Source organism: Tropicimonas marinistellae, assembly GCF_001509585.1.
Lineage (GTDB): Bacteria > Pseudomonadota > Alphaproteobacteria > Rhodobacterales > Rhodobacteraceae > Tropicimonas > Tropicimonas marinistellae.
The window spans coordinates 1-405998 of record NZ_LNCI01000007.1; the positions used below are offsets into that span (position 1 = coordinate 1).

The window sequence follows — 405998 nt, forward strand, 5'->3', positions numbered from 1 at the left end:
GCGAACGCCGACGGAGACGCGCCGCATAGCATCGCCCGATCAAACGCTGCGTTTAGCGGTACTCTCGATTTGCACGGCACTGGGGTAGGAGCAAAGGCGGTGCGGCAAGCGACACCATTCATTACCTTTCACTACCTTGCCCGGGAACAAGGACCATCGAAACGATAGGTATCACGCGCACCAAGGTGGACAGACGAGTGGATTAATCCAACACGTCACATCCTAACTGCTTAATATGAAAGGAATTTTACTACTTTTCTGGTGCCCAGGAGAGGACTCGAACCTCCACGTCCATACGGACACTAGCACCTGAAGCTAGCGCGTCTACCAATTCCGCCACCTGGGCAGGTGTCGTGAGCGCGGTGATTATATCCGGTGCCAGGGGGTGTCAACGGCGAATTCTGCGAATCTGCCGACGCTGTGTCTAGACCTCTGGCATTGCCCGCGACGCAATCGCTGCTTGTTCCGCTACCCCTCCGGCGCTATCTCCAAATTCAGGCATCGAACGGAGGGCTCTTTCATGTCCAAACTCGTCACGATCTACGGCGGATCTGGGTTCGTCGGGCGCTACATTGCCCGCCGGATGGCCAAGGAAGGCTGGCGGGTTCGGGTCGCGACACGGGAGCCCGACGAATGCCTGTTCGTGCGGACCTACGGCGAGGTCGGTCAGGTCGAGCCGGTGCCCTGCAACATTCGCCAGGAAGGCTCGGTAAAGGCCGCGATGCACGGCGCCGATGCCGTCATCAACTGCGTCGGTATTCTCGCCGAGCATGGAAAGAACACCTTCGAGGCGCTGCAGACAGAGGGTGCCGAACGGATCGCGCGGCTTGCCGCGGCCGAGGGTGTCGCGCATCTGGTGCAGTTCTCCGCCATCGGAGCTGACGCGTCGGCGGCCAGCGACTATGCCCGCACCAAGGCCGAAGGTGAGGCGGCCGTCCTACGGCATATGCCATCGGCCATAATCCTTCGCCCATCGATCATTTTCGGGCCGGAGGACGAGTTTTTTAACCGTTTCGCATCCATGTCGCGCCTTGGCCCGGTCCTTTCCATCGTCGGCGCCGAAACCAAGTTCCAGCCGGTCTATGTCGACGATGTGGCCAGGGCGGCGGTCCTGGGAGCAACCGGAAAGGCCGATCCGGGGATTTACGAACTCGGCGGGCCGGATGTCGACAGCTTCCGAGAACTCATGCAGATGATGCTGCGGACGATCCGCAGGCGGAAGCTCATCTTCAACATGCCGTTCGGCCAGGCAAAGCTGATGGCGCGCACATTCGGTCTTGTCGAAAAGGTCAGCTTCGGGCTGGTCGAGGCACCGCTGACCGTGGATCAGGTCCGGAATCTCGCGGTGGATAACGTGGTGAGCGCGGGGGCAAAAGGGTTCGCCGAGCTCGGTATCACCCCTGTTTCGATGGAGGCGGTGCTGCCGGAGTACCTCTGGCGGTTCCGTCCAAGCGGGCAGTACGAGGTCCTGACGGAATCGGCTAAGAACCTCCGGGTCTGAAATGTCCGTTCAGGCGTTGTTTCAGAGATACGCAATGGCCAGCAGGACGCTGCCGAGCACGATCCGATAGACGACGTAGGGCGTGAAGCTGACGCTGCGCAGCAGCCGCATCATAAGGGTCAGCGCCAATAGCGCCGATGCGAATGCGAAAGCGGCGGCGAGCCCGGCGTCGCGTATCTGCCCAAGGTTCCCGTCCATCGCCATTTCAAGCCCCAGCAGCGTTCCGGAGGCCAGGATCGTGGGGATTGACATGAGCATCGCCAGTTTCGCCGCGCCGTGCCGGCCATAGCCGAGCATGCGCGCCCCGGTGATCGTAATGCCTGAGCGGGACGTGCCCGGGATCAGTGCCACGGCTTGCCAAAGACCCATGATCCAGGCGTGTTTCATGTTCCAGTCGGGCGCATCGAGCGCCTCTGCGCCACGCTGATCTGCCCAGTAGAGCAAGATACCGAAGAGAAGCATCGTCCATCCGATAACCGCAATTCCACGCAAGCTGTCGTCAAGCCCGGTGACGTTCAGGATCAGCCCGGCGACGATGACAGGTACCGTGGCGACCAGCAGCAGGAGCGCCAGACGCGCACCCGGGGTGTCGACGCGGCCGCGAACCAAGCGCGGGAGACCGCCCAGGGCCACCTTCACGTCACGCCAGAAATAGAGTACCACGGCAAACAGAGTACCCACATGCACGGCGACATCGATGGCCTGGCCCTGGTCCTCCATACCGGTGAGGTTAGGCAGCAGAATCAGGTGCCCGGAGGAGGAGATGGGCAGAAACTCGGTAACGCCCTGGATTATCGCGACAAGAAGTATGTGAAAGAGAGTCATCGGGAACCGGCCTCATCGAATGTTGCGCGCATCGTAACCAGATGATTCTCAATGGAAAGCCCAGAATTATGTAAGTGTAACTGACCCAAAATGGGTCCATTTTCCGTTTTCTAGTGACGGGTCAAGGGAATTTTCCTATATTTAGGTCACTGATTTTGACTTTATTTCCCGGCTCAGGGCATGTAATCAACCCCGACTGATCAATGGAGGCAAGCCAGTGGCCAAACAGCGAATGCTCCAATTCGTGTCCGTGGACAAGCAGATGCCCGAAAAGCGGGCGGCCGACTCGCGTGCGCATGATTTCAAGGAGATCTATGGCGAGTTCGCCGACACAAAGGCGACCGAGCAGGCCAGCCGCTGCAGCCAGTGCGGTGTCCCCTATTGCCAGTCGCATTGCCCGCTGCACAACAATATTCCCGACTGGTTGCGCCTGACCACCGAGGGCCGCCTGCAGGAGGCCTACGAGACCAGCCAGCTCACCAATACCTTCCCGGAGATCTGCGGCCGCATCTGCCCGCAGGACAGGCTGTGCGAAGGCAATTGCGTGATCGAGCAATCGGGCCATGGCACGGTGACCATCGGTGCGGTTGAGAAGTACATTACCGACACGGCCTGGGAAAAGGGGTGGGTGAAACCGATCCGGCCGGCCGTGGAGCGCAGCGAGAGCGTTGCGATCATCGGCGCCGGCCCGGGCGGGCTTGCCGCCGCTGACCGGCTACGCCGCGCCGGTGTGCAGGTGACGGTCTACGACCGCTATGACCGGGCCGGCGGGCTTCTGACCTACGGGATTCCCGGCTTCAAGCTGGAGAAGGACATCGTCCTGCGCCGCAACAAGCAGCTCGAGGACGGCGGCGTGAAGTTCGTGCTCAATTGCAACGTCGGTGAAGACATCGCCTTTGCCGAGATCCGGGAAAAGCACGATGCAGTGCTGATTGCGACCGGCGTCTACAAGAGCCGCGACCTTCAGGGACCGGGCTCCGGCGCGAAGGGCATCGTGCGGGCCATCGACTATCTGACCGCCTCCAATCGCAAGAACTTCGGCGATACGGTGCCGGAATACGACAACGGTGAACTGAACGCGGAAGGCCGCAAGGTTGTCGTCATTGGCGGTGGCGACACCGCGATGGATTGTGTTCGCACGGCGATCCGGCAGGGCGCGGAAAGCGTGAAATGCCTCTATCGCCGCGACCGGGCAAACATGCCCGGTTCGCAGCGCGAGGTACAGAACGCCGAGGAAGAAGGTGTTGTCTTCGAGTGGCTGACCGCACCCAAAGGCTTCACCGGCGATCCCGTTTCCGGTGTGATGGTGCAGCGGATGCGTCTCGGAGCGCCCGATGCCACCGGCCGCCAGCGTCCGGAGGTGATCGAGGGCGCCGACTATGTCGAGGAGGCCGACCTTGTCATCAAGGCGCTTGGCTTCGAGCCGGAGGATTTGCCATCGCTCTGGGGAGAAGAGGCGTTGGAAGTGACCCGCTGGGGCACCATCAAGGCCGATTTCCGCAGTCACGAAACGGCGATGCCGGGTGTCTTCGCGGTGGGTGACATCGTGCGGGGCGCCAGCCTCGTGGTCTGGGCGATCCGCGACGGACGCGAGGCGGCCGACGCGATCCTCGGGCGTTTCGAGGCTGCAAGCTCAGTGGTCGCAGCCGAATAAACGGTAGGCCCTGCTGCCTGCCGTGAACGACGTGAACCGAAATGGAACTGTAATGAGACCTGACGTAGGGAAATGGATCGTCGCCGTCCTCACCGCATGCGCTGCGGTGAGCGGGTCGGCCAATGCCGGCACGCGCGTTCAGGTGCCAGAGGGCTGCGAGGGGTTTCTGACGGTCCAAATGAAGGGGTGCGGTGTCTCACACTACTGGCGCTGTGAGGCCGACCCCGACCAGAACACATGGGAAGTGCACTACGATTTCGAGGGCCCTTTCTCCGTCTCGGTCTACAACCGGGAGTTCCAGTGGCTCGACAGCCGGTACTTCGGTGATGGGAGTCGTGAACACCTTGTCGACGAAGGGCCCGACCCGGCGTCGCTCAGCACCCTGCTTGAGACGGGCACCGACAGCTACGCCTTCGTCATTCACGAGAACGGGCCGGACGGGGAACGCGACATTGTCCACCAGGGCACAGACCGGCTGACCGGGCGCGAGGTCGTCATCGACGGCGTGACACTGCTGGAGACCGAGTTCACGGCGACCGCGCTCGATGCCGTCTCCGGCGAAGAGGTCTACACGGTATCGGGCAACCAGTACGTGCTGCCCGAGGAGCGCCTGTTCTTTCTTGGCCCGGACACGTTCCGTCAGGGCGTCGAGGAACGCGACAACGATTTCAGCCCGGTCCGTTTCATCCGCCCGGGCGAGCCGGGTTTCGATGCGATGACCCCGCAGTTCGACTGCGAGGCGACAGAAGAGATACGGTACGTTTTGCCGGCACACAGGGGGCAGGCCGAATGAGCGCAAACGGAACCCATGCGCAATTGTCCGGCGCGTGTCTATGCGGCGCCGTATCCGTACGGGTGCGCCCGACACGGCCCGAACTGCACGCCTGCCATTGCGAGATGTGCCGCACGTGGACCGGTGTCGCGCTCGTCGAGATCGATGTGGCGCCGAAGGACTTCGAGGCGAGTGGCCCGATCAAGCGGTTCACCTCGTCCGATTGGGCGGAACGCGCATGGTGCGACGCCTGCGGCACCACCCTCTGGTACAAGCTTACGATCCCGGGCCGGGAGCACTTCGCGGTATCCGCAGGATTGTTCCCGGATGCGGGGAACTTCCCGCTGACCAAGGAAATCTACATCGACCGCAAACCGGCCGGATATGCCTTCGCCGGGGACCACCTGCGGCAGACCAAACAGCAATTCGAGGCGAGTCTCGCCTCCGCGAGCCAAGGAGAGACCCAATGACCAAGTATGACGAGCACTGGGTAGCCGCCGAAACGGCGAAGCGCGACTGGATGGCCGAGAACGGCATGTACCGCGCGGAGGACGAGCATTCTTCCTGCGGCGTCGGACTCGTGGTCGCCATCGACGGAAAGAAGAGCCGCAGCGTTGTCGAATCCGGCATTACGGCGCTCAAGGCAATCTGGCACCGTGGCGCGGTGGATGCCGACGGCAAGACCGGGGACGGCGCAGGCATTCACGTGCAGATCCCGGTACCCTTCTTCTACGACCAGATCCGCCGCACCGGCCATGAACCGGATGTGGAGAAGCTGATCGCGGTTGGCCAGGTCTTCCTGCCGCGCATCGATTTCGGCGCGCAGGAAACCTGCCGGACCATCGTCGAGAGCGAAGTGCTTCGGATGGGCTACTACATCTACGGCTGGCGCCACGTGCCGGTGAACATCGATTGTCTCGGCGAGAAGGCCAATGCGACCCGGCCGGAGATTGAGCAGATCATCATCTCCAATGCCAAGGGCGTGGACGAGGAGACCTTCGAGCGCGAGCTCTACGTGATCCGTCGCCGGATCGAGAAGGCCGCCGCCGCTGCCCGTGTGCCGGATTTCTACATCTGCTCACTCAGCTGCCGGTCGGTGATCTACAAGGGCATGATGCTCGCGCAGGACGTGGCCGAGTTTTATCCCGACCTCCTGGACGAGCGGTTCGAAAGCGCGTTTGCGATCTATCACCAGAGGTATTCGACCAACACCTTCCCGCAATGGTGGCTGGCGCAACCTTTCCGGATGCTGGCGCATAACGGCGAGATCAACACGCTGAAGGGCAACGTCAACTGGATGAAGAGTCACGAGATCCGGCTCGCCTCCTCCACGTTCGGCGCACTCGCGGAGGACATCAAGCCGATCATCGCACAAGGTTCGAGCGACTCCGCCGCGCTTGACTCGGTCTTCGAGATGCTGGTGCGCGCCGGCCGCTCCGCGCCGATGGCAAAGACGATGCTGGTGCCGGAAAGCTGGTCCAAGCAGGCGGTGGAACTACCCGAACCTTGGCGTGACATGTACTCCTACGTCAACTCGGTGATGGAGCCGTGGGACGGCCCAGCGGCGCTCGCAATGACCGACGGTCGCTGGGTTTGCGGCGGGTTGGACCGCAACGGGCTCCGGCCGATGCGCTATGTGGTGACCGGCGAGGGCCTGCTGATTGCCGGTTCGGAGGTGGGCATGGTGCCGACCAACGAGACCACGGTTGTCGAAAAGGGTGCGCTTGGGCCGGGGCAACTGATTGCCGTCGATATGTCCGAGGGCGTCCTGTACCACGATACCGAGATAAAGGACCGCCTTGCCGCCTCTCAGCCCTTCGGTGATTGGGTTGGCAAGATCAACGAACTGGACGAGGTTCTCGAAGGCCAGGCCGAAAAGCCGATGTTCACTGGCTCGGAGCTCCGCAAGCGGCAGATTGCGTCTGGCTTCTCGGTGGAGGAACTCGAACAGATTCTCGTCCCGATGGCCGAAGACGGCAAGGAAGCCATTGCCTCTATGGGCGATGACACGCCGGCCGCGGTGCTCTCCGAAAAATACCGCCCGCTCAGCCACTACTTCCGGCAGAACTTCAGCCAGGTGACGAACCCGCCGATCGACTCGCTTCGCGAGTACCGGGTGATGAGCCTGAAGACGCGGTTCGGCAACCTCAAGAACGTGCTCGACGAGGACAGCAGCCAGACCGAGATCATCATTCTGGACAGCCCCTTCGTCGGCAATACGCAGTTCGACAAACTCGTGAGCGAGTTCAAGTCGCCGATGGTGGAGATCGACTGCACCTTCCCGGCGGACGGCCACCACAACGCGCTTGGCGAGGCGCTGCGGCGCATCCGGGAGGATGCCGAAGAGGCGGTACGCTCCGGCGCGGGGCACATCGTTCTGACTGACCAGTACCAGTCGGCCGACAAAGTGCCGATGCCAATGATCCTGGCCACCAGCGCGGTCCATTCCTGGCTGACGCGTGAGGGGCTGCGGACCTTCTGCTCGCTCAACGTGCGTTCCGCGGAATGCATCGATCCGCACTACTTCGCGGTGCTCATCGGCTGTGGCGCGACCACGGTAAACGCCTATCTGGCCGAGGATAGCCTTGCCGACCGGATCGAGCGCGGTCTGCTGGATTGCACCCTCAACGAAGCGATTGCCAGGTATCGGGCCGCGGTCGACGCGGGCCTGCTGAAGATCATGTCCAAGATGGGTATCTCGGTCATTTCTTCGTATCGCGGCGGATTGAACTTCGAAGCCGTGGGGCTGTCCCGCGCGCTCGTGGCGGAGTATTTTCCCGGCATGGTCTCCCGTATCTCCGGGATCGGTGTTGCCGGGATCCAGCGCAAGATCGAAAAGATCCATGCAAAAGGGTGGCTTGGCGGCACCGACATCCTGCCCATCGGCGGATTCTACAAAGCGCGCAAGTCGGGCGAGACCCATGCCTGGGGTGCGCAGACGATGCATATGCTGCAAACCGCTTGCAATACGGGTTCCTTCGAACTGTGGAAGCAGTTTTCCAAGAAGATGCAATCGAACCCGCCGATCCACCTGCGCGACCTGATGGATTTCAAGCCACTCGGTCGGCCGGTACCGATCGAGGAAGTGGAAAGCATCACCTCGATCCGCAAGCGGTTCGTCACGCCCGGCATGTCACTCGGCGCACTCAGCCCCGAGGCACACAAAACCCTGAACGTTGCCATGAACCGGATCGGTGCCAAATCCGACTCCGGCGAGGGTGGCGAGGATCCGGCGCATTTCGTGCCGGAGCCCAACGGCGACAACCCCTCTGCCAAGATCAAGCAGGTGGCCTCCGGCCGGTTCGGCGTGACCGCCGAATACCTGAACCACTGCGAGGAACTGGAAATCAAGGTGGCCCAGGGCGCCAAGCCCGGCGAGGGCGGCCAGTTGCCGGGCCTCAAGGTCACGGACCTGATCGCGCGTCTGCGCCACTCGACCAAGGGCGTGACGCTGATCTCGCCGCCGCCACACCACGATATCTACTCGATCGAAGACCTCGCTCAGCTGATCTACGACCTGAAGCAGATCAACCCGAAGGTGAAGGTAACGGTGAAGTTGGTGGCGGCCTCCGGTGTCGGCACGATCGCGGCCGGTGTGGCCAAGGCCGAGGCCGATGTGATCCTGATCTCGGGGCACAACGGCGGCACCGGCGCAAGCCCTGCGACATCGATCAAATACGCTGGCCTCCCGTGGGAGATGGGCCTGACCGAGGCGCATCAGGTGCTTGCGATGAACAAGCTGCGCGGCCGGGTGACGCTGAGGACGGACGGTGGCTTGCGCACCGGGCGCGACATCGTCATCGCCGCGATGCTTGGCGCCGAGGAATACGGCATCGGCACCGCCGCGCTTATCGCCATGGGCTGCATCATGGTGCGGCAGTGCCAGTCCAACACCTGCCCGGTGGGCGTCTGCACGCAGGACGAGCGGCTGCGGGCCAAGTATACCGGCACGGCAGACAAGGTGGTGAACCTGATCACTTTCTATGCCCAGGAGGTGCGGGAAATCCTGGCCGAGTTGGGCGCCAAGAGCCTCGACCAGGTGATCGGGCGCACCGACTTGCTGGCGCAGGTCAGCCGCGGCAACGCCTATCTGGACGATCTGGACCTGAACCCGCTTCTGATCACGGTCGATGGGGCACATGAGATCGTGTACGACACCGGGAAGCCGCGCAACGAGGTGCCCGACACGCTGGACGCGCAGATCGTGAAGGATGCCAACCGGTTCCTGAAGGACGGGGAGAAGATGCAGCTCTCCTACGCGGTGCAGAACACGCTGCGGACCATCGGCACCCGCACGTCGAGCCACATCGTGCAGCGGTTCGGCATGCGCAATGCGTTGCAGCCGAACCACCTGACGGTGAAGCTCACGGGCTCGGCCGGCCAGTCGCTCGGGGCGTTTGGCGCACCGGGGCTGAAACTGGAGGTTGCGGGCGACGCCAACGATTACGTGGGCAAGGGGCTCTCGGGCGCCACCATCGTGGTGCGTCCGCCGATGAATTCGCCGCTCAAGGCGGATGCCAACACGATCATCGGCAATACCGTTCTCTATGGCGCGACCGACGGGTATCTCTTTGCCGCGGGCCGCGCGGGCGAGCGTTTCGCGGTGCGCAATTCCGGAGCGAAGGTGGTGATCGAGGGCTGTGGCTCCAACGGGTGCGAATACATGACCGGCGGCGTCGCGGTGATCCTCGGCACGATCGGGGCCAATTTCGGGGCCGGGATGACGGGCGGCATGGCCTATCTCTACGACCCGGACGGACGCTCGCGCGAGCTGATGAACCTCGAAACACTGGTGACCTGCCCGGTGACTCACCCCCATTGGGAAGCGGAGCTGCGCGGATTGATCGAACGCCACCTCGCCGAAACGGAATCGGTTAAGGCCGCGGATATCCTCCAGCACTGGGATCTGGAACTGGGCAATTTCGTTCAGGCATGTCCGAAGGAAATGCTGGTGCATATCCCCCATCCGCTGACCACCGAGGAAGGTGCCATTCCGGCCGAGTAAACCTCGGCTCGCGGTAAATATGCGACGACCGCGGGGGCAGGCTCACAGAGCCTGCCCCCTCTTTTTTCATGATGTGTTTCCGTCCAGCACGCCGCATGTTGCCTGTATCGCACTGCCACTCCGCTATTCCATTGACCGGCGCATTCAGCGTCCATGGCCGCTTGACGCTGTGGGCTCTCCCCGGCATGACTTTGCCGTGGCCAGGACGACCAAGAAAAAGAAGACGCCGGCCAAGGGCAGGGCGAAAAAAACACAGGCAAGGCGCGAGATCCTGCCCGTGCGTGCCGTGCTATTCACGTGGCGCTGGTTCTGGAGGCTGGCCCTCGTCCCGCCGTTGCTTCTTCTGGCATTGGTCATCCTTTACCGCTTCGTCGATCCGCCCACCACGCATACGATCTGGTCCGAGAAGCGACGGCTCGGTGAAGTGGATCGTCAGTGGGTAGAGATCGAAGATGTCTCTCCCTACGCGCCGCGCTCGATCGTGGCGGCAGAAGATGCCAACTTCTGCCTGCATTGGGGGTTCGACATGGCCGCGATCCGCGATGCCCTGGACGATGGCGCACAGCGCGGCGCCTCGACACTCACGCAGCAGACCGTGAAGAACGTGTTCCTCTGGCAAGGACGGAGCTGGGTCCGAAAGGCACTTGAGGCCGCAATCACGCCAGTGGTGGAAATCGTTTGGCCGAAGAAGCGGATCCTTGAGGTCTATCTGAACGTTGCCGAGATGGACACCGGCGTTTTCGGCATCGAGGCGGCCGCACATCGATATTTCAACACCAGCCCGAGAGACCTCACTGCGACGCAGGCCGCACGCATCGCCGCGGTCCTTCCCAACCCGAAGGGACGCGACGCAGCCAATCCGACGTCGTGGCTGCGACAACGCGCATTGGCGATCCGCGACGGGGCCGCAACGATCCACGCCGACGGGCGCGCAGCGTGTTTCGAGGATTGAAAATGTGCGCCTCCCAAGCCAATAAAGGGCATTCCCGCCGCGTGAGATACGAAAGCAGATGAACCGCCTCTACCACGTTCCTCTCTCCCCATTCTGCCGCAAGGTGCGCCTCGTGCTCGCCGAAAAGAAGATCGAGGTCGAACTGGTGGAGGAACGGTATTGGGAGCAGGATGCCGAGTTTTTGCGCCGCAATCCGGCCGGCAAGGTGCCGGTACTGCGCATGGGCGGGCGCACGATGTCGGAAAGCCAGGCGATCTGCGAATACCTCGAAGAGGTCGCCCCCGAACCGGCGCTCATGCCGCGAAAGCCGGAAAGCCGCTACGAGGTACGCCGGCTGTGCGCCTGGTTCGACGACAAGTTCCACCACGAGGTGACGGCCAACCTGCTCTACGAGCGCGTGAACAAGAAGATCACGAAGCAGGGCTACCCGGAAAGCCGGAACGTGAAGGCCGGCTCCAAGGCGATCAAGTACCACCTCGACTACATGTCCTGGCTGTTGGATCAGCGGCGCTGGCTCGCGGGCGATACGATGACGCTGGCGGATTTCGCAGCCGCGGCCCATATCTCCGCCCTGGACTACATCAGCGATGTGGATTGGAACCGCAGCGCCAATGTCAAGGACTGGTACGCCAAGATCAAGTCCCGGCCGGCGTTTCGCAACCTGCTCGCGGACCAGGTGCCGGGCTTCCCGCCATCGGTGCAATATGCCGATCTGGATTTCTGAAGCGGCCGGCGTCGCGGGGGGCCCTTTGCCCCCCGTCCGGGGCGACGCCCCGGACTCCCCCCGCGGATATTTTCCGACAGAAGAACGCCCGTGGAGCGGGTAAGGGCACGGCTGGAAGCACAGGCGCGGGCGGAGGGGTTCTCGGCGATGGGGGTGTGCCGGCCCGATGCGATTGGGCATGTGCCCGCCGATCTGAAGGCCTTCGTCGAGCAGGGCTTGCATGGGCAGATGCACTGGCTTGCCGAACGCATGGGCTGGCGGAGCGATCCGGCGGCGCTCTGGCCAGAGGCACGTTCCATCGTGATGCTGGCCGAGAGCTACCGACCCGATCATGACCCGCGCAGGGACCTGGAACGACCGGAGATCGGCAACATCTCGGTCTATGCGCGCGGCAAGGATTATCACGACCTGGTGAAGAAACGGCTGAAGCGGCTGGCCCGCTGGTTGATCGCCGAGGCCGGCGGCGAGGTAAAGGTCTTTGTCGACACCGCCCCCGTGGCGGAGAAACCGCTGGCGCAGGCCGCCGGGCTCGGCTGGCAGGGAAAACACACAAACCTCGTCGGGCGGGATCTGGGCAACTGGGTATTCCTCGGGGCAATCTTCACCACGCTGGAATTACCGGCTGATGTACCCGAGGCCGACCGCTGCGGCTCCTGCCGGGCCTGCCTGGACGCCTGCCCGACCGATGCCTTCCTCGGCCCCTACCGGATGGACGCGCGGCGCTGCATTTCCTACCTGACGATTGAGCACCGTGGACCGGTTGCCGAAGACTTGCGGGCACGGATGGGCAACCGGATCTATGGTTGCGACGACTGCCTCGCTGCATGCCCCTGGAACAAGTTCGCTGTCGTGGCCAGCGACATACGCTACGCGGCACGCCCGGATCTGATGGCGCCGCCGCTGGCGGATTTGGCAGCGCTGGACGATGCCGATTTCAGGGCGCGGTTCTCGGGGTCACCGATCAAGCGGATCGGGCGCGACAGGTTTGTGCGAAACGTCCTCTACGCAATCGGCAATTCCGGCAACCCGGCCCTTACGGATGCTGCTCGGGCGCGATGCGCCGACGCGGACGCGACTGTGGCGGATGCCGCACGATGGGCCGTTGCACGATTGTCGCGAACGTAAAGAAAACAGAATTTGTTCCACGTCATTTTGTCCGGGGGGCTTCTTCTGCTACATTTGGCTTCCCACATGGGTTTGAGCGACGTCAGAATGGGAGGAAACCATGTCCAAACACATCCTTGACCGGGCCCGCAGCCGCGAATCGCGCCGCCTTCCCGCGTTCGAGGGAGTGCGGCGCCGTCTGGGTGCCGACGGGTCTCATCCGGCTTCGGTCGCACTCGCCCGTCGTTCCAAGGGTCCGCACAATCCCGCACTGCGCTACATGGCCTTTCTTCGGATCGACCGCGGATACAAGGCCTGACGCGGTTTCCGCTGAGCAGGTGAGACACGGTCACGCGTCGCTCTCTTGTCAAGAGGGCGAGGCCTGACGTCTACCAGCGGTGCTCCCGGCCCGCTTCGGAGTTGTTTCGGGAGAGGTGCAACGCCTCGACCGCGGTGCGGATGCCTTGCGCCGCCGAGGCCTCTCCATATGGTCCGAATGTACTGCCATCGACGACGAACGTGACCGTTGGATAGTCGCTTGAGTCGTTGGTGCGGTAGCCTACCAGCGCGTCGACGCCCTTGCCGTAGAAGGCGGCGTGAATCCTCTTTCCGAAGCGTTCCGCCTGTTTCAGCCCCCTGGCGGTGTCGTTGCCAACCACGATGGCGCGGACGGCCTTGTGGTTGACGTCCACGCCGCCGACAATAAGGCGCTCAACCGTCAGCGCGAGTGGTTGAAAAGTCGGGTCGCCGGTGATCCGATAATAGCTCAACGCAAGCGTTGCAGGTGTTGCAATCGCGACGATCAAAGCGACCAGGAGGGAAATCTGGCGCTGAGGCGGCGATTGGCGGTCGGGTGAACTCATGCGCGCAGTCTGCGCCCGGTCGTCTCAATGCCCGGTTAACAGCCGCGGAGCGAACCGCCCCGCGACATATTTTTTTCGCTCGTGCGACGGTCAGGTACGCACGAGCACCTCGTAGGCCTCGGCGATATCACGCGTCAGCGCACCGACCTCGAAGGAATAATCGCCGATCTGCCCGACCGGGGTCACTTCGGCTGCGGTGCCGGTCAGCCAGCACTGCTGGAACCCCTCCAGTTCCTCCGGGAGGATATATCGCTCGTGCACGGTGATCCCGCGCTCCTTCAGCATCTCGATGACCGTTCGTCGGGTGATACCGTCCAGGATGCAATCGGGATCGGGCGTGTGCACCTCTCCGTCCTTCACGAAGAAGATGTTGGCGCCCGTCGCTTCGGCCACGTAGCCGCGAAAATCCATGAACATCGCGTCCGAACACCCCTTCGCCTCGGCCGTGTGCTTCGACATTGTGCAGATCATGTAGAGCCCCGCGGCCTTGGCCGCCGTGGGGATGGTTTCCGGGCTCGGGCGCTTCCACTTCGAGATGTCGAGCTTCGCGCCGCTGGTCTTGGCGTCGCCGTAGTAGGCGCCCCATTCCCATCCGGTGACCGCCATCCGCACCGGGTTTCGCGAAGAACTGACACCCATGTCTTCGCCGGCGCCACGGAAGGCGACCACGCGCACATAGGCATCCGTCCAGCCGTTGGCGGCCAGCATGTCGTACTTTGCCTTCTCGATCTGCTCGACTGTCCACGGGATCTCCATGTCGATCAGCTTGCCCGACCGGAGAAGCCGTTCGGAATGCTCGACCCCCTTGAAGATCTTTCCGTTGTAGCACCGCTCGCCCTCGAAGACTGACGAGGCGTAGTGCAGCGCATGCGAGAGTACGTGCACGTTGGCCTCGCGCCAGGGCACGAGTTGCCCATCCATCCAGATGAACCCGTCACGATCGTCATACGCGCCAGCCATTTCTTCTCTCCTCGGCCAGTAGTTTTCAAAAGTTGCGCAATTTATGTCCGTTTCGGTCGTATTATTGCGCAAATTCTGACCGGAGCTAGCATTTGCCTCTGGCAATGTCAACAACGCTGACATAAAATGTGAAGCAACGAAGTCAGACGGATTCCGATATGACGGACAGGCCGAGCGGGGACACAAAGCGCGGCGAAACGCTGCTGTATCTCACGGACGAGCAATTGCGGAAGGGAATCGAGGCAATGTTCTTTGCCTACAAGGGGTTCACTTCCGACCCCGACCGGATTCTGGTCGAGCGCGGGTATGGCCGCGCACATCACCGCGCGATCCACTTCATACATCGCTCCCACGGCACGACGGTGAACAACCTGCTGGAGATCCTTGGTGTCACGAAGCAGTCGCTCAACCGCGTTCTGCGCACGCTGATCGAGGACGGATTGGTGGAGAGTCGCGTAGGTACGCGCGACAAGCGCGAACGGCACCTCTATCTGACCGAAGCGGGCCAGGTACTCGAAAGAGAATTGAGCGATGTGCAGCAGGCCCGGATGCGGGATGCGTTTCGATCGGCCGGTCCAGGCGCCGTCGCAGGCTTCCGAACGGTGCTGGAAGCAATGATGGATCCGGAGATGCGTCGTCGGTATCAACGGCTGGCGGAGAACGGTCAATGAACGAGTTCCCTGCGGGGGGTGCCGATGTCGAAGCTCACCTGCTGATTGTCGACGACGATGCCCGCATACGCGAACTGTTGCAGAAATTCCTGATCCGGCACGGTTTTCTCGTAAGCGCCGCACGGGATGCCGCGCAGGCAAGGCGATTGCTCTCGGGGCTGGAATTCGACCTGATCGTGCTCGATGTAATGATGCCGGGAGAAGACGGCGTGAGCCTGACGGCGGCGCTTCGGACGGAGCTGGCAACACCGATCCTGCTGCTAACCGCGCGCGGAGAGACCGAAGACCGGATCGCGGGCCTTGAGGCCGGTGCTGACGACTACCTCGCCAAGCCATTCGAACCGAAAGAACTCCTGCTGCGGATTAACGCGATATTGCGGCGCATTCCGAACGAAACCGCCGCGGATGCCGGCCCCAAGGTTCTGACCCTCGGCCCGGCGCGGTATGATATCGAGAAAGCGGAACTCTGGCGCGGCGAGGATCTGGTGCGGCTCACGGCAACCGAGGTTCAGCTGATGCGGATCTTTTCCGCCAATCCCGGCGTTCCGCTGAGCCGCACACAGCTTGTGGAAGAACTTGGCCGCGACGGTGGACAGGCACAGGAGCGCGCCGTGGACGTGCAGATCACGCGACTGCGGCGCAAGATAGAAAGCGATCCGCGACAGCCGCGCTACCTGCAAACGGTGCGCGGGGCCGGCTACATGCTGGCACCGGACTGAAGAAAGACATCGGCGGCAGCCATGCCGTCGACGAGCATGTTGCAACACGAAGGGAGGGCGCCCGCCCATGACGACTGCGCTATATTCGCACCCCGATTGCCTCGGCCACGTGACCCCGGCGGGACATCCGGAGCGGGTGGCGCGGCTGGAGGCGGTGGCCGCGGCGCTGGCGGCGCCGGCATTCGCCACCCTCGACAGGCGAGACGCGCCATTGGCGGAGCGAAGCGAGTTGCTGCGCGCCCACAGTGAAAGCTACGTGGCCGCGATCGAGGCGACCGCTCCATCCTCGGGCGGCGTGGCGCTTGACGCCGATACCCACATGGTCCCGGGCTCGCTTGCCGCGGCCTTGCGCGCGGTCGGGGCGAATGTGGCGGCCGTGGATGCTGTGCTTTCGGGCGATGCGCATCGCGCTTTCTGCGCTATTCGTCCGCCGGGTCACCACGCAGAACGGTCCCACGCGATGGGTTTCTGCCTCTTCAACAGCGTCGCGGTCGCGGCGAAGCGCGCGCTCGATCATCACGGGCTGACGCGTGTCGCGGTTGTGGATTTCGACGTGCACCATGGAAATGGCACGCAGGATATTCTCTGGGACGAGCCCCGGGTGCTCTTTGCCTCGACCCATCAGATGCCGCTCTATCCTGGCTCGGGTGCCCCGCATGAGACCGGCGCCCACGACAACATCATGAATGTCCCGCTGCCTCCCGGAGCCGGCGGCGTCGCCTTCCGCCAGGCGATGGAGCGGCAGATCCTGCCCGCGCTGGAGGATTTCCAACCCGAGCTCCTGCTGATTTCGGCCGGATTCGATGCGCATGCCGATGACCCGCTGGCACAGCTCAATTTCACGGAGGAAGATTTCGCCTGGGTGACGACGCGCCTGTGCGAACTTGCCGAACGCCATTGCGGCGGCCGCGTGGTCTCGACTCTGGAGGGCGGCTATGATCTGGAAGCGCTGGCGGCCTGCGTGGCCGCGCATGTGACGGCATTGATGGAGCGGGACGGATGAGCGACGCACCGGTGGAGCAGATGAGTTTCGAAGCGGCGATGGCCGAGCTTGAGCGCGTGGTCACGCAGCTCGAGAAAGGCGAAGTGCCGCTAGAGGAATCCATTTCGCTCTACGAACGGGGCGAAGCGCTCAAGGCCCATTGCGAGGCCAAGCTCAAGGCGGCCGAGGAGAAGGTCGCCACGATCACCACCGATGCCACGGGCAACGCGACCGGCACGGCCCCGCTCGACCCGAAATGACATTTCACGCAGCGCTGGAAGCGGCGGCGGCACATGTTCAGGGGTGCCTCTCCGAAGAATTGCAGGATTACTGCGATGCGCCCGTTATCGCCGCCATGCGCTACGCCGTCGGTGGCGGCAAGGGGCTGCGCGGGTTCCTCGTGATGGAAAGCGCCCGGCTATTCGGCCTGCCCGCCAGCCAGTCTGTCTGGGCCGCGGCGGCGGTGGAGGCGGTGCATGCCTATTCGCTGGTACATGACGACCTTCCGGCGATGGATGATGACGACCTCCGCCGAGGCCAGCCCACGGTGCATGTGAAATGGGACGATGCGACGGCAATCCTTGCCGGCGATGCGCTGCAGACTCTGGCCTTCGACCTGCTCGCGCGACCGGCCTGCAGCCCGGACCCGGCCCGGCGCGTGGCACTCATCGCCTCACTGGCCGAGGCGGCTGGCGCACGTGGCATGGTGCTTGGTCAGGCGCAGGATATCGCCGCCGAGACCGCGGCAATGCCACTGACCCTGTCCAAAATCACCGATCTGCAAGCGAACAAGACGGGCGCATTGATCCGCTGGTCGGCGGAGGCCGGCGCGCGCCTGGCCGGGGCCGACCCTGCGCCGTTAACCGCCTACGCCACCGCGCTTGGCCTTGCCTTCCAGATCGCGGATGACATCTTGGACGTGGAAGGGGATGCAGAAACTGCGGGCAAGCGCCTGCGCAAGGATGCCGATGCCGGCAAGGCGACGTTCGTCTCCCTGCTTGGGCTTGATGCCGCCAAGGCGCGGGCGGCGGCCCTTGTGGAGGAGGCCGAAACGGCGTTATCCCCCTTTGGTGCGACGGCGGAACCCTTGCGGGAAGCGGCCCGCTTCGTTATCGCGCGCGAGAAATAACTCCGGCCCACCGGGCAGCCGGCCGGGGAGCTGCGGCCACAGGAGGGCCGAGCCATGGTGAGACCTGTAACACCCCTGCTGGATCGCGTGGCGGCACCGGCCGACCTCAAGCAATTCAGCGACGACGAGTTGACGCGACTGGCCGACGAGTTGCGCGCCGAGACGATCAGCGCGGTGAGCGAAACCGGCGGGCATCTGGGTGCGGGTTTGGGCGTGGTGGAACTCACCGTTGCCATCCATGCCGTCTTCGACACGCCGCGCGACAAGCTGATATGGGACGTCTCCCACCAGTGTTATCCCCACAAGATCCTCACCGGCCGACGTGACCGCATTCGCACGCTCCGTCAGGAAAAGGGCCTGTCGGGCTTCACCAAACGGTCGGAATCGCCCTACGACCCGTTCGGCGCGGGCCACAGTTCCACCTCGCTGTCGGCCGCGCTCGGCTTTGCCACGGCGCGGGACCTTGGCGGGACGACCGACTACGGCATCGGGGACGCCATCGCGGTGATCGGCGACGGTGCCATGAGCGCCGGCATGGCCTTCGAGGCAATGAACAATGCGGGCCATCTCGACAAGCGGATGATCGTCATCCTGAACGACAACGAGATGTCCATCGCGCCGCCGGTAGGCGCGATGTCTTCTTATCTTTCAAGGCTTTACGCGGGCGCCCCTTTCCAGGATCTGAAAGCGGCCGCCAAGGGCGCCCTGAGCTTCCTGCCCGAACCCTTCTACGAAGGCGCGAAGCGGGCGAAGGACGTTTTCAAACACATCACCATCGGCGGCACGCTTTTCGAGGAACTGGGCTTCGAATACATCGGTCCGATCGACGGGCACGACATGGACATGCTGCTTTCGGTGCTCCGCACGGTGAAGGCGCGGGCGGACGGGCCGGTGCTGATCCATGCAATCACCCAGAAGGGCAAGGGGTATGCGCCGGCAGAGACGGCGAGCGACCGCGGGCATGGGGTGGCGACGTTCGACGTGAGCACGGGCGCGCAGAAGAAGGCGCCGTCGAATGCGCCGAGCTACACCAAGGTATTCGCCGAGAGTCTTCTTGCGCACGCGGCCGAGGACGATCGGATCACCGCGATCACGGCCGCGATGCCAGATGGAACCGGGCTCAACCTCTTTGCCGAGCGTTATCCAAGCCGTTGTTTTGACGTGGGAATCGCGGAGCAACATGCGGTAACCTTTGCCGCTGGCCAGGCGGCGGGCGGGCTCAAACCGTTCTGCGCGCTCTACTCGACATTCCTGCAACGGGGCTACGACCAGGTGGTCCACGACGTTGCGATCCAGCGGCTTCCGGTGCGGTTTCCGATCGACCGGGCAGGCTTGGTGGGCGCCGACGGGGCAACGCACGCAGGCGCCTATGACATTGCTTTCCTTGCGAATTTGCCGGGTTTCGTGGTGATGGCGGCGGCTGACGAGGCGGAGCTGAAGCACATGGTGGCGACCGCCGTGGCGTACAACGACGGCCCCATCGCCTTCCGCTTTCCGCGCGGCGAGGGTGTGGGCGTGGAGATGCCGGAGCGCGGTGAAGTGCTGGAGATCGGCAAGGGCCGGATCGTTCGCGAGGGCAAGCGTGTCGCTATCCTCTCTTTCGGCACGAGACTGCAAGAGGTTGAAATCGCTTCGGAAAATCTGCAAAAACGCGGCATTTCCCCGACCATCGCGGATGCGCGCTTTGCCAAGCCGCTCGACCGGGAGCTGATCCTGCGGCTGGCGCAGGAGCACGAGGCGCTGATCACGCTGGAGGAAGGGGCGGTCGGCGGTTTCGGCTCCCACGTGGCGCAACTGCTTGCAGAAGAAGGGATTTTCGACCACGGACTGGTCTTCCGCTCGATGGTCCTGCCGGACACATTCATAGATCAGGCCAGCCCGCGCGACATGTACGCCGTCGCGGGCATGAATGCCGCCGATATCGAGACCAAGGTGCTCGACGTTCTCGGCGTGGCCCGTATGGGCGCGGCGCGGGCCTGACTTCCGGTCGTTTCGCACGTTTTCGACCAGTGAAACGACCGAACCCGCGGGCGTTTCCCGCCCCGGATCGGTCAGAATTGTCCATCGCGTATAATCCGGCCTCCAGATTTGCCGTTTCGGTCGTTTTGACCGGAACAAGTGACCGGACCGCCCTGCCCTCTCCGGCGTCATGTCAAGGCGGCCCCGCCCGGACGGGTATAGACTCCGGACGTTGACATTCGGCGGGCGCGTCTGCGCGCGTGTGGCGCCCGCGAGGGAGGGGGCCATGACCGAGATATATCTCACGAGCACAGCGACGAGCGGGGACAACATCGTACTCGGTGCCGGGGACGATGCCATGATCGCGGCGGGCGTGACACGGGCGGCGAATGGCGGCTACGGCGTGAACGGCAGTTTCGGGGGACACATCGTCGACGTTCTCGGCAGCGTGTTCGGCACCTCGGCGGGCGTCCTCCTCGGATCGAGCGCCGAGTCCTACGTGTCGAGCCGGGTCAACGTCGGCCAGGAGGGTGACGTCTCGGGCTATTCCTACGGCGTCCGGATCATCGGCAGCGGCGGGGAGGTATTCAACTCCGGCCGGATCAGCGGCTCCGTCGCCGTCCACCATTACGGCGGGTATCTGAACCTCCGGAACGCGGGCGCAATCGACGGGATGTCCACCGGGATCGCGACCGGTTGCGACGGGGCAAAGATCGTGAACACCGGCACGATTTTCGGCAGGTACTACGGCATCTCGTTCAACGACGATTCCAGCCCGGCCGACAACGAGCGAACGGTGATCAACTACGGCACGATCCACGGCGATTCCTTGGGAATCCTCGGTGGCAGCGAAGCCCCCTACCGGATCGAGAACTTCGGTTTCATTCGCGGGGTCTGGTTGCACAATGGCGATGACACCGTGTTGAACGGCGGGCGTATCACCGGGGCGCTGAGCATGCTGGGCGGAGACGATACCTACACCGGGATCGGCGACGCACGCGTGCTGGACGGGATCGACGGCGGCGATGGCAACGACACGCTCACCGGCGGCGACCGGCGCGACGTGATCGCGGGCGGGGCCGGCAACGACACGCTGCGGGGCGGCGACGGGCGCGACCGGGTTGCAGGCGGCGCCGGTGACGACCGGTTCGTGGCTGATGGCGACGGCACCGCCGACCGCTATTTCGGAGACGGGGGCCGCGACAGGATCGACTATGGCGAGGTGGGCGACGACGTGACGATTGACCTGCGCCAGGGCACGGCCCGCGGCGAGGTGATCGGGCGCGACAGGATCGACGGCTTCGAGATCGTCCTGACCGGCAATGGCGACGATGTGCTGGTGGCTGCGGACAGCACCGTGCGCATGGTGGCCGGCGCAGGGAACGACATCCTGCGCGGCAGCGCCAACGCGGACATGCTGGAGGGTGGCGCCGGGGATGACCGGCTTGTGGGCAACGGCGGGCGCGACACGCTGAAGGGCGGCCGTGGCGACGACCGCATGACCGGTGGCAGCGGGCTGGACCAGTTTGTCTTTGCCGACCGGTTCGGACAGGACGTGATCACGGATTTCAATGCCGCCAAGGCCGGAGAGAAGATCGACCTCCGCGCGGTCGGCGCCATCGAGAGCTTTGCCGACCTGAGGAACAACCACATGCGGCAGGCCGGTGACGATGTACGGATCGAGACCGGGGCGAATGTGCTCCTGCTCGAAGACGTGGTGTTGGGCGACCTGCAGGCGGAGGATTTCCTGTTCTGACCGTCCACGATGCGCCGGACTGTCCGACGCCATGTCAAGGCGACGCGGCGCAGAGCGCGCTAAGATAGAGCGAACGGTTATCGCGCGCGATCGCGGCGGCGCGGGCGCCCGCGAGGGAGGGGGCCATGTTCGATGTTTATCTCACTGATACCGTAACGTCCGGCAACGCTATTTCGGGGGACCGGTCGCTCTATATCGCGGCGGGGGTCACGATTGCCTCGACTGCGGGCGACGGGATCAGTACGTGGGGCGGCGATCACGAGATCGACATCGAGGGCCATGTCTTCGGCGGGGTCATCGGGGTGCATGTGGATTCCTATCCGGGCACCGACGACATCTACGTCGGGCGAAGCGGGAGCATCCTGGGCGGTGAATACGGACTGGCCTCGCTGAGCCACATGCTCGTGGTCACCAACTCGGGCAGCATTTCGGGCCACCTTGGCGTCTATGCCTATCGCGGCGATATCCGGATAAGCAACACCGGGGTGATATCCGGAACCGGAACAAGCGGGATCACGGCCGATTTCGTTACGGGCCGGATCGCGAACACCGGAACCATCACGGGTGGTATTGGCGGGTACGGTATCCATCTGAATCGCGGCGTGAACCCGGACCCGACGGGCCATGGCGCCACCCCGGAGATTGTGAATCACGGTACGATCCTGGGCACGCCCTACGGGGTCTACTGTGCGTCGGATCACGATGTGACGGTCAGGAATTACGGCACGATCGACGGCGTGTTCCTGTCGGGCGGCGATGACCACATCACCAATGGCGGGCTGATCACCGGGACCCTCGATTTGTCCGGCGGGGACGATGTCTACTTAGGTGTCGGCGATGGCCGTGTCGAGCGCCGCATCGAGGGCGGTGCCGGCGATGACACGCTGACGGGGGGCGACAAGCGGGACGTGATCTTTGGCGACGCGGGCAAAGACACCCTGACCGGGGGCGACGGTCGCGACCGGTTGCAGGGCGGCGCCGGGGACGATCTCGTTCTGGTGGAGGCAGACGGCGTTGCCGACCGCCTTGGCGGCGGAGACGGGCAGGACACGCTCGATTTCAGCGCGATCGGGGACGATCTGAAGATCGACCTGCGCAGCGGAACGGTGCGGAGCGTGGCGACGGGCCGCGACGAGATCGAGTGGTTCGAGTTCGTCGAAGCCGGCGGCGGAAACGACGTTCTGATCGCGTCGGACACGACGGTCCGCATGCGCGGCCGCGCGGGCGACGACATCCTGCGCGGGCACGATGGCGCGGACACGCTGGCGGGCAGTGCCGGTGACGATCTGCTTGTCGGGAACGGCGGGCGCGACGTGCTGATCGGCGGCTGGGGAGACGACACGCTGGCCGGGAAGGCCGGCGCGGACCTGTTCATCTTCGCGGACGGGTTCGGACGCGACGTGATCCGGGATTTCAATGCCCGGAGCGACCGGGAGAAGATTGACCTTCAGGACGTCAGCGCGATCCGGACCTTCGCCGACCTGGCCACGAACCACATGCGGCAGGTGGGCGAGGACGTGCGCATCGCCGCCGCCGGGGAGGTGATCTGGCTGGAAGGCGTGGACATTGCCGACCTTCAGGCGGTCGATTTCCTGTTCTGACCCGGGTGGCGCTGGCGCGGAGGGGTTCCGTCACGTCTCCCCGGCGAGCAGCGCCGCGAGACCGTCGCGGTAGCTCGGGTAGCGCAGGGTGACGCCGAGGTCCCGCTTGAGCCGGTCGTTGCGGACCTTCTTGCTCTCCGCGTAGAAGCTGCGCGCCATGGGCGACATCTCGGCGTTGGCGAAATCCTCCTCCGGCGGCAGGGGCCGGCCGAGGAGTTCGGCGGCATGCGCGAGCACGTCCTGCGGCGGGGCGGGATCGTCGTCGCAGACGTTGTAGACCGCGCCGGGATCGGGGTGCGCGATGGAGGCGGCGAGCACCTGCGCGATGTCTTCCACATGAATTCGGGAGAAGACCTGTCCGGGCTTCACGATGCGGCGCGCGGTTCCGGCGCGGACCTTGGCGAAGGGGCCGCGGCCGGGACCGTAGATGCCCGCGAGCCGGAAGATCATCAGCGGCAGACCGGCCTCGGCGGCGAGGCGCTGCCATTGGCCTTCGGCCAGCACGCGCAGGCGGCCACGGCGGGTGGCCGGCGTGAGGGCGGTTGTCTCGTCGACCCAGCCGCCCTCGTGGTCGCCGTAGACGCCGGTGGTGGAGAGATAGCCGATCCAGCCGGGCCGGGCCGCCCGGAGCGGGCCCGCGATCTGCGGCAGGAACGGGTCGCCGTCGGCGTCCGGGGCGGCGGAGGCAAGGATATGCGTGGCCTGCGAGATGGCGGGCGCGAGATCGGCGCCCGGCCAGATGATCGGCTCCACGCCCTCCGCCCGCAGCGCTTCCGCCTTTTCCGGGGAGCGGGTGGTGCCATAGATGCGCCAGCCTTGCGGCAGAAGCAGGCGGGCAAGCGCGCGGGCGGAATAGCCGTGACCGAGGGAGAGAAGCGTTTGGGTCATTGGGCGGTTATTGCGAGCGCGCGGACATGTGACAAGCCGGAAAGCGTGACGACCGGGGGCGTGCGCAATAGCAACATCGGGCACGGCACGGAAGGCGCAGGAAGCGACCGCTCGCGGCTCGGAATGCGTCTGCCGCTGCCTGCGAAATGCGGGCGCGGCTCAACCGATCGGCGAAGTTCGGACCTGAAAGAATGGCGGCTTTCCAGCGCCCATGCATTCGGGCGGAAACGGCTTATTCACGAAATGCAAACAATCCGTCACAATTTTGCCTTGGTCCTTGCCGATTTTTGCCCTGCTGACTTTGGGGTTGCTCGGAGGGTTTCATATGCGGGACTGGCAAGAATTCGCCCGTCAAGGTGCCGACTTTATAGCAAAAAAAATCAACGGACGCGTGCAGGATGCCCGTGCCTCCTATGAGAGGAACGAGATCGACCGTCGGACGAGACTTCTCGACTGGAGGAATCCAAAGGCAAAGAAGTCGAACGCGGGCGTGAAGCGTTCGAGAGGCGAGCGCCTGACGTGGGCGTCTTGCACGTTGTTCTTTGCTGCAATGCCCACCCTGATTGTCGCGCTACACTAGCGGCAAATGTTTTGACTGCCGTGACGGTCGGGCCCTGAGCGATCTCTGATTTGAGCCGAGAGCCACCGATGATGCGGCTCCCGGACCAAGTCAAACGAAGAACATTGGGTTTTCAGCAAGCACCGGGATTTTCAGGAACTGAACCGCTGGAAACCACTACAAACAGCACTGATCTCCAACCTACTTCGGTTCAGGAATGATCTTCCTCTCCGGTGGAGCTTGCTCCGGGATGTTTTCGTTGAAGCGCTCCTTGATGATGGGTGGATCCGCCGGAAGTTCTATCCTGGGAGCAGTCGTTACTTCCGGACCGGGGCCGGGCGTATCAAGTGCCAACGCTGCTGCGCCAAGCACGCTTGCGGCTCCCAGCGATGAGAAGAAGAACGTCTTCGGTGACATGATGTGTCCCCCCGTTTCGAGTAGCAAGCGAGCGCCCAGATTCGCGCATTGAGCGTCCGCCGTGCAGGCGCCGGAAAGACGGAGTTCGGAGCCGTCGCCTGCGCCGTGGTGCCGGAGGTTCGGCGGCCCGGCGCGGCCGGTCGGCGGAGTGGTCTGGTGCTGCGTCTCGCCTGCGTGGTAGGCGGGGCTGCCCGACGTTTGGCGCGCGCCGGCGGACGGCGACGACCGCGAAAGGAACACCATGCCCGAAACCGGGACTCTCGAAGCCGAAACGACGCTCGCGAACTGGCGGACCCGGCCCTTCAGCGGGTGGAGCTTCCGACATGTGGACAGGCTGGTGGGCGGACAGCGGGTTGCCGCGGCTGCGCAGGCCAGCCCGATGGAGCGGGGCCCGGCGCTCGACCTCTCGGCGCTCGTCCTGCCGTCGGGCGAGAGGGTGGACGCGGCGCTGGCGCGTTCCCATACCGATGCATTCCTCGTCCTGCATCGCGGCCGGATCGTCTGTGAAATCTACAACGGGCCGATGGTGCCGGAGGACCGCCACATCGTCTTTTCGGTCTCGAAATCGGTGACCGGGGCATTGGCGGGTATCCTCGTGGACGACGGCCTGCTCGACCCAGACAGCCCCGTGACGTCATACGTTCCGGAGCTGGCGGACTCCGCCTGGGGCGATGCCACGGTCCGAAACGTGCTCGACATGACGGTTTCGCTTCGTTTTGCCGAGGATTACCTCGACCCGCGCGGCGATGTTCCCCGCTACCGGGTGGCGATGGACTGGGACCCGCCGGGCGACATTCCCTACGAGGGCGGGTTGCACGGCTACCTGCCGTCTCTGCCTAAGGGGGACGGCCCGCATGGCGCGGTCTTCCACTATGCCTCGCCCAACTCCGACGTGTTGGGGTGGATGCTGGAGCGCGCATCCGGGAGCCGCTTCGCCGACCTGCTGTCGGAGAAGATCTGGCGCCCGCTCGGCGCGGAGGCCGATGGCTGGATCACGGTGGACCGGCAGGGCGGCGCGCGGGCGGCGGGGGGGCTTTGCCTGTGTGCGCGGGACCTCGCGCGGTTCGCAGAGATGATGCGGAACGGGGGCCGGGCGAATGGCACCCAGATCGTGCCGGAGGGCTGGGTCGCCGACACCCTGCGCAATGGCGACCGGGCGGCCTGGGCACGTGGCTCGCGGCTCGACGGGCTGATCCCCGCCGGGTCCTATCGCAACCAATGGTACCTGTCGGACGCCCTGCCCGGCGCGATGATCGCCATCGGCATCCATGGCCAGTGGATCTATGCCGATCCGCCGCGCGGCGTGACGATCGTCCGGCTCTCCTCGCAGCCGCTGCCGGAGGACGATGCGCTCGACGCGACGATGCTGGAGGTATTCGCGGCGATTGCCGGGCATCTCTCCTGATATGGCGGGCGGGCCGGAGCGCGCTGTCCAATAAACTTGGGCGCCTCTGAAAATGCAGGGGCGCCCAATGCGAAGCCATCCACTCACGATACGTCGGGCAGCGCTCATCCCGCCAGGCTTCCACACTAAAAGCATATTCAACTTACACCATTAAGGGAATGATCGAGATCAAGTCCGGGCCGTTTCCCGCCGGAAGGGCCGGCCGGATCAGGCGCGTTCCAGCATGTCCAGCGTCGCCTGACACCTTTCGCCGGCAAAGAACGCCTCCAGCACCGCCTCGAAGGGTCGCGGGTCGGGCGCGACGGCGGCGAAGAGCGTGGCGCAGGATTGCAGCTTCACCGCGTCCACGTCGCCCAACATGCGCTCCGGCGAGAGGCCCGCATGGGGCATGAGGCGCAGAAAGCTCTCTTCCAGGCGCGGACCCAGGATCGGGTGGGCGAGGTAGCGCCGCGCCTCCCCGGCGTCGGCGAGACCGTAGTAATCGGCGCGGTGGCTCATTCCCAGCCCGCGAAGCTGCGGGTAGACGAACCAGATCCAGTGGCCCTGCTTCAGACCGGCGTCGACCTCGGCCATGGCCTCGGCCCAGATCCCGTGCTCGTCCTGCGCCTCCACGAAGCGTTCCAGATCGGTTTCGTCGAACATTTGCGCCTCCGCCGGGCTGTCTTCCGCGTGTCATACCGATAGGGGCATGATGGCGGGCGATTGGCCAGCCCAGAAGCTGGCTTGCATCGGGGAAAAAACCGGGAAAGGGTGGCGCATGACACCATCTGCATTGAAGAGCTGGGCCGAGGTTGCCCCCCGACTGATCGCCGTGGCCGCGGGCCGCGAGAGCGCCGACCTGGTCATACGCCAGGGGATCTGGGTGAACGTTCAGAGCCGGGAATTGTTGCCGAACCACGATATTGCCATTGCGGACGGGCGCATTGCCTACGTGGGGCCGGATGCGCGCCACTGTACCGGCCCCGAGACAGAGGTGATCGAGGCGGCGGGGCGCTACATGCTGCCCGGCCTCTGCGACGGGCATATGCATATCGAGAGCGGCATGCTGACCCCGGCGGAATTCGCCCGCGCGGTGATCCCCCACGGCACGACGACGATGTTCACCGACCCGCACGAGATCGCCAACGTGCTCGGGCTGGCGGGGGTGAAACTGATGCATGACGAGGCGCTGATGCAGCCGGTCAATATCTTCACGCAGATGCCCTCCTGCGCGCCGTCGGCGCCGGGGCTGGAGACGACCGGGTTCGAGATCACGCCAGAGGACGTGGCCGAGGCGATGCACTGGCCGGGGATCGTAGGGCTGGGGGAGATGATGAATTTCCCCGGTGTGGTGGCCGGCGACACCAAGATGCTGGCGGAGATGGCGGCGACGCAGGCCGCCGGAAAGACGGTGGGCGGGCATTACGCCTCGCCCGACCTGGGCCCGGCGTTCCACGCCTATGCCGCCGGCGGTCCGGCGGACGACCACGAGGGCACGGCCGAGAGCGACGCGATGGCCCGCGTGCGTCAGGGGATGCGGGCGATGCTGCGGCTGGGCTCGGCCTGGTACGACGTGGAAAGCCAGATCACGGCGGTGACGGAACGTGGGCTGGACCCGCGGAACTTCATCCTCTGCACCGACGATTGCCACTCCGGTACGCTGGTGAACGAGGGGCACATGAACCGCGTTGTGCGCCACGCCATCGCCTGCGGCTGCGACCCGCTGGTGGCCCTGCAAATGGCGACCGTGAACACGGCGGCGCATTTCGGGCTGGAGCGGGAGCTGGGAAGCATCGCGCCGGGGCGGCGGGCGGATGTGATCCTCAGTTCGGACCTGAGGACCCTGCCCGTCGAGCTGGTGATCGCGCGCGGCCGGGTGGTGGCGGAAGCGGGCCGGATCACGGTGGATTGCCCGCATCTGGACTGGCCGGAGACGGCGCGGGCCTCGGTGCATCTGGGCAAGACCCTGGCGCCGGGGGATTTCGAGATCGCCGCGCCCGAGGGGGCCAACCACGTGCGGGCCAAGGTGATCGGGGTGGTGGAAAACCAGGCGCCGACGAAGGCGCTTGCCGCCGATCTGCCGGTCGCCGAGGGGCTGGTGGAGGCCACCGGCGAGATCTGCCAGATCGCGCTGGTGGAGCGGCACCGGGGCACCGGCGGCGTGACAAATGCCTTCGTGCAGGGCTTCGGTTACGAGGGCCGCATGGCGATGGCCTCCACCGTGGCACACGACAGTCACCACATGATCGTGGTGGGGACGGACCGCGAGGAAATGGCCCGCGCGGCGAACCGGCTGGGCGAGGTCGGCGGCGGCGTGGTGCTCTTTGCCGAGGGCGAGGAGAAGGCGCTGGTGGAGCTGCCGATTGCCGGGCTGATGTCGGACGACCACGCGGAGACGGTGGCGGCCAAGGCCGAGGCGCTGGGTGCGGCGATGCAGGCGGCGGGATGTAAACTCAACAATGCCTACATGCAGCATTCGCTGCTGGCGCTGGTTGTGATCCCGGAGTTGCGGATCTCCGACAAGGGGCTGGTGGATGTGCGGACCTTCGAACTGGTGCCGCTGATCGAGGAGGTGCTGCAATGACCAGATCGAGCCGGGTGATCCCCGTTCACAGCCCCGAATTGCCGCCGGCGGAGACCTTCCACGATGCGGGGGAAGCGGTGGCGCGGTTGATCGCGCTCTACGAGGCGGCGACCGGATTCCTTTCGGAGAAATTCTCCGAGGTGATCACGCAGGGGCAACCGGAGCACCGGTACCGCGCCTTCTATCCGGAGATCCGGCTGACCACGACGAGTTTCGCGCCGGTGGATTCGCGCCTCGCCTTCGGGCATGTGCCGGAGCCCGGCACCTATTCCACCACCGTGACACGCCCCGACCTGTTCCGGCATTACCTGACGCAGCAGATCCGGTTGCTGCTGGAGACGCACAAGGTTCCGGTGACGATCGCGGCGTCCGACACGCCCATCCCGGTGCATTTCGCGGTCCTGAACGACGCGAACCTCGCGGTGCCGCAGGAAGGTGCGATGCAGTTCCAGTTGCGGGACGTTTTCGACGTGCCCGACCTGGCGACGACGCATGACAGCATCGTCAACGGCTATGACTTCGTCTACGAGGACGGGTCGCGCGCGCTGGCGCCCTTTACCGCGCAGCGGGTGGATTACTCGCTGGCCCGGCTCAGCCACTACACGGCAACCGTGCCCGAGCATTTCCAGAACCATGTGCTCTTCACCAACTACCAGTTCTACGTGGAGGAGTTCGAGACCTTCGCCCGCGAGGCGCTGAAGGACCCCGCGAGCGGCTACACGGCCTTTGTCGGGCCCGGCAACGTGGAGATCACGCAGGCCGATGCGGAGATGCCGGCGCCGGCGAAACTGCCGCAGATGCCGACCTATCACCTGAAGCGCGAGAACGGCGGCGGCATCACGCTGGTTAATATCGGCGTCGGCCCGTCGAACGCCAAGACGGCGACCGACCATATCGCGGTGCTGCGGCCGCATGTCTGGCTGATGGTGGGCCATTGCGCGGGGCTGCGGAACACCCAGGCGCTGGGGGATTTCGTGCTCGCCCATGCCTATCTGCGCGAGGACAAGGTGCTGGACGACGACCTGCCCGTCTGGGTGCCGATCCCGGCGCTGGCGGAGGTGCAGGTTGCGCTGGAGGACGCCGTGGAAGAGGTCACGCAGCTCGAAGGCTACGAGCTGAAACGGATCATGCGCACCGGCACGGTGGCCACGGTGGACAACCGCAACTGGGAGCTGCGCGACCAGTCCGGCCCGGTGCAGCGGCTCAGCCAGTCCCGCGCGATTGCGCTCGACATGGAGAGTGCGACGATCGCCGCCAACGGGTTCCGTTTCCGGGTGCCTTACGGCACGCTGCTCTGCGTCTCCGACAAGCCGCTGCACGGGGAACTGAAGCTGCCCGGCATGGCGAGCGCCTTCTACAAGACGCAGGTCGCGCGGCACCTTCAGATCGGGATTCGGGCCATGGAATTGCTGCGAGACATGCCGCTGGCACGGTTGCACTCGCGGAAATTGCGTAGTTTTGAGGAAACAGCCTTCCTCTGACCCGAGGTTCGTTGCACAAACCCCTTGTTTTCCTGCGAATTGGACCACAAAACGTTGTGAGCTGAGGCCACATGACGTAGAATCAGTCAGATAAGCCCCAAGACAAAGGGCAACAACGAGGAGACCATACATGGCCACCAAACCGATGACCAAGACGCAGCTTGTTGCCGCCATCGCCGACGCGATGGAAGCCGACAAGAAGACCGCGACCGCCGCGCTCGACGCGGTGACCGGCATTATCACCAACGAAGTCGCCAATGGCGGCGCGGTGACATTGCCCGGCGTTGGCAAGATCTTTTGCCGCGAACGTCCGGCGCGTCAGGTCCGCAATCCGGCAACCGGCGAGATGATCGACAAGGAAGCCGACAAGGTGGTGAAGATGACGATTGCCAAGGCGCTGAAGGATTCGGTGAACGGCTGAGCCGCACCGGGTCTTCGTGCCTGAGGTTCAGGGCTGCCCGCGTGGGCAGCCCTTTTTCGTTGCGGGTGGCATCTGCGGCGCTCAGCCAGACGCTTCCACGTGACGGCGGAAATTGTCGAGAATGGCCTGCCAGCCTTCCCGCTGCATCTCGGCCGGATGTTCCTCCTCCGCGTCGAAGGTCTCGCGCACCAGCGTTCCTCCGGGCACGGTCTCGAAGGCGACCGCCAGTTCCCGGCCCCCGAAGAGGGAGACCAGCCGCGCCATCGGTTCGACGCGGGTGAATTCGCCCTCGAAGTCGAACCCCGCGCTGCCGTCCTTCGCCTCCATTCGGTAACAGAATTGCCCGCCGACCCGCAGGTCTATCGATGCGGCGGTCGTGTGCCAATCCGCCGAGGCGGCGTTCCACTGCCGGATGTCCTCGGGATCGGTCCAGCGGGCCCAAACGGTTTCTATCGGCGCCCGGACGATGGTTTCGACGGTGATTTTCATGGCAATGCCCCGCTCCCGGCCGAGATCGGCCCGCCGGAAAAGCCTAGCATCGCCCGCGGCCCGGCGATAGCGCCGCGACGGCAGAACCGGCCGGTCGCCTATGCTACCACCCGGCGGCTTCGATGGCGCTGGTGTCGACGTCCGACACGGCGTCCTGCGCGATCTGGTCGTAGTCGGGTTCGATGGGCTGCACGGCGGGCGTGGCCGTTGTCGCGGTATCGCAGTTCGCAAGCGCCAGAAGCACCAGGGCCGAAATCAGAACTCGCATTGCATCCTCCCGTTGGACATCTCCCGATTGCACCGAATGAGACGGCGACGGTTGTTGGCTGTCAATGCGCGCGAACGCGGCGCCCGAATTGCCACCGCGGCGGCGCGCCCCGATCTCCGGCTGGAAATTGCCCCGAATCGCGATCTGCGTTTTCCTGATTCCTGTCAGATCCTGATGAGACAAACCGTCAACGAGACGGCATTCGGGAGCGGCGCGGTATACCGATGTTGCGCCTTTGCGGCGAACCGGACCCACGTATTTGATGAAGCTGGTTGAAAGGGAAAATCGGGAAAATGAGCGCTTTTACAACTGCGATCTCGACGTGCCTGTCGAAATACGTGACGTTCAGCGGCCGCGCACGCCGGCCGGAGTACTGGTGGTTTGTCCTGTTCGTTGTGATTGGCGGCATCCTTCTGTCGCTCGTTGACGGGGCTCTGTTCGGCGCCGATGCCGAGACCGGGGTGGATCGCCAACCGCTGTCGAGCCTGTTCTCGCTGGCGATGTTCCTGCCGATGCTCGCGGCGGGATGGCGGCGCCTGCACGACACGGGGCGGCCGGGTTGGTACCTGCTTTTGCCGATGGTGGTGTCGCTGGCGATGGTCCTGGCGATGATGATGGGTGTCATGGTTTTCTCGGCGGCGGAACAGGCGGGCAGCGACCCCGATGCGCTTCGGGCCCCGGCGTTGGCATTCGGGATCGGCGGAATGATCGTTGCCGGAATTCTCCAACTGGTGCTCACGGTGTTGATGATCTGGTGGCTGTCCCGGCCGACGCAGGAAGAGCAAAACCAGTACGGCCCGGTCCCGCCCCTGCAAGCATAGCGAGGGACCGTTCGGCCAAATACCTCGTCCGGCTAAGACGGCATCGCGCGACTGCGGGACACCACGGAAAGTGGCATCTCCGGACATGGGACCGGGAACGCGGACGCCGGTTCCGGGCGCCATCGGCATGTGCGTCTCCCCTTCGACATGTTGGCCAAAGATTTGCCCTCGTCGACCGCATTTTCAGCAGATCTTTCCCGCCGCCGTGCAGGCTCCGGCCAGGACAGTATGACGTCGCAATCCGGCATCCCGCGGCGGCGTCTGGCAAAACCCGGCTGCCTGTGTCAGGTGGGCGGGACGAGCGGACGGGAGACGGGAATGGATGTGCGCGCACTTGCCATGGGGCTGGCCTTTGCCTTCATGTGGTCGTCGGCCTTTACCTCGGCGCGGATCATCGTGGCGCACGCGCCGCCCTTGGGCATCTCGGCGCTGCGCTTCCTGATTGCCGGAATGATCGCGGTGGGCATCGCGCGGGCGCTTGGGCAGAGCTGGCGGCTGACCACCAGCCAGGCCCGGCTGACGGTGGTGTTCGGGATCTGCCAGAACGCGCTCTACCTCGGCCTGTTCTTCGTGGCGATGCAGACGGTTGAAGCCTCGCTTGCCGCCATCATTGCCTCCACCATGCCGCTGCTGGTCGCGGTGGCCGGCTGGGCACTCTTCGGCGAGCGGGTGCGGCCGCTTGGGGTGGCCGGGCTGGTCGCGGGGTTCGCGGGTGTGGCAATCATCATGGGCAGCCGGGTTCAGTCCGGCGGACTGGACCTCTTCGGGCTGGCCTGCTGTGTCGTCGGCGTGCTGGCGCTGACCTTCGCCACGCTGGCGGTGCGCGGCGCCTCCTCCGGGGGCAACGTTCTGATGATCGTCGGGTTGCAGATGCTTGTGGGATCGGCGGCGCTCCTGCCCGCCTCGATGCTGCTGGAAACCTGGCAGGTGACGTGGTCCCCCGCGGTCATTGCCGCCTTCGCCTACACGGTGATCGTGCCGGGGTTGATCGCGACGCTGGTCTGGTTCCTGCTGGTCCGCCGGATCGGGGCGGTGAAGGCGGCGACATTCCATTTTCTCAACCCGTTCTTCGGCGTGCTCGTGGCGGCGGTGCTGCTGGGCGAGCGGATGGGGCCCTGGGATGCGGTGGGCGTCGCGGTGATCATGGCGGGGATCTTCGCGGTCCAGCGCGCCCGGCAACCTGTCACAAATCCCACGCGGACGTGACGCCGCAGCGGGTTTTCGTGTAATGACAGCCCGACACGTGCACGCCAGATTTCGGGGATGGATATCTTACTCGGATACGGGGCCGGGCTGCTGACGCTTATCAACCCCTGCGTGCTGCCGATCCTGCCAATCGTGCTGGCAAGTGCGATACAGGCGAGCCGCTGGGGGCCGGTGGCGCTTGCCGCGGGCATGAGCCTGTCCTTCGTGACGCTCGGGATCGGACTGGCAACCCTCGGCCAGAGCCTCGGGCTGGACGAACAGATCGTCGGGCAGGCCGCCGCTGTCGTCATGATCGCCTTCGGGCTGGTGATGCTGGTGCCGCAGTTCAGCGCGCGGTTCGCGGCGGCGACGGCGGGGGTCGCGGGAACGGCGGACGCGCGGATGGACGACCTGGACCGCAACTCGCTCTCCGGCCAGTTCCTTGGCGGCATGTTGCTGGGCGCGGTCTGGAGCCCCTGCGTGGGCCCGACGCTGGGCGCGGCCATCTCGCTCGCCTTCACCGGGGAGAGCCTTGGCTGGGCGACCGCGATCATGCTGGCCTTTGCGGCGGGCGTTTCCACCGTGATCCTGGCGCTCGGCTATGGCGCGCGGTCGGTGATCCAGCGTCGGCAGGGCTGGATGCGCGCGGTTGCGACGCGCGGCCGGCCGATCCTCGGCGGGGTCTTCGTCGCCGTCGGGCTGGCGATCCTGTTCCGCGTGCATCACATGGTCGAGGCCTGGGCGATCCAGACATTGCCGCCCTGGCTGATCGACCTTTCGGTTTCCCTCTGAACACAGGAGTTTTTCGTATGGACCGTCGTCATTTCCTTGCCCTGTCGGGCGCTGCCGCCGCATCGGTCGCCCTGCCCCGCGCCGGTGCGGCCGCGGTGCTGGAGTATTCGCCCGGCCTTGTGACCGAGCGGCTGGCGGCCGGCGAGACACTCTTCCTCGATTTCAAGGCGAGCTGGTGCTCCACCTGCGCCGCGCAGGAACGGGTGATCAACGCGCTGAAGGCGGGGAACCCGGCCTATGAGCAGGCGATCACCTTCGTCAACGTGGACTGGGATGCGCATGGCAAGTCGGACCTGGCGAAGTCCCTGAAGATCCCGCGCCGCTCGACGCTGGTGGTGCTGAAGGGCAATCAGGAGCTGGGCCGGATCGTCGCCGGGACGTCGGAAGCCGATATCAAGGCGCTGATGGACAGAGCCCTGACGGCGGCGACGGCCTGAGCCGGGAGCGGGCGCCGGATGAACCCGGGGTGACCCGGTAACTCCGTTCGGCGGACCCGCTCACACCCCACTGAGCCCTACGCGAACCCGGGGCAGACGGCGGCCATGCGCGGCATGTCTGCCTAGCCGCCCATGATCCGCGTTTCGTAGGCGGCGGTTCGGGCGGCGGCGGGGCGGCCAGCGCAGCGCGCGACCCAGTCCTTCAGGCGCGGATCCTCCGGGACGAGATCGGGAAGCCAGGTGAAGGTCGAGGATAGCAGCAGATCGGCGGCGGAATATTCCGTACCCAGCAGGTAGGGGCGCCCGGACAGCGCGTCCGACAGGCGCGCGGTCATGTCATCGTACCCGCGGAAGGTGTTGGCAAGCGCCGGGTGGTCGATTTCAAGTAGCTTGAAGTGGATGACGGGCTCCATCACGTCCCCGTACCACGCCAGCCACGACAGGTAGGAGCCACGGCCAGGTTGCCCCGGGAGCGGGCCGAGGCCGGCCTCCGGAAAGAGGTCCGTCAGGTAGAGGAAGATCGCCGCGCTTTCCCAGATCAGCTCGCCATCGTGGACGAGCACCGGGACCTTTCCCTCGGGGTGCGGGTTCTTCGGGTCGCGCGCACCGGAGCCGTCGCGGCGCGGAATGGTGACGCTCTCGACGTTCACCCGGTCGAGCGCGCCGAGTTCGTCAAGCAGTTGATGGGCGCGGGTCGCGCGGGATTGCGGGGCGTGGAAGAGCGTGAGCATCGGCGAACCTCCTGGTCGATTGCGTGGGAGCGCAGGCCGGACGTGCCGCCCCGCCGCGCGGCGCGGCTCCGAGATGCGTCCTGTATGACCTGCAGCGCCATTGCGGGAAAGGGCTGGCCTGCGTGGCCGCCGATGTCCCGGCCCGTCACATCGCCGGGAATGCGTCAGTCGTAGGTGCGCCGATCCTCGATGACGACACCATCTTTCGGCAGGTCGCCCGGCGCGAGGACTTCGACGCTCGCCCGCAGCTTGAGAATATCCTGGATGTCCTCGCCGTATTCGGTCCAGTCACCGCCATCGGCTTCGATCTGCACGTGCATGCTGTCCATCTCGCCCTCGCGACTGACGATGACCCGCGCCTTGTGAACATGGCTGTGCCGCGCCACGAGGGCGGCGACCTGCTCGGGGCGTACGAACATGCCCTTGACCTTCGTGGTCTGGTCCGCGCGCCCCATCCACCCCTTGATCCGGAGGTTGGTGCGGCCGCAGGGGCTTTCGCCCGGCATCCAGGCGCTCATGTCGCCGGTGGCGAAGCGGATCAGCGGGTAATCCGGGTTGAGCGTGGTGACCAGAACTTCGCCGACCTCGCCCGGGGCGACCGGATCGCCGGTGCCCGGCGTGACGATCTCCACGATCACGCCTTCGTCGACGATCATCCCCTCCAGCGCCGCGCTTTCGTAGGCGATGTTGCCGACATCAGCGGTGGCGTAGCATTGCAGGCAGGCGATATCGCGGTCCGCGTAGGCCTGCCGGAGCGACGGAAAGAGCGCCCCGCCGGAGACCACCGCGCGCGTGATTTTCAGCGCCGCGCCCATCTCGTCCGCACGATCGAGGATGACCTTCAGGTAATCCGGCGTCCCGGCATAGGCGGTGCTTCCCACGTCGGCCGCGGCCTGCACCTGCAAGTCCGTCTGCCCGGTGCCGGCGGGCAGCACCGCCGCGCCGACCGCGCGCGCGGCGCTTTCGAACATCATCCCGGCGGGCGTCAGGTGGTAGCCGAAGCAGTTCTGCACGATATCGCCTTCGCCGATTCCGGCCGCGGCGGCGAAGCGGCCGAGGCGCCACCAGTCATGCGACACCCGCCCCGGCTCGTAGAGCGGGCCGGGCGACTGGAAAATGTGGTCGAAGCCACTGGCATCCGTGGCGGTGAACCCGCCGAAGGGGGCGGTCAGCTTCTGCCGCGCACCGAGGTCCGATTTGCGAAGGACCGGCAGCGCCGCCAGCGCCGCGGCGTCCGTGATCGCCGCCGCATCCACGCCCGAGAGGCTCTCCGCGTAGCCGGCAAGCTCCTGCGCGGCACGGATCTGTGCCGGTAGGCATTCGGACAGGCTCGCTGCCCGTTCGTCCGCCGACCGCGTTTCCAGCGCATCGTAGTGATCGCTCATACCCGTCTCTCCTTCGCCCTGACCCGTTCAGCTCAGCCACCGCTTGCGCCGACGGTAGCTGCGCACGTCGCGGAACGACTTGCGCCCCTCTTCCCCGACGCCGAGGTAGAATTCCTTCACGTCCGGGTTCTCCCGCAATTCGGCGGCGGGGCCATCCATCACCACGCGCCCGCTTTCCAGAATATAGCCGTAATGCGCATAGCGCAGCGCGACATTCGTGTTCTGCTCGGCGAGCAGGAAGCTCACGCCCTCGCCCTCGTTGACCGCTTTCACGATCTCGAAGATCTGCTCCACCAGCTGCGGCGCCAGCCCCATCGAGGGCTCGTCGAGCAAGACCGTCTCGGGCCGGCTCATCAGCGCCCGGCCGATGGCGCACATCTGCTGTTCGCCCCCGGAGGTGTAGCCGGCCTGGCTTTTCCGCCGTTCCTTGAGGCGCGGAAAATAGGAATAGACCATCTCCAGGTCGGCCGTGACGGCGCCGGCGCCATCGTTTCGCGTATAGGCGCCGGTCAGCAGGTTTTCCTCGACCGTCAGGTGTTCGAAGCAATGCCGGCCTTCCATCACCTGGATCACGCCCTTCTTCACCAGCTTCGCCGGGTCGAGATCCTGCACCGCCTCGCCCTTGTAGGTCACGCTGCCTTTGGTGACCTCGCCCCGCTCCGAATGGAGCAGGTTGGAGATCGCCTTGAGCGTCGTCGTCTTACCGGCGCCGTTCCCGCCCAGCAGGGCGGTGATCCCGCCGCGGGGAACGTTCAGCGAGACGCCCTTCAGGACAAGGATCACGTGATTGTAGATCACCTCGATATTGTTGACCTCAAGCAGGGTCTCCGGGGCCTCTGAAGGTGCGGTATCCAGCATCGCGTTCGTCTTCTGTGGAATGTCCTTGGAAACCCGCCAGCGGCGCGCGTTGGCCGCCGGCGGGCTTGGGTGGCTTACTCGCAGTCCTCGTTTATCGGCCAGGGCGCGTTGGCATCGGCATATTCAGCCGATTGCGCCAGCTCCAGCGGCTCGATGAAGGACCGGTCGGCCTGCAACAGATCGCCCGACTGAACGAACTTCTCGCCGTCCCACTCCAGCATCCATGCGCCGGAATGGCCGGTGTGGTTGGAGCACGAGGTCGAGAAGGGCGGCACCATGCCGGTCATGCCCAACTCTGCCAGTCGCGCCTCGGAGATATCGAGGTTCTCCAGCCCCCAGCGAAGCTGCTCGGCATTGATCTCGCCGGTCCCGAACTCGGCCTGCGCGGCTGCGATGCCCTCGGCGAGGATCATCGAGATCACGATCCCGCGCTGATAGAACACGCTGTTGGGATCTTCCTGTTCGGTCATCCCGGTATCGGCAACGTGTTGCTTGATGTCGGCCATCACCGGCGCGTCGGGCTGCGGCATCGACCAGGAGATCGACTTGTAGCCGGTGCCGGCCTCGCCGACCTGCTTGAGGTCCGCGTCGTGACCGGCCCACCAGACCCCGTAGAACTGGTCCATCGGGTACTTGGTTTTCACCGCCTCGGCGATCGCGGAGGCGTTCATTGCCCCCCAGCCCCACATCACCACGTTGTCGGGGCGCTCGCGGCGGATCGTGAGCCACTGCGCCGATTGGTTCTGCATCTCCTTCAGCCCGACCGGCACCAGCACCAGTTCGAAACCGTATTCGGCCGCCATCGCTTCCAGGACGGGGATCGGCTCCTTGCCGAACGGGTGGTCGAGGTGCAGCAGCGCGATCTTCTTGCCGCTGAGGGTCGACATGTCGCCGCCCGCGATATGCTGCATGATCATCGACGCGCCGTCCCAATAGGAGGCCGGCGGGTTGAAGGCCCATTGGAAGACCTTGCCGTTTGCCATCGGCGAGAACCCGTAACCCGGCGCCAGGATCGGGATCATGTCGGTGTTGGTCTTGGGCAGAACCTGCAACGTGATGCCGGTGGACCAGGGCTGCGTGACCACGGCGTTGGCCTTGGTCCGCTCGTAGCATTCGACGCCTTTCTCGGTCGAATAGCCCGTTTCGCATTCCTCGAAGTTGATCGGCACGCCGCCGATGCCGCCGTCACGCTCGTTGAGCATGGTCATGTAATCTTTCTGACCGTTCATCAGCGGGATGCCCGTCGCCGCGAAGGGCCCGGTGCGATAGGTCAGGTTCGGGGCAAAGATCCCCTCGGCCATCGCTGCGCCGCCGAGTCCAAGGCTCAGTGCCGTCGCCAGCGTCAGCTTGGTGAAAGTCTTCATGTTTCTCCTCCCTAATGGAACATGTTCGACGATTGAGGTTGGGCCGGCCCTAATGCGGAAACGGCCAGATGATGAGTTTCTCGCGGATCAACCGCCAAAGCGCGTTCAGCCCGTGCGGCTCGATGATCAGGAAAAAGATGATCAGCGAGCCGACGATCATGATGTTGAGATGTTCCAGCAGCGCCGATTCCACGTGGATGCCCAGCGCCGAGGGCACGGTATTGAGCACAACCGGCAGGCCGACGATGAGGATCGCGCCCAGGTAATTGCCGAGGATCGACCCCAGCCCGCCGATGATGGCGATGAACAGCACGCGGAAGCTGAGCGGGATATCGAAGAGGTTCGGCTCCGCCGCGCCGCGCCACATGAAGACGAAAAGCGCCCCGGCGACACCAACGATATAGGAGGAGATCGCGAAGGCGGTGAGCTTCGACTTCATCAGGTTGATCCCGATCAGCTCTGCCGCGATGTCCATGTCCCGCGTCGCCTTCCAGGTGCGGCCGAGGTTGCCGCGGGTCAGGTTGATGGCGAGGTAGGTCAGCACGCAGACGATGGCGAGCACCAGATAATATTGCGTGATCGAGCTCGCCTGCGGCCCGGCCACGTAGAGGCCGAAGATGTCGAGGTTCGGCACCTGGATCGCGCCGGAGGCGTTGTAATTGTAGAGCCAAGCCCATTTCTCGAAGAGCCAGACGAGGAAGAACTGCGCCGCGAGCGTCGCAATCGCGAGGTAGAAGCCCTTGATCCGCAGGCTGGGGATACCGAACATCACGCCCACGCCCGCCGAGAACAGACCCGAGAGCAGGATCGCGACCACCGGGTTCATCCAGGGCATCAGCGTGATCATCTTGTAGCACGCGTAGGCGCCGACCCCCATGAAGGCGCCGGTGCCGAGCGAGAGCTGCCCGGCGTATCCGGTGAGGATGTTCAGCCCGAGGGCGGCCAGCGCATAGATGAGGATTGGCGTCAGCAGCGTCTGGAACGCGAATTCACTTGCCGTGAGCGGGAAGATCACCCAGGCGCAGAGCAGGACAATCCCGAGCAGAAAGGCATCCTGCTTGATCGGGAACAGCGCCTGATCGGCCCGGTAGGAGGTCTTGAACTGACCGGCGGTGCGATAGAGCATCAGGCGGTTTCCTCGGTATCGGCGTATTTCTCGGGCTCACGGACCTGCTCGGGGACCGCCCGCTTGGGTGGCTTCGCATAGCCCGTCGCCTCGGTGTGCCGCACCAGCCACATGTAGGCCCAGATCCCCGCTCCGGCGCCGAGGATCGCGAGGACCAGCGCGATCATGAGATGCCCGGTCTTCTCGCCGTTCGCCGTCAATGCCAGGTACCCGAAGGCCCAAAACCCGGACCAGGCCACCACGTTCAGTATCGCAACCAGCTTCGCCAATTTCCCGTCCTTCCCGGCTTTCTCAGCCTCCCGCCGGGACGGTTCGCGCACCGTCGCGACAGGGTGAATTCGTCGTCATCGCCCAATCTGCACCGGAGGCCGCGTCGCGGCCTCCGGCGCGTGAAGTCTCACACCCTCTCGATTATCTTCTCGCCGAAGAGCCCTTGCGGCCGGAAGAGCAACACGATCAGCGCGAGCACATAGGCGAACCAGCTTTCCGTATTGCCGCCGAGCAGCGGGCCGCCCCAGTAGATCTCGAAGAGTTTCTCCAGCATGCCGATCATCAACCCGCCGATGATCGCACCGGTGATCGATTCCAGCCCGCCCAGCATGAGGACGGGAAGCGCCTTGTAGGCGATGACCTCCAGCGCGAAGGAGACGCCCGCGCGGCTGCCCCAGGCGATGCCCGTGACCAGCGCGATGATCCCGGCGATGAACCATACGAGCACCCAGACGGTCTGCAGAGAGATGCCGACCGAGAGCGCCGCCTGGTGATCGTCCCCGAGCGCGCGGATGGCGCGGCCCATGCGCGTGCGGTTGAGAAAGAGCAGCAGCCCCAGCACCAGCAGGCCGGCGACGACTACCGCCGTGATATCGATATGCTGCAGGATCAGGAGCCCGCCGAACGGTTCCAGCACCACGTCGCCGGTGGGTATGCCGAGATCCGCGGTGATCATCTGCTTGTTCTCGCCGCCGAAGATGATCTCGCCGAAGCCGATCAGGAACAGCGTGATGCCGATGGTTGCCATGAAGAGGATGATGTCGGGCTGGCCCACTAGGGGCCGCAGGACGACCCGTTCGACCGTCACCGCCAATCCGAACATTACGCCGAGCGTGAGGGCGACGGAGATCCAGGCCGGCACGCCCATTTCGTGCAGCCCGACCAGCGTGAGCGCGGCGAAGACCACCATGATGCCCTGCGCGAAATTGAAGATGCGGCTTGAGCGGTAGATCAGCACGAAGCCGAGTGCGATCAGGGCGTAGAGAACGCCGGAGACCAGCCCCTCCCAGAGCACCTGCATGAGGAAATCGGGCGCGGAGACCATGTCCGCGAAGGGCGCCACGAAGATCTTGTTCAGGAGTTCCATGGGCCATGCTCCTTGACACGGTTGGAGTTCGCGCCGCCGCGTTCGGGGACCGGCACAGTGACGTCGCCGCTCCGGATGCAGCGGGTGCTGCAACCAAGCCCGAGCGAGCCCGCGATTTGCGTCGACTCACTCATGCGGCACCCCCAGGTAGGCGTCGATCACGTCCTGGCTGGACCGCACCTCGTCCGGCGTGCCGTCGCCGATCTTCTTGCCGTAGTCCATCACCACCACGCGGTCGGAGAGGTCCATCACCACGCCCATGTCATGCTCGATGAGCGCGATGGTGGTGCCGAATTCGTCGTTCACATCGAGGATGAAGCGGGACATGTCCTCTTTCTCCTCAACGTTCATCCCCGCCATCGGCTCGTCGAGCAGCAAGAGCGACGGCTCCGCGGCCAGTGCGCGGGCCAGTTCCACCCGCTTCTTGAGGCCGTAAGGGAGACGCCCCACCGGCGTCTTGCGGATCGCCTGGATTTCCAGAAAGTCGATGATCTTCTCGACCTGCTCTCGGTTGTGGACTTCCTCCGCCTCGGCCTTGCCCCACCAGAGCGCCTGATCCCAGATCGACGCGTGCATGTGGGTCAGCCGCCCCGTCATGACGTTGTCGAGCACCGTCATCCCTTCGAAGAGCGCGATGTTCTGGAAGGTCCGCCCGACGCCCTGACGGGCAACCTCGTAGGGTTTCATCGGCGGACGCGGCGCGCCGCGGTACCAGACCTCGCCCTCCTGCGGATGGTAGAACCCGCTGATGACGTTGAGCATCGAGGATTTGCCGGCGCCGTTCGGCCCGATGATCGCCCGGATCTCCCCCTCGCGAATGTCGAAGGAAATGTCCTTGATCGCCACCACCCCGCCGAAGCGCAGGGTGATGTTCTTCATCTCCATCAGCACGCCGCCGATCTGGCGGCCGTCCTCGGTGACGTGTGGCTCTATGGTGTCCTTCATTCGGCCGCCACCTTCTGCTGGTGTTTCGGTGTCACCGTCGCGGCGTCCACGAGTTGCAGGGTCGCCGAGATGCTGCCCTTCCGGCCGTCCTCGTAGGTGACTTCGGTGGTGGTCGAGATCTGTTCGGACCCGTCGTAAAGCGCGGTGATCAGGTCGTCGTATTTCTCCTCGATCATTCCGCGGCGCACCTTGCGCGTCCGGGTCATCTCCCCGTCGTCGGCGTCCAGTTCCTTGTGCAGCACGAGGAACCGGTGAATCTGACAGGCCGACAGCATCTCGTCCTGCGCGACGGATGCGTTGACCTCCTCCACATGCGACTTGATCGTCTCGAGCACGCGGGGATGGCCCGCGAGTTCCTGGTAGGAGGCATAGGCGATGTTGTTCCGCTCCGCCCAGTTGCCCACCGCCGTCAGGTCGATATTGATGAAGGCGGTGCAGCGGTCCCGCCCGTTGCCGAAGACGACCGCCTCCAGGATGTCGGGATAGAACTTCAGCTTGTTCTCGACATACTTGGGCGCGAACATATGGCCGTCCGCCATTTTGCCCACGTCCTTTGCGCGGTCGATGATCCGCAGGTGCCCGCTTGCCTCCTCGAAGAAGCCGGCATCGCCCGTGGCGACCCAGCCCTCGGCGTCCTTCGTGGAAGCGGTGCTCTCCGGGTTCTTGTAATACTCCACGAAGACGCCGGGAGAGCGGTAGTAGATCTCGCCATTGTCGGCGATCTTGATCTCCACGCCGGGCGAGGTGATCCCGACCGTGTCGGCGCGTACCTCGTGGTCCGGCTGCTGGGTGATGAAGACGCTGGCCTCGGTCTGGCCGTAGAGCTGCTTGAGGTTGATGCCGAGCGAGCGATAGAAGTCGAAAATCTCCGGCCCGATCGCCTCCCCGGCGGTATAGCCCACCCGCACCCGGCTGAACCCGAGCGTGTTCTTCAGCGGCCCGTAGACCGCCATCTCCCCCAGGGCGTAGCGCAACCTGTCCAGCAGCCCCACGGGTTTGCCGTCGAGAATCGCCGGTCCGACCCGGTTCGCCAGCGCCATGTAGTGCCGGTAGAGCCAGCGCTTGACCGAGCCGGCGTCTTCCATGCGGATCGTCACGCTGGTGAGCTGGCTCTCGAACACCCGTGGCGGAGCGAAGTAATAGGTGGGCGCGATCTCGCGGAGATCGGTCATCATCGTGTCGGCGCTCTCGGGGCAGTTCACGCAGAACCCGTTCCAGTAGGCCTGTCCGACGGAGAAGATGAAATCGCCGACCCAGGCCATCGGCAGGTAGGCCAGGATCTCCTCTTTCGACCCGAGGCCGTCGAAGGCACTGGAGTTTTTTGCTGTCTCGATGATGTTGCGGTTCGACAGCACGACCCCTTTGGGTTTGCCCGTCGTGCCGGAGGTATACAGCATCACGCAGGTGGACTCGTAATCCAGCTCCGCTTCGCGACGGTGCAACTCGTCCTCGTGGCGGTAATGCGAGGCCTTGCCCTCGTCGCGGATATCGCTCAGCCAGTTCAGGTGCTCGTGGTCGTATTTCCGCATCCCGCGCTTGTCGTGATAGAGCACGTGGTCGATCTGGTGCAGCTCGTCCTGCACGTCGATGACCTTGTCCACCTGCTCCTGATCGCCGCAGACCACGAAACGCGCGCCGCAATGCCCCAGCACGTAGGCCATCTCTTCGGCGACGGCGTCCTGATAGAGCGGCACCGGCACCGCGCCGCACATCTGCGCCGCCACCATCGCCCAGTAGTGATCCGGCCGGTTGCGACCGATGATGGCGACGTGGTCTCCCCGCTCCATGCCGAGCGCGAGAAACCCCATGGCCAGCCATTCGATTTCCTGGAGCGTTTCGGCCCAGGTCCAGCTTTGCCAGATTCCGTATTCCTTTTCGCGATAGGCGGTGCGCGCGCTGAAATCGCGTGCGTTGCGCCGCAGAAGCGCAGGAACAGAGCACAGATCGCCCGGAGGCGTCGTGGTCGCAGTCAAAAGATGTCCTCCCCTGGTGCCGTTTCGACACCTCGGCCTTTTCCGGCCTGCGCCCACTATAGGACGGCGATTTGGGGACTCGTCAAATATTTTTTGAACATACGTTCAAATACTCGCCGATGCGCCGGGAAAACACGGGCGCCGCGCATCATGGAAAGCCTGCAACAGTCTGGGAGCAGATGACCGGCAAGACGGCAATTGGACTACGGACGGCGGCGCCAATCCGGTATCGTGATGCCGCAATTACGCAGACAACGAGGCCGTCACGAATGATTGACCGACGCCATCTTCTCCTTTCCGCAACAGCGGCCGCCGTGCCGCTGCCGGCGCTTGCCGCTTCGGACTCATCCGCCCGGCTTCCGAAAAAGTTCCGTCCCCAGATCGTATCCGCCCCTGCCGAGTTGGCGGCGGGCGAGATCCATGTCGTCCCCGACGACCATTTCCTTTACTGGACTCTCGGTGACGGCAAGGCGCGGCGCTACGGGATCGCCGTTGGTGCGCCCGGGCGCAATTTCAAGGGCGTGGCGCATGTGCGGCGCAAGGCGGAATGGCCGAGCTGGACGCCGACGGCGGATATGATCCGCAAGGAGCCGAGTGTCTACGGCAAGTGGAGAAACGGGCTTCCCGGCGGGCATGAGAAAAACCCCATGGGGTCGCGCGCGCTCTATCTCTACCAGGGGAACCGCGACACGCTCTACCGTATCCACGGCACGCCGCAGCCCTGGACCATCGGGCGCTCCTTCTCCTCCGGCTGCATCCGGTTGCAGAACCCGCATGTGGAAGAGCTCTACGCCCATGTTCCGCTCGGGACGCGGGTGGTCGTCTACTGAGCCGCGGTCACCGCAACGGCAATGATCGCGCGACGCGGCGCCAACGGCGCCGAAGCCGCCCTGCGGATCAGTGGAAGGTCACGTTGGTACCCACGGGCACGCGCTCGTAGAGGTCGATGACCTGATCGTTGGCAAGCCGGATACATCCTGACGAGACCGACCGGCCAATGGTCCAGGGCTGCGGCGTGCCGTGGATGCGATACCGGGTGTCCCTGCCGCCGCGGTAGAGGTAGAGCGCCCGGGCACCGAGCGGATTGTCCGGCCCGCCCTCCATGCCACCGGCCCATTTGGAATAGACCTCCGGTTCGCGGCGGATCATGTTCGCCGTCGGTGTCCAGCTCGGCCATTCCGACTTGCGACCGACGTAGACGGAGCCGGACAGGTTGCGCCCCTCTTCGCCGATGGCGACCCCGTAACGGATCGCCTGCTCGCCCTCCAGGATGAGGTAGAGGAAGTGCCGTCCCAACTCGATATGGATGTCCCCGGGCAGGAATCCGGCGCGCACGCGCACCACCTGGGCCCGAAATTCGTCCGCGAGTTCGAAGTCCTGCGCAGCACGCGAAATGCCCGGAGCGGACAAGGCCGCAGCGGCCCCGAGAAGAAAATGACGTCTGGCTGGCATCGGAAATCTCCGGGTTTGTCCTGGGAAAACGTTGTCACGCAATACGTTGGGCGGGAGTCTGCCATTGCAGCCGCCGCGAGGCAACCCGCCCGCATCGGCACGCGGCTTCCTTACTTGCGCCACAGTTTTACCGTGTCATTTATGTCGGGGTCGGGGCAAGGATGCGGAGAACCGGGGATGGCACTCGGCACAATCGCAGACATGGCCGTCTGGATTCACTTCATGGGGCTGATTCCGGGGCTGCTCTATGCGCTTGCCGCCGACGCAACCGCGCTGCAGAGCCTTCGGCGTCCGCTGGCGCAGGCCGAAATCCAGCGACTCGTCGATTATCACCGGATCATTTCCATCGCATTGGTGCTTCTCTGGGCGAGCGGCCTCACCCTGATCTGGCTGAAGCTCGGCCCCGGCGGCGGCACGCTGACGCCGAAGCTGATGGTGAAGATCGCGGTCGTTCTGATGCTGACGGCCAATGCCACGGCCATCGGACAGATCGGCCTTTCGACCATGGCGGCGCGGCGCGAGCAGCGTTTCGGCGACCTTCCGGCGCGCCTGCGCCTGGGTCTGGGTGCCATTGCCGGGCTCTCGGCCGGCTGCTGGCTCTCGGCCTTCGCACTCGGAATGGTCAAACCGCTTGCGAGCATGGGGTTTGCCGACCTCGCCCTGCGCCTGGGGCCGGCGTTCCTGCTGTGCCTGCTGGCCGGGTTGGCGCTGGCCACGATCGCGCCGGATTTCGCCCGGGTGCAGGACGACGCGCCCGACGACCCCAACGCGGTGCCGCAACACTAGGCGCATGTGCAAATGGGCCCCGCGTGGCGGAGCCCATTCGATAGCCGGTGTCCTGGCATGTCGCGCGGTCAGCTGGGCGCTTTCGTCTTGCGAAGATACGGCAACACGGAGTCGAACTCGCCGAACCGTTCCTTCGCGGCGGTGTCGTCGAGCGACAGCGCGACGATCACGTCCTGCCCCATGGTCCAGTTTGCGGGCGTCGCAATCGGCGTCTCATAGCTTGCCTGAAGCGCATCCAGCGCGCGCAGTACCTCGGCGAAGTTACGCCCCACCGACATCGGGTAGGTCATCGACAATTGCAGCTTCTTGTTCGGCGCGATGATGAACACCACGCGCACCGAAGCGCTGTCCGCCGCCGTGCGCCCGTCGGGCAGGTAGGCGTCCGCGGGCAGCATGTCGAGCTGCTTGGAGATCGCCAGATCTTCGTCGGCAATGATCGGGAAGCCCACCGGGGCCTCCGCCACCTGTTCGATATCGCCGATCCACTTCATGTGTTCTTCCACGGAATCGACCGACAATCCGATCACCTTGGTATTGCGCGCCTCCCACTCTTCGGCGAGTTGTGCGACAGCGCCGAATTCGGTGGTGCAGACCGGGGTGAAGTCCTTCGGGTGGGAAAACAGGATCGCCCAGCTGTCGCCGATCCAGTCGTGGAACGAAGCGATTTCTCCCTGGCTCGTCTGCAGCTTCAGGTCGGGGATGGTGTCATTGATACGCAGGCCCATATGTCGGGTCTCCTCGTGAGAATGGAATCGATTTGAGAGTGGCTGTCTCGGCTTCTCGCGGGATTAGATATATTCTAAACTCAGGAATGAAACCCCGATCTTGCGGCCGCTGCGCACCGGTGACAGTGTGTCGCAAAAGACTTCGACGGTGAGGACACCACATGCTTGAGAAACGCCAGTTCTACATCAACGGCGCCTGGGTCGACCCCGCCACACCGCGCGACCTTCCGGTGATTGATCCTTCCACGGAGGAGGAGGTTGCCGTCATCTCCCTCGGCGACAGCGCCGACACCGATGCCGCCGTGGCCGCCGCCAATGCCGCCTTCCCCGATTGGTCGCAGACCGACCCCGCCGACCGGATCGCGCTGGTCGAGAAGGTCCTTGAGATCTACGAGCGCCGGTTCGAGGAAATGGCGCAGGCAATGACGCTGGAGATGGGCGCGCCGATCACCCTTTCGCGCGAGGAACAGGCGCCGTCGGGCACCGGCCACATCAAGGGGTTTCTCCGCTCCGCGAAGACCTTCGACTACGTGCGGATGCTGCGCGACAATGCGCCGAACGACCGTATCATCATGGACCCGATCGGAACCGTGGCGATGATAACGCCGTGGAACTGGCCGATGAACCAGGTCACGCTCAAGGTCATCCCGGCGCTGCTGACCGGCTGCACCATGGTTCTGAAGCCGTCGGAAATCGCGCCGCTCTCCTCGCTGCTCTTCACCGAGTTCCTGGACGAGGCGGGCGTGCCTGCCGGGGTTTACAACATGGTGAACGGCGATGGTGCGGGCGTGGGCAGCCAGCTGTCCGCGCATCCCGGCATCGACATGGTGAGTTTCACCGGCTCCACCCGCGCCGGTATCGCGATTTCCAAGGCTGCTGCGGACACGATCAAGCGTGTGAGCCTCGAACTTGGCGGCAAGGGCGCGAACCTGGTCTTTGCCGATGCCGACGAGGAAGCCGTGCGCCGAGGCGTTGCGCACATGATGGAAAACACCGGCCAATCCTGCAATGCGCCGTCGCGGATGCTGGTCGAGCGGTCGATCTACGACGACGCGGTGGACATGGCGCGAGAGGCGGCTGAAAACACCGCCGTCGCGTCCGCGCACGAGGACGGCCCGCATATCGGCCCGCTGGTGAGCCAGATGCAGTGGGACAAGGTGCAGGGGCTGATCCAGACGGGGATCGACGAAGGCGCCCGCCTCGTGACCGGCGGGCTCGGCCGTCCGGAAGGGCTCAACCGTGGGTATTTCGCGCGTCCGACCATCTTCGCGGATGTGACCAACGACATGACCATTGCCCGCGAGGAGATCTTCGGGCCGGTGCTGTCGATGATCCCGTTCGATACCGAGGAGGACGCGATCCGGATTGCGAACGACACCGTCTATGGCCTGACGAATTACGCGCAGACGCAGGACCCGGACCGGCTCGTCCGGATGGCCCGGAAACTGCGCTCCGGCATGGTGCATCTGAACGGCAAGTCCCGGTCCGGCGGCTCGCCCTTCGGAGGGGTAAAGCAATCGGGCAACGGCCGCGAGGGCGGCGTCTGGGGGCTGGAGGACTACGTCGAGGTGAAAGCCGTCGGCGGCTACCCGGCCGACCGCGCGTAGGCCGGCAACTCACCAAAATGGCGTCGGGCCCGTCCGCGGGGCGGCGAAGACAGGTGCGCCAGGGCCGGCGGTTGCCGTGCCCGTGGGCGCGTGGACCCGGGTAGGCCTCACCCGGGCTGCGGGCGGCATAGCCCCGGTTGCCGCCCCTGCTATCCGGCGCTCAGAACGGGCAGGTCGCAGAAAACCCCACCCGCGCGCCGCCATCCGGATGCCGCAGGCTGAGCATTTCGGCGTGCAGCATCAATCGGGGCGATTGCGCGGCCGCTCCTGTTGAATAGAGGGGATCCCCCAGGATTGGGTGGCCGATCTCGGCCAGATGCACCCGCAACTGATGGCTGCGCCCGGTTTCTGGGCGGAGTTCCAGACGCGCCGAACCCGCGTATCGCTCGAGCACCCGCCAGTGGGTCACGGCGGGCTTGCCGCGGTCGACATCCACCATCTGGCGCGGCCGGTTCGGCCAGTCCGCGATCAGTGGCAGCGCCACGGTCCCGGCGTCGGCATCGGGCTGGCCCGCAACGAGAGCGATATAGCGCTTCTCCGTATGGCGCCGCTCGAACTGAAGCCCGAGGTGCCGTTGCGCGGATTTCCGTCGGGCAAAGACCATGACGCCGGAGGTGTCGCGGTCCAGCCGGTGCACCAGAAGCGTGCCGGGATACGCCGCGTCCAGCCGCGCCAGAAGGCAATCGGCGAGGTCCGCTCCCTTGCCCGGGACGGACAGGAGCCCGGAGGGCTTGTCGACCACCAGCAGGTCCGCATCCGCATGCAGGATGACCAAGGGATCGCGCGGCGGGTCGTAGGCTGTGCTCACGGCTCTTGCGGGACCCCGTCCGCGATGTCGTAGTAGTCGCCCTTGTCCGCGGTGAAGATGTGCTTTTCCAACCGCAGCCCCGTCGGTCCGTCGAGAGACCCGAGCGACACCGACATCAACCGCTCGTCCAGATGCCGCCAGAACAGGAACGACCCGCATTGCGGACAGAACCCGCGGCGGGCCCGATCGCTGGCCGCATACCAGCGCACCGGGCCGGTGATCGTCACGGCCTCGGCCGGCGCTTGCGCCGAGGCCCAGACATGCCCGGACTGCCGCCGGCACTGGCCGCAATGGCACGCGGACACACCCGTGAGCGGCGCGCCGACGTCGTAGCGCACGGCACCGCACAGGCAGCTCCCCCGATATGTTTCACCGGCCATTGGCAAAGACCCCTCGCAGGATGCGGCCGAGGCCGGCCGCGTCTTCGGCGTCAAAGGCTGCGGGGCGGTCGCTGTCAATATCGAGTACGCCGATCAATGCGCCGCCGGCATCCCGAACCGGCAGCACGATCTCGGAACGCGTCGTGGAGGAACATGCGATGTGACCGTCGAATGCCTCGACGTCATCCACGATCTGCACGTCGCCCGTCCGTGCCGCCGCACCGCAGACGCCGCGCGCGAAGGGAATGATGAGGCATCCATGCCCTCCCTGGTAGGGGCCGATCTTCAGCAGGCCCGGTGCCACGACCCGGTAAAACCCGGTCCAGTCGAAGCGTTCGTCCGCGTGGTGCAACTCGCAGGCAACGGTCGCCATGAGCGCCACCACGTCGTCCTCGCCCTCCGTGAGAGCGAGGATCGTCTTTTCGAGCTGCGGATAGCTCGCGCGCATCAAGGCCGCTCGATCGCGATGGCGGTTCCCTCGCCGCCACCGATGCAGATCGCCGCGACACCGCGTTTCAGGCCGCGTTTCTCCAGTGCGTTGAGCAGAGTGACCATGATCCGCGCACCCGATGCGCCGACGGGATGCCCGAGCGCGCAGGCACCGCCGTTCACGTTCAGCCGTTCGCGCGGCACGCCGATCTCCCGCATGAAGGCCATCGGAACGACGGCAAACGCCTCGTTGACCTCCCACAGATCGACGTCCTCGACCGACCAGCCGATTTTCTGCAAGAGCTTTTGCGCCGCCGGTACCGGCGCGGTGGTGAACCATCCGGGCGCCTGCGCATGGGTGGCGTGCCCCAGGATGCGCGCGCGCACCGGCAATCCGCTGTCCTCCGACGCCAGCACCAGCGCCGCGGCGCCGTCCGAGATCGACGAGGAATTGGCCGGCGTCACCGTGCCCCCCTCGCGAAACGCGGGTTTCAAATGCGGGATTTTCTCAGGACGGGCGGTGGCCGGCTGCTCGTCCTCGATCACGTCGATGTCTCCCTTGCGCCCGCGCACCGTGACCGGCGTGATCTCACCATCGAACGCCCCGTCCTTCTGCGCGGCCAGCGCGTTGGACAGCGAACCGAGCGCATACTCGTCCTGCGCCTCGCGGGTGAACTGGTAGTGCTCGGCGCAATCCTCGGCGAATGTCCCCATGAGCCGGCCCTTGTCGTAGGAATCCTCAAGCCCATCGAGGAACATCGAATCCTGCACGGCCTGGTGGCCAATCCGGGCGCCGCTGCGCATCTTGGGTAGCAGGTACGGCGCGTTGGTCATGCTTTCCATGCCGCCCGCGGCGATCACCGACGCCTGACCGAGCGCGATCTGGTCGAAGGCGATCATCGCCGCCTTCATGCCGGACCCGCACATCTTGTTGAGCGTCGTCGCGGGCACGTCCTCTGCGAGCCCGGCCCCGAAACCGGCCTGGCGCGCCGGCGCCTGCCCCTGCCCCGCAGGCAGAACACATCCCATCAGAACCTCGTCCACCGATTCGACCCCGGCCTGTTCGAGCGATGCCTTCAACGCCTGGGCCCCCAGAACCGGTGCAGGCACGGAGGCAAAAACACCCTGGAAACCTCCCATTGGCGTGCGGGCCGCCCCCGAAATAACGACATTCTTCATTTCTTCCTCCCACTCATTTTGCACCTGCATACCGAATGGTAAGCTTTTGCGTCCAGCGTTGGCGCAGATGACGGAGCGTAGCGGAGGCGCTGCATGGATTTCGAGACTCGGCAATCGGGCGGGACACTGCAGATCGATGTCCTGGCATCGCGGATCGATGCCGCCTGCGCGATCCAGTTCAAGGACCGGATGCGGGAGCTCTGCGCGGGTGGTCCGGCGCGCGTCATCTTGAACCTGCAGCGTGTCGACTTCCTCGACTCTTCGGGGCTCGGGGCGGTGGTCGCCGCGATGAAATACCTCGGCTGCGACCGGTCCATGGAACTCGCGGGTCTCACACCGAAGGTCCGGAAGGTGTTCCGGCTAACCCGGATGGACTCGGTTTTCACCATTCACGCATCGGTCGAAGAGGCATTCGGCAACGGGAGCTCCGTCGCTTGATGTGCAAGCAAGGAGCCGCCGGCACGACCGAATATGACCGGCGCACCAGAGCCTCCTGCCGCGCATACCCCTACACCTGCACGTCGGGTGACACCGTGTCGGGGCGACCGGGGAAGCTTGCGGATGCGCGTGCGTTCCGAGAGGGGAAAGCGCCGATCCGGGAGCGAATCACCTGCACCCCGCAGGAGGTACGCCACGCGACAATCCGAATGATCCAGGTTCTTGCGAGCTACGGGCTGTCTGTCGAAGACTGCGTTCGCGCCGAAGTCGTGCTGGCAGAGGTCATGAACAACGTCACGGAGCATGCCTTTCGGTGCCGCCTGCCCGGCTTTCTCTCCGTGAGTATCCTGCGCGACGGCAGATCGCTGTGCGTCACGGTCGAAGACAACGGCGCGCCCATGCCGGGCAACTGCCTGCCACAAGGCCACCCGCAAGACCTGACAGTTGACCTGGGTGATCTGCCCGAAGGCGGATTCGGCTGGTATCTGATCCGGGAATTGACCGAAGACCTCTGCTACCAGCGGCGCAACGAGGTCAATCTGCTGACGTTTCGGCTAACAACCGCCGAAGAATGGTAGTCGGCGGAGCGCCTTGCCACGTCTTTGCCGCAATCGTGCCGCCAAATTGCCAGCTCGCTCGCGCAGATTGAGTCCTGTAGCTGCACAAGGCTTCCCTCGGCGTCGTGCTTTTTTCAGCCCCCACCCAATGCGCGACGTCGAGGTCTTGTCCCAGCCGCCAACGGCGACAGGTACCGAGACCACACCGCTGAAGACCACGCGCATCAGGCACGTGTTGCGGTCAGTTCAATTGGAAATGCAGAGGATAGACGCCGTCCCGAAACTCCCCGAAGAGATCCGGAAGATCGGGGTGATCCACCGGTTCGCCCGAATAGTCCGGCACAAGATTCTGTTCGGAGACATAGGCGACGTAGTAGCTCTGATCGTTTTCAGCCAGAAGATGATAGAACGGCTGCTCCTTCGCAGGCCGGCTGTCTTCCGGGATCGCATCGTACCACTCGTCGGTGTTTGAAAAGATCGCATCGACATCAAACACAACACCCCGAAACGGGTGCTTCCGATGTCGAACCACTTGACCCAAATGATATTTCGCTACACTTTTTTGCATACTGACACACTTCCCCACGCTTTATGAGTACGGCGAACGGCGTTTTGAGTCCATCCAAGACGACGTAAATTCATGGGAAACAGTGTGTGAACGCTCACTTCACAGTCCCGTTTGCGCAAGAAGACGCTTGCGACGACCTCACGCGGATGTGTCCCCGGATCGGGGGATTCCGCCGTTCCCGCCCCGAGCAATTTACCGCGCTGACGCGGTTCGCCGTTCACCCCGCCGCGAATTTCCCCTAGAATATCAAAAAAACGAGCAGACACATAATCGGATCGGACAGGCGGATGAGCAGATTGATATGCGCCTTGTGCGTCGTCATGGCCCTTGCGGGGTGCGGCGGCGGAAACAAGGTTTCTCCCCGCAACCTGGACAATGCCTGCAGCATTGCCGACCAGCGCCCGAAGTATCTCCGGGCGATGCGCAAGACCGAACGCAAATGGGGTGTGCCGGTTCCGGTGCAGATGGCGGTCATCCACCAGGAAAGCAGGTTCGACGGCGATGCGCGGACGCCGCTTCAGTGGAAACTCGGCGTCATCCCGATGGGGCGGCAGAGTTCGGCCTACGGCTACTCGCAGGCGCTCGACGCGACCTGGGACCAGTACAAGAGCGAGACGCGCAACCGTGGCGCCCGGCGTGACAACATCCGCGACGCGACCGATTTCATGGGGTGGTACATGAACAAGACGCGCGAGAAGAATGGTATCCCGCTGACGGATGCGCGCCGTCAGTATCTGGCATACCACGAGGGCTGGAACGGATATGCGCGCGGCAGTTACCGCTCCAAGACCTGGCTTGTGAACGTCGCCGGCAACGTGGGCGAACGCGCGGTGCTGTATGACCGGCAACTGCGAAGCTGCGGAAAGATCTGACCGGACCGGTGCCGGCCGCGCGCCAGACGCGATGACGGTTACTTGCGGTTATCGATCTCGCGACGGATGTCGAAAAGGCCCGCGCCCAAACGCATGCCCTTCTGCAGTTCGCCAAGGATCACCGTGGTCTGAACACCGCCACCGTCGGTGATGATCCACTGGCGCAGTTCCGTCGGGTCCGGGGTGAACACCAGCCGGATGGTGCCGTAATCGGGATGATCCGGGTCCTGGGCGACCACACTGGTCGTCTTTCCATCGGTGTCGTGCGCCACGACCATGCGCGCCTGTGCCAGGTTCACGTTCCGCTTGAGGATCAGGTTCAGCGGCGTCTGGTTGAGCGGATATTGCGTCGGGCCGGCGTTCGACTTCGCGTCGAAGATCGCCACCTGCCCGCCGCCGGCAATGACGAGCGATTCGTCCGGCGCGTTATATTCGAACCGAACCCGGCCGGGACGGTTGATGTAAATCCGACCGGTCGAGATCGTGCCGTCGCCGTTGACCTGCGTGAAGTCCCCCTGCGCGGTCTGAAAACCGTTCAGATATTGCGAAATCGCATTGAGCGAGATCTTCTCCGCCGCGGCCGGGCTGGCCGCCGCAGACGCGACGAGAGCAAGAATGAAAAACAGGCGCTTGATCATGAAACATCCCTATGTGCTCTGATCGCCCGTTGCCAGAGGCAGCCCACTCAAAGCCGCGTGACCGGGCGCGGCAGCGCCCGGCGCGCCATCGGCGTGCCGCTACGTCACGTGGAACGAGGGGCTCGGCAGGTGGATCTGCCTACGCCTGCTCCGGGACCAGGATTTCCCGTTTCCCCACGTGGTTGGAGGCGCTGACGAGACCCTCGTCCTCCATCTGTTCTACAAGGCGCGCCGCCTTGTTGTAGCCGATCGCCAGCTTGCGCTGGATGTAGGAGGTGGAGCACTTGCGGTCCTTGATGACGATCTGCACCGCCTGATCGTAAAGCGCATCCTCGCCGTCGGTATTCCCGCCGAGGCCAAGAACGAGGTCGATATCGCTTTCCTTGTCCTCGTCCGGACCGTCCACGACACCGCCAACGTAATCGGGCGGGCCAAAGGACTTGAGGTGGTTGACGATCTCCTCGACTTCCTCGTCGGAAACGAAGGGGCCGTGTACGCGGGTGAGCTTCCCGCCGCCGGCCATGTAGAGCATGTCCCCCATGCCCAGGAGCTGTTCGGCGCCCATCTCGCCCAGGATCGTGCGGCTGTCGACCTTGGAGGTGACCTGGAAGGAGATCCGGGTCGGGAAGTTGGCCTTGATCGTGCCGGTGATCACGTCCACCGAGGGCCGCTGGGTGGCCATAATGATATGGATCCCGGAGGCGCGCGCCATCTGCGCCAGGCGCTGGATGCAGGCTTCGATTTCCTTGCCGGCGACCATCATAAGGTCCGCCATCTCGTCGACGACCACCACGATGAAAGGCAGCAGTTCGGGCGCGAATTCCTCCGTCTCGAAAACGGGCTCGCCCGTCTCGTCGTCGAACCCGGTCTGGACCGTGCGCGAGAACATTTCGCCCTTGGAGAGCGCGTCGCGCACGCGGCTGTTGTAGCCCTCGATATTGCGAACGCCCATCTTGGACATCTTGCGATAGCGGTCTTCCATCTCGCCCACGACCCACTTGAGCGCCACGACCGCCTTCTTGGGGTCGGTGACGACCGGGGAGAGCAGGTGCGGGATGCCGTCATAGACGGAAAGCTCCAGCATCTTCGGGTCGATCATGATCATCCGGCATTCTTCCGGGCTGAGCCGGTAGAGCAGCGAGACGATCATCGTGTTGATGGCCACCGACTTACCGGAGCCGGTTGTCCCGGCGATCAGCAGGTGGGGCATCTTGGCGAGGTTCGCCACGACAGGCGCCCCCCCGATGTCCTTTCCAAGGGCGAGTGGCAGCGGCATGCTCGTGTCGCCGTATTCGCGCGCGGAGAGGATTTCGCGCAGCACCACCTTCTCGCGGTTGGCGTTGGGGAGTTCGATGCCGATCACGGAACGGCCGGGCACGGTGGAAACGCGGGCGGAGAGCGCCGACATCGACCGTGCGATATCGTCTGCCAGGCCGATGACGCGGCTGGCCTTGAGGCCCGGCGCGGGCTCCAACTCGTACATGGTGACAACCGGACCGGGGCGGACCGAGACGATCTCGCCTTTCACGCCGTAGTCGTCGAGCACGTTCTCCAGCATCCGCGCGTTTTCTTCCAGCGCCTCGTCGGAAAGCACGTGGCGTTCCACCGACGCGGGGTTCGTCAGCAGCGACAGGGACGGCGTTTCAAAGGCGTCCGCCTCCGCCGGTTCGAGCGCCAGTGACGGCTGAGCCTCTGCCCGGGCCTGCCGCGACGGGGTCAGTCCCTTTTTTGGCGGATGCTGCACGACGCTGCGTGCGTCTACCTCGGGCGTCGCGACCGGCGTGCCGCGGTCATGGATCCGTGGCGTCACCTGCGGACCGGAGACCGTAGCGCGCGCAACCGGTTGAGAGACTTCGGGGGCCGTATCCTCGGGCGTCTCGAATTCGTCCTCGATGGTTTCGTTGTAGTCGACGGGATCCACCGGGATCGACCTCGTATGCGATTGAACGACCGGAACCGGCGCGGCCGGTGTGTCGTCGATTTCGGCCATCGGTGCGGGCGGCACGGCGCCGGGCACCTTGAGGATCAGGGGATCCGGCTTGCGGCGGCGGACAACAGGCGGTTCGGCGCGCCCGACGTTCGACACGACGCGCGGGGCGTTGCCGCGCGCCCGCAGGCGGATCGCGTCGGCAATGCGCTCCTTGATGCGCTCTTCGCTGGGGGCCTCGAGTTCTTCGGGCGCGGGCATCTCGGACAGGACCGTCTCGGGCGCGGCTTCGGCCTGCGGCGCGCGGCGCACCAGCGAGGAGACCGAGTCGAGTAACCCGGCGCCGACCGGCCGCGCCCGCACGGGTGGTTCGCGGCGCCCAACATTGGGGGCGTCCTCGACAAATTCGTCATCGAACTCGTCCTCATCGGCGGAGAGCTCCGCCGCGGCGGCACGACGCTCCGCACGCCGTTCACCGTTCTTCGCGGCCAGCTCGCGGGCGAAAACGGCCGTTCCGGCCACGCCCATTCCGAGTGCGCGCAACAGGCCGGCGTAGAGCAGGATGACACCAACCAGGACGAAGCGTCCGCACCGGCGGAGTTCTTCCATCGTTGCGCCGCCCACGTAGAGCGCCATCGCGAGCGCCCCGACACCGACCGGCAGGGCAAGCAACTTCAGCCCGAAGCTGGCGGATATCGGCACCACGTTGAGCAGCGCCCCGAGCACGGTATCTCCAAACAGCCCGCCGAGCCCGAAACTGTGGCTCCAGGCATCGCCCGGCACGATGGTAGAGGCGTAGACGGCCGCGAGCGCCACCGCGATCGGTGCGAAGACGAGACGCCCAAGGGCGCGTTCGGTGCCGGAATGCGCAAGCAGACGGATGCCCCAGGCCAGAACGATGGCGACGATTGCCCAGCTGGCATATCCCACCACGATGAAGAGGGGGGCCGCGACGGACGCGCCGAACTTGCCCAGCATGTTCCGCACCGGCGCGTCCGTCGCCGAGAAGAATGACGGGTCCTGCGGCGCGTAGCTGGCCAGCATGGCAGCGATTGCGGCGGCGATTGCCAGCAATACGATCCCGATCAACTCGCGGCCGCGCCGTTCGATTGCCTCCTGCATGTTGCTGTCGAGGAGTGGGTCGCGCTGTCGTGTCTGATATGCCATCGGATCTTGCTGTCCTTATTGCTCGTAAAGGCAGTCGCGTAGCGCCTGAAGCCCGCGCTGCAACTCGTCCATCCCTGCCACCATCGCGACGCGGATAAACCCCTCGCCGGGGTTTGTCCCATTCACGTCGCGGCCGAAATAGGCGCCGGGAAGGACCCGCACGCCCGCTTGCTCATATGCCCGTTTCGCGGCGGCTTCGCCGTTTTCCACCGGCAACCACAGGAAGAAACCGCCCTCCGGCCCGCTGTAGCCGGGCACGCCGGACATCATCTCGTCTGCCAGGCGGTATTTCTGCTGGTAAAGCGAAAGCGACGCCGCCACATGGGCCTCGTCTGACCAAACCCGCTCCGCCACGCGTTGCAACGGCAGTGGCAACGGCGCCCCTGCATAGGCCCGAAGCTGCTTGATGCGGGCGAGGCACGCGGGCCCGCCGGCAACAAAGCCGGAGCGCAGACCCGGCAGGTTCGACCGTTTGGACAGGGAATGGAAGACAACGACACGCTCGGGATCGGCTCCCTGCGCCCGCGCCACCTGCATCGCGCCGGGTGGCGGCGCCGTGCGGTAGATCTCCGAATAGCACTCATCGGCGAAGATCCGGAAATCGTGCCGGTCCGCCAGATCGAGAAGTTGCTCCCAATAGGCCCTGTCGGCGACCGCGCCCTGTGGATTCGAGGGCGAGCAGATGTAGGCAATCGTTACCCGGTCGAGCAGGTCCGTTGGCAGGGCGGCGTAGTCCGGCAGGAACCCGGTCTCCCGCGACGCGGGCACGAAGACAGGCTCGGCGCCGGCGGTCAGCGCGGCGACGGCATAGACCTGGTAAAACGGGTTCGGTACCAGCACGGCGGGCCGCTTGCCCGCCTTGCGCTCCGGGCTGAGCGCGATCGCGGCATTGAAGAGCCCCTCGCGGGTGCCGTTCAGCACCATCACCTCGCGGTCAGGGTCCACATCGACGCCGTAGCGGCGCCCGATCCAGCCGGAGATCGCCTGGCGCAGTTCAGGCGTACCCTCGTTGGGCGGGTATTTCGCGAAGCCAGCGGTGTTTTCCGACAGCACCTCGCCCACGAAATCCGGCATCGCGTGGCGCGGTTCGCCGATGGTCATGTCAATGACCTCGCCGCCCGGCACGGATTGTGCCAGGAGCGTCCGCAGACGCGGAAAAGCGTATTCGGGAAGGTCCGAAAACCTGTCAGGGAACGTCATGCGCTCGCTTGCTGTGATCTGCCTCAAGGATCGGGGTCATTTCGCCCCGTTTGCCAGTAGATTAGCCAGCCCGTTCGCGCGGGTCCAGAAAATGTCGCACTCCGCAGGGCCTTGTGGCTTTTCGGCCAGATGCCGGGTTGCTTCGAGCTGAGGTTGCCGACGCCGGCCGTCAGCTCAGCGCCCGTTCGGCGGCGGCTCCGATCCGCAGCAACCGCTCCTCCGCCATCGCCGGCGCCATGAGCATAATGCCCGTGGAGGGCACGCCGGTGGGCAGGGTCAAGGCACAAAGCCCCATCAGGTTGCCGATCCGCGTGTTGCGCAGGGTCAGGAGGTTCTCCGAGACGAAGAGCGCCTCGTCCTGTGCGACGGCGGCCGCATTCGGCGGCAGGATCGGAACCGAGGGCGCAAGAACTGCGTCATATCCGGCGGTCGCCGCTTGGAATGCCGCCCGCAACTGCTCCAGCTGGTGCCACGCTGCCACGTAGTCGGCCGCGGCGATCTCCGCCCCGCCTCGAAACCGCTCGCGAACCGGCCCATACATCCGCTCCGGAGCCGCCTCGATCTCGGTTTTCCAGGTGCCGTAAGCTTCGGGCGCGAAGAGGAGGCCCGACAGGGCCAGTGCCTCTTCGACTTCCGCGACAGGCCCCTCCTCCACCGTTGCACCGGCCGCCCGCAACCGCGCGACCGCCTGCGCATAGCCCCGCGCGGGCGCCTCGCGAATCTCGTCGAGCGCCACGGTGGTCAGGGCGAGGAACCGGCGCCCCGTGAGCGTCGCCCCTTGCAGATCGGCGGGCTTTCCGCCTTCCAGCGCCGCAAGGAGCAATGCCGCATCCTCCACGGTCCGGCAGAGCGGCCCTACGGTGTCGAAGCGCGCGCACAGTGGAACAACACCGCGAAGCGGCAGCCGGCCAGCGGTTGTCTTGAGCCCGACAAGATCGTTCCAGGCAGATGGCACGCGCACCGACCCGCCGGTGTCCGACCCGATCCCGGCGGCCGCAAGACCGAAGGCGACCGAGGTCGCCGCACCCGACGAAGAGCCGCCCGGAACGGCATCCGCGTCGTTCACGCAGGGAGGCGTTTCGGTGGACGGGTTGAGCCCAAGGCCCGAAAAGGCGAGTTCGGTCATGTGGGTCTTGCCGAGGCACACCAGACCGGCCGCGGTTGCATTAGCCAGCACCTCGGCATCGGCGGCCGGAACGCGCCCCTTCAGCAGCGCCGAACCGGCCTCCGTCGCGACGCCGCTCGTGTCGAAGAGATCCTTCCAACTCACCGGCACCCCGTCGAGCAGCGAACGCCGCAATCCGAGTTCGGCGCGGCGTGCGGCTGCCTCGGCCTCCCGGAGCGCCCGGTCCCTCGTGATCCGCGCATAGATGCGCGAAGCGTTCGGGTGCCGCGCAATCGCGTCCAGATAGCACTCGGTCAGCGCGACCGGGTCGATCTCTCCGGCACCGATCCCGCGCCCCAGATCGCCCGCGCTCATCCACAGCCACTCGTCCATTGCACCCTCCGATACCGGCTGGAGGCGACGGTAGCGGCAGGGCAGCGCATGGACAATCCCGCGCGGAGGCGTATCTGTATCGGCGATGACACATGACAGCGACATCCTGATCGTCGGCGGCGGATTGAACGGGCCGGCCCTGGCGCTGGCCTGCGCCCAGGCTGGCATGACCTCCACCGTGATCGACGCGCTCAGCACGGCGGCACGGGAAGACGAGGGATTTGACGGGCGCTCCTACGCGCTTGCCCTGGCATCACAGCGCCTGCTGAACGCCCTTGGCATCTGGCCAAGAGTTGCCGAGCACGCGCAGCCGATCCTTCACATCGTCACGACCGATGGACGCCCGGGCGAAGGTCCGGTCCTGCCCTTTGCAATGCATTTCGACACGGCTGAAATGGACGAGGGGGTCATGGGCTACATCCTGGAGGACCGATATCTGCGGCGCGCCCTTCTGGAGGCCATCGAAGCGAATCCGAAGATAACCCACCGGGCGGGTGAAACGGTGGTGGACCAGAATATCACCGCATCCGATGCGCAGGTGACACTTGCATCGGGCGAAACGCTGCGAGGTGCACTTCTGGTCGGTGCGGACGGCCGCAGGAGCGGCGTCGGGATGCGCGCCGGGATCCAGCGCACCGGGTGGGACTATGGCCAGACCGCGCTCGTCTGCGCCGTGGAGCATGAAAAGCCCCACGAAGGCACGGCACACCAGTTCTTCATGCCGCACGGACCGCTGGCGATCCTGCCATTGCCGGGCAACCGCAGTTCGATCGTCTGGGCGGAAGCGCCGGAGATCGCGACACATATCGCAGGGCTCGACGATGCGGGTTTCCTGGAGGCGCTGCGCCCGCGTTTCGGCGACTTCCTCGGAGAGATCCGGCTGGCCGGGAAGCGCTTCGCCTACCCGTTGAACCTGACCATGGCGAACCAGACCGTGAAGGAGCGCCTCGCCCTGATCGGAGACGCGGCGCAGGGTGTGCACCCGATAGCCGGCCAGGGATTCAACCAGGGGCTTGCCGACGTGGCGACGCTGACACAGGTGCTGGCGGACGCCCGCCGCCGCGGCGAGGACATCGGCTCGATTCTGGTTCTGGAACGCCACCGTCAGTGGCGCAGCTTCGACCGGACGACGCTGGCGCTTGGCATGGATGCGGTCAACCGTCTGTTTTCAAACGACAACCCGATCCTTCGCATTGGCCGCGGGCTGGGAATGGGGCTCATCGATCGACTGCCCGCCTTGCGGAGGACATTTGTCCGCGAGGCGGCCGGCGTCTCCGGCGACGTCCCGAACCTGCTGAAGGGACGTCCGGCCTGAGGACCGGCCACGCGAATGGGCGTGGCACCGACCTGCGCGCGTTACTCCAGCGGCCGCGCCTCGTCGACGATGAGGATCGGAATGCCATCCCGGATCGGATAGGCGAGGTGCGCGGCGCGCGAAACCAGCTCCTGCCGCTCGGCGTCATAGGAGAGCAATGTCCTGGTTTGTGGACAAACCAGCGCCTCCAGCATTTTCGGATCGAACCGCTTGGACATCGTTGCGGCGCCTTCGGTCATTGCATGATCTCCGTCCCGTCATCGCCGGAATGGAGCGCGAACTCCAGCAACGCGGTCAAGGTTTGGCGACGGTCGGTCAGGGTCGGCGCTTCCAGCAGTGCCTGCTTGTCGCCCACGTCGAAGGGAAGGAGCATCGACAGGGAGTTGAGCATCAACTCATCCTCGGCTTCTTTCAGGCTGTCCCAATCGGTCGACAGCCCCCGATCCTCCAGAAACCGTGACAACAGATCGAGAAAAGGCTTTCGCGCGAAGCTCTTGTCCTGCTCGGCCGGGCCGACGTCCCGCGCGAATGCGCCCCAGTCGACCTGCGCCCGCATATATGGCGTGAACCCTTCGGTCTCGGCCTGAATCCGGAACCGCGAAATCCCCGTCAGGGTAATCATGTAGCGGCCGTCCTCGGTTTCCGAAAAGGCCGTGAGCCGGCCTGCACAGCCAATGGATTGCAGACCGGCGCCCCCTTTCGCAGATGGCTCGCGCGGCTGCACCATTCCGATCAGCCGGTGTTCCGTTTTCAGCGTGTCATCGAGCATCGCCAGGTAGCGGGGCTCGAATATGTGCAAGGGAAGCCGGGCGCGAGGTAGCAACAGCGCACCGGGCAATGGAAAGAGCGGGATCATGTCCGGCAGATCGGTCTTGGCAATCATGGTTCCAAGGTAGCCGGATTGCGCGCTCAGGCAAATATCATCGAGCTGAGCTTCCGCCGGCCGGTCAACACCACCGGGTCCGTGGGCTTGAGCGCATCGAAGATGGTGAAAAGCTGCGTCTTGGCAGCGCCGTCGTTCCACTCGCGGTCGCGTCGGAACAATTCCAGCAGTTCCGCCACCGCGGCCTCGACATCACCGTCGGCGTGGAGCGCCGTGGCAAGGTCGAACCTGGCCTGGTGGTTGTCCGGATCGGACGACACGGCCGCGCGCAACTCCGCCAGCGGCCCTGCGTCTGCCGCCTGCCGCGCCAGTTCGAGTTGGGCGCGCGCTGCCTCGACCTCCGGCGCAGCGGTAATGTCGTCGGGAACCGATGCAAGGAACGCTTCTGCCTTGTCGGCCTCTCCCAGCGCGAGATGCGCCCGCACCAGCCCGCCATAGGCCGCAGCGTTGCCGGGCTCTTCCCCGAGGATCGCGGCAAAGGTCTGCGCGGCGTCTACGGCGGCGCCTTCGGAGAGCATGGTCTCGGCCGCCTCGACCGCTTCGGCCAGCCCGCCATCACCGGCGAGCGCCCCGACGCGGTCCACGAAGGCCTTCACCTCGGATTGCGGCAATGCCCCCTGGAACATGTCCGCGACCTGGCCCTTGTAGAAAGCCACGACCGTCGGGATCGACTGGAGCGGCAAGCCCTGTTGGGCCAGCATCTGCGCGAGGCGCTGGTTCTGGTCCACGTCGATCTTGACCATCTTCACCTTGCCGCCGGCCGCCTGAACGGCGGCTTCCAGCGCCGGGCCGAGGGTCTTGCAGGGCCCGCACCATGTCGCCCAGAAGTCGACGATGACCGGGATCTCCTGGCTGGCGTCGACCACGTCGGCCATGAAAGTGGCTTCTGTCCCGTCCTTGATCAGGTCCGCGGCGGCGGTTTGGGGGGCGTTCTCGCCGAATTCCAGCATAGGATGGCTCCTCGAAATTAGTTGGGCGTTATGTGGCGTATCCCCCCGGCCCTTGCAAGGGCGCCAGCGCGATCGCGCCAGTGATCGCCCTAAAGATCGAATGTCGCGAAGACGGGTGCGTGGTCCGACGGCTTCTCCCAGCCCCGCACTGCCCGCAGGATCCGGCTGGAATGTGCGGCGCCGGAGATGTCGGGCGTCGCCCAGATGTGATCGAGCCTGCGGCCCTTGTCGGCGGCATCCCAGTTGGGCGAGCGATAGGACCACCAGGAATAGAGGTTGCCTTCGGGAATGTCGGCGCGGGTCACGTCGACCCAGCCGCCCGCCGCCTGGGTGTCCGCAAGATGCTCGACCTCGATCGGCGTATGGCTCACCACCTTCAGCAACGCCTTGTGGTTCCAGACGTCGTCCTCGCGCGGCGCGATATTGAGGTCGCCCACCAGAATTGCCCTTTCGGGGCGTTCGGCGTGGAACCAGTCGCGCATTTCGGTCAGATAGTCGAGTTTCTGACCGAACTTCTCGTTGATCTCCCGATCCGGCTTGTCGCCGCCGGCGGGCACGTAGAAGTTGTGGATCACCGTGCCATCTTCCAACCGCCCGGCAACGTGGCGGGCGTGACCGAGGTCCGCGAAATCCTTGTCGCCCAGATCCTCCATGGGCAACTTCGACAGGATCGCCACGCCGTTGTAGCCCTTCTGACCGCGGGCGATCATGTGGCTGTAGCCGAGGTTGGCAAAGACATCGGCCGGGATCTTGTCGACCGGGCTCTTGCACTCCTGCAGGCACAGAATGTCCGGCATCTCGTCCCGCATCAGACGCGTCACGAGGTCTGCCCGCAGACGAACCGAATTGATGTTCCAGGTGGCGAGTGTGAAGGGCATGGAAGGTCTCCGGTTGCGGCCGCGCGACCCTAGCGGCAGGTGCGCGGACCCTCAAACGAAATCGGGCTCACACCGATCCCGAACCTTGCGGAAACCGACCGCGCACCACGTGTATCAACGGAAACGCGTGTTGCATGCGCGCGGCATTTTTCCGCCCCCGGCGCAATCGGCAATTCAATCGATTCCGGACACAGGCTTGACCTGAGCCCACAAGTCCGGACAATTTGGTGTGGGAGACAATCAGGGAGGACACCAGATAAGCGCGAAGTTTGACGTGCGCCACCGCCGGGCGTTTTTCGCGTAATTGCGCGACGCTGATTGGCGATCACCAACACCAAGTGCGATTTCGCTCGGAGTTCCTGCTTCTGGTGGATCGCGCGAAACGAGCGCCGCGCGCTTTTCGACACAGCACAACCCGACGAGACGCAGCCATAGCGTTCCGTTGCAAAAAAACAAAAATACCTTTCCTTCATGGCCAATAACGTTCCGCAGCCTACATGCCCCTGGGGCCAGCCAGTCGGAACGGCACTGAATTCTCACCCCGAAAAGAACCTCCGGGTCACGAGGCCCGGGAAATAAGAAAGGGATCAGGGCGTCAGAAACACCAAAATGCGTGCCTCGGCGAAATCGGTCGGCGCCTTTGGCATGCACGCGCTGCGCGAGCGGCGCGAATGTCCCGAAGCGGGCAGCATAGCGCGCCGGGCGACCACCGACCTTCATCATGTCATCTAGGGAGGAAACGAGATGACAAACGACAACAAGATTGGCCGCCGGTCATTTCTGAAACGTTCGGCGCTTGCCGGAGGGGCAGTTGCGGGAGGAACGCTGGCAGCCCCGGCGGTGCTGGCACAAGCGCCCATCGTTCTGAAAATGCAAACATCGTGGTCCGCGTCGAACATCTGGCAGGAGTTCGCCCAGGACTACGTGAACCGGGTCGAAGCGATGTCGGGTGGCAGGCTCAAGATCGACCTTCTGCCGGCAGGAGCGGTTGTCGCGGCGTTCCAGGTGCTTGATGCGGTCAACGACGGCCTTCTGGACGCGGCTCATTCCGTCCCCGTCTACTGGTACGGCAAGAACAAGGCCGCGTCGCTGTTCGGCACGGGTCCGGTGTTCGGCGGCTCGGCAACGACCATGCTCAGCTGGTTCTACGAGGGCGGCGGCGCCGAACTCTACCGAGAGCTGACCCAGGACATCATGGGACTGGACGTCGAGGGCTACATGGGCTTCCCGATGTTCGCCCAGCCGTTCGGCTGGTTCAAAGGCGAGGTCAACACGGCGGCAGAACTCAACGGGTTCAAGTATCGCACCGTCGGGCTTGCGGCCGACCTTCTGCAATCTCTCGGCATGTCTGTCGCCCAGCTTCCGGGCGGCGAGATCGTTCCGGCGATGGAGCGGGGCGTCATCGACGCGTTCGAATTCAACAACCCGTCTTCGGACAAGGACTTCGGCGCACATGACGTGGCAAAGAACTACTATCTGTCGTCCTACCACCAGGCGTCGGAAAGCTTCGAGTTCCTGTTCAACAGCCTGACGATGGAAGATCTCGAACCCGACCTGCGCGCCATTCTCGTGCACGGCGTCGAGGCGGTGTCCACGGCGAACACCGCGAAGGCCATGCGCCGCTACTCGGCGGATCTTCAGTGGCTTCAGGAGGACGCCGGGGTCACGGTGCACCGGACGTCCAAGGACATCCTCGATGCCCAGATCAAGGCATGGGACGGGCTGATTCCGGTGCTTGAAGAAGATCCGTTCATGAAGAAGACTCTCGACAGCCAGCGCGCCTGGGTCGAGCAGGTCACCTTCTACGAACTGATGAACGCCCCTGACTACGCGCTTGCCTACGAGCACTATTTCCCGGGCAAGCTGAAGCTCTGATCAGTCGCGCACCCAAACCCGGCCCGGCGTTGCGACGCCGGGCCACTCCACTCGTCTGAAGGGGTTAGCATGATCGGATACATCCGGTTCGCGGACAGGTTGTCGGCCTGGTTCGGCAAGGCGTTTGCCTGGCTTATCGTGCTCATGTCGGTCGGAACCGGCTATGAGGTATTCGTCCGATACGTTCTCAACGCGCCAACGGCCTGGGCACTCGACGTATCCTTCATCATGTACGGTACGCTCTTCATGATGGGCGGCGCCTACACGCTGTCGCGCGGCGGACACGTGCGCGGCGATTTCCTCTATCGGCAATGGCAACCCCGCACCCAGGCCAAGGTCGATTTCGTCCTCTATCTGCTGTTTTTCTTCCCCGGTGTGCTGGCGCTCATTTTCTCGGGTTGGAAATACGCCGCGCGCTCCTGGCAATATGGCGAGGTGTCGGTCAATAGCCCTGCGGGCGTGCCAATCTACCAGTTCAAGACGGTGATCGTGGCGGCGGGCATTCTGCTGTTCGTCCAGGGGATCGCACAGGTCTTCCGTTGCATCATCGCGATGCGGACGAACCGATGGCTCGAGGCCGAGAAGGACGTTCAGGAAACAGAGGACCTGTTGATGCAACAGGCAGCCAAGGGCGAAGGGGACCATCCCACATGACCGACCCGCAGATCGCCCTGATGATGCTGGGGCTGTTCATCGTTTTCGTGTTCCTCGGCTTCCCGATTGCCTTCACGCTCATGGCGATGGGCATCGGCTTCGGCTATTACGCCTATTTCGACGAACGTCGCATGTGGCGGGACTACGACCGGCTCGACGAAACGGCGACCTCATGGGACCAGTGGACGAGTTGGTTCGAGGGGTTCTTCAACAACCGAATATTCGACCTGTTCGTGAACCAGACCTTCACGGTAATGTCGAACGAGGTGCTCACGGCCGTCCCGCTGTTCCTTTTCATGGGGTATATCGTTGAGCGGGCGAATATCGTCGACCGGCTGTTCACAACGCTCAATATCGCCTCGAAGAACATTCCCGGCTCGATGGGCGTGGCCGCGCTGATTACCTGCGCGCTCTTTGCCACCGCGACCGGTATCGTCGGCGCCGTGGTGACGCTCATGGGGCTCCTGGCCCTGCCGGCGATGCTCAAGGCGCGCTACAACCCCTCCTTCGCGAGCGGCATCATCTGCGCGGGCGGCACGCTCGGCATTCTGATCCCGCCGTCGATCATGCTGATCGTCTACGCGGCGGCGTCGAACGTCTCCATCGTCCGCCTCTACGCAGGGGCGCTGCTTCCCGGCCTGACCCTCGTGGGGCTCTACCTCGTCTACGTCATCGGACGATCGATCCTGCAACCGTCCTCCGCGCCGCGCCCCACCAAGGACGAAGTACCGGACATGCCGACGGGCAAGCTCGTGCTCATGATCCTGACCTCGTTCCTGCCGCTGGCCTTCCTGATCCTCGCCGTGCTCGGCTCCATCCTGTTCGGGCTTGCCACCCCGACGGAGGCGGCCTCCATCGGTGCGCTCGGCGGTATCCTTCTGGCTTTCCTCTATCGCGCGATGACATGGCAACGCCTGCGGGAAAGCGTCTACCTGACGGTGCGAACCACGGCGATGGTCTGCTGGCTTTTCGTCGGCTCCTACACGTTCTCCGCGGTCTTCTCCTATCTCGGGGGCGAACACGTCATCTCCGAGTTCGTGCAAAGCATGAACCTGACGCCGATCCAGTTCCTGATCATGGCGCAATTCATCATCTTCCTGCTGGGGTGGCCGTTGGAGTGGTCGGAGATCATCATCATCTTCGTGCCGATCTTCCTTCCGTTGCTGGCCTACTTCGAGATCGACCCGCTGTTCTTCGGCATCCTCGTGGCATTGAACCTGCAGACCAGCTTCCTGACGCCGCCAATGGCAATGTCGGCATATTATCTCAAGGGTATCGCGCCGCCCGAGGTGCGGCTGACGCAGATCTTTGCCGGCGTGATGCCGTTCCTGCTTTGCGTCTTCATATCGATGGTGCTGATGTACCTCTTCCCGGAGATCGTCTTCTACCTGCCGGAGTTGTTCTATGGCAGTTGACACGGCGATGAAAACGCAGGCTTCCACGTACGCGTCCCTCGGGGCGGTGGACTTGCGCGACCGGCTGGCAACAGGCGCGCTCAGCGCCACGGAGCTTGCCGAGATCTGTATTGAGAGGATCGAGGCGCGGGAACCGGAGGTCCGCGCCTGGGCCTGGTTCGACGCCGACTTTGTCCGCGCGCAAGCCAAGCAACTCGATGCCTACCGCGCCACCGGCCGTCCGATCGGCCCGCTGCACGGGCTGCCTGTCGGGTTGAAGGACATAATAGACACCGCCCGGATACCGACGGAGAACGGGTGTGCGCTCGATGCCGGGCGCGTGCCCGTCGCGGATGCCTTCGTGGTGGAGCGGCTCCGGCAGGCGGGGGCGGTGATCATGGGCAAGACCGTGACCACCGAACTTGCCTACCTGCGCCCCTCGGCAACGCGCAATCCGCATAACCTGAGCCACACACCGGGCGGGTCTTCCTCCGGCTCGGCGGCAGCGGTCGCCGACGGTATGGTGCCCTTGGCGCTCGGAACGCAGACGACTGGATCCGTGATCAGGCCTGCGTCTTTCTGCGGGGTGACGGGCTTCAAGCCGAGCTTCGGCGCAATCCCGCGTCGCGGGGTGCTGCTGCAATCGCAGTCGCTCGACACCATCGGCGTCTTTGCGCGCGATCCGGACGGCGCGGCACTCCTCGCCGATGCGTTGTTCGGGCATGACGACGCCGACAGCGCAACTACGCTGGCGCCGCCACCGCAGCTTCTGGAGACGGCACGCTCCAAGCCTCCCTTTGCCCCGGTCTTCGCGCTGGTGAAGCCTCCGGGCTGGGAGGAGGCCGACCCGCAAATGCAAGCGGCCCTCGCCGAGCTGGGCGACGCGCTTGGCGACCAGGTCTTCGAGATCGAGTTTCCGAAGGTGTTCGACCACGCGGTATCGCAGCACCGCTGCATCAACCTCGCGGAGATGTCCCGCAATTACTATCGCTACTGGCGAGACGGGCAAGACAGCCTGGGAGAGGGGACGCTTGCCGCATTGGCCGAAGGCAACGACATCCTTGCGCGCGATTATCTCGCGGCGCTCGACTGGCCACGGGTGCTGAATGCCGGTCTCGCGGAAATCTTCGAGAGATGCGACGCGATCCTGTGCCCGGCCGCGCCCGGCCCTGCCCCGGACGGTCTCGGGACAACCGGAAATCCCATTTTCAACGGTCTTTGGACGCTTTGCGGAACCCCCGCCGTGACGGTTCCGATCCTCACCGCCGAAAACGACCTTCCGATGGGTGTGCAGCTGGTGGCGGCGCGCGGCGACGACGCGCGCTTACTGCGCTCTGCCCGATGGCTCTACGACTGGGCCGCTCAATGACGCTTGGACAATGGACCTGACATGACACGATTGCTTGCCCTACTCGCGTTCCTTGCACTGGCCGGATTCGTCCTGATCCTGATCATAGAGGTTCCCAGCCCGGATCTGATTGCCGTTTCCGTCCTGACAATCGGGCTGGTCGCCTACGATTTCCTGACCTCAAGCGGAAAACCGAAGGAATGACGCTGTGAACCGGCCGACGATCTGGATTTCCCGCCGGCTGTCCGATGCCACGCTGGACAGGGCGTCTCGCGACTACGACGTCATCTTGAACGATGCGGACACGCCCGGAACCGCTGACGAGATCGTCGCGATGAGCAATCGCGTCGACGGGATGATTCCCTGTCATTCCGAACACTTCACCGCCGACGTCGTCTCCCGCCTGGATCCGCGGCTGAAGATCGTCGCCAACCATTCCGTCGGCGTGGATCACTGCGACCTGCCGGCCCTGCGTGCCCGCGGTATCGCCGTGACCAACACGCCCGATGTCCTCTCCGACGCCACGGCAGAACTGGCGATGATGCTGATGCTCTGCGCCGCCCGCCGCGCTGTGACCGGGGACCGCATTGTCCGGACGGGCACGTGGACCTCGTGGTCACCGTCCTTCCTCGTTGGCAAGCAAGTCTCCGGCGCGCGGGTCGGAATCGTCGGCATGGGGCGGGTCGGGCAGGCATTTGCCCGCAAGGCACGCGGCTTCGACATGGATGTCCACTACTTCAACCGTCAGCGACTCTCGCCCGAGGCCGAGACCGGCGCGACCTACCACGAAACGCTCGACAGCCTGCTGAGCGTGTCGGATTTCCTGTCGCTCCATTGCCCGGCCACGCCGGAAACGGATGGGATGATGAACGCAGAAAGGCTGGCGCGCCTGCCCGACGGCAGCGTTCTGGTGAATACCGCGCGCGGCGCTTTGGTCGACGAGGCCGCGCTGCTCGGAGCGCTCGAATCCGGACGGATGCTGGCCGCGGGGCTCGATTGCTTCCGTGAGGAACCGGGCGGCAACCCGGCATTCGCAGCCCAAGAGAACATCGTGATGATGCCCCATGTGGGCAGCGCCACCGTCCGGACGCGGGATGCCATGGGGTTCCGCGCGCTCGATAACCTGGACGCGTTCTTTCGCGGTGATCGGCCGAGAGATCTGCTTTAGCGAACGGTACTTTGCTCCGGTGCGCCGTGACACGCGGGCAACCGGGGCACATTTCGTCAATCGCCATCGGCCGCACTGAAGCCCGCGTCGACACCGAGGCTCGCGCCCAGATCCTCCGCCACTTCGAGTTGCAACTGGCGCACGACCGTTTGCAACGCCTCGACGCGGATCCGGGTCATCGGATCCTCAACGGCCACCGCAATAGGTGCGGAGATCCTGTCCTCCACAACACGGGCCTTCTCGAACAATTGCAGGATTCGTTCGCGGTCTTCCGTGTCGAGGTCTTCGGCAAAACCGCCCTCGACCAATTCTTCCAACCCGTCCAGTTGCGCCACGACGATGTCGTTGGTCAATCCGGCGCGCCATGCCTCTGCCCGGCGCGGATAACTCCGCTCATAGGTGCCCATTGGCCGCGCCAGACGATAATCCGCGACCCGCGTCAGCCCGAAGGTGAGCGCCGTAAACAGCGTTCGGGTGAATTCCTCGGACGACAGGTAGATCGGGTTTTCCGGCCCGGCCGCCCGGGCGAGATCGGCCCAGCCGTCTGGCGCGAACCAGCCATCGTAGAGATCCTGCGCGAGCCCGCTGATCCGGGCCGACACACCGACCACCGTCGGGCAGGGCTCCAGATCGGTGTAGACCAGCCGTTCCATGGCCGGCAGCCCCTGTGCCGCGGCGGACCCATCCGCCACGCGGGCCGGGTCGCGCTGCGCCTCCTCCGGCAGGGACATCAATGCATCCAGACCACGGCCGACGAAGTTCTTCTTGTCAGGCCAGAAATTGACCCGCAGCGCGGCGCCCAGCTGCTCGACAGGACCGAATTGATAGCTGTCCAGCGGTGCCCAGGCGAGCCACGCCTCCCGCAGCGCGTCCCTGATCTCCGCATCGCTCACAGCGCCGTCGCAATATGCAACCGCGGTGGCCTCGAGCCGGCCGGCTGCGACGCGAAACCGGTCGAACTGCCGATCCAGCACCGCCAGGGCGCGTTCGGTCACCGCGTCATGATCGGTACCACCCGTCATTTCCGGCGCCGTATCTGGCATGTCCGACTGCGCGAACGCCCCGGGAGATAGGGCGATGGCACAGGAAATGGCGGCGAGAATGCGGATCATCACGAAACTCCGGGCGGGATTGTGTGCAGTTTCCGAAGGTGGCTGCCTGCGGCAATCGTGGGCGCCCGAACGGATGCGCCGACAGTGCCGTCTTGTCGGAGCGTCGGCAAGGCCCTTCTTCCGCGCTCCAGGGGGGTCGCCACGCGGCCCGCGGATTGCCACCCCCTCGGCCCGAGCGCGTGAACCTTTGCGGGTCAGCTCCTCGCGCGGGGCAGGCGTGCACCCGGGCAATCAGGTCATTTGGACCGCGTCGGGCCGAGGCCTATGAACGCCACTTCACAATGCCCGTTCGCCAGCGCGGCCCCGATGGACCCACGACTGTCCGAAAGCCCACGGCGACGAGGAGCGCCCGCCTCGCGGACGGTCCCTTCGTGGTTCCGACAAGCGCGACACCCCCGTCGATGATCACCGCAGAAGAGGTCACGCAGCGCTCCCGAGGGCATGCGCAGCAGTCCGGATGGCGCGGATGTTCTCGCCGTAAACCGATGCGTTTTTCACCGAACCGCCCCGGAAAACGGCGGAACCCGCGACCAGCACATCCGCACCCGCGCCGACAACGAGCGGCGCGGTGGTCGGGTCGACGCCCCCGTCGATCTCGATATGGATGGGGCGGTCTCCGATCATTGCGCGCAGGCGGCGGATCTTCGCAGTCATGTCGATAAACCTCTGGCCGCCAAAGCCGGGATTGACCGTCATGACACAAATGAGGTCGACCAGATCGAGCAAATGCCCAACGGCCTCGGCCGGTGTCCCCGGGTTGAGGGCAACGCCCGCCTTCATCCCGGCGGCGCGGATCGCCTGCAGCGTTCGGTGAATATGTGGACCCGCTTCGAGATGCGCAGTCAGGATGTCCGCTCCGGCCTCCGCATAGGCCTCGATAAAGGGGTCGACGGGCGCGATCATCAGGTGCACGTCCATCACGGTCGTCACATGGGGGCGAAATGCCTTCACAGCCGGCGGGCCGAAGGTGAGGTTCGGCACGAAATGGCCATCCATCACGTCCACATGCACCCAATCGGCGCCCTGACCCTCGATGGCGCGGATCTCCTCGCCGAAGTTGGCGAAATCCGCCGAGAGGATCGACGGGGCGATCTTGATGCTGCGGTCAAAGGTCATGTGGGTTCTCCCTGCCGTGGCGGCCTGTCCACATCGAGCCCGCCCTCGAAAACGCGGCTGGCCCGGATATCCGGTGCGCCGATCGTACTAAGATCGTCGGCCGTGAGCGGCCCCTTGCATTCGGCAAACAGCCGGTTCGCCTGCCGCAACCGCGCGCGGTCCAACGCGTTGCGCAGGGATCTGGCATTCGCGAAATGCGGTTGCTGGCGCCGAAGAGCTATGTACTCGCCCAGCGCCGCCCGGGCGCCGGTGTCGAGACGATAATTCTGACCCGCGAGCATTTGCTCGGCGATCCCCATGAGTTCGCCATCGGCATAGTCCGGAAAATCGACGTGATGCGCGATCCGCGAGCGAAACCCCGGATTTGCACCAAAGAACCGGTCCATCCGGTCGGCATACCCCGCCATGATCACCACCAGGTCGTCGCGGGTGTTCTCCATCACCTGCAGCAGGATCTCGATCGCCTCCTGCCCGTAATCGCGCTCGTTGTCGGGTTTGTAGAGGTAATAGGCCTCGTCGATGAAGAGCACGCCCCCCATCGCCTTCTTGAGCACTTCCTTGGTCTTGGGCGCGGTATGGCCGATATATTGCCCCACCAGATCGTCGCGGGTCACGCTCACCAGATGCCCCTTGCGCACGTAGCCGAGGCGATGCAGCAGCCCCGCCATTTTCAGTGCCACCGTGGTCTTTCCCGTTCCCGGGTTGCCCGTGAAGCACATGTGCAGCGTCGGCGTGTCCTGGCTCAGCCCCATGTTGCGCCGCGCCCGGTCTACCAGCAACAAGGCCGCGGTTTCACGGATACGCCGCTTGACCGGTTCGAGCCCGACCAATTCCTCGTCCAGTTCGCGCAGCACGTCGTCAACACCGGAAGCTTCGTATTCCGCTGCAAGGTCCACTGTCGTTGGGACGGCCTCGGCTGCCTCGATCTCGGGGTCTGGTTTCATCCGGCGGCTCCTTCTTCTGTCCGAAAATATCCCGGGGGGGGTGCGGGGGGCGCGAAGCCCCCCGCCTGCGGACTCACCGCCGCACGTCCCACGCATATTTCTGGCTGCGGCCCACGAAATCCGTCCGTTGCATGTGGATCGTGGGTTCCGTCCCGGGGCGGTTCACGATGAAGGACATCTTCACCGATTCCACGCCCCTGGTGTCGTCAAAGGCATTGAGACGGATGTAGGCGTCGGGATGCGCCTTGCGGCATTCGTCAAGCTCCATCATCACGCCCTTGGCGTCGCGCAGGTCGAACATCGGGTTGCCCCACATCTCCCAATAGGTGTTTCGGGGATGGGGATCGTCGGTATATTCCACCCCGATCGCCCAGTCATTGGCGAGGCAATATTCCACCTGTGCGGTGATCTGGACATCGTCGAGATCGGGCAGGAACGAGAAGCAGCCCTGGGTGATACGCATCTGAATTTTCTCCTTTTCTTGCCCGGATCACATGGCCGGGGTTTCGACTGGCACGAAATCGGACGTGTCGGTCGAGGTGTAGTTGAAGGTGATATTGCCCCAGGTATCGAGCGCGGCCTCGAGCGGCTTGCACCACTTGGCGGCCTCGCGCAGGATCTCCGGACCTTCGTTCCTGATGTCGCGCCCCTCGTTGCGGGCCAGCACCATCGCCTCCAGCGCCACGCGGTTGGCCGTGGCACCGGCCTGGATGCCCATCGGATGGCCGATCGTGCCGCCGCCGAATTGCAGCACCACATCATCGCCGAAAAGGTCGATCAGCTGGTGCATCTGGCCGGCATGGATGCCGCCGGAGGCCACCGGCATGACCTTTTTCAGATCGGCCCAGTCCTGCTCGAAGAAGATCCCGCGCGGCAGGTCCACTTCGTTATGAGTCTCGCGGCAGACATTGTAGAAGCCCTGCACGGTGAGCGGGTCGCCCTCCAGCTTGCCCACGGCGGTACCGCAATGGAGGTGATCGACGCCCGCAAGCCGCAGCCATTTGGCGATCACCCGGAAGCTGATCCCGTGGTTCTTCTGCCGCGTGTAGGTTCCATGTCCGGCGCGGTGCATATGCAGGATCATGTCGTTCTGCCGGCACCATTCGGAGATCGACTGGATCGCGGTCCAGCCGATGATCAGGTCCACCATCACGATGACCGAACCAAGCTGCTTGGCAAACTCGGCGCGGGCATACATCTCCTCCATTGTGCCGGCGGTGATGTTGAGATAATGCCCCTTCACCTCGCCGGTGACGGCCGAGGCATGGTTGACCGCCTCCATGCAGTAAAGGAAACGGTCGCGCCAATGCATGAAGGGCTGCGAGTTGATATTCTCGTCATCCTTCATGAAATCGAGCCCGCCCTTGAGCCCTTCATAGACCACACGGCCATAGTTCTTGCCCGAGAGCCCGAGCTTGGGCTTGGTGGTGGCGCCCAGAAGCGGCTTGCCGAACTTGTCGAGCCGCTCGCGCTCGACGATGAGCCCGGTGGGCGGCCCCTTATAGGTTTTCACATAGGCCGCCGGGAAACGCATATCCTCCAGCCGCGCCGCCCTGAGCGGCTTGAAGGAGAAGACATTGCCGATGATCGAGGCCGTCAGGTTGGCGATGGAGCCTTCCTCGAACAGGATCAGGTCATAGGCGACATAGGCGAAATACTGGCCCTCCTGCCCCGGCACCGGCTCCACGCGATAGGCCTTGGCGCGGTAGCTGTCGCAGGCCGTCAGCCGGTCGGTCCAGACCACGGTCCAGGTGGCGGTGGAGCTCTCGCCGGCAACGGCGGCGGCGGCTTCGATCGGGTCCACGCCCTCCTGCGGCGTGATCCGGAAAAGCGCCAGAACGTCGGTGTCCTTGGGGACGTAATCGCCGTCCCAATAGCCCATCTGGGCGTATTTCAGCACACCTGCCGAATAGCGCTTCTTCTTGTCGGTGATCTCGATGGATGTCTCGGGCTTGTTCATGGGGTCCTCCCTCTCTGTCTCGATCAGGCCGCGCGGGCCGTGGCGGGATGCGGGTCGAGCCGGCCCGCGGCGTAGCGCGCGGCCATGTCATCCATCGGGATGATGCGAATGGCGCTCGCATGACCGGCCGTGCCGAAGCGTTCGAACCGGTCGCGGCAGAGCGCCTGCATGGCATCGCGCGCGGGTTTCAGGAATTTGCGCGGGTCGAACTCGCTCGGGTTCTCCTGCGCGATGCGGCGGAACTGGCCGGTCATGGCCATCCGGCAATCGGTGTCGATATTGACCTTGCGCACGCCGTGGCGGATGCCGCGCTCGATCTCCTCCACCGGCACGCCATAGGTCTGGGGCATCTCGCCGCCATGGGCGTTGATGATGTCCTGCATCTCCTGCGGCACCGAGGAGGAACCATGCATCACCAGATGGGTGTCCGGCAGGCGCGCATGGATCGCCTCGATCACCTCCATGGCGAGGATGTCGCCGGTGGGCTTGCGGCTGAACTTGTAGGCGCCGTGGCTGGTGCCGCAGGCAATCGCCAGCGCGTCGACCTTGGTATGGGCCACGAACTCGGCCGCCTGATCCGGATCGGTCAGGAGCTGGTCCTCGGAGAGCTTGCCGACAGCGCCATGGCCGTCCTCGGCATCACCCACGCCGGTCTCCAGGCTGCCCAGCACGCCCAACTCACCCTCCACCGAGGCGCCGACCCAATGCGACATCCGGCTCACCCGCTCGGTGATGGTGGCGTTGTAGTCGTAGGAGGCAGGCGTCTTGCCATCGGCCTCCAGCGAGCCATCCATCATCACGCTGGTGAAGCCATGCGCGATGGCGGTCATGCAGGTGGCCTCGTTGTTGCCGTGGTCCTGATGCATGCAGATCGGGATATTCGGGTAGACCTTCGCCAGCGCCTCTACCATCTTGGCCAGCATGATGTCGGTGGCATAGCCGCGCGCCCCGCGCGAGACCTGCATGATGACCGGCGCGTCGACCTCCTGCGCAGCCTCCATGATCGCCTGACCCTGTTCCATGTTGTTGATATTGAAGGCCGGCACGCCGTAGCCATGCTCGGCGGCATGGTCCAGCAGCTGGCGCAGGGTGATTAATGGCATCGTGTTCCTCCCGTTGAATTGCTCAAAGCGCCGGGGTCAGGCGCGGGCACGCGCGACCTGTCGGCGCGCGGCTTCGGCCACGGCCACCGGCGTGATCCCGAAGTGGCGATAGAGTTCCTCGGCAGGCGCGGAGGCGCCGAAACCGCTCATGCCGACGAAGCCGTCATTGCGTTCCAGCAGCACTTCCCAGCCCTGACGCACCGCCGCTTCCACCCCGACACGCGGCCCCACGCCGCGCACGGAAAGGCGGTAGTCGGCAGGCTGGGCCGCGAATAGCTCGAAACTCGGCGCTGAAACGACGGCGGCACGCAGCCCCTCGGCGGCCAGCAGTTCGGCCGCTTCCATCGCGATCTCGACTTCGGACCCTGTGGCGATCAGCGTCACATCCCGTCCACCGGCCGGCTCGCGCAGAACGTAGGCGCCCCGGGCGACCATGTTGGTTTCCGTATGTGACCGGCGCAATGTCGGCAGGCCCTGGCGCGACAGGCAGAGCGCCGTGGGTGTCGATCCGGAGCTGGCTGCAATCTCCCAGGCCTCCGCCGTTTCCACCGCATCGGCGGGGCGAATGACGGTCAGGTTCGGCATGGCCCGCAGCGACGCGATGGTTTCCACTGGCTGGTGGGTCGGGCCATCCTCGCCGAGGCCGATGGAATCATGGGTCAACACGTAGGTGACGGGTTGCTCCATCAGAGCCGAAAGGCGGATCGCGGGGCGGCAATAGTCGGCGAATACCAGAAACGTGCCGCCGTAGGGTTTCAGCCCGCCGTGCAGCGAAATGCCGTTCATCGCCGCCGCCATGGCATGTTCGCGCACGCCGTAGTGGACGTAGTCGCCAGAATAGTCATCGCGCGTGACGGAGGTCATCCCGCCCGACCTGGTGTTGTTCGAGCCCGTCAGATCGGCGGAGCCTCCGACTGTATTGGGAAGTGTTCCATTCACCACTTCCAGCGCCATCTGCGATGCCTTCCGCGTCGCCACCTTCGGCGCATCCTTGGAAAGCCGTTGCTTGTGGGCGCGAATGGCCTCCGACAGAGCCGAGGCATCCACCGGAGCATGTGCGGCCTCGAACGCTTCCCGAGATGGCGCAGCGGCAAGGCGCGATTCCCATGCGGTTCGGGTCGCGGCGCCGCGTGCGGCGACAGCGCTCCAGGCATCGTAGACCGCGTCGGGGATCTCGAACGCTGCGTGGGGCCAGCCGAGCGCCTCGCGGGTCGCAGCGACTTCATCCTCACCCAATGGCGCACCGTGGGTGGCAGAGCTCCCCTGCTTGTTGGGGGCGCCGAAACCGATAACCGTCTTGCAGGCGATCAGCGACGGGCGGGCGTCGGTGCGTGCCGCCTCGATGGCGGCGGCAATCGCCTCCTTGTCGTGGCCGTCGACAGCCTGCACGTGCCAGCCCGCTGCGGCGAACCTTGCTTGCTGGTCAGTCGAGGTGGAAAGCTCCGTCGCGCCGTCGATGGTGATCGCATTGTCATCCCAGAAAACGATCAGCCGTGCGAGGCCGAGGTGCCCCGCGAAATCGATGGCCTCATGGCTGATCCCTTCCATCAGGCAGCCGTCGCCCGCAAGGACATAGGTGTGATGGTCTACCAGATCGTCGCCGAACCGCGCGTTCATCATCCGCTCGGCGAGCGCCATGCCCACCGCCGTGGCGACCCCCTGTCCCAACGGGCCGGTGGTGGTCTCGATGCCCTTGGCGTGGCCAAATTCGGGATGCCCGGCTGTCCGGTATCCGAACTGGCGGAAGTTCCGGAGCTGGTCGATACCCATGTCGTCATAGCCGAGCAGGTGATTGATCGCATAGACAAGCATCGAACCGTGCCCTGCACTCATGACGAAGCGGTCGCGGTCGGGCCAGCGATCTTCGGCCGGATCAAGCTTGATGAACCGGTTGAAGAGCACGGTGGCGACGTCGGCGAGCCCCATCGGCGCACCGGGGTGGCCGGAGTTGGCGGCCTGAACGGCATCCATCGAAAGCGCGCGAATGGCATTGGCCATCTGGTCTTCGATCGTGCCTTGAAGCGGCGACTGGACGTTCATTTGCGGTCTCCTCTGGCGCGGCGGGATTCCTGAACAAGCCGGATGACCATGGGCGTGAAGATGAGCTGCATGGCGAGATCGAGCTTGGAGCCGGGGATCACGATGGAATTCGCCCGGGTCATCCAGGAGTTCTGGATCATCGACGTGAGATACGGGAAATCGATACCCCTCGGGTTCTTGAAGCGGATCACCACGAGGCTTTCGTCCGGCGTGGGAATCCAGCGCGCGACGAACGGGTTCGAGGTATCCACCACCGGAACCCGCTGGAAATTCACGTCCGTTTCGGTGAATTGCGGGCAGATGCAATGCACGTAGGCGTGCATCCGGCGCAGGATCGTATCGGTCACAGCCTCGGTGGAGTAACCGCGACTGGAACGGTCCCGGTGGATTTTCTGGATCCACTCCAGATTGATCACCGGCACCACACCGATCTTGAGATCGGCCAGGGCCGAGAGGTTGACCTTGTCATTGACGACGGCCCCGTGCAGCCCTTCGTAAAAGAGCAGGTCCGCGCCGGGTTCAAGATCACGCCATTTGGTAAAGTGGCCGGGCGGTGTACCGAACTTCTCCGCCTCCGCGTCGTCATGCACATAGGTGCGGGTTTTACCGGTGCCCGTCTCGCCAAAGCTGCGGAAGACCTCTTCCAGCTTGTCCAACGCGTTCGCGTCGTAGGAAAAATGGCTGAATGTGTCGTTGCCGGCGTCCTTGTGCGCCTGCATCTGGGCGCGCATTTCCGCGCGGTCGTAGCGGTGGAAGGCATCCCCTTCGATCATGCTCGCCGTGATCCCCTCGCGGCGAAAGATCTGTTCGAAGGTCGTCTTGACCGTTGTGGTGCCGGCACCGGAAGAGCCGGTCACCGAGATGATCGGGTAGGTCTTGCTCATTTTCGTTGCTTTCTCAGGCCCGGAAGAGACCCCGGTTTCCAAACAATGCCGAGACGTCCTGTTCCGACAGGTCGTGGTAGGCGGCCACGCGTTCGACCTTGGCACGCGTACCGAAGACGAATGGTGTGCGCGCATGCAACTCACGGGCGGTCTGGCCCATGATCGGCACGCTTCCGTTGGTTGCCGCACCGCCGGCTTGCTCCATCAGGAAAGCAATGGGCGCGCATTCGTATACCACCCGAAGCCGCCCGCGCTCGTATCCCGGTCGCGCGTCTGAGGGATAGAGGAAGATCCCGCCCCGGCTCATGATCCGGTGAGTTTCGGCCACCAGGGAGGCGACCCAACGCATGTTGAAGTTTTTGCCGCGCGGACCATCGATGCCAGCCAGGCAATCGTCGATATAGGTCCGGACCGGTTTCGGCCAGTGCCGGTAATTCGAGGCGTTGATCGCGAACTCGCTCGACACCTCCGGAATGGTTTTTGCAGCATCCGTCAGGCAGAAACGATCGGTCTCGGGGTCCAGCACGTATTGCTGAACGCCGGCGCCGAAGGTGAGCATCATCTGGGTCTGCGGCCCGTAGATCACATAGCCCGCCGCAACCTGTTCGGATGCCGGGCGCAGAACGCTCGTGACGCCGTCATCCGTCGCGTCGAAGAGAGAGAAGATAGTGCCAATCGAGACGTTGACGTCGATGTTGGACGATCCGTCGAGCGGGTCGATGGCCAAAGCGAACGCGCCGTCGGCGTCCAGCGGTGCGACCGTGTCGCGCTCTTCGGAGGCATACCAGCGAATGCCGGTGCCTTTCAGCGCATCGGCGAATGCCTCGTCGGCCAGCACATCCAGCGCTTTCTGTGTATCGCCATCGGTGTTCTCGCCGACCTCGTGGCCGAGCGATTGCCCGAGCGCGCCGCGGCGGACCGTGTGGGACAGGTTTCGCGCCACCCGCGCTATCGCATCCACAGGGGCACGCAACCGCTCGGGCACAAGGTTGAGTTGGATGGAACTTGCTGCCTCCAGCATCGCGGCCTCCCCTCCGGCGACTTCGGAACAGGTTCCATAATCCCCAAGTGGATATATAAGGAAATTTAAAAGATCGTAATTCGAATTAGGATAAATTTAATGAAGAGGCTCAACGCGCTGACGTTCAAACAGTTGCGGGCGTTGCGGGCAGTGACCCGGCTTCGGTCCATCAGCCGCGCGGCGGACGAACTCGCGCTGACGCCGCCTGCCGTCCACAGCCAACTCAAGGCGCTGGAGGAGAACTTCTCCTGCGCCATGCTCCATCGCGACGGTCCGGATGCCTTCCTGCCCACGCCCGAGGGGGCCGCACTGTTGACCGCGTTCGACAAGGCGGAGGTTGGCCTGCAGCAGGGAATCCACACGATTGACGCGTTGCAAAAGGGTCAAGCCGGCTCCGTGGTACTGGGGGTCGTCAGCACGGCGAAATACTTCGCGCCACTGGTTGTGGCGCAATTGAAACGGGACCTGCCAAATGTTGAGGTGGTTCTCAAGGTCGGCAACCGGGAATTCATGATGGCCGGCCTGAACGACGGCGCCTTCGATCTGGCATTGATGGGTCGCCCGCCGCGGACACCCCCGCTGACGGCGACCGCGCTTGGGGACAATCCGCATGTGCTGATCGTACCTCCGAACCACCGGCTGGTGCGGCTGGACAGGATCGCCCCCGAGGACATTCTCGCCGAACCCTTCATCACGCGCGAGCAAGGTTCCGGCACACGCGGGTTGACGGAGCAGTACCTGCGCAACCTTGATCTGGGTGAGCCCGATCATCTTGTAGAAATGCCATCGAATGAAACGATCAAGCAGTCCGTGATTGCCGGGCTCGGCATCTCGATCCTGTCGCGGCACACGGTTGCAGAGGAACTCCACACCGGCCGGCTCGTTTCTCCGAATGTCGCCAACCTCCCAATCGTTCGCAAATGGTACCTGCTCCGGCCGGCGGATCGCCCCCTCAGCGGAGCGGTCGAAAAAGTGCACGACCATATCGTTGCATCAATTGGTGAGATCTTTGAAAGCGGCTTGTCCTGAGATTGGTGGCCACATCATCACGGACGCGCTGGTATTCCTGCATGCTTGCAGCATAGTCTGGCCGCGACGGTCGGTCGGCCGGCATCACGATCATAAATTCGGAAAGGTAATCCGATGAGTTCCCTCGTCTATATCCTGAACGGCCCGAACCTGAACCTGTTGGGCAGGCGACAGCCGGAGATATACGGCTACGATACGATGGACGACGTGGAACGGAACTGCCGCGAGGTTGCAGGGGCTTTCGGCCTCCAGATCCGCTTCCTGCAGTCCAATCACGAGGGCGAATTGATCGATTGGATTCACGAGGCGCGGGAAGACGCGGGCGGCATCGTGATCAACCCGGCTGCCTTCAGTCACACAGCCATCGCGCTCCTGGACGCGCTCAACACGTTCGAAGGTCCGGTCGTCGAGGTTCACATCAGCCAGATTCACAAGCGGGAGTCCTTTCGCCACCAATCCTATGTCAGCCTTCGGGCCGATGCGGTGATGGCTGGCCTTGGTGTGAATGGGTATCCGCTTGCGGTTCGTCATATGGGCCACCTCATTGGGTCGGTCTGACGCCGGCGAGCCGAATTGAACGGGAGGTGAGTGGATGGAGCTCGAGGCAATGGCCGGACATCTGATCCGGCGCCTGCACCAGCACTCGGCACATGTCTTCCAGCTTCATGCGCGGGAGAGCGGTGTCGACCTGACGCCCGTACAATACGCGGCGATGGACACGATCAACCGTTCTCCCGGAATCGCCCAGGCGGGTATGGCGGCACGCATCGCCTATGATCGCGCGACGGTTGGCGGCGTGATCGAGCGTCTCATCGACAAGGGATATGTCGCACGAGCCGTCAGTCGAAGAGATCGGCGCGCGCGCGAACTGACGCTGACCGCAGAGGGCCGGCGGGTCCTGTGTGCCTTCCGGCCGGCCGTTGAAGCGCTACAACTGGAGATCCTGCCTGGCCTAACGAATGACGAACGGAGCGAGTTCCTCGCCCTCGCCCGCAAGGCACTCGTTGCAACCGCATCCGACGGAGCGGACACCTGATCGTATCCGGATTTTCTGACGCTCGGGCAAGCCGGGTCCAGCCCCCAAAACCGATGGGCGCATTGCCAGAGCATATCAACGGGTTAGGTGCATCACGTGCGGCACTTCTGACACCGGTAAATTCGCAACGCGGCGGCGTCGATAGCAGGTGACCTGTCTTGTTCCGAATTCTGGAGCGGGCGGCGGGAATCGAACCCGCGTCATTAGCTTGGAAGACAAGTGCGGACAATTTAAATTTCCATACAAAAACAAATATATATCAACGCGAACTCGCCAACTTTGCAGGCAATGTGCAGGAAACGAATTCTTGGAGCGGGCGACGGGAATCGAACCCGTATCTCTTGCTTGGAAGGCAAGGGTCTTACCATTACACAACGCCCGCGCAGTAAGCGGCAGGGATATTTCATGTGGAATGGGTCGTCAAGCCGTCTACGTCTGTTGGGATGTCTATGTAGTACTGCAAGGCTCAGAACCGACCGGTTCACCAACTGCGAAATGCGCTAACCAGACGTCGGCCGAGTACGGAACTTTGCACGCGCAACATGACATCAAATCGACGCTATCGGCCCATTGCCGTCGTTCCGCAGACAGGGCTTCGCTGCGGCGCAGCTTCCCCGAACCGGTCATCCGTCGCGGCGTGCAGCATGGTTTTTCAGGTCAAGGTCGGCAGTGCGGGACATTGCTGCCGTCGGCCTGATCTGGCCAGGCAGTCGGTTCCCCGCGCAAAGGGGTCGTTCGCACCGGTCAGCAGCATTGTGCGTGCAGCATCACTCGCTGAACCGGAAGCTGCCATTGAAGGTCGGCGCCGCGAAGGTCGCTGAGAGCCCATAGCTTCGGATGCTGCGGCTTGGACCAACAACTACTAATCGAACAAAAGCCGACGTAGGACGTGGAACGAACGGCCCATACAACACGCCCGCCACCTAATGCAGATACTGCGCTCTCAGAGCGCGCTGCCGACCCAAACGATGATTCCATCAAAATTGGTGGACTTCCCGTTCTCATCGATTGCATTTGTTGAAATTCCGCTGATGTCCTAATTACCTGACGGAGATTCTTCGCATCGGTCGGTCCTGCATCAAGAAGGTGCGTCGACGCTCAATAAGACCCGAACAAGCGATTGAATTTTGCGAACACCCGTCTTGTCGAACATGCGCTGAAGTTGTGTTCGAACAGTGTTGATGCTGACGTCAAGGCTGTCGGCCGCTGCCGAAAGCTCGTGTCCCTCAATTAGCAAATGGGCCAAACGGCATTGGGCTGGACTTAGTCCATAGATCGCTTCTGCCATGTCCAGCCGTTTATTGGTACGCATCTGGTCGTCAAATGAAACGAAAATGCGGCCGTCTTCCGGAAAGACCCAACAATACAGCAGAATGCCATCATCGCTTTCGCCCAATCCCACGGGTAGTGATTCATATATCTCAGACCTGGGATCGACTTGGGTCTCCAGGGCGCGCGCGACACGCGATAGAGCCTTTTGCAGCTTGGCGTCATACGAGCGCTTTCGTGCTCGCAATTTCCCCGCGGCGATCACCAGTCCGGTTTGTTCTTGCATGCGCGACCGTGCACCTGAGTTCATCCACACGACCCGACCTTCTGTGTTCACTTGAATGCGCGGCGTATCGACGTGCTCGAAACCGGGTTTCAAAAGCGCCATGCACGCGATCTTCCACTGACCGTCCACGCGATGGAAGATCTTCAGCTCATGTTGCAGACCTGAGATGCGAAACTTCTGATCATTCGACATGCCGGTTTGGTCGTAAAGAACCCAAGCCATATCGGTGCCAATAACGACGGTAAAGTTTTCCCAGCGTAGGCAGTCTTCTAATCTGCGAGGGCCGCTCGGGGGATGGCGTTCAAACCCGGCTTTTGCCTGTGCCAGAACGTCTTCCCATCCGCGGATCACCTTGGTCCCGACTTGGGCCCACGCCACCATCCGTGCGGTGTCTTCGGTCTGAACCCAATGACTGGCCAAAGCGTCAATATCGCCATCTAAGAATGCCTGCGCTTCTGCCCGCATGACGGCAAGAATTTCTTCCTCCTCGGTTTCTTGTTCAGACATGAAAGTTGCCTCCGCTGGCCAGCCTATTGCCTCCTGAGTGTGGTTCCGAATCCTAGCTGGACAGACGATCGGTCGCCATCCCACCCTTGAATGCGTTCCGCAAGGTGCGAGAAATGATCGATCTCACACGAACGGCCTTTAGACGGGCAATCCAGCCGCGTACCATTGCATTCTGCTCTGCGCGTATGAAGGCCGCATCGGTGTAGCCAAGGCCGTAGTTCGGGTTTATTAGGTGCGCCCCAGCGAGTCCGTAGATATCCATGATCGTCTCCTTCGATTTGAATGAGACGAAGTTAGACCAAGATCCTTATGGTTCTTGTCATGCCCAGGTATGACAGTCGCGTATTTTTCTTTGATTATCGGTCGACAGGGAAAAACTAAGAACTGGATCGTGTGCAGCGAGCCCAGTTTTTGACGGGCCACGCCAAACCACGTGTCGATGATCGACGGATTCTGAGTGGCAGTATCTTCATCAATCGCAATGGGTTGCGTTGTGCTGCAAGAACAGCCCGTACAGCAACCTCCAACGCGTCCTCTGATCCCATCCTTGTCCGCACTTCCACTGCCGGTGCCTGGCGGGTGTACTCGTCCAGAACCGTCAGCATCTTGTGTGACTGCCCCCTAAAACTGGGCCATTGTTTGAACCACGAAGGGGGGAGGAAGATGGCTCGGAAACGGTATTCGGACGAGGACGTCCTAAAGCTGCTGCGTGAGATTGAGCTGAAGCTGGCGGACGGAGATGATGTCCGAACAGCCTGTCGCTCGGTCGGTGTCAGCGATGCGACCTATTACAATTGGCGGCGTCGGTTCGGCGGGATGGGTAAGTCGCAGCTGTCGGAGCTGCGCGGCCTTGAGAAAGAGAACGCTCGGCTGAAGAAGATCGTGGCCGAGTTGGAACTCGACAAACTCATTCTCAAGGAAAGCCTGAACCACCTAAAGCCGAGGGCCTGACGACGAGCCAACTTCGTCAGGCCGTCATTCATACGCGTCAGAAACTCGCCACGTCCGAGCGCCGGACCTGCCAGGTGATAGGCTTGGCGCGTAGTTCAATGCAGTACCGAGCCGTCCAGAAGATCGACGATGAGCTACGGCTCGCCATGATCCGGCTGGCCAAGAGCTTTGGCCGGTACGGCTACCGCAAGGTGGCCGAACTGCTGCGGATCGAAGGGTGGCGGGTCAATCACAAGAAGATCGAGCGGCTCTGGGGCGAGGAGGGGCTCCAGCAACCACAACGCCACAAGAAGAAGCGACGCCTGTACCATGAGGACAGTTCGATCATCCGGTTGCGACCGACACATTCGGACCATGTGTGGAGCGTTGATTTCGTCCACGACAAACTCAGCAATGGCCGCAGTTACAAGATGCTGACAGTGCTGGACGAATACACCCGCCAGGCACTGGCAGTAGAAGTCCGCACCCGCATGGGTTCTGAGGATGTGCTGGAAGTCCTCTACGGGCTCTTCCTGCGCCATGGCAAACCCGAGTTCGTTCGGAGGGAAAATGGGCCGGAGTTCGCATCGGCGGCGACACGGGAATGGCTTGAGAAGGTCGGCGTGAAGCCCATCCGGATCTATCCGGGATCTCCTTGGGAAAACGGCTACAACGAACGGTTCAACGGAACCCGACGCCGCGAAGTCCTCAACGCCGAGTGGTTCACCACAACCAAACAGGCCCAAGTCATCATCAACTGCTGGCTCAAAGAGTACAACCACACTCGACCGCATCAGGCGCTCGGAATGCGCCCTCCAGTGCCAGAAACTCTAATCAGAAATGGCCCATAGAAATGGGGCTGGACAGTCTCCTGCCGATCCGTCGCGCCAAGGCGGTTCATCGCATTAGGTCAAGGTGCACGAGTGGCAGCTGTTGCCAACGGCTCATCGAAGCGTGAGAACTACAGCGAGAAAAAGAGGATGTTGTTGGGGGGTAGTTAAAATGCCGCAGAGAATAGCCATTGTTACAGGTGCAGCGAGAGGCATCGGACTTGCCACTGCACGCTTGTTGGTCAGTCAGGGAGCAGGCGTTGCACTGGTCGATCGAGATGCGGAGGAGCTTGCCAAGGTTGCCGAAAATCTAGGCCTCGCGCTGCCCTATGACGTGTCTGTCCCTGATCAAGTCGAGCAGATGGTTGATGATACGTTGAAGCACTTTGGCCGAATTGACACACTCGTCAACAACGCCGGAGTTGCAGATTTCGCGCCAATTGAAGGCACCACCTTTGAGCGTTGGCGGCGCGTCATGGAAACCAATCTCGATGGGGTCTTTCTTTGCTCGCAAGCGGCAACACCAGCTTTGCGGGCTTCGAAAGGGTCTATAGTAAATATTGCGTCAATCTCAGGTTTGCGCGCTTCGACGCTACGCGTCGCTTATGGCACGTCTAAAGCTGCCGTTATGCACTTAACTCAGCAGCAAGCCAGCGAACTGGGTGAATACGGAATCCGGGTCAACTGCGTTTGTCCCGGCCCTGTGCGTACGAAACTCGCGATGGCTGTCCATTCGCAAGAGATCATAGATGCGTATCATGATGCCATACCCTTGAACCGCTACGGCACAGAAGACGAAATTGCGCGGGTAATTGCCTTTCTCACATCTGATGATGCGAGTTATGTGACAGGGCAGATAATCTCTGTCGACGGTGGGTTCCAAAGCACAGGAATTGGCCTCCCAGCCTTGCGCCAATAGACATCAGCTTCGAGAAACCGGACATTCCCGTCAAGGTGCCGAGCGGCAGCTTCGTCCCGCAACCCGGTCATCTGCGCCGGTCGCGGCGAGTGACCGGAAACCGCCCTCCTTGAAGGATGCCGCGGTTGCGAACGGCGCTGGTGGACAACAATCGCGAACGGCTGCAGCGCGCGGACAGCTGCCGCACGCATTGGTTTCCCTTTCGTTTCCAACGTTTACATTGCTGACGTGGCCGAAATCGCTCCAACGTACCCTTTGCGCAATCAGCCGACCAACACGTCGGTTTGGGCGCTCGTCATGACAATCCCGACAGCTTTGCCGACCTTCGGGACGTCCGAGTCCTTTTGTCGGATGACCGGTTTGGCGTCAGCGTCGTTGGTGTCCGACCTCGCCCAGAACTAGTTCATCTCACGATTTTATGGGACTCACTCAGGGTACATCCAAAATGTCACTTCCCCTCGAATGATCTTTCCCACGAAGGCACATCCGTTCTCTGGATTGGAGAAGTGCAGCCATGACCTTGCGGCAAATGCTGTTGGCGAGAAGCCCAGAATGAGTGGGTTCAGCTCTTCCGTTGAGGTCGGTATCGATGCGCCGACGCTGGTCAACAGGGCGGACCGCGTAGGCTCCGAAAGGCTTGCGACCTGCATTGCATAAGCAATGTACTCTTCGTCCGCGCTGCAAGACAGTTCCACAAGCGCATTCTGATCGACAAGCGCATGCGTGAACTCATGGACAACAATGGCATCGAAATGCTCAGCCGCAGGAATTGCAGTCCAGGACTCCGAAGCTTTGTGAGCTTGCTCAAAGGCCTTCGGTTCCAGAAGTACAACCCGCCCTTTGCCCCGAAGGTAATGTCCAAAGCAACGGTTGTCAGGACTGCCCAATTGTTTTGAGAAAGAAATCGTTACCGGATTCGTTAGTTTGAGTTGGCATTTCTCGAGCATCGGAAGGACTGACGTCACGGTCTTGCAGATCCGAACCTGAAGTTCCTGATCGTCGGTGTCCACCAGCACAAGCGGCATCTCGCAGGATGATGTTCCCGCGTTTGCGCCAACCAAATGGAAAGCGCAAAGCAGCAGGGCAAACACGCCGATCAATTGCATTCTGGTCTCAGGTGTCACGGCGATACCTCCAACCTGAAATGAGTCTACGGTCCTTACGTAGGGTCAGCCATGACCTGCGTCATTGCTGATCCAACAGTGGCGTAAAGCACGTCTGTGTTGGTCAATCGCATCGATCCTGTGGGCCTCCGACTGACAACTCGGCGTACCCGACATCCATGAAGCAACGCCAATGGCAGGATTGTGCAGTCAGCCGACATGACCTGCAGATTGGTTCTGATCCGCGCATCACGGCAACTTAGCCGACTCTGCGGTCATTCTCGGTTGTGCAGCAATCCCCGTCGTGGTCGTCCGGTATCCAGCATGGCAATCAAGGACCGGACCTTCGCTGCGCCAAACATCAAAGGCGGCTCAGCGGACGAAGCTGCCTTTCGGCCAACGGTGGTCGACTGGCGTTACCTGCGCTTTGCTACCGGCCACGGCGCAAGAGCCCTTCGCAACTGCAGCATCTCCGCCACTGCCGAAAGCGGCCATTCATGGTCAGAGCGGTAAAGGGTCGTGACGAGCCTCTGCCGGTTGTCAGACGAGATGTCAGTCAAGCTTGTAGGGCAGTGAGTTCGCGTCAAGCTTGGGGTGTTTGCTACGGCATACGCACCCTGATTAGGCGTGGTTCGTCTGCGCCGGGTTGGAGCAAGATGAATAGGTTGGCAAAGTCTGTCTGGCTAATTGTGATTTCATTAAATGCGCCAAGGCTCTCAAGAATACCCGGGATAGTTTCGGCATGACCGACAACAAGAACAATGTCCTCTTCGTGGTCGAAACTGAGCATGTCGGTCAGACCAGTCGTATCCGCCCGGTCGACCGAGTGAGTAGGCAGCCCCAGTCTATTGGCTATGATGTTCCCTGTTTCCTTTGTGCGCTTCGCATCTGAAGTAACCACAACGTCAAGCTCGACATGTTGGAGCATTTCTGCCCACGCAGCGGCTCTCGCTTTGCCCTCATCGCTAATCGAGGGATCTGCTCCGTTGAGTTCCTTTTCTGCATGGCGAATGACGTAGACTGCTTCTTGCGCGGCAGCAGTAAACGACACCGTGATCACAGCCAGAAAGGTCGAAACTAGAACTCGCATTCCCATCTCTTCCGCAACACTTCCCGAAGACTAGCAGGTGAGCACGCCCCGGCCAATCGCCGGGCCTTCATTACTCGCGGACCAGCAAAGGCAGCAACGGTCCCGCTGACTTGCCCTTGGTGTGAACCGACGCGAACGTCCGGTTTTCTCGCACACTGACAGCCGTTGAATGAGCCCAGCACGAAATGCCGCACTGCCAAGAATGGCTGTTAGGTCGACAAAGCTGCCGAGTTGGCCACAGCGAGCGCCCACACTGACGTGTTGGTCGGCTGACTGCGCACACCGGATATCCAGGCAGATACTGCTCTTCGCATCCGCGGCATTAAATCAAATGTCGGGACAGTCCCGAAGCAGTCACTGGAACTCAGCTTTGCCAATTTCGGCTCCAAGGACGAAGGGACCTTCACCCTGCAAATTCGATTACGTCGAGGAGAAGTGAAATGGCGGCGCGTCGCTTTGGTGGAGAACCCATCAATTGCATCTATTGCGCCTGACTTGCCTTCGGCAGACCGGCAGCAATCCAGCTTTCAATCAGCTCGATCTGATCGTCAGCCAGCGGGCGGCTTAGAAATGGCATCCGTGGCACGCTCTCACCGCGCAGCCTCCGGATCAACTCGCTGCCGGAGGGGTCGCCGGGAATCAGCACAACGCCCCGCTCGCTGCCGATCAGGGCGGCAGCATAATTATCCAGCCGCAAGCCCTTCGAGGCACCGGAAACTGCCGAGTGACACATCACGCACCGCTCGGTGAAGATCGCACTAACTTCGGTCCAGCCGGGCGACGCGGCGCTTCCAGCGGTCGCCACGCAGGGAAGGAAGACGAGCAGCGCAAGCGCCCGGTTTAGCCACCTTGGCCTCATCGGCGATTTCCTTCGTCACAAATCGTCTGCATCGGCTCTTTCCAGCATGAAGTCCCTGCCAAGATACCGCAATTGAGTCGGAATCCGTGCTAGAATGATACGTCCGGCGCGGTTGCTTTACCTGCGCAACGGTACCCTTGGGAGGACAATCATGAAAAAATCAGCAATACTGACTGTAGTGGCCACCTGTGTTCCGATGGCCCTATCGGCCGCGGATGTCGATCTGGACGAAATGCGCGCCAACGTTGAAAAATACAAGGATATCAATGTCGCATTGGCGGATGGCTACGTCACCCCCGACAACCATTGCGTTTCGGCCAAGGGTGAGGGCCTGCCGCCAGAATTGGGTGCGATGGGCATTCACTACATTCACCCAGCGATGCTCAAGGTCACCAGCACCGAACCGCGCGTAAACGGAGACTCCACCCATACCGACTGGTCCCAACCTTCGATCCTAATTTACGAACCACAGGCTGACGGCTCGCTGGAACTGGTCGCGGTCGAGAACCTCGTGTTCGAAGCGGCTTGGGATGCCGCCGCGAATGGCGAAGAGTTGGTGTTGAACGGCCGTGCCTGGGATCACATGGCAGACGACCCCAACACGCCAGGCGACGAGGCGCACGGCTTCATGCCGCATTACGATCAACACGTCTGGCTATTCCGGGAAAACCCAATGGGCGTCTTGATGCCGTTCAATCCCAACGTCACCTGCGACCACGCCGTGCACTGATCACAATTTGCACAGGAATACGATCTGGCTAAGCGCCCACGGGCGCTCAGTCACGATCTGGTCAGCGGTGACGAGCCCGGAACGCAAGAGGAGGGCATAGCAAATCAGTTGGGTTACGTGGGTGGTTCTTCCAGCATCTCTGCTAGAAACTTGTTGGACACATGAACGCTGATGATCTCGGTGGTCCCGCCGCCTGCGGTTAGAACCTTGTGCGGGGTGTTGGCTGGTATGACCAGAATATCGCCCTCTGAAACCTCCGTGCGTTCGTTTCCGACAATAACCTGTGCCCGGCCTTGGCGCACGATATACACTTCATCATACGGGTGTTTGTGAAGCGGCGGCCCCTTTCCGGCTTCACGGACCTCGTTAAAAAGAAACGAGACGTCGGTCTGGACCGCATGACCCTCCAGTTTTCCGTTCCAGCCTTCCCCAGAGGCCCAATCAGACCGCCGCAAAATTATCTGTGCCATTGCCAACCTCCAGCATGAATGCAGAGTACAATATCACACTTCATCGGCGGCTTTGTCCGCTGACCCGACCTTGGTAGGGGCGGTCGCGAACGTCCGGTTCCCTTCCGACTGTACAGCTATTGAACGACTGAGGCTGGAAATGCTGCGCGGCCGAGAATGGCGGCAAGGTCGGCACACCTGCCGTTTCGTGACTGGGCGTGTCGCCACCGATATCGTGACGCGGTTTGCGTCGGTAGCGCCAAGGTGCTTATCTTGAAGGGTGTCATCGTCCTTGCACAGGCGTTCAGCGGAGGCCCTCTATGAGCTCAACGTCCGAACTTCTCACCAATCTGCATGCTCTGGTCCGGTCGCTCGAGGAAATGCGCAACGAGGTAAGTGCCGAGTTGATGCGGCCGGATGGCGCCGCGTCTTTGAAGTCGTCCGAACGAGCACAATTGTCAGACCTTCATCGTCGCATCTCGGCAGCCCTTAAAGAGTTGTCGGCCGAGGAACGCCAAATGTAATCCGCGAACCATCTCTTTGGCGGTGTCAGAACGGTGCGAGCTGCCATCGGGTCGACAGAGTTGGCGGGGTCCGTGTGCCGGCCGTGTCAGCGTCGTCACTATCTGCGCATTGCCGACCTTTGGTGAATTCCGCCAGAGGTCCGTTTCACGTATTCATTGATGCCACTCAACCGGCTCGGGGCTAGGAAAGCTCTCGCTGAGCCAGCTCTCAAGTCCGCTCACGCCGATGGTTATCCAGGTGGGCAACAGCTTTGATTTGTGCTAAGTTGACGCTGCGTAATTTTTGGTTTGCGCACCCCGAAAACTCATTTTCCTGAGGTTTAACAATGGCATTAAGAACGAGTGTGATTGGCTGTCTCTTTGCATCCGTGCTCGCGATCCCGGTTCACGCCGAGGATGCAACAGACATTCCGGAGAAGAAACAGACCAAGGCAGGGCTTTACCTGACATCTACGGAAGCGGCGAACATGCTTCATGACGAAAGTGTGGTACTGCTGGACGTACGTAGTCGCCCGGAAATAACTTTTGTCGGGCTTCCGAACCGTGTCGATGTTCACATTCCCCTCATGATCATGCCTCAGACCGTCGCCTACGACCCCAAAATGAAGGGATACCAACTTGAGCAGAACTCAGCGTTTGAGTTCGACTTCCTGGACTACGTTGAAGCTCACAATATTTTGGAGGAAACGCCAATTGTAGTCATGTGTCGGTCAGGCTCGAGAAGTGCTAAGGCAGCAAACATTCTTTATGATCTTGGTTACACACAGGTTTATTCGGTGATCGACGGTTTCGAGGGAGACAAGGCCAAGGATGGACCGGAGGCTGGTCATCGCATAGTGAACGGTTGGAAGAATGCGGGCCTAGCTTGGAGCTACTCGGTCTCACCAGACCAAGTCTATCCCGCTGACCTCAACTGAGAGCTCCTGGAAACATCAACGCAAGTCTAACAGATATGACCTCGGAGGCAGTCGGGTTGCTCGCTTTCAGGGCGCTCGGGATGAACTACTTGGGATGGAAGTTCGTCGCCCTCATGTTGTTGAAAAAAGTCAGGTGGACCTAATCCTCGCCGCAATCACCTTTGCCTATTATATCTGTGTAGGTGCAGTTCAACTTCTCGCATAGTTTTGGCAACTCTTCTGCATAAAGTCTCAGACGTCCGAGTTCGATTTGGTTGAGCCTGTGCGAGCCCTTATGTCCGAGAAAAGCTGCTAGCTCACATTGCGTGAGCGCCAGTTCTTGGCGCCGACTTCTCAGACGCGCGCCAATCTCCCGCCGTTCGTTGAACAGTTCTAGATCATCCATACACATAAGAATGTTTGAACTTGACGTTTGGTCAAGGTCTAATGTGTCATCAGCTCAAGCCCCAACCTTCAGCGAGGCTCGAAATAGACATCCAGGCCTTTCTGTCGGATGACCGCTCAGTCGGCGAAGCCGCCGTGCTCCGTTACGTGCCTGGTCCGCCGATACCGAGCGGTGTCTTTCCCATGCGGAGAGGTCCGCTGACTGCGCAAACCAGATCTTGGGCCTTTTAGAGGAAGGTCCGGTTTGCGGACAATCCGGCCGGTCACAGCTCCCTCAAATTGATCAGGATCAATAGCCTCTGGATCTATGTTCTGTAGTGTTTCTTGCAACGGCAGACGGATGTGCATCTGGCGATCTGGGAGGGTTAGATGAAGCGGTTTGTGGCAATGACATCTGGCCTGTTGGCCGCTTTCGCGATGACAGGTTCTCCCGCCGAAGCCCAGCAATCGGCAGATAGGCACGTTCTACCGATCGCCCCTCCACCGCCGCCCGGCTACGCCGAGCTTGATGTCCGAGACACCTCCCCACCCGAGATCTTCACAGTCGAAGCACCGGACGGCGCGCCGAATGTCTTGATCGTCCTGGTCGATGACCTTGGGTTTGCCGGGACGTCTACTTTCGGCGGCCCGGTAACGACCCCTACGTTTGATCAACTGGCCGCAGAAGGTCTGCGCTTCATCGATTTTCACACCACAGCGGTTTGCTCTCCGACCCGCGCAGCGCTCAAGAGTGGTAGTAATCACCATGTGAACAACATGGGCGGTATCATCGAGACCGGCACACCATACCCCGGCAACACAGGGCAAATCCCCTCCAGTGTCGCCCCTATGGCGGAGATCCTTCGCCTGAACGGCTACAGCACTGCAGCGTTCGGGAAGTGGCATGAGACTGCAGCCTGGGAAGCAAGCGTATCCGGGCCTTTCGACCGCTGGCCGACCCGGCAGGGTTTCGACAAGTTCTATGGCTTCCTTGGGGGAGAGACGAACCAGTGGGCTCCGTTCATCTATGACGGAACGCACCCAGTCGAGCTTCCAGAGGACCCCGACTATCACTTCCTTACGGATATGACCGATCAGACGGTCAGTTGGATCAAGTACCAGAAGGCGCTGACGCCCGATAAGCCTTTCTTTGTCTACTATGCTCCAGGCGCAACTCATGCACCGCACCATGTCCCGCAAGAATGGAGTGCACGCTGGGAGGGCAAGTTCGACCAAGGCTGGGATGCTCTGCGGAACGAGGTTCTGGACCGTCAGCTCGAGGCGGGCATCGCGCCCGCAGGCACGGTGCTCGCACCGAAGCCCGAGGCGATCCCGGATTGGGAGACACTGAGCGAGGACGAAAAGACGCTCTTCACACGGCAAGTGGAGGTGTTTGCTGGTTACATCGAGATGACCGATCACGAGATCGGTCGTGTCATAAGCACGATCGAAGAGATCGGGCAACTCGACAATACTTTGGTCATCCTTGTCTACGGCGACAACGGCACGAGCGCTGAGGGCGGTAGGAACGGCATGTTCAGCGAGATGACGTATTTCAACGGCGTTCAGGAACAGGTCAGCGACATGCTGAGCAAGGCCGACAAGTGGGGTGGTCCCGAGACCTATCCCCATATGGCTGCTGGCTGGGCGGTAGCGTTCAATACACCCTATCAGTGGACCAAGCAGGTCGCCTCCGACTTCGGCGGCACCAAGGTCGGTATGGCCGTACATTGGCCGAGTGGTATCACGGCTAAGGGTGAACAGCGCGTACAGTTCCACCACGTCATAGACATCGCGCCGACGGTCCTTGAGGCCGCGGGCATTCCCGAACCGCGGGAGGTCAATGGTGCGCCGCAGCGTCCGATGGATGGAGTGAGCATGCTCTACAGTTTCGATGATGCGGATGCCGATGGGCGGCGAAAGACACAATATTTCGAGATGTTCGGTAACCGCGCGATCTATCACAACGGCTGGTGGGCACGTACGATCCACAAGGCGCCCTGGGAGGCGCAGCCGCGCCGGACGCTGGCCGATGACATCTGGGAGCTCTTCGACACTTCGACGGACTTCAGCCTTGCCAACGATTTGTCCGACGAGCAACCGGAACGGCTCGCAGCCCTTCAAACGATCTTCATGCAGGAAGCTGCCCGCAACTTCGTTCTACCCATCGACGATCGCACGATTGAGCGGGTAAACCCCGCGCTCGCCGGTCGGCCGGATCTGATGGCGGGCCGCACGTCCATCACCCTTGCCGAGGGTATGACGGGCATGACCGAGAACGTGTTCCTGAACATCAAGAACCGTTCCAAGACCATCACGGCCGAGGTTGACGTGCCCGAGGATGGCGGCAACGGGGCAATCATCGTTCAGGGCGGTCGGTTCGGCGGTTGGGCGCTCTACATCAAGGATGGCGTTCCTGCCTACGACTACAACTTCGTGGGCCTTGAGCGCTTTACCATTATGGCCAACAAACCTCTGCCCGAAGGCAACTCCACGATCCGGTTCGAGTTCGCCTACGATGGGGACGGCATGGGAAAGGGGGGCATGGGCATACTCTACGTCAACAACGAGAAGGTGGGAGAAGGACGGATCGCAAGGACACAGCCAATCGTCTTCTCAGCTGACGAGACGGCCGATGTTGGCATCGACCTTGCGACACCCGTGGTCGAAGATATTGGAGCGGAGGCCGCTTCTCGTTTCACGGGGGTGATCTCAAGTGTAACCGTCGAGGTCAGGTAAGGGTAGCCATCAACGGTCTAGTGGTGCCTTTCGCGCCCTCGCACTTGCAGAGATCGGGTGACTGCTAGTCGCTCGAAAGGCAGTCATCTGATCAAAATGGTCGGATGACCGGTAGGTCGGCATAGCGGTCAGTCTTATCGACAAGCCCAACCGAGTTCACTTGTGGTGACCTCCGAGGGGCGACGCGGTTTTTTCCAACCCTACCGACTGACGGACCACCATTTCGCACTCTTCCAGATACTGCACAGGCGCACCCGGGTTCCGCCCTTCGACTCGCGCAAGCAGCACTTCCAGCGCTTTTCCAGCCATGGTGCCGACAGGCTGTTTCACGGCGGTGATAGATGGATATGTCTCCTGCATCCAGTCGGCGTCGTCAAAGCCAACGAGCGCGACCTCCTCGGGCACTTGTAGATGGTGGCGGCGCAATTCCGAAAACACCAGCAGCGTGGAGTGCTGTGACAGGCAGAAGACCGCGCTCGGGGTAGTAGCGGCGATCCTCCTCGCATCCAGATAGGCTCCGATCGCGTTTCTCTGCATCTCGAGGTCATCGTCTGAAAGTAGTTTGTCCAGTTGTACGTTCGAGTCGATGCTGATTGCGCGCTCCGAGAAACCGTCCACGCGCAGGCGCACCGCCTTGGAGATTTGCGTTGCGCCTTGTAGCAGGATGTGCCGGTGGCCCAATCCTAGAAGGTAGTCGGCTACCGCGGCCGAGGCTGCGTAGTTGTCGGCTGCCACCGTGTCATAGCGGTCGTCGGCCGACGCACGGTCGACCAGAACCGCCTGCATGTCCAGCTCGCGCAGCATCTTCGGACCTAGGCCGCGCTCCGATCGAACCGGCACCAGTATCGTTCCAGCGACCCGCCAATCGTTCATGCGAGCAATGAGTTTGGCTTCGCGCTCCTCACTTTCCCGGCTCGAGCTAACGATCATCTCGTAGCCGGCTGTCTCGGCTGCATCTTCAAGACCGGTTGCCAGTGCGCCGAAAAATGGGCTGTCGAGGTTCGGCACGACGGCGCCGATGATCCGACGGTGCTCAATGCGCGATCCCGAGACGACTGGGTCCATGGTCCGATTCCCTGACAAAGAAGCGCACGCTGCTTAGGCCTTCGCTATCGACAGACTCGAATGCACGAAGCGCTGAATAGCGGAGCGCACGTTGATGCGCGATGCGGCCAGTTTGTTACATTTCCGGTTGCCGAACAGTATCCCTGCGTGAGCTTCAACGGCAATATAGGTATGCAAACCTAACCTCCGACGCACAGACACAAGCGATGTTGGCCTTTGCCTTGGATGAGCGATTTGGTCGCTACCTGCGCGTTGCAGCCATTAACCGGTCAGGGCACAATGTCCGGACTGACGTCACGCACAGGTCAAGGCACGTATCGTTTCGGTTTGGGTGACTGGACGCTTTCAAGGTACCTAGCCAACGCGATAAGCCGCGCCGGAATAGGCGTGACCAGCCCATTTCCGGTATCGAACTCGACCATTGGCCCTTCGCTAAGCTCTGAAACCACAGGCATGTCCTCGCGTGGGTTGGTGCTCTTCGTGTAGCCATCGATTATCGACATGACCTCTAGCATCGGCCAGATGCCGTCGCGGCGAGCGGCAATCCTGGTCAGGTCGGCAGGTTCCGTTTTTAGGTGGGCGGCTGCTTGGCCGCCTCCCTTGGCATCATCACCATGGCACTTTGAACAATAGTCTGAAAACAGCACCTTTCCCTCATCAAAACTAACGTCCGCGCTCGATTGACACGCCCACCCCAGAACGAAAACTAGTGGTGAAAACAAAAGTTTCCTCATGGTTAGCCCTGACTATTTGGCCGGTTCCGCCGCTGGGAACTCCCAGCTACCATTAAGAATCTCCGGTCTTGGTCGGTAGAGCCGGACGGTATAGTTCCAACCGTCCATGATCGGCAGACAATTGACACGCCCGTCTTCGCAACCGCCGAAGTGGACTGTCATTGAATCGTCCTCGTTGCGCTCACCCATCACCGAGTTGATGTTGTAGGCATCGAGGTCGTTCTTTTCATAGAAACCGTTCGCGTTGTAGAGGCTGACTGACCAGTACTCGTCCACGGGAATATCCGCAGGAACATCGACTTTGTACTCTCCGACCGGCAGGCCGGGTTCCACGTTGAGGTAGAACGCTTCCGACTCCGGCAATCCACCCCATCCGAAGGCCGCACCGAGGAAGTAACGGACCGGGTCTACCGTATCCTTGGGGCCAAACGTCAAAGTGCTGTCGGCATTGTACTTGGCGAGTTCTTTTGCGGCATTCAGAACCAGCTCGAAGCTTTCCTCATCATAGTTCGGAACGACGAAAGGGTTGGACGAAACGGCTTCCAGCGTCATCTCATCCTGTAACGCGTGGACTGCCGCAAGGTCATCGGGATCGGACGCGTCAACAAGGGTTCGAATGATCGCAACCACATAGGGCGTATCGAAACGGTCGATATCGAGTGTGTACGAACCACCACCCGAAAAGACATCGTTCATATAGTGATCCTGATTGACGATGTGAGCAGAAATATAGCGCTCGCCTGTCTCCGGCAGGGTTAGGGTGGCACCCTCGCTGATGTCGATCAACGCCATGCTGTACAGGACATCGCGGTTCATTCTGATCGTCGGCTGCATGTCTATCGGCGTGGGTTCGCGGATGTGGACGAGTTGGTTCACGCCGCCTGCGATAGCAAGGTACTTGCCGAATTCGATATCCGTTGCGGCACGAACAAAATTGTCCACGTTAACTATGATCTCTGCGCGGTCCAGAACCGCATACAGGTTACCTCCGCCGCCCTGTGCGAGAACTTGGCCGCAGCAAAACACTGCGCCAACTGCTGTGGAGACGGTTCTGAGCAACATTTCCCGAGTCATCGTGCTCCTCCCTGAAAAGCCTCGGCGTCCAGTAAGGATCTGCACGAAGCCAATGCATCGGAATGCGTTCCATATGGCGTCGATATCTGCCATGACACCGGTCAAATGGCGCCCGACAAATCCCAGAATCGCGGCGAAAGTGGAAAAAGGATTCTGTACCAGCATCCACCGATTTTCACTAAGCAGACATCCGAGGCTTTCAGTCGGATGCCCCCAGCGTCGGCAAATTCTCCGTTCCCGGCGCAACAATCCGCGCCCAAGACAGCCTCGCGCAATGAGGTCCGGTGACTGCGCATAGCTGCCGCTCTAGCACTTTGGGTAACGTCCGGTTTGGGTGGTTTCGCGGACCTTCGGGTCGGATCGCTCAGCTCTTACTTTCGGCCCTGACCAGACATCGCTCGGGTGGTGCCGTCGCTGCGTTGCCGCGATAGAAGCCGCCATTCGTCTCCTGTGCAGCTACGCCTTGCCGGGGGATCGCGTTGCGCAGGCCGAGTTACCTATCATTCCCATAATTATCTGAGTTCGAGTTTCGCGAAATGTACGTCCGTCGAAAGACCGTGCGGAACCATCGGTCCGCACGGGAGCCTGTTGGCCGTTGTCAGTCAGGCGCGGCCGGAGAAGAGGTCTTTCTTCACGATCGCGTGCTGGCCCGATACGGCTGCGCTGTATGGGGGCTACACCGCATAGGGCCAGCTACCCGTGTGCACCAAAGGGGCATTTTTGGAAGCCGATAGGGGGTCAAGAGTGCGTGCCGATTGACACCTGTTTTCAGCTCCGAGTCTGAGGCGTCCAGCGTGACTAGATAATGTGCAACTTCGATCTGCGCAATGTTGATTGACAGGTATCAATGCGACCTATTCTAGCAGGTTGTATTCTATCAATGCACAGTGAAGAGGCTCCATACTAGAGGGCCGTGTATCGGTGATACTGGGATTGCCGATCTTCTATAGCCGTACATGGCCGGTGGGCCGGAGCGTTCTTTGCCGTTGGACCTGGGATTCCCGGGGGGGGAGAGAACGATGGGTGAGAAACTTCCGAGCATTATGGGGCCTACGAACGCGATCGTTATAGGCGCTAATTCCAGCAAGGATTTCAGGATTCCGGTATATACAGTCCCGCCCGACCCGTTCACTCCCGGCGTGCCTAATACCGACCTCGAGGGGTGGTTCAAGGTCGATCTTGAGGAGGGCAAGACCTACCAGATCGACGTTAGGACGGAGGGCAAAAAGCCCTATAAGGGGCTTCCCGATCCAATGATCGAACTACGGAAAATCAGCGGAGATCTGTTTGATACCGGTACGAAGCTGCTTGCCGATAAGGACAGCGGTTCGGGGAACAATGCGGCCCTCTTCTTCCACAACGACCTGAAGACCGGGACATATTATTTAAGGGTCGCCAATGAGATTCCGCGACCGGGACGCTTCAACATCCAGATACGCGAACTCGACGTCGCGCCCGGGCCGGAGGATGACAAGCATAAAACGCAATCGCTAAAGGCTCCCGGTGTTCTCCATTCCGACGGCTGGGAGGGTCTCCTGGAATTCGGTCAGGTCAGCGCCTTGCGGAAAATGTTGAAGCCGCATAGTGGCCAGACAACGTCAACGAAATCGTCGATAGACTATGAAGGTGACGTGGACACGTTCCAGGTCAAACTCCAGGCGGGAGCGACATATCATTTCACGGTGAATGCACCGAAGTCCGGTCCCACCAAGGCCGTGGGAGTTGCGGCCGGCGACTGGGTACCTGAAATCACCGTCAGATCGCCCTCGGGCGTCGTGGTCGCGAGTGATGATAACGATGACTGGGACAACGTTGCGACGGCGTCTTTCCGGGCACTGGAAACCGGAACGTACAAGGTAGATGTCGAAGGCAGCCTGCCATCGAGCTTTTCGGAGGACACGCGCTTTTCGCGTCTCGCCGCGGGCGCCTATGTAGTGTCGGCCTCTGGTCCGCTGGTAATTAGCGATGTGCGGGGCGAAGACCTGATACGCGGAGCAGATGTCTCGGAAATCTTGAAGGGCCTTGGCGGCGCGGACAAAATCGACGGTGGTGCCGGCGCAGATGTTATTCTCGGCGGTGATGGCACGGACACACTTCGCGGCGGTGCCGGGGCCGATTGGATCGAGGGCGGGAACCACAACGACGTCATCAATGGCAATGACGGCAAGGATACGCTCTACGGAAACCGCGGTTCCGACGTAATTAAGGGTGATGCTGGGGCTGACACCGTATTTGCCGGTGCAGACGACGATACCGTCAAGGGCGGTTCGGAGGACGATTGGCTCAACGGTCAATGGGGCAATGACACGCTCTACGGAGATCGCGGGAACGACGTAATCATCGGCGAGAGCGGCAAGGATACTGTCTTTGCGGGTGCTGGATCCGACTATGCTTCCGGTGGCGACGGTGACGATTGGCTCAATGGCCAGTGGGACGACGATGTTCTGGACGGCGACGCCGGGAACGATGTGATCATCGGCGAGAGCGGAAACGACACCTTGGACGGCAAGCAGGATAACGACTATCTGGACGGTGGCGATGGCAGCGACCTTCTCCGCGGTGGTTCCGGCAAGGACGAACTACATGGAGGTGGGGGCGCCGACACCCTTTACGGAAACGGCGGCGCCGACACAATCGATGGAGGCACCGGCGCGGACACTGTGTTTGGCGGTGTTGACAATGATTTTGTCAACGGTGGTGCCGACGATGACTGGCTCAACGGCCAATGGGGCAACGACACCATTTACGGAAACAAAGGAAAGGACGTGATCATAGGCGAGGATGGCGATGACGCCGTTTTCGGCGGTGCCGAGGCAGACTACGTAACTGGCGGCAAGGGCAATGACTGGCTCAACGGGCAATGGGGCCACGACACCATCTACGGAAATCAGGGAGCGGATCTGGTCCTCGGCGAGGACGGCAACGACACCGTCTACGGAGGCCTGGGATCGGACTATATCTCAGGTGGCGATGGTGATGATTGGCTCAACGGCCAGTGGGGTCACGATATTCTCGACGGTGACGCCGGAGACGATGTTCTCATCGGCGAGGATGGAAATGACCTATTGGACGGAAAGCGGGGCAACGACTTTCTGGATGGAGGCAACGGTAACGACACACTCCGCGGCGGAGCGGGAGATGATTGGTTGGTTGGCGGCGCCGGGTCCGACCTGTTTGAGTTCGCATTGAAACACGAAGACGCCGGGAAAGTCAGCACGAACACGATTGCGGACTTCCAGGTTGGAGCGGACGGGATCGTTGAAAAGGGGCCGTTGGAGTTCAGTAAGATCCTGGAGCGCGACGTTGACGGAGACGGCGACCTTGACACCGAACTGACGACGTCGACCGGTCGGACGGTCGTACACTTGCTGGACGTCAAAAGCGCTTCACTAGAAGATCTTATAGCGGAGTCCCGTATGGACTGGTTCGCCGATGCGGAACTCGGCATGTTCGTGCACTGGGGCATCTACTCAGTGCTTGGGGGTGTCTGGAAGGGCGAACAGATTTACCAGGGCGACGGGGTCAACCCGTCGGGCGAGTGGATACTTCGCGATGCCCAGATGGAAGAAAGTGAATATGCTGAGTCAGCTCGGTACTTCGGGTTGAATCCTGCCTACAATCCGCGACTCCCCGACGAACCGTTGACCCTGTTCGATGCGGACGCATGGATGCGCGAGGCGAGTGAGGCTGGGATGGAGTACTTCGTCATCACGTCGAAGCACCACGACGGGTTCTGCCTGTGGGACTCCAAGGTCACCGACCCAACCAGCGGGAGCGAATATGCCTACGATATCAGCGCGACCCTATGGGCCGACCAGTTGGGTGAGTCTCCCGACCCGCTCGGAGAGTTGAAGACCGCTGCCGACAAGTACGGAGTGAAGTTCGGTATCTACTACTCGATCTGGGATTGGCACAATCCAGCCTACGACGCGACCGGAATCAAGCGCGCGGAAGACTATGTCGGCGCCAAGGACCAGGACGCGTACATCGGCTTCATGGAGCAGCAACTTTCTGAACTCATCGCTCTCTACGATCCCGACTATATTTTCATGGATGGTCAGTGGGATATCGGGGCCGATGGGTTCGGCTGGAACTACGAACTCGGGAATGCGCTCTACGATCACATTCGCGACGAAAGCCCGGATGTCGTCGTCAACAACCGCTTTGAGCATGACAACAATATGAACCCGGGAAACCGCGCACTGATCGAGGATCCGACGGCTCACAACGCCGCCGGACCGCCGATCGGCGATCATTTCACGTTGGAGCAGAAGGAGGCCCTTCTGGTTACCGTTACGGATACCGGAAAGGTCGAGATCGACCCGAGCCCTGTTGAGTCCCTTGACCCTCTGGCGCCGTACTGGATGGCCACCGTGACGATGAACCAGAACTGGGGATACAGCGCCAACGACGATGCCTGGAAAGACGCTGACGAACTATTCGACTTTGCCGAATTGGTGCAGGACAGGGGTGGAACCCTGCTTCTGAATGTCGGCCCGGACAGGGCGGGCGCAATACCAGAGCAGAGCATTGAAATCCTGGATTATTTCGAGGATATGGCGCATGCTGATATGCTCGTGTTCTGAAGTGATTGGCCTTCGGCTCATGTGGCGTTGATGATGCAGCCGCCTCCCGGTGGTATCGGTGTGCCAAGGTGGGTTTGCAAAGATCCACTTTGGAGGAAAGTAAGTCGGGAATTGCGACTTGGGTTCGATCAGGCGAAGAATACGTTTCAGGTTCACGGGGCCGATGGTTCTGGCCGGACAATTTTCGGCAATAACGTGCAGCGAGGTCAGCTGCTGGCCTTCTACGATGGCAATACCCTTGCTGACATCAATACCGGATGAAAAAACCATCTCATCGGCTCCGTGGTCACTGATCATTGTTGCCAGGGCGACGTCGTTGTCCGCGTCAAGCAGGACAATATCATCCCAGTCGATTCCAAGTACTTCGAGGTGATCCGTCTTGCCAAATGTCTGCAGTTCCCGCATCTTCGACTGCCGGCGCCGGCCATACAAATCTTATGGCTGACGGCGCTCGCTGGTTTCCGTACCCCTCATTGAAACGAATGTCTGAAATCGAGAGGTCGGCCTTGAACGCCCGGCCGATTACCAAGATCCCAACCCTGCGAAACATCTCGAGCCTCAGCGGCCGCTCCGTCCGGTGGGGGGATAAATCCGAAAAACCGCAAACGCACCGTCGTCCAGGTAGGTGGCGCTCGAAAGCTCTGCCGGAAGGATTCCCACGGGCGCTGAAGGTCTAACGTTCTCAGGTGTAGGTTGTAGGTCTGGTCATTGCCGAAAACGTGGATCCGGATTGCGGCCTGCCGTTCGTCCTTCTGCTCGACAAGCACTTCGCCAATCTGGCGAGTAATGGACGCCTCGCTGGGGAATACCACTGTCCCGTCAAAGCGGTGGTTCCGAAGCCGATTCAAGTGGGCTTTCTGGTTTCAAATTCCGCTCCAATAAGAGGAACCCTCCCCCGCCGGTCCCTTGGATGGATCAAATAGTTTCTGGCCCTCCCCCCCTCCATCGATCTCTTCGGTGGAGTGAGTCACGTCCATCTCAGCGGACAGAAAAGTCGATTTCCCGTGCCCTCGAAAAGCCGCCAGTGACATGGCTTGCGGCAAAACCCGGCGCTCAGACATTGCGGACCTTCACCTTGGACCCTTCGATCGTCGCGACCGGCACAATGCAGACGCGTGGGCGGCCTCAGTTGCACGTCCGGATCGGCAACGCGAAGCGCATCGCTGGACGGTGGGGTCGGCGCAGTGGAATTGTATCTGCTTACCTATTCCAGAAGGTCGGCCCTCCATACGCGCTCGAATTTCGCGCCTGCCTCACGCTGGACATTGCGGACCGACTCGGAATCCCGCGCTTCGTACTCGCAGATCATGCGCTTTCGGTCCTCGCTCCAGTAGCTCCGGATCCACTGGACATTGTACAGTTCGAGACAGGGCGCCATCCGCTCCTCGGTTGCGGAAAGGTCCTCCCGGCTGAGTGGCGGCTCGAAATGGCGCTCAACGATGAACTTGGGCATGGCGTAGTCTTTCCATTTTGTTGTTAGTCGTATTGGCGGGCAGCCTGGGACATTACCTGCCGAACCCTTGCCGTGAACGCCGGAGACGAAGGATCCCTGGACCATTCCAAAAGGGCTTCCGGGTCGCCCACCGTTTCGCCGAGCAATTGTACCTGCGCCTGGGCAAGGGCCCGCTCGTTGCCATTGTCGATCGCGTCGGCATAAGAATAGGCCCGTTTCGCCAGTTCGGCAGCGATGCACCTATTCCCCTTCTTGGCTTCCTTCTCCGCTGCGAGGTTCAAGGCATAGGCCAGGTGGGATTTGTCATCCGCGCGCTCCAAAGATGCCAAGGCCGTGTCCAGGGCATCTGAATCGTCCCGCGCCAGTGCCCGGATCGTCTCCGCCAGCGGCGCCATCGACCCTTCGCCTATCTTGCCGGCGAGAGTCCGGAGATCGCTGGCAAACGCAATCGCGGCCGCCGGAAGATCCCGTTCCAAAGCGATCATCGCGGCCCACGTCAGGCATTTGCATTCCCGCCAGCGATCCTCGCTTTCCCGGGCGAGTGCAAGGGCCCTGTCGAGCCTCTCGGCGGCGCTGGCGAGATCGCCCTTCCAATAGGCGAGAAGCCCCTGGCTCCAGAAGACCTCGACATCGGAGATTCCTTCCTCCTCGGAAAATGCCTGGGCATCCAGGCAGAGCTCCTCGGCTCTCGGAACGTCCCGTCCGAGTTCGAGAAGGCAGCGAGCCGAGTTGGCGAGTTGCCGGACCCGCTTTCGGGCCTGCATCCGGCTGGCGGCGGTGGCCGCGCGCGCTGTTGCCCGGCTTGCCGCCTGGAGATCGCCCAGTTCCTGATGGAGGACGGACAGAAGGTATTCGCCCTCTGCCACCTCTGGCGCCATGGCATGCTGGCTGGCCAGCGATACCTGCGTCCCGAGATCTGCCACCAGCTTGGGGAATTTCCTGGTCGAAAACCCGGAAAGCGCCAACACCAGACACCGATAGAGCCGGATCAGGAGCGATATCCGCGCCGTGCCGGGGCCGAGCTTTTCTGCATGAAAGAGCCCTTTGCGAGCGATCTCGGCGGCTTCCGGATTGGCGAGTGCGCGCAATGCGTGGTCGCCGGCCAGAACGGCTGCACGCGCGGCGAGTTCGTGACGGTCGGACATGGCGGCGTGATGCATGACCTGCGCGCCCAGTTCGGGGGTCGTCTCCATGTCGCGGGCAAGCAGATCGGCGATCCGGCCATGCATGAGCCTGCGCCTTGTATTGGAGAGGCGCTCATAGGTTGCGTCGCGAATGAGATCGTGGGTGAACTCGCACGCACCGCCGTGGAGCGACCGCATGATCTCGTGGCGCTCCAGTTCCTCGACCTGATCGAGCGCTGCCGAGACCTCGCTGCCCGACGCCTCAACCACCTTGTCCATGGGGATGCTGCGCCCGAAGACAGATGCCCATGAGGCCAGGTTGATGGTTGGTTGCGACAGGCGTTCGATACGGTTGGTCAAGGCATCATCCAGTGACGCCGATGTCTCCAAAGCCGCGTCTCGCCGCGACAGGACCCTTAGATATAGCGGGTTTCCCTGCGCTATTCGCACGCTCTCCGCAACGTCGCCCTCCGGTTGCAGGGTATGTGCAAGCGTAAGGGCGTCGTCCATTGCAAGCCCGGTCAGGGACAACCGTCGAAGTCGGTCCCCGAGGCCCGACAAGAGCGACTGCACGGCCTCGTTATCGTCAATCTCCCCTGCTCTGGCGGCCAGGCAGAACCGGACAGACGCGGTTTCCAGGTTTCGGATGAGGTAGCTCAGAAGGGCGCAGGAGGAAGGTTCCATCCATTGCAGATCATCCAGAGCTATCAAAACCGGACCGGTTTTGGCGAGCGCGGACAGGAACGCCCGGAAGGGCTCGAAATGCTGCGCCTCGGACCGGGAGGCGGATTCTCCGACGCGGTCGTCGAGCAGATCTCGCAACGCGCCTCTCAGGCCCGCTTCGAGGCCATCGACCGACAACGAGCGCAGCGCGTCGCGCCAGATTCCAAGCGGACGCAAACGTTCGGCCTCCACCGCCCGAGCGGAGAGGCGCAGGTCTCCGAAATGCCGCCCGACTTCTGACAGAAGGGCCGACTTGCCGATCCCCGGCGCGCCCATGATCAGAACGATCTCCGCAGGCCCCCGGTCCAGAGCCTCTCGGATGAGTGACAGTTCTTCCTGCCGTCCGACGAATCCGGCCGGAGCGGTTCGCTCCGACGGCAAAGCACCGACCTCCCGATCCGCGAACGCCGCGGGTGCAATCTCGACCGGCTCCCGGCACGCCCGTTCCAACGCCGGAGACGGTTCGATTCCCAACTCCGTGCAAAAGATCTTGCGGCATTGCGTGGCCTGCGCGAAGGCATCCGCGGTGCGCCCGAGCGCAAATTGCAGATCGATCACCCGGATATGGGCCGCCTCGTCAAAGGGGTTCAAACCGACCAGCTTGTGCGCGAATTCCAGCGCCTGTTTCGGATCGCGCCGGGTTCGGGACAGGAGTGTTGTCAGGAGTTGTTCGTGGAGCCGTCCCAATCGGGATCGCTCGGCCTGGCACCATTCGTGGAAACTGTAGCATTCCGACAGGTCCAGCCCGTTCAGGAACTCGCCCCGAAACAGCGCATGGGTTCGCATCAACTCTTCTGTGGGAGCGCCGTCGAACTGATTTGATACCGCTTCGACCGTCGCGAGGTCGGTCTCCAACGCATTTCGGTGCAGTTCCACGGTGTTGCGATCCGCGACCAACCGGTCCGGGCCGAGCGTCGTGCGCAGCTTGCTGAGGCTCCAGCGTAACGCGGCGCGTGGATCTTCTGCATCCTCCCAGAGCAGGTCGCACAACTCGCTGCGCGTTCGCGGCCGCTCGCTGGCAAGCAGATAGCCCAGCAGACCGCGGGTTTTTTTCGATGCGGGAAGCGCGATGTCCTGGCCGTTTTCTGAGACGCGCAAGTGACCAAACAACTCTGCCCGAAGCACAACCGTTTGAACCTTTTCTTTCGCGACCGGCAAATTTCCCGTCCTTTCAAACGCTGGTTCAAACGATCCGTTGAGAATGTCGTTGCGTCAACAGCGAAATCTTCGGGCACAGGGCCCGCACAGGGAGACAGCCAATGACCGCTATGGAATTCGATCCGGTGGCCTACAAACGCGCCACGACCCGCCAGTGGCAGAACGCCGCCAAGGCCTGGAGCGCGTGGGGCGGAACCCTTCGCACGTGGCTTGGCCCCGCGACCGAGATCATGATCGACAGTGCCGAGATCCGCGAAGGTGCCAGCGTTCTCGACGTGGCCGCGGGCGCCGGCGATCAATCCATGCAGGTTGCCGACAGGGTGGGCGCGGATGGGTACGTTCTGGCCACTGACATCTCCTCGAACATCCTCGACCACGCCGCGGCCAATGCCCGTGCCAACGGCTACGGTCAGATCGATTTCCAAGTGATGGACGGCGAAGAACTGACAACGTCCCCGGAGCGTTTCGACGCCGTAGTCTCGCGCGTCGGATTGATCTATTTCCCTGACCAGATGAAGGCGCTCGCCGGTATCCGCAGGGCACTGAAGCCGCGCGGCTGGTTTGCGGCGATTGTCTATTCGACGCCGGAGAAGAATGGGTTTTTCTCGATCCCGGTCAACATCATCCGCAAGGCCGCGCAACTGCCACCCCCTGCCAAGGGGCAACCCGGCCCGTTCAGCCTTGGCCAGCCCGGCGTGCTGGCCGACTGCCTGGCCCAGGCCGGGTTCCGCAACATCCGCGAGCGGACGATTGCGGCCCCCCTGGACCTTCCAAGTGCATCCGAATGTGTTCGCTTCGAACGCGAGAGTTTCGGCGCCCTGCACGAGATGCTGAAGGGGCTGGAAAAGCAGGAGCAATCCCGCGTCTGGGACATGATCGAAAGCGCGCTGCAGAGCTTTGAAAACGGGATCGGTTTCTCGGGCCCCTGCGAGTTGATCGTCGTCGCCGGTCAGAAATGACCCATCGGACCACCCAAATCAGGAGAAGCAAAATGCCGAACAAGATTGCCGTTATCCAGAGCCCGCCCGTCCTGCTGAAGCTGGAAAGGTCGATGGAACGCGCTGTTGCCAGCATCGAAGAAGCCGCAGCGAACGGTGCCGAGCTTGCCGTTTTTCCCGAGGCCTTCCTGCCCGGCTACCCCACCTGGATCTGGCGCCTGCGCCCCGGTGGGGACATGGGGCTTTCGGGCACCATCCACCGGCGCCTGCGCGAGAATGCCGTCGACATCGGCAAAGGCGATCTGGCCCCGCTCTGCGAGGCTGCTGCGAAACACAACATCACCGTCGTCATGGGCATGAGCGAGGTCGATGGCCAATTCAGTGGCAGCACGCTTTACAACACGGTTGTCGTCATCGGGCCGGATGGAACCCTGCTGAACCGGCACCGCAAACTGCTGGCGACCAACCCGGAGCGCATGGTCTGGGGCCATGGTGATGCCAGCGGGCTGCGGGTGATCGAGACGCCCGTGGGACGCATCGGCACGCTGCTGTGCTGGGAAAACTACATGCCGCTCTCGCGCTTCGCGCTCTACGCGCAGAACCTCGACATACTCGTCGCCCCGACATGGGATTGTGGCGAGGCCTGGCTTGCCTCGATGCGCCACATCGCACGTGAGGGCGGTTGCTGGGTGGTGTCGCTGGCCACGGCCCTCAACGAACGCGATATCCCTGCAGATTTCCCGAACCGCGAAGAGCTGTTCGGCGAGGACGGCTGGGTCTGCGATGGCGACGCGGTGGTCATGGAGCCCTTTGGCGGCCCGGTGGCAGGACCGCTCCACCGTAGACAGGAAGTTCTCTATGCCGAGATCGACGCCTCCAGGGCCGCCTCGGCACGCCGGTCGCTTGATGTGGCCGGACATTATGGGCGGCCGGATATCTTCAACCTTTCGGTCAACCGTGCGCCCATGCAGCCGGTGTCGTTCACCGGATAACCCTCTGGCAAGGAAGGAGACATGACATGACTGGTTCAACCTACAAGGGGCAATGCTTCTGCGGCTCAGTGAAAATCGAGGTCTGCGGAACACCGGAAGGTATGGGATATTGCCACTGCGAAAGCTGCCGCAGCTGGTCCGCTTCCCCGGTCAACGGGTTCACACTGTGGAACCCCGAAAACCTGACAATCACTGAGGGCGCCGAGCATGTGGGCCAATATCACAAGACGGAGAACAGCCACCGGAAGTTCTGCACCAAATGCGGCGGCCACCTGATGACCGATCATCCCGGCATGGGGCTGGTGGACATCTATTCGGCCATGCTGCCCGAGCTCGCATTCGAGCCGGGACTGCACGTCCACTATGGCGAGAAAGTACTGCGCATCCCCGACGGATTGCCGAAATTCGCGGATCTTCCCGGTGACTTCGGAGGATCCGATCAGCAACTCCCCGAATAGGACGCCGGTTGCGGGAAAAGGCAAGAAGTCCCGACCATCTAATGGGCGGCCACGGTTGATCCGTAGGTCGCCCGAAACCATCTGGTGTTTCGAACAACACCGGACATTCGTTCAGAGCGCGGCGAACTTCCGCTAATTGAATGTGCCGACTGCTTCACCGGCGGTGATAGCCTCCAAGGGGTGCTGTCATTTGTGGACGGCTCCGGTTTTGCAAGGGATTTTTTTTGAATGACGTGGATCGAAGCAGGTTGCGGTCATTTGTCCGGCCTGTGTGCGCAGCGCATGTGACCGCTGGCCCTGATTAAGTCCGCTTGCCGGGTCCCTATCAGACTATCGAGCTGTGACGCCCTGGCAGCACCTCGGGGTGTTCCGGCAGCGGTCCCGTCGAGCATCATCACTCTCTTCTGCACTTGCATCTCGTCGCGACACCGCTGGGCGCCGCTTTTCTCCCTCGTTCAGATGGCAGGTGCGGTCCTGTAGCTCTCTCCCTTCACGAGCAGCGCCCAGGCTGTTCGGGCGGTCTTGTTGGCCACCGCCACGGTCACGAGCCGTGTCGGTTTGCGTTCGAGAAGTGATCTGACCCAGGCACCGCTCCGCGTGTCTTTCGTTCCGGCGCGCCGTGTCACCGAGGTGGCGCCGACGACCAGCAATCTGCGTAGATAGCCGTCGCCCATCTTCGAGACTCGCCCCAGCCGCTCCTTGCCGCCTGAAGAGTTCTGTCGCAAGAAGAGCTTGAGCCAGGCCGCAAACTGCCGACCCGATTTGAGTACGGATGGGACCGGCACGGTGGCCGCAATCGCAATGGCGGTAATGATGCCTACGCCCGGGACCGTCTCGAGCCGCTGGCTCGTAGCGCACTGCCGATGCCACTCCACCAGCTTCCGTTAAATCTTGCCGATCTCTTCGACCAGGGTCTCAAGCTGCGCGGCCAGGGGCAGAAGTGCCGACCGGGCGAGAGCTGGCAGGCCCAGCCCGTCATCGGGATCGCTCAGTCGCCGAACGAGCTCGATGACCTTCCGTGGTCCCTACGCGGTGATCATCCCAAACTCCGCCAGATGTGCCCGGATTGCATTGAGGATCATCGATCTCTGACGCTTCAGCAGGACTCGCGACCGGTGCAGAACGAGGATCGCCTGTCCGCACCTTGCCCTGTCGCAAGCCAAGTTCTCCTGACATGGCCCTTCAGCAGCAACTGCTACACGCGCTTGCGTTGGCGGACGGACCGATTCTGGTTAGCTCAAGAACCGATTCACCGGCGAGACTGAAAGTCGGCAGTTTCTACAAGTTCTGAGATTTTCGGGCGTTTCATTGGCGCAGTCGTTTCATTTCATCTCATTTTTGGCGCGGGATGGTATTTTTTGATACTTTTATGGCATTTAATTTCATCATTTCTTGATTTGGTACGGGTCAACCTGTCAAGAAAAATGAGTGTAGCGCGCAATGAAGCCAAGAAACTCCGGCGCCACACTGGGAGGGAAACGCATGGATGATCTGGAATACGGGACCCGCGACAAGCGCGGAAACTGGGCGCCGAACACAACCCTCGAAGTTGCGCCCTTCTGGACGGGCAATTGGAACAAGATGGGTCAATTCCTGAAGGAGTTCATCTGGCCCTGGAACGCCCTACACATGGCGACTGCCCTACTGTATTGGGTCTTTGTCCTCCCCGACATCGAGACCATGAAAACCATATCGTGGTCCTGGGCGCTTTACCTCTTAGCTGTGAATGCCGTCGGCATTTTCCTTTTGTATGGCGCCATCGAGTTCTTCTACTACGTGAAGCGGAAGCAGAGGACGCGCTTTAAGTACAACGCCAAGTTCCCCTCCGAGAACCCGTCTGACGTGTTCTGGTTCAAGAGTCAGAACCTCGATAACTTTTTGCGAAGCTTCTTCATCGGCATTCCGATCTGGACGGCGGTCGAAGTCGTCATGCTCTGGTGCTTCGCGAACGGCATTCATGTCTTCGGCTGGGTCAATTGGCAGGAGAACTGGCTCTGGCTTACCTTGCTGACGCTGCTCGTCCCGGCGATCCACGAGATTCATTTCTTTGGCATCCACCGGCTGATCCATACGCCGGCACTTTACAAGTGGATCCACTCGGTTCACCACAACTCAATCAACCCTTCGCCCTGGTCGTCGCTCAGCATGCACCCGGTGGAGCACGCACTCTATTTCGGAGAGGTTGTCTGGCATCTGATCATCCCGTCGAACCCTATAGTGATGATGTTTAACAGCCATGTCCTCGGCTACGGCGCACTCAATGGGCATATCGGTTTCGACAAGCTCGAACTCACAGAGGAAACACCGCTCGATAGCCACGCCTACGCGCATTACCTGCACCACAAGTACTTCGAAGTGAACTACGGCGCAGACGGCCTCGTGCCGCTCGATAAATGGTTCGGCTATTGGCATGACGGCTCGCAGGAAGCCGACGAGAAGATGAAGGCTCGGTTCCGAAAGAAGAAAGAGCGTGTGAAGGCCAATCAGGCGTCAGCGAAACCGGCAAAATAAGGTTAGGGGCGTGTGGGCGAAGGCAAGCCACGCCCATGACAATAAGAGCAATCGCCGCAGCGTCGGCACTTAAGGGAGGAGACCAAAATGAAACTAAGCAACATCCTTGTTGCGGCCGCGACCGCAGCCGTAGTGGGCACAACATCGATGGCGGCGGATATCTTTGTCGTTGGGGGCAAACCGGACGACCCGTTCTGGTCCCGCGTCAAGAAAGGTGCCGAGGATGCAGGCCGCGTTGCGGAGGCCCAGGGCGGCTCAGTCACCTGGCTCGGCCCGCAGAACTACGACAATCTTGGCCCGGATGCTGCCGAATTGATCCGTCAAGCCATCGACCAGGGCGCAGACGCCATCGTCGGCCCGAACTGGGTACCCGAAGCCATGGACCCGGCATTCCAGGCCGTAGTCGATGCCGGTATCCCGCTCGTGATATACAACGCCGGTGGCATCGAGGCGGCGGATCGCCTCGGCGCGATGAATTATGTCGGTGCGGTTGACTACAAGTCGGGCTACGCGGGTGGCGAATACCTCGCCAAGGCGGGCCACACGAACGGAGCCTGCGTAAATACTCTTCCGGGCGCGGCCAACATCGAGGCCTTCTGCAACGGTTTCAACGATGGGATGTCCGACAACAGCGGCACCGGTTCGGTTCTGCAACTGCCCGCGACCGCTTTCGGCGACTCGACGGCAGTCGCTCAGGCCGTACGCGCGCATCTTCTGCAGAACCCGGACATCAATGCGATGTTCGCCATTGGCGACCAAGACACCAACGCGACGATCAGCGGTATCCAACAGGCGGGCAAGACGGGATCGGTTCACGTCTGCGGCATGAACTTCAATGACTCAATCCTGGCCAATATCCAGAGCGGTACGCAGGCCTGTGCCATCGACCAGCAGGGATACCAGCAGGGCTTCTTCGCCGTCTCTATCCTAAACAACCACGTGATGTACGGCACAACGATCCCGACCCGTGAAATCCTCACTGGACCGGGTGTGGTCGACGCAAGCAATGTCGACCTGGTAATTGCAGGAGTCGAGGCAGGCGCGCGCTAGGTGCCATCGAAAGTGCGGGCCGCTTGGAAACACCAACACCACAGTGGCTCGCAAACCAAAGAACCAAAGCCCTCGCGCGAGCCAACAGGCAATCGGCGCAACCGGAGAAACAGACAGGTGTCGTCGCAAATACAAACCGTTGCACAAGGACTCTCGCTAGGGCGCATCGCTCGGCGTCCCGAGACCGGATCGCTCATTGGGTTCGTTGTGGTCTTCGCTTTCTTCGCCGTTCTCGGAGGTCCGGTGTTCATGGGCGCACCCGGATGGTCGAGTTGGCTCAACATCGCGGCCGAGGTAGGGATCATTGCATTGCCCGTCGGGCTTTTAATGATCTCGGGCGAATTCGACATTTCGGTGGGTTCCGTCGTTCCGGCGGCGTCTATGATGACGGCCATGCTCGCGGGCCACTACGATCTTCCGGCCCTTGTCGCCATCACGGGCGGCCTTTGCGTTGGGTTAATTATAGGGCTCGTTAACGGCCTTCTGGTTACGCGCACCACCATCCCCTCCCTGATCGTTACCATCGGGGTGATGTTTGCGGTCATGGGCCTTACGCTGGGGTTCGCAGTTTTGATCCGGGGTTCGACCAGTGTCTCCTACGTTCCGGACCCGTTAACAAAAGCCCTTCTCGGGCAGTTCATCAACGGCATGTTCAGCGTTTCCATCCTCTGGTGGCTGGGAATTGTGGCGGCGTTCTTCTACGTGCTTCATATTTCGCCCATCGGGAATTGGATATTCGCCATCGGCGGCGATCGCGAGAGCGCGCGAAATGCCGGCATTCCGACCGGTCAGGTGACGATCGGTCTGTTCATGGCATCCGGGTTTTGCGCGGCATTCGTTGGCGTCACGCAGGTCATGACCTACCAGCAGGCGCAGGTCGCTGGTGGACAGTCTTTTATCTTCAACTCGATTATGTGTGTGGTTATTGGCGGTGTACTTCTTACCGGCGGTGCAGGGTCAATCATCGGGATCCTCCTCGGCACCATGACTTTCGCTGTCGTCAACCAAGGCGTCTTCTTTGCCGCACTAGACCCCAATATCGGGTCGATCATCGTCGGCGCGCTTCTCTTGGCGGCCGTGCTTTCTAACGACACGTTCCGAACGCTGGCCTTGCGAGCAGCGGCGAAGAAATCATGAGGACGCGCGAATGGAGATGATGTCTGCATTACTCCGACGCCCGGCTGCGGCCTCAATTCTCAGCCTGGTCGGTGTGTTGGCCTTCTATGTAATCTTCGGCGGCGTCGATCTCGGCAAGCTTCTCAATGCCGCAAGCTGGGTTAATTACGCCGCCCGCATTGGCATCGTCGCGATCCCAGTCGGTCTTCTTATGGTTTCGGGAGAGATCGATATCTCGATTGGCGCGATGATCCCAGCAGGTGCCATGTCGGCTGCGATTATCACGGGCTACTACGAGTTTCCAATGATCTTCGGTATCTTGGGAGCTATCGGAATCGGCGTGATGGTCGGGCTGATCAACGGCATTCTTGCCGTGCGAACAACTGTGCCGACGTTGATCATCACGCTTGCGACGCTGGTTGCGATGCAGGGCGTTGTTCTAGCGGGATCTAAACTTCTGACTGGCAGCGCGTCTGTACCTCTGACTGCGCCGGGCTGGGCCAAGACCATTTTTGGTCAGCTAATGTTCGGTGGCAGTCATCAGGTCATCATCGTCTGGTGGGTAATCTTCGCAGTGGTATTCTGGTTCGTACTGCACCAAACCAGATACGGAAACTGGATCTTTGCTATGGGTGGCGACAAGGAAAGCGCGCGCAATGCAGGTATTCCGGTAAACCGTATGACCATTGTACTCTTTGTCCTCACTGCAACCTCTGCCTCGTTCGTCGGTATGTGCCACGCGATCCTGTTCAACTCCGCGCAGGTCTCGGGTGGCATGAACGATATCTTCAACATAATTGTCAGCGTTGTCGTGGGTGGTGTACTTCTGACCGGAGGATTTGGGTCGGTGCCCGGTGTGTTTGTCGGAACGCTCACGTTCGCGATCGTCATCAAGGGAATCGATTTCACTACTATCGACCGAAACTGGTCGAATCTTATCATCGGAGTGATGCTCCTCACTGCCGTCGCCATGAACGAAAGTTTCCGCAAGCTCGCGTTGACCGCTGTATTGGGGAAGAAAGAGAATGCGGGCGATAGCGTTGTGGCAGTTGCAAAGAACAACTGAGGGCCAAACCAATGTCTGAAAACACACCTGTCCTGGAAATGCGCAATGTTGATAAGAGCTTTGGCCCCATCGATGTGCTGCACGAAATCTCGCTCAAGGTGCATGAGGGAGAAGTTCTCTGCCTTCTGGGCGACAACGGCGCCGGCAAGTCGACCCTGATTAAAACACTCTCCGGCGTCCATCAGCCGACGCGCGGCGAGATGCTGATGGACAGCAAGCTGGTGAATTTCCAAAATCCCCGCGAAGCCCATGATATGGGCATAGCCACTGTTCACCAGTTCGGCGGCACCTACCCGCTAATGTCCGTCGGGCGCAATTTCTTCGCCGGCGTCGAGCCGACCAAGGGCTTCGGGCCATTCAAGATCTTCGACCGCAAGAAGGCCAACAGAATTGCGGTGGAGCAAGTACAGAAGTTCGGCATTACCCGGATTACCGACGGTGACCGGCTGGTGGGCGGCCTTTCGGGCGGCGAACGCCAGTCCTTGGCAATTGCCCGGGCGGTGTATTTTGGGGCCCGTGTTCTGATCTTAGACGAGCCAACCGCTGCCCTTGGTGTGAAGCAGGCTGCGCATGTGTTGCGCATCGTCAACGAGGCGAAGAAACGGGGGCTAGCAGTTATCTTCATCACCCACCAGGTGATGCATGCCATGGCGGTTGGAGATCATTTCGCGGTTCTCATCCGTGGCGCCATCGCGGCCGACTTTCGAAAGGGCGACAAGTCCCGTGAGGAGATCGCCGATCTCATGGCTGGCGGAGAATCCATGGCAGACCTCGAAGCTAGCATCGAAGGTTATATGGAAACGCACGGCGGTCACGTGCCGCCGCCTGCCCATTGATGGCTCGAATGGCGTAAACCTGCTGGGCCATCCCATAGTTGATCTGAAAGGAGGCTGTCAGACTGATGAGAACCGGTCTCTACAAGGGCAAGATCGCTTTCTCTTGTGTCGCGCCGACTTGGCGCCACTCGGCGAGAGCGGCGGCGAGGTTGAGCTTGAAATCCTGACGTGAGTAGAGGTGGTGCTCCTGATAGAAATGGTTTTGGACCGAGGCGTGGACGGCGGCAAACTTCGCATTCGCCGCAAGCGTTGCATTGCCCTCTCTCGTCGTAGAAATGGCAGGTGCGAATTCTCCGCCCGGTCGTTCCGCCATTGACCTTTTTCATGCGTAAGCAGCGGCTGAGCCCCGCGTTATAGCTTCGACCGTCGGCTGCGAGATCACTTCCATCTCATGACGGGGAGTGCGTTTCACAATGTATGCGTAGAATTCGTTTCTCAGATCGTTGGGCGTCGAGATCTACGCTTCCGGGCACCGGCGGTGGCCGGATGAGGTGAAGGCGCAGGTTGTTGCGGAGACGCTGGAACCGGGTGCGTCATTGAACGCCGTAGCGGAGCGGTATGATGTTCTTCCGAACCAGCTCTCGGCATGGCGTCGACTGGCGAAGCAGGGGAAGCTGGTTTTTCCGGCGCCGGAGGTCGAGGAGCCGTTTTTTGCGCCGTTGGTTTTGTGTGAGGCGGAGCCGGAGAAACCGCCCCGAGAGATGGTCACAGCGATCAAGGCATTCGGATCGTGGTCGGCGCGGTCTGTATTCTCGAGGCTGGCCGTTTCCAACTCGCCGAACGTGGTCAATCACACCGGTCATTCGTCACTCACGCGCCCGGCCTATCACCCGCCGAATAGTAGTTCCTCGTCATAGGCGAACAGGTTGTGTTGCAGCAGCAGGGCTGCGCCAATCGCCGGAGCCTCGCGCCCGAGATGTGTGAGAGATAGTTGAGGGACATGTGATCCGGCGAGCAGATGTGCGCCGAGACTCGCGCGTGCCGATGCTTCGCCGCGCGCGAACAAGGGAGCGAGCGGGCCGCAGAGGACGATCTGCTCGGGGTTCAGAACGCTGACGATGGATGCCAACCCGCGACCGAGCTGCTTCGTCCAGTCATCCAGCGTGGCCACGGCGGCCTTCTCTCCCGCGTCGAGGGCAGTCAGGAAATCCGAGATCCGTTCGGACCGACCGCCATAGTGGTCGTGTCTGGCGAACAGCGCGCGCCGTCCGACATAGCTTTCGAGAGAACCGTCGACGGTTGAGCGCTCGGATGAAGAATAACCCTTGTCACCGATGATAATGTGGCCGAGTTCTCCGGCATATCCGTTGTTGCCACGCAAGACCTTGCCGTCTGCTACGGCGCAGCCTCCAATACCAGTATCGAGCAGAAGATAGACCACGTTTTTTCTGGCACCCGGTGTCATCTGCATGTCGGCGACGGCAACGGCGTTGGCGTCGTTCTCGAGGCCCACCAGTTCTACTTCGGGTAAGGCGGCGCGCATCAGATCGAGGAACGGTACGTCTCGCCAACCGAGGTAGGGCGCACGCACGACGTGACCGGCGAAGTCGACGAGGCCCGGAACGGTTGCGATGCCACCACGCAGTTGCGGGGAAGTGCCCAACTCCGCGAGTGTCTTGCGAACGTCTTTGGCGACGAGCTCCGCCACTTTCTGAGGCGTGGTTCGCTCAAGGGAAAAGCGATACTCGCGCGTCGCCCTGACCTTTCCGGAAAGATCAACCACCGCGACGGAACCGCGTCCTACACCGACTTCGATGCCCAAAAAGAATGCGTGTTCGGCGTTCACGCAGATCCTGGTGCCGGGCCGACCGGTTCGCTTTTCAGTGTCCGGCTCGGTTGTGCCGTCGGGCGCGTCGGTGAGCAGCCCAATGTCGACCAGCGAAGCGACCAGGGCAGACGCGGTCGATCTTGTGACGCCGAGTTCGCGGGCGATGTCGGCCCGGCTCATGGGGCCGTTACGCCTGAGCGCCTCAAGTGTCCGCGTTTCATTGATGTGCCGAACGGCGCGCGGCATTGACATGACGACGACCTTCCTCTCGAGACCCGCACCTTCACATGCCATCAGATCATCTTGACACCTCCAGTTCAATATGTTTGTTTGCCAAACGAACAAATTAGAATTGTTCGGAACCCGAGTCGGCCACGCGATCTTCCGTAGACAGCGCCGCGGCCGGCTCGTGAAGCGGAGGACTGTTCATCATGGAAACTGGACTGAAAGGCCGCCCCATCCTGGTCACCGGCGCGTCCGGCGGGATCGGCGCGGCCACAGTACGGTTGTTGGTTGCCGAAGGCGCGGACGTGATCGCCTCAGGCCGCAACGAAGAGGTGCTGTCGAAGCTTGCGGACGAGACCGGATGCCGCACGCTTTCCTTCGATCTCACATCGGAAGAAGCCGTGAAAGAAGCTCTGGACGGCATTGAGCTTTTTGGCGTCGTCAATTGTGGTGGTTGGGGGGGCGAGATAGCCACGCCGATGGAAACCGATATGGCCGTTTTCGACAAGGTGATCGACATCAACGCCCGCGGCACGCTGTTGGTCACAAAGTATGCCTCACAGAACATGGTGAAAGCCGGCAAGGGCGGATCTATCGTCAACGTCTCGTCCCAGGCCTCGCTCGTCGGCCTCGCGGGTCACATCTCATATGCCTCGTCGAAAGGCGCGGTGGACGCGATGACGCGGGTCTCGGCGCTGGAACTGGGCAAATTCAACATTCGCGTCAACGCGGTGAACCCGACGGTGGTGATGACGCCAATGTCGGAATGGTACTGGGGCCGCGACGAGATCGGCGGGCCGTTCATCGAGACCATGCCACTCCACCGCTGGGCCACCGAGGACGATTGCGCCGCACCGATCGTGTTCCTGCTTTCGGACGGGGCGTCGATGATCTCCGGAGTAACGCTGCCGATCGACGGCGGGTTCACCGCCGTCTGAAGCATTCCCCAAACCTGATCAGACAAGCGCAACGGAGACAACAATGTCAAATGAACTGGACGGCAAGATCGCGGTGGTAACCGGCGCCGCGTCGGGCATTGGCCTGGCCTCGGCTGAGGCGATGATGCAGGCGGGCGCCACTGTGGTATTGGTCGATCGCGACGCCGAGGCCCTCGCAAAGCTGGAGGAGAAATTCGGCGGCAAGGCGATCACTCAGGTGACGGACCTTCTCGACGCAGAGAGCTGCGCGGCGATGACCCCGGACATCCTCGAGAAGACCGGTCGCATCGATATTCTTTATGCCAACGCGGGAACCTACATCGGCGGCGACTTGGTCGACACCGACGCGGCAACGATCGACCGGATGTTGAACCTGAACGTCAACGCGGTCATCAAGAATGTGCATGCCGTCCTGCCGCATATGATCGAGCGACGGAGCGGTGACATCGTCGTGACTTGCTCGCTCGCAGGACGGTCGGCGATCAAGCATGAGCCGGTTTATTCGGCTTCGAAATGGGCGATCAACTGTTTCACACAGACAACCCGGCGCCAGGTGAACACGCACGGCATCCGCGTCGCTCAGGTTTCGCCCGGGCCGGTGGCTTCTGCGCTGCTTGCGGATTGGCCCGCCGACCGGTTGCAGGCAGCAAAGGATGCGGGAGCCATTATCGAACCTTCCGAAGTGGCCGCTGCGGTGATGTTCATTCTGGGCCGGCCACGCAATGTCACCATCCACGACGTCGTGGTGTTGCCGACCAACATCGACGCCTGATGGCTTCGGTCGCCGCTTTCAAGCGGAGGCGGCGACCGATAGACGGCAAGCTCAACCCAAAACTTCGCCCGAAGAAATCGAATGCCGATCTTAATCAACGAGCAGAATCTGGCCCTCGCTGCAAAAACGGTGGCTGTTCCGACCTATGACCGCGCGAACCTCTCGCCGGGCATCCTGCATTTCGGCGTGGGGAATTTCCATCGTGCCCACATGGCGGTCTATATGGATCGACTGTTTGCCCAAGGCATTGGACCGGACTGGGCCATCGTCGGGGCCGGGGTCCGGTCGGGCAGCGTGGTGACCCGCGAGAAATTGAAGAAACAGAACTGGCTGACGACGGTCGTTGAGCTTGACCCCGAGGCGCTCTCGGCGCGCGTCGTCGGCTCGATGATCGATTTCGTGCCCGTCGATACGCAGGCCAACCTAGCCGCACTGGTCGACCCGCGCATCCGCATCGTGTCCTTGGTGTTGACCGAAGGTGGTTACTTCATCGACTCGGCAACTGGACAACTGGCCACCGACGATCTCGCCGTTCAAGCCGATGCTAAAAACCCAGAGGCGCCGGTAACCGTATTCGGGCTGATCGTCAGGGCCATCGCGCTGCGTCGGGCAGCGGGAACGGCGGCCTTCGCCGTGATCTCGGGGGACAACCTGCCAGGAAACGGGCACCTGACGAAGCAGACCGTCGTCGGTTTGGCCCGGCTTTCCGATCCGGAGCTTGCCGACTGGATCGAAAGAAACGTGGCTTTCCCCAATTGCATGGTCGATTGCATCACGCCGATGACTTCGGACCGGGAGCGAAAGATCATCGAAGACCAGTTCGGCATCGTCGATCTGGCGCCGGTCGTCTGTGAACCGTTCCGTCAATGGGTAATCGAAGACAATTTCCCGAACGGTCGCCCTCCGTTGGAACATGTCGGAGTCGAATTCGTGAACGACGTCGCCGGCTACGAGTTGATGAAACTGCGGATTCTCAACGCAAGCCATGCCTCGCTCTGCTACCCGGCGGCTTTGCTCGGGCACCACTTCGTCCATGATGCGATGGCGGATCAAGACATCGTCGGCTTCCTGCGCGCGATGCAATCGCGGGATGCGATCCCGACGCTGAAACCTTTGTCCGGCGTGGATTATACCGAGTATCTGGAGAAGGTGCTCAGCCGGTTCGCGAATCCGATGATCGGCGACACCATCCCGCGCTTGACCAGGGACGGCTCGGAGCGGCAGCCAAAATTTATCCTGCCCACTCTGCAGGATGCGCTGGTCGACGGCGGGTCCATCGGCGGGATTGCCTTGGAGCTGGCGCTGTGGTGCCGGTATTGCCAAGGTCACGACGAAACGGGACATTCGATCAATGTCGAAGATCCCCGGGCGGCCGATCTCAAGCGACGCGCAGAACACTCCGGCGCTAACCCGCAGGACTTCATCGGCAACCACGAAGTTTTTAGCCGACTCGGCGAGAACGAGCGCTTCGCAGCGGCTTTTTCTCATTGGGTCGACCAGCTGCAGAGCGAGGGCGTCCGAGCGACTTTGCGCGCCTATGCTGAGGGATAGGTAGTCCGTCCCTGCAGGCCGTCGATGGCCGAGTTTTGTGGTCGCTTAAGCATCGGCTTTCAAATTTGAGGCATGGATCGCGCGCACCTGCAGAGAAAGTCTGTTCTCCGCCCTTTCTGCCTATTGCGGCAACTGGCATGGACAGCAGTTTGCGGCCCAGTGCTGCCGTTTGGTAAACTCAGCACGAAGGGCAGCTTCGTTTGTGCCGGATAAAACGAACGATTGCGTCTGGACTCAGGAGATATTTGAGAGCAAGGCATCTCGTCCCTGCCAGGCGACAAAGGCGGAGAGCGCCCAGGTAATCATGGCCGGCACGCCATCCTTCCAGGTGTCGTAGAGGAGGTGAAAGAAGATCGCGCCGGTGGACGTGCCGAGGATCGCGAGAGCGCCAAGGGTCCCCAAAGGCGAGCCCTGAAACCAGATTGCGATGGCGCCGAACAGTTCGACTATACCAACGACGGCCATGATCTGGCGATTCAGCCCGTAGTTTCTGAACATCTCGAGCTGAGTTTCGAAGATAGTCTTCTGCCACCCGGCGATCTTGATCGAGGACGCAAACAGGAAGAAGACGGAAAGCAGACCAACTGCGATTATTGTAACGTTCAAGTCTGGTCCCCCTGTTCCGGCGTACCTGATGGTTCGAGTGCCGCAAGGTCAACTTTCATTGGCTGGCTGTCTCGGGTGTAGCGCCGGGCCGAATACCGTCTACAAGGTTCTTCGCCCAATCGTGGGTTGCAGGAGCCTCTGTTCCGGCAGGCTGGCCGAAGGTCTGAACCTCGGCAACATCCATCGAGAAAGTCGCTTTCATCTGGATGAAACCATCCACCACAATCATCTGCCGTTCGGACGGATCAATGTGCATCCGGCCGGTTACAACGACTGGTTCGTGGATCATGGGCGGTGTCCAACCGTCGGCGAGTTGCAGGCGCACCATCTGGTTCGGTGGGGGCGGTGGGACGTGGCTGCACATGCCGCGTTCCGGAACAAGATAGGCCGTGGACGTGCCGTCCTCGGTCGGCGGCGCCGGGATGGCAAAGCCGCCAAGCGTGACGGTTTTTCCGTCATAGGCCTGGTTCCCTGCAATCCTCGCCAGCTCCCGCCGCTCGGCCACGACCCAACGTTGCGATATAAGCCAATCGGAGTCGATCCCTTGCTCGGACAGAATTGCTTTGATTTCCCCCAGCTGCGCCCCCGCCTCTGGTGAGGGATTCTCGCCAGCCAGTTCGGCATTGAGTTTGACCACCTGGCGCAGGTCATCGATTTGCTCGATGCTGAGGTCGAGAAACGGATCGTCGTAGGACTGTGCGCTCTGGTCGATGAGATCGGACCAATCGATCGGCACCATTTCTGCAAGGAGCGGGTTGACGCCGGCGATGAGTATCAGGGAGGCAATGAAGGGACGCATGTCAGGCTCTCAGTGTTCGGTCGGTACGTTGCGCGGGCGGGTTATTCGACCGGCGTGGTGAAGTCCGGTACACGTTTCAGGGCATCAACCATGTCGGCGCTCGTCATGAGTTCAATGAAGGTATAGTCCTTCAGAACCCCCTGGCTCAGGCGTGACACATACATCGCCTGAACCATGCCCGGATCGTCCGGCAATCGGACCGTGATATAGTTCTTTCCATCCGCCAGCCCCCAGAAGTAGCTGATCATCTCGCCGCCAATCGTCTCGATGGCGCGCCCCATGTCCTTCTCACGGTCGGTCGGATTTTCGATCATGATCTGCCAGGCGTCAGGGTCAGGCTCGCCAATGCCGAGATAGTAGCGACTTGCGGTCTCTTCCGCGGCAACGGCAAACGCGCAAAGCGAGGTTGCGACACCCACACAAATGGACGCTTTCACCATAGGTCTCTCCCTTGACCCAGCTTGGGAAAATGCGCGGGGCACCGAGGGAGGATCGCCCCGCGCGACACTCACTCGAGCGTGTTCTTGTAAACGACACCATCTTTCATAATGAGCCGGATGGTCTCAAATCCGCGGTCTCTGGGGGCAGCGTCGAACCATTCTGGATTGGCACCCAGCACCGAGAGGTCTTCAAGCGGGTTTCCGTCCACGATCAGGATGTCGGCATAAGCTCCCGCCTCGATCAGCCCGAGCTTGTTCGGATAGGGGTTCCGCTTTCCGGTCAGTTGCGCAAGTTCGCCTCCGGTGGACGTTGCCGCGACAAGGAAAGCGTGGTTCCCGAAGAGTTCGGCGAAGTAGAACTTCTCAAAATCCCGATGCGCCCGACCGAAGCCGATTGTCGAGAGAACGGTGTCCACGTTGTGCACGATCTTCGGCTTGTATTTCTTCACGTAGTCCACGAGGTTCTCGGACCCGTCGAGATAGGCTTCGAGCTTCGGTTTTACCGTCGGTTGGGCGTAGTTCGGGTGGCTCAGAAGTTGCGGGTCCATCCCCGCCACGTTGATCGCCCAGAATATCCCTTCATCGGCAATGCGCTTCACCGTTTCCTCGGTGACCATCTGACCGTGCTCGATGGACTTTACACCCGCATCCAGCGCCATGTTCACGGTCTCGTCCGTGTAGGCATGAACGGTCGTATAGGTATCGAAGAACGACGCCGCCTCGACCGCTGCCGCGATCTCGTCCACCCGGTAGGCGACCGACCAAAGCGGGTCGAGCTCGGAAGAAACGCCTCCCCCAGCCATGAGCTTGAGGAAATGCGCGCCGTGGGCGAAGTTCAGTCGTGACGCCTTGCGCACCTCTTCAACCCCGTCGGCGACATAGGACAGGTTGAGCGTGTTGCCGACGTCATTGGACCCCATGTTAAAGGTGCGCTGTACCGGGTTGCGCCAATCTCCATGGCCGGAAGACGGACCGATGGCTGCACCGGCTGCATAAATCCGCGGGCCTTCAACAGTGCCCTGGTCGATCAGATCCTTCAGACCTGAACCCATTCCGCCGGTATCCCGCACGGTCGTGTAGCCATCGTAGAGATAGTCGCGCGCATTCTCGGCAGCGACGGCGCCGATCTGGTCCCATTTCGCCGCCTGCAAGCCAGCAAATGTCTGAAACACACCGGTGGCATACAGGTGCGTGTGGCTGTCGATCAGGCCGGGCATCAGCGTGCGCCCGCCGCCGTCAACCACCGTAGCACCCGGCGCGTCGATGGCTTCGGTCGAGACTTCCTTGATGAGGTTGCCTTCGACAAGAACGCTTGCATTCTCGATACGCGCCTCGCCCACACCGTCAAAGACGTGGACATTGGTGATCAGCGTCTGTGGAACGGCATCCTGCGCGTTGGCGAAGCTTGCAGTTAGAGTGGCGACGACAGCCGCCACGGAGAGTTGCCAGTCATAGGCCATCGGTCTTCCTCCTTACCGAAGCAAATATGATGCGCGGGACGTCGAGGTACGTTCGCCCCGCCCCCACTCAGTCCAGCGTGCTCTTGTAGATCACGCCGTCCTTCATGATCAGGTCGATGTTGGCTTCATAATCGACGAGCAGTTCCACATCCTCGACCGGGTTGCCCTCGACCAGCAGAAGGTCCGCATAGGCGCCCGGCTCGATCACGCCGAGGGGGCCGGCGGTATAGGGGTTGAGCTTGCCGGAGAGCGCCAGAAGCTCGGCTGACTTCGAAGTCGCCTGTTGAAGGATCTCGTGCGACGTCCAGACCTCGAGCCGATACTTGAACTCGTCGTTCTGCTTCGTGAGCGCAACAGGGTCGCCGATGATGTCGGTCGAAAACGCGACCTTCTCGATCTCGTATTCCTTCAGCATCCGCATCTGGTTGCGCGCGCCCGCCTGCACTTCGAGAAACTTGGGTGCCGAGAGCGGGCCGAGCGCCTTGGCAACGGTTTCCGCGTCAATGCCCAGAAGGGAATAGAACGGCACAACCCAGACATCGGCATCCTTGATCGCCTGTGCCGAGACCTCCGTCATCAGCTGGGCGTGCTCGATGCTGATGACACCGGCGTCGATCGATCTCAGGATCGAGTCGTCGTTGTAGACGTGGACCAGGACATAGGTTCCCCAGTCTTCGGCAGCTTTGACTGCGGCTTCCAGCTCCTCGGGCAGATATTGCACGGTATGGAGCGGATCGACGGTAGAAGACACGCCCCCACCGGCCATGACCTTGATCTGCGTCGCGCCAAGGCGCAGCGCCTCCCGCGTCGCGCGCAGAACCTCCGGCACGCCATCGGCCAGGAACTCGAGGTGCTGGTTGAAGAAGGAAGGCTGCGCCCCTTCAAAATTCGGATGCGGCTCATTGTAGACCCGGTGCTCGCCATGTCCCGAGGTCTGCGAAATCACCGGTCCGGAGGGATAGATCCGCGGTCCAACGGCCTTGCCCCGATCAATCGCCTTCTGAAGCCCGATAGCCGGCCCGCCGGCATCGCGGACAGTTGTGAAGCCACGCAGCAGCATCTTCTCGGCCTCGATGGTGGAGACGGCGCCCCAGTACATCCAGTCGTAATTGTCCCGCAGGTCGGCAACGGGTTCGGTCACCGCCATGTGCACATGGGCGTCGATCAGGCCCGGCATCAGGGTGCGCCCGCCGCCGTCGATGATCCTTGCGTTGGCAGCCGCGAGCGGCTCGCTGGAAACTTCCGCAATCAGGTTGTCCACCACCAGCACATTGGCATTCTCGATCCTCTGTTCGTTCACACCATCAAAGACATGCACATTGGTGAACAGGATCGGAAAGCTATCCTCTTGTGCCGTAGCCGCCGTGGCGATGCTTAGGGAGAGCGCGAACGCGAGTGTTTTCTTCATGCCATCAACCTTTGAGGGGCTTTTTTGGATTAGTGAATGTAGCGGTTTGCGCGAATGTGTCATTGACATTACGGCCAAACAGGGTCGAATAATTGCACCGTTTTGCACATGCTCCCCGGGGAACCATGCCAAGAAAGAACGCTTCCCGGACCTATCTTCCCGTGGTTTCCAGCGCCATGGCACAACCCTTTCTGACAGCACTGCTCGGCAAGGGCATTACAGCGGATGATGCGCTGCATGGAACAGGATTGTCCCTGGCCGATGTTCAGGAAGGCTCTGCGCCTATGCTGGGACAGGATTGGTACAACCTGGCCGAACGCACGGCGGAAGTGACGAGCGACCCGCATTTCGGGTTCAGGATCGGCTCGGAGGATGCGATCTACAGCCACCCTAATTTCCGAACCGTCACCCTGACCGATACGGCGCTTGGCGAAGTCCTGACAAAGCTGATCGTCGATGCAGCCCAGATCACTTCACTCGCGACCTACGAATTGCGTATCAACGGCAGCCGGGCCGTCCTGAGTTCCGAACGTCAGTTCAAACCAGCCCGCCGCCCGCGGCAGGTCGACGGGTATTTTGCGGGCTTCATGTGCCGATTGATCCGCGAGGCTTGTGGCGGGGAATGGAAACCGTCCGATCTGACGATACGCGTCTCCGACCCTGCAGCGATACCGAAGACCTTCGCGCCCGGGCTCGCCGTGCGTCGCGGTGACTCGCGCGGGGCACGTTTCGAGTTTCCCGCGCACTGGCTCCTGCTGCACATCGGGGGAGCGCCCCGACAGTCGGCTCCTGAGCGTCCGTCCACGCCCGAGGCGTTTCTCTCGGATTTCCGCAGACTGCTGGACCTCCACCTGCACAAACCGTCTCTCTCGCTGGAGAATTTCTCGAAGGTCGCCGGCTTGAAGACCCGCCGCATCAAATCCGTGCTCACGGAACATGGAACCAGCTACAAGGCGGAACTGGATCATCGTCGCGCCGAACGAGCCAAGGCCCTCCTGAAGGACCATCGGCTCGGATACCCTCAGGTCGGAGAACTGGTCGGCTACCCGGATCCCTCGTCGTTTTCCCGGGTATTCAAGCGGTGGACGGGTCAAACGCCTGGCACCTACAGGGGGTGAAAAACCGGGAGCGATTGTCTGTTTTCCTCATACCGGACATTGGTGCCTAGTGCAGCGAACTCCCGTTCACCGCCCTTCCTACGGAATGCTGCAATTGGCATGGACGGTCGCTTTCGTTCGTAAATCGGTCATCCGAGCGTTTTCATCATAAGTCAGAAAGGTCGGAAATTCGGACTCGATACCTGGCCGCACCTACTACGCGTGCGTGGGGATAGCGATGTGGGAGGAGGCAGGATCCGAACATCAGGTCCGGAGTCCACTCCGGGTCCTTCTGGTGCGAGGCGGCCTGACGCGGAGCAGGCGCTGAGCCCGGTATGGGAATCTGACATATGCGTCGGAAAGTTGTGCAGGAGACACTCAATGGCCGCTGGCGTTAACGCTTCATGGTAGCAGATTCCGCGTGAGCGGCACGCCCAGATCTGACTGCCACTTGGCGCGTGCAGCGGCCAGCATCGGATGCCCCCCGATAGTTGTCGGCTTCGAGATGTTTTTGGGGTGGACTGGGTAACAACCGAGCAAGGGGCTACGCAACCGGATGGAGACGGATCACGCTCACGTCCGACCGTCACGGGAGATGCCCTGCAACAACCGTCCGATCTTTCCGCTGGCCTCGAGTTGCGACGCGCGAATGTAGTGGCGTTCTGTTGTTGTTGTCTGACTGTGGCCGAGCAAGGGACGCGCGTGCAATGCATCAGAGACCGAGGATTCGGAAAGGAAGGTCGCGGCAATCTTTCGGAAGCAATGCGGAGTGAGCGGCACGCCGAAGAGCTGCTCGGATCTCTTTTGAACCCGCAGGTAGAGAGAATGCCTGGACAGCTGATTTCCTGTGGTCGTGAGCCAGAGATAGTCTGCCGACGGTTCGTGCCGTATGTGTGGGCGGACCCGGTGGATGTAATGCTCCAATGGCTCGTGAAGCGTTTCGGGGACAAGCAGCTTCAATGCCTGCCGGGTCTTGGTTTCCTCGGGCTCGAAGGACAGGACCCGGTCGGTACCGGCATAAACCAGATGCGTGCCAAGCCGTATCATGTGCAGGTTGCGAGCTCGGATCGGGCAGGCTATGAGCAGCGCGACGATCAGCGTGTCGCGGTAGTGGATGTTGCCACGGCGGGTCGCCTCTACCTGGGAGGTTAACCGGCCCAATTCCAGCACCGCGAGCCGGAACAATTCTCCTGCTGATGGGTAGACCGCCGGCTCCGGCGTTCGTTCGTCTGCCCATACGTCCAGCCGGTTGGTCAGGTCCTTCAGCCACTGCCAGTCGTGGTCCGGATCCATTCGGCGCAACACGCATTTCAAGCCGATGACGGAGGAGGCAACGGTTCTCGCCGAAACCTCGGACATCAGGTCGCGTGCAAAAGCTTTTGCGCGTTCCGGCGAGATCCGTTCGGCCGGAGTAGCACTCGGATCGAGCTGATTGGTCCGTTCCAACCAACCAAGCCAGCGGCCGTAGTGCATTCGATTGGTCTTGCGCGTGGCCACAGACCAATGGACCGCAGGCCCCTGCCCGTCCAACAGATCGCCTTCCACAAACAGATCCTCCCAAGCGGCGCGGTCTGTGTCTGGCCAGTCCGCGTACGGCAGGGAATTGCGTGCGCGCGTCATGTGCCGACCTTCGGAGGTGTCACGCCCGCGGCTTGCGTGAGAAGCGCATTGACCTTTCGGCTCGCGGCTGGCCCTTCGGTCCCAAGATAGGATTGGTAGGTCGTATTGATAGACTTGTGGCCCAGCATCCGGCTCACGTTTTGAAGCTGCTCCGGTGCCCGTTCGGCGACGATCTTGGCGATGACGTGACGATAGAGATGCGGCGAGATTTCGATCCCCGCGTGTTTCCGCAGCGGTTTGCCGACTGCGTCCCGCATGGCCGAGTAGCTGCGCGCACCACCAGTCGCACCCGGAAAGAGATACCTTCCGTCGGAGCCGAGCAAAAGATCACGATGTTCCGCCACAAACAGATCCAGCAGGCGGATCGTGGCCGGTGGCAGTTCGAGATCGAGACGGGAACGGGTCTTGGTGTCGTCTTCGGTCAGGGACAGGAACACCCGCGTTCCCCGGCGCTGCACATGCTGGTCCAGGTCCAGCGACCGGAGGTTCTTCACCCGTATCCCGGTAAAGACGAGCAGCGAGATCGCGAGCGCGCGTTCGACACCTTTGGCCCGACGAACCGGGCTCTTCAATCTGAGCGCGCGGGCGAGTTCTTCCTCGGGAAAGCCGATCAATCGGCGCACCACCGCGTCGTCGTCAAACTGCTGCAGGCGCTGGCGGTTGCGATCTCCCATCCCATGCCCGGCCTCAGGCCTTAATCTGGCAACGATCGTATCGATCGGCGCCAATACCTCATCCGACAGGCCCAGAAAATGGCGACCGACGTTTCGCATCTGTACCGCCATCTTGTGCGCATAGTCTTTGGTTCGGACGTGATCACCCGGCAAGAACGGCTTCAGGGCGATCTTGAAGTTCTCGGGATCAAGCAGGACGTCGATCCCCGTGACATCCCCGATCCGGACCCTTCCGGACCGGACCAGGGCGCTGCCAAGCCGACGGAAGGTAAACCGGTAGCCTTCGAGGGTCGTCGGGCGCATGGCACGGAGCGGTGCCGATGGATCGAGCGGATCCGGCGACGTCATGCGTGCCTCCCAGGCCGCAACCTCGGTCTGGAACCCCTCCGGAAAGGCGTCGAGCGGATACATGAACACCTCCGCCTTGTTCGGCGCTTCTAGGCGGGTCTGGGGCCAGCCCTCCACGCGTTTCATGCACATGTTCCAGAGCGCGATTGTGTGCTTGCGTAGATTGCGTGGGTTCTTCGGTATTTCCTTGCGGTCGAGCGCCGCCTCAAAGCCGATGAGCGTCTCCGGGCAGACGTGCTCGGGGGCGATCCCCTTGACCGTGCAATAGGCCGCCAGCCGATGCAGCCCCCACCGATGCATTCGATCCTCGATTGCATCGAGCAGCTCGGCCCATTCCGGCGCGAATGGGATGTCTTGTGTCACCTGCCGTTTGCGCATGCCATGCTCGGAGACCGCCCGCACCACCAACGACCGGACATTCGCCATCCGCTTGGCGCTCACGCCAGCCGCAGCAGGCGACGTAGCTTCGAAAATCCGGCGCACGTCCTTCGGGCAGGCGAGGGTCGCGCTCAGATCAATGTCGAGGGTGTCTCTGAGAAACCGGAAGGCCGAGCGCGTGTCCCGCAACGCAGACCCACACAATGTGGTGCTACAGGTGTCGGCAACGTCGGCAAGCGTGATCCGCGGAGACGCGATGAAGACGTGCTCATCGGGAATGGTGATGGTATCTTTCATGCTCGGGACCTCCTGTTCAGGTCATTGGCGGTCACGGGAAGACAGGGGCGGACAATCCACGCGACTCGGGAAATCGTAGCACAATGTCTCCCGCTCAGACTGAGAGGGACGTTCTCCCGACATTGCTGAAAGATGCGCCATAACAAGACATTGAGGGACATATCCGGTCATCCCTCCCGCCGAAGGCGAATGAAGCGATCGAGATCGTCCGGGTGTACCCGGACCAGCCGACCGTCACGGATAACCGGAAGATCGCCGCTCTCGATCCGGCGTTGTACGGTCTTCAGCGAGCAGTTCAGAATCTCTGCGGCCTGCTCCAAGGTCAGCAGGCAGCCGAGCTGCTTGGCCGAATTACCCATGGCAATGACCTTCTTTATGCTGCTCGAGCCAGGTGTCGAGGTCGGCGCGCCGATAGAGGATTATTCCGCCGAGCCGGACGAAAGGTGGGCCGTTCTCCGTCGCGTCGCGCATCCGGAGTTTGGCCAGCTTGGACACGGAGATCGAGAGGTAGTCCGCAGCGACCGTGGGCCGCATGATCTCCGGCCAGGTCGGGTTGTGATTTTCGTTTGGTTTCATGGCACGCCCCCTCCTTTCAGGGCGTGCCCAAGTAGTTCCGGTATTTTCCGCCCGTAGTGCATCGGGGGAATAAATAATTCCCCCTCTTGCCCAGCACTAGGAATGGTGCAGTCGGGTCGGCGCCTACCGGCCCAGCTTGTTTCGGTATTCACCTACAAACGAGCGCTCAAAATCCGTTTCTTCGGGAATTTCGAGCTGATGCCGCTCATCACGTATTCGCTGAACAACGTAGCGGGGTACGAACCAGGGATCCCAATCCCCGAACACGGCCGACTTTGAAACCGCGATCTGTAGGAGTCCCGAGTGGAGCAGCAGGAGTTCAAGATGAGCGGGGTGCCTGACGAAGTCGAAGTCGTCGGTTTCCTGGCAAATCTGCCAACTGGCCCAGTAGTGGATACTATTCTTTAAATATCTGAATTCTTTCTGAAGCCGAGTTACGTCGGCGGGATACCTCTCGCCCTTGGTCTCTGAAGCCGCGTAGAATTTCGACACGAAGGATGACGCGAATTCCAAACTTGTGCGACGCTGACGAGCATAGTCGTGGATCATCTTTAGCGCGACGTCGCCGGCCATGCGTCCGAGCGTTTTGTGGCTCAGTAACTTCTTCTCCACGACTGCCATGATCTGGCCTTGAGCCGCACCGGGATCCCGGCGACGGCGTTCTGCTTCTATTGCCATCGTCGCCTGAACCTGGGCCGCTTCGACATCGTCGTCAGGGTAAACCATGCGGGAGACGAGAACCGCCACATTGCGATCGGGTTGCGCATCCGACGCATCAATTGACATTACTCTCAATTCGGAGACTCCCGACCAGTCCTGGACATCAACTCTTCACATACTTTCTCCATCGCCGGTCGCAGTGCCTCAAGCGAGGGCTTGGTATACCTCTGCCCCGCGATCGACAGGGGCGTGTGGTTGAGCAACCGACCAACGATCTCCTCGAGCACACCGGCCTCCATTGCCACCGTCGCAAACGTGCGCCGATGGGCATGCGGGCTCCATTTCATCCGCGTCGGGGTGGTGATACGTCCGTCCGGTCCCTTTGGCGAGGGGAAGACCCACTTGCGATGAAGGCCTCGAACCGGCGCAAGAATCTCATGGTGCAGCTGCAGGATCGGAAGATCAAAGCTGCGGCCGTTCTTGGTCATCGGCAGGTGGATGCGATCCTCGTGGACGTTCGTCCACTCCAACGTCAGCGCCTCAGTCTTGCGAAGCCCGGTGAAGAGGAGAAGCTCATAGAAGACCGTGTGGATCGGGTTGAAGAGATCGTCGATCGTGGATTGCCAGGCTTTCAGATCCTCAATGATCTCGCCCTTCGGCTCCTCGGGATGCCACTCGATTGCCATGGTCGGGCATTCGGGCAGGTCATAAGTCCGACGGGCATGGTTCCAGACTGTGCGAAAATACTTCAACGTGTGATTTGCTGTGGATGGCGTGGCCACCAATGACCGATGTCGGTCTACGACCTGGGACTTCGAAATCTCGTCCAACGGAAGGCGCATCCAGTCCTTGAGGTGGTTTTCGAACTGCTGCCGTAACCCGGACCTGTGCGCCTCGGATCGCAACTTGGGTCGGGCGAGGTAGGCCTCCATCGCCTGTTCAAGTGTCGGCGCTCCGATCTGAACCTTCTTGCCGGCACCCCTGCCCCACTCCAACGCGAAGCCCAGCGCGGTCTGACGTGCGGCCTGCGCCGAGATCACAGGGTACCGACCAATTAGAACGCGCCGCGTCTGGCCACCGACGTCCTTCTGGAAGTACCAGGTCTTCGATCGCTTTCCGACGAACAGAACGAGGCCCTTCACCTCGTTGTCCCAGTGCTTCTCGGTGCCGGATTTTGCAGGCGGCAGCTTGCGGGCGAGGGTCTCGGTGAGCTTGGGCATTTTGTCGGCTTTTTGTCTGTATTGGCAGGAAAAAGCATACACCTACCGGAACCGACAGGAAAGATTAAACCATTCAAAATGAAAGGATTGGAACGGACAGGAAAGCTGCGGAAAAGTACAACTCTTGCTTGGAAGGCTAAGGTCTTACCACTACACAACGCCCGCTCAGCAAAGTACCACCTATTTCATGACCGTTCTGGGGTCAAGCGTTGGCTGAGGCTTCCTTCGGGGTGATGGGCTCTCGGCAGCGGTCGCTTGCGCACCGTCCGCTGACCACGAACTTACCCTTGCCGCTCGAAGTGGCGAACAGATGCGGCAGGTGGTCGACGAAACGGGCGCCGCTACGATTCTGCTGGACGCCGGTGCGTACCTTTTCCGTGCGTCGGAGTATCTTGCCGCGACCCCCGGCGCGATGAACGGGTTCGACCGGTTCTACTATCCCCATCTCGAGCGGATTTGCGGTCGGGCTTTTGCCCTGGCGGTGTCCGCAGGCCCCGGTGGCGAAAATGCCGTGCGCCACACCGCTCGCATCGCCCGAGGGTCGAGACTTCCCGACGTACGGCCGCCGCGCATCACCTGCACGTATGCCTGGACACCCGCGGAAATCCGCGTCCCAAAGACCTTCACCGAAAGCACTATCTCGTTGCCGTGAATTGGGCGCAGCGATGGGCCTCGGCCTCACCGCGGGCATTATCGTATCAGCGGGTCTACCACGGCACAGATGTACCGTCGTAATTGATGTGCATTCCGCTTTGCTCCGACGTCGCGTTCTCCACAACCTGCCGCATCGCCGACACCGACTCCTCGGGTGTGGGGCCTCCTGCATTGTCCAACATGCGCGTCTGCTCCCTCCCGGGACGGAGCGCTAGGCAGATGCAGCCCCACGGTTTCCACTCCATCGCCAACGACCGCCACAGCTGGTTCAACGCCGCTTTCGAGGCGCGATAGGTGAAGTGGCGTTTGCCGGCGTAGGTGCCATTGGACGCCGCGAGGCTCGAAATCTCGACAAGCGTCTTCTTCTCGCCGGCCTTGAGATTCTCCTCGATCAGCGTGGCAAGACGGAACGGCGCCCAGGTATTCGTCAACATCATCCGCTGCCAGTGGGCTTCATCAATCTCTTCCGGTGCAAGCTCCTTGCCGTCGTCAATACCAGCATTCATGATCGCCACGTCGATCGCGTGCCCCCTGAGCCGGGTCGCGACATCGGCGACGGATGCTTCGTTCAGCCCGTCGTAGCGTAGCTCTCGTGCGCCTGGACCAAGTTCGACGATGTCCATCGGCTTGAATGGCGTCCGGTTGGCAGCAAGCACTTCCCAGCCATCCGCCGCATATTGACGAGCGAATTCCAGCCCGATGCCACGGTTGGCGCCGGTGATCAGAACGGTAGGCATTGGGGCATTCCTTTCACGAGAATGATCACCATGGGACGTCCAGCCCGTCGTAGCCAATGATCCGGCCTGCATCCGCTGGTGTCAGCCCCTCGACCACGCGTTTCATGCCGGCGACGCTTTCCTCGACGGCCAAACCCTGCCCCCCGGTCATATCCGTCGCAACAAAGCCGGGCCGCAGAAGCACGCAGGTCAGGCCTTCGGGCTCCCACTCCAGCGTCAGCGCACGCCAGATGGCGTTCAACCCGGTCTTCGAGGCGCGATAGCTGTACTGCGTACCCCAGTCGTTCGCCTGGATTGAACTCATCAGGCTCGACATCGCCGTGGCGATGCGCTTTTCGCCGGCCAGAAGGTTTGGCTTCAACGCCGTTGCCAGTGCCAGCGGCGCATAAGTGTTGGTGCCGACGACCTGCAGGAATTCTTCCTTCGTGACCTCGGAGGGTTTCGCTTCGAGGTTGATGGCAATGCCGGCGTTGGCGATCAGAACGTCAATTGGCCTTCCGTTCAACGCAGCGACCAGGGCTGCGATCGAATCGGGATCTGTCGCTTCGAGCGGCAGAACCTCGGCGCCGGTGGCGCGAAGGGCGTCGGCCGCCTCGGGACGACGCGCGGTGCCGATAACCTGCCAGCCGTCATCGGCGAACTGTCGTGCGAGTTCCAGACCGATACCCCGGTTCGCGCCCGAAATGAGGATGGTAGCCATCCGGTGCCTTTCATCGTGTTGCGTCATTCCACATGCCGACGGCTGATTCGGCAGCAATCCACACATGGTGTGTCATTGGTATTCCAATGTCATACCAAAGAACAAGAAAGGCCGGTGACACTGAGCCGCCTTCGTCGCGGAAACGCACAATCGCGCAGCAGTTTGGTACGAATGTGGACCGTTGTGCCCCGAAAACGGGCTGCGATGCCAATCGAGTCGGTGTACAGCTGGTATGCCATACCGTGTCATCGCAGGTTTGCGGGGTCACAGCCCTTTTCAGACTGACAATGATCCGGACAATCAATGGCAACGGTATCCCAGCTAAAATCCGCGCGCCCCTCCCACTCGGGCAAGACACAGACGCTGATCGAACTCGCCCACGCGGGGGTGACGTTCCAGAGCCGGACGGGCGACGCGCTCGTGGCCGTCGAGGATTTCAACCTTCGTATCCAAGATGGTGAAATCGTCTCGCTCGTTGGACCGTCGGGCTGCGGCAAGTCCACAGTCCTGCGGATGCTGGCCGGGCTACAGCAGCCGACGACTGGCGACATCTGGATCGGCGGTGGCAGGCAGCGGCGGGGGTTTTCCGAGGTGGCCATCGTTTTCCAGCGGCCGACGCTGCTGCCGTGGCTGTCGGTGCTGAAAAACGTGCTCTACCCCGTGCGCGCCTTGCGGCGGACGACCGCGGCCGACCGCAGCCGCGCACAGGAACTGCTTGAAGTGGTGGGCCTGGGCGACATGGGAGCGCGAATGCCACACGAGCTATCGGGTGGCATGCAGCAGCGCGCGTCGATCGCTAGGTCGCTGATCCTCGATCCGAAGATATTGCTCATGGACGAACCCTTCGGCGCGCTCGACGCGCTCACGCGCGAAGACCTGCAACTCGACCTTCTCGACATCCATGCCTCCACCGGCAAGACGATCCTGCTGGTGACCCATTCGATCAACGAGGCGGTCCTGCTGTCGGATCGTGTGGCGGTCATGTCGACCCGGCCGGGGCGGCTTCAGGAGTTGATCTCCATCGACATCCCGACGCCACGCTCGCACGAGACCCCGGCACATCCTGCCTTTCATCACTACGCCGGCCGGATCCGAGACGACATTTTCGGACCGAACGCAAGGAGCCGCGCATGAGCCCCTCTGCCCGCAAGATCGTTTTACCGATCCTCGCATTCGCCTTGTTCCTCGGCCTGTGGGAGGCAATCAGCGTCTCGCTGGACATCCCTGTCTACCTCCTGCCCTCGCCGAGCGCGATCTGGGCGGGCGGCGCAAAGTTGGGCATGACGCTGCTCACCAACACGGCCGTGACGCTGAAGACGATCCTTCTGGGCTTTGCGCTTTCCTGCGCGGTCGGTATTCCATTGGGCGTGCTGGTTTCGGTCAACCGGCTGACTTCCGAGGCGATCTATCCGCTGATCGTCTTCCTGAACGCGATCCCGATTATCTCCATCGCGCCGATACTCGTGGTGATCTTCGGCACGGATGAGACGACGCGGCTGATCATCGTGACGCTGACGGCGTTCTTCCCGATCATGGTGGCCACGGCGACCGGCATCATGGACACACCGCACGAGATGTTGGACCTGTCCCGCGTCGCCGGGGCTGCTCCGGTGACTGAAATCCTAACCATCCGCCTGCCGCACGCGGTGCCGTTCATCTTCGGCGGGCTCCGGATCGGCGTGACGGTAGCAGTGATCGGCGCCGTTGTGGCCGAGTTCGTAAATGCGAACCGCGGGCTTGGGTTCCTCGTGACCTCGTCAACCGCACAGTTCGCCATTCCGACCGCGATGGCCTGCGTGGTCATGCTCGCGGTTGTGTCGGTGATCCTCTACGAGTCGGTCAACTGGATCCACCGGCTTCTGTTTTCCTGGTCGTTGAGGAACGATCCCGGCAAATAACAGGATCCGCGCGCCCCGGACGCAGGTTCGCGCCCAGGGCTATGGCCCGCTCAGGCGGCTTCGCCCCTGTCGCTACCGGCTTCGGGCGAGTTCAGCTCCTGGTCCGTAAGCGAAATCCAGTAAGCCGCGCCGTGGCACAATGCCTCATCGTTGAAGTCGTAGTCGGGCCGATGGTTGCTCGTCCACTTCGGGTCATCGCCATTGCCCATCATCACATTGCACCCCGGCCGCTTGAGCAGCATGAAGGCAAAATCGTCGGCGGCGTTGATCGGCGGGTTGTCCGGATCGACATTCTCCGTACCCACCAGCGCCGAGGCGGCAGCGACAGCCTTGTCCCGTTCGGCCAGCGTGTTCACCAGTGCGGGATAGCCGCGCTGATAGTCGATGCTGGCGGTGCATCCCGACATTGCCGCGGCGCCCTCGGCCACCTCCTTCAGGCGCTTTTCAATCTCGTCCTGCACTGCCGGGTCGTGGATACGCGACGTGCCATGAATGCGGATGTCAGAGGGGATCACGTTATTGGCCGAACCCGCTTCGATCATACCGATCGACAGCACTGCCGAATCCTGAGCCGAAACATTGCGGGAGGTGATCGCGTGGATACCGAGGATCGTGTGCGCCAGCGGCACCGTCGGATCGGTCCCCTTCTCGGGCGAACCGCCGTGGCCGCCGGTGCCGTGCAACCCGATCACCCAGTGGTCGACCGCAGCGAGTTGCGGCCCGACACGGGTGACAAACTTGCCGACCGGGATACCCGGCTTGTTGTGAAGCGAATAGACCGCGTCGCAGGGGAATCGCTCGAACAGCCCATCGTCGATCATCGCTTGCGCGCCGGCGCCGCCCTCCTCAGCGGGTTGGAAGATGCAATGCACGGTGCCGCCGAAGTCCGGGTTCTCGGCGAGGTAGCGGGCGGCATAGAGCAACATCACGGTATGCCCGTCATGGCCGCAGCCGTGCATCTTGCCGGAAATCTTCGAGGCATGGGCGAAGGTGTTGCCCTCGGTCATGTTGAGCGCGTCCATATCGCCCCGGAACCCGATGGCGCGGTTCCCGGGCCGATTGCCCCGGATCGAGGCGACGACGCCGGTGACGCCCAGACCCGCCTCGAACGGGATACCCCACTCCGTCAGTTTGTCCTGCACAAGTTGCGAGGTCCGAAACTCCTCGTAACTCGTTTCCGGATGCATGTGGATGTCGTGGCGCAGGGATGTCATCTCCGCCTCCTGACTTCGAAGGGTTTTCCTAACCTTGTCCAAATCCATACCGTTCTCCTTTCGGGACTGTCGCGGGTGCACTTTTTTTGTGCCGTTCGTCTGGAACGCACCGCGCGGGGGCGTCCTTCAGTGGACGATACACCGTTGGCACTCTACTGGTATGCCATCGCCACACAAGTGTTTGCGACGCGGTTTTCGACAACAGGAGAGACGGATTCATGAGACTTCTCACGACGAGCGCACTCTGCGGCCTCGCGATAGGCGCCACTGCCCAGATCGCAGGTGCTACCGACGAGGTGGATTTCCAGCTCGACTGGACACCGGGCGGCATCTCGGCCGCCTATTACCTCGGCGTCGAGAAGGGATGCTTTACCGATCAGGACATCGACGTCACCATCTCGCGCGGCTACGGCGCGGCGGACGCGGTGACGAAGGTTGCGACCGGTGTCGCCGATTTCTCGGTGACCGATCTCGGCGTAATCATCGGCTCGATCGCCGAAAGCGGTGCGCCGGTGAAGGCGATCATGCCCATCGTTGCACAGTCACCCATGGCGATCGCCGTGATGGCCGACAGCGACATCGGTGAGCTGAAGGATCTTGAGGGCCATTCCATCGCCTCGTCGGTCGGTAACGCCGCGATGGCATTCCTTCCGCTTGGGATGGAGGTCGTGGGAGGCGACATGTCCAAGGTCGAGATCATCACGGCCGAAGGCTCGGCGCTGACGGGGCTGCTGCTGCAGAAGCGGGTCGACGCGCTGGCCAGCTACATCACCTCGGTCAAGCGGATCGACGCCATCGCTGCCAAGTCCGGAATGGAGGTGCGGGGCATCCACTACGGTAGCGCGCTCGACATCTACAACGCTTCGATTTTCACGTCCGACGCGATGATCGCCGAGAACCCGGACCTCGTGAACCGGTTCAAGGCGGCAATCGAATGCACCTACGACGAAGCCCGCGCGGACCCGGCCGCGGCCGTAGACGCAATCGTCGCCGGGGTCGAGGGGATGCAGCGCGACACGCAGACCGACATGGTGCCGTTCTCCTTTGGCTTCGCTTTCGACAACCCCGTGTTCGAAGCGAACGGTTATGCCTTCGATATCGACCGGGTCGCGCACAACATCGCGATCGTCGACAAGGTAACGCCGTTGTCGACGGAGCTGACGCCCGAAGACGTGGTCTACGTTCCCGCAGAATAAGCCCCCCCGCCAGCGGCGCGCGACATTGCCGAACGCGCCGCTGGCGTTCAAGATACGGAGTCTCCATGCCGCTCATCACTGCCCGCTCCAATGGTGTCTTCACCATCTCGGCCACCCCATTTGCCGAGGACGGATCACTCGACCTCGACAGCACCGACCGCTTGACCGATTTCTACGCTCAGGAGGGCGCGAGCGGGCTGACGATCCTTGGCATGATGGGCGAGGCACCCAAGCTCACGCAGCCCGAAGCCCGGGCTTTCGTGGAGCGGGTGATCGCCCGCGCCCCCGACCTGCCGGTGGTCGTTGGGGTTTCGGCGTCCGGGCTCGCCGCGATCTCTGAGTTGACCAAGGCGGTTATGGACCTGGGCGCCGCTGGCGTGATGGTCGCGCCGCCCTCGACGCTCACCACAAATGAAACGATCGAGGCCTATTACGCCAATGTCGTCGACGCCATTGGAACCGACGTCCCTCTGGTGTTGCAGGACTTTCCCCTGTCGACGAAAGTTCCGATCTCGATTCCCACGCTCGGCCGAATATTCGAGGCGCATCCCTCCATCGTCATGCTAAAGCACGAGGACTGGCCGGGGCTGGCCAAGATATCCGCGCTGCGCGCGGCCGAGGCCGAGGGGCGCCGCCGGACGGCGATCCTATGCGGCAATGGGGGCATGTTCCTACCCGAAGAGATGGCCCGCGGCGCCGATGGCGCGATGACCGGATTCTGCTTCCCGCAGATGATGGCCGCGGTCTGCAAGCTGATGACCGCGGGCGAGACCGAGTACGCGCGGGACGTTTTTGACGCCTACATGCCGCTGGTGCGCTACGAGCAGCAACCGGGCGTCGGGCTTGCCGTGCGCAAGTACGTGTTCCATTCGCGCGGCATCATTGCCTCGTCGAAGATCCGCTCCCCAGGCGCGCCGCTCGCTCCGGCAGCGGTTAAGGAGGTCGAGACCATCATCCGCCGGCAGGAAGCACGTCTCGCAGAGCTTTCCGCCTGATACGCATCACGCCCGGCTGGAGTAGCCATCGAGCTCCCGGTCGGGCATCCGGATACAGGCCGCCAATGCGACTATCATCATCAGGATCGCCGGCACCACCAGCGTCCAGGCCGGCCAGCCGGCTCCTCCGTTTCCGTCGAGGCCGGCGGCCACCGCGGCAAGCCCAGCGGCAGATGCGCCCACCGTCGCGCCCATCCCCCGCATGAAACCCATCACACCAAGGGCCGCCCCCATGCTCTCGGGCCGGGCGGCGTTCTGTACCGCGAGCAGGAAGATCGGGTAGAGGATGCCGACGCCGATCCCAAGTGAAAACGAGGTCGCTTCGAGCATCACGAAACTGCCGCCGCCGCGGATGACCGCGGCCAGCGCAAAGGAGCCGACCAGCGCGATGCTCGCGCCTGCTAGCAGGATCGGGCGATATCGCGGGACGCGCAGCAGCAGCCGCGGCGGAAGATACGGGCCCAGCATCACACCACCAAGAAAGCCGAGGATTGCAAGACCGGCATCGGTCGCCGACAGGCCGAACTCAGAGCGCCAATAGAGCGGCAGGTAAATCGCCAGACCGATGTTTGTGCCCTGTGCGCAGAACAGTGCGACCGCGTTCAGGAGGATCGTCCGCTCGGTCAACACGCCCACCGGCACAAGCGGATCTGCGGCGCGCGTCATCCGGTACCCGAAGCTCACCCAGAACAGCACCGCCGCCGCGAGCAAGGCCGGCGTGGCGGCCGTGTTCGCGGCCTCGCCTGTCGCGGTGTCGAGAGCAAGGATCGTCGCGAACGTCGCCAGCGACAACAGCGCGGCTCCGAGAACATCGACCCTTCGCGTTCGTCGCGCGGCACCAGTTCTGTCCGCCGTCAGGATCATCGCCGCGACGAGCCCGCCAAGCGGCAGGTTCAACCAGAACACCGCGCTCCAGTGCAGGCGATCGGCCAGAATACCCCCCGCGACCGGACCGAGGATCGACGACACGGCGTAGATCGTCGAGATGCCGGCAGCGAACAAGGCGCGCTTCCGCATCGGCACAAGATCGGCCACCACGACAAAGGGCAGCGCGATCAGCCCCCCTGCCCCGGCGCCCTGCAATGCCCGTGCCGCGACCAGTACCGCAAGATCGCGGGCCAGTGCCGCGGCAACGGACCCCGCGACGAAAAGGCCTACAGCGATCAGCAGCGCTCGCCGGCGTCCGTTAATGTCGGCCAGCGCACCGAGGATCGGCGCCGTCGTTGTCGCCGCCATCAGGTAGCCCGTGGCGACCCACGGCAGCAACCGCCCACCGCCCAGGTCCGCCGCGATGTCTCCCATGACCGGGCCTATGATCGTCTGTTCGAGGGCGGCGAGGAAGAGCGCGAGCAGCGCCGCGACCAACATCAGGCGGCGGCGCTGAGGTGCCGCCGGGGTGGGATCGTCCATCAAGGTGCCAGGGGTCCGTTCAGCTTCTGCGGCCGAGGATGTAGTCGATAATCGCGTCGCGCACATGGTCAAGGTGTGCGCCCATGAGCTGGCGCGACCGTTCGGGGTCGTCGCCCGCCACCGCGCGTATCAACGCAAGGTGCTCTTCGGCACCGGGCTTGCGGCGGTGCGAGATGCGCGCGGTGTTGAAAAGGTGGGTGCGCCGACGCAGGTCGCGGATCGAGGCCACGATCATCGGGTTACCCGCGGCTTCGGCAATAGTGTTGTGCACCAGATCGTCGACAGCCCAGTGTTCGGATGTGCTGACATCTGCCGCGTCGCGTAGTGCGATGATAGCTGTCTCGACCTTCTTCAAAGTCTCGGGCGCGATCCTCCCAGTCGCGCGGCCAGACACCTCGACCTCGAGAATGCGGCGCATGTCCAAAAGGCTGACGTAGCTTTCGACGCTGAGTTCTGCGACGACGAGCATCCGCCCCTGCCGTCTGGACACCAGCTGCTCGGCTTCCAGCCGGCTCAGCGCCTCGCGAACCGGCGTGCGCGATATCCCCAGCACCTCCGCCAGCCGTCGTTCCTGCAAGACCTGCCCCGACTTCAATTCGCCCGACAGCATCCGGTCGAGGATGCGCCCATAGGCGAAGTCTGCAAGGCTGATCTCGGCCTCGTCCGTCGGCAGATCTCGGACAGCGCCCGCATTCACTTCCTCCATTCGTCCTTCCTTTCCCGGCCCGCAGCCCTGCCCGCTCAAAAAAGCGGCAAACGCCTACGTGAATCAATTTCGCACTCTCACCGTGCCTTGACGCCTCGCGTACCATCGGTATGCCATTGGAGCACCTAATGGAAGATGTTTCGCGTGTGACTCTCTGCGCGCTAGCTTCCTTGCTTCCCACCGGCCGCCCGACCCCGCGGCCTAACAACGACCGGAGCCTCAACATGGCCATCACGCCCTGGCGCGCCACCTGCATCCAGATCGACAGCAAGCTCGCATTTCCCGCCGAGACCAAAGAGGCCGCTTGGGCCGTCATCAACGGTAATATCGACACCGCAATCGCGGCGATCGAAGCCGCCTGCGACAGCGACACCCCGCCCAAGCTCGTGGTGTTGCCCGAGTTCGTGTTCCAGGGTCCGCAGCGCAGCCTGCCTGCCAGCGTCTGGATCGAGCGCGCATGCACGACCATACCCGGCGCGATCACTGACCGGCTGGCCGAGGTGGCGAAGAAGCGCGGCATCTACATTGCGGGCAATCACTTCGAAGTCGATCCAAAGTGGCCGGACCGCTATTTCAACTCTTCCTTCCTGCTCGACCCTGCCGGAGAAACGATCCTCCGCTATCGCCGGATCAATACCGGCAGCTGGACCTCGCCGCACGACATCCTCGACGAATACCGCGAGGCATATGGCGAAGAGGGCATCTTCCCCGTCGTCGACACCGAGTTGGGCCGCCTGGCGATCTTCCCCTGCGGTGAGATTTCGGTTCCCGAGATCACCCGGTCCTTCATGCTGCGTGGCGCAGAAGTGATCCTGCATCCGGACAACGCGCCGGTCAGCACCCTGGCGGATTGCGCGAAACGCTGCCGTGCTGCCGAGAACATGGTCTATCTGATATCGTGCAACCTGTCTGGCACCGCGGGTTTCTCGGACACCCTGACCGGCGGTCACTCGATGATCGTCGACTACCGCGGCGAGCTGATCGCCTTCGAGGAAAGCGACAAGGCGTCGAATACCTGTTCCGCGATGATCGACATCGAGGCGCTGCAGGTGGCGCGCCATGATACAGGTATGGCGAACGGCCTAATGCGTTCGCGGTTCGAGATGTACCGCGGATACTATGGTGCCGCCGATTTCTACCCTGCGAATGGCCTCGCCGAAGCTCCGGTCGAGACCAACGAAGACTTCACTTCGGTCCACCAGAAGGCGCTTGCCAACATGGCGGCGGCTGGCGTGCTTCGCGACTGAACGACCTGAGCGGACGATCATCGCGGGCGCTCTTCGTGAAGCGGCGCCCGCGAATCTCCAGACAAGGAATGCCGGTCACTCGTCTGACCACGAACCTGGCTCGAAGCGGTCCGGGCCGCGACTATCGCGACGCTGCATTTACATATTTTGATGCGAACGATAGCTACTGGACCGCACCGTGACGTCGCCGCACAATCGTCGCATAGAGACGACGCTGCGCGTGCCGCAAACCAACTGACTTGGCGCAACGTCGATTCCTTTCCTCCTACGAGCGATTTTAGACATTGGCCGCCCGCTAGCGCCGAAATTTCAGGCAAACCGCGCCTGCGCCGGGCCACCGAGCCCCCCGGAACGGGTTTCCTTTGTGAGGTGTTTATCGCTGGCATACCATGTGAATGCCAACTCAACACCGATGAGAAACCGCCTGTGTTTGGGCGCCAACGAGGGACCAGCCAAATGAAACACTTCTTGTTCCGCACGCTTTCCGGCGTCGCCCTTGCTGCGGGGATGGGCATGACGCCCGCCTTTGCCGAGGATCTCACGGACGTGAGCCTGCGTCTTGCCTGGGTGACAGGCGGCGTCGACGCTCCGTTCTTCGTCGCGAAGGAGAGCGGCTACTTTGCCGAGGCAGGCCTCGACGTCGAAATCGTCGACGGCAACGGCTCCACCGGCACGATCAAGGCGGTTGGCAATGGTGACTTCGACATCGGCATCGCAGGCCTTGGGGCGCTGGCACAAGCACAAACGGCGGCCGGTGCGGAAACCATCATCGCCGTCGCAGGGCTGATCCAAAAAGACCCGACTTCAATCATTTCACTTGAGGGCTCCGGGATCAGTTCGCCGAAAGACATCGAGGGCAAGCGGCTCGGCACCGACGCCGGCAACTTCGAAGACGGAATGATCAAGGCCTTCGCCGAAGCGAACGACATCGACATGGACAAGGTGGACGTGGTCATCATCAACGGCGGCAACGACCGGGTCGCGCTCCTGAAGGGGGACGTCGACTTCATCAACGGCTGGGCAAACCCCGACGGCGACAAGGTAGCCGCAATGCACCCGATTGAACCGCCACTGCTGTTTGCAGACTACGGCGTCAACATCCTCGGCTCGTCGGTCATCGTCCGGAAGGACTATCTCGCTGAGAACCCGGATGTCGTTTCGGGCTTCCTCGAGGCGATCATCAAGGCCAAGGCCGATGTGGTAGCGGAACCGGAAGCCGCGCGCGACGCGATCATGGCGAACCGGCCGGACGCCGACCCTGAAGCGATCCTGGAACAGATCGTGGTGATGGAGAAATACGAACATACCGCGGCGACTGAGGGCATGCCCTATGGCACCGTGGCACCCGAGGACATCGAGCTTACCATCTCGCTCCTCGAAAAATACTCGGCGATGGAGCCGGGCCTGACGCCCGACGACATCTATACCGACGCATACCTCCCTGCAGCGATGAACTGATCCGGTTCATCTGCCAACTCGAACCGTGGGGTGGCTTGTCCGCCCTGCGGCCTTTTCTGCAAGTAAGCACAGAGGCCCCCTTGGATCTCGGACTGAAAGACCGCCACGCACTCGTACTCGGCGCCACCGGAGGGCTCGGCAAGGCCACGGCCGTCGCCCTGCTGGCGGAAGGCGCCAGCGTCACATTCGCGGGCCGCGACGATGCAAAGCTTGCCGCCCTGCTGGGCGAATTGCCCGCCGATCAGGCGGAGCGCGCCGATTTCGTGGTGGCGGACCTCGGCGACCCGACAGCACCCGCGACACTCGCCGCGGCGGCCCGCATACGTACTGGTCATGTCGACATCGTCGTCAACAATTCCGGTGGCCCGCCCCCCGGCCCGCCCACCTCGGTCGACCCGCTAGTGATGCAGGAACACTACGCGCGCATGGTCACGCCGCTTGTGACGCTGACGCTGGACCTGCTCGGCCCGATGCGGGCAAAGGGCTGGGGACGCATCCTGACCATCGCCTCTTCCGGAGTGGTTCAGCCGATCCCGCACCTGCCCGTCTCGAACGCGCTGCGCGCGTCGCTGGTGGGCTTCATGAAGACCCTTGCCGGCGAAGTCGCAAGCGATGGCGTCACCGTGAACGTCCTCGCTCCCGGTCGCATTCTTACCGACCGCGTGATCTCGATTGACACCGGTACGGCCACGAAGACCGGCAATCCGCTGGCGGACGTGCAGGCGGCCTCAGCCGCAACGATCCCTGCGGGCCGCTACGGCAGCCCGGAAGAATTCGGCGCCGTTGCGGCGTTCCTGGCCTCGGAGCCAGCCTCCTACGTGACCGGAAGTACCATCCGCATCGACGGAGGCATGATCCGCGCGGTCTGACCGCGCTCGCAATACAAAGGGTGCCCGCAGGTCGGGCCCCGAAGTCCACTCACAGCAAGGAGCGGCCCCATGGACCCGGACACCCAGCAATGAATGCAATTCCATCGCCCGACAGCCTGTCCACTCCAACTACCGACAGCACACCCTCGCAATGCGCTCCACACGTATCCATCGCGGGCGTCACGAAGGTGTTCAATGGCCGCAAGGGCCGGGTCCAGGCGCTGGAGCCGGTCGACCTCGACATCCGCCGGGGCGAGTTCGTCTCGATCCTCGGCCCGTCTGGCTGCGGCAAGTCGACCCTGATGATGCTGCTCTCCGGTCTGCTGCCGTCAAGTTCCGGACGGATCACCGTGGACGGAAAGGAGATAACCGCGCCCAATCCGGAAGCGGGCATCGTGTTTCAGAAAGACGTGCTGTTGGAATGGCGGTCGGCGCTGGAAAACGTGATGATTCAGGCGGAGATCCGCAAGTCCGACAAGGCCGAGGCGAAGTCTCGGGCGATGGAGCTCTTGTCGATGGTGTCGCTCGACGATTTCCATGACGCCTATCCCAGCGAGCTGTCAGGCGGCATGCGCCAGCGGGTGTCGATCTGCCGGGCACTGTTGCACAAGCCGCCGCTTATGTTGATGGACGAGCCGTTCGGCGCGCTCGACGCGATGACACGGGACCAGTTGCAGCTGGACCTGCTCAAGCTCTGCCGCGACGACGACATGACAGTGTTCTTCATCACTCACTCTATCCCTGAGGCGATCTTCCTCAGCGATCGGGTCGTCGTGATGACCCCCAGGCCGGGGCGTATCGAGCGCATCGTGAACATCGACCTGCCGCGCCCCCGGCGCCTCGCCATGCGCGAAGATCCCAAATTCATTGAATACGTCCACGAGCTGACCGGCATCTTCAAGAGCCTCGGCGTTTTCCGGGAGGAATAAATGGCAATGGCATCCGCAACCGAACCGCAACAGGAACGCGACAAGGCATTTGCACCCGTCCTGAAAGTGCTGAACGGTATCCCGCTCGCCGTCTGGACGCTAATCGGCCTTCTCCTGTTTTGGGAAGCCTACGTGCGCATTGCGAGCGTACCACCGTTCATCCTGCCGGCGCCCACCGCCATCGCGCAGGAGTTCAGGGACTATGGCCATCGGCTGTTTCCCAACGCTCTGGTGACGATGTTCGAGGTCGTCTTCGGCTTCACCTGCGCCGTGCTTATCGGCGTGCCGCTGGCCGTCGCAATCGTTTACTCGACGTTCATCCAGAAAGGTGTCTATCCGCTGATCGTGGCGAGCCAGACCATTCCCAAGGTCGCCATCGCGCCGTTGCTGCTGACCTGGTTCGGCTATGGCATGGCGCCAAAGATCGTCATCGTGATCCTACTGTCGTTCTTCCCGATCGTCATCAACTCGGTGATGGGCCTGCGTTCGGCGTCAGAAGAGATGATCCACCTCGCCCGGTCGATGGGTGCGAATTCCTGGCAGACCTTCTGGAAGTTCCGCCTGCCACACGCTCTGCCCTCCATCTTCGCCGGTCTGAAGCTTGCCACTGCCCTGTCGGTGATCGGCGCGATCGTTGCAGAGTTCATCGGTGCGGACCAGGGGCTTGGCTATCTGATCCTGATTGCAGGCTCCAACTTCGACGTCGCCCGCCAATTCGCCGCGATCATCTGCATCGCGCTGATCGGGATGTGCTTCTTCTTCACCCTGGAGATGGTGGAACGCCTCGTAATCCCATGGCGCAACAAGGCGGATGTCTCGGGCGACGCGTGAGGCAAGCCGAGACCAGCCTTCGGAAAAACGAAGGGCCAGGCAATCCATCGCCCGGCCCTTTCCTTTTTGTCCCATGGCACGACTGGCGGCGCCTCCGAAAACCGATAACTGGCCCCTCGCCAACGACGTCGTTCTATCGGGGAGGCACTGGGCCGCTCACACTTCGAGTGATCGGAGTTGCGAGACCCTGACCAAATTGACTGGCTGGTTCAGATATCCAGGACGAGGCGTCCGGACTTGCTGCCGGAGCAGCAGATCAGCATCACCTTGTTCGAAGCCCGCTCGCGCTCACTGAGGATCGTGTCCTTGTGGTCGGGCTCGCCTTCGAGAACCCGCGTCTCGCAGGTGCCGCAGACGCCCGAGCGGCAGGAATATGCGACACGGATACCGTTCTCCGAGAGGACTTCCATGATCGTGCGGCCAGCCGGAACCTGGAATTCCTGACCCCGGCGCTTGAGCACGACGGTGAAGCTCTCGGTCGAGGCTTCAAACTCGTTCTTGAAGTGCTCGACATGAACGGCCTCGGGATCGCGGGCGGCTGAGGCCTCGGTGAAGGCGGCGATCATCGGCTCCGGGCCACAGCAGTAGAGATGCGCATCTGACGCGGCCGCGGCCACGCGCGGGGCGATTTCCATGACGGCACCGGTCAACGCGTCATCGTGTAGGTGCAGCGTACCGGTCGAGGCGGCGGCCAGTGCGCGGACTTCCGGCAGGTAGGCAGCTAGCGCCTCGGCGCGAAAGGCATAGTGGAGTTCCCACGGCGTGCCGAGCGCAGCGCAGGCCCGGATCATAGAGAGGATCGGCGTTATACCGATGCCGCCTGCGAAGAAGCAGAAGCGCGGTGCGTCGGCCAGCGGGAAGGTGTTTGTCGGAACCGAGACCTGCAGCGTCGCGCCGACGCGGAGGTCTTCGACGAGGAAGGCCGAGCCGCCGCGGCTGGCGGGATCCCGGTTGATCGCCACGAGAAAACGCTGATCGTCGCCCGGCTCGTTGACCAATGAATAGCTGTTCGAGACGTCGCCGGGGAGCGCAAGGTCGATATGGGCGCCGGCCTCCACCCCCTCGAGACGGCCACCATCAGGTCGGCGAAACTCGATCTCGCGGATCGTCTCTGCCAGGTAGCGGATCGCGGTAACGCGCAACGCCAACGACCCGCCTTCATTGCCCTGTGCCGGCGCTGTCGCGCCGGCACTGATCATTTCCTGCATTGTCATGCCTTACTCGGCCGCTGAGAGGTCGGGCCGGTAGCCTTTGGCTTCGGCCATCTTCTCCTCGTAGCCGTCCAGCCAGTCGGTGCCCTTCGGCACGATGATGTCGCCACCGCGCGCGTTCTGGGCGTATTCCGGATGGTCGACGAAGTCGGGCAACTTCTTGTTGTTGCGCCACTCAATTGCGGCGTCGAGCATGACGCGCCGGGTCAGGATGACCATGCGGTCCGACGCGGCGAGGTGTTCCAATGTGCGGTCCACGACGTGGCCCATGCTTTCCTGGATGGCCTGGTCCTGCAGCGGGACACCGACGATGCCGGTGTAGCTGTCGCCGTTGCGCTGCCATTCACGATCGATGCCGTAGTCGTTCGAGGCATCCTTGACCGGGCGCCAGCGGCCCTTCCAGTCGGTCGTGGTCGGCAGGTATTCCAGCGGCCGCTCCAGCCCACCGACGGGCGTGCCGTCCTTGTACTTCAGCTTTTTCTTGCCTCCCCCCTCGGACCGCGAGAGGTCGATGTTGAAGATCATCGTCGAGTCGTCGTCGATCGGCACCCAGGCGTTCACGGTCTTGCTGGACGCGAGGCCGCCGCCACCGGGGTAGGTGACCCAGAACGGATAGAGGTAGCAGGCGTAGCGCTGGTGCTCGTGACCTTCCATCGCGTCGCGCTGCGCCGAATACATCGTACCGAAGTTAGTCGTCGTCACGTTGATCTTCGGCGATTTCTCGGTAACCGTGAACACTTCAGGATCCGACAGATCGAGCTTTTCGCCATCGATACCGCCCACGTGCAGGAAACCAAGGTGCGAGGTGTCGATGTCGCCTTCCAGCGCTTGCATGTAGTTGCAGTCGCGGTGGGTCAGCGCAATGTTGCGGTCGTCGCCGTCACCCATGATTGCGTCAATCTCGGGCAGAGGCGGTGGGTTGTCCTGGCGCTCGCCGAAATACGCGAAGACGATTCCGCCGGATTCACAGGTCTTGTAGGCATAGGCCGGGGTGCCGGCAGGATATTTGTTCTTGTCCTCAAGGTTTGGTTGGTCGAGGCACTTGCCGGTCACGTCGAATTTCCAGCCGTGATAGGCGCAGCGAATGCCGCCCTTCTCGTTCCGACCGAAGAACAGCGAGGCGCAGCGGTGCGGGCAGCGGTGGTCCATGACGCCGACGCGGCCCTCGGTGTCGCGGAATCCGATCAGCTTCTCGCCTAGGATCATCAGGCGCACCGGGTCGCCGTCGGCGACCAACTCGGACGACAGGCAGACCGGCGTCCAGAACTGGCGGAAGAACTCTCCCATCAGTGTGCCCTTGCCGACCGAGCAGAGGTCTACGTTTTCTTCAGCGGTGATCATGTTGGTTCTCCTAGAGTTCGACGGTCGAAGCCGGATCTTCGGCTCCGGCAGAAAGAGGCACGAGCACGCCGGCCGCTTCGAGGTTGGCCCGCGCCTGCGCAATGGCGCCGTGGGTTTCGCTTGCGTGTTTCATCGGTGAGGCACGGAATTGGTCCGGCGGGTAGAAATGCGCGTCGGCGTAGAACGGAACGTACATCTCGTAGCGCGCCCGCAGGTGCGGGTTCGACAAGCCGGTATCATTGCGGCGGTCGGCGCGCAGGCGTTCAATGTCGATCAGGGCCGAGACATTGGTGCCTTCGGCGTCGCCCTCCTCGAATGCCAGCGTCTGCCCCCAGTGGTCGAGGATGTGCGAACGGCCGCCGGTGAAGGTGCCGTCCGGCGAGAATCCGATTGGCCCGGCGACATTGGCCGAGACCATGTAGATCATGTTCTCGGCGCAACGGGCGAGTTTCGCTGCCTCCTGCGCCGCGGAATAGCGCGAATTCGTGGGGTGCAGAATGACCTCGGCGCCTCCGAACATCATGCAACGCGCGACCTCGGGCACCGTGATCTCGCCGCAGGCGATGATGCCGATCTTGCCCAGCGGCGTGTCGGCAACCGGGAAGACCTGGTCCTTCGGCGTCGCCTTCATGTAGTCGGACAGGAAGTCATGCACCGAAGGGAAGGCCGCTACGTTCACTCTCCGGTAGCGGTAAATCACGTCACCGTCGGGTCCGATCATGATGCAGGTGTTGAAATATCGGCCGGGCCATTCCTCGGGCGCTTCGAACACATTGCCCGCGATGTATATCCCTTCGCGTTTGGCCAATGCCTGTAGGGGCTCCGTCAGTGGGCCCGGTACGGTCGAACAGGCGCGTCGGATCCAATCCTCGACGGCCATGCCCAAAGGTGGCCCCTGCATTCCGAACTCGGGAAAAACCACGAGGTCCGGACGTTCGGGCTCGGCCAGCGCTACCTCGATAAGGCCGATCATCCGGGATTGGTTGCGGGCGATCACCTGCCAGCCGCCGGCATCGTCGGCGGCCTGACAGGCTCGTTCACACTGCATCTGGATGCAGGTCGCGCGCCAGGGCGGCATCGTCATAGGATCTCCTTCTGACATGAGGCCTGAACTCAGGTGCCAATTGCGCACCGTTGGTATACCGACAGTCTGCCGCCATTTCCTGGGGCATTCAAGACCCTCGCAACACCAGTGTCACGGCTCGGCAGGAATACAGTGCAGTGCCTAAAAAATCCGCACTCCCGACGGCGACGCGCCAAACGCTCAGCGCATGCCGCTTGGGAACGGGATACCAAGGGCATTCCGGCGGTTCCAATAGAGGCAAAGGATTGTTAGAACATGCCCCAAGAGGAGAGGCAAAGGACTGCAGGCAAATGGAAACCAACGCGACCTTGGACGTGACTGCGCTCCATGACAAACCGACCCGCACCAACGAGGTCTACGAGCAGATTATCGACATCCTGATCCGAGGCGAACTGCGCCCGGGCGACGTCATTGTGGAACGCCGGATGGCCGAACGTCTAAACGCCTCGCGCACCCCGGTCCGCGAAGCTCTCGGACGGCTGGAGGCCGAGCGGATGGTGCTGCGACAGCCCGGTCGTGGCGTTATCGTTGCCCCCTTTTCGACCGAAGCCTTCGTCGAGATCCTGAATATCCGCCAGCTTCTGGAGTCAGAGGCGGCCCGGCTCGCCGCCGGGCAAATCCCTCCCGAGACGATTGCCGAGATCCGCGCAGCGATGAAGGCTCTCTCCGAAGAGCCGGAGCAGACGCCCGCTGAGGTTTGGAGAACCGACAACCTGCTGCATGGCGCGATTGCCGAAGCCTCTGGAAGCGAGTTGATGGCAGCGATGATCAGCGACCTTCGGCGCCGGACCCACGTGTTCAACGCCTTCCGGAACCCAGACAACCATATCTACCAATACGAAGAAAACGCCAAGCTGCTGGACGCGATAGAGAGCGGCGACGGAGAGACCGCGCGCGAGGCGATGTCGGACCACATCGAGACGGTGAAGGTTGCGATCGTCAACCGGCTTGCGAGGCTTACGCGCTGAAGCCCGACACTCGGCGTCTGCAAACGAAGCGCCCCGAAGACCACCTTTCTCAGGCCGAGCGTCGCGCGTAGGTGCCCGGCGTCTCTTCGGTGACGGCCTTGCCGTTCCACGCAAGCACACCATTCACATAGGTCGCAACGGTCGTCGCCGCGAAGGTCATGCCATCATAGGCGCTCCATGACGAACCTTCCGGTATGAGGGCCGAATTGTAAACGACCTCGCCCGGCGCCAGCACCGCAATGTCGGCGTCGCAACCCGGCTCCAAACGCCCCTTGGTTGCAAGTCCGAAAAAGTCTGCGGGGCCTTCGGCCAGCAGCGCGGCCGTCAGGCAGGCAGCCATTTCGACCGAACCGGTACGGCGCAACGCTTCGGTGTAGAAGCCCGGCAACAAGGTCTCCAGCCCCGGCATCCCGGCCGCCACCTCGAAGATGTTGTCGGACGCCTTGCGCTCCAACCCCCAGGCGGAATGGTCGGACGACACGAACGCTGCGCCACCATCCTCGATCACCTGCCAAAGCGCATCGCGCACGCCCGAACGTATCGGCGGATTCACCTTCAGCTTCGGTCCAAGCTTCGGCATGTGCTCGTCCGCGTCGAACAACAGGTAATGCAGGCACATCTCGGCGCTTGCCTTCTCACCGCGCGCTGCGTGCTCAGCGACAAGCTCGAACCCCTCCGGGATCGAGATGTGAACGATATGGGCGTGACCGCCAAGCGAAGCGCCAAGCTCGAGGAAGGTCGCTGTCGCCGACATTTCGGCCACCGGCGGTCGCGAGGGGGAGTGATCCAGCGGCGTCGTCCGGCCCTCGGCGCGGAACTTTGCCTCGGTCGCGCGGATCACCTCCTGATCTTCGTTGTGCAGCCCGACGGGCAGACCGGTGCCATCCAACGACTCAAACAGCGTCAGGACCGCGTCCGACCCGATGCGGGGAAAACGGTGGGGATGCGCCTCGAAGGACGAGATCTTGAAAGCCGCCACTCCCGCCTCGACCAGTCCGCGGATATCGGCGGGGTCGGGCTCGGTAGGGATGGTGGCGTAGAGCGCCACATTGGTGTGGGCCAGTTCCTCGATCGCGGCGACCTTCTGCTCCAGCAAGTCCACTGTCATGATCGGATCGGGATGGTCATACGGCATGTCGACGATCGTGGTCACCCCACCGATGGCTGCCGCCTTCGTGGTCGGTGCGATGCCGGCAAAGCCCCACTGGCTGCCGGCATGGGTTTGGCCGTCGATCGCCCCGGGCAAGATAAACGACTCGCCGTGATCGATGGTCTTCGATGCTTCCGGCGCTTCGCCTTCCCCCAGCGACACAATGCGGCCACCGGCGATGCCCAGCCAACCTTCCGTCACGCTGCGACCGGGCAGCACCAGCCGCCCCTTCAAGACGAGATCGAGCATCCATGCCCTCCTTGGTTTCCGTAAGGCGTCTGGCGTCTTGCGCCTGCGTCCTCGCCCAAGGGGGTTGCCTTGGCTTGGCAAACGTGGAATCCCTTTGGCATACCAAATGTGTGCACAGTCCGTGCCATCCCGTCAACCCGTCCCGGACCACTTCCTGCGAGACCACATGATCTACGACCTCACCACACTTGCTCTACTGCCGAACACGCTGGGAGCAGTGATGCCTCTGCTGCCCGAAACCTATTCCAATTTTACCAGCACCGGTCGCATTCTCGGCGCGTTTTCCTGCGATTTCGGCGCGCTGAACCGCTTTCACTTCCTCACAGCCTATGAAAGCACTGAGGCACTGGCCGCGGAACGCGCGCGCCTGATGGAGACCGAAGATCCATACGGTATCGGCCAATATCTCGGCGGCGTCGACATGACGGCCTACAAGCCCTTCTCCTTCTGCGACGACATCGAGCCGGATGTGTACGGCCCTTTCTATGAGTTCCGCACCTACACCATGTCGCCCGGCGGCGTGCCGCAGACCGACGCGGCCTGGGCGAAGATCATCGAGCGGCGCAACGAGATGTCGAAATTGCTGATGGTCATGGCCTCGATCGAGGAAGGCCCCCAGAAGATGGTTCACATCTGGCCGTACAAGTCGCTGGACGACCGCGTTGCCGCCCGAGCCCAGGCCGGCAAGGAAGGCATCTGGCCGCCCCCCGGCGGATCGGACTACCTGACTTCGCTGCAGTCCGAGCTGTTCCTGGCGACCGGGTTCTCGGACCTAAAATGACGCCCGGCGACGCAGCCGTTCTGGCGCGGGCGGGGGTTGTCCTCCCGCCCGCGCAACCGCCTGTCGGAACCTTCGTCGCGGTAGTCGAAACCGGCGGCTTGCTGCACGTCTCGGGTCAGGCGCCTCTCGACCCGGCGGGCATCCCGTTACGGGGCCGCGTCGGGGACGAGGTGGATACCGGGGAAGCCCGCGCCCGGGCGCGCCGAACCGGCCTTGCGCTGCTGGCCGCCGTCGCGAGCGAACCCGGGCGGCTCTCCCGTGTCACCCGCGTTGTGCGACTTCTAGGCATGGTCAACGCCGTGTCAGACTTCACCGAAATCTCCGAAGTGCTCGACGGTTGCTCCGAACTTTTTACCGGCATATTTCCCGGCGGCCATGCGCGTACCGATGTGGGCTTGCCCGCGCTTCCAAGCAACATCACGGTCGAAATCGAGGCAGTCTTCGCCATCGCGCCCAAGGCATCGGATCCGCAATGACCAACGAGATCGTCGTTATCAATCCAAACAGTTCGACCACCGTGACACAGGTCATCCGCGATACCGTCGCGCCGCTCGGGCCGCGGTTTCACTGTGTCGACATCCCCGACGGGCCGACCACCATCGTCACGCAGGACGACGTCGACAGCGCTAGCCCGCGCGTTGCGGCCCTCGCCGCAGCCCAGTCGGAGCCGGCCGCCATCGTGATCGCCTGCTTCTCTGACCCCGGCCTTGCCGAAACCCGTGCCCGGCTGAACTGCCCGGTTGTTGGCATCCAGGAGGCCTCGGTCGCGGCAGCACTCGCACTCGCGCCCAAATTCGGCATTATCGCCCTATCGGAAGGCCCCATTGAGCGCCACCGCCGTCAGCTCGACGCTATGGGTGTTCTGCACCGACTGGCGCTGGAGGTCGGTCTTAGCGGCGTCTCGGCCCAAGACGCGGGCCACGACCCAGCTCTCTACCCCCAGATCCTCGCCGCCGGCGAACGCCTGAAAGCCGCCGGCGCAGGGACAGTCATCCTGGGCTGCGGAGGATTCGGCCCACGTCGAGCCGTATTGCAGCGCGACCTTGGCCTGCCGGTCATCGACCCGGTGCTCGCCGCCGCAGCGGTGGCGCTGACGGTCACGGACTGACAGGCCAGACCGCTTCACACCGGACAATTTCGACCGGAAACTTCCACATGGTTTGCGTGCGAGGGTTACCGGAGCCAACGGTGACAGGCCCTTCTTCGCTTTCATCGCCAACTATCTGGTCGATCCAGACAACACGATCATTGTCGATGTGGCGGCCACCGTTCCGACCCGGCAGGCCAAAGTCGGCGCCGTGCGTGACATGCTGACGAGAACCAAGGAGCGTTTCGACCTGCACTTGGTCATGCTGGCAGCAGATACAGCCTGCGGCACCGCCGACATGCTCGGCTGGCTTGTCGAGGACTAAAATATCGCCGCCCACATCCCGGTCTTCGACAAATCCGAGCGCAAGGACGGTGCATATCCAGCCACCGACTTTGTCTACGATGAAGAGGCAGACGAATACTGTTGCCCCGGAGGCCAGGCGCTGAAGTAAAACTGGCTGGACATCTCGAAGGGTCGACCGGAGTTCGGAAAGGACGGTATCGAGAAATACTTCGCCCGGAAACAGGATTGCGCCCTCTGCGCCCTGAAACCCCATGCACACCCATTCACGCGACACGCGAAATCTCCCGGTCAAGACACGAGCACGCACGCCAGAAGGCACGGGTGATCGCGACGACCGACGCCTATGTCGCGTCGGGCTAGCTCCCCCTTCTTGGCTGGAGTTGCGGCCTAGGCAAACGAGAGATTTCAAACGACACGCGCAATGCCTGCGTTGCACCGGCGAGAGGGTTCTATCCGGAACGATCAAGTTCGAGTGCGATGGTGCAGTTCATCGAATTGCTGACCGTGCAGATCGACTTCGCCTTCCGCAGCAGTTCGGCCGATTTTTCGGCATCGTCGGTCAACCGCCCCAGGACGCGGATGTCCACCGAACCAAGCCTGTTCGGCAAATCCGTCGCCTTCTGGCCGGTCACTTCGACGGTAAAGGGGGAGAGGTGCGTCTGCGGTTGGTCAGCGACGATTTTGAGAGACTTCGCGATACAGGCGCCGAGAGAAAGCAGGAGTAGTTCGACAGGTGTTCCCTGAGGTGGAGCCGTGTCAAAGGCTTCGCCGTTCCGGGCATATAACAACGTATCGCCGCCTTCGGACCGTACGCGGACCGGGCCGAACGATTTCGGTTTGATCCTGACGACCATTCTTGACCTCCCGGAAAGGGCATCCACCACGGCGCGGATGCTGCGCGCAATTCCCCCGCACGTCAATCAACCAGGGCCTGAGCAACCGTTGAGACAACATGTACCCTCGCGGCCAGCGCTGGCGAATCCCGGATTAGGTTCTTGCGCTCGTCCTAATTGCGCTTTCGAATCCGGGTTTCGGCCACTAAAACAGTGAATGGAATGACAACCGGGCAGAATTCCGGGAAAACCGACAAGACTGAACAATATCAAGGAGGTAATCACGATGAAACGCCTGTTCGGTAGTATTGCCATGGGGTTTGCCCTCTCCCTGTCGCCCTCCGTGGCCGAAGAGTGGCGCGTTAACAACTTCCTGCCGGAGACCCGCCCTGAATCGGCGGAGCTTGAGCAGTTCGTGGCAGAGGCCAACGAAGCTCTGGGCGGGGAGCATGAACTGAAGCTCTACAGCGGCGGGTCTCTGGGCCTTCCCAACACCGACACACTTCGCTTCTTGCCGAAGGGGGCCGTCGAGATGAGCCTGATGTGGGCGAACTACCTCGGCCGCGATGCGCCAGCGCTCAGTTCGGTCGTCGTCCAGGGAACCATCGGCTCGATTGAGGAATTCGAGAAGGCCATCCCCGTCGTTCAGGAGATCTACCAGGAAGAGTTCGCCGATTGGGGCGTATCTTCGGTGGGATATGTCGCCATCCCGATGCTCATGGTCTCGGTCTTCTGCGGCGAGGAACCCGTCAGCACGCTCGAAGACTTGAAATCGAAGAAGCTGCGTGTCTGGGCCCGCGACCAGGTGGAGACCTTCACGCGTCTCGGCGTCTCCGCCCAGATCATCCCGCAGGAGGAACTCTACGTCGCGATGAAGACCGGCGTCGTGGATTGCGCCCTCTACCCGGCGCTGTATGCCCACACGATCTCGCTGCAGGAAGTCTCAAAGAACGCTTCCTTCCTCTACCCAATGGCGTCCGGCCCCTACGTGCTCGGCGTTGCGACCGACCGTTGGGAAGCCGCGGACGACTCGTTCAAGGCGGCGGTGACAAAAGCCGCGGACGATCTGTGGGACCGCACCAACCAGTATGACGACGATCTGGAACGCGAGATGCAAGCGCGCGAAGACCTCGTGGCTCAGGGCATCACCTGGGGCGATGACTTCCCCGAGGCCGACCGTACCCTGTTCGTGGAGGCAGTGACCGAGGTCTGGGCGGAACTGGCTGAGGAAGCAGGCGGAAACGCCGTCAGCTATCGCGAACGCGTGCTCGAAGCGCTCGGTCGCTAGGCGGGACGGGAACGATGGCCCGATCCTTCGGTTCCCTCCTGGCGCGGGTTCTGCGCGGGTTCGCCTTTGCCTGCGCCCTTGCGGGGTCTTTGGGGATCGCGGCCATCGTTTGCATCATCTCGACCAGCGTCGTGATGCGAAAACTCGGCACGCCGCTGCACGTGACCGAGGAGGTCGTCGGTTTGCTGCTGAGCGTATCGCTGCTGCTGGCCCTTCCGATGGTCACCCTGCGTTCTCAGCATGTCCGGGTGGCGTTGCTGGTGAACGCGGCGGGCGGCGTCTGGCTTCGGGCGCTTCGGCTTCTGGGACTGGTCCTGAGCCTGGTCTTTTTCGGCTGGCTGATGCTCGAAATCGTTCCCTGGTTCGAGTTTGCGTATGACCGCAGCCTGAAGACGCAAACCTCGCGGCTTCTGCTCTATCCCTGGATGGCCGTGATGCCGGTGACCATCGTGCTGACCATAGCGATCCTGTTGGCCAGATTGCTTGGATTTCTCCCGGAAATGGAAGAAGAAACTCGGCGTAGCTTCGCCGACGAAAGCGAGACGACCACCTGATGTTCTGGACCACCCTGATTGGCGGGCTCGTGGCCACCGCGGGCACGGGGATGGCGCTAGGCGCCGCCCTCGGGCTGACCGGGCTCGTGATCCTGCATGTCTTCTCCAATGGCGCGACCTCGTTGGCCGTGGACGCGATCTGGAATGTCTTCAACTCCTTCACGCTCAGCGCCGTTCCGGTCTTCATCCTGCTGGGCGAAATCCTGCTGCGAAGCGGTGTCAGCGAACGCGCCTACACAGCATTCTCGCCGCTCTTCCGCCGCGTTCCCGGCGGCCTTCTGCACACCAACATCGCCGTCTGCACCTTGTTCGGGGCGGTCAGCGGCTCCAGCCTGTCCACAGCTGCGGCGGTGGGGTCCGTTGCCTATCCGGAGATGACTCGCCGCGCCTACAACAAAGACATGGTGGTCGGCAGCCTTGCCGGCGGCGGCACGCTCGGCCTGCTGATCCCGCCGAGCCTGTCATTTCTCATCTATGGCGCGCTGACAGAGACCTCCATCGGTCGGCTCTTTGCGGCCGGCATTGTGCCCGGGCTGATGGTTGGCTGCCTCTTCATGGCCTACATTCTGATCCGCTGCGCCCGTGATCCATCGCTTGCACCCCGCGACGAAAGCCAAGGGTCGCTGGTCGAGATCATTATCGGATTCCGGCATATCTGGCCTATTCTCGCGCTCATCGCGGCGGTCATCGGGAGCATCATTGGCGGTATCGCGACGCCGACGGAATCTGCCGGTCTCGGGGTGATCTTCGCCATCGTGCTGACCTCGATCTGGGGTGATTTCACCTTCCGCAAGCTGCTCGATGCTGTCTATCATTCCGCGCTACTCTTCGCGTCCGTCGGTTTCCTGGTACTTGGCGCGACGATCCTTGCAAAATCCGTGAGTATTCTCGGCGTGCCTCAGCAGATCCTGGAAACCGTCGCGTCGAGCGGTCTGGGCGCCTATACCGTGCTCACGATCGTCGTGCTTATCTATCTGTTGCTGGGGTGTTTCTTCGACGGCCTTTCGCTGATGATTATGACCCTGCCTGTGGTGTTTCCGTTGCTAACCGGGCTGGGTTTCGATCCGATCTGGATCGGCGTGGTCATCACCATCGTCATCGAGATCGGCCAGGTGACCCCTCCGGTCGGTCTGAACCTTTCGGTCCTGACGGCCCTGACGAACAACGAGGTAAGCCTTGGTCGCGTGGCGATCGCCACCGCACCCTATTGGATGATCCACCTCTTCGCGATCGTGTTGTTGAGCCTGTTTCCGATCCTTGCGCTGTTCCTGCCCAACCTGCTGTTCTGACGGTAGCCGCTATTCGTGAAATGCTTCGCTCATTGTGGGCAACGGAGCGAACTTTGCCTCTACGACAAATGGCCGTTTCCCAAGCGTCTTGCCAAACGCGAAGCCAATAGGCCCTGTGATCTCGCGCGCGCGGCCAAGGTCCGGACAGGTGGCATCTCGGACGTACCAATCGGCCAGATTGAGGTCTGGTTCTCACACAGGTGGCCGACGAGCGTTCAAACCGGTTATTGAATGCGACTGGCCAATTCCGGTACAAGTTTTGCGATGAATGGATGCTTCCGCTGCCGCAGGTGAGACCGCGTATGCGCTACAGTCACTTTCTGCCCATCGTGGGTGTACTACTAGGGTTTGCGGCGCTTTCCTCGTGCACGAAACAACCCGCAGACGACGTTGCCGTCAGCAAGCGCGCGGCGGATTGCATGGCGCGAGCGATGTATTTCGAATCCAACCGATCGAGTCGGGACGGCATGATCGCTGTCGGAAGCGTCGTCATGAACAGGGTCGAGTCGGACGCTTACCCAGGCACCGTCTGCGGTGTCGTCTCCCAGCCCGGCCAGTTTGCTCCTGGTGTGATGACTTCTCGGATGAGCAGCAGCTCCCTTCCGCTGGCCCGAGGGGCCGCCCTATCTGTCCTCTCGGGAGAGCGGCACCCAGAGATTGCCAATGCGCAGTTCTTCCATGCGGCCACCTACCAGGCGGGCTACAACAACATGCATTATGTACTCGTCGCCGGCGGAAACGCCTTCTACGAGAAACGGCCGCCCGAGTTGGTCACGCAGCCAACACCGCCCAAGCCAACGGTAGCGCCGACTCGTTGAAGATACGCTGTCACGGACTAAGCCGCTTGATGAGCGGATCAAGTAAACAGGTTATCTGATCTTTGAAGTAGTCTCATTCGTCCGCTCGCCGACCGTCACCCCGGAATTGATGTGTGTTCGGTTTTGGTTGGAGTGGTCGAGCGCAGGAATCCGAACGAGGTCGATTGGAGAGGTAGAATGATCCGAGAATGGTTGGTCGTCGTCGGGCTCGTCGCTGGGTTGGCCGGTTGCAGTTCCAGTAAATATCCCACGCCAGCGAGCGATGATGTTCCCGAGTCCCCGGTCACGTTTTCCGGTACCGCTGTGGCGGGCGTGGCCGGCAGTTCGGGACAACCAACGCGAATGGTCTCAGGGATAAAGGATTTGGAGATGTCTATTGGGCTGACGCCGGTCGGCCGATGACCTTTCGGCGTGGCGTTCGTGTCCAGCCACATTTCCATGGGTCATTTCTGAGAAGAGTTTCAGGTGCGGTGATCCGCCCCTACGCAGTCTGACCACCCGGCGGGAGGATTGCCGGGAGGGTTGAGCTCAGGGCGGTCGGTCGGACCGTCGGTGTCGGCGATGCGAACAATTACAACTGGCGCCGCCGCTTCGGTGGCATGGACAAGTCGCTGCTGGCACTGTCACCGGAACACTTGGGGGGCATCAACCGGCTCCCTCCGTCTCGATTCTGAGCATTTCGCCGCAATGCTTGCAGTGGACGGCGTCCGGATCATGTCGCGTAAGCCCACATCGCGGACATGGATGATGCACTCGCGACCGGGTGAAGACTGCGCCGGCAAGGCGCAGGAACAGCGAGACCCCGATCACCATGATCGCCACTGCGGCTACCTTCTCCACCGGTGTCTTGGGCGTGAGGTCGCCATACCCCGTCGTCGTCAGAGTCGTGACCGTGTAGTAGAGCGAGTCCACATAGCCAGAAGCACCTCTCCTCGGCTCTGCAAAGAAAATGAAAACCGCGGATGTCGTGACGAAAACGAACACCACGAGGTTTAGGGCCGCAACCAGCGCGTCTTCGTTTTCGCGGAAGAACCTCCAGCCCCGCCGCAGGTCCTGAAGCAGATACTCCGACCGGCCAAGCCGGACGCCACGCAATATGCGTAAAAAGGTAAGGTCCAGGTGCAGCAACGGATCCAACACCAGCGACAGCAGCACGAGCAGATCAGCAAGCACATAGATTTGTCCAAGATGCCGCCAGCGATTGTCCGCGATCCAAAGCCGACAAAGGAAATCGATCGCGATCAATACGGCCAGTGCGAAATTCACAACGCGTATCAGGGGGGTTGCCGGTAGCGGTACGGTAACGATGAAATAGACAACCGTGGCCAAGTCGAACAGGATCAGCCAATAGCGCAGCCTCCGCGCGGTTGGCGTTTGCCCGGTGTAGAGTTCGGATACCCGCGCTTTCAGCAGCTCCATATTGTTCCCTCTGCCTCAGTGTCACACCAGGCCGATATTCCCGCGCCTGACCAACCCAGACCCTTCGTGACCCGCGCCCTGAATGTAAGCAATGACTGGCCCAGTAGGTCTAGTTTCATTGGCGATAACTGCACCGAGCGCCAGCATTCCGACCTTCTCGCAGGTTCCGCAGTAGTGAAACCGGAAATGCTCTTGCCGCCTACAGGGCCTCCTCGACGATCAGGATCGTCTCGGCAGCAGATCAGACGCGTCGACGCTTCGCCGTCGGTGGTGATTTCAATACAAGAGAAAATCACGTCTTCAGGGCTATTCCCAAGCCTCCAGGGTCAAGCCCAGGCGACCCGTCATAACAGGTGCCAGTTCACAGCTTTTGAAGCGAGCCTTGGACCCAAACTACCGGCTGGCCTTGCGGGTTCAATCTCCGATCTGCGAAGATGACTCCTCCCCCATTACAACTCTTTCCGAGCGCACTTCGTTCGAGGAGTGCGGGCCGGTCCTGAGTTGGGGCGGGTTCTTTCCGGCTGCACCATTTGGTGCGGCGCTAGGTCCGTGGCATCTCGAACGAGGCGTTCCGGGCGCACGTTGCGGTTATCGAGTGCGAACGCGCGCTATCTTGCCGATTTCGTTCAGGATTGTGAGGAAAGTACCATGCTCTTCGTGCTAGGCGCGCATACAGGCGTTGGCCATGTACCTCGCCTCAACCCGTTGCGCCGGAGCGCGGGGCGAAGGAACGTTTTGGCCAACGACCACCGTCGACTGCGCGTCCCGCACAGCCTACTCAACAGCGCCCTCGTTGGTCACCGATTGCGGAAACCTCACGCACAAACTCTCGTTGGTTGGCCGGGAATGCTGGTTCGATGAAGATGATGCTCAAGGCGATACTCCCAGGTCAGGCGACAAGATCGTCGAGGTAGAGCGGCAGCATCTCGCGCCATGTCGGCCAGTCGTGATCGTAGGTCGCGGCCCAGGGGTCGACGCGATTTGGCACGTCCTTTGCGCCGAGGACACCGGCCATCCGCCAGCTTTCGGACGGATCTTCCCACCGACCCTGGCCAACGGGCATGACGATGAACCTGCGCCGCAGCGTGTCGAGCGCCGGGCCCTCCAGCCCTGGCACAAAGGACAGCGGCGAGGAATAATAGTAGTCCTGATTGCCCTGGAATCCCATAAGCCGTTCGAGATCATAGGTTCCGCTCATGCCGAGCGCGGTACGGAACAGATGCGGATACCGGCACGTGACAGCCACGGCGTTGAACGCCCCGATTGAGGCGCCGGCGGCGACAACTTCGATGCCGCCGTCGCGGCAGTCCGTCCGGATCGCCGGAACCACCTCGTACGCGACGTATTCGTGGAACTGGTTGAGTATCCAGCAGCGATGTTCAACAGACCCTTCGTTGGACGCGAGCGCGGCGCCGGCGACGCTGTCGCAGGAATAGACCTTGATGCGCCCTGCCGAGATGAGGGGATCCAACACACGGATGACATGCATCCTCTCAATCTCTTCCGCATCGCCGCCCGCGGTGGGAAACAGCAGCACAGGCTGGCCGAACGTGCCCCAGCGGACCAAAGAGATGTCGCGATGGAGCCTGTCCGACCGCCATCTAGAAACCGTCTTTGTCACCGTACTTCCCTTCCTGTTCGCGCCACAGCTGGATCCTGTCCCAGAAGAGCTGCGTGAATTCCTCGTGCTCATGCTGCGGAAACAGCGCCTCGACCTTCTGCCGGATTGCGTCGTGCAGCTTTTCCGATCCGAAGAAGTCGTAGGCGAGTTCGTCCAGGTCCTTCAGCTGGTTCTTGCAGAAGCGCCGGAACTTCTCCGTCTCGAACCGCTTGTGGGCGATTTTGGCATACTCGGTCAGCTTTTCACGCGGAGACCGGTCGCTGTCGGCAACCTTATAGAATGGCGACCAATCCATGTTCTTGCGCATCGGACGGTCCGTCGCCGCGCAGAACAATGACCAGCGCAGGTTGGCCTTGATCAACCACGGGAAGTGGTAGTGCAGCGACGTCACCTGGCTGTCGGGGCAGGCGTTGGCAAAGTCGATCGGGTGCCAGTTTCCGTTCTGACGGAGCGCCTCGCAAGAGTTGAAATCCCAACCAAAGAAGGCGTTGATCGTCAGCGTCATATCCTTGAGCGTCTGCTGGTCTTCCGCGTCCAGAAAACCGATGTCCTGGCGGTAACGGTCGTGTAAAGGCGCGCCGGGATCATAGTTCACGTGCCGGATTTGCGGGCCAAGCCCAACGTTCCGGACAAAATAATCGTGCGGCAGAACCGCTGCCTGCAAATTCATGATTTCGGTGCCGCTGGCATCGTAGGCGCGGTGCAGTTCCTGCGCGTTGTCGATCTTGGCCACCCCCTTCCATCCACCACCGTGGTAGGGCTTCATGAAGAACGGATAGCCGATCTTGTCGCCGATCTCGTCGAGGTTAAACATCCGCGCATACTTGACCAGCGTCGCTTCGAGGTCGTCCGAAGGGTCATAGGCCTTGGGCGGCAACATCCATGTTTCGGGTACCGGCAGGCCGAGCCGCAGCATCGCGGCATAGCTGGTGTGTTTTTCGTTCGATTGAAGCGACCAAGGGTTGTTGTAGACGTAGAGCTCATCCATCAGGATGGCCTTCTTGATCCATTCGCGGCTGGTCGAATACCAATGCGTCAACCGGTCGATCACAACGTCGTATTTCACGGGCTGGTGCAGGCTGAAGGGTTCGATCGTCACCCGTTCCACGGCGAAGTCGTAGGTGTTCTTGCCAAGCTTCAACCCGTCGCGGGTCAGGGCGTCGAACAAGCTTTCGTAGGCAATGGGCCAACAGATATCCGCGCCAAGCGAAAGTCCGATGTTCTTGGTGCTTCTGGCCATGGAAATATCCCCCCATTCATTCCGGCATCGCACGCGTATCGAGCGCCAGTTATTCTCTCGGTTGCCGCGGCAGGACCCACATCAAGGCGTCCCGCAGCTGGTCCCGCCAGTTGTGCCAATGATGGCCGTCCCAGGAGCTCTGGAACAAGACATCAATGCCTCGATCCGCGAGGAGTTCGGCCAAAGCCTTGTTTTCCCCGGCCAAACCCTCAAGCTCACCGGTCGATACAAAGGCTCTTGTGGCCTCGGGCGCCGGTGCGCGGCGGACGACCTCCACCAGGCGAGCAACCCGATGGAACACCGGATTCGAACGTTGCTTCAGCTTCTCGGGGTCAAGCACGAAGGATCCGGATTTAAGGATCAGACCACCGAAAACCCCGCGAAACCGGAACGCCGTCGCCAGTGATGCGACGGCGCCAAGACTTGCACCAAGTAGAACGCGGTCCTGAACCCTCGTCGAGATCGAATATCGGTTGGTCACCGCCGGCAAGAGCTCGCCCACGACATAGCGCGCATGGCGCCGCCCCTGCGGGTACTCACTCATCCTGTCGTCGGCCTGTATCAGGACCGCGACGAGAGGCGGGATGTCACCGGCATCGATCAGATTGTCCAGCGATGTGGAAAGGTCCGCGTATTCGTCATAATCTCCGCCGTCGTGGATTACGACCAACGGGAAGTCCTGACCATCATCGTAAGCATTGGGCAGATACACCCGCTCGTTTCGGGTATGGCCGAACACGGCGCTGTCGACGGTGATCTCCTCCATGTGTCCGCGTGGAGCGCCGCGGTTCAGGCTCCATTCCGGTCGGGCATAGCCGAATGTCATTGCGACGGAGTTCTCGCCGAACGGATCGCCGGCGCGATGCGGATTTGTCGGATCAAGAATCCAGTCGTCGCCATGGTCAGCGACCACGTTCAGCTTGTACTCGAACCGACCTCCGTCCTCGACGGGGAGCCTGAGGAACCACAGGTCGCTGTCAGGGAGTCGCTGAAAGCGCTGCCTGTCCACTCCGGCATTGATCCAACGCAGGATCTCGACCGCATGCGCTTCTCCGCGCCACAAGAACGTCAGTGCACCGGGTTCGACGAGCGGCGACGAAAGCCCGGACAGGAAACGGTCGACCGCGAGCGCGGACTTGTCAGCGGCGGCAAGGAAAGCCCGCAACTGCGGATGCATCTTGCCCGCCCCGGGATCAGGGCGATGCGCATCCTCCAGATTGGTCGGTACGTTCATTCTGTTTCTGACCTGCCGATTTCCCTTTTGTCCGCGCAACCGAGCGGCTCCATGCACTCGACGTAAGTGGTCTGCCGGTTGCGCACAATGCCGGCGTTGGAGGATGGGGCGGACAGTCATTGACCCGTCCAGGCGCTCTCCTCGATGAGCCAATCCACAACGGCGGCCTGCGCATCGTGCTCAATCGCGACGCCGCCAGCGCCGCGAGGAAGATACGAAGTTGTTCGTCAGATCTGTTGCCACGACACGCAATTGTCCTGGTATGTTCGACCGGTAAAGCGCGGCAATTGTCAGTCCGTCTTCGACCTGAGATTCTCATCGTTGATACCGGGGTGTCCGAAGCGATGGCCGCCGAGCGACGTTGAATGCACGTTATACCTGTGACACAGTTCACGTATTTCCGAACACAAACACCGCTCATCCATGTCGCGGGGTCCGATATTCTAACATTCCCATTCATAGCCCGCAAAAACCACTCAGTATTCGATCCACGGTTTCGCGAGCATGTATGTCGCACGTTACGCGAGTTAGAGGGATACGCCGGAAACTGGGACGTAAGGCGGGTATGGAAGCGGGAGCGCCCAAAGTCTGTATGCACTGTGCTGCATTGCCAGAATTCGGACACCGGTCAGAGCGTCGCGGTCAAAGCCAATAGTAGGCGGAAGTTGAATGAACAGCATTTCATCGCATTTTCCGAATTACGAAGCTTCACGTCGCACTGCGTATCAACGCGCCACATGCCCGAAGATCACAGTTTCTTTGTCATGGATTGGATCGATGCGCCCACTCTCAACCGGCGGCTTCGGCCCGCGGAGTTAAAACGCCAAAAGGCGCTAACTATGGCCGGGGCATGGCTCTCAAGGCTGCAAAAAACTTCACTTGAACGCGCCATACCGGCTTCCAGTGCTCACTTCAGGATACGTCCGCCTCACGTATACCGCGGTATTGTAGGGACCGTCGCCAAAAGGCTGAGGCGGCGAGTGCGAGCACTTTCTCCGCTCACCGGCCCTGTGGTCTTACTGCACGGTGATTTCCACCCGGGAAATGTCTTCGTCAAAGGCACAAAGCTATTGGCATTTGATCGCCTGTTCAACAAGCATGGCATCGCGTATTTTGATGCCGCATGGTTCCTCTGCCATTTGGCACTCATGCGGGAACGCGCTCTGGAAAAAGAACGCCCGTGGTCGGGCGACCATGAAGCGGACCGCCGGTATTTTTTCCAAGGCTACGGAGCAATTGGTGAGAAAGAATTGCCAACTTTCGATCTAGTCGAGGACATTGCGCTCATAAAGATGTGGCAATCCCGTATTGTCGCTGGAAATCAGCGCGCTAATGGCCTTGTGAGGTCGTACGGCCTCCTTGAGGGAGCGGCTCGTAAGTAACGCCCGGGTCGGCTAGTGGCCGACTCCAAAGGCGTTACCGTTTGGACGAACGTTTCGACCACACCACTCGGAAGTCCGGGATTCAAATGACCTTGAAACCGTCGGACACAAGACCTGTGCTTGGGCGCTTCACGGTCAAGTACGATCTGCGAAGGCGAGAACCGACCGAACCCATCAAATGACCTCTGTGGGTCGCTCCTGCATAGCGGGATGATGTTAAGCGGATCTGCACGATTGTCAGAAGTGGGTCTGTATCCGCCCTGTTCGTACGGAGCAACTTGTTCGCTGGTCCTGATAGATTCCACGAGTCCGGTCCCATACTGCAAGGCGAACTGAAACGTCATTGATATCTGACGGGGAATCGCGACTGCTACGGCTGACGCCTCGACAATCGCATTGTTGGTCCAGCTGTCTCGGTATTTTCTCCCTCCCGGTCACACGATGCGCTACTGGAAGCGATTGCTGCGGGCCCACATGCGAAATCCACCGGCCCCGAGCGCTGTTCTCACCGAGCGGCGAGGTTTGCTGATTGCACAACACTGCCGTTGAACCATTTTCGGGCAAGGGCCGCTGTAGAGACAATCCGGACCTTGCCAAGAAACGTTCGACCGTCGCGAACGGCGGTGAGGAGCCCGAAGTGGAGGTGCCACTCCAAACGAGTTTCATTCCTTAGGCGTGTACCAGATGGGCGAGGTATACGCGCGTTCCTGGATTGAGATCGGAGCGCCCTCAGGGATTTCAACGCCAAAGACCTTCGCGTCGTAGGTCGTCCATCGCGGTGTGGGGATTTCCAACACGCGGACATAGTAGAACGCCCGCTGTGTCGGATCGAAATCCGGGTCTTCCCAAAAGCCAGCAAGGATCGCTTGGCCGATGTCATTGGTCCAGGTTGCCGCCTGCCGATCTACCGTATCGCCTACGGGACCATCACACCCGTCGGCCAGTAGGTTGCGACCGCCGCAAGCGATGTCGACGACCTTCTCAGCCGTGGTCCCGTCGGCTCTTAGCCAACCCTTCACAATTTGAATGCGGTCGAGGTTGGCGCCGTCAGGATCACGTAAGGCTCGGACAACGAACCGAGGCGAAGCGCCGTCGGAAGCTGGTGGCAAGTCCGCCCCCATTGGCACACCGTTGTCGTAACCATAGGCAGCAAAATCGGCACGCGGCAGATCGGCTTCGCCAAACCCATAGCCGGCGAATACTCGAACTCTCAACCTGGTCCCCGTCGTTGCGTAGACCTCTTTTCTCGCCAAGGCGTCCCAAATGCTCTCCCGCGTGTTCTCTCGGGACCAGACAGCGGCCAGTCCAGAAGCCGAGGTCTGCCATGCGTACTGCGCGACGATATCGTCACCCCCAATTCCGCCGACTACTTCCCGGAACCGGATTGGATCGGCTGTCGGTTCCACGGCCGAAACCTTGCCAAAGAAGTTGTTCTCTCCAGTTGTGGATAGCGAAGTGTGCGCGTCCGTTGACCCAACCAAACCAAACTTGAAGGGGTTCACGCCCGTCTCGGCTTCGTAGCCAAGCCCCCGGCGCAAAGCCATGCGCGCGTATTCCCGCGGCAGCATCTCCGGGGTCTTCGGCTCTGGGCCGAGTTGGCCTTTGTCCCAGGTCTCGAAGTCTGCGAACTCATCATCAGGCGACAGCATTGGGTGCGTCTCACCGTCGCCCTTCATCTGTGTCACCTCGTAGAGCGGCTCCCAGCGGGCGCGACGTGTGAAGTAGTCGACATCAAAGGGTTCGCCCGATAGGCGCACCTCGTCGAACATAAGCCCATTCGAAAGATTGCCATTGTGCGGAATGGCGAGAAGGCGCTGACCAGTAGTCTCCTCGGCCTGCTCCATCCAGGCCCACAGGTCTTCCGGATCGAAGCTGTCGAAGTTCGAGAAAGGGACGATATTGTCGGCGCCTTCCTTGCCACCCCGAAAGATCACGTTGCGATGCAGGTTGTTCCGGCCTGGGTTCGACGTCCATTCGAACCCGATCAACGCGGTGAAGAGACCAGGCTCGTTGTGCGCCTCAGCCGCCTCAGTGATGTTCGCCCAGGCGTTGACATAGATCTCGGGGTGGTCGGCGAGCGGGTCAACACCTCCTGCCTTGGATTGGCTCCAGATTGACCACGCCCCCGCGGGATCGTCCGCCTCCAGTGCCGCGTCAAGTTGTTGGCCAAACGCGGTCGACAGGAGCGTCGGGTCCTTCTGTGCAAGAAGCGGGGCAAGTCCGAGGTTCTCGGCGTGGTCAGCCACAACCAAGAAATCAAGGCTCCTCTCGAGCCGCGCCTCGACGCCCGTGCTGGACGTAACCGTCTCGCCTTTGGCGAAGCGAAACGCGTCATCTGGTCCTAGAACGTTGCCCACCATGCCCGCATCCGCAGAGTACGAGGTGTGGAGATGGGTGTCGCCGAAGAAGACCTGATTGGGGAAACTCTGCTTCGGATACGGCGAGTATTGTTCAGCAGTGGGTTGCGTGCCCGGAATGTCCTGTGCAGATGCCATTCCGCCGAATATCATGGCGACAAATAAAGAAAGCCGTTTCATAAGTATCCCCTAATTTCGGTGCCTATTCTGTTTATTAGCAAAGGCCCCTAAACTGAGCGACAAATCTGTATCATTCGCTGAACGGCGGCTCTGCCCGACTGCTCGGACCTTTGTTGAGGCCGCCGCTTACGACGGCTCCCCGCCCATTTTGAAGAATACAGCAATCGGCGTGGACGGCCGCATCCAGCCGCGGAGCCATCTTCCGAGCGGTTTCGAGGGCAATGACAGTCGTCTCACGTGACCCATAGACTCCACGAGACCACTCTTCCGCACCAACTGGAATCGCTCTGGCACCTCCCGCACACATATTCAAATCCGGTCGCAATCCGCCGATTCCCTCGGCACAAGGCGGCCCCGCGCGAAAAGGCGGATGTGCTCGCCGCGCAGGCGGTATATGGCTCGTCTGACATCTGGAGCCGCCAGCAATGGCAGGTACAATACGAGGGTGCATCATGGCCAACAAGACAACCGATCACATATGCTGGGGCATCCTCGGTTGCGGCGATGTCTGCGAGGTGAAAAGCGGCCCGGCGTTGCAAAAGGCTGGCCGCTCCTCGGTCCGGATCGTGATGCGCCGCGACGGCGCCAAGGCCGCGGACTATGCCCGCCGGCACGGCGTCGCCCACTGGACCGACGATGCCGACACGCTGTTGACCGATCCCGAGATCGATGCCGTCTATATCGCCACGCCGCCTTCTACCCATGCCGATTACGCCATCCGGGCCGTGCAGGCTGGCAAGCACGTGCTGCTTGAAAAGCCGATGGCGCTGACGGTGGCCGAATGCGATGCGGTGATTGCCGCCCAGAAATCGACGGGACGCAAGCTCTGTGTCGCCTACTACCGGCGGGCCTTGCCGCGGTTCGAGCATTTCCGCCAGATCGCACAGTCGGGCGAGATCGGCGCGCTTCGCATGGTCGAGATCCGCCACTTCCTGCCCACGGAAGCCCGCCCCGACCAGCCCTGGAAGATCGACCCGGCGATTGGCGGTGGCGGTTTCTTCACTGATATGCAGACCCACACGCTCGACTGGCTCGGCCATGCCTTCGGCGCGCCCGTCGCCGTGCGGGGTCTGCGCAAGTTTCAGGCCGGCGCCTATGCCGCCGAAGACCTCGTTAGCTACATCCTCGATTTCGATGGCTTTCCCGCCATGGGTCTCTGCGCCTATGCCGTCGATCACCGCGAGGAAGGCGTCACGCTCCACGGCAGCGAAGGCTCCGCGCAGATGGGCTTTTTCCGACCCTCCGCGATCACCCTGACCCGCGCCGGGGAGACCAAGGAGGTCGAGCTTCCCGACCCGCCCCATGTCCACCAGCCCTTCGTCGAACGCGTGGTCGCACATCTCCTCGACGACGCGCCAAATCCCTGCAGCGCCGATGCGGGACGACAGGTCAACGCGCTTGTCGAACGCATCTTCGCGGGCATCTGACTACGCGCCCTTGGTCGCGCGAGCACCGCCGTGAACACGCGGTTGCGTCCGATGCCCATCACTTCGGCAACCTGCCCCTGCCCTTGCAACTGCTTCAGGATCGTCTTCGCCGAGGCTCGCGACAGCGAGGTTGTGTTGGTGATCCGCCGCGTTGTGACGACCGGATCCCGCAACAGCGCCTTCACCACCAGCGACAAGTCCCTCGCCACCCCGGTCCACCGCCTTGGGGCCGGCGCTCCGAGTTGAAGTGGCTTGGGACCGAGGCATGGACGGCGGCGAACATCTGCGAGGTTCCTCGGCTAGTCTTGAGACAATTGAACGGGTCGCGTTTCGTCATTCAAGAACGCTACCGGCGCTCTGCCCCGTTGCAAGCCAAGTTCCCCTGACATGGCCCCGCTGAGCGCTGACGGCAGTCAAACACACGTTCCTCTGGCAAGACCACGGAATCACTTGACGACGGAAAGGAACGCACTCTACCAATTGGTAGGTTACTAATTGGTAGCAAACAGGGAGGATACAATGTTTGCCCACAAGGGAACTCTTCTGGCGGCCGCCGCGCTGGCGGCGCTGACGCTTTCCGGCACGTCCGCGGTAGCTGAGTGGAAACCGGACAAGCCGATCAACATCATCGTGCCCTGGTCGGCCGGCGGATCGACGGATCAGGTGACGCGCGTGGTCGCGCCGATTCTGGAGGAGGCACTCGGAACGCCAATCGTGATCGTCAACCAGCCGGGCGCGTCCGGCTCGATTGGAACGAAGGCAGCCCTCGATGCCCCGCGCGACGGCTATACCTGGACCGCAAACGCGATCGCCAATAACGCGACCTATGCCGTGACCGGCATGATCGAGGACACCTCGATTGACGATTACCACATCTACCTGCACGTCGCGAACGTGCCCGTTGTCAGCGTCAACGCCGACGCACCGTACCAGGATTTCGGGGAACTCCTCGAGGCGATGAAGGCCGATGACGTGACGGTTGGGACCGCCGGCGTGAATTCCTCGGGCGGCATGGCGCTTGCCGCAATCAAGGAGGCTGCCGGCGAGCTCGGCGCTAGAATGGTGACCTATGACGGCGGCAACCCGGCTGTTCTGGCAGCGGCCTCGGGCGAGGTCATTGCGACGACACAGCTTGCAGTCGAGCAGACAGAGATGATCAAGGCCGGCAAGTTGCGTGCACTTACCGTGCTCTCGAACAAGGAGTTGATTGTCGAGGGGCTCGACCCGATCCCGCCAATCACTAACTGGCTGTCAGATATGCCCGTGGCTCCGGACTACTTCGGTGTCTTCATCCCGACGGGAGCGGACGACGAGGTCTACGCAACCGTGGACAAGATCTGGGAAGAGAAAGTCATGAACTCCGAAGCGCTCAAAGCCTACGCCACCGAGCGGGGCGCGGATTTCGACCCGAGCTTTGGTGACATGGCACGCGAGCGCGCCATGCCGGTCGTGATCGCAGAGGCCTGCGCCCGCGTGACCCGCGGCGAGGCGGTGCTCGACCCGTCCGAGATCGGAATTACCTGCCCGGCTGAATAGCCACCACTCACAAGGCCCGCGCGGGGCCAAGGCCCCGCGCATCTTCTACGCCCTGGCCGGTGGCCGGGAACTCCCAGGACCCGAATTCATGCGTTTCGATTCTGCAACCGCCGACCGCCTGACAGCGGCCGCCTTCTTCGCGCTCGGCGCCGCCATGACGTGGGGCGGATATGAGATGGACCGGCTGGAGATCCGGCAGATCCACCCCGCCTCCATTCCAGGCCTGGTGCCAATGATCCTCGGCGCCGCGCTGATGCTCTGCGCCTTCCTGCTGGCGCTCAGCGCCAAGCGGACGCCGCGCGAGGCGGACACCGGGAGCGGATCCTGGAAGGATTTCGGCTTCACCGCGATCTGGAGTTGCGTCTTCGCACTCGGTCTTGTCAGCCGTATCCCCTTCGTGCTTGCCTCCGGCCTCTATATCGCGGGCTTTGCCGGATGGTTCCTGATCCCCGCTGCAACGGATAGCCGAGGCCGCCTCAGAGCGGTGCTCTTGGTGCTGCTCTTCGGCGCCGTCACCGCCACCGCCATCTCGGCCCTCTTCCGCTACGGTTTCCTGGTGAGGTTGCCCTGATGGACGCCCTGACCAGTTTCCTCGCCGCTCTGGCCGCGCTCGCCACGCCGATGTCGGTCTTCCATGTCGCCTGGGCGACGCTGCTGGGCATCTTCGTTGGCTCCCTGCCCGGGCTGACGGCGACGATGGGCGTCGCGCTGCTGACCACGCTGACCTACACAATGGAACGCGACACCGCGATCCTGGTGCTGATCTGCATGTATGTGGGCGCGATCTACGGCGGCTCGCGCTCGGCGATCCTGCTCAACATCCCCGGCACCCCGGCCTCTGCGGCCACCTCGCTCGACGGCTATCCTCTCGCGCAGGCCGGCAAGGCCGGCTACGCCATGGCGCTGGCCACAGCCGGTTCCGCCATGGGCACGCTGGTCGGCATCGTCATGCTGGTGCTGCTGGCGCCGCCGCTGGCGGAAATCGCGCTCGATTTCGGCTCCTTCGAATTCTTCTGGCTCGCCGTTTTCGGCATCGTCATCTCCGGCCAGCTGACCGGCGGCGTGACCCCGCTCAAGGGCTATATCGCCGGGCTCCTGGGCCTGATGGTGGCGATGATCGGCTCTGAGGGCATCCATGCCCATGTCCGTTTCAATCTCGGTTTCGACCAGATGAATGGCGGCATCGGCCTCATCCCGGCCATGGTCGGCGCTTTCGGCTTCGCCGAGGTGCTCACCGTGATGTGGCGCAACAAGCCCGAACTGGTGGAGAAAGAGGCCACGAATGACCGCGTGCTGCCACGGATCGCGGACCTGATCCGCTACAAGTTCACCATCCTCCGCTCCGGTGTGATTGGCACGCTGGTGGGCATCATCCCCGGCGTCGGCGAGGATATCGGCGCCTGGGCCTCCTACGCCGCCGCCAAGCGCACCAGCCCTGAGAAGGAGGAGTTCGGCAAGGGCTCGCAGGAGGGGCTGACCGCCGCCGAGACAGGAAACTCCGCCGTCGTGCCCGGCTCGCTCATCCCGGCGCTGACGCTGGCCGTGCCCGGCTCGGCACCCGCAGCGGTGCTGATCGCGGCGCTCTTCATCCACGGCATCCGGCCCGGCCCGATGATCATGGTCGAGCAGCCCACCTTCATCTATTCCATCGCCGCCATGCTGGTCTTTGCCACCATAGCGATTGCGATCTATGGGCTCTCGCTCACCCGACTCTTCATCCTGGTGCTCAAGATCCCGCGCGAGATCCTGATGCCGGTGGTCTTCACCCTCTGCGTCATTGGCCCCTACGCGCTCACCCAACGGGTTTTCGATATCTGGGTGATGGTGGCGTTCGGGTTGATCGGTTTCCTGCTCCGGCAGATGAAATACCCGATGGCGCCGCTGGTGCTCGGCATCATCCTCGGCGCGCTACTGGACAAAAGCCTGCGCCGCGGGCTGACGCTGTCGGACGGCTCGCTGGAGCCCTTCTTCACCCGCCCGATCTCGGCTTTCTTCGTGCTGGTGATCGTGGTGAGCATCGCAATGGGCCTGCCGCCGGTGCGGCGGGCGATAGGGCGGCTGACATCCCGCCGCCAAGGCGAGAGCAGATCATGAGCGATACGGAAAAGACCAAACCCGCCCGCAGGGACGCGGCCGCCACCCAAAGGCGCATCCTGGACGCAGCCCTGACCGAGTTCTCGACCCATGGCCATGGCGGCGCCCGGATCGACCGGATCGCCGAGGCCGCCGCCGTCTCCAAGCCGATGATCTACAGCTATTTCGGCGACAAGGAGGAGCTCTACAAGGCTGCGCTCAAGGAAAGCTACGTCCAGATCCGGCAGGGCGAGCGTGCCATCGATACAGATCACATGACGCCCGAGGAGGCGATCCGCGAGCTGGTCCGCTTCACCATGGACCATTTCATCTCCAAGCCCTGGTTCACCTCCATGCTCAACACCGAGAACCTGCGCGGCGGGGTGGCGGTGCGGGAGATCGAGAACCTCAGCGATATCCAGTCCCCGCTGATCGTCCAGATCGGTGAAATCCTGGATCGCGGCGTGGCCGAGGGCAGCTTCCGCAAAGGGATCGACCCGACGGAGCTCTATATCACCATCGCCTCGCTCTGCTTCTTCCCGGTCTCCAACAAGCACACCTTGCGCGTCGTCTTCGAGACCCCGATCAACGAGGCCTGGCTAATGCGCCACGCGGCCGAGGCCGGCGAGATGGTAATCCGCTATCTCCGCCCCGATGCGGGAGCGGCGTCGTGATCGCGTTATCACTTTGCAACGAGTTACTTGCGGACGACGGGCTGTCTCTGGACCAGCAATGCGAGATTGCGGCCGCGCTCGGCTACATGGGGCTGGAATTGTCGCTCGGCAGCCTCGCCGCGCAGCCGCACCTTTTGAGTGACGGCGATGCCGGCGAAATACGACAAACCATCGAGAGTCATGGTCTGCGCGTCACCGGATTGCACTGGCTATTGGCCCCTTATCCCGAACTGTCGATCACCGATCCTGCCATGCGGCTGGAAACGCAGGCTGTACTCTCCCGACTGGTTAACCTCTGTGCCGCGCTCGGTGGGCGGGTACTTGTCCATGGCTCGCCCGCGCAGCGAGAACCAGTTTCCTCCGACCCGGCGTCTGGCAGTATCGGACAGCTAGCCGACTTCTTCGCCCCCATCGCAAGGGCAGCCCGAGAAGCCGATGTGACCTATTGCATCGAGCCGCTTTCCCGAGCCGAAACCCCGGTCATCAACACGATCGCCGAAGCTGCGCGTCTGGTGGAGGCCATAGGCTCGCCGGCCTTCCGCACCATGATCGATACCTCCGCTGCCGGGCAGGTCGAGGCGCAACCCGTGGCTGAGTTGCTTCGGGAGTGGCTGCCCACCGGCGTGCTGGCGCATGTACAGGTCAACGACACCAACCGTGGCGCGCCCGGAATGGGCAGCGATCCATTCCCCGACATCGTTTCGGCGCTTCGCGAAACCGGCTGGCCGCATCCGGTCGCTATCGAGCCCTTCCGCACCTGCATTGATGGAACAACAACCGCCGCTATCGGCGCGGCCACAATTCGCGCCTGCTGGTCCGCCGCAGGCCGCGCAGAGGACTGAGAAAGGAAACCGCAAAATGGAACAAAAACGCATCGGGATCATCATGCATGGCGTTACAGGCCGCATGGGGATGAACCAGCACCTCATCCGCTCGGTTCTGGCCATCCGGAAGCAGGGCGGCGTGGCGCTGGCGGACGGAACCATGCTGATGCCCGACCCCATCATCGTCGGCCGTAACGCCGACAAGGTGGAGGCGCTCGCCGCCGCCCACGGCATCGCGCGCTGGACCACGGACCTTGACGCGGCGCTGGCCAACCCTGAGGACGAGCTGTTCTTCGATGCCGCCTCAACCCAGCTTCGCCCGGACCTTCTGCGCAAGGCGATCGACTCGGGCAAGCACGTCTATTGCGAAAAGCCGGTTTCCGAAGGGCTGGACGAGGCATTAGCCATCGCGCGCTACGCCCGCGAGAAAGGCGTCAAGAACGGCATTGTGCACGACAAGCTGGACCTTCCGGGCTTGCTCAAGCTCAAGCGCCTGCGTGACAGCGGCTTCTTTGGCCGGATCCTCTCGGTGCGGGGCGAGTTCGGTTACTGGGTGTTCGAGGGAGACTGGATGCCCGCGCAACGGCCGAGCTGGAACTACCGCGCCGCCGATGGCGGCGGGATCATCTCCGACATGCTCTGCCACTGGCGCTACGTGCTCGACAACACCATCGCGCCGGTGAAATCGGTCTCCTGCCTCGGCGCGACGCATATCCCTAAACGGTGGGACGAACAGGGAGCGGAATACGTGGCGGATGCCGACGACGCGGCTTATGCGACCTTTCTGCTGGAGGGCGATATCGTCGCCCATATCAACTCAAGCTGGTGCACGCGGGTGCGGCGCGACGATCTGGTGACCTTCCATGTGGACGGCACGCATGGATCGGCGGTAGCTGGTCTGCATTCCTGCCGAAGCCAGGCCCGGGTGAATACGCCCAAGCCGGTGTGGAATCCGGACGAGCCGCAAACGCTCAATTTCTTCGACGGCTGGGAAGAGGTGCCGGACAATCAGGTCTTCGACAACGGCTTCAAGGTGCAATGGGAGCAGTTCCTGCGCCATGTGGCTGAGGATGCACCGTGGAACTACACGTTGGCCGAGGGCGCCAAGGGCGTGCAACTGGCCGAGGCCGGGTATCAGAGCTGGCGCGAGCGGCGCTGGATCGACTTGCCCGCGCTGGGGGTCTGAACATGGCGACCCTGAACCTTCCCGGAGGCGCGGTGACTCTGGTCGCTGGACCGGCGCCCACAGCCGCGACCGGTTGGACCCGGACGGCCTATGCCGCCGCGCACGTGGTGGCAGACCCGTTGGCCGACAACGACCCGTGGCTCGATTGCGCAGTGGACTGGGAGCGCACGCTGGCCTTCCGCGAGCATCTCTGGTCGCTCGGCTTCGGCGTGGCCGAGGCGATGGACACGGCGCAGCGCGGCATGGGGCTGGACTGGCCGACCTCGCTGGAACTGATCCGCCGGTCGACGGCGCTGGCAAAGGCCGGTGGGCACCTGATCGCCTCCGGTGCGGGCACAGACCACCTCGCGCCTAGTCCGAGCGTCACCGTGGACCATGTAATCCGGGCCTACGAGGAACAGTGCGAAGCGGTAGAAGTCGCCGGATCCCGCGTGATCCTGATGGCCTCGCGGGCACTGGTTCAGGCCGCCAAAGGTCCCGACGATTATGCCCGCGTCTACGAGCGGGTGCTCGGTGGGCTGGAGCAACCGGCCATCCTTCACTGGCTGGGCGAAATGTTCGACCCGGCGCTCGCCGGCTATTGGGGCGCGGCCGACCACATGGAGGCCATGAACTCGGCCGTATCGGTGATTGCGGCCAATGCCGCAAAGGTGGACGGCATCAAGATTTCGCTGCTATCGGCGGAAAAGGAGATCGCCATGCGCCGCCGCCTGCCCGAAGGGGTGCGAATGTACACCGGCGACGATTTCAACTATCCCGACCTGATCGCCGGGGATGACCAAGGGTATTCCCACGCCTTGCTCGGGATATTCGATCCGATTGCCGGTGTCGCTGCGCGCGCTCTCGGGCAGCTTGGGCAGGGCGACGTCGAAGCCTACCACGCGACCTTCGCCCCCAGCGTTCCGCTGTCCCGCCACATCTTCCGGGCCCCGACCCGGTTCTACAAAACCGGTGTCGTCTTCATGGCGTACCTATGCGGTCATCAGGATCATTTCACGATGATCGGAGGACAGGAGAGCGCGCGCTCGACCCTGCACCTTGCCGAGATCGTCCGCATGGCGAATGCCTGCGGTCTGTTCACCGATCCGGAACTGACCGCAGCGCGCGCCCGCCCTGTGTTCGCGGCACGGGGAGTGGAGGTCTGACATGCTGACACCTGATCGAATCTCGCTCAACACGGCCACGGTCAAGGAACAGTGGACCCTCGCGCAATGCATCGAGGGATGTGCACGCCACGGTCTGGGCGGCATCTCTCCCTGGCGCGACAAATTGCAGGAGATGGGGGTAACGAACGCCGCAAAGGCAATCCGCGACACCGGAATTCGGGTGTCGGGCCTGTGTCGCGGTGGCTGGTACACCGGGGACGGAGCCCTCACCAACGCGGTGCTCGACGACAACCGCCGCGCCGTGGACGAAGCCGCCGGGATTGGGGCGGAATGCCTCGTGATGGTCGTGGGAGGGCTGCTTCCGGGCTCGCGCGATATCGGTGCCGCGCGCGCGATGGTCGAGGAAGGCCTGGCGCATACGCTCGACTACGCCCGAACGGCCGGCATAAATGTTGCCATCGAACCGCTGCACCCGATGACAGCCGCCGACCGCGCGGTCGTCAACACACTTCGGCAGGCTCTGGATATCTGCGACAGGCTCGGCCCCGGGATCGGCGTGGCCGTCGATGTCTACCACGTCTGGTGGGACCCGGAGGTCAAGGCGCAGATCCGCCGCGCCGGAAAAGACCGGCTGATGGCGTTCCATATCTGCGACTGGCTGGTGCCGACCACCGATCTGCTGAACGACCGGGGCATGATGGGGGATGGAGTGATCGACATTCCCGGGCTTAGGGCCGAAGCGGAAAGCGCCGGGTTCGACGGGTTGAACGAGGTGGAGATCTTCTCGACCGGAAACTGGTGGCAACGCGATCCGGACGAGGTTCTTTCGACGATTGTCGAACGTGGCCGGATAGCCTGCTGACAACGCTCACTCCGGCGTCCACCGGAGTTGACGCAATCTGCCGAGACTCGAAGTCCACCGCGTTTGGAATGCAGCATCGGCAACGAAATTCGGGCCGAAGCCGTTCCACCAGTGCTGGTCCGTCTCATGACTGACATCGACGCCGCGCGCGTGCCGCTACTTGCAATTCGATACTTAACAACCCTTGCGACAGAACAGCTGCCATGGGCTCGATCTGTGCAACCGATCCGCCTTGTCCAATGCCTGCGGTTCCAGGCTCTGCAACCGCCGGCACCGTCGGTATGGTTATTCGGGTGTCGGCGCTCTCTGATCTTGGTCCACCACATAGTACCGAACGTCGGAAATCGAGAGATCGGCCTCGAACGCCCGACCGATGGCCACGATCCCGATTCTGCGAAGCCTCTCGAGCCTCAGCGGTCGCTCCGTTCGGTGCGGCGCAAACTCCGAAAACGGAAAATGCACCGTCGTCCAGGTGGGCGGTGCGCGGAAGCTCTGACGGTAGGATTCCCACGGGCGCCGAATGTCCGACGTTCGAAGATGCAGATTGTAGGTCTGGTCATTGCCGAAGACGTCAATCCGGATTCCGGTCCAGCGGCTTGCGTCGACTTCGTCGCCCGCTTCGCCGAGATCGAGAGCCACTTGAAGGAACCCGCCGTTGTTCTCCAAGCTGACATCGCCACGCATGCGAACAGCGTTACGGCCGGCAACCAGTTCGCGGGACATCGTGCCAGCCGACACGCCACCCATGACGCGATCGGAAACCAGCACCCAGCCGTTTCCGGTGACAGCCATCGGCGGCGCGAAACGAAGGTCGTCGATCACTTCCAGGGCTTCGGTCATTTCATATGCACCTCTTCCACTAGGCGACGATCTAGATGCTTCTGTGCGGCACTCAATACGCCCCCAGCACGGCCCCGTCAGGCGATCCGAACTGGCAGCCGCTTCCGCCCCCAGTCGCCGGGCGGGCCCTCAATGACACCGGGGAAGGCGCCGCCGCAATTCAGGCAATGGCCGTCGTCGGTCAGGCGCCATTCCGAGAGTTGGTACCAGTCACGGCCGATCACCAGACTGCCGCAATTCGCGCAATAGCTTGAATCCGCGGCCTTGTGATGGGTGTTCCCGACGTAGACGTGGTGCGCGCCGGCGGCCTTGGCGATCTCCCGCGCGCGCAGCAGTGTCGCCTGCGGCGTGGGCGGCACGTCGCGCATCCGGTGATCGGGGTGAAAGGCCGAGAAATGCATCGGCACATCCGGCCCCAACCGGTCAACTACCCATTCGGCCATTTCCGTCACTTCCCGGTCGCTGTCATTCCAGTCCGGGATGAGGAGCGTCGTGAGTTCCACCCAACAGTCGGTCTCCTTCACAACATACTCGATGGTCTCCAGTACCGGCGCGAGGTGGGAGGCGGTGAGGTCGTGGTAGAACGTCTCGGTGAAGGCCTTCAGGTCGATGTTCGCCGCATCCATGTTCGCGAAGAACTCAGCACGCGGCTCCGGCGTGATGTAACCCGCAGTCACAGCAACGCTGCGAAGTCCCTTTTCATGGCAGGCATGCGCGATGTCGACGGCATACTCGTGGAAGATCACTGGGTCATTGTAGGTAAAGGCAACAGACGCCGCACCCGCCCGCTCCGCCGCGTTGGCGATCATTTCGGGCGTTGCATAGTCCGAAAGGCTCGCGACCTCGCGGCTCTTTGAGATTTCGTGGTTCTGGCAGAACTTGCACGCAAGGTTGCACCCAGCCGTGCCGAAACTCAGGACCGGTGTGCCAGGGAGGAAGTGGTTGAGCGGCTTCTTTTCGATCGGATCGATGCAGAAACCGGAAGATCGGTTGTAGGTGTCGAGGACGATCCGGTTACCCTCTGACTTGCGCACGAAACACAGCCCCCGTTGGCCCGGCTTCAGCGCGCAGTAGCGTGGGCACAGCTCGCATACGAGCCGCCCATCCTCGGGCTGTAATGACCAGAAACGCGCCGTCTCCAATGTCTCCTCTCCAACTTTTGTGATCACACCCCATATAGGTCGTGAACGCGCCCACAGAAGGGAACGCGTTGCCGATAGGAGAATGATAATCGAACGTACCTGCCGTTTTGCCGGCATGTTTTTCCCTGCGGATCGCGCACAGCTTGCCGCCGCAGTGCAGACCCATCTTAAAGCGGCTGAGGACGCGGGCTCGACCGGGGCGGCCGAGCCGCGCGCCATCGTCTCTGCCCACGCCGGCTATCAGTATTCGGGACGCTTTGCCGGGCTTTCCTTCGCCTCGGTCACCTGGAAGCCTGCGCGGGTCGTCGTGATCTCTCCCTCGCACAGGCATCGGTTCCGGGGCCTTGCCTATCCGTCGCAAGACGTCTTCTCGACCCCAGTGGGCGCCTTGGCCATAGATCGCGCCGCCTGCGCATCGCTCGGCGAAGCCGGTCTGGCGCATGAAGAAGATGCGGCACACGACAATGAGCACGGCATCGAGACACAATTGCCTTTCATCCGCACACTATGGCCTGAAGCGCGGATTGTCCCACTGGTTTGCGGCGACGTACCGCCCGAGAAGGTCGCGGCGGCGATCGATGCACTCGCCGGACCGGAAACTCTGGTCGTGCTGTCCTCTGATCTCAGTCATTTCCTCACTCATGAGGAGGCCCGTCGGAAGGACTCCGAAACCGCGTGGTTGATCGAAACGGGTGATGCGGAAGCACTGACTCCATACCATGCCTGTGGCGCATGCGGCATTCAGGGCTGGCTGATGTCGCAATCCGGGCAGGCGGCGAAGGCCTTGAGGCTTGGAATGGGTGACAGCTCAGCTGTCACCGGAGATCATTCCCAGGTCGTCGGATATGGTTCATGGGCGTTCTATCCGGAAGGTGCCCCCATTCTAAGCCGCAGATCGCAGGAAGAACTACTTGGGCTTGCGCGGGGCACCATAGCGGGTCGTCTTGCGGAAGGCCGCGGTGCCACGTCTTCCCCGGAGCACGCGTCCGCGCCGCTACAGACGGTGGCGGCCAGTTTCGTGACGCTGACGCTGGATGGAGACTTGCGTGGTTGCATCGGTTCGCCAACGGCTCGGAGACCTCTGGCCATGGACGTGGCGGAAAACGCAATCGGCGCAGGGTTCCGCGATCCGCGTTTCGAGCCTTTGACGGCGGCGGAGTTGCCGGACCTGCGCATCAAGGTCGCGGTTCTCGGCAAGGCCGTTAAGATGGCCTTCGCCGATGAGGAAGACGCGTTGTCCCGGATAGAACCCGGGCGCGACGGGCTGATCTTGTCAACGGCGGCGCACCGCGGACTACTGTTACCGGCGGTATGGGAGACCCTTCCGCAGCCACGGGCCTTCCTGGAAGCCCTCAAGCTCAAGGCAGGACTTCCAAGGCGCTATTGGAGCGAGCACGTGACCTTGCACAGGTTTCGGGTGGAAAGCTTCTCTGAGTCCGTCTCGTCTTCGTTGCGCACGTGTGCACGAACGGGCGGGGCGCCGGCCTCGAACGCATCTTGGGTCGACTCCACTAGCTCGGAAACTGAGATGTGAACGTCGGGAGTGTTCGCCTTCGTGGGCAGGCTTCCCGTAATCGCAATGCGGATGAAGCAGGGCCTGATCGTGATGGTTGCACGGTCTGGATAGGCCGGCCGCGGTCCGGCCGGTACGGTCAAGGGTGCGGCCGAGGGTGTTCGGCCAGGTCAGGCGACTTGGCGGGACCGTGCATCCACTTCGTGAGCGCCTGACGTTCCTCTTCGGAGAAGAAGAGCCATTTTGCGTCTGCGGGCTTTTGCTTCTTGCAGCCCGGGCAGGGATTGTCTGAGTTCTTGCACATGTCTCCTCCTCCAGTGCTGCTGTCCGGAAATTCAGGCCGCCACGGCCGAAGCTGACGGCATTCGCCCCAGCGCTTCTATGAAGAACGGGCGGAATCCTTCCGGATGTTCGCTCATCGGGAAATGCCCAAGCTCGTCCATCACGGCGAGCGTCGCGCCGGGAATGGCACTGGCTGTGCGTTCGGCATCTTCGGGCGTGCAGGTCAGGTCATAGGCGCCGACGATGATGTGGACGGGCGCTCGGCTCGTGTCGATCTGGCCCAGACGCGGGATCAGGCTTTCGTCCCTGGTGTAGAAACTCAGATCTCCGCGGAACACGCCCGGCCCGCTCTGCATGAACATCCAGAGTGTGTTCCAGCGTTCGGCCTGCGGCGCGTAGGGAGAGATATTGGCGGAGACCAGCGCCGCACCCATCTCGCCGCCATGCGCGTCGGGGCGGTGGAACCAGTCGATATCGTACCAGGCGGGCTGGAAATCCGACGCCTCGATGGCGATGAAGCCGGAAAACCGGTCGGCATGTAGTGCGGCCAGTTGCAGCGCGATCCGCCCGCCCATGGAACATCCCGCCAGCACCGGGCGCTCCAGCCCAAGTCCGTCGATCACGGCGAGCACCGTTTCGATGTAAGCTTCGGTTGTCAGAAGGTATTCCTCCGTCTCGAAGCCTTCGGGAGGCAGCGACTTGCCGTGCCAAGGCATGTCAAAGGCGATCAGGCGATTTGACGCGGTGATCTCGGCGTCGTTCATCAGGTGGCGCCACTGGCGGGTATCGGCCCCGGCAGTGTGCAGGCAAAGGACCGGACGGCCTTGCCCGGCTTCCTCGAAGTAAATGCGGTGCGGGGTACCAGCCACCTCAACGGTCATGTAGCGCCCGGTGATCGGTTCGATACTCATGCGACAGCTTCCTCCGCGGTGCGTGGCAACGCCATGACTTCCTTGAAAAAACGAAGGTTTTTGACAAGGGTGAGTATGTCGCCGTCGATCCGGCCGCGACCGATTTTCACCAATCCAAAGATGTCATGGAAGCCAGGTTCGGGGCGCGCTTTCCAGAACTCTTCCAGTGCCTCGGCATCGGTTCGCAGGGCAAAGCACCATGGTGTCTTTCGGCTTGGACCATTGACCACGGACAAGAGGCGGCCCTTTTCGAAGGAGAGGTAGAACTCGTCGCCGTCCACCACGACCAGGACCGTCTCGGAGAAGAGGCGGCCAAGCCGCAGAAGGTGCGGCGCGCCTTCGAGCCGGGATTGGATCTGCCTGAACTTGTCGAACACCGGGGCCTCCCTTGCGGCTGTCTGCTTGGGACTTGCTGCCATGCCACGGGCCTAAGAGGCCATGCTGCTACGGGTATGGGTCGATACTCTCGCGCCAAGCGGCGATCAGTTCATGGCCCCAAAAGAGGTGCGACCGCTTCTTCTGCTATACTGCTCTTGGGCGGTATTACCCGATACCGTCGCAGGCATTGGGCAAAGGCGCGGTCTGGGTGAAGGGTGATGGCAGACACGGGGCGGTGGAGCGCCCCCTGCCAGACCCAGAATGCCAGGAGGAGGAAAACCCATGGGCATCGTCAACAAGGACAACATTACCGACGTCGTGATCGCGAGCCTTGGAAAGCATGGCGAGATCACCGAGCGCCAGCGTGAGATCATGACCTCGCTGATCAAGCACATGCACGGTTTCGTCAAAGACGTGAAACTGCAACACAGCGAATTCCTCGAAGCCTGCGCCTATCTCGAGCGCGCGGGAAAGCTCTGCAACGACAACCGTCAGGAATTCATCCTTCTCGCCGACATCATCGGGGTCGAGGTTCTGGTCGACATGATGACAAACCCGGTCGAAGGAAACGCCAGCGAATCCACGGTGCTCGGCCCGTTCTACCGTGAGAACCCGCCGGTCCTGCCAAAGGGCGCATCGACTATCCTGAAGCACTTCGAAAACGAAGAAACAGCCTATTACGAAGGCTACATTCGTGATCAGGCCGGCAATGGCATTGCCGGCGTAACCATGGATGTCTGGGAAGACGCCCCAAACGGCGTCTACGAGAACCTCGACCCGCATCAGCCCGAGTACAACCTGCGCGGTCGCTTTGAAACCGACGAGACCGGCCATTACGCCTTCGTCGCCGTACGGCCGGTTCCCTATCCAATTCCGGAAGACGAGACTGCGGGCGAGCTTCTGCACTTCATGGGGCACCACCCGAACCGCCCCGGCCACATGCACTTCATCATTTCAAAGGAGGGCTACCGCCCGCTGATCAGCCAGATCTATGACGCCGATAGCGACTGGCTGAACAACGACAGTGTCTTCGCCGTCAAGGAAAGCCTGATTGGCAAGTTCAAGCCGGCAGCCAAGGATCTTGGTACCGACCTGCATTTCGAGTTCGATTTCGTTCTCAAGGAGAACGCCGAAGCGCAGGCCGTGGCTGCCGAGTAACTCCCGACACCTCCCTGAATATTGGCCCCTGAAACCTCGGGGGCCTTTTTTCATTTGGCAGCTTGCCGTAGATTTCCTGATTGGGGGGAGACGGGGCAATGAACTTCAAGCAACTGAACTACTTCATTGCGGTCGCGGAGGAGTTACATTTTGGCCGCGCCGCCGAACGGCTCGACATGGCGCAGCCGCCCCTGAGCCGTCAGATCAAGCAGCTGGAAGAAGACCTGGAAGCAACGCTTATCAACCGCGGCCGCAGTGCGATCAGCCTGACGCAGGCGGGCGAACGCCTGCTTGAGCGGGGTAAGAACATCATTGCGCAGATGGAAGACACCCGGCTCGAAGTGCGCCGGCTGGGACAGGGAGCCGAGGGACGCCTGCGGGTCGGTTTCGTCGGCTCGGCCACGTACGGGATCCTGCCGAACATTATCAAGTCGTTTCGCGCCAATTACACCGACATCAACCTTAGCCTCAATCCGATGAACAACGCGCAGTTGCACCGTGCATTGGTTTCTCGCGAGATCGACGTGGCCTTTGCCCGCCCGGCTCTGAACGATCCCGAGTTCGTCACCAAGGAACTGATGGAGGAAAAGCTGATCCTCGCGCTTCCGGACACACTCGACACGGGAACGCGGACCGTGGCCAAGCTGGAACGGCTCGCCACCCATTACCTGATCCTCTACCCGGAATATCCCCGGCCCAGCTACGCGGACATGGTGCTGGGCGCCTGCGAAGAAGCGGGGTTCGAGGTTCCACTGCGCATCTGGTGCATGGATCTGCAAACGGCGCTCAGCCTGGTCTCCGTCGGCGAGGGCGTCTGTATCGTCCCGGACTCGGTGGCAACCGCCCCTCGAAAAGGCATCAAGTTCCTGACAATCGAACCAGAGATCGCCCGCACATACCTCTCGCTGAATTATCGGCTCGACGAGCAGGGCGTGCATGTTCAGAACTTCGTGCGCATCGCCCAGAAGGTTGCGCGGAAGACGTTCTGAATTGGAAAAGCCCGCCACGCGGCGGGCTTTGCGAGCGTCTTCGGTGGTTGGGTCTCAGACCCCGAGCCAGGTGTGCTGGACAGTATCATCCGCCCGGATGTCGTCGGAGCTGCCGGTCCAGACAATCTGACCCTTGCCGACAACAACGACATCATCGGCGAGCGACGTGGCAAAGCCGAAATTCTGTTCGACCAGGATCATCGACAACCCCGCCTCCTTCAACTCCTGCAGCTTGTCGTGGATCAGCTTCACGATAATCGGTGCGAGCCCCTCGGTTGGTTCGTCCAAAATCAGCAGCCGGGGATTCATCAGCAGGGCACGCGCGATGGCCAGCATCTGCTGTTCGCCTCCGGAAAGCTGGGTTCCCCCGTTATCCATGCGCTCGCCCAGACGCGGGAACAGGTCCACAACCCGCTCCATCGTCCAGTCCGCGCCATTGCTGCCGAACCTTTTGGCGGCGATTTCAAGGTTTTCCCGCACAGTTAGGGACGGGAAGATGTCGCGGGTTTCGGGCACATAGGCGATGCCGCTCTTGGCAATGTCGAAGGGGCGCCCGGCGATCGGCTTGCCATCAAAGGCGATCTGGCCCGATTTCAGCGGCAACAACCCCATGATCGTCTTGAGCGTTGTCGACTTGCCGGCGCCGTTGCGCCCGAGGATGGCCAGCACCCGGCCTGTCTGCGCTTCCAGCGTGAGGCCATGGAGCACCTGCGTCTCGCCATAGCCGGATTCAACGGCATTGAGTTCAAGCATCCTCCCAACTCCCCAGATAGATTTCCTTGAGCAATTTCGACCCGCGCGCGGCCTCCGGCAGCCCGTCAAAGACGACCTCGCCATAGTTCAGAACGGTGATCGTGTCGGCCACGTCGAAGGCCAGGTCCATGTCATGTTCGATGATGAGCATGGTCAGATCGCGCGGCAGGTTGTTCAGCAACTCGTGAAAGCCCTTGGACATTTCCGGCCCGACGCCGCTGGTGGGTTCATCCATCAGCAGGACGAGCGGACGGGTTGCCAGCGCGACGCCAACCTCGAGCTGCCGCCGCACGCCATAGCTGACTTCCGACACTGTGGCGTGGAGGTATGGCATCAGGTTCACCTGCTCGGCCACGTCGTCGACGATCTCGCGCACTTCGGGCCGCGTCAGGCTATCGTGCCAGAGGCGCGTGGCGTTGTCGGTGTGAACCGCCGCCGCCAGGCCGAGATTTTCCTCCACGGTCAGGCCGTCGAAAAGCGTGTTCTTCTGATAGCTGCGGGACAAGCCGCGCCGGGCCCGGTTGGCAACCGGAAGGGCGGTCACATCCTCGCCGGCGAGGTGAACCGAGCCGCTATCGGGCGTCAGCTCTCCCACTAACTGGTTGAACAGTGTCGTCTTGCCCGCGCCGTTCGGCCCCAGAATGACCCGCCGCTCGCCGCGTTCCAATTTCAGCGACACGTCGCGGGTGACGTGGACGGCGCCAAAGCTCTTGTCCAGGTTGCGTGTCTCAAGCATCGCTCACGGCCTCCTCGGGTTCGGGGTCTCGGGTGGCATCGGATAGGCGTCGTTCGATCCAAGCCCCCGAGTGGGACTCGACCCATCCGAAGATGCCATTTGCACGGCTCATGACGACGCCGATCAGGATGACGCCCACCACGAGGTGCCAGTAGCTGGTCAGCGCGCTCACCTCGTGCTTGAGCACGACGAAGGCGACGGCGCCGACCAGTGGCCCAACGAGCGTTCCGAGGCCACCAAGGATGACAACGACAAGCGCTTCGCCCGAAACGGTCCAGCTGAGAAGGCCGGGCGAGATATACATGATATGCTGGGCGGCAAGCGTCCCGGCGAGGCCGGCGATCATCCCGGACAGGCCGAAGACATCCGCCTTCACCCGCCAGACCGTGAGCCCGAGGGCCCGCATCCGCTGCTCGTTATGCATTACGCCCGTCAGCGAGCGCCCGAGTCCGGACCGCAGGATCAGCACCGACGCTCCATAGACGGCGCCAAGGATGGCAAGGCAGAACAGCGCGAAGCTGCGGCTATCCGTGAGGTCGATGCCGACAAGGCTAAGATCCAGCCGCGAAATGCCTCCCAGCCCGTCATCGCCACCGAAGACCGGCGACTGGAAGACGTAGGAATAGGCCATCTGCCCGAAGGCAAGCGTCGCCATGATGAAATAGATGCCGTGGCTGCGCGAGCCGATCGCGCCGATCACCCAGGCCGCTGCGCCCGTCACGGCGACAGCCCCGCCCATGGCCACCGGCGGGGCGACGCCCGCTTTTGTCGAGAAAAGCGCATAAGCGTAGGCGCCAACGCCCATCAGCGCGCCGTGGCAGAGAGAGACCATGCCTCCGAAGCCGGCAACGATATCGAGCGCGAGCACGAGAATGGCAAGGATCAGGATTTCCGTGAGGATTTCGAGCCCGAAATATTCGGCCGTGAAGGCCTGGAACAGCGCGCCGGAAGCCAGCAGCACAAGAACCGTGTAGCGAAGTGCGTTGTGACGAAACATCGACCTATCCTTTCGCCGGGAAGAGGCCCACGGGCTTGATCACGAGGACCGCAGCCAACAGGGCGTAGATGAGAACGGAAGCGAGCTGCGGAGCCAGAACCGCGCCGAAGGTCTGCACGAAGCCGTAGATCAGCGATCCGGTGACCGCCCCCTTGAGCGACCCCAGCCCACCGATCACGATGACGATGAGGGTCGGGATGAGGATCTGAAGCCCCATGTCCGGCGTCACGCTCAGCAGAGGCGCCGCCACCACGCCGGCGAGCCCGGCAAGAGCGCAGCCCACGCAGAAGACGATGAAGAACAGCCGCTCGACATTGATCCCGAGGCAGGCCGCCATCGCGTCATTGTCGACGCCGGCGCGGATCATCGCGCCGATCTGCGTCCGGCCCAGAACGAAGGCGAGCGCTCCGAATATGAAAAGCCCGAGTGCGATGATGAATATCCGATAGGTCGGATACTCGATCCCCAGTATGGCCGTGCGGCCATCCAGAAGCGCAGGCACCTCGATTGCGAGCGCCAGGTCGCCCCAAAAAATCCGGGTGAGGTCCAGCAGGGCGAAGATCAGCCCGAAGGTCACCAGCACCTGCGCCATGGGGCCCGATTTGCGCATCCGCTTGATCAGCCCGGAATAGAGCAGGATGCCCACACCGGCGACGGCGACGGGCGCGAGGAAGAACCCCATCCAGTAGCCGCCGATCGCCGCCAGCGAGGCCGCGAAATAGGCGCCGAGCGCGTAGAGTGAGCCATGCGCGAGATTGACGAAATGCATCAGCCCGAAGATGACGGTCAGGCCGATGGACAGAAGAAAGAGAAGCATGGACAATTGCAGCGCATTGAGAGCCTGAAGTGTCCAGAAGCCAAGATCATGTGCCATGGGCGATCCCTTCCGCGTTGAAGGCCCGGCCGCGGCGTCGCGGCCGGAGCAGTTGCGTCAGTTCGAGACGGGGGCCATCTCGCAGCCATTCACCGGATCCTTTTCCGCCGGAAGCTGGGCCAGGACCTTTTGGGTCAGACCGGACTCGCCCGCGACGGTTTCGTAGACATAGATCGGCTGCACGATATTGTTGGTCGAAGGGTCGATCGACGTTTCGCCCCGCGGGCCGTCGAAGCTTACCTGGCGCAGCGCGTTTGCAAGCGATTTCCGATCCTTCGCACCCGTCTTGGTCGCCTCGATGAGGGCACGACCGGCATCGTAGCCTTGCACCGCGAACTCGGACGGCATGCGGCCGGTCAGCTCCTGAAATGCCTCGACGAAGGTGGCGTTGGCCTCGCTGTCGATGGTCGGCACGTAGTGCAGTGCGGTGATCACGCCTTCGGCGGCGGGGCCTTCGGCATTCACATAGAGCGGCGAGGTCAAAAAGCCGGATCCGTAGAGCGGCAACGCGCCCTTGAGGCCGAAGCTGTCATATTGCTTGACGAAGGAGATCGCCTCGCCACCGGCATAGAACACATAAACCGCGTCCGCGCCGCTGGCCTTGGCCTGCGCCAGATAGGGGCCGAAATCCTGCGTCTTCTGGAACGGTGTGAATTCCTGCCCGACGATCTCGCCGCCGGCGGCGGTAAAGGTTTCGGTGAAGCCGCCGATCATCTGTCGGCCGCCAGCATAGTCAGGCGCCAGGGTGAAAACCTTTTTCACGCCCTGATCGAACAGCCACCGCCCCATCGGACGGTTCACCTGACCGCTGGAGAAGGACATGCGCGTGATGAAGGGCGAACAGGCCGCGCCGGTGGCATTGTCATTGCCTGCATTGGCGACGATCAGCGGCACGCCGGCCCCGTGTACCATGTCCCGCACCGCGCCCAGAACGCCCGAGCTGACGATACCTGCGATCACATCGACCTTTTCCTGCAGGATGAGCTTCTTGGCCTTGCCGAGCGCGACGGGCGGCTTCACCTCGGTATCTTCGGTGAGGACCTCGAAGCCGACCTCCGTTTCGCCGCCGAATTGCTCGATGGCAAGGTTGAAACCTGCTTCGATATCGTTGCCCAAGGCCGCGTAGACGCCCGAATAGGGCAGCAGCAGGCCGACCTTGATATCTTCGGCTGCGGCAGGCAAAGCGAAGCTGGTGGCGAGCCCGAGGGCCGCCAGGATTGCGCGTTTCATTTTGGATCTCCTCCTGTTGATTGGCTGGCCTGTCCTCTTGGCCTATCCAAGGTCTCCCCCACCGACCGGCACAGTGACGCCGGTGATGTAGGAAGCGTCGTCCGACGCCAGGAACAGGATCGGTCCTGCCTGCTCGTCGAGCGTTCCGTAGCGTTTCATGAAGGAAGACTGGATCGTCTGATCGACGATTGTCCTGTACCAGTCTTCACGTTGTTCCGTTTCCGCATTCGGGTTGCGCGGCACCACGCGCGGCGGTGCCTCGGTGCCACCGGGCGCCGTGGCGACGACACGGATGCCGCGCTCCGCAACTTCCCAGGCAAGACTCGCGGTGATCGCGTTCACGCCGCCCTTGGCCGCCGCGTAGGGCACCCGGTTCAGGCCGCGGGTGGCAATCGACGAGACATTGACGATCACGCCGGCGCCCTGCGGCAGCATCCGCTCAATGGCAGCGCGGCAGCAATAGAGCGTGGGAAAGAGCGAGCGGCGGAGCTCGGCGTCGATCTGCTTCGGCTCATAATGCTCGAAGGGTTTCGCCCAGATCGTACCGCCCACATTGTTCACGAGGATGTCGATCCGGCCCCAGAGGTCCACGGCCTTCTGGATACCCTTATCGCAGCCCGACCAGGTCTCAAGGTTGACCGAGAGCGCCTCGGCCTCGCCGCTCGCCTCCCGGATCGCCGCAACCACCTCCTTGCGGGCCGCGGAACGGTCCAGGATCAGCACGCGGGCGCCTTCGGCCGCGGCCTGTTCGGCGACCAAGCGGCCGATGCCCTGCGCCGCGCCGGTCACCACCATGACCTTGCCCTTGAAACGCCGGGTCATGCGGCGGCGACCTCGGCTTCGGTCGGGTTGAACTTCTCGTAGTGGAAGCTGGCAGGCTCGACCCCGAGCTTGCCGAAATGCGCGCGCACGGCATCGACCATCGGTGGCGGTCCGCAGAGATAGACGTCGCAATCGCCTCCCTTCAAGTCCTCGGCGCCCAGATGGTCGGTCACGAAACCCTTGCGCTCATGCGCCTCCTCTTCGGCGGCGAGAATGGTGATCACGGTGACATTGCCGATGCGTTCGGCAAGATCCTCTACCCGGTCCAACTCGACCAGATCGGCGGCGCGGGTCACGGCGTAGTAGAGCACGATCGGATGATCGGAGCCCTGTTCGGCCACCTGTTCCAGCATAGACAGGAAGGGCGCGAGCCCTGTCCCGCCGGCCAGCCAAAGCTGGGCGCGCTCAATCGGGCGCAGGTAGAAAGCGCCCATCGGCCCGGTCAGCGTGACCGTATCGCAGGGTTTGGCCCGCTCGGCGAGGTAGGAGCTCATGACCCCGCCCGGCAGGTTGCGGATGAGGAACGTGGCCTCATCGGAGCCGGGTGCCGAGGAAAACGAATAGGAGCGGTGGACGCCGGTGCCCGGCACGGCGACATTCACGTATTGCCCCGGCAGGAAAGCGATTGGGCGCGCGAGTTTCACGCGCAGACCGAAAGACGTCTCAGACAGCCGGTCGACACCCTGAACTGCGCCTTCGACGGATTCGGGCGCGGTCTTGCAAACAGACGATGAGGCCGGCACCCGCAGCACGCAATCGCTCTCGGGGATCATCTGGCAGGTGAGGACATAGCCCTGTTCGGCCTCCTCGTCGCTCATCGACTCGTCCATGTAGAACTCCAGCTCGTATTCGCCCTTCTCGGCGAAGCACTTGCAGGTTCCGCAGACACCGTCGCGGCAATCCATCGGCAGGTTGATCTTCTGGCGGAAGGCGGCATCGGTCACCTTCTCGTCGTCGTCGCACTGGATGACGCGGGTCACGCCATCTTCGAAATTCAGGGCAACATTATAGGTCGTCATGGCATGCTCCTCCCCTGTCCGCGCTCCCGGAAAGGGGGCGCGGCAGATCCTTCATGTCCGGTTGCCCGGGATCAGATGTGATAGACGTCAATCACGTGGTGAATGTGGTCGTTCTTCAGGACAACTTGCTTCGACGTGATCAGTGGCTTCGGCCCACTGGTGTCGATCGTGTAGAACGACGTGCCCCAGTGCTGGTCGGTCGCGCCGTAGCGATAGCTCAGCGTGTGCCAATTGAAGCGCAGCTTGATCTGCGTGCCCTCACGGTTCACCACCTCGATATTCGACAGGTTGTGGTTGGTCCGCGGTTCGGGAAGCGACGTCGCCGAAGAGCGGTCCGTTTTGATCCGGAAGACCCGGTCCTCGATGCCCTGCCTGTTGGGATAGAACATCAACGACATCTCGTTCTGCGGGTCTTCGGTCAGCTCGTCATAGTCGTCCCAGGCGGGCATCCAGAACGGGCAGTCTGGGTGATAGAAGGTCAGCCAGGTGTCCCAGTCCCGGTCGTCCAGGGCGCGGGCCTCGGCATGAAGGAAAGCCTGGATCTCGTCGAAGTCCATCAGGGCGGCGGTCTCGCTGCGTTCTAGCGTGGCAATGCTCATGTCTTCTCCTCCTCACTCGGCCGCGGTCCGGGCCTCGGGTGCGGTCGCGCGCTCCCCGGCGATGGCCTGCGCCATGCGCTCGGACCAATTGCTGTGCTGGATGACGAAGAGACCTTCGTCCTCGGTGCGGGCACCTGACAGAACAGGGTTGATACCCAGTTCGGTCGCATCCGCATCCGGCCCCTTGATCCACTGCGTGGCGCCACGGGTCAGGTCGTTCCACTGGGCATGTGCCGCACCGGCATAGCCACGCTGCGTCGCCCGGAACTCCTCGGTATCGTCGGGCGTCGCCATGCCGGAGGCGTTGAAAAAATCCTCGTATTGGCGGATGCGGCGGGCCCGCGCCTCCTGGCTCTCGCCCTTGGGCGCGATGCAGTAGATGGTGACCTCGGTCTTGTCGACGCTGACGGGCCGGAACACCCGGATCTGCGAGCTGAACTGGTCCATCAGGAAGACGTTGGGATAGAGGCAGAGATTGCGCAGCACGCCCACCATCCACTCGGCCTTGGTCTTGCCGTACTTCTCAGTCCACTCCTCCAGTCGCGGATAGCCCGGACGGTTGGTCGGGTCGGCCCATTGCGTCCAAAGCAGGATATGGCCGTTTTCATAGGCATGGAAACCACCGCGCTGCTTGGCCCATTTAGAGGCGTCGGTCGCCTTGATATTGTCTTCCTTGCCGTCATCGGTGCGGTGCGCCGTCGTCGCGACGTAGTTCCAGTGCACGGCGGAAACGTGGTAGCCATCCGCACCATTCTCGGCCTGCAGCTTCCAGTTGCCATCATAGGTGTAGGTCGATGACCCGCGCAGCACTTCCAGCCCGTCATCGGCCTGATCGACGATCATGTCGATCATCTTGCGCGCCTCGCCGAGATAATCCTCCAGCGGCTGAACATCGGCGCTCAGGGAGCCGAAAAGGAAGCCGCGATAATTCTCGAACCGCGCGACTTTAGTCACGTCGTGGCTGCCATCCTTGTTGAACTGTTCCGGGTAGCCGGCCCCCTTGGGGTCCTTCACCTTCAACAGCTTGCCGGTGTTGGAGAAGGTCCAGCCGTGGAACGGACAGGTGAACGTCTTCTGGTTGCGGCGCTTGAAGCGGCAGAGCTGTGCGCCGCGATGCGAACAGGCGTTGACCAGTGCGTGCAGGTCTCCGTCCTTGTCGCGGGTGATGACCACGGGCGTGCGGCCCATGGTCAGCGTGAAGTAATCGCCCGGCTCGGGGATCTGGCTTTCATGCGCCATGTAGATCCAGTTGCCCTCGAAGATGTGCTTCATCTCGAGCTCGAAGAGTTCCTCGTCGTTGAAGATATCGCGGCGGCAGCGGAAGACACCGTTTTCCGGGTCGTCCTGGACCGCGCCATCGAGACGGGCCTCGAATGCATCGAGATCGGATTGCGTGAACATCTGTGTCCTCCTCCTGTCCGCCCGGGCGCCTCGGCGCGTCGGCGGGTTCACGTAGCGCCGGCTATCCGCCGACGACTGTCTTCATCGTTCGACCGCCATCGCGGCGGAAGAATGCGATCTTGTCGGGGTCGAGCGTCGCGCCGATGCCATTGCCGGCCGGCAGTTCGACGCAGAAATCCCGGTAAGTGATCGGTTCCGCCAGGATCTCGCCGGTCAGCAGCAGCGGGCCGAAAAGCTCCGTGCCCCAGTGCAGGGTCTCGACGGTCGAGAAGAGTTGCAGCGCGGCGGCAGTGCCCAGCCCGGTCTCCAGCATCGTGCCGCCGTAGAGGCCAAGCCCGGCCGCTTGCCCGATGGCGATCACCTCCGAGGCACGCTTCAACCCGCCCGATTGCGCCACCTTGATGGCGAACACGTCCGCGGCATTGCTGGCGGCGACGGACAGCGCGTCCTCCGGGCCGTTCAGCGATTCATCCGCCATCACGGCAATTTCGTATTGGCTCGTCAGTTCGGCCATCGCCCGCTGAAATCGCGCCTGAACTGGCTGCTCGACCAATTCACACCCCGCGTCCTGAAGCCCCTTCAATCCCCAGCGAGCCTCGTCCAGGCTCCAGGCCTGATTCACGTCGACCCGCACGCGGGCTGCATCGCCAACGGTCTGCTTGATCCGGGCGACATGCGCCACGTCCTCGCGCACCGACTGCTTGCCGATCTTCAGCTTGAAGACATTGTGGCGGCGGGTTTCGATCATCTCCTGCGCTTCGAGGATATCGGTCTCCGAGTTCCCCGATGCCAGCGTCCAGGCCACCGGCAGCCGGTCATGCACGGCGCCGCCAAAAAGCTGCGCCACCGGCACACCCAGCCGCTTTCCCAGACCGTCCCAAAGCGCGATTTCCACGGCCGTCTTGGCGATACGGTTGCCCTTCACCAACTTGTCGACAAGCTGGATCGCGCCGTTCACATCGTCGCCCTCGCGGCCAAGCAAGGCAGGTCCGATATAGGTGTCGATCGCGGAGCGAATGCTCTCGGGGCTCTCCGCGCCATAGCTAAGGCCACCGATCGTCGTTCCCTCGCCGATCCCGACCGAGCCATCGGAGAACCGGATTTCCACCAGCACGGCGGTCTGGGTCCGCATCGTTGCCATGGACAGCACATGTCCGCGGATTGTCGGAATATCGAGGATCGTGGTTTCGATCAGGTCGATGTTCGGCACGTTTTTCACCATAGCACTACGTTTCGTTGGATGCAGATTGGGGTCGGGCACCGGATTCTGTCGATGCTTGGGCAGGTCTTGGGTGATACCCGCGGCGGCTATCGCCCGCGCATGGTCCCCGGTGACGACCCGCGCTAACGTGGGCGCCGACCCCACGTGTAGGCGAACCAAATCATGAGCAATATGAAAGCCGTCGTGCTGTACGATCCGGGCGGAGCGGACGCTTTGAAGGTGGAGCGCCGGCCGGTTCCGGAGATACCGGAGGGCTGGGTGCGGATCCGGGTCCGCGCCTTCGGCCTGAACCGGTCCGAGTTGTTCACCCGGCAGGGGCATTCGCCCAGTGTCACGCTTCCGCGCGTCCTCGGGATCGAAGCGGTCGGTGTCGTCGACCAAGCCCCCGGAACTGGCTTTGTGCCGGGCGAAAAGGTCGCGACCGTGATGGGAGGGATGGGTCGGCGGTTCGACGGGAGCTATGCCGAATATATCCGCGTGCCTGCCGGGCAGGTGCGAAGGATCTCCGTGGACCTTCCTTGGGAGCAGCTCGGAGCCTTGCCGGAGATGCTGCAAACGGCCTGGGGATCGTTGTTCTCGGCCCTGCGGCTGGTGGAAGCGGAGCGACTGCTGATCCGGGGCGGGACCACGTCCGTCGGCATGGCCGCCATCGGGCTTGCGCGTCAGGCTGGTGCCGAGGTCTTTGCCACCACGCGCCGGCCGGAACGGGCCAGTTTGTTACGCGACCTCGGCGCCGAACCCGTGATCGATACCGGCGTATTGCGGCACGATGGGCATCGTTTCGACAAGGTGCTTGAGCTTATCGGAACGACTACGCTTGAGGATTCCCTGGCCGTCACCGCCCCCGGCGGAAGCGTCTGCATGACAGGGATGGTCGGCAATAGCTGGTCCTTGCCAGACTTCACGCCGATGGAGGCGATCCCGCATTGCGTGTCGCTCACCACCTATTCCGGCGGCGTGGCGGACTTCATGGCGATGCCTTTCGATCGGCTCCTGGACGACGTGGCTTCGGGCAATGTCAAGGTGCGGATCGGCAAGGTCTTTCGACTCGACCAAATCGTCGAGGCCCATACTTGCATGGAAGCCAACACTGCGGGGGGAAAGATCGTCGTTATGGTCGACTGACTCGACGAACAATCAGTCGCTGCGGTCCCATGGTGGCGTGCCGGACAGCGCCTTGGCCAGGAAATCGACAAAGACCCGCAGCTTCATCGGCACGGCACGACCGGCGGGGTAAAGGGCACAAAGCGGCTGATCCGGAGGCGCATGGTCGGGCAGAGGGCCGCCGCCGCGGCCCGCGATACCGGCGCAGGTGCCTGATCAGCCTTAAGGCTTCCCCTGCTCGCTTGACACCCAGGGAGCGATATTCGCCTGATCGAGGAATGCCATCAGCGGTGCGCAACCTGCGTCTGAGAGGACCCGGAAGGGAGCCCGGCATGGACCGCAGTCGATTCCGAGGTGCTGCAACGAGAGCTTGATTCCCGGCATGACTCCAACTTCGAAGAGGCGCTCGACGTAGTCCCGCGCGATCGCCTGCAGTTCCCGCGCCCGGGCCATGTCGCCGGCGTCCACCGCCTGCCCGAGCGCGACATAGAGCTTGCCGAAGACGTTATATGTCGAGCCGATGCCACCATTTGCACCGGAGAGGGCGCCGGTCACGTAGGTTTCGTCCGATCCGAAGAAGATCACGCTCTCCGGGTGCCGACTGCGCAGCTGCGACAGGATCATCAGGTTCATGCTGGAGAACTTGATCCCGGCGACGCCCGGCAGGTTCAGGATGGCGGAGAGCTCCGCCACCGAGGATTCCCGGCCGACACGTCCCGGGATCTCGTAGACGATCAGCGGCAGGCTCGTCGCGGAGGCGAGTACCTTGTAATAGTGAAAGATCTCGTCCGACGTGAACCGATAGGCATGCGGCGGCAGGGCAGACAGTGCATCGTACCCGAGGCGCTCCGCATTGCGCGCCAGCCGAATGGATTCGCGCAACGAGGGCTGGCCGACATGCGCGATCAAGGTGGTGTCGCTTCCCTTGATGGCATCCTTCACGATGCCCTGCTGTTCGTACAGCTCGTCTGGCGTCATCAGCCCTGACTCGCCGGTACTTCCGCCGACATAGAGCCCTTTCAGCCCCTGCCCGAGCACGTAGCGGACGATATTTCTCTGCCTCTGTTCGTCCAGCTCCTCGTTATCGGCAAAACCGGTGAGAAGCGCCGCGTGCATACCGTCAAGAGAGGCAGTCATCTGATTTTCCTTCGAAACTGTTGGATCCGCGGCGCTCGTGCAGTGAGGCGGGACATTGATTCTCGCAATATTTGGTAGCTCATATCTATTATTTGGTAAAGTTATGTTTGACACTAATGCCATTTTGGCTTTACCAAAATTGCGAAAGCAGCGTTGGAGAGACACGGTGATTCTCGGCTCGGCAAGCAAGGGGACCAGCAAGACAAAGGGCGCCGCCCTCGATATCGCGGCGATCTTGCAAGAACGGATTCAATCCGGTGAGCTTGTACCGGGCGACCCGATGCCGACGGAGCGGGCACTGTGCGAAGAATTCGACACCTCTCGCCCGACGGTTCGTGAAGCACTGCTCCTGCTACAGGGGCGCGGCTACGTGAGCCTCGAAACGGGCCGCCGGCCGCGCGCGGCACTGCCGACCCTTGATGGCATCCTGACTTCCGCGGCCAGCCACATCTCGAATTTGCTCGGGGATGCCGAAAGCGGCGCCCACCTCGAACAGCTTCGCCAGTTCATCGAGGCCGCCGCCGCCCGTATCGCAGCCGCGAACGCGACGACGATCCAGCTTCACAAGATCAAGGCAGCGCTTGAGCAAAACGAGTTGGATATCGACAGTGAGGCTTTTCCAACAAGCGACATCGCCTTCCACCGCGCGATCGTGTCCGTCGTTGGGAACCCGATCATCCTGAAGTTGCACGACATGTTCGCGAGCACTTTGCTCGCCAACCGCCCGCGCCGGTCTCCGCTAACGGCCAGCGACCGGATTTCCTACAACGAACACGTAGCGATCTACGAGGCCATAGTCTCGGGAGACGCGATGAAGGCGGCGGAACTCACCGACCAGCACCTGATGCGATCCTACCGGTCCAGACTGGCCGGCAGCAGCAAGGAGTAGCCGGGGGACAACGGCACGATCAGGCCGCGTTCTCCAAGAAACCGCAAGCCATCAAACCAGCGAGGAGAAGGAAATGCTGAAGAAGGTTTTGGGAGGAGCACTCGCGAGCGTGGTGCTCGCGGCGGCCGCACAGGCGGAAACCGTTCTGACGTTCGGAACGCAGGAAAACGAAGCCTCTCCGATGTATCAGGGCATGTTGGCCATGGACGAGGCGCTCAAGGAGATCTCGGGTGGCGAGATGTCCCTCAAGATGTTCCCGTCCTCCACGCTCGGCGATTTCAAGGCCATGGTAGCGCAGACGCAGGCTGGCGAGCTTGACCTCGTGATGACCGGTTACCCGGACATGAGCTACATCATCCCCGAACTGAAGCTGATTGGCGCGCCCTATGTCGTTTCCGATTTCGATCACCTCAAGGAGCTGATCGCCGGTGAATTCGGCCAGAAGATGGATGCCGCCTTCACCGAGCAGGGCGTGAAGGTTCTTGATGTCTGGTATCTCGGAACCCGGCACACGACCTCCAACAAGCCGATCAACTCCCTGGAGGACATGAAGGGCCTGCGCTTGCGTACCCCGAACGTGCCCTTCCTGATCGCCTATGCCGAGAATACGGGCGCCTCGCCCGCGCCGGTCGCCTTTGCCGAAGTCTATCTCGCGCTTCAGACCAACCAGGTCGATGCCGAAGAAAACCCGCTGCCAACCATCGAAGCGATGAAGTTCTACGAAGTGCAGGATCACATCGCGCTGACCGGCCATTTCGTTGCCTCCTCGGCGATCCAGGTCGGGACGCAGACCTGGGACAAGCTCTCCGACGAGGAAAAGGGCTGGCTGCAGGAAGCGATCCTGAAGGGCGGCGAAGTCGCCAACAAGATCGTCATGGACAAGGAAGAGAGCCTGATCGCTGATTTCGAGGCCAAGGGCCTGACGATCACCCGCCCCGATACCGGCCCGTTCCGGGACGCCATGCAGCCATACTACGACGAGCTTGAAGCCGAATTCGGCGAAGGCAGCATATCGGCGCTGTTCAAGGAGTAAGGACTGGCGTGGCGCGCCCCTCCCGGCGCGCCACATCAATTTACACAGGGCCCGGAGCAGGTAGATGTCAGGACATGGCAGGTACAGCATCGAGGGATACGCCGCGACGGTGTTGTTCCTCGGTCTGATTATCGTGGTTTTGTTGCAGGTTTTCGGCCGCTCCGGGGTATTCCCGGCACAGGTCTGGACCGAGGAGATGGCTCGCTGGATCTGGGTCTGGATGGCCTTCATCGCCACTGGCGAGGCCGAACGGCGCAACGTTCAACTGCGCATGGGCATCCTCGCCGAAGTCCTGCTCGGGCGTTTCCGATTCATCCTCTTCACGCTGATCGACATCGTCTACCTCGCGGTCACCTGCCACCTGCTCTGGATCGGCTACAAGACGGTGATGCGGACCTGGAGCAATGAATCCGTGACGCTGCCCTTCTCCGACGCCGTGCTCTACGCCTCCTACCCGATCGCCGCGCTGTTCATCATCTGGCGCGTGGCCAACCGCATCCGGTGGCAGGTGATGCACCGCCAGCACTTTGTGTTTGATCCGGAGGGCGAGCAATGACCCTGATAATCGTCTGTTCGGTCTGGCTCTTCATGGTCTTCGGTGGTGTGCCCATCGGGGTCGCGATGATCCTCGTCTCCGTCGGCTATTTCTATCACACCGGCATGGGCATGTCCTTCGCCGTCCAACGCATGGTCGACGGGCTCAACTCCTTCCCCATGCTTGCCGTGCCGCTCTTCCTGCTTGCCGCTGCGATCCTCAATTCCGCGGGCATCACCAACCACCTCTTCGGATTCGCCCGCGCCCTGGTCGGGCGTTTCACCGGTGGGCTGGGCCACGTGAACGTGCTCGCCTCGCTCTTTTTCTCCGGCATGTCCGGTTCGGCGGTCGCCGACGCAGGCGGACTGGGAAAGATGGAAATCAAAGCGATGCGCGATGCGGGTTATGACGACGAGTTCTCGGGCTCCGTAACCGCGGCCTCCTCGATGATCGGCCCGCTGGTGCCGCCCTCGATCACCATGGTGCTCTACGGCGTCATCTCCAACACTTCGATTGGAAAGCTGTTCCTTGGCGGCGTGGTCCCTGGCTTTCTCTGCGCTGGCGCGCTGATGGCAATGGTCTACGTGCTCGCCAAGCGGCGGAGCTATCCGAAGGACCCGGTGCATAGCACCAGCGAGGTCTGGCGTCTCTTCCTGAAATCCTTCCCCGCACTGCTGACCCCGATGGTCATCGTCGGCGGGATCTTCAGCGGGCTGTTCTCGCCCACGGAAGCCGCGGCCGTCACCGTGCTCTACGCGATCGTCATCGACCTCGTGTTCTATCGTGAACTGACCCTGCGCCGCTTCTTGGATGCGATTTACGAAACCGCGGTCACCTCGGCGACCATTGGAACGATCATCGCCGGGGTTTCCGTGCTTGGCTTCGTTCTCGCCCGCGAGCAGGCGCCGCAACAGATCGCCAGCTTCTTCCTGGCCTTCGTCGACAGCCCCATCACGTTCCTGATCGCGGTCAATCTGATGATCTTCGTGCTGGGCGCCTTCATCGAGACCCTGGCGATCCTGCTGATCGTGGTGCCGATCCTCATTCCCTTGGCGCTCGGCTTCGGCATCGACCCGGTACATTTCGGTATCATCGTGGTGCTGAACCTGATGATCTCGACCCTGACACCGCCCATGGGCATGGCGCTCTTCGTCGTCGCGCAGGTGGGCGAGATCGAATACCACAAGCTCGCCAAGGCCATCCTGCCCTGGCTGATCCCGCCGCTGATCGTTCTTGCTCTGGTCTGCGCCTTCCCGGTGCTCGCCACGGGTCTGCCCAACCTGATGCAGTGAACCATGTCTGTTCTGAATGACCTCAAGGGCGGTTTCGTCGCGTCCTGCCAGCCAGTGACCGGCGGACCGATGGACCACACCGATATCATCGTCGCGATGGCCTGTGCCGCCGTCGATGGCGGCGCCAGCGGCCTGCGGGTCGAAGGCGTGGAGAATGTCCGGGCGGTGCGCGCCAAGGTTGCGGTGCCAATCATCGGCATCGTCAAGCGCGACCTGCCCGACGCGCCCGTTCGGATCACGCCCTATGTCGCGGATGCCAAAGCGCTGGTCGAGGCAGGGGCGGATATCGTCGCCTATGACGGCACTTCCCGACCGATACCGGATTCGCGCAAGGCCATCATCCGCGCAATCCTAAACGGGGGGCGCATCGCCATGGCCGATTGCTCGACGGAAACCGATGCGAAGACCGCTCTCGACGATGGCGCAACGATCATTGGGACAACGCTTTCGGGCTACACGACCGAGACCGAAACGGAGTCCGAAGCGCCGGATCTTGCGCTTGTCACGGCCTTCTCCCGCCTAAGCGGTTTCGTCATGGCCGAGGGGCGCTACAACGCGCCGGACCTCGCCCGGCAGGCGATCCTGGCGGGGGCGGATTGCGTCACCGTGGGCAGCGCGATCACCCGCATCGAGCACATCGCGGCATGGTTCAGCGCCGCCGTGAATTCCGGCGCGAGGTAATGTGCATGCCGGCGCGCGACACTCTCTCCGGCGTGGCGCTGGATCTGGGCGGGACCAAACTCGCAGCGGCACGGATCGTGCATGGCGAGATCGTCGCCCGTGTGCAGGTGCCCACGCGTGGGGACGCCTCTGCTGCCGAACAGGTCGCGGACATGCATGAAATCGCCCGCAAGGTCGGCCTGGAATCCTCCGACCGGGTGGGGCTCGCGGTGGCCGGACGGGTCGATGCGTCCGGCGTCTGGCGCGCGGTCAACACGGAGACGCTGAGCAACCTCGCCGATGTCAATCTGCGGCGATTGGCGTCGGACGTGTTCGAGCGCCCCGTGACCGTGCTCAACGACGCGCAGGCCGCAACGCTCTCGGAGTACTGTTTCGGGGCCGGTCACGGCAGCGATGCGATGGCCTATGTCACGGTTTCGACCGGCGTTGGCGGCGGGTTGGTACTCGGCGGGACGTTGGTTCGGTCCGCGCACGGTCTAGCTGGACATGTCGGCTTTACGACGGCGCGTGCGGGCATGCATCGTTGCGGAAGCGGGCGGAGAGGCACGGTCGAGAGCATTGCCGCCGGCCGCGCCATCACCGCCGAAGCGAACCGCCAGGGGCATCCAGTCCAAGACGCACGGGCGGTATTCGAGGCGTGGCATGACGGCGCCGCCTGGGCCGAGGCGATCATCGACGGGTCGGCGGCGGCCGTGGCCGAGATGTGCGCCAACCTGACGGCCTGTCTTGGCATAGACCGGGTCGTACTCGGTGGGGGTATCGGCCTTGCAGACGGCTATGAGGAGCGCATCCGGTTCCACTTGGAGTCAGAACCTCCCCTGTTCCGGCCCGAACTCGTACTCGCGCAACTCGGGCAGGATGGCGTGCTGCTCGGGGCATTGGTGCAACCTGATGGAAATGACTGACCGATGAAAGTCCTTGTTCACAGCTCGGCGGAACTGGCCCAGCAGTCAGTTTGCGACGTTCTGACCGCTCGCATCCTCGCCCACCCTGCGTCGGTCATCGGGCTTGCGACTGGCGGCACGATGGAAGCGGTCTATGACAAGCTGATCCTCTCAATCACACGCAAGGCAGTTCCGGTGCGGGAGCTTCTGACGTTCAACCTCGATGAATACTGGGGCCTCGCGCCGAACCACCCGGCCTCCTATCGCAGCTACATGAATGCACGACTCTTCGACCCTGCGGGCATCCCGCGTGAACGGACCTTCCTTCCGGTCGCCGACGCAGTTGAACCGGACGCGGAATCGGAAGCCTATGAGCAGAGGATCCGCGAGGCGGGCGGCATTGATCTCCAGCTACTCGGCATCGGGCAGAACGGCCATATCGGATTTAACGAACCGACATCGAGCCTTGCGTCCCGTACCCGGTTGAAGACCCTGACGGAGAGCACCCGCAAGGCCAACCGGCAATACTTCGGAGACGACGAGGAAACGCCGAAATACGCCATCACCATGGGCATCGGAACAATTTTAGATGCGCGGGAATGCTTGTTGCTCGCGACCGGCGAGAGCAAGGCGGAGGCGGTCAGCCGGATGATTGAGGGGCCACTTGGCGCACATTGTCCTGCGTCGGCCCTGCAGCTCCATCCGAAGGCAACCGTCGTTCTTGATGCCGACGCCGCCTCGGAACTGAAGCTGCGCGAGTACTACCAACACGTCCATCCGGATGGCATCGACAGGCAGCCCACCCATGGCTGAGGGTCAGTCTTTCGCGGTACTTGCCCGAACACTCTATGACGGGATCACGGACCAGCCATCCCGGAACATCCTGATCCGCATGGCGGGGGGCAGGATCGAGAGCGTGCAGCCGGCGGTGGAGGTCTCTCGCCTCCCCGACAATTTGCTTGAAGTCGAGATCGTCACGCCTGGCTTCATCGACCTGCAGATTAACGGTGCCAACGACGTGCAGTTCAACCACGCGCCGAATGTGGATGGTCTGAAAGCGATTGCAGAGGGCGCGCGCGCCGGTGGGACCGCGCATTTCCTGCCCACCTTCACGACCGCGCCGGGGCGTGCATATCGGCAAGCGATCAACGCCGTTCACGCTGCAATCTCCGAAGGCGTTCCGGGCATTCTGGGGATTCATCTCGAAGGCCCGTTCTTCTCTCGCGAGCGCCCGGGGATCCACCCTGCGGAGCACATCCGCGCCCTCGACGACGAGGATGTTCGCATTCTCTGCGAGGCCGCAGAGGAACTGCCGATCCTGCTGACCCTGGCGCCCGAATGCCAGCAGCGCCAGCAGTTACGGCACCTGTCTGCGGCCGGTGTCGTCCTCTTTGCCGGACACAGCGCTGCAACGGCCGAGCAGATGGCCACCGCGCGCGCCGATGGCGTAGTCGGTGCAACGCATCTCTTCAATGCGATGTCTCAGACGATGGGCCGCGCGCCGGGAATCGTGGGCGAGGTTCTGGGATCGCGGCAAGGGTTCGCCGGGATCATCGCGGACGGGATCCATGTCCATCCGATGAACCTTGCGATTGCGGCACATTCCTTGCCGGATGGACTCTGCCTCGTGACGGACGCCATGCGAACGCTGGCCGGCCGTCAGAGCGAGTTCGACCTCTACGGCAAACCTATCCGCCTCAGGGATGGGAAGCTGACCGGGCCGAGCGGCACCCTTGCCGGCGCGCATCTCGCAATGGACGAAGCGGTCCGGAACCTTCACGAACTCGCCCACCTGCCTTTCGGGCGCTGCGTGCGAATGGCCACGGCGAATCCGGCTTGCTGCCTGAAGCTCCGTGACGAGCTTGGTCAGGTTGCGCAAGGTTCGCGGGCCTCCCTTTCGCTGTTGAATGGCGACAGGAACGCAGTGGGGGTCGTGATCGACGGAACGCCAATCCTTCAATGAGAAGTGTGCCGGACCTGTCTCGAACGAGGCAACAGGTTGCATAAATCCGCAAGCTGATCGTCCGCTGTGGAAGTGCCAGACGAGTGCAGAGCAGTTGCAGAGAAAGACCGCTGTCCGCGGAAGGTGTTGTAAACTCGCCCCGGATTATTGGTCGGCTCGATGAGGAGGAGGGTTCCTTCTGATACCTCACGCGTATGCCAGCCTCAGCTTGCACAGCCGCTCACGACCGTCCAGGTTCTTCAGGTCCGCAGCGACGCAGACCTTTTTGCGATTGAGCATAGGAAACAGCAGGCCGTCCGGCCCGACCTGCCGTTCCACGATGGCTCTTGACCGACATAGGTCGCCGCCACCGTGACGCTCGACTTTACTGACCTCCAGAAAAAGTCCCGCCATCCGCAAGGCGGCCATGGGGCCGGTACGGAACTGTGCAAAATCGCGAACACGGACCCCTTCGAGCGGTTTTCGGCCCCTCCTGCTCCATGCACTCGTTGAGTGGATCAGGTGTCGGCGACGCAAACCTGCTTCTGCGTGCCCAGCCCTTCGATACCCAGTTCCACGACGTCGCCGGCTTTCAGATAGCGCGGAGGCTTGAAGCCGAGGCCCACACCCGGCGGCGTGCCGGTGGAGATGACGTCACCCGGATGAAGCGTGAAGAACTGGCTCAGATAGCTGACAAGGTGGGCCACACCATAGACCATCGTCGCTGTTGATCCGTCCTGAAGCCGCTCACCGTTCACCTCTAGCCACATCGACAGGTTTTGCGGATCGCCAACCTCGTCCGGCGTCACCAGCCACGGGCCAATCTGTCCGAAATTGTCGCAGGACTTGCCCTTATCCCACTGTCCTTGTCTCTCAAGCTGATATTCGCGTTCGGAAACGTCATTGATCACGCAATAGCCGGCAACGTGTTTCAGCGCCTCTCCCTCGGTGACATATTTCGCCGCCTTGCCGATCACCACGCCAAGCTCGACCTCCCAGTCGGTCTTGACGCTACCACGCGGAATGATGATCGGATCGTCCGGGCCGCAGATGGACGACGTTGCCTTCATGAACAGGACCGGTTCCGGCGGTACTTCCATGCCGCTTTCCTCGGCGTGGTCGGCATAGTTCAGTCCGATGCAGAGGAACTTTCCGGTTCCGCTCACACAGGCACCGAGCCGCGGATTTCCCTCGACCATCGGCAGGCTCTCCACGTCGATCGTGAAAAGAACGTCGAGGTTCGTCAGCGTTTCACCGGCGATGTCCCCGACGATGCCGGACAGGTCGCGGATGCCGCCGCCGGAATCCAGGAGGCCGGGTTTCTCGGCCCCGCGCGGGCCGTAACGGAGGAGTTTCATGATCTGGGTCTTCCTGTCGCTGTGCGTGTCTCAGATGGTCCAGCCGCCGTCGATGACGTGGGTCTGACCGGTTGTGAAGGCTGCCTCGTCGGAGGCGAGGTAGCAGGCGAGTGCGGCGACCTCCGCGGCTTTGCCGATCCGCTGCATCTTTTGGCGTGCATTGAACGCGATCCAGGCCTGCTCGTAATCTCCTGTTGCACGAAGCCGTTCATGCAGAGAAGGGCTGTCCACGGTGCCAGGACAAATCGCGTTGCAGCGAATACCCTTGGTAACGTAGTCGGCAGCAACCGATTTGGTCAGCCCGATCACGGCGGCCTTGGTCAGGCCATAGATGCAGCGGTTCTCGGCGCCGGTGATGGAGCTTACGACGGAGGACATGTTGATGATCACACCGCTGCCGCGGTCGAGCATGCCGGGCAAAACCGCCCTGATCGTGTCGAACATCGCCCGCACGTTCAGTGCGAAGGCAAAGTCCAGATCGGCCTCGGTAGCGTCGAGAACAGTACCGGCGTGAACCACGCCCGCGCAATTGAACAGCACGTCGACGGGGCCGGCCTCGGCAATGGCGGCCTTGACGGCGGCGGCGTCGGTCACGTCGAGCGCACGTACCTCCATCCCCTCGGCATCATCGAGCAGACCCGGGTTGATATCCGTCGCAATGACACGTGCACCCTCGGCGGCCATACGCTCCACTGTGGCGCGCCCAATCCCCTGGCCCGCCGCCGTGGCGAAAACCGTCTTTCCTTCCATCCGTTTCACGTCGCCATCCTCCCGATGTCGTTCAGGCCACCGGCAGGCAGGCCGGGCCTATTGGTTCAGATTTCTTGTAGGTCAGGATGAACTCCTGATGCCCAAAGGCTTCGGAGTATGTCGCTCCTCCGCTGGCCGATGCAAGGATCTTGCCTGGTGCTCGTCGGCCATCTCCTGCAGCGACGCCATACCCTCGATAACCGCACCGGCAGACACGTCCATGTCGCCAGAGAGCGTACGGTGGGTGCCTTGGTCGGTGCAGATCTGGATATCCGCCGAGATAGCCGTGCCCACGACCGATCCGTGCCCGCTGATGAACAGCTACATGTCCGGCCCAGACGCAATCATCGCCACGACTGCGACGTTGCCCCCGACGTTCAGGAACCCAAAGCGCATCAACGGACAGTCGTGACAGCTCCGGTGCCTGCGCATAGTTGCCGATCACGATTATGACGACGGGCGCAGTCAGGGGTCTAAGTGGAAGCAAATTTCTATCGACCCTATGCCTTTGACGAGGATCAAGGCAAAATCAGACGTTGCGCGGCAAACTCGAAAGGCACGCCTTGATGGGTGATTACGATCTTGGCCCACGGGCTTGTGGCTTGAGGCGCGGAATATGTTCAAGCGACTTGTTCTTGCAGCAATTGCAACCGCGGGAATCCTGGCCCCGCAACTCGGTTACACTCAGGTGTCTATCGAAGAAAGGATCGCGCCTGGCCAGCCGCCGCTGGTGATAGCGCATCGCTATGCACGGCTCGACGGTGCGCCGGAGAATTCACTGGCGTGGCTTGAGGCCGCGCTCGACCGTGGCGTGGATATGGTGAAACTCGATGCTCAGCTTACAGGCGACGACCGGTACATACTGATGCACGACCCTACGCTGAACCGTACGACCGATGTGGAACGCGTTTTTCTGAATGGCCCGCCGGGAGGTCCGACGCGAGAGAGTCGCGGCGGCAAAGACTATATCGGCGACTACACGCTTGGCGACTTGGGGCGCCTGCGGCTCACCGACGGCACAGTTGGTGCGGACAACGCCATTCCAACGCTGGACGAGGCACTTGACGCGGCTGACGGGAGGATACTGGTTCTTCTGGACCTGAAGCGGTACGAAGCGGAGTCCGTCGTGCCGCTGCTGCAGAGCCGCAATACCGGCAACCTGCTGCTCTTCGGCATGTACTACTACGACGCAACGCTTCTGACGGACGTCGCGTCGGCGACCGGGATCGGGACCGTTATCTCCATGGGCCGCACGAAAGACTGCGCGGGCGATCTCAGCAAACTTGCCGGGGGGCAAGGGACGCAATTGGCGATGATTGTTGTCCCGGACCGGCAGATGACACCCGAATGCAGCGCCAAGGCAGCAGAGCTCTCCATCGGCGTTGCAGTTAGCGGCGTTCGCGACGGCAAGGATTCGGCATTGCGAAACGGCGATACGTCGGAATGGCTGGAAGCGATCGGCCCGGGCGCAGCAGCATACATGACCGGTCAGCCGGAACAGCTCATGGAATTGTTGGGCCGGTAGCGACCGGTCAGAATCTTGCCCGATCCCGACCGGCTCAGGTGGGGGTGCTCCAACCTCCGCCATGCGTTCCTTAAGCAAAACGGTTCCCGAGGGTGAGATCGGCGACTGCCTCTTTCAGGGCGGGAGTCTCGGCCCGCAGGTCCTTTGCCTCGGAACTGGTCGCCCGGCAGGCGGTATCGCCGGCCAGACGCTACCTCCCGGCCTTCTGCGGACCTTCGACCGGCGGTCGTGCGAACCGGTGGCTATCCCCACCCAATGGCACAGCGCGGCGATACTCTCCGCACCCCGCAAACCTTCTTGCACGATGCGGACTTTCGCCTCTGGCGACGAATGTCTTCGACGCGCCGTTCTGCCCTGGGTTTTGTTTGTTCCGGATTTCGTTCTCACCTGCACGCCTTGGCCGCTCAGGTGAGCCAGAAGACGTTCGTCATGCAAATCCCTTGATTATTCCCACAGGTGCAAAGACCGGAACGCCAGGCGGCGTCGGCTTTTGGAGCAACAAAAGCACAAATTCAGCAACAAAACTGGCCACTCAGATAACCCGCCGCGCTCGCGATTATCGGCAAGGCCAACGCTAGGTACCCGAACGGCGCGCGCGTCAGGGCCGCCTTGATTCGCACATCATCCGATGGCATCGTTGATGAAGAGCATTCAATTGGGCAATGCCGGTTGGCTTTGGTCACTAGCGGCAGCATTTCTTCCGGGGGGAGCTAGCGATGGGAGTTAGCGTCAATAAGAAGGTCAAGGGCGGCAAGGTCGGCGTCGGCAAAGGTGGCGCCAGTGCCAAAGTTGGCGGCAAGCGTGGTTCAGTAAACGTCGGCAAGAAAGGCCTGAAGGCCAACGTGAAAATCCCCGGCACCGGGATCAGCGTAGGCAAGAAGATCAAGTAACGCCGCGCGAGAGCCCTCACCCTTCCCGGACGTCCTACCGCGTATCCTGAGCGGACGTCGTGTCCGGGGTTGGCGTCATGAAAAAACTTGGAAACCGGGGCACCCGATGGAGGCGCGCGGCAGTTCCGACGGCGTTTCTCCAATAGTGGCCCTTTGTCGAACCGCCCTCCTTAGCAGACACGGGCCAGTAACCTTCTTGGATCAATCCTGCAGGAGCTTTGGGGTTGCCGCCAAGTTGCCAAACACCGTTTCATCACCCAAGTCGGCCGTGGCGATGAGGCCAGATCCGGCGTACTGATGTCTTGCCCCACCAGGTCGGCCGACATGCTTGACGATCAGATCGACTTGTCACGATGATGAGGCAATTGAGGCGCAGGAATGCGAAAGGGCTAGGAGCACCAATTGAGCAGCGCTCTACCACTTCCTCTCGTCGCCGCGGCGACTATTATTGCTGTCGCGTTTTGGTCCCTCAAGCCGATCTTCATTTCTCTGATTGGAGACCGGACGGGCTATGCGGAAGTGTTTGTTATCGCCGGGACGATATCGACCTCCGTCAGCTTAGTGGTCTCGCTCCTAATGGCGCGGAAAACATATCGGCTCATAACGGCGGAAGGGTTCAGCAAAGGTCTGGGGCAGGCGCTGATCTCCGGTGCCTTCCTGGCAATGTGGTATTACAGCTTCTACCGAGCGCTCTATGGTGCCGAAAAGGTCGACGCGACTGTAATCGCCTTCTCGTGGCCGTTGATCGCCGTGGTTGCGATGCGCGTATTCGCAGCCCAACACGCTCGCAAACTGAAATCTGCGGAATGGGCGCTTGTAGTGACGGCCTATTTCGGTGCGATCGCGGTCGGAATATCGGGTATCAATCGCGGCGGCGCCCTGGGTGGGACGGAACTACTGTTCGCATTTGCTGCCGCGATCGGATCCGGGCTGTATCTGCCCTTTGCGATAAATGCGATCTGGCGTTTCTCCGACATCCTCGGCAACCGGATCCTCGCCACGTTCTACGTGATTTCATTCGCGAACGCGACGTCGCTGGGACTGGTTTCGACGCTACTCTGGGCGACGGACCAGACGCTGTTTTTCTTTGCTGTCGACAGATGGGTAATACTGATCTGTGCGCTCATCGGCATCGGCACCTACCTGCTGGCCGAGATCACCTGGACATGGGCGTTTTCCGAGTACAAGTCGCTCACATTGTCATCGCTCGTCTACCTGTCGCCAGCGTTCTCGGTAATTCTTCTCTACGTGTTTTTCGACGAGCCCATCGCCGCGGTGTCTGCGTTCGGCCTTGTGCTGATCCTTTTCTCGAATCTCACGCTGCACGGGTCCTATCAATCGACAAATGCGATCGTACTCGCCCTGATTGGAACACTGTATGTCGCCCTCGTCTCGCTCTTCGTGGCGCCAGCCGATGTGCCACGACTTACGGACATGCTCTACTACATCTCGGGCCTCTTCGCGATTCTCTCAGGCTTTGTACTTTCACGCGTTTCGAGCCGTCGGGCACAGGAGATCGATCAGCGCACAACCATGGTTCGGGCCGTGGTAGACCCTGTCGATTTGAAGAAGGAGCCGGCCGTAGACGCGGCCGATGCGGTGCTGCGAGGCGTCATAGATATCGAGTTCGCATCCGATCTGGCGGAGAAGGACTTGCGCGCCGATGCGGTTCGCCGTCTCCTACGCAACGACGCGCTACCGGAAGACGTGCGACGGAAACAGTCGCTTGAATTCGAAACCTGGCTCAACATCCATCGGGATCGTCTTTCCCTGGGAGAGAAAGCGGCGCTTTGGCTGACCGGCGGCATGAGCATCCTTCTGCTCCTGGTTGTTCGGGGCAATGATCCGCTAAGCACAGTGGGGCTATATGCCTTTTCCGCGGGCTGCCTCCTCGTGATGTTCTCGATCACGGACTACGAACGGAACAGTTTCCAGGGGTTTCGACGCCAGATCATGCGCCTACAGGACGGGTTTCGCGAACTCGGCCGCGCGCACTACCTTCCAAAGGCGCTTGTCGACAGTAACGAGTCCCTTGGACTCTACGACAACGCGACCGTCCGATACTGCGATGAGGAAGGAATGGTCCGTGAGCAGTTTGTGGTCAAGAAGCGCAATACATTTCGTGCGGTCTATCTCGCGGCGTCGTTCCTGCTGGTCGGTGCCCTGCTGACACTGCCGATTTTCATCGCCAACGAGAACGAGGACGGGGCCGTCCTGGCGCTGCGCCCCGGCGTACTGGACGAGTCCGGCTGGGCGCTCGGAGGTAGTTCCGAAGCTGATCTTGTCATTGGTGTCTTTGATTGGAGCGCGAGTCAGGTCATCGGAGAGGTTGTCGCACAAACTTTGGAGGCGGAACTCGGCATCAACGTCGTGTTACAGAAGACGACAGTTGACGCCATCTTCCCGATCCTGGCCGACGAAAATGGCGCCATCGATGTGCACAGCGACTTTTGGGCGGGCAATCAACCGGAGAACCTCGCGCGCTTCGTCGAGCGGCAGCAATCTGTCCGCCTGAACGAAACGCCATACCCTGGCCGACAAGGTATTTATCTTCCTGTCACCGACGCCGAACGTTTCGGCCTCTCCGACGTGGCGGATCTTGTCGCTCCGGAAGTCTCAGCCGCGTTCGACACGGACGGGGACGGGCGTGGCGAGATCTGGATCGGAGCGCCCGGATGGCAGTCGACGCGGGCAACGGAGGAACTCCTACGCTCCTATGGAGTGTGGGAGACGTGGGAACGGCAGGAGTTTTCAGACACGATACTGAAGGCCAAGTTGCGCCAGTTTCGTGCTCGGGGTCGACCGCTTGTCTTCTACGGCTTCGAGCCGGATTGGATTCACGCGGCCTACAACCTGACAGCACTATCGATCTCTCAGAAGGATGGACGATGCCCCGACGTTCTGGGCATCGTCCCATTGGGCGATACCTGTGCCTCCGAGACAGTACCGGTGCATCTTGGATACGCAACAAGGCTGGAGGAAACCCTACCTGGCGCCGCGCGCCTATTGCGGAAGATCGCGTTCCGAACGGAGGATGTGAATGCGTGGCTGGCTGCGATTGCCGCGGGGCACCTATCACCCGCCGAAGTGGCTTCCAATTGGCGCGAAGACAACGTCGATATCATCAAAGCTTGGCGCGTCGCCGCGTTCCCTGAGGCAGCTAGCGAAAACCGCTAATTCTGCACGACCGAGCATGGTTTGAACGCGGGAAATGATGTTGCAGTCACTCTCAGGCGTGACGTCAACAGACGTTTTCTGAATACGCCCTTTGTTGTCCATGGCCGCTTCTGGCGATCGGCAAATATCGGCGAGACCATCAATATCCGGCATTCGCCTGTCCGGTCCAGCGCGGGTGCGTGACGCTCTTGCTGCTGCACGTGCATCGCAGGGCAGCAACGTCGGCAAGGCCGACAAACTCCAAAGGACAAGAGCAACTGCGCCCACCTCCGTCGCGACGGTTCGGCGATGGGCGCGCGGGTTCAATTCCATCCGTGTCGGAGTGAAGAACCCGACCAACTCCTCCCGTTTTGGGTCATCCGGCACGCACGCTCACTACCAAGGTCGTAAATCCATTGTCGGTCTACAAGAATGTCGGGTCTTGTGTCGTTCTGTGCCGTTCGCGCGCGGCCTACATCGCCCCTGGTTTCGTCAAGAGAGCGTAAGAATGGGGCCATCGAGCAGGCGCATAAGGTCTCCGAAGTAGCCACCGGAACGTGCGGGTTTCGTGGGGTCGGAGGTAATTGCGACCGCCAGGTCACGTTCCCTGTGGGCGGCAATCACCTGACCACCGTAGCCGCGGCCGAAAATGTAACCCGAGGGAGACACGAACCACCCATAACCGTAGGAAAGGCCCGACCAGGGTGACCTGGTATGGGGTCTGATCGAGGCTTCGATCCAGCTGCGTGGAACGACTTGTTGACCCTCGAAGGCGCCCCCATCTCGGAGCATCGTTGCAAGCCTCAACATAGCCGTCGGCCGGAGTGCCATCTCGTTTCCACCCAGGAAGTACCCCTGCGGGTCGCGGGTCCAGGCCGGAATGTCGATACCAAGATAAGCACCGAGGCGGGAGCGCGCCTGCTCCAGAAGGCTCAGGCCCGTCGCCTCGGCAAGTACAGCGCCCAGTATATGCGTGGACCCGGTCGAGTAGAGCATGCGGGTGCCGGGTTCCGCGACCATCGGGCGGGTGAGCGCATCGGCAATCCAATTCGGTGAACTGACCCAATCACCATATGCGGGGCCGGACGTCCGCTCGAGGCCCGCCCGCAGGGTTACCAGGTCTTCCATCGTGATGTCCGCCGCACCCGGTGTGGCGTCCCTTGGAAGGAGCCGCGGCGCCACATCGGCGATCGTGGCCGCAACTGAGGGAACTTCGCCGCGATCGATTGCACTGCCGAGCAGCAGCGCGACGATGCTTTTCGAGCATGATTTGATGTTGGCTGGTTGATCCAGACCGGGTCCGCGAGGGGCCTCGGCAAAAACTGTCTCATTGGACAGACGGATCTGGAGCGAGTGTAGCTGCGGGAGGCTTTCAATTGCAGACCGCAGGTCAGCGTCCTGCGCCCGAGCGACAAGCGGCGCAGCGAGCGTCGCAGTGGCGGACAATGAGAACAGGCGTCGCGTGATCATGAACGGTATTGTGAAAAGCGGGGCGCCGCTGTCCAGAAACCGTTGCTCACGTTTTCGTTGCCTCACCACCAGGCGCAACGGCCCATTGGATCAAGGCGCCTTCCGCGGGCTCGACTGTCCTCAACCTAGGGTTCACGGACGCATAGAATCAGAAGTGCAGCCGAGCGTGGTGCACCGTTGGCTTCTGTCTTCCGCGGTCAGAACAGAAAGTCGCTTGCTTGAAGATCGGACATGTCGACGTTCTTCAACCGAATTGAATTGGTGCCAGCCTCGATCAACACGTCATCGCCATTCTGCGACATGTGATTGGCCTTCAGATCCCTGAAATTCCTTATTGCCGCCACGCCGGAAAGATCGATGTCCTCATTGTCGTTCTTCGACGCGAAGTCCGTAACGACGTCCTTGCCGAACTTGCCCGAGAACACGAAGTCATCGGCTCCTTTGCCGCCTGTGAGCTTGTCGTTACCGGCCCCGCCGTTGACCTTGTCATTGCCGGCGTCCCCGAAAACACGATCATCGCCGCCGTCTCCAAAGACCTTGTCTTTGCCGTCGCCGCCTCGAACAACGTCCTTGCCGTCGCCCCCGCGCACAAGATCGTTTCCCTTGAATCCGTTTATGTCGTCTTTGATCGAGCCGGTCTTGATCACGTCATCGCCGCTGAAGATCTTGCGATTGAGCGCTTGGTTGTCCTTGTTTCCGTAAGTCGCTGTGACGCGGAAGAAGTCTGCCGCATCGAGCTTCATCCCGGTGACTTCCACGCGGTAGTCGCTAGCCACTTCGAGATAACGGGTGAGCATCCCCTTGTGGGGCGTTTCCATGGAATGCTTCTGGTGAGTTACAGTCTTGTATTTCAGTCCGCTGCCAAACCACTGGTCTAGCGGGAACTCTGTCGTGGTCGGGCTGGGCACCGTTGGGGCCCCAGGCAACGTCGGCAGGCCCGGAATGTCACCGACCGGGTCGAAATCGACCTTGAAGCCCTTGGATGTGATGTCGATGACATCTGCCTTGCCATCAAAATAGAACGACGGATGGCCGGGAACACCCTTCGATTGTTGGCTCTCGACCGCCCCACGCGCAATGAACTTGACCAATACGACCTCCCCAGGAAAACCACTTCCGCCGATGCTAACGTAACGGCAAGAAGTCTGGCAAGGGTGACCCCGAGTGGAAGATCACTGACGGAAATGAAGACGCGTGACTCGCCGGTTGGCTTTGGAGGTGCGTGACCCCATTCTGACTCGCAGTCCAATAACCCGTAGCATCCGGATCGGCACATCTTCGTCCCAAGGCGCAGCACTCGCGCGCGCCGGATCGACGAGCAATGGGTTCGGACTGCCGGCTCCAAGCGTTCCGAAACGGCACGACGAGGCTTTCGTCGTTGCCAGTTGCCGGCTCAAACAGCACAACCACCCGCGACCAAGTCAGGCGCTTGGAATGCGTTCGCCGGTGCCCGAAAAGATGCTCAGAAGTGGTTCAAAGCAATGTGGCTGGACAAGTAACCTTGCCCCGTTGTCAATGGATCATGCCTTCCGCACCCGCGGCGAGCGTTGTCAGGATCGTTGCCGTCAAAAGAACCGAAACGATACCGAGGCCAATCCCGACCGCTGCGACCAAACCATCGTGCTCCACCAAGCCGACGCCCACAATGAAAAGCGAAATGGCCGGGAACCATCCGCTGAAAGGTACGGGCAAGAACAGCGCGAAGGCGATCACAAACAGCATTAGGCCCAGCATTCGCTCGTACCGTCTCGTGAAAAGCGCTGTATGGCGCTTCGTCAGCACGCGCTCTAGCCTGCGAGTGACGGGTCTGAGGCGAAGCACCGTCCGTCGTAGATTGGCCTGATCGAGTTCCAGACGCGCCAGCCGCCCAGGAAGCCTAACATACGGGAAGCCGAGTATCATCTGGCCCGTCGTAACCAGAAGCGGCAAGCCGGTGATAAGGGATGACCCCGGCGGCAGCGGAAGCAATGTCAGCAGTGAAAATAGGACGATCGCCCATCCGAATGATGCTTCGCCCAACGACGACAGCAGGTTGCCAAGCGTCAATGTTCCCGCGATGTGATGGTCGCGCGAAGTCCGCAGGATAGGAAGCGAAAGAGATGGCCGCCTGCGTAATCCGTCCTGCCGTTGCATCCTGTCCCTTTCAAGCGATCGTTCCGCATATCATGCTTCAATCGGCCATATGCAATCCCGAGGCGCATCTTACATGCCAAAAATCGAGAGAGACTAAAGGCTATTCAGGTAGTGTTTCGCAGGAAGACACAGAAACCGCACTGGACTGGCGAGAAGACATTACCCGGATCGCCGCAGACGGCTTCGGTCTCGCCCTGTAGTTACGCAATCGCTTGCCGATCCGGTCGCCAGCAAACATGATCAATGGCAGCGGCGTTGATGCGCTCAGAAGCAGATTTCGGAGGAGACTGTGAGCGGGACGGTAATCCAGGAAGACCTGACGATTGAGGGTAATCTGACAGTTAAGGATGGGACGGTTTCCATCAGCGGCACGGTTGTCGGCGAAATCGATGCCAACATGGTTGAAATCCTGTCTTCGGGTCACGTGACGGGGAGCGTTACGGCTGTGAACGTTACGATATCCGGAGCGCTTGAAGGGCGCGTCACATGCAGTGAACTCACCCTGGAGGAGAGATCTGAACTGAAGGCCGATGTATCTGCACAAACCATGTCAATGAGTTCGGGCGCCAAGGTTCATGGCAAGGTTGCCGTTGGCTGAGATGAGACGCCTGCCACAGCAGAAAGCCTCCCACCGAATGTTGGCGGATGTGTGCCCGTCGCCCGGCCACGTCCAATCCGGCAGCCGATATACATGATGCGTTGAGTTCGAGCTTCGACGTGCCGCTGCTCCGCCGCCGGTTCCCGGGACAGAGGACGTGATTTCTGCCCTACCGCTCCGCACGGCCACGGCGTGCTACTCGGCACGTATACGGATCGCACCCTTGCGTTCCGAGAGATGGACGCGGAACACTGTGGGACCGCGGACGTGACGCTGCGCCGTTTCCGACACCGAAGCGACCAATGGAAAAGTGGTGCTACTCGTCCTTGATCGCGCCCTTTACGTGCTCGACCAGCTCAGGTGTCGCATCCAGGCCATGAACTTCCTTCGCATGAGCTGCTGCAGACTGCAGGATTTCCTGTTCGGTCTCAGCGCGAGCTTCAAAGTCGCAACCAGGCATCAGATCTCCGCACTTCAGTACCTTGGTCATGTTTTCCTCCCTTCGGTCGTCGTGCTGGCACTTTATCACAGAATTCAATTCGGACTTAGACGTCGCCGGTCGGGAGAACCGATGTTGCTCGGGATGTCTTGTCGAGGACGGGGATTCTCACAGCAGTTCTAACGGCGATCCAGTTGGTTACGTCGCCCCGCCCGCGGTGACTTCACTACCTGCGCATACCCGCCATTGGACCATTTTCAAATACGCGCGATTCTCCGGGTTTGCGTTCTTCGTTGATGGAGAACGTATTTAGACGACCGCCGCCATGATCGAAGTCCGGCGATCTGCACCATGTATCGCGATGTGGTGCACGTCGTTGGCTTACATCTTAGGAGTCGCGTCGGCCTGCGATACAGGCTTGCTCCCAATTCAATCGTTCAACCCGACCGGGACCAATCGACGAGCTTGGACTTGTAGTCTGTGCGGGGCAACGTCCCAAAAGGCACCAGCGTGATTTCGGTCGTTACGAGCAGTTCGTCTCGAATGCGTTGGCCGATGCGTTTGGCCAGGCCCTGATCGGGCGTCACGCCCCGGGCCAGTTCCACAACCACTGGGAGAGGCGGCGCTTGCTTGACGGCTTTCACGTTCGGTTGAATTGAAATCGTACCGCTCACGTCCCCGCCGATTCTTGCGACGACATCCCGTACCGCGGACGGAAACACGTTGACGCCACGTACAATCAAGAGGTCATCCGTCCGTCCGATGCAGCGGACACGCGGAGTCGTTCGACCGCAGGCACATCGCCCCATTGAAAGACGCACCCGATCACGCGAACGGAATCGCAATAGCGGGGCGGCCCTTTGCCGGAGGTGCGTGTAGACCAACTCGCCCTCCGCGCCATCCTCCAACGGAAGAACCTCGCCCGTTTCAGGGTCGATAAGCTCGAAATGGACCAAGCCGCCGCCGGAAAAGTGCATGCCGTCCTGCTGGGTGCATTCTCCCCATAGAGAAACCGAGATATCTCCAATTCCCATGGCCTCGGTCACACGAGCACCCCAGGCCGCTTCGATCCGCCGCCTCATCTCTGGCTCGCCGCCTCCTGGTTCACCAGCAACGAGGATCTTGTTCACCGAAGAGATGGCTATATCGAGGCCTCGCTCCTCCGCCCATTCGGCAAGGTACATCGCATAGGATGGGGTACAGCCAAGCACCGTTGGTTTCAGAAGCTGAACGGCGGTCATCAGTCGCTCTGTATTTCCGGCGCCAACGGGTATGTGACAGACGCCTATCCGGGCAAAGGCATCAAGGGTCACACCCGCCACGAAAGGTCCGGCGTTGTAAGTGGTCACCATCCGCTCGCCGGCTGACAGGCCGCTTGCCCCGTAGGATCTGGTCGAAATCTCGATCCAGTTCGAGAGGTCTTCTGCGGTCAAGGGAATGTAACTCGGTGTCCCAGTGGTTCCGCTTGTCGAATAGACTCGGACAACCTCTTCCATTGGTGCCGCAAGGTGTGTGCCGATTGGATGCGCTTTGTCACGCGATGCGCGAAGCTCATCCTTCTCTGTAAATGGAAGCTCGTGCAGGTTCGAAAGCCCTCCGGCATCCTCCGCTGACCGGATGCCGACCGATGCCAGTTTTTCTCGGTAGAACGCAGAGTGCCCGAGAAGATACGCGATCTGAGTGCGAAAGACCGGCTCGTCCAGCGACCGCTGTTCTTCCCGTGAGAGGTGTTCTTCACTCATTGGGTTCACTCCGAGGAGCCTTCGGGATCATATGTGATCCCCATCTCGGCGTGGTGCGCGAGTGTGAAGCCGATTGGCGTCTCACTTTCTTCAGCAAGATGCGCCAAAAGGCTCGCCGTTCTGGCAAGGATCGGGATTGCCTTTAGGACAGGCACCGGGAAGTCGAGATCCAACAGCACAGCCGGGATTGCAAATGACACGTTCATCGGCAGAGGCTTTGGCCAAAGGCGCATGACAGCATCTTCGATGTTCAAGGCGAGCGTGACATAGGTGCCCGCAACGCCGCGCTCCTCGGCCAAGGAAAGAATGCGCTGCGCCCTCGGGTCGACCGGCTTGTGCAGCGGATGCCCAAATCCGGGCAAACGCCGCCCTTCATCCCGCATCCGGCCGATGATGCTGTCAACCGCTTCACCGTCTTGCTTGATGCGGCGGTTTGCATCGAGCAGGAATGCGCCTGCGATTTCGGTCGTTCCGAGAATGACCTTGCCGCAGCCGAGCAGCCCTGCTGCGACAGCGCCCTGAAGGAAGTCAGGGTCTGCGGCATATGTCATCCGCGCAGCTTGATTGGTCGGCACGAGACCATGCTCGGCAATGGAAACAAGCAGGAGATCGAGGAAAAAGGTCTGTTCCTCGGTCGGTTTGCGTCCGGTTGTGAGAAGGAAGAAGTACTCGGTGAAGCTAAGCTGCCCCATTACGTCGTCGACCAGATCGAGGTTCCGAACCGTGATCGTGTCAGAATTCGCCGTCGAAATCGACGTCGTTGCCTTGCCGGGTTTGCCAATCTTCATTTCAATCCTCCGCTCGGTATCAGTGTAGCCCGAAATCCGGGTTTTCAACGAATTCCGACGACATCGAGTTGTCTTTCCGGCGCGCCAGCACGTCAGGTATCACGGTGCTTCCTTACCCGCGCCCAACTGCTGACGTGGCGACGCGCTACCCTGTCGAACATGCACCTTCCGTCGCGAAAAAGGATCTACGGGCCTGATTCGCTGCGGAGACTAAGGTGCTCGCAACGAACAGAAAGACGTGGAAGGCTACCAGATGTCTGTCTTCAACATCGCCGAGCACATCCTCACAGAGACCGGTCCGCTAGCGCCCGAGAAGCTAGAGCGCCTCGTCTATTTCGCACAAGAAGATGTCCTGGCTGAGGGTCTTGGCCCCCTGTTTCACGAACCGATTGAAGCATGGGACCACGGCCCCGTATGCCCCGCACTCTTCCATCGCCTCAACGGCCGCCTAATCGTTCATCCCGGGGACTTGGGTGGCGTTCGTGAGAGTCTCGCTCCGGCGAAGGCCGGTGTCGTCTCTGCGATGCTGCTGCGGTTAAAGCAGTGCAGCACACGTGAACTCAATGCGCTCGCTTGCGGAGAGGCGCCTTGGCAACAAGCTCATGCAGACCAACGTTCCGGACCCGGCAACCTGAAAATCACCGCGGCCGCCATTGCCCGGGCGCACGGCCGTTCATTCCCGCCGCTCCGATAGGGGGAACTTGTTGATGTTTCCATTTCCGTTACTTGGTGTCCCCGCTGCGCTCGGCACACTTCATGCGATCCGGTCTATGCGCTTGCTTTCGCATGTACATGTGCCAAACGGAGTTCCTGCTAACCAACTCCGCGAAAGCAAACCAGACTCTCGCGGTCTCCGTGCTGACACCCAGCATTCACACCCAATCGAGTGATCCTGGATCAACTCAGCCCTTCGAACCGGCTGAGTGACAACTAGAGCGCAACCAACCCGCCCAAACGGTGCGTTTCGAGGTGTCGGCAAACTCGACCTTCGTTCAAGTTGCCGCCGCGACGGAAAACTGGTGCCCTGGTTAGGGGCTGTTTTCTGCGCCAACCCGACCTTTGGCTGAAATCAGACAGGGCCCGAAGTGCGGGCCTAGGCGAATCTGCAATGGATCAAAGTCTTCCGCGAGAACGTCAGAAAGAGGAGCAGCGCGACGAACCTGCCGCTCATTGCTCGTGATTGGTGGCGGTGTTCGGCTTTAGGCTCGAAAGCGTCAATTGCCGCTCGCTCGCACGCTAGGCATTCGAAACATTGGCGTTCCCTGTCGTGTTGTGACTGATCGGCAACTTGGGTGACTACATGGCGCGTGCGTCGTTTGCGGGTTTCCGACGTTTTAAACCTGACTGTTCCAATACGTTTCTGGACAATTGCCTAAACAAACACCTGATCACGACACTGCGCCAGATCCGACATTTGATAGAGGTATCGCGCGACGATCACTGTCACACCGGCCCCAAACGGGCCTCGGCGGGCTCACCCCGCAGGTGTATCAACAACGGCCCAGAGAGGGCCGGAACCTTGCGCGGCCAGGCAAGCAATCGCGAACGCCAACCGGAACAGATGAGTGAAACTCCAACTTCGCATTAAAACGACCGGCCATGGACAAATACATTCAAATATGTGATGATAGGACGCTTTTCAAATGGGGGTCTGAAATGTCAAACAAGGCAAATCAGGGCGTCGCTCAGGCGAATAGTTCGCATCCGATGACCCGTCGTCAGTTCCTAAAATCATCCAATCGGGCGTTCGCAGTTGCCGCGACGAGTTCATTGGTGGTGGCTGCATCGTTGAAGGCCGATCCGGCCAGCGCCTATTCGGATTTCTGGCACAACGTAAAATGCTTGTTTGGTGGGTGCAAACCCGACCCCAGCGACGTCCCGACGACGGGCGGCATCCGAGGCTAAGCAGACCCGAAATGCGAGTGTGTCTGTGCCCCGAAATCCGGAGCTGCACGGCGCGTTGACGGTGCCGTAGCTCACTCGCAAAGATCGTTTGATTGAGTGGCATGTTGCCGATCAATACAGTCGGTCTGAATGGGCAAAGGCTCAGCCATGAAACCGGACTTCTTTACGCGCTGTAGAAGATTGGCGCTGAAACTCACTCGGCAGGAAACCGGCAACACGCTTCTCGATATTGCGCCTATTGATCTCCAATGACCACGGCATATGACTCTCAGTTCTCCGAGCAACGGATCAAACCTCTCTGCAGACTTTTAGAGAACCTGGTTCAACGTTTTCCACAAGATATCCCGAATCTCGCGCCGTTGCTCTATGTTGCGCGACGTGTTGAACCCGACAATCCGACGCTTCGGGATCTGGACCTCGCATTTCTCCGGAACTTCCGGAGTATTGCGCGCCAGACCTCGGAACATGCGCTGACCAACAGTTGCTTCGTTTTGAACGAGTTGCAGAAACGCGGCATCCCGGCCCTCGCGATCAAGGGAACGGTCCTGTCCCACCTTTCCTACGGAGATCCCAACTTCAGAGTAAGCAACGACATCGACCTCGTGGTGAAGCCCGCGGACAGCAGGAAAGCCATCAAGGCGCTCCAGCTCATTGGGCTTCGATTTGCCAAGGAACAGGACCGGTCTGCATGTCAGATACACATGACCTCGCCCGTCGTCGGCACGCTGGACCTACACACGCGGCTCGCACCCCGTTGGTTCCCCTTGGGTCGCGGATTCGAGGCTCGTTTTGAGAATCCGAATATCACCGTGATTGGTGGAAATGCGGTTCCTACATTTTCTATACCGGAGCATATCCTTATTTGTGCGATCAATTCGGTGAAGGAGTTCCCAAAGGAGATTGTCCGAAAGAGTCTGGTGGACATGGCAGCGTTGGCCGCTCCGCTGGACGAAATCCAGATGCGCCAGTTGCGGGAAGACGCCAGGACAAACGGCCTCGCTCGCATACTCAGTCTGGCATTCGCTTTGTTGAAAGAACTGGGATACGAACCACCGTCGGGCCAAAACGTCGAGGAAATCAACGCGCAGTCCGTACGGACAGGTTTCCGCCAAACGCGGGAAATGAGCCTTAAAGAAGTGCTGGAGAAAGGCCATGAGGGACCACTCTCCCAGTCTGGCTTCGCCCGATATCATATGGACTTGCGCGAACGCCTCCGTGACAGGGTGAAAGCACGGATGATGGCGAGCCTACTGCCCGTGATCCCCTTGGCACAAACCCGGGCGAAGGGACTTCGGCGACCCGATGCGGTCTTGGGCGCATTGATCCGGCGAGGCGTCACGAACGGCGCGCTTAAAGAAAGATATCTTCAGGAAATCTGGCAAGTCCGGCCACACATCCACCAGGAAGTGTTCGACGATGGCGGATTGGTTTTCGATGAATGGTCGCGGCAAATTCACACCCTGAACCCGGCCGGAGCTTTTCTTCTTGATCAAATCCGCGCCGGGGAAGCGGTGAGCCAGACCGTGGAAGCCTATCAGGCCGCGCGTGGTCAGGATCGAAAGAGAGCACTCCGCGAAATAACCGACATTCTTTCCTGGTGGAACCGCAGTGGATGGATCGGCGAGATGCCCGAGGAAGACGCGGCTTTTCGGGATCAATTTCATCCGACTGCCTCGTGCCAATCCGCGGAACCGCCAACGTCATATGATGCGACAAGTTGGAATCTGATCGTTGCAGGGGTCCCACTTCGGATAACGGTTGAATCCGACGTCGTCATTGGGAAGTTCGAAGAATTGATTGCACCCTTCGAAGACGTTCATTCGGACGGGGCGTCGGCTATTCGGGTTCATGTATTTCGTGAGGACGGCGGAATCGTCATTGAGGTGGACGATGAGGAAGCGGCGTTCTGCAGCGATTCCTCGGTATTGCCCGACGTTCTGCTGGACTCGATCCTTGTCGCTGCAGTCGGTCACTTGCCGTATGTCTTCTATCTTCACTCAGCGGTCGTCGAAATATCGGATGGGGCTGTGATGCTGCCCGCTCCGTCCGGCAGCGGCAAGAGTACGCTTTCCATTGCACTGTCACGTCGAGGTGCAAGATACATCTCCGATGAGATGACGCTCTTGAACGCCGATTTCGATGCCTACGGTGTTCATGTCTTTCCCACCGTAAAGGAAAGCGGTTGGACAGCGATGCGGAACATCGTCGTTGATCTCAAGAGGTTTCCGGATTTTCGACGGCGCGACGGAATCGCCATGAAGTACCTCACCGAGGGGTTTGTCCGTGATCCGAGAACCGTCCCCGAGGCACTTGCCGTCCACGGTATTGTATTCCCCACATTTGAACCAAATGCAGTCAATTGCCTCGAGAAAATCGGACCTGTTGCCAGCTTCTCAATGCTCATGGAACAGTGTCTGAGTATGAATGAGGGCTTCAGCGTCCGCGATTTTCGACGACTGGCCACCTTTCTTCGTGAGACCCCCTCCTATTCTGTCACCTACCGGGACACGGACTTCGCGGTATCCGGCATCTTTGACATCGTCGGCAGCCAGGCGGAAATCCGATCCTTGGAAGGTGCCTCTGCACTAAACACGTAGGGGGTTCGGCTCTCGCATTCGCCGGGGCGAACGACCGCTTGCGGCGACGAACATCCATTGCGTGCGCCAACCCCAAGTCACGCTCTGTGGCGCCGAACCGCATGGTGCAAAGGCGCATCTGCACGGACGGGGCGTTGGAGCGGCTGCCCTAAGACGGGGATGTCGTGCACCACCGGGATCATGGGGCGGACTGAACGCACTGCCACTTCGAGCACGGCGACGCTTCAGCGTGCCCGCCGGTGCTCAGATGTGGAAATATCAACTCAAGAGTTCGACCGAGTATAGCGTGATCGGGGCAACGAGTATGAGGCTGTCCATCCGGTCCAGCAATCCGCCGAAACCGGGCAGCCAGTCACCGGCGTCCTTGACCCCGAATTCGCGCTTGAGAACGGACTCGAACAGGTCGCCCCAAAGTGACGCTGCACCGATGATCAGCGGCAGGATCACGACCACCGTTTTCGGAAGAGCAGGCGGCAGCGCAAAGGACATCAACCCGAATGCGACGTAGGCGCCTGCGATATTTCCCAGAGCCCCAGCTATCGTCTTGTTCGGGCTGATCGCTGGCGCCAGCTTGGCCTTTCCGAAACTGCGCCCGAATGTGTAGGCCCCCACGTCGCTCAGGGCCACTGAGGCAACGATGGCAACCAGCAAACCGTCTCCTCCCGGTACCGTAGTGTAGATCAGAACCAAGTGACTGAGAAACCAGGCGACGTATCCCCAGCCCAGCAAAGCGAAGGCAAGGTCGCGTACGGCGTTGGGGTTATCGGGAAATGCCCTCAACGGCTGGATCGTCGCCCCCACGAGAAAGAGCGGCACGGCGAGGTGGAAGAGTTCGCTCGACATCATCGCGATGAAGGGGATAGTACATCCGAGAGCCAGGGCAACGCGCCGGTAGAGCTTCGGGAGGCCCACCAGCGTCGCGAACTCGCGCAATCCCTGGGCGATCATCGCCATGACGAGCACGGCGAAGGGCAAGGGGCCGGACAGCAGGCCAAGAACAAGCACGACCGCGATGCCGAGCCACGACATCCAGCGTTTGATGAGGACGTCGTCGCGAAGTGGCGTTCCACTGCGCCAAGCAATTCCGACGAGAACCGCCAGTACAAGGATCAGTACGCCGCCGACCCGGGCCGCCAGAGGCAGGAACAGCGGATCGGCAAACGGGTTCGAGACCAAGGTCATCGCTCCTGCTCCTCCGCACCGTCCATGGCACCCAGGAAACGCGCTGCCCGCCGGAGACGCCCGATGATCGTGGCGGCACCGCCGACGATGATTGTCAGTGACACGATGGACATCAGGCCGAAGGCGTCTTGCGGCCCGAACGCGGGGTGCCAGGATCCGGGAGTGACCGCCAGCCACACGGCCGCCGCGGCCAGCAGGAACATTCGCTGCTGCTTGGCCATGAAGCCCCCGAAATCACTGCTGGCCCCTGCGATGCGGGCCGCGAGGCGAACGAAAGCGACAAGAACCGCGACCAAGGCCGCGCAAAACCCCAGCACGGGGGCTCCGCCGACGGCGTATCCGCCGCCGACGAAAATCGCCACGTCGGAAAACCTGTCGGGGACTTCGTTGTAGAGCGACCCCACCCGCGTCCCCTTGCCGTGTTCTACCGCGACCATCCCGTCGAACATGTTCGAGAGCCCCCTGACGACGATCAGCAGCGCCGCGAGGAAGAAAAGCACGCGCGCACTGCCGTTGGCTAGCGGCGTGGCGGCAAGGCAAAGCCCCGCGACCAAGGCAGCAGCGAAACCGAAAACCGATATCTGGTTGGGCGTGACCCCGGCTCCGTCGAGCGTTTTGGCCACGTATTTGGACACCCGGCTTCCACGTGCCGGGATGGGTCTGCGGTCGCTCGTCTCCTCGCTCATTGCGGTCCCCCTGCGCCAAGCATTCCAATGGACACAATCAGCAAGACCATACCCAGTACACTAAACGCCGTACGGGGGGCCGAAGGCAAACCACGAGATCAGCGCGGCCCAAATGAAGGTCGTGGAGTAGATTGCGTACAGAACGCCGATCCGTCCGCCGTACTCGAACCCGGCGACGCAGAGCACCACGACCGCAACGAAGCACACCGCTCCGATCAACAGGCGAAGATTGAGGACGTAGCCCATCAAGGTTCCCTCGAACGCGTCCGCGCCGGTCTTGTGAAGAAACTGCCCGATGGCACCTTGAAAGGCGGCAACCAGGATGCAGCCGACGGAGGCAAGCAGCGTAGCTAGGATCATGCGGGCTACCTCCTCTCGCTGTACGTGGCCGAGCCGGCCCTGCAATCGGCGACCAGTTCGCGGACCCTGTCCTCCAGCATGCGCGTGACCGTCTCGATCGGCGCGTCGGCATCGACGCGGATGGGCGCTCCGAAGGTGACGCTCACCGGATGACGCTTCGGAAACGACTGCCCCTTCGGAAGGATCTGGAAGCCGCCGAGGACGCAAATCGGCACGATCGGCACTTTCAGTCCCGTCGCGAGGAACGCCACCCCGGGCTTGAACGGCAGCAGCTCGCCGGTCGGTGACCGCGTTCCCTCCGGATAAACCAGTATGGACCAGTTCTCATCGACGAGATCGCCGCAATACTCGAGGCTTTGCCGGATGTTCCCTCCGCGGGAGAACGGGAAGAGATTGAGCGCGAGCGCCCCTGCCATTGCCGCGATCTTGTTTCCGAAGAAGTAGTCCGCCGCCGCCGCCACGGCTGTCCGCGTTCGGCGGGGGCCCGGCAAAGCTCTGAGGATCGAAAGCGTATCGACGTGGCTGTTGTGATTGCCAATGAAAAGGCACGGGCCTTCGATGGTCTCGAAGACCTCCAGCCCCGCTACGGTGAAACGCGTTGCAGCCAAACGGAGCGCCGGAAACACCAACGCTGCTTGAAAACGGCGACGTATCTTCCCGGCGAAATGGGAACGCGGCCAAACCGGTGGATACGGCATCTGGCCCGCGGAGGCGGGCATGCCCACTGCATCCGCCAGATCGGAATACTTATTGATTTCAGAAAGTTGACCCTCATCAATTGCGGCACCCATTTCGAGCTCGATCACGCCTGCTAGTTCAACAAGTTTCAGCGAGTCGAACCCCAGGTCCAGCCGGAGATCGCTGTCGTCCCGGATCGAGGCCGCGGGCACCTTGCAGATGGCGGCAACCGCATGGAGCAACGGATCGGCCGAACGGTCCGCGGCGTCGGTCCCGTCGTCCGCCGCCCCCGTCGCCAAAGCTTCCTCGATTGCCTTGCGCTTCAGCTTTCGCAACGCGGTGCGCGGCAGGCTGTTGCCATGCCAGCGGCTATAGCCCGTGATGCGCTGATGATCGGCAAGTTCCGAATTCGCCTTGCGCACCGCGATCTCGAGCGCCGCATCGTCGAGCTCCGTGCAGAAGACCGCATGCACGTGCAGGTTGCCTTGAGCGTCGGCCGCCCCGACAACCGCAACCTCACCGACGTCCCCGGACCCTCCGGCCGCTGTCAGCGCCTCCTCCACATCCTCGGGAAACACGTTCATTCCGGTCGGAAGTGCGATCATGTCTTTTTGGCGCCCGCGTAGAGTGATCCGCCCGCTACCGTCGACCTCCGCGAGGTCGCCGGTCCGGAACCAGCCGTCCTCGGTGAAGGCGTCCCGCGTCGCGTCGGTATTCTGCCAGTAGCCCTTGAAGACGCTACCGCCGCGGACCTGGATCTCGCCAGCGTCGTCGCACCGCAGATCCACTCCGGGCAATGCCCGGCCAACACTGCCGGGGTTGCGATCCAACAAGGTGTTGGAGGCGATCACGGGCGAGCATTCGGTGGCGCCGTAGCCTTGGAGTATCCGGATACCGACCGCCTCCCATGCCTTGTGAAGCTCGGGCGGTAGGTGGGCGCCGCCGCACATGAAGAAGGAGAAGTGGCCGCCGAGTTCGCCGATCACCCTTCTGAAAATCAGCCGGCGAACCGGCAGCGGCAGGCGCCCGGCGAACTGCACCGATGCATCCCAACCCGGCCAGCCGCCCCGCGCGCGTGCCTCCCGCTCGATCCCGACCATCATCAGCTCGAGCATCTGAGGCACCAGCAGCATGGTGGTGATCTTGTGACGCTTGAGCGCCCGGCGGATGACGACCGAGTTCCGGGCCGCCGCGTAATACACCGATCCTCCCAGAAGTAGAGGCATCCCCAGCCCAACGGTCTGCTCGAACATATGCGACAGCGGCAGGACGGAGAGAAGTCGCAAGGGCTCGTCGCTCGGCACGACCGAAAGGATCGCCTGAACATTTGCCGCGAGGTTGCGGTGGGTCAGCATCACGCCTTTCGGAGCGCCGGTCGTCCCGGACGTGAACACGATCTCTGCAAGGTCGTCCGCCTTTGGCCGGCCGCTCGGAGCGCCAGCGCCCTCGGTCGGCAGTTCCGCAAGCGCGATGGTGGCGCCGTCCTGTCGATCCGTCCCAGGCCCTCCGCCGATCCAAAGTCGAGCGTCTGTGAGCCGCGCCACCTCGTCCACGAAACCGGCGGTGCTTCCGGTGTCAATCGGGACCGCGACCAAGCCCGCGCGCATTATCCCATGCAGCGCCAGCGCCGCACGCGGGGAGTTGGGGACGCGAAGCAGAACGCGGTCGCCCGGGGACAAGCCGCGCTCCTTCAGAAGGAACTCCGCGATGCTGTTCACACCCGTCCTGTATTCGGCATAGCTCCAGCGTTCCTCGCGCAGACCCATCCTCATGGACAGAGCGAGCCGATCGGTGCCGAAATGCGGCTCGGCGTCGAAGAGATCGAAGATCGACGTCACGACGCACCCCTGCCATCGGCAAAGCGGCCGGTTCGGAAGATTGAGATGGCGGCACCGAGAGCGTCGTCAGAGGTGCAAACGTCATCTTGGCTCTCCGGAACCTCAAGCACATCGATGGCGTCCGGCACGCACTCCTCGATCGTCCCACGCACCCAGACGAACCGTTCCACGGCCAGGTCAGGCAGCTCATCGGCTAACGCGCACAACACGCAGCTACCCGCGATATGCGGCAGGAAATGAGTTGACTCGTGGTTGTCGAAAACGCGGTCGTCCTTCCGATACCGGGGCAGCTTGGCCGCGCAGTGGTCGAACCCGCGCCGGAAGGGAACCTCCGGGACGAACAAGTCGGCACCGAAACTCCGACCGTGGAATCCCCTCAGACCGGCAATCTTTTCGTCATTTGCCAAAGTCCCGAGCAGGACGACCAGAGCGGTCCCGGGTCTCTCTGCAGCATGGAACGCCATACCACCATCCTGTTGCAGCCGAATGACCTCTGGCAATAGTACTGCCCAGAGGCTCGGCCGAGGAATGATCCGCGTCAACGCTGACCGTAACCTCTGAGGCCCTCGCACGCTCCGCAATCCCCGGGCAGCCGATGGATCAGACCTCCACGCGACCGGCAGGTCAGGATCGTGAGCCGTTTACATGAGACGTGATCCATTCCACACCCGCTTTCGGGTCGTCGGTCAGCAGGACAATGTTCAGACGCTCTTCGTCGATCAGGCGGGCCTTGCTCATCTCACCGCGGAGCAGATCCTCGAAGGGCTTGTAGAATTTGGTCGGCATCACGACGACGGGAAACCGTTGCAACTTGCCGGTCTGGATCAGGGTTGCAACCTCGAAGGCTTCGTCCAGCGTACCGTAGCCCCCCGGCAGGATTACGAAGGCGCAGGAGTACTTGATGAGCATGAGTTTACGGACGAAGAAGTGCTCGAATTCTACGAAGTCATCAAGGTAGGGGTTTGGCTTCTGTTCCTTCGCGAGGCGGATGCTGCAACCCAGGCTGCAGCCGCCGGCGTCCCTGGCGCCACGGTTGGCCGCCTCCATCAGGCCCGGTCCACCGCCCGTCATGACCGCATAGCCGGAGCTGGCCAGCTCGGCGCCGACAGTGCGTCCCAGTTGATACAGGGGATCGTCCTCGGGAATTCGTGCGGAGCCAAAAACCGTGACGCAGGGCGTCGGCACAGACAGGCGCTCGAAGCCCCGCAGGAGTTCCAGGAATATGCCCACGGCGAACTCGACATCTTCCGAACGCCGTCCGCGTCCCGCCATGAAGGCGGCCTCTGCCCCTTCGGCGAGCGACGGCATCGGCCAGTCTTCCAGGGTCTTGCGATCCACCATTCCGCTCTCCATGCCTTCGGCGGCGCCCAGACAGTTTCCAGCCGACCGCACGAAGCAGCAATGACCCAGGTCAATACCGGCAGTCGCGGAACCGTCTAGAAACGCTCCATGCATATGGCCGATCCGCACCATGCTGGAGCCTGACGTCGCGCTGACGGACTTCCTCCTGGCGGGGCAAAACGGGGCATTCGCCGTGCTGCTCCTGCGCCAGAAGACCATAGACGACAGGCTGAGGCGGGCTTTTTCGGCGTTCTTTGCCGCACTGGGCGCATCGGCCCTGTTCGGCGGGATCTGGCATGGTTTCTATTCGTCTGGAGGGACGGACATCGGGCCGTGGGTCTGGCTTGCGACGATGACGGCGCTTGCGATGACCGCGGCAGCGTTGTGGCTGATCGCAGCGGCCTGCCTGCCCTATCGGCCTTGGACAAACCGCCTTCGGACCCTGGCCGGAGTCCAGCTTGTCGCCCAGACACTGATAGCGACCTTCCTGACTGACGCCTTCCTGGTCGGAGCCCTCGGCATGCTCCCCGCCATTGTCATGGTAAGCGCGCTCTACGTCCGCGACTACCTTGCCACCCGCTCGCCGCGCCTCCTAATGGGTCTTGGGGGCCTCGTGCTTGCGAGCGTTTCGACGCTGGTGATCTTCGCCGGCATTTCCCTGCACCCGGTCTGGCTGACGCCGAACGCCCTATATCACCTGCTGCAAGTCGTGGCCTGTTGGATGCTCTTCCTTTCCGTTGGCTCCCTGAACGTTGGATCTCGGTAGCCGATCGGCAGAGGCAGTCACATGTTCGGCTGCTCCAGTACTTCCTGCCGTTTCTCAACTATATTCGCCCGTGTCCAACTCGTCGGGATCCCCAGCGGATAAAGGATCAGGAACACCAGAACCGCCATTTGGAACCAGCTGGCGGCTTTCGCCGGACGTCGCTCAGGCGCCGTCGCCTCGATCCGACGACCCAGGAACCAGAGCAATAACACAAAACCAGCCGCCGCCATTACCAGATTGAAGAACTGGCCGGTGCCAATCCCGAGCCAGGCCGCTTCGTAGTCACGGAAGAGATCCACCAGGAACCTCAGGCCCGCGTAGAGAAAGACGAACAGGCTCATCACGACGCCGCGTCCCGGCGGCCACCGGCCGATCGCCCAGATAAGGATGGGAAGGATGGCGAAATTCTTCGCACTCTCGTAGAGCGCGACCGGGTGCCGGGCCCCTTCGAGGTCGGGATAGACGAAACCCCAGACCATGGTTGTCTGGGAACCGACGACGCCCCCCTCGATGAAATTGCCAAGCCGGCCAACCGCCAGCAGGAACGCCCCCGGCACGACCACTTCATCCAGCAGGGCGATTAGGGAATACCCGCGTACCTTCGCGAACCCCGCCGTCGCCAGGAGCGCGCCCAGCAGGACCCCATGTGACGCCATTCCCCCTTCCCACCAGTTGAGGGCGGCGAGAGGGCGGGCACGGTAGTAGTCCAGTTCATAGACGAATATGTCGAAAACCCGTCCGCCGATCATGACGCCGACGGCAAACAGGATCGAGAAGGCAAACACGTCCCAATCCGTCATCCCCCGTTGATGCCTGCGCGTCCAGAACCAGACGAAGACACCCACGAAGCCGATAGAATAGACCGCGCCGTACCAATAGAGCGACCCCAATGGCGTTGTTGCAATTGCCGGGTTGAAGTCGTGGATCATCGAGTCATACCCCCGTGCTCCACCGTCAATTAGACACTTAAGCAACTGCAACCGCATTGACTTCCATCAATGCGGTCCGTTTCCGACCTCGGCCGTTCCAGGCTCCCGGTCGCATCCTTTGCCGTGGCTTCAGTTTGCGTCCCGAACGGGCTGGACCCGATCCATGACCCACCTGGCGAAGCGGATCTTGAGCGGGCGTGGCGCAATATCGGCCGCGAAGGCGAAGAGCCGGTTGCGCCGGCCCGGCACATACATCCGCTTCCCATCCATCAGGGCTCGATATCCAAGGGTCGCGACGTCTGTCGCGGACATTGTTTTCAGGGGCCATCCGCTGAAGAGCCGCACATCCGTCATCCCGGCCGTTTCGAAAAACGGAGTCGCCATTGGACCCGGGCAGAGACAGCTCACGTCGACGTCGGTATCGCGAAACTCTTCGGCGAGTGCGAGCGAGAAACTCAGCAGATGAGCACGGGTGGCGAAATGCACCGAAACGAACGGCCCGGGAACCAGCGCCGCGATCGAGGACACGTTCAGGATCCGGTTTCTCTGTTCTCGGTCGCGCTTGCCCAGAAAGAGCTTGGACAGCTGCGTCGTGGCGATTGAGTGAACCCGGATCATCTCGATTTCCCTGTCCAGATCCGAGTACTCGAAACGCCCGTAGACATTAAAGCCTGCGTTGTTGAACAATGCGTCGGCAGTCAGGCCAAGGTGCTGTAACCGCTCGAAGGCTCTTGCAGGGGTGTCCGCAAGCGACAGGTCAGCGGCGAGTGTTTCGACGCGCACCGAGTAGCGCTTCGCCAGTTTTGCAGCGCTTTCCTCGAGCAGTGGCCCGTTTCTATCCAGAAGAAGTAGACCGCTGCCATGGGTCGCCAACTGCTCCGCAAACGCGCGGCCCAGTCCGCTTGCGGCGCCGGTCACGATCGAAAGCCGTGGGGCGGAGCCTGTTCGTTGGTCTGGCGCGCGCATTCGTCCTCCAACAGTGTCAGTTCCTAGCCTCGGGACAATGTACAGTTGCCGCTCTTGCAGAAGGTGCGGCATTCGCGTGGAACGGTCAGCCTAGTAAAAGCTAAGCTCTGCCAGCGAAACATCCGCCGTGTGATCCCTGCCATAGGCCACAAGCCCAACCGAAAGGATCGTTTCTGGCGACACACGGCTCGGCAGAAGGCTTCCAGATGGCTTGAAAGCCGACCAGGGCAGCCTGACTTCACGCCAGTCCGGCCCCGTCTCGAAGCCTGCCTGGTAGAATTGCCACGGGAGCCGGGTGGAACGCGTTCGCAGGTGAATGAAGTAGCGTTCACCGTTGCCCCGAACACGCAGGACAAGACCTTGGTGATCCTTCTCGAGCGCATCGATCTTCGTCCGGACTTGTATGAAACCGCCCCGGTTCTTGGTGCTCACTTCTCCGGTTAGGCGAATGAAGCTCTGACCGTTTTCGGTGCTTGAGTTAGATTGTCCTTGTGACACTCCCCCCATCACGTTGTCGGAGACATAGGTCCAAGTCCGATCCGAAGCCACGTTCATTTGCCCGGCCATCGCGTTATCACACATCACTGTGGACGCGACGAAAGCAAACGTGATCGCCCAAGTCGTTTCTCTGATCATAGCCTGAGACCTTGTTGTGCATACTATCATATCATGTAGGCCGGCCCGACGGTTTGTCGTATTTCGCGGGGTTGCTACATTCCTGCATTGGAGGTGGTCCAAATGGACATGCGCGTGATTCTAGTACTCTTGGCGACTGCGAGTGCAAACGCCGTCTCGGGACAGGTCACGGACCCGGATGTCGGGCGGGAAATCTATTTGTCCTACTGCGTGCAGTGCCACGGCTTCGATGCAGAGGGAGCCGGACCAATGGCGGAAATCCTTGCGGTCGAAACACCGGACCTGACACTACTTGCCAAACGAAACGAGGGCTTTTTTCCGACCTCCGAAGTTGCCATGAAGATCGATGGTCGGGCGCAAGTGCTGGCGCATGGCGGAGACATGCCGCTCTTCGGGCCGCTTTTCGACGCCGGCCCGACTGTGACGATAAGATTGTCGAGCGGGCAGCCTATGATGATGAGCCGGACGCTGGCCGATCTGGTCAGCTATCTGGAGACCTTGCAGGCGCAATAACGTCCTTTCCCCGTTCTGTTTGCGAGCCATCTCCCTCCCACTTTTTCGCTGAAGTAGCGGCTCTGCTTTTAGGGGCCTCCACGATATTCCTACCCTGAAGGGACGTGACCGTTCGCAACTCATTGGTACGCCGGGCGTGGTGGTCGTCTTCAGAGTTTTCGGAGGCTTGAAGAGACAGGCATACCCTCGCCGGCATTTCCACTGTTGCCGCCACGCTGTACTGACGAACGGGTGCTACGTGGCCCTTTGCTCCGGGCTGCCGCCGACCGCCATGCGCACCGCTTGCCGGAGGGCTTCAACCTGGCGCCGCTTGGCCTGCTCCACGCGGGAGAGAATGCCAATAGGACGGATGATCGCCGGTGCTGGCATCTGGCGCAGTGCGATGATGCCTTTGTACCCTGTGGTCATCGCGGATCTGGGCAAGATGGCAATGCCACAACCACCGGCAACAAGGTCGAGTGCCGTGGTCGTGCGGTGAACTTCGAACGTCCAGAAATGTCCCCGCCGGGCACGGGCCATGGCGTCGTCGATCAGGAGCCTGTTGCCGGTGCCGCGTGCTGGCAGGACCAGCGCTTCGTTCGCGAGATCATGCCAGCCGATGTCCTGAGCGCCCGTCAGGGCATGCGTCGCCGGGAGGGCGAGCACCATAGGGTCATCGAAGAGCGGCTCGAATTCGGTGTTTCGCTCCTCGACAGGTACCGAGCAGATCCCGAAATCCGCATCTCCCTGGCTGACCGCCTCGGCGACCTCATGTGCTGTCATATCCAGAAACCGTATGCGGGCGGAGTTGCCTGATCGCCGGAATAGCCGGATCGCATCCGGCATGAGCCGGGACACCACGGTCGGGATGGTCGCAATTGTCACGACCGCATTGCGTTGATGCGCGAGGGCTACGCTTTCATCCCGCATAGCCAGCGTGGTTTCGCGGGCATCTTCGAGGATGGCCTCGGCCCGGGTTTTCAACCGTTTTGCCGCCAACGTCGGCTTTACCGCCCGCGTGGTGCGCTTAAATAACTCCGAGTCGAGCGCTGTTTCGAGTTTCTGGATCCGGCGCGTTACGGCCGATTGGGACAGGCCAAGATCCCTGCTCGCCGTGTGGAACGAACCGGATTCCAGAACGGCAAGAAAGGCTTCGAGATCACCGAAATCAAAATTGATGCGCATGTCGCAATAATTCTCCACAAACCAACATTGGTCAAATCAAAACCGGATTGATAGCTGAACGTCAGCAAGGGAAACGACGATGACCAGCCAGTATGACATCGTGGTGATTGGTGGCGGCAACGCGGCGCTCTGTGCGGCCATGACGGCTGCCGAAGCCGGGGCTCGCGTGTTGATCCTCGAGACCTCACCGAAAGCCTATCGCGGCGGAAACTCACGCCACACACGCAATTTCCGCTGCATGCATGGCGGGCCGCTGGGACCACTGGTGGAGGACTACAGCGAGGAAGAATACTTCGCCGACCTTCTGAAGGTGACCGGCGGCAAGACCGACGAACACCTCGCCCGGCTCGCCATTCGGACATCGGAAGAATGCCTGCCCTGGATGGAGGAGCACGGCGTGCGCTTCCAGCCGTCGCTCTCGGGCACGCTGTCGCTGGCGCGAACAAACGCCTTCTTCATGGGCGGTGGCAAGAGCCTCGTGAACGCCTACTACCGCACTGCCGAAAAACTCGGAGTGGACGTGCTCTACGAGGCCCATGTCACCCATCTTGAACTGGACGGAGACCAGATCACCCGCGTCGACTACACCCACAAAGACCAGCAACACCGGACCGAACCCAGGTCCGTGATCGTCGCCTCGGGCGGGTTTCAGGCCGACACGGACTGGCTCACCCGCGCATGGGGCGAACCGGCGAAGAACTTCCTCATCCGCGGTACGCCCTACAATCGCGGCGTCGTCCTCGCGGATTTGCTGGCGCAGGGCGTGAGCCAGGTTGGCGACCCGACACAATGCCACGCCGTTGCCATCGACGGGCGGGCGCCAAAATTCGACGGCGGGATCGTCACCCGGCTCGACTGCGTGCCTTTCTCCATCGTCGTCAACAAGTACGCAGAACGCTTCTACGATGAAGGCGAGGATGTCTGGCCCAAGCGCTACGCGATCTGGGGCCGTCTCGTAGCCAACCAGCCGGACCAGGTGGGCTATGTGATTATCGACGCGAAGTCGCTGGAGCTCTTCATGCCCTCCGTTTTCCCGCCGCTGAAGGCGGATACGCTGGAGGAACTCGCGGGAATGATGGATTTGCCTGCGGACAAGCTGCACAGCACCGTTGACACATTCAACACCGCCTGCGGCGATACCTCGGCATTCCACCCGACAGAACTCGACGGCGTCGCCACCACGGGCATTGAGCCGCCCAAGACCAACTGGGCCCGCCCGATCACCGAGCCGCCGTTCTATGGCTATTCGCTGCGCACCGGCGTGACCTTCACCTATCTCGGGCTGAAGGTGGACGACAACGCCCAGTGCTCCACCGAGCACGGCAAGATCAGGAACCTCTGGGCCGCTGGCGAGACCATGGCCGGCTCGATTCTCGGGCAGGGCTATCTCGCCGGTTTCGGCATGACCATCGGGACCGTCTTCGGACGCATCGCAGGACGGGAGGCCGCCGCTTATGCCGCGTGATCTGATCCAGGAAGCCCGCCGGCAGGCGGAGATCTGCAACGCCTGCCGCTATTGCGAAGGCTATTGCTCGGTCTTTCCCGCGCTGCATCAGGAGCGCTTCTTCACCGACGGCAACCTCACCCAGCTTGCCAACCTCTGCCACAATTGTCGCGGCTGCTACTATGCCTGCCAGTATACCGCGCCGCACGAGTTCGACCTGAACCTGCCCAGGGCGCTTGCAGAGGTGCGACGGGAGAGCTGGGAGCGTCATGCGTGGCCGGCCTCCGTTGCCCGGAAGTTCCACTCCAATGGCACCTACATTGCCGCCGCACTGGTTGCGGGCTTCGCGCTCCTCTTCCTGGTGATCCATACCTTGGGCTCGGACGGTGGTGGCGAGGGCTTCTATGCGGCGCTTTCTCACAATGCGATGGTAGCGGTTTTTGCCCCGGCATTCCTGTTTCCTCTGGTCAGCATTGCGGTGAGCCTGCGGAAGTTCTGGAAGACAATCGGCGGCGAGCGCATTCGCCTGGTGCACATCGCGGGTGGGCTCGGCATGGCCGCCAAGATGAAGGACCTTGCCGCAGGTCATGGCGACGGCTGCAACTTCGAGGAGGAAGACCGTTTCTCCCACGCTCGCCGCTACGCACATCAGTTGGTGATGTATGGTTTCCTGCTCTGCTTTGCCGCAACGAGCGCCGGCACCATCATGCACTACGGGTTCGGATTACATGCGCCCTATGGTTTCTTTTCTCTGCCGAAACTCCTTGGCATCCCCGGCGGCCTGATGCTGGCTGGGGGCACCGGGTGGATGGTCAGGCTCAAGCTCGCATCTGATCGCCATGTGGGCGACCAGAATGCTTGGGGCGGCGACATGGGCTTCATCCTTTTGCTCTGTTTCGTCGCCGTGAGCGGGCTGGTGCTCTACGCCGTCGGCGGCACCGGTTTGATGCCGCTCCTGCTCGCCCTGCACCTCGGTTCGGTCCTGAGCTTCTTCCTGCTCACCCCCTTCACCAAGATGGCCCATGGCTTCTACCGCCTTGCCGCGCTGGTGCGGGATGCTCAAAGGAAAAGTGAGCACAGCAATCTGAGTTCCATGCTTTCGAGGCACATGGACCCGATAGCAGGGAAGGAAAACAGAACCTAGGGCGCCCCGATACTCCGTCCGGCCTGCCATTGCCTACGATGCAATTCGTCCGCTATGGCGACGAGGCCTGAAGCGAGAGGAATGCGGGATGACATTCGAAGTCTGGTTGGTTTACGTCGCAACGGTTCTGGCCCTGATGAGCACACCTGGCCCGAGCCAACTTCTCATGCTCTCCAACAGTGCAGCACATGGTTTCCGACGTTCACTGGCGACTGCCGCGGGAGACCTGACTGCAAACGCCTTGCAAATGCTGGCGGCAGGACTGGGCCTTGCGGCGGTCATCGCTGCCTCCGGCGTGGCGTTGACGGTCATCAAATGGGCCGGCGTGGCCTATCTGATCTGGCTTGGCATTCGCATGATCCGAAAAGCCGATCCGACTGACCCGCATCTTGGGGAACAGCGACCGGAGGTGCCACAGAGGCACCTTTGGCTCCAGGGTTTCCTGACATCTGCCGCCAATCCGAAGGCCGTCGTGTTCTTCGCGGCGCTGTTCCCGCAGTTCATTCAGCCCGACGCACCGTTCTGGCCTCAACTCCTCGTATTGTCAGCAACCTACATCGTCATGGATGGCTGTTTTCTTTCGGTGTACGGGGCGGGTGCGAGTTGGGTATCGGCGCGTTTCAAGGGACCCGCCAAGGCCTGGATCGAACGAATAGGCGGTGGGTTCATGATTATCGCGGCCGTTCTTCTTGGATTGAAGTCCGTCGTTCGATAGTCGCTTACCAAACGCACTGAACTAACGAATTCTCTAGGATCAGATGTATGTCCAAGGGCCACGATGCGGCAGTCATCAGCGCTGTCTGATCTGAGTTGTCATAATGAGTTCGTACGAAAACCGACCTTTAACAAAGCTCACCATCGCACACGTTGAAGCCAGTTTTTTCGCACGGCGCTCACGTCCACGAGATAGGTGGGTGACCAAAGTGCATGAATGCCTGCGATCAAGGCTCCAAGAGAGCCGGTCATGTCTCAGTTAGGCTTTTCCGGCAAACGCTTTAGCGCACCGGCCACGCTTCTCAGGAGTGAGAGCCGGGACCCTATCGGCCGCCGGCGATATTCCGGTGCCGTTGCTGGTCGGCCTGATCACCGTAGGGGTAGACATTGTGCTGCGGCGCGCTGACGGTGTTCAGCAGGTCCAGATCCTCCGGAGATAGTTTCAGGTCGGCCGCCGCGAGGTTGTCGGCCAGCTGGGTCTGATTGCGCGCGCCGATCAGGACGGATGTCACCGCCGGACGTTCCGCCAACCAGGCCAACGCGACCTGCGCCATTGGGCGACCGTTTCGTTCGGCAACCCGCGCGACGGCGTCGATGATGGCCCAAGTGCGCTCCTGAGCCGCCCGCGGCCCATAGGCCTCCATGCCGCGGTCCGGGTCCTCGCCAAGCCGCGTCGCGCCGCTGGGAGGCTCGTCCCGGCGGTACTTTCCGCTGAGCCAGCCGCCGCCCAGGGGCGACCATGGCAGGAGCCCGATCCCGGCATCGAGTGCGGCGGGCACGATCTCGAACTCGATGTCGCGCACCAACAGGTTGTACTGCGGCTGCAAGGTGACCGGAGCACAGAATCCTGCGGCCCTGGCCACGTGCACGGCCTTGGTGAGTTGCCAGCCCAGGAAGTTGGAGAAACCGTAATGGCCGATCTTGCCGGCGCTGACCGCATCATCGAGGAAGCGTAGCGTCTCCTCGATCGGTGTCAGCGCGTCCCAGGCATGCATCTGGTAGAGATCGATGAATTCGACCCCCAGCCGCTTGAGCGACGCGTTCAGCGCCTTGTGCAGGTGGACGCGCGACAGGCCGAGATCGTTCGGACCATCTCCCATCGGGAAGCGCGCCTTGGTCGTCAGAATGACCTTGTCGGCATCGGCCGAATGATCTGCCAGCCACCGGCCGACGATCTCTTCGGACAGGCCTTCGCTGTAGACATCCGCGGTATCGATGAAATTGCCGCCTGCGGCGACATAGTCGCTCATCAGCTTTCGCGATGTTTCCTCGTCGGCCTCGTCGCCGAATGTCATGGCACCCAGCGCAAGATGTGACACGACTGCGCCGCTGCTACCAAGTTTCCGGTACTGCATTTTAGGTTCCTCTCGTTTCATGGAGATTTAGCCGCGCACGCAACCCGTACAAAGCGGATAATCCCCGGCGCTTCGCGGACGTTTGCCTCCATCACCGCGATCGCGAAACACGTCGACTTCGTGTGCTGGTGCGAGCCCAGGCAGAAGGAGCTGGCGCCGCCATGGTTGGACCTTTAGGCGTCCTCCGGTTGGAAGAGATGCGCGCGAGCGGGATCGAAGGTAAGGCTAACAGTCTCTTCTGGCTTGAAAATCGCATCCTCCGGCAAGGCGGCAACAAGCTTGGAGCCATCGGTCAGGGTTAGGTCGAGGATGGTTTCCGTCCCGAGCCGTTCCGTGATCGAAACCGTGCCGTGCAGTTTCCCGGCAGACGGGTCATGCGACGGGTCGAGATATTGCGGTCGGATGCCAAGGATCAACTTGTCGCCCGGCTTGGCCTGCGTATCCGTCGCAATCTCCACCGGGTCAAGCGAGCCATTCTGCACGATATGCCCGGTTGCGGTGCTTTCGGCGACCGTAACGTCGAGCAGGTTCATCGCGGGCGAACCGATGAAACGGGCAACGAAGAGATTGGCTGGTTTGTGGTAGAGTTCCATCGGCGCGCCGATCTGCATCACCTTGCCGTCCTTGAGCACGACGATCTTGTCGGCGAGAGTCATCGCCTCGACCTGATCGTGGGTCACGTAGATCATGGTCGCGTCGAGCTGCTTGTGCAGTTTCCCGATCTCCATCCGCATATCCATCCGGAGCGCAGCGTCGAGGTTGGAGAGCGGCTCGTCGAAGAGGAAGACAGCCGGTTTGCGCACAATGGCCCGGCCGATGGCGACGCGTTGGCGCTGCCCGCCCGAAAGCTGGCTCGGGCGGCGGTCCAACAGGTGCTCCATCTGAAGGATGCGAGCGGCTTCGTTCACCCGCTCGTTCCATTCGTCCTTCTTCACACCCTCAATGGTCAGACCGAATCCGATGTTCTCTCGCACCGTCATGTGCGGAAAGATCGCGTAAGACTGGAACACCATGGCGATTCCGCGTTCCTTGGGCTGGACCTCGTTGACCTGGCGGTCGCCGATATAGAGATCGCCCCCTGAGATGTCCTCCAGCCCGGCGATCATTCGTAGCAGGGTGGACTTCCCGCAGCCCGACGGCCCGACGAAGACGGTGAACTCGCCATCGGCGATTTCGATATCGACACCCTTGATAACGTGGGCCGAGCCGTAGCTTTTCTGTAGATTTTGCAGGGACAGGTTTGCCATTGATTTACTCCCCCGTGACGCTGTCGGGCGCCGTGAATGTCAGATTTCCGTTCGTGTCCTGCCAGAGCGGGACGGGATCGAGGATGTAGCCGCCGAAATCCTCGCGACCGCCGTCCGCAAAGCCTAGGATCATCAGGCCAGCCGCCGTATCCAGGATGCGCGCCGCGTAGCGCTTGCAGGGCACGTCTCCGTCGAGAAATGGCGCGTCAGGAAGTTGGAACGGGCCGCGCGGGCTGTCGGAAATCAGGTAGTGATTGCCGGTAACCGGTTTGTCCCATTTCTCTTCCTGCGCCCGGGACCAATGCCCGGCAGAAGTGCAGAAGAGGCAGTACCAGAGACCGTTCACTTCGAAGACCTGCGGGACTTCGAGCTGCCCATAGGTTCCGGTCGCAAGGAGCGGCGGCTGCAACTCCCAGGTCACAAGATCGGGCGAGGTCGCAAAGCCGATGGTCCCGCCAGCATTACCTTCGTCGACACCGGCATGGCGGGCGGTGAAATACATCAGCCAACCCTCCCCTTCCGGGTCCTTCATCACCCATGGGTCGCGCATCGCTCGGTCGTGCCAGAAACCAACCTGATGCTCGGCCTCGTAGTACCGCGCGTTTTGTCCAGTGAGGTCGAGGCAAAGACCGTCGCCCACACGCTGCCAGGAATGCATGTCGGACGACGTGGCATGACCAATCCGCTGGTAAAGCCCCTCCTCCGAGCGTTTCGCACCGGTATAAAAGAGGTGCCACAGCCCGTCGTCATCCTGCACCACGGAGCCTGTCCAGGTCGTGTAATCGTCCCAAGCCTCGCCCTCGGCCGGCCGGAAACAGGTGCCAAGATGGGTCCAGTTGACGAGGTCGTCGGAGACCGCATGCGCTTGGCTCACGTTGAAGTGGCGCAGGTCCGGGTCGCCGAGTGACTTGTCGGCCTGGAGGAAGTAGCCATGCCACTTCTCTCCGTCGTGGGCATACCAGCTGTCCCAGATCCACTTGTCGTCGAGTTGGAGTGTCATGCGGTTATCCCTTGACGCCGGTCGAGGCGATGGAGGCGATGAAGGCGCGTTGCAGCACGAGGTAGAACGCCAGCACCGGTACGGTGATCATCGTCAGGTAGGCCATGACCTCGCCCCAGGCGATCTGGAGTTGGAAGAAGTACTGCAAGCCAACCATCACCGGGCGGTAGGTTTCCGATTGCACCGATATCAGCGGCCAGATGTATTGCTCGTTGTACATCTTCAGTGTCTTCAGGATCGCGCCGGTGGCGATCACCGGGCCAGAAAGCGGCATCACCACGCGATAGTAGATCTGCCACCATGTCGCCCCTTCGACCCTTGCTGCCTCTATGAGTTCGCGGGGCAGATCCTTGAAGTACTGCACGAAAAGGAAAACCGTGAGCGCATCGGCAATCCAGGGGATGATCTGCACCCGATAACTGTCGAGCCAGCCGTAGGTGACGCCCTCGACCCCGATCCACGGCAGCTTGGAGACCAGCAGAAGGAGCGGAATCGCAATGGTCTCAAAGGGGATGATGAGGGTCGCGAGGATCACGGAAAGGAGCGCGGCGCGACCGAACCATTCGAGATAGGTGAAGGAGAAGGCCGCAAGCGAGCAAAGAAACAGTGACAGCGATACCGTGATGACAGTCACCAAGACCGAGTTGAAGACAAACTTCCCGATCGGCGCGCGTTCGAAGGCCGCGAAGTAATTGTCGAGGCTGATATCGCCCACCGGCAGGAAGGCTCGCAGGCTGCCGGTATCGGTCAGAAGCTGCTGATCGGGTTTCAGCGACGACACGATCATGAAGACGACCGGAAAGATGAACACCAGCGCCACGAGGCCGAGCACGAGGTAGCGGGTGACGAGGCGCAGGCCCCTGTTGGACGGATCGATGGCAGCCATCAGTTTTTCTCCCGCGTCAACCAACGTTGGATAAGAGAGATCGACAGAACGATAAGGAACAGGATCACCGAGATCACCGAGCCGCCCGAGATGTCCTGCTTGCCATAGCCGCGTTCCACGGCCTGGAAGACGAGCGTCTGGGTGCTGTCGAGCGGACCGCCGCTGGTCATCACGTCGATCTGGGCGAAGATCGCGAACGCCTGCATGGTGATGACGATGAGGATCAGCACGGCGGTGTTGCGCAACCCTGGCCAGGTTACGTATTTGAAGGTTTGCCAGGCGCTGGAGCCTTCGATCCGCGCTGCCTCGTAGAGCACTGGGCTGATCGTTTGCAGGCCCGACAGCCAGATCACCATGTGAAAGCCCACCGCCTGCCAGATCGACATGGCGATAATGGCCCCGAGCGCGGTCGAGGGTTGGCCCAGCCAGTCAACCGGTTCGAACAAACCGAACGTCAACGCACCCAGGATATTGTTCAAAAGGCCGTTGTCGCCGGAATAGATGAATCGCCACAGCAGAGAGACGACAACAATCGAGATGACCACCGGCATGAAGTAGATTGTCCGGAAGACGTTGATACCGCGGAGTTTCTGGTTGATGAGCAACGCCAGCAGGAGCGCGAGCGAGGCTTGCAGCGGCGCGACAATCACCACGAAGGTGAGCGTGTTCTTCAACGCCTTCACAAAGACCACGTCCTTGGCGAGCACAACCTTCGCGTTGTCGCCCGAACTCCAGCGGAACCATTCGCGCATTCCGTCGAGATGCGGATAGTCCGGGTTCTTACGGGTGTAGTTGCGGACGCGCGGATACTGGATCTCTCCATCCTGACCGCGCAGGATCTCGCCCGCATCGTTTCGTTCCGGCTCCAGAGTGATCATGCCCACGCCAAGCAGGTTTTTGTAGTTGGCCAGCCCGACAAATTCGGTGGGGTTCGGCGAGACCAGGCGCTGGTTGGTGAGCGACAAGCCGAAGGCGAAGAAGAACGGAACGACGATGAAGAGGGCAATGAGGCCGAACCCGGGCAGCGCAAATGCCCATCCGGCACTATTCGATTGTGTGAGCTTCGACGCCATGGTCGGCCCCCCTTGAAGTTTCCGGTGGGCCCTGCCGCTTGGCAGGGCCCGATTGGGTGGAAAATTGGGTTAGTGGCCGTAGCCGCCATTCTTCGCGATATCGGCGTCAATCTCGTCCACTGCGGCATCGAGCGTGTCGATCACATCGCCCCCGTTGGCGATATCCGACAGCGCTTTTTCGAAGACCTTGGCCGCGACAACATAGCCGGGCGTGACCGGGCGCACGAGCGCCTGGGCTTCGGACAGGCCGTAGAACACCTCCATCGGTGCGCCCTCGGCATAGTACTTGGACTGCGCCGCCGCCGTGGGGGTAGCCGGCACGAGACCCAGCGTATCCGAGAAGGCGGCGGTATACTTGTCCTGCATCAGGTGCTCAATGAAGGCGGCGGCGCCGTCGGGATGCGCAGAGGTGGCCGAGATGCCGAATTGCCAGGAACCTGCGCCAATGGTCGAGCCATTACCGAAGTCCGGTGCGGGCAAGAACAGCGTGTCGTCGCCGAACGCATCGAGGACCGGCGTCGCGGCCCAGTTGCCGTTCCAGGACATAGCGTACTTTCCGTCGATCAGGCCGGTGTCGCGCACGGCCGGGTCCTGGCTGGTACCGGGGGCGTAGTCGTTGGCGAAGAGCGACTGCCACCACTCGCCAAAGGCGATGGCCGCGTCACCGTTAAGCACGCCGTCGGCCGACTGGTAGTCATCACGGTTCACGATGTCGCCGCCAAAGCTTTGCAGGAACGGGCTGAAGGCATAGGGATACCATTCGCCGGTCCAGGCCGTGCCGAGATCGAGCGGGTAGTCGAAGTCGCCCGAGGCCTTGATCGTCTCCAGCGCAGCGTTGAACTCCTCCAAGGACCACGGCTCTTCCAGCGTCGGCACGCGGATACCGTATTTGTCCAGCGTCGACTGTCTGGTCATGATCGCCACGGCGGCATCCCACAAGCCGACCGAGTAGATCTCGCCGTCCCAACGGCCAACGGTGGACGGTAGGAAGTTCGACACTAGCGTTTCGTCGACTTGCAACGGCTGCAGATACCCGGACCAGGCCCAGTTGGGCATGACGGGTCCGTCAATATCGAGAATATCGGGCAGGTTGCCGGCCAACGCCGCGGCCACGACCGAGTCATTATAGGCGATCTGCGGGAAGCTCTCGACAACGACCGTCCAGTCGCCCTGCGCGTTGTTGAAGTCTTCGATGGCACCGTTGAGCACGGCGGCCTCCTCCTCATTGCCTGCGCCGTGGTACCAGAGTGCCAGTTCGGTCTGCGCGAGGGCCGCGCCAGAGACCGCTGCATAAGCAACAATTGCTCCAGAAATGGTGAGTTTCATTCGGTATCTCCTCCCGGTTGAATTTAGTTCGTATCGTCAGCGTCGATCGGCAGCACGGAGCTGCGCCAGAAGACCGGCCCGTAGACCAAAGTGGGGTCTTCGGGTACGGCATCGTCATTTGAGAGCATTGAGAGCAGGCGTCGCGCTGCTGCCTCGCCCAGGGCGAGATAGGGAAGCTCAGCCGTCGTAAGCGGCGGATAGAGCGACTCGGAAATCAGACGGTAATTGTCGAAACCCGCTATGGACATCTGGCCGGGAACTTCGATGCCCCGTGATCTCAGGATCCCGTAGGTTTGCATCGCAAGTTTGTCATTGCCGCAGCACAGCACGGTCGGCGGATTGGCCAGCGATAGCATATGGTCGATAGCCTGTTCGAGTTCCGCCGTCTCGCCTTCGCGCCACTCGGCCTCTGCGGTTCGTACGAGGTCCGGATCGAAAGGCAGCCCGGCAGCTTCGAGCGCGTCCCGGTAGCCGGAACGCCTTAGTTTGTCGGCCAGCAACTCCACCGGCAGGGCCAAATAGCCGATACGCCGATGACCAGCGCGGATGATATCCGCGACGAGGTCGCGCTGGCCGGCCCGGTCGTCTGGCAGGACGGCGGGCGTTCCGGCGTCGTCGAAACAGTTTGCCAAGACCAGTTTCTGGCCGGTCGGGATCGGAGGCAAATCGACCTTCTGATGATGTTTCGCAACATAGATCAGCCCCTCCACCCTATACTGAAGGAATGTCCGGATCAGGCCGGAAACCGCATCCGCCCGCCCGCCGGTATCCGCGATCATCAGCGTCTTTCCGGAGCTTGCCATCACCTGCTGAATGCCCTGAAGGATCGGTAGGTCGGGCAGGCCGCCCGGCTTGCCATCCGCCTCGGCGCCGGAAATCGCCCCTGTGATCAGCCCGACTATCCCGGACTTGTTCGAGCGCATCATCCGCGCGGCAACCGAGGGAACATACCCCAACTCGGCCATTGCCGCCTCGATCTTCTCGCGGGTTTTCACGTTAACCGGCGCATCGCCGTTCAGAACTCGGGAGACCGTCTTGGCAGAGACGCCGGCCGATTTGGCGACATCGTGAATCGTAGCCATTTCGGCACCTCCCCATGAACGATTCGCCAATGTCATCGATGACATGACACCGTTGTCATAACGTAAGGTCGGCCAGCGTGTCAATCTTCCTGATGACTGCTTGAAACGGTGCAATCGACTTGAGACGAAAAAAGCCAGCGACAGGGGTTACTGGCTTTCGTTTTCAAACTCTTGGCCCAGAGGAAGCATCAGGCTCTCTTGGCGAATCTCCGTCCCGCCAATAGATCCTCGATGATGCGAGCCGTATCGATCGATTGCGATAGAGGCATGGCGGGACTCTCCGTCAGGCCGGCATCCAGACAGCGTTGGACCTCGACAACTTCGTGCGCATAGCCGTTCCCGTCCGGCTCCAGGTCAAGAATCTCGCTGGTGCCCTCGGCCACGATCTCGATCCGGGTGGGGCGATAGAGCGGCGGCGATATCCGGATATGCCCCTTGCTGCCGAACACTTCGGACACCACCGGCATGTCACCGGCAAAGCCACAGGAAAGCTGCCCAAGCGTGCCGGAAGCGAAGCGGACATTGAGCAACGAGAGTATGTCCACGCCTGTTTCGCCGCGACACATCTCGGCCTCTGCCCTGACAATATCGCCCATGAGGTACTGGGCCACCGCCAACGGATAAACCCCAAGATCCAGCATAGCACCGCCGCCAAGCGCGGGATTGAACAGGTTGGGCCAATTCAGAGGGTCCCTCCAGACGACTGCGTTGGCCCGGATCAGGAACGGCTCCCCGATGCGGCCCTCGGCAATGACCGCCTTCGCCTGCTTCAGAGCAGGGAGGAAGCGGGTCCACATGGCCTCCATCAGGAACAGCCCCTTTCCACGGGCCGTCTCGACGCAAAGCTGCGTATCGGCCGACGAACTGGTCATCGGCTTCTCACAGAGAACGTGCTTTCCCGCTTCGAGGCAGGCCAGGACATTCTCAGGATGCAAGGCGTTCGGGGTGGCGACATAGACAACGTCCACATCGGAATCGGCCTGGAGCGCTTCATAGCTCCCGTAGGCACGTTGGACTCCCCATTTCTGCGCAAAGTCCTCGGCCTTCGTCAGGTCGCGCGATGCAACGGCAAGGCGTTCGGCGCCGGGCACCTGCGCAAGCGCCTCCGCCATCGAACCGGCGATATTGCCGGTTGCCAGTATCCCCCACCGCCAGTTCATTCGAGCATCTTCAACGGTTTGACCGCTGCCGCGAGACTTGCCACGTGGGCGGGGTTTGCGGGTTTCAGCTTCCGCTCAGGGCGTCCTTCCAGGATGGCACGAACATCATCCACGATCATGTCGCCGATCGGCTGCCGCCCACCCGGTACCGCCGCCGCACGATGCGGCGAAAGGATCACGTTGCGAAGATCGCGGATCGGATCGTCGAGAAGGATCGGTTCATCGGGAAAGACGTCGGTGGCAAACCGGATCTGCCCTGTCTTCGCAGCGGCAACCATCGCCGGAAAGTCCACGCAATGGGCGCGGCTGATGAGTACAACGAGCGTCCCGGCCCGGATTTTTCCAACCAGTTCGGCCGAGATCATCGCCTCGTTCTCCGCCGTCGGCGACGCCGCAATGACCACGACGCGGTTTTGTGTCATGACCTCTTCGAGTGCAACCAGCGGTACGCCGGCTTCGTTTTCGGAAAGCCAAGGGTCATACGCTTGGACGACAGGCGCGAACGAGGCAAGCAACCTGTGCGTTTCCCGCGCGATTGCACCGTAGCCGACGAACCCGACCTTCTGGCCGTAGAGCGTGAAATCCGTGAGTGGGTTATCAGCGAGCCAGTTTTCCGACCGCCGGCGGAAATTTTCATGTTCGGACACCAGCCCGCGTGCGCCGGCGACAATCATACCGAGCGCCATTTCGGCGACCGAGTACATGAAGCCGGGCATGCAGGAGAGGACCTCGATCCCACGGTCGAAGCAGGCGGTGTAGTCGAGGCCGGCCTGAAATGCGCCGGACACCTCGATTGTGGCTTTCAGGTTCGGGGCGGTGGTGATCAGCTCGGACGTCAGCTCGGGCTTGCTCGCCACAAGAAAGGTCGCACCCGGCAAGGCCTTCTCCAGCTTCCTGCGATCCATCCGCCAGTTCTGTCCACCAACGATCTCGCACATCTGGCCGAGTTCGTCATAGGAAGTAGGGCTGAACAGCTCTTCGACCTGTCGAAAATGCTGGTCGAGTATGAGACGAGGTTTCGGCATGATACTCCTCCAATCCGAGCAGAAGCGACCTGTCAGTACGCTGTTCGGGCCAGCATCGGCCGCTGCTCGACGATCGCCGACTCGGCCATGACACCGATGACATGTTATCGATGTCATCCCCCGATTCACTAAATAAGTCAATCCGCCGCTGAGATTCGGGCCGGTCAGGGCGAAGCGAAGAGTAGAGCTGACCGTCGCCGGGGGAAGAAATTGATGCGCTTTGCTCCTCCGTCGGAATGGCGAAGAAACCGCCATGCTTTTTGCCGGGAGGCCGGTTTGGGAACAGCGCTTGTTCGAGTTTCACCATCATGTTCGGTTCAACTGCTGGCGAAATCACGGCTGCCGCGACACAACGTTCCGACACCGCACCGCCTCTCACATCTGCCGCACGGATTTGCGAAATCCAGCAGGTGTGATCCCCACGTGGTTGAGAAAAACACGGTGGAATGCCGGAACATCGCCATAGCCGACCGCCGCCGAAATCTTGGCAACACTGTCATTGGAATCCGCCAAGAGGGATTTGGCCTGCTCAATGCGTTGTTTCTGCATGTAGGTCGTCAGGCTGAGACCCGTGGCATCCGTGAACCGTCGTTGCAGGCTTCGCGGGGACAAACCCACCAGAGCGGCCAGATCTGGAACTGGCAGCCGGGTCTGAATGCCTTTCTCCAGGATCTGTTGCGCGCGCAAAACCATGGCGTCGCCGTGGTTTGTGATCGGATTGAAGCGTTGGAAGCGTCTCTGGTCCCGTCGCCCGGGATCGACAACGAAGTGGCGGGCGGTTGCAAGCATGGCGTCGTGCCCGGACAGTCGTTCGATCACGATGAGTGCGAGGTCGATCCAGGCCATCAAGCCGCCGGCCGTCACGAGATCGGTGTATTCGATCACCAACCTGTCTGTATCGACATTCAGGTCCGGCCATTGCTTGCGGATCTCGGATCCAATTCCCCAGTGAGTCGTCACCGCCCGGCCAGCGTCGAGTTGCGCCGCAGCAATCCACGTAACGCCGACGCAGGCGGAACAAACAAGAACACCGTCTCTGGCGCAGCTTCGAAGCCACTCGGGTATCCATGGCGCGGTTCCCGGATCCGGCTGGTGCGCAGCGGGCGGAAGGATGATCGCTCCCGCTGAATCAGCCTTCTCTGCTTCCTGCGCAACCAGGGTCGGTGATAAACCGGCAAAGCTCAGCATGTCGGAGAGGCCCAAAACGGACGATTGCATCGCGCCGGGATAGGCCAGGATGACGGGTGAGGATCGTTTGGGCACGATATTGGCGTATTCTGCAAATTTATTGTCTTCTGCGACAATAGCTGCGGCGCTGGACCTTTGCCATATCCACTCCTGAAGTCACGAGGAGAACGACATGCCCGCACCTATCCGGCACCTAGAATTCGGCGCGTTCGAGTTGACCATCCTGAACGACGGTCACTTCGACCTGCCCACCGGCTACTTCACCAACATTCCGCAGGACGTTGCGGACGCCCTCGCTGATACGATCACAATCGGCGCCAATCTCTGGTTCATTCGGAGCGGAGACAGGAGAATCCTCGTCGATACCGGATCCGCAGACGCCCTGAAGCAGATGTTCCCGGACACGGGCCTGGCATGGGGCGACATTAAGAAAGAAAACCCCACCGATATTGTTCTGACCCACATGCACGCCGACCATTTGGGCGGGCTGGCCGATGCACGGGCGTTTCCCGGTTGCAGAATCCACGTCGCTCGGACCGAGTGGGAATTCTGGACACAGGACGGTCTCGCAGACGCCGTGCCGGAAGACATCCGCGCCATGGTCCAGATGATTCAACAGGTCGCAAGCGGCTTCGCAGACCGCGTCGTGCTCCACGACGGCGAAAGTGAGATCGCACCCGACGTTGTCCTGCTGGATCTGCCGGGCCACACACCGGGACATTCGGGTCTGCGCCTGCAGTCCGGGGAAGAGACCCTTCTGATAATCGGAGACGCCATCGTATCGGAGGACCTGCAATTCGCTCAGCCAGAGGTGTCCTATGCGTTGGACAGCAACAAGGACCAGGCCGTGACTACCCGGCGCGCCCTGCTGCAAGATTGCGTGGAAAAAAACTGCACCATTGCGGCGACCCATTTTGCTTTTCCCGGTGTCGGAAAGGTTGTTGCCGAGGGCGCGGAGTTTCGTTTCGTCCCCATGTGACATCGCTCCAGTGGTCGAACCGACCTGTCGACATCCACAGCCGCAGGCGGCGTCCGAACCGGAGTTCAGCCGACGAATGACCGCGTAGCTCGCGCGCGCGACCGTATCGATGCCAATTGGATCTCGGGCGGAGCCAACTGCGGTTGAGCGGTGGTAAGCTCGTGTGCGCCTTGCGATAGACCGTGTGCCGACATCCGGGGCGCGGACTCGGATTCCATGCTCAACATTGCCCTTATGCCTGACCTGATGCAAACTTGCCTGCGGATGAGGGATGTCTGTTTCACCGCTGGATCTGTTGGCAAACGGAACAGAGCGCCGCCATGCTTTGGGAGGAGTATGTCATGACATCCGAGACCACAGGGTCCACACCGCCGGACAACCCGACGCCGCCACAGTCGACCATGCCCGAGGTCAACGAGGTGACGGCGGAGGATATCAGGGAGTCGCTGAAGGCCGGTTTTTCGGACTTTCTGGCCCGCCCTGTCATGAGCGGCTTCTTCGGCCTGTTCTATGCGGTATTCGGAATCCTGCTCGTCTGGTGCCTCGTCTGGCTCGGCAAGATCTGGATGATCATTCCCGCCGTGATCGCCTTTCCACTGGTCGCCCCCTTCGCCGCCGCCGGGCTCTACGAAATGTCCCGCCGGTTGCAGACGGGGGAAAGCTTCGGTTGGCCGGACATTCTCACCGTCATGGCCAATCAACGCAAGCGCGAGATGGGCTGGATGGCCTTTGTCACGCTGTTCATCCTGTGGGTATGGTTTTACCAGTTCCGGACCGTGCTGGTAATCACCCTGCAGCACTCGTCCTTCTCTGATCTCGATGGCTTCGTGAACACCGTTTTCTTCACACCGCAGGGCTGGACCTTCCTATTGATCGGCACCTGCGTCGGCGCCTTCCTGTCGGCGGTCCTGTTCTCGGCAACCGTCGTCGCCATGCCGATGCTGCTCGACCGGGAGATGGATTTCATCTCCGCCATGATCACCTCCATCCGCGTGGTGAAGGAGAACCCGGTGGTCATGCTCACCTGGGCGGCAATCATCACGGTCACCATGCTGTTGTCGCTGGTTCCGGCATTTCTCGGCCTGATCTTCACCCTGCCGATCCTTGGCCACACCACGTGGCATCTCTATCAGCGGGCCGTAGCACCGGCGGAGGGGTGATTCATCCCGCCATCTCCATTTCTAAGTCGGTGCATTTTTCATTCGTAGCGACCGACGGTCCGTCGGCGGACGGCCTATGTTCTCCTGCGTTCGAACTCGCGCCAAGCCTGCTCGAAGGCGGCGAAGTCGAACCCCTCGCGAGCTGCTGCATCCAGAACAATCCGCTCATTGGCCTGAGTCGTCCTGATCGCGGAGCCAAGCACATGGGCAACATCGTCGGGGATAACCACGGCACCATGCCGATCGGCATGGACCAGATTGCCGGGAAGAACCCTCAACCCGAAGACGTCGACCGGGCAGTCGATGTCGGTGATATGGACAAAGGCATGGCTCGGACCGACGGACCCGGCCACGACAGGGAAACCGTCGGGCAGATCTCCCAGGTCGCGCATGACTCCATTGGTGAGGGCGCCGGACAGGCCGAACCCCTTGTGCACCGTTGTGTTGAGTTCCCCCCAATAGGCGCCGACACAATCGGGGTAATCGATATCCTCGATGACACAGACAGCCGGTAGAACCGCGTCCGCCATGTAGCTGTAATAGGCCATCCGACGCGCCCGAATGGTCTCGGGGGGCTCGGAAGGGGGCGCCTTTGCGGAAATCTTCGCGGTTCGCGCATATCCGACGATCGGAGCGCCTTCAGCGGACGAGCACAGCATCGTCCCACGGGTAAACGCGTCGAAGCCGCGCATTCCCTGGGCGACCTCGATCGCGTTGCAGACAGTCGGTGTGTCGACGGAACGCAGCAGTTCCAGCAGGGTCTTGTCCATCAGGCCTCCAGCCACGCGGCAATCGCCGCGTTCGTTTCATCCGGTTTCTCGAGTGTTGTCAGATGCCCTGCGCCGGGCACGACCACGAGGTGGCTTCCGGCGATCAGGTTCCGCATCAGTTCATGACGCTCCACGGGGCAGAGCCTGTCCTCCCCGCCGCACAGGATAAGCGCCTGGCCAGCGTAGCCACGCAGGGTTTCGCGCTGGTCGGGTCGGTCTCGCAGAGCCAAAGATTGGTTTACGAAGACCTCGGGTCCAAGTCCGAGTGCCATTTCCATGCACAGCTCAAGAATGCGATCCCGATCAGGCCCCTGCGCCAGGTAGTTCGGCTTCATCTCGTCGCGCATGACGCTTCGCAGGTGGCCGTGGCGGACGCGTGCGATCTGTTCCAGCCGGCGCTCTCGGAATGCGTCCTGCTCCGCCAGCGGGTTGGTGTCGAGAAGGGCGAGACGATCCACGCGGTTCGGCGCCTGCCGGACGATCTCCATCGCGAGGATACCCCCCATCGAGAGACCCGCCAATGCAAAGCGTGGTGGGGCGTGTTTCAACACGCCACGCGCCAGTTGCGCCATACTGGCCGCGTTCCCGATCGGAAAGCTCACCAGCGGAACGCGTCCGGAGAATGCCGCAAACTGCGGCCCGAAGAGCCGCGCATCGCACATCATGCCGGGAAGAAGGACGAGCGGCGTCATGCCTGTGCCGATGCGAGGGCCGCCCCCTCCGCGAGCGCGGCAAGCTTGGCATAGGCGACGTCCGGATCGACGGCTCCGAAGCCTGCGAAGGTGCCGAAGCCGCAATCGGAGCCGGCGATCACACGTTCTGCACCGACGATGTCAATGAACCTTGCGAGCCGCTGCGCCACGAGGTCCGGATGCTCAACGAAGTTGGTGGTCGTATCGACAACGCCCGGGACCAGCACCTTATCCTCCGGGATTTCGGACTTCCGGTCACGGAACACCGTCCATTCATGCCCATGGCGCGGGTTTGACGTTTCGAAGAGCACATACCGCGCCTTTGCCGACATCAGTGTCGAAAAAACCTTGTCCATCGGAATATCACAGCAATGCGGGCCCTCGTAGTTGCCCCAGCAGATGTGGATGCGGACCTTCTCCTCGGGTACATCGGCGAGTGCATGGTTGAGCGCCTCGACATGTGCCGCCGCGACCTTGAGGAATTCCTCGTCGCTCAGATCCGTGAAGAGCATATGACGCGACAGGGCAAGGTCGGGGCAGTCCAGTTGCAGGTCGAGTCCTGCTGCAACAATGGTCTCGTATTCCGCCTTCATCGCGTCGGCAAGCGCGGCAAGATACGCCTCCCGGCTCGGATAGTGGTCGTTCTGCAGGAAGAGGGAAATCACCCCCGGCGAAGCCGCGTTCATGAAACCCCGCTCGGCCCCATGCTCGGCCATCGCCGCCTTCAGGTTGGCAATGTCCTTCTCCAGTTCGCCTTGGCCCTTGGAGCGCACCTCGCCGGTGCACATCGGGCGCGCATATTGCGGCGTACCGCCCTCTTCGGCGATACGTTTGAGGAAACCCGGGAACATCTTCAGGTCGGCCGGCGCATTTCGCGGGGAATCGCCCGAGAACCCGGTGTAGCGGTCCTTTACATAGGTCGCGTAGGAAATCTTGGATGTCTCGCCGTCGCTGACGATGTCAATTCCTGCCTCGCGTTGCCGGCGCACCGTCTCCGAAACGGCCATGCGCATGCAGGCGTCAAAGCCTTCGGAGTCATAGGGCTCCTCCCGCTCCCGGGCAAAAATGAAATCCACGACCGCCTGGCTGCGCGGCAGGCTGCCGACATGCGTGGTTGCAATACGGGTCATCACTCTCTCCTCCGTTGGGTCGCCCGGCCGCTGATGGGACGGAAGGTCCCGCGCGCTGGCGGGGCTCGATGCCCCGCCGGCGCGCCTCTCCTCCTTATCCGGCCCAGGTCGCCCCGGCGGGATCGTCTGTCGCGGTGACGCGATAGAGGCTGGCTTCGCCGGTCATCGACGGAGCCAGCGCATGCGTTTCGCCCGGATTGAGAAGCGCCGTGTCTCCCGGGGCCAGGACCGTCTCGCCACGCTCCCACCGCAGTTTCCAATGGCCCCGCACCGGCATCAGAACCGTGTGCTTGTCATGGCTGTGCATCTCGTCGGGAATAGAGCCCCGGGTCAGGAAATCGACCGCGAAACCGGGGCGGTCCTTGAGAAGTGCATCCATGCCGATCACTTTGGCCGGCTTCTTCGCGGCCAACGCCATAAGGTCCCAATAGCGGGCCACATAGTCCCGGATCACGCCCTCGACCGGCACTTCCGGATAGGCCTTCAACTCTTCCTCCGAAAGCAGCGGCATCGGCCTCACGCCCTCGGGAAGGCTCTCTCCCTTCTTGGTATCGTAAAGCCGACCCGTCTCCGCCAGAACCAGCCCGTGATCGGCGGCATCCTCGATCACCTGAGGCGCCCATGTCACCCCGCCGCCGGCATCGTCACCGCCGAGCACGGCCATGATCATCCCGTAATCGGTGCCGATATTCTCGAAGCCCCGGAAGATGCCGGTTGGAATGTTGAAGATATCCCCCTCCTCGGCGACAAACTCACCCGCCGTGCCGTAGCGGCCCCAGAAGAACCGCCAGCGCCCCTTGAGCACGAAGAACACCTCGGCGGTTGTGTGCGAATGCAGCGAGTTTCGGCATTTCGGCGGCTGGCCCGCTGCACCGATATTAAAGCCAGGCGTCTCGGTGATGTGGACATGCTGGTCGGCGCTCTCCGAAACGCCGCCGCCGATAATGGTGAAGTTTTCCTTTTGGTCCGAGCCAGGCGTATGAGCGTCGATGAAGGCCGTCTTGCAGGGTTTGAGTTCGCCGTAGCGGACGATGCGGTTTTCGATGGATGTCATTCTATTGGTCCAATGAAATCAGAATAGCCGGAAGGTGTAGCGCGTCGTCGGCGCCGCCCCGGTGGGCGCAGGTTCAATCGACGCGCGCGCAGGCTTGCGCGATGCGCGTGAAAGCGCCGTGCCGCTTCGCTCCCGTCGAGTGATGTCCTTCTCCCGCGCACCGCTCAGTACTCGCCGGTTTGCAGCAGGATCTGCTTCCAGATGGAGGTTTCATCGAAGAGCGTCCATTCTCGGCGCAACTTCGGCTCTGCCGTGCCGAGCAAACCGAATTCGGCATGGGAGATGCCGAGCACATAGACATCCGCCCCTGTCGGCGTGCCGAAGACGCCCCAGCCGTCGTGTTTGCCGTGAAGGCTCCAGCGGATCGCCGCGCGTGGCGGCATCATCGGGTCGTGCCGACCAATCTGGTGATGGATCGCGAAGGTCGCGTTGGGAAAGGAAGCCCGGAGCCCCATCCAGAAGCGATCCACCGCCGAGAAGGAATGGCCCGTCACGCCACCCGGATACTCGGCCTGTACGGCGCGGTCGTACTCGGCCTCGATCACGCGCATGTCCGCACCCATGATCCGGGTCAGGATGTCGGCATAACGAACGCCCCATTCGTTGTCGTTTCCGCGCCCCGCGTAGGGTCCGACGATGTCGGTCGACGGGGTCAGTGGCTTCACGCAGGCCTCCGGCCCGCCCTCGTTCTCTATCAGACCGGCGGCATACTTCTTCGGGGCCCATCCCATCTGGCGCACTATCGCGCCCTGGTCGCGGATCAGCCATTCATCATTGATGGCATTGTCGATCGCATGGCAGTCGGCAAGTATGCGGTAGGTGAGCTTGGTCCCCGTGGCCTTTCCGTAAACGCCATCGCCCAGATGTGTCGCCGTCGAGAGCAAACGGTGCGATGACAGCATGCCCACATCGGGTGTTCCGGACCAGATCACGTCCTCGCCCAGAAGGGTGCGGTCAGGGAACTCGGCCAGCGTCGCCATGGTTGCGCCGATAACGTTCTCGTTGCCCACCACCACCGAGGCCGGAGACCGCACAACGATCTCGGGCGCATAGTAATCGTGCAACGTGGCGATGCCGCGGTCTTCCCAGATCTCCTTGGTGATGCCGATGATATAGTCGGGGAAATCCCGGAACTTGGGGTCGAAGCCTTTCATGTCGTCCATCCTTCGGGCACACGGGCCGATGCGCGCACAATCAGGGGCGCCTCTATGGTCACATGCCGGGGTCTTGCGGTTTCAGGGGAGTCGATGCTTTCAAGCAGCGCCTTCACGGTTTCCTCGACCATGAGGTTGGCCCGTTGCCGAACGGTCGTGAGCCGATAGGCCAGCCAACCGGCGGTCGGGACATCGTCATAGCCGACGACCGAGACATCGCCGGGCACCGAAAGGCCAAGTTCGTAGCGCAGCACATCCATTACGATCAATGCCATGTGGTCGTTTGCCACGAAGACGGCGTCCGGGCGCTGCTCGGCCGGGCGGTCGAACATCTGGCGCGCTGCAGCGAATGTACGATCGGTGCTGAAATCGCCGACTTCACGGCTGTGGATCTCGCGCCCCGCCTCCGAGAGCGCTTCCCGGAAGCCCGCCTCGCGGTCACGCTGGGTCGAGGCCCCCTCCCAGCCGGCGATGTACCCTATGCGTTCGTGCCCGCCAGCGACGAGGAACTCGCCAATCAGCCGCGCGCCCGCGCGGTTGTCCGACGTTACGGCGCTGGTGCCTTCCAGGTCTTGATAGCGGTTGAACAGCACCACTGGCACGCCAGCCGCCTGGCAGCGCGAGGTGAGATCTGACGACAGCGCCACCGAGGCCATGATAATCCCGTCGACCTGGTAGTCGAGGATCTCCTCGACCACCGAATTGATGTTCCCAGCTTTCTGAGATGCCATGAAGACCAGAACGTGGTACCCCGCCGCCTGCAGTGCGTTGGACAACTTCTCCAGTGCCTCCGGGTAGAACTGGTTATCCAGATAGGCCACGACGAGCCCGATCATGCGCGAGCGACCGGAAACCATGGCACGGGCAAGGACGTTCGGCCGGTACCCAAGCTCGCTGGCGGCCTTCCGTACCTTTTCGACGGTCTTGGGAGAGGCCGAGGCGCCTGGCGTAAACACGCGACTAACCGCCGACTGGCTAACGCCAGCCCGCTCCGCAACCATTTGTGCCGTGACCCGTTCCGCCATCAGTCCGCCGTCCAGCCCCCGTCGATCATCAGCGCCGAGCCGGTCACCAGCGCCGAGGCGTCCGAGGCCAGGTAGACCACCCCACCCATCACGTCCTCGATCTCTCCCACGCGGCCGAGCTTGATCTTGTCCTCGATCCAGGCCCGGCGCTCCGGGATGGCCAGGGTCTGTGCGCCCAGCGGCGTGCGGATGAACGTTGGGCAGATCGTGTTGATCCGTATTCCCAACGGCCCCCATTCGATCGCCATTGCCTTCACCATGCCCTCCAGCCCGTGCTTGGAGGCTGCATAGACCGACCGGTCAATCCCGCCCACGTGACCCATTTGGCTTGAGATGTGAATAATCGACCCTTTTCTACCCGCTGCCCTCATTGCCCGCGCTGATTCCACTGAGAGGAAATGCGCGGCGCGCAGATTGATGCCCATGACCGCATCGTAATCCTCGGCTGTACTCTCAAGGGCTGCTGAGTGTCGGGCCAGACCGGCGGAATTGACGACAACGTCGAACGCAGCTCGCGCTTGGAACTCGACCGCGATCGCATCGGTGTTCGCAATATCGAGGGTGAGCGGTTCAACCGAGAACCCGGCGGCCGCCATCTCGGCCACGGCGTCGTTCAGGCGCGCCGCGCCGCGCGCTGCACAGACGACGTGCGCGCCAGCCTCGGCCAGCGCCACGGCACAGCCAAGTCCGATACCCGACGAGGCGCCGGTCACCAGCGCTGTCCGGCCATCGAGACGGAACGACGGTGTCCGCGGCAGCGCCATCAGGCTTCGCCCACCGGGAATGGAATGGAGCCCGGCACGCGCGCCTTGTTGAACTCGCGCAGGCGATGGAAAACGTCGACGCCAAGCTGGCGGTACGCGTCGAGGATATCGACCATCACCCAATTCTCTCGGATCTTGCCGTTCTCCAACCGCCAAAAGTCGAGACTCCGCATGGTGATCCGCTGCCCCGCCGGCGCAATGCCCATCCAACCGTCATGGGTGACGGTTTGGATCATGTTCGGCCAGCCGGTCACGGCGGCGTAGTCGCCATCGCCGAAAAAGTGATAGGTGATGTCGTCTACGTACTGTCCACGGTCCGGCATGCCATTCAGGAAAGGGATCTGGTGCCAGTTGCGGAACCCGGCGATGCCGCGCCCCGTGCCGATACCCGAGGGCCCGTACCAGTTCATCCGCTCGTGCCAGAACCGGTTCATCTCCATCACGTCCGGCCCGCCCTGCGAGGGATGCTTCTTGAGATGGTTCAGCATGTCGATGATATGCAGCTGGCTGGCGCGGGACTTCCCTTCGTCCCACGGGCCCGGAACGATCCCGTCGAGCGTTGCTGGCCCCGGCACGTGCCATTCCCGCCCGAGGCTCGGCGCCATCGGCCAGGCGTTTGCCTGCATCATCATCTCCGGAATGTCCCAGAGCGACTGGATCTCGACAACCATGCCGTCAACCACCCGGTAGAACTCGTGGAACCGCATGTGAACCTGATGGCCGGTCGGCGGGATATCGATCCACGGCGCGACAAAAACCCCGGTGTAGTAGCCACCGCAGCCCACCCAGTCGGCGCCGAACTCATCCGGCCCGGCCACAACGATGTAGTCGCGGCGCTCGAGGTCGGGCAGCGAGGCGAACAGAGGCGCATAGCAGGTGTCGTAAAGCGCCTCCGGACCTGTCACGTCGCCGAAAGGGTGGCACATGTGCACGAGGGCATCCGGAGCCAGAACCGTGTCAAGAGCAGCCCGGACTCCGGCCTCACCGAAGTCGTACATCGCCGCCCGGAGCGGGGCGAGTACGGCCTTGTTGGCGGTGTGGACGTCGCTCATTCCGCCGCCTCGCGGTACGGTGCGCCTTCGCCGTAGGGAACATTGATTCCGCCGTAGCGACGGACTCGGATGTTGCATTGCTCGGCATGGCCCACAAAGCCCTCCAACATGCACAGGCGTGAGCCGTATTCGCCGATCAGCGTCGCAGCCTCGTCGGTCGTTACCTTCTGGTAGCTGTGGGTTTTCAAGAACTTACCAACCCAAAGCCCACCGGTGTAACGGCCCGCCTTCTTGGTCGGCAGAGTGTGATTGGTGCCGATCACCTTGTCACCATTGGCAACGTTTGTGCGCGGGCCGAGGAAAAGCGCGCCGTAACTGGTCATGTTTTCAAGGAACCAATCGTCACGATCCGTCATGACCTGCACGTGCTCGGAGGCGATGTCATTGGCCACCTCCAGCATTTCCTCGTGGCTCTCACAGAGGATTACCTCTCCGTAGTCGTTCCAGCTCACCGACGCAGTGGTGGCAGTCGGCAGGATTTTCAGGATCCTGCTGATCTCCGACAGGGTTTCCTCGGCCAGCTTTCGGGAGGTCGTGACGAGCACCGCGGGAGAATTGTACCCGTGCTCGGCCTGACCGAGGAGATCGGTGGCGCAGAGCTCCGCGTCCACCGTTTCGTCCGCGATGACCATTGTCTCGGTCGGGCCGGCGAAGAGGTCGATCCCCACCCGGCCAAAAAGCTGTCGTTTGGCCTCAGCCACGAAGGCATTACCCGGGCCCACAAGCATGTGCACAGGTTCGATCGTCTCTGTACCGATCGCCATCGCGCCGATCGCCTGTATGCCGCCGAGCACGTAGATCTCGTGCGCGCCGCCCAGGTGCATTGCCGCGATCACGCCGGGGTTCGGTTTGCCCTGGAAGGGCGGCGTGCAGGCGACGATCCGGGGCACCCCGGCCACCGCCGCAGTGGCAACCGACATGTGGGCCGAGGCGACCATCGGGAACTTGCCAGCAGGCACATAGCAACCCACCGATTGAACGGGAATGTTCTTGTGCCCCAGTATGACACCCGGAAGAGTTTCCAACTCGACGTCGAGCATCGAGTCCCGCTGGGCCTGTGCGAAGTTCTTCACTTGCTCCTGGGCAAACCTGATGTCGGCGAGTTCCCGTTCGGACAGCTGGCCGATCAGCGCGTCAATCTCCGCCTGGGTGAGGCGGAAGGAAGCCGGACTGTAGCCATCGAACTTATTGCTGAGTTCGCGTACTGCCGCATCGCCACGCGTCTCGATGTCCTTCAGGGTTGCTTCGACCACGGCGCGGGTCTTCGCATCATCTTCTGCGCGCTCGGCTTCGGGCTTGCCACGCTTGAGATACTCGATCGTCATGTTACATCCTCGATTAATCGGGGCGGCCTGTTTGAGGCTCCCCGGATATTCACTACGACCGTGGCGGCGTGCGTTCGCCTCGGTCGTAGGCCTCCCAGCCTTCGCCGTTGAAGACGTCGACGCCGAGTTGGGCGAGCACATGCGGAAAATCCACCGTTACCCAGTTGTCCACGATCTTGCCGTCAACGACCTTCCAGAAGTCCATGTAGCGGATCTCGACTCGCTTACCGGTCGGCGCCACGCCCATGAATGTGCCGGAGTGCGTGGCCTCTTGCCGGCCGAAGGCGGCCGCCCATTCGCCCATGTAGAGGCGCGCTTCGTCGATGCACGACTTCTCGGAAAAGGCCGCTTGGAAGGGCCGTTGCCAGTTGTCCTGGAACTCCTTGAGCCCGCGCTTGGTGCCGCAGCCGGCATTGCCCAACCAGCGGAAATTCTCAGCGAAGAACTCGCCGATGTCGGCAATGCGGTGGTCGTTGAGCCCATCCACCATGGATTCGATCACCGCGCGGGTCTCCTCGGTCTTGCTCATGTCCGTATCGCGGCTCAAAACGGCCTGCTCGGGGCGGGAACCTTTCATGCGGCCTCCTTCGTGTCGGTCAATGCTGCCATCCGCGCGAACACGTCGACGCCGAGTTGTCGGTAGAGGTCGAGCATGTCGACCATTACCCAGCATTCGCGCACGCGACCGTTCTCGATACGCCAGAAATCGAGGCTGCGCCGAGTGATCCGGCGCCCGGTTGGGGCGAGGCCGAGAAAGCCGTCGCCCGAATGAAGTGCCGTTGCCGAAGGCCAGCCGGTGAATGCAACGAAATTCCGGTCGCCGAAAAAAACACTTTCGTCGAGATGGCGGGTGTTCTCTGACAGGCCCTCCCGGAATTGACGGAAGATGCGGTTCGCGATGGCGTCATGTCCGCGCGCGGTGCCGAGCCCGGTCGGCCCGTACCAGAGGGCATGATCGTGCCAGTATCCGGTGAGCCCGTGGCCCGGCGACACGGCGGTGCCCTGCTTCAGATCGTGCAGCATGTCCCAGACCCGTCGAACGGAAGCATCAGCCAGCGCTGCGTCGAAAGGCGCGGTGATCACGCCCATGCCATCCACAGGGCCCGGGCACATCCATTCCACGCCCAGTTGCGGCGCCATCGGCCAGGCACCGGCCTGAAGCATGACCTGGGGGATATCCCAGAGGCCTTCCATCTCGACCACGCGGCCACCCTCGATGCGAAGGTATTCCTGATACCGCATGAAAACCGCCGCGCCAGCGGCCGGAATCCCGAGCCAACTCTGCACCAGTGTCCCGACGAGATTGCCTCCCAGCCCGACCCAGTTTCCGCTCTTTCCTTCGCCCCAACGCGGCCCAGCCATGACAATGAAGTCCCGGCGTTCCATGTCGGGCATGGCCCGCAGAAGCGGCGCATAGACCCGTTCCCAGAGGTCTTCGGGCCCGGCCACGTCCTGAAACGGGTGGCCAAGCCGGATCTTCGCGTCGGGCGCGAAAAGCGCGAAGATTGCCTGCTGGAGCCGTACCGCGTCACAGGCCATGAATGCCGCCCGCAGCTGCGCAATCAAGGCCTTGTTGGCGTCATGGATCGACGACCGAGCGTCCGCCGCTGCGCGTTGCGACAATCCTTCGGGAGTCATCGCAGGGTTCACGGAACTGTCGCTCACCCCTTCACCGCTCCCGCGGTCAGGCCGCTGACGATCTGGCGCTGGAAGAAGATGATCAACACAATCAGCGGCACCGTGGCCGAGACAACCGCAGCAACAGCGAACATCACGTTGCCCTGCACCTGTGTGGAGCCCAGGAAACTGGCGATCTTGGGGATCATGGTCTCGTTCTCCTGGCTGAGCAGCATCCGAGTGACGGTGAAGTCGTTGTAGGCCAGCAGAAAGCTGAAAAGGCCGGTGGTGATCACACCGGGCCACATCACCGGAATGATGACATGGCGGAAGGCCTGGAACCGCGTGCAGCCATCGACCATGGCGCTTTCATCCAGATCCTTGGGGATGTTCAGAAAGAAGGAGTGCAGCATCCACAGCGTGAATGGCTGGTTGATCGCCACCAGGACGATGATCGTCGTCGGCAGAATCCCCCAAATGTTCCATTCGAAGAACGGCAGCAGGTAGCCCGAGACAAGTGTGATATGCGGCATTGCTCGGAAAACGAGCGCCGCCATCAGAAGCCAGAAGGCGTATTTGTAGCCTGATCGCGCCAGTGCGTAGCCACCGAGCGTGCCGAAGGTCAGCGAGATCGTGACCGTGAAAAAGACGACGATGGAAGTGTTCAAAACGGCCCGCCAGAATTCCTCCTGCACCCAGGCGCCGTAGTAGCCAGCAGTGGTGAAGGCGCTGCCGGTCTCGGCAATCGTGTTGGTGCCGATGAGCGCGTTCGTCCAGTCCGCCTTCGAGAAGAAGTCGCCCTGCACCTTGAACGATCCCCAGGCCGTCCAGAGGAAGGGAAAGGAGGCGATGATCACCCAAATGATCACGAATGCCACCGAAAGGATCGTAAGCGGGGTGATCCGGGATTGTGCCTTGGTCGCCATGATCTTCCCCTCAGACGGATTTGCGGTTGAAGTCGCGCCACGTGCGGATCAGCACCGGCGTCAGCAGGAATGCCACCCCAATGATCGTCAGCAGGGAAGTCGCACCAGCGGAGCCGTAGAGTGGGTTCCCGGCCGCAATGAGGTCGTTGTAGATGATCCAACTGAGAGAGCGCGCATGCGCCTCGGCCTGGAAGGAGATGATCGGCTCGAAGACCCTGAAATTGTCCATCAGCTGGATCAGCGTGATGAAAACAACCAGCGGCATGAGGTGCGGTACAACCACGTGGATCATGCGCTGCCACTTTGTGGCGCCGTCGATCATCGCCGCTTCCATCGTGTCATGCGGCACGGTCTGAAGCCCGGCGTAGAAGACGATGAAACTAAACGGGAGCGATGACCAAATGCCGTATACGATCAGCATCACCCAGTTGAGCGAGGTGGTGGCCTTGAGACTGAGGCTCGGATCGTTGAAGAGTCTTTGCAGCAAGGCGCCGATGACGCCATCCGCATCCACCATCCAGAACAGGATGAGCGCGCCGACTAGCGGCGTCACGATCATGGGCAGGAGCGAGATGAAGATCGTCGGTCCCTTGAACAGCCGAGGCAGGTTGTTCACCCCGACCGCGATGGCAAGGCCCAGGACAATCACGAATGGTGTCACCACGAAAGTGTAGGTCAGTGTGAATGCGAGCGCCCAGTAGAACGGCAGGTTGAGCAGTTCGTTGAAGAAGTCACCGAGACTCTCGGTCGTCCGCCAAGCCTCGCCGATTTCGGAGAACGCCAGATGCGCGCGGTTGGTATAGGTGCCAAGCCCGTTGAAACGCCCCAACGGCTGCTCGGATCGGAGCGCTGCAGTGGCCTCGGTGTCTATCGTAGTCGTCTCATCGCAGCCAAAGGGGCCACAGCTTTCGGTGACGACAAGCACTTGCTCGTGCTCGATATAGAGCGACTGAACGGCAACCGAGACGATAGGCAGTGCGATGAAAAGCACCATCGCGGATAGCGTCGGCAGGATAAACCAGAAGAAGGTACGGTGTTTCATCGCTCAGGGTCTCGGATCTGGGATCGAGGTGCCGGGGGCCTGCGATGCAAGCCCCCGGGAGGGCTTTACTGAAGGAATCCGGCTTCCTTTGCCGAGGTGACGTAGGCCGCTTCAATGTCCGCCAACGTCTGTTCTGCCGTTTCGTCTCCCTTGAGGAAGTCGGCCAGTTCGGCGCTCGCCGCGTTGTGCATCAGATTGATGTAGGGGATCATCGGGTAAATCTTCGCCCCTCCTTGAGCCGTCGCTGCGACGCCTTCCGCTGCGGGACCAGGCTTGAAACCCTCGATCAGCCAGATCGCGTCATCGTTGTGTTCTGCAACCATGTCAGCGGTGAGCGCCCCTGCCAAAGCTGCAAAGGTCGCCTCGGCCTCCTCATCCGAAATGTTCTGAGCGATGGTGATACCGTCCCACCACAAGGTCGCCGCTGGGATGGAACCGCCGGCCACTGTCGGCGCGGAGGCGAGTACCGTCGACCCGGTCACCTCCGGGCTGGAGCCCTGATCGTCGAGAATGTCGCCGCCACGCGAGCCCCACATGATCCCAAGCGCGGCCTGACCGGCTTCCCAGAGGCCCTGGGTTTCGTTCGACGCATGGCTCAGGTAATCGGGGTGGGCATACTCGGTCAGAGACTTGATCGAGTTGAGTGCTGCAACACCGGTTTCGTTGTTGACGTTCGGGTCGGCGGTGCCGGGTTTGAATAGCTCGCCACCATGCGCGAAATAGAACAGGTTGAACAGCTCGCCCATGTTCCACCCGCTCGCATTCATCACGATCGGGTGCTCCATGATTCCAGCGGCGCGGATTTTCTCGGCGGCCGCTACAACCTCCTCGACGGTCGCCGGAATGCCGTCGACACCGGCTTGTTCGAGGATATCGGAGCGCGCGTAGAGGTGCTGCGAATTGGCCATGAACGCGACGGCCATCACCTTGCCATCGACCGTGATGAGTTGGTTGGGCTTCAGGCTTGCGCCGTATTTCTCGATCAGATCGTCAAGCGGGCGCACAAGCCCGTCATTCATCTGTTGTGTGAGCGTCGAGTTCGCAACGATGACAGACGTGTATTGTGCGGGGTTCGGCGTCTGGGCTTGATTCATCATGTCGCGCGTGTCGTCGCGCAGTGTGATGGTGAACTCGTTCGCCGCGCCGCCACAGTTCGCCTCGGCGGTCGCCGTGACCGCCTGGATCGCCGGAAAGTCGCTGCCAAGGACGCGGATCGACTGGCCTTCCGGGCCACATTCCGCGGCAAAGGCGGCTGAACCCATCAACCCGACAAGCGCGCCCGCGATGGTGGCATTCTTCAGAAGCATATCATTCTCCCTGTTTCTTTCTGATCGAGGATGCGCCTTGCAATCGCGCATCCAGGTTGTTCCTCCGGCCGGCCTTGCGCCGGAGGTATCTCGCGATCTCACGCCTCAATTCTCTGTCCGGTTTCGCCGTCGAACAGATGGCAGATCTCTTTCGGAACGGAGAGCGACACCTGATCATCGATCTCGGCCCGGAAATCCTTGGGCCCGCGCACAGCGACCAGTTCGCGACCGATCCGGACCGTTACCATCGTGGCATCGCCCAGAAGTTCCAGCGTGTAGATCGGCGCCGTGATTTCGTGGTGATCGGCATCGCCAAGCCCGGCGTCTTCTGCTCGAAAACCCAAGATCACTTTGCCGTCGGGCGCGTTGAATCCCGCGATCTCCACATGTTCGGCGTGGAATGTGCCGCCCTTGAGTTCGCCATCCATCAGGTTCATCGCCGGATTGCCGATGAAGCTGGCAACAAAAGTGTTGGCGGGGGTGTCATAGATGTCGGTCGGCGTGCCGACCTGCTGCACCACGCCCTTTTTCATGACCACCACGCGGTCGGCCAGCGTCATCGCTTCGATCTGGTCATGGGTCACGTAGACGGTGGTGACCTGCAACTCGTGGCTCAGGTTCTTGATCTGGGCGCGCGTCGACACTCGCAACTTGGCATCGAGGTTGGAGAGCGGTTCGTCCATAAGGAACACATTCGGCTCCCGCACGATGGCACGAGCAAGTGCCACACGTTGACGTTGACCGCCGGAGAGTTCGGCAGGCTTGCGATGCAGGAAGTCATCCAGCTCGACCATCGCCGAGGCGCGCCGCACCTTCTCGTCGTGACTTTTGGGATCAATTCCGCGCACCTTCAGAGGAAAGCGGATATTGTCGTAGACGTTCATGTTCGGGTAGAGCGCGTAACTCTGGAACACCATGGCCACGTCACGGTCCTTGGGTTCGAGCTCGTTGACCCGTTTACCATCGACCAGAATGTCGCCCTCGGTCGGATCCTCCAGCCCGGCAATCATTCGCATTGTTGTGGTCTTGCCGCAGCCCGATGGGCCTAGCAGAACCAGGAACTCCCGGTCCGGAATTGTCAGGTCGAAGTTGTCGACGCCGACAAAGCTGCCCCAGCGTTTTGATATGTTTCGAAGCTGGATCTCGGCCATGCGGCAATCTCCCCGTGCGCTCTTGCATACGCTTTCAACAAGGGTAGACGCGCTTGCGACAATCTGGCAAGAATTTTTGCATACCTATGCAAATATTCCTCGAGGAGATCCGTCAGATGGCTGATTTTAAGAAGGAAAAAGGTGTAGTTCGTGCGTTCCACGCTGCGCTGGATACGGCCGAGAGCGCCGCAGTCACCGGAATCATCGCGAGTTTCACAGGCCCGCGAATCCTTTGGCGCGGGTACCATCCATTCGGCGAATTGCATGGGGCGGAGGCGATATCAGAGCGATTCTGGAAGCCACTAAAGAGCAGCCTGACCCGCCTGCAGCGGCGCGACGACATCTTCTTTGCCGGCCGCAACGAAATCGATGGTTTCCAAAGCGTCTGGGTCGTCTCCATGGGGCATCTCATGGGGCTGTTTGATGCTCCGTGGCTGGGCATCCCATCGACCGGCAAGATGGCATTCCTGCGCTATTGCAGCTTCCACCGGATCGAGGACGGCAAGATCGCTGAAACGGCAATGTACTTCGACATCCCGCACCTGATGATGCAGGCCGGGCTCCAGCCCTTTCCGCCGCAAACCGCTGCACATCTGGTCCAGCCCGGACCGATGACTCATGACGGGCTGCTCTTTGACTCGCAGCCGGTGTCGGAGGGCAAGGCCACGCTTGCGGCGATAAATGCAATGATCTCGGATCTGGGGCAGTGGGACTTGGACCTTCCACTTGAGGAGGAACTGGCGCGAACTTGGCACGACGACATGATCTGGTGGGGTCCGGCCGGGATCGGGTCCACTTACACGATCGAGCGATACGCCAGGCAGCATTCTGAACCGTTTCGGGCCGGGTTCACCGAGCGTTCGAAAACCCGCCACGTCGCGCGACTGGCCGAGGGCCACTATGGCGGGTTCTTTGGATGGCCCAACTTCACCGCCCGTCCTACGGGTGGTTTCATGGGGATGCCGGCCACCGCAAAGCCCGGGGAGTTCCGCGTGATCGACATCTATCGTCGCGCCGGGGACAAGCTTGCCGAGAACTGGATTTTCATCGACCTTCTGCACTTCTGGAAGCAGCAAGGTCTTGATGTACTCGCTCGAATGGGCACTCAGAACGGCCGAGTCGATCATTCGTAAGACGCGTTGTTCAGCCCCATTTCAATGGGCGGATCGATCTACGACTTATCCCGCACGGAAAATCCGGCGCCAGACGCTGGCGACGAGATGAAGAAGAACACCACTACAAAGATCAACACGGTGTAGAAACCGGCAGCATCTGCTCGCGCGAAAGCCGCCTGAGCGCCGCCAGTTGGTAGCCGAAACAACACGGGCGTGATCACGGGCGGGTGGCGACGTCCGCCTCTTTTCTGTCGGGCCGAGTTGGTGGCCCGCTCTGTGGGCGGTTTGTCCAACGATCACCCGGCACTGAGAAACGTAAACCGTGCCATAACCTTTTCCGTCGGAGGAATGCGTGAGGTCACATCCGGTCATCGCAGAAATGACTCTGCAAGACCTGATCAAGCCTTTCCACTGGCATCAGCCGCACGTTGCGCGACGTGGAGTGGATCATCGGGCCGATCGGCGCGCGGTCGCGTTCACCCAGGAATCGCGGCCCGGCAAAAAAGCGTCGACCTGAAAATTCAAACTGAAACACCACCCAACGACCGCGGTGCAGGTGATTTTGACCGCTGTTCGCGGCGGACTCTCGCTCCAGACGTAGGGTTGGAAACGTGTCTTGATGTTCGGTTCACCGACCCTTCGGCTCGCGGTCTGAAGCAACCCCGGCGCATGTTCGGCGAAGGTCTTGGCGAACGATCCAAGCGATTCGGGAAATCGTGGCACATGTTCTCCCCTCTCAGACAGCGAGTGACGTTCTACCGGCTCTGCTGAAATCTGCGAGATAACGATGCATTGAGGGATATTTTCGACCATCCCTCCCGCCGCACGCGAATGAAACTGTCGCGATCGTTCGGGTGTATCCGGACCAGCCGTCCTGTTTCCGCAGACCAGCCTCGCCATCGGACTGCGCCGCGACCGGATTCCGGTTGGCCGTGACGGGCATGTTGCGCGCGCGGCGTCGTCATGCGGACGAGTGGATTTCGGGTTTGAACCACGGTGCCGATGGCCCGGGCCTAGTGCGCAGCGTTCCGGGTCTCGATGAGGGCGAAAACCGGCGCGCTTTCAGCAACGACCTTTGCGCGGACAGCTGAGGCGTCAAGCTCCGGACTCCGCATGAATTCGAGGAAATTCAGGTTCACATTGTTGAACAGCAAACGACCGAAGGGTTCGGTTTCGACACCTGCACGCAGCAGGTCACGTTTCTGCATCTGTGCAAGGAACATGCAGAACTGATCACTAAGCTGTTGATCTATATCGATATAGCGGCGGCTGAACTCTGCCTCTGGGTCGAGCATCGTCCGGGCCACTGCCATCCTCCACATCTCGCGTGACGTGTACTGGAACGATAGGGTGAAATAGACCTTTGCAATTGCCGCGAAGGCCGTTTGCAGGCACCTGTGCTCGGCCCCAATCACATCGTCCACCGCTGCAATCACCGTTTCCGTTTCTGCCACCACGGTTGCCAGCAGCATATCCGCCTTGGAACCGAAGTAATTGTAGAAGGTCGTCACCGACAGTTCCGCCGCCTCGGCGATGTCCTCGATCCGAGTCGCCTCGTAGCCTTGCTCTCGAAACATCAGCGCCGCACAATCAATGATCCTTTTTTGTGCAGCTGCCTTTTTTCTTTGCCGAAGTCCCGCCATCCCGCCTCAAAAAAACTTTAGTGACTACAAAATAGTATTGATTTCATATTTTGCCGCGTCAAGCTGATTGGCATCTGAACAATGACAAACTGAAGACAGGGAACACCATGCCGACACAACTCTTCGCTCCTCTCGGTGCCGCCGCGGCGCTGCTGCTTTCGACGACCAGCCTGCAGGCCGCTGGCGAGCTCAATGCCTTGATCTGGTGCGACCACGCGGATCCGGCACTTTTGGCCCCGTTCGAGGAGGCCCATGATGTGCGCGTAAACGTCAAGGAATATGAAGGCACCGCCGCCGGCGTCACCATTCTGGAGCAATCGCGCCCCGGGGATTGGGATGTGCTCGTGGTCGATGCGGTTGACGTCGGGCGCGTTGCCGCGGCGGGTTTCCTGGCGCCGCTGCCCGAAGGCACGGTCGACACCTCTTCCTACTTCCCCGACCTCGTGATGGAAGATCACAACAGCGTCGATGGCGTGACATACGCCGTGACCGAGAAGTTCGGCTACAACACGCTCGCCTACAATAAGGCCGCCGTCGATCCGGCCGACATGGAGAGCCTTGGCGCGCTGTGGTCCGGCAAGTATGACGGCAAAATCGCCATCTACGACTACTACCTGCCGGTACTCGGCCTCGTGGGGCTGCAAGCGGGCATCGACACCGCCGGTCTTGATACCGCGGCGCTGGAAACCATCAAGGAACCGCTGATGGCTCTGAAAGCGGCCTCCCGACAGGTCTCTGACGTTGTCGCCAGCCAGACCGCGCTGGCCACCGGCGAGGTGGACATTCTGATCGGCGGAGGTGAGTGGCTGACCGCGGTGCTGAATGCCGAAAACGCCGATCTCGACTGGACGATCCCGGCCGAGGGCGGGCTCCTTTGGGCGCAATCGATCGGCGTCGTCGCCGGCACCGAGCGAGAGGAACTGGCGCAGGAATTTATCCGCTACATCACCTCGCCCGACGGACAGGCGCGGCTCGCCACCTCCTCGTGCTACTGGGGCATGCCCGCCAATGCCGCCGCGGCCGATGTGCTGAGCGACGACGAGAAGGCCATTCTTCGCTGGGACGATCAGGCAGATTACCTCGCTCGCGCGCAACTCTACCCGGTACCAGACGCCGAGACCGACGCGGCGATGCAGGATCTCTGGACCGAGATGCTTCAGAACTGAACCGGAAATGAGCCTCGAACGACAGGAAAAGCGGCATGGGGCGGCACTCGTCGCCCCGGCCCTTCTTTGGGCAGTCGCCTTCTTCGTGCTGCCGTTTGCCGCCATGGTGGCGATGAGCACGGCGAAGATGGTCGGGCGGGAGATCGTGCCCGGCCCGGACTTCGGCAATTACATCCGCATCTTCACTGAGCCGCCGCTTACGCGCGCGATCTTCGTCTCGCTGGAGATTACCGCCATCGTCACGATCCTGTCGGTCCTGCTCGCCTGGCCGCTGGCCTGGATCATCGCGACCCGCGTGCCGGCGAAATGGCAGCGGCTGGCGCTTCTGCTGGCCGTCCTGCCGTTCTGGACCTCCTATGTCGTGCGCTCCTATTCCTGGGCGCTGGTGCTGGGGGAAAAGGGCATCGTAATGAACACACTGGTCGGCCTGCATATCCTGTCCGAACCGGTCCAGATCATGGCCACCCGTACAGCGACCGTGATCGGCTTCACCCATTTCTTTGTCATGCTGCTGACGCTGACGATCTATTCCAACCTCGTGCAACTCTCGCCCAATTACGCCCGCGCTGCAGAGGATCTCGGCGCATCGCGCTGGCAGGTGATCCGCCTCGTCATCCTGCCGTTGACCCTGCCGGGCGTGGTGACCGGGGCCTTTCTCACCTTCGTGCTCTGCATCGGCGATTACATCACGCCACAGATCCTCGGTGGAAATAACGAACTCACCCTGCCCCAGCTCATCATGCTCCAGCTCGGCCGGCGCGGCGATTACCCGATGGCCTCGGCGCTGTCGGTGGTGCTGATGGCAATGGTCACGCTGGCCTATGCCGGCTGCGCCCGCTGGCTGAAGATGGACCGCGTCTGATGCGCCCGCGTCTCGGCTCCCCCCTCGCCTGGATCTATCTGGCAGCGATGTTCACCTTCATCCTGCTGCCGGTGATCACGCTCGTCGTCTTTTCCTTCCAGGACGGCCGTCTGCCGGTGCCGCCCTTCAAGGGCGCGACGCTCGACTGGTACGCCAAGGTGCTCTCGGACCGCGCGATGATGGAAGCGCTCGGCAATTCGCTGCTGGTCGCCGCGCTCTCCGCCTTCGTCTCGCTGCTGCTGGGCTTTCTCGCCGCCTCCGGCCTTGCCCGCGTGCTGCTTCCGGGCTCAGTGCTGATGCGCGGGCTGCTCATCGCGCCGATGACGGTGAGCTACCTGATCATCGCGCTTGGCCTTCTGCAGATGTTCAACCAGATTGGCCTGCGGCCCTCGCTACTGGCCACCGGCATCGGCCATGTGGTGATCAACCTGCCGCTCTGCTTCGCGATCATCTATGCCGCCATCGGCGCCCATCAGCGCAACGCCCTGCGCGCCGCGCGCGATCTCGGCGCCGCCGAATGGCAGGTCCTGCTCTATGTCGCAGCCCCGATGCTCGCGCCCTCGCTGGCCGCCGCCTACTTCCTCGCCTTCACCTTCAGCTGGGACGAATTCATCATCGCCTTCCTGCTGACCCGCTTCGACGTGACGCTCCCGGTGGAGATCTGGTCCATGCTGCGCTCCGGCCTCTCGCCCGAGACCAATGCCGTGGGCTCGCTGGTCTTCCTGGTCTCCGTCCTGATCGTCGTCACGCTCGAACTATCTATCTTCCGAAAGGCCCGCAAATGACTGCCGATGTCCGAATCTGGTCCGTCGAGCACCGCTTCGGCGATTTCACCGCGCTGCACACGGTCGACCTCCAAATCGCCGCCGGGGAGTTCATCGTCCTGCTCGGCCCCTCGGGCTGTGGCAAGACCACGCTTCTCTCAATTGTCGGCGGTTTCCTCTCGCCAAGCGAAGGCCGGGTGCTGATCGGCGGCGAGGACATGACGTTGGTGGCGCCCAAGGACCGCCCGACAACGACAATGTTCCAGGATTACGCGCTCTTCCCGCATATGTCGCTGGAGGCCAATGTCGGCTTCGGCCTACGCATGCGCGGCGTGGGGCGCCGGGAGCGGCGGGAGAAGGCGCTGGAAATGCTCGACATGGTCGGGTTGGCCGACAAGGCGGCCCGCCGCCCGCATGAGCTTTCCGGCGGCCAGCGGCAGCGCGTGGCGCTCGCCCGCGCGCTCGCCGTCTCGCCCGATGTGCTGCTGCTCGACGAACCCCTCGGTGCGCTCGATCTCAAGCTCCGCCGGCAGATGCAGCTTGAGCTCAAGGAAATCCAGCGCCGTGTCGGCACCACCTTCATCCATGTCACCCATGACCAGGAGGAGGCGATGGCCGTGGCCGACCGCATCGTGGTGATGAATCACGGCCGGATCGAGCAATGCGGCACGCCGGAGGAGGTCTATCTCAGCCCGCGCACGCTCTTTGCCGCGGGTTTCATGGGCGAGATGAACCGCCTGCCCGTCACGCCCGAGGGCTCTGGCCTCGCTTCCCCCCTCGGCCCGCTGGCGCTCGCGCCGCAGACCGGCGCGCTCTGCCTGCGCCCGGAGGATATCGGCCTTGAGGGAGATTTCTCCCTCGGCCGCGCACGGCTCTCCGAGGCCGCCTTTTTCGGCTCCCATCACCGCTGCCACTTCACCCCGCTCGCCGCGCCGGAGCTGCGCCTCATCGCCCATCTGCCGCAGGGCGCGCATCCCGAAATCGGCGCCGAGGTCGAGCTTTTCGCCCGCAACCCCATCATCCTCCCCGAGGCCGCCGCATGAGCCGCATCCCGCCCAAGGACTGGTACCGCCTGCGCCATGTCGGCGACGGGCTCACCTGGATCGACGAGCCGCATATCCAGGAATTCTACCGCTGCAATATCTGGCATGTGCGCGGTCGCGACCGGGATATGATGGTCGATAGCGGCATGGGCGTGGTCTCGCTGCGCGAATGGGTGCCGCTGGTCTCCGAACGCCCGCTCGACGCGGTGGCCAGCCACACCCATTTCGACCATATCGGCTGCCACCACGAATTCCCCGACCGGCTCTGCCACCGATGCGAGGCCGAGATCCTGGCCCGGCCCACCCGCGCCAACACGCTGGCCGACCCTTACGTGACCGACGAGATCTTCGACGCGCTGCCGGATGTGCCCTATTCCTCCACCCGCTATGCGGTGAAGGGCGCGCCGGCCACCCGCATCCTCGAAGACGGCGATGCGATCGACCTTGGCGACCGCCGTTTCGAGGTGATCCACACGCCCGGCCATTCCCCGGGCGGCATCGCGCTCTGGGAGGCCGCGACCGGCATCCTGATCGCGGGCGATATCGTCTATGACGGGCCGCTGATCGAAGACACCTACCATGCGGATGCCGCCGACTATATCCGCTCCATGCAGCGACTGGCTCGCCTGCCGGTCCGCATCGTGCATGGCGGCCATTTCCCCTCCTTCTCCGGCCAAAGACTGACCGAGATCATTACCGGCTGGCTCCGGGAAAAGGGCCTCTGAGCCCGACCGACACGAAAGGATCGCCTCATGAGCGACAGCAAATTCAACCAGCCGCTCAGCGGCAATGCCATGCCCCGCACCGGCGGGCCGGCCACCATGATGCGCCTGCCGAGCCAGGAGACGGCAGAGGGGCTCGATGTCTGCTTCCTTGGCATCCCGATGGATATCGGCACCTCGAACCGCCCCGGCACCCGGCTCGGCCCGCGCCAGATCCGCGACGAGAGCCGCATGATCCGCCCCTATAACATGGCCACCGGCGCCGCCCCGTTCGAACATCTACAAGTGGCCGATATCGGCGACGTGCCGATCAATCTCTTCGACCTGAAGAAATCGGTCGAGATCATCGCCGGCCACTACCGCGAGGTCCTCTCCCACGGCGCGCTGCCGCTCACGCTGGGCGGCGATCACACGCTCACCTGGCCGATCCTGCGCGCGATGGCGGAAAAACACGGGCCCGTGGCGCTGATCCATGTCGATGCCCATTCCGACACCAATGAGGAAATGTTCGGCGAAACCGCCGCCCATGGCTGCCCCTTCCGACGCGCCTGGGAGGAGGGGTGCCTGCTGAACGACAAGGTCTTCCAGATCGGCCTGCGCGGCACGGGCTACGCCGCCTATGATTTCGACTGGGGCCGCTCCCAGGGCTGGACCGTGATCCAGGCCGAGGAGTGCTGGCACAAATCGCTCGCCCCGCTCATGGCCGAGATCCACAAGAAGATCGGCGATGCCCCGGTCTATCTCTCCTACGATATCGACAGCCTCGACCCGGCCTTCGCGCCGGGCACCGGCACCGTCGAGGTGGGCGGGCTGACGACGATGCAGGGGCTTGAGATCATCCGCGGCTGCGCCGGGCTCAACCTGGTCGGCGGCGACCTCGTCGAGGTCTCCCCGCCCTATGATCCCACCGGAAATACTGCCGTTATCGCGGCGAATTTCCTTTACGAGATGCTTTGTGCATGTATTTCCGCGCGCACACGCGCGGCAGCGGTGGCGACAGGAGTTGCGCCTTCCGAGTGACCGGTTGTCGGTGAGCATTGTCAGAAATGGCGGCCGTGCTTGATGGTCGATCGAGCGCTCGGCACCGTGCGGTGTATCCCAATCATGTCTGGTCCCGCGACAACGTTCATGTCCCGACCTTGGAAAAAGGGGGCTCTGGCCGATGCTGACCCGAGACGAGCACAGCCGGGACGGATTGGCGATCAAGTCTAATCGCAAACTGAATGCGAATCTCGTGTTGGATCTACCGCAGGGTCGCCAACGTGGAGACGGCCATTGCGCCATACTTTTTCATGGGCTCTTGACGATTCGCTTTCGCCAAATTGATCTATGTCAGTTCGACGGCCATTCAACAGACTGTTTCGGAGACTGCGCTAGACCACACCCATAAGGGATGCTAATGTTCTATTAGTTGATGTGATTTAATGAGTTCGCTGAGTTGTAAGGCGTCCAATTTTTGAAGCGCAAGTCGGTGTGGGGCGTTTGACAGGGTTTTGGGTTGAACGCGGCGGGTGTGCACGAAAAACTAGGGGGTCGCAAAATGCGACCCCCGATTTGGACTTTGATGCGTGTGTCCGCTGGAACTAGGACGTATTGGTGTTCAGGTTCCCTTTTGGAGTGAGTGTGTGTAGTCGTGTGTGTGTGTGTAACGAGTAATGCCAGTCAATTAAGGCATTGAAGTGGAAGAATCGGAGCCGGATTGTGGCAGTCCGGTTTGCAGAATTGCCTCGAGCCCGCACTTCGTAAGAACTAAATGCACTCACAGATTTCTTGCCAGCAACAAAGCTGTTCGATTGTTCGGCGCGTTCTATTGGTGATCAATTGACGGCGACGTCGCGCGACTTCTACGTGGCCGTTGGGTTCCGGTGAAGAACACCACCTCCACCGGTACAACGGAAAGACCGAAAAAGGCGGTTCAATCGGCAACCTGCCCTCGCAAACGATGCTGGCGGGGCGCACGGGCTTTTCTTCCTGCACCTCTTCAACCAGCGCGGGCGACGAGATGCTCCGTGTCTCGGCTCTAGATGCTCGCAAGCACGACATTCGCACAGCGTCTTTCCACCGGCGCACAGTTGGAAGCATCACGTCACCCTCTGCTCCCCAAAGGTTCGAACGATGCCGTTTAGGTCGTCGTCCCAGGGCGTTTCCGTGGCGGATGCTGATGGTTGCCGCTTCCCTGCGACGGTCAGGATGAGTACTGGCATCATGCAGACAGTTCCGGAGCCGCGCGGAACTCATCGACCCCCACATGCCTCCCGAAGAAAAAATATTCAATGATATTAATGATCTACTCGGGAACTGGCCCCGCAGATTAATCAACGCGCAGTCTTGGAACGCCGTGGCGCTACGATTAAACTGTATCCGGAATGGAAACGGGTTTGGTTGATGGCGTCTTGATCACGGATATGGAATGCCGGTTCTCGTGGCCACACCACCCCAACTGATGCGATCCGGTCGCTCGCTGATCGAGGAACTCAAACAGGTCAGGACGAAATGCGCAACGGCGTTGATCATGAGTTAGTGAACGGCTTCGTACGGGAGAATTTCGGCGTTCAAGGGACGCTCCGGCTGCATCGGGCCGCCCTCGGAGGGGACCTGCTTGCCGCGCCCCTCAACGTGATGCTCGCACCGATCTTCCTTTGTTCCCGACTGACCGCCCTGTTGCTGGCTGCCGTCGGGCTTCGCCGTTCCAGTCGTTGGCTCCTGAGCCAGCCGATCTTTCTCCACTCGGCGGTCGCGCGCGCTGTGGAGAAGAGGATCGAGACCGATTTGCTAGCACCGAGTTCCCCGCATTGCGCAGCGTTGAGCGACCGCCAGAGGCGGCTGTTGCGCGACTATACCAGTGTCCGGACGTCCGTGGCGGAGATCTTCACGACAGTGGTTGTCCTCACACTCGGGTACTTCCTGTTCCGGAATCCGACGCCTGGAATCCTCTCGCTGACACCGTTCGTCTCCGACTACATGACGCAGTCTTCGGCCGTAGCGGGTTTTCCGCTCGGCCAGAGCCTTGGGCATCTGTGGTACGCGGTCTTCCCGCCGGAACGTTCCGCGAGCTATGTACTCATGGTTGGCGTGGGGCTTGCGTTGGTTGCCTCGTTTGTCACGACCTTCGCCGGAATCATCGCCGACCCCGTTCAGGCGAGCCTTGGCATCCATCGAAAGCGCCTGGCGCGCTTGTTGGAAGATCTCGCCGCCAACGATGCGGCAGGGCCGGTGCTGGCACGCGAACACGCCATTGCGCGGGTCGCAGACGTCACCGACGCGGTGGTGAGCCTTTTCCGGATGATACGCCCATGAGGTTGCGAGACATCGGAAAAGAGGCGCAGGGGGGCGCATCGGATTCGACATGATTGGCGGCGTCTTGCTCGACATTTCCGGGGTTCTCTACCAGGGTGAGAGGCCCATAGCCGGTGCCGTCGACGCCGTGGAGCGACTTCGGGAATCGGGAATCCCAATCCGGTTTCTGACCAACTCGACCCGACGACCAAAGCGTACCATCGTGAGAAAACTGAATGTGCTCGGTTTTGACGCCGGCGACGACGAGGTGCTGACGCCTGCGGCGGCGGCCTGCACCTGGCTGAATGCGCACGGCTTCAGCCCGCACCTTTTGGTTCACCCCGACCTTGAGGAGGATTTCTCAGATTGCGTCGGCGCGGCGTCCAAGGCCATCGTTATCGGAGATGCTGCCGAGTACTTCAGCTACGAACGGCTGAACGCTGCCTTCCGGGAATTGGTGGCCGGCGCGCCCCTGCTCGCATTGGCAGCAAACAGGGTCTTCCGTGACACGGATGGTGAGCTGAGCCTTGATGCCGGCGCCTTCGTGCGTGCGCTGGAATATTCCAGCGGGACAGAAGCCCTCATTCTCGGAAAGCCCGAACGGTCGTTTTTCCGGGCAGGAACCGACAGCCTCGGTTGCGCGCCGTCTGACGTGGCAATGGTGGGAGACGACGCGGAAAGCGACGTGGCAGGCGCCCTGTCAGCCGGCATTGGCATGGGTATCCTCGTGCAAACCGGGAAATACCGAGAGGGAGACGAGAACCGGTTTGGTCCGGCACCGACCTCCGTCGCAACGGACATCGCCGAAGCCGTGGATACTATTATTGCAGCCAGCCGCTAGTCGCCGACCGTCGCGATGCGATCGACGATCGTTCCCATGCTTGAGGTTTCTCTCAATGCAAGCATGGCTCGACACCGGGATTGTGGGCCGCGACGCGATCCGGGAGAGCGCGGTTTGGCGGGGACTCGCTGTGGACTCGGAGTAGGCCTAGCCCCCCCGCAAGCCACCGCCAGGCCCTGCACCCGTCGGGATGAGCGGCGCGGCAGTCGTCCCAACCGTCGTCAGCCGCACACTGCTCAACAGGAACGTGCTTCGGCCAGTGCGGCTTGCGGCTGGCATGTCGAACGCCGGATAGGCCAACCCGTGTCGGCGCATGCCGATAGGCAGCACTGTGGCTTGCATTGCGCGCCATGGTCCCCGAGCTGTGTTGGGTCGCGAGCATTTCCCAAACGACGGTCGATGGGCACGAGATCATGGATCCCCTCGGATCGGTACGTGCCCTTCGTCGCGCGTCATGACTTCGTCGTAACAGCAATCGCCATGGAGCGACCGAACCGGGTCTCCGCAAGATGCAGTGTCGCGGTAGAGTAGTGCCGTCGGCTGAAGCCTGCCCGGCACCCGAAGTCCCGGTCGCGCGACCAACCGATTGTGGCGCGCAGTGTACGATTCCGGGCGCTGCGCCGCAAATTTACGTAGCGGGAGGTACAAACTGGCGGCACGGTCATCATTCGAACAAGATCCTCTGAAACTCCATAAAAACAAGGCCTGCGCCGGTCGCAGGAGGCGCCATCCCGAGCGCGAACGAATTGCAGCCGGTAACGGCACCGAGAACGATTGCTTCGAAAGAGAGAGCCCATGGCCAGAACGTCTTTCCCGTGCATGCAGTCTCTACGGTACAGGTGGTCGCCCAGAACGGAGCCGCTGCCATGAACGCGGCCGACGGGACCCTCGGCTGGACTACAGTGGCCGCAGTGACGAGCGCGCATCCTGCCACTCTAAGCAGTCTGACGGACGGCGCTTCCAACTTTGACGTTGTTATCGTCGGCACCGGAATGGGTGGTAGCGCCGTCGCCTTTCGCCTGGCCGGGCAAGGTTGCCGCGTGCTCATGCTGGAGCGCGGCCAGCCGCCACTCCAGGTCGCCACAGCCGAGAACAACACCTTCCTCTACAGCGCTCAACCGTTGGGTCACGAATTCCGCATAGTCGGCGGAAAATCGAAGTACTACGGCGCGGCGCTCTATCGCTTCCGTGAAAGCGACTTCAAGGAACGAGCCGTCGAAAACGGTATCTCGCCGGCGTGGCCGATCCGATACGACGACCTGGAGTCGTACTATTGCGAGGCCGAAGAGATCTACCGCGTCCATGGCGCGTCCACGGGAGACCCAACCGAGCCCTGGCGCTCCCGGCCGTACCCGCACGACCGGCTACCGCACGACCCGTTGGTTGCCCGGATTGCGGCGCGGCTCCAAGCCAATGGGGTCCCGACCGCGGCAATCCCTCGCGGGATAGACTACGGCCCCGGCGGGAGCTGTGTGCTCTGCGGCCAATGCGATGCCCATTACTGCGTGCGCGACGCCAAGATGGACGCTGATACCGCCACCCTGCGTCCCGCACTCGCGGCAGGCAACGTGAAACTGCTCTACGGAGCGGAGTGCCTGAAGGTGCTGGTTGATCCCTCCGGCCGGCGCGCCGAGGGCGTGCTGGTTCGCCATGACGGGCAGGAGAAACGCATCTTGGCTGGCCAGGTGGTGGTGAGCGCGGGCTTCCCGCACAGTGCGCTGCTGTTGCGACGCTCCCGCATGTCGATCCACCCCGAGGGCGTGGGCAATGCCTCGGGTTGGCTGGGCCGTGGCGTGGCCGCCCATTCGACGGGCACGCTCTTTCCAGTCGTGGGGTTGCGACCGCTTGGGGCGCGGCACACCAAGACGTTTGCCATCAATGCCTGGGCGGATGCCGGGCCCGACTGGCCGCATCCGCTCGGCGTCGCCCAGATTGCGGGTCAGACACCGTTCTGGCTCTTGACGTCGAAGGCCAAGCGCCCGTTGGTCAGGGCCATTGGCGAGCGTAGCCTGCATGTCTTCCACATGGGCGAGGCACTGCCGACGAAAGAAACCGGTTGGTCATTCGACGGCGACGAGTTGGGCAACCTTACGCCGCCCGTCCATCGTCCGGAGGCATACGGTCGCTTGCGCCATCTTGTCCGCGCGTGCTTCCGCGAGCTGGGCTACCCGGTGATCGCACCGCGCCGCCCGGTGGAGTTCTGGCACGAGACCGGCGGCGCGATCATGGGCGCGGATCCCGAGACATCCGTCACCGATGCGCAGGGCCGCGTGCACGGGGTGGAGAACCTCCATGTCGCCGACGCCACCGTATTGCCCTCCGCAAGCTCGGTGAACACGGGGCTGACCATCGTGGCATTGTCCCTGCGGACCGCAGACGCGGTCCTCGAGGCGGCCGGTGCCCAAGCTCCGGCAGCGCGGCACAGATTGCGTTCAGCACCACAGGATCGGGCGACCGCGGATATCCCGTGCTGACGCAGATACTCCATGCCGGCAGTTTAAGAGCCAAGGTCGCCGGGCCACCGTCATGACCGGAAACTGGGAACCGTAGGCCGCCCGACTTTAGCATTCGGACTACGGTTGCCCCGGGTTACTCTGCCACGGAAAAACCTGGCTGAAATGGTGGCGGAAGCCGCTTGCAGCGCATCGCGGCCGTTTTCGCGGATGTGTGCAAGATCCGAAAGCCTTGCATGGCACCCTGCAAGGTGTTGACAGTGTTGGGGCGGCCCGCGGCAAATGTCGAGGTCACGCTGACCTGCCTCAACGATGTGCTATGGTAGCATTTCAAGGCCGGGAAAGGGGGTAGGGATGAAACCCGTGGTTCTGGCATATTGCGCCATTTTCCTCGTCGCCGCATTGAGTTCAGGTCCGGCAACCGCCCAATCCGGTGACTTGAAGCCAAGTGGGCCGCAGAGCAACGGAACCAAAGCGGGTTACTCCCAGGCCGGCGTGCTGGAAGGGCCGAGTGGTGTTCTGAACGAGCTGGCTCAGGATGATTCCGTTCGCGCTGGCCTGCTCTCGCCCCGCGGAACGCTTGCCTTCTTTGACCCCTGGTACGCATGGAAGAAGCGCTTGAACGCGAACGTCGGACTGCAGTTGGGCTTTAGTTTCCAGACGCTCTACCAATCGGCCGACGAGACCCTGACCGGTATCTCCGAGGCGGCTGCAACACGCGGTCAGATCCAAGGCGCGTGGACCTTTCTGAACCGCGGCGGCACGAACACGGGCAAGCTGACCTTCCGCGTCCGGAACCGTCAGGCCTGGGACCAGAACCTGCCGCCCTCGCAACTCGCCTATCAATTCGGGAGTATCGTCAATTCCGGAACCGGGTTCGGTGCATCCGGTTGGGAACTGAACGAACTTGCCTGGCGCCAGTCGATGTTCGACGACAAGTTCCGTTTCGTCGTTGGGAATATCAGCGCGATCTCCTGGTACAACAACACCGCCCTTTCGTCCTCGCTGACCGGGTTTCAGAACACCGCCATGCAGTCGAGCCTCGCCAAACCGGGTCCCGGTCGTGGCCTCGGCTTCGGTGTAGGGTTTGAAGTCACTCCCAAGGTTGCAATGGTTGCCAGTGTCCATGACGCGAACTCAACCGCGAGCCAGAACCCGTTGGAGACGATTGAGCAGCAAGAGTACTTCTATTCCACCGAGCTTCGTTATCTGCCATCCGGCATCCGGGAGCAGATGTGGAACTCGTTCAGACTCCAAGTCTGGTACCAGGATGCTCTGGAGGAGAAGGGCCTGAAGGCATCGAGCGGTGTCGCTATCCAGGCGGGCTACCTGTTCGACGACACGTGGTATCCGTTTGCCCTCGGCGGTTGGTCCGATGGGAACGCTTCGATCTTTAGGGAAGATTTCGTTGCCGGGTTGGGCGTGAAGATCCACACCCGCAACCGCCCTTCGGACGACATGTTTGGGATTGCTGCCGGGTGGGGCAACCCGTCCGTCGACGCGCTCCAAGATCAGTACACGGCCGAGGCTTTCTACCGGCTTCAGCTTCTAGCCTCTTTCGCGATCACCCCATCGGTCCAGATTGTCCGCCATCCCGCCGCGAACCCGGACACCGATCAGGTTGTTCTGTGGGGTCTCAGAACGCGGATCCAGTTCTGAGCGCCCAACAAAACGATTTTCGTGCCGACCGTCGCGGTCGTTTCTCGACCGCAGCCAATGCGAATACAATACAGCAAGGAGAAACTCAAATGCCGTTCACTTCTCACCGCGCGGCCGTGAAAAGACCCATGGTATTCGGCCTCGTCCTCGGCAGCATGGCATTCTGTGTCCCGGCTTGGGCGGAACAAGAACTTGAACCGGTCTCCCTCAGCGACATTCGCGACATGAGGTTTTGTGAGTTCGTCCTGATTTTCGACGATCACGTCACGATCTACAACACGTCGGCCTCAAACGGTTGTCCGGAAGAAAAATGGCAAGCAATGGACACAGCGGCCATTGCCTCCGAACACGGTGCAAAAGCAGCCGAGCTCAACGGCCCAAAATTCTGGACGATGGACGCGCAGACAATAAGCCTGGGCGCGACAAAGACATTCGGTGGAATTGAGGCCCGCTATGGCGCGACTCTGCCGCTCTCGGCGCTCGGCGGCGACACCGGGTCCGCGCCCTATACGCCCTATACCAGCGCAAAAAACCAGACGATGACATTCAAGGCGGGTAGCCCGGTTTATGAATTGGTCGATCCAGACGGTAATACCTACATCCTCAACGCTTACGGATCGGATGTCGAAGGGGGCGACCCCGCCAATCTCGTCAACCAGCTTTCTCCTGCCGAGGGCTGGACATTCCAGGCGCGCACCCTGGCCGAAGACCTTTCGATCGAGGGAAGTTCGGACACGCCAGTCGATATGGTCGGGGACGACATGCACCAGTATTACACGCGGATGGAATAGGCCACTCGGCCGAGAAACGCGCGAACAGCGCCTTACCAATAGGCAACCATGAGCTATCTTGTGGGGTCTTGGAACGCCGCTGAACTCGTATCTCTGTCAGGCCCACCAGATCACCGGAGGGCCTCATGCAACCTCGTCGGATATTACAACCTCGATGATCTCGATAGAGGTCACCTTCAGCCCAAGCTCGCGAAGGGAGAGGCTTTCATCATCTGCACCGGGAGCGCGTCCGGCGCCCGTTGCAAACCCTTCGAGCTCAGCCAATTCCGCCGCGACTAGTTCGGATTCATACTCATCGCGCGTCAGGTGGATTTCGAGTGTGTCTGTACCAGTACCTCCGTGATAGGCATCCCGCTTGGTGCCGGTCTCGCCAAACACGAAAACCAATTGATCGTCCCCTGCGTTGCCAAAGACCGAGTCGCTTCCTTCTTGACCGTCTAGGATATCGTTGCCGTCCGAGCCGCGCAGGGTATCCGCTCCATCACCACCCCGAAGGGTGTCGGCGCCCCTTCCTCCCTTGAGACTGTCATCTCCGCCGTTCCCGAAGATGAGATCTGCGTGTCTGGCTCCGAAGATCGTATCATCGCCTTGCCCTCCACGAAGCGTGTCGTCGTCCTTGCCTCCGTAGATTGTATCGTTGCCCTGGCCACCCTGCAGAGTGTCACGGCCTTCGCCACCGCGAAGCGTATCGCGTTTTGCGCCCCCGTAGAGGGAGTCGTCTCCCAAGAGCCCGCGCAACACATCTGCGCCGCCGCCGCCCCAGAGAGTGTTGCCCAGCGCGCTTCCCGTTAGATCGTCATCGAACTCCGAACCGCGCAGGTTTTCGATCGACTTGAGTGTATCACCCTCGGCATGCCCACCACTTCCGGTCCCGGCTTCAAGATCCACCACAACGGCCCGCTCGGAACGTGTGTATTCGGCGCTGTCGATACCCGTCCCGCCGAAAATACCATCCTTGCCGCGGCCGCCGTCCAGGCGGTCGTTTCCCGCGCCCCCCATCAGATCATCAGCACCGCCGCGCCCCAGGATTATATCATCTCCGGCGAGGCCGCTTATCCTGTCCGCACCGGCCGTCCCTTTCAGAGTGTCGTCGCCGGGCGTGCCTTTCTGAACGTTGATCGTCGCTTTCGTGACGGTCACCGTCACCTTGCCTTCGTCGCGGCCACCATTGGCCGCAACCTCGTAGGTGAACTCGTCCGTGCCAAAGAACCCGGCGTTCGGCACATAGGTCACCGTTCCATTGACATTGATGGACACTTTGCCGTTGCTGCCCTGCGAAACGGTTGCCACGCTTAACGGGTCTTCATCCGGATCGTCGTCATTCGCCAGGACGTCGACATTCACGGCCACATCCTGGCGAGTGGTGATGGTATCATCCGCTGCAATCGGATCGGAATTCCCCAACTCGGCAAGACTAATCCGCGTGATTTTGCCGTCGATCAGATAGGCGAAGTACATATGGCCGTCGGGTCCCAGCTTGAGATGGACCGGTCCCGGTCCATCCAGTTGCGCAAGGAACTCCAAGTCGCGGCTGTCGTTTGCTTTGATTGCATAGAGCTCGCCTTGGGCCATGTCCGTGAAAATGTAGCGGCCCTGCAATCCTGACGGGAATCGGTCGGATCGAATGACATCGTTGGCCCCGATAAGGAGTTGCAACTGGTACCCAGGGTCAACCACGCGATGCGAAAACGCCTTGAAAGCGGGTGTAACTGTCGCATCACCCGACGCGACTGCGGAATAGAACGCCTTGGCCTCGTCCAGGTCTTCGTAGTCGCGCGTCGGAAGCGACGCGCCGCCATCGCCGCCCTCGTAGAACGGCCAGCCGAAATTCGCCCCGGCGGCACCTGTGTTGATTTCTTCGTATGCGCCCCAGCCGACGTCGGAGATCAATAGTTGGCCTTCACCGGCAAACCCCATCGTGAACGGATTTCGCAATCCAAGCTGATAGACCTTCGCCGCATTCTGCGTGAGGTCCCCGCCGGCATCATCGACGAATGGGTTATCGGTCAGGCCAAGCCCCGTGATCGGATCGATGCGCAGGATCTTCCCTGCAAGCGCGTGGACACTCTGCACGCTGAGTGCACGAACGTCGGCCGCATTGAAGGATGTTCCGTCGCCAGTCGAGAGGTAGAGCGCGCCGTCCGGCCCAAATTCGAGCGAGCCACCCGCGTGGGAGAGCGAATCCACCTTGATGTAGTCCTGAACATACTCGCCGGTGTCCGGATCGACGTCCGACGGCGGCGTATCGAAATCCGACGTGGAGTTGACCGCACCGCCGCCGGAAATATCGTCCAGAGACTGGCCGGCGCCCCCGATCAGGATCACCTCGGAGCCCGGCACAACCGTCCGATAGTCGTTGTCTGCATCAAGGGTGTGACGCGTCAGATAGGCAAACCTGTTGCCCTCCCCGTCCGGCGCGGCATTGCCGCTTTTCCCGTCGGTGTCGGGCGGATCGACGGTGTAGTACGTGTACAGATACGGATTGGTCGCCAGATCGGGGTGGAGCGCGATATCCATGAGTCCCCGGTCCGCGCGCTGGTTCACCTGATCCATGATATCGAGGACGTCGCCGAGATCGTCGCCGCTTGCCAAGTCGAACAGGCGCACTTTCCCGTTCTTTTCGGCGACATAGATGACATCCGGATCGAGCGGCGAGAATTCGAACGCAATCGGCTTTGTGAGGCCATCGACGGTCGTCGTTTCGGAAAACGCGTAGTCGGATTCAAGTGGCGGGTCGGTGGGCTCGGTAACGGGATTCTCGTCATCGAGGATGTCGATTTGCGCAGTTCTCGGGAACAGGAATGTCCCGCTGTTCAGGTCAACCAAGGAGAAGGAAAAGGACTCCGTATTCTCGGAGACATCGTCGTCCAGGATTTCGACAGGCACGACGATCCTGCTAACACCGGCCTCCATGGTCACGGTTCCATAGTCCGGCGTGAAATCGTCTTCATCTGCTGCATCGGCGAAGCTGAGCAGATTCGCCTCGTAGACGATGTCGACGGGCTTCGAAAGATCGACGGTCCGCACGATCGGAACCAGCACTTCGCCGGCCGTTTCACTAATCCCAATTGAAAATGTCTCTAGTGCGATATTCCCCGACATCTTTTCCCAATTTCCTCACAAGAATCTCGGTACGGGGAGCATTCAAACATAGTAATGTGAGTTTTCAAAATCTCAGCGGCGGCGGATTCCGTGGGTTATCGGTAGAAGTGATCACGCGTCATTCACAGCAACGGTTTAGATCGAAGGAACCAGGTCCTCCGCGATGGCCAGGGAACGACAAGCGAGCGCCAATGATGCTGCCTTGCGATGTCAGAGTTGGATATCCGTCAAGTCGCGCTAGCTGGCGCGTAGCGGTGCATTCGCTCACGCCCTGAGTCTGCTATGGGGATCGCAATTTCACGCCGTGCTGGGATCGACGCATGCCGGGGTACGATGCTGAATTGGCGGGCGATCATCTTGTTGGGAGGGATGCACGATCCAAAAAAGTACGACGTTGACTATGCCACCGGTCTCACTCCGTGGCCGGCGTGGAGAGCAGGCGGCCAAAGCCGACGATCGGTTTGTTGTGGCCGGAGACGCGCAAGCTATCCCATAGAAGGCACTGAATACTGCTCATGCAGGGTTTGCCGAGTTCATTCTCCAGCGCCTCAAGAACTTCCATCGCGCGTATGGCGGTGCATGAGATGAAGAGCGCGTCCGCATCGGGATGGTCGGCATTCAAGGCCAGGGACGTCAAGCTTTCGAGCGAGACGAATGGCATATCCGCATCGCTTTCGATCCCAAGATGGGTTTGCTTGACCACGTCCACCCCATGTTCGGCAAGAAAGCCGGCCATCATCTTGCCCACTGGCTCGGGGTACGGCGTGAACAACGCAATGCGCTGACGTTCAAGATGCGCAAAAGCGTTCAGGGCAGCGGTGGCCGGGGTCGTGACCGGTATCCCGGGGCGACCGGCCCGGATTTGCTTCGCGACAGTCTCGAAGCCGAGAGCGACGGTGGCCGAGGTGCAACTGTAGGCAATGACATCAAGCGGCATCTCCGGCAGAAGTCGCGCCGCGCATTCCGCCAACTGCGGACCCATTTTTCGCAGGTTATCCTCGGTCAGCGGATTGACGGTCAGGACGCGTGTCGTGTGATAGCTGACATCCTGTCCGACGAGTGCGGCGCGAAAACCATTCTCCGTTGTCATGTCAGTGGAGAGAACGATCAATCCAATGCGGATACCCGCACCGCCGTTGTCAAAGAAGATCTCACCTAGCGCCATAATCGTAGTCCTCGATCCAGGTCATCTCGCGCCGGAACGGAACGGCGTCGCGGTCAGTCTCCTCATCCAGCAATCGGGCGAACCTGTGGCCGGCGTAGACCGCCGCGGCGATCGTGCCCGGCGCATAGGCGTCGCCGATCAGGTCTACCGATTTGATACCGGCCTGCGCCCACTCCTCCTTCCGGGCCTTGAGGTCTCGAAAAAGTTGGTCCTTTGGCAGGCGTGCGGTCACCGGCAGGATCGCGTCGCAGACAATCTCAGTCTCCCTACCGGTAAAGACGCACTCCAATACCGCCTTACCTGCATCTGCAGCGATCAGCGCGGTGTTCACATGCACGGCGTCGCAACATTCGATCACTGCCTTCTGGATCCGGTGCTGGTCCAGCGTGGCGACTGACCATGAAGAGACAATGCCGGCTGGCGTGACGTAAGTTACTTTCCGCCCTTCGTTGGCGAGTTGTTCGGCCAGCAGGCTGCCAAGGTAGTAGTGGTCGTCATCGTAGATCAGAACGTGACCGTCGATCCGCTTGCCATCGAGGATATCATCCGGGGTCAGACATGGGAGCATATCGAGCCCCGGCACCGGATGCTGGTGATATCGCGCGATCCCGTCCCGGCGCCATTCCGACCCGGTGGCGACAACAACGCGCTCGAAGCCGAATTCAAGCACTGCCTCGGCATCCAGTGGGCTTTCGAGATAGATGTCCGCGTTGGCCCGCGGCTTCAGAAGCAACTCCCGGTGCTCCTGTACACGCGCCCAGGCGTTGAGCCCCGGCAGGCGTGCCTCGCGTGCCACCCTCCCACCCGACTCGCCACGCGCTTCCGCGATCGTTACGCTATAGCCGCGTTGCGTGAGATGATTGGCGCATTCAAGCCCGGCCGGGCCACTACCGACGACGAGCACGCCGCTCTCGGATCCCGCCGGTGCCGCCCGCTCCGGATGCCAGCCCTTGCGCCATTCCTCCCCTTGCGTGGGGTTCTGGGTACAGCGGATCGGAACCGACAGTTCGTCATGGGCCACACAGATATTGCAGCCAATGCACTCCCTGATCTCGTCCAGCCGCCCTTCCTCGATCTTCTTCGGCAGGAACGGGTCGGCAATGGACGGTCGTGCGGCACCAATGAAGTCGAGAATACCGCGACGAACCTGGCTCACCATCGTATCCGGCGAGGTGAAGCGGCCGACACCGACAACCGGTTTCGTGGTCAGCTTCTTTATCCGGTGGACGAATGGTTCCTCCACAGCTTCCGGCGAGAACCGCGACGTCTGGCTGTCGTTCGACCAATCCGAGAGCGTCACGTCCCACAGGTCCGGCAACTCGGCCAGCATACCGATGGCATCCTCTGCCTCGTTCTTCTCCAGCCCCTTCGCGCCGACCAGCTCGTCGAGGCTGATCCGCACCGCCAGCGCGGTTCGGCCGGCAATGACATCGGCGGTGTCGTCCAGCACTTCGCGCAGGAGCCGCACCCGGTTCACCAGACTACCGCCGTATTCATCGCTCCGGTGGTTCCAGCGCTTTGATAGGAAGTGGAACAGAACTGACAGGTTGTGTGCCGAATAGACGTAAATCACGTCAAATCCGGCATTTACCGCCCGCTCCGCAGCATTGCGGTGCCAGCGGCGGAATTCGGCGATGTCGTCCTTGTCCATCGCACGGCATTGCACCGGGTCCCGGTTGCCGGTTTGAACGGGCAGATGGCTCGGCGAGAGCGGGATTTCACGGGTATAGAGGCTGGCCATTGCGTAGGAATTGTAGGTGAGTTCAACACCTGCCAAGGCGCCATTGGCCTGCACCTTCTGCGCCATGAGTTCCAGCGCTGGCATGTCCCGGTCATCCCAGAGCCGCATCTCCACGAGGGGTGAACTGTCGGCGGTGGGATGGATCTCGCATTGCTCCGTATTGACAACGGCCCAACCGCCCTCCGCCTTGATCCCGCGCATCTCCGCCATGGCCGAGGCGTGCAGATAGCCCAACCCGTTGCAATGCGGCACCTGATAGAAACGGTTGCGGGCTGTCCGTGGGCCGATCTTCACTGGTTCGAAGAGAATGTCGTAGCGGGGGTCGCGGGGCATTGGGCCGTCCTGTCCGTGGGTTAGCGGATCCAGGCGGTCCAGGCATCGCGATGCGCCTCGACCCACTCGGCGGCGACGTCCTCAATCGCCTCTCCACCGTTCTCGATCCGGTCGGTCGCCTCGGCGACGTCGCTGGTGGAGACCGACATGAGGTGCAGGTAGCGCGCAGCGTCCGGGGCCTTGGCCTGGAACGCCGCACTGCCCAGCTTCCAGACGTAACCTGCCGAGTACCCGCAATCGAACACCTCGTCCGGGTTTGGCCCATGGGCCGGATCATCGTAACAGGCGTCAGCGTTTGGCGGCAGTTGGACGAACTCGCCCTCGATCTTTTCGAAGTACCAATGCGGAATGTAGCCCCAGCCGATGATAGGCTCCTGCTTGTCGACCGCGGCCTTGATCGTGGCAATCAGGGTCACCGGGGAGCCCGAATTCATCGCCTCGAAGTCGATCCCGAGCGCGTCCATGCGGGTTTGGGCATCCGTCTCCCAATCGGCCGGAGCGTCCACATAGCGGCCGCGCGGCTCGGTCTCGATCGTTGCCAGCGCCTGCACGCAGTCGGGCTCCTTGAGTGCGGTCCAGTCCGGCAGGCCCGGGCAAAGCTCTGCGACATAGGACGGATACCACCAGCCTTCGAGCACCTGCACGCCCGTGGAACCGAAATTAAGCACGTTGCCAGCGGAAACCGCATCGTTCAGCGCCGGCCAACTCGACGTATCCCAGATCGCGGTGCTCACATCTACGTCGCCGGTTTCCAGCGCCGGGATTTGAGCGGTGTAGTCCACGCGGACAAACTCGACGTTGTATCCGATCTCCGCAAGGATCGTACCAAATGAATAGGCGATGAAGTCTGCGTCCGAACTGTCAATGAGAATGACCCGGATGGGCTCTGCTGTCTCCACCGCCAGGGCCGGACAGGCTACCACCGATGATCCGACAGCGGCCATTACGAGAAGGGCTTTGATATTCGTCTGCACGGGGCGTCTCCTAGAGTTTGAACGGCTTGGCGCATGTCGCGGAACGAACGCACAAAGGACCGATGTTCGATCTCAGCCTAAGAAGACACCCCTCGTTACATGGAAAACCATCTCATTGATTGGAACTTTAGTTTATATTTTTCCAAAATTAGTTTGCCCAATTTCCTAGCCAAACTGGTGTTTCTGCTGCGCGCGCATGCAGATTGACTGGGTGATCGTGGCGAAACGTTCCAAGGCGGGCGCCGCCTGCCCTCCGGCCTTCGTGATCAGGGCATGTTCGGACACGTAAGCGGTATCGCCGGCATTGATCTCAAACAACTCTCCAGCGTCCACCCAGGGTTGCGCATAATGCTCCGGCAGATAACCGATGTACCCCCCCGAGAGCAGCAGCACGAGCATGCCTTCCATCTTGTTGACGGTCGCCTCCTCCTGAACCACGCCGAGCCGGCTGCGGTCGAATTCGCTATTGTATTGGCGGAGAACCGTGCGGAACGAGGACAGATCGGCCTTGGCGATCACCTTGCGAGGCGCTTGATACAACGGGTGGCCGATCCCGCAGTAGAGACGGATCGGTTCGCGCAGGAGCGGAGTGAACTTCAGCCCGGAAATATTGCGTATGAACGGCCCCAGTGCCGCGTGTAACCGCCCTTCGATGACGAAATGCTCCAGTTCCTGCCGCGTCGAAACGATCAGTTCAAGCTCGACCTCATTCTCGGTGCGGTTGAATTCGCGCAACGCGTCGCTGATCGGGAAGTCCGGGTGGCCCACAAGAGCATCGACCATGCCAATCGATAGTCGCCCGGCCAGTATGCTCTTAGCGCTGGTCAGGGTGCCGGCGAAATCGTCCAGCGTTTTCAGCAAACCCTTGGTCTCTTCGTAGACGATACGGCCGCGGTCGGTCAGCTTGAATCCGCCGCGTCCGCGTTCGCACAGACGTATCCCAAGTCGGCTCTCCAGATTGGAGATGTGAACGGAAATCGTGGACGTCGAAATGTTCAGGTAGGTTTCGGCCGCTGCAAACCCTTTGGCCTCGGCGACTACGACAAAAATGCGCAACAGGCGGAGGTCAACATCGGAAACGCGCTTCATACTTTGATACTGCCTGTGATTTTGAGATTTTGATTTGGTAATAGTTCAAGTAAATTTCCACACTTTGCAATATGTCAGGTGTTGCGACGTTTCTAGCTTGGGTATGTCGACCGCCCCCACCTGCGGCCGGTTCCTTCCTGTTTCCCTGGAGACGTACCCCATGCCATTGGACCACGACCGTGAGATTTTCGGCGTCGCCGACCACACTCTTCATGTGACATTCCAGCCAACCACTCGGACATCAAGGTCCGGCTTCGACCTGCCGATGATCGTGCACGACCGGCTCGCATTCTCGCCGGAGGAATACGTCAGGCGCTACGACATTGTGCAGGCGGCGATGGCGGAACTGGACCTGGACGCGCTGCTGATCCGAGGACCGGAGAACATCACCTATTTCACTGGTTACGAAACGCCCGGATACTACAAGTACCACTGCGTCATCGTGCCGAAACAGGGAGAGCCCGTCTTCCTCGTGCGGGACTTTGAGTGGATCAACACGCCGGAATTTGCCTGGAGCACGAAACTCGCCAAGGTCTTTGACTGGGATCATCCACCGAGTGTCACGGCAAACGTTCTGCGCCAGCTTGGTCTCAATTCAAACTGCCGGATCGGGGTGGAGAAGCAGACATTCTTCTACACGGTGGACGAGCACGAGACACTATTGGTGGCGTGCCCGGAAAACACCTTTGTCGACGCCACCCAGATCATGTGGAACGCCCGAATGATCAAGTCGGCCGAAGAGGTTGCCGTGATGCGGCGCTCCGCCCGTCTTGTCGACCTGGCAATGCAGGCAGGCTGGGAGGCAACGCACCCCGGCGCCAGCGGCGACGAAATCAACGCCGTGGTCAACAAGACACTGTTCGAGAACGGCGGAGAATACATGGGTTTGCCACCCTTCGTGCTTGCTGGCGAGCGGTCCTGTTTGCCCCACCAAACAGGCGGCGCCAACATATTGGCTGCAAACGACGTGATGTACTTCGAGATTTCTGCGTCTCAGCGGCGCTACACCGCCGCGCTCATGCGTACGATTTTCGTTGGACAACCCAAGGACGAGTGGCTGCGTGCGGCAGAGGCTTGCATCGAAGCGGTCGAAGCGGCGCTGGACACGATCAAGCCCGGCGCCACACCTCATGAGGCCGACACGGCTGCGCGGGCCGTCACCGAGAAGGCTGGCCTCGGCGACCTTCACCGAAACCGGCTGGGATATTCCATCGGGGTCAGCTACCCGCCGGATTGGGGGGAAGGCGAGATCATCTCGCTTCGTCAGGAGGAACACCGCCCCCTGCAACCCGGCATGACATTCCACATGCCGCCGCTATGCCTTAAGTACCGGGAGTTCGGCATTGGGTTTTCGGAATCCATCGTCGTGACGGAGAATGGTTGCGAGCGGCTCTCGAAGCTCGGTCGTGAGATCATCATCAAGTAGTGGCACCGGCGACCCGACCCAAACCCCTTGTCTGCGGCCCTCGGCTGTTGGCAGATCTGGAGGCACTTTCGCGGTTCGGTCGGCGCGCGACAGACCACGGTATCGATCGTCCCGCCTACTCGCCAAGCTATCGCGCGGCCCTTGACTGGCTGCGCTCCCGCATGGAGGAGGCGGGGCTCACGGTTCGCATGGATGCGGCCGGCAATCTGATCGGCCGGCTTGGGCGAAGCTCCGGGCCGGCTGTGGTTTGCGGCTCGCATATCGATACTGTCCCAGGCGGCGGCGCGCTCGACGGGGCGCTCGGCGTAGTCGCGGGGCTGGAAGTGGCTCGACAACTCACCGACCTGGTGCCCGGCCTGACGAGAGCCTACGAAGTCGTGGCTTTTGCTGACGAGGAAGGCGCCTACCTGAGCGAAATTGGCGTGCGAGCGATGGTGGGCGATGTGTCGCCCGATGAGGTCCGGTCCGCATGCGGGCCTGACGGACCACTGGCGGATGTGCTGTCTCGGTTCGGCCTGAATGCGGCCGATCTTTCCCTGGCCGCCCGCCCGCCAAGCGACTTCGCGGCCTATTTGGAACTCCATATCGAGCAAGGGCCGGTGTTGCAGACGCTCGGAAAGCGAATCGGAATCGTGACCGAGATCGTGGGGCTTCTGACCGGCGACCTGACGTTTTTCGGGGAGGCCAACCACGCCGGCACCACGCCTTTGCCTATGAGAAAAGACGCGTTTCGGGCTGCGGCCGAGACGGTGTCGGCCGCCTTCGCCGCCGTCGAGACGGAGTTTCCGGCCGAAACCCGGCTGACGTTCGGCAATATCCAACTCGCGCCCGGTGCCGCCAATGTTGTGCCCGCAACAGCGAAACTCACCTACGAAATCCGTGCGGGTGATGAAGCTTTGATCGACGCGCTGCATTCCCGCGTGCTCGCGCTTGCCGGACGGGCGGCACAACGTTGTCGGGTTGAGGTGGCAGACAGGACGCTCGCCAGAGACGCGGCTGCGCCCATGGCCCCGGAGATGATCGCAACCCTAGAATCCGTGGCGTCTGCACGCGGCGTCGAGACCGTACGAATGCCGTCGGGTGCCGGCCACGATGCGCAGGTAATGGCCGGTGTTTGCCCGACCGGTATGATCTTCGTGCCCAGTATCGATGGTGTGAGTCACAATCCGTCCGAACGGACCGACGTCGACGACATCCTCCTAGGCGCGTCGCTGCTGTGCCATGCGGTCTTCGATGTGCTCGGTTGCAGGTAGCGCGCTGGCCGGTTGCGCTCATTTGCCCGTTTCCCGGGATCTCGCAGTAAAATGGCCTACTTCTTGAGCAGACTTAATTTGTCCATACCCAAAGTATGATGCACAGATTTCTATATTTTTAAAACTATACACTCCTTCGACACTCCCAATACCGATTGGAGCGAGCGGCAGATTTACTTCAGGAGCACGAGCGATGGAGGCCCAGGAGAAACCATCCATACTTGAATGCATGGATATTTGGAAGGTCTTCGGCAACAACGCCCAGTCCTTGCTATCTGAACTTGGCCCCAATCCCGATGACAATGCTTTTGCCCGACATAAACTTATTGCGGGCGTGCGTGGCGTGAGCCTCAAAGTACGAAAAGGCGAGATTTTCGTTATCATGGGACTTTCCGGCTCGGGAAAGTCCACGCTGGTCCGCTGCATGACAGGCCTGCACGCCCTGACTGCGGGCCATATGCTGATCGACGGGCTGGATCTGGCGCAGCTTTCTGACGCGGATCTGGTGCATCTACGGCGACGCAAAATTTCCATGGTGTTTCAGGATTTCGCACTGCTGCCGCACCTGACGGTTCTGGGCAATGTCGCGTTTCCGCTCCGCGTGCAAGGAATCGGCCGGCAGGCGCGTGAGGACACGGCGCTGAGGATGATTGAACTCGTCGGACTGAAGGGCCGAGAGAGCTACTATCCCGACGAACTCTCCGGTGGTCAGCAGCAACGTGTGGGCATCGCACGAAGCCTGACCACACAGCCCGACGTCTGGTTCCTCGACGAACCTTTTTCCGCGCTGGACCCACTGATACGGCGGGATATGCAAACGGAGTTCCTTCGCCTGCAGAGCATGCTGACGAAGACGATCGTCTTCATTACGCACGATTTCGACGAAGCGGTTCGGCTTGCGGATCGAATGGCCGTCATGAAAGACGGCCGGATCGTACAGATCGGCCGCCCGGAGGATCTGATCCTATCTCCGGCCGACGAGTATATCGAGAACTTCACCCGGAACATCCCGAAGAACAAGGTATTGCGCGTCCGCTCGATCATGGACGCGCGAACCGCTCCCAACAATGACGTGGCGCTACCTGCAGAAGCGTGCCTGTGCGACGTCGCAGAACGGGTCATCACGGGAAAAGGCCACCACCCGGTCGTGGACGCCGAAGGCACTGTTGTTGGTGCGCTCCACCGCAGCGACCTTGCGCAGTATCTGGTGTAGCGACGATGAGCCTTGCCGACACACTCCCATCGCCTCGCCCAAGCCTGCGCAGCGCCGTATTGCTCGCCGTCGCCCTTCTCGCCGTTTCCCTTTCGTTTCTGAGCCGTGAGAATCCGTTGGTCGTTTTCCCCCGCGCCTGGGAGGTGGACCTTGCAACACCGCTCGGCGAGACGATGACGTTTCTGGCGCGCGATTTCCGGATCGGGCCCGTGCAATTCTCCACCGTGACGCGCGCCATCGGCTGGCTGATCTCGCAGCCGTTCGAACTGCTCGCGGGCGTGATGGCCGAAGGCTTCAGCCACTACCGCATTGACGCGCCGACAATCTACGTCCCACCTCTACCCTGGCTTGGAATCACCAGCGTCTTCTGCCTGACAGCCTGGTGGTTCGGCTCGGTTCCGCTGGCCCTGTGGACCGGCGGATGCTTTTTCGCCTTCGCAGTCTTTGGATTATGGGAATCGGCGATGCTGACCCTCGCCTCTGTGCTGATTGCCGTGATCGTCGGCAGCATCGGCGGCATTGGGCTCGGCATCCTTGGCTATCGCAGTCGGCGTTTCAACGCGGCGCTTCAACCGGTTTACGACATTCTGCAGACGCTGCCGCTTTTTTCCTATCTCGTGCCGATGATCCTCTTCTTCGGTTTCGGGCCGGTCGCCGCGCTGATGGCAACCATCGTTTTCGCACTACCACCAATGGCCCGTGTGACCACGGAAGCGTTGCGCTCCCTGCCCCGCAGCGTCTCAGAATTCGGGACGATTGCTGGCTGCAGCCCGTTTCAACTCACCTGGCTGGTTCGCATACCGGCGGCGCGGCAAAAACTGCTGTTGGGGGTCAACCAGGTGATCATGCTGTCGCTCGCAGTTGTGATCGTCGCCTCACTGATCGGGGCCGGCGGGCTCGGCGGCGACGTACTCAGCGCGCTAAAGTCCATGCGGATCGGCGATGCTGTCGCCGCGGGGCTGGCCATCACGCTGATTGCCATCACTATAGACCGGCTCTCCTACGCTGTGGCCATGCAGCGGCGCGAACACGGACGGGCGGACCTGCCCTGGCACCGCCGGCGTGCGTTCGGCTTGAGTTGCACTGCACTGGTCGTCGCCAGTATTGCGATTTCGCCGTTGGCACCAGCCGTGCACACTTGGCCGGAGGCACTAACCGTGTCTCTCGGCCGCTATGGCAATGGCGTCGTGCAATGGATCGGCACACATTTCGATGCTCAGATCTCATGGCTACGCGACACGGCGCTCATCGTCTTTCTCAAACCCACCAAGACGTTTTTCCTTTCAGTGCCCTGGGCAGGTTTCGTGCTCGTCGTGGCAACACTCGGCTGGATACTCGGCGGCTGGCGATTGGCCTTGCTGGGCGCGACTGTGTTCCTGGCTATCGCGGTGCTGGGCTATTGGAAAAAGGCAATGATCTCGCTTTACCTCGTCGCGCTTTCGGTCGGCTCGGCGATGTTCATCGGCACAATGCTGGGCGTCTGGGCAGGCCTCAGTAACCGGGCGGCGCGGGTCTTGATCGCCGTGGTGGATGTGCTGCAGACCTTGCCGACGTTCGTCTACCTGATCCCGGTCGTGATGCTTTTCAGCATCGGCGACGTTCCCGCCTTCCTGGCAATCGTGCTCTACGCGATCGCACCTGCCATCCGCTACACCTGCGCCGGCGTTCGCGGCGTCCCGCAGGCATTGATCGAGGGCGCACGGATGTCCGGTTGCGATAACCGCCAGCTCGTTACCCATGTGAAGATCCCGCTCGCCTTGCCGACAATTCTTCTGGGGCTCAACCAGGTGATCATGATGGCGTTCGGAATGCTGGTGATCACCGCGCTCGTGGGTAGCCGCGGACTCGAGGAAGTGACGCTTGTCGCAGTCGCCCGAGTCGCTCCGGGGGACGGGCTACTCGCTGGCCTCGCCATCGCCGGCATGGCGATTGTCTGCGACCGCTACGTCAAGGCGCTGAACCGAGTGATCGCCTATCACCTCGGCCTCTCCGTGCCGCGTTGACCAAGCTCCGGAAGCCGCACATGAGAGTGTTCTTCGATCCCGCACAACGCCTGCACGCACCGGTCGCGGAGCTCTATGGCGGCCAGTTGATTGACCCTTTTGAATCGCCGCAACGCGCGGATCGGATTCTGGATGCGGTGAGCCATCTCGGAACCGCCTCCGAGCCGCGCGACTTCGGTCGAGAGGCACTGACACGCGTTCACGCGCCCGACTTCGTCGCCTTTCTCGAAGAATGCTGGGAGGCGTGGGCCGCCGAGGGCTTTGCCGGTGATGCAATGACCGCGGCCATGCCACCGGATCGCCGGGAGGCGCATTGCCCCAGCCATATCGAGGGTCGACTGGGGTACTTCGCCTTCTCCGGCGAATCCGCCATTACATCGACGACATTCAAAGCCGCTCGCGCGAGTGCCAATACCGCCCTCGCAGCGGCCGAGGCCGTCGCGCAGGGGGCGAAATCCGCGTTCGCCCTTTGCCGTCCTCCGGGGCATCACTGCATGCACGCGCAGTTCGGCGGATATTGCTATCTCAACAATGCCGCCCTGGCGGCCCAGGCGATGCGCGATTCCGGTGCCGCTCAGGTGGCGATCCTCGACATCGACTTTCACCATGGGAACGGCACCCAAGACATCTTCTACGACCGTGCGGACGTTCTGTTTTGCTCGATCCATGGCGACCCGGACAGAGCCTACCCTTTCTATCTGGGGTATTCGGAGGAGGTCGGGCGGGGAGCGGGCCATGGATTCAACCACAACTTCCCGCTTCCTGAAGCAACGGCGTTCGCTGCATGGCTGGAGGCTTTCGAAGCGGCGGCCGGTCATATCTCACGGTTTGGCGCCGAGGCGCTCGTAGTCTCGCTCGGGGTGGATATCTACGAGAGCGATCCACAGTCCTTCTTTCGTATTTCGGCTCCGAATCTCTTCGAGATCGGCAGACGGATCGCGCAGTTTTCCATGCCGACCGTCTTTGTCATGGAGGGCGGTTACGCGAACGACGAACTCGGCGCGAATGTTGCCAGAGTGTTGACCGGCTTCACCGGATAGGTCGCCGAGAAGGAAATTTGCACATGAACCCATCTATCGAGCGCTACGTCGCCCGCCACGGGATTACCGACGCGACCCGCCAAGCCGTCGCTGCACCGCCACGCATGTTCATCGACGGGGCACTGACCGAGGGCGCAGCATCCGACACGCAACCGGTATTTGAGCCTTCGACGGGGGCGCGGCTCTCGGAGGTGTTGCTCGGCACGTCGGACGATGTCGACGCTGCCGTTGCCGCCGCTCGCCGTGCCTTCGACACGGGACCATGGCCACGTATGGCACCAAACGAGCGTCAGAGAATTCTATGGCGCCTCGCTGATCTCGTCGAATCCCATGCCGATACGCTTGCCGAGATCGAGACACTGGATACCGGCAAAGCCATCGGCCCCTGTCGAGAAGTGGATATCCTCGGCTCTGCAGATTTGCTGCGCTACATGGCTGGCTGGGCAACCAAGATCGAAGGAGCCACGCGAGACATCTCGGCCGGCGAATACCTCGCCTACACGGTGAAGGAACCAGTTGGCGTGGTCGCTGCGATCATCCCGTGGAATTTCCCCTTCAACATCGCGATATGGAAATGCGCAGCGCCCTTGGCGGCGGGCTGTACCATTGTGCTGAAGCCCGCCGAGGTGACGCCGCTCAGCCTGCAGTATTTCGCGGGGCTCGTGCTGGAGGCGGGTCTGCCGGCGGGGGTACTGAATATCGTCACCGGAAAGGGTGCCGTTGCTGGCGCCGCTCTGGCAGCGCATCCCGGCGTCGACAAGGTCTCCTTCACCGGTTCCACCGCCGCCGGACGACAGGTCGGTGTTGCGGCCGTGGAGCATTTCGCGCCCGTCACCCTGGAACTCGGTGGCAAGTCTCCGATGCTGGTTTTCCCCGACGCTAACCTCACCGCACTGGCCGCGGCCGCGCGCGGGAGTATTTTCTTCAACTCCGGACAGAACTGCTCCGCTGGATCGCGACTCTACCTTCATCGCGATGTGTACGATGCAGGAGTTGCCTCGATCCGCGAGATGCTATCGGGTCTGAAGACGTGCGGAGGGCTTGATCCAGACTGCGACGTCGGCCCCCTTGTCACTGCGGAGCACCGCCAATCCGTTCTTCGGTATCTGGATATGGCTCACACCGACGGGAACGTGTTGCACGGTGGCTCGGCCGGAGACGGACCCGGCTATTTCGTTCAGCCCACTCTGGTAGCCCTAAACGAAAACGCCCACCCACTCGTTCAGGAGGAGGTTTTCGGCCCTGTCCTCGTTGTTCTCCCGTTTTCCGACGAGGAAGAAGGTATTCAACTCGCCAACGACAGCCCCTATGCACTTGCCGCGTCGGTTTGGACGGCAGATGGCGCGCGTGCGCACCGCCTTGCCCGCAGAATCCGAGCCGGGAGTCTGTGGATCAATTGCCACGATGTTGCGGACAACGCGATGCCCTTCGGAGGCCAGAAAGCTTCTGGCATTGGTAAGGATCTTGGCCGGGAGCAGCTTGAACATGTTCTACACACCAAGTCGGTGACGATGACCCTGGTTTGACGGCAGCATCGAGGACGTTAAGGTCCGACCACTCGAGAGGATGCCCCCGTCCATGCGCCTGGATGACCGAGATCTACAGATTCTTCGTACCCTCGCGACAGAGGGACGGATCACGAAAACGGCGCTGGCCGAACGCGTCGGACTCTCTCCCACGCCTTGTTGGGATCGTCTCAAGAAGCTGGAACGCGCGGGCCTGATAGAAGGCTACGGTGCGAAGATCGACCTGCGGAAACTCGCGCCGCATATCACCGTCTTCGTAGCCGTGGAGATATCCAGCCACACAACCGCGAGTTTCCGTACCTTCGAGGCGGCAATGCAACGGCATGACGAGGTGGTGGCTTGCTGGGCGCTCGGCGGCGGTTTCGACTATCTCCTGCAGATCGTTGCAAAGGACATAGACGCCTATCAGCGATTCATCGATGCGCTGCTGGACGCGCGGATCGGGCTCGAGCGGTACTATACCTACGTGGTGACGAAACCGATCAAGGGTCAGGGGCCGCCTCCGATTGGCGCGCTCTTGGATATCAAGATTTCCTGATCTTGCTGCCACCAACAGCGGATTCCTCCGCCTGGCGCCCTCCATTCAGTCACATCCACGCGCCCGCCGCCGGCATCATTGCCGTGCAACGCCGGAGGATACGGATGTCACTCACCTCACTTTCGCTGCGCCGCGAGATTTCGGACAAGACACTTGTGCGATCGTTTTCCTATATCGACGGCCGATGGCAGGCTTCGAAATCCGGCGATACGTTCACGGTGACCGACCCTGCGACCGGCGACCCATTGGGCGACGTGGCGAGCCTCAGCGCGTCGGAATCCGCCGCCGCCGTCGATGCGGCGCAGGCTGCGTTTTCGGCATGGGCAGGGCGTCTGCCGCAAGAACGTGCAGTGTTGTTGCGCCAATGGTTCGACCGGATGCGGGATCACCGTGAGGATCTCGCCCGGATCATCGTGTTGGAACAGGGCAAGCCGTTATCCGAGGCGCGGGGCGAAATCGACTACGCCGCTTCTTTTGTTGAGTATTACGCCGAAGAAGCTAAACGTCCCAATGTCGAGGGGATTACCAGCCATCTCCCGGAGGCAGAAGTCGAGCTGTGGTTGGAACCGGCGGGTGTGGCGGCCCTGATCACGCCCTGGAACTTCCCATCCGCCATGCTCACACGCAAGGCCGCCGCAGCTATGGCGGCCGGTTGCACTGTCGTTGCGCACCCTTCATCCGAGACACCCTTCAGCGCGCTGGCGTTGGCGGAACTGACGGAACGCGCGGGCATTCCACCCGGCGTGTTCAACGTGGTTACGGGACGCGCCGCCACGATCGTTCCACCCTGGACCGATGACCCGCGCGTTCGAGCCTTGTCGTTCACCGGCTCGACTGAAATCGGTCGGATGCTGTATCGCCATTCGGCAGAGACCGTGAAGAAGTTGGTAATGGAATTGGGCGGACATGCACCTGCAATCGTGTTTGCAGATGCCGACCTCGGTTCCGCGGTGGCCGAATCCATCAAGGCGAAATTCGCCACCTCCGGTCAAGATTGTCTCGGCCTCAATCGGATCTTCGTGGAGCGGTCGATCTACGCTGCATTCTGCCACAAGTTCACGGAAGCAACCCGTGCACTGAGTGTCGGCCCAGGCATGTCTGATCCTGACATTGGCCCACTTGTTAACGATGCGGCGGTAGCAAAGCAGAGAGCGCATGTGGCCGATGCCCTGGCCAAGGGCGCCACCCTTGCGTGCGGCGGCCAGCCCCACGCCCTTGGTCCACGCTTCTTCGAACCGACAGTTCTCACGGACGTGCCCGCCAATGCAGCCATCCTGACCGAGGAGACGTTCGGACCTGTCGCGCCGATCCTGCCCTTCGATACGGAAGGGGAGGCAGTCGCGCGGGCCAATGACAGTGAGTACGGCCTGGTTGCCTACCTGCACAGCCGCGATCCGGCGCGCATCTATCGGGTGACGCGCGCGTTGCAGTACGGCATGGTCGCCGTCAATCGGACCAAAGTCACCGGCGCGCCGATTCCGTTCGGAGGAACTAAGCAATCCGGGCTCGGACGCGAAGGCGCGCGTCAGGGAATGCAGGACTTCATGGAACTGAAATACGTCTGCCGCAACTGGGCAGAAGAAAGGATCACGCATGTTGACCAATGACCAGCTCGATCACTGGGACCGGGCGTATTTCATGCACCCATCCACCCACCTAGCCCAGCATGCCCGCGGTGAAAGCCCCTCCCGCGTGGTCAAGAGCGGGTCAGGCGTCTTCATCGAAGATCGCGACGGCAACCGGCTGCTCGATGCCTTCGCCGGGCTTTATTGCGTGAATGTCGGCTACGGCCGGTCCGAGATCGCTGACGCAATTTCAGAGCAGGCGCGCGAACTGGCGTATTACCATGCCTATGTCGGTCACGGCTCCGAAGCCGCAATCACACTGGCGAGGATGGTTCTTGAGCGGGCCCCCAAGCGGATGTCGAAGGTCTATTTCGGGCTCAGCGGCTCCGATGCCAACGAAACCAACGTCAAGCTCATTTGGTACTACAACAACATTCTCGGTCGGCCGGAAAAGAAAAAGATCATCTCACGCTGGCGCGGCTATCATGGCTCGGGGTTGATGACCGGCTCGCTGACAGGTCTGGAGCTGTTCCACAACGCGTTCGACCTGCCGCTGCCGCAGGTCGTTCATACAGAGGCGCCCTACTACTTCCGCCGGTCCGATGCGGCGATGAGCGAAGAAGCCTTCACGGCGCATCTGGCCGCCGAGTTGGAGGCATTGATCGAACACGAAGGGGCCGACACGATTGCAGCATTCATTGGTGAGCCGGTGCTCGGCACGGGCGGTATCGTGCCGCCACCCGCCGGGTATTGGCAAGCAATCCAGGAGGTGCTGCGTCGGCACGACATTCTGCTCGTTGCCGACGAGGTCGTCACCGGTTTCGGAAGGCTCGGCACGATGTTCGGGTCGGACCACTATAGAATTGAACCCGACATCATCACGGTCGCAAAAGGCCTTACCTCGGCCTATGCGCCGCTATCGGGTTCGATCATTGGCGATCGCATGTGGCGTGTACTCGAACAGGGTACAGACCAAATGGGGCCTATGGGCCATGGCTGGACCTATTCGGCCCATCCGATCGGCGCGGCGGCGGGGATAGCGAACCTGAAGCTGCTCGACAGTCTCGATCTGGTTTCGAACGCGCGCGACACCGGCAGCTACCTGCTTGCCGCGATGCGGGATGCCCTTGAGGACCATCCGTGCGTTGGCGAGATCCGTGGCGAAGGCCTTCTTTGCGCGCTTGAGTTCGTCAAGGACAGGGACGCCAGGGTTCCATTCGATCCGGCAGACAAGGTCGGGCCAACCATCGCAGCAACGCTGACAGCAGACCACGGGATTGTCGGGCGGGCAATGCCGCAGGGCGACATTCTGGGGTTCGCGCCGCCGCTCTGTCTTTCCCGGCAGGAGGCAGATCGAATCGTGGATGGAACCCGTCAGGCAGTGTGTTCCATACTCGATTGAGCATATCGCGCAGGCGACGCCCACTCGTGGCCTGCGTCACCCGGTTCGCGCGCCAGCCGATCCCAGCACCGGTGCGCGCAATTTCGGTTGGAGAACGACGAAAGCACTGGGTTTGTGATCTGATTTCCGGGCCACATCGGAAAATCGACAGGCCGTTGTGGGATATATTTCATCCCCTTAGATTTATTGACATGCTGTTCGACGCGACACATCCTACCTGCACGCAATCGATCCGGAGGACGCGGTAGGAGGAGAAACCGCCGCGCCCGGCAGGGAGGAAATCAAAATGAAGACAGCTCTTATGGCGGCGGCAGCCGTGTCTCTTGGTGTGTCCGCGGCTACTGCGCAGCAGGCCGATGCCCCGTGGCCCGAGACCCCGTTCAAATGCGAACCCGGCGAAACCTACGTGATGAACGTCATGGTGTCGGGTGTCGAGTACTGGTTCCCAGTCTACGAGATGTTCAAACAGGCGGCCCATCAGTTCGGTTGCGAGACCGACTACACCGGCACGCCCGAGTACGACGTGAACAAGCAGATCGCGAGTTTCGAGCAGGCGCTTGCCAAGCAACCGGCAGGCGTATTGTTGCACCCGATGAACCCCGACCCCTTCGTGGAGCCCATCAATCGTGCAATCTCGCAGGGCACGGCGATTGTAACCTTCGCGGCCGACAGCCCGAATTCGAACAGGACTTCCTACGTCACATCCGACAACACGCGCGAAGGAACGGTTGCGGCCGACAAGATTGCGGAAGCTCTAGGCGGCAAGGGCACCTACGCGGTTTTGGAAAACCCCGGTCAGGACAATCATGATCTGCGGGTGTCTTCGTTTGTCGCACGAATGGAAGAGAAGTACCCCGATATGGAACTGGTAAGTCGCGCAGTGACCAACCAGGATCCCAACAAGGCCTACCAGGCCGTGCTGTCCATGGCGCAAGCCAACCCCGGTCTCGGTGCGGTATTCATGCCCGAAGCCTCCTCGGCCATCGGAGCGGCGCAGGCCGCACAGGAACTCGGCGGCGAGATCAAGGTCATGACCGTCGACGTAAACGCCAAGATTCTCGACATGATCAAAGCCGGCGAAGTCTTTGGCGCGATCAACCCCAACCAGGGCACTCAAGGCTACTACGGGTTCCTGTTGCTGTGGCTGGCGGCGCACCCCGAATTGATAGATCCAATGAACGATCATGCGAGCGCCGGTTTCAACCCGATGGGCATCCCGATCCTCGATAATGGCTATTCGGTGGTAACCCAGGAAAACGCCGAAAACTTCTATTGGGACAAATACCTCAAGCGTCGCGGCACAAAGGGTATTCAGGGCTGATCCTCCCCCGGCCGGAGCGCCTGCGCTCCGGCCACACCCTGGCGGGCCGGTTCACGGCCGGCCTGCCCCCATCCTTCCGAGAACCATCCGGAGGCACCAATGCCATCGCTTCTCGAACTTGAGAGCATCGCCAAGCGCTTCGGCCCGGTCCGCGCGCTGGAAGATGTGTCCTTCGATCTCCGTGCGGGCGAAATACATGCACTCGCCGGTGAGAACGGCGCCGGCAAATCCACGACGATGCGTGTTGTCGACGGGATCGTGCAGCCCGACGCGGGAGAAATCCGAATCGACGGCAAACGCCACCGTATCCGCTCACCGCTTGAGGCGCAGGCGCTCGGTATCGGTTTCGTGCACCAGGAAATTGCACTGTGTCCGGATGTGAGCGTGTCCGAGAATATCTTCATGGCGGCCACGGCGGCGAGCCGCGCTCGCTTGATGGATTTCTCCGAACTGGAGCGGAAATCCCGGGAGGTGCTCGCTGAACTGACCGATGTGGACCCGCGCGCGAAAGTGGGAACGCTCTCGATTTCCAATCAGCAACTCGTCGAGATTGCCAAGGCACTGACTCTCGACGCGCGCATCCTGATCCTCGACGAACCAACTTCCGCGCTGACGGAAGCCGAGACAGTCAAGCTCTTCAACATCGTTCACAAGCTGCGCCAAAAGGGGCTTGGTATCATCCACATAACGCATCGGATGGCGGAGATATTCGGTCACTGCGACCGCGTGACCGTATTCCGAGACGGACGATACGTCGATTGCCTCGACGTCGCACAAACGACACCGGAAGACGTGGTCAGCCGCATGGTCGGCCGCAAGATCTCCAACCTCTACCCGCCAAAGTTAGACGGACCAGCAGGCCGCCCGATCCTCGAGGTTCAAGGCTTGAGCGACGGCATGCTTCTCGACGACGTGTCCTTCTCGCTGCGCGAGGGAGAAATCCTCGGGATCGGCGGGCTGATCGGCTCGGGTCGCAGCGAACTGGTGAAGACAATCTGCGGGCTCGGCCCGCGTCGCAGCGGCACCGTGACGTTGGAGGGGCGTCGTATTTCCATTTCCAACTACGCGACCGCGCTTGAATGCGGCATGGTCTATGTTTCCGAAGACCGAAAAGTCGAGGGACTGTTCCTCGACCTGCCGATCCGAGCCAACATATCCGCGCTTCGCCCCACGCAGGTCTCCACGCCGCTGGGTCTCATCGACCGGGCCGCCGAAGAGGCACAGGCAGATCGGCTGGGCAAGCGCCTTCGGCTCAAGGCGGCCAGCCTGGGCCAGCCACCGTCGATGCTATCCGGCGGAAACCAGCAGAAGGTCGCCCTGGCTCGAATGCTCTCGGTCGATCCAAAGGTCGTTTTCCTCGACGAACCGACGCGCGGTGTGGATGTCGGAGCAAAGTCCGAGATCCACAGCATCCTGCGCGGGCTCGCGCAAGACGGCGTGGGCGTAATCGTGATTTCCTCGGAACTCCCTGAGTTGATCGGACTCGCCGACCGTATCCTCGTGATGCACGAGGGGCGCCTGACCGGCGAGGTCGGACCCGAGGCAATGACGGAGGAAACGATAATCACATTGGCCTCGGGGCTTGGAGCCTCTGCGGCGGCAGGACAATTGGAAGGAATGGCACAATGACCGAGACGAGCCTTGTGCAGGGGGCCGACCACCTGGAGCCGGTCGGCAGCGGCAACGGTCTTCTGAAGCGGTTGCTGGGTATGCGGGAAATCGGGCTACTGCTGATCATCCTGCTTGTCTGCCTGGTGATGAGCTTCGCCTCGCCGTATTTCCTGACCTGGAGCAACTTTCGCACGATTTTCCTGAGCTTTTCGGTGGAAGGAATCGTGGTCATCGGAATGACCATGCTGCTGATCGTCGGCGGGTTGGACCTCTCGGTTGGCTCGGTGATCTGCTTCGCGATGGTCGTAGCAGGAAAGCTGTTCCTCGTCGGGCTCAACCCATGGCTGGCCTCGCTCGCCGGCGTTGCCTCTGCCGCTGCGATCGGTGCTGCGATGGGAATTTTCGTGGTCCGCGTCGGACTCAGCCACTTTATCGCCTCGCTCGCGGCGATGGTGATCGTGCGGGGCGCCTGCCTCCTGGTGACTCAAGGCACGCCGCTGTCGCTCTTCACACTGCCGCCAGAATTCAAATTCGTGGGTCAGGGGAGCCTTTGGGGGGTCCCGCTTGTCGTGGTGATTTTCATCGTGCTCGCTGTGGTCTTCGACTTCCTGCTGCGGCGGGCGACAATCTTCCGCGCCGTCTTCTACACCGGCTCCAACGAGCGCGCGGCAGAATACTCCGGCATCCGCACCAAGCGCGTGATCTTCTGGGTCACCGTGCTGTGCTCCACCCTTGCTGGCCTTGCGGGTGTAATCTTCATGGCACGTTTCGGCAGTGCGACGCCGCAGTTCGGCGTCGGCATGGAGCTCAACGTCATCGCAGCAGCTGTGATCGGCGGCGCTTCACTGAAGGGCGGCCAGGGCTCGATATTCGGCGCTGTACTCGGGGTTGCGCTACTGTCGCTGGTCACCTCCTCGCTCATCCTGCTCGACGTTTCCGTCTACATGCAGGACATGATCAAGGGTTTCATCCTGCTCGCCGCGGTCTCTGTCGACCACCTGATGAGCCAGCGTGCCGCGCGGGAGGGCTGAGGCGCATGGACATGAAACAGGACATTTCACAGATCCGCAGGATCTACACGGCATTGTCGCTGCATTACGTGGACGGTCTCACGCAGGCACAGATCGCCGAGCGAACGGGACAGAGCCACTCGACCGTGAACCGGTTGATAAAGCTCGGCCACGAGATGGGTATGGTCGAAATCATCGTCCGCTCGCCCTTCCAGGACCACTTGGCGCTCGAGCGGGAACTGGCCGAAATATCCGGTCTGCGCGAAGTGGTTATCGAGGCAACGACCTCGGACAACGCCGAGGCTGTGCTGGCGCGTGTCGGCCTCGCCGCCGCCGACCTGCTGATCTCCAAGGTGCGCCCGGGCCAGTCCGTCTGCATTTCCGGTGGCAAGGGGGTGACGGCCTGCGCGGCGGGGCTTCGCAATGCCCACCATGTACCCGAGCTGACCGTTGTGCCCGCCACGGGGTTGGTACAGGGGCGCCACTACACCGACGTGAACCACGTCGCCGCGACCATGGCGCGTGCTTTCGACGGGCGGTCGATCCAGATGTTGTCGCCCATGTTCGCCGAGACGGAAGCGCAACATGCGATGATCTGCGAGATGCGGACGGTTTCGCGGGTGCTCGAACAGGCGCGCTCGGCCGATATCGCCGTGGTCGGAATTGGCGGGTTGCGGCAGAAGGCGACGAGCTATTTCGACCTGCATCGCGACGTGCCGGAGGAGGAAGAGACGCTGTTCGCTTCCGGCGCCGTGGCCGAATTGCTCGCGCAGGTTTTGAATCGAGATGGTGAGGTGACCGACTTTCCGCGAAACAGGCTGGTCGTGGCAATGTCTCCGCAGGATCTGGCGAACGTGCCCACCAGCATCGGTGTCGCCGCCGGGCGGGAGAAATCCGAAGCCATCTGCGCCGTTGTACGCGGCGGCTATATCAACACGCTTGTAACCGACGAAATCACTGCTCGCGAGGTTCTCAAGCGATTGCGCGGGGAGGAGTAGTGATGACCGATACACTCCAGATCGTGCCACCCGAAGCGCGGGCCGCCAGGCTCGCCCGTCTCGACGGCAGTCACCCGCAGGTTCTCGTAATCGGCGGTGGGATCAACGGGGCGTCTGTATATCGCGAACTGGCGCTGAACGGCGTCGAAGTAGCACTTGTGGACAAGGCCGATTTCTGCGCCGGAGCGTCCTCGGCGCTATCGCGGATGGTTCATGGCGGGCTGCGGTACCTCGAGAACGGCGAATTCGACCTCGTCCGCGAGGCGCTGGACGAACGAAACCGATTGCTGGCAAACGCGCCGCATCAGGTCCGACCGCTGCGAACGGTAATGCCGATCGACAGCTGGTTCTCCGGAACGCTCAACGCACCGCTCAAATTCCTCGGGCTGACCCGCGCGCCGTCGCGGCGGGGCGCGCTGCCCGTGAGGCTGGGCCTTTGGTTCTACGACATCTATACCCGAGGACGTGGCGGCATGCCGCGCAGCCGATTCCTGATGCGAAAGGCAGCGATGTCGCGGTTCCCGGCCTTCCCTGCTCGCACCCGGTGCGCGGCCGCCTATTTCGATGGGCAGGTCAGCCATCCCGAGCGCGTGGTCACGGAGATCTTTGAGGATGTCGCCCGCGCCGGATGCGACGCGACCACGATCAACTACCTTGCCGTGACATCCATCGGTCCCGACGGTGTGATTCTTCAGGATCGCATTGCCGGTAAGGCTCTGACGTGCAAACCAGATATCGTCATCAATGCCACCGGCGCGTGGCTGGACCTGACCAACGGCCACCTTTCTCCGCCGCCGCGCGAAAACTTGGTGGAGGGGACAAAGGGGTCGCACCTCATGGTTGACCACCCCGAGCTGCGGGAAATCCTCGGCGAGGACATGGTTTACTATGAGAACCTCGACGGTCGAATTTGCATACTCTTCGTATTGCATGGAATGGTTCTGATAGGTTCGACGGATCTGAAGGTGCCGGACCCGGACGGCATCCGCTGCGAGGAAGAGGAACGCGCCTACATCCTCGAAGGTCTTCGTACCGTCTTCCCCGGAATCACGATCCGAGAAAACCAGGTCCGGTTCATTTTCAGTGGCGTCCGCCCCCTACCCGTAAGTGCCGCCGGCACCACCGGTCAGATTCCGCGCGGGCACTACACACACTGGCTGAATCCGTCGAAGCAAGACGACCACGCGCCGATTCTCTGCATGATCGGCGGCAAATGGACGACCTTTCGGGCCTTCGGTGAGCTTGCTGCCGACGAGACGCTTGCACGGCTTGGGCGCACACGTTCGATCGCGACGGACGACCTGGCAATCGGTGGCGGAAAGAGCTTTCCGGAAAGCCCTGCGGACTGGATTGCGCGGGTCTCCGCGCGCAGCGGTCTGCCCGACGACCGCGTGGCCACGCTATTGGCGCGGTATGGCACACTGGCGGAAGCACTGGCGCAAACGTTCGCGGGGGAGCAGCCACTCGCAAGCCCTCCAGGGTATTCGGACAAGGAAATCGACTATCTGGTCGCGCATGAGCAGGTCGAAACGTTGGAAGATCTCGTGCTGCGCCGGTCGGTGATCGCACTCGCGGGCCAAGTCGACGCGCAAACGCTTGCCACACTGGCAGACCGGCTTGCCACGGCGAAGGGATGGAACGACGCGGATCGGACCGCGTGCCTTACCGCCTTCCAGCAAAAGCTGGTCGCGGATCACGGCCTTACACCCGAGCGGGTGGGTTTGGCGACATGCAACAGGGAGGTCGCAGCGGAATGACCGAGTATCTTCTTGGACTGGATGCTGGAAATACCATGGTGAAGGCAGCGCTCTTCGCGCCCGATGGTAGTACCGTGGCCGTTGCCTCCTGCAATTCTGCCACACGGCAACCTGCCGCCCATTGCGTCGAGCGCTGCCCGGGCGGCCTTTGGCAAGCGGCGGCAGGGGCGATCCGCGATTGCATTGAAAAGGCCGGCGTGACACCCGGGGCGATCCGCGCCGTCGGTGCCGCCGGTCATGGCAACGGGCTTTACCTGCTTGACCGCGCAGGGGCGCCGTTGCTGGGCATCCAGTCTATGGACAGTCGCGCCGAATCCCTCGCCACCGAGATGGCGGCGCAGTTCGGCGAGCGCATTGCCGCCGCCGCGCACACGCGCCCCTGGCCTGCGATGACGCCGGTACTGCTGGCCTGGCTGGCCCGAGAAACGCCCGAAATCGTCGAGGACGCCGGCCACGCGCTTCTTTGCAAGGATGTGGTCGTGCAGGGCCTGACGGGGAGAATCGGCTCGGATATGTCGGATCTTGCGGGCTGCGGCCTGCTTGCCCTGCCGGGTTTGGACTACGACGACGATTTGCTCGATCTCTACGGCATCGGCGGTCTGCGCCGGCTTCTCCCCGAGCGGGCAGAAAGCCAGGAAGTTGTTGGCCGTGTCACCGCAGCGGCATCGGCCGCAAGCGGTCTGGCGGAAGGCACGCCGGTTGTGGCCGGGCTTTTTGACGTGCTTGCCTCCGCGCTCGGCGCCGGCACGGCGCGGGTCGGCGAGGCATCCATCGTTGCCGGCAGTTGGTCGATAAATCAGACCTTCGCCCGTCGGCTCCCGGCCGTGCCTCGCGCCCTGCTCGCCACCGTGCTTGGGCGTGACGTCTGGGTGAGTTGCGAGGCATCGCCAACCTCTGCGGCCAACCTCGAGTGGTTTGTACAGAACTTCATCGCCAGCGAAGCAGACGCAAAAGGAACGACCCCCTACGCACTCTGCAACAAACTTGCCGCCGCGGCCGATCCGGCGGCTGAGGAACCGCCAGTGTTTCATCCCTATCTCTATGCCGGTCCGGTCCCAGGCGCGCGCGGCGGTTTCAATGCGCTTGGAAGCTGGCATTCGCGGGCCGACATGGTGCGCGCATTGTTCGAGGGCGTGGCCTTCAATCATCGTGCCCATTTCGCGGTACTTGACCCCGAACGCTCCATCACCGAGGCCACGCTCTCCGGCGGTGCGGCCAAGTCGCCGCTCTGGGCGCAGATATTCGCGGACAGTTTGAACATGAAGATCCGCATCGCGGATTGCGAGGAAACGGGCGCGCGCGGCGCCGCCATGGCGGCTGGTATCGGTGCAGGGCTTTTCTCGAGTTACCCCGAAGCGGCAAGCGCCTTGGCCGCAACCCGCACCGAACTGGCGCCCTACCCCATCGCCACCGCGCGGCTCGACACGCGCTACGCACGCTGGCTGGCCTATCTCGAGGCGCTGAAAGCCGCCTGGGCACAGCCACCGCAAGCCGATCTCCTGCATTTCGATGCGGAAAACCGAAAATTGAGGAAAGGATAATCCATGGCCGATCTCGACGATATCCACGACGGCAAAGATTTCGCACTCGACACACCCGCGAAGAACGATCCCTTTTTCCTGAAAGGTGCAGGCGCCTATGACTGGGGGATGCAGAACCGGCTGGCGCGGATTTTCCGGCCATCCTCCGGCCGCACCGTCATGCTGGCCTTCGATCACGGGTATTTTCAGGGCCCGACAACCGGGTTGGAACGGATCGACGTCAACATCAAGCCGCTCTTCGAGCATGCGGACGTGCTGATGTGCACCCGCGGCATCTTGCGCAGCTCTGTTCCCGCATCGGTTCAAAAACCGATTGTCATGCGCGCCTCGGGCGGCAACTCCATCATGGCAGAGTTGTCGAACGAAACCGTGGCGGTCGATATGGAGGATGCGCTTCGGATGAATGTCTCGGCCATGGCAGCGCAGGTCTACATCGGCTCGGAGTTCGAGCATAAGTCGATCAACAATGTCATCCGTCTCATCGATGCGGGCAACCGCGTCGGCATGCCGACGCTCGCTGTTACCGGCGTCGGAAAGGATATGGCGCGAGACGCGCGTTATTTCGGCCTTGCCACGCGGATCGCGGCGGAAATCGGCGCCCAATATGTGAAGAGTTACTTCGTGGAGGAAGGTTTCGAGCGGGTTTGCGCGGGCTGTCCTGTTCCGATCGTTATAGCCGGCGGCAAGAAGATTCCCGAACGGGACGCATTGGAGATGGCCTTCCGGGCAGTGGATCAAGGAGCGGCGGGCGTGGACATGGGGCGCAACATTTTCCGCGCCGAGGATCCGGTCGCGATGATCAAGGCGGTGAGCGCCATCGTGCACGAATTGCTCCCGGCTGGGCAGGCATTCGAAATGTACTGTGACCTGAAACCAAAGAAGGCGGCATAGACCCGCGACACGCCACGAACCCGGGCGTCTGACGACGCTGGCCCCACGGGGCCAGCGCCAATCACGAGTATCTTCGTGTCACCTCTGCCGACGTCGAGAAGATCTTCGATTTCCGATGACAAGCAGCTGCGCGTTCCCGCACCCGGCAGTCGCAAAAAGATACCCTGTCAGAGAGGGCAAACACTGTAATCCTCGCCCTCCAACCGCGCACGGACAGCACCCGCGATTTCAAGGCTTTCCGGTGTGTCTCCATGAACGCAGATTGTATCTATACGACATGGCAGGCGCTTTCCGGACGCGCAGATAATCGCCTGCTCGCGGACCATCGAAGCCATGTTCGCTGCTGCAACGCCTGCGTCGTGGATAATCGCGCCCGGGAGGGAACGATCTACGAGAGTTGCATCCTCGTTGTAAGCACGATCTGCGAAAATCTCGCCCGCCCAACTCCCTCCAAGAGATTGCATGACCTCTTCCATAGCGGTCAGAGGAAGAATCAGGATCACGAGATCTGGGTCGAAATCGAGCGCTGTTTCATAGCAGATGCGGGCAAGCGTGGCGTCCTCGGAGGCCATGTTCGACAACGCGCCGTGAAGCTTGAAATGCCGCAGGCGGCCACCGGCTGCGCGCGCCATCGCGGCAGCGGCACCGAGTTGATAGCGTATCATGTTGCGGAGCGAGGTTTCGGAGAGCGTCATGCGGCGACGTCCGAAACCCTGGATGTCGGGAAAACCCGGATGGGCACCGAGATTGACGCCCTGCTCCAGCGCGGCAGCCATTGTCTGCGCCATCACGTCGGGATCTCCGGCATGCATGCCGCAGGCGATATTGGCCGAGGTGATGTGGGTCAGCAGGGCCGCGTCATTGCCGATGCTCCAACGGCCGTAGCCTTCGCCCATGTCTGCGTTGAGATCGATTCTACCGCTCATGATATGTCCTCGTCGTCAAGTATGTCGGTGACTACGCCGGAAATGAGGTTCTGCGTCATCAAGTTGTCGAGGAGCGCAAGTTCCGGGCCCTGAATGCGCCGTCGGGCATTCTCGTACAACTTCTCGATCGTCAGATGGGAGTCCAGCGACTGCTGAAGATCGACCATGCGAAAGCGCAGCGGCGAACCCGGCGTGGCTTGCATGACCCGGGGCAGATCCTGTGGGACGATCGTGGCAATGCGCGGATAGCCCCCGATTGTCTGGCATTCCGGGCCAAGAACATATGGCGTTCCGTCACCCGTCACCTGAATGTCCCCCGGTACGATGACCTCCGAGACAAGATCTAGCCCGGTGGCCGGACGAAAACCCTCCCCGCTATGGTCCAGTTTCACGCCCTGCCGGTTTCCCCAAGCGGTGCGCGAAAAGCGTGTCGCGAGAAAACGGTCCAGAACCTCGGGCGGAAAGAGCCCCGTTTGCGGGCCAGCGAGTATCCGGATCTCTCCGCCCGCGAAACGGTTTTCGGTCGGTAAGGAACGGGCGCATCTTCGGGGGGCGGGGTCGGCACCCAATGGCAACCGCGCTCCGTCCGCGAGCGTGGCGCCAAGGCCCGCGGTCAGGTGTGCGCCGCGGCTTCCGACCTGCATAGGCGTCGCGATACCGCCGGCCACATGCAGATAAGCGTAGTTTCCGGTCGTTGCCGGCCCGAGATGCAATCTTTCCCCCGGAGAAAGGAGGTGGCAAGCGTTCCAGCTCAGTGCCTCGCCATCGCGACGTGCCCGTTTGGGCGCACCCGTTAGTGCGACCCACGTCGGCGCCGTGACCTCGACCTCGACGCTCGAGATGAATTCGAGCGCGGCGAGGCCAAGTGGCTGGTCAAGTAGCGCCGCCCCCTCCACCAGCGCGACCCGGTCCGCGGCACCGCCCCGCGAGAGGCCCTGTGCCAGATACCCGGCGCGGCCGTGATCCTGCACGATTGTGCCGGGACCGGATCTATGAACGATCAACTCGTTCATCCGAGTGACTCGCAAGTTGCGCCGCCATGCGGCGAGTCAATGAGACGCCCGAAATCACGCGCCGGTACCGCCGGAAAGGAGATTTCGTCGCCCGGTTGCAAGAGGAACGGATTATCATGATCTGGCCGAAATCCGCGGAAGGCCGTTGTCGCGATATGCCGCCAGCCGGTCGGGCTCTGTGCGGGGAAGAGAACGCACTGGCGGATCGCCAGGCATAGAGCGCCTGTGGGCACGGCCGTTTTCAGATCGTCGTGCCTGGGTAGGTTCCACCGCTCGGCCAGTTGTCCGAGATAGGGGAAACCGGGCGCAAACCCGATCGCCATGACTCGCAATCGGACAGTTGAAAGCTCTTCGATGGCAGTGTTGACATCCGTTCCGGCCAACTCGGCGGCAGCCTCAAGTTGTGGCCCATGCTCGCCGCCATAGACCGCCGGGATCTGCCAGACACGATGGTCGGCAGGCAATGGAGCCTTGTACCAGTCCCGGTCGGCGAGCAGCGCCTGCAGGCGCTCCTCCAGGGCGGCGTGCGGCAGCCGGTGAGGGTCGAACCGAAGGTAAACCGCGCCCAGCGAAGCGGAGGTTTCCTCGACATCCTCCAAGGCGGCGGCAGCCCCGCGAAACGCAAGAGCCGCGCGGTTCGCGGCATCGTCGAAACGGTCCGAGAATCGCACCAACAGGCCATCCAATCCGAGGGTCGCGATTTGCGGAAAGCTGGTTTTTCGATCAACCATCTCGGGTTTGCTCTCATATTAAGCGGCGATTTGCCGGATTCTCGGCCAACGGCGCTCTATACAGATACGAAACGCTTGCAATTTGTCAACGTATTGCTCTTGATAGGTTCACCATCAGCCCGGATTGCACCGGGCGAGCCAGCAGGAGAGAACGAGATGATCCGGATTGCCGCCCCCATCCTCGCAGCAGTCGCAGTTGCCGGTCCGGTCGTGGCCGAGACCTGGGACATGCCGACGCCATACGGCGACGCGACGTTCCACACTCAGAACATCCGCGAATTCGCGGAAGAGGTCGCGACGGCGACCGATGGCGCCCTCGAAATCACTGTCCATTCCGCCAATTCCCTGTTCCCGCACGCAGAGATCAAGAACGCCGTTCGTTCGCGCCAGGTGCCGATCGGGGAGTTCTTCCTCTCGCGCCTGTCGAATGACGACCTCGCCTATGGCCTGGACTCGCAACCCTTCGTCGCGACCTCCTACGACGATGCGGCCAAACTCTGGGAGGCACAGAAGCCCATCGTGACAGATCTTCTGGCCAAGGAAGGCCTGATGCCGCTCTTCTCGGTGCCCTGGCCGGCACAGGGTCTCTACACGAACGGAGAGATTGCGACGGTCGACGATCTCGCGGGACTCCGCTTCCGCGCCTACAATGCCGCGCTGGAGGAGCTGGCTACGCTGGCCAAGGCGGCGCCGGTCCAGATCGAGGCCGCGGACATTCCGCAGGCGTTTTCCACCGGTCAGGTTGAAGCCATGATCACCTCACCCTCTACCGGCGCCAATTCAAAGGCCTGGGACTTCGTCACCCATTACACTGCGATCGATGCCTGGGTCCCCAAGAACATCGTCGTGGTGAACCAACGCGTATTTGACGGCCTCGACCCTGCGGTTCAGGAAGCCGTTCTGGCCGCTGCATCGACTGCCGAGGAACGTGGCTGGGAGATGTCGAAGGCCGAAGCTGAAGCCAAGACAAAGATCATGGAAGAGAACGGTATCACCATCGTCCAACCCTCCGATGAACTGGTCTCCGGTCTCAAGGCGATTGGGGAAAAGATGCTCGTGAAGTGGAACGAGAGCGCGTCCGACGAAGCAAAAGCCATTCTCGACGCCTACAACCAATAATCCCAACGACCCCCCGTCCGACAACGGGGGGTCTTTCTACTCGGGAGAGCCCTGAATGCGACGTGTCCTCGATGCGCTCTACACTGCCGCGGGCGGCTTGGCCGCACTCTGTATTCTCGGTATCTGCCTGCTCGTGTCGTCACAGGTGGGGTTGAACATACTCGCCCGGATCGGCGGCCCGGCACTCTCATTCACCATCCCGTCCTATGCCGATTTTGCCGGGTTCGCGCTCGCCGCAGCGAGCTTTCTGGCCATGGCCTACACCTTGCGGGCCGGGGCCCACATCCGGGTAAACCTGCTGATTTCGCGCCTGCCGGCACGAGGTCAGTGGGCGGCCGAAATCGTCTCGCTCGCACTGGGAGCGGGCATCGTCGGCTACGCGACATGGTATTCCGTGCTGCTGCTTGCGGAAAGCTGGCACTACGGGGACACCTCGCCGGGGATCGTCGCCGTGCCGCTCTGGATCCCGCAGCTCACGATGGTAGTGGGTCTGGGTCTGCTGACGGTGGCGCTGGTCGATACGCTCATCGAGTCCATTCGCAACCGCGCGCCGGTGCTCGTGGACTTTGGATCGGAGTGACGACATGGCAGAGCTTTCCGATCCCGTCGTCTTTGGCGTTCTGCTCACACTGCTCATCGCGCTGTTGGCCGCGGGCGTCTGGGTGGCGCTATCGCTCCTGATCATGGCCCTCGTGGCGATCGTGGCGTTCTCCAATGCACCCGCGGGGCTGGTGCTTGCCACGACGCTCTGGGGGCACAGCCACTCCTGGCCGCTCGCGGCGCTACCACTCTTCATCCTGATGGGTGAGATCTTGCTGCGCTCGCGGCTGTCGGAGGACATGTTCTCCGGCCTCGCGCCCTGGTTGACCCGCATGCCGGGGCGGCTCCTGCATGTGAACGTTCTGGGGTGTGCGATCTTCGCAGCCGTCTCCGGTTCCTCGGCGGCGACCGCGGCGACCATCGGGCGGATGTCCGTGCCGGAGCTCACAGAACGCGGCTACCCCGAGAGCCTGATCCTCGGCACGCTCGCGGGGTCAGCCACGCTTGGATTCCTGATCCCGCCGTCGATCATCCTGATCGTCTACGGCGTGGCCACAGAGCAATCCATCGCCCGGCTGTTCATCGCCGGGATACTGCCGGGCGCCATGCTTGTCTGCCTTTTTGGCGGCTACGTGATGATCCGCGCCTGGATGTCGCCGCAGGCTATCCCCAAGGAGGCCGACACGATGTCCCTTAGGGAGAAGTTCGTTGCCTCCCGCCGCCTGCTGCCGGTGATGCTCCTGATCGTCGGCGTGATCGGAACGATCTACACCGGCGTCGCCTCACCCACTGACGCCGCCGCCGTGGGCGTGGTTCTGGCAACGGTGCTTGCGGCAATGACGGGCAGTTTCGGACGCAAGGAATTCCTCGACGCGCTCATGTCGGCCACCCGCACCTCCTGTATGATCGCGCTGATCCTGTTCGGCGCAGGATTCCTCGCCATCGCCATGGGTTTTACCGGCATCCCCCGGAACCTCGCCGCCTGGATCGGCACCTTCGATCTTTCGCCCCATGCGCTGCTCACCGTGCTGACGGTGTTCTTCGTGCTGCTCGGCTGCTTTCTCGATGGCATCTCCGTCGTGGTACTAACGACGTCCATAATCCTCCCCATCGTTCAGGCGGTGGGTATCGACGCACTCTGGTTCGGCATATTCCTTGTCCTCGTTGTGGAGATGAGCCAAATCACTCCACCGGTCGGTTTCAACCTCTTCGTGATCCAGGGACTGACGGGGATCGACATACTCCGCGTCGCGCGGGCAGCGCTACCATTCTTCCTGCTACTCTTGCTGGGTTTGCTGTTGATCACGCTCTTCCCGGGAATCGTGACGATGCTGCCGAACGCTATGGGGAACTGAAAGGGAAGGAGACGAGGCGTCTCCTCCGCTACCGTTTTGAGCGACGTTTCTCCGGATGCAGGGAAGAGCCCAGGATGTGTTCGGACGAGTGGATCACATGCCCGGCCTGACCGACGATGAGCGGATCGGGCGGGGTGGCGATGGAGCTATCCTTGTCTGGGTAGTCCAGCGTCGACAGGAAGTGTTTCATGCAGTTGATGCGCGCGCGCTTCTTGTCGTTTGACTTCACGATTGTCCACGGTGCGTCGGCGGTGTCCGTGTAGAAGAACATCGCCTCCTTTGCTTCCGTGTAATCATCCCATTTGTCCAGGCTTGCCTTGTCGATCGGGCTGAGCTTCCAGCGCTTCAGAGGATCTGTTTCGCGGCTGGAAAAGCGCCGTCTCTGCTCAGCTTGCGTGACAGAGAACCAGTACTTGTAAAGCCGGATTCCCGAGCGAACGAGCATGCGTTCCAGCTCCGGCGTCTGCCGCATGAATTCCAGGTATTCATTCGGTTCACAGAACCCCATGACCCGCTCGACACCGGCACGATTGTACCAGGAGCGGTCGTAGAGGACCATCTCGCCAGCGGTCGGCAATTCTGTCAGGTAGCGTTGAAAGAACCACTGACCTCTTTCGGTCTCGGTGGGCTTGTTCAGCGCCACGACCCGCGCATGCCGCGGGTTGAGATGCTCGGTAAAGCGCTTGATCGTGCCGCCCTTTCCGGCAGCATCGCGACCCTCGAACAAAAGAACGAATTTCTGATCAGTCTCCTGGGTCCAGAGTTGAACCTTCAGAAGCTCCGCCTGGAGCTGGGCCTTTTCCTTTTCATAGGCGGTTCTGCGCATCTTGCTGCGGTAGGGGTAGCGCCCGGTTTCGAACGCGCGCCGCACCTCTTCTGCCGTTGCAGGCTTGCGGACGGGCCGTTGTCGAGAGGTCGCGACAGGTTCGGTCGGCGTCTCCTCCGCAACGGTGACGGTCTTTGGTTCGGTGGCTTCCGCGGCAATTGGTTTGTTCATGTGTGGTCCCGGCCATTGAATATCTGACCTCACTTGCACAGATTGGAATTTCGGACTTTGAGATGAGTCAAATTATGCGACCACAAATCCAAAACCTCGGATTTATGTGAATTGGGGGAGAAACCGCCGTTGATCTATCTCGGAGCGGCGATTATTCGCGCCATCTGAGTGCAGCGGAAATCACGTGCCAAATCGAACACCTCGGTAGCACGACATGAATCCCCGGTGCGGATTCGCATGGCAAATGGTTGCTTTCCTGTTGGGGAAGCGTGGCTGTTTCAGAGCGATGCCGCCGCCCGACTTGCCTGATCGTAGTGACCTGAAAGGGTGCGTAGGAACGAGGCCACCGCCCGCAATTGCTCGCCATCGTTGCCGCCCTGAAGGACAGGCTCCAGCAGGCATTGCTCCCGGATTTCCCGGTATCTGTCGCAAAGCTGTCGGCCAGACTCCGAGGTGCTGTAGAACACCTCCTTGCCCCGCTTCTCAGATATCAGAAGCTCCGCCTTCAAAAGCTTGCGCAGCGCGTAGTTCACCGTGTGCATGTCCTCTATGTTGAGCAGGAAGCAGATGTCGGACAGCCGCTTCTCCCGGCCGCGATGATTGACGTGGTGGAGCACGAGTATGTCCAACGGTCCCAGGTCGGCGCCGCCCGCCGCTGCCATGCAGCGCTGCATCCACCGGTTGAAAGCGTTGTGGGCGATGATCATACCATACTCGAATTCGGACATTTCCCACCCCTCGCCTTCTGCGAGGTGACGGGATGAAACGATGCGGCGCGGCGCGTTGTTGGTCACGAGTGTATCCGTATGTCGTTGGCGTTTTACCAACGTATCACAAATGACAAGGCAAATTGCGAGGAGATTGCGCCGTTCGCGCATAACACGTCGCCAGATCAGGGACCGACGTTTCAGAGCGCCGGAAGAAGGTGCTCGATCAGAATGTCCTGGTTGCCGCCAAGCTTTGAGTTCTTGAGTGGGCGGATAGGTGCAACCCGGCGCTCCAGCTCCGCACTTTCCGACATCGTGAAATAGAGATCCGCCCAGGCAAGTTCATGCGGGCGCAGCGTTTCCGTGCCATCGAAATAGCTCTGTTGGCGACCGGAATAGGCCTCGGATCTGGCACCGGTATCGAGATCGGAAACCGCAAATTCGACGATCCGATGCAGGGCCGCGTCACAGGCGTCGCTCAGGTCGAGATCCTGGGTTCGCAGCAACGACACTGACAGCACCAACGGGGCTATCGCGTGAAGCTGATAGTGCAGAGCGTACTTCCCGCGACGCATCTCTTGCGGCAGGCCGCCATCCGGCGTGGCGGTGCACATGAGCATCTCAACCACCTCGGCGGCCTGCGCGACGAGTTCGCCATCGCCCGTGGCAATACCGGTCGCGATCACGCCGAGAGACGACCAGGCGCGTAGGTTTCCCTTTTGCGCACCGGGGGTCGCATCTTCGGCCCAGAAACGCAGTTCTTCGCGCGCGGCCTGCCCGAGCCAGCGATCCACCGCCGCCACATCCTGCGGCCGCGTTGCCGTATCGCGGACCTGAAGATAGGCCAGCGAAATGCCCGCAAACCGTCCGCCTACAGAGATCTGCGCGGTGAACGTCTGAAGATCACCCAATGCCCCCGCATCTGCCCACCGCCGCAATTCCGCGACGAGGCAATCGGCACGATCCGCACTCTTCGGACGGATCAGGATCTGGTTCGCCTCAGTGGAAAGATCGCGGATGAAGTCATCGACCGGCTTCAAGGCCGCGTTGACCTCCGCATTTCCCTTCGGATCGATGTCGGAACGGGACTCGCTGTCTTCCTTGTATCGGCTGGCGAAGCCAAGGGTGACAACCGGGTCCGCCCGAACCCGGCACATTTCGCTCGCGGCAGCGGCATCACCGGCGAAGGCTCCAAGACCGAGGCTAAACAGGGCTGCAAGCGCTCGGGTCATTGGATTACCGGATGGATGTCGGTCAACAGATTTGCCTGCGCAGCCAATTCGGCCGCCTTGCCGTGACCCGCGACAGCGGCTTGGCGCAACCAGGTGGCCGCATCACCCGCATCGGCGGGAACGCCTATCCCGAAGGCGTAGGCGCGCGAAAGCTCGAACATCGCGGAAGGATCGCCGCCCTGCGCCGCCTTTTCAATCCAAGACACGGCGATACGCATGGCCTCCGGCCCCTCTGCCCGATCACGCAGGAAATAACCGTACTCACGCATCGCTGCGACATCGCCACTGGCCGCGGCGCGTCCGTATGGCTCAATCAGGTCGATATGGCGGGACACGGCCGCTTGAACAGCCTCGGTACTGCCACGCAAACGACCGAGCACGCTGGCGAGGCGCGCATCCTCAAGCGTCGCGAAGGCATCCAGGAACATCGCGGCGGCTGCGTCGGGGTCGTACTCGGCATAGGCAGGGGTCGTATACCGGTCGATCAGGCGGTACCGGGCCACCGAAGAGCCCGCCTCCCACGCGCGGATGTAGTTCGACATCATCTCCGCGCTCGCCGCCACGCCCACGGAATCGCGGTAGCTGTCACCCATCTTGACCAGTTTCCAAGGCGTATCGTCCGCAAGGTTCGAGGCGGTATCGAGCCAGTGCCGCGCTTCGTCGCGACGGCCGATGCGCGAAAGCGCCTCGCTGAACCGCACCGCCGATTTGAAGTCGCATGTCATCGAGGCTTTCATCCGGTGGATGTAGTCCTGCCGTTTCGACGCGTCGACGCGCGGCAGGGCGAAGGCCAGTGCTTGAAAATCGCCGCGCGCGTCGATCACCTCGGCAAAACGGGCGAACAACTCGGCTTCGCCCATGGTGCCGGCCGAATCCTCCGGATTGGCATAATGCAGCATGAGATTGATCGCATCGCCGGACCCCTGCCCGGCCAGTGGGGACAATAGATCCCATGCTTCTTCGCGCGTATCATCCGGCGTGTCGCGCAGCAGGATCTCCGCAAGGCGGATCGCAGATTCCGCCTCGCCGCGCTTCATCGCTTCGCGCATCAGCTGCAGCGCCGACCAACGCTCGTTGTCGGTCGCCGCAAGCTCGAAGGAAATCCGCGCCAGGTGGCTCAACGCGCTGTCGAAGTTGCGCGAGTAGCGCGCCCAGAATTCCAGCGTCACCGGATCGACATCGCCAGCGGTTTGAAGGTGTGTGAGGTAGACCGCCAGCGACGACGGCCGACCGTAGAGCGCCTGGGTCTGGAGCACTGCCTCCTCCAGCGCGGACGTACCGACCGTTGCGATATTGGTGTCGTTGATCGACAGATCGAGACCAGAGGAATCGGTGCCCGCTTCGGTCGCCTTCCAGTGCCGCGCGAGGTCCAGCCGCGGCGCGTCGGGCGTGCGGCACATATATGCGCCGGAGAGATCGTTCATCGCGGAGATCGAACCGTGATGAGTCACGGCGCGGGTCAGAAGGTCAAGCGCGCGGTCGGTCGCCGCGTGGTTATCCTGATGGTGAAACAGGATCTCGGCCAATTTGCTGAGACCGTCCGTGTCGCCCAACTCGGCTGCGCGCTCCAGCAGCACCCGGGCATCCGCCTCCCCTGCCCATTGACCCTTTGCCTTCAGCACCCCGGTCGCAAGTCGCGTGAATACCCAGCCCGGCGGCTCGTCCAGTTCGGACAGCTGGCGCAGGGCATCCAGCCGCTCGGCTTCATGTCCGGGGAAATCCTTTTGGTGCGCTTCAAGGAACAACGCGTAGCGAACGAGCCCCTGCCGCTGGCCCGGCTCCAGCGCGGCCTTGTACAGGCTCCGCGCCTTCTCCAGATCCTTTGGCACGATTGCGCCGCGCTCATAGAGGCCCCCGAGTTCGACCATCGCATAGGTCAACCCGTGGTCAGAAGCCTGCGTCAGGTAGTGCAGGAGCGTATCGTTGTCCTTCTCGAAACCGTCGCTCTTGAGGTGAAACTCCACGACCTTCCAGGCCGCGGCTCCATCCCCGAGGTCGGCTGCGAAGCGATACCAGCGCTCGGCCTTGGCATTGCTCTGGGCAACGATCTCGCCATTCTTGAACTCACGCGCGATGCGCCAGATCCGGTCGCAGATCGTGGAGTTCAACTCGCCGACCAGTGAACCGAACGCCATCGTGATCGCAAGTTCGGGATCCAAGTCCCAACCCGGCACGATTTCACCGCGCTGGACACGCGCGGTGAGCGCAAGGATCGCGTCGGCATTACCGGCATAGGCGCTGGCAACCATGATTTCCGACGCGCGTGCCGGATCGCGCGGTACCCCGACACCGTCCATCAGAAACTCAGCCGCGGCGTTCTGGAAACGCGGCGACTTGGATTCGATGTCACGCAGGAGTTCGGGCACCAACCGCTGACGTTCCAATTCTCCATAGCGGCCGGTGGCAATCATCAGCTCGATCCGGTCCAGCAGTGCATGCGTCTCCGTGTACTTCGGATCCTCGTCCCGCAGGCGTAGGTAGGCAGCCTTGAGCGTCTCCTCCCATCGGGGCGCGTCCACCATCTCGAGCCGGCTGAGATCGGCCTTCACTACCGCGATGTCATCGGTGAAGAACGCTCCGCCGTCCCAAGTTTTCCACCGCTCAAAGATCACGCCGTCCGCTGGCCTGGAAACGCAGACATCCATGGGCTTGATGTCAGGCGGGCGGAAGTCGATCTCGACAGGCGCCGCGCAGACGCTGCCGACCGACAGGGCGCCAGCCAACAGGGCCGAGCGTAATCTGTGGGGACTGACGAACATGGCATCGCCTCCTTGATCAGACGTCCCGGCAAATGACCGGGACCGGGTCTCAGTTCACGAAGGAATTCTCGTGCGCGAAGGCCGAATATGCCCCGTCCCGTCCGGTAACGATGATCGTCACGCCTTCCTTCCGGCGCAGTTCGACGCCCGGGACACTGGCCAGAACCGCGTCGCCGGATTTAATCTCGAAATCCAGCGTCAGCGGTGCCTTGACAGCGACGGAACTGTTCTGCCCGGCCGAAATCCCCTGCGCGACATTGGCCTTGGCGCGCGGCACAAACAGATCGAGCTCGTCGGCATCGGTCAGATTGAAGAACGCTATATCAGCCTTCGCAGGATTGGATTGCAGCGTGTCCGGCAGGGGTACCGGCGTTCCGTCATCGGCAAGTATCACGGAGTAAAAGCTGCGCGGCGCGACCGTGAAACTGCTTTCGGCACCTTCGACCGCGACCTTTATCTCGCCGGGTTCCACGTGGATGTAGTTCGACACGCCGTTCTGCAGGTCGGAAATCCCGGCCGAGGCCACCTTCCCGTAGTTTTTTCCCGGAACGATCAGGCGAACGAAGCTCGCGTCGGGGTCTCGAACGTCCTGATAGAGGCCATTGTCGGACTGGGCGTTGGCTGCACCCGTGAGGTTCAGAACGGTGACGGAAACAAGTGCGAAGAAGCGAATGCGAGGTTTCATGGCATATCCTTTGGTTTGGAGCAAAGTACGAGCGAGGCGCCGTCGGAAACCGGACGGTCGAACACAACGGAAACAGCGGTGAGACTGTCGGTGTCATACGCGTTGACGGGCATATGGAACCGCCCGGTGTGGCGGAGCCGCTCCCCGCGTTCGAGGAGTTGCATGCGCTCGCTGCCATCCTCGAAGGAGAAGTGGAACTCGGCCGCCGCCGGCCCTTCGGCACCGGCATCAGCGAGCAACACGTCGCCAGAAGTCAGTCCGAAGTCGGCGAATGTGGCCTCGAGCCGGTTCGGCGCCACGTGCCGCGCGTCAAGCGGCAGCGCACAACTCTGACCGGCCGCCGCGATCAGTTCCAGCAGTGGCTGGTCCCCGTATTGCAGCAGGTTGTTGTAGATCGGGTTTTCCCAGATCAGGAAATGCGGCCGATCGAGGTGGAAATCCTCCGACGTGAGATAGGAGAGGATCGAGCCGTACTGGTTGCCGCCGGTAATTGCGTGGTTGACCACGTCCAGCCCGGTATATTGCGAGAGCCACCCGTCGAAATTGGAAAGCTCCATGTCGGAAAAGGAGGTTCCAACCACTGCGATCTGGACGCGGCTTTCATCGTCCCCGAACAGATCCAAGTCACCCCCGTCTCCACCAAGGCCCAGGTCCAACTCGACCTTTTGGGTTTTCCATGTCGTCGTCACGGGCTCAGGGATCTTGGTCAGGCAGTTGCGCTGGATGAGTTGGCGCAGACCGGAGAATGCGACCTGCGTTCCCGTCTCGACCGTTTCGAACTCCGAGACCTCCAGGTCCGCCAGATGTGGCAGCTTGCCGATTTCCTTTGCCACCTCAACGGCCGCCAGACGCGCGCCTTCGGAACTCCAGTGAAAGTCGGCCTGGAAGTAGGGCATCTTGCCGTGTTCCGCCGCCAGCATCGCGTTCTGCCCGTGAATCGTCACAACACCGGCTGCTCGCAGACGGTCGACGATATCCTGGTAGACTGCGGCCGAGACATCTTTCTTGTAACCGTAGTGCCGGGCCACGTCTGGCAGTCGGTTCGGCATCGCCTGGCTCTTGGTCGGAATAGGCAGGAAAACAAGAGTGGTTCCCTGTTCCGCCAGCGTCCGGGAGAGTTGCGAGAGCAGCTCGACGGTTTTGTCCGAGAACGGGTGGTGCATGCGAATATCCGCGTAGACGCGGTAAAAGACGCCGTCCTTTCCCTCCACCACCGGTGTCTGCGCATCTTCGTGAAGGCCAGCGCAGCCGAAACGCGAGGGGTAGAGCGCAGCGTCCGGCTCCGGGGTCGGCAGGGGTTGTGTCGCGCAAACCGGCTGTGCGGCCGCACATAGGATGAGGGCGCCGAGGCCCCGGCACACATCATTCCATTGCATAGGGCAGGTCTCCCGGTTGGGGTTCAGGAAGGAAGCGGCTGTCCACGACGGTCATGAGATTTTCCGTCGTGATCTGTGCCTCCAGACTGTCTGCGGTGGAGGCGATCTCCAGCAACTGCCGCACCTGACGTGCGTTCGTTGCGTCGAGCCCGTCGGTTCGTAGCAATCCCGTCGCCATGTCGAGCGCGAGCGGGGCACTTCTGTCGCTCGTCCCGGCATCCAGAAGCGCAATCGCGGCATCCGGCTTTTCGCCGAACGGCGTTCCGGATGTATAGGCATAAGCCAGATAGGTCAGCGCCCTTGGGTTCCCGGCTTCGGCAGCGTGCACCAAGGCCTGTTCCAGCCACGCGATCCGATCTGAGCTCATACTGGCGGTGTCAAATTCAGGATGCTCCAGCACCTCCACAAGCCCGTTGATACCACCGCTCCGGCCGCTGGCGGCGGCAACGGCGTAATAATGCGCCATATCGGAGGCAAGTTCCCAATGCTCGGCATTGCGCAACCGTTCGGCCAGGATCCAGGCGGCATATCCGTCGTCGTGATCAGCAATGCTGCGGACATCCGCGAAAGCGACCGGGTCCCCCTGCACCATGCGCTTGCGTACTTCCACCAGCTCGGGCGGCAGCACCTTGGCGCTGGCGAGTTCCGGGTCGGTTTCCGGCTCCTGTGCCGCGCAGGCCGCAAGGCAGAGAGCTATCAGCCCCGCACCTGCCTGGCGAAGCAGCCGTCGCGATGGGTTAGGCATCCTGACGCTCCCCCTCCGCGGTCTCCTCCCAAAGCGCCGGATCGGCCAGGTAGCGGATCGGGAACTCCCAGATGACCAATTCAGGCACAGAGTCCCCGGCGCGCATCGCGGCCAAGAACTCCTGCATCGGCCGCACTGGACCTTGCCCCTCAGCCGCATGGTTCAGCACGTCGCGTCCGAGCGCGATCTTCAGCGCCTCGGCAAAGCTCCACGCCGGATTGGCGCTGTAGCTCGTTCCGATCAGAACAAGATCGGGGCCGCCATCATCTGCGAAAAGATCAAGCACACCTGCATCTGATCCTTGTGCCCTGGCGATGTAGGGAGTGACCCGTTCCGGTTCGAGGCCGACAACGGGCGCAAGCCGATCACTGGTGACGAATGAAACGAGATCCCCCTGAAAGGTCTCCGGCTCCCCGATCTCCTTCTCGAATTGCATCTCCCCCGCCGGCACCTCTTGCGTCGCGGCAACGTGGAAGGCGACCTGTTCGGCGGTGTCGGGCGTCCAATGCGTGTCCGTCCGGAAAAACTTCCGCGGCGTCCGCCCATCACCGTAGGCGGCGCGCACGTCAACGGCTGTGAGACCGCCGTTGCTCAATGCCGAAAGAAAGGCATCATATTCCGCCGCGCTGCGCTGGCTGACATCGCTATCGATGCCATGCCGCCGCTCGATGTCGACCTTCGCGGGCAAAGGCAGGACGACCAACTCGCTACCGACGGCGGCGAGTTCCACCCGCATCTCGGCCATGCGCGCGACCGTCTCTTCCATCGACACCGGCGCATCGTCGGCGAAACGGAACTCTTCGGACGTGAAAAGCCAATCGTCCCGGCCGACGACGACACCGTCCCGACCCTCTCCAAGAATCGCGTAGCGTAGGGCGCCGACGAGGCCGACAGACGGATCGCGATGCGGGAGCCTGTCACGATAGACGATGTCTATCTCGCCCGTCACACCGCCCTGAAAGAGATCCCTATCGGCAATGGTCACGTCGCCGTGGCGCAACAGGTCGAGGTTCGCATAGGCCGCATAGCCGAAGAAGGCGATTGGAAGAATGAGCTTGAGGGCGATTTTTGCATGGGTCATCGCAGGTGTCCTCAGAACTGGAAGTACAGGAAGGGGGAGAAGCTCTGTTCGGCGAGCTTGCTGATCGTCGCGGCGGCCAGCAGGGTCAGTCCGAGCGAGATCAGCGCTTGGCGGGTGAGCGTCAGACCCACGATTCCCGCACTGCCGTCTGCACCGACCGCAACCATTTCGCCGTGGCCGGTATCCCGGTGCGGTGTGCGGAAGTACGGTTCCGCAATACAGACGGCAATGGCAATCAGCAGGATACTGATGCTCTCAGTGGTGACGGCGAACCACACCTCCGGGTCGGTTGCGATCCCGTTGAATCCGCCCAGGCCAGCATAGATCGCAAAGGCATTGCCGACGCCCTCGGCGCGGAACATCACCCAGCCGATCAGCACCAGAAACAGCGTCAGCGGAAGCGACCACCACCGGCTTGCCGACGATTTGTGGAAGCCGGTCGCACGTTCGGTTGCGAGGATAGAACCGTGCCACAATCCCCAGAGCACGAAGGTCCAATTCGCGCCGTGCCAGAGGCCACCCAGCGTCATGACGGTCATCAGGTTCAGGTAGGTGCGAAGGGTGCTGGCGCGATTTCCGCCGAGTGGAATATAGAGGTAATCGCGCAGCCAGACCGATAGCGAGATGTGCCAGCGGCGCCAGAACTCGGTGATCGAGCGGCTGACATAGGGCGTCTCGAAATTCTCGATAAACCGGAATCCCATCATCAGCCCGAGGCCGATCGCCATGCTGCTGTAGCCCGAGAAGTCGAAATAAAGCTGCATCATGTAGGCGCCCGCGCCGAGCCAGGCGAGCCAGAGGTCGGGCTCAGGCGTCGAAAAGGCGAGATCGGCCAGCGGGGCAATGGCGTCGGCGAGCAGTACCTTCTTGGCCAGACCGACAATGAAGCGTGCCATCCCGTCGCAGAACAGCTCGACGGAGTGCTTGCGGGCGCGGAATTGGTCCTCAAGATCCTTGTAGCGCAGGATCGGCCCGGCAATGAGTTGCGGGAACAGGGCGATGAAGGCGGCGAAGTCGATGAGCCTGGCATCGGGCCTTGCGTCACCACGGTAGACATCGACGAGATAGCTGATCGATTGGAAGACATAGAAGCTGATGCCGATTGGCAGGATAAGGCGCCAGTGAATGCCGAGCCCGCCAGCGTCCGTGCCCAGCAGTGCCGCGAAGCTGTCGATGAAGAAGTTGAGGTATTTGAAGACACCGAGCACACTGAGGCACCCGGCGACGGCGATGGCCAGTAAAACCTTTCCTGCCGGTCGTTCCCGGTACCTGCCAATCCAGCGTCCGAAGACGAACGCCCAGAGCGTCGTCAGTATCAGCAGCCCGAGAAAATCCACGCGCCACCAGGCGTAAAACACGTACGAACCTGCAAGAATGGTCGCCGAACGGAACCGGTTGGGGGTGAGGTAATAGGCCGCCAGGAAGACCGGCAGGAACAGAAACAGGAAGCTCTCGGAGGAAAAGACCATCTCAGGCTCCTTCGATGATGGGGCAAGGGGGTGGCGGTGCCGACGGCTTGCCGCCTGCCGGTTCCAGCACAATCGGGAGTTGCCCGGCAGGGTCGGCGAACAGGCCGTGGGCACCCAATGCTAAGTCTCCCGCGACGAGCCGCGGGAATTGCTCGCTGAAGTCGTTGCCAATCAGGCGAATCCGCGCCGACGCCTCGCCCGAAATCCCGCTGGTATTTGCCGCGAGTATGTTCTCGGTCACGGAGGTTTCGGCCCCGGCCGGCTGGTTGCGAAGCAATATGCCGGCGCGCCGGTTACGTTCGATGGCATTCCCGTTCAGCGCAACGGACGTGGACCGGTGGATCACGATGCCATTGCCGCCGGATGTGCGAACTGAATTCCCGCGAACACGGATGCAGCCACTTCGCTTCACCAGGATGCCGTCTCCTTTCGCACCGCTCACACGGTTGCCTTCCAAGTCGACGTTTCGGCTGGCGCCATCGACGAAGATCCCGATCTTCCCGGCATCCTCGATCCGGTTGCCACGCACCCGCGCACCGGTGGCGCCAGAGGAAATCCGGATTCCATGCAGGGCCGATGTCTGAACCCGGTTTCCGGAAACCTCGGTCTCGATGGTCTGCTTCAGGATCAGGCCGGCCCCGCGGGTGTCTCGAACCCAGTTCTTCCGGAAGGTCGCACCGCGGCTACCTTCGAAGAGCACGCTGCTCAAATCATCGAAGTCCGACTCTTCGACACGGCTTTCGCCAATAGCGGGAAATATCCCCCTATTGACGACCGCGAATCCGCCAAATGCCGCTGAATCCGCATATCCGAGCCCCTCGAAGCGGCCCTTGACCACCTGTACGGCACCAACACCGGCGGTGAGAACGAAGGGGCGAAACGCGGGCGATGACTGCGACGCATCGCCGATGGCAGAAACCCCTGCATCCGAGACCGTAAGCCCGCCGAGGTTGAGAAGAAAAGCGCCTGAAGCACGATCCAGCGCAAGATCGACGCCGCCTGAAACCAAGAGCTCCGCGCTCTCCCAGATAACAAGCGGGCGGTGGAGAGTGACGGCGCCGTCGTGAGCGATGGTTATCTGACCGGCTCGTACGGCTTCGTGGTCGCTGGACAGGCTCGACATGTCGAACGGCCCGCCGACCACCGCGAGAGCCGGAGCGTTTTCCGGTTGCTGGGCGCGGACAAGCCCAAGCTGACCGTTTGCGCCGACGCGCTGCGCCATGGCGGCCATGACAAGTCGGATATCCATCTCGACAAGTCGTCCGGCCTCGTGCGGTGATTGTGCCTCGGCCGAGGGGGACAATAGGCAGAGGCACAACAGCGCCAGTAATCCAGGCCGTCGGCAACGCGATATGCGGCGCAGATCACGCACGCAATTCGTCCCGCAATTCGTCACTGGTCTTGGCCACGGGCAGCTCGACCAGATGCGTATTGCTGACCAGAACGATCTCGCCTTTGGCATCGCCGCCATTTCGCACGGTGTAGCTCTGGCCTTCCGGCAAGGAGATCCGCAGTCCGGGCAACAACTCGACGTCGCCCTCCGGACCGCCGGTCACGGAAAACTCGCCGCGCACGCCAATCAGGTGCATCGGGCCGATGCTGCCATCGACCGACAGTTCGGAGCCGGGGTTCACCGTGAGATGCGTGACATCGCAGGCATCGGTGGCGAAGGCGCGATGGCTGGCCCCCCAATGGAAATTGTGGGTCACATGGGAGTGCGCTTCCTGTCGATCCTCCAGGTGCAATGCCTGCACGGCCTTTTTCACCTGTTGCGACTTCGACCGGGATGCAACGAGAAGGGCGTCATTGGTGTCGACAACGACGACATCGTCCAGCCCAACGACCGCAACAAGCCTGTCCTGCGACCGAACCAGCGAGTTGCGGGTCTCGATCGAGATAACGTCGCCGGAAATGACGTTTCCCGCCTCGTCTGGCGTTCCCACCGAATGCATTGCCTCCCACGAGCCAACGTCGTTCCAGCTGATCGAAAGCGGCGCCAGAGCGATGCTATCGGTCTTCTCGAACACCGCGATTTCCGTGGGCTGGCTCTCGGCACGAGCAAAGGCCTCGGGATCCAGTATCGTGCCATAGCTATCCCGGGTCTCCTTGCCGACCGCGTGAAAGACCGCCGCGAAGGAGGTCGGATCGAAGCGGCGGTATTCCTCTATGATCGTGTCCGCGCGGAACATGCTGATGCCGGAAGCCCAATAGGCGTTACCGGCGTCCAGAAGGGCCTGGGCACGCTCCAGTGGCGGTTTTTCAACGAACTCTCCAACATGATGCAGGCCGTTATAACCATCGATCGGGCCGCCATCCGTGATGTAGCCATAGCCGGTTTCAGGATAGTGCGGCTGGATCCCGTAGGTGATGATCCGCCCATCCAGCGCCGCCTCGTACATCGCGGATACCTGCCCGTTCACATCGCCCTCGATGACATGATCCGCCGGCAGAACGAGCAGGACTGCATCCCTGTCCGCCTTCAATGCCTTGAGCGCCGCCGCCAAAACCGCTGGACCGGTATTCCGCGCGACCGGCTCGCCAATGATCTCTCCGCGCATCTGGATCTCGTCGAGTTGCGCGCGCACGTAGTGGGCATGTTTGGCGTTGGTCACGAGGATCGGGTCGCGCATTCGCTCGCCGCTATGGCGTTGCACCGTGGATTGCAGGAACGAAAGGGAATTCCCGCCGGAGACCGCGTGGAACTGCTTCGGGCTGTCGGTTCGGGAGACGGGCCATAGGCGTGACCCTGTCCCTCCACACAGGACAAGCGGGACGATATGGGACATTGAGCGTGCTCCTTGAAATCGCATTTGGATGGCGAACGACGTCCGGGGCGGATTCATCCACCCGCCAGCGACGCCCTCAATCGGTCGAGGCTGTTCTGAAAAGGGATGGCGCGGACGATCCGAACAGTCGCAATCTGACCGGCGCGGTCGGCCGGCAAGATGGCCTCCGGCAGCAGAGTGACCGGTACGGCCTCACCGGGCGGAGCGGCGGCGAGTTCGGAAGCCAAATTCGGCCCGAACGCAGCGCCGATCCGGGCTCCATCGGCGAAGACCAAGTCGATTTCATCGCCGCCGAGGACGGCGCGAATCCCTTCGGGGCTTAGCGTCGCCTGGATTTCGGGCGGACCATTGTCGGTGAGCAACCTGATGATGGGTTCACCTGCGAGGATGGTCGCGCCCTCCTCGATCACGACTTCGGCGATTCCGCAGTCGCAGGGCATCTTGATGCTCAGCATCGCCCCGGTCGTCGACAGAAGAGAAAAGGCCACGTCGCCGGTGCCCGCGGAGGCGTTCAGGTAGTCGATCTGTCCCGACGCTGGCGCGCGCAGCGTCGTGCCGGGCAGTGAAATAACGGCCGGCATCGCTTCGGCGCGCGTAAGCACGCGGGCGTGAAAGGTCGTCGCAGCAATGCCGATCAGTGCAGCCGAGAGCACCGCGACGGATAGGTACCGCATGGTTTGTGCTGCGCGGTACCCAATCCCGTGGCGCGCGCCAGGCCCGCTCGGCTTAACCCGTGTTTGGGTGTTGACCTGCAGAACATCGGAAATCTGGACCAGGTCCCCGGCGATGAAGGAATTCAGCACGAACCGGAGCTGCGGCAGATGCGCGCCAGCCGGATCGCCGAAGGCAAACGTCACTTCGCCCTGATCCGAACCATCGAAGACACGCAACTCCGCCTCTGCCGGAAGGCTCACCGCGAAGCCCTCGAACGAGAATTGCAGAACCACCAGTTGGCGGGAGCCGTCGAGCGAGGGATCAAGCAATCCCTGACACGTCCCGCCAATGAGCGAGAGGCCATTGCCACGAAGCCGTCTGTCCTGAACCAGAAGTTCGAAACAGACAGGGATCATCGGGTGTTCCGTGCTACTTCGAACAAGCTCGGCTGAGGTCATGAGGCTCGAGTGGGCGGTGTGTGGGCTCTGCATGTCTGGGCTCCTTCCGGGCGGTGCGGATCAGGCGAGTTGGACAAGGTAGAGGACGCAGAGGAGCAGCCATCCGACCGTCAATGCGTGGAGATAGGTGGAACTGGCCATGCGTAGGCGATGGCCGGGTGTCAGCGCGGCGGCGCGACCGGGGCCCGCGGACTGGCGCGTCCATTTCTGCCGGTCGAGACGGAAGATCACGAAGCTCTTCACCAGGGCCCCGACGATCTGGCCGAAATAGAGCAGGAACGGAAAAGAGATCGGGAAACGGGCGCTTCCACGGAATGCCGAGACGATCGCGCAATAGACGTAGCGGGTACCCATTACCCACGCAGCATAGGCTGGCAGGATCATCGGCTCGACCAGGAGTGCCGTCAGCAGCACGCCAGTGGGGCCGGACAGCGTGGTCCAGATGGACATCCGTTGATCCAGCAGTGACCACCAGGTGAACGTGCCGATCCGCGAGGGGCCGAGCCCGAGCGCACGTCCATTGGTGCGCATCATGTTGCCGTACCAGCGGGTCATGAGGACGACCGCGCTGTCGACAAAGCCCCTGCGCGGTTGGCTTTCCATGGAAAGCGACGCGACATCCGGCAGATAGGCCGTGCGATATCCGTTCGAAAGCAGCCAGAACCACGTGGATTTGTCGTCACCGGTGAGGAATTTCACATGGCCGAGGCGCCAATGGTGAATACTGTCGCTCTGCACCATGGCGATGAAGCCCGGATTGGTTGCCAGATCGGCGCGGAACACGGACATGCGGCCGGTGAGTGTCAGGACACGTGTCGACAGACCCATGGAACACATCATCACCTGGCGCTGCGCGAACCGCAGGTTGAACCAATCCTCAAACAGGCCCGGGCGATCGATTTCGGCATGCTCGTCGGTAGTAAGGGCACCAACACGGGCGTCGGTAAAAACAGGTGCGCACCGGACGACAAGATCCTCGGGCACGCAGCTGTCTCCGTCCACGAAGGTCACGATGTCGTGCCGGGTGGGACATTCACGGGCGATCAGTTCCAGCGACCGCGCCAGCGCATCGCGTTTGCCGGTGCCGGGTATCTGATCGATCAGCAGCTTCACGCTCGACATGTCGCGGGCCATGCCGGAGAAGGTCCGCCGGATCAGCCGGGCATCTGCCGGTTCGACCACCGAAGCGACAACGGTCGCGCCACCTTCCGCCGCTGCGGCAGCCGCGAAAACCGAGCGGTATACCCGAACGGTAACGGAAGGGTCGATCTTGTAGCTCGTGGTCAGGAAGAAGGCGTGCGGGCGAACAGGCTGGGTCGCGAAGGCCGCCTCTGCCTTCGCTTTCCGCACTGGATAGACAACCCGAACGTAAGCCAGCGCGCGACTGAAATTGAGCAATGCCCAACTGTACCGCCAGACCCCGATGAAGCCGAGAACAATGAGCGCCCCCTTTGCCTCGCCGAGCTGGTGCAACGGAGTCGCTGAGGCCAGCAGCACCATTGCGGCCAGATATGCGGCATGTCCGAGCATTCCCGCCGGTCCCCGTCGTTTACCAGCAAATGCCGGAATATGTGCCGGCGGAGACCCGATGTGGGTCCAGGCGGGTCAAATCGACCATGGCCGTGGCCTCCGAGGCCGCCGTCAGTGGCGCGACCGCTTCGTCGTAGAGATTACCGACGACGATCGCTTCTGACTGGTCGATAAGATCGGCGATTTCGCCGACCATGCGCGCCTTCAGGTCCGGGACCTTTCGGTCCGTCCGGCCGACGGCGCTCATGTCCTCCTTGAAGGCGGTGTGAACGTAGGGGTCGTACACGCTCACCTCGATACCTTCGCCGATCAGGCGCGAGGCGAGTTCCGCCAGCGGACTTTCGCGCAGGTCATCTGTCCCCGGCTTGAAGCTGATGCCGACCATGCCGACCTTTTTTGCGCCGCTCTCTTTCACCATACGTTCGGCACGGGCGATCTGCCCGGCGTTTGCCTCCAACACGGCGTCCATCAGAAAGGGAACGACCTTCTTGCTGTGAGCGAGGTGACGCAGGGCGCGCACGTCCTTGGGGAGACAAGAACCGCCAAAGGCGAAGCCGGGGCGCATGAAGTAGGAGGATATGTTGATCTTCTTGTCCGAGCAGAGGATCTTCATCACAGTCTGCCCATCCAGCCCGCAGGCCTTGGCGATATTGCCAATCTCGTTGGCGTAGGTAACCTTCACCGCACGCCAGGTGTTTGACGTGTATTTCACCATCTCGGCGGTACGCACATCGACCTTGTGAATGTCGCAGGGGAGCTGCGCGTTCAACTCGGTCAGGATCGCGCCGGTCGCCTCGTCCATGTAGCCGAAGACGATCAATCCGGGATCGTAGTTGTCCTCGATCGCGGTGCTCTCGCGCAGGAACTCCGGGTAGTATCCGATGCCCAGGTCCTCGCCCGCAGTTCGGCCGGAAATCCGTTCGATCGTCGGGATACACTGCTCTTCGGTACTGCCCGGAACGATGGTCGATCGGATGACAACGGAGTGAAAGCCCTCCTTCTCGGCCAGCGCCTCCGCTATGCTCTCGCAGGCCGAGAGAACGTAATGCAGGCCCACGGAGCCGTCTGGTGCGCTCGGAGTTCCCACGCAGATGAAGGATGCATCGGTATTCAGTACCGCCTCCTTCGCATCGAGTGTCGCACGCAAGCGCCCGGATGCGCGGCCTTCTGCAATCAGTTCATCAAGGCCGTTTTCCACGATCGGACTTTTGCCGTCGTTGATGTTCTCGACCTTGATTGGGTCCACATCCACGGCAATGACCTCATGGCCGTCCTTCGCCAGGCAAGCCGCCGAGACGACCCCGACGTACCCAATTCCAAAAATGCTAATTCGCGCCATCTGGCAAATCCCGATGCTTGGTCTGTTTAGCGAACCCGAGCGCCCGCTGTTTCCGCAAACAGCCTGCGGTTTTCTGCGAGTGCGAAGGAGTCGGGAAAAGCGGCGACAAGCCACAGAAATGCCGAAATTCAGGATGTATGGATTTGCAGATTCCCCGCAAAAAAGTCGTAGAAAAATGCAATAAATGGCTCAATTCCTGTGGATTAAGGCTGAACCGTGGCAAACAGCGATGCTGCATTGCGGCTGGAAACAATACGTTTCTGTAGTCGACACAATGCTATGCGCTCGATACACAGCGAGATTTTTGTGCATTCGCGTGCAAAGGCGCAGAGTTTTCGGCCCAATTTGGTGATCGGCAGGATTTCTCAGGCCGCACACAGATCTTTTCGCACGAATCCGCACGTTCCAGATGTTTTCACTGTCGTGCCTTCCAATGGCCCGTTTGTTTCCCAGAACTGAAATCGAATATCCGCACCGGCCATTCTCCAAGCCGGACGGAATGAAACCACTCAATTCGAACCGACACGACGAAGGGCACCATTGTGACAACCCTCCTCCCTCCCGCGCAAAGCGGCACCAGCACGCTGACGCTGGCTGAAATCGCAAGTTTAGAAAACCTCCGGGCACTGCTCGATTCACTCGGACCGGGTGCGGTCGTGCGGTACGGCGGCCATGACAGCACGACAGTCCTGTTCGCGGGCGACGCAGGCGCGGACGATGCGGAGGTTTTCCATGTGGAACTCGGCGACAGCCTTATGATCGTGAATGACGGGCTCACCGGTAGCCGGACGTTGCGCCTGGAGACCGGGCACGGCGTCGAAGCGGGCGATCAGATCTGGATTTCCACCGAGATCGACGCCGCTGACACCTATGCCAACGGCGATGAAAGCTGGAGCGATGGCGTACTGACGCTGTCCTTCCTCGTGGCGGTCGAGCGGGTCGGCGGCAACTCCATTGCGCTTGAGGAACGCTTGCCCTTCGATCTACCCGCCGGCAGCTTTTCGGTGCACGTGGTCGAATCCGCAGACAGCCTGAACGACCCGAACCTGTCCTTTGCCGAGACGATGGAGCTTGCCCTGGCGACGACACCACAAGAATCCGTCGTGATCGATGTGGCCGCGGGCACGTCCCTTGTGGAACTGCAGGCCATCGTCGATGAGGCCGCGGATGGCGCCGTGGTTCGCCTCGCCGCCGGGACCTTCACGTTCGAAGCAACGTTGAATATCGCCCGCTCCGACATCGCACTGGAAGGAGCCGGTGCTGGAAAGACCGTCATCGTCGCGACGGCCGATGGTGCCGGCAATCCGACGATCCAGATCGGTCCATCGATTTACAACGCCGATCTGGGCGCGGCAATCGCACTGACCGAAACCGCCACGGCCGGTTCCAGTACGTTGCGCCTGGAGAACGGGCACGGGCTGCAAGCCGGGGATCGGATCTGGATCACGCGCGAGAACACGGCGGAATTCTTCGAAGAGATCGGAGATACCAAATGGCAAGACGACGCGCCGCTGCGGACATTCCTCGTAGAAGTGGTGAGTGTTGGCGGGAACTCGGTCGCACTCGCGGAGCAACTTCCCTTCGAGTTCACCCCAGACGAAAGCACCGTGCAAACCATCGGTATGGTCGACGACGTGTCGATTTCCGGGCTAACGCTGGCCAATTCGTACGGTGAGTCCGATCCGTCGCTGTTCGAAAACACGATCAGCGCAGAAACACGTGCTGTCTCGCTGAGCGTCAGCGGCACGGACGGCCTGTCACTAAGGAACATCGACATCATTGATCCTGCGTCTCACGGTCTCGCGCTTGCCAAGACGATCAACGCAGACGTCGACGGGCTATGGGTGCACGGTGCTCACAACAAGGGTTCGGGCGGAAATGGCTATGCGCTGTGGATTCGCGACGTCTACAACAGCGAGTTCACCAACCTGACCTTGGAAGACACCCGCCATGGCGTGCTTTTCAGCAGCTACACCAGCGCGACCGACAATTACGTACACGTCGCGCATACCAACCGGGACATCAACTTCCACGGGGGGCGCGATCAGGACAACGTCGTCGTGGTCGACTCGCTGGTCCGCGACGGCGCAGAGCAAGAGTACCTGGGGACCACGCTCTTCGTGAACGAAGGCGAAACCTACGGTGCGCCGACCGATCCGGACGCCAACGCCGTCAGCTTCGGTTATGTTGTCGGCACGGTGCGCAAGGATCTCATCTACGCCGACGAGTCTGGGGCCGAAATCTACGCTTTCGAGGCGGCCGATACGATCCACACTGCGCGCGGTGACGATATCGTCTATGCCGAGACCGGCCATGATACGATCTACGCATCGTCTGGACAGGACCATATCGACGGTGGGTCCGGTGCCGACACCGTAATCTTCACTGGCGCGGTAAGCGACTATGCGATTTCAGCTACTGCCGAGGGCATGGCTGTCTCCAGTTGGAATAGCAGGACAGTGGTCATTGATGTCGAGACGTTCGTGTTCGATGGAGTTCACTACGCCGAAGCTGACCTCATAGCATGACGCAAGGGGTGCGAGGCGGCGGGGTACCGCCGCCTGCGCCGTTGTCGCCTGCCGAATGATCTCAGATCAACCGGTTCGTTAGCGCGTACTGGACGATCTCGGACCGGTTACTGAGATTGAGCTTCCTTGCGGCCCGCGACTTGTATGTGTTGATCGTCCGCTCACTCAGGCCGAGATCCTCGGAAATCTGCTTGAGCCCCTTGCCACGCGCGAACGCACAGAGGACCGCGTTCTCGCGCGGGCTCAGTTTGTCGCCAACACGCGACGCAACACGTGACGCCAGAACATCCGCCGGCAAGCCATCGGCGGACGAAACCGCCCGGCTGACGTAGATCGCTCCACGATGGGCGCTCAAAGTCGCGAGAAGGAGGTGTTCCGGGTCGTCCGATTTGCTGACGTGGCAGAAAGGACTGCCGTCGCCCGGCGGCTCAAAATGGCCGCCCGCCGCGTCAGACGAATAGGCGACGAATGCCGCGTCCTTCCGCAACGAACGGACGCGCGCCACAAAGGCGCCGATGTTCTCATCGATCTGGCAAGGGTCAAAAATCACTACATTGCAGGGCGCCACATCCCGGTCGGAGGCCGGTTGGCCATCCTTCATCGGAATCACGCGCCCCTGAATCATCCCGCTCTCTGCGAGAAGCACCGATACACCCTTGGCCAGAACGGGATTTTCTTCTGCGATGCCGGCGACGATCGTCGACGGCTTCGCTAGGGTCGAAAAGTAGACCATTCCCAATCCTGATCCTCGAGTCGGTTGAGCCACCCACCCCTCGACGTGGTTTCAGCTAGCGTGGCTTTCGTCAAATAGGCAACCGCGCATCTTGATTCCGCCAATCTTGAGTGGAGAATTGCCTATTGTTTGACATGTATTCGACGGATTGACCGCGTACCCAGCCTTCATGACACGCCGAATGCCCTTCAGAGTCGGATTAGTTGGTGCCGCCTCAAATGCACTTCCACCGCAGCGGAATTGTGCGTGGACCACGCAGGGCGGCGCGACCCAAGCGGTTCGAGCCTTCAGTATTCCTTTACGTGAATCCACCAATTCTTCGGCGTGCAGGGTTGGAGGTGGTGCATGAACGACATCTCACAGATCGTCGACAAGCTTCTGTGTGCGGCGGCGCATGCAGCGGAACTGGGTCTGGACAACGCAGCGCGTCAAATCAGCGTCGCAGCGGGTGTTGCACTTGCCGAAGCACAAGAACTGGCACTCGACGAGGTCGCTGCGTCGAACGCACAGGAGACCGGACAAGCGACGGGGAAAGACGCCTCCAACGTCATTCAATTCCCATCGGCAGCCAGCCAACAGCGCTCTCTTCCGCCGGTCAATCAACAACGGTAGCGACCGTCTTTCGACGATCGCATGGCACGCCAAAAAAACCGCTGGCATGGTGAAGAGCCCCAATCAGCCAGACGCCATTAATCTTGCTTGCGTCATGGTCTGCTGGATGGTCCCAAACGCCTACGTGCCGACGTTGCGGCGACATCGAACGCATGCACGTTCCGGGCGGCGCCGACCGGGTATCGGAAGCGGTGGATGACCCCGTCTCCGACCCTTTCCCGGCCGGCGGCGATTGCTACATGGACGAGTTCTCTTCGATCAGCTCCACAGCGCGTTGATACAATCCGCTGCCGTCGAGCCCCTTTTCGTCCATCTCTGCGATCCACCCATCGATCGTCGCCTGGGACGCTTCCCTCCAGCGCGCGACTTCCTCCGCGGGAAGTTCCACGATGGTCGCCCCGTTCGCTATCGCCTGGTCACGCGGCGGGGTATCGTCCGCCTGCATCTGTTTGCCCGCAAGAGCGGAGAGCTCGAGCCCCGAATTCGCATCGATTACCGCCTTGAGATCGTCGGGCAGGGCATCGTAGCGATCCCGGTTCATCCCGAGAATGAAAGTCGCCGTGTAGAGCGCGTCGTCGCCAAACGTCGTGTGGTAGTCGACAAGTTCGTTAACCTTCAACGCACCGGTGACTTCCCACGGGATAACGGTGGCGTCGATCACGCCTTTGGACAGCGCCTCCGGCACCGCCGGGACAGGCATGCCGATGGGCGTTGCGCCAAGAGATTTGAACATCTGGTTCGTGACCCGTGTCGGCGAGCGCAACTTCACGCCGTTCAGGTCCTCCAGCTTCTCGATGGGCTCCTTGGAATGGATGATGCCCGGGCCGTGCACCCAGAGGCCGAGAACCTTCATGTCCTTGAAGTCCTCGTCCAGCATCGTCTCTTCCGCCAATTGCCAGAACGACCGGGAAACCGCCTCCGCATCGGTCATGATGAAAGGAAGTTCAAACACTTCGGTCCGCGGGAAGCGGCCGGGAGTGTAGCCGGGCAATGTCCAGACGATATCCGCAACGCCATCGATAGCCTGATCGACCAGTTCGGGCGGCTTGCCGCCAAGCTGCATCGACGGGAAATGCTGGATCTCGATCCGGCCGCCGGATTCCTCCTGGATCTTCGCCATCCAGGGTTCGAGGATGTTTTTCGGCACGCTTGCCTGGGGGGGCAGCATCTGGTGCAGCCGCAACGTCACATCAGCCGCGACCGCAAGGCTGGACGTCGCGGCCAGCGACAAGGCCGCCATCCCGATGGCGCCGACAACGCGCAGTGGCGTTTTTGCTATTTGTTTCATGGTATCCTCCCTCTTCAACGATGTGGCCCATATCGACCTGTTCGCCGTCGATTGGGCAAGTCACGATTTGACTTTCTCTGCTTTTTCCTCTGGGTCTGACTAACCGGGCAATGTTACGCGCCCGCTGCCATACGGCGGCGTTCCTCGACATCTAGTCGCGCAAGTGCTTCCGCTCGCGTCGGTGCGGGGGTTTCCGCGAACAATCGGCGCGCCTTCATGTGAAGTTTCGGCGCATTGATTGTCTCGACAGCGGTGAGCCTGGCCCCCGAGAACCGGAGCACCGATCCGTCCTCCAGCATTTCGCTTTCGTCGTCCGGCTGCGCGAAGCCCGCGATCTGGAGTTTCCAATCTGCCTGATCCGACCAAAACCACGGGACCGCAGAATACGGACCAGCATCGCCTTTGGTCAGGCGGCGGGCGATATGACGGGCATGGTCCGTGGCCGCCTGCACGCTCTCCAGCCGGACACGGAAACCGCGATCATGCATCGGAAAGGCCGCGCAGTCGCCAAGCGCCGAGATGTTGGGATCCGATGTCCGGAGTTGCTCATCAACCACGATCCCATTCTCTACAATCAAACCGGCTTCCGCTGCCAGTTCGGCGTTTGGAACCACCCCGGCCGCCAACAGCACTAGGTCGGCCGCGACGGTTGACCCGTCGGCAAGGTGTAAACCGGCGTCGTCAATTGCCGCGGCCGATTTCCCGACCCGGATGTCTACGTTCAGGCCCCGGTGCTTGTCCGCGAACCGCGCCGATATCTCCGGTGAAACGGCGCGCGCCATCAAACGGCTCGCCTGTTCGGCAACGATGACATCGAGCCCAAGCCCCGCCGCCACCGCAGCGAATTCCAGGCCGATGAATCCGCCTCCAATGACGGCACACCGCCGCGCACGCGCCGCCGCCGTCCGTAGCCGCCTCGCATCCGACAGCGTGCGAAGGTCCAGCGCCCTCTCAAGGCCCTGGATCGGCGGGCGGGCGTTACGGCAACCGGTCGCGAGTATCAGATGATCGTAGCGAAAACGGCGGTCTCCGGCATAGACCGTGCTGTTGTCGCGGTCGATCCTGTTCACGCGGCAGTCAGGGACCAAGGTTATTGCGTTCTTTTCGTAAAAGTCCGCACGACGCAGCCACAGTTGATCCGCGTTACCGGATTTCAGGAAGGCTTTGGAGAGCGGCGGCCGCTGGTATGGCAAATCCGCCTCCGTCCCGATCAGTGTCACGGAACCGGTGAACCCCTCCTGCCGCAGGCTTGCCGCTGCCTGAAAGCCGCCCTGACCGGCGCCGACAATGACGATGTCGCGGAGTGCGCCTGCAATCATGCCTGCTCTTCCGGCAAGTGTACGACCAACCCGTCAATGTCTTGACTGACCTTGAGTTGACAGGAGAGCCGCGAGGTCTCGCGCATCTCGCTGGCGGCGCATTCCAGCATGTCTTCCTCTCCATCTTCGCGCTTTCCGGTCCTGCCGGCCCAGGCCTCGTCGACGTAACAGTGACAGGTGGCGCACATCATGGCACCGCCACACTCGGCGAAAATCCCATCAACGCCGTTTGCCAACGCGGTCTGCATCACGGAATCACCGATTGCCGCATCGATCGTCGTTCGGTTTCCGTCCGGTTGGACAAAGGTGATCTGTACCATGGGGTATACCTCCTGCATGGTCCGGGGACCGTCGGCATGCTCTGTTGATCATCGGGTCAGTTCAGGCGGACCGGAAGATTGAGCGGGCCGCGAAATCCGAATCCGCTCCACACCACATCCTCCGGCCGTTCCAGGCTCATGTCCGGGAACCGTTCAAAAAGCATCGGCAACATGATTTCGCCCACTGTTCGGCGCGCGATATGCGCCCCGGCGCAATGGTGGGGCCCGCTACCAAAGGCCTGGTGCGGCACCTTCTTGCGGAACACGTTGAACGCCTCGCCATCCTCGTAGAGTTCCTCATCACGATTGGCCGACGCCTGGATCGTCATCAGCGTCACTCCCTCTGGAATGTCGATGCCGTCGATCTGCAGATCGCGCACGGCGCGACGGGACGAGGCCTGAATCGGCGCGACCCAGCGGATGCCTTCCTCGAACGCGTCCAACCACGCACCCTGCCGTCGCACTTCCTCAAGTTGCTCGGGGTTTGTCAGCAACCCGTAGACGATCGTTGCCAGCGCATCCCGGGGCTCGTTGATCCCACCGCCGATTGCGATCTTGATATTGGCGTAGATCTGGCTTGTCGGGATTGGATCCCTTGCATTCACCATAACCGAGAACGCGGAATTGTTGGGCTCTGCCCGATGGCGCGGTGCGAGCTTGTCAAACAGCGCATTCATCTCGGCGTTGGCCGCGTCCGACCGTGCAAAAGGCTCTTCGTCGAAGCCGAAATTACCGGCACCGTCGATCAGGATCTGCGACCAGCGCATCATGTCGGCGTCGCTCGCCTCGTCGAGGCCCAGCATGTGGGCCAGGATGCGCGCCGCCACCGGACCGCACAGCGCCGTGAAAAGATCGACCGTCTCGCCGCGCGGCAACCGATCGAGGTAGTCTCTGGCGATGTCGGTGTAGAGCGTTGACCAATCCGATTTCACTACCTTGGGCGAGAATGACGGCTGCATAGCCATGCGTTCGCGCCGATGTTCCACGCCATCCTTGCGCATCAGCGTATGGGCCTGGAACGCGCGCTGCATGGGTGTCACCGGATCGTCCGAACTGTAAAGCTCGGGATCTTCCTTGACCATCTTCGTGTGCTTCGCCTTGGTCAGAAAGATCCGGTTCGCCGCCGGCACCCGCACGATGGGCGTCTCAGCCCGCATTCGCCGATAGATTGGGTATGGGTCACGCGTGAGATCCGCCAGCGTCAGCGTTTCGTCGACCGGTGCAACTGCCATCCGCCTTCTCCTCCCAGTTCCGGCATTTCAGAAAGCTAGGCGATTCCACGTAAATCAATCAATGCGATTGATTTTATACAATGCATGCAATTTTTTGATATGAGTTGGGCGGCACAAAAGAAACTGAGGAGCGAGAAGCAGCAATGACAAAGTCCGCAGATCCGATGGGGGTCGACTTCCGCGCGTTGCAGGTCCTGATCCTCGTCCAAAAGGAGCGATCGTTCACGCGGGCGGCCGAGGCGCTCGGGGTCAACCAATCCGCCGTCAGCTACACAATCCAGAAGCTGCGCGCTGTATTCCATGACCCGCTTTTCGTTCGCCAATCCCGACATCTGTTGCCCACAGCACGATGCGACGAGATCGTGCGTCAGTCGGAACGGCTCACCGAGGAGTTCCGGCAACTGGCCACGCCGCCGGCGTTCGACCCCAAAACGGTCGAACAGAGGTTCACGATTGCCTGCAACTTCTATGAGCGCGTTCTGATCGTCCCGGACATCGTCCATCGACTGAAGGAAGAGGCACCAAAACTCGATTTGGAAATCATCGACGCGTCCGGGGTCGGCCACGAACGGCTGATGCGCAACGAGGCCGATCTGCTCATAGGGCCGTTTGAACGAGACGACCCAACATTCTACCAGAGTAGCCTATACACGGAACGCTATGTCTGCCTTCTGGACCCCACACACCCGAAAGCCGGAGGACCGCTGAGCCTCGAAGATTATCTTGAACTCGAACATGTGCTCGTCACCTACGGCGGTCAGTGGCGGTCGCGGTATGTGATTGAGCTGGACCGGATGGGCCATAAGCTACAGGTCGGGCTTCGTGTGCCGAGCCCCGCCGGGCTGGAACTCCTGGTCGCAGGGTCAAACCTGGTCGCGACGGTGCCTGAACGCCTGTCGAAAGCGGTCGGCAAGGGGCTTCGGGTTCTTGCGTGCCCCGTGGATACGAGAATTCCGATCCGGCTTGTTTGGACAGGCCTCACGCATCGGGCGCCCCTTAATATCTGGGTCCGCGACGAAATCCGACGCTCCGTTGCCGCAGCCAGTACCGATACCGGCGAGATGCTGCAGTGATATCGAAATTCGCGTCGCGTCGGCTCAGTACCTCCGATACCAAGTATGCCAGCCAGCGCGGCCGGGGGACGCGGCAGAAAATGGCTCGTCTCGGCGCAACACGTCTGCCCCGTTCGACCAAACAGATTTGAGGCGGTGACAGGGGATTTTTCGCGCGCACGATTCGACTGTCTATTCCCAACCGGCTCGCATCGCGAACAATTGTCCTGAATGCCGGGTATTGTATCCTCAAGCACCCGCCGAATGCCTCTAAATACCTGTGAAATCGAAATATCTTTGGGGATTCACCGGAATTTGCCAGAATATCAACTCGTAAGGACTATCTGACGGACCGGTAGCCAATTTAGGGGTGCGGTTCAGGTCGGCCTGTATCTACGGAAGGATGGCGTCGTCTGCGTCGTTTTTCGTGCGCCAATGCCGGGCATACACCGACGACGAGTTGGATATCGTTGATTGACCGTGTGATCGTAGCCAGTTTGAGACCTTTGAATGCCCCACACAAAAACGATCTTTGATACCGACGAGAGTCGGCCGTGGGTTAAGCTGATCCGAACATTTGATGGCGACGGCGCATTGATCTTCGTCGAGAAGACCTTCGACGACGGTCGGGTGGCCTTGTTGACTTTTTCCGACGGCGTGCGCGTCACAGCGGCGATTTCCGACGCCGCCGACGAATTCCCATGGGCGGAGAAAACGAGGACATTCGACGACGACGGCACGCTGCTGACACTTGAGACGGTTTTTGACGACGGCCGACTTGTCGCCGCAACATTCGAAAACGGCGTACGGACATCAAAGACGATCACGGACCTCGCGAACGCCTTCAGTTGGACGTCAAAGATCAAGACCTTCGACGACGACGGGACGTTAAGCACCTTCGAGAAGGTCTTTGACGATGGCCGGACAATTGCCACTACCTTCGAGAACGGGACGCGGCTGTCGAAAACGACGACGGATTCAACCGGCTTGAATGGCTGGACCGAACAGGTCGAGACCTTCGATACGGACGGAAAACTGGCGACGCGGGAACGCACCTACGAAGACGGTCGCGTTGCAGAAGATACCTACGTCGCCGGAGTCCGAACGTCGCGTTTCGTGACAGACGTCGCCGATGCCTACGACTGGGAAACGAAGTCGGTCACCTACAACGCGGACGGAACAATCAGCGGTCAGACGACGACCTACGGCGACGGTGGCTCCGGCGACGATCCGTCCGGCCCGGATCCAGTCGATACCGACCCCGGCACGCCGGATGCGGACGGCGACACGGGTGGCCCGGGCGAGGAATTGTCGTTCTCCGGCACCGACGCCGCTGTTGTGGTTGACCTGTCGGCTCGTACCTTCTCCTACGCCGCGACGGTCATGCCGCTCGGCGATTCCCTGACCGTCGGCTGGATCAACGGCACCGAGGATCCCGATACCCGCGAGGGCTACCGCCTCGATTTCTTCGAAAACGTCATCGCCGCTGGCGGGTGGATCGACTACGTGGGCGGCGACAGCACCGGCCCATCCGACCTGATGGACACCGACAACGCGGCACAGGGCGGCGAAGCCTTGTGGGAGGTGATCAAGAGCGACGGCGTCTCCGGCCCTGCCGATATCTCCGATGCGGCTTCGACCTATTCCCCGGATATTGCGCTGATGATGCTGGGCACCAACGACATCCCCGCGAACAATTTCCCGGTGAAGTCGAACGGAAACGACGCGTTGGGAACGCGGATGAAAAACCTCGCGACAGCCGTCGAGCAGTTTTTCGAGAATGCCGGTTCGGACGCCACGTTGGTTGTCTCGACCATTGCACCACGCATCGATTCCGGGCGCGCCGCGATCTTGTCAGAGTATTTCAACCAGGGATACAGTGTCGTCGCGGGTGAGATAGTCGTCGGCGATGCGGAAAATGACACCTACGTTCCCGGTCTGATCGCGACAATCGAAGGGCTGCAGGAGACCTATTCCTCGCTGTTGCTGTTCGAAAACCCGCACGCAATCTTCGACTCGATCGACGATGCGGAGGCGCTCGACCACCTCTCAAGTGACGGGGTCCACTGGTCGCAGGCGGCCTATGCCGACTATGCCGACGCGCTCTTCGCCTTCGTGGATTCCGAAATCGGGCTGACAGCGGGAACGCTTGGCGGCACCGCTCAGGTCGTCGACGCCAAGGTGACCGACCTCTACGGTAGCGACGCCGGCGACAGGCTCACCGGCGATGCGGCCGACAACGTGCTCAACGGCGGCGCGGGCTCCGACTTGCTTGAGGGCGGGCACGGTGCGGATACCTTCGTTTTTGACAGAACTGCGCTTGCCACGGACACCTATGACCGCATCACGGATTTCAACGCCGCCGAGGGTGATGTGGTCGATGTGAGCGCGATTGCGGCATATCTTGGTGTCGGCCAATCGGCCTTCGACCTTACCGCCACATCTGCGGGTGTACGTCTTACGGTCACGGATGGCGGCGCCTCATATCATCTCGCAACTTTCAGCGACATCACGTTGACCGACATTTCCCTGTCATCCGATTTCATTCTGGGCGGCGGTTGACGTGGTTGCCGTCCACGCGGCCGCCCCTCCGCGGGCAGAACCTGGCCACGGGCGACGGCCCCCTCTATTCGAACGTTCTGAACAGGCGCGCCGTCGAGAACATTGCCTCCAGTTCCTCGATACGCTCCCGGCTCTGGTCCCAACCCATACGTTGAACCTCCGCGATCAACGCTTCCAGAATCAGCATGATCGTGATCGTCGAGTCCCAGCTTGAGGGAACCTCGACCTGTGCGTGGAACACATGGTCGGCGACCTTCGCAATCGGCGATCCCCATTGGTCGGTAAACAGAACGATCTCGCACTTCCGCTCACGTGCCACATTGGCGAGGCGGAACATGTTGCTCTCGTAGCGCCGAATGTCGAAGAGAACGAGAATTGCCCGCTCGTCCATGTCTAGCAAGTAGTGCGGCCACACGTTCACCGACCCGCCGAGTTGCGTCACGTTCGCTCGAATGATCTGAAGATGGTTGAACAAATAGTCGGCGTTTGACCGCGTGATCCGGCCTCCGGCAACGTAAACACGCCTGTCGGGATCCGCCAAAACGCTGGCCACGGCATCGAACTGCGACCGGCTCAAGCGTTCCAGCGTGTAGCGCATGTTGGCAGTGACTGCCTCGGCAAACCGGTCCAACGAGTGCTCGCCAGCTCCCTTGGCCTGCCAGTCCTCGTGCTTGGATATCGGCTTCATGATCTGCGCTGCAACATCCTCGCGCAACGCGTCCTGTAGCGATGGGAAGCCCTCGAAGCCAAGCTTCCGGGCCATGCGGATCACGGTCGGGGTGGATACACCGGCTGCGGCCGCGAGTTTGGTCACCGACTGCAAGCCGGCCATCGGATAATCCTGCAACAGCACGTTCGCCAACTGCTGCTCGGAGCGCGTCAGCTCGCCCAGGCACTCCTGGATAATTTGCTTGACGGTCTTTCTGGCGGCGGATGGGGCCACGGCTGCCTACGTTTCTAACAATTTCTACAAAGTACGATCGTGATGTAGAGATGTCTACAGAATACTCATTGACAGCAGAGTTCTTAATCACCCCAATTGACCACATGAAGGAAAGCACCGAGTCAGCACTGTTTGCCGAAGCCGAAGGGCCTATTGTCGAGGTGCTGAACCCGTCGGGCGTCGGTGGGATCGTGTTGGCCTGCGAACATGCCTCGAACTTCATACCGGTATCGCTGCAGAACCTGGGTCTCTCGGCGGAGGCAAGATCATCGCACGCGGCGTGGGACATTGGCGCGCTGGACCTCGCCAAAACCTTGATGCACGCCTTCGATGCGCCGCTCGTCTCTTCGCGCGTTTCCAGGCTGGTATATGACTGCAATCGCCCACCCGAAGCGCCGGACGCCGTTCCCGCACGGAGCGAGCGGTTCGACATCCCAGGCAATCGCGACCTGTCCGAGGCGGCCCTCGCGGCACGTGTGCGGGAGGTCTACACGCCTTTTCGGACGGCCCTGGCCAAAACGCTCGCAGCGAGGTCCAAGCCGGTCGTTCTGGTGACCGTTCATTCCTTCACACCGGTGTTCAACGGGCAGGCCCGCACTGTGGAACTCGGGCTGTTGCACGATTCAGATGCTCGCATGGCGGCGGCCATGCTGGCCGAGGCAAGGCGGACTTCGGCCCTGAACGCGGCTCTGAACGAGCCCTATTCGGCGGCGGATGGCGTCACCCACAGCCTGCGGGAACACGCGGTTCCGGCAGGCCTTCCCAACGTGATGATCGAGGTCCGAAACGACCTCATCCGCACCGCCGACGGCGTACAGCGGGTGGGTGCGGATCTGGTGGCGATGCTCCATCACGCAATGGACGAATTTCCCGAATTGGCGGCGGAGACCGCCCGGGAAAGCGAGCAAGGGGCAGGATAGAGACGAAGATGGAACTCGCCAGGCGATACATTAGGTTCGTGGACGGGATAAACCGGATCATCGGCAAGGTCGTCATGTACGGCATCTTCGTGATGATGGGTATCCTGCTATGGTCCTCGATCTCGAAGACGTTTTTCCTGCCGTCCCTCTGGACTTTGGAAATGGCCCAGTTCGCAATGGTCGCCTACTACATGTTGGGTGGTCCCTATTCGATCCAGATGGGCTCGAATGTGCGGATGGACCTGCTCTACGGCGAATGGTCGGATCGGCGAAAGAGCCAGGTCGACGCGCTCACCGTGCTGTTTCTGATCACCTATCTCGGCTTTCTTCTATGGGGCGGAATCGACTCGACCATCTATTCGTTCCAGTACGGCGGTGAGCGAAGCCCGACCGCATGGCGACCATATCTCTGGCCGATCAAGGTGATCATGATCACCGGAATCTTCCTGATGCTGCTGCAAGCGATCTCCGAATTCTTGAAGGACATTCTACGCCTGAAGGGCGAGCACTACCCGCGTGAGGAGGTGCACTGATGTCCTACGACGCCATCGCCATCCTCATGTTCTCCTCGATGATGCTGATGCTGCTGACCGGTCAGCGGGTTTTCGGCGCCATCGGTTTCGTTGCGGTCGTTTCCGCCTTCTTCCTCTGGGGAGATCGCGGCGGCTACGACATCGGCTTCTCAGCGGCGATGAAGCTGATGAAATGGTATCCGCTGCTGACCCTGCCGATGTTCATCTTCATGGGTTATATCCTCAGCAACAGCCGCATCGCCGACGATCTCTACAAGATGTTCCATGTCTGGATGGGCGGGCTTCGCGGCGGGCTTGCCATCGGCACGATCGGGCTGATGGTGCTGATCTCGGCGATGAACGGCCTCTCGGTGGCCGGCATGGCCATCGGCGCCACGATCGCTCTGCCGGAACTGCTCAAACGCGGTTATGACAAGCAGATGGTGACCGGCGTGATCCAGGCCGGCTCGTCGCTGGGCATTCTCGTGCCCCCCTCTGTGGTGCTGGTGCTCTATGCGATGATCGCCCGACAGCCGGTCGGCCAGCTGTGGCTGGCAGGCGTTTTCCCGGGGCTGATGATGGCGACGATGTTCGTGATCTACATTGCGCTGCGGTGCTGGGCGCAGCCGTCTTTGGGTCCTGTTCTTGCGAAGGAGGACAGGGACATCCCGCTGTCCGAAAAACTCGCGCTCCTGCGCGCGGGCCTGCTGCCCATCTTCATTTTCGCCGCCATGATGGTGCCCTTCGTCAACGGCTGGACCTCTCTGGTGGAAAGCTCCGCCATCGGCGCGCTCGCGGCCTTCCTGGCGGCGGTCCTGAAGCGGCGAATGACCTGGGAAGTCTTCTACCACTCAGTGCGCTCGACGCTCGGCATCTCCTGCATGTTCATGTGGATTATCCTCGCCGCGCTGGCCTTCGGTGCCGTTTTCGACGGACTGGGAGCGGTCAAGGCTATCGAGAATGTCTTCACGGAAAAGCTGGGCCTGTCGCCGTGGATGATCCTCATCCTGATGCAGCTGAGTTTCATCCTGATGGGCACATTCCTCGACGATACCGCCATGCTGGTGATCGTCGCACCGCTCTACGTACCGCTGGTAAAGGCGCTCGGCTTCGACCTGATCTGGTATGGTGTGCTCTATACGATTACCACTCAGATCGCCTACATGACCCCGCCCTTCGGCTACAACCTGTTCCTGATGCGCGCCATGGCGCCGCCAGAGATCGGGCTCAAGGACATCTACCTGTCCATCATCCCCTTCGTCTTCGTCATGGTCCTCGCGCTGACGCTCGTGATGGTCTTTCCACAGATTGCTCTCTGGCTGCCCGAATCCGTCTATAACAAATGACCACAGACCCCGCGAACGGGGCATCAACCACAGGAAACCAACAGGAGGTTTTGAAATGACGACCAGACGCACCTTTCTGAAAGGCTCCGCGGCACTCGCCCCGGCCGCCGCGCTCGCCACCCCGGCGATTGCCCAATCCACGATCAAGTGGCGGATGCAAACCTATGCCGGCCCGGCGCTGGCGGAACACGTGATCGACCCGGCGATCAAGATGTTCAACACCATTGCCGGCGACAAGATGCAGATCGAGCTCTTCTATGCCGATCAGCTGGTGCCCACCGGCGAGCTGTTCCAGGCGCTCCAGCGCGGCACGATCGACGCCGTGCAGTCCGATGACGACTCGATGGCCTCGCCCACCGAAGTGACCGTCTTCGGCGGTTACTTCCCATTCGCCTCGCGCTACTCGCTCGACGTGCCGGTTCTCTTCAACCAGTACGGGCTGAACGAGATCTGGGATGCGGAGTATTCCAAGGTCGGCGTCAAGCATATCTCGGCCGGCGCCTGGGACCCCTGCCACTTCGCCACCAAGGACCCGATCACGTCGCTGGAAGACCTCAAGGGCAAGCGCGTCTTCACCTTCCCGACCGCCGGACGCTTCCTGGCACAATTTGGCGTCGTTCCCGTGACGCTCCCGTGGGAAGACATTGAAGTCGCCGTCCAGACCGGTGAACTCGACGGCATCGCCTGGTCGGGCATCACCGAGGATTACACGGTCGGCTGGGCCGACGTGACAAACTACTTCCTCACCAACAACATCTCGGGCGCCTGGGCCGGTTCCTTCTTCGCCAACATGGATCGCTGGAACGAGTTGCCCGAAGACCTGCAGACCCTGTTCCGCGTCTGCTGTGACCAGTCGCATTACTACCGCCAGTGGTGGTATTGGGGCGGCGAAGCCAACCTGCGCGTGAATGGCACGAAGATGGAGCTGACCTCGATCCCCGACGAGGAGTGGTCCACGGTGGAGGAAGCCGCCGTCGCCTTCTGGGACGAGATCGCGGCGGAATCCGAAACCAAGGCAAAGGTCGTGGAGATCTTCAAGAAGTACAATGCCGACATGCTGAAAGCCGGCCGCCCATACCGCTACGGTTGAGCCGCGCCCACCGGAGGGATCGGCCCCGCGGGCCGACCCGACACGAGACCAATGACCGGCCCCTTGGGGCCGGTCGCCGCCTGACAAGAGGATGCACATGCCCGGTCCGCTCACCTTCGACGCCTTGAAAGCCGCCGCGATTGACGGCTCCATCGATACGGTTCTTGTCTGTTTCGTCGACATGCAGGGCCGCCTGATGGGCAAGCGTTTCCACGTTCAGAACTTCGTCGAGCACGCGTGGGAAGAAACCCATTGCTGCAACTATCTGCTGGCGACCGATCTGGAGATGGGCACGCCGGACGGATACCGCGCCACATCCTGGGCAGCGGGGTACGGCGACTACGTCATGAAACCCGACCTTTCGACGCTGCGTCCCGTTCCGTGGCTCGAAGGCACGGCAATGGTGCTCTGCGACATTCTCGATCATCACAGCCACCAACCCGTTCCGCATTCGCCGCGTCAGGTACTCAAGGCCCAGGTCGCGCGGCTGAAAGCCAGGGGGCTCACGCCGATGATGGCGACGGAACTGGAATTCTTCCTGTTCGAGAAGAGCTTTGATGAAATCCGAAAAGGCGGTTTCCGCGACCTCGCGCCGATCTCGGGCTACAACGAGGATTACCACATCCTCCAGACCACGAAAGAAGAGGCGGTGATGCGCCCCTTGCGCAACCATCTCGTGGCGGCCGGCATCCCGGTGGAAAACACCAAGGGCGAGGCGGAGACCGGGCAGGAGGAGCTCAATATCCGCTATGCCGATGCGCTCGCCTGCGCCGACAATCACACGATTGCCAAACATGCCACCAAGGAGATCGCCTGGGCCCAGGGCCATGCCGCGAGCTTCCTGCCGAAATGGCATCACGACAAGGTAGGCTCGGCGAGCCATGTGCATATGTCGCTCTGGCAGGGCAGCACACCGGCCTTTTTTGACGCCGATGCCCCCCATGCGATGTCCGCGCTGATGCGTCAGTTCTGTGCCGGGCTGATCGCCTATGCGCCCGACTACACCTTCTTCCTTGCGCCCTACGTCAACAGCTACAAGCGGTTCGTGAAGGGCACTTTCGCACCGACGAAGACCGCCTGGTCCGTTGACAACCGCACCGCGGGTTTCCGTCTCTGCGGCGAAGGCACCAAGGGCGTGCGCATGGAGTGCCGGATCGGTGGATCGGATATCAACCCCTACCTCGCCCAGGCGGCTTTCCTTGCCGCCGGCCACAAGGGAATCGAGGACGCGCTTGAACTTGCCCCGGCCACGACCGGCGACCTTTACGAGGACGGCTCCGCGGGGGAGATACCCGCGACGCTTCGCTCGGCGACCGAAACGCTCAGATCCTCTCGCATGCTGCGGGAAGCAATGGGTGACGATGTAATCGACCATTACACACGTTGCGCGGAGGTGGAGCAGGAAGAGTTCGACCGTGTCGTCACAGACTGGGAGATCGCGCGCGGCTTTGAGCGCGCATGACCGGCCTGTCGGCCGGTGCCTCCGGCGGGGATATATGGGACAGAAGAAACATGGACGGGGTGTCAGATGATCGAGATCGCTGATCGAACCTTGTTTGCTATGCATTTCAGCGGAGCAATGGCGAATGCCGCTGCGCCGGAAGCATCTACCGCGGCACGGCGCGTTTCGGGACACTCTGCACCATTCGAAACGCGGGCGGCGGAGAGCGCCGCAAAGCGCTCTAACACATCGGACTACCTCAACGGCCTCGGCGGTCACCGTGCCGGGGTCAGTTCCTACGCGAAGAACTGGAAATGAAACAGACAGTGAAATGTATCTCGCCGATCGACGGATCGGTATTTGTGGAACGGCCGCTCCTGAGCGAGGTCGAGGCCTTCGAGGCCGCGTCCCGCGCGCGCGCGGCGCAGGGGGCCTGGGCGGCGCGGCCGCTGGAGGAGCGGATCGCGCTGGTGCGCGCCGGGGTTGCCGAGATCGGCAAGACCACGGAGCGGATGGCCGAGGAACTGGCTCTCCAGATGGGGCGCCCGGTGCGCTATGGCGGCGAGTTCGGCGGGTTTAGTGAGCGTGCGAGCTACATGGCGGACATTGCCGCCGAGGCACTTGCCCCGATTGTCATCGAGGAAAGCGATGCCTTCCTGCGCAAGATCGAGCGCGAGCCGCATGGCGTGGTCTTCGTCGTCGCGCCCTGGAACTACCCCTACATGACGGCGATCAACACGGTGGCGCCGGCGCTGATTGCCGGCAATACGGTGGTGCTCAAGCACGCCGCCCAGACCATCCTGGTGGGCGAGCGCATGGCGGAGGCTTTCCATGCCGCCGGGGTGCCGGAGGACGTGTTCCAGAATGTCTTCCTCAGCCATGACGTGACCTCGGCGCTGATTGCCGGGCGGGCCTTCAACTTCGTCAATTTCACCGGTTCCGTGGGCGGTGGGCAGGCGATGGAGCGGGCCGCGGCGGGCACATTCACCGCCGTCTCCACCGAGCTTGGTGGCAAGGATCCGGGTTATGTGCGCGCGGATGCCGATATCCAGGCCGCGGCGGACACGCTGATCGACGGGGCGATGTTCAATTCCGGCCAGTGCTGCTGCGGGATCGAGCGGATCTATGTGCAGGAGAGCGTCTATGACGATTTCCTCGCCAAATGCATCGAGATCGTGAAGGGTTACAAGCTCGGCAACCCGCTGGATACGGACACCACCATCGGGCCGATGGCCAATATCCGCTTTGCCAATGAGGTGCGGGCGCAGATTTCCGAAGCGCTTGCGGATGGCGCCACGGCCCATATCGAGACCTTCGCCGAAGATGATGGCGGCACTTATCTCTCGCCGCAGATCCTCACGGATGTGACCCACGAGATGCGGATCATGCGCGACGAGAGCTTTGGCCCGGTCGTGGGCATCATGAAGGTCAAGGATGACGAGGAAGCCATCGCGTTGATGAATGACAGCGTTTTTGGCCTGACCTGCTCGATCTGGACCAGGGACACGGACGCCGCCGATGCTATCGGCAAGCGGTTGCAGACCGGCACGGTCTTCATGAACCGCTGCGATTATCTCGACCCGGCGCTTTGCTGGACCGGTTGCAAGGACACCGGGCGCGGCACAGGCCTCTCGGTTCTGGGCTTCCACGCCCTGACCCGGCCGAAATCCTACCATCTGAAGAAAGCCTGACGACCATGAACCTCGTTGGAAACTGGAACTATCCCACGCCGGTCCGCTTCGGCGCTGGCCGGATTGCCGAGATCGCCGATGCCTGTGCCACGGCCGGCATCACCAAGCCGCTGCTGGTGACTGACCGGGGCCTGGCCAGCATGGAGATCACCACCAAAACGCTCGAACTGTTGGACGAGGCCGGGCTGGGCCGGGCGATCTTTGCCGAGGTGGACCCGAACCCCTCGGACAAGAATGTCGAAGCGGGGCTGGAGGTCTATCGCGCAGGCGGGTTTGACGGGGTGGTGGCCTTTGGCGGCGGTTCCGGCCTCGACCTTGCCAAGACGCTCGCCTTCATGGCCAGACAAACCCGCCCATTGTGGGACTTCGAGGATATCGGTGACTGGTGGACCCGTGCCGACCCCGCCGGCATCGACCCGATCGTCGCGGTCCCCACGACCGCGGGAACCGGGTCCGAAGTCGGCCGTGCGGGGATCATCACCAATTCGGAAACCCACGAGAAAAAGATCATCTTCCACCCGAAGATGCTCCCCGCGGTGGTGATTTGTGACCCGGAACTGACTGTGGGAATGCCGAAATCCATCACCGCCGGGACCGGGCTCGATGCCTTCGCGCATTGCGTGGAGGCCTTCTGTTCGCCGCATTACCATCCCATGAGCCAGGGCATCGCGCTGGAGGGGATGCGGCTGGTGAAGGAATACCTGCCACGCGCTTATGCTGATGGAACGGATCTGGAGGCGCGGGCGCATATGATGTCCGCCGCCGCGATGGGGGCGACTGCCTTCCAGAAAGGACTGGGGGCGATCCATGCGCTCAGCCACCCGATTGGCGCGGTGCATCACACCCACCACGGCACCACCAACGCCGTCTGCATGCCGGCGGTGCTGCAATTCAACCGGGAGCCCTGCGAGGGCATTCTCGGTCGCGCCGCCGCCTACCTCGGGATCGAGGGTGGGTTCGACGGCTTCTGTGCTTTCGTTGGCGGGTTCAACGCCTCGTTGGGTATCCCAATGACTCTGACAGAGCTTGGCGTGCAGAACCCGGACCTCGACTCGCTGACCCGGTCCGCGTTGAACGATCCGAGCACCGGAGGGAATCCGGTCGAAATGACCTTTGAAAACACCCGGAAGCTGTTCGAAGCGCTGCTATAGCACCGACTGACCGGAACGCCCTTGAGCTCAGGGCGCGGCGAAACGGGGCCTGTGCGCCATGTCTCGCCGCGCTCTACCGGTGTCTCTATCTCGCGTCCGGTACTTGCCTCGGCATTCGTGCAACCGGAAATTGCGGCGCCCGCTGGCTGCACCAAGCGTCAGGCACCGGATCGCCTGTCTGGCCCCAGAGTCTTCGGCCGGGGCGGCAACCCCGTCTTCCACACCTTTCTGTCTCGCACGACCTTCGTCGTAGCGGCTAGGACAAGTACGCAAAGCGCTACTTTCGATTTGGTTTCCATCGTCCCTTCAATCAGAAGCGCGTGAACCACACTTCCGACAACCGTCACAACGACGAGGGTCGTGTGCGCGCGCAACCATATTCGCGGATGCAACCGCAACCGTCGACGAAAGGCAACGAGCGCCGCCGCGGCAAAGACAGCCCACATGGCGATGACACCCCAAACGGAAAACAGGGTCGGAGACCTGAAAAGAAGCGCGTCGATCACATCAGGCGGACTGGTAAACCAAAGTCCGACCACGTGGATCACAACCGCCGCGACCAAGCCCCAACCGACCGCTCGATGTACCCGCCGTCCGCGCTGCGGGGGAAGGCCCGGAAGCACTCCGCCTGCCAGCAACGGCTGGACAAGCAAGAGTGCCATTCCAACGATCCCGGCAAATCCGGCCGCGATGTAAACGGGTTGCCGCCACGCCAGCAACGGGCTCATTGCTGCCGCGGCAAGTGGGACCGCGCAGGCAATCGCCAAGATGCTCCAGATGAGTATCGAGGTGCCCCAGCGCATCCTGTTTGGTCCCGCGCGGCTCAGGCTGGCTGAAGAATGAAATGCGCCTCAAGGCTGGTATCTTTCGCTCTACGCATCACGGGGCGCAGGAACACCGTTTTGAAATCAGCGCTGTCGTAGGCAAGGTGGCCATGTGGCTGGCCGAAAGCAGGAACGATCTGCGGCATTTCCAACTGGAATACTCCGTTCTCATCCGTGAGAGTGGCCCCGTGACTATGAGGATCACGCTCGTGCCCCTCGGTGGTGTGCGCCCATATCTGGATTCGTTGCCCGGAGAGCGGCGCACCATCGCCCGCGCGGCGCACTGTGCCGGTCATCCAGAAGCCACCGGCGCCGATCCGCTCCACCACCGGCGCGCCAGGCAGGTAATTATTTGATCCGCCACGCATCGACCGCGTCGGCGCAAGGCCTTGAGCGCGGACGAATGACGGGATGCCGGTCAAACCGGTCGCCAACACCGCGCCGCCAGCAGTGAGTACGGTACGGCGATTGTGCAGGACGCTGGTCATAGAAATGTCTCCTATCGAGATTCACACCTGGTCAATGGGATCATCCAGACGCTCCGGTGAAGGAAGCTTAGCGCGTTTGCGAGGTTCACCCAACGGCTCGAACCATGGGCGTGGATCAACAGCATCCACGATTCCGTGATGGAAACAGATCACAGAGTCGTCGAACCTAGGGCCATGCTGCGAACGACTCGGCGGAAGTTTTGCCTCTGGCTTGGAAACTCATCATGCGGAAACGCCCGGGCGCTACGGACATATGCCGCTGAAAGAACCGGTTGAAGTAGGCCGCATCGCTGAAGCCGAGTGCATAGGCAACTTCGGCAACGTGCAGATTTGAATGCAAAAGGAGCGTCTTTGCTTCCTCCACAAGCCGCGACTGCACGTGGCGGTGCGGCGACGTCCCGATAGCGCGTTGCACGGCCGTTGTCAGCTTGTCACGCGAGACACCGAGTTGGCGCGCGTATTCTGTGACCGTCCAATGGTCTTGCAGGTGTTGCTCCACGAGTTCGAGAAATTCGTCCACAATCTGATGCGGCAGCGCATCCAGTTTGCGATGAGCTGTCCCAGTCACCCGCCATATCTCTATCAGCAATAGAGAGAAACAATGGTGAACCACCGATAACGCGCCCGGTGCCATATCGTACAGCTCACTTTCGATCTGATCGAACTGGCTTTGGAATCGGGCCAGCACGTTGGACGGCAGGTCGGGGACAATGCTGCGGTTCTCAACCGCGCGTCGCACATGTGCTGAGATCGGTCCCGTCGGCAATGCCCGCCCCACTGTTCGTTCCGGCGCTCTCAGAACGAAGCCCCGCGTTCCCGCGGCGACCGTCAGGCGGGCTTTGTGCTTCATTGGCGACCAGATCACGCAGGGCGCTTCCACCTCGCGATCGAGATCGTCGGACCGGTACCGGCCGCTTCCGGATACCAACACGAAGAGCGAAGAGCGCGCGCCTGCGGCGGCGAACTCCGTCGCAGTCAGCGCGCTCCTGATGCGCTCGGCCTGGATGGTCTGTTTGACGATCACCGCGCCCTCCCTCGCACCGATCGCCTCAAATGTGCAATAAATACCCCATTATGTCTATTCCAACCCGGCGATGGCCGTTTGTACGCTATGTGGCAAGCTCCAACCCCGATTGAACGAGGGCAAGAGGGCCGCAGAAGACGCGCGAAGAACGCGTCGGATTCACTGAAGACCAGGGAGGACATCCATGAAAACCAAAAGGACCGCTGTGACTCGCGCGTTGTGGCGATTCACGAGCGCTATCGGAGTCGCGGCGATTGCCGCCTTCGGCGTGACTGAGAGCCATGCGGCAGACGACAAGACCAGCATCACCATCGGGTATGCCGTGTCCAAATCCGGACCCAATGCTGGTGGCGCCGACATGACGGTGACCCCGAACTACGAACTCTGGGTAAACGAAGTCAACGAAGCCGGCGGAATCAAGCTGCCGGACGGGAGCCAATTGCCGATCGAGGTCGTCGAGTACGACGATCGATCCTCCGCCGAAGAGGTGGTGCGTGCCGTCGAGCGTTTGGCCACCCAGGACGAAGTCGATTTCATCCTTCCGCCATGGGGCACGGGCTTCAACCTCGCCGTCGCCCCTCTGATGGCGAAGTTCGGCTATCCGCACCTTGCCGGAGCCGCGGTGACCGACAAGGCGCCTGAATTCGTCGAGAGATGGGATACCAGCTTCTGGTTCATGGGCGGTGGCGGAGACTATACCAGTGCGCTCGCAGACATCCTTGTGCAGGCTCGCGACGCCGGGACGATCAACAACAAGGTGGCAATGATCTCAGTCGCCGATGGCTTCGGCATCGACCTCGTCAACGCGGCCCGCCCCGACCTCGAAGCGGCGGGCATGGAAATCGCCTATGACAAGGCGTTCCCGCCCCAGACATCGGATTTCGCAACGATCCTGAACGAAGCCGAGGCAACCGGTGCGGACAGTTTCATCGCCTTTTCCTATCCGCCGCACACCTTCGCGCTCACGAAGCAGGCACAGGTCGCCAACTACAGCCCGCCCGTTTTCTACCTCGGCGTGGGTGCCGGCTTCCCGGTTTATTCCGATATCTCCAGCGGCAAGATGGAAGGCGTGATGAGCCTCGGCGGGATCGACCCCAACAACGAGCTGAACGCCGCCTATCGTGCCAAGCATCAGGAGGTGATCGGGCGGGCACCGGACTACTGGGGCAGCGTGCTGATCTACGCCAGCCTCCAGATGCTCCAACAGGCGATTGAAAGGGTCGGGCTCGACCGCGCGGCGGTGACGGAGGAACTCTCAACCGGGACCTTCGAAACCGTTCTCGGCACCACGAAGCTGGAGGACAACCAGCTGCGCGACATCTGGTGGACCGGCCAATGGCAGGACGGCACTTTCGTAGCCGTTGCGCCGGGCGACCGCGCAGGCGCGGGTTCGGTCGTTCTGCCCAAGCCGGGCTGGCAATAAGACCCGGAGGCGGCGGGGCTGGGGATGCCCCGCCGCCACAACTTCCCAAGCTGCAACATCGCCCAAAGCGGCGAGAACAGAGCCCCAAATCATGTTCGAACACATCGTCAATGGCCTTGTACTGGGCGGAACCTACGCGCTCATCGCCATGGGCCTGACCATGCAGTACGGGATCGCGAGGATCATGAACCTCGCCTTCGGCGATACGATCATCGTCGCCTGTTTCGGCACCTACCTGCTGGTCTCCGCTTTCGCATTGAGCCCGCTATTGGCGCTGCTCATCCTCGTCCCCGGTGCCTTTGTCTTCAGCTATGCCGTGTTCCTCGCTCTGATGCAGCCGCTCGTGGCCCGCGCACCGAACCGCGAGGCCCTGGAGGTCGACTCAATCCTCGTCACCTTTGGCCTGCTTTTCGTAATCCAAGGCATATTGCTGGTGATATTCGGCGGTGCCTACACCAGCTACTCCTACCTCAATGTCGGCGTGAACGTGCTGGGAACGACTGTGTCCGCCAACCGCCTGCTCGCCTTCGTCATGGCGCTCGTATTCGGCGGCGCACTCATGTTCGTGTTGTTCCGAACGCGGTGGGGGATGATGCTGCGTGCGGTTGAACTCGCGCCAGAGAGCGCGCCGCTCTACGGAATCGACGTGGACCGCGTCGCGCGCTATGCCTTCGCCGTCGGTGGCGCACTCGCGGCATCCGGGGGCGTCGTTGTCTCGATGTACCAGACCTTCACAGCAACGGCGGGTGTCGTCTTCACCATGAAAGCGCTGATTGTCGTTATCCTGGGCGGCAAGGGGAGCCTGATCGGCGCGCTCATTGCCGGGATTGTGCTTGGGATCGTGGAAACGCTGGTCGCGGCCTACATCGACCCGGGGCTAACGCTTGCGGCGACCTATGCGGTCTTCCTCGCTATCCTGCTTTTCCGCCCGACCGGGCTGTTCGGAAGCGCGGCCTGACAGATGCCTACCTACGCCTCCCTTGCCCTCGTCGCCGTCGCCGTGTCGACCCTCGCCGCGGCACCGTTCTATCTCAGCGACTACGGAGTCGGCCTTCTGATCGGTATGTCCGGATACGTGACCCTGGCGACCGCCTGGGCCCTTTTCTCCGGGCCGACCCGCTACGTCTCACTCGCCACCGTCGCCTTCTTCGGCATCGGCGCCTACACGGTCGCCGTCTTCAGCGAAACGCTGCCCTATCCGCTCGTCTTGCTGCTCGCAGCGGCGATTGGCGGCACGGTGGCCGCTGTCGTCGGGTTGTCGACGCTGCGGCTCGCCGGGGTGTATTTCGTGATCTTCACCTTTGGCCTCGCCGAACTCGTGCGCCAGACCGTCACCTGGTGGGAGGTGAACATCACCGGCACACTCGGCCGCTACATCTTTCTGCCCTTCGAAGGGCGTCACATCTACTGGCAACTCCTCGCTCTGCTAACCGTGACTATGCTCATTGGCTGGCTGATCGGTCGCAGCCGGATTGGTCTGGCACTAAAGGCCATTGGCGACGACGAGGCTGTTGCCGCCCATGCCGGAATCGACGTGACGCGTACCAAGCTCGTTCTCTTCGTGCTGAGCGCCACGATCATAACGCTTGTCGGCGCGATACAGGCACCGCGCTGGACCTATATTGAGCCTTCCATCGTGTTCAACCCGACAGTCTCTTTCCTGACGCTTATCATGGCGCTGCTCGGCGGTCCGATGCGGCTCTGGGGTCCGATGGTGGGTGCGGTCCCGCTCTTTCTCCTGTTCGAGTGGCTTTCGGCCAACTTCCCCAACCATTTCTCGATCTTCCTTGGGCTTCTGTTCATCCTGATCGTCTTCGTTATGCCGAATGGCGTATTGGCAAAGCTTGAGGGCATTCGGAAAGGGGCGGCGCAATGACGCTGCAACTGGAAGTCGCAAACCTGCAGAAGCGGTTCGGTGGACTCGTGGCGGTGAACGATGTCAATTTCAGCTTGCAGGCAGGAGAGATCGTCGGACTGCTCGGGCCAAACGGATCTGGCAAGACGACTGTGCTCAATATGATCTCCGGCGCGCTACAGGCCGATGGGGGGCGTGTCGTTTTTCGCGGAACCGAACTCACGCGGCAAAAGCCACACCGGATCGCGCAGCATGGCGTTGCACGAACGTTCCAGCTCGTGCGGCCGCTACCAACCCTGACAGTGGCCGAGAACGTACTCGTCTCCTTCGCCTTCGGCCGTTACCGCCACTGGGGGCGTGAGGCGGAGAAACTGGTCGAAGAAAAGCTTGAATTCGTCGGGCTTGAAGGGCGTGGCCGGGAACGCGTTGGCAACTTGACATATATCGACCAGAAACGCATGGAACTTGCCCGGGCTTTGGCCTCCGAACCGAGCCTTCTTTTGCTCGACGAGTGGCTGGCCGGGCTTAACCCAAGCGAGCTGAAGACTGGTATCGAGCTTGTGCAGCATCTCCAGGGCGCCGGAATTACCATCCTGCTCGTCGAACATATCATGGAGGCTGTTCGCGCCCTTTGTACGCGCTGCATTGTCATGAACGCCGGCCAGATCATCGCCAGCGGCCCAAGTGCCGAGGTGCTGCAACAAAAAGAGGTGATCCTCGCCTACTTGGGGGACGATCATGCTTGAGTTGAAGCAGGTGACCGTCCGCTACGACAAGCACCTTGCGGTCGACGGGGTAGGGTTCTCCGTGGCCAAGGGCGAAACCGTCGTCATCCTCGGCGCCAACGGTGCCGGAAAATCCTCGTTGTTGAAGGCGATGGCGGGGGTCGTCGCGCCGGAAGCGGGGTCGCAGATAGCGCTCGACGGCACGTCGTTGGTTGGACGCAAGGCGCATGAAGTCACCAATGCGGGCATCGCGCTGGTCCCCGAGGGGCGCGGCGTGGTGGGGCTCATGACGGTGGAGGAAAACCTGCGCCTCGGCGCCACGCCGCCGCGCGCCCGTCATGACGAAGCCGCGCGGATGACGCAGGTCTTCGAGATCTTCCCGCGGCTGAAGGAACGCCGCGATCAACTCGTCCACACGATGTCGGGCGGCGAACAGCAAATGGTCGCCGTTGGCCGGGCGATGATGTCTAACCCGGACTACCTGTTGCTCGACGAGCCGAGCCTTGGTCTCGCACCCATCGTGGTCACGGACCTGTTCCGGGCGCTCGCCCGGATCAAGCAGACAGGTGTTGGACTGCTGATCGTGGAGCAAAACGTGCGCGTCAGTCTGCGGCACGCCGATCGCGGTTACCTGCTGGAGGCGGGGCGCATCACCGACGAGGGAAGCGCCGAAGAACTCATGAACGACGAAATTGTGCGCCACGCCTTTCTGGGCGGCGATATCTGAAGAAGGAGACCGCCATGGATGTTCTTGAATTGCTGATTGACGGGATGCATGTGCCGTCGGCGGACGGGCGGACCTTCACCCGCACCAATCCGCTCACCGGCGGTGTTGCCACGACAGCCGCCGCCGCAACGCCTGACGATGCCCGCAAGGCCGCGGATTCCGCCGCGCGCGCATTCCCCGAATGGTCGGAAACAGGCCCCGGAGAGCGACGGGCCCTGCTCCTGGCGGCGGCGGATAACCTGCAGTCGCGTAGCGCCGAGATCGCTGCGGCCATGGCCGAGGAAATAGGTGCGACGGTTGCCTGGGCCGGGTTCAACGTGCGGCTCGCCTCCGACATGCTGCGCGAAGCGGCCGCCATGACGACAATGGTCCGGGGCGACATCATTCCCTCGAACCGGCCGGGAAGCATGGCCATGGCAATGCGCCAGCCGGTCGGGGTCGTGCTGTCTATTGCGCCGTGGAACGCGCCGGTCATCCTCGGCGTGCGTTCCATCGCCATGCCGTTGGCCTGTGGCAACACCGTTGTGATGAAAAGCTCCGAGATTTCGCCGCGCACACATGCGTTGATGGTCGAGGCAGTCCAGGGCGCGGGCCTGCCGCCGGGGGTTTTGAACGTGATCTCCAATGCACCCGAGGATGCCGGATCGGTGGTGGAGGCGCTGATCGAACACGCGGCCGTGCGGCGGGTGAATTTTACCGGCTCCACCAGGGTCGGCCGGATCATCGCCGAGCTGTCGGCGCGTCACCTGAAACCCGCACTGCTGGAACTGGGCGGCAAGGCTCCGATGATTGTCCTCGACGACGCCGACCTGGACGCCGCCGTCGCTGCGGCCGCTTTCGGAGCCTATATGAACCAGGGTCAGATCTGCATGTCGACCGAACGCTTGATCGTCGATGAGAAAGTCGCCGACGCCTTCGTCGAGAAACTCGCGGAAAAGGTTCGGAGCCTCGATGTCGGCGACCCGCGCGAAGGAAACACAGCACTCGGGTGCCTGGTCGACCAGGGCGCCGCGGACCGGATCGGTGCGCTGATCAGGGATGCCACCGAAAAGGGGGCCACCGTCGTTGCCGGCGGGCAAATAAATGGTGTTCTGATGGAGGCGACGCTACTCGACAACGTCTCGCCGGCAATGCGCCTCTACAACGAGGAGAGCTTCGGCCCAACGGCATCGGTCGTGCGCGTCGGTAGCATCGACGAGGCCGTGCGTGTCGCAAACGACACCGAATACGGGCTTTCGGCGAGCGTTTTCGGGCGCGATGTGCCGCGTGCGCTGTCGGTCGCGAAACGCATCGAATCCGGTATGTGCCACATCAACGGGCCGACGGTTCACGACGAAGCGCAGATGCCCTTCGGTGGCGTCAAGGACTCCGGCTATGGCCGGTTCGGGGGGACCGCCGGGATTTCAGAGTTCACCGAGCTTCGCTGGATCACGATCCAGGAAGGAATCCCGCACTACCCGATCTAGGAGCCGGTCATGAATGACCTTCACGGCAAGCACTGCATCATCACAGGCGGCGCCGGGAGTATCGGCCTCGCCGCAGCAAAATTGCTCCGCGCGCAGGGTGCGCGGATTGCCCTTGTAGACTTGGATCGTGCCGCGCTTGAAGCGGCTGCCGCGCGGGCATTCGGTGCGCAAACCGACGGGATCGCACTGCTTGCAGCCGATGTGTCACGGGAAGACGAGGTCGAGCGCTGTGTGGGAGATGCAGTTTCCCGCTTCGGGCAAATCTCGGTGCTCTTCAGTAACGCGGGCAATTTCGGGGCGGTGGCGCCCATCGAAACCTATCCCACCGATGTGTTCGAACAGGTGTGGCGCGTCCATGTTCTCGGCGCTTTCCTGACAGCAAAACACGCGGTGCCGCACATGCAGAGCGGCGGTAGCATCATCATTACCTCAAGTGTCGCCGGCACCCGGGGCGATCCCGGCGTCTATGGCTATATCACGGCCAAGCACGCTCAGACCGGGTTGATGCGCTGCCTCGCCAAGGAGTTGGCACCGCGCGGTATCCGGGTCAATACAATCAACCCCGGACCGATCGACAACGCATTCCAGAAGCGCGTTGAGGACGGGCTGGGCGCCGAGATCGGGCGCGATGGAACAGAGTTCTTTAACGAGATCATCCCCATGCACCGTCACGGCACGCCCGAGGAAATCGCGCGTTCCGTGCTCTATCTCGCGTCGGATCAATCCAGCTTCACGACAGGGATTCAGCTGGGGGTCGACGGCGGGATGAGCGCCTGACACCGCGCTCAGCGGAACAGCGTCTCGACATAGCCCGCGCCGATCCCGACCGCGGCGAAATGCTTGCGACAGAGTTCGATGTAATTGTGCACATCGAAGTAGCCATCCGCCTCGCCGTTCTCATCAAGCCAGATTAGTGGCCCCGTCACCTTGAAGTGTACCTTCATCGGGTCTTCGTGTTCATACGCGACAAGCGTGTGGCCCTCGCCGGGGGTCTCGTAGACGAAATCGCCCGCTGTGGCGATCCAGTCGTGCTCCAGATACCCCCACTTCCCGGAAATCGTGTAGGCGAATACCTCGTGAGGGTGGTAGTGCCGGTTTACCAGCCCGGCAGACTTCGCCATGAGAACGTCGCACCACATGTTGCGCGCGGGCGAGATCCACACCGGCCGCGAGAAGACCGTCTCGGTGAATGGCACGTAGTATCGTTCGTCGTCATCCGCGATATTCGGAAGATAGACCTCCGGCGCCGCGTCCTCTTGAAAGACCTTGGAAATCGGCTTTATCCCGCGCCAGAACTCGGTGCCTTCACTCGTCGTCATGATGTCCATTCCTTGTGTGGGTTACTTGACGCTACTGGACGGGCGCCTCAGCCAGGCGCACCTCAATGCGGTGTCTCCCGCGCGATAGAGATATTGAGCAGCACCTGACGTTTTTCCCCGGTGGCCACTGCAATCGCCCTGTCGAGCGCGGCCGGAAGGTCGGCGCCTTCGGTGACAGATTCCGTGTAGGCCCGGCTGGCTTGCGCGGTCAGGGTGAAATCGGGGCTCGGTTGCAGCGCGGTCAGCGGAACTTCGTTCGCCCGCCCGGCATGGCCCTCACGATACATGCCCTGAACGGAGTGGCGCACGGCGCCCCACTCCTCGTTGTTCAGCACGAGGACAATCACCGGCAGAGCCAACGCCTCGGCAACCAGGTGGCACGCGGTCGGGTTCGAGAACATGTAGCTGCCGTCACCCATCGTGGCGACCACCAAGCGATCACGATCGGCCAGTTGCGCGCCCAGGGCCGCGGGCAGCCCCCAGCCAAGGCCGCCCGAATGCGGCTCCTGAAAATAACTGAGATGATCCTCCAGATCGAGTGGGATCAGCGGGCAGCCGAGTTCATGAAAGACACTGGCCTTACGCCCCTTGATCGCACGCCCGAGGCAGAGCGAGACCCACTCCTTCGTCATCGGCCCGGTGGCGCCTTTCGCTGCCCGCTCAAGCGCGGCGGTGCGGTTCGACGCCGCCAGCGACGCAATCCGCGCGCGGCGCGCGGCAACCGCTTGCACGTCCTTCGGAAAACCCCGCATGGCATCTATCAGGGCGCACACACCCGTCGCAGTTTCGCCGGCGAGTGTTATGTCCGCCCGGAAATTCCGCACCGGCGTGCGGGAGAATAGAGGATCCGGTCCGAGTTGGATGACGTTTGCATCCGGCCGCGGCGATACCTTGTCGGGCCACCAGGGCGCGAGGCTGTTGATCACGAGCACGACGTCGGCATCCGCAAGCAATGCGTCGGGCGAAGCACCCACTTGCATCGGATGTGTCAACGGAACCGCGACCTGGTTGGACCAGTAGTGCGACAGTGGGATCGCCCAGTCGTCCAGAAATCCGGAGAGCGCATCGAATGCATCCTGGCTGCCGGCGCCACGTTGCGCGATAATCAGCGGCGCTTTCGCTCCGGCCAAAAGCTCGGCCGCACGCGCAAGTGCCGCCGGCTCAGGTGCTGTCAGGACAGGGGCCATGGAAGAGGAACTGTCAATACCCTCTGACGGCGCCTCTTCGGCCAAAACCTCGCGCGGCAGGCTGAGGTACACGGGACCCTTCGGCGTCGAATTGGCAATCGCCCAGCCTCGGTCGAGCAACTCCGCGACCTGTTCGGGAAACCGGAGTTCGTAGTCCCATTTCGTGGCTTCCCGCACCAGGGCGGTCTGGTCGAACATCTCCTGCCCCCACCCGATAGGGACCGTGCGCGCACCGAACCGGCCCTGCTCCATTACCGGCGTGCGGCCCGACATCAGCAACATCGGGACATGGTCGCAGTGGGCATTGATCGCGCCGGTCGCACCGTTGGAGAGGCCGACATTGGTATGCAACATGACTGCCTGCGACCGCCCGGAGATCTGATAGTAGCCATGTGCCATACTCACCGCGGCATGCTCGTGCGGAACTGTGACGGCGACGGGCAAATCCACACCCCTTGCCCTCGCATCGATCAGGCCCTCGATGACCGGCGGGAAATCCGTCCCGGAATTGGCAAAGACGTACTCGACGCCCAATGCCTTGAGCTTACCGAACAGGGAACCTCCCGCGCTCAACCTTTGAGCATCGCCACGCATGAGAATCCCCTCCCAAGAACTCAGCCGCAAAGCGGAATTTCGACCAATCTATTCGGAAAAGAACCTGTTGGGAATACGGGTGAAACCGCCGTCACCGCGCCATGGCCACGGGCATGCACCCAAACACGTTGGTCCGACAGCCTGAGCTCCGATGGATGCCGATACTACCCGAGCGATCAGCGGGAACCGGCGTCAAAACGACAGGTGTCGCGGTACGTCACTCCAGGGCAAATCCGGTTATTGGCGCCATGTCGGGACGGGCGGCAGGGTTTCCGGACCGCTCCGCCCGATCATCGTCAGTCGAAGGTCAGAAAGCCGCTTTTCGAGACCGCGCTCGTTGTGGCCGATCCACCCAACTCATTGACGATGCGATCGTACTCCTCAAGGTACCCGGCGGGAAGGCCATGCGCGATGCCCTGATGGCAGTCGATGCAGGTCATGTTCTCGTCAATCGCCTTCTGGTGCTCTGCCGCTGCGCGATTCTCCTGAATCGTGAAATCCATATACTCGAAACTATGGCAGTTCCGGCATTCGCGGCTGTCAGATGCCTTCATTTTCGTCCAGACGAGACTCGCCATGTGCAGTCTGCGTTCGTCGTATTTCTCGTCTGTATTAATGGTGCCGACGATTTCGTGGTAGAGGTCCTTGCTGGCCATGATCTTGGCCTTCACCTTGTACTGCCACTCGTGAGGGACGTGGCAGTCCGGACAGGTTGCGCGGACCCCCGAGTGGTTGTTGTAGTGGACCGTTTCCGTGTACTCGTCGAAGTTCTTCGTCATGGTGTGACACGACGTGCAGAATTCCTCGTTGTTGGTCTCCTCCAGCGCCCAGTGGAATCCACCCCAAAACAGGATGCCGGCGACGAAACCCGCAATAATCAGGAAGCCGAGGCTGAAGACGCCGCTGGGGCTCCAGAACCCATTCCAGACGCGGCGAAGGAAGCCGGGCCGCGCACCGTTTTGCTCATGCTCTGCCATCGCAATTCTTTCCTTTGGGTTTCGCTTCAGCGGCCGGTCGACGATTCAAAGGTGTTCTCGACCAACTCCGGCGCATTTGCTTGCGGCACGTGGCACTGGTTGCAGAACCAGCGGGTGCCCGCGACATGATCCATCTCGGTACCGTCTCGGTCGAGATAGTGGGTCATCGACAATGTGGGCGCACCGCGGTCACCGGCGTTCGTCCAGTCATGGCAACCCAGGCACTGATTGGCACGCACGTCGATCTGGTACTGATCGATCGAGTGCGGGATGAGCGGAGGTTGCTGGCGGTATTCACGATTGAACCTCTGTGTCTCCTGTTGAAAGATCTGTTCGACCGGAACCTGCTCATCGACGCTCGCACCGCGGAGGCTGGAGAGCCCGCCCGCCGATTGCGCAAGACCGGCGCCGACGAGGGCCAGGGACGTAGCCAGGGCAAGGGCACCTGCAAGGATCGGCTTTGTCATGATGGGTCTCCGTTGCTCTATTCACGCTGCTGTCTTTTCGGACGGCACTATTGCCGCCCCGGTGTCGGGTGAGGCTTCGACATTGCTGTCGAAACGGTGGGTAAAGGCGAAGACGTCCATGGCGCAGACGTCGATGCATCGCCCGCAATTGGTGCAATCGGGCGAAAGGATCAGAGGGGTCGCGCCGCCCTTGCCCTTGAGCGCAGGCGAGATGACCTGGTTCTCGGGGCAGACGGCGTAACAATCCATGCAATCGTCGCAGGCGTCGCGGCGCACGGCGGAAACGCGAAGCAGGCTCTTGACGCCGACGAGAGAATAGAAGGCGCCGACCGGGCAGACATGGCCGCACCAGCCGCGCCGCGCCACCAAAAGGTCGAACAGGAAGATGGTCAGCACCATGCCCCAAACCCAGCCCATCCCGAAGACGAGGCCGCGGTGAACCATGGTGACAGGGTTTACAACCTCCCAGGCGATCGTGCCGGTCAAAGCGGAAACGATGAAGACAGCGCCAAGCAGCCAGTAGCGGGTCGCCCGCTTCGGTTGCCATCCTTTCTGAATTCCGAGCTTGTCATGAAGCCAGTGCGCGCTATCGGTGATCGGGTTGATGGGGCAAACCCAGGAGCAATAGACACGACCGCCGATCAGTGCGTAGACGACGAGCACGATCAACCCTCCGATCAGCGCGGTGCTCTCCGGCCAATGGCCCGAGGCCATCATCTGGCCCAGGATCAGAGGGTCGTTGAGTGGGAGGATGCCGAAGGTCTCGGAACCGGCGAGATTTCCCTTTACCCACCAGATGCCAAACCACGGCCCCATCAGGAAAAGAAAGAGAAAGAACGCCTGGCTCAGTCGCCGCAGCACGAGGTACTTGTGCGCGCCATACCAACCTTTTTTCTCCAACGCCTCCTGACCGGTAGGAAGATGGACCTTGCCTTTCGTGCTCATTGGCCGGTCCCTCCAGGCAGTGTGAAGGTCGGCTGGAAGCCACCCGCACTACCGTCGACAGCGCCAAGGCCGGGCTCGAAACCACCCGGTGCGGCGAGATTGTCGGTGCCCGGTCCGGGCAGGCGGTCTGGCAGGTCGATGATCCCCTCGACCACGGGCGCGCCCTTGGCGTCCTTTTCCTCCCACCCCTTGCGATAATGATCCGCCGGTTCGCCGCGCGCGAGCCGCACCGGCAGTACCTTGATCGCAGGTTCCGGAAGAACGCATTTCTTTTCGCAGATACCGCAGCCAGTGCAGGCTTCGGCAAACACCGTGGGGGCGAATATCGCGTGGTGGCCTGACCGCTCGTTGTGGCGCAATTCCAGCGCAATCGCCTCGTCGATCATCGGGCAGACACGGTAGCAGACATCGCAGCGAAGGCCGAGGAAGTTGAGGCAATTCTCCTGGTCCACCAATACCGCCGTCCCCATCCGGGCGTCCTCGATATCGGTCAGATCCTTGTCGAGTGCGCCGGTCGGGCAGGCAGCGACGCAGGGGATGTCGTCGCACATCTCGCAAGGCACGTCGCGCGCGGTAAAAAACGGCGTGCCGGTTGCCGGGCCGTCCTGGCCCAGATCTGCCAGGACCAGCGTGTCGTAGGGGCAGTCGCGCACGCAGAGCCCGCAACGGATGCAAGCCGCGAGGAAATCATCCTCCGCCAACGCCCCCGGCGGACGGATCGCCTGCTGTGGAAGCGCCCTCGCGTCGCGGGTGACATAGGCCAGAAGCGAGCCTGCCACGGCGCATCCCGCCGCCATGCGGGCGCTATCGGTCAGAAACCGACGGCGATCGACACGCTTTTTATTGGCGGCGGACATGGTTCGCTCCCGGGCTCAACCGCAGGCCGTCAGGCCCGATCGACCTTGCAGGCGCACTTCTTGAAGTCGGTCTCCTTGGAGAGCGGACAGGTGGCATCGAGCGTCAGCTTGTTCGTCAGTTGACCCTCGTCGAACCACGGCATGAACACGAGACCGCGCGGAACCTTGTTACGCCCGCGGGTCTCCAACCGGCTCGCGACCTCGCCACGGCGAGTTGAAATCATGATCTCCTGCCCACGGCGCAGGCCACGATCCTTTGCGTCGTCGGGGTGCATGAAAACGACCGCGGAGGGGAAGGACCGGTGCAGTTCCGGCACACGGCGGGTCATCGAGCCGGAATGCCAGTGCTCCAGGACCCGGCCGGTGCAGAGCCACAGGTCGTATTCCTCGTCCGGAACCTCTGCCGCAGGCTCGTAGGGCGCGAAGATGATCTTCGCCTTGCCGTCCTTGTGGCCGTAGAATTTAACCCCCTCGCCTTCCTTCACATAGGGGTCGTATCCTTCGCGGAAGCGGTAGAGCGTCTCCTTCCCGTCGACCACCGGCCAGCGCAATCCGCGTGCCTGATGGTAGGTGTCGAATGGAGCGAGGTCATGCGCATGACCACGGCCAAAGTCCGCATACTCTTCGAAGAGGCCCTTTTGGACGTAGAAGCCAAAATGTTCGGATTCGTCGTTGTCAAAGCCCTCCGCGGTCTCGGAGACCGGGAACTTGTTGACCACGCCATTCTCGAACAGCACCTCGTAGAGGGTCTTGCCGGCAAGTTCGGGCTTCTGCGCAACCAATTCCTCGCCCCAGGCTTCTTCAACCGTGAAACGCTTGGAGAACTCCATGACCTGCCAGACGTCTGACCGGGCCTCGCCCGGCGCCTTGACCTGTTGGCGCCAGAACTGGGTGCGGCGCTCGGCGTTGCCATAGGCGCCCTCTTTCTCGACCCACATGGCGGTGGGCAGAATCAGATCGGCTGCCAGCGCGGTCACGGTCGGATAGGGTTCCGACACGGTGATGAAGTTGTCGGGATTGCGGTATCCCGGATACCCCTCCTCGTTCATGTTGGGCGCGGCCTGCATGTTGTTGTTGCACTGCACCCAATGGCAGTTCAGCACGCCATCCTTGAGCATCCGGTGCTGGAGCACAGCGTGGAAACCGGGCTTCGGTGGGATGGTGCCAGCCGGAATGTTCCAAGCTGTCTCGCAAATCTCGCGATGCGCGTCATTGGCCACAACCATGTCGGCCGGCAGACGGTGGGCAAAGGTACCAACCTCGCGCGCGGTTCCGCAGGCCGATGGTTGACCAGTCAGCGAGAAGGGCGAATTGCCGGGCTCGGAGATCTTGCCGGTCAGCAGGTGGACATTGTACATCAGCCCGTTCACCCAGGAGCCCCTGGTGTGCTGGTTGAAGCCCATCGTCCAGAGGCTCATGACCTTCCGGTTGGGGTCGGCGTATTGCGCTGCCAGCCGCTCGAGCTGCGCCGCTGGTACACCGGACATCTCCGAGACCTTATCGACGGTGTATTCGGACACCATCTCGGCGTATTGCTCGAAGGTGATCGGCTCCAGTTTACCGGAATTGGGGTTTGCGGCCTGCATCTGCAGGGCATTGTCGTCGCGCAGTCCGTAGCCGATGTCGGTGGCTGTTTGGGTGAAATTCACGTGGGCGTTGACGAAATCCCAGTTCACCGCGTCGTTCTGAATGATGTAATTCGCGATGTAATTGAGGATCGCGAGGTCGGCCTGCGGCGTGAACACCATGCCGTTGTCCGCAAGCTCGAAGCTGCGGTGTTCGAAGGTGGAAAGCACATGCACCTCGCAGCCGGGCTTCGTCAGCCGCGTGTCGGTGAGCCGCGACCAGAGGATCGGATGCATCTCCGCCATGTTCGAGCCCCAGAGCACGAAGGTATCGGCGTGTTCCAGATCGTCGTAGCACCCCATTGGTTCGTCGATACCGAAGGCACGAATGAAGCCGACGACGGCCGAGGCCATGCAGTGCCGCGCGTTGGGGTCGATGTTGTTCGACCGCAAACCGGCCTTCATGAACTTGGCGGCGGCATAGCCCTCCCAGACCGTCCATTGGCCGGAGCCGAAGATCGAGACGCCCGCCCCGCCCTTCTCCTTAAGCGCCGCTTTCCATTTCTCGGCCATCACGTCGAAGGCCTCGTCCCAGCTAACCGGTTCGAACTCGCCGTTCTTGTCAAAGACCCCGTTCGACTTGCGCAGCATCGGCGTCGTCAGCCGGTCCTGCCCGTACATGATCTTGGAGAGGAAATAGCCCTTGATGCAGTTGAGACCGCGGTTCACCGGCGCGTCCGGGTCGCCCTGGGTGGCAACGACTCGACCTTCCTTTGTGCCGATCAGGACCGAGCATCCCGTGCCACAGAAACGGCAGGCGGCCTTGTCCCAGCGGATGTCGGGCGTCCGTACCTGGGCACTCGCTTCCTGACCGGGAAGTGTGATGCCCGCCGCCGAGGCCGTGGCCACTGCGGCGGTCGATTTCAGGAACGTCCGGCGGGTCTCTGACATGGTCATGGGCTTGGCTCCGGTTCAGCTATGGCGTGGGGCGACGACCGGCTGAGGCTGGCTTTCGCCGGCGGGCAGGTCCTCGAAATGGTGATAGGTGAGGGTGACGGATGTGACGCCCGGGATCTGATGCAATTCCATGATCTGATCCGAGGCTCGGGTCATTTCTGTATCTTCGACCACGACGATCAAACGCTCGTCCTCGGTCACAGCGTGGACTTCGACGCCGACAAGCGCCTCGGCAGACTGCCTGACCGCAGCGCCCTCGCCGGGCAGGGCATGGACGAGGCATCCACAAATGTTCATGGGCGTAACTCCGGTTCGGATTGGGCCGTCCGCGCCAGTGAAACTGCCCCGACGGGACAGATCGCGATACAAGCGCCGCAGCCCGTACACTCCGTTGCGTCGATGTTCGGGCGCGCTTTGCCGCCCACCTCCAGTCGGAAACGAATGGCCCGGGCTTCGCAGGCGTCCTCGCAGGATCGGCAGGCTACGTTGTTGATCGAAAGGCAGGTTTCTCCGACCGTAGCGACCCAGGGCCAGTCGCCGATGCGTCCCACGTCGAGCGCGTCGGTCGGACAAGCACGAGCACACTCCCCGCAGAACGTGCAGGCGCCGCGCGACAGGTCCAACATTACGCTACCGCGATGATCTGTATGGATGATTGCTTCGGGACACGCGGACGCACATTCGCCGCATCCGGTACAGGCACGCTCGAACGCGACGGTCAGCGCCCCGGGTGGGCGCAGCACAATCGTTCGTGTGAGGTCTGCCCTCAGGAAATCCCGGCGGCTTGCGTGGGTTGGCATACTCGCTACCTGAAGCAAGGTTCATCGGATGTCTTTATATTGTGCAGGTTTCTTTCGTTGTTGACTTAAGTCAAGGCAAAGAAGGAATTTGACGTATGGAACTTCGTTTGGATCTGAGAGACAGCGGACGCATGTCCGGCGATTGGGCAGTCGTTCCAAGCCGGGCGCATCGTCCGTGGAAGACACGCCTACAGGGAGACGATCATGCTTGAGACACTCGGCCTCATCGCCGGAAATATCCTGAACCTTCCCGGCATTCTCGGACTGGCCCTCGGCATGATGTCTCGAAGTCCACTTGTCGGGTGCATACTCGGCGCGCTGGTCGGGCTCGCCTCGACCTACATCTTCTTTTCTGACCTTGGCGTTTCGACCCTGCTATCACCGGAACTCGTGATTGCGATGATAATCGGTGCGATATTCGGAACGCTGGGAAGTCTCATTCGCCGGAAGGGCGCGACAGTCTGAATCCGCGGCAGGAGACTGAACCAACAGCCAGAGCAACGCACGTTGAAGGCGTTGCTCTCCGCGTTTCAAAAGCCGAGCCAATTGAATCCGCCGTGCACTCAAGCGAACTCCGGTAGGGGTAGGCGCTACACAACAGTGGCGCGTCCCATCGATGGAGCGAGCGGCACATCGCGCGTACGACGTGCCGCCCATCCGTCTTAGAAATGAACCGACCTCGAAGTTGCCGGTACTTCGAGCGGAGGCGCGAACTTCGTCAGGTCGATCCCGTCCACGGCCGTTTTGTACTCCTCGACGCTCGGCGTGCGGCCAAGGATCGCCGAGAGAACAACGACCGGGGTCGAGGCCAGAAGCGACTCACCCTTTTTCTCAGGGGCGTCTGCCACGACTCGGCCCTGGAAGAGACGCGTGGAAGTGGCAAGCACCGTATCGCCCTTGGCGGCCTTCTCCTGGTTGCCCATGCACAGGTTGCAGCCCGGGCGCTCAAGGTAGAGGATGTTCTCATACTCCGTGCGGGCTTGTGTCTTGGGCATGAAATCGTCGAACTCGAAGCCTGAGTACTTCTGCAGGATCTCCCAGTCGCCCTCTTCCTTGAGCTCGTCGATAATGTTGTAGGTCGGCGCGGCAACCACGAGCGGCGCCTTGAACTCAACCTTGCCGGTCTCCTTCTCGAGGTTCTTGAGCATCTGGGCCACGATCTTCACGTCGCCCTTGTGCACCATGCAGGAACCGACGAAGCCCAGGTCCACCTTCTTCTCGGCGCCGTAGTAAGAGACCGGGCGAATGGTATCGTGGGTGTACCGCTTGGAGACATCGGCGTTGTTGACATCCGGGTCAGCGATCATCGGCTCGACGATCTGGTCCAGATCCACGACGACCTCTGCGAAGTATTTCGCGTTGTCATCTGGCGTCAGCGCCGGCTTCTCGCCAGACCTGATCTCGGCGATCCGCTTGTCCGCCTTGTCGATGAGGCCCTGGAGCATGCCCACCTCGTTGTCCATGCCCTTCTCGATCATGATGCCGATACGGTGCTTGGCCAGTTCCAGCGAGCCGATCAGCGTCTCGTCATTGGAGATACAGATCGACGCCTTGGCCTTCATCTCGGCGGTCCAATCGGTGAAGGTGAAGGCTTGGTCGGCCAACAACGTGCCGATATGCACCTCAATGACACGGCCCTGGAAGACGTTGTCGCCGCATTGCTGGAGCATCTGCTGCTGGGTGGCGTGGACCACGTCGCGGAAGTCCATGTGGTCGGCCATCTTGCCCTTGAAGGTCACCTTGACCGATTCAGGGATCGGCATGGTGGCCTCGCCGGTTGCCAGTGCCAGCGCGACGGTGCCGGAGTCCGCGCCAAAGGCTACGCCCTTGGACATCCGCGTATGGCTGTCACCGCCGATGATGATGTCCCAGTCATCTACCGTAATATCGTTCAGTACCTTGTGGATCACGTCGGTCATGGCGTGATACGCGCCCTTCGGGTCGCGCCCGGTGATCAGGCCGAACTCGCTCATGAACTTCATCAGGCGCGGCGTGTTGGCTGCGGCCTTCGCATCCCAAACGGAGGCCGTGTGACAGCCTGACTGGTAGGCGCCATCGACCTTCGGCGAGATGATCGTGGCGGCCATTGCCTCCAGTTCCTGGGACGTCATGAGGCCGGTGGTGTCCTGCGAGCCGACGATATTCACCGTCACCCGGGCGTCGGAGCCCGCATGCATGACGGTGTCTGCCGGCACGCCAACGGCATTCCTGTTGAAGATCTTCTCAACGGCTGTCTGGCCCTGCCCGTCATTCGTCACGATCTTGGACGGCGCAAAAACCGGTGTCGGCTCGACGCCCAGCGTCTCGGCCGCGAGGTTCTGCAGCTTCTTGCCGAAAACGATGGCATAGGAGCTACCGGCCTTCATGAACTCGACCTTCTGGGGAGTGAAGGCGGAGGAAACGTCGACCAACTCCTCGTTGCCATCTTCGCTCAGAAGCATCTTGTTCTTGGTGTTGATGGTCAGAACCGTGCCTGTCTCGACGGAGTATTTCTGCTCGAGGACCGGGTTGCCATCGTTGTTCAGGATCGGCTTGCCGTCCTCATCGACCTTCTTGACCCAGTTCTTCAAGTCGAGCCCGATGCCGCCGGTCACGCCAACGGTGGTCAGGAAGATCGGCGAGATGCCGTTGGTTCCGGCCACGACCGGAGCGATATTGACGAAGGGTACGTAGGGCGAGGCCTGTTTGCCGGTCCAGAGCGCCACGTTGTTGACGCCGGACATCCGCGAGGATCCAACGCCCATCGTCCCCTTCTCGGCGATCAGCATCACCCTTTTGTCGGGGTGCTGCAGTTTCAGCGCCTCGATTTCCTTCTGTGCCGTCTCGGAAATCATGCACTTGCCGTGCAGTTCCCGGTCAGAGCGCGAGTGGGCCTGGTTGCCGGGCGACAGAAGGTCGGTAGAAATGTCGCCTTCGGCCGCGATGTAGGTGACGACCTTGATCTCTTCATCGATGTCGGGAAGCTTGGTGAAGAACTCCGCCTTCGCATAGCTTTCGAGGATATCCTTGGCGACGCCATTCCCGGCCTTGTAGGCCGACTCCAGGCGATCCGTATCGGCTTCGTAGAGGAACACCTGGGTCTTCAGAACCTCTCCCGCCTGCTGCGCAACGGATGCGTCCTCGCCCAGTGCCAGGTCGAGCAGCACCTCGACCGAAGGTCCGCCCTTCATGTGGGACAGCAATTCGAAGGCAAATTCTGGAGAGATTTCTTCAACGAGTGCGCTACCGAGGATGATCTCTTTCAGGAACTTCGCCTTTGCACCAGCGGCGCTGGTGGTCCCGGGTAGCGTATTGTAAATAAAGAACTTCAGCGCGTCTTCCCGATGTTCGCTGTTCGAGTCCTTGATATGCGCGATCAGCTCTTCGACAAGCGCGCCATCGTCGATAGGCTTGGGATTCAGGCCTTGCGCCTTCCGTGTGCCGATCTCGTCCAAGTAGTCAGTGTACAAGGTCATGATTATCCCGCCGATAATGTGTCAGAATTGGCCTGGCCGGCGGACCACAGAACTTTTTTGGCGCGCCGGGGCAAGCTTGCTGTATGCGAAAGTATACCAAACGATACCGACTTGCAAGATGTTCGATGGCGGCAGGATGACCCAGTTGCGCACGCGCCGGGCGTTCACCCGGACCAGCGCGGTTCCGCGACTTGCCGTGACGCGCGTCTCCTTCGGCAGTTATCCCTTCAGGATCCTGCGCCGGTCCAGAACGCCAGACTGGAGAATGATCTCCGAGACGAGGTGTTCCCGACGGTAGGCCATAATATGAACGCCGGAGACACCCTCAATCTCGCGGACCTCCTGAATTGCCTCGATACAGAGGCGCTGCCCGAGAGCGGCGGGGTCGCTGGCCGCGTCGAGCCGCTCGACGAGAGCATCAGGAATGTGAATGCCCGGCACACGCGACCGCATCCAGCGTGCCACGCGGGCGGAGGTGAGCGGTCCGATTCCCGCGAGAATAAAGGCTCGCTCGTGCAACCCCATTTCGCGCACGCGCGCCATGAAGGTGCGGAACCGGTCCATGTCGAAAATGAGGTTGGTCTGGATGAAGTCGGCCCCTGCCTCGATCTTCTTTTTCAAACGTTCCGGCCGCCATTCCAGCGGTTCGACACAAGGGTTTTCGGCCGCACCGATGAACAGCTTTGGCGGATCACTGATCTTGCGCCCGGAAAGGAACATGCCCTCGTCCCGCATCGTGCGCAGCGTGCGAACGAGCGAAACGGAGTCGAAATCGAACACGGGCTTCGCGCCGGGTTGATCGCCGGCCGAGACGTCGTCTCCGGTCAGGCATAGCACGTTCCGGACACCAAGCGCCGCCGCCCCGAGAACGTCGCCTTGAACGGCGATCCTGTTCCGGTCGCGACATGAGATCTGCAAAACCGGCCCGTAACCGGCCCGGACCAGCAGCGCCGAGATACCGAGCGATGACATATGGCAATTGGCACCCGAGGCATCCGTCGCATTGATCGCATCGGCAACCTCGCCAAGGGGGCGCGCGGCCTCGAAGACGTCGTCGGGGTTGGCGCTGTCCGGCGGGTTGAGCTCGGCGGTGATGGCGAATCTGCCGGAGCGCAGCACCGCCTCCAACCTGCCACGCGTCGGGGCTGAACTGGTGATTTCGGGCGTCATGTCCGCCGCTCCCGGCTGGCTTCAACCGAGGTTTCCGGCTCGGGAGCCAGCGGCGCGGACGATGGCTCGTGCTCACGCGCATCATCGAAGGCGCGCGCGAGCGTTGTCCGTTGCGCCTCCTTTGCGGCGCGTCGAACCTCGGCCTTCTCCCGCGCGGCCCGCAGCCAGGCCGAGCTGCCCTTGAGCGAATGGTCCACGGGAGGAAGAACGATGGAGATCTGCTCCCCATGGCGCATGCGGGTCGCGCCACTCCAGGCTTCGACCCAGACACAGCGCATTTGCGGTTTCACCTCGCAGAACCCGCCCGGACGAACGCCACCACATGGCCCGTTCCTGAGACCTTTCGGACAGTTCATCGGGCACGACATACCCGTCGAAGACAAAACGCATTGGCCGCACATCCGGCAATCGAATAGCAACGATTTGACCAAACGCTCGATTGGGGTCAGGACGGCTTCCACGCGCCGGTATCCGACTCTACGAAAGACCGGGTCCATCGCGACCATGGCACCTTCGAGCAACGTGTAGATCCGCTCGAAACTCCGCGAATGACGTGATGCGAATAGCCGAAGGCGGTACATTCCTGTCCTTTGCTCGGTCCGGCGGGCGAACATGCCGACTTCCGCAGAAGAGCTTCCCCGGAACGATTGATCAAGCCGTTCCGACGCGCGGTCCTGCTCCCCTTTGCATCACGCCGTGAGATTCTCCGGGTCGGGCAAGCCGTTTGTCCGGCAGAACGCCGTCAACGTATTGGCCAGCAGGCAGGCTATCGTCATCGGGCCGACTCCGCCTGGCACCGGCGTGATCGCGCCGGCGACCTCTCTTGCACTCGCAAAATCCACATCGCCAACGAGCCGTGTCTTGCCACTATCACCCGGCACTCGGTTTATCCCGACGTCGATCACAGTCGCACCGGGTTTGATCCAATCTCCAGTGATCATCTCGGGCCTTCCGACAGCGGCGACGACGATGTCGGCGCGGCGCACGACATCAGGCAAGTCCCGTGTCCGCGAATGAACGATTGTCACCGTCGCGCTATCGCCCAACAGGAGGTTTGCCATCGGCTTTCCGACAATGTTCGACCGCCCGACCACAACCGCATCCAGACCAGACAGCGACCCCAGATGGTCGCGAAGCAACATCAGGCACCCCAATGGCGTGCAGGGGACAAGCGCTTTCTGCCCGGTCCCGAGCAATCCCACATTGGAGATGTGGAAGCCATCCACGTCTTTCGCCGGGTCAATGGAATTGATGACAAGATCGGCGTCGAGATGCTCCGGCAGCGGAAGCTGGACGAGAATTCCGTGGATATCGCTGTCTGCATTCAACGATTCGATCAGCGCCAGCAACTCGCCTTCGGATGTATCTGCCGGAAGCCTATGCTCAACGGAGAGCATCCCTACTTCCTTCGTCTGCCGGCCCTTGTTGCGCACATAGACCTCACTGGCCGGGTCCTCGCCGACCAGCACCACCGCAAGACCCGGTACGCGTTCGCGATCCGACTTGAGGCTGGCCACCTGCGCGGCGACGCGCGCTCGGATATCGGCGGCAAAAGCCTTGCCATCAATAATCTTCGCTTTCACCTTTCGATCCTTCCATCCATTGCCTTTTGGGCCACGCGCACCCGCATTTCGATTTCGGCGGTGCAATCTGCAGCACACGCGTGAGACCGCTCTACTGAATTGAAACATAAGCGAGTTTCATAAACGTCGCAGGCTTGCCCCAGTCGCATACCCGTTATGCTGCACAAGCATTGTTTTTCACGCTGCAATGCGGCATAAGCAGTCGATCAAAGACAACAACACTGGAGTGCGCCATGGCGACCGTCGACACCCATTCGCCCGTTCTCGGCCTTTCCTCGACAGTCTTTCTGCCTTTGAAGAGCGTCGCCCAGGCGATCGAGTGGATTCGGGGATGCAATCGCATGGCCGCCGACTACGAACGGATGTCCCACAAGACGGACGCCCAGCTGGCGAAGGACGGCCTGCAGCGCTTGGCAATTCCCCACGAAATCGTCCGGCGTTCCGAGCTCTTCTAAGCCCGAAGCGGCGCCCGTATCCGGCCACACCGATGGATGGCTGAGGAGCCCTAGACCGTTGGGCTCCTGCCAAAACCTCAGCACTTAATACGCTATCAGGTGACGACATTGCTCGGTTCGCCGCGAGCGAAATTCTCCAAGTGATCCCTCACCTGGTTCCACAGGATTTGCATCGCCTCGTCACTCGCCCAAGCGACGTGCGGAGTGACGATCACATTTGGCCGGTCCAGCACGGTCAACAACGGGTTGTCCGGAGCAGGCGGCTCGGACGTGAGAACATCGAACCCGGCGCCGGAAATCCATCCTTCGTCGAGGGCCTTGACCAGATCGCCCTCGTGCACCAACCCGCCCCGTGAACAGTTGACCAATAGAGGTCGCCTCTTCATTTGGCGGAATTCCGGCTCAGCGATCATGTTTCGCGTCGCTGGAAGCAACGGGCTGTGCAGCGTGATAACGTCCGAGGTCTCCAGAACCTCGTCCCACGGCGTGTAGAGCGGCCCAAGGCCGGAAACTCCCTTGTGTGCCGCAAACAGCACTCTCATGCCGAATGCCCGCGCCAGATGCGCGACACCCTGACCAAGAACGCCTTCGCCGATGATGCCGAGCGTCGATCCGCTCAGGTCAGAGATCGGGTGGTTAAAGAAACAGAACTGACCGGATTTTTGCCACTCGCCATCGATCACATCTTGACGGAACCCAACGATGTTCCGTCGCAGAGCCAGTATCAGCGCAAATGTGTGTTCCGGAACGGTATTGATCGCATAACCGCGGACGTTCGACACGACGATTCCCCGCTCGCGGCAGGCGTCTAAGTCAAAGGCGTCGTAGCCGGTGGCCGGGATGGCGATCATCTTGAGCTTCGGCAGCTTCTCGATGCTGTCGCGGCGGATCGGCACTTTGTTGGAAATGGCAATCTCCGCGTCGGCAAGGCGTTCGGCCACCTGATCCGGTGCCGTCCGATCATAGACCACCCACTCATGGTCGAAAGCGGGGCGGTGAAGCTCGACCGACGGGCCAATGGACCCGCGATCGAGAAAGACGATGCGCATGTTTTTTCGTCCTGTCCAAGTGTAGGTGGCGGCGCGCGACCCGCAGGGAGGAGAGGCGCACGCCGCCGGGAAGCCGCGGTTATTCCGCAGCCAGCGCAGGGGCCTGACCAGTTGATGCGAAATAGTCGACTGCCGCTCCCACGCCCGATCCGGACTCGAACGGAATGCCGACATCGCGCATCGCAAGCTCTGCCCCGGCGAGCGACTGAAGAACCATCAACTCGTTCATGTAGCCGAGGTGACCAATCCGGAATACCTTGCCTGCGACCTTCGAAAGTCCGGCGCCGAGCGACAAGTTGTACTTGCCATAGGCCGACCCGATAACGTCATTCGCATTGTATCCCTCGGGAACGACGATTGCGCTGACCGTGTCGGAGTGCCATTGCGGACCCTTGGCGCACAACTCCAGCCCCCAGGCCGCGATCCCGGCGCGACAGCCGGTCGCCAGCCGCGTGTGGCGCGCCCAGACGTTTTCCAAGCCTTCACCGAGCAGCATGTCGAGCGAAGCGCGCAGACCACGCAGCAGGGTCGTGGCTGGCGTGTAGGGGAAATAGCCGTCCTTGTTGGTCTTCACCATGTCGTCATAGTCGAAGAAACACTTCGGAAGGTTCGACTTCGGGCGCTGGTCCAGTGCCTTCTGGCTGACGCCGACGATGGCGAGGCCGGTCGGCAGCATGAAGCCTTTCTGGGAACCGGAGACGGCGACATCCACGCCCCATTCCTCTTGCCGGAACTCGATGGAACCGATGGAGCTGACACCGTCCACGAAAAGCAGCGCGGGGTGGCCGAGGCTGTTGAGCACCTCCCGCACCGCCTTCACATCGCTGGTCACGCCGGTTGCCGTCTCGTTCTGCGTGACGAGCACGGCCTTGATCTCGTGGTTGGTATCGGCAGCGAGTTTCTTCTCGTAGAGCTCCACCGGGACGCCCGTGCCCCATTCACAATCGATGGCATCCACATCGAGCCCGAAGCGCTGGCACATGTCGACCCAGAGATAGGAGAACTGGCCGAAGATCGATGCAAGCACCTTGTCGCCCGGCGACAACGTATTGGCGATTGCCGATTCCCAGCCGCCGGTTCCGGAGCCGGGGAAAACGAAGACCTGGCCGTTCTCGATCATGAAGGCCTTTTTCAGATCGGCAAAGAGCGGCAACGTGAACTCCGGAAAATCCGGTGCACGGTGATCCTCCAACGCGACATCCATCGCGCGGCGGACTTCAAAGGGCATGTTTGTCGGGCCGGGAACGGCCAATCCATTGAATCCAGACATTTCTTGTTCCTCGCGTATTCTGGTGTCACGTATCGCCGTAGATCGGGAAAGCCTCGCAGAGCGCCGTGGCCCGGGCCTTCACCGCCGCCTCGACCGCGTCATTGCCCTCGGGGCCGTTGGTCGCCAGCCCGTTGAGCACCTCGTTGATCATTTCACCGATCTCGGCAAATTCCTTGGCACCGAACCCGCGTGTCGTGCCCGCAGGCGTCCCGAGACGGATGCCGGACGTGATCGTCGGCTTTTCCGGGTCGTTGGGAACGCCGTTCTTGTTGCAGGTTATGTGGGCCCGCCCGAGTGCCTTTTCGGCCTCGTTTCCCTTGAGGCCCTTGGGACGCAGGTCTACCAGCATCAGATGCGTATCCGTCCCGCCCGACGTTATGGCAAATCCGTCATCCACGAGAGTCTTGGCCAGTACCTGCGCATTCTCGATCACCTGGGCAGCGTACACCTTGAACTCCGGTTGCAGAGCCTCGCCGAATGCCACCGCCTTGCCCGCGATCGCATGCATGAGCGGCCCGCCTTGAAGGCCGGGGAAGATCGCCGAGTTGATCTTCTTCGCGATGGCAGCGTCGTTGCTCAGGATCATGCCACCGCGCGGTCCGCGAAGGGTCTTGTGCGTCGTCGTTGTCGCAACATGAGCGTGCGGGAAGGGCGAGGGATGCAGGCCGGCGGCAACGAGGCCGGCGAAATGCGCCATGTCGACCATCAGCACGGCATCGACCTTGTCGGCCACTGCGCGGAACCGGGCGAAATCGATTTGCCGCGGATATGCGGAGCCACCTGCGATAATGATCGTCGGCCGACACTCGATGGCCAACGCCTCCAGTTGATCGTAGTCGATCCTGTGCGTCTCAGGATCGACGCCATAGGAGACCGCATTGAACCACTTGCCCGACAAATTGGGCCGCGCGCCGTGGGTCAGGTGTCCGCCCGCATCGAGGCTGAGGCCGAGGATCGTGTCGCCCGGCTTCGCCAGGGCAAGGAACACGCCCTGATTGGCCTGGCTTCCCGAGCTCGGTTGCACGTTCGCAAATTCGCAGCCAAAGAGCTCCTTGGCGCGTTCGATTGCCAAGTCTTCGACCTCATCGACAAACTGGCAACCGCCGTAGTAGCGCCGCCCGGGATAGCCCTCGGCATATTTGTTGGTGAGCACGCTTCCCGCGGCGTCCAGTACGGCACGCGACACGATATTCTCCGAAGCGATCAATTCGATCTCGTCCCGCTGGCGCCCGAGTTCGCGCCCGATCATCGCCGCGAGGGCCGGGTCCGTTTCAGTCAATCTGGCGGCGAAGAATCTGCCGGTCGCACCTTGCGCGTGCAGCGACTCTGCAAAGTCGTCCATGTTTCCTCCAATGGTGTTTTTTTGGCGCCTACCCTAGGCAGCAGCGCGTTGGTTTTCGGCGAGACGAGTGCTGACGATGTCGGCGATTTCGGATAGCTGCGGCGACGATACGCCCACCTGTTCGGCGATGAGCTTCACGAGAAGGTCCACACGTTCGATCTTATCCGCGCCGCCATCGATGGCGCGCGCGGCCGAAGAGGGTTTGAGCAACCCGTTCGCGGCATTTGCATACTTCTCGAAAGGCACGAGATCGGAACGATCCGCACCGAGCCGGGTGACCAAATCGTCAACCTGGGCATAGATCGCTTGTGAAAGATCGCGGTCGGCCAGTACCGCATCGCGAATAGGCTGCACACCGACCGGCAACACACAACGATAGTTCCCGGTAAGCAACATGCTCCACTTGGCAAAGGGGACAAAAAGGGAGTCGAACGCCTTTAGCTTCACCGGCACGTCTTTGCCGTCGACGCGCACGGCGTCCACCGAGGCGGCGAGATCCTTGAGGATCCGGTTGTGCTCGGGCTTTTCGAAGGGTGCCGATTTGAAGTTGGTCGGCAGACCCACATGAAGGACGTTTGCGCCCTCATCCGGAAGTCTGAATGCCTGCGGGTCCGGGCTGCAAAGCGTCACGTTCCCTGGCTCAAAGGCGCTCCACGCATCCGGACAGGTGAAACTCGGCTCAAGGCTCGGAACGTTCAGCCCCTTGATCCGACGAAGGAACGGCAACGGCGGCATGTTCATGATCGACAGACATGGAAGTCCAGCCTCGCCTAGTTTGCGCAACAATCCGAGGATCGAGTCGCTGCAATACTGCGGCTCCGACATCGCAAGCACAGCCATATCATAGTCGGACGGTACGACCTCGCCCGGTGTCAGAGCATCAAGCTGCCCTGGCTGCTCCGATGAGCGGAAGGACCGATGCGTTTCCTCGTCACGCAGCTTGATACGGACATCCGTCCCCTCTGCATTGATCAATGCAGCCGTCCCGCTTCGGCACACCAGCGTAACATCGTGACCCGCCATCAGGAACTTGGTCCCCAGCAGCGAGCCGTATGACGCGCCAAGAATGACTATCTTATATCCCATGGCCTCGCCCTCCCGCTGCTTAGCCGCTTCAATCGTGAAAGTAATATAGTTCCAAATTCGATTTCCCCTACGAATAATGGGTCAATGTGTATAAAGTGAATTTAACAACTCTCTAACGTGTAATATTTGTAAGGATCGCACATGCCAAAGACCCTTGTGGGGCCACGCCTCCGTCAGTTGCGCAGGGAGCGGAAGCAGACACAGGCCGAGATGGCCAAGCAGCTTGGCGTGAGCGCATCCTACGTCAACTTGCTGGAAAACAACCAAAGATCTCTGTCCGTCCAGATGTTGATGACGATCGCCGACACCTATGCGATCAACTGGCGCGATCTGGCAAAGGACGAAAGTACGCGGCGTGTCGCGGATCTTCGCAATGCCGTGCAGGATCCGATGTTTTCCGGCGACATGCCCGACATTCAGGAGCTTCGCGGCGCAATCGACCATGCACCGCGGCTCGTCGAGCATTTTCTCCAACTGCATGATTCTCACCGCGCGGCGCTGGAAAAGATCATGAAACTCGGCGGCGCGGATTCGGCCAGCGAGCTGCTACGCTCTTCGCCCGAATCGATGATCCACGATTTCTTCCGCGACCACAGCAATTACTTCCCCGAGCTCGAAACCGCGGCAGAGGCCGCGTGGGGCGGGCGATTCAGTACACCTGAGAACCGTTACTCCGAACTGCGCGATCGGTTGGAGCAGGAACATGGGATATCCGTCGTCGTCCGCCGCATCGACGATATGGGAGACGCGCTTCGGTTCTACAGCGAACCCGATCGGCAGGTACATCTCTCTCAGGCTCTCAATAATTCGAACCGCGTCTTCCAGTTGGCGCACGTCCTGTGCGTGGTCGAACATGCGTCGACCCTGGCCGACGTCGTTGCGCAGAGCGGGATCGAGTCGCCCCAGGCCCTGGCACGATTGAGGGTGGAACTGGCAAACTACTTCGCGGCTGCGTTCCTGATGCCCTATGACGCGTTCTATGCCGAAGCCGAAAGCACCGGGTATGACCTGGACCGGATTGCTGCGGCTTTCGGAACATCCTTCGAACAGGTCTGTCAGCGCGTCACAACGTTGCAGAGAGAAGGTGCGCGCGGCGTCCCGTTCTTTTTCATTCGAATTGACAAGGCCGGCAATGTCACCAAGCGGTTCAATTCAACATCGTTTCACCTCGCCGAGCACGGTGGGTCCTGCCCCGTCTGGAACATCCATACAGCGTTCTACACGCCTGGCGTTATCATGCCCCAATTCGTCGAAATGCCCGACGGCGACAGGTATTTCACGATCAGCAGAACTGTCCATCGCCCGGTGTTCAGCGAAGAGACGCAGGACCGCCGCCTGACGCTCGCCCTGGGCTGCGAAGCCGGCTACGCGCACCGAATCCGCTATGCCTCGAGCTACAACTTCGACGACCCCAAGCTCTATGCGCCGATCGGGATCAATTGCCACCTCTGTCCTCGTCAGGCGTGCTCACAGCGGGCGCACCAGCCCTTGTTCATCGAACTGCCGATGGACGAAAACCGGCGCGGCAGTACGCGCTACGAAAGCTGAAAAAAGAAAGGGGCCTCGCGGCCCCTTGCTGAGTTGCGGTCTGGGAGTATCTACTCGGCGGCTTCTACCGCTTTGTTCCTTTTGAGAAACTTCGCGACCATCGGGTAGCTGACGAGCGCAACGGCAATCAGGATACAGACCAGGGAGATTGGCCGCTCCAGGAAAGTCATCGGATCACCCTGGCTGGAAATCAGCGACTGACGCATGGAACGCTCCGCGAGAGGACCGAGCACGATCGCCAGGACCGCCGGCGCAACCGGGTAGTTGAGCTTGCGCAGAAGGTAGGCGGCAACGCCGATGATCAGCATGATCCAGGTGTCGAACATCCGGTCGGTGGTGGCGAACACGCCAAGCACGCAGAGTGTGAAGATGATCGGCGTCAGCAGCGTGAAGGGCATGGCCAACACCCGGATGAAGACCGGGATGAGTGCGATATTGAGGATCACGGTCGCAAAGTTGGCAACGTACATCGAGCCGATCAGGCCCCAGACGAAATCCGGGCTCTCGGTGAAGAGAAGCGGCCCCGGGCGAAGACCCCAGATGATCATCCCGCCAAGCAGGATCGCCGTGGTGGGCGAACCCGGAATTCCGAGCGTGATCATCGGAAGCATGGAGCCGGTCGAGGCCGCGTTGTTGGCCGCTTCAGGCGCGGCCACGCCAGAGACGTTGCCCTTGCCGAAGCTGTCCGGGTCCTTCGAGAAGGTCTTGGACAGGCCGTAGGACATCAAGGAGGCAGGCGTCGCACCGGCTGCAGGCAACGTACCGACGAAGAACCCGAGCACGGAGCCGACCCAGGTCGAGTTGATGTACTCCTTTACCTGCAGCAGGTTCTGCTTCATCCGCGAGACGGTGATCTTGACCGAGTGCATCTGCACCTTTCCCGCGGTGCTTTCGAGTGTCCAGAGCATCTCGCCCACGCCGTAGACACCGATCGCAAGCACCAGGAAGCCAATGCCACGCTGGAATTCGACCATGTCGAAGAAGATCATGCGCGGTTGACCGGAGATGATATCGAAACCGACGGCAGCGAGAACAAGTCCGAGCAGGATCGAGAAGATCGTCTTTGGAATATCGTCGCCGCCCAGCCCGACAAAGGTAGCGAAGGCCAGAAGCATCAGCGCGAATTCCTCCTGCGGCCCGAATTTCAGCGCGAAGGCAGCAAGCGGCGGCGCAAAGAGAGTGAACAGGATGATCGAGACCGTGCCGCCGATGAATGAGGCAATGGCGGCGGCCATGAGGGCCTGGTCGGCCTTTCCGGCCTGGGCCATAGGTCGCCCGTCAAACACCGTGGCCACGGCCGTTGACGCGCCTGGAATGCCAAGAGTGATCGACGAGATCGCGCCGCCATACATCGCTCCGTAGTAGAGCGCGGCAAGGAAGATGATCGCTGCGGTCGGCGGGACCAGGAAGGTGACGGGTAGCAGGATCGCAACGCCGTTTACCGATCCCAGCCCGGGCATGCAGCCCACGAAGAGGCCGGCGAGGCAGCCTGCGAAGATCATGAAGAGATTGAGCGGCTCGAAGGCTTGCAGCAATCCGGAGCCAAGTGAAACCAGGATCGTTTCCATGGATTGAGACCTTTCAGTAGAACCACTCGTAGCGGAGGTTGTCGATGAAGAGGAAACCTTCCTCGAAGAACGGCAAACCCTTGGGCAGGTATTTGGTCAGGGCGACTTCGAAGAGCAGGTAGACGAATACCGGTGTCCCTATGACGAAGGCCATCGTCGTGCCCCAGGAGTGGTGTCCAAGGATACGCACGTAGAGCACCATGAAGATCATGAGCGACAGATAGGTGCCGACGATCTGCATAAGGATGAGCAGGCCCAGGAGGGACGCAGCGGAAACCGCGACGAGAAAGAGAGTCTCGGGGTCGATATACGGTGCATCGGACCGTGATTCGGGCGTCTTGCCCCGAAACCAGCGGTACAACGTGGCGAGAGAGGCGAGCGCCATGCCCGCAGACAGCCAGAATGGCCAGACGCCAGCGCCGGGGCCGCGCCCTTCAACCCAGCCGATATTGAGTTCATCGGTGTAGACGTTAAGCATAAGGCCCAGCGACATCAGCAATGTCGCGATCGCCATAAGGAGTTCTGCTGTACGAACCGTCATTCGGTGGGCTCCGTCATTTTGTCAGTCAACCTTCCGTTCGGAAACAGCGACATACCCGGCACCCGTGTGCCGATCGGTTTTCGTTTGGTAGTCTTGGAGGAACGGAGCCCGCGCGAATGCGGGCTCCGCAGGTTATCGGGCCTTATTCGCCGGTGATGGCGTCGGCACCGACCTGTTCGATAAGCGCGACATGCGCGTCTTTCTGGGTGGCGTGGAACTCGGCAAGCTCCTCGCCCTTCATCATGGTTTCACAGGTCAGGCCGTCGCTCTTGCAGAACTCTTGCCACTCTTCGCTGTCAAACAGGGTCTGGAACAGGTTGGTGTACCACTCGACCGCTTCCGGGCTCATGCCCGGAGGGCCGTTCACCGAACGCTGCATGTAGTACTCGATGTCCACATCCAGTTCCTTGGCCGTCGGCACATCCGGGAAGGCCGGCATGCGTTCGGCGGTGAACTGCACCAGCGGCTTGGTGTTGCCGGCACGCCAGAACTCCATTTGCTCGGCCGGGTTGTTGACCGTCGAGTCGATCTGGTTGCCGACCAGGTTTTTGGCCACGGTGCCACCGCCCGGGAACGGGATGTAGGTGACTTCGTAGTCGAAGGCCGCTTCCATCATCGCAGTCAGGACCGAGTCTTCCTGACCGGAACCGGTACCGCCAACTTTCCAGTCCAGCCCGGCTTCCTTCACCGTCGAAACATAGCTGTCGAGATCGGTGATGTCGTCCCGGTCCGAGTTGACCCAGAGCAGGAACGTGTCCATCGCCATCAAGCCGATCGGCGTGAACTGCGTGACATCCACGCCCAGGTCTTCCTGGATGATCGGCGTGGTGTAGAAGCTGTTCAGCGTCATCATCACGGTGTGATCATCGCCGGCCTTGTCCTGCAGGTAGCGGAGAGCCTCGGCGCCGGATCCGCCCGGCTTGTTGATCGGAATGAACGGGCGCGGGCTCAGATCATGCTTTTCGATCAGGCCCTGGAGCAAGCGCGCAATTTGGTCCGCGCCTCCGCCGGTTCCCGCCATGATGATGAATTCAACAGGCTTGCGCGGTTGCCACTCGGCCATGGCGGCCGGTGTCATGACAGCCAACGCAGCGGCGCTCATCGTCAAAGTCTTCCAAAGTTTCATGTAGTCCTCCCATTGATCGACCCTGTCTGGGTCTTCTCCGCGGCGTCCGGTTTGGTTTCCTTGATCTCCCCGCCAGATCTCATGCGGGGGTCCGAACACCACACAAATTCCGATTAAGTTTCCTCCCTTCTGTCAGCCATATTCGATCAGTGAACCATTACGACCGGGATCGCTGCCTCCTCGACAACAATCGCGGAGTTTCCGCCCAGCAACGTCTCGCGCTCGTAGCTTTCATGATAGGCGCCCATAATGAGCAGATCAGCGCCAACTTCGTCGCATTTTGCCAGAAGCTGCCGGCCCGGAACGCCGTGGACGTGGAAATTGACGACCTCGGACGCGACACCGCGGCGCCCAAGGTACGCCTGGAACTCCTCCGCAGTGGCGGCGTGTTCGGTCTTTCCACCGGTCAAGATCGTGACCTTTTCGGCATTCTCGATCAACGGCATGGCGAGCGCCACCGCGCGCGATGCTTCCATCGACCCGTTCCAGCCGATAGCGACATGCTTTCCAAGGTCGGGCGCAACCTGATCCGTATCGGCACATACCAGTACGGGACGTCCGGAGTAGAACAGCGCCTCCTTCAACGTGTTGAAGCCAAGGTTTTCCGACTTGCTCGGTTTGGAGACACAGATCAGGTCCGACAGGCGGCCAAGATGGCGCACCGCATCCACTTGTTTTCCGACGTACTCGTAGAACTTTGCCGTCGGCTTGTTGAGCTCGGGGTCTTGCTCGCTGACGCCATGTTTCTTGGCGTCAGCAGAGAACTTCTCATGCAGGAAAGTCTCGTCACTGCCGGCACTCGTCTCCGAGGCCTGTTCGATCTGTTTGCGCAGGAAGGAGGGTATCACGACTCCCTTGGGCATAAGATCTTCCGTTTTCGGGTGGCAATGAACGACCTTCACGTGCGCGCCGAAGCGCTTGGCCAGTGCCGAGGCGTGGGCAAAGAGCACAGGGCCTCTGCCATCGCCGCGTACGGGCATCATGATCGTATGAAGTGTGCTACCGGGCATGGTTCAGAACAACCCGTCGATCAGGCCGTCTTCATTAATGCAGATCGACTCGGCAGATGGAACCTTGGGCAACCCGGGCATGGTCATGATGCCGCCGCAGATCACCACGATAAACCCGGCTCCGGCTGAAAGCCGAACCTCGCTGATTGGCAAGCTGTGGCCAACCGGTGCGCCGCGCTTGTTCGGATCGGTCGTGAAGGAATACTGCGTCTTGGCCATGCAAACCGGAAGGTTGCCGTAGCCCTGTTCCTCCCAATCCTTGAGCTGCTTGCGGATCTTGCTGTCAGCCAGCACTTCGTCGGCACGGTAGATGCGCTTGGCAATGGTCTCGATCTTTTCGAGGAGTGGCATGTCGTCGGGGTAGAGCGGAGCATATTGCGCCGCACCGCTTTCGACGATCTCGACAACCTTCTTCGCAAGTTCCTCGGTGCCCTTGGAGCCGTCGGCCCAGTGCTTGCAGAGGATCGCCTCCGTGCCCTGACTTGCAACGTAGTCCTTTACCGCCTGGACCTCGGCATCCGTGTCGGAGACGAAGTGGTTGATCGCCACCACTGCCGGAACCCCGAACTGCTTGAGGTTCTCGATATGGCGGCCGAGGTTCGGGCAGCCCTTCTTGACCGCATCGACGTTCTCGGCGCCAAGGTCAGCCTTGGCCACGCCGCCGTTCATCTTCATGGCACGCACGGTGGCCACGATCACGACGGCCTCGGGCTTCAGCCCCGCCTTGCGGCACTTGATGTCCATGAACTTCTCGGCACCAAGGTCAGCCCCGAAGCCGGCTTCCGTCACGACATAATCGGCAAGCTTCAGCGCCGTGGTCGTGGCGACCACGGAGTTACAGCCGTGGGCGATGTTGGCGAACGGACCGCCGTGGACGAAAGCAGGGTTGTTTTCGAGCGTCTGCACCAGGTTAGGCTGCATGGCCTGCTGCAGCAGGACCGTCATCGCGCCATCGGCCTTGATGTCGCGGCAATAGACCGGGCTGCGATCGCGGCGATAGGCCACGATGATGTCGCCCAGACGCTTTTCGAGATCGCGCAGGTCGGTGGCCAGGCACAGGATCGCCATGACCTCCGAGGCCACGGTGATGTCGAAGCCGGCCTCACGCGGGAAGCCATTGGCAACTCCGCCGAGGTTGCAGACGATCTGGCGCAGGGCGCGATCGTTCATATCCATCACCCGGCGATAGGCGACCCGGCGGATGTCGATTCCTTCCTTGTTGCCCCAGTAGATGTGGTTGTCGATCATCGCGGCCAGAAGGTTGTGTGCGCTTGTGATCGCGTGGAAGTCGCCTGTGAAGTGGAGGTTCATGTCCTCCATCGGCACGACCTGGGCGTAGCCGCCGCCGGCCGCGCCGCCCTTCATGCCGAAGCACGGGCCGAGCGACGCTTCGCGGATGCAGATCGCCGCGTTCTTGCCGATCGCGTTGAGACCGTCGCCCAGACCAACCGTTGTCGTGGTCTTTCCTTCACCGGCCGGGGTCGGGTTGATCGCAGTCACCAGAACCAGATGACCGTCCTTGTTGCCCTGAACAGACTTGATGAATTCCTCGGAGACCTTGGCCTTGTCGTGCCCGAAGGGCAGAAGGTGCTCTGTCGGAATGTTGAGTTTTGCACCAATCTCCTGAATGGGTTTTTTCTGAGCGGCGCGGGCGATTTCGATATCTGACATTAAAGTGTTCCCAGAGTCCAAAGAGGGGGTTCAACTACCAAGGGTGTCGCCGGGCTTGAGCCCAACGGCCGCTGCCCATTCGCTTGCCGGCATCTTGGCCTCGCCGGCTGGGCGTACTCTCTTCACGAGGATCCTTCCGCCGACGCATTGTACGGAAACGCCCTCGTCGGAGATTTCCCGAACACGTCCGGCGATTCCGTCGCCTGGAACGCGTGCGCTGTCGAAGATACCGACTTCGGCACCGTTGAAGGTCGTCCAGGCACCCGGCGCGGGATTTGTGCCGCGGATCAGGTCATAGACCTGCCCCACAAGCCGGTTCCACTCGATCCGGGCGTGTTTCTTGTTGCAGCGGCGTTCGTACGTCGCCTGGGATTCGTCCGGAACGATCCGCGGCGGGTTGCCGTCGCGATAGAGATCGACAACCGTGAGCACGCTTTCGACGGCGTGTGGGTAGATCTTCTTGAAATATAGGTCGATCACGGTGTCGTCGGGGCCGATCTCGCATTCCCATTGCAGAAGACTGTCCCCTTCGTCGAGCCCGTCGGAGGGATAGAACCAGGAGTATCCGGACTTCGTGGACCCCATGATGATCGGCCAGTTCACCGCCGATGGGCCGCGGTGCAACGGCAGGAGCGACGGATGGAAACAGATCGAACCATGGGTCGGTGTGTCCCGCGCCGCTTCCGGTACGAAGACGTTCACGAATGCCATGACCATCAGGTCGGCGTTGTACCCTGCCAACGTGTCCAGCGTTGACTGATCGTCGAAGTTCGCAGGTTGCTGGACCGGCAGGCCCTTTTCCAGCGCGTATTCCTTGATCGGGTCGACCGGCTTGCCTTCCTTGTCGGGCTCGCAATAGACCGCGACCACCTCGTCGGTCCCGGTATCGAGAAGTTTGGCGAGCACGTCCTTGCCGAACGCCTGCTGGCCCATGACTATCAATCGCATACTGTCCTCCCTGGGTGGGGCGGCCGGTCTTGCGCCGGCTTGTCCCGATCCCCGTTTCTACTCGGCCGCAGCCTTGTTTACGTCGCCGACGGCGCCGGATTCGACGACCTTGGCAAGTTCTTCTCCGTCGTAGCCGAGCACCTCGCTCAAGATCTCGACCGTGTGTTCACCAAGAAGCGGAGAGCGCGTGACCTCGACCGGGCTCTCGCTGAGCTTGATCGGGCAGCCGACCGACACGTAGGTGCCGCGTTCGGGGTGCTCGACCTCGACAATCGTGCCGGTCTTGCGGAGCCCCTCGTCTTCCATGATTTCCTTGGTGGAGAGGATCGGACCCACGGGGATATTCAGCGGGTTGCAGATCTCCATGACCTCGTACTTCGACTTGGTCATCGTCCAGTCCTCGATACGGGCGAAGATCGCGTCGAGATGCGGCAGGCGCTTCTCCGGTGTCGCGAATTCCTCGGCTGTCTTCCAGCCCGGCTCGCCAATCACGTCGCAGATCTTGTCCCAAACGGCGGCTTGAGTGATGAAGTAGGTGTATGCGTTCGGGTCGTCGTGCCAACCCTTGCACTTGAGGATACGGCCCGGCTGCCCGCCACCGGAATCGTTGCCGGCCCGCGGCGTCGCATCGCCAAACTCGATCCCTTCGCCGTATTGGCTGTATTCCTTGAGCGGCCCAGCCTTAAGGCGCTGCTGATCGCGAAGCTTGACCCGGCAGAGGTTGATCACCCCGTCCTGCATGGGCGCCAGCACCTTTTGGCCTTTGCCGGTTTTTGCAGCCTGGTAGAGAGCGGTCACGATCCCGAGTGCGAGGTGCAGCCCGGTGCCGCTGTCGCCGATTTGCGCGCCCGTCACCAGCGGCGGTCCATCGAGGAACCCGGTGGTCGATGCGGCCCCGCCGGCACATTGCGCGACATTCTCGTAGACCTTGCAGTCCTCGTACTTGCCCGGGCCAAATCCCTTGACGGAGGCAAGGATCATCTTCGGATTGATCTCCTGGATACGCTCCCAGGTGAACCCCATGCGGTCGAGCGCTCCGGGGGCGAAGTTCTCCACCATCACATCGCAGGTCTCGATGAGGCGGGTCAGAACCTCCTTGCCGGTCTCGTTCTTCGAGTTCAGCTCGATCGACCGTTTGTTGTGGTTAAGCATCGTGAAGTAGAGCGAATCGGCGCCGGGCACGTCCACGAGTTGCTTGCGGGTCGCATCACCGACGCCCGGGCGCTCCACCTTGATCACATCTGCCCCGAACCAGGCCAGAAGCTGTGTGCAGGTCGGACCCGATTGCACGTGCGTGAAGTCGAGAATCTTGACACCCTCAAGAGCTTTCATGTCGGTCACTCCCTGTTCACTTGATTTTCTTGGCCTGCGGGTAGCGCTGCTGCGCCACGACCGACGACGGGTTCAGATTGCCGATATTGCCGCTTTCCTTGCCGGCGCCCTCGGCGATCACCGCGTTGATCAGGGTCGGTTTGCGGCTGGCGAAGGCATCCGCAATCGCCTGTCGCAGGGCATCCGGATTGTCGACGCTGACGCCTACGCCGCCAAAAGCCTGCATCATCATGTCATAGCGGGAGTCCTTGACGAAAACCGTGGTGGCCGGGTCTTCGCCGCCGGACCAGTTTTCCCCGTCACCACGATAGATGCCGTTGTTGTTCATGATCACGATGCAAACCGGCAGGTCGTAGCGGCAGACAGTCTCGATCTCCATGCCGCAGAAACCGAAGGCGCTGTCGCCCTCGACCGCCAGGACCTGGTTGCCGGTCTCGACCGCGGCCGCGATGGCGCTGCCCATGCCGACACCCATGATCCCCCAGGTGCCCACATCCAGACGCTTGCGAGGTTTATGAATGTCGACGATCGAACGGCATTGGTCGAGCGCGTTGGCGCCTTCGTTGACCAGTACCACGTCCGGATTGGCCGCAATGGCCTCTTTGATAACCCCGAGCGAGCCCTGGTAATCCATCGGCGAATTGTTGTTCTTCAGCCGCGGGGCCATCTTGGCGACGTTCCCTTCGACCTTGGCACGCACCGCGCCCGTCCATTCCTCGGACGGCTTTTTCCAATCGCTGCCGATTGCCTCCAGCAGCGCATTGGCACAGCTTCCCACGTCGCCGATCAGGGGCGCGGAGATTTGCTGGTTGCTGTCCATCTCCGTGGGTTCGATGTCGATCTGGACGAAAGACTTCGATCCCTTCTCGCCCCAGGCCTTGCCCTGTCCGTGGCTCAGCAGCCAGTTCAGACGCGCGCCGATCAGGAAGACGCAATCGCTCTCCTTGAGCACAAGCGACCGTGCGGCAGAGGCACATTGAGGATGGGTGTCGGGCAGCAGGCCCTTGGCCATCGACATTGGCAGATACGGGAAGCCCAGCGTTTCCACGAGCTTTTTCACCGCCTCGTCACTCTGCGCGTAGGCCGCCCCCTTGCCGATGATGATCAGCGGCTTCTTGGCGGCCGACAAGACATCGACGGCGCGCGAGATGGCTTCCGGCGCTGGCACGCTGGCAGGATTCGGGTCGACCACCTCGATCAGCGATTTCTGACCCTCGACTGCATCCATCACTTGACCCAATAGTGCTCCGGGGATGTCCAGGTAGACGCCGCCGGGCCGGCCAGTCAGCGCCGCGCGGATCGCGCGGGCAACCCCGAGTCCGATGTCTTCGGCATGCAGGATGCGATAGGCCGCCTTGGCATGGGGCCGCGCGATGGCAAGCTGGTCCATCTCTTCGTAGTCGCCACGTTGCAGATCGACAATCTCGCGCTCGGAGGAGCCGGAAATCAGGATCATTGGCCAGCAATTGGTGGTTGCATGTGCCAGGGCGGTCAGGCCGTTCAGGAAGCCCGGCGCCGATACCGTCATGCAGATCCCGGGCTTCTTGGTCAGGAAACCCGCGGCTGCCGCAGCATATCCGGCATGCTGCTCATGGCGAAACGACAGCACGCGCATACCCTGCGCCTGCGCATAGCGACCGAGATCCGTAATCGGGATACCTGGCACGTTGTAAATCGTGTCGACACCGTTCAGCTGAAGCGCGTCGATAAGAAGGTGAAACCCATCTGTCAGCGATTCCGGCGCTGGCTCCGCGCTGGTCTGGATTTCCTCTGTCGCATTTGCAACGGCCATTTCTTGTCCTCCCTGACTGCTTTGGCTGAATGTCCGCGAACTCCGTCGCGTTTTCCCCTAGGCAGTGTCCGATTTTTCCCTGAGATTGAGTTCCAGCCGGGTCCACGTCCGGCGGACATGTTCATGAAGGCGCATCGTGTGCTCACGCACCCGGACCGCAGCGAGATCGGGGTCGCGAGCTTCAAGCGCTTCTATGATTTCAGCATGATCCACAACGGACCTCCGAAGCCGGTCGCCCTCCCCCATCGCCCGCAACCGAACGGCGTGCATATGGAGAAACAGCCCGTCCGCCATCGTCTTGAGCAATGAGCACTTCGAGATCTCGAGGATGCGCTGATGAAACTTGATATTGTCGTCCGAGTATTCCGGGATCTCGGTGTTTTGCGTACCGCCGGAGTATTTCGCCGCAATCTTCCGAAGAGATTCGATTTCGGAGTTCGATGCCTTCTCAGCAGCGAGGCGTGCCGCCATGCTTTCCAGCGCCGCCCACGCAACGATCATCTCGAGAACCTCTTCGAGGCTCTTGCGACGCACGAACACGCCCTTGCGGGGCACCACGGAAACGAGACCATCGCTCTCCAGCCGACCTATTGCGTCGCGCAGTGGCGTTCTGGATATTCCCAGCTGCTGAGCCAACGACCGTTCGTCCAACCGCAGGTCGGCGTCGCTTGAGTAGATGTCCATAGCCGTGATGGCCTCGCGCAGTCTCTCGTAGACGTGATCCTTGAGCGTGAAGTTGGTCGCGATTGGTCGAAGCTTCATGCTTCTCCTCCGTGGTCAAGTGCAATCTGCGACGCTTCACTGATCATGTGGTATACCATAGACCAGCGATTTTGTTTCGGCAATTCCCTTTTCCAAGCCAGTTTCGCTGCAGATGCACATTTTGTATTTGGTATCCCAGCCTAACACCAAGATTTCTCAATGTCTTTCCCTTACGAGATACATTCAAATTCACTAACTTGAATTTATACGGCCATACTCCTAACTTATTGTTTATAAACATTATTTATTCGTCTTCGAGATGGGGTGAATTTCAGAATCCCCCCAATTACTGGGCATTCATTACTGCAGTGCGGCGAAAACAAGGAACAAATGCACCAGCGGTTTTTGACTCTTTATTGGGAAAAAACATAAGCACAGATTCGACCGCTTGAAGGTCAAGAACCATCGTGGTATTTGGCATACCAAGGATCAGATCGCTACGGTAATGAGCCGTCTTGCCCGGCGGAAATGATCGAAGCAGAAGTCAATCGGAGGGACTGCGGCATGCTCATACGCGCAAGCGATTCTGTCCTCGTCGTTATCGACATGCAGGAAAGGCTGGTGCCGGCGATGCAGGCGCCCGCAAGGACGATTCGAAATACCCGCACGCTGATGGCGAGCGCGCAGGAAATCGGCGTTCCGATCATCATGACCGAGCAATATCCCGCCGGATTGGGGCACACCGTTCCCGAGTTGTCCTCGGTTCCGACGGCGACTGTGCTCAGCAAGATGCATTTCTCATGCATGGAAGATGAGACCTTTTCGGACGAGTTCCGGCGTTTCGGGCGAAAGCAAGCGGTGCTCGCCGGAATGGAGGCGCACATCTGCGTCGTGCAGACGGCAGCCAGCCTCATTGAAGAAGGCTACGAGGTGTTTGTGGTCTCGGACGCCACGGCGTCACGCACACTCGAAAGCGAGCAGGCCTGCATCGCCCGCCTGAACGCCAGCGGCGTCGGTATCGTCACCACCGAAATGGTCGTGTTCGAATGGCTCGGGAAAGCCGGCACACCCGCCTTCAAGAAGCTATTGCCGCTCATCAAGTAAACAGATTCCACACGCGACCGAATGGTCACTTTCACGGGAGGAAATGAAGACGTGAACATCCATGAATACCAGGCGAAGGCGCTACTTCGCGACTTCGGTGCCCCGGTCAGTGACGGTCGAATCGTCCACAAAGCTGATGAGGCCAAGATTGCTGCGGGCGAACTTGATGGCCCGATCTGGGTCGTAAAGGCCCAGATACACGCCGGCGGCCGTGGAAAGGGCGCATTCAAGGAACCGGAAGCAGGCGAAAAAGGCGGCGTGCGGGTTACGAAGTCTGTCGAAGAGGCCGCACGGGAAGCAAGCCGCATGCTTGGCCGGACGCTGGTGACGGAACAGACCGGGCCCGAAGGCAAGGAAGTCCATCGCGTCTATATCGAGGATGGCTCCGCGATTGAGCGCGAACTCTACCTCGCCCTTCTTATTGACCGTCACAGCTCGCGCGTCTCGTTCGTATGTTCCACCGAAGGCGGAATGAACATCGAGGAGGTGGCTGCCGAGACTCCAGAGAAGATCCTGTCCTTCTCCGTTGATCCGGCCACAGGGTTCCATGGCTACCACGGACGCCGCATCGCGTTCATGCTCGGCCTCGAGGGCCAGCAGGTCAAGCAATGCGTCGGATTGATGAAGACGCTCTATCGCATGTTCATCGAGAAAGACATGGACATGCTGGAAATCAATCCGCTGATCGTCACCACCAAGGGGGACCTGATGTGCCTCGACGCCAAGATGGGCTTCGACGGCAATGCCCTCTACCGGCATCCGGATATCGCCGCGCTTCGGGACGACACGGAGGAGGACGCGAAAGAGCTGGAAGCCTCCAAGTTCGACCTGAACTACATCGCCCTCGATGGCGAGATCGGCTGCATGGTGAACGGCGCCGGTCTTGCGATGGCGACGATGGACATCATCAAACTCTACGGCTCGGAGCCCGCGAACTTCCTCGACGTCGGCGGGGGCGCAACCAAGGAGAAGGTGACGGAAGCCTTCAAGATCATCACGTCGGATCCGAACGTGAAGGGCATCCTCGTGAACATCTTTGGCGGCATCATGCGATGTGATGTGATTGCCGAAGGCGTGGTCGCTGCCGTCAAGGAGGTCGGGCTTGAGGTGCCACTCGTGGTGCGTCTGGAAGGTACTAATGTCGAGAAGGGCAAGGAGATCATCAATTCGTCCGGTCTCAACGTGATCGCCGCCGACAATCTCAAGGACGGGGCGGAGAAGATCGTTGCAGCGGTGAAGGGACAATAAGCATGGCTATTCTCGTCGATGAAACCACCAAGGTGATCTGCCAGGGGCTGACCGGCTCGCAGGGCACCTTTCACTCCGAGCAGGCCATCGCCTACGGCACCAACATGGTCGGGGGCGTCACGCCCGGAAAGGGTGGTCAGGAACACCTGGGGCTGCCTGTCTTCAATTCCGTGCACGAGGCAAAGGCCCAGACCGGGGCGAACGCCACCGTGATCTACGTGCCGCCGCCCTTCGCGGCCGACTCCATCCTGGAGGCGATCGACGCGGAGATGGAATTGATCGTCTGCATCACCGAAGGGGTCCCGGTGCTGGACATGATGCGGGTGAAGCGGGCGCTGATCGACAGCAGCTCGCGGCTGATCGGGCCGAACTGCCCCGGCATCATCACGCCCGGGGCGTGCAAGATCGGCATCATGCCCGGCCACATCCACAAGCGGGGCTCGGTGGGCGTGGTCTCGCGATCGGGCACGCTGACCTACGAGGCGGTGAAGCAGACCTCGGACAGCGGATTGGGGCAGTCCTCGGCCGTGGGGATCGGCGGCGACCCGATCAAGGGGACCGAGCATATCGACGTGCTGGAGATGTTCCTGGCAGACGATGAGACCCAGTCGATCATCATGATCGGCGAGATCGGCGGGTCGGCCGAGGAAGAGGCCGCGCAGTTCCTGATCGACGAGGCCAAGAAGGGCCGGTCGAAGCCCTGCGCGGGTTTCATCGCCGGTCGCACGGCGCCTCCGGGCCGCCGGATGGGCCACGCGGGCGCCATCGTCGCCGGCGGCAAGGGCGGCGCCGAGGACAAGATCGAGGCCATGCGATCGGCCGGCATCGTCGTCGCCGACAGCCCGGCGGATCTGGGCGAGGCCGTTCTCAAGGCCATCGGCTGAGCGTCCACCCTCCCGGACCCTCGCGCCCCGGTGTCTCACGATGAGACATCGGGGCGATTCTTTTACTTCAATGGGTTACGAGCCCGGATTTACCAGTCCTTTACCTAATGGAGCTATCCCGGAGCACGTTCCGAGGCTCCCGATGCGATCGTTTCACGGAAGTGGCCCGTGCGTGAACAGCGTGACCCCCGGGGGTCGGAACGCCGGTACCGGACCGTGGAGAGGGCGGATTTGAGCCGCACACCGCCGCCCATGGGGGCGGACCGGAGATACGCGGCCTGACGGCATTGGTTCCGCGCGGGGGCGACGGGCGCTGGCGGAGCGCCGGTGTCTTGGTGCCTATTCAATCGTACCCCACCCCGGCGCGAGCCGCGTCCCGGCGGTCCGTGGGGCGGCGATGCGCGACGGTCTGACGGCCTTTGCTCCGCGCGGCGTCTGCCAGCCAGCCATTTGGAAGATATCGGGTCGCGTTGACGATCCGGAACCAACCGGCAGGAGCGGCGCGTCGCCGGTCCGCGGGGCAGCGGTGC

General features: G+C 61.9%; 374 protein-coding genes, 2 tRNA genes and 4 pseudogenes. 172 read left to right on the forward strand and 208 right to left on the reverse strand.

All coding sequences use genetic code 11. The features are described from left to right. Nucleotides 1-259: 259 nt before the first annotated feature. Nucleotides 260-346, reverse strand: a tRNA-Leu gene (locus ARC39_RS15210). Between the two features lie 174 nt (nucleotides 347-520). On the opposite strand from ARC39_RS15210, the gene ARC39_RS15215 reads away from it, so the two are divergent. Beyond that, entirely contained in the window at nucleotides 521-1501 is a 981-nt protein-coding gene (locus ARC39_RS15215; RefSeq protein ID WP_068115696.1) for a complex I NDUFA9 subunit family protein, read from the forward strand. A 21-nt stretch (nucleotides 1502-1522) separates the two neighbouring features. On the opposite strand, the gene ARC39_RS15220 is transcribed toward ARC39_RS15215, so the two are convergent. Beyond that, nucleotides 1523-2326 (reverse strand): undecaprenyl-diphosphate phosphatase, encoded by an 804-nt coding sequence (locus ARC39_RS15220; protein WP_068115697.1) that lies wholly within the window; start codon nucleotides 2324-2326, stop codon nucleotides 1523-1525. A gap of 217 nt (nucleotides 2327-2543) precedes the next feature. Between ARC39_RS15220 and ARC39_RS15225 the strand changes: the two genes are divergently transcribed. The 8 genes from ARC39_RS15225 (at nucleotide 2544) to ARC39_RS15260 (ending at nucleotide 12856) form a co-directional block, all read left to right on the forward strand. After that, complete coding sequence (locus tag ARC39_RS15225) at nucleotides 2544-3980, forward strand: NAD(P)-dependent oxidoreductase (RefSeq protein WP_201455758.1); 1437 nt, start codon at nucleotides 2544-2546, stop codon at nucleotides 3978-3980. Between the two features lie 52 nt (nucleotides 3981-4032). Next, the gene (locus ARC39_RS15230) at nucleotides 4033-4773 is read left to right on the forward strand and encodes a hypothetical protein (RefSeq protein ID WP_068115699.1); all 741 of its coding nucleotides are present in this window, start codon (nucleotides 4033-4035) and stop codon (nucleotides 4771-4773) included. Then, nucleotides 4770-5222, forward strand: coding sequence for a GFA family protein (locus ARC39_RS15235; protein WP_236545280.1), 453 nt, complete (start codon nucleotides 4770-4772; stop codon nucleotides 5220-5222). The genes ARC39_RS15230 and ARC39_RS15235 overlap by 4 nt, the downstream gene beginning before the upstream one ends. Continuing rightward, on the forward strand, nucleotides 5219-9757 hold the full coding sequence (gltB, locus tag ARC39_RS15240) for a glutamate synthase large subunit (protein WP_068115701.1): 4539 nt from the start codon (nucleotides 5219-5221) through the stop codon (nucleotides 9755-9757). The genes ARC39_RS15235 and gltB overlap by 4 nt, the downstream gene beginning before the upstream one ends. Nucleotides 9758-9953: 196 nt before the next feature. Further along, nucleotides 9954-10709: a monofunctional biosynthetic peptidoglycan transglycosylase gene (gene mtgA / locus ARC39_RS15245; RefSeq protein ID WP_068116041.1), complete on the forward strand. Its 756-nt coding sequence runs from the start codon at nucleotides 9954-9956 to the stop codon at nucleotides 10707-10709. Nucleotides 10710-10767: 58 nt separating this feature from the next. Next, entirely contained in the window at nucleotides 10768-11433 is a 666-nt protein-coding gene (gene fzlA, locus ARC39_RS15250) for an FtsZ-binding protein FzlA (RefSeq protein ID WP_068115702.1), read from the forward strand. A gap of 147 nt (nucleotides 11434-11580) precedes the next feature. Then, nucleotides 11581-12558 (forward strand): tRNA epoxyqueuosine(34) reductase QueG, encoded by a 978-nt coding sequence (gene queG / locus ARC39_RS15255; RefSeq protein WP_236545290.1) that lies wholly within the window; start codon nucleotides 11581-11583, stop codon nucleotides 12556-12558. Nucleotides 12559-12658: 100 nt separating this feature from the next. After that, on the forward strand, nucleotides 12659-12856 hold the full coding sequence (locus ARC39_RS15260; protein ID WP_068115704.1) for a hypothetical protein: 198 nt from the start codon (nucleotides 12659-12661) through the stop codon (nucleotides 12854-12856). A gap of 70 nt (nucleotides 12857-12926) precedes the next feature. Here the strand turns inward: ARC39_RS15260 and ARC39_RS15265 are convergent, their stop codons facing one another. Both ARC39_RS15265 and ARC39_RS15270 read right to left on the reverse strand, forming a co-directional pair. Continuing rightward, nucleotides 12927-13400, reverse strand: a complete 474-nt coding sequence (locus tag ARC39_RS15265) for a hypothetical protein (protein WP_068115705.1) — start codon at nucleotides 13398-13400, stop codon at nucleotides 12927-12929. A 90-nt stretch (nucleotides 13401-13490) separates the two neighbouring features. After that, nucleotides 13491-14360, reverse strand: a complete 870-nt coding sequence (locus ARC39_RS15270) for a branched-chain amino acid aminotransferase (RefSeq protein WP_068115706.1) — start codon at nucleotides 14358-14360, stop codon at nucleotides 13491-13493. A gap of 158 nt (nucleotides 14361-14518) precedes the next feature. Between ARC39_RS15270 and ARC39_RS15275 the strand changes: the two genes are divergently transcribed. The 8 genes from ARC39_RS15275 (at nucleotide 14519) to ARC39_RS15310 (ending at nucleotide 23177) form a co-directional block, all read left to right on the forward strand. Next, on the forward strand, nucleotides 14519-15031 hold the full coding sequence (locus tag ARC39_RS15275) for a MarR family winged helix-turn-helix transcriptional regulator (RefSeq protein WP_068115707.1): 513 nt from the start codon (nucleotides 14519-14521) through the stop codon (nucleotides 15029-15031). After that, entirely contained in the window at nucleotides 15028-15750 is a 723-nt protein-coding gene (locus ARC39_RS15280; RefSeq protein WP_068115708.1) for a response regulator, read from the forward strand. The genes ARC39_RS15275 and ARC39_RS15280 overlap by 4 nt, the downstream gene beginning before the upstream one ends. 67 nt (nucleotides 15751-15817) lie before the next feature. Further along, complete coding sequence (locus ARC39_RS15285) at nucleotides 15818-16753, forward strand: histone deacetylase family protein (protein ID WP_068115709.1); 936 nt, start codon at nucleotides 15818-15820, stop codon at nucleotides 16751-16753. Further along, nucleotides 16750-16992 carry an exodeoxyribonuclease VII small subunit gene (locus tag ARC39_RS15290; RefSeq protein ID WP_068115710.1) on the forward strand — a complete coding sequence of 81 codons (243 nt, stop codon included), beginning with the start codon at nucleotides 16750-16752 and terminating at the stop codon, nucleotides 16990-16992. Before ARC39_RS15285 ends, ARC39_RS15290 begins: the two co-directional genes overlap by 4 nt. After that, nucleotides 16989-17861, forward strand: a complete 873-nt coding sequence (locus tag ARC39_RS15295) for a polyprenyl synthetase family protein (protein WP_078059292.1) — start codon at nucleotides 16989-16991, stop codon at nucleotides 17859-17861. Before ARC39_RS15290 ends, ARC39_RS15295 begins: the two co-directional genes overlap by 4 nt. Nucleotides 17862-17915: 54 nt before the next feature. Beyond that, entirely contained in the window at nucleotides 17916-19841 is a 1926-nt protein-coding gene (dxs, locus tag ARC39_RS15300) for a 1-deoxy-D-xylulose-5-phosphate synthase (RefSeq protein ID WP_068115711.1), read from the forward strand. 265 nt (nucleotides 19842-20106) lie between these two features. Beyond that, nucleotides 20107-21576, forward strand: a complete 1470-nt coding sequence (locus ARC39_RS15305) for a calcium-binding protein (protein WP_068115712.1) — start codon at nucleotides 20107-20109, stop codon at nucleotides 21574-21576. A 125-nt stretch (nucleotides 21577-21701) separates the two neighbouring features. Next, the gene (locus ARC39_RS15310) at nucleotides 21702-23177 is read left to right on the forward strand and encodes a calcium-binding protein (protein ID WP_068115713.1); all 1476 of its coding nucleotides are present in this window, start codon (nucleotides 21702-21704) and stop codon (nucleotides 23175-23177) included. 30 nt (nucleotides 23178-23207) lie between these two features. Here ARC39_RS15310 and ARC39_RS15315 read toward each other — a convergent pair whose 3' ends face one another. Continuing rightward, nucleotides 23208-24065 carry an SDR family oxidoreductase gene (locus ARC39_RS15315; protein WP_068115714.1) on the reverse strand — a complete coding sequence of 286 codons (858 nt, stop codon included), beginning with the start codon at nucleotides 24063-24065 and terminating at the stop codon, nucleotides 23208-23210. Nucleotides 24066-24825: 760 nt separating this feature from the next. Then, entirely contained in the window at nucleotides 24826-25041 is a 216-nt protein-coding gene (locus ARC39_RS25640; RefSeq protein WP_149866443.1) for a hypothetical protein, read from the reverse strand. A 241-nt stretch (nucleotides 25042-25282) separates the two neighbouring features. Between ARC39_RS25640 and ARC39_RS15330 the strand changes: the two genes are divergently transcribed. Further along, complete coding sequence (locus tag ARC39_RS15330) at nucleotides 25283-26446, forward strand: serine hydrolase domain-containing protein (RefSeq protein WP_068115717.1); 1164 nt, start codon at nucleotides 25283-25285, stop codon at nucleotides 26444-26446. Nucleotides 26447-26653: 207 nt separating this feature from the next. Here ARC39_RS15330 and ARC39_RS15335 read toward each other — a convergent pair whose 3' ends face one another. After that, on the reverse strand, nucleotides 26654-27088 hold the full coding sequence (locus ARC39_RS15335) for a DUF1810 domain-containing protein (protein WP_068115718.1): 435 nt from the start codon (nucleotides 27086-27088) through the stop codon (nucleotides 26654-26656). A 115-nt stretch (nucleotides 27089-27203) separates the two neighbouring features. Between ARC39_RS15335 and ade the strand changes: the two genes are divergently transcribed. The 3 genes from ade to ARC39_RS15350 all read left to right on the forward strand — a co-directional run bounded on the left by ade (nucleotide 27204) and on the right by ARC39_RS15350 (nucleotide 30911). Beyond that, nucleotides 27204-29009 (forward strand): adenine deaminase, encoded by a 1806-nt coding sequence (gene ade / locus ARC39_RS15340; RefSeq protein ID WP_068115719.1) that lies wholly within the window; start codon nucleotides 27204-27206, stop codon nucleotides 29007-29009. Next, on the forward strand, nucleotides 29006-30490 hold the full coding sequence (locus tag ARC39_RS15345; RefSeq protein ID WP_068115720.1) for an AMP nucleosidase: 1485 nt from the start codon (nucleotides 29006-29008) through the stop codon (nucleotides 30488-30490). Before ade ends, ARC39_RS15345 begins: the two co-directional genes overlap by 4 nt. A gap of 130 nt (nucleotides 30491-30620) precedes the next feature. Next, nucleotides 30621-30911, forward strand: a complete 291-nt coding sequence (locus ARC39_RS15350) for an HU family DNA-binding protein (protein WP_068115721.1) — start codon at nucleotides 30621-30623, stop codon at nucleotides 30909-30911. A gap of 81 nt (nucleotides 30912-30992) precedes the next feature. Here ARC39_RS15350 and ARC39_RS15355 read toward each other — a convergent pair whose 3' ends face one another. Beyond that, the gene (locus ARC39_RS15355) at nucleotides 30993-31400 is read right to left on the reverse strand and encodes an SRPBCC domain-containing protein (protein ID WP_068115722.1); all 408 of its coding nucleotides are present in this window, start codon (nucleotides 31398-31400) and stop codon (nucleotides 30993-30995) included. 103 nt (nucleotides 31401-31503) lie between these two features. Next, nucleotides 31504-31668 carry a hypothetical protein gene (locus ARC39_RS25875; protein WP_161470975.1) on the reverse strand — a complete coding sequence of 55 codons (165 nt, stop codon included), beginning with the start codon at nucleotides 31666-31668 and terminating at the stop codon, nucleotides 31504-31506. A gap of 293 nt (nucleotides 31669-31961) precedes the next feature. Between ARC39_RS25875 and ARC39_RS15365 the strand changes: the two genes are divergently transcribed. From ARC39_RS15365 to ARC39_RS15380, 4 genes are all read left to right on the forward strand, one after another. Further along, nucleotides 31962-32489 carry a DUF805 domain-containing protein gene (locus ARC39_RS15365; RefSeq protein WP_068115724.1) on the forward strand — a complete coding sequence of 176 codons (528 nt, stop codon included), beginning with the start codon at nucleotides 31962-31964 and terminating at the stop codon, nucleotides 32487-32489. 318 nt (nucleotides 32490-32807) lie between these two features. Then, on the forward strand, nucleotides 32808-33695 hold the full coding sequence (locus ARC39_RS15370) for a DMT family transporter (protein WP_068115725.1): 888 nt from the start codon (nucleotides 32808-32810) through the stop codon (nucleotides 33693-33695). A gap of 57 nt (nucleotides 33696-33752) precedes the next feature. After that, nucleotides 33753-34466 (forward strand): cytochrome c biogenesis CcdA family protein, encoded by a 714-nt coding sequence (locus ARC39_RS15375; RefSeq protein ID WP_068115726.1) that lies wholly within the window; start codon nucleotides 33753-33755, stop codon nucleotides 34464-34466. Between the two features lie 17 nt (nucleotides 34467-34483). Then, a complete protein-coding gene (locus tag ARC39_RS15380) occupies nucleotides 34484-34903 on the forward strand; it encodes a thioredoxin family protein (RefSeq protein ID WP_068115727.1) in 420 nt (139 codons plus the stop codon). Nucleotides 34904-35025: 122 nt separating this feature from the next. Here ARC39_RS15380 and ARC39_RS15385 read toward each other — a convergent pair whose 3' ends face one another. The 9 genes from ARC39_RS15385 to ARC39_RS15425 form a co-directional block, all read right to left on the reverse strand. Beyond that, nucleotides 35026-35634, reverse strand: coding sequence for a glutathione S-transferase family protein (locus ARC39_RS15385; RefSeq protein ID WP_068115728.1), 609 nt, complete (start codon nucleotides 35632-35634; stop codon nucleotides 35026-35028). 164 nt (nucleotides 35635-35798) lie between these two features. Next, nucleotides 35799-37019: a phenylacetate--CoA ligase family protein gene (locus ARC39_RS15390; RefSeq protein WP_068115729.1), complete on the reverse strand. Its 1221-nt coding sequence runs from the start codon at nucleotides 37017-37019 to the stop codon at nucleotides 35799-35801. Between the two features lie 27 nt (nucleotides 37020-37046). Continuing rightward, nucleotides 37047-37877 (reverse strand): ABC transporter ATP-binding protein, encoded by an 831-nt coding sequence (locus tag ARC39_RS15395; RefSeq protein ID WP_068115730.1) that lies wholly within the window; start codon nucleotides 37875-37877, stop codon nucleotides 37047-37049. Nucleotides 37878-37951: 74 nt separating this feature from the next. After that, nucleotides 37952-39241 (reverse strand): ABC transporter substrate-binding protein, encoded by a 1290-nt coding sequence (locus tag ARC39_RS15400; protein WP_068115731.1) that lies wholly within the window; start codon nucleotides 39239-39241, stop codon nucleotides 37952-37954. A gap of 49 nt (nucleotides 39242-39290) precedes the next feature. Next, on the reverse strand, nucleotides 39291-40367 hold the full coding sequence (locus ARC39_RS15405) for a branched-chain amino acid ABC transporter permease (RefSeq protein WP_068115732.1): 1077 nt from the start codon (nucleotides 40365-40367) through the stop codon (nucleotides 39291-39293). Continuing rightward, entirely contained in the window at nucleotides 40367-40636 is a 270-nt protein-coding gene (locus ARC39_RS15410) for a hypothetical protein (protein ID WP_068116043.1), read from the reverse strand. Before ARC39_RS15410 ends, ARC39_RS15405 begins: the two co-directional genes overlap by 1 nt. Before the next feature lie 128 nt (nucleotides 40637-40764). After that, a complete protein-coding gene (locus tag ARC39_RS15415) occupies nucleotides 40765-41724 on the reverse strand; it encodes a branched-chain amino acid ABC transporter permease (RefSeq protein WP_068115733.1) in 960 nt (319 codons plus the stop codon). 126 nt (nucleotides 41725-41850) lie between these two features. Next, complete coding sequence (locus ARC39_RS15420; RefSeq protein WP_068115734.1) at nucleotides 41851-42669, reverse strand: ABC transporter ATP-binding protein; 819 nt, start codon at nucleotides 42667-42669, stop codon at nucleotides 41851-41853. Beyond that, a complete protein-coding gene (locus ARC39_RS15425) occupies nucleotides 42666-44642 on the reverse strand; it encodes a long-chain fatty acid--CoA ligase (RefSeq protein WP_068115735.1) in 1977 nt (658 codons plus the stop codon). The genes ARC39_RS15420 and ARC39_RS15425 overlap by 4 nt, the downstream gene beginning before the upstream one ends. 269 nt (nucleotides 44643-44911) lie before the next feature. Here ARC39_RS15425 and ARC39_RS15430 point away from each other — a divergent pair, with 269 nt between their 5' ends. Continuing rightward, complete coding sequence (locus tag ARC39_RS15430; protein ID WP_068115736.1) at nucleotides 44912-45472, forward strand: L,D-transpeptidase; 561 nt, start codon at nucleotides 44912-44914, stop codon at nucleotides 45470-45472. Between the two features lie 67 nt (nucleotides 45473-45539). Here the strand turns inward: ARC39_RS15430 and ARC39_RS15435 are convergent, their stop codons facing one another. Continuing rightward, entirely contained in the window at nucleotides 45540-46094 is a 555-nt protein-coding gene (locus ARC39_RS15435; protein WP_068115737.1) for a L,D-transpeptidase, read from the reverse strand. 177 nt (nucleotides 46095-46271) lie between these two features. Between ARC39_RS15435 and ARC39_RS15440 the strand changes: the two genes are divergently transcribed. Beyond that, nucleotides 46272-46880: a hypothetical protein gene (locus ARC39_RS15440; RefSeq protein ID WP_068115738.1), complete on the forward strand. Its 609-nt coding sequence runs from the start codon at nucleotides 46272-46274 to the stop codon at nucleotides 46878-46880. Between the two features lie 68 nt (nucleotides 46881-46948). On the opposite strand, the gene ARC39_RS15445 is transcribed toward ARC39_RS15440, so the two are convergent. Continuing rightward, on the reverse strand, nucleotides 46949-47605 hold the full coding sequence (locus ARC39_RS15445) for a peroxiredoxin (protein WP_068115739.1): 657 nt from the start codon (nucleotides 47603-47605) through the stop codon (nucleotides 46949-46951). 161 nt (nucleotides 47606-47766) lie between these two features. Here ARC39_RS15445 and ARC39_RS15450 point away from each other — a divergent pair, with 161 nt between their 5' ends. Continuing rightward, nucleotides 47767-49212 (forward strand): aldehyde dehydrogenase family protein, encoded by a 1446-nt coding sequence (locus ARC39_RS15450; protein ID WP_068115740.1) that lies wholly within the window; start codon nucleotides 47767-47769, stop codon nucleotides 49210-49212. A gap of 160 nt (nucleotides 49213-49372) precedes the next feature. On the opposite strand, the gene ARC39_RS15455 is transcribed toward ARC39_RS15450, so the two are convergent. The 4 genes from ARC39_RS15455 to ARC39_RS15470 are packed head-to-tail and all read right to left on the reverse strand — an operon-like array spanning nucleotide 49373 to nucleotide 52008. Beyond that, nucleotides 49373-50020, reverse strand: coding sequence for an RluA family pseudouridine synthase (locus ARC39_RS15455; protein ID WP_068115741.1), 648 nt, complete (start codon nucleotides 50018-50020; stop codon nucleotides 49373-49375). After that, nucleotides 50017-50400 carry a GFA family protein gene (locus ARC39_RS15460; protein ID WP_068115742.1) on the reverse strand — a complete coding sequence of 128 codons (384 nt, stop codon included), beginning with the start codon at nucleotides 50398-50400 and terminating at the stop codon, nucleotides 50017-50019. Before ARC39_RS15460 ends, ARC39_RS15455 begins: the two co-directional genes overlap by 4 nt. After that, entirely contained in the window at nucleotides 50390-50848 is a 459-nt protein-coding gene (locus ARC39_RS15465; protein WP_068115743.1) for a GAF domain-containing protein, read from the reverse strand. The genes ARC39_RS15460 and ARC39_RS15465 overlap by 11 nt, the downstream gene beginning before the upstream one ends. After that, nucleotides 50848-52008, reverse strand: coding sequence for a thiolase family protein (locus tag ARC39_RS15470; protein ID WP_068115744.1), 1161 nt, complete (start codon nucleotides 52006-52008; stop codon nucleotides 50848-50850). The genes ARC39_RS15465 and ARC39_RS15470 overlap by 1 nt, the downstream gene beginning before the upstream one ends. A 93-nt stretch (nucleotides 52009-52101) precedes the next feature. On the opposite strand from ARC39_RS15470, the gene ARC39_RS15475 reads away from it, so the two are divergent. Both ARC39_RS15475 and ARC39_RS15480 read left to right on the forward strand, forming a co-directional pair. Further along, complete coding sequence (locus ARC39_RS15475; RefSeq protein ID WP_068115745.1) at nucleotides 52102-52446, forward strand: STAS domain-containing protein; 345 nt, start codon at nucleotides 52102-52104, stop codon at nucleotides 52444-52446. Continuing rightward, a complete protein-coding gene (locus tag ARC39_RS15480; RefSeq protein WP_068115746.1) occupies nucleotides 52446-53024 on the forward strand; it encodes an ATP-binding protein in 579 nt (192 codons plus the stop codon). The genes ARC39_RS15475 and ARC39_RS15480 overlap by 1 nt, the downstream gene beginning before the upstream one ends. A gap of 220 nt (nucleotides 53025-53244) precedes the next feature. Here the strand turns inward: ARC39_RS15480 and hspQ are convergent, their stop codons facing one another. Then, nucleotides 53245-53571, reverse strand: coding sequence for a heat shock protein HspQ (gene hspQ, locus ARC39_RS15485; RefSeq protein WP_068115747.1), 327 nt, complete (start codon nucleotides 53569-53571; stop codon nucleotides 53245-53247). 287 nt (nucleotides 53572-53858) lie between these two features. On the opposite strand from hspQ, the gene ARC39_RS15490 reads away from it, so the two are divergent. Next, nucleotides 53859-54443: a transglycosylase SLT domain-containing protein gene (locus tag ARC39_RS15490; protein ID WP_068115748.1), complete on the forward strand. Its 585-nt coding sequence runs from the start codon at nucleotides 53859-53861 to the stop codon at nucleotides 54441-54443. A gap of 38 nt (nucleotides 54444-54481) precedes the next feature. Here ARC39_RS15490 and ARC39_RS15495 read toward each other — a convergent pair whose 3' ends face one another. The 4 genes from ARC39_RS15495 to ARC39_RS15510 all read right to left on the reverse strand — a co-directional run bounded on the left by ARC39_RS15495 (nucleotide 54482) and on the right by ARC39_RS15510 (nucleotide 60873). Further along, on the reverse strand, nucleotides 54482-55081 hold the full coding sequence (locus tag ARC39_RS15495) for a LolA family protein (protein WP_068115749.1): 600 nt from the start codon (nucleotides 55079-55081) through the stop codon (nucleotides 54482-54484). 139 nt (nucleotides 55082-55220) lie between these two features. Continuing rightward, nucleotides 55221-58175 (reverse strand): DNA translocase FtsK, encoded by a 2955-nt coding sequence (locus ARC39_RS15500; protein WP_068115750.1) that lies wholly within the window; start codon nucleotides 58173-58175, stop codon nucleotides 55221-55223. A 15-nt stretch (nucleotides 58176-58190) separates the two neighbouring features. Continuing rightward, nucleotides 58191-59375 carry an aminotransferase class I/II-fold pyridoxal phosphate-dependent enzyme gene (locus tag ARC39_RS15505; RefSeq protein ID WP_068115751.1) on the reverse strand — a complete coding sequence of 395 codons (1185 nt, stop codon included), beginning with the start codon at nucleotides 59373-59375 and terminating at the stop codon, nucleotides 58191-58193. 169 nt (nucleotides 59376-59544) lie between these two features. Beyond that, nucleotides 59545-60873, reverse strand: a complete 1329-nt coding sequence (locus ARC39_RS15510) for an amidase (protein WP_068115752.1) — start codon at nucleotides 60871-60873, stop codon at nucleotides 59545-59547. 85 nt (nucleotides 60874-60958) lie between these two features. Here ARC39_RS15510 and ARC39_RS15515 point away from each other — a divergent pair, with 85 nt between their 5' ends. After that, nucleotides 60959-62188, forward strand: coding sequence for a UbiH/UbiF/VisC/COQ6 family ubiquinone biosynthesis hydroxylase (locus ARC39_RS15515; RefSeq protein WP_068115753.1), 1230 nt, complete (start codon nucleotides 60959-60961; stop codon nucleotides 62186-62188). A gap of 41 nt (nucleotides 62189-62229) precedes the next feature. On the opposite strand, the gene ARC39_RS15520 is transcribed toward ARC39_RS15515, so the two are convergent. The 4 genes from ARC39_RS15520 to ARC39_RS15535 all read right to left on the reverse strand — a co-directional run bounded on the left by ARC39_RS15520 (nucleotide 62230) and on the right by ARC39_RS15535 (nucleotide 64899). Next, the gene (locus ARC39_RS15520; RefSeq protein WP_068115754.1) at nucleotides 62230-62427 is read right to left on the reverse strand and encodes a Trm112 family protein; all 198 of its coding nucleotides are present in this window, start codon (nucleotides 62425-62427) and stop codon (nucleotides 62230-62232) included. Then, on the reverse strand, nucleotides 62424-63071 hold the full coding sequence (locus ARC39_RS15525; protein ID WP_068115755.1) for an LON peptidase substrate-binding domain-containing protein: 648 nt from the start codon (nucleotides 63069-63071) through the stop codon (nucleotides 62424-62426). The genes ARC39_RS15520 and ARC39_RS15525 overlap by 4 nt, the downstream gene beginning before the upstream one ends. A 26-nt stretch (nucleotides 63072-63097) precedes the next feature. Further along, nucleotides 63098-64021, reverse strand: a complete 924-nt coding sequence (locus tag ARC39_RS15530; RefSeq protein ID WP_068115756.1) for a tetratricopeptide repeat protein — start codon at nucleotides 64019-64021, stop codon at nucleotides 63098-63100. A gap of 89 nt (nucleotides 64022-64110) precedes the next feature. After that, nucleotides 64111-64899: an exodeoxyribonuclease III gene (locus tag ARC39_RS15535; protein WP_068115757.1), complete on the reverse strand. Its 789-nt coding sequence runs from the start codon at nucleotides 64897-64899 to the stop codon at nucleotides 64111-64113. 744 nt (nucleotides 64900-65643) lie between these two features. Here ARC39_RS15535 and ARC39_RS15540 point away from each other — a divergent pair. The 6 genes from ARC39_RS15540 (at nucleotide 65644) to ARC39_RS15560 (ending at nucleotide 71338) form a co-directional block, all read left to right on the forward strand. Then, entirely contained in the window at nucleotides 65644-66774 is a 1131-nt protein-coding gene (locus ARC39_RS15540; protein WP_068115758.1) for a TRAP transporter substrate-binding protein, read from the forward strand. 69 nt (nucleotides 66775-66843) lie between these two features. Further along, nucleotides 66844-67428 (forward strand): TRAP transporter small permease subunit, encoded by a 585-nt coding sequence (locus ARC39_RS15545; RefSeq protein ID WP_068115759.1) that lies wholly within the window; start codon nucleotides 66844-66846, stop codon nucleotides 67426-67428. Then, a complete protein-coding gene (locus ARC39_RS15550; protein ID WP_068115760.1) occupies nucleotides 67425-68843 on the forward strand; it encodes a TRAP transporter large permease in 1419 nt (472 codons plus the stop codon). Before ARC39_RS15545 ends, ARC39_RS15550 begins: the two co-directional genes overlap by 4 nt. Further along, nucleotides 68833-70191: an amidase gene (locus ARC39_RS15555; protein WP_078059293.1), complete on the forward strand. Its 1359-nt coding sequence runs from the start codon at nucleotides 68833-68835 to the stop codon at nucleotides 70189-70191. Before ARC39_RS15550 ends, ARC39_RS15555 begins: the two co-directional genes overlap by 11 nt. 21 nt (nucleotides 70192-70212) lie before the next feature. Continuing rightward, entirely contained in the window at nucleotides 70213-70374 is a 162-nt protein-coding gene (locus ARC39_RS26010) for a hypothetical protein (RefSeq protein WP_201455759.1), read from the forward strand. Between the two features lie 4 nt (nucleotides 70375-70378). After that, nucleotides 70379-71338, forward strand: a complete 960-nt coding sequence (locus ARC39_RS15560; protein WP_068115761.1) for a 2-hydroxyacid dehydrogenase — start codon at nucleotides 70379-70381, stop codon at nucleotides 71336-71338. A gap of 56 nt (nucleotides 71339-71394) precedes the next feature. On the opposite strand, the gene ARC39_RS15565 is transcribed toward ARC39_RS15560, so the two are convergent. From ARC39_RS15565 to ARC39_RS15605, 9 genes are all read right to left on the reverse strand, one after another. Then, the gene (locus tag ARC39_RS15565) at nucleotides 71395-72450 is read right to left on the reverse strand and encodes an imelysin family protein (RefSeq protein ID WP_068115762.1); all 1056 of its coding nucleotides are present in this window, start codon (nucleotides 72448-72450) and stop codon (nucleotides 71395-71397) included. A 420-nt stretch (nucleotides 72451-72870) separates the two neighbouring features. After that, entirely contained in the window at nucleotides 72871-73566 is a 696-nt protein-coding gene (gene rpe / locus ARC39_RS15570) for a ribulose-phosphate 3-epimerase (protein ID WP_068115763.1), read from the reverse strand. Beyond that, nucleotides 73563-74510, reverse strand: a complete 948-nt coding sequence (gene cbbX / locus ARC39_RS15575) for a CbbX protein (protein WP_068115764.1) — start codon at nucleotides 74508-74510, stop codon at nucleotides 73563-73565. Before cbbX ends, rpe begins: the two co-directional genes overlap by 4 nt. Nucleotides 74511-74583: 73 nt before the next feature. Further along, on the reverse strand, nucleotides 74584-74973 hold the full coding sequence (locus ARC39_RS15580; RefSeq protein ID WP_068115765.1) for a ribulose bisphosphate carboxylase small subunit: 390 nt from the start codon (nucleotides 74971-74973) through the stop codon (nucleotides 74584-74586). A gap of 27 nt (nucleotides 74974-75000) precedes the next feature. After that, a complete protein-coding gene (locus ARC39_RS15585) occupies nucleotides 75001-76470 on the reverse strand; it encodes a form I ribulose bisphosphate carboxylase large subunit (RefSeq protein ID WP_068115766.1) in 1470 nt (489 codons plus the stop codon). A 23-nt stretch (nucleotides 76471-76493) separates the two neighbouring features. Then, on the reverse strand, nucleotides 76494-77573 hold the full coding sequence (fba, locus tag ARC39_RS15590; protein WP_068115767.1) for a class II fructose-bisphosphate aldolase: 1080 nt from the start codon (nucleotides 77571-77573) through the stop codon (nucleotides 76494-76496). A 36-nt stretch (nucleotides 77574-77609) separates the two neighbouring features. Beyond that, a complete protein-coding gene (gene tkt, locus ARC39_RS15595) occupies nucleotides 77610-79613 on the reverse strand; it encodes a transketolase (RefSeq protein ID WP_068115768.1) in 2004 nt (667 codons plus the stop codon). Then, the gene (locus ARC39_RS15600; RefSeq protein WP_068115769.1) at nucleotides 79610-80497 is read right to left on the reverse strand and encodes a phosphoribulokinase; all 888 of its coding nucleotides are present in this window, start codon (nucleotides 80495-80497) and stop codon (nucleotides 79610-79612) included. Before ARC39_RS15600 ends, tkt begins: the two co-directional genes overlap by 4 nt. Before the next feature lie 13 nt (nucleotides 80498-80510). After that, a complete protein-coding gene (locus tag ARC39_RS15605; RefSeq protein ID WP_068115770.1) occupies nucleotides 80511-81518 on the reverse strand; it encodes a class 1 fructose-bisphosphatase in 1008 nt (335 codons plus the stop codon). Nucleotides 81519-81617: 99 nt separating this feature from the next. On the opposite strand from ARC39_RS15605, the gene ARC39_RS15610 reads away from it, so the two are divergent. The 3 genes from ARC39_RS15610 to ARC39_RS15620 all read left to right on the forward strand — a co-directional run bounded on the left by ARC39_RS15610 (nucleotide 81618) and on the right by ARC39_RS15620 (nucleotide 83583). Continuing rightward, on the forward strand, nucleotides 81618-82547 hold the full coding sequence (locus ARC39_RS15610) for a LysR family transcriptional regulator (protein WP_068115771.1): 930 nt from the start codon (nucleotides 81618-81620) through the stop codon (nucleotides 82545-82547). Nucleotides 82548-82661: 114 nt separating this feature from the next. Further along, on the forward strand, nucleotides 82662-83105 hold the full coding sequence (gene aroQ, locus ARC39_RS15615; protein WP_068115772.1) for a type II 3-dehydroquinate dehydratase: 444 nt from the start codon (nucleotides 82662-82664) through the stop codon (nucleotides 83103-83105). A gap of 34 nt (nucleotides 83106-83139) precedes the next feature. Next, a complete protein-coding gene (locus ARC39_RS15620; protein WP_068115773.1) occupies nucleotides 83140-83583 on the forward strand; it encodes a MarR family winged helix-turn-helix transcriptional regulator in 444 nt (147 codons plus the stop codon). Between the two features lie 308 nt (nucleotides 83584-83891). On the opposite strand, the gene ARC39_RS15625 is transcribed toward ARC39_RS15620, so the two are convergent. The 3 genes from ARC39_RS15625 to ARC39_RS15635 form a co-directional block, all read right to left on the reverse strand. Continuing rightward, nucleotides 83892-83965, reverse strand: a tRNA-Gly gene (locus tag ARC39_RS15625). 696 nt (nucleotides 83966-84661) lie between these two features. Further along, on the reverse strand, nucleotides 84662-85645 hold the full coding sequence (locus tag ARC39_RS15630; protein WP_068115774.1) for a LuxR C-terminal-related transcriptional regulator: 984 nt from the start codon (nucleotides 85643-85645) through the stop codon (nucleotides 84662-84664). A 52-nt stretch (nucleotides 85646-85697) separates the two neighbouring features. Beyond that, entirely contained in the window at nucleotides 85698-85907 is a 210-nt protein-coding gene (locus tag ARC39_RS15635; RefSeq protein WP_068115775.1) for a hypothetical protein, read from the reverse strand. Between the two features lie 122 nt (nucleotides 85908-86029). Here ARC39_RS15635 and ARC39_RS26565 point away from each other — a divergent pair. The 3 genes and pseudogenes from ARC39_RS26565 to ARC39_RS15650 form a co-directional block, all read left to right on the forward strand. Further along, nucleotides 86030-86137: pseudogene (locus tag ARC39_RS26565) on the forward strand (IS5/IS1182 family transposase); the annotation flags it as partial. 171 nt (nucleotides 86138-86308) lie between these two features. Beyond that, nucleotides 86309-87426 (forward strand): IS3 family transposase gene (locus tag ARC39_RS15645; protein WP_438273268.1). Its coding sequence is split into 2 segments (ribosomal slippage): nucleotides 86309-86569 and nucleotides 86572-87426, totalling 1116 coding nucleotides; the frame shifts between segments, so codons are not numbered across the junction. A 151-nt stretch (nucleotides 87427-87577) separates the two neighbouring features. Next, nucleotides 87578-88324: an SDR family NAD(P)-dependent oxidoreductase gene (locus ARC39_RS15650; RefSeq protein ID WP_068115778.1), complete on the forward strand. Its 747-nt coding sequence runs from the start codon at nucleotides 87578-87580 to the stop codon at nucleotides 88322-88324. Between the two features lie 425 nt (nucleotides 88325-88749). On the opposite strand, the gene ARC39_RS15655 is transcribed toward ARC39_RS15650, so the two are convergent. The 3 genes from ARC39_RS15655 to ARC39_RS15665 form a co-directional block, all read right to left on the reverse strand. Next, nucleotides 88750-89448, reverse strand: a complete 699-nt coding sequence (locus tag ARC39_RS15655) for a DUF6639 family protein (protein ID WP_149866444.1) — start codon at nucleotides 89446-89448, stop codon at nucleotides 88750-88752. 580 nt (nucleotides 89449-90028) lie between these two features. Continuing rightward, nucleotides 90029-90517: a phosphoglycerate mutase family protein gene (locus tag ARC39_RS15660; protein ID WP_068115780.1), complete on the reverse strand. Its 489-nt coding sequence runs from the start codon at nucleotides 90515-90517 to the stop codon at nucleotides 90029-90031. A gap of 481 nt (nucleotides 90518-90998) precedes the next feature. Then, nucleotides 90999-91376: a c-type cytochrome domain-containing protein gene (locus tag ARC39_RS15665; protein ID WP_068115781.1), complete on the reverse strand. Its 378-nt coding sequence runs from the start codon at nucleotides 91374-91376 to the stop codon at nucleotides 90999-91001. Nucleotides 91377-91527: 151 nt separating this feature from the next. Here ARC39_RS15665 and ARC39_RS15670 point away from each other — a divergent pair, with 151 nt between their 5' ends. Next, nucleotides 91528-92106 (forward strand): hypothetical protein, encoded by a 579-nt coding sequence (locus ARC39_RS15670; protein WP_068115782.1) that lies wholly within the window; start codon nucleotides 91528-91530, stop codon nucleotides 92104-92106. Nucleotides 92107-92219: 113 nt separating this feature from the next. On the opposite strand, the gene ARC39_RS15675 is transcribed toward ARC39_RS15670, so the two are convergent. Beyond that, complete coding sequence (locus tag ARC39_RS15675) at nucleotides 92220-92576, reverse strand: cupin domain-containing protein (RefSeq protein ID WP_068115783.1); 357 nt, start codon at nucleotides 92574-92576, stop codon at nucleotides 92220-92222. 299 nt (nucleotides 92577-92875) lie between these two features. Between ARC39_RS15675 and ARC39_RS15680 the strand changes: the two genes are divergently transcribed. From ARC39_RS15680 to ARC39_RS15690, 3 genes are all read left to right on the forward strand, one after another. Continuing rightward, a complete protein-coding gene (locus ARC39_RS15680; RefSeq protein ID WP_068115784.1) occupies nucleotides 92876-93079 on the forward strand; it encodes a hypothetical protein in 204 nt (67 codons plus the stop codon). A 326-nt stretch (nucleotides 93080-93405) separates the two neighbouring features. Continuing rightward, nucleotides 93406-93996, forward strand: coding sequence for a rhodanese-like domain-containing protein (locus ARC39_RS15685; RefSeq protein WP_068115785.1), 591 nt, complete (start codon nucleotides 93406-93408; stop codon nucleotides 93994-93996). A 753-nt stretch (nucleotides 93997-94749) separates the two neighbouring features. Continuing rightward, nucleotides 94750-97098, forward strand: coding sequence for an arylsulfatase (locus tag ARC39_RS15690; protein ID WP_068115786.1), 2349 nt, complete (start codon nucleotides 94750-94752; stop codon nucleotides 97096-97098). Nucleotides 97099-97254: 156 nt separating this feature from the next. Here the strand turns inward: ARC39_RS15690 and ARC39_RS15695 are convergent, their stop codons facing one another. From ARC39_RS15695 to ARC39_RS15705, 3 genes are all read right to left on the reverse strand, one after another. Next, nucleotides 97255-98163, reverse strand: coding sequence for a LacI family DNA-binding transcriptional regulator (locus ARC39_RS15695; protein WP_068115787.1), 909 nt, complete (start codon nucleotides 98161-98163; stop codon nucleotides 97255-97257). 305 nt (nucleotides 98164-98468) lie between these two features. Continuing rightward, entirely contained in the window at nucleotides 98469-98897 is a 429-nt protein-coding gene (locus ARC39_RS15700) for a c-type cytochrome (RefSeq protein ID WP_068115788.1), read from the reverse strand. 12 nt (nucleotides 98898-98909) lie between these two features. Next, the gene (locus ARC39_RS15705) at nucleotides 98910-100136 is read right to left on the reverse strand and encodes a DUF1254 domain-containing protein (protein ID WP_236545281.1); all 1227 of its coding nucleotides are present in this window, start codon (nucleotides 100134-100136) and stop codon (nucleotides 98910-98912) included. Between the two features lie 854 nt (nucleotides 100137-100990). Here ARC39_RS15705 and ARC39_RS26410 point away from each other — a divergent pair. After that, a complete protein-coding gene (locus tag ARC39_RS26410) occupies nucleotides 100991-104557 on the forward strand; it encodes an alpha-L-fucosidase (protein WP_068115789.1) in 3567 nt (1188 codons plus the stop codon). A gap of 470 nt (nucleotides 104558-105027) precedes the next feature. On the opposite strand, the gene ARC39_RS26570 is transcribed toward ARC39_RS26410, so the two are convergent. From ARC39_RS26570 to ARC39_RS15720, 3 genes are all read right to left on the reverse strand, one after another. After that, nucleotides 105028-105369, reverse strand: a complete 342-nt coding sequence (locus ARC39_RS26570; protein WP_161470977.1) for a CIA30 family protein — start codon at nucleotides 105367-105369, stop codon at nucleotides 105028-105030. Nucleotides 105370-105761: 392 nt separating this feature from the next. Further along, nucleotides 105762-106010: a DUF4242 domain-containing protein gene (locus ARC39_RS15715; protein WP_068115790.1), complete on the reverse strand. Its 249-nt coding sequence runs from the start codon at nucleotides 106008-106010 to the stop codon at nucleotides 105762-105764. Between the two features lie 23 nt (nucleotides 106011-106033). Further along, a complete protein-coding gene (locus tag ARC39_RS15720) occupies nucleotides 106034-109015 on the reverse strand; it encodes an ATP-binding protein (RefSeq protein WP_068115791.1) in 2982 nt (993 codons plus the stop codon). 101 nt (nucleotides 109016-109116) lie between these two features. On the opposite strand from ARC39_RS15720, the gene ARC39_RS15725 reads away from it, so the two are divergent. From ARC39_RS15725 to ARC39_RS15735, 3 genes are read left to right on the forward strand one after another with little or no spacing between them, the layout of a single operon-like run. Next, nucleotides 109117-109974 carry a class I SAM-dependent methyltransferase gene (locus tag ARC39_RS15725; protein WP_068115792.1) on the forward strand — a complete coding sequence of 286 codons (858 nt, stop codon included), beginning with the start codon at nucleotides 109117-109119 and terminating at the stop codon, nucleotides 109972-109974. A gap of 32 nt (nucleotides 109975-110006) precedes the next feature. Further along, complete coding sequence (locus ARC39_RS15730) at nucleotides 110007-110945, forward strand: carbon-nitrogen hydrolase family protein (RefSeq protein WP_068115793.1); 939 nt, start codon at nucleotides 110007-110009, stop codon at nucleotides 110943-110945. Between the two features lie 26 nt (nucleotides 110946-110971). After that, on the forward strand, nucleotides 110972-111403 hold the full coding sequence (locus tag ARC39_RS15735) for a GFA family protein (RefSeq protein ID WP_068115794.1): 432 nt from the start codon (nucleotides 110972-110974) through the stop codon (nucleotides 111401-111403). 455 nt (nucleotides 111404-111858) lie between these two features. Here ARC39_RS15735 and ARC39_RS26415 read toward each other — a convergent pair whose 3' ends face one another. After that, nucleotides 111859-112278 (reverse strand): transposase, encoded by a 420-nt coding sequence (locus ARC39_RS26415; protein ID WP_068115795.1) that lies wholly within the window; start codon nucleotides 112276-112278, stop codon nucleotides 111859-111861. A 607-nt stretch (nucleotides 112279-112885) separates the two neighbouring features. Between ARC39_RS26415 and ARC39_RS15745 the strand changes: the two genes are divergently transcribed. From ARC39_RS15745 to ARC39_RS15765, 5 genes are all read left to right on the forward strand, one after another. Beyond that, on the forward strand, nucleotides 112886-113914 hold the full coding sequence (locus ARC39_RS15745) for a sterol desaturase family protein (protein WP_068115796.1): 1029 nt from the start codon (nucleotides 112886-112888) through the stop codon (nucleotides 113912-113914). Nucleotides 113915-114001: 87 nt separating this feature from the next. Next, the gene (locus ARC39_RS15750; protein ID WP_068115797.1) at nucleotides 114002-114964 is read left to right on the forward strand and encodes a substrate-binding domain-containing protein; all 963 of its coding nucleotides are present in this window, start codon (nucleotides 114002-114004) and stop codon (nucleotides 114962-114964) included. Nucleotides 114965-115213: 249 nt separating this feature from the next. Next, nucleotides 115214-116101: an ABC transporter permease gene (locus ARC39_RS15755; RefSeq protein ID WP_201455761.1), complete on the forward strand. Its 888-nt coding sequence runs from the start codon at nucleotides 115214-115216 to the stop codon at nucleotides 116099-116101. Between the two features lie 10 nt (nucleotides 116102-116111). Then, a complete protein-coding gene (locus tag ARC39_RS15760; RefSeq protein ID WP_078059296.1) occupies nucleotides 116112-117146 on the forward strand; it encodes an ABC transporter permease in 1035 nt (344 codons plus the stop codon). Nucleotides 117147-117157: 11 nt separating this feature from the next. After that, on the forward strand, nucleotides 117158-117982 hold the full coding sequence (locus ARC39_RS15765) for an ATP-binding cassette domain-containing protein (protein ID WP_068115798.1): 825 nt from the start codon (nucleotides 117158-117160) through the stop codon (nucleotides 117980-117982). 79 nt (nucleotides 117983-118061) lie between these two features. Here the strand turns inward: ARC39_RS15765 and ARC39_RS15770 are convergent. Beyond that, a pseudogene (locus ARC39_RS15770) lies at nucleotides 118062-118306 on the reverse strand (IS6 family transposase); the annotation flags it as partial. A 119-nt stretch (nucleotides 118307-118425) separates the two neighbouring features. Here ARC39_RS15770 and ARC39_RS25355 point away from each other — a divergent pair. Continuing rightward, nucleotides 118426-118839: a transposase gene (locus tag ARC39_RS25355; RefSeq protein WP_078059297.1), complete on the forward strand. Its 414-nt coding sequence runs from the start codon at nucleotides 118426-118428 to the stop codon at nucleotides 118837-118839. Here ARC39_RS25355 and ARC39_RS15780 read toward each other — a convergent pair. Next, nucleotides 118809-120002: an ROK family transcriptional regulator gene (locus ARC39_RS15780; RefSeq protein WP_068115800.1), complete on the reverse strand. Its 1194-nt coding sequence runs from the start codon at nucleotides 120000-120002 to the stop codon at nucleotides 118809-118811. The genes ARC39_RS25355 and ARC39_RS15780 overlap by 31 nt on opposite strands. 179 nt (nucleotides 120003-120181) lie before the next feature. Here ARC39_RS15780 and ARC39_RS15785 point away from each other — a divergent pair, with 179 nt between their 5' ends. From ARC39_RS15785 to ARC39_RS15795, 3 genes are all read left to right on the forward strand, one after another. After that, complete coding sequence (locus ARC39_RS15785; protein ID WP_068115801.1) at nucleotides 120182-120913, forward strand: SDR family oxidoreductase; 732 nt, start codon at nucleotides 120182-120184, stop codon at nucleotides 120911-120913. A gap of 43 nt (nucleotides 120914-120956) precedes the next feature. Continuing rightward, nucleotides 120957-121685: an SDR family oxidoreductase gene (locus tag ARC39_RS15790; protein WP_068115802.1), complete on the forward strand. Its 729-nt coding sequence runs from the start codon at nucleotides 120957-120959 to the stop codon at nucleotides 121683-121685. An 81-nt stretch (nucleotides 121686-121766) separates the two neighbouring features. Next, nucleotides 121767-123236, forward strand: a complete 1470-nt coding sequence (locus tag ARC39_RS15795) for a mannitol dehydrogenase family protein (protein WP_068115803.1) — start codon at nucleotides 121767-121769, stop codon at nucleotides 123234-123236. Nucleotides 123237-123470: 234 nt separating this feature from the next. On the opposite strand, the gene ARC39_RS15800 is transcribed toward ARC39_RS15795, so the two are convergent. The 5 genes from ARC39_RS15800 to ARC39_RS15820 all read right to left on the reverse strand — a co-directional run bounded on the left by ARC39_RS15800 (nucleotide 123471) and on the right by ARC39_RS15820 (nucleotide 127949). Then, nucleotides 123471-123842 carry a DoxX family protein gene (locus tag ARC39_RS15800; protein ID WP_068115804.1) on the reverse strand — a complete coding sequence of 124 codons (372 nt, stop codon included), beginning with the start codon at nucleotides 123840-123842 and terminating at the stop codon, nucleotides 123471-123473. A gap of 55 nt (nucleotides 123843-123897) precedes the next feature. Then, complete coding sequence (locus ARC39_RS15805) at nucleotides 123898-124641, reverse strand: DUF3299 domain-containing protein (RefSeq protein WP_068115805.1); 744 nt, start codon at nucleotides 124639-124641, stop codon at nucleotides 123898-123900. 41 nt (nucleotides 124642-124682) lie between these two features. Next, a complete protein-coding gene (locus ARC39_RS15810; protein ID WP_068115806.1) occupies nucleotides 124683-125081 on the reverse strand; it encodes a hypothetical protein in 399 nt (132 codons plus the stop codon). A gap of 68 nt (nucleotides 125082-125149) precedes the next feature. Further along, entirely contained in the window at nucleotides 125150-126541 is a 1392-nt protein-coding gene (locus ARC39_RS15815) for a metal-dependent hydrolase family protein (protein ID WP_068115807.1), read from the reverse strand. Between the two features lie 67 nt (nucleotides 126542-126608). After that, nucleotides 126609-127949, reverse strand: coding sequence for a metal-dependent hydrolase family protein (locus ARC39_RS15820; protein WP_068115808.1), 1341 nt, complete (start codon nucleotides 127947-127949; stop codon nucleotides 126609-126611). A gap of 176 nt (nucleotides 127950-128125) precedes the next feature. Here ARC39_RS15820 and ARC39_RS15825 point away from each other — a divergent pair, with 176 nt between their 5' ends. Next, on the forward strand, nucleotides 128126-129067 hold the full coding sequence (locus ARC39_RS15825) for an AraC family transcriptional regulator (protein WP_161470978.1): 942 nt from the start codon (nucleotides 128126-128128) through the stop codon (nucleotides 129065-129067). 552 nt (nucleotides 129068-129619) lie between these two features. Here ARC39_RS15825 and ARC39_RS15830 read toward each other — a convergent pair. The 6 genes from ARC39_RS15830 to ARC39_RS15855 all read right to left on the reverse strand — a co-directional run bounded on the left by ARC39_RS15830 (nucleotide 129620) and on the right by ARC39_RS15855 (nucleotide 134819). Further along, on the reverse strand, nucleotides 129620-130666 hold the full coding sequence (locus ARC39_RS15830) for a tyrosine-type recombinase/integrase (protein WP_068115810.1): 1047 nt from the start codon (nucleotides 130664-130666) through the stop codon (nucleotides 129620-129622). Next, nucleotides 130663-132363 carry a tyrosine-type recombinase/integrase gene (locus ARC39_RS15835; RefSeq protein ID WP_068115811.1) on the reverse strand — a complete coding sequence of 567 codons (1701 nt, stop codon included), beginning with the start codon at nucleotides 132361-132363 and terminating at the stop codon, nucleotides 130663-130665. Before ARC39_RS15835 ends, ARC39_RS15830 begins: the two co-directional genes overlap by 4 nt. 167 nt (nucleotides 132364-132530) lie before the next feature. After that, entirely contained in the window at nucleotides 132531-132722 is a 192-nt protein-coding gene (locus tag ARC39_RS15840) for a helix-turn-helix domain-containing protein (protein WP_068115812.1), read from the reverse strand. Continuing rightward, nucleotides 132715-132939, reverse strand: coding sequence for a helix-turn-helix domain-containing protein (locus tag ARC39_RS15845; protein ID WP_068115813.1), 225 nt, complete (start codon nucleotides 132937-132939; stop codon nucleotides 132715-132717). Before ARC39_RS15845 ends, ARC39_RS15840 begins: the two co-directional genes overlap by 8 nt. A 123-nt stretch (nucleotides 132940-133062) precedes the next feature. Then, nucleotides 133063-133725, reverse strand: coding sequence for a hypothetical protein (locus ARC39_RS15850; RefSeq protein WP_068115814.1), 663 nt, complete (start codon nucleotides 133723-133725; stop codon nucleotides 133063-133065). A gap of 5 nt (nucleotides 133726-133730) precedes the next feature. After that, nucleotides 133731-134819: a tyrosine-type recombinase/integrase gene (locus ARC39_RS15855; RefSeq protein WP_068115815.1), complete on the reverse strand. Its 1089-nt coding sequence runs from the start codon at nucleotides 134817-134819 to the stop codon at nucleotides 133731-133733. Nucleotides 134820-135129: 310 nt separating this feature from the next. On the opposite strand from ARC39_RS15855, the gene ARC39_RS15860 reads away from it, so the two are divergent. Beyond that, nucleotides 135130-135471 (forward strand): hypothetical protein, encoded by a 342-nt coding sequence (locus ARC39_RS15860; protein ID WP_068115816.1) that lies wholly within the window; start codon nucleotides 135130-135132, stop codon nucleotides 135469-135471. Nucleotides 135472-135526: 55 nt separating this feature from the next. On the opposite strand, the gene ARC39_RS15865 is transcribed toward ARC39_RS15860, so the two are convergent. Both ARC39_RS15865 and ARC39_RS15870 read right to left on the reverse strand, forming a co-directional pair. Then, nucleotides 135527-136210: an SDR family oxidoreductase gene (locus ARC39_RS15865; protein WP_068115817.1), complete on the reverse strand. Its 684-nt coding sequence runs from the start codon at nucleotides 136208-136210 to the stop codon at nucleotides 135527-135529. Nucleotides 136211-136235: 25 nt separating this feature from the next. After that, nucleotides 136236-136910 carry an SDR family oxidoreductase gene (locus ARC39_RS15870; protein ID WP_068115818.1) on the reverse strand — a complete coding sequence of 225 codons (675 nt, stop codon included), beginning with the start codon at nucleotides 136908-136910 and terminating at the stop codon, nucleotides 136236-136238. A gap of 303 nt (nucleotides 136911-137213) precedes the next feature. Between ARC39_RS15870 and ARC39_RS15875 the strand changes: the two genes are divergently transcribed. Next, the gene (locus ARC39_RS15875) at nucleotides 137214-138044 is read left to right on the forward strand and encodes an ABC transporter ATP-binding protein (RefSeq protein ID WP_068115819.1); all 831 of its coding nucleotides are present in this window, start codon (nucleotides 137214-137216) and stop codon (nucleotides 138042-138044) included. Next, entirely contained in the window at nucleotides 138041-138808 is a 768-nt protein-coding gene (locus ARC39_RS15880) for an ABC transporter permease (protein ID WP_068115820.1), read from the forward strand. The genes ARC39_RS15875 and ARC39_RS15880 overlap by 4 nt, the downstream gene beginning before the upstream one ends. Before the next feature lie 50 nt (nucleotides 138809-138858). Here ARC39_RS15880 and ARC39_RS15885 read toward each other — a convergent pair whose 3' ends face one another. Beyond that, nucleotides 138859-140070, reverse strand: coding sequence for a M20 aminoacylase family protein (locus ARC39_RS15885; protein ID WP_068115821.1), 1212 nt, complete (start codon nucleotides 140068-140070; stop codon nucleotides 138859-138861). A gap of 170 nt (nucleotides 140071-140240) precedes the next feature. Between ARC39_RS15885 and ARC39_RS15890 the strand changes: the two genes are divergently transcribed. Both ARC39_RS15890 and ARC39_RS15895 read left to right on the forward strand, forming a co-directional pair. Continuing rightward, nucleotides 140241-141218: an ABC transporter substrate-binding protein gene (locus tag ARC39_RS15890; RefSeq protein ID WP_068115822.1), complete on the forward strand. Its 978-nt coding sequence runs from the start codon at nucleotides 140241-140243 to the stop codon at nucleotides 141216-141218. Nucleotides 141219-141283: 65 nt separating this feature from the next. After that, nucleotides 141284-142213: a dihydrodipicolinate synthase family protein gene (locus ARC39_RS15895; RefSeq protein ID WP_068115823.1), complete on the forward strand. Its 930-nt coding sequence runs from the start codon at nucleotides 141284-141286 to the stop codon at nucleotides 142211-142213. A gap of 6 nt (nucleotides 142214-142219) precedes the next feature. Here the strand turns inward: ARC39_RS15895 and ARC39_RS15900 are convergent, their stop codons facing one another. Both ARC39_RS15900 and ARC39_RS26420 read right to left on the reverse strand, forming a co-directional pair. Then, nucleotides 142220-143623, reverse strand: coding sequence for an MFS transporter (locus tag ARC39_RS15900; protein ID WP_068115824.1), 1404 nt, complete (start codon nucleotides 143621-143623; stop codon nucleotides 142220-142222). Between the two features lie 19 nt (nucleotides 143624-143642). Then, nucleotides 143643-144329: a GntR family transcriptional regulator gene (locus tag ARC39_RS26420; RefSeq protein ID WP_068115825.1), complete on the reverse strand. Its 687-nt coding sequence runs from the start codon at nucleotides 144327-144329 to the stop codon at nucleotides 143643-143645. Nucleotides 144330-144553: 224 nt separating this feature from the next. On the opposite strand from ARC39_RS26420, the gene ARC39_RS15910 reads away from it, so the two are divergent. The 5 genes from ARC39_RS15910 (at nucleotide 144554) to ARC39_RS15930 (ending at nucleotide 149663) form a co-directional block, all read left to right on the forward strand. Then, a complete protein-coding gene (locus tag ARC39_RS15910) occupies nucleotides 144554-145576 on the forward strand; it encodes a nitrilase-related carbon-nitrogen hydrolase (protein ID WP_068115826.1) in 1023 nt (340 codons plus the stop codon). 456 nt (nucleotides 145577-146032) lie between these two features. Further along, complete coding sequence (locus tag ARC39_RS15915) at nucleotides 146033-147034, forward strand: ABC transporter substrate-binding protein (protein ID WP_068115827.1); 1002 nt, start codon at nucleotides 146033-146035, stop codon at nucleotides 147032-147034. Between the two features lie 80 nt (nucleotides 147035-147114). Next, the gene (locus ARC39_RS15920; RefSeq protein ID WP_068115828.1) at nucleotides 147115-147903 is read left to right on the forward strand and encodes an SDR family oxidoreductase; all 789 of its coding nucleotides are present in this window, start codon (nucleotides 147115-147117) and stop codon (nucleotides 147901-147903) included. Between the two features lie 89 nt (nucleotides 147904-147992). Next, nucleotides 147993-148832, forward strand: a complete 840-nt coding sequence (locus ARC39_RS15925) for an ABC transporter ATP-binding protein (protein ID WP_078059303.1) — start codon at nucleotides 147993-147995, stop codon at nucleotides 148830-148832. Continuing rightward, complete coding sequence (locus ARC39_RS15930) at nucleotides 148833-149663, forward strand: ABC transporter permease (protein WP_068115829.1); 831 nt, start codon at nucleotides 148833-148835, stop codon at nucleotides 149661-149663. Nucleotides 149664-149872: 209 nt separating this feature from the next. Here the strand turns inward: ARC39_RS15930 and ARC39_RS15935 are convergent, their stop codons facing one another. The 3 genes from ARC39_RS15935 to ARC39_RS15945 are packed head-to-tail and all read right to left on the reverse strand — an operon-like array spanning nucleotide 149873 to nucleotide 153299. After that, nucleotides 149873-150877 carry a PDR/VanB family oxidoreductase gene (locus tag ARC39_RS15935; RefSeq protein ID WP_068115830.1) on the reverse strand — a complete coding sequence of 335 codons (1005 nt, stop codon included), beginning with the start codon at nucleotides 150875-150877 and terminating at the stop codon, nucleotides 149873-149875. A 3-nt stretch (nucleotides 150878-150880) separates the two neighbouring features. Continuing rightward, nucleotides 150881-152215: a Rieske 2Fe-2S domain-containing protein gene (locus tag ARC39_RS15940; protein ID WP_068115831.1), complete on the reverse strand. Its 1335-nt coding sequence runs from the start codon at nucleotides 152213-152215 to the stop codon at nucleotides 150881-150883. A 10-nt stretch (nucleotides 152216-152225) separates the two neighbouring features. Continuing rightward, a complete protein-coding gene (locus ARC39_RS15945; protein ID WP_068115832.1) occupies nucleotides 152226-153299 on the reverse strand; it encodes a nitrilase-related carbon-nitrogen hydrolase in 1074 nt (357 codons plus the stop codon). Nucleotides 153300-153589: 290 nt separating this feature from the next. Here ARC39_RS15945 and ARC39_RS15950 point away from each other — a divergent pair, with 290 nt between their 5' ends. Beyond that, a complete protein-coding gene (locus ARC39_RS15950) occupies nucleotides 153590-154267 on the forward strand; it encodes a GntR family transcriptional regulator (RefSeq protein WP_068115833.1) in 678 nt (225 codons plus the stop codon). A gap of 49 nt (nucleotides 154268-154316) precedes the next feature. On the opposite strand, the gene ARC39_RS15955 is transcribed toward ARC39_RS15950, so the two are convergent. Further along, nucleotides 154317-155666: a dihydroorotase gene (locus ARC39_RS15955; protein ID WP_068115834.1), complete on the reverse strand. Its 1350-nt coding sequence runs from the start codon at nucleotides 155664-155666 to the stop codon at nucleotides 154317-154319. A gap of 166 nt (nucleotides 155667-155832) precedes the next feature. Between ARC39_RS15955 and ARC39_RS25655 the strand changes: the two genes are divergently transcribed. Genes ARC39_RS25655 through ARC39_RS15970 form a run of 3 tightly spaced genes read left to right on the forward strand, consistent with a single transcriptional unit; the run spans nucleotide 155833 to nucleotide 157555 of the window. Beyond that, nucleotides 155833-156447, forward strand: coding sequence for an NIPSNAP family protein (locus ARC39_RS25655; RefSeq protein ID WP_068115835.1), 615 nt, complete (start codon nucleotides 155833-155835; stop codon nucleotides 156445-156447). Beyond that, nucleotides 156444-156923 (forward strand): RidA family protein, encoded by a 480-nt coding sequence (locus ARC39_RS15965; RefSeq protein ID WP_068115836.1) that lies wholly within the window; start codon nucleotides 156444-156446, stop codon nucleotides 156921-156923. The genes ARC39_RS25655 and ARC39_RS15965 overlap by 4 nt, the downstream gene beginning before the upstream one ends. Further along, nucleotides 156920-157555 carry an aspartate/glutamate racemase family protein gene (locus tag ARC39_RS15970; RefSeq protein WP_068115837.1) on the forward strand — a complete coding sequence of 212 codons (636 nt, stop codon included), beginning with the start codon at nucleotides 156920-156922 and terminating at the stop codon, nucleotides 157553-157555. Before ARC39_RS15965 ends, ARC39_RS15970 begins: the two co-directional genes overlap by 4 nt. Here the strand turns inward: ARC39_RS15970 and ARC39_RS25660 are convergent. Both ARC39_RS25660 and ARC39_RS15980 read right to left on the reverse strand, forming a co-directional pair. Then, complete coding sequence (locus ARC39_RS25660) at nucleotides 157545-158114, reverse strand: hypothetical protein (RefSeq protein WP_149866449.1); 570 nt, start codon at nucleotides 158112-158114, stop codon at nucleotides 157545-157547. The two genes, ARC39_RS15970 and ARC39_RS25660, sit on opposite strands and share 11 nt — an antisense overlap. Before the next feature lie 175 nt (nucleotides 158115-158289). Then, entirely contained in the window at nucleotides 158290-158694 is a 405-nt protein-coding gene (locus ARC39_RS15980; RefSeq protein WP_068115839.1) for an OsmC family protein, read from the reverse strand. Between the two features lie 265 nt (nucleotides 158695-158959). On the opposite strand from ARC39_RS15980, the gene dctP reads away from it, so the two are divergent. From dctP to ARC39_RS16000, 4 genes are all read left to right on the forward strand, one after another. Continuing rightward, entirely contained in the window at nucleotides 158960-159961 is a 1002-nt protein-coding gene (gene dctP, locus ARC39_RS15985) for a TRAP transporter substrate-binding protein DctP (RefSeq protein ID WP_068115840.1), read from the forward strand. A gap of 14 nt (nucleotides 159962-159975) precedes the next feature. Further along, the gene (locus ARC39_RS15990; protein ID WP_078059304.1) at nucleotides 159976-160515 is read left to right on the forward strand and encodes a TRAP transporter small permease; all 540 of its coding nucleotides are present in this window, start codon (nucleotides 159976-159978) and stop codon (nucleotides 160513-160515) included. Continuing rightward, nucleotides 160515-161804: a TRAP transporter large permease gene (locus tag ARC39_RS15995; RefSeq protein ID WP_068115841.1), complete on the forward strand. Its 1290-nt coding sequence runs from the start codon at nucleotides 160515-160517 to the stop codon at nucleotides 161802-161804. The genes ARC39_RS15990 and ARC39_RS15995 overlap by 1 nt, the downstream gene beginning before the upstream one ends. Before the next feature lie 302 nt (nucleotides 161805-162106). Further along, complete coding sequence (locus ARC39_RS16000) at nucleotides 162107-162622, forward strand: cell wall hydrolase (RefSeq protein WP_068115842.1); 516 nt, start codon at nucleotides 162107-162109, stop codon at nucleotides 162620-162622. Nucleotides 162623-162717: 95 nt separating this feature from the next. Here the strand turns inward: ARC39_RS16000 and ARC39_RS25665 are convergent, their stop codons facing one another. The 5 genes from ARC39_RS25665 to ARC39_RS16020 form a co-directional block, all read right to left on the reverse strand. Continuing rightward, the gene (locus ARC39_RS25665; protein WP_149866450.1) at nucleotides 162718-163062 is read right to left on the reverse strand and encodes a hypothetical protein; all 345 of its coding nucleotides are present in this window, start codon (nucleotides 163060-163062) and stop codon (nucleotides 162718-162720) included. Between the two features lie 205 nt (nucleotides 163063-163267). After that, the gene (locus tag ARC39_RS16005) at nucleotides 163268-164041 is read right to left on the reverse strand and encodes an ion channel (RefSeq protein WP_068115843.1); all 774 of its coding nucleotides are present in this window, start codon (nucleotides 164039-164041) and stop codon (nucleotides 163268-163270) included. 889 nt (nucleotides 164042-164930) lie between these two features. Continuing rightward, nucleotides 164931-165662, reverse strand: coding sequence for an esterase family protein (locus tag ARC39_RS16010; protein WP_068115844.1), 732 nt, complete (start codon nucleotides 165660-165662; stop codon nucleotides 164931-164933). Further along, nucleotides 165643-166902, reverse strand: coding sequence for an ATP-grasp domain-containing protein (locus ARC39_RS16015; RefSeq protein WP_068115845.1), 1260 nt, complete (start codon nucleotides 166900-166902; stop codon nucleotides 165643-165645). The genes ARC39_RS16010 and ARC39_RS16015 overlap by 20 nt, the downstream gene beginning before the upstream one ends. Before the next feature lie 49 nt (nucleotides 166903-166951). Further along, nucleotides 166952-168136, reverse strand: a complete 1185-nt coding sequence (locus ARC39_RS16020) for an alpha/beta hydrolase-fold protein (RefSeq protein ID WP_068115846.1) — start codon at nucleotides 168134-168136, stop codon at nucleotides 166952-166954. 665 nt (nucleotides 168137-168801) lie between these two features. Here ARC39_RS16020 and ARC39_RS25365 point away from each other — a divergent pair. Continuing rightward, nucleotides 168802-169518 carry a phosphotransferase family protein gene (locus ARC39_RS25365; protein ID WP_161470979.1) on the forward strand — a complete coding sequence of 239 codons (717 nt, stop codon included), beginning with the start codon at nucleotides 168802-168804 and terminating at the stop codon, nucleotides 169516-169518. 662 nt (nucleotides 169519-170180) lie between these two features. Here the strand turns inward: ARC39_RS25365 and ARC39_RS16030 are convergent. After that, nucleotides 170181-172055, reverse strand: coding sequence for a DUF3604 domain-containing protein (locus ARC39_RS16030; protein ID WP_078059307.1), 1875 nt, complete (start codon nucleotides 172053-172055; stop codon nucleotides 170181-170183). A gap of 452 nt (nucleotides 172056-172507) precedes the next feature. Between ARC39_RS16030 and ARC39_RS16035 the strand changes: the two genes are divergently transcribed. From ARC39_RS16035 to ARC39_RS16075, 9 genes are all read left to right on the forward strand, one after another. Continuing rightward, nucleotides 172508-173482, forward strand: coding sequence for a Gfo/Idh/MocA family protein (locus tag ARC39_RS16035; RefSeq protein WP_068115849.1), 975 nt, complete (start codon nucleotides 172508-172510; stop codon nucleotides 173480-173482). A 519-nt stretch (nucleotides 173483-174001) separates the two neighbouring features. Then, nucleotides 174002-175018, forward strand: a complete 1017-nt coding sequence (locus ARC39_RS16040) for a tripartite tricarboxylate transporter substrate binding protein (protein WP_068115850.1) — start codon at nucleotides 174002-174004, stop codon at nucleotides 175016-175018. Nucleotides 175019-175106: 88 nt separating this feature from the next. After that, a complete protein-coding gene (locus ARC39_RS16045) occupies nucleotides 175107-175589 on the forward strand; it encodes a tripartite tricarboxylate transporter TctB family protein (protein WP_068115851.1) in 483 nt (160 codons plus the stop codon). After that, nucleotides 175589-177112: a tripartite tricarboxylate transporter permease gene (locus ARC39_RS16050; protein WP_068115852.1), complete on the forward strand. Its 1524-nt coding sequence runs from the start codon at nucleotides 175589-175591 to the stop codon at nucleotides 177110-177112. The genes ARC39_RS16045 and ARC39_RS16050 overlap by 1 nt, the downstream gene beginning before the upstream one ends. Continuing rightward, nucleotides 177109-177765 carry a TetR/AcrR family transcriptional regulator gene (locus ARC39_RS16055; RefSeq protein ID WP_068115853.1) on the forward strand — a complete coding sequence of 219 codons (657 nt, stop codon included), beginning with the start codon at nucleotides 177109-177111 and terminating at the stop codon, nucleotides 177763-177765. The genes ARC39_RS16050 and ARC39_RS16055 overlap by 4 nt, the downstream gene beginning before the upstream one ends. Next, entirely contained in the window at nucleotides 177762-178607 is an 846-nt protein-coding gene (locus ARC39_RS16060; RefSeq protein ID WP_068115854.1) for a sugar phosphate isomerase/epimerase family protein, read from the forward strand. The genes ARC39_RS16055 and ARC39_RS16060 overlap by 4 nt, the downstream gene beginning before the upstream one ends. Before the next feature lie 16 nt (nucleotides 178608-178623). Next, nucleotides 178624-179775 (forward strand): Gfo/Idh/MocA family protein, encoded by a 1152-nt coding sequence (locus ARC39_RS16065; RefSeq protein ID WP_068115855.1) that lies wholly within the window; start codon nucleotides 178624-178626, stop codon nucleotides 179773-179775. A gap of 2 nt (nucleotides 179776-179777) precedes the next feature. Beyond that, nucleotides 179778-180920, forward strand: a complete 1143-nt coding sequence (locus tag ARC39_RS16070; RefSeq protein WP_068115856.1) for a dihydrodipicolinate synthase family protein — start codon at nucleotides 179778-179780, stop codon at nucleotides 180918-180920. 1 nt (nucleotide 180921) lies between these two features. Continuing rightward, nucleotides 180922-181743, forward strand: a complete 822-nt coding sequence (locus ARC39_RS16075) for a sugar phosphate isomerase/epimerase family protein (RefSeq protein WP_068115857.1) — start codon at nucleotides 180922-180924, stop codon at nucleotides 181741-181743. 285 nt (nucleotides 181744-182028) lie between these two features. Here ARC39_RS16075 and ARC39_RS16080 read toward each other — a convergent pair whose 3' ends face one another. Both ARC39_RS16080 and amrS read right to left on the reverse strand, forming a co-directional pair. After that, nucleotides 182029-182583 (reverse strand): CIA30 family protein, encoded by a 555-nt coding sequence (locus ARC39_RS16080; protein ID WP_068115858.1) that lies wholly within the window; start codon nucleotides 182581-182583, stop codon nucleotides 182029-182031. A gap of 77 nt (nucleotides 182584-182660) precedes the next feature. Then, nucleotides 182661-183842, reverse strand: a complete 1182-nt coding sequence (gene amrS, locus ARC39_RS16085) for an AmmeMemoRadiSam system radical SAM enzyme (protein WP_078059309.1) — start codon at nucleotides 183840-183842, stop codon at nucleotides 182661-182663. On the opposite strand from amrS, the pseudogene amrB reads away from it, so the two are divergent. Next, nucleotides 183808-185142: pseudogene (gene amrB, locus ARC39_RS16090) on the forward strand (AmmeMemoRadiSam system protein B); the annotation flags it as partial. The gene amrS and the pseudogene amrB overlap by 35 nt on opposite strands. A 14-nt stretch (nucleotides 185143-185156) precedes the next feature. Here amrB and ARC39_RS26265 read toward each other — a convergent pair. The 4 genes and pseudogenes from ARC39_RS26265 to ARC39_RS16100 form a co-directional block, all read right to left on the reverse strand. Beyond that, a pseudogene (locus ARC39_RS26265) lies at nucleotides 185157-185327 on the reverse strand (3-keto-5-aminohexanoate cleavage protein); the annotation flags it as partial. A gap of 50 nt (nucleotides 185328-185377) precedes the next feature. Further along, complete coding sequence (locus ARC39_RS25880) at nucleotides 185378-185542, reverse strand: hypothetical protein (RefSeq protein ID WP_161470980.1); 165 nt, start codon at nucleotides 185540-185542, stop codon at nucleotides 185378-185380. 31 nt (nucleotides 185543-185573) lie between these two features. Further along, nucleotides 185574-186431, reverse strand: a complete 858-nt coding sequence (locus ARC39_RS16095) for an alpha/beta fold hydrolase (RefSeq protein ID WP_068115860.1) — start codon at nucleotides 186429-186431, stop codon at nucleotides 185574-185576. After that, nucleotides 186428-186850 (reverse strand): hypothetical protein, encoded by a 423-nt coding sequence (locus ARC39_RS16100; RefSeq protein ID WP_201455763.1) that lies wholly within the window; start codon nucleotides 186848-186850, stop codon nucleotides 186428-186430. The genes ARC39_RS16095 and ARC39_RS16100 overlap by 4 nt, the downstream gene beginning before the upstream one ends. 241 nt (nucleotides 186851-187091) lie before the next feature. On the opposite strand from ARC39_RS16100, the gene ARC39_RS16105 reads away from it, so the two are divergent. Beyond that, the gene (locus tag ARC39_RS16105; protein ID WP_068115862.1) at nucleotides 187092-187967 is read left to right on the forward strand and encodes a dioxygenase family protein; all 876 of its coding nucleotides are present in this window, start codon (nucleotides 187092-187094) and stop codon (nucleotides 187965-187967) included. 98 nt (nucleotides 187968-188065) lie between these two features. Continuing rightward, the gene (locus tag ARC39_RS16110) at nucleotides 188066-188956 is read left to right on the forward strand and encodes a LysR family transcriptional regulator (protein ID WP_068115863.1); all 891 of its coding nucleotides are present in this window, start codon (nucleotides 188066-188068) and stop codon (nucleotides 188954-188956) included. A 54-nt stretch (nucleotides 188957-189010) separates the two neighbouring features. Here ARC39_RS16110 and ARC39_RS16115 read toward each other — a convergent pair whose 3' ends face one another. From ARC39_RS16115 to ARC39_RS16160, 10 genes are all read right to left on the reverse strand, one after another. Further along, a complete protein-coding gene (locus ARC39_RS16115) occupies nucleotides 189011-189709 on the reverse strand; it encodes an ABC transporter ATP-binding protein (protein ID WP_068115864.1) in 699 nt (232 codons plus the stop codon). After that, on the reverse strand, nucleotides 189702-190445 hold the full coding sequence (locus ARC39_RS16120) for an ABC transporter ATP-binding protein (RefSeq protein ID WP_068115865.1): 744 nt from the start codon (nucleotides 190443-190445) through the stop codon (nucleotides 189702-189704). The genes ARC39_RS16115 and ARC39_RS16120 overlap by 8 nt, the downstream gene beginning before the upstream one ends. Then, nucleotides 190438-191442 carry a branched-chain amino acid ABC transporter permease gene (locus tag ARC39_RS16125; protein WP_068115866.1) on the reverse strand — a complete coding sequence of 335 codons (1005 nt, stop codon included), beginning with the start codon at nucleotides 191440-191442 and terminating at the stop codon, nucleotides 190438-190440. Before ARC39_RS16125 ends, ARC39_RS16120 begins: the two co-directional genes overlap by 8 nt. A 4-nt stretch (nucleotides 191443-191446) precedes the next feature. Then, complete coding sequence (locus tag ARC39_RS16130) at nucleotides 191447-192316, reverse strand: branched-chain amino acid ABC transporter permease (protein ID WP_068115867.1); 870 nt, start codon at nucleotides 192314-192316, stop codon at nucleotides 191447-191449. Nucleotides 192317-192373: 57 nt separating this feature from the next. Then, nucleotides 192374-193546, reverse strand: a complete 1173-nt coding sequence (locus ARC39_RS16135) for an ABC transporter substrate-binding protein (protein WP_068115868.1) — start codon at nucleotides 193544-193546, stop codon at nucleotides 192374-192376. Between the two features lie 42 nt (nucleotides 193547-193588). Then, nucleotides 193589-194368 carry a benzoate diol dehydrogenase BenD gene (gene benD / locus ARC39_RS16140; protein WP_068115869.1) on the reverse strand — a complete coding sequence of 260 codons (780 nt, stop codon included), beginning with the start codon at nucleotides 194366-194368 and terminating at the stop codon, nucleotides 193589-193591. After that, nucleotides 194365-195387 carry a benzoate 1,2-dioxygenase electron transfer component BenC gene (benC, locus tag ARC39_RS16145; protein WP_068115870.1) on the reverse strand — a complete coding sequence of 341 codons (1023 nt, stop codon included), beginning with the start codon at nucleotides 195385-195387 and terminating at the stop codon, nucleotides 194365-194367. Before benC ends, benD begins: the two co-directional genes overlap by 4 nt. Before the next feature lie 71 nt (nucleotides 195388-195458). After that, nucleotides 195459-195986, reverse strand: a complete 528-nt coding sequence (gene benB / locus ARC39_RS16150; RefSeq protein ID WP_068115871.1) for a benzoate 1,2-dioxygenase small subunit — start codon at nucleotides 195984-195986, stop codon at nucleotides 195459-195461. A gap of 12 nt (nucleotides 195987-195998) precedes the next feature. Beyond that, nucleotides 195999-197387 (reverse strand): benzoate 1,2-dioxygenase large subunit, encoded by a 1389-nt coding sequence (benA, locus tag ARC39_RS16155; RefSeq protein ID WP_068115872.1) that lies wholly within the window; start codon nucleotides 197385-197387, stop codon nucleotides 195999-196001. Between the two features lie 61 nt (nucleotides 197388-197448). Continuing rightward, complete coding sequence (locus ARC39_RS16160) at nucleotides 197449-198597, reverse strand: muconate cycloisomerase family protein (RefSeq protein WP_303645110.1); 1149 nt, start codon at nucleotides 198595-198597, stop codon at nucleotides 197449-197451. A gap of 174 nt (nucleotides 198598-198771) precedes the next feature. Between ARC39_RS16160 and ARC39_RS16165 the strand changes: the two genes are divergently transcribed. Continuing rightward, nucleotides 198772-199734: a zinc-binding alcohol dehydrogenase family protein gene (locus tag ARC39_RS16165; RefSeq protein WP_078059312.1), complete on the forward strand. Its 963-nt coding sequence runs from the start codon at nucleotides 198772-198774 to the stop codon at nucleotides 199732-199734. A 201-nt stretch (nucleotides 199735-199935) separates the two neighbouring features. Here ARC39_RS16165 and ARC39_RS16170 read toward each other — a convergent pair whose 3' ends face one another. After that, nucleotides 199936-200850, reverse strand: coding sequence for a dihydrodipicolinate synthase family protein (locus ARC39_RS16170; protein ID WP_068115874.1), 915 nt, complete (start codon nucleotides 200848-200850; stop codon nucleotides 199936-199938). 166 nt (nucleotides 200851-201016) lie between these two features. Here ARC39_RS16170 and ARC39_RS16175 point away from each other — a divergent pair, with 166 nt between their 5' ends. The 8 genes from ARC39_RS16175 to nagA all read left to right on the forward strand — a co-directional run bounded on the left by ARC39_RS16175 (nucleotide 201017) and on the right by nagA (nucleotide 208127). Continuing rightward, nucleotides 201017-201739, forward strand: coding sequence for an FCD domain-containing protein (locus ARC39_RS16175; protein WP_236545284.1), 723 nt, complete (start codon nucleotides 201017-201019; stop codon nucleotides 201737-201739). Nucleotides 201740-201812: 73 nt separating this feature from the next. Beyond that, on the forward strand, nucleotides 201813-202772 hold the full coding sequence (locus ARC39_RS16180) for a sialic acid TRAP transporter substrate-binding protein SiaP (protein WP_068115875.1): 960 nt from the start codon (nucleotides 201813-201815) through the stop codon (nucleotides 202770-202772). A gap of 64 nt (nucleotides 202773-202836) precedes the next feature. Next, a complete protein-coding gene (locus tag ARC39_RS16185) occupies nucleotides 202837-203328 on the forward strand; it encodes a TRAP transporter small permease (RefSeq protein WP_068115876.1) in 492 nt (163 codons plus the stop codon). Continuing rightward, complete coding sequence (locus tag ARC39_RS16190) at nucleotides 203325-204599, forward strand: TRAP transporter large permease (RefSeq protein WP_068115877.1); 1275 nt, start codon at nucleotides 203325-203327, stop codon at nucleotides 204597-204599. The genes ARC39_RS16185 and ARC39_RS16190 overlap by 4 nt, the downstream gene beginning before the upstream one ends. 3 nt (nucleotides 204600-204602) lie before the next feature. Further along, a complete protein-coding gene (locus tag ARC39_RS16195) occupies nucleotides 204603-205280 on the forward strand; it encodes an N-acetylmannosamine-6-phosphate 2-epimerase (protein ID WP_068115878.1) in 678 nt (225 codons plus the stop codon). Nucleotides 205281-205285: 5 nt separating this feature from the next. Next, complete coding sequence (locus tag ARC39_RS16200; RefSeq protein ID WP_068116053.1) at nucleotides 205286-206185, forward strand: ROK family protein; 900 nt, start codon at nucleotides 205286-205288, stop codon at nucleotides 206183-206185. A 3-nt stretch (nucleotides 206186-206188) separates the two neighbouring features. Further along, nucleotides 206189-206977 carry a glucosamine-6-phosphate deaminase gene (nagB, locus tag ARC39_RS16205; RefSeq protein WP_068115879.1) on the forward strand — a complete coding sequence of 263 codons (789 nt, stop codon included), beginning with the start codon at nucleotides 206189-206191 and terminating at the stop codon, nucleotides 206975-206977. Beyond that, nucleotides 206970-208127 carry an N-acetylglucosamine-6-phosphate deacetylase gene (gene nagA, locus ARC39_RS16210; protein ID WP_068115880.1) on the forward strand — a complete coding sequence of 386 codons (1158 nt, stop codon included), beginning with the start codon at nucleotides 206970-206972 and terminating at the stop codon, nucleotides 208125-208127. The genes nagB and nagA overlap by 8 nt, the downstream gene beginning before the upstream one ends. 186 nt (nucleotides 208128-208313) lie before the next feature. On the opposite strand, the gene ARC39_RS16215 is transcribed toward nagA, so the two are convergent. From ARC39_RS16215 to ARC39_RS26505, 4 genes are all read right to left on the reverse strand, one after another. Next, the gene (locus ARC39_RS16215; RefSeq protein ID WP_078059315.1) at nucleotides 208314-208643 is read right to left on the reverse strand and encodes a CoA transferase; all 330 of its coding nucleotides are present in this window, start codon (nucleotides 208641-208643) and stop codon (nucleotides 208314-208316) included. Further along, nucleotides 208625-209464 carry a fumarylacetoacetate hydrolase family protein gene (locus tag ARC39_RS16220; protein ID WP_068115882.1) on the reverse strand — a complete coding sequence of 280 codons (840 nt, stop codon included), beginning with the start codon at nucleotides 209462-209464 and terminating at the stop codon, nucleotides 208625-208627. The genes ARC39_RS16215 and ARC39_RS16220 overlap by 19 nt, the downstream gene beginning before the upstream one ends. A gap of 30 nt (nucleotides 209465-209494) precedes the next feature. Continuing rightward, nucleotides 209495-210214 carry an SDR family oxidoreductase gene (locus tag ARC39_RS16225; RefSeq protein WP_068115883.1) on the reverse strand — a complete coding sequence of 240 codons (720 nt, stop codon included), beginning with the start codon at nucleotides 210212-210214 and terminating at the stop codon, nucleotides 209495-209497. 81 nt (nucleotides 210215-210295) lie between these two features. Beyond that, on the reverse strand, nucleotides 210296-210508 hold the full coding sequence (locus ARC39_RS26505) for a UxaA family hydrolase (RefSeq protein ID WP_068115884.1): 213 nt from the start codon (nucleotides 210506-210508) through the stop codon (nucleotides 210296-210298). Between ARC39_RS26505 and ARC39_RS26015 the strand changes: the two genes are divergently transcribed. From ARC39_RS26015 to ARC39_RS16240, 4 genes are all read left to right on the forward strand, one after another. Beyond that, complete coding sequence (locus ARC39_RS26015; protein WP_201455769.1) at nucleotides 210435-210626, forward strand: hypothetical protein; 192 nt, start codon at nucleotides 210435-210437, stop codon at nucleotides 210624-210626. The two genes, ARC39_RS26505 and ARC39_RS26015, sit on opposite strands and share 74 nt — an antisense overlap. 204 nt (nucleotides 210627-210830) lie before the next feature. Further along, nucleotides 210831-211739 (forward strand): glycerophosphodiester phosphodiesterase family protein, encoded by a 909-nt coding sequence (locus ARC39_RS16235; RefSeq protein WP_068115885.1) that lies wholly within the window; start codon nucleotides 210831-210833, stop codon nucleotides 211737-211739. A gap of 716 nt (nucleotides 211740-212455) precedes the next feature. Then, the gene (locus ARC39_RS25670; protein ID WP_149866452.1) at nucleotides 212456-212629 is read left to right on the forward strand and encodes a DUF4236 domain-containing protein; all 174 of its coding nucleotides are present in this window, start codon (nucleotides 212456-212458) and stop codon (nucleotides 212627-212629) included. A gap of 402 nt (nucleotides 212630-213031) precedes the next feature. Beyond that, nucleotides 213032-215806: a glycine betaine ABC transporter substrate-binding protein gene (locus tag ARC39_RS16240; protein WP_149866453.1), complete on the forward strand. Its 2775-nt coding sequence runs from the start codon at nucleotides 213032-213034 to the stop codon at nucleotides 215804-215806. 471 nt (nucleotides 215807-216277) lie between these two features. Here ARC39_RS16240 and ARC39_RS16245 read toward each other — a convergent pair whose 3' ends face one another. The 3 genes from ARC39_RS16245 to ARC39_RS16255 form a co-directional block, all read right to left on the reverse strand. Next, nucleotides 216278-217255: a serine hydrolase domain-containing protein gene (locus ARC39_RS16245; RefSeq protein ID WP_068116054.1), complete on the reverse strand. Its 978-nt coding sequence runs from the start codon at nucleotides 217253-217255 to the stop codon at nucleotides 216278-216280. Nucleotides 217256-217452: 197 nt separating this feature from the next. Continuing rightward, complete coding sequence (locus ARC39_RS25885; protein ID WP_068115887.1) at nucleotides 217453-218346, reverse strand: calcium-binding protein; 894 nt, start codon at nucleotides 218344-218346, stop codon at nucleotides 217453-217455. A 421-nt stretch (nucleotides 218347-218767) separates the two neighbouring features. Further along, nucleotides 218768-219388, reverse strand: coding sequence for an exopolysaccharide biosynthesis protein (locus tag ARC39_RS16255; protein ID WP_068115888.1), 621 nt, complete (start codon nucleotides 219386-219388; stop codon nucleotides 218768-218770). A gap of 289 nt (nucleotides 219389-219677) precedes the next feature. On the opposite strand from ARC39_RS16255, the gene ARC39_RS16260 reads away from it, so the two are divergent. Next, entirely contained in the window at nucleotides 219678-219986 is a 309-nt protein-coding gene (locus ARC39_RS16260; RefSeq protein ID WP_068115889.1) for a bactofilin family protein, read from the forward strand. Nucleotides 219987-220302: 316 nt separating this feature from the next. On the opposite strand, the gene ARC39_RS25375 is transcribed toward ARC39_RS16260, so the two are convergent. The 3 genes from ARC39_RS25375 to ARC39_RS16270 form a co-directional block, all read right to left on the reverse strand. Further along, a complete protein-coding gene (locus tag ARC39_RS25375; RefSeq protein ID WP_078059317.1) occupies nucleotides 220303-220476 on the reverse strand; it encodes a DUF1059 domain-containing protein in 174 nt (57 codons plus the stop codon). Between the two features lie 386 nt (nucleotides 220477-220862). Then, entirely contained in the window at nucleotides 220863-222167 is a 1305-nt protein-coding gene (locus tag ARC39_RS16265; RefSeq protein WP_068115890.1) for a phenylacetate--CoA ligase family protein, read from the reverse strand. Between the two features lie 5 nt (nucleotides 222168-222172). Next, on the reverse strand, nucleotides 222173-222955 hold the full coding sequence (locus ARC39_RS16270) for a citryl-CoA lyase (RefSeq protein ID WP_068115891.1): 783 nt from the start codon (nucleotides 222953-222955) through the stop codon (nucleotides 222173-222175). Between the two features lie 253 nt (nucleotides 222956-223208). Between ARC39_RS16270 and ARC39_RS16275 the strand changes: the two genes are divergently transcribed. The 3 genes from ARC39_RS16275 (at nucleotide 223209) to ARC39_RS16280 (ending at nucleotide 227457) form a co-directional block, all read left to right on the forward strand. After that, entirely contained in the window at nucleotides 223209-223649 is a 441-nt protein-coding gene (locus ARC39_RS16275) for a Panacea domain-containing protein (protein WP_068115892.1), read from the forward strand. Between the two features lie 905 nt (nucleotides 223650-224554). Then, nucleotides 224555-224860 (forward strand): molybdopterin-binding domain-containing protein, encoded by a 306-nt coding sequence (locus ARC39_RS25680; protein WP_149866454.1) that lies wholly within the window; start codon nucleotides 224555-224557, stop codon nucleotides 224858-224860. Between the two features lie 248 nt (nucleotides 224861-225108). After that, the gene (locus tag ARC39_RS16280) at nucleotides 225109-227457 is read left to right on the forward strand and encodes a nucleotidyltransferase family protein (protein WP_068115893.1); all 2349 of its coding nucleotides are present in this window, start codon (nucleotides 225109-225111) and stop codon (nucleotides 227455-227457) included. A 258-nt stretch (nucleotides 227458-227715) separates the two neighbouring features. On the opposite strand, the gene ARC39_RS16285 is transcribed toward ARC39_RS16280, so the two are convergent. From ARC39_RS16285 to ARC39_RS16310, 6 genes are all read right to left on the reverse strand, one after another. Then, on the reverse strand, nucleotides 227716-228639 hold the full coding sequence (locus tag ARC39_RS16285; RefSeq protein WP_068115894.1) for a phosphatidate cytidylyltransferase: 924 nt from the start codon (nucleotides 228637-228639) through the stop codon (nucleotides 227716-227718). Next, the gene (locus tag ARC39_RS16290) at nucleotides 228636-229325 is read right to left on the reverse strand and encodes a CDP-alcohol phosphatidyltransferase family protein (protein ID WP_078059318.1); all 690 of its coding nucleotides are present in this window, start codon (nucleotides 229323-229325) and stop codon (nucleotides 228636-228638) included. The genes ARC39_RS16285 and ARC39_RS16290 overlap by 4 nt, the downstream gene beginning before the upstream one ends. 60 nt (nucleotides 229326-229385) lie before the next feature. Then, nucleotides 229386-229685, reverse strand: a complete 300-nt coding sequence (locus ARC39_RS16295) for a hypothetical protein (protein ID WP_068115896.1) — start codon at nucleotides 229683-229685, stop codon at nucleotides 229386-229388. 5 nt (nucleotides 229686-229690) lie between these two features. Beyond that, entirely contained in the window at nucleotides 229691-232201 is a 2511-nt protein-coding gene (locus tag ARC39_RS16300) for an AMP-binding protein (RefSeq protein ID WP_068115897.1), read from the reverse strand. Then, a complete protein-coding gene (locus tag ARC39_RS16305; protein WP_068115898.1) occupies nucleotides 232198-232665 on the reverse strand; it encodes a hypothetical protein in 468 nt (155 codons plus the stop codon). Before ARC39_RS16305 ends, ARC39_RS16300 begins: the two co-directional genes overlap by 4 nt. A gap of 160 nt (nucleotides 232666-232825) precedes the next feature. Next, entirely contained in the window at nucleotides 232826-233542 is a 717-nt protein-coding gene (locus ARC39_RS16310; protein ID WP_078059338.1) for an LOG family protein, read from the reverse strand. 130 nt (nucleotides 233543-233672) lie between these two features. On the opposite strand from ARC39_RS16310, the gene ARC39_RS16315 reads away from it, so the two are divergent. Continuing rightward, the gene (locus ARC39_RS16315; protein ID WP_068115900.1) at nucleotides 233673-234308 is read left to right on the forward strand and encodes a DUF6962 family protein; all 636 of its coding nucleotides are present in this window, start codon (nucleotides 233673-233675) and stop codon (nucleotides 234306-234308) included. A gap of 17 nt (nucleotides 234309-234325) precedes the next feature. Here ARC39_RS16315 and ARC39_RS16320 read toward each other — a convergent pair whose 3' ends face one another. The 3 genes from ARC39_RS16320 to ARC39_RS25380 all read right to left on the reverse strand — a co-directional run bounded on the left by ARC39_RS16320 (nucleotide 234326) and on the right by ARC39_RS25380 (nucleotide 236770). Continuing rightward, on the reverse strand, nucleotides 234326-235237 hold the full coding sequence (locus tag ARC39_RS16320; RefSeq protein ID WP_068115901.1) for a prolipoprotein diacylglyceryl transferase: 912 nt from the start codon (nucleotides 235235-235237) through the stop codon (nucleotides 234326-234328). 129 nt (nucleotides 235238-235366) lie between these two features. Beyond that, a complete protein-coding gene (locus ARC39_RS16325; RefSeq protein ID WP_068115902.1) occupies nucleotides 235367-236203 on the reverse strand; it encodes an SDR family NAD(P)-dependent oxidoreductase in 837 nt (278 codons plus the stop codon). 90 nt (nucleotides 236204-236293) lie between these two features. Continuing rightward, entirely contained in the window at nucleotides 236294-236770 is a 477-nt protein-coding gene (locus ARC39_RS25380; RefSeq protein WP_161470981.1) for a CIA30 family protein, read from the reverse strand. Nucleotides 236771-236947: 177 nt separating this feature from the next. Between ARC39_RS25380 and ARC39_RS16335 the strand changes: the two genes are divergently transcribed. Further along, nucleotides 236948-237352, forward strand: a complete 405-nt coding sequence (locus tag ARC39_RS16335; protein ID WP_068116055.1) for a c-type cytochrome — start codon at nucleotides 236948-236950, stop codon at nucleotides 237350-237352. 234 nt (nucleotides 237353-237586) lie between these two features. Here ARC39_RS16335 and ARC39_RS16340 read toward each other — a convergent pair whose 3' ends face one another. Then, entirely contained in the window at nucleotides 237587-238516 is a 930-nt protein-coding gene (locus ARC39_RS16340; protein WP_068115904.1) for a LysR family transcriptional regulator, read from the reverse strand. Nucleotides 238517-238595: 79 nt separating this feature from the next. On the opposite strand from ARC39_RS16340, the gene tcuA reads away from it, so the two are divergent. From tcuA to ARC39_RS16355, 3 genes are all read left to right on the forward strand, one after another. Next, nucleotides 238596-239981, forward strand: coding sequence for an FAD-dependent tricarballylate dehydrogenase TcuA (gene tcuA, locus ARC39_RS16345; protein ID WP_068115905.1), 1386 nt, complete (start codon nucleotides 238596-238598; stop codon nucleotides 239979-239981). Beyond that, nucleotides 239971-241104, forward strand: a complete 1134-nt coding sequence (gene tcuB, locus ARC39_RS16350) for a tricarballylate utilization 4Fe-4S protein TcuB (RefSeq protein WP_078059322.1) — start codon at nucleotides 239971-239973, stop codon at nucleotides 241102-241104. Before tcuA ends, tcuB begins: the two co-directional genes overlap by 11 nt. A gap of 88 nt (nucleotides 241105-241192) precedes the next feature. Beyond that, entirely contained in the window at nucleotides 241193-241819 is a 627-nt protein-coding gene (locus ARC39_RS16355; RefSeq protein ID WP_068115906.1) for a LysE family translocator, read from the forward strand. A gap of 322 nt (nucleotides 241820-242141) precedes the next feature. Here ARC39_RS16355 and ARC39_RS16360 read toward each other — a convergent pair whose 3' ends face one another. From ARC39_RS16360 to ARC39_RS16405, 10 genes are all read right to left on the reverse strand, one after another. Further along, nucleotides 242142-243173: an aldo/keto reductase gene (locus ARC39_RS16360; RefSeq protein ID WP_068115907.1), complete on the reverse strand. Its 1032-nt coding sequence runs from the start codon at nucleotides 243171-243173 to the stop codon at nucleotides 242142-242144. Between the two features lie 173 nt (nucleotides 243174-243346). Beyond that, nucleotides 243347-244420: an ABC transporter ATP-binding protein gene (locus ARC39_RS16365; protein WP_068115908.1), complete on the reverse strand. Its 1074-nt coding sequence runs from the start codon at nucleotides 244418-244420 to the stop codon at nucleotides 243347-243349. Nucleotides 244421-244424: 4 nt separating this feature from the next. After that, on the reverse strand, nucleotides 244425-245420 hold the full coding sequence (locus ARC39_RS16370) for a glycoside hydrolase family protein (RefSeq protein WP_068115909.1): 996 nt from the start codon (nucleotides 245418-245420) through the stop codon (nucleotides 244425-244427). A 4-nt stretch (nucleotides 245421-245424) separates the two neighbouring features. Further along, on the reverse strand, nucleotides 245425-246306 hold the full coding sequence (locus ARC39_RS16375) for a carbohydrate ABC transporter permease (protein ID WP_068115910.1): 882 nt from the start codon (nucleotides 246304-246306) through the stop codon (nucleotides 245425-245427). Beyond that, on the reverse strand, nucleotides 246306-247379 hold the full coding sequence (locus tag ARC39_RS16380) for a carbohydrate ABC transporter permease (protein WP_068115911.1): 1074 nt from the start codon (nucleotides 247377-247379) through the stop codon (nucleotides 246306-246308). The genes ARC39_RS16375 and ARC39_RS16380 overlap by 1 nt, the downstream gene beginning before the upstream one ends. 69 nt (nucleotides 247380-247448) lie before the next feature. Beyond that, a complete protein-coding gene (locus tag ARC39_RS16385) occupies nucleotides 247449-248705 on the reverse strand; it encodes a sugar ABC transporter substrate-binding protein (RefSeq protein ID WP_068115912.1) in 1257 nt (418 codons plus the stop codon). Nucleotides 248706-248728: 23 nt separating this feature from the next. After that, nucleotides 248729-249787: a LacI family DNA-binding transcriptional regulator gene (locus tag ARC39_RS16390; RefSeq protein ID WP_068115913.1), complete on the reverse strand. Its 1059-nt coding sequence runs from the start codon at nucleotides 249785-249787 to the stop codon at nucleotides 248729-248731. Nucleotides 249788-249975: 188 nt separating this feature from the next. Continuing rightward, entirely contained in the window at nucleotides 249976-250947 is a 972-nt protein-coding gene (locus tag ARC39_RS16395) for a Gfo/Idh/MocA family protein (RefSeq protein ID WP_068115914.1), read from the reverse strand. After that, nucleotides 250944-251972: an NAD(P)-dependent oxidoreductase gene (locus ARC39_RS16400; protein WP_068115915.1), complete on the reverse strand. Its 1029-nt coding sequence runs from the start codon at nucleotides 251970-251972 to the stop codon at nucleotides 250944-250946. Before ARC39_RS16400 ends, ARC39_RS16395 begins: the two co-directional genes overlap by 4 nt. Nucleotides 251973-252347: 375 nt before the next feature. Next, on the reverse strand, nucleotides 252348-253235 hold the full coding sequence (locus ARC39_RS16405; protein WP_068115916.1) for a GlxA family transcriptional regulator: 888 nt from the start codon (nucleotides 253233-253235) through the stop codon (nucleotides 252348-252350). Between the two features lie 97 nt (nucleotides 253236-253332). Between ARC39_RS16405 and ARC39_RS16410 the strand changes: the two genes are divergently transcribed. Together ARC39_RS16410 and ARC39_RS16415 are read left to right on the forward strand one after the other, a co-directional pair. Next, a complete protein-coding gene (locus ARC39_RS16410) occupies nucleotides 253333-254139 on the forward strand; it encodes an MBL fold metallo-hydrolase (protein ID WP_068115917.1) in 807 nt (268 codons plus the stop codon). Nucleotides 254140-254480: 341 nt separating this feature from the next. Further along, nucleotides 254481-255299 carry a DUF2189 domain-containing protein gene (locus tag ARC39_RS16415; protein WP_068116056.1) on the forward strand — a complete coding sequence of 273 codons (819 nt, stop codon included), beginning with the start codon at nucleotides 254481-254483 and terminating at the stop codon, nucleotides 255297-255299. A 74-nt stretch (nucleotides 255300-255373) separates the two neighbouring features. Here ARC39_RS16415 and ARC39_RS16420 read toward each other — a convergent pair whose 3' ends face one another. The 15 genes from ARC39_RS16420 to ARC39_RS16490 all read right to left on the reverse strand — a co-directional run bounded on the left by ARC39_RS16420 (nucleotide 255374) and on the right by ARC39_RS16490 (nucleotide 270308). Continuing rightward, nucleotides 255374-256069, reverse strand: a complete 696-nt coding sequence (locus ARC39_RS16420) for an RraA family protein (protein WP_068115918.1) — start codon at nucleotides 256067-256069, stop codon at nucleotides 255374-255376. After that, nucleotides 256069-256761, reverse strand: a complete 693-nt coding sequence (locus ARC39_RS16425) for an alpha/beta fold hydrolase (protein ID WP_068115919.1) — start codon at nucleotides 256759-256761, stop codon at nucleotides 256069-256071. The genes ARC39_RS16420 and ARC39_RS16425 overlap by 1 nt, the downstream gene beginning before the upstream one ends. After that, nucleotides 256758-257891, reverse strand: a complete 1134-nt coding sequence (locus tag ARC39_RS16430) for a cobalamin-independent methionine synthase II family protein (protein WP_068115920.1) — start codon at nucleotides 257889-257891, stop codon at nucleotides 256758-256760. Before ARC39_RS16430 ends, ARC39_RS16425 begins: the two co-directional genes overlap by 4 nt. A 94-nt stretch (nucleotides 257892-257985) precedes the next feature. Next, nucleotides 257986-258945: a cupin domain-containing protein gene (locus ARC39_RS16435; protein WP_068115921.1), complete on the reverse strand. Its 960-nt coding sequence runs from the start codon at nucleotides 258943-258945 to the stop codon at nucleotides 257986-257988. Nucleotides 258946-259109: 164 nt separating this feature from the next. Then, the gene (locus ARC39_RS16440) at nucleotides 259110-260099 is read right to left on the reverse strand and encodes a nuclear transport factor 2 family protein (protein WP_068115922.1); all 990 of its coding nucleotides are present in this window, start codon (nucleotides 260097-260099) and stop codon (nucleotides 259110-259112) included. After that, nucleotides 260096-261124, reverse strand: a complete 1029-nt coding sequence (locus ARC39_RS16445; protein WP_438273269.1) for a LacI family DNA-binding transcriptional regulator — start codon at nucleotides 261122-261124, stop codon at nucleotides 260096-260098. The genes ARC39_RS16440 and ARC39_RS16445 overlap by 4 nt, the downstream gene beginning before the upstream one ends. After that, nucleotides 261124-261888 (reverse strand): SDR family NAD(P)-dependent oxidoreductase, encoded by a 765-nt coding sequence (locus tag ARC39_RS16450; RefSeq protein ID WP_068115923.1) that lies wholly within the window; start codon nucleotides 261886-261888, stop codon nucleotides 261124-261126. Before ARC39_RS16450 ends, ARC39_RS16445 begins: the two co-directional genes overlap by 1 nt. Beyond that, nucleotides 261888-262940, reverse strand: coding sequence for an ester cyclase (locus ARC39_RS16455; protein WP_068115924.1), 1053 nt, complete (start codon nucleotides 262938-262940; stop codon nucleotides 261888-261890). Before ARC39_RS16455 ends, ARC39_RS16450 begins: the two co-directional genes overlap by 1 nt. Further along, nucleotides 262937-264265 carry a histidinol dehydrogenase gene (gene hisD / locus ARC39_RS16460; RefSeq protein WP_068115925.1) on the reverse strand — a complete coding sequence of 443 codons (1329 nt, stop codon included), beginning with the start codon at nucleotides 264263-264265 and terminating at the stop codon, nucleotides 262937-262939. Before hisD ends, ARC39_RS16455 begins: the two co-directional genes overlap by 4 nt. A 52-nt stretch (nucleotides 264266-264317) precedes the next feature. Further along, nucleotides 264318-264842 carry an ester cyclase gene (locus tag ARC39_RS16465; RefSeq protein ID WP_068115926.1) on the reverse strand — a complete coding sequence of 175 codons (525 nt, stop codon included), beginning with the start codon at nucleotides 264840-264842 and terminating at the stop codon, nucleotides 264318-264320. Beyond that, nucleotides 264839-265930, reverse strand: coding sequence for an ester cyclase (locus ARC39_RS16470; RefSeq protein WP_068115927.1), 1092 nt, complete (start codon nucleotides 265928-265930; stop codon nucleotides 264839-264841). The genes ARC39_RS16465 and ARC39_RS16470 overlap by 4 nt, the downstream gene beginning before the upstream one ends. Beyond that, a complete protein-coding gene (locus tag ARC39_RS16475; protein WP_068115928.1) occupies nucleotides 265927-266808 on the reverse strand; it encodes a carbohydrate ABC transporter permease in 882 nt (293 codons plus the stop codon). The genes ARC39_RS16470 and ARC39_RS16475 overlap by 4 nt, the downstream gene beginning before the upstream one ends. 10 nt (nucleotides 266809-266818) lie before the next feature. Then, nucleotides 266819-267850 carry a carbohydrate ABC transporter permease gene (locus tag ARC39_RS16480; RefSeq protein ID WP_068115929.1) on the reverse strand — a complete coding sequence of 344 codons (1032 nt, stop codon included), beginning with the start codon at nucleotides 267848-267850 and terminating at the stop codon, nucleotides 266819-266821. Nucleotides 267851-267915: 65 nt separating this feature from the next. After that, complete coding sequence (locus ARC39_RS16485; RefSeq protein WP_068115930.1) at nucleotides 267916-269157, reverse strand: ABC transporter substrate-binding protein; 1242 nt, start codon at nucleotides 269155-269157, stop codon at nucleotides 267916-267918. A 98-nt stretch (nucleotides 269158-269255) separates the two neighbouring features. Then, complete coding sequence (locus tag ARC39_RS16490) at nucleotides 269256-270308, reverse strand: ABC transporter ATP-binding protein (protein ID WP_068115931.1); 1053 nt, start codon at nucleotides 270306-270308, stop codon at nucleotides 269256-269258. A gap of 116 nt (nucleotides 270309-270424) precedes the next feature. Between ARC39_RS16490 and ARC39_RS16495 the strand changes: the two genes are divergently transcribed. Further along, a complete protein-coding gene (locus tag ARC39_RS16495) occupies nucleotides 270425-271441 on the forward strand; it encodes an ester cyclase (protein WP_068115932.1) in 1017 nt (338 codons plus the stop codon). A gap of 429 nt (nucleotides 271442-271870) precedes the next feature. Here ARC39_RS16495 and ARC39_RS16500 read toward each other — a convergent pair whose 3' ends face one another. Next, nucleotides 271871-272236, reverse strand: coding sequence for a hypothetical protein (locus ARC39_RS16500; RefSeq protein ID WP_149866455.1), 366 nt, complete (start codon nucleotides 272234-272236; stop codon nucleotides 271871-271873). Between the two features lie 200 nt (nucleotides 272237-272436). Continuing rightward, on the reverse strand, nucleotides 272437-273066 hold the full coding sequence (locus tag ARC39_RS16505) for a TetR/AcrR family transcriptional regulator (RefSeq protein WP_068115934.1): 630 nt from the start codon (nucleotides 273064-273066) through the stop codon (nucleotides 272437-272439). Between the two features lie 107 nt (nucleotides 273067-273173). Between ARC39_RS16505 and ARC39_RS16510 the strand changes: the two genes are divergently transcribed. From ARC39_RS16510 to ARC39_RS16565, 11 genes are all read left to right on the forward strand, one after another. After that, on the forward strand, nucleotides 273174-274232 hold the full coding sequence (locus ARC39_RS16510) for an extracellular solute-binding protein (protein ID WP_068115935.1): 1059 nt from the start codon (nucleotides 273174-273176) through the stop codon (nucleotides 274230-274232). Nucleotides 274233-274239: 7 nt separating this feature from the next. After that, the gene (locus ARC39_RS16515) at nucleotides 274240-275094 is read left to right on the forward strand and encodes an ABC transporter permease (protein WP_068115936.1); all 855 of its coding nucleotides are present in this window, start codon (nucleotides 274240-274242) and stop codon (nucleotides 275092-275094) included. Continuing rightward, nucleotides 275094-275879 (forward strand): ABC transporter permease, encoded by a 786-nt coding sequence (locus ARC39_RS16520; RefSeq protein WP_201455764.1) that lies wholly within the window; start codon nucleotides 275094-275096, stop codon nucleotides 275877-275879. Before ARC39_RS16515 ends, ARC39_RS16520 begins: the two co-directional genes overlap by 1 nt. Continuing rightward, nucleotides 275876-276901 carry an ABC transporter ATP-binding protein gene (locus ARC39_RS26510; protein ID WP_068115938.1) on the forward strand — a complete coding sequence of 342 codons (1026 nt, stop codon included), beginning with the start codon at nucleotides 275876-275878 and terminating at the stop codon, nucleotides 276899-276901. Before ARC39_RS16520 ends, ARC39_RS26510 begins: the two co-directional genes overlap by 4 nt. Then, complete coding sequence (locus ARC39_RS16530; RefSeq protein WP_068115939.1) at nucleotides 276898-277626, forward strand: MBL fold metallo-hydrolase; 729 nt, start codon at nucleotides 276898-276900, stop codon at nucleotides 277624-277626. Before ARC39_RS26510 ends, ARC39_RS16530 begins: the two co-directional genes overlap by 4 nt. Nucleotides 277627-277653: 27 nt before the next feature. Continuing rightward, a complete protein-coding gene (speB, locus tag ARC39_RS16535) occupies nucleotides 277654-278643 on the forward strand; it encodes an agmatinase (RefSeq protein ID WP_078059323.1) in 990 nt (329 codons plus the stop codon). A gap of 1473 nt (nucleotides 278644-280116) precedes the next feature. Beyond that, the gene (locus ARC39_RS16540; protein ID WP_149866456.1) at nucleotides 280117-280920 is read left to right on the forward strand and encodes a DUF6635 family protein; all 804 of its coding nucleotides are present in this window, start codon (nucleotides 280117-280119) and stop codon (nucleotides 280918-280920) included. Between the two features lie 49 nt (nucleotides 280921-280969). Beyond that, nucleotides 280970-281740 carry a TIGR01458 family HAD-type hydrolase gene (locus ARC39_RS16545; protein ID WP_068115941.1) on the forward strand — a complete coding sequence of 257 codons (771 nt, stop codon included), beginning with the start codon at nucleotides 280970-280972 and terminating at the stop codon, nucleotides 281738-281740. 866 nt (nucleotides 281741-282606) lie between these two features. Next, nucleotides 282607-284214 (forward strand): FAD-dependent oxidoreductase, encoded by a 1608-nt coding sequence (locus ARC39_RS16555; protein ID WP_068115943.1) that lies wholly within the window; start codon nucleotides 282607-282609, stop codon nucleotides 284212-284214. 333 nt (nucleotides 284215-284547) lie between these two features. Continuing rightward, nucleotides 284548-285852 (forward strand): carbohydrate porin, encoded by a 1305-nt coding sequence (locus ARC39_RS16560; RefSeq protein ID WP_068115944.1) that lies wholly within the window; start codon nucleotides 284548-284550, stop codon nucleotides 285850-285852. After that, nucleotides 285822-286643: a hypothetical protein gene (locus tag ARC39_RS16565; RefSeq protein ID WP_149866457.1), complete on the forward strand. Its 822-nt coding sequence runs from the start codon at nucleotides 285822-285824 to the stop codon at nucleotides 286641-286643. The genes ARC39_RS16560 and ARC39_RS16565 overlap by 31 nt, the downstream gene beginning before the upstream one ends. 123 nt (nucleotides 286644-286766) lie before the next feature. Here ARC39_RS16565 and ARC39_RS16570 read toward each other — a convergent pair whose 3' ends face one another. The 5 genes from ARC39_RS16570 to ARC39_RS16590 form a co-directional block, all read right to left on the reverse strand. Continuing rightward, the gene (locus ARC39_RS16570) at nucleotides 286767-289745 is read right to left on the reverse strand and encodes a PQQ-dependent sugar dehydrogenase (RefSeq protein ID WP_068115946.1); all 2979 of its coding nucleotides are present in this window, start codon (nucleotides 289743-289745) and stop codon (nucleotides 286767-286769) included. A 412-nt stretch (nucleotides 289746-290157) separates the two neighbouring features. Continuing rightward, nucleotides 290158-290910: a maleate cis-trans isomerase family protein gene (locus ARC39_RS16575; protein ID WP_068115947.1), complete on the reverse strand. Its 753-nt coding sequence runs from the start codon at nucleotides 290908-290910 to the stop codon at nucleotides 290158-290160. Next, nucleotides 290897-292984, reverse strand: a complete 2088-nt coding sequence (locus ARC39_RS16580) for an oxidoreductase (protein ID WP_068115948.1) — start codon at nucleotides 292982-292984, stop codon at nucleotides 290897-290899. Before ARC39_RS16580 ends, ARC39_RS16575 begins: the two co-directional genes overlap by 14 nt. Before the next feature lie 20 nt (nucleotides 292985-293004). Continuing rightward, nucleotides 293005-293958, reverse strand: a complete 954-nt coding sequence (locus ARC39_RS16585) for an ABC transporter substrate-binding protein (protein ID WP_068115949.1) — start codon at nucleotides 293956-293958, stop codon at nucleotides 293005-293007. A gap of 165 nt (nucleotides 293959-294123) precedes the next feature. After that, entirely contained in the window at nucleotides 294124-295047 is a 924-nt protein-coding gene (locus tag ARC39_RS16590) for a LysR family transcriptional regulator (protein ID WP_068115950.1), read from the reverse strand. A gap of 160 nt (nucleotides 295048-295207) precedes the next feature. Here ARC39_RS16590 and ARC39_RS16595 point away from each other — a divergent pair, with 160 nt between their 5' ends. The 16 genes from ARC39_RS16595 (at nucleotide 295208) to lsrF (ending at nucleotide 316142) form a co-directional block, all read left to right on the forward strand. After that, entirely contained in the window at nucleotides 295208-296473 is a 1266-nt protein-coding gene (locus ARC39_RS16595) for a M24 family metallopeptidase (protein ID WP_068115951.1), read from the forward strand. Nucleotides 296474-296520: 47 nt separating this feature from the next. Then, nucleotides 296521-297726, forward strand: a complete 1206-nt coding sequence (locus tag ARC39_RS16600) for a M20 family metallo-hydrolase (RefSeq protein ID WP_161470983.1) — start codon at nucleotides 296521-296523, stop codon at nucleotides 297724-297726. A gap of 343 nt (nucleotides 297727-298069) precedes the next feature. Then, a complete protein-coding gene (locus ARC39_RS16605; protein ID WP_236545285.1) occupies nucleotides 298070-298939 on the forward strand; it encodes an ATP-binding cassette domain-containing protein in 870 nt (289 codons plus the stop codon). Between the two features lie 5 nt (nucleotides 298940-298944). After that, nucleotides 298945-300942 (forward strand): ABC transporter permease, encoded by a 1998-nt coding sequence (locus ARC39_RS16610; RefSeq protein ID WP_078059326.1) that lies wholly within the window; start codon nucleotides 298945-298947, stop codon nucleotides 300940-300942. Nucleotides 300943-300962: 20 nt separating this feature from the next. Next, nucleotides 300963-301982, forward strand: coding sequence for a histone deacetylase family protein (locus ARC39_RS16615; protein ID WP_068115955.1), 1020 nt, complete (start codon nucleotides 300963-300965; stop codon nucleotides 301980-301982). 23 nt (nucleotides 301983-302005) lie between these two features. Next, nucleotides 302006-303508, forward strand: a complete 1503-nt coding sequence (locus ARC39_RS16620; protein WP_068115956.1) for an aldehyde dehydrogenase family protein — start codon at nucleotides 302006-302008, stop codon at nucleotides 303506-303508. Nucleotides 303509-303560: 52 nt separating this feature from the next. After that, nucleotides 303561-304046, forward strand: a complete 486-nt coding sequence (locus tag ARC39_RS16625; protein WP_068115957.1) for an Lrp/AsnC family transcriptional regulator — start codon at nucleotides 303561-303563, stop codon at nucleotides 304044-304046. 104 nt (nucleotides 304047-304150) lie between these two features. Beyond that, entirely contained in the window at nucleotides 304151-305653 is a 1503-nt protein-coding gene (locus ARC39_RS16630) for an NAD-dependent succinate-semialdehyde dehydrogenase (protein WP_068115958.1), read from the forward strand. Continuing rightward, the gene (locus ARC39_RS16635; protein WP_068115959.1) at nucleotides 305640-307013 is read left to right on the forward strand and encodes an aspartate aminotransferase family protein; all 1374 of its coding nucleotides are present in this window, start codon (nucleotides 305640-305642) and stop codon (nucleotides 307011-307013) included. Before ARC39_RS16630 ends, ARC39_RS16635 begins: the two co-directional genes overlap by 14 nt. A gap of 286 nt (nucleotides 307014-307299) precedes the next feature. Next, the gene (locus tag ARC39_RS16640) at nucleotides 307300-308334 is read left to right on the forward strand and encodes a substrate-binding domain-containing protein (protein ID WP_068115960.1); all 1035 of its coding nucleotides are present in this window, start codon (nucleotides 307300-307302) and stop codon (nucleotides 308332-308334) included. A gap of 99 nt (nucleotides 308335-308433) precedes the next feature. Then, nucleotides 308434-309963, forward strand: coding sequence for a sugar ABC transporter ATP-binding protein (locus tag ARC39_RS16645; RefSeq protein WP_068115961.1), 1530 nt, complete (start codon nucleotides 308434-308436; stop codon nucleotides 309961-309963). After that, on the forward strand, nucleotides 309960-310976 hold the full coding sequence (locus tag ARC39_RS16650; RefSeq protein WP_078059327.1) for an ABC transporter permease: 1017 nt from the start codon (nucleotides 309960-309962) through the stop codon (nucleotides 310974-310976). The genes ARC39_RS16645 and ARC39_RS16650 overlap by 4 nt, the downstream gene beginning before the upstream one ends. A gap of 5 nt (nucleotides 310977-310981) precedes the next feature. Next, nucleotides 310982-311953, forward strand: coding sequence for a sugar-binding transcriptional regulator (locus ARC39_RS16655; protein WP_068115962.1), 972 nt, complete (start codon nucleotides 310982-310984; stop codon nucleotides 311951-311953). A 2-nt stretch (nucleotides 311954-311955) separates the two neighbouring features. Beyond that, nucleotides 311956-313710, forward strand: a complete 1755-nt coding sequence (locus ARC39_RS16660; RefSeq protein WP_068115963.1) for a glycerol-3-phosphate dehydrogenase/oxidase — start codon at nucleotides 311956-311958, stop codon at nucleotides 313708-313710. Further along, nucleotides 313707-315251, forward strand: coding sequence for an FGGY-family carbohydrate kinase (locus ARC39_RS16665; protein ID WP_068115964.1), 1545 nt, complete (start codon nucleotides 313707-313709; stop codon nucleotides 315249-315251). The genes ARC39_RS16660 and ARC39_RS16665 overlap by 4 nt, the downstream gene beginning before the upstream one ends. Before the next feature lie 3 nt (nucleotides 315252-315254). After that, the gene (lsrF, locus tag ARC39_RS16670) at nucleotides 315255-316142 is read left to right on the forward strand and encodes a 3-hydroxy-5-phosphonooxypentane-2,4-dione thiolase (RefSeq protein ID WP_068115965.1); all 888 of its coding nucleotides are present in this window, start codon (nucleotides 315255-315257) and stop codon (nucleotides 316140-316142) included. A 167-nt stretch (nucleotides 316143-316309) separates the two neighbouring features. Here the strand turns inward: lsrF and ARC39_RS16675 are convergent, their stop codons facing one another. The 3 genes from ARC39_RS16675 to ARC39_RS16685 are packed head-to-tail and all read right to left on the reverse strand — an operon-like array spanning nucleotide 316310 to nucleotide 318812. Continuing rightward, nucleotides 316310-317068 (reverse strand): LamB/YcsF family protein, encoded by a 759-nt coding sequence (locus tag ARC39_RS16675; RefSeq protein ID WP_068115966.1) that lies wholly within the window; start codon nucleotides 317066-317068, stop codon nucleotides 316310-316312. Next, nucleotides 317065-318081, reverse strand: coding sequence for a 5-oxoprolinase subunit C family protein (locus ARC39_RS16680; RefSeq protein ID WP_068115967.1), 1017 nt, complete (start codon nucleotides 318079-318081; stop codon nucleotides 317065-317067). Before ARC39_RS16680 ends, ARC39_RS16675 begins: the two co-directional genes overlap by 4 nt. Further along, the gene (locus ARC39_RS16685; RefSeq protein ID WP_068115968.1) at nucleotides 318078-318812 is read right to left on the reverse strand and encodes a 5-oxoprolinase subunit B family protein; all 735 of its coding nucleotides are present in this window, start codon (nucleotides 318810-318812) and stop codon (nucleotides 318078-318080) included. Before ARC39_RS16685 ends, ARC39_RS16680 begins: the two co-directional genes overlap by 4 nt. Before the next feature lie 156 nt (nucleotides 318813-318968). On the opposite strand from ARC39_RS16685, the gene ARC39_RS16690 reads away from it, so the two are divergent. Genes ARC39_RS16690 through ARC39_RS16700 form a run of 3 tightly spaced genes read left to right on the forward strand, consistent with a single transcriptional unit; the run spans nucleotide 318969 to nucleotide 321826 of the window. After that, a complete protein-coding gene (locus tag ARC39_RS16690; protein ID WP_068115969.1) occupies nucleotides 318969-319931 on the forward strand; it encodes a TRAP transporter substrate-binding protein in 963 nt (320 codons plus the stop codon). 55 nt (nucleotides 319932-319986) lie between these two features. Continuing rightward, a complete protein-coding gene (locus ARC39_RS16695) occupies nucleotides 319987-320511 on the forward strand; it encodes a TRAP transporter small permease (protein ID WP_068115970.1) in 525 nt (174 codons plus the stop codon). Nucleotides 320512-320515: 4 nt separating this feature from the next. Further along, a complete protein-coding gene (locus ARC39_RS16700; protein ID WP_068115971.1) occupies nucleotides 320516-321826 on the forward strand; it encodes a TRAP transporter large permease in 1311 nt (436 codons plus the stop codon). A gap of 28 nt (nucleotides 321827-321854) precedes the next feature. On the opposite strand, the gene ppk2 is transcribed toward ARC39_RS16700, so the two are convergent. From ppk2 to ARC39_RS16770, 14 genes are all read right to left on the reverse strand, one after another. Next, entirely contained in the window at nucleotides 321855-322823 is a 969-nt protein-coding gene (gene ppk2 / locus ARC39_RS16705) for a polyphosphate kinase 2 (protein ID WP_068115972.1), read from the reverse strand. A 278-nt stretch (nucleotides 322824-323101) separates the two neighbouring features. Beyond that, nucleotides 323102-323551: a winged helix DNA-binding protein gene (locus ARC39_RS16710; protein ID WP_438273270.1), complete on the reverse strand. Its 450-nt coding sequence runs from the start codon at nucleotides 323549-323551 to the stop codon at nucleotides 323102-323104. Between the two features lie 179 nt (nucleotides 323552-323730). Continuing rightward, complete coding sequence (locus ARC39_RS16715; protein WP_068115973.1) at nucleotides 323731-324762, reverse strand: alginate lyase family protein; 1032 nt, start codon at nucleotides 324760-324762, stop codon at nucleotides 323731-323733. Continuing rightward, nucleotides 324759-327521 (reverse strand): tetratricopeptide repeat protein, encoded by a 2763-nt coding sequence (locus ARC39_RS16720; protein WP_068115974.1) that lies wholly within the window; start codon nucleotides 327519-327521, stop codon nucleotides 324759-324761. The genes ARC39_RS16715 and ARC39_RS16720 overlap by 4 nt, the downstream gene beginning before the upstream one ends. A 49-nt stretch (nucleotides 327522-327570) precedes the next feature. Then, nucleotides 327571-328206, reverse strand: coding sequence for an alginate O-acetyltransferase AlgF (locus ARC39_RS16725; protein ID WP_068115975.1), 636 nt, complete (start codon nucleotides 328204-328206; stop codon nucleotides 327571-327573). Beyond that, a complete protein-coding gene (locus ARC39_RS16730; protein WP_068115976.1) occupies nucleotides 328203-329582 on the reverse strand; it encodes an alginate O-acetyltransferase AlgX-related protein in 1380 nt (459 codons plus the stop codon). The genes ARC39_RS16725 and ARC39_RS16730 overlap by 4 nt, the downstream gene beginning before the upstream one ends. After that, on the reverse strand, nucleotides 329569-330327 hold the full coding sequence (locus ARC39_RS16735) for a hypothetical protein (RefSeq protein WP_068115977.1): 759 nt from the start codon (nucleotides 330325-330327) through the stop codon (nucleotides 329569-329571). Before ARC39_RS16735 ends, ARC39_RS16730 begins: the two co-directional genes overlap by 14 nt. Then, a complete protein-coding gene (locus tag ARC39_RS16740; protein ID WP_068115978.1) occupies nucleotides 330320-331408 on the reverse strand; it encodes an alginate O-acetyltransferase AlgX-related protein in 1089 nt (362 codons plus the stop codon). The genes ARC39_RS16735 and ARC39_RS16740 overlap by 8 nt, the downstream gene beginning before the upstream one ends. Nucleotides 331409-331419: 11 nt before the next feature. After that, complete coding sequence (locus tag ARC39_RS16745; protein ID WP_068115979.1) at nucleotides 331420-332877, reverse strand: MBOAT family O-acyltransferase; 1458 nt, start codon at nucleotides 332875-332877, stop codon at nucleotides 331420-331422. A 1-nt stretch (nucleotide 332878) separates the two neighbouring features. Then, nucleotides 332879-334126 carry a right-handed parallel beta-helix repeat-containing protein gene (locus ARC39_RS16750; protein ID WP_068115980.1) on the reverse strand — a complete coding sequence of 416 codons (1248 nt, stop codon included), beginning with the start codon at nucleotides 334124-334126 and terminating at the stop codon, nucleotides 332879-332881. A 115-nt stretch (nucleotides 334127-334241) separates the two neighbouring features. Next, a complete protein-coding gene (locus tag ARC39_RS16755) occupies nucleotides 334242-335663 on the reverse strand; it encodes a mannose-1-phosphate guanylyltransferase/mannose-6-phosphate isomerase (RefSeq protein ID WP_161470984.1) in 1422 nt (473 codons plus the stop codon). Between the two features lie 53 nt (nucleotides 335664-335716). Then, nucleotides 335717-336808 carry a hypothetical protein gene (locus ARC39_RS16760; RefSeq protein WP_149866459.1) on the reverse strand — a complete coding sequence of 364 codons (1092 nt, stop codon included), beginning with the start codon at nucleotides 336806-336808 and terminating at the stop codon, nucleotides 335717-335719. A 27-nt stretch (nucleotides 336809-336835) separates the two neighbouring features. Continuing rightward, on the reverse strand, nucleotides 336836-338305 hold the full coding sequence (locus ARC39_RS16765) for a glycosyltransferase (protein ID WP_068115983.1): 1470 nt from the start codon (nucleotides 338303-338305) through the stop codon (nucleotides 336836-336838). A 19-nt stretch (nucleotides 338306-338324) separates the two neighbouring features. After that, a complete protein-coding gene (locus ARC39_RS16770) occupies nucleotides 338325-339644 on the reverse strand; it encodes a nucleotide sugar dehydrogenase (RefSeq protein WP_068115984.1) in 1320 nt (439 codons plus the stop codon). Nucleotides 339645-340186: 542 nt separating this feature from the next. On the opposite strand from ARC39_RS16770, the gene ARC39_RS16775 reads away from it, so the two are divergent. Then, nucleotides 340187-342172: a hypothetical protein gene (locus tag ARC39_RS16775; protein ID WP_068115985.1), complete on the forward strand. Its 1986-nt coding sequence runs from the start codon at nucleotides 340187-340189 to the stop codon at nucleotides 342170-342172. Nucleotides 342173-342233: 61 nt separating this feature from the next. Here ARC39_RS16775 and ARC39_RS16780 read toward each other — a convergent pair whose 3' ends face one another. Continuing rightward, nucleotides 342234-342905, reverse strand: coding sequence for a helix-turn-helix transcriptional regulator (locus ARC39_RS16780; protein ID WP_068115986.1), 672 nt, complete (start codon nucleotides 342903-342905; stop codon nucleotides 342234-342236). A gap of 345 nt (nucleotides 342906-343250) precedes the next feature. Between ARC39_RS16780 and ARC39_RS16785 the strand changes: the two genes are divergently transcribed. Further along, nucleotides 343251-343517, forward strand: coding sequence for a hypothetical protein (locus tag ARC39_RS16785; RefSeq protein ID WP_068115987.1), 267 nt, complete (start codon nucleotides 343251-343253; stop codon nucleotides 343515-343517). A gap of 235 nt (nucleotides 343518-343752) precedes the next feature. Here ARC39_RS16785 and ARC39_RS16790 read toward each other — a convergent pair whose 3' ends face one another. The 4 genes from ARC39_RS16790 to ARC39_RS16805 form a co-directional block, all read right to left on the reverse strand. Then, nucleotides 343753-344805, reverse strand: coding sequence for a TRAP transporter substrate-binding protein (locus ARC39_RS16790; protein WP_068115988.1), 1053 nt, complete (start codon nucleotides 344803-344805; stop codon nucleotides 343753-343755). Between the two features lie 113 nt (nucleotides 344806-344918). Then, on the reverse strand, nucleotides 344919-346124 hold the full coding sequence (locus ARC39_RS16795) for an NAD(P)/FAD-dependent oxidoreductase (RefSeq protein ID WP_068115989.1): 1206 nt from the start codon (nucleotides 346122-346124) through the stop codon (nucleotides 344919-344921). Continuing rightward, entirely contained in the window at nucleotides 346121-346444 is a 324-nt protein-coding gene (locus tag ARC39_RS16800; protein WP_068115990.1) for a 2Fe-2S iron-sulfur cluster-binding protein, read from the reverse strand. The genes ARC39_RS16795 and ARC39_RS16800 overlap by 4 nt, the downstream gene beginning before the upstream one ends. Before the next feature lie 56 nt (nucleotides 346445-346500). After that, nucleotides 346501-347676, reverse strand: a complete 1176-nt coding sequence (locus ARC39_RS16805) for a cytochrome P450 (protein WP_068115991.1) — start codon at nucleotides 347674-347676, stop codon at nucleotides 346501-346503. Nucleotides 347677-347819: 143 nt separating this feature from the next. On the opposite strand from ARC39_RS16805, the gene ARC39_RS16810 reads away from it, so the two are divergent. Together ARC39_RS16810 and ARC39_RS16815 are read left to right on the forward strand one after the other, a co-directional pair. Beyond that, complete coding sequence (locus tag ARC39_RS16810; RefSeq protein WP_068115992.1) at nucleotides 347820-348749, forward strand: LysR family transcriptional regulator; 930 nt, start codon at nucleotides 347820-347822, stop codon at nucleotides 348747-348749. Nucleotides 348750-349238: 489 nt separating this feature from the next. Continuing rightward, the gene (locus tag ARC39_RS16815; protein WP_068115993.1) at nucleotides 349239-351290 is read left to right on the forward strand and encodes an SGNH/GDSL hydrolase family protein; all 2052 of its coding nucleotides are present in this window, start codon (nucleotides 349239-349241) and stop codon (nucleotides 351288-351290) included. 64 nt (nucleotides 351291-351354) lie between these two features. Here the strand turns inward: ARC39_RS16815 and ARC39_RS16820 are convergent, their stop codons facing one another. Beyond that, nucleotides 351355-352233 (reverse strand): MurR/RpiR family transcriptional regulator, encoded by an 879-nt coding sequence (locus ARC39_RS16820; protein ID WP_068115994.1) that lies wholly within the window; start codon nucleotides 352231-352233, stop codon nucleotides 351355-351357. 104 nt (nucleotides 352234-352337) lie between these two features. Here ARC39_RS16820 and ARC39_RS16825 point away from each other — a divergent pair, with 104 nt between their 5' ends. The 7 genes from ARC39_RS16825 to ARC39_RS16860 all read left to right on the forward strand — a co-directional run bounded on the left by ARC39_RS16825 (nucleotide 352338) and on the right by ARC39_RS16860 (nucleotide 360384). Next, complete coding sequence (locus ARC39_RS16825) at nucleotides 352338-353153, forward strand: N-formylglutamate amidohydrolase (RefSeq protein WP_068115995.1); 816 nt, start codon at nucleotides 352338-352340, stop codon at nucleotides 353151-353153. Between the two features lie 8 nt (nucleotides 353154-353161). Continuing rightward, nucleotides 353162-353686, forward strand: a complete 525-nt coding sequence (locus ARC39_RS16830) for a TRAP transporter small permease subunit (RefSeq protein WP_068115996.1) — start codon at nucleotides 353162-353164, stop codon at nucleotides 353684-353686. After that, nucleotides 353686-355011 carry a TRAP transporter large permease gene (locus ARC39_RS16835; protein ID WP_068115997.1) on the forward strand — a complete coding sequence of 442 codons (1326 nt, stop codon included), beginning with the start codon at nucleotides 353686-353688 and terminating at the stop codon, nucleotides 355009-355011. Before ARC39_RS16830 ends, ARC39_RS16835 begins: the two co-directional genes overlap by 1 nt. Nucleotides 355012-355066: 55 nt before the next feature. Continuing rightward, nucleotides 355067-356101, forward strand: coding sequence for a TRAP transporter substrate-binding protein (locus ARC39_RS16840; protein WP_068115998.1), 1035 nt, complete (start codon nucleotides 355067-355069; stop codon nucleotides 356099-356101). A gap of 97 nt (nucleotides 356102-356198) precedes the next feature. Next, nucleotides 356199-357563, forward strand: coding sequence for a glutamine synthetase family protein (locus ARC39_RS16845; protein WP_068115999.1), 1365 nt, complete (start codon nucleotides 356199-356201; stop codon nucleotides 357561-357563). Between the two features lie 293 nt (nucleotides 357564-357856). Then, nucleotides 357857-359233 (forward strand): aldehyde dehydrogenase family protein, encoded by a 1377-nt coding sequence (locus ARC39_RS16855; RefSeq protein ID WP_068116001.1) that lies wholly within the window; start codon nucleotides 357857-357859, stop codon nucleotides 359231-359233. A gap of 5 nt (nucleotides 359234-359238) precedes the next feature. Next, nucleotides 359239-360384 carry an iron-containing alcohol dehydrogenase gene (locus ARC39_RS16860; protein WP_068116002.1) on the forward strand — a complete coding sequence of 382 codons (1146 nt, stop codon included), beginning with the start codon at nucleotides 359239-359241 and terminating at the stop codon, nucleotides 360382-360384. 158 nt (nucleotides 360385-360542) lie between these two features. On the opposite strand, the gene ARC39_RS16865 is transcribed toward ARC39_RS16860, so the two are convergent. The 3 genes from ARC39_RS16865 to ARC39_RS16875 all read right to left on the reverse strand — a co-directional run bounded on the left by ARC39_RS16865 (nucleotide 360543) and on the right by ARC39_RS16875 (nucleotide 362720). Continuing rightward, nucleotides 360543-361187, reverse strand: coding sequence for a ferric reductase-like transmembrane domain-containing protein (locus ARC39_RS16865; RefSeq protein ID WP_068116003.1), 645 nt, complete (start codon nucleotides 361185-361187; stop codon nucleotides 360543-360545). 20 nt (nucleotides 361188-361207) lie between these two features. Further along, nucleotides 361208-361696: a peptidase associated/transthyretin-like domain-containing protein gene (locus ARC39_RS16870; protein WP_068116004.1), complete on the reverse strand. Its 489-nt coding sequence runs from the start codon at nucleotides 361694-361696 to the stop codon at nucleotides 361208-361210. A gap of 166 nt (nucleotides 361697-361862) precedes the next feature. Further along, complete coding sequence (locus ARC39_RS16875; protein WP_068116005.1) at nucleotides 361863-362720, reverse strand: helix-turn-helix domain-containing protein; 858 nt, start codon at nucleotides 362718-362720, stop codon at nucleotides 361863-361865. A 184-nt stretch (nucleotides 362721-362904) separates the two neighbouring features. Here ARC39_RS16875 and ARC39_RS16880 point away from each other — a divergent pair, with 184 nt between their 5' ends. From ARC39_RS16880 to ARC39_RS16910, 7 genes are all read left to right on the forward strand, one after another. Continuing rightward, nucleotides 362905-364143: an amino acid ABC transporter substrate-binding protein gene (locus ARC39_RS16880; RefSeq protein ID WP_068116006.1), complete on the forward strand. Its 1239-nt coding sequence runs from the start codon at nucleotides 362905-362907 to the stop codon at nucleotides 364141-364143. Nucleotides 364144-364234: 91 nt separating this feature from the next. After that, nucleotides 364235-365101 carry a branched-chain amino acid ABC transporter permease gene (locus ARC39_RS16885; RefSeq protein WP_236545287.1) on the forward strand — a complete coding sequence of 289 codons (867 nt, stop codon included), beginning with the start codon at nucleotides 364235-364237 and terminating at the stop codon, nucleotides 365099-365101. Between the two features lie 3 nt (nucleotides 365102-365104). Beyond that, on the forward strand, nucleotides 365105-366019 hold the full coding sequence (locus tag ARC39_RS16890) for a branched-chain amino acid ABC transporter permease (protein ID WP_068116007.1): 915 nt from the start codon (nucleotides 365105-365107) through the stop codon (nucleotides 366017-366019). Beyond that, a complete protein-coding gene (locus ARC39_RS16895) occupies nucleotides 366016-366744 on the forward strand; it encodes an ABC transporter ATP-binding protein (protein ID WP_068116008.1) in 729 nt (242 codons plus the stop codon). The genes ARC39_RS16890 and ARC39_RS16895 overlap by 4 nt, the downstream gene beginning before the upstream one ends. Next, nucleotides 366737-367450 carry an ABC transporter ATP-binding protein gene (locus tag ARC39_RS16900; protein WP_068116009.1) on the forward strand — a complete coding sequence of 238 codons (714 nt, stop codon included), beginning with the start codon at nucleotides 366737-366739 and terminating at the stop codon, nucleotides 367448-367450. Before ARC39_RS16895 ends, ARC39_RS16900 begins: the two co-directional genes overlap by 8 nt. A 14-nt stretch (nucleotides 367451-367464) precedes the next feature. After that, a complete protein-coding gene (locus tag ARC39_RS16905; RefSeq protein ID WP_068116010.1) occupies nucleotides 367465-368916 on the forward strand; it encodes an aldehyde dehydrogenase in 1452 nt (483 codons plus the stop codon). A gap of 9 nt (nucleotides 368917-368925) precedes the next feature. After that, nucleotides 368926-369693 (forward strand): SDR family NAD(P)-dependent oxidoreductase, encoded by a 768-nt coding sequence (locus tag ARC39_RS16910; RefSeq protein ID WP_068116011.1) that lies wholly within the window; start codon nucleotides 368926-368928, stop codon nucleotides 369691-369693. A gap of 8 nt (nucleotides 369694-369701) precedes the next feature. On the opposite strand, the gene ARC39_RS16915 is transcribed toward ARC39_RS16910, so the two are convergent. The 9 genes from ARC39_RS16915 to napF form a co-directional block, all read right to left on the reverse strand. Beyond that, a complete protein-coding gene (locus ARC39_RS16915) occupies nucleotides 369702-370235 on the reverse strand; it encodes a 2,4'-dihydroxyacetophenone dioxygenase family protein (protein ID WP_068116012.1) in 534 nt (177 codons plus the stop codon). 62 nt (nucleotides 370236-370297) lie between these two features. Next, complete coding sequence (locus ARC39_RS16920; RefSeq protein WP_068116013.1) at nucleotides 370298-372016, reverse strand: thiamine pyrophosphate-requiring protein; 1719 nt, start codon at nucleotides 372014-372016, stop codon at nucleotides 370298-370300. A 296-nt stretch (nucleotides 372017-372312) separates the two neighbouring features. After that, nucleotides 372313-372993 (reverse strand): NapC/NirT family cytochrome c, encoded by a 681-nt coding sequence (locus tag ARC39_RS16925; protein WP_068116014.1) that lies wholly within the window; start codon nucleotides 372991-372993, stop codon nucleotides 372313-372315. Between the two features lie 26 nt (nucleotides 372994-373019). Further along, nucleotides 373020-373460, reverse strand: coding sequence for a nitrate reductase cytochrome c-type subunit (locus ARC39_RS16930; RefSeq protein WP_068116015.1), 441 nt, complete (start codon nucleotides 373458-373460; stop codon nucleotides 373020-373022). 21 nt (nucleotides 373461-373481) lie between these two features. After that, a complete protein-coding gene (napH, locus tag ARC39_RS16935; RefSeq protein ID WP_068116016.1) occupies nucleotides 373482-374405 on the reverse strand; it encodes a quinol dehydrogenase ferredoxin subunit NapH in 924 nt (307 codons plus the stop codon). After that, the gene (napG, locus tag ARC39_RS16940; RefSeq protein WP_078059332.1) at nucleotides 374402-375262 is read right to left on the reverse strand and encodes a ferredoxin-type protein NapG; all 861 of its coding nucleotides are present in this window, start codon (nucleotides 375260-375262) and stop codon (nucleotides 374402-374404) included. Before napG ends, napH begins: the two co-directional genes overlap by 4 nt. 29 nt (nucleotides 375263-375291) lie before the next feature. Beyond that, nucleotides 375292-377784, reverse strand: coding sequence for a nitrate reductase catalytic subunit NapA (gene napA / locus ARC39_RS16945; protein ID WP_068116017.1), 2493 nt, complete (start codon nucleotides 377782-377784; stop codon nucleotides 375292-375294). Nucleotides 377785-377799: 15 nt separating this feature from the next. Then, nucleotides 377800-378081 carry a chaperone NapD gene (locus ARC39_RS16950; protein ID WP_068116018.1) on the reverse strand — a complete coding sequence of 94 codons (282 nt, stop codon included), beginning with the start codon at nucleotides 378079-378081 and terminating at the stop codon, nucleotides 377800-377802. Continuing rightward, nucleotides 378078-378584, reverse strand: a complete 507-nt coding sequence (gene napF / locus ARC39_RS25385; protein WP_078059333.1) for a ferredoxin-type protein NapF — start codon at nucleotides 378582-378584, stop codon at nucleotides 378078-378080. Before napF ends, ARC39_RS16950 begins: the two co-directional genes overlap by 4 nt. Nucleotides 378585-378788: 204 nt before the next feature. On the opposite strand from napF, the gene ARC39_RS16955 reads away from it, so the two are divergent. After that, nucleotides 378789-379049: a hypothetical protein gene (locus ARC39_RS16955; protein ID WP_068116019.1), complete on the forward strand. Its 261-nt coding sequence runs from the start codon at nucleotides 378789-378791 to the stop codon at nucleotides 379047-379049. A 197-nt stretch (nucleotides 379050-379246) separates the two neighbouring features. On the opposite strand, the gene ARC39_RS16960 is transcribed toward ARC39_RS16955, so the two are convergent. The 4 genes from ARC39_RS16960 to folD all read right to left on the reverse strand — a co-directional run bounded on the left by ARC39_RS16960 (nucleotide 379247) and on the right by folD (nucleotide 384792). Next, the gene (locus ARC39_RS16960; protein WP_068116020.1) at nucleotides 379247-382039 is read right to left on the reverse strand and encodes a bifunctional aconitate hydratase 2/2-methylisocitrate dehydratase; all 2793 of its coding nucleotides are present in this window, start codon (nucleotides 382037-382039) and stop codon (nucleotides 379247-379249) included. A 219-nt stretch (nucleotides 382040-382258) separates the two neighbouring features. Then, nucleotides 382259-383209, reverse strand: a complete 951-nt coding sequence (locus ARC39_RS16965) for a methylenetetrahydrofolate reductase (RefSeq protein ID WP_068116021.1) — start codon at nucleotides 383207-383209, stop codon at nucleotides 382259-382261. Continuing rightward, nucleotides 383206-383823: a methylenetetrahydrofolate reductase C-terminal domain-containing protein gene (locus ARC39_RS16970; protein ID WP_368085983.1), complete on the reverse strand. Its 618-nt coding sequence runs from the start codon at nucleotides 383821-383823 to the stop codon at nucleotides 383206-383208. The genes ARC39_RS16965 and ARC39_RS16970 overlap by 4 nt, the downstream gene beginning before the upstream one ends. Nucleotides 383824-383898: 75 nt before the next feature. Continuing rightward, nucleotides 383899-384792 carry a bifunctional methylenetetrahydrofolate dehydrogenase/methenyltetrahydrofolate cyclohydrolase FolD gene (gene folD / locus ARC39_RS16975; RefSeq protein ID WP_068116022.1) on the reverse strand — a complete coding sequence of 298 codons (894 nt, stop codon included), beginning with the start codon at nucleotides 384790-384792 and terminating at the stop codon, nucleotides 383899-383901. 233 nt (nucleotides 384793-385025) lie between these two features. Here folD and ARC39_RS16980 point away from each other — a divergent pair, with 233 nt between their 5' ends. Beyond that, a complete protein-coding gene (locus ARC39_RS16980) occupies nucleotides 385026-385247 on the forward strand; it encodes a hypothetical protein (RefSeq protein ID WP_068116023.1) in 222 nt (73 codons plus the stop codon). 95 nt (nucleotides 385248-385342) lie between these two features. Here ARC39_RS16980 and ARC39_RS16985 read toward each other — a convergent pair whose 3' ends face one another. The 4 genes from ARC39_RS16985 to ARC39_RS17000 all read right to left on the reverse strand — a co-directional run bounded on the left by ARC39_RS16985 (nucleotide 385343) and on the right by ARC39_RS17000 (nucleotide 389994). After that, nucleotides 385343-386296, reverse strand: a complete 954-nt coding sequence (locus ARC39_RS16985) for a D-2-hydroxyacid dehydrogenase (RefSeq protein ID WP_068116024.1) — start codon at nucleotides 386294-386296, stop codon at nucleotides 385343-385345. A 79-nt stretch (nucleotides 386297-386375) separates the two neighbouring features. Further along, nucleotides 386376-387566, reverse strand: coding sequence for an aminotransferase class V-fold PLP-dependent enzyme (locus ARC39_RS16990; RefSeq protein ID WP_068116025.1), 1191 nt, complete (start codon nucleotides 387564-387566; stop codon nucleotides 386376-386378). A gap of 25 nt (nucleotides 387567-387591) precedes the next feature. After that, complete coding sequence (gene glyA, locus ARC39_RS16995) at nucleotides 387592-388908, reverse strand: serine hydroxymethyltransferase (RefSeq protein WP_068116026.1); 1317 nt, start codon at nucleotides 388906-388908, stop codon at nucleotides 387592-387594. Nucleotides 388909-388941: 33 nt separating this feature from the next. Continuing rightward, a complete protein-coding gene (locus tag ARC39_RS17000) occupies nucleotides 388942-389994 on the reverse strand; it encodes a ketopantoate reductase family protein (RefSeq protein WP_068116027.1) in 1053 nt (350 codons plus the stop codon). A gap of 141 nt (nucleotides 389995-390135) precedes the next feature. On the opposite strand from ARC39_RS17000, the gene ARC39_RS17005 reads away from it, so the two are divergent. Further along, the gene (locus tag ARC39_RS17005; protein ID WP_068116028.1) at nucleotides 390136-391542 is read left to right on the forward strand and encodes a helix-turn-helix domain-containing protein; all 1407 of its coding nucleotides are present in this window, start codon (nucleotides 390136-390138) and stop codon (nucleotides 391540-391542) included. A 50-nt stretch (nucleotides 391543-391592) separates the two neighbouring features. Here the strand turns inward: ARC39_RS17005 and ARC39_RS17010 are convergent, their stop codons facing one another. The 9 genes from ARC39_RS17010 to ARC39_RS17050 form a co-directional block, all read right to left on the reverse strand. Continuing rightward, nucleotides 391593-393110 (reverse strand): tripartite tricarboxylate transporter permease, encoded by a 1518-nt coding sequence (locus tag ARC39_RS17010; protein WP_068116029.1) that lies wholly within the window; start codon nucleotides 393108-393110, stop codon nucleotides 391593-391595. A gap of 13 nt (nucleotides 393111-393123) precedes the next feature. Next, complete coding sequence (locus tag ARC39_RS17015; protein WP_068116030.1) at nucleotides 393124-393651, reverse strand: tripartite tricarboxylate transporter TctB family protein; 528 nt, start codon at nucleotides 393649-393651, stop codon at nucleotides 393124-393126. A gap of 142 nt (nucleotides 393652-393793) precedes the next feature. Then, a complete protein-coding gene (locus ARC39_RS17020; RefSeq protein WP_068116031.1) occupies nucleotides 393794-394777 on the reverse strand; it encodes a Bug family tripartite tricarboxylate transporter substrate binding protein in 984 nt (327 codons plus the stop codon). Between the two features lie 146 nt (nucleotides 394778-394923). Continuing rightward, nucleotides 394924-395787 (reverse strand): universal stress protein, encoded by an 864-nt coding sequence (locus ARC39_RS17025; RefSeq protein ID WP_068116032.1) that lies wholly within the window; start codon nucleotides 395785-395787, stop codon nucleotides 394924-394926. Nucleotides 395788-395790: 3 nt separating this feature from the next. Further along, on the reverse strand, nucleotides 395791-397458 hold the full coding sequence (locus ARC39_RS17030; protein ID WP_068116033.1) for a formate--tetrahydrofolate ligase: 1668 nt from the start codon (nucleotides 397456-397458) through the stop codon (nucleotides 395791-395793). Between the two features lie 30 nt (nucleotides 397459-397488). Further along, on the reverse strand, nucleotides 397489-398406 hold the full coding sequence (locus ARC39_RS17035; protein ID WP_236545288.1) for a methionyl-tRNA formyltransferase: 918 nt from the start codon (nucleotides 398404-398406) through the stop codon (nucleotides 397489-397491). Nucleotides 398407-398463: 57 nt separating this feature from the next. Continuing rightward, nucleotides 398464-399738: a formyl-CoA transferase gene (gene frc, locus ARC39_RS17040; protein ID WP_068116035.1), complete on the reverse strand. Its 1275-nt coding sequence runs from the start codon at nucleotides 399736-399738 to the stop codon at nucleotides 398464-398466. Nucleotides 399739-399754: 16 nt separating this feature from the next. Further along, entirely contained in the window at nucleotides 399755-401530 is a 1776-nt protein-coding gene (oxc, locus tag ARC39_RS17045) for an oxalyl-CoA decarboxylase (protein ID WP_068116036.1), read from the reverse strand. A gap of 57 nt (nucleotides 401531-401587) precedes the next feature. Continuing rightward, a complete protein-coding gene (locus ARC39_RS17050) occupies nucleotides 401588-402292 on the reverse strand; it encodes a GntR family transcriptional regulator (RefSeq protein WP_068116037.1) in 705 nt (234 codons plus the stop codon). 504 nt (nucleotides 402293-402796) lie between these two features. Between ARC39_RS17050 and ARC39_RS17055 the strand changes: the two genes are divergently transcribed. From ARC39_RS17055 to sucD, 3 genes are read left to right on the forward strand one after another with little or no spacing between them, the layout of a single operon-like run. Next, entirely contained in the window at nucleotides 402797-403336 is a 540-nt protein-coding gene (locus ARC39_RS17055; protein ID WP_068116038.1) for a hydrolase, read from the forward strand. Between the two features lie 51 nt (nucleotides 403337-403387). After that, entirely contained in the window at nucleotides 403388-404584 is a 1197-nt protein-coding gene (sucC, locus tag ARC39_RS17060) for an ADP-forming succinate--CoA ligase subunit beta (protein WP_068116039.1), read from the forward strand. Nucleotides 404585-404586: 2 nt separating this feature from the next. Further along, the gene (sucD, locus tag ARC39_RS17065; RefSeq protein WP_068116040.1) at nucleotides 404587-405468 is read left to right on the forward strand and encodes a succinate--CoA ligase subunit alpha; all 882 of its coding nucleotides are present in this window, start codon (nucleotides 404587-404589) and stop codon (nucleotides 405466-405468) included. 343 nt (nucleotides 405469-405811) lie between these two features. Here the strand turns inward: sucD and ARC39_RS26280 are convergent. Beyond that, on the reverse strand, nucleotides 405812-405998 hold a 187-nt coding region (locus tag ARC39_RS26280; protein WP_236545289.1), incomplete at its 5' end, for a hypothetical protein.

What these genes read in the sequence shown, in the direction of transcription:
- ARC39_RS15215 (WP_068115696.1), top strand. Translation starts at nt 521, where the DNA reads ATGTCCAAACTCGTCACGATCTACGGCGGATCTGGGTTCGTCGGGCGC.
- ARC39_RS15220 (WP_068115697.1), bottom strand. Translation starts at nt 2,326, where the DNA reads ATGACTCTCTTTCACATACTTCTTGTCGCGATAATCCAGGGCGTTACC.
- ARC39_RS15230 (WP_068115699.1), top strand. Translation starts at nt 4,033, where the DNA reads ATGAGACCTGACGTAGGGAAATGGATCGTCGCCGTCCTCACCGCATGC.
- ARC39_RS15235 (WP_236545280.1), top strand. Translation starts at nt 4,770, where the DNA reads ATGAGCGCAAACGGAACCCATGCGCAATTGTCCGGCGCGTGTCTATGC.
- gltB (WP_068115701.1), top strand. Translation starts at nt 5,219, where the DNA reads ATGACCAAGTATGACGAGCACTGGGTAGCCGCCGAAACGGCGAAGCGC.
- fzlA (WP_068115702.1), top strand. Translation starts at nt 10,768, where the DNA reads ATGAACCGCCTCTACCACGTTCCTCTCTCCCCATTCTGCCGCAAGGTG.
- queG (WP_236545290.1), top strand. Translation starts at nt 11,581, where the DNA reads ATGGGGGTGTGCCGGCCCGATGCGATTGGGCATGTGCCCGCCGATCTG.
- ARC39_RS15260 (WP_068115704.1), top strand. Translation starts at nt 12,659, where the DNA reads ATGTCCAAACACATCCTTGACCGGGCCCGCAGCCGCGAATCGCGCCGC.
- ARC39_RS15265 (WP_068115705.1), bottom strand. Translation starts at nt 13,400, where the DNA reads ATGAGTTCACCCGACCGCCAATCGCCGCCTCAGCGCCAGATTTCCCTC.
- ARC39_RS15270 (WP_068115706.1), bottom strand. Translation starts at nt 14,360, where the DNA reads ATGGCTGGCGCGTATGACGATCGTGACGGGTTCATCTGGATGGATGGG.
- ARC39_RS15275 (WP_068115707.1), top strand. Translation starts at nt 14,519, where the DNA reads ATGACGGACAGGCCGAGCGGGGACACAAAGCGCGGCGAAACGCTGCTG.
- ARC39_RS15280 (WP_068115708.1), top strand. Translation starts at nt 15,028, where the DNA reads ATGAACGAGTTCCCTGCGGGGGGTGCCGATGTCGAAGCTCACCTGCTG.
- ARC39_RS15285 (WP_068115709.1), top strand. Translation starts at nt 15,818, where the DNA reads ATGACGACTGCGCTATATTCGCACCCCGATTGCCTCGGCCACGTGACC.
- ARC39_RS15290 (WP_068115710.1), top strand. Translation starts at nt 16,750, where the DNA reads ATGAGCGACGCACCGGTGGAGCAGATGAGTTTCGAAGCGGCGATGGCC.
- ARC39_RS15295 (WP_078059292.1), top strand. Translation starts at nt 16,989, where the DNA reads ATGACATTTCACGCAGCGCTGGAAGCGGCGGCGGCACATGTTCAGGGG.
- dxs (WP_068115711.1), top strand. Translation starts at nt 17,916, where the DNA reads ATGGTGAGACCTGTAACACCCCTGCTGGATCGCGTGGCGGCACCGGCC.
- ARC39_RS15305 (WP_068115712.1), top strand. Translation starts at nt 20,107, where the DNA reads ATGACCGAGATATATCTCACGAGCACAGCGACGAGCGGGGACAACATC.
- ARC39_RS15310 (WP_068115713.1), top strand. Translation starts at nt 21,702, where the DNA reads ATGTTCGATGTTTATCTCACTGATACCGTAACGTCCGGCAACGCTATT.
- ARC39_RS15315 (WP_068115714.1), bottom strand. Translation starts at nt 24,065, where the DNA reads ATGACCCAAACGCTTCTCTCCCTCGGTCACGGCTATTCCGCCCGCGCG.
- ARC39_RS25640 (WP_149866443.1), bottom strand. Translation starts at nt 25,041, where the DNA reads ATGTCACCGAAGACGTTCTTCTTCTCATCGCTGGGAGCCGCAAGCGTG.
- ARC39_RS15330 (WP_068115717.1), top strand. Translation starts at nt 25,283, where the DNA reads ATGCCCGAAACCGGGACTCTCGAAGCCGAAACGACGCTCGCGAACTGG.
- ARC39_RS15335 (WP_068115718.1), bottom strand. Translation starts at nt 27,088, where the DNA reads ATGTTCGACGAAACCGATCTGGAACGCTTCGTGGAGGCGCAGGACGAG.
- ade (WP_068115719.1), top strand. Translation starts at nt 27,204, where the DNA reads ATGACACCATCTGCATTGAAGAGCTGGGCCGAGGTTGCCCCCCGACTG.
- ARC39_RS15345 (WP_068115720.1), top strand. Translation starts at nt 29,006, where the DNA reads ATGACCAGATCGAGCCGGGTGATCCCCGTTCACAGCCCCGAATTGCCG.
- ARC39_RS15350 (WP_068115721.1), top strand. Translation starts at nt 30,621, where the DNA reads ATGGCCACCAAACCGATGACCAAGACGCAGCTTGTTGCCGCCATCGCC.
- ARC39_RS15355 (WP_068115722.1), bottom strand. Translation starts at nt 31,400, where the DNA reads ATGAAAATCACCGTCGAAACCATCGTCCGGGCGCCGATAGAAACCGTT.
- ARC39_RS25875 (WP_161470975.1), bottom strand. Translation starts at nt 31,668, where the DNA reads ATGCGAGTTCTGATTTCGGCCCTGGTGCTTCTGGCGCTTGCGAACTGC.
- ARC39_RS15365 (WP_068115724.1), top strand. Translation starts at nt 31,962, where the DNA reads ATGAGCGCTTTTACAACTGCGATCTCGACGTGCCTGTCGAAATACGTG.
- ARC39_RS15370 (WP_068115725.1), top strand. Translation starts at nt 32,808, where the DNA reads ATGGATGTGCGCGCACTTGCCATGGGGCTGGCCTTTGCCTTCATGTGG.
- ARC39_RS15375 (WP_068115726.1), top strand. Translation starts at nt 33,753, where the DNA reads ATGGATATCTTACTCGGATACGGGGCCGGGCTGCTGACGCTTATCAAC.
- ARC39_RS15380 (WP_068115727.1), top strand. Translation starts at nt 34,484, where the DNA reads ATGGACCGTCGTCATTTCCTTGCCCTGTCGGGCGCTGCCGCCGCATCG.
- ARC39_RS15385 (WP_068115728.1), bottom strand. Translation starts at nt 35,634, where the DNA reads ATGCTCACGCTCTTCCACGCCCCGCAATCCCGCGCGACCCGCGCCCAT.
- ARC39_RS15390 (WP_068115729.1), bottom strand. Translation starts at nt 37,019, where the DNA reads ATGAGCGATCACTACGATGCGCTGGAAACGCGGTCGGCGGACGAACGG.
- ARC39_RS15395 (WP_068115730.1), bottom strand. Translation starts at nt 37,877, where the DNA reads ATGCTGGATACCGCACCTTCAGAGGCCCCGGAGACCCTGCTTGAGGTC.
- ARC39_RS15400 (WP_068115731.1), bottom strand. Translation starts at nt 39,241, where the DNA reads ATGAAGACTTTCACCAAGCTGACGCTGGCGACGGCACTGAGCCTTGGA.
- ARC39_RS15405 (WP_068115732.1), bottom strand. Translation starts at nt 40,367, where the DNA reads ATGCTCTATCGCACCGCCGGTCAGTTCAAGACCTCCTACCGGGCCGAT.
- ARC39_RS15415 (WP_068115733.1), bottom strand. Translation starts at nt 41,724, where the DNA reads ATGGAACTCCTGAACAAGATCTTCGTGGCGCCCTTCGCGGACATGGTC.
- ARC39_RS15420 (WP_068115734.1), bottom strand. Translation starts at nt 42,669, where the DNA reads ATGAAGGACACCATAGAGCCACACGTCACCGAGGACGGCCGCCAGATC.
- ARC39_RS15430 (WP_068115736.1), top strand. Translation starts at nt 44,912, where the DNA reads ATGATTGACCGACGCCATCTTCTCCTTTCCGCAACAGCGGCCGCCGTG.
- ARC39_RS15435 (WP_068115737.1), bottom strand. Translation starts at nt 46,094, where the DNA reads ATGCCAGCCAGACGTCATTTTCTTCTCGGGGCCGCTGCGGCCTTGTCC.
- ARC39_RS15440 (WP_068115738.1), top strand. Translation starts at nt 46,272, where the DNA reads ATGGCACTCGGCACAATCGCAGACATGGCCGTCTGGATTCACTTCATG.
- ARC39_RS15445 (WP_068115739.1), bottom strand. Translation starts at nt 47,605, where the DNA reads ATGGGCCTGCGTATCAATGACACCATCCCCGACCTGAAGCTGCAGACG.
- ARC39_RS15450 (WP_068115740.1), top strand. Translation starts at nt 47,767, where the DNA reads ATGCTTGAGAAACGCCAGTTCTACATCAACGGCGCCTGGGTCGACCCC.
- ARC39_RS15460 (WP_068115742.1), bottom strand. Translation starts at nt 50,400, where the DNA reads ATGGCCGGTGAAACATATCGGGGGAGCTGCCTGTGCGGTGCCGTGCGC.
- ARC39_RS15465 (WP_068115743.1), bottom strand. Translation starts at nt 50,848, where the DNA reads ATGCGCGCGAGCTATCCGCAGCTCGAAAAGACGATCCTCGCTCTCACG.
- ARC39_RS15470 (WP_068115744.1), bottom strand. Translation starts at nt 52,008, where the DNA reads ATGAAGAATGTCGTTATTTCGGGGGCGGCCCGCACGCCAATGGGAGGT.
- ARC39_RS15475 (WP_068115745.1), top strand. Translation starts at nt 52,102, where the DNA reads ATGGATTTCGAGACTCGGCAATCGGGCGGGACACTGCAGATCGATGTC.
- ARC39_RS15480 (WP_068115746.1), top strand. Translation starts at nt 52,446, where the DNA reads ATGTGCAAGCAAGGAGCCGCCGGCACGACCGAATATGACCGGCGCACC.
- hspQ (WP_068115747.1), bottom strand. Translation starts at nt 53,571, where the DNA reads ATGCAAAAAAGTGTAGCGAAATATCATTTGGGTCAAGTGGTTCGACAT.
- ARC39_RS15490 (WP_068115748.1), top strand. Translation starts at nt 53,859, where the DNA reads ATGAGCAGATTGATATGCGCCTTGTGCGTCGTCATGGCCCTTGCGGGG.
- ARC39_RS15495 (WP_068115749.1), bottom strand. Translation starts at nt 55,081, where the DNA reads ATGATCAAGCGCCTGTTTTTCATTCTTGCTCTCGTCGCGTCTGCGGCG.
- ARC39_RS15500 (WP_068115750.1), bottom strand. Translation starts at nt 58,175, where the DNA reads ATGGCATATCAGACACGACAGCGCGACCCACTCCTCGACAGCAACATG.
- ARC39_RS15505 (WP_068115751.1), bottom strand. Translation starts at nt 59,375, where the DNA reads ATGACGTTCCCTGACAGGTTTTCGGACCTTCCCGAATACGCTTTTCCG.
- ARC39_RS15510 (WP_068115752.1), bottom strand. Translation starts at nt 60,873, where the DNA reads ATGGACGAGTGGCTGTGGATGAGCGCGGGCGATCTGGGGCGCGGGATC.
- ARC39_RS15515 (WP_068115753.1), top strand. Translation starts at nt 60,959, where the DNA reads ATGACACATGACAGCGACATCCTGATCGTCGGCGGCGGATTGAACGGG.
- ARC39_RS15520 (WP_068115754.1), bottom strand. Translation starts at nt 62,427, where the DNA reads ATGACCGAAGGCGCCGCAACGATGTCCAAGCGGTTCGATCCGAAAATG.
- ARC39_RS15525 (WP_068115755.1), bottom strand. Translation starts at nt 63,071, where the DNA reads ATGATTGCCAAGACCGATCTGCCGGACATGATCCCGCTCTTTCCATTG.
- ARC39_RS15530 (WP_068115756.1), bottom strand. Translation starts at nt 64,021, where the DNA reads ATGCTGGAATTCGGCGAGAACGCCCCCCAAACCGCCGCCGCGGACCTG.
- ARC39_RS15535 (WP_068115757.1), bottom strand. Translation starts at nt 64,899, where the DNA reads ATGCCCTTCACACTCGCCACCTGGAACATCAATTCGGTTCGTCTGCGG.
- ARC39_RS15540 (WP_068115758.1), top strand. Translation starts at nt 65,644, where the DNA reads ATGACAAACGACAACAAGATTGGCCGCCGGTCATTTCTGAAACGTTCG.
- ARC39_RS15545 (WP_068115759.1), top strand. Translation starts at nt 66,844, where the DNA reads ATGATCGGATACATCCGGTTCGCGGACAGGTTGTCGGCCTGGTTCGGC.
- ARC39_RS15550 (WP_068115760.1), top strand. Translation starts at nt 67,425, where the DNA reads ATGACCGACCCGCAGATCGCCCTGATGATGCTGGGGCTGTTCATCGTT.
- ARC39_RS15555 (WP_078059293.1), top strand. Translation starts at nt 68,833, where the DNA reads ATGGCAGTTGACACGGCGATGAAAACGCAGGCTTCCACGTACGCGTCC.
- ARC39_RS26010 (WP_201455759.1), top strand. Translation starts at nt 70,213, where the DNA reads ATGACACGATTGCTTGCCCTACTCGCGTTCCTTGCACTGGCCGGATTC.
- ARC39_RS15565 (WP_068115762.1), bottom strand. Translation starts at nt 72,450, where the DNA reads ATGATCCGCATTCTCGCCGCCATTTCCTGTGCCATCGCCCTATCTCCC.
- rpe (WP_068115763.1), bottom strand. Translation starts at nt 73,566, where the DNA reads ATGACCTTTGACCGCAGCATCAAGATCGCCCCGTCGATCCTCTCGGCG.
- cbbX (WP_068115764.1), bottom strand. Translation starts at nt 74,510, where the DNA reads ATGAAACCAGACCCCGAGATCGAGGCAGCCGAGGCCGTCCCAACGACA.
- ARC39_RS15580 (WP_068115765.1), bottom strand. Translation starts at nt 74,973, where the DNA reads ATGCGTATCACCCAGGGCTGCTTCTCGTTCCTGCCCGATCTCGACGAT.
- ARC39_RS15585 (WP_068115766.1), bottom strand. Translation starts at nt 76,470, where the DNA reads ATGAACAAGCCCGAGACATCCATCGAGATCACCGACAAGAAGAAGCGC.
- fba (WP_068115767.1), bottom strand. Translation starts at nt 77,573, where the DNA reads ATGCCATTAATCACCCTGCGCCAGCTGCTGGACCATGCCGCCGAGCAT.
- tkt (WP_068115768.1), bottom strand. Translation starts at nt 79,613, where the DNA reads ATGAACGTCCAGTCGCCGCTTCAAGGCACGATCGAAGACCAGATGGCC.
- ARC39_RS15600 (WP_068115769.1), bottom strand. Translation starts at nt 80,497, where the DNA reads ATGAGCAAGACCTACCCGATCATCTCGGTGACCGGCTCTTCCGGTGCC.
- ARC39_RS15605 (WP_068115770.1), bottom strand. Translation starts at nt 81,518, where the DNA reads ATGCTGGAGGCAGCAAGTTCCATCCAACTCAACCTTGTGCCCGAGCGG.
- ARC39_RS15610 (WP_068115771.1), top strand. Translation starts at nt 81,618, where the DNA reads ATGAAGAGGCTCAACGCGCTGACGTTCAAACAGTTGCGGGCGTTGCGG.
- aroQ (WP_068115772.1), top strand. Translation starts at nt 82,662, where the DNA reads ATGAGTTCCCTCGTCTATATCCTGAACGGCCCGAACCTGAACCTGTTG.
- ARC39_RS15620 (WP_068115773.1), top strand. Translation starts at nt 83,140, where the DNA reads ATGGAGCTCGAGGCAATGGCCGGACATCTGATCCGGCGCCTGCACCAG.
- ARC39_RS15630 (WP_068115774.1), bottom strand. Translation starts at nt 85,645, where the DNA reads ATGTCTGAACAAGAAACCGAGGAGGAAGAAATTCTTGCCGTCATGCGG.
- ARC39_RS15635 (WP_068115775.1), bottom strand. Translation starts at nt 85,907, where the DNA reads ATGGATATCTACGGACTCGCTGGGGCGCACCTAATAAACCCGAACTAC.
- ARC39_RS15650 (WP_068115778.1), top strand. Translation starts at nt 87,578, where the DNA reads ATGCCGCAGAGAATAGCCATTGTTACAGGTGCAGCGAGAGGCATCGGA.
- ARC39_RS15660 (WP_068115780.1), bottom strand. Translation starts at nt 90,517, where the DNA reads ATGCGAGTTCTAGTTTCGACCTTTCTGGCTGTGATCACGGTGTCGTTT.
- ARC39_RS15665 (WP_068115781.1), bottom strand. Translation starts at nt 91,376, where the DNA reads ATGAGGCCAAGGTGGCTAAACCGGGCGCTTGCGCTGCTCGTCTTCCTT.
- ARC39_RS15670 (WP_068115782.1), top strand. Translation starts at nt 91,528, where the DNA reads ATGAAAAAATCAGCAATACTGACTGTAGTGGCCACCTGTGTTCCGATG.
- ARC39_RS15675 (WP_068115783.1), bottom strand. Translation starts at nt 92,576, where the DNA reads ATGGCACAGATAATTTTGCGGCGGTCTGATTGGGCCTCTGGGGAAGGC.
- ARC39_RS15680 (WP_068115784.1), top strand. Translation starts at nt 92,876, where the DNA reads ATGAGCTCAACGTCCGAACTTCTCACCAATCTGCATGCTCTGGTCCGG.
- ARC39_RS15685 (WP_068115785.1), top strand. Translation starts at nt 93,406, where the DNA reads ATGGCATTAAGAACGAGTGTGATTGGCTGTCTCTTTGCATCCGTGCTC.
- ARC39_RS15690 (WP_068115786.1), top strand. Translation starts at nt 94,750, where the DNA reads ATGAAGCGGTTTGTGGCAATGACATCTGGCCTGTTGGCCGCTTTCGCG.
- ARC39_RS15695 (WP_068115787.1), bottom strand. Translation starts at nt 98,163, where the DNA reads ATGGACCCAGTCGTCTCGGGATCGCGCATTGAGCACCGTCGGATCATC.
- ARC39_RS15700 (WP_068115788.1), bottom strand. Translation starts at nt 98,897, where the DNA reads ATGAGGAAACTTTTGTTTTCACCACTAGTTTTCGTTCTGGGGTGGGCG.
- ARC39_RS15705 (WP_236545281.1), bottom strand. Translation starts at nt 100,136, where the DNA reads ATGCTGGTACAGAATCCTTTTTCCACTTTCGCCGCGATTCTGGGATTT.
- ARC39_RS26410 (WP_068115789.1), top strand. Translation starts at nt 100,991, where the DNA reads ATGGGTGAGAAACTTCCGAGCATTATGGGGCCTACGAACGCGATCGTT.
- ARC39_RS15715 (WP_068115790.1), bottom strand. Translation starts at nt 106,010, where the DNA reads ATGCCCAAGTTCATCGTTGAGCGCCATTTCGAGCCGCCACTCAGCCGG.
- ARC39_RS15725 (WP_068115792.1), top strand. Translation starts at nt 109,117, where the DNA reads ATGACCGCTATGGAATTCGATCCGGTGGCCTACAAACGCGCCACGACC.
- ARC39_RS15730 (WP_068115793.1), top strand. Translation starts at nt 110,007, where the DNA reads ATGCCGAACAAGATTGCCGTTATCCAGAGCCCGCCCGTCCTGCTGAAG.
- ARC39_RS15735 (WP_068115794.1), top strand. Translation starts at nt 110,972, where the DNA reads ATGACTGGTTCAACCTACAAGGGGCAATGCTTCTGCGGCTCAGTGAAA.
- ARC39_RS15745 (WP_068115796.1), top strand. Translation starts at nt 112,886, where the DNA reads ATGGATGATCTGGAATACGGGACCCGCGACAAGCGCGGAAACTGGGCG.
- ARC39_RS15750 (WP_068115797.1), top strand. Translation starts at nt 114,002, where the DNA reads ATGAAACTAAGCAACATCCTTGTTGCGGCCGCGACCGCAGCCGTAGTG.
- ARC39_RS15755 (WP_201455761.1), top strand. Translation starts at nt 115,214, where the DNA reads ATGGGCGCACCCGGATGGTCGAGTTGGCTCAACATCGCGGCCGAGGTA.
- ARC39_RS15760 (WP_078059296.1), top strand. Translation starts at nt 116,112, where the DNA reads ATGGAGATGATGTCTGCATTACTCCGACGCCCGGCTGCGGCCTCAATT.
- ARC39_RS15765 (WP_068115798.1), top strand. Translation starts at nt 117,158, where the DNA reads ATGTCTGAAAACACACCTGTCCTGGAAATGCGCAATGTTGATAAGAGC.
- ARC39_RS15780 (WP_068115800.1), bottom strand. Translation starts at nt 120,002, where the DNA reads ATGTCAATGCCGCGCGCCGTTCGGCACATCAATGAAACGCGGACACTT.
- ARC39_RS15785 (WP_068115801.1), top strand. Translation starts at nt 120,182, where the DNA reads ATGGAAACTGGACTGAAAGGCCGCCCCATCCTGGTCACCGGCGCGTCC.
- ARC39_RS15790 (WP_068115802.1), top strand. Translation starts at nt 120,957, where the DNA reads ATGTCAAATGAACTGGACGGCAAGATCGCGGTGGTAACCGGCGCCGCG.
- ARC39_RS15795 (WP_068115803.1), top strand. Translation starts at nt 121,767, where the DNA reads ATGCCGATCTTAATCAACGAGCAGAATCTGGCCCTCGCTGCAAAAACG.
- ARC39_RS15805 (WP_068115805.1), bottom strand. Translation starts at nt 124,641, where the DNA reads ATGCGTCCCTTCATTGCCTCCCTGATACTCATCGCCGGCGTCAACCCG.
- ARC39_RS15810 (WP_068115806.1), bottom strand. Translation starts at nt 125,081, where the DNA reads ATGGTGAAAGCGTCCATTTGTGTGGGTGTCGCAACCTCGCTTTGCGCG.
- ARC39_RS15815 (WP_068115807.1), bottom strand. Translation starts at nt 126,541, where the DNA reads ATGGCCTATGACTGGCAACTCTCCGTGGCGGCTGTCGTCGCCACTCTA.
- ARC39_RS15820 (WP_068115808.1), bottom strand. Translation starts at nt 127,949, where the DNA reads ATGAAGAAAACACTCGCGTTCGCGCTCTCCCTAAGCATCGCCACGGCG.
- ARC39_RS15825 (WP_161470978.1), top strand. Translation starts at nt 128,126, where the DNA reads ATGGCACAACCCTTTCTGACAGCACTGCTCGGCAAGGGCATTACAGCG.
- ARC39_RS15830 (WP_068115810.1), bottom strand. Translation starts at nt 130,666, where the DNA reads ATGACGCGCGCACGCAATTCCCTGCCGTACGCGGACTGGCCAGACACA.
- ARC39_RS15835 (WP_068115811.1), bottom strand. Translation starts at nt 132,363, where the DNA reads ATGAAAGATACCATCACCATTCCCGATGAGCACGTCTTCATCGCGTCT.
- ARC39_RS15840 (WP_068115812.1), bottom strand. Translation starts at nt 132,722, where the DNA reads ATGGGTAATTCGGCCAAGCAGCTCGGCTGCCTGCTGACCTTGGAGCAG.
- ARC39_RS15845 (WP_068115813.1), bottom strand. Translation starts at nt 132,939, where the DNA reads ATGAAACCAAACGAAAATCACAACCCGACCTGGCCGGAGATCATGCGG.
- ARC39_RS15850 (WP_068115814.1), bottom strand. Translation starts at nt 133,725, where the DNA reads ATGTCAATTGATGCGTCGGATGCGCAACCCGATCGCAATGTGGCGGTT.
- ARC39_RS15855 (WP_068115815.1), bottom strand. Translation starts at nt 134,819, where the DNA reads ATGCCCAAGCTCACCGAGACCCTCGCCCGCAAGCTGCCGCCTGCAAAA.
- ARC39_RS15860 (WP_068115816.1), top strand. Translation starts at nt 135,130, where the DNA reads ATGCGGCAGGTGGTCGACGAAACGGGCGCCGCTACGATTCTGCTGGAC.
- ARC39_RS15865 (WP_068115817.1), bottom strand. Translation starts at nt 136,210, where the DNA reads ATGCCTACCGTTCTGATCACCGGCGCCAACCGTGGCATCGGGCTGGAA.
- ARC39_RS15870 (WP_068115818.1), bottom strand. Translation starts at nt 136,910, where the DNA reads ATGGCTACCATCCTCATTTCGGGCGCGAACCGGGGTATCGGTCTGGAA.
- ARC39_RS15875 (WP_068115819.1), top strand. Translation starts at nt 137,214, where the DNA reads ATGGCAACGGTATCCCAGCTAAAATCCGCGCGCCCCTCCCACTCGGGC.
- ARC39_RS15880 (WP_068115820.1), top strand. Translation starts at nt 138,041, where the DNA reads ATGAGCCCCTCTGCCCGCAAGATCGTTTTACCGATCCTCGCATTCGCC.
- ARC39_RS15885 (WP_068115821.1), bottom strand. Translation starts at nt 140,070, where the DNA reads ATGGATTTGGACAAGGTTAGGAAAACCCTTCGAAGTCAGGAGGCGGAG.
- ARC39_RS15890 (WP_068115822.1), top strand. Translation starts at nt 140,241, where the DNA reads ATGAGACTTCTCACGACGAGCGCACTCTGCGGCCTCGCGATAGGCGCC.
- ARC39_RS15895 (WP_068115823.1), top strand. Translation starts at nt 141,284, where the DNA reads ATGCCGCTCATCACTGCCCGCTCCAATGGTGTCTTCACCATCTCGGCC.
- ARC39_RS15900 (WP_068115824.1), bottom strand. Translation starts at nt 143,623, where the DNA reads ATGGACGATCCCACCCCGGCGGCACCTCAGCGCCGCCGCCTGATGTTG.
- ARC39_RS26420 (WP_068115825.1), bottom strand. Translation starts at nt 144,329, where the DNA reads ATGGAGGAAGTGAATGCGGGCGCTGTCCGAGATCTGCCGACGGACGAG.
- ARC39_RS15910 (WP_068115826.1), top strand. Translation starts at nt 144,554, where the DNA reads ATGGCCATCACGCCCTGGCGCGCCACCTGCATCCAGATCGACAGCAAG.
- ARC39_RS15915 (WP_068115827.1), top strand. Translation starts at nt 146,033, where the DNA reads ATGAAACACTTCTTGTTCCGCACGCTTTCCGGCGTCGCCCTTGCTGCG.
- ARC39_RS15925 (WP_078059303.1), top strand. Translation starts at nt 147,993, where the DNA reads ATGAATGCAATTCCATCGCCCGACAGCCTGTCCACTCCAACTACCGAC.
- ARC39_RS15930 (WP_068115829.1), top strand. Translation starts at nt 148,833, where the DNA reads ATGGCAATGGCATCCGCAACCGAACCGCAACAGGAACGCGACAAGGCA.
- ARC39_RS15935 (WP_068115830.1), bottom strand. Translation starts at nt 150,877, where the DNA reads ATGACAATGCAGGAAATGATCAGTGCCGGCGCGACAGCGCCGGCACAG.
- ARC39_RS15940 (WP_068115831.1), bottom strand. Translation starts at nt 152,215, where the DNA reads ATGATCACCGCTGAAGAAAACGTAGACCTCTGCTCGGTCGGCAAGGGC.
- ARC39_RS15945 (WP_068115832.1), bottom strand. Translation starts at nt 153,299, where the DNA reads ATGACGATGCCGCCCTGGCGCGCGACCTGCATCCAGATGCAGTGTGAA.
- ARC39_RS15950 (WP_068115833.1), top strand. Translation starts at nt 153,590, where the DNA reads ATGGAAACCAACGCGACCTTGGACGTGACTGCGCTCCATGACAAACCG.
- ARC39_RS15955 (WP_068115834.1), bottom strand. Translation starts at nt 155,666, where the DNA reads ATGCTCGATCTCGTCTTGAAGGGGCGGCTGGTGCTGCCCGGTCGCAGC.
- ARC39_RS25655 (WP_068115835.1), top strand. Translation starts at nt 155,833, where the DNA reads ATGATCTACGACCTCACCACACTTGCTCTACTGCCGAACACGCTGGGA.
- ARC39_RS15965 (WP_068115836.1), top strand. Translation starts at nt 156,444, where the DNA reads ATGACGCCCGGCGACGCAGCCGTTCTGGCGCGGGCGGGGGTTGTCCTC.
- ARC39_RS15970 (WP_068115837.1), top strand. Translation starts at nt 156,920, where the DNA reads ATGACCAACGAGATCGTCGTTATCAATCCAAACAGTTCGACCACCGTG.
- ARC39_RS15980 (WP_068115839.1), bottom strand. Translation starts at nt 158,694, where the DNA reads ATGGTCGTCAGGATCAAACCGAAATCGTTCGGCCCGGTCCGCGTACGG.
- dctP (WP_068115840.1), top strand. Translation starts at nt 158,960, where the DNA reads ATGAAACGCCTGTTCGGTAGTATTGCCATGGGGTTTGCCCTCTCCCTG.
- ARC39_RS15990 (WP_078059304.1), top strand. Translation starts at nt 159,976, where the DNA reads ATGGCCCGATCCTTCGGTTCCCTCCTGGCGCGGGTTCTGCGCGGGTTC.
- ARC39_RS15995 (WP_068115841.1), top strand. Translation starts at nt 160,515, where the DNA reads ATGTTCTGGACCACCCTGATTGGCGGGCTCGTGGCCACCGCGGGCACG.
- ARC39_RS16000 (WP_068115842.1), top strand. Translation starts at nt 162,107, where the DNA reads ATGCGCTACAGTCACTTTCTGCCCATCGTGGGTGTACTACTAGGGTTT.
- ARC39_RS25665 (WP_149866450.1), bottom strand. Translation starts at nt 163,062, where the DNA reads ATGGAAATGTGGCTGGACACGAACGCCACGCCGAAAGGTCATCGGCCG.
- ARC39_RS16005 (WP_068115843.1), bottom strand. Translation starts at nt 164,041, where the DNA reads ATGGAGCTGCTGAAAGCGCGGGTATCCGAACTCTACACCGGGCAAACG.
- ARC39_RS16015 (WP_068115845.1), bottom strand. Translation starts at nt 166,902, where the DNA reads ATGGCCAGAAGCACCAAGAACATCGGACTTTCGCTTGGCGCGGATATC.
- ARC39_RS16020 (WP_068115846.1), bottom strand. Translation starts at nt 168,136, where the DNA reads ATGAACGTACCGACCAATCTGGAGGATGCGCATCGCCCTGATCCCGGG.
- ARC39_RS16030 (WP_078059307.1), bottom strand. Translation starts at nt 172,055, where the DNA reads ATGAAACGGCTTTCTTTATTTGTCGCCATGATATTCGGCGGAATGGCA.
- ARC39_RS16035 (WP_068115849.1), top strand. Translation starts at nt 172,508, where the DNA reads ATGGCCAACAAGACAACCGATCACATATGCTGGGGCATCCTCGGTTGC.
- ARC39_RS16040 (WP_068115850.1), top strand. Translation starts at nt 174,002, where the DNA reads ATGTTTGCCCACAAGGGAACTCTTCTGGCGGCCGCCGCGCTGGCGGCG.
- ARC39_RS16045 (WP_068115851.1), top strand. Translation starts at nt 175,107, where the DNA reads ATGCGTTTCGATTCTGCAACCGCCGACCGCCTGACAGCGGCCGCCTTC.
- ARC39_RS16050 (WP_068115852.1), top strand. Translation starts at nt 175,589, where the DNA reads ATGGACGCCCTGACCAGTTTCCTCGCCGCTCTGGCCGCGCTCGCCACG.
- ARC39_RS16055 (WP_068115853.1), top strand. Translation starts at nt 177,109, where the DNA reads ATGAGCGATACGGAAAAGACCAAACCCGCCCGCAGGGACGCGGCCGCC.
- ARC39_RS16065 (WP_068115855.1), top strand. Translation starts at nt 178,624, where the DNA reads ATGGAACAAAAACGCATCGGGATCATCATGCATGGCGTTACAGGCCGC.
- ARC39_RS16070 (WP_068115856.1), top strand. Translation starts at nt 179,778, where the DNA reads ATGGCGACCCTGAACCTTCCCGGAGGCGCGGTGACTCTGGTCGCTGGA.
- ARC39_RS16075 (WP_068115857.1), top strand. Translation starts at nt 180,922, where the DNA reads ATGCTGACACCTGATCGAATCTCGCTCAACACGGCCACGGTCAAGGAA.
- ARC39_RS16080 (WP_068115858.1), bottom strand. Translation starts at nt 182,583, where the DNA reads ATGACCGAAGCCCTGGAAGTGATCGACGACCTTCGTTTCGCGCCGCCG.
- amrS (WP_078059309.1), bottom strand. Translation starts at nt 183,842, where the DNA reads ATGCCGGCAAAACGGCAGGTACGTTCGATTATCATTCTCCTATCGGCA.
- ARC39_RS25880 (WP_161470980.1), bottom strand. Translation starts at nt 185,542, where the DNA reads ATGTGCAAGAACTCAGACAATCCCTGCCCGGGCTGCAAGAAGCAAAAG.
- ARC39_RS16095 (WP_068115860.1), bottom strand. Translation starts at nt 186,431, where the DNA reads ATGAGTATCGAACCGATCACCGGGCGCTACATGACCGTTGAGGTGGCT.
- ARC39_RS16100 (WP_201455763.1), bottom strand. Translation starts at nt 186,850, where the DNA reads ATGGCAGCAAGTCCCAAGCAGACAGCCGCAAGGGAGGCCCCGGTGTTC.
- ARC39_RS16105 (WP_068115862.1), top strand. Translation starts at nt 187,092, where the DNA reads ATGGGCATCGTCAACAAGGACAACATTACCGACGTCGTGATCGCGAGC.
- ARC39_RS16110 (WP_068115863.1), top strand. Translation starts at nt 188,066, where the DNA reads ATGAACTTCAAGCAACTGAACTACTTCATTGCGGTCGCGGAGGAGTTA.
- ARC39_RS16115 (WP_068115864.1), bottom strand. Translation starts at nt 189,709, where the DNA reads ATGCTTGAACTCAATGCCGTTGAATCCGGCTATGGCGAGACGCAGGTG.
- ARC39_RS16120 (WP_068115865.1), bottom strand. Translation starts at nt 190,445, where the DNA reads ATGCTTGAGACACGCAACCTGGACAAGAGCTTTGGCGCCGTCCACGTC.
- ARC39_RS16125 (WP_068115866.1), bottom strand. Translation starts at nt 191,442, where the DNA reads ATGTTTCGTCACAACGCACTTCGCTACACGGTTCTTGTGCTGCTGGCT.
- ARC39_RS16130 (WP_068115867.1), bottom strand. Translation starts at nt 192,316, where the DNA reads ATGGCACATGATCTTGGCTTCTGGACACTTCAGGCTCTCAATGCGCTG.
- ARC39_RS16135 (WP_068115868.1), bottom strand. Translation starts at nt 193,546, where the DNA reads ATGAAACGCGCAATCCTGGCGGCCCTCGGGCTCGCCACCAGCTTCGCT.
- benD (WP_068115869.1), bottom strand. Translation starts at nt 194,368, where the DNA reads ATGACCCGGCGTTTCAAGGGCAAGGTCATGGTGGTGACCGGCGCGGCG.
- benC (WP_068115870.1), bottom strand. Translation starts at nt 195,387, where the DNA reads ATGACGACCTATAATGTTGCCCTGAATTTCGAAGATGGCGTGACCCGC.
- benB (WP_068115871.1), bottom strand. Translation starts at nt 195,986, where the DNA reads ATGAGCATTGCCACGCTAGAACGCAGCGAGACCGCCGCCCTGATGGAC.
- benA (WP_068115872.1), bottom strand. Translation starts at nt 197,387, where the DNA reads ATGTTCACGCAATCCGATCTCGATGCATTCGAGGCCCGTCTCGATGGC.
- ARC39_RS16165 (WP_078059312.1), top strand. Translation starts at nt 198,772, where the DNA reads ATGAGCAATATGAAAGCCGTCGTGCTGTACGATCCGGGCGGAGCGGAC.
- ARC39_RS16170 (WP_068115874.1), bottom strand. Translation starts at nt 200,850, where the DNA reads ATGACTGCCTCTCTTGACGGTATGCACGCGGCGCTTCTCACCGGTTTT.
- ARC39_RS16180 (WP_068115875.1), top strand. Translation starts at nt 201,813, where the DNA reads ATGCTGAAGAAGGTTTTGGGAGGAGCACTCGCGAGCGTGGTGCTCGCG.
- ARC39_RS16185 (WP_068115876.1), top strand. Translation starts at nt 202,837, where the DNA reads ATGTCAGGACATGGCAGGTACAGCATCGAGGGATACGCCGCGACGGTG.
- ARC39_RS16190 (WP_068115877.1), top strand. Translation starts at nt 203,325, where the DNA reads ATGACCCTGATAATCGTCTGTTCGGTCTGGCTCTTCATGGTCTTCGGT.
- ARC39_RS16195 (WP_068115878.1), top strand. Translation starts at nt 204,603, where the DNA reads ATGTCTGTTCTGAATGACCTCAAGGGCGGTTTCGTCGCGTCCTGCCAG.
- ARC39_RS16200 (WP_068116053.1), top strand. Translation starts at nt 205,286, where the DNA reads ATGCCGGCGCGCGACACTCTCTCCGGCGTGGCGCTGGATCTGGGCGGG.
- nagB (WP_068115879.1), top strand. Translation starts at nt 206,189, where the DNA reads ATGAAAGTCCTTGTTCACAGCTCGGCGGAACTGGCCCAGCAGTCAGTT.
- nagA (WP_068115880.1), top strand. Translation starts at nt 206,970, where the DNA reads ATGGCTGAGGGTCAGTCTTTCGCGGTACTTGCCCGAACACTCTATGAC.
- ARC39_RS16220 (WP_068115882.1), bottom strand. Translation starts at nt 209,464, where the DNA reads ATGAAACTCCTCCGTTACGGCCCGCGCGGGGCCGAGAAACCCGGCCTC.
- ARC39_RS16225 (WP_068115883.1), bottom strand. Translation starts at nt 210,214, where the DNA reads ATGGAAGGAAAGACGGTTTTCGCCACGGCGGCGGGCCAGGGGATTGGG.
- ARC39_RS26015 (WP_201455769.1), top strand. Translation starts at nt 210,435, where the DNA reads ATGTCGCCAGAGAGCGTACGGTGGGTGCCTTGGTCGGTGCAGATCTGG.
- ARC39_RS16235 (WP_068115885.1), top strand. Translation starts at nt 210,831, where the DNA reads ATGTTCAAGCGACTTGTTCTTGCAGCAATTGCAACCGCGGGAATCCTG.
- ARC39_RS25670 (WP_149866452.1), top strand. Translation starts at nt 212,456, where the DNA reads ATGGGAGTTAGCGTCAATAAGAAGGTCAAGGGCGGCAAGGTCGGCGTC.
- ARC39_RS16245 (WP_068116054.1), bottom strand. Translation starts at nt 217,255, where the DNA reads ATGATCACGCGACGCCTGTTCTCATTGTCCGCCACTGCGACGCTCGCT.
- ARC39_RS16255 (WP_068115888.1), bottom strand. Translation starts at nt 219,388, where the DNA reads ATGCAACGGCAGGACGGATTACGCAGGCGGCCATCTCTTTCGCTTCCT.
- ARC39_RS25375 (WP_078059317.1), bottom strand. Translation starts at nt 220,476, where the DNA reads ATGACCAAGGTACTGAAGTGCGGAGATCTGATGCCTGGTTGCGACTTT.
- ARC39_RS16265 (WP_068115890.1), bottom strand. Translation starts at nt 222,167, where the DNA reads ATGAGTGAAGAACACCTCTCACGGGAAGAACAGCGGTCGCTGGACGAG.
- ARC39_RS16270 (WP_068115891.1), bottom strand. Translation starts at nt 222,955, where the DNA reads ATGAAGATTGGCAAACCCGGCAAGGCAACGACGTCGATTTCGACGGCG.
- ARC39_RS16275 (WP_068115892.1), top strand. Translation starts at nt 223,209, where the DNA reads ATGTCTGTCTTCAACATCGCCGAGCACATCCTCACAGAGACCGGTCCG.
- ARC39_RS25680 (WP_149866454.1), top strand. Translation starts at nt 224,555, where the DNA reads ATGGACAAATACATTCAAATATGTGATGATAGGACGCTTTTCAAATGG.
- ARC39_RS16280 (WP_068115893.1), top strand. Translation starts at nt 225,109, where the DNA reads ATGACCACGGCATATGACTCTCAGTTCTCCGAGCAACGGATCAAACCT.
- ARC39_RS16285 (WP_068115894.1), bottom strand. Translation starts at nt 228,639, where the DNA reads ATGACCTTGGTCTCGAACCCGTTTGCCGATCCGCTGTTCCTGCCTCTG.
- ARC39_RS16290 (WP_078059318.1), bottom strand. Translation starts at nt 229,325, where the DNA reads ATGAGCGAGGAGACGAGCGACCGCAGACCCATCCCGGCACGTGGAAGC.
- ARC39_RS16295 (WP_068115896.1), bottom strand. Translation starts at nt 229,685, where the DNA reads ATGATCCTAGCTACGCTGCTTGCCTCCGTCGGCTGCATCCTGGTTGCC.
- ARC39_RS16305 (WP_068115898.1), bottom strand. Translation starts at nt 232,665, where the DNA reads ATGGCGTTCCATGCTGCAGAGAGACCCGGGACCGCTCTGGTCGTCCTG.
- ARC39_RS16310 (WP_078059338.1), bottom strand. Translation starts at nt 233,542, where the DNA reads ATGGTGGATCGCAAGACCCTGGAAGACTGGCCGATGCCGTCGCTCGCC.
- ARC39_RS16315 (WP_068115900.1), top strand. Translation starts at nt 233,673, where the DNA reads ATGCTGGAGCCTGACGTCGCGCTGACGGACTTCCTCCTGGCGGGGCAA.
- ARC39_RS16320 (WP_068115901.1), bottom strand. Translation starts at nt 235,237, where the DNA reads ATGATCCACGACTTCAACCCGGCAATTGCAACAACGCCATTGGGGTCG.
- ARC39_RS16325 (WP_068115902.1), bottom strand. Translation starts at nt 236,203, where the DNA reads ATGCGCGCGCCAGACCAACGAACAGGCTCCGCCCCACGGCTTTCGATC.
- ARC39_RS25380 (WP_161470981.1), bottom strand. Translation starts at nt 236,770, where the DNA reads ATGGCCGGGCAAATGAACGTGGCTTCGGATCGGACTTGGACCTATGTC.
- ARC39_RS16335 (WP_068116055.1), top strand. Translation starts at nt 236,948, where the DNA reads ATGCGCGTGATTCTAGTACTCTTGGCGACTGCGAGTGCAAACGCCGTC.
- ARC39_RS16340 (WP_068115904.1), bottom strand. Translation starts at nt 238,516, where the DNA reads ATGCGCATCAATTTTGATTTCGGTGATCTCGAAGCCTTTCTTGCCGTT.
- tcuA (WP_068115905.1), top strand. Translation starts at nt 238,596, where the DNA reads ATGACCAGCCAGTATGACATCGTGGTGATTGGTGGCGGCAACGCGGCG.
- tcuB (WP_078059322.1), top strand. Translation starts at nt 239,971, where the DNA reads ATGCCGCGTGATCTGATCCAGGAAGCCCGCCGGCAGGCGGAGATCTGC.
- ARC39_RS16355 (WP_068115906.1), top strand. Translation starts at nt 241,193, where the DNA reads ATGACATTCGAAGTCTGGTTGGTTTACGTCGCAACGGTTCTGGCCCTG.
- ARC39_RS16360 (WP_068115907.1), bottom strand. Translation starts at nt 243,173, where the DNA reads ATGCAGTACCGGAAACTTGGTAGCAGCGGCGCAGTCGTGTCACATCTT.
- ARC39_RS16365 (WP_068115908.1), bottom strand. Translation starts at nt 244,420, where the DNA reads ATGGCAAACCTGTCCCTGCAAAATCTACAGAAAAGCTACGGCTCGGCC.
- ARC39_RS16370 (WP_068115909.1), bottom strand. Translation starts at nt 245,420, where the DNA reads ATGACACTCCAACTCGACGACAAGTGGATCTGGGACAGCTGGTATGCC.
- ARC39_RS16375 (WP_068115910.1), bottom strand. Translation starts at nt 246,306, where the DNA reads ATGGCTGCCATCGATCCGTCCAACAGGGGCCTGCGCCTCGTCACCCGC.
- ARC39_RS16380 (WP_068115911.1), bottom strand. Translation starts at nt 247,379, where the DNA reads ATGGCGTCGAAGCTCACACAATCGAATAGTGCCGGATGGGCATTTGCG.
- ARC39_RS16385 (WP_068115912.1), bottom strand. Translation starts at nt 248,705, where the DNA reads ATGAAACTCACCATTTCTGGAGCAATTGTTGCTTATGCAGCGGTCTCT.
- ARC39_RS16390 (WP_068115913.1), bottom strand. Translation starts at nt 249,787, where the DNA reads ATGGCTACGATTCACGATGTCGCCAAATCGGCCGGCGTCTCTGCCAAG.
- ARC39_RS16395 (WP_068115914.1), bottom strand. Translation starts at nt 250,947, where the DNA reads ATGAACTGGCGGTGGGGGATACTGGCAACCGGCAATATCGCCGGTTCG.
- ARC39_RS16400 (WP_068115915.1), bottom strand. Translation starts at nt 251,972, where the DNA reads ATGCCGAAACCTCGTCTCATACTCGACCAGCATTTTCGACAGGTCGAA.
- ARC39_RS16410 (WP_068115917.1), top strand. Translation starts at nt 253,333, where the DNA reads ATGCCCGCACCTATCCGGCACCTAGAATTCGGCGCGTTCGAGTTGACC.
- ARC39_RS16415 (WP_068116056.1), top strand. Translation starts at nt 254,481, where the DNA reads ATGACATCCGAGACCACAGGGTCCACACCGCCGGACAACCCGACGCCG.
- ARC39_RS16420 (WP_068115918.1), bottom strand. Translation starts at nt 256,069, where the DNA reads ATGGACAAGACCCTGCTGGAACTGCTGCGTTCCGTCGACACACCGACT.
- ARC39_RS16425 (WP_068115919.1), bottom strand. Translation starts at nt 256,761, where the DNA reads ATGACGCCGCTCGTCCTTCTTCCCGGCATGATGTGCGATGCGCGGCTC.
- ARC39_RS16430 (WP_068115920.1), bottom strand. Translation starts at nt 257,891, where the DNA reads ATGACCCGTATTGCAACCACGCATGTCGGCAGCCTGCCGCGCAGCCAG.
- ARC39_RS16435 (WP_068115921.1), bottom strand. Translation starts at nt 258,945, where the DNA reads ATGACATCCATCGAAAACCGCATCGTCCGCTACGGCGAACTCAAACCC.
- ARC39_RS16440 (WP_068115922.1), bottom strand. Translation starts at nt 260,099, where the DNA reads ATGAAAGGCTTCGACCCCAAGTTCCGGGATTTCCCCGACTATATCATC.
- ARC39_RS16445 (WP_438273269.1), bottom strand. Translation starts at nt 261,124, where the DNA reads ATGGCGGAACGGGTCACGGCACAAATGGTTGCGGAGCGGGCTGGCGTT.
- ARC39_RS16450 (WP_068115923.1), bottom strand. Translation starts at nt 261,888, where the DNA reads ATGGCGCTGCCGCGGACACCGTCGTTCCGTCTCGATGGCCGGACAGCG.
- ARC39_RS16455 (WP_068115924.1), bottom strand. Translation starts at nt 262,940, where the DNA reads ATGAGCGACGTCCACACCGCCAACAAGGCCGTACTCGCCCCGCTCCGG.
- hisD (WP_068115925.1), bottom strand. Translation starts at nt 264,265, where the DNA reads ATGACGATCGAGTATCTCAAGCGTGGCAAGCCCGAAGCCGAGCGCGCA.
- ARC39_RS16465 (WP_068115926.1), bottom strand. Translation starts at nt 264,842, where the DNA reads ATGAAAGGTTCCCGCCCCGAGCAGGCCGTTTTGAGCCGCGATACGGAC.
- ARC39_RS16475 (WP_068115928.1), bottom strand. Translation starts at nt 266,808, where the DNA reads ATGGCGACCAAGGCACAATCCCGGATCACCCCGCTTACGATCCTTTCG.
- ARC39_RS16480 (WP_068115929.1), bottom strand. Translation starts at nt 267,850, where the DNA reads ATGAAACACCGTACCTTCTTCTGGTTTATCCTGCCGACGCTATCCGCG.
- ARC39_RS16485 (WP_068115930.1), bottom strand. Translation starts at nt 269,157, where the DNA reads ATGCTTCTGAAGAATGCCACCATCGCGGGCGCGCTTGTCGGGTTGATG.
- ARC39_RS16490 (WP_068115931.1), bottom strand. Translation starts at nt 270,308, where the DNA reads ATGGCCGAGATCCAGCTTCGAAACATATCAAAACGCTGGGGCAGCTTT.
- ARC39_RS16495 (WP_068115932.1), top strand. Translation starts at nt 270,425, where the DNA reads ATGGCTGATTTTAAGAAGGAAAAAGGTGTAGTTCGTGCGTTCCACGCT.
- ARC39_RS16500 (WP_149866455.1), bottom strand. Translation starts at nt 272,236, where the DNA reads ATGGTCGAAAATATCCCTCAATGCATCGTTATCTCGCAGATTTCAGCA.
- ARC39_RS16505 (WP_068115934.1), bottom strand. Translation starts at nt 273,066, where the DNA reads ATGGCGGGACTTCGGCAAAGAAAAAAGGCAGCTGCACAAAAAAGGATC.
- ARC39_RS16510 (WP_068115935.1), top strand. Translation starts at nt 273,174, where the DNA reads ATGCCGACACAACTCTTCGCTCCTCTCGGTGCCGCCGCGGCGCTGCTG.
- ARC39_RS16515 (WP_068115936.1), top strand. Translation starts at nt 274,240, where the DNA reads ATGAGCCTCGAACGACAGGAAAAGCGGCATGGGGCGGCACTCGTCGCC.
- ARC39_RS16520 (WP_201455764.1), top strand. Translation starts at nt 275,094, where the DNA reads ATGCGCCCGCGTCTCGGCTCCCCCCTCGCCTGGATCTATCTGGCAGCG.
- ARC39_RS26510 (WP_068115938.1), top strand. Translation starts at nt 275,876, where the DNA reads ATGACTGCCGATGTCCGAATCTGGTCCGTCGAGCACCGCTTCGGCGAT.
- ARC39_RS16530 (WP_068115939.1), top strand. Translation starts at nt 276,898, where the DNA reads ATGAGCCGCATCCCGCCCAAGGACTGGTACCGCCTGCGCCATGTCGGC.
- speB (WP_078059323.1), top strand. Translation starts at nt 277,654, where the DNA reads ATGAGCGACAGCAAATTCAACCAGCCGCTCAGCGGCAATGCCATGCCC.
- ARC39_RS16540 (WP_149866456.1), top strand. Translation starts at nt 280,117, where the DNA reads ATGCGCAACGGCGTTGATCATGAGTTAGTGAACGGCTTCGTACGGGAG.
- ARC39_RS16545 (WP_068115941.1), top strand. Translation starts at nt 280,970, where the DNA reads ATGATTGGCGGCGTCTTGCTCGACATTTCCGGGGTTCTCTACCAGGGT.
- ARC39_RS16555 (WP_068115943.1), top strand. Translation starts at nt 282,607, where the DNA reads ATGAACGCGGCCGACGGGACCCTCGGCTGGACTACAGTGGCCGCAGTG.
- ARC39_RS16560 (WP_068115944.1), top strand. Translation starts at nt 284,548, where the DNA reads ATGAAACCCGTGGTTCTGGCATATTGCGCCATTTTCCTCGTCGCCGCA.
- ARC39_RS16570 (WP_068115946.1), bottom strand. Translation starts at nt 289,745, where the DNA reads ATGTCGGGGAATATCGCACTAGAGACATTTTCAATTGGGATTAGTGAA.
- ARC39_RS16575 (WP_068115947.1), bottom strand. Translation starts at nt 290,910, where the DNA reads ATGGCGCTAGGTGAGATCTTCTTTGACAACGGCGGTGCGGGTATCCGC.
- ARC39_RS16580 (WP_068115948.1), bottom strand. Translation starts at nt 292,984, where the DNA reads ATGCCCCGCGACCCCCGCTACGACATTCTCTTCGAACCAGTGAAGATC.
- ARC39_RS16590 (WP_068115950.1), bottom strand. Translation starts at nt 295,047, where the DNA reads ATGAAGCGCGTTTCCGATGTTGACCTCCGCCTGTTGCGCATTTTTGTC.
- ARC39_RS16595 (WP_068115951.1), top strand. Translation starts at nt 295,208, where the DNA reads ATGCCATTGGACCACGACCGTGAGATTTTCGGCGTCGCCGACCACACT.
- ARC39_RS16610 (WP_078059326.1), top strand. Translation starts at nt 298,945, where the DNA reads ATGAGCCTTGCCGACACACTCCCATCGCCTCGCCCAAGCCTGCGCAGC.
- ARC39_RS16615 (WP_068115955.1), top strand. Translation starts at nt 300,963, where the DNA reads ATGAGAGTGTTCTTCGATCCCGCACAACGCCTGCACGCACCGGTCGCG.
- ARC39_RS16620 (WP_068115956.1), top strand. Translation starts at nt 302,006, where the DNA reads ATGAACCCATCTATCGAGCGCTACGTCGCCCGCCACGGGATTACCGAC.
- ARC39_RS16625 (WP_068115957.1), top strand. Translation starts at nt 303,561, where the DNA reads ATGCGCCTGGATGACCGAGATCTACAGATTCTTCGTACCCTCGCGACA.
- ARC39_RS16630 (WP_068115958.1), top strand. Translation starts at nt 304,151, where the DNA reads ATGTCACTCACCTCACTTTCGCTGCGCCGCGAGATTTCGGACAAGACA.
- ARC39_RS16635 (WP_068115959.1), top strand. Translation starts at nt 305,640, where the DNA reads ATGTTGACCAATGACCAGCTCGATCACTGGGACCGGGCGTATTTCATG.
- ARC39_RS16640 (WP_068115960.1), top strand. Translation starts at nt 307,300, where the DNA reads ATGAAGACAGCTCTTATGGCGGCGGCAGCCGTGTCTCTTGGTGTGTCC.
- ARC39_RS16645 (WP_068115961.1), top strand. Translation starts at nt 308,434, where the DNA reads ATGCCATCGCTTCTCGAACTTGAGAGCATCGCCAAGCGCTTCGGCCCG.
- ARC39_RS16650 (WP_078059327.1), top strand. Translation starts at nt 309,960, where the DNA reads ATGACCGAGACGAGCCTTGTGCAGGGGGCCGACCACCTGGAGCCGGTC.
- ARC39_RS16655 (WP_068115962.1), top strand. Translation starts at nt 310,982, where the DNA reads ATGGACATGAAACAGGACATTTCACAGATCCGCAGGATCTACACGGCA.
- ARC39_RS16660 (WP_068115963.1), top strand. Translation starts at nt 311,956, where the DNA reads ATGACCGATACACTCCAGATCGTGCCACCCGAAGCGCGGGCCGCCAGG.
- ARC39_RS16665 (WP_068115964.1), top strand. Translation starts at nt 313,707, where the DNA reads ATGACCGAGTATCTTCTTGGACTGGATGCTGGAAATACCATGGTGAAG.
- lsrF (WP_068115965.1), top strand. Translation starts at nt 315,255, where the DNA reads ATGGCCGATCTCGACGATATCCACGACGGCAAAGATTTCGCACTCGAC.
- ARC39_RS16675 (WP_068115966.1), bottom strand. Translation starts at nt 317,068, where the DNA reads ATGAGCGGTAGAATCGATCTCAACGCAGACATGGGCGAAGGCTACGGC.
- ARC39_RS16680 (WP_068115967.1), bottom strand. Translation starts at nt 318,081, where the DNA reads ATGAACGAGTTGATCGTTCATAGATCCGGTCCCGGCACAATCGTGCAG.
- ARC39_RS16685 (WP_068115968.1), bottom strand. Translation starts at nt 318,812, where the DNA reads ATGGTTGATCGAAAAACCAGCTTTCCGCAAATCGCGACCCTCGGATTG.
- ARC39_RS16690 (WP_068115969.1), top strand. Translation starts at nt 318,969, where the DNA reads ATGATCCGGATTGCCGCCCCCATCCTCGCAGCAGTCGCAGTTGCCGGT.
- ARC39_RS16695 (WP_068115970.1), top strand. Translation starts at nt 319,987, where the DNA reads ATGCGACGTGTCCTCGATGCGCTCTACACTGCCGCGGGCGGCTTGGCC.
- ARC39_RS16700 (WP_068115971.1), top strand. Translation starts at nt 320,516, where the DNA reads ATGGCAGAGCTTTCCGATCCCGTCGTCTTTGGCGTTCTGCTCACACTG.
- ppk2 (WP_068115972.1), bottom strand. Translation starts at nt 322,823, where the DNA reads ATGAACAAACCAATTGCCGCGGAAGCCACCGAACCAAAGACCGTCACC.
- ARC39_RS16710 (WP_438273270.1), bottom strand. Translation starts at nt 323,551, where the DNA reads ATGTCCGAATTCGAGTATGGTATGATCATCGCCCACAACGCTTTCAAC.
- ARC39_RS16715 (WP_068115973.1), bottom strand. Translation starts at nt 324,762, where the DNA reads ATGACCCGAGCGCTTGCAGCCCTGTTTAGCCTCGGTCTTGGAGCCTTC.
- ARC39_RS16720 (WP_068115974.1), bottom strand. Translation starts at nt 327,521, where the DNA reads ATGTTCGTCAGTCCCCACAGATTACGCTCGGCCCTGTTGGCTGGCGCC.
- ARC39_RS16725 (WP_068115975.1), bottom strand. Translation starts at nt 328,206, where the DNA reads ATGAAACCTCGCATTCGCTTCTTCGCACTTGTTTCCGTCACCGTTCTG.
- ARC39_RS16730 (WP_068115976.1), bottom strand. Translation starts at nt 329,582, where the DNA reads ATGCAATGGAATGATGTGTGCCGGGGCCTCGGCGCCCTCATCCTATGT.
- ARC39_RS16735 (WP_068115977.1), bottom strand. Translation starts at nt 330,327, where the DNA reads ATGCCTAACCCATCGCGACGGCTGCTTCGCCAGGCAGGTGCGGGGCTG.
- ARC39_RS16740 (WP_068115978.1), bottom strand. Translation starts at nt 331,408, where the DNA reads ATGACCCATGCAAAAATCGCCCTCAAGCTCATTCTTCCAATCGCCTTC.
- ARC39_RS16745 (WP_068115979.1), bottom strand. Translation starts at nt 332,877, where the DNA reads ATGGTCTTTTCCTCCGAGAGCTTCCTGTTTCTGTTCCTGCCGGTCTTC.
- ARC39_RS16750 (WP_068115980.1), bottom strand. Translation starts at nt 334,126, where the DNA reads ATGGATATCCGACTTGTCATGGCCGCCATGGCGCAGCGCGTCGGCGCA.
- ARC39_RS16755 (WP_161470984.1), bottom strand. Translation starts at nt 335,663, where the DNA reads ATGTCCCATATCGTCCCGCTTGTCCTGTGTGGAGGGACAGGGTCACGC.
- ARC39_RS16760 (WP_149866459.1), bottom strand. Translation starts at nt 336,808, where the DNA reads ATGCAGAGCCCACACACCGCCCACTCGAGCCTCATGACCTCAGCCGAG.
- ARC39_RS16765 (WP_068115983.1), bottom strand. Translation starts at nt 338,305, where the DNA reads ATGCTCGGACATGCCGCATATCTGGCCGCAATGGTGCTGCTGGCCTCA.
- ARC39_RS16770 (WP_068115984.1), bottom strand. Translation starts at nt 339,644, where the DNA reads ATGGCGCGAATTAGCATTTTTGGAATTGGGTACGTCGGGGTCGTCTCG.
- ARC39_RS16780 (WP_068115986.1), bottom strand. Translation starts at nt 342,905, where the DNA reads ATGGTCTACTTTTCGACCCTAGCGAAGCCGTCGACGATCGTCGCCGGC.
- ARC39_RS16785 (WP_068115987.1), top strand. Translation starts at nt 343,251, where the DNA reads ATGAACGACATCTCACAGATCGTCGACAAGCTTCTGTGTGCGGCGGCG.
- ARC39_RS16790 (WP_068115988.1), bottom strand. Translation starts at nt 344,805, where the DNA reads ATGAAACAAATAGCAAAAACGCCACTGCGCGTTGTCGGCGCCATCGGG.
- ARC39_RS16795 (WP_068115989.1), bottom strand. Translation starts at nt 346,124, where the DNA reads ATGATTGCAGGCGCACTCCGCGACATCGTCATTGTCGGCGCCGGTCAG.
- ARC39_RS16800 (WP_068115990.1), bottom strand. Translation starts at nt 346,444, where the DNA reads ATGGTACAGATCACCTTTGTCCAACCGGACGGAAACCGAACGACGATC.
- ARC39_RS16805 (WP_068115991.1), bottom strand. Translation starts at nt 347,676, where the DNA reads ATGGCAGTTGCACCGGTCGACGAAACGCTGACGCTGGCGGATCTCACG.
- ARC39_RS16810 (WP_068115992.1), top strand. Translation starts at nt 347,820, where the DNA reads ATGACAAAGTCCGCAGATCCGATGGGGGTCGACTTCCGCGCGTTGCAG.
- ARC39_RS16815 (WP_068115993.1), top strand. Translation starts at nt 349,239, where the DNA reads ATGCCCCACACAAAAACGATCTTTGATACCGACGAGAGTCGGCCGTGG.
- ARC39_RS16825 (WP_068115995.1), top strand. Translation starts at nt 352,338, where the DNA reads ATGAAGGAAAGCACCGAGTCAGCACTGTTTGCCGAAGCCGAAGGGCCT.
- ARC39_RS16830 (WP_068115996.1), top strand. Translation starts at nt 353,162, where the DNA reads ATGGAACTCGCCAGGCGATACATTAGGTTCGTGGACGGGATAAACCGG.
- ARC39_RS16835 (WP_068115997.1), top strand. Translation starts at nt 353,686, where the DNA reads ATGTCCTACGACGCCATCGCCATCCTCATGTTCTCCTCGATGATGCTG.
- ARC39_RS16840 (WP_068115998.1), top strand. Translation starts at nt 355,067, where the DNA reads ATGACGACCAGACGCACCTTTCTGAAAGGCTCCGCGGCACTCGCCCCG.
- ARC39_RS16845 (WP_068115999.1), top strand. Translation starts at nt 356,199, where the DNA reads ATGCCCGGTCCGCTCACCTTCGACGCCTTGAAAGCCGCCGCGATTGAC.
- ARC39_RS16855 (WP_068116001.1), top strand. Translation starts at nt 357,857, where the DNA reads ATGAAACAGACAGTGAAATGTATCTCGCCGATCGACGGATCGGTATTT.
- ARC39_RS16860 (WP_068116002.1), top strand. Translation starts at nt 359,239, where the DNA reads ATGAACCTCGTTGGAAACTGGAACTATCCCACGCCGGTCCGCTTCGGC.
- ARC39_RS16865 (WP_068116003.1), bottom strand. Translation starts at nt 361,187, where the DNA reads ATGCGCTGGGGCACCTCGATACTCATCTGGAGCATCTTGGCGATTGCC.
- ARC39_RS16870 (WP_068116004.1), bottom strand. Translation starts at nt 361,696, where the DNA reads ATGACCAGCGTCCTGCACAATCGCCGTACCGTACTCACTGCTGGCGGC.
- ARC39_RS16880 (WP_068116006.1), top strand. Translation starts at nt 362,905, where the DNA reads ATGAAAACCAAAAGGACCGCTGTGACTCGCGCGTTGTGGCGATTCACG.
- ARC39_RS16885 (WP_236545287.1), top strand. Translation starts at nt 364,235, where the DNA reads ATGTTCGAACACATCGTCAATGGCCTTGTACTGGGCGGAACCTACGCG.
- ARC39_RS16890 (WP_068116007.1), top strand. Translation starts at nt 365,105, where the DNA reads ATGCCTACCTACGCCTCCCTTGCCCTCGTCGCCGTCGCCGTGTCGACC.
- ARC39_RS16895 (WP_068116008.1), top strand. Translation starts at nt 366,016, where the DNA reads ATGACGCTGCAACTGGAAGTCGCAAACCTGCAGAAGCGGTTCGGTGGA.
- ARC39_RS16900 (WP_068116009.1), top strand. Translation starts at nt 366,737, where the DNA reads ATGCTTGAGTTGAAGCAGGTGACCGTCCGCTACGACAAGCACCTTGCG.
- ARC39_RS16905 (WP_068116010.1), top strand. Translation starts at nt 367,465, where the DNA reads ATGGATGTTCTTGAATTGCTGATTGACGGGATGCATGTGCCGTCGGCG.
- ARC39_RS16910 (WP_068116011.1), top strand. Translation starts at nt 368,926, where the DNA reads ATGAATGACCTTCACGGCAAGCACTGCATCATCACAGGCGGCGCCGGG.
- ARC39_RS16915 (WP_068116012.1), bottom strand. Translation starts at nt 370,235, where the DNA reads ATGACGACGAGTGAAGGCACCGAGTTCTGGCGCGGGATAAAGCCGATT.
- ARC39_RS16920 (WP_068116013.1), bottom strand. Translation starts at nt 372,016, where the DNA reads ATGCGTGGCGATGCTCAAAGGTTGAGCGCGGGAGGTTCCCTGTTCGGT.
- ARC39_RS16925 (WP_068116014.1), bottom strand. Translation starts at nt 372,993, where the DNA reads ATGGCAGAGCATGAGCAAAACGGTGCGCGGCCCGGCTTCCTTCGCCGC.
- ARC39_RS16930 (WP_068116015.1), bottom strand. Translation starts at nt 373,460, where the DNA reads ATGACAAAGCCGATCCTTGCAGGTGCCCTTGCCCTGGCTACGTCCCTG.
- napH (WP_068116016.1), bottom strand. Translation starts at nt 374,405, where the DNA reads ATGAGCACGAAAGGCAAGGTCCATCTTCCTACCGGTCAGGAGGCGTTG.
- napG (WP_078059332.1), bottom strand. Translation starts at nt 375,262, where the DNA reads ATGTCCGCCGCCAATAAAAAGCGTGTCGATCGCCGTCGGTTTCTGACC.
- napA (WP_068116017.1), bottom strand. Translation starts at nt 377,784, where the DNA reads ATGACCATGTCAGAGACCCGCCGGACGTTCCTGAAATCGACCGCCGCA.
- ARC39_RS16950 (WP_068116018.1), bottom strand. Translation starts at nt 378,081, where the DNA reads ATGAACATTTGTGGATGCCTCGTCCATGCCCTGCCCGGCGAGGGCGCT.
- napF (WP_078059333.1), bottom strand. Translation starts at nt 378,584, where the DNA reads ATGCCAACCCACGCAAGCCGCCGGGATTTCCTGAGGGCAGACCTCACA.
- ARC39_RS16955 (WP_068116019.1), top strand. Translation starts at nt 378,789, where the DNA reads ATGCTTGAGACACTCGGCCTCATCGCCGGAAATATCCTGAACCTTCCC.
- ARC39_RS16960 (WP_068116020.1), bottom strand. Translation starts at nt 382,039, where the DNA reads ATGACCTTGTACACTGACTACTTGGACGAGATCGGCACACGGAAGGCG.
- ARC39_RS16965 (WP_068116021.1), bottom strand. Translation starts at nt 383,209, where the DNA reads ATGACGCCCGAAATCACCAGTTCAGCCCCGACGCGTGGCAGGTTGGAG.
- ARC39_RS16970 (WP_368085983.1), bottom strand. Translation starts at nt 383,823, where the DNA reads ATGTTCGCCCGCCGGACCGAGCAAAGGACAGGAATGTACCGCCTTCGG.
- ARC39_RS16980 (WP_068116023.1), top strand. Translation starts at nt 385,026, where the DNA reads ATGGCGACCGTCGACACCCATTCGCCCGTTCTCGGCCTTTCCTCGACA.
- ARC39_RS16985 (WP_068116024.1), bottom strand. Translation starts at nt 386,296, where the DNA reads ATGCGCATCGTCTTTCTCGATCGCGGGTCCATTGGCCCGTCGGTCGAG.
- ARC39_RS16990 (WP_068116025.1), bottom strand. Translation starts at nt 387,566, where the DNA reads ATGTCTGGATTCAATGGATTGGCCGTTCCCGGCCCGACAAACATGCCC.
- glyA (WP_068116026.1), bottom strand. Translation starts at nt 388,908, where the DNA reads ATGGACGACTTTGCAGAGTCGCTGCACGCGCAAGGTGCGACCGGCAGA.
- ARC39_RS17000 (WP_068116027.1), bottom strand. Translation starts at nt 389,994, where the DNA reads ATGGGATATAAGATAGTCATTCTTGGCGCGTCATACGGCTCGCTGCTG.
- ARC39_RS17005 (WP_068116028.1), top strand. Translation starts at nt 390,136, where the DNA reads ATGCCAAAGACCCTTGTGGGGCCACGCCTCCGTCAGTTGCGCAGGGAG.
- ARC39_RS17010 (WP_068116029.1), bottom strand. Translation starts at nt 393,110, where the DNA reads ATGGAAACGATCCTGGTTTCACTTGGCTCCGGATTGCTGCAAGCCTTC.
- ARC39_RS17015 (WP_068116030.1), bottom strand. Translation starts at nt 393,651, where the DNA reads ATGACGGTTCGTACAGCAGAACTCCTTATGGCGATCGCGACATTGCTG.
- ARC39_RS17020 (WP_068116031.1), bottom strand. Translation starts at nt 394,777, where the DNA reads ATGAAACTTTGGAAGACTTTGACGATGAGCGCCGCTGCGTTGGCTGTC.
- ARC39_RS17025 (WP_068116032.1), bottom strand. Translation starts at nt 395,787, where the DNA reads ATGCCCGGTAGCACACTTCATACGATCATGATGCCCGTACGCGGCGAT.
- ARC39_RS17030 (WP_068116033.1), bottom strand. Translation starts at nt 397,458, where the DNA reads ATGTCAGATATCGAAATCGCCCGCGCCGCTCAGAAAAAACCCATTCAG.
- ARC39_RS17035 (WP_236545288.1), bottom strand. Translation starts at nt 398,406, where the DNA reads ATGCGATTGATAGTCATGGGCCAGCAGGCGTTCGGCAAGGACGTGCTC.
- frc (WP_068116035.1), bottom strand. Translation starts at nt 399,738, where the DNA reads ATGAAAGCTCTTGAGGGTGTCAAGATTCTCGACTTCACGCACGTGCAA.
- oxc (WP_068116036.1), bottom strand. Translation starts at nt 401,530, where the DNA reads ATGGCCGTTGCAAATGCGACAGAGGAAATCCAGACCAGCGCGGAGCCA.
- ARC39_RS17050 (WP_068116037.1), bottom strand. Translation starts at nt 402,292, where the DNA reads ATGAAGCTTCGACCAATCGCGACCAACTTCACGCTCAAGGATCACGTC.
- ARC39_RS17055 (WP_068116038.1), top strand. Translation starts at nt 402,797, where the DNA reads ATGCTCATACGCGCAAGCGATTCTGTCCTCGTCGTTATCGACATGCAG.
- sucD (WP_068116040.1), top strand. Translation starts at nt 404,587, where the DNA reads ATGGCTATTCTCGTCGATGAAACCACCAAGGTGATCTGCCAGGGGCTG.